This window comes from Marinifilum flexuosum (genome assembly GCF_003610555.1).
Taxonomy (GTDB): domain Bacteria; phylum Bacteroidota; class Bacteroidia; order Bacteroidales; family Marinifilaceae; genus Marinifilum; species Marinifilum flexuosum.
Window position 1 is genome coordinate 1868277 of sequence record NZ_RAPQ01000008.1, and the last position, 461373, is coordinate 2329649.

Sequence of the window (461373 nt, forward strand, 5' to 3'; positions counted from 1 at the left end):
TCAAGGTTCGAAACAGTTGAAGATAATATAATTGTAGGAATATTTAATAATGTAATTCATAATCAACTACAATACACTGATAAAGAAGCTTTCTGTGATTCTCTGTATACACATTTCGTATCTCAATTGGATGACAAAAAATTAATAAAGGAACTTAGTTTTTCCTACAACATGCAAATGAGCTATTTGTATCAGAATACTGATAAACTTGAAAAATACATTTTAAAGGCCATTAGTATTAAGGGAAATCATCGTGATGCTAAAATAATAATGAAGAATCATGTGGAACGTAAGTTATTTAATTTGCGCGATCCTAAAGTATTGCTTGATTCAATTAATAAATTAGAAGAGAGGATAACGCATAGAGAAACCAATGCGATAATTCAAGATCATAAATTAAGAGCTCTATTAGAATTGGCTTATCATTGTGCAGAGAAAAAAAAGATAACAGAATGCAATAAATATCTTCTGGAATTTGAAAAATCATGTCAGGGACCAGTTGAAAAGCAGATGTTGTATTTATCTGTCGAAAATGCTTATCGTAAAATGGCGGCTTATTATTATTACAAGGGATATAGAACCAAGGCAAGAACATACGTGAATCGTGGTTTAAAATATATTCCTGATAGTAGAATACTAAAGGCGTTTTTAAATTAGTTGTAGATATAGAATTAAACTTCCCAATACACCACACCACTAAATCGAACCTTAAACTAAATTGTCATGTTTAAAACAAAACTATTCAGCAGTTTGCTGTTATTTGTATTTTGCCTTAGCGGTAGCTTTGCCAATGCCCAGAGATTAAGCTCAGCTCAGATTGATTCACTTGCCAACAAAACATTAGAATCCTTTCCATTGGCTGGATTTGCCGTATCGGTAGTGCACAATGGAGAAGTAGTACACGCCAAAGGATATGGAGTAAGATCCATTGAAAGCAAAAAAGCTGTGGATGAAAACACCTTGTTTGCCATAGCTTCCAACAGCAAATCCTTTACAGCTGCGGCTTTGGCCATATTGGTGGATGAGGGAAAATTAAACTGGAAAGATAAGGTGGTAAAGCACATTCCTGAGTTTACCATGTACAATTCTTATGTGCGCGATAATTTTACTGTGGAAGATTTGCTATGTCATCGCAGTGGACTGGGATTGGGTGCAGGTGACCTAATGATCTTCCCTGATGGCAGCAATTTTAATATTGATGATATCCTGAATAGTTTTCAGCACCAAACACCAGTTTCAGACTTTCGTACCAAGTACGATTACGACAATTTGTTGTACATCGTAGCGGGAGAAATCATACATAGATTGAGTGGCATGAGCTGGGCAGAATTTGTGGAGGAGAAAATTATGAAACCACTGCAAATGAATGCTTCTGCAGGATCGTTCAAAAGAATTAGAAACAAGGATAATGTAGCATTGCCACATTCATCTGAGTATGGCGAGCTGGAAATTGTAGAGGCATACACCAATCCATTAATGGATGCTGCAGGTGGCATATACGCCAGCGTAAATGATTTGAACCAATGGTTGTTGATGCATTTGAATGCTGGAAAGTATGGGGAAGAGAAGCAGTTGTTTTCGAAGCAGAATCAAAACAACATGTGGAGAGCCCATACCATGCTAAATTTCTCGGCCAAAGGAAGTGGCAAATACCAGAACCATTACAAAGCCTACGGTTTGGGTTGGGTGATTGAAGATTATAAAGGATATACCATCATCAGTCATACAGGGGGATTGCCAGGAATGCTTTCTAAAACCGTATTGATTCCTGAGCTGAATTTAGGGATTGCAGTTTTAACCAACACCCTGCCTGGTGGATATGCCTACTACATGATGCCGCAAGCCATTATCGATTCCTATATAGAAGCCAAACCAACCGACTGGAATGCCTTTGCAGCGGAACGTCTTAAGGGAACACAAAACAAGGTTGATTCGGTTGTGAATGCCGTTTGGAATACGGTTGATCTTGCCAAGAATGTAACGATTAACAAGGAAGACTATATTGGTTTTTATTGCGACAAGTGGTTTGGGAAAATGGAAGTGTACGAGAAGGATGGCGAATTGTGGATGCGCTCCCTGCGATCGCCTAAACTTACGGGTAAAATGCATTATTACAAGGCCAATAGTTTTGCTGTGAAATGGGCTTACCGCGATATGAATTGCGATGCTTTTGCCATGTTTGCATTGGATGAGGAAGGAAAAGCACAGAGTCTGAAGATGAAAGGAATCTCTCCAAATATCGATTTCAGCTTCGACTTTCAGGATCTGGATTTGAAACGGGTAGAGGAGTAAGGAAAGGAGAAAGGAGAAAGGAGAAAGGAGAAAGGAGAAAGGAGAAAGGAGAAAGGAGAAAGGAGAAAGGAGAAAGGAGAAAGTTGTAGTCATCCCGAGCTTGTCGAGGGATCTCTTTAGAATATTCAAAGGCCAAGGGCCAAGGAACAAGGTGCAAGTTACAAGAAAGAGCTTACTGCTTTCAGCATTTATTTGCAGCGGCCAAAGTCCCCCTTTCAGGGGGGATTGAGGGGGGTGTTAAGCCAAGCATCAACAAACGTGTAAATCATAAACTGCATTCACATGCCGGGCATTTTCAAGATGCTTGGCATGTTATACTATTTAAATATTATAAACGGACAGGTATAATGCCGATACATATTCAAAGTGCCTATAGAAGTGAAACGCCCTAAAGGCATATTTTGAATAGTAATCGGTATTAAAAGTAAAGAGCTGCATTATTGTGTGGCTCTTTATTTATTAAAGGGTTTAAGGGAGAGAATGTAACAATTGAGGGAATGTTGATAGTACTTGTTATCTGATTAGCTGTATGTAAATGATGATGAAGTGTATCTGTAGTTCAGTTAAGTGCATTTGGAGTAAAATTAACAGGACTAATTGATGCATTAATTGAACTTGTATGATAATTAAATGAATAGATTATCAGTTTAAAAGAATCTGGATATTGGTAAGGAATAGCTGTAATTAGATTAAATGAATTTGAATAATTGGTAAGGTAATTTAATGGTAGTTTAAATGGACTTGTTTACCAATTAAATGTATTTGTATGATGATGAAGTGTATCTGTAAAACAATTAAGTGTATCTGGAGTAAGATTAAGGGGACAGGTTGACAGATTAAAAGGATCTGGAGAATGATTAAACGGACTGATTGTCAGTTGAAGTGTATCTGTATAATGTTGAAGTGTATCTGTAAACTGATTAAGTGTACCTAAATCATAGTTAAGATCATGAAATGAATGGTGAAATAAATCTGTAGTATGTTTAAATGTATTTGTATGCTTATTAAGTAAGCTTGTGAATTGGTCATATGAAATAAAGTACAGATCTCTAGAATTGGTAATGAGACATGGAATTTGCATTAGGATGATTACTTGGTGAGTAGTAAGAATTAATGGAGGATATTGTCTTCTATTTCGTTAAGCTATAAAAGCCTATAAATTAATCATAGGAATGCTTTGATTGAACTTTATTGTTTTGTAGATTAGAAGTTCATTATCACATTGCAATAATATAATTCTACTATTTCTTATTTTCTAATCAACTTTTTGCATGTGATTTTTACTAATGTGTTACCTAAACATACCCAAATGAAACTTGTAAAAATATTAGATCTTGTTAATTCGTTAGAGAAAAACTCTTTCCTCAAGATTATTGATTGTATTAAGTCCTCAAACCCTAAGAACGCTAAAGAGATAGATGAAATTTTATCTGATAGCAGTAATGATCTAAAGAATGTTGATAGTTTAAATATTTCAAAAGTATTTGACCTGGTCAAGTCTGAGTTTGCTGAAACTGTAAAATCAGAATTCGTTAATACTACCTCACAGCTTGATATTTTAATTGATATTATCATTAAGGATGGTAACTGTATTTTAAAGCAAGATTGGCTAGCTCGGTTGTATGAAAAAGAACTAAAGAATATTAAAGAGAGAACAAAAAGTCTTAAAGTTCAACTAGAGGATGAAAAATCTGAAATTCCTGAACTGCTAAAGAGAGATTATGAGATATATAGAGCATGCGTTGAAACAGCATATATAAATGATGGAGATAATAATCGAGATGCAAAAATAACGGATGACGAACTATCAATACTTTTGACCTTAGCTAATGCATTAGAGCTATCACAAGAAGAAGTTAAGATGATAAATTACTTAACTATTCCACCTGAAAAATTAGATATCGATTCTATAATAACATTTCTTAAAAATATTGGAGTAATCTTTTATTCAAGGAAAAACAACTTGGTTTATGTTGCGGATGAGGTTGTTGCAGTACTAAGAGAAATGAGACAAAAAGAGATTGCGGATAAATACTATAGAAGAGTATTGAAAACCTTTAAAGAATCGCAACTAAATCTTGTGTGTAGAAAGCACAATATCAATATTAAAGATTTAGATTATGAAGAAAAAGTAAATCGTATTATCACCAGTGGAATTTCATTTACAAACTTATTAAAAACGGGAATTTATAAGGATGGAGTTAATCTAACTGAGAAGAAAAAATTCTTAAATGAATTATGGGAGAATGGATTGAAAGTTGAATCTTCATTGAGAGGAACAACACTTGAGGATAAAATTGAGAACTTGACTTTATTCTTTAAGGAGGAGGAAAAAGATGAAAAAGTTGGTATTTCTATAGAAGGTTATGAGAGGCTTTTAATTGATTTAATCGAAGAATTAAAAATATTTAGAAAAACATTTCTAAAGAAGTTTGAAATGCCTGAAGAGACTGTAATAAACAGTTCTACTCTTCTGGATTATAATATTAAACCAAGAGATATTTTAGATATACTGAATGCAGATGAACTCAAAGAGTTTGTTAATGTGAAAGGCTTAAAATCTAGAGGAGATCTAGTTTTAAATATTTTAGATGCATATAAAGATGCAGAAAACTTAATGATTGAAAATTACGAAGCTATTGGTTTCCGAAATTTGGAATTATTAAGAGAGAATGGAATAACAATTAAAGAGAGTGAATTAGGACTTAAGTTCGAAGATATCACTAAAAACATTTTTGAAAAGCTTGGTTTTAATGTTGATGAAACATTAAAGAAAAAGCTTAACAATGCAAAAAACAAAATGGATTTAGTTCTAAATCTGGGAAATGAAGATGTAATTATTGTTGAGTGTAAGACAGTAAAAGAGAGTGGATACAATAAGTTTAGCTCGGTTTCAAGACAAATGAAGTCCTATGTTGATGTCGCTAAAAATAGTGGTTACAATGTTGTTAAATCACTTCTGGTAGCACCAGAATTTAGTGATGATTTTATAAACGAATGTGATTTAGAGTTTGAAATAAACCTATCTCTTATTACAGCCAGTTCTATGGGAAATATTCTTGAAGGATTTAAGAATTCAAAGCACAAACAATTTCCTTATCAGCTATTAATGAAAGATGTGCTTATCAAAGAGGAGCGAATATTAAAGGCGATGGCTAAAAAGAATTAATAACAAAAGCGAAGCAAAATGCTTCGCTTAACTTTTTTTTGACCTTGAGAGCGCTTTATCCTTTGTTGATGATCAATTCAACTGCATTCCATTTCTAAAAACGAAATACACAATGGGATTCTTGTGGTATCGCTGAAAAATAAAATGTGAAACTGTATTGAAATACATTTTACACAAAACAGGTAATAAGCTTAAAAAATGAAACTACATAGACTAATTATTGTTATCTTATTTTTCTCTTGTGCTCACATTGCTGGGAAAAGGATAAAAAAGGCAACAGTCTATGATTATCAAATTTGGATTTCGAATCTGGACCAAATAGAATTGAGAGATTCTGCGGTACTGTATGTTGATTCTGTATCATTTAATAATGGTGTGAGTATTGTTTATCGTGATTCCTTAAAGAGTGATTCTTCATTTCGTTATGCATATTCAATTAAAGGCGATTCTTTGTTTTATTTTGGAGAATATTGCGAGTTAAAAGATACAGTTACTGTTGGCTTTAAAGATGGTTTTATTGAACTATACAAAAGTGAATATGATCGTAAAAATAGTGCTGATGAAGAAGCATATATTTATTGGAATTCGGAATATGGTATCATTTCGGTTTATAATTATTCATGGGGAGCATTAAGCCTATTTGATTATGAACAAATCCCGAATTTTGCGAAGGTTAATTTTTACAATTATATCATTGAGGAAGAAAAGAAAGGATTTAGTCCTGATAGCGCGAGTTTGTAAATCGTGCTTTGCGAATGTAAAACAGATTAAATGAATACGTTTGAAGATAACCGATAGGTGTTATTATTTTTAAAGCAAAGAGTTTAAACTTTGGGCGATAAAGTTAGTAAGATTATTGATCAAGACTTACAAAAGATACCTACTCTGCGAGTAGAACACGAGCTATCAGGGTGCATTTAATCTTAGCAACAATTTTAAGAAATGAATATAAAAGTAACAGACGAAGTTGATCACAAGTCTTACGATAGAGTTGTCGAATTTTTAGTTGAATTCAATAATAGTCAGACTGAAAAAAATGCTGATGAAATTAATAAGCCGATTGAAATTATCGTACGAGATGATAAGGGTGAAATTATTGGTGGACTTTATGGTCGTTCAATTTGGGGAACATTAGAGATTAAAACATTTGTTGTAAAAGCCCAAAATAGAAACAAAGGAATTGGGAAAAAGATAATTCTTGAAGCAGAAAAAGAAGCGAAGAAACGGAATTGTAGGTTTATAAGTTTAGATACGTTTTCATTTCAAGCACCTAAATTCTATGAGAAACTAGGGTTTGAAAAAGTTGGTACTGAAACTGATTTCCCAAAAGGCTTTGATAAATATTATTACCGAAAAAATATATAAAACTGATGTCAACTTCCGTCAGGGTGAGCTTATAGTTTGTGATTTGCAAAAGTACTGCTCTGCGCAGCAGAATGCTTTTCTGCCCAATGACAGAGATCCGAGCTACAAGCTCGAACCAGCAGGGGTAATGGACAATGCGAAAAATAGATGAGTTTAATGGAAATAGAGCAAATACTTGACAAGATATATCCGCTTCCCGAAGCTTCAAAAATGAAATTTAAAGAATGTGCTACGGAGGTCAAACTTTCAAAAGGACATATTTTATTGAAGGCAGACCGAATAGAAAGAAGCATATACTTTATTAAAAAAGGAATTGTTCGTGCGTTTGCTGATTTAGCAGATAACGAGCTTACTTTTTGGTTTGGTAAAGAAGGAGATCCTGTTATTTCGATGAAAAGTTATATTGAAAATCAAAAAGGATATGAACACATCGAGCTGTTGGAGGATTGTATATTATATGAACTAAAAACTGAAAAATTACAAGAGCTTTTTAGCAAAGATATAGACATTGCCAATTGGGGGAGAAAATTGGCAGAAAAAGAGCTGGTTAAAACAGAAGAAAGACTTATATCCAGACAATTTAGGACTGCTACGGAACGTTATAATGATCTTGTGAATGACCATCCTGATTTATTACAAAGAGTGCAATTGGGACATATTGCTTCTTATCTTGGTATTACACAAGTAAGTTTAAGCAGAATTAGGGCTAATATCAGGTAGCAATACTTTTTTATCATTTGTAAAATTTTATTTCGATTCCATTTTTGACCTTTGCGAAAAATTTGAACGAAATGAATTGGATTATTTTAATTATTGCAGGAGTATTTGAGGTAGCATTTGCCTCTTGTTTGGGAAAGGCGAAAGAAACTACAGGAAATGAAATGTACTTATGGTATATGGGATTTCTCATTGCGCTGGGTGTAAGTATGGGACTTTTAATGAAGGCAACACAAACTTTGCCAATTGGAACTGCTTATGCAGTATGGACAGGAGTAGGAGCAGTTGGAACAGTATTGGTTGGTATCTTTGTATTCAAAGATCCTACTAACTTTTGGAGACTATTTTTTATCACAACCCTTATTGGTTCCATAATTGGGATAAAAGTGGTTTCTCACTGAAATATAAAAATTGAGACAGCAGTATTGCAATTAAAGTTTATACCAACTGGGAGTAAAAGAAAATCAAGCGAAGCTAAATGCTTCGCTTTTTCTTTTTAAAGTGATCGCCCATAAGTAACTTGTATAACAAATTGTAGCAAGTACCATGGAAAATCTAAGTCATAGCAGTCTAATGTTTCTGGATTACTTCTTTTTGGTATTCCATTCCCTCTATTGCCTGTTTGCTGTGTTTGGGTGGATGTGGCGAAAAACAAGGTTTGTGCACCTAATCACCTCACTTCTTACCCTGTTTTCATGGTTAGTTATTGGCATATGGTATGGTTTGGGCTACTGCTTCCTAACCGATTTGCATTGGGATGTGCGCATGGCACTGGGTAATCCTCCTAAATCGAATTCTTACATTCATTTCTTAATTCGAGAAACCACTGGTTTCAATCTTCCTGCAGCATTGGTTGATCAGGCCGTTGTACTTGTATTTTCAGCTTGCTTTCTTCTTACAATATCCTTAAATTTAATAGAGTACAAGAAAAAGAGGCGAAATGCTCTAAAGAGGAAATAAGAAAGCCGGTGTATCTTTAATTAGTGAGCTATTAGTTTTCAGAATGAAGCCTTTCAACCCCTTGTTCTAAGCCTAAGTCAATTAATTTTTCGTGAGTGATATGATTCTTGAAAGCATGATTTTAAAAGTCATGTGAAGAAAGCATTTCGAGTTCTAATTTTTTGCGAGACACACTTAAAGTTACATATATGAATCTACTTGTCATTTTGCCTTTTTTTCAGGAGCTGTTAATTTTAATGGTGGTGATTTGGGCATTTTCTGTTTTGCTACGAAAAGTTGGAATCCCAACCATAATGGGAGAATTGGTAGCGGGTATTTTAATCGGACCCGCAGTATTGGGCTTAATTGAACCCAACGAAATTATTGAAGTGCTCTCGCAACTTGGCATCTTTTTTATTTTGCTGCATGCAGGTGTTGAAACCAACCCCCGCGAATTTGTAACGGCTCTTAAAAAATCCTTTGGCATTGCTTTTATTGGTGCACTCTTTCCTTTTCTAACCTCAATGAGCATTGCCTTACTTTTTGGATACTCGCTAAAAACTTCTCTTTTTGTGGGGATCAGCTTAACGGCAACCGCTGTAGTGGTAACCCTAAAAATTCTTCAGGATCTCAACCTTACCAACACACGCCTGGCCAGGGTGATTGTTGCCTCCTGTATTATCGATGATTTGTTGTCTTTGATATGTTTTAGCCTGATACTATCGGTTGCCAAAAGCGAAAGCATTAGTGCCTTTTCTTTGATGTTGATTGCAGTGAAATCGACTTTGTTTTTTGTGGTTACCATTGTAGCAGGGTACTATCTGTACCCCTTGTTTAAGAATACTTTTCAGCACAGCAGTGGAAAAGGATTTACTTTCTTGCTGATATTGGGTTTGGGCTTTGGTCTTCTTGCAGAATTGATTGGATTGCATATGATTTTGGGTGCCTATTTGGCAGGATTGTTTTTTCGCGAAGAGGTGGCAAATAAAGAATTGGTGAAGAAGGTTGATGATCGATTGTATGCCATAGCCTATTCGTTTTTGGGACCCATCTTTTTTATTTCATTGGGATTTCACATCACCTTCGAAGCTTTAACCGTTCAGGGGATCATCTTGATGATGTGCCTGGTGATTGGGGTGATCATCATACAGATAATTAGTGCTGGTTCTATGGCAAAATTGGCTCAGTTTTCAACCGTAGAGTCTATTACAATTGGTATTGGAATGACAGGTAGGGCTGAAATGGCTTTTATTCTTGCAGCCATTGGGCAAAAAATGCAGATCCTCGATAATAATCTGTTTTCGATTATTGTGTTCTCAACCTTCATCTTGAACTTCTTTGCAACATTTGGTTTGAAATATTGTGCCGGAGTGATTAAGCGAAATCAGGATAAACAATTTAAAATGCAGATGTAATGCCTTTGTTTTTATTCATATTACTGGCTTTGATTCTCCTGCTGCGAAGAAGGAAATGTTCTTCTTGTGGCCGCAAGTTTATGACTATCATTTTAACATACAATGGAAAAAGAGCTTACTGCAGGAGATGTAGTTCGTTGAGTTAAGAATTCTGGGAAACAAAAAATAAGAGGCTGTCTAAAAAGTAAATTATTTGCACCTTCAACGACTTTTATCCTTAAATTCCCTAAAGGAAAGTCGTTGAAATTCAGACTTCCTTTAGGGAAGGGAGAAAGCTGAATTTCATAAATAATGTAACAAACTTTACTTTTTAGACAGCCTCTGTTTTTTTAAAATCTTTTTAACAAATATTTGTATCGCAATTGGAACAGGGTGCAACTAATGGATAAGCCCACAGGAAATCCAAACCATATTCCTACTGCTCCAAAGCCCCAAACAAATGCCGATAGGTAGCTAAAGGGCAAGGAAATTAGAAAGTAAGATACAAAAGTGATGATTACCGGAATGCGGGCGTCGGCAAATCCTCGTAGTGTTCCTGCCAGTACAATCTGAATGCCATCAACCAACTGAAAAATACTGCAAACAACCAGCATTTGTGCTGCCAGGTTGATTACTGTATGGTTGTTGGTAAACATCAGCGGCAAAATGTTGCGAGCACCTATAAATACAAGCATTAATAGTGCACAATACAGAAACATGAGATTCATGGCAGTTTTGGTTGCTTTTTTAATTCCCTGGCTGTTGTTCTCGCCTTTGTAATGACTCACACGTATGGTGGTTCCTGCTCCCAATCCCTGGTAAATCATGAAACCAAGCGTTGAAAGGGTAATGGCAACCTGGTGGGCAGCCAAACCAATTTCACTTACCCATCCCATCATGATGGCGCATAATCCGAAAGCACTGGCTTCCATGACCATTTGACCTCCTAATGGAAGACCAAGTTTTATAATTTGTATGCATTTGTCCCTACAAAATATACTTTGTTGGTAAAGTTTCACAAAGAATTTAAACTTCTCATTTCTATGGAAGAGTATGATGAATGCAATGGCCATAAATGTTCTGGCTATTAAGGTTCCCACTCCTGCACCAATAAGACCTAACTCAGGTAAACCCATTTTGCCATACATGAACATGTAGTTTCCCACGATATTGATTAGGTTGGCCCAAAGCATAATCTTCATGGCAGTTTTGGTATCACCAACTCCTTCGGCAAATTGCTTGAACCCATAAAAGATCATCATGGGTACTACCGATATCATAAGAATAGCCAAATAATCTTGCGATGCTTGCAATATGGATTCTGGTTGTCCCATATGAGGGATCAAAAAATACAGAACCAGCAATACAACAGCCAAGACTATGCCCATTAATTTATTTGCCAATAAACCATTCTTAATCCATGATCCTATGGACTCATAGTCCTTCTCGCCATAGTTTTTTCCGATTAATGGGGTAAGTGCAAAAGAATATCCCATTCCAAATATCAAAACCAGGCTAAACAGAGTATTTGTAAAAGATGCAGCGGCAAAGGGAGTGGTTCCCAATTGCCCAATCATTACATTATCGATTAAACCAACCGTAATTTGTCCTGCCTGTGCAATAATAACCGGAATGCTTAGCGATAGTGTTTTTTTATATTCGGTGGAATGTTGTTCCCAAAATTTCATAGTAAGTGTTTAATTGATTTGTGTATTGGTAATGATTTCTCATTAAGGAAATTCAGCTTTCTGATTTTCCGGCTGCAAATATATTTCGGTCAAAAGGCAAATTGCTTTACATTTGTTAAGTCAGAATCAAAAAATGTTTTTATGAGAAATGCCATTTCCGCTATCGATAGGTATTATAAACTGTCGAAGCAAAGCAAAGATTTAATCATTCATGAATTCGAAGAAGTTCGAATGAAGAAAGGAGAGGTGTTAATTCATGAAAACATTCGTTCGCCTTATCTGTTCTTTATTGAAGAAGGAGCAGTCAAGAATCATTATATCGACGAGAAGGGAAACAAGAAGGTAGTTTGGTTTGGATTTGAAGGCAATATCTGTTTTTCGATGAATTCATACATTGATATGAATTACATTCACGAGACTACAGAATTATTGGAAGACAGCTTGTTTTACAGGGTGAAAATAAATCATGTAAAAGCATTGTTTAAAGATTATTGCGATTGGGCAAATTGGGGCCGATGCTTTATGGAAAGTGTTTTTATAAATACCATTCATGAATTGGATGAATTTAAATCCTTAACCACCAAAGAAAAATACATTAAATTGATTGAAGGCAATCAGAATGTAAAGAAAAGGGTTCCTTTAAAAGATATTGCTTCCTATTTGGGCGTGTCGCCGGTAACCATAAGCAGACTGAGAAAAGAATTGAATGAGCTTTAAAATTCGAAAAGTATGCATAAAACCTACCACATTGTAAACGGAGATTGCTTAAAGGAGATGTTTCCAAAAAACATCAAGGGAGAATTGATTGTGGCTCGCGAATGTTTGGTTGACGGAAATGTTACTGGAGAAAGCCTGGATGAGTTATTACAGGTTCGGGCAAAGTTTATTTGTAGCAAATACCCTGTATTTAGTGAAGAGGAATATCATCAGGGAACTTCAGTAGAATTGAAAAAGATACTGGAGATAAATGAGAAGGATGAGGTGAACCTGTGGTTTGAAGATGATCTGTTTTGCCAGGTGAATTTTTGGTTTTGTTTGAATCTTCTGTTCGAGAATGGTAAAAATCAGAACATTTTTTTGGTTCGTCCCAATAAAGGCAACGAATACAACTTTGGCAGAATGAATCAGGAGGAACTATTAATGGCTCATGAGCACAAAATGTCAATTGATAGTAAATCATTGATGCAGATGTCCAAATTGTGGAGAATGTATCAGCATAAAGATTGGACAGGTATGCTTGAGATTGCTGATCAATTAAAAGAACAATTCTCGTTTTTACTTCCTGCTGTAAATGCACAAATTGATCGTTTGTCAAAGGGAAAGTACGAGGGGCGACCAAAGGAAAGTTTACGAAATATTATAATCGAATTGGAAACTACAGAATTTGCTCCTCTATTTAAGGAGTTTTGCAAAAGAGAAGAAATCTACGGTTTTGGTGACTTTCAGGTGCGTGGCCTGCTCAAAGAAATACTAACAAGTAAATAGTTTATTTGTTTCGTATACTGATAAATCTTCAGAAACAGTAGAAAAATATCTTTATCCAAATAAAGTCTCAATTGGTCAAGAATGAATACTTAAAGTGAATCTAAGAAGTACTGTCTCCGTAACATATACCAAGAAACTAGTATTTAAATTACCTATGAAAAATTGTTGGGAATTAATGAAGTGTGGAAGGGAGTTGAACGGAGCTAAAGTGCATGAGTTGGGAGTGTGCCCAGCCGCACTTCCCAGCGAATTTGACGGGGTTAACAATGGAGCAACAGGAGGTCGGTTTTGTTGGGCCATATCTGGAACTCTTTGTGAAGATAAAGTAGATGGTAATTTTGCTCAAAAGTTTGAGAGTTGTTTTAAGTGTGCATTTTTTAAATATGTGCAAGACCAGGAAGAGCGAAGCTTTTGTGTAACCCCTGAACAAGCCCGAAAAAAATATTAGAAACTACTCACAATCAATAAAACCCAAGAGATAAAAAGAAGTAAGACCTTCCTTTTGTCTCTTTTTTTTTGAAAGTCTTGAATAGTGAAAAAGTAGAAAAGTTGTAAAATTCCAAAGCCAATTCAATTTACTCATTTAAAGAGATAAGTAATAGCGGATGAAAGACTAATGATTTTTTGTTCTTCTTGTAAAAACCCAGGAACCAATAATTGCAGTAAATGGCGCTACCAATACCAATCCGAAACTACCAACTAAGGTGTGCAGGATTTCTCCCGATACATAGTTCAGATTTAAAATGTTAATCATTGGAGTGCCCTGTGCAATAAATACCATTAATAGGGCAGAAAACCCACCTGAATAGGCAAGAAGAAGTGTGGTTGTCATGGTTCCTACAACTGCTTTTCCAACTTCGAAACCCGAACGGCGCAATTCCTTTCTGCTGATTCCTTTGTTTGCCTGGTATACTTCGGCCTGCGAAGCTGAAATATCCATGGCAATGTCCATTACGGCTCCCGAAGAAGAGATGAAAATCCCGGCAAGGAAAATTTCAGTAAGATTCAGGTAATTGTATCCAGAGTAAAGTAAGGTTTCGGAAAATGGTTTAATGGCACCATGAATGTTAAAAAGTGTACCAAATAGTATGGCCATGATACAGGTAACGGCAACTCCACTCATTGCCCCTAAAAATGCACTCAAACCTTTTTTGTTGGTTCCTGCTACCAAAAATATAATTACCGATGTTAGCAAGGCCACAATGGCCAAAGAAAGTGGGATAGGAGCGTAGCCTTTTAGCAATCCCGGCAGTAATAATTTCCATATGGCAATACCTGCAAACATAAAGGATAGCATGGCTTTAATCCCTGTCCATCCTGCAAAAGCCACCAAAATAATTACGAATAGAGCCAAAAGAAAAGCTTCCAATCGAATGCGATAATGATCCACCACTGTGGCATTAATAATTTTTGAGTTATCCTCGTTTAAATTAAGCACGGTAAGAGTTTTGTCTTTGGGCAGAAAGAATTTGTCGAATTCCATTCTTCCCACCAACTGATTAAAAGCGGTTAGCTCTGCTCCCTTAAACTTACCGTTTAGGATTCTGATTTTTAAGGCTTGTGTACCTGTCTTAATAATACCCGTTTCAATAATTAAACTGTTATCGGTTTCTAAAACCAATGCCCTAACACGCGTTGTGTTATTGTCTGCCTGCGTTTCAAAACCATTTGGAAGCAGTACTATGATCGTGCTTAGTACAATTAAAAGTACAATTAGAATTAAATCGGATTTTTGAGGTAGCTTAAATTTCAACATATGGCAAAGTTAGGAAATCGTCGAAAAGTCGAAAAGTCAAAAAGTGGAAAAGTAGAAAAGTAAAAGCCCCGCAATTGCGAGGCTTGTAAATTATTTGTGTTCTATTAATTTCATTAAGTTCTTTGGAACGTCGGTATTGTCGAAGAATCCGATAAACAAATCGGATCCAACCCCAATGGAACGAATTGGAATTGGTGCAGCTGTGTGAGAAAAAGATGTCCAACCAATACCTGCTTTTTGTGATAAAATATGACAAGCTGTTGTTGTGAGTGGATCGTAACTACCATACAACAAGTAAAACTGATCGTCTTTCTTCATTTTCTTGTTGTAGTTCATGCTTTTATCGAATGCAGTTTTTAGTTGCTGCATCTCGAATTCACTTAATTCAAGTCCTTTTTCAGCATCTCCTAAACCAAAGTGTTTCTTCACCAATGCCAAACCATCTTCTACTTTGTAGTTTCCTTCATTGTTCTTTTTGTAATCAGAAATCAAGTTTGAGAAACTTTCGTACGATAAGTTCTGGTGTTGAAGTATGGCAAAGTCTGAGTGGTAATGACTACCAGAAAATCCCAAAGCCATTCCACCAGTTTCGTGGTCACCAGCAACTATAATCAAGGTTTCTTTAGGGTGCTTTTTGTAAAAGTCTAAAGCAACGGAAACAGCATTATCGAACTGAATTACTTCTTGAATTACGGTTGCAGCATCGTTGGCATGACAAGCCCAGTCGATTTTACCTCCTTCAACCATCATGAAGAATCCTTTTTTGTTATTTAGTAGTTCGATTCCTTTTTCGGTAAATTCGGCAAGAGAGATATCTGATTTTCCATTTTGATCGATGAAATAAGGAAGAGATTTACCGCCAACCAATTTTGGTGCAATACAGATTACCTTATCATCGCCTTTTTTTAGTTTGTTGAACTCTTTAACCGAGTTAACAAATTCATATCCTCTCTCTTTGGCCAATTCGATTGAATTTGGCAGTTTGTTTTTTAGATCAACATCTTCTCCCATTCCAAAGTTGGCCATGATGTTTTTACTATCAACTTTGCCATCGCCTTCAGGATGCTTGATGCCTCCACCTGCAAAGTAGTTAAAACCACTTTTACTTAGATCTAAACTAATATTGTAATACATGCTTCTTGTAGGCTGGTGTGCATAGAAAGACGCCGGAGTTGCATGATCCAGTGAAACAGAAGTTACAATTCCAACCTTGTAGCCTTTATCTCTGGCCATTTCGGCAATGGTTTGCAAAGGTTTTTGTCTTTTTGCATCCATACCAATTGTACTAATCGATGTTTTTACTCCGGTTGAAAGAGCAGTTCCTGCCGCTGCAGATCCTGTAATAAATCTGTCGGTAGCATAAGTGGTATAAAAACCTTGCTTTGGTAAGGTGTTTAGTTTTAATTTTTGGATTCCATTGGTATTGTTAATGGCTCCTAAATAGGCTTCAGCCGTGTTGGCTTGCGATAAGCCCATACCATCTCCAATAAAATAGAAAATGTATTTTGGAGATTCCCCCTGATAATTATCTCTTTCGCTAGGTTGTGCAAAAACATTGCTAAAGCAGAATGTTAAAGCAATAATCAAGCTAATGGTGATTGGTTTTAATCGTGTCATGTTTTTGGTTTAAAATTTTTTTCAAAACTATAAAAAAACATTTATCTGTAATGGTTTTAAATAGTAAAAGAAAGTTAAATCTATATTAGATTTTATTTCATGCGTTCAATACTTTGTCTGTTTTTCTCGTTAAAGAAGTTTTTGCCTTCAGGAGAATACAAATGGTCTACATACTCTTTGAAATAGGCAATCACCTTATCGCGAACTACTTTCATTGTTGAGTTCAACAACTTATTCTCTTCGGTAAATGCTTCAGGCAATATTGCAACTGCAGTAGGCAACCAGCGATGCGGGAACATTTCCTCGTATTTTCCACCTGGACGATATTCGTTCATTTCTGCCTGTAATACATCCAAGGCAGCTTTCTGGCCTTCTTCCGTATCCGGGGTTAAGTTTTGCTCCTTTAGTTTGGCTACAATTGCTGCTTTGTTAGGAACAACAAGTGCAATGGTATAAGGATCCTGATTGTTATACAAGATACACTGATCCATTAATGGTGATTGATCAACAAAAGCTTCCTCGATTCCCTCAGGACTGAATTTTTCACCGTCATTTGCAATTAGCAAAGACTTGAATCGTCCTAGTACATGCAAGAAACCATCTTTGTCCATATAGCCCATATCACCGGTGTGCAACCATCCATCTTTTAGTGTTTCTGCCGATGCTTTTTCATTTTTCCAGTAACCTTTCATTACGTTACCGCCTTTTATTACAATCTCACCTTTCTGGCCAACAGGTAGCGCATTGCCATCATCATCGCAAATGTTCAGGTCCATATTGCTAACCAAAAATCCCGACGAACCCAATTTATGTTTGTGATGGGCATTTGATGAAATAATAGGAGAGGCTTCTGATAATCCGTAACCTTGGTACATTGGAATGCCGATAGCATAAAAGAATTTCTGTAATTCGATATCCAGCAGTGCACCACCTCCAACAAAGAATTTTAAGTTGCCACCAAAGTTCTCCCTGATTTTCGAGAACAATATCTTATCGTAGAACATGTACATTGGCTTCAGGAACATTCTGCTTCCCTTGCCTTTGTTCCAACCATGATCGTTGTATTTGTATGCCAGGTTCAAGGCTTTGTTGAATAATTTCTCAACTTTTGGACCTTTGGCTTTGATTCCTTTCTCGATGTTCTTTTTGAAGTTCTTTGCCAGTGCAGGAACACTCATTAGAATGTGAGGCTTAATTTCCTTGATGTTTTTAGGAATGTTTTTCAATGCCTCCATTGGCGATTTGCCTTGTTGCACGGCAGCAATGGATGCTCCCTTTAGCATGAAGCTATAGATTCCCGCAGTATGAGCAAAAGAATGATCCCATGGTAAAATCAATAAGGTTTTGTAATGCGCAGGAATGTGCATTAAGCTCGACGATTGAATTACATTGCTGGTGTAATTGTTATGCGTTAAAATAATTCCTTTAGGATCGGCAGTAGTACCCGAAGTGTAGGAGATATTAGCGTTGTCATCGGCTTGTATCTCTTGTTGCATTTTATCTACATCCTTTTTCTCATTTTCGACAAGCATTTCACCCAGGCTCATAATATCCGAAAGGTAAATTTCAATGCCATCCACCTCAACATCTTCATCAATTACAATGATTTGCTGAAGTGTCTTGATTTCATCCTTAATCAAACGAATTTTTTCGAGATGATTTTTTGATACAATAACATATTTTGCTTCGGAGTGAATTAGTCTGAATTTTAATTCATTTTGAGCGTCTAGTTTCACAGATAAAGGAACATTTACTGCACCAGCAAATAATATTCCCAGTTCTGAAAGAACCCAGGCATTTCTTCCTTCCGATAAAAGACCAATTCTATCTCCTTTATCAATGCCGGAAGCATACAAACCATAGGCTAAAAACTTAACTTGCTTGTGTAGTTCCTTGTAGCTTAGCGATTCGTATTTCTCACCTGTATGTTCCCACAAATATGGATTAGCCCCATATTTTTTTACGCTTTCCTCAAAAAGTTGAATTATTGTATTCATCGATATATTATGTCAGTCTGATGTATAATGAATTAAGAAAGCCAAAAGTAATCGATTCGGGAGGTCAAAACAAATTATCCCTTTTAAAATTAATCATGATTGAGGTGATTAAAGACTATTCTGAATCGATTTGGTTTCAAAAATGGATTGGCCAATACTTTTCAGAATTGATTGAAGCCTATTGAAGCTTGAAATTATGCCCTGCAACTTGTAGGGGAGTGATGGAAGCTTTAATTTCCATTTTTCCATTTTGTTTGACAGAATTTAAAGGTTTAAATACTTCCAATCAAATTGTTTGGGTCCAATTGAAGCTTGAATCTCCTTCAATCAAGTTGATGGAGTCTAATAGAAGTGTCAATTTGAGTGTTTCAAGTTAGAGTGGTAGTGATTGAAGATTAAAACATCAGTTTGCCATAGATTTGTGCGTGCTTTAAGCCCTTGGAATGGTCATTCTTCTTTGTTATTGTTCATTTTGATTGGTAATTAAGGATGATTCTAATCTTAAAAACCCTTAAAAAGCTGATATTTCTTCTTGTTTTTGCAGGTGCAAATATCTATTTTGAAGCCGATTATCAAAAATGCAATAAGATTAATATCTGATTTTCGTTTTCACCCAAAGTGAAATAAAGATTGTCTTAAAAGAAAGAAACCTAAAGTCAAAAAAACTAACCCTAACCCAATGAGTAGTTTAGAAAAATATTTTAAAAAGTTTCGAAAGAATACAGTTGGTTACGATGCTAGCTTTTATTCTCCTTTTGGAAAGCAAAAGATCGTATATGCAGATTGGATTGCCAGTGGACGTTTGTACGGTCCTTTGGAAAAGAAGATGTTAAAAGAGTTTGGCCCTTATGTTGCCAATACGCATACGGAAACCAACGAGACCGGAACTTTAATGACTCAATCTTACCATAGAGCTCAGGAATTAATCAAAAAACATGTGAACGCGGGTCCGGATGATGTAATCATTCATGCTGGATTTGGGATGACAGCGGTTGTAAATAAACTGCAACGCATTCTTGGACTGAAAGGCTGTGGGATGATTGGTAGATATCAATGCCAAAAAGAAAGAGAAAAGCCAGTGGTTTTTCTCACTCATATGGAGCATCATTCCAATCAAACTTCCTGGTACGAAACCAATGTTGATGTGGTAGTGGTTCCTCCAGGTGATGATTTAACCATTAGCTTGGATAACCTGAGAGCCGAGTTGGAAAAATATAAGGATAGAGAGATGAAAATTGGTTCATTTACTGCCTGTTCCAATGTAACTGGTATTGTTACGCCATATTACGAGATGTCTAAAATTATGCATGAATATGGTGGCATTTGCTTTATCGATTTTGCTGCATCGGCACCATATGTTGACATTGATATGCATCCTGCCGATCCGAAAGCAAAGCTGGATGGAGTTTTCTTTTCTCCTCATAAATTCCTAGGAGGTCCCGGATCTTCAGGAGTAATGATTTTCGATTCAAAATTGTACAATTGTGAGGTGCCCGACAATCCGGGCGGAGGAACGGTTGATTGGACAAATCCTTGGGGAAAATATAAGTTTGTTGATAATATTGAAGCTCGTGAGGATGGTGGAACACCAGGTTTTCTTCAAGCCATTCGTACCGCTTTGGCAATTGAGGTGAAGAACCAAATGGGCACCAAGAATATTGCAGATAGAGAAGTAGAGCTTTTAGATTTGGCTTTTGGTAAATTAAAGGCAGTTAAAGATGTTCATGTCCTTGCCGACAATGTTCAGAAAAGACTTGGGATTCTTTCATTTTACGTAGAGTACATTCATTACAATTTGTTGGTGAAGTTATTGAATGATCGATTTGGAATACAGGTAAGAGGAGGTTGTGCATGCGCCGGTACTTATGGGCACTATTTGCTGGAAGTAAGTCAGGAACAATCGGATGCCATTACCAATGAGATTACTTCTGGTGATTTATCGCATAAGCCTGGTTGGGTGCGTTGGTCTTTACATCCAACCACAACAAACAAAGAGGTACTTTATTTTATCGACTCTTTGGAAAAGGTAATCGAAAACTATGAGGAGTGGAAAAATGATTACACTTACAATCGTAAAGTGAATGAGTTTTACTACAGTGGAGATAAGAATATCAAGAAAAAAATAGAAGTGAATGGTTTGTTTAATCTATAAGCCAGAGTACAGTTAAAAATATTCAATGCTTATCTGATTTTCGGATAAGCATTTTTTATGTCCATTAAGTCAAAGATTTTAGTTCCAGATTCACTCACTTCCCCAAAGTCATCTCAAAACTTATAGATGTGCAAATACAAATAATTTTATATTTTTGGTAAAGATTAACCAATCAGATGAAAAAGTGTACGATATAATAGGAGACATTCACGGAGAGGCGGAAACACTAAAGAAGCTGTTAAAATTCTTGGGATATACCGAAGGAGAATTCGGATATTCACATCCTGAAAGAAAGGCTGTATTTGTTGGTGATTTTGTAGACAGAGGACCTGAGATTGTTAAGACTTTAAGCATTGTTATGAAGATGGTGACATCGGGAAATGCTTATGCGGTAGTAGGAAATCATGAATTGAATGTTCTTGCTTATTATACAAAAGACAATGATGGTGTATTTTTACGCGATCATAACCTAAAGAACAAGACGCAAATTAAAAAAACCTACGAAGAGTTTAAACTTGATAAGGCAAAGCGTAAGAAATACCTGAAATGGTTGCGTTCTCTTCCTATTTTCCTGGAGTTGGATGGTTTTAGAGTGGTTCATGCTTCATGGGAAGATGAGGCAGTTGAGATTATAAAGAAAGAAAATCCTGAAAACAGACTTAGTAAGAAGTTTTTAAGGAGAATTTATTTTGAACGCGGTAAAGTATTTAATGCTTTAATGTTATTACTAAAGGGCAGGGAGTTTAATTTGCCCGACGATATGGTTCTTAAAGATGGTTATGGCTTTAAGCGTACTGCCTATAGAATAAAATGGTGGGAACCAATGCAAGGGAAGGGCTTTGAGGATATTTCGTTCGGGAATAAATTTAAACTTCCCAATTACACCATTCCGCGCGAACTTTGTTATGACATTCCTCTTTATCCTAAAGATGAATTACCAGTGTTTTTTGGGCATTATTGCCTAAATGGAAAAGCAGGTGTAATTCGTGAGAATCTTTGCTGTGTTGATGGTTGCATTGCAAATGGTGGCATAATGGTAGCCTATCGATGGAATGGTGGATCATTGGATTCTGAGAACATCGTAAAAATTAAAAAGGTAAAGAAAGTAGAGACTATATAGGTCACTTACCCATTTTCTTTGAATAGATTAAAAATAAGATTCCTGAAAATGACAAAGGAATCAGAATTAGGAATACCGCCCAACTCATTGTATCAAAAAATCCATAAAGAGCAATTGCTACGCTGCTTACTATCATGATGTAGGCGCTGATTTTTATTTTCCAGAAGGAGAGAAGAAAGCCTGCACCATAAATCATTGCCAGCGCATAAAATACAAAAATCCAGAATTCAGTATAGTCAGATTTGTTGTCAAGGATTTCGATGAATTCAGGAACCATAAACAATAGAAAGACTCCGGTAATACAAAGCCCTATGATCCTGGCGATCAGTAGAAAAAATCGCGAGGGATGATCTTGGTAATTCATTCTTCTTTCCATAATTCTTTTTTGAAATGGTGAGAAAAATAGCAATGCATTGCAGATACAATTAAAAGTAATCAATTGTTAAGATAAAGTCAAGCCAAGTGATTGGTGTTGGATTTTATGGGATTGTTCGTAATTTCGCACGAGATTAAATACTTCTTTTATGGATAAGATTAAGGTGATTGGCTTTGATGCAGATGATACGTTATGGGTTAACGAACCATATTTTCGTGAAACAGAAATGAAATTCTGTGAGTTGTTAACCAATGGAATGAGTCTGGATGAGGTAACAAAAGAGCTTTTTAAGATTGAGATTGGGAACATTCCTTTGTACGGATATGGCACAAAAGCTTTTATTTTATCGATGATCGAAACGGGCTTGAAAATTACCAATGGCAACCTTTCGGCAGAAAAAGTGCAAGCAATTTTGGAATTGGGGAAGGAACAAATTAATAAGCCTGTTGAGCTAATAGATGGGATAGAGTCTGTTTTAAAATCCTTGTTTGGAAAATATCGTTTGATTGTAGCAACAAAGGGAGATTTGCTCGATCAGGAACGCAAGCTTAAAAAATCAGGATTGCTAAAATACTTTCATCACATCGAGGTGATGAGTGATAAACAGGAAAGTGATTACGAAAAACTAATCAAGCATCTAGATATTGAGCCAGAAGAGTTTTTAATGGTTGGGAATTCTTTAAAATCAGATATTCTGCCAGTATTACACTTGGGAGGAAAGGCTGTTCATGTGCCATTTCACACTACCTGGGTACACGAAATGGTTGAAGAGGAGGAAATTTCCAATTCAGACTTTCAAAAAATCGAGAAGATTGAAGAATTGATTAGTTGCGTTTTATAGATAGGATTTTAATGCGTTTACTCAGCATTTGTCCCTGGTCTTTTTGTGTTTGGATTTTTTTGACTACATCCATTCCTTTGGTGACTTTACCAAAAGCAGCAAAACCTTGTCCATCGGAGTTGCGCATTCCGCCAAAATCCAGCTCTGGTTGATTGTCAATACAAATAAAAAACTCGGTACTTGCAGAGCCGGGTTCTAATCTGGCCATGGAAATTACTCCATTGGTATGCAAAATACCAGTTTCTTTGGTAGTTTCATGTTTTATGGTAGGCAGCTTATCCACGATTGAATCATGGAATAAGCCTCCTTGTATTACCTGAATCTTTATATCATTGTTCGGCTGATTGTCCAGTCTGACAACACGGTAAAAACAAGCATCTTTAAAAACATTTCCATCAATATTTTGCATAAAATGTTTGGCTGTAATGGGCGCTTTGTCCTCAAATATTTCCAATTCAATTTCACCCAAATCGGTACCAATTGTAACGATTGGATTTTGCGAATTGCAAGCAAATACCGTTAGCACAAAGGCAATAATAATGATGCTATATTTTTTCATGGCTGTGAGAAATTAAATCAAACCTCTGGATTTCAATTCCAAATATTTATTTAAACTATTTACCGTTAGATCTTTTGGATCAGTCAATATCGTATGAATACCATACTTTTCCAACTCTTTTGCGATTAGTTTTTTATCGAATAAGAACTTTTCACCAATGGTTTTTACGTAAATATCTTCAATGCTATCAGCTTCTTTTCTTGTCATTTCTTCAATTTCCGAATTGTTAAAGAAAATCACAACCAAAAGATGATCTTTAGCCAAGCCCTGTAAATAGGGAAGTTGCCTTTTCATGGAATCCAAACTTTCGAAGTTCGTGTACAGCATAAGCAAACTTCGGCCTCTAACAAAGTGCTTCACCGATGAATAAAGCAGTTCGTAATTGGGTTCCGGATAATCGGTTTCCTGGTTGTACAAAACCTCCATGATTTTCTTTACCTGAGTTCTTCTTCCTCCTGCACGAATATTAGAATGAACATTTTTACCAAAGCAAAGCAAACCTGCCTTATCGTGTTTTAAAATTGCAGTGTTCGATATTACCAAGCTTGTATTTATGGCATAATCCAACAGGCTAAGTCCATAAAAAGGCATTTTCATGGATCTGCCACAATCAATAATCGAATAAACAGGCTGAGCCTTCTCATCCTGGTATTGATTCACCATGATCTGTGATTTTCTGGCCGTTGCCTTCCAGTTAATGGTTCTGTAATCATCTCCTTTTACGTATTCACGAATCTGATCGAACTCCATTTGATGCCCAATTCTGCGGATCTTCTTGATTCCAAAATCTGTTAATCGGTTCGAAATTGCCATCAGTTCGTATTGGCGCATTTGCATATATGAAGGATAACAAGGAATCATTTCCGAATTACCCAACTTAAACCTTCGCTTGATGATTTTTAAGAATGAATAGGCATAAACATTAATTACTCCAAAGTGATATTCTCCACGACTTAATGGTCTGAGCGAGTAATTAACCAATTTTTCTTCTCCTGCTTTTAGCGATAGCGAATAGTTAAAATCTCTCTTTTGAAATTGAATTGGAATTTCATCAATCAAATCAATGTTAACTGTAAAACTGTAGTTGTGCTGTAGCTTAATCTGAATCGGATTTTCATCTCCATTCGATAATTTTTCAGGACAAATTCGTTCTGCCTGAATAGCATCTTTAGTTCGATACAACAGAAGAATATCAAAGCCCAAAGCGATTACAAAAAACAGGCAGGCTAATTTTGCAATGGTATATAGTACTGGGATAAAAAAGCCCAATACGGATATCACGGCAATAGCGCTAATCAGCCAGTAGAAAAAAGGATGTAGGTATAAAGATTTAATAAACTTCATTATCGTGGGATTTCAATACCTTCCAAAATGTGATGAATGATTTCCTTTGGTTTAATTCCTTCCATTTCCTTCTCAGGAGTTAAAATTAGACGATGGTGTAAAACCGGAGCAACAATATTTTTGATATCGTCAGGAGTCACAAAATCGCGTCCATGAATGGCAGCGAAAGCCTTGGCTGCTGTCATTACCGAAACCGATGCACGAGGAGAGGCTCCCAAAATAATTCCAGGATGATTTCTGGTCTTTTGAACAATCTGTACAATGTATTTTCTCAGGTTTTCATCAATGTGAATGGACTGAACTCTATCTTGCATTTCTTTAATTTGATCAGCAGATATTACCTTGTTTATGATTTGAGTTTCTAAAGCTCCTCTTCGTTCGTGTTTGGTTTCAAGTATACTTAATTCTTCCTCTTCGCTTGGATATTCAAACTCAACTTTCATTAAGAATCGATCCAGTTGTGCTTCGGGCAATCTATAGGTTCCTTCCTGTTCAATTGGATTTTGTGTTGCCAATACCCAGAATGGTTCATCCATTTTATAGGTGTTGCCATCAATACTTACCTGGTATTCTTCCATTACTTCAAACAGGGCCGATTGAGTTTTGGCAGGAGCACGATTGATCTCATCAATCAACACAATGTTCGAGAAAATTGGACCTTGGTTGAATTCAAATTCCGATTTGCTCATGTTAAAGATGGTAGTCCCCAAAACATCCGAAGGCATTAAATCAGGGGTAAACTGAATTCTTGAAAAATCAGAACTGATTGCTTTTGCCAATAGCTTTGCCGATAAAGTTTTAGCAATTCCAGGAACACCTTCAATTAAAATGTGTCCTTTAGAGAATAGACCAACAAGTAGTAGGTCTATGTTTTTTTCTTGTCCAACAATTACTTTTTGGATCTCAAACTTAATTTGATTGATTAGCTGATTTAATTCACCTAAATCAATTCTATTTTCGAATTGTGTGTTTCTTTCCATATGATGTGATTGTCTTATTTGCAATTATTATAGATGTATTCAATTTTGGAGTGGAAATCTTCCAAACCCTCCTGAGTTAAATGTGTTAATGTTTCAATTGATTTGGATTGATCGAACAGCATTTGCAATGTTTTTTCCGGCAAGCCTGATCGACTGCTCAATTCTTTGATGTTTTCCTTCTTGAATTCGATGTGATATCGAGATCGAATGAATTCTTTAAAGTATTTGAGTTTCTTATCCGCAATATCTTTGTGGTTTTTCTTTGTGTAATACAAGGAACCTAATGTTTGAATAAATTCAAGAGAAGTGTTTCTCAACGGTTCAATTATGGGAACAATTCTCTGTTGTCTTTTCCCTTGGAACAGAAGCAAGAATATCAGACAGAAAAACAAAAGGTAAAAACCCAATTTTAATGGCGGATGGATTAATAGGTACCTTAGTGGCGAACTGTGTCTTAATGCTCTTGTTGGTTTGTAATACTCATCCCAAACAATTGATTGGTTAGGAAGGTAGCTAAAAGCCCCGGCAATGTAATCTGCATTATTAGCTTCAACCACGTTGTAATTGGTAAATGCCAATGGTTGGCAGCTATAAAAGATATTTCCTTTGCCAAATTGTTTTTTAATAAATTGGATGTTCTTATCTACATCTCTTCCCAGTACAATTAAACTGTCTCTGTTAAATTTTTCAATGCTTACAACATCAAAAGCCTTTTCGTATTTATATTTTTTATTTAAGGAGATGTTCTGGTTTTCCAATTTTTGAATACGCACCGTTTTTCCTAGATTGGAAAACATTACATTGGGCGTAAGGCTAAGGTCAAGTGTATCTGCTAAGGGATGACTAATTGATGATGCTGCAATAAAAATTTGATTTCCATTCTCGGCAAGTTTCACCAACTTATCGACGTCCCATTTTTGCATTTCCAGATTATTGCTAATGAAAATGTAGTTCTTAAGAGGATCTGATATCTTGCTTTCGGGATAATTAAAAACTGGAACTGTTTTGAATTCTACTTCTTTATTTGGAAACAAATCTGTTTTAATCAGGTTCATTAAAAGATATGAGCCAAAAGGCCTTTTGTCATCAGAATTGAAGCTTTGTGTCCAGTCAATTGGTGTTGGAGCAAATAGTTCAACAAGAAACAGCAATATCAAGATGACGATAAACGGATAAGTTGATTTGGGAATTATCAGTTTCATTTTATTAGTTTCTTGTATTAAACAATGAGTTAAATTTTTCGAAATCCTGCCCAATTAAGGCATATTCGTCTTGAATTATCGAAAAGTTTCCATACCAAACAGCTTCGTACAGATTGCTTAGCTTATTAAAGTCTGTTTTTACTTGCTGGTCTTTTATTTCGTTGATGTAATCGTAATTGGTTTTTTCGGCCTTCCAGTTGATGAAATTGTTTTTACTAAGTGATTTTAAAGAGGATAAAAACTGGTAACGAACGGCAAGTCGGTATTCCCCCATTTTTACAGCTTTTGCAATTTCCTCTTCCCAATTCACATTTTCAGGATTTACATCATCGGCAAATGGAATATTAATAATTTTTTGATGCGGACTGAACAGTCCACTTGAATTGCTTTTGATAATAATGTATATGAGAAGAATTAATAATCCGCCCAGAATTATATATCGTAAAAACCATACTACTCCAAGGCTTTTAACTAAAAATACATACCATCGGTTCAGCATCAAGCGAATTTTATCGAATAAGCTGATGTTTTCAACTTCAGAAAATTCGTAGTTAAATTCCTTTTGTTGGCGATAGTTCTCAATTCTACTTTTAGAAATGTCTTTTTTATAAATCTCTACTTGACCTTTATCAAGAATTAAAGTATCTGCCTCATTGGTATGGGCAGCAAAGAGTTTGGTTCCCGATAATATCAGGAACCAAGTTATTAAAACTAATATTCTAAACGGGTTATTCATCTGTTTATAATTAGATATTTTAGGCCAGATGGAACTTACCAATTCTAAATAATTATTTTCATGTGTGAGGTAATAATTATTTAGAAATGGACGTTTCATTATTGCCAACAGTTTCCAAATCCTTTAATAAAGCTGGGCTTTGTCTTCTTTCAATTAAATTAAAGTATTGCATTACAATGGCGGTTAAAGGCAATACTTGTATAAGAGCATAGCCAATTCCCTGTATAATCGAAAATAAGATCAGTAAGGATTTACTTGGTGTCATTGCATCACCATTTGCCATAAATATGGTGCTCATTAATTGATAAATGGTTGATGGAAGTTGGAACACAAAATTTAATGCAGAGCTAATTAATCCCATAACAAAAAGAACGGCGAATGTATTCCACCAATTGCTCTTAATTAGATTAAAGCAAGCACTAATGGCATTGCCTACACTTTCATCTTCGAAAACAATGATTGGAACTACCAAACTGATGCAAACACCAATGTATATTCCTGGAATGATAAGAAGAATACATCCCAATACAACAATTATACCTGATAAAATAATAGCGCCTAATATTTTAGGAATATTATTTAACATGGCTTTCCCAACTTCATTTACCTCAAAGTTATTAGCACCCTTGTCGCGATATAATTTAATGTATTGTGTAATAAAGGCAATTGCTACTGTGTATGAAATTAACATGAAAATATAGGATGCTAAAGTTGAATAGATCACGGTAGACGATGAATAGTTGGCATTTATTCCAGAACCATTTCCTAATGAAAGTAGTGTTTCATATTGAAACAAGCCCATCACAACTCCTTGAAGTAATCCAAATGGTACCACATAGTAAAGCATTCCTTTTAATAAGTTTTTGAAGTTGTACTTTATAAAAAGGAAAGTGTCGCTAAAAAGAAGCCCAAAATCTCTTACTTTTTCAAGTCTAAAATTCTCTGTAGTCATTTTTTAAAATTTATGTTGATTCTTATATACTCTAACGGGGTTTATTACAAAATACCAAATGATAAATGAAAAGGAGCTGATGATTATTGCCCAACTCAGGACCATTGGCATATTGGTATGTCTTGTTACGAAACCTTCCAAAAAGCCTGCAACTATGAATATTGGAAAGATTCCAGCAATAATTTTCACACCTTTTCTAACTCCAATTTGTATGGATGTTTTTCGAGGTAAAGTTCCTGTAAATATCAAGCTATTTCCCAAAACGATACCTGCAGCACCAGCAATTACAATTACTGATATTTCTAGGGCTCCATGTATCCAAATTACCCGGGTCGATTCCCAAAATAAATCGTGTCGCACAAAGAAGTAGGTAAAGCTGCCCAGCATAACTCCATTTGAAAATAACACATATCCAGTTCCGAAAGCAGTAAAAATTCCCAGTACAAATGCCATAATGGACACCTTTACATTGTTAATTGTGATACCCAGAAACATTAAGGTTTGTCCATGTTGTTTGTAAACTGCCATTGGATCATTCTTTTCAATGTTGTTCAAAGTCATGTTTACATAGTCATCTCCTAAAATGGTTCGAACAAATGCTTGATCTCCTCTTGAAGATAAAACACCAATTAGAACAGATACCGAGAAAATTAAAAAAGCATACAGCAATTGCTTTCTGATATCATATAATGTTAAAGGAAGCTCGGTAGTCCAAAAATTTCTGAATGCTCCTTTTTTTGCCTTTTTGTTCTTATAAATTTGTTGGTGAACACGCATACTTAACTGATTAAGGTATGCAGTAGTTGAAGACTTTGGGAAAAATGTTCTGGAGTAAGATAAATCATCAGTAATTTGGATGTATAAATTTGCCAAAGTATCTGGATTACTTTCTGATTGATCCTTAATTAATTGCTCAAATTTTTCCCATTTATTCTTATTTCGATTAAGAAATACAATTTCTTTCATAAATATTAGAGCCAATAATCTGTGTTAGATCGCTAAAGTTATTTTAAATAGTTTAATAAACAAAAGCTGTTTATTGATTATTTACATCTTATTTATTTAAGTTGTAGAAAAACAATGGTCTATAAATTCTGTTTAATAAATTATGCTTGTAAATTTTCATCTTTTGTTTGCGATAGGTATATTCGTTCTGTATTAAACAAAACTACCTATGTCTAAAATTGGAATTGAAACTACTCAGAATGTACAATTAAACTTTCCACTGGCGAGTGTGGGGGAGAGAATCGCAGCTTACCTGCTTGATGCTTTATTTGTTGGTGTTTGCGCTTTTTTTATAGCCATGGTAGTTGGACTTTTGGGAGAGGCATTTGCAATAGGCTTTGTTTTTTTGGTACCAGTTTTATTTTATAGTTTACTTTTTGAAACCTTTATGAATGGGCAAACTCCTGGTAAGCGTATCATGAAAATAAAGGTTTGTAAGATTAATGGAGATGCTCCTGGATTTATTCACTACCTAATTCGCTGGATGTTTCGTTTGGTAGATATTGGATTAACCAATGGTGTTGCAGCTATTCTTACCATTGTTATTGGTGAAAAAGGCCAAAGAATTGGAGATATTCTTGCTAAAACAACCGTGGTTAAAACAAATCATACCATGAAACTTAGCAATACCATATTATCAGAGGTACCAGATAATTACCAATTGATTTTTCCTGAATCAAGAAAAGTTGTGGATAAAGATTTGGAACTTTTCAAAAGAGTGATACAACAACTTAAAACCATGGACGACCCTGTAGAAAAGTTGACTTTTGGATTAAAAGCACGAGCAAAAGTGATGGAGCAATTGGGCATGAAAACAGAAATGCCACCGGAACAATTTTTCCAAACCTTAATCGATGATTATAACTTTATTCATAAGAACGTATAAATCAGAAGGAATCGACAAAAATTAATTTTTGTCGATTTTTTTTGCGTCCGTTTTTCATATTCTGCGTCTACCTGATTGAGATTAGAATTAAAATGTAGAAAGTAAAAAAGTAAAGAATATGAGTAACGAATGTTGTGGATCGCAATTGTATCATACCGGAATTTGTTGTAACGATGATAATGTGAATGCGGAATTGGTAGACCAAGTTTTAAATGCTCCGGAAGATAAACCTTTAAAAGATTGTGCTTGTAAGGGACTTGGACCATGTCAGTGTCCACCGGAAAGTAAGGGAAAAAATGATATTGCTGATCAATTTAAAGATATGAAATACATTATTGATGCGTGTGGTTGTGGTGAGGGTTGTGGCTGCTAAATCAACAGAAATATATTTGTATTTTAATAACCACTACTAATTAATTTTCACAAGACCATTTATTTATTATTTCGTGTAAGCGGAAAAATAGGTAAGTGGTTTTTTATTTAGAATTGTTATAGATAACTTCTCAAAATTTATATTTTTGTTTTCTATAGTTTAATTCGAGAATGTATGGTAGAGCATATATGGAGAACATATCACAAACAATTGCTTTCTTTTATTCGAAAAAGAGTATCTGATTCTGCTTTGGCAGATGATTTATTGCAGGAGGTTTTTATAAAAATTCACAATAATATTGATACTTTACATGAAGGGAAGAAGGTAAAGGCCTGGTTGTTTCAAATTACCAGGAATACCATAATTGATCACTATCGTCGCTGTGAACATCATGAAGAATCGGAAATTCAGCTTCTTGAGTTAGAAGATGAAAATGATGCTAATGCTATGACTGATATCCAGTCTTGTATTGTGCCAATGATCAAATCTTTGCCCGAGGATTATCGAGATGCGCTTTTGTTAAGTGAGTTGAATGGATTGAGCCAGAAAGAACTTTCAGAGAAACTTCAAATTTCATATTCTGCTGCGAAATCGAGAGTTCAGCGTGGAAGAAATCTTTTAAAAGAAGCATTAAGCAGGTGTTGTAGTTTTCAAAAAGATTCGAAAGGACGAATAATAGACTACGAAAAAAAGATTAGCAGTTGTGATAACTGTCGTGAAAATTAAAGCCATTAGCAAGGAACTAATGGCTTTTGATCATTAATATCTGTTATAAAACTTTCGTAATTCTTCGGTTAGGTCTTTGTAAATAGGTTTGGTAAATTCTACGAATAAATCCTGATGTGCTGGAGGAAGAATTGGTTCATGTTCACAAATTTCAAGCTCCTCCTTGCTTAATGCTCTCTCATCGCCATTAAAGTGTCCCCACTCATGAAACCAAATGAATTGGCCGCCAAACCTTTTGTCATTGATAATTTTTTGATTGCCAAATTCAATTACCTTAAGGAATAGTAAACCTTTAGAAATAACTTCTCTTTTGTGAATGTGAAGCTTTGCCTTTACTTTATTATAGACTTTTATTTTATCTCCGTTTTTAAGGGTTGTACTACCTACCTCAACACTATCTGCACTAATGGCTTCCTTCTCGTAATTTGTGTCATGTGTTTCTCCAACAATAAAATCTTCAAATCCCATTGAAATAATATGGTCCGGATATTCAAGCTTTTCAAGTTCAGCTTGTTTAGGAGTGTAAAAGCGTACAAATCTTCTTTTGATATTGTGGAAAAGATATTGTGTTACCTGGTCCTGGAAAAACTCAGAGCTTAACTTGTATTTTTGAGAATTCACAGGGATGTGTTCAATAATTACTTTTAGGGTTGCCATGTATTCAGCTTCCTCAAGTTTAATTTGAACATCCTTGTAATTGGGAACAAAGCCATTGGCTTTTTGGAAGTGGTTGTAGGCATTGATTCCATCTTGTCGGCCACCTTTTGCCAATGCATTTAAGCCAGCTTGGTAACATTCAGGTGCAGCATTTAACTTTGCCTGTTCCAATTCATACTGGTATGATTTAGGATTTGGAATCAAACGAATGGCTGCTGGGCATCTGTTGATATCGTTGTACATGCGATTTAGCAACTGGTATTTATCGACAGATTTGGTGTTTTTAAAAGGATCAGCAGAAGCCTGTAAATTGTTAATTTCTTTTTCGTACCATTGTACTGCCAGCGGGTAGCTTGAAAGTAAGGTTTCCTGGGCTTTTATTTTATCAGGATTTGACCTTAATCGATCAACCGATTTGCTTACGGCTGCAAAATAGTTTCCATGTTGCAATGCTTTTTCTCCGGAACTGCATGCCGTTAAAACAACAAGGCTTGATAATACAATGTAGTGTAATAGTTTTCTCATATGTGTGGGATTTTTAATGTCGCAAAAATATATTTAAAATGAATACTACGGTGATTTGAGTTTATGGTTTCTTAAATTTTTATGCATGAAGAAGCAAATATCTGGCCAAAACTTAATGCTGGTGACTCATAATGAAAATATGAGGTTTTCTGAGATGAAGATCCATAAATGTTAATTTTTGTGCCAATTATTAAGCTTATATCACACCTTTTCTTAACTCATAATACTTTATTCTTTACCATTTTGTAATGTTTTTCGTCAATTAACTTAACAATAGTGATTTACATTTGCCTATAATCAAGTAGTTGAATATATGGCGAAAAATAAGCGAAAGGTAGAAGTGGTAGTTTTATCTGATATACACTTGGGAACTATAGGGTGTAGAGCAGATGAGCTGCTAAAATATCTAAATTCCATCCAACCTAAAAAATTAATATTGAATGGTGATATTGTAGATATCTGGCAATTTAAAAAGAGATACTGGCCCAAGTCACATATGCGTATAATCAAACACATCACATCCCTATTGTCAAAGGGTGTACCAGTGTATTACGTAACTGGAAATCACGATGAGTTGTTGAGGAAATTTGAGGGATTTACACTGGGCAAGTTGCAAATTGTGAACAAGCTGATTTTAAATCTAAATGGCAAGAAAGCATGGGTGTTTCATGGCGATGTATTTGATGTTACCATGCAGTATGCAAAATGGCTTACAAAGCTTGGTTCAATTGGGTATGATCTGTTAATCATGATCAATTCCGTGGTGAATTATTTTGCTATGTTAATGGGACGAGAGAAAGTTTCTTTATCAAGAAAAATAAAAAACAGCGTGAAATCTGCGGTAAAATACATCAATAGTTTTGAACAAACAGCTGCTGAAATTGCTATTAACAAAGGCTACGATTACGTTGTTTGTGGTCACATTCACCATCCGGAATATAAAGAGATTACATCCAAAAATGGTTCTACCATATATTTAAATTCCGGAGATTGGATTGAAAGTTTAAGTGCATTGGAGTATCATAAAGGAGAATGGAGCATTTATGAATACAATAAAGATCAGAATGCAAAAGTTATGGAACTCGATCTGGAAAGTTATCAATTGGATGATAGCAATAAGATATTTAAAGAACTACTGGTAGAATTTACCTCTGGAGAAAAAAATGCTGCATCGTGATGGTTTTTATCATCATTTTTTCTGAACAAGATTTGCTTAAGAACAATTAATGAAAATATTATATGGAATTCAAGGAACAGGTAATGGCCATTTGAGTAGAGCCATTGAACTGATTCCTTATTTAAAAAAAGAAGCTGAGGTTGATATTTTAATTTCAGGTTTGCACCACGATTTAGAATTTAATCACTCAATTAAATTTAAGAAACAAGGTTTAGGCTTTTTCTTTGGTAAGAATGGTGGGATCGATATTTGGAAAACCATTCGAAAGTTTAATGTTTATCGATTTTTAAAAGACATAAAATCATTGCCTGTTGAAGAATACGATTTGGTAATAAGTGATTTTGAACCTGTAACTTCCTGGGCCTGTAAACTGAAAAAGGTTTTTTGTTTGGGTTTGAGTCATCAGAGTGCCATGTTGAACTCTCGTACTCCAATGCCTGAGAAAATTGAGTTTTTGGGTTACCAGGTTTTGAAAAATTATGCGCCATGCAATCACAATGTAAGTTTCCATTTTAAAGAATATGGGCATAACATGTTCACCCCGGTAATCAGAAGAGAGATCAGGTTATTGGAGCCTAAAAGTGATGACTACTATCTTGTTTATTTACCTGCATACTCTGATGAGAAACTGATTTCGGTTTTATCTCATTTTCCAAATGTTCAATGGGTGGTTTACTCAAAGCATAGCAAGTTAAAGTATCGTTCAGATAATGTAGACATCAACCCGGTGAATGGTGAAGCTTTTATTCGAAGTCTGAAAGATTGTGCCGGAGTATTATGTGGTGCAGGTTTTGAAACACCTGCCGAAAGTTTGTTCCTGGGAAAAAAACTTGCAGTAATTCCCATGAAAAATCAATTTGAACAAGTCTGTAATGCGCATGCATTAAAAGAGTTGGGAATTCCTGTTATTACAGATTTGGAAGATGACGGCCCTGCTAAAATAAGAGAGTGGATCAGGGAAGAAGGTTTAATTACAAAGCTAAACTATCCCGACAATGCCAAATCGGTAATTAAATACCTTATGAATCATTATGCACTACAGGATAATTTAATGTAGAATAGCTTTGGTTTGTAAGCGAATGGCATTTGTTGTATTTTAATCTGATAAACTGTAAAACATTACATATGTCAGAATTTATTAATAACAATGCTGCTCGCATTGATTCATTATTCCAGTTTTGTCTGGATCTGATTAAAGGGAAAAACGGCAAGGAATTAATTGAAGCTCATCAGGAGGCAATAGATCATTTGTGTCCTAACGATATCATTCAGGTGGTTCATAAGTTGGTTGAGGAAGATTTAGCCATGGACGATTTAAAAATTGGGATCAATAAATCATTGAATGTCTTTCACAATGCTATTATTTCTCATGAAAAACCTGAAGTGGATTCGAATCATTTCCTGGGAATCTTGATGCAGGAAAATAGAGAGTTGGAAAAACGATTGGGGGAAATAAAACCTTTGGTGAAATCGTTTAATAAAGCTGAAACTGAAGATGATTTAAAGAAAGATTTAAGAGAAATCCATTCAAGAATAGAAGGGTTTGCAGAATTTGAAAAGCATTATTCACGAAAAGAGAACATCTTCTTTCCTTATTTCGAGAACCAGTACCCGGAGTACAAATGTTTGGGGGTGATGTGGTCCATTCATGATGATATCAGACGCCTTAGGAAGGAATTATTGCAAGCCCTTGCCACCGAACAATCGGATCTGAAATTGATTAATAAACTGATTGGAGACCTGTTCTTTTTAAAGTATACCATCATTTTCAGGGAAGAGTATTTGCTATTCCCTGTTGCATTGAATGCCGTATCATCTGATTTATGGGATGAGATGAACCAACAGAGTTTGGAAGTAGGCTTTAGCTTTATCGATCCCCCGGTATTTACTTCTGATCGAAAAAGTAAAAAATCCAAGTCATTTTCATTCGAGGGAAAAGAGCTCGATGCAAAGCAATTGGGAAACACCATACTAAATTTCGATACTGGCTTAATGACTTTGGACCAGGCAATGATGCTTCTGAATCATCTACCTGTTGACATTACTATGATTGATGAAAATGATAGAGTAAGATTCTTTTCTAATCCTAAAGATCGGTTCTTTACCCGTTCCAAGGCCATTATTGGCAGAACAGTTCAGAACTGTCATCCACCTGAAAGTGTTCATATTGTAGATGAGCTGTTGAAAGCTTTTAAATCGGGAGCAAAGGATAGCGAACCCTTCTGGATTCAGATGCAAGGCAGGTTTATTTTAATTCAATATTTTGCTTTGCGCGATGATGAAGGTAACTACAAAGGTTGTATCGAAGTGAGTCAGGATTTAACAGACCTTAAGAATTTGGAAGGAGAGAAGAGGCTGATGGAGTAAATCGAAAACAGATATTTATTCAAACAATAAGCCCTGAAAGAATTTTCCTTTCAGGGCTTATTGGTATTTTGAATATCAAGTGATTTTACAATCTGCTCATGAATTTTACAGGATCGATAATATAGCGAACGTGGAAAGCAGAACCAATTTGTCCATCTTCGTCAGCTGCTTCAATTTCGAAACTTAATTTTTTACCATCCACTTTTACCAATTTTGCGGTGCAAGTAATTTTAGCACCAAGCTTGCTGGCTTTGATGTGTTTGGTGTCAATTTGAATTCCAACCGAATCCATTCCTTCTTCAAGATTAGCATCGATACAAGCTACTGCAGTTCCTTCCATAAAAGCAACCATTGCAGGAGTTGCATAAACATCCAATTTACCTGATCCGTGATATTTTGCTGTATTTTGTTCGCCAACAATCATTTCTTGTGTGGCAGTTAATCCTTCTTTTAAAGCCATATTCTGTCTGATTTAAAATTCTGATGTAAAATGGAATTCAAGATTCGGATAATTTGATTGTGCCATTTGAAGCATGTATCCTGAATCTGCAAGGAAAACATCTCTACCATGCTTGTCTTTAGCCATGTACTGATATTTTGCCTTCTTGAATTCTTTTAATTGTTCTTCATCCTCGGTCTTAATCCAACAAGCTTTGTGAAGCATGATTGGTTCCCAACGACAGGATGCACTGTATTCGTGTAGCAAACGGTACTCGATTACTTCGAACTGTAGCGCGCCAACGGTTCCAATTACTTTTCTTCCGTTGAACTGAGAAACAAACAACTGAGCAACCCCTTCATCCATTAACTGGTCAATCCCTTTTGCCAATTGTTTCGATTTCATCGGATCGGCATTTTCGATGTATTTAAACAACTCAGGAGAGAAACTTGGAATTCCTTTAAAGTTGATTTTTTCTCCTTCGGTAAGAGTATCTCCAATTTTAAAGTTTCCTGTATCGTGCAAACCGATAATATCGCCAGGGAAAGCTTCCTCGACAATTGATTTTTTCTCGGCCATAAATGCGGTTGGACTCGAGAACTTCAATTTTTTGCCATTTCTTACATGCAGATATGGTTTGTTTCTTTTAAAGGTTCCCGATACAATCTTTACAAAGGCAATTCTGTCTCGGTGGTTTGGATCCATATTCGCATGAATCTTAAACACAAATCCAGAGAACTTTTCTTCTTCAGGTTCAATAACTCTTTCAACCGTCTGACATGGCAGTGGAGAAGGAGCTACTTTAATGAATACATCCAATAATTCGCGCACACCGAAATTGTTCAAAGCTGATCCAAAGAACACCGGAGCAATCTTAGCATCCAAATACTCCTGAACATCAAATTCAGGATAAACTCCCGATACCAAATCCAATTCCTCGCGAAGCACTTCTGCATCTTCTCCAATGTATTCTTCCAATTTCGGGTTGGAGATATCATCAAATTCGATACTCTCTTCTACAGTTTGAGTAGCAGGAGTAAACAAACTTAAATTTTTGTGATAGATATTGTAAACACCTTTAAAGTCAGGGCCCATATTAATTGGCCAACTCAAAGGATTTACACTCAATTGCAATTCTTTTTCAATTTCATCAAGCAAATCAAAAGCATCCTTACCCAAGCGGTCCATTTTGTTAATGAATACGATTACAGGTGTTTTACGCATTCTACAAACCTTCATTAGCTTTCTGGTTTGTGCCTCAACCCCTTTGGCAACGTCAATTACAATAATTACACTATCGCAGGCAGTTAAGGTACGGTAGGTATCTTCTGCAAAATCCTGGTGACCTGGAGTATCAAGGATATTGATTTTATGTCCTTTGTACTCAAATCCCATTACCGATGTTGCAACCGAAATACCTCTCTGACGTTCAATTTCCATGAAGTCAGAAGTTGCAGTTTTCTTAATCTTGTTTGATTTTACAGCACCTGCAACGTGAATTGCACCACCAAAAAGAAGTAATTTTTCGGTTAGTGTAGTTTTACCGGCATCCGGGTGTGAAATAATTCCGAACGTACGGCGTCTTTTAATTTCTTCTTTGAAACCCATTTATAGAATTGTATTTACTTTCAAAATTTAGCATGCAAAAGTAGTAATTAATACCGACAACTTATGCGATATATTTGGTTTAAAACTTTAATTACTGGTTAAAAATTGAATCTTTTTCTTATCTTCACGCTTCCAAAATTCAAAACACACTAAAATGAAGCAAATTGGGTTACTTTCCGATACGCATGGGTATCTTGATTCTGTTGCATTAAAGCATTTGAGTGATTGTGATGAAATTTGGCATGCTGGAGATATTGGAAATATTGAAACGGCAGAAGCTCTTGATCAAATCGCACCTCTCGTTGCAGTTCATGGCAATATTGATGGTCAGGAAGTTCGTTCGCAATATTCAAAGCATAATCGATTTACATGCGAGAATGTGGATGTTTGGATGACTCATATTGGAGGATATCCAAAAAGGTATGATGTAAATGTGAAGCCGGAAATTTTTAACAATCCGCCACAACTTTTTATTTCAGGACATTCCCACATTTTAAAAGTGGTATTCGACAAGGAGTTGAACTTGTTACACATTAATCCTGGAGCTGCAGGATTACAGGGATTTCACAAGGTTCAAACTTTAGTGAAATTTATAATCGATGGTAAAGAGATTAAAGACCTTCAGGTGGTCGAATTCGGAACAAAGGGTAGATCTCTTTAAAGGAATTTAAATTCAAACCTGAAATCAAATTTATTAGGGGGAATTTTTTTTGGTATACTAAAATTATGCCAAAGGTGTAAATTTTGAGTTTTCTTAAACAAGAAATTCACCTTCATCTTTTTAAAATACCAAGTTTTTGTTATATTTAGATATCTAAATTTGATCTTACTTAACACTTGTTTATGAGTATTGAGTGAGGCTAAAATATTGAGATTTAGAAATATCAGCATTTGCAGATATGTGTTAAAAATACGCATAAAAAGATCGGGAAATCCGATAAGATTGATTTGCATTCTAAGATTTTCGATTGCTAAATGCTGAAAGACCAAAATTTGAATTAAAAATTAATCAAAAATTCACTAGACATGCTATTTGATTTTGAATTGATAAAATCTGTTTATGAGAAGATGCCCGAAAGGGTGAATAAAGCCAGAAATGTTCTTGGCAAACCACTAACCTTAAGTGAAAAAATATTGTATTCACATTTATCTGTTGAAGAAAAAGGTGAAAAATTTGAAAGAGGAGTAGATTACGTAAATTTTGCTCCGGATAGAGTTGCAATGCAGGATGCTACAGCTCAAATGGCTTTACTTCAGTTTATGAATGCAGGTAAGCCTAAAGTAGCGGTACCATCTACAGTACATTGTGATCATTTGATTCAGGCATCAATAGGAGCTGAAAAAGATTTGGCTGACGCTAAGGATCAAAACAATGAGGTATATAACTTTTTGGAATCTGTATCTAATAAATATGGTATTGGCTTTTGGAAACCGGGAGCTGGTATTATTCACCAGGTAGTTTTGGAAAACTATGCATTCCCCGGAGGTATGATGATTGGTACCGATTCTCACACTGTAAATGCAGGTGGTTTGGGTATGGTAGCCATTGGTGTTGGCGGAGCTGATGCTGTAGATGTAATGGCAGGAATGCCTTGGGAATTAAAAATGCCAAAATTAATTGGAGTAAAACTTACAGGTAAATTAAGCGGATGGGTTTCTCCTAAAGATGTAATATTAAAAGTAGCTGGTATTCTTACCGTAAAAGGTGGTACTGGTGCAATTGTAGAGTATTTTGGAGAGGGTGCCGATGCCATGTCATGTACAGGTAAAGGTACTATTTGTAACATGGGTGCTGAGATTGGTGCTACGACTTCCATTTTTGGTTACGATCAGAATATGAGCAACTATTTGCGTCACACAGGTCGTGAACAAGTTGCAGATTTGGCGGATGTAGTAATGGAGCACTTGCGTTCTGATGAAGAAGTGTACCAAAATCCTGAAAAATACTACGATCAACTAATCGAGATAAATCTTTCGGAGATAGAGCCATATATTAATGGTCCGTTTACTCCTGATTTGGCTCACGATTTGTCATCTTTTGCCAAAGCAGTTAAGGAGAATGATTATCCTCAAACTTTAGAGGTTGGTTTGATCGGATCTTGTACGAACTCATCATATGAAGATTTATCGAGAGCTGCATCACTTGCGAAGCAGGCTAAAGATAAGAATCTGAAAGTAAAGGCTGAATTTGTGGTAACTCCTGGTTCGGAACTGGTGCGATATACTACAGAGCGAGACGGAATCCTGAAAGAATTTGAAGATATTGGAGGTGTGATTATGGCCAATGCATGTGGACCTTGTATTGGGCAATGGAAACGCCATACCGATGATCCGACAAGAAAGAACTCAATCATTACTTCTTTCAATAGAAATTTTGCCAAGCGTAATGATGGGAATCCAAATACACATGGTTTTGTAGCTTCGCCAGAATTGGTTACGGCTATGGCTATTGCAGGAGATTTGTGTTTCAATCCAATGACTGATACTCTTGTTAATGAAGATGGAGTAGAGGTGAAGCTTGATGAACCAACAGGACTAGAATTTCCACCAAATGGATTTGACATGAAGGATTCAGGTTATCTGGCTCCTCAGGCAAATGGTTCGGAAGTGGTTGTGGATGTGAAAGAAGATTCGGAGCGTTTGCAATTGTTAGCTCCTTTTGGAGAATGGGATGGTTCAGATTACAAAGGATTAAGCCTGTTGATCAAGGCCAAAGGAAAATGTACAACAGACCACATTTCTATGGCAGGACCGTGGTTAAGATTCCGCGGGCATTTGGATAACATTTCGAACAATATGCTGATTGGAGCTGTTAATTACTTTAACGAAGAGACCAATTCCATTTTTAATCCGGTTAGTGGTTCTTATGATGAAGTTCCTGCTACAGCTCGAGCGTTAAAAGCACAAGGAGTAGGTTCAATCGTAGTTGGGGATGAAAACTATGGTGAAGGATCATCAAGAGAACATGCTGCAATGGAGCCGCGTCATTTGGGTGTTAAAGCCGTTATTGTGCGTTCGTTTGCTCGGATTCATGAAACCAATTTGAAAAAACAAGGAGTTCTGGCACTTACATTTGCTGATAAAGCGGATTACGATAAAATTCAGGAAAAAGATCAAATTGATATTATCGGTTTAACTGATTTTACTCCTGGAACACCATTAACACTTGTTGTAACACATGAAGATGGAACAAGTGACAGTATTGTAGCAAATCACTCATACAATAATGTGCAAATTGAGTGGTTTAAAGCAGGAAGTGCACTGAACTTAATCAGAAAACAGAACAAGTAAAACAAAAAACAATGAATAATCCTGGAATCAATTACCCCACTTGATTCCAACTCTAAAGTATAGACCATATGAAGAAAACATTAAAACAAACTTTGTCTGTGAAGATTGAAGAACACAGACCAAGAACAAAACGCCTGTTAAAGGAATATGGAGATGTGGTTGTAGATAATGTAACCGTATCTCAGGTGATTGGAGGAATGAGGGGATTGAAATCACTGGTTACTGATATTTCTTACCTGGATCCTGAGGAAGGTATCCGTTACAGAGGATATACACTGGGAGAAGTAATTGAAAACTTACCAAAACCTAAAGGTGGAACAATGCCTTATGTGGAAGGTTTGTTTTATCTGTTACTAACCGGCGATTTCCCAAATCAGGAAGAGGTAATGCAAGTAGTTGATGAATTTAGCAAGAGAAGAATTGTTCCTCGCTATGTTTATGAGGTAATTGATTCTTTCCCATGTTGCAGCCATCCAATGGCCATTTTCTCAACTGCAATTCTAACATTGAATCGTGAATCGGTGTTTAACAGACAGTATCATGCAGGTTTAAATAAGAAAGATTACTGGGAAGCAACATATGAAGATGCGCTTAACCTATTGGCTAAACTTCCTGAAATTGCTTCTTATATCTACAATAAATTATATCGACAAGGACCAAGAATCCAATCGAATCCTAACCTGGATATGGGTGGAAACTTCGCACATATGATGGGAATTGATAAACCTTACGATGATGTATCAAGATTACATTTTATTATTCATAGTGATCACGAAAGTGGTAATGTGAGTGCACATACAGGTCATCTTGTAGCAAGTTCTTTGTCTGATATTTACTTGTCGATATCAGCAATGATTAATGGCTTGGCAGGACCACTTCATGGCTTGGCTAATCAGGAAGTTTTAAGATGGCTACAGGATGTGATGGATAAGATGGGCAATAAAGTGCCTACCGAGGATGAGATGAAACAATTTGTTTGGGATACACTTAATTCGGGTCAGGTAATTCCAGGTTTCGGTCACGCTGTATTGCGTAAAACCGATCCTCGTTACATGTTGCAACGTGAATTTAGCTTAAAGAACTTGCCTGATGATCCAATTTTCAAATATGCTGACTTACTTTACAATGTGGTGCCTCCAATTTTGAAAGAACATGGTAAGGCGAAAAATCCATGGCCAAATGTGGATGCTCAGTCGGGTGTAATTCAGTGGCATTATGGTGTTACCGAATATGATTTCTACACAGTTTTATTTGGTATTGGTAGAGCTATTGGTATTTGTGCCAATATTATTTGGGACAGAGCTTTAGGTTATCCTTTGGAAAGACCAAAATCGATAACAACTGATATGTTGGAGAAAATAGCTGGTATTAAAAAGGAAGTGGCAGAAACACAGCAAAGTTAAATGATTATAAAACAAGATAGAAAGCTGATTTCAATTTATTGATTTCAGCTTTTTTTGTATAAAAAAACTGTAAAAAAGTCTGGTGATAACTTTTTTACAGTTTTGAAGCAAAAACTAACAATATGGAAAAGTTCCAATAAATACAATTTAATAAGTGGGAAATACTTCAAATCCTACTAAACTCTAACCCTTTACCTAAACAATGTAGGATTTGAAGTATATTCGCAGTTGAAAATTAAACTACCTCTACTCACTCACAATGCCTGTATGGTTAAACATTGTGATTTCCCTTTCACATTACAAATATGGTTTCTTTTGGGACAGGAAAATAGATTGAATTTACCCAAACTGCAGGGATTATATACTCAAAATACAATGGGTATTTTACGTCATCAGAGACATAAATAAAGATAATGTTTAATTAGGGTGTGTTGTAGGTAAGAAAAAAGCCAATCTTTTATAACTTGTAAAGATTGGCTTTTGTATGACTTATGATTCTGTTTTTATCAGAATACTCTTAATTTCTCCTTCGAGTTTTTCCAAATCTTTCGAAACTTGAATTTTCATGTCATTGTACTTCTCTGAAAATTTCTGAGAAAGACCTTTATAGTAATCTACACCACTTAAAAGGTTTTTCTTAAATCCTTCAAGAGATTTAACTTGTTTAGGAATTGGATTCTTGACTTCTGACACTTGTTCTTTTAAGTAGTCGTAATACAAATTCAATTCTTTGATAAACATGTGAGGTCTGTCTTTTCTTTCGATCAAATTTGTACGGTTGTAAATGTGATCGATCATCTCTTTTAGCTTCACCTTTTTCGTAAAATACGCAAGATTAGGTCCTGGACAAATTGAAACTCCATCACCGTCTTTCTTTGTATCAATTTCATTTACCAGATACGAAGCAGTGGATAACCCTTTACACAAACATGTCTTTTGAAGTAAAAGATTTATCTCTTTCTCAAGTTCTTCTTTTGGTAAGTTTTGCTCTCTTAAGTGAGCTAACTTTAATTTCTGATATTGACGAGAAGCGGTACAAATTGGTTCCTTGGTAAACTCTGTATTTGCGATCATGTATCGCTTGGTACAAGGACTTCCTGGTTTATTTTGTTTCAATCTGTCCCAAACATCGGCATCTCTGGTGTTGCTATTCAAATTATTAAATCTTACACCAAGAGGAGAAGCGTGACTTAAAGAAAGATCTTCTTCATCGGCTTTTTCAAGCAATGACAGTGTTTTTTCATCAACATCACAAGCTTCAGGAACCATTAGGAATGGTGATCCCCAACCAATAGAATCTAAATTATACTGTTGCATTAAGAATTCATGCTCTTCTGCAGTTCCAACACCTCCTTGAGCGGTAACTTTAATGCTTAGTGGTTTAGATGGAATAGTTTTTCCTTTTTCCTTCAAAGTGCCAAAAAGAACAGGATTAAGACTGTCTCTTAATTCATCTCTCTTTTCTTTGAACTCTTGAAGGATAGGGCCCATTAAAAAACCATCGGTGGCAAATGCGTGCCCACCACAGTTCAAGCCTGATTCAATTCGATATTCCGAGATCCAAATTCCCTTTTTGGCAAGAAAGCGTCCTTGAATTAGAGCCGATCGGTAATCGCTCACTTTCAGAACTATTTTTTTCTTGATATATCCATTTGTATCTGGATAGAAATCATCGAACTGCTCAAGGTAGCCATACAAACGTGGGTTCATTCCAGCAGAAAGGACCATGGAGCTCTCCAGGTTACTCATCGCAAATCCACGAAGAGCTGCATGGGCATCATTGAATTCTACAGGTAAATCTTCACCTTCATATTGGTTTCCCTTGTCTAATTTGGTCATGATATTTACATCAATCGACCCAAGAGGAAGGTTATTGCTTAACCATTCTTTTGCTTCTTTCACATAAGGATTATCAGCAAATTTTTCTTTGAACTCTTTCTTTACTTCTGAAAAATCAGGAAGTAAATCTAAGTATTCCTCAATCTCTTTTCCTTTATCCTGAATGGATTCTTTAAGATTTTCAAACTTCTCCTTCACCAAATTATCTAATAAATTTAGATAAGATGTAATTCTTTCTGCACGAAAATCTTTGGTCTTTTCTGTAATAGGCTTAAATGGAAGGCTTAACTTCTTGCAGTACATTTCTCGCATTTTCTCTACAAGAACATCATCTACGATTGATACTACCGAAGAAATTCCCAAATGAGCCACTTTTACAGGAGTATCCACAGTAAATCCTGTACCCATAACAGGAATGTGGAAACTATGTCCTAAAATTTTACTCATGAATTGTTTTTATTGATTTAATGATACTTTACCAATGTCATGCATCGACTTTTTTATCGTGTGGCAAGTTAGATGAAATAGCCATCAAATCAAAGATAATTCAATAGAAAGTGTTTTATATTAAAGTTTAGCTTGGTGAAAGTTGAATAAAGAGCATTGTAGTGTTTTTCAAAAAATAAATTAAGCCTTAAAATAATTCGAATTGTTGTGAATCATTGCCCAAATCGATACCTTCTATTTGTAATAGTTTGGCTTTAATATCAAGTCCTCCGGCATAGCCAGTCAGTTTTCCATTTTTACCAATTACTCGGTGGCATGGAATGATTATTGGAATCGGGTTTTTTGAGTTGGCCATTCCAATTGCTCTGCATGCATTAGGTTTTTCAATGGCATTGGCTATGTCCTGGTACGATCTTATTTCGCCAAAAGGAATTTCTTCCAATTGTTTCCAAATTTGTTTTTGAAAAACCGTTCCATCTGGATCCAATTGTAATTCAAATTGGACTAGATTACTATTGAAATAGGCAAGGAGTTGTTCTTTTGCCTGTGAAAGTTTCTCCGTACTTTGTTCCCAAGTGCTTGAAATTTCGAAAGCTTTGAATTGATCTTCAAAAAGAATCTTTTTCAAACCTTTATCGCTTGCCAAAAGTAACAGGTCTCCTATTGGAGTGTTGATGATATCGAAATAGAGCATATGCTTTAATCTATGAATTTAAGATTCAGCCAATAAACCTTTAATTACTACTGATGAAATAAAACAACCAAACAATGGAGGCATATAAGAGATAGTTCCTACATTTGATTTTTTGTTTCTACTTTCATCCAGAATTACTGCATCTTTGGAGACATCTTCAGGAGAGAACACTACTTGTACTCCTTTATATACGCCTAGTTTATGAAGGCGTTTTCTTAGCATGCGTGCCAATTTGCAATTGTAGGATTTGGAAATGTCGGCAATTTGAATCTTACTTGGATCTGTTTTACCGCCAGCACCCATTGCACTTACAATTTTTAAATTGTATTGCAGACTATGGTAGATCAAGAAAATTTTTGGAGCCAGTGTATCAATGGCATCAACTACATAATCGTATTCCTCTTCCTTTAATACTTCAATCATTCTTTCATCTTTAAGATATTCATTAAGAATCCTTAAGTCCAAATTAGGATTGATATCTAAAAGACGAGCTCCCATTACCTCTGCTTTGTCTTTGTTCACATTTGAGCTTGTTGCTGGTAATTGTCTGTTAATATTAGATGTGTCAATGGTATCTCCATCAACAATTGTCATTTTTCCTACTCCTGCACGACAAATCTGCTCTGCTGCATATGCTCCAACTCCGCCTAATCCAACTACAAGAACATGTGAATTCTTTAACTTTTCTAGTTTTTCACTTCCCAATAGCAGATTCGTTCTGCTCAACCACTCTTCACTCATATTTTTAAAAACACTTTAGGTAATTTAATAGAATTTGTTCTTTTAAAACGTCAATCTCAATTCCTTTAATTTCTGCTGCTTTTTGATAAATTTTTCTAATATCAATTTGTTTATCATCAGTTTCAAGAAATATTTTATCCAAAGGGATATCACGAAAAACGGTTTGAAGTTTTTCGTTTCTTAACAAGTTTTCTCCAAATGAAAGGAAAAATCCAAACTTTAATAAATCTTTTGCCAATTGTAAGCTTTTGTTATAGCCATGAAAAACCCATGCAGTGCCAGTGTCGTTTTCTTGTTTAATCCTAAGCAGTTCTTCCTGAGATTTAACGCAGTGAATGATTACAGGTTTTTGTGTTAATTTGGCCAGTTGAACTTGGGCAGTAAAAAACTTCTCTTGAATCGAGAAATTAGTACCAATCAATTTATCAAGGCCAATTTCACCAATGGCAATACTACTTTTATCAGCAGAAAAATCTTTTAAATGATTATCTATGGAATCGATCTCTAATTTCTCAATGTCCCAAGGATGAATTCCAATTGAATAGGCTTGATTCCTATCCAATTCATTTTTGTTTTCACTGATACTCCTATTCACAATAGAAAGTATTTCTGGATCAGAATCCGCTTGATGAGTATGAATATCTATGTAAGGAATTGATGTCATATTGATGATTTAATAAACGCAAAAATAAGAATATTGCATGGTAAGCCAAAGGGAAGAGAAAATGTGGTAAATAAAAATTTTAAATAAGCATTTAATTATTTGAATGTTGCAATTACTTCTGCTTGCGATTCGTCAAAAATGTATGAAAAAATCACTGAAACCCTTGTTTAATGGTAGATTCTTGCTTACTTTGCAAGTAGAAACAGAACGTTCTTTACATACAAGATAAACGCATTCCGCATTAATTAGCGATTGTTAAACTCAACAGTTATCACATACCGAGAAAGCAACATGCTTGCAAAAGCAGGCCCCAACCTTCGGGTTGCTTCGGCACAGGGGAAACTTGACCAAGCAGGCACTCAAATCCTGTCGTACAGGAGTTTAAAATCCCATTAATTAATGCGGTTTTTTTATGCTTTTTTTCTAAAAGTTTTGAATAGTGGAAAGGTAGAAAAGTGGTGAAAATTAATGGACAATACAATGATTCACTGATGCATCGTTTTAATTCCACATTCACAAAATAACACTCCCTATAGCTATCGGGACACGAAAACTTTCATTTCTGTTGGTGATTCGTATTCCATCATGAAAGTTTTTATGGTTTTTCTATAAAGAACTGCTTTCCACCTGTTTTAATTTATAGCTGGTGCCTTTTTCTTCAAAATTGGGTTCCAATACTTCCCAACAGATTAATTTTACAAGAATTCGTTCTGCTTTATATCTGCTTATTTTTGCCAGTCTGCAGAATTTATTCAAACTAATGCTTTCATTAATTTTTAGGTGATCAAGCAGTAAACTTTCAGTTTCGGTATATTCCAGGTAAGTTCCGGTAGGTTTGGATTTTCGTTTCCAAACTTCCAGAAGTATTCTGTTTGCTAGCTTATTTTCATCATCTTTTCGTACGTATGCCAACCATTTTCCATTTTCATTTTGTGCAGAATGGGGCATATCATCTGATGGTTCTATTGTAATTTCAAGTACATTTTTACCATGTATGGTCCAAACCTTACTTTCGAATTCGATTTTAGGTTTGGAATACATTTCTGCTGCTGCTTGTATCATATGAAATTCTTCATCAACAATGGTTCCAGCAATTTTCCCATTGTCTTTAACACCAATAAGCAGTCTGCCACCATCGGTATTGGCAAAAGCCGATAATGATTTGGCAATTTTTCGTGAATCGGTTATGCAAAATTTGAAATCTTGCTGTTGGTGTTCACCTTCACGAATTAGTTTTTCTATATAGTGAACCATAATCAAAAAACTTTAACGGTTCGTAATATCAGTTATTTCAATTCGAAGATTATCCGAAAATAATCTTCATTTCGCAACGCTGACAGTTGAATTCCAACTTGTAGCGATTTTTATTATCTACCAAAAACAATGCCTGATTTTTCTTTTTTTCAGTCTTCGTTATCTTTTGGCACATTCCAAATTCATGACGCAAACAATGTTTTGTTGTCATGATGGTTTTACCTGCATGATTTTTTTGTAGCTCGAATCCCTTTTCGATTTTTTCTACACCGCATTTATGATAGAACTCCTCGGCCTTGCAATTCACCACATTTCCCATATAGCTCAATTCTTTTGCAGGATATTGTGGATGAGCAATCAATGGTCGGTTTTCTTCTTGTTTTGCAGCTTCTATTCTAATTTCTGTCAATTGCTCCAGGCACTGTCTTCGCAGATCATTTAATTTCTTGGCCTGGATAAAAGGAACCTTATCAAAGTTGATTTCGATATTGTTGATTTGAAAGATGGAATCACCACTTTTTTGAAGTTGCTTTTTGATGTTACTCAAAGCCAACTCCTCATTTTTCGCACTTTCAAACACTTCCTGAATTTGAATGTTGGCTGAGATTTCATCTTCATCTATGGCAGTAAGATTTACACAGTCATCGAAAATATCCAAGTAGAACTCAACTCCAATTTTTCTAATGGAATTGTCCTTTTTCAGAAGCTTCGCAAACTCATGATCGTTGTTACGAAACAAGCTAACTCCTCTTTGAAGCATGCTCATGTCATTGGGGAAAATCTTGTTGCCTTGAACGCCATTTACCTGAAATCCTTTTAGAAGCTTATTCTTGTTAAAGAAACAAAGTCCATCGCCATTGTGCAGTTTAAATTTACTATCAACAACAATGTGATCCTTTTTCACTTCCCGAATTTTCCCAATTTCTTTACCCATTGATTTTGGCGTATGGAAATTGGCAATTTCAGGAATTCTGCCTGTAAAAAAGTAAGATGTATACCCACGATTAAAGGTAACATCAGGATCTGGTTTAAAACCAGGCTTTATTGTTCCCGATGAAGCTTTCTCGTATTCTCTTTTCTTATTGAAAATTTTATCCAAAGATTGACGGTAGTAACTTGTTATATTTTTAAGATAGGAACTATCCTTTAACCTTCCTTCAATCTTCAAAGAACAAACTCCGGCATCTATAATTTCACGTAAATGATCGGACAAATTCAAATCCTTTAGAGATAGAAGGTGTTTATCTTTGGCGATTACCTTTCCTTCATCATCAACCAAATCGTACTTCATACGACAAGCCTGGCTGCATTCTCCACGATTTGCTGAACGTCCGCCAATGGCATGAGAGAAATAGCATTGTCCACTTAGTGAGACACATAAGGCGCCATGAACAAAATATTCCAGTTCTACTGTTGTATGCTTTCTGATATTTTTAATCTCTTCGAGGGACAATTCTCTTGCAAGAATAATTCTTTTGAATCCCACTTTCTCTAAAAATTGAATTCTTTCTAAATCGTAGTTATGCGTTTGGGTACTGGCATGCAATTCGATAGGAGGCAAATCCATTTCCAGTATTCCCATATCCTGAACAATTAAAGCATCAGCACCCATTTCATACAATTTATGAATTAGCTTTTCAGCTTCGTTTAATTCATGATCGTATAATATGGTATTCATGGTAATAAATACTTTAGCCCAGTATTTATGAGCATATTGTATTAGTTTACCAATATCTTCCAAAGTATTTCCTGCAGCAGAGCGTGCTCCAAACTTGGGTGCTCCAATATATACGGCGTCGGCTCCATAATTTATGGCTGCTATACCTGTTTCCAGATTTTTAGCAGGAGCCAATAGTTCAATTTTCTTCATGCTTATTGCTAATTTCAAACAAAGATACCAAGCAATGTTGAAAGCGCTTAGCAATCTTCAATCATATTTTAAATTGGTTAAAAAAAATCTTTATTATCAATTCATTTTAAGATTTTTTAATGAAGCTAATTTTTTGGTTCTTGTTCTTATTTATATCTTGTATAAATAAAAATAGTAAAAGAATATGACTAAAAATACATTGCTAAGCAATTTCTCTATAGGAGATTTACAGCTAAAAAATAGAATGGTTATGGCTCCAATGACCAGAAATAGGGCAGGAGAGGGTAATGTTCCAACAGAATTGATGGCTGAGTATTACCGCCAACGATCTGGGGCAGGCCTAATCATTACGGAAGCAAGCCAGATTTCGCCTCAAGGAATTGGATATCCAGCAACACCTGGAATACACTCCAAAGAACAAGTGGAAGGGTGGAAATTGGTTACTAATGCTATTCACGAAAAAGAAGGAAAAGTGTTTATTCAGTTGTGGCATGTGGGGCGGATTTCTCATTCGGATTTTCACATGGGACAATTGCCAGTAGCTCCATCGGCCATAAAAGCGGCAGGACAAGCTTTTACCTATGAAGGGTTAAAAGATTTTGAAACGCCAAGAGCTCTTGAACTGGAGGAAATCAAATCGATTGTTACAGATTATAAGCTTGCAGCAAAGAACGCTAAAGAGGCTGGTTTTGATGGAATTGAAATTCATGCCGCCAATGGCTATTTAATTGATCAGTTTCTGACTGATAAAACCAACCATAGAGATGATGAATATGGTGGAAGTGTAGAAAATCGCGCTCGTTTTTTATTTGAAGTAATGGATGCTGTTTGTGAGGTTTGGCCAGGTAATCGAGTAGGAGTTAGGCTATCGCCAAGTGGTTTATTTAATGATATGGGTGATTCTGATCCGATTGGCTTGTTTGCATACGTAATTGAGAAATTGAATGCTTACAAGCTGGCATATTTGCACCTGATTGAGCCATTGATGCCAATTGATGAACATCCAAATTTGGTTCAGGATGTAGCTTCTGAATTTGGCAAATTGTATCATGGCGTTAGAATGGTAAATGGTGGATTTACAAAAGACAGTGGCAATAAGGCTATCGAGAGGAATATTGCTGAATTGGTTTCTTTTGGAGTTCAATATTTGGCAAATCCAGATCTGGAAAAGAGATTTGAATTGGATGCAGAATTAAATTTTCCAAATCAGGATACTTTTTATGGCGGAAATGAAGTGGGGTATACTGATTATCCAGCTATGAAATAATTAAAAGTGGCAATTCCATTAGAATTGCCGCTTTATTTTATACCATTTATAAAAAATAGAGAGCTATTTTAAGCTCTCGAATATTTTAGGTATAATGCCGATATATAATTTGTTAGGCATTAGAAGTGAAGCGCACTAATGGCTTATACGAATTAATAATCGGTATTACTCATTTATCCCGATAGAATATTCTGCTGTGAACTTCTTTCCCGGTTCTAATTGCTGCAACAACTCTTTGCTTGAAAACTCTCGATTGGTATTAGCACCATCAGCAATTCCAATCCAAGGCTCTATACATACATATGGAGCATGTGGCTTTGCCCAAAGTCCCAAATATGGAAAATCATCAAAGCGCACTTTCAATTCAAAATTGGATTTTTTGCACTTTAAGCTTACTGCTGAAGATTTTAAGTTTTTCAGGATTAAGGCATCGTTGGCAAAAATCTCCGGATGAAGATTAATTGTGTTTGAATTGTTTAATACTTGTTTGCCTTCAGATCCAATTAAACCACCGTCGGCCAAATTCCAAGTGTTTAAAGTCTCGTTTTGCTCAAACTCCAAATAATAATCGTTGTACTCTTCACCATCTTTTAATTGACAATTAAAGGCTGGATGGCCACCCAGATTGAACAACATTTCATTATTTCCGGTATTGGTAATCTCATGAACGACATTCAATTTGTTTGATTCAAGAATGAAGTGAATCTTGAACTCAAATTCAAAAGGATAAACTTTTCGTGTATGCTCATTCGAAGATAGAATGAAAGTCAGGTGGTCTTGGCTTTGTTCAAATAATTTTACATCTGTATTGTTGCGAATAAAACCATGTTTGGGCATGGCATATTCTTTTCCTTCATGAATAAATGCATTTTCTTTTAGGCATCCGATAATAGGAAATAAGTTGGGAGCGTGGCTTCCCCAAATATCAGGATTGGCTTGCCAAATGTATTCAGTTCCATTTTCAATGGATTGTATGCTGCATAATTCAGCACCTTTTTCAAGAACGCTTACTTTTAGTTGATCATTTTGTATTGTATATCTCATTTTCTTCTTTTTGATACATAAAAAAAGCTGCTAGTAAAACTAGCAGCATATATTATAAATTGAAAGAAATTTTTAAATCATTTCAATGTTTTCTTTCTTCAGCCAACCTTCGTTTCCATCGCTCAACTGTATGTTTCTCCAATCTCCCAATTGATCGATTACTTTTACTTTGGTTCCTTCGTGTAAAAGAAACAGCTCGGTACCGCTTACATCTGGCGAACCTTTAATGGTAACACTTGGGCTAAAAATAATTGCTGATTCTCGCTTTGTAATTTCATCGGTTCTGGTTGATGCAAAAGAATAACTAACAATGCTTAGTACTAAACTGATTCCTGCGAAAAAGAAACCTAACTTTTTTAAACCAACCTTGTTGCTGTACAAGTAGAAACATGCAAACAGCAAACACAAAAAGAACAATCCGATGGAAAGGTAGGACCATAAATCTGCCGAGAAGGCATTTCTGATTCCTGAAAACCATCGTTTAATGAATAATTCTGGTAATACTTCCAGCTTGTCTAAAACATGAGCCTGAGCCATTTTTAAATTGTACTCCACATCTTTGTCTTGAGGAGCAAGAAGTTTGGCTCTTTCGTAGTTTAAGATTGCTGAAGCGATTTGTCCTGTCTTGTAATATGAATTGGCAAGATTAAAGTAAATCTCAGCAGCTTCTATATGGGTTTCCAATACAAACTCGTATGATTTAATTGCCTTTTCGTATTCTCCTTTTTGGTAAAAATCGTTTGCTTCACGAATAGGAGTATCTTGCGCCTGAGCAGCAGATACAAAAAGTAAAGCAATAAGGATATATAATAATTTCTTCATTTCTATTCGATTTTACTAGATGCTCTTTTCTAATTTGGTAATTGTCTCCATTGTTTTCTTGTACAATTCATCCATTTCAGATGATCCTGAAGAAGGAGCGTAGCGTGCAAACTCACAAGTATCCAAAATATTCAGGAAGTCTTGAACCAGTTCTTCTTCTACATTTTTTCCTTGTAGAATGTCTGTAATGTTTTCCTTGTTCAAATCAGCCAAGGGTAGGTTCAACTTATCGGAAGTATAACCCCAAAGAGCTTTTAATATTTCATCGTAGAATTCTTCTTTTTTCTGCGCTTTTAAACTTGCCGAAGCTGTTTTTAATCGCTTCATGGCAACGCGGTTGGCACGTTTGTTTTTAACACGAGCAAGGTCTGCATTCTCTTTAATTCGTTTTCTGTTGAAAACAAAAGCAAGGATAAATACCACAAATGGAATCAAGTAGGCAAGATAGAAATTGGTGGTACCAAAGAATACCTGACCTTTCAATCTTGGTGTAAAATCGTTGGTTTTGATAAAACGAATGTCTTTGCCAATAAACTTCACATCTTCTTTCGAGAACGAGCTGATGACCGCACTGCTTGCATCGCCACTACCTTTTCCAACTTTAATATTGAATTTTGGAGTTGATCGGGTACGGTAAATACCAGCTTTTGGATCAAAGAAACTAAAGTCAACCGGTGGAATTTCATAATCACCGGCATGACGAGGTATGATCAAATATTCAAAGGTAGTTGAACCTGTCATTCCTTTAGCAGTGCTCTTGATATCTTGTTTGGTAGTTGGATCGTAAACCTCAAAATCTGCAGGGAAGTCAAATTCCGGTGGATTAATCAGTTTTAAGTTTCCATTCCCCGAGATTTTAACTTTTAAAGAGATCGCCTCATTTGCTTTAAGAGAGTCTTTATCAACATTTGCTGACATTCTAAAGCTACCTACAGCTCCATTAAAGCTTGCTGGTTTGTTGGCAGGAAACTCTTTCACACGAATGGTAACAGGTTTACTTTTTCTTGGCACTCGAATGTCTTGATAGTTATCGAAGAAATCATCAAAGAATCCTCTGTTACCACTTGATCTGCGTTGACGAATGATACATTCCAATTCAAACGGATCAATGGTAATTTTCCCGGTATGCTGAGGGAATAGAATCAATTTACGGATTACACCGGTATTGTAAATGGTACCATTCACATTTTCTCTTTGCAGAGAAATTTGTCCTGGCGTTGGAATTTCCTGGCTCAAAAATCCGTTGAACGAAGGAAATTTTGAATCACCAAATCCTGCAATGTTTAAGCGAGTGTAAACTTTAATGGTAGCAACAATATGCTCGCCCATGTACACACTTTTTTGATCAACATCAACCTTTACAAACAAATTGGCTTGGGTAATTTTATTGGCCGATGCCTGTGCAGGCTGACTTCCTTGATTGTTTTGCGGTTTTTCATTGGCTTTAACAACTTCTATACTTACTGAATTGGAGCTGAACTCATAGCCTTTAACCTTTATTTTGGCTGGGTTTACTGTGTACTTACCTTCTTTTTCAGCCAGTAATACATATGTGTAGGTATAGGTAGTTGACGAACTCCATTTCCCATTGATGTACTGAGAGCTGGAATTGCGAGAGGTAGAAGGTCCCATCAAAACTCTAAAGCCTGATAAGGAAGGCAACTGAATATCTTTGGCTTTTTCGTTTACCGTATAAACCAATCGAAATTGTTCGCCCACTTCAACCACACGAGGTCCTGCTGCTGTAAATTTAACTTCTTCTGCAAACGAGGCAGAAGTAATGAATAATGTTGCTAATAGTAAGAAAAATATTTTCTTCATCCGTAATGTTCTGTTTTTCAGATGTGTTCTTTTTGTTTTTTCCTGATAAAAAATCTCGTACAAATGTACTTAATAATCATCAGTATTTTTAGTTTGATCAAGTTTAAATAAAGTAACAAGTATCAAGACGGGAGGTACAACTTTTAACTTTAAGTACTTAAGTCACTCATAAGTATTTAAGTACTGCAAACTACCAATCCTTTTTAATTTTGGTTTTTTTCGCTTTCATAGCTTTGGCTTTGGCCTTTTGAACTTTTTCCTGAACTTTCTTCTCGTCGTTCTCCAAAGCTTCTAGCAAGCGTTTAGCATCTTCTTTCGAGATTTTTGGTTGTTGCTGCTGTTGCTTATCCTTATCTCCTTTGTCTTGCTTGTCCTTATTTTGTTGATCTTTATTTTTTTCCTGATCTTTTTTGTCTTGATCTTTCTTATCCTGGTCCTTCTTATCTTGATCCTTCTTGTCCTGGTTTTTTTTATCCTGATCTTTCTGATCCTTATTTTGATCTTTGTTCTGATCTTGTTTTTTCTGCTCCTCTTCCTCTTCCTGTTTCTTTTTCATTTGGCGAGCATATTCCAGGTTGTATTTGGTTTCCTGGGAATTTGGATTGTAACGCAAGGACTGCTTGTAAGCTTCTATACTTTCATCAATCTTTTTACTTTCCAAAAGTGTGTTTCCCATATTGTGAAACAAGTGACCAAGCTTTTCAGGATTCTTTTCGTTAACAGCCAAAGTTTGGAACTGTTTTAAAGCTTCCTCGTACTTTTTTTGCTTGTACAATGCATCACCCAGGTTGAATCCTGCTTCGTAAGAATTGATTTTCTTATCCAAAGCTTTACGGTATTCCACTTCCGAATTCTCAAATTTTTCTCCCTCGAAAAGTTCATTCCCCGAGCGAATAAACTTTCTTTCCTTTTGGGCTACTGCCTCCATGCTTAGAAGACAAATCAAGCTAATGAATATCAATAATATTTTTTTCATAAGTGAGGATTTGTATCGTTCTACTTCGATGGATTAAATAAATTAATGTCTTTTAAATGACGGTTCTTACGTTCCAAAACAAGGAATTCAATGAATAAAAGCAACAAACCGATTGCCAGGAATATCTGAAACTTTTCATCGTAAGCAGTATATACTCTGGCTTCCAATTCTGTTTTATCCATTTTATTGATTTCTTTAAATAGAACGTTTAAACCCGTGGTTGTGTTGTTGGCAATTACTGCTTTTCCACCTCCGGCGGTTGCAATTTCCTCCACCATTTGCTGATCCAGTTTAGAAATCACAATGTTGCCTTCGTCATCTCGCCTGAAATCACTGGAACCAGCTCTTACAGGAATAGGTGCCCCTTCGGGCGATCCCATGGCAATGGTATGAACTGCAATTCCCATTTCCTTAGCCATATTAGCTGCCTGTACTGCATCATCTTCGTGGTTTTCACCATCGGTAATTACAATAATGGCTTTGCTGGCTTCGCTATCTGGTGTAAAACTTCTTGTTGCCAATTCGATGGCAGAACCAATGGCGGTTCCCTGTATAGGAACAATATCGGTACTAATGGAAGACAAGAACAGTTTTGCCGAAGCATAATCCGTTGTAATTGGCAATTGAGTATAGGCTTCGCCTGCAAAAACAATCAGTCCAACTTTATCGTTGTTTAGCTTGTCAACCATTTTCGAAATGGCACGTTTGGCACGTTCCAAACGGTTTGGCTGAATGTCTTGTGCCATCATCGAGTTGGAAACATCCAATGCAATGATTACCTCAACACCTTTTCTTTTTATCTTCTGAAGCTTTGATCCAAATTGTGGACCTGCTACACCAATAATGATAAAGCTTAAAGCCAAAATCAAAATTGAAAATTTATATACAGGTCTGGTGAATGAAGCATAAGGCATCAAATGAGAGATGATGTTCATCTCACCAAATTTTTGCAAAGCTTTTTTCTTAATTACATGGCTTACCCAGTACAACACTACTAATATTGGTATGAGTACGAATAAGTATAGAAATTCAGGATGATCGAAACGAAACTGATCCATTTATCAATGATTTTCGGTTTATCAAATAATTACAATTAAGGAATATTCCTTAAAATTGAATTGCGTAATGCAATCTCCAATAGCAAAAACAATGCGGCAAGCATCGCAAAGATTAAGAACTCTTCACTTTTGGTGCTGTATTGTTTTACTTCAATTTTACTTTTCTCAAGCTTGTCAATTTCAGCATAAATTGCCTTTAGCTTGTTGTTGTCTGTTGCACGGAAATATTGTCCGCCAGTCATTTCTGCAATCTCTTTCAGTACAGATTCATCAAACTTAACCGGCAAGTTTTTCATGCTGATACCAAAAGCCGTTTGTACAGGGTAGGGAGCCGTTCCTCTGGTTCCAATCCCAATGGTGTACACACGAATGCCAAATGATTTTGCCAGCTCTGCAGCGGTTAAAGGTGCAATTTCACCTCGGTTGTTATCACCATCGGTAAGTAGAATTACCACCCTCGATTTTGCTTCACTGTCTTTCAATCGGTTCACGGCATTTGCCAAACCCAAACCAATGGCGGTACCATCTTCAATCATACCACTGTGGATATCCTTGAACAGATTAATCAATACAGCATGGTCGGTAGTTAGCGGACATTGCGTAAAACTTTCCCCACTAAAGATTACCAAACCAATTTTGTCCTCAGGGCGACCTGTAATAAATTGTGTTGCTACATCTTTGGCAGCTTCCAAACGGTCTGGCTCAAAATCGCGAGCCAACATACTACTCGAGATATCCAAAGACATTACAATGTCGATCCCTTCGGTAATGGTATCCTGAAATTTGTTGCTTGACTGCGGACGAGCCAGTGCTATAACGATAAATGCTATTGCCAAAACACGAAACAGAATTAGCGCATGGCGCAAATAGTATTTGTAGGTTTTGGGAGCAGCATTAAAACTTTTTACAGTTGAAACCTGAATACTTGCATGTGCATTTTTGTCCTTCAGAATGTACCAAACGATAATTGGTGCCAGAAGCAACAAAAGGTAGAAATATTCCGGATTTGCAAATTCTATAGAACTCATAGTCTATTGTTTCAATGTTTACTTTTTATCCTCAGATTTTTCTTCTTGTTTCGATTCTTCCTCTTTTTTCTCTTCTTCCTTTTCTACCAAAATGGTTGATTCAATAATTTGGTAGGCATATTTCAAACTTTGTTCGTTTTCGTTAGGAAGAGGTTGAAATTTCGCGAATTTGGCCAAATCGGCACGTTCAAGAACCTCTCTAAGATTCACATGCCATTTGTTGTTCACTTCAACCGAGTTTACTGCCTCAAGAATTTCATCGGTAGTAGACTCTTGAGTAGACATGTTGTATCTTTCATCAAGGTAAGTTCTAATGGTATCCGTTAAATCTGAGTGGAACTGTTTTACTTTTCCTCCTTGCCATAATTTCTGCTGTTTGATCTCATCCAATTTCTTTAGCGCAATAACATGAGCTGGTTCAATTGGTTTCGATACAGCAAATAAAGGCTCATCTTTCTGACGGAATCTGAAATACCAGATTAGGAATACAATCAATGCAAGTACAAGTAATCCTCCCAATAGCCATGGAGCAACTTCTACAAATGATACTGGTGTTTGAATCGGCATTACGATGTCGAAATTTCCTTTTGTAGTATCAATTTGCATGGTTTTAACGCCCAATAGCAAAGTATCGGTACGTAAAATCTGATTCACGCTGCCATAAACCTGAAATTCGAAAGGTTTTAACTTGTATACACCACCATCGAATGAGGTAATGGTGTAATTCTTGTCCACCTTAATTACACCATTTTCAAGTGCAGTTGTATCCTGAGGAGTTTGCTCAATAATTTCAACTCCATTAACAATGCTATCGGAAAAAACAGGGAAGCCAATTTTAAGCTCCTTTGGTTGCTCCACCGATAATTGCAAATTAATCTGATCTCCAATTACAATTACATTGGTATCCAGTTTTACTCCGTAATTGATTCCTCCATCGTTTTGAGCAAACGAATTGTGTGAGAATAATACTGAAGCAAGTACCAACGTAAAAGCAAAAGCCTTTGTCAGGAAGTTAATATGTTTTTTTATTTGATTTGCCATAGTTCTCAGTTTCCTGATTAATGTCCTCTGCGTTGGAATAGGTTGATCAGTGATCTTACGTAATCCTGATCGGTTCTGATATTAGCCACATCAACTCCCGAACGCTTAAAAACTTCGGTGGTATTTTCTTCTTGCTTTCGCCACCACCCGGCATATTTTTCACGAACTTTCTTGTTCGATGTATCTACCCAGGAATATTCTCCTGTTTCGGCATCTTTAATTTTAACCAAGCCAATGGAAGGAAGTTCCGTTTCGCGTTGATCGTAAATTTTAAGTGCCACCACATCATGTTTTTTGTTCGCAATGGTCAAAGCATTTTCATAATCCTTATCATCGATAAAATCTGAAATCACGAAAGTGGTACAATGCTTTTTAATGGCATTGGTAAGGTATCGCAATGCATTGCTGATATCGGTACTTCGGTGTTCAGGTTTAAAATCGATTAACTCACGAATAATTCTCAGAATATGAGTTTTTCCCTTTTTAGGAGGGATAAATTTCTCGATGGTATCCGAAAAGAAAATTACACCAATTTTATCGTTGTTCTGTATTGCAGAGAATGCCAAAACAGCGGCAATTTCGGTAATCTGGTTCTTTTTCAGCTTCGACATGGTACCAAACTCACGGCTACCACTCACATCAATCATCAACATTACGGTAAGCTCACGTTCTTCTTCGAACAGCTTAACGTATGGATTGTTGTAGCGCGCAGTAACATTCCAGTCGATGTTTCGGATATCGTCACCATACTGATATTCGCGAACTTCGGCGAAAGTCATTCCTCGACCTTTAAACGCAGAGTGATACTCACCCGCAAAAATATTGCGGGAAAGACCTCTGGTTTTGATCTCGATTTGCCTTACGCGTTTTAATAATTCACTAGTCTCCATAGTTTAATTAAGAATGAATAATTATTAATTAACAATTACTAATTGATAATTGCTTGCTATGGTACTTCAACAGTATTTAGAATTTCGCTAATGATATTTTCGCTGGTAATATTGTTTGCTTCTGCTTCGTAAGTCAAGCCAATTCTGTGACGCAATACATCGTGAGCCACTGCACGAATATCTTCAGGAATTACATATCCTCTGCGCTTGATGAATGCATAAGCTTTTGCTGCAGATGCCAAAGAGATACTTGCACGAGGCGATCCACCAAATGCGATCATTTCTTTGTATTTTTCCAATCCGTAATCAGCAGGGAAACGGGTCGCGAAAATGATATCAACAATGTATTTTTCAATCTTTTCATCCATGTAAACATCCTTAACCACATCGCGTGCTTTAATGATATCTTCTGGTTTTAAGATTTGTGATGCTTTAGGAAATGCTTTCAAAAGATTCTGACGCATGATTAACTGCTCTTCCTCTTTTTTAGGATAGTTAATCACCACCTTAAGCATGAAACGGTCAACCTGTGCTTCAGGAAGCGGGTAGGTACCTTCTTGCTCAATCGGGTTCTGAGTTGCCATTACCAAGAATGGTTCTTCCAGTTTATAAGTAGTGTCGCCAATGGTAATCTGACGTTCCTGCATAGCCTCCAGTAAAGCAGCCTGTACTTTTGCAGGAGCACGGTTGATCTCATCGGCAAGTATGAAGTTGGCAAAGATAGGTCCTTTTTTCACCACGAACTCCTCTTTCTTCTGGCTGTAAATCATTGTACCCAATAAATCGGCAGGCAAAAGGTCTGGAGTAAACTGAATACGGCTAAAGTCCGCATCAATAGTAGTTGAAAGTGTATTAATGGCAAGTGTTTTTGCCAAACCTGGAACCCCTTCCAATAGGATATGACCATTGGAAAGCATACCAATTAAAAGGCTTTCAACAAGGTGTTTCTGTCCAACAATAACTTTGTTCATCTCCATAGAAATCATATCCACAAAAGAACTTTCTCTTTGGATACGCTCATTTAGCTCTTTGATATCAACTGTTTGGATCATAGAAATATTTATTTGTTTACTTAAATTTTGACATAAAATGTTCCGGATTCCCGAAAAACCTCTACAAAGATAAATTTTTGATGATTTTATAAAAGTTTAATGCAGTTAAAAAGTGTTAACGTTTTGAAAGCTTCAGGATACACGCGGAAAGTTTCATAAGTCAAATCCAAAAAATCAAATTCCAAAAAACAAACTTCAAAACTCATGGAAAAAAGGTGAATAGTGTTTTTGGGTAGAGACGGGATTAATCCCGTCTGTGCGGATCAAATAATAGAAGTAGAGCCAAGGCAATGCTTTGGCTTTAACAATTAATTCTATTTTTAGTTGTTGTAAAGACAGCATTAATATAGTTGAAAACCACCTCACCCCAACCCTCTCCTAGAGGAGAGAGATAGAGAGAGTTAAGAACAAGAGATTGTTCACTGCAAATTTTACTTTCCTCTAACTTTTCAACCATTCTACCTTTCTACTATTTCAGAATTCAACCGTTCGACATTTCGACTCTTTGACTTTTATTCTTTTTACTATTTTTGTCCCAGATTAAAGAAAAACTCTACGATTTGAACAAACGATATTTTATCAGATTAAGCTATAAAGGCACAAATTATCATGGATGGCAGATACAACCCAATGCAATTACAGTGCAGGAGGTTTTAAATAAGGCATTATCTACCATCTTAAATTGCGAAATCAATGTGGTGGGCTGCGGTAGAACCGATACAGGGGTTCATGCCAGCGATTTTTATGCACATTTCGATGTGGATGAGCAAGTGACTTTTGATTGCGACAAGCTGACTTTTCGTTTGAATCGTTTTTTACCTCATGATATTGCCATTAAGCAAACTTTTCAGGTGAGGGAAGAGGCACACACACGCTTTGATGCTACGGCAAGAACCTATCATTACTTTATCACCAAAGAGAAGAATCCTTTTCGATTGGAATCGCATTGGAAGGTAGCTTACGAATTGGATGTGCAAAAAATGAACGAGGCGGCTAAAATTCTGTTCGAATTCGAAGATTTTACCAGCTTTAGCAAGCTGCACACCGATGTGAAAACCAACAATTGCAAAATCTACCAGGCAGAGTGGAAGGATAATGGCGATGAGTTGGTGTTTACCGTTAAGGCCGATCGTTTCCTTCGCAATATGGTTCGTGCCATTGTGGGTACCTTGGTTGAGGTGGGCCGAGGCAAAATGAATCTGGACGATTTCCGCCAGGTAATCGAAAGCAAGAACCGATCAAATGCTGGTTCATCGGTTCCAGGTCATGGCTTGTTTTTGGCTACAATTGATTATCCTGATACCATTAGAGATTTGTAGTTGCAAAAGAAAACTTGCAGGTCATTCTTCTCAAATGAGAATAACTTAATGGTCAGGAACATTTTATTGAATGTGAAGTAATCCTGACTGATCGATCAAATAGGTGAAAAACAGAGATAGTAAGAATGCAATAATTGGAGCGATGATCCACATGATAAAAAAACGATCGACTTCAGTTTTTTTGAATATGTTACGAAAGCCTAGTTTGGCAACTCCAATGCCGATTATTGCTCCCACGTTAAGCTGAACCAACGAGGTGGGTATTCCTTTTATTAAGGATGCACCCAGAAGAAGGCTGGCCGAAATGAATGCAATAATTACAGCTTCTATTTTGCCAAAAAGAACAATTTGCTTTCCTGTGTTTTGAACAATTTTATCTCCAAATATGGAACTGCCAATACTAAAGCTTGGTGCTACAATTAGTGTAGCAAGTATTAACACCTGTAAATATTGATTTTTTGCAACATTAAGCTCGATACACGCCATGGATGAAAGGGGACCTGCTGCATTTGCCACATTATTTGTTCCTATGGAAAATGCAACATACATCGACATTGCAAGGATCAAACCTTTTAAAATATAGCTGTTATTTATTTTTTTGGAGATGGTATAACCCCGTTTTCGAATGGGCCTGTAGATGTATTTCCCGGCCATGTATGCAAGGATAAAAGAGAGCAGTGGCATAACAAACCATGTTGGAATAATTTCATACAATAGTTTGTCTGAATTTAAGGAATCGAAATACAAAGCAGGTGCGGTAACCGCCATAACGGTTGCCTGACTGGTAGATTGTGGGATTCCAAATAGATTTGCTATAAGCAATGAAAAAGCTACAGAGAGCAAAATAATGGATACAATTGAAAAGCTCATCAGTTCAGGACTAAGTAAGCCTTTTCCAATGGTTTTAGCCGTTTCTTTGCCTCCTGTAATTGCACCAAGAAATACCATTAAGCCAAATAAACCGGGAATTAAATTCTTTTTGATGACATTAGATCCGTAGGCAGCCGAAAATGCTGGAGCAGTACCACTTCCTCCCATGGTAATGGATAAAAAAATTGCAATGACAAATGGTATTAAAAATGGAATTAACATAGATTGAATATTTTGATTTTATAGAAAACAAAAATATCATCCGCTAATTCCGAAAGGAACAGTTCTAAAACGTAATGTTGTAGGTGTTTGTGCGTATTTTAACTTGGCTTATAAATTACACTTCGAAAATATGATGCTTGATGGCATAAACAACCAGAGAGGCTGTGTTTTTTGATTGAGTTTTTAAGAGTAAATTTTCGCGATGTTTGTCAACGGTGCGTTTGCTTATGCATAATTGGTTCGCAATTTCATGGTTTGATAGCCCTTTACAGATATTATAAAGAATCTCTGTTTCTCTTTGGGTAAGATCGGATTTGTTGTCGTGTTTATGACTCAGGTTTTTAAAGATGCTTTCAAGAATTTCAGTTGAGAAAAAGCTATTGTCGTTGATTACCGCTTCAATGGCTTGTTGAACTTCTTCGAATTTGGAATTTTTGAGCAGAAAAGCCTTTGCCCCCGCGTTAATCATTTCCGAATAATAGTTCTCATTGGCGTGCATGGAAAGGGCAATGATTTTTGTATTAGGGTATTTTTTGCATACCTCTTTGCTTGATTCAATTCCATTCATTACTGGCATTTCGATATCCATTAAAACAATATCAGCATACCAACCTGATAAAAGTGTCATTAAATCCTTTCCATTGCCAGCTTCTTTGATTTCACAATTTTCCATTTGCTGTTCAAGAAGAAACTTTAATCCTTCTCTGAATAGTTCATGATCGTCTACTACAGCAATCTTTAGTACTGATTTCATTTTTCAGGAATTTCAATTTTCACATAACAACCTCTGTGTTGTTTATTATTCATCTGAACAGTGCCATTTAAAGATCGTACCCTCGATTTGATATTAGAGATACCCATTCCTTCCGTGTTATCCTGTAAAGGAGAATAAGCTTTACCATTATCAGTATAAATTAACTGCAATTTTTGTTGGTATTGTAAAAGAGATATGTCAATTTTAGAGGCATTGGCATGTTTTATTGTATTGGTTATTAACTCTCCAATAACCCTGTAGATCACAAGTTCTATATTGTAATCACCCCTTGTATTGTTCAATTTTAGGTTCAGAGATATTTGAATTTGTTCGGGTAGATGTATGCCTTCAATGAATGTTTTAATGGCCTTTTCCAATCCGAATCGCTCAAGAATGTGGGGGCTTAATTTGTTCGATAGCTCTTTAATCGAAAGAATGGCTTCATCGGTAGCATGATCGACCTTTTGCATTAGTTCTGTGTTTTTGGGATGATCAATGCTATTGTTTATGGCAGAAACAGTCATCTTAATGCTCGATAAAATTGGACCTAAACCATCGTGCAGCTCTTTTGCAAAAATCTGACGTTCGTTCTCCTCTGTTTTAATCACAGCATTTAATATTTTGGCTTCACTATCTTTTCGAAGTTTATTAATTTGATCCTGAAGCTGAAAAATTCTTCGGATGTAGAAAGCTCCAATGAACATTAAAAGTGAAATAAAAACAGCAATCCAGTTAGCGAGCGTAAAAATATCGGTATTTGAAGGAGCTGTCCACAGGTGAACCAGTTCGATACATCGTCTGATCGCCATCAATAAAAAACCTGCAGATATGAGAATCCAGGAGCTGTTAAATTTTGTTTTTGGGATTAATTTTATTGTGATATAAAATGCCCCAAATTGTAATAGTACAGATATTATAAGTGCCACATGCAAAATCATGTTACAATATTAGGGATATTATTCATGAAAGACTTACGTGAATAAACGTATAATTTCAATTGGAATATAAAAACCTTCTTATACCAGTTCGCTTTCAATACTTGGATGGTAGACATGTGTAAAAGTTGTTTTTGCTAAGATTGATTATCCTGAATTGTTAGGGATTTGTAAGGCTCCTTTACATGACTTTGTTGTTCCGCAAAACCTTTTTGTTATTCCGTAACATTAGGTGATTAGTCCGTTCGTGAAAATAATCTTTCAGAACGGTATTTTATCCTTTCCGTTACAAAGGTGAGTATTTCCTTTATGCAAAGGAAGCAGTGATTTGGTGTGCGGAAGGGGTTCCCTCACGTGCGGAAGAACCAAATTTGTGTGCGGAAGAACCAAACTTGTGTGCTGAAGAACCAAACTTGTGTGCTGAAAAACCAAATTTGTGTGCGGAAGGCTCACCTTTGCGTGCTGAAGAAGAAAATCGGCGTGCTGAAGCGGTGCCTGGCTGTGCGGAAAGGGTACCTTGGCGTGCAGAAACAATTTCTTTCCGTGCGGAAGCTGATTTTTTGTCTGCGGAAAGGCTCCCGAATGAACGGAAGCTCAACCAATCTGAAATGATCAATTCTTCTCGCAAACCCAAATTCTTCTGGCGAAATTGGCCTTCTCTTTTTTGCGAACGCTACAATGATCGGTTATGCTCATGCCTGCATTGTTTACAATTTCAGAAATGTCTGTGGTAGAAACAATCACCAAACGATCAGTTACTTTGGCTGACGACTCGATGATGTGGGATATGGTATTCTCATCAGCATAGCTAAACAAATTGTATGGCAAGTCGATAATGGCAGCATCGTACCTGTTCTCGATATCTTTAATATCGGAGCGATATACCGTACTTTCATAATTGAAATGAGCAAGATTTTGGCGCGCTTGTCGGCACACTTTCCAATTGATATCGTTACCTTCAATATTGTATCCGGCAAAACAAGCTTCGAGCATAATTGTACCAACTCCGCAACAAGCATCCAAGAGTTTTGTTTCCTTGTTGGTTTTGGCAGCCAGGATTACCAATGCTTTGGCAATGTTAATATTGATTGAATTGCTGTAGGAAAAAGGTTTTTTGTTGTGTTTCTCCCAAGCAAAATCATTTTTAAGCAAGGTTCCAAAATACCAGGTTCCCTGGTGACAGCAAATGGCATAGGTGATTTTTGGCTTGTAATATTCGGGCATGCCATTAATATTGTAGCCAACATCTCTTAGTTTGTCCAAACGATCCTTGTACTTGGTTTTGTCGCCATTTAAAACCACATATTCCACCTTAAAATCATCAACAGAAATCTTTTCATTTTTGATTTTCTCGATCAGTTCCAAATAGTCCTCAGATTGAAGCTGAACATCAATTCTTTTTCGGATGAAAGCGCTGCACGTAGGTTCGATCTTGATATCAGAAATCAATAGCTTGTTCTTTTCTTCCTGGTTGAAAAGATATTTTGATTCGAGCTTACAAAGATCACTTTCGTGATTGTCGTAGATGTAGGTGTATATGTATTTGCTTGCTTGCATTTGTTTTTGGTAGGTTTAAATTCCTAAGAATGCCCGAAATTATTAAAACCACCTTAACTAACAAAAATCTAGTCAAGTAAAGTTTAATACTAATTACACTATTAAACGAGCCATATAAATTTAATTCCTTCTATTAAATTGGTCATGCTCAAGCCGCAAGGCTCATCCTTTTTATTCATTAAATAATTTCTTTATTAAGGAATTCATGAGCTCCCTTCGGTCGGTTCCATCGATGGAAAAGGATGCAAAATCCCGAATGCTCTGGATAATCCAAAAAATGCAATTTACACAAATGAAAAAGCAGCTTAAGGACTAGCTTAAACTGCTTTTACAATAATTGTGGGAATAAAGAGGTCTTACAAACTTACTGTTTTGTCGGTGAATTGTAATTTTTCGATATTTGTTAGCTTATTGGTTCCGTCTCTATTTTCATTGTTATCTGTAACAATAGTAGATTCTTTGTCGGTGCTTATGGTATATTCTGAGCTTTTTCCAGAGAAAATAACTGTATTGGAACCAGTATTTCCAGTGATATTATTATCCAATTGGTTCACCGTAACCGTATTGTTGTTGCTTCCTAATAAAGTAACATCTTTTAAGTATTGAGAGCAGTGGGTGTATGGTTTCGATTTATCAAATTTTAAAGAAAAATTACCATTTAAACTGGCATTAATACGAGCGTTATAAGTTAAGTATGGATGGAAGAACTTGTTGTTCATTAACTCATAACCCATTGGGTCGTCGGTTTTCATATCTGTGCGGTTGTTTGCCACATACAAGCCCCACATTCCGTGGGTTGTATTTCGTGTATATGCTCCCCAAAGGCCATAATAGCTATCGATAACAGCAGCTAGATATTCCTGGCTTAAACTATTTTCTTGAGTTAGCTCGTTAATCCAATCGGTTTGACCAATTCCCCATAAATTATTAGATAATCCATTTTTTTGAGCAGCTCTAATTTCTTTTTGAAATTCTGGTGCTGCACCTCGTTTTGATGGTGTGCCATTTTCATCAATACCAATACCATAGTCATGAACAAAATGCAAAATTTCTTCGAATGCTGCATCTCTGTGCTCATAGTTTTGATTCATATACCAAGAGCCACCTTCAACTTGAATTTCATTTTGATACAATGGCTGCCCAGTTACTTGCTCTCCTACTGGATTGTTTCCATCGTCTTGACCATTTAACAGGCATAAAATAGCATTGTTATCGGCCATTTTATCGGCTATGGCTGATTTATCGCTGCCATATTTTGAATCAGGGTAATCGGTTAAATAATGATTTAGTATGTTTTTGCATCGAATGATTTGTTCGTCGCTTAGTTTATTTTGGGCTACAATATGGATGCTTCCACCATTTGGTGTTGTAACTTTTACGTATCGGTCAAACTGATTGGCAGTACTGTAAGCACTACCCAAATTGGATGGAATCGTATTACTTATTTCGTTATCGGATATAACAACTGGAGTTTCAGTTACAATGTCATCATCATTACTACAAGCTGTCAATGCGAAAGAGCTTAATACGAAAAAGCTGAAAGTTATAAGTTTCTTTGTCATGCTATAAAAATTTTATTTCAACAATCTGGAAGCAAAAGTAGAGATAGAACTTCTGGCTTTCCTAATCGAATAAGTCCTACTGGTGGTTATTGGGACTTTTTTAATTGCTTTTCCCATAGCTCTAGAATGGTTTTTTAAAAATGGGACAAAATAATTTGTTGGATAGTTCGAGTAGTAATGTATGCTTGAATTTGTTGGTTGTGTGTATTGTGTTAAGTGTAGCTTACTTTATTTATCCTTATCGAATTTAATGATGTTACAGGTGTTTATATACGAATTGTTTAAAATTAAAGGGAAGGAATAAAAACAAAGGTTTTAAATGCAAAGATTAAACCATTGGCTCATTATCTAGTCTTAGAATCAGTAATTATTAAAAAGAAAAAGATGAATAAGATTATACCATGTGTTTTTGCGGTCCTTGTTGTTTTTGGAAACAGCTTATTTGCTCAAGACTTTCAGGGCAAAGCATACTATGAAAGTAAAACCACCATTAATATGGATTTTGGGGGAAGACAAATTCCGGAGGATCGTAAAAAGATGATTCTGGAACGCATGAAACAGATGAGCGAAAGAACCTACATCTTAAGTTTTAACAGAACCGAATCGGTATACAAACAAGAAGAAAAGTTGGAACAACCAGGAATGGGACAGGGCCGAGGTGGTATGCGTATGGGCATGATGATGGGTGCAGGCGGTGAAGATTACTACAAGAATGTGAAGTCGGGAAAATATGCAGTATCGAAAGATTTATTTGGAAAGATTTTTTTAGTGAACGATAGTTTGCCAAAATTACAATGGCAGATGCAAGCAGAAACCAAAAAGATTGGCAATTATACAGCTTACAAGGCTACCGCAGTGAAACATGTGAGTGAGCCAAATATGAGGGCGGTTTTTCAGCGAAGAGGTAGAGATCAGCAAGCAGATAACAAAGAGCCTGAGGTGATTGAAAAGAAGATTGAAATTGTAGCTTGGTATTGTCCTGAGATTCCTGTGAATCAAGGTCCGGGCGAATATTGGGGATTGCCAGGTTTAATCATGGAATTGAATGATGGCAGAACCAGTATTCTATGTTCAAAAATCGTAATCAATCCAAAAGAGAAGATCGATATCAAAGAGCCTAAAAAAGGCAAAGAGGTGAATCAGGCTGAATATGATGAGATATCGCGTAAGAAAATGAAAGAGATGCGTGAGAATTTTAGAAGTATGAGACCTGGAGGTGGAAGAGGAAGACATTAGCAGTGATCAGTGATCAGTAAACAATGATCAGTAAATAGTGATCAGATAGAATAAACCCACTACTTCATTTAAATTGAAAGGAAAATCATGAAAAAGAATTTTTTCATATTGGTATTGTTGTGTGCAAGTTTTATGACTTTTGCACAGGAGAATGTCAATCTTAAAGGAATCGTTACGGATGATTCTGGTAAGGCCATTGAAATGGCTAATGTAATTGCAATAAATGCGGAGACGAACTTGTTGGAATCGTATTGTGTTACCAATCATAGTGGTTTGTATAAGGTGAAGTTGAAGTCGGGTTCGGTGTACAATATTAAGGTGAGTTTTATTGGCTATGAAGCTAAAGAATTCCGATACGAAGCTACTACAGAAGATGGAAGTCATGATTTGAGCATGTCGGAAGAGAACAGCATGTTGAACGAGGTTGATGTGACTTACACCATGCCTGTAATGGTGAAAGGTGATACCATTGTATACGATACTGATTCGTTTACTGTGGGAACCGAGCGTAAACTGAAAGATGTTCTGGTTACTCTGCCAGGGGTGGAGATGAATGAGGATGGACAGATTGAGGTAGAGGGGAAGCAGGTGCAAAAAGTGATGGTGGAAGGAAAGGATTTCTTCGATGGCGATTCTAAAATTGCTGCCGATAACATTCCTGCCGATGCAGTAAGCAAGGTTGAAGTACTAAGAAACTACAATGAAATTGGCCAAATGAGAGGCCTTACCAACGACGAGGATAATATTGCTTTGAATATTAGACTGAAGAAAGGGAAGGATAAATTTTGGTTTGGTGAGTTCACTCTTGGTGCAGGTCCTGATGAGAAGTATTTGGCGCATCCAAAATTGTTTTATTACAGCCCCAAATTCAGTTTAAACCTGATTACCGATGCCAATAATATTGGTGAGGTTCCTTTTACCCGGAGAGATTTCATGAATTTTACGGGTGGTTTTAGAGGTTTTAATCCAGGAGGAGGAAGTTCCATTAGCGTGGGAGGGAATTCTTTGGGAATTTCTACAGCTCAAAATAACCGTGCCAAGGATATCGAAACCAGGTTTGCAGCTTTGAACTTTAGTTATGAGTTGAAAGATAACTGGGATATTGGAGGGTTTGGAATCTATTCTTACACCGGGACCTTAATGGAAACACAAAAAATAACTACCTACGAGTTAGAGGATAAACAATCGCAGGTGGAGAAAAGCATTAGCAGGAACGATCAGGATGTAGAGTTGGGTTTGTTCAAGTTCAATTCGGTGTATAAGCCAAATGCAAACTTCCAGTTTGATTACGACATTTTTGTGAAGCAATCGGACGATGATGAGGAAGAAGAAGTGGAGTCGACGGTTAATGATGAATTGGATAGAATTTACCAGTTGAAACAACAGGAGCCGATTACTTTGCAACAATCCGCTAAAATCTATTACACGGCAAATGATAAGAACATATTTGCTTTCGAAGGTCAGCATTTGTATCAAAACGAGGATCCGTTTTACAATTCAGTTCGTGATGAGTTTGCATTTACTGACTTATTTCCGATAGATAATTCGGTGAGTTTCTACAATATGAATCAGGAGAAGAGAATTGTTACCAATAAAGTAGATGCAAAACTAGATTACTATTTGGTAACCGGAGACAAGAGCAACTTGCAGTTTACCTTGGGAACTACTCAGAATCATCAGAATTACGATACGGAGATATTCCAAAAGTTGGATGATGAATCTGATTTGGAAATGGCAGGCGATGAATTCAAGAACGATGTGAAATTTAATGTTTCTGATCTGTTTTTCGGATTTCACTACAAATTGAAGGCGGGGATGTTCACTTTTAATCCTGGGTTTACAGTTCACCAATACGAAACCAAGAGCACACAGCATGACAATAAAGTTAAGGACGATTTGACTTCTGTTTTGCCAGATGTTTATATCAATATGCAGTTAAAGAAATCGGAAAATTTGCGATTCAACTACAGAATTACCAGAACCTTTACCGATGTGTCGAAATATGCAGAGGCTTTTGTGTTGAACAATTACAATTCGGTATACAGTGGAAATCCTGAATTGGAAAGCGCTTTAAAACACAATGTATCTCTGAACTTCTTTAGTTTTAACATGTTCAATTTTACCCACATGTTTGCGAATATCAGCTATACTAAAAGTATTGAAGGGTTCAAGAACAATGTGATTCCTATGGGTATTAACCAGATCAATTCAACCATTAATTCTGATTTGTCGGATGAGTCATTAAGCGCCAATGCGAGATACCAACGAACATACAAGAATATAAAAATATCGGCTAAAGCTAATGTTTCCTGGAGCGAGAACAACAATTTGGTGAATTCTCAGCCAACAAAATCGGAGTCATTTAATCAGAACTATACAGGATCTATTGGTACGAACTTTAAGAATGCTCCAAATATTGAATTTGGATACAAGTATAGCATCAATAAATACGATAGAGGAGCCACTACAAGTACTTATTATACCAAGCGTCCATTTGCAAGATTAGATATGGCTTTCCTGAAAAACTTTATTCTTACGGCAGACTACGATTTTTATTCTTATACCGATAAGGACAAGACCATAGAGAATGAGTATAGTTTTTTAGAAGCTGATTTAACCTACAGAAAAAAGGATAGTAAATGGGAGTTTGGTATCAAAGGAAAGAATCTGCTGGATACGGATTCTTTGGATAGAAATAGTGAGAACGATTTTTCCTTTACTTCGTCAACCTACTTTGTGCAGCCAAGGTATTTCTTGTTTACGGTGAAGTATGACATTTAAATCAATTACGAACTTTTAATTACGAATTACGATAGAAATTAGCCCTTCTCGTAATTCGTAATTATAATTCGTTCCAGATTTCCCAATTCTTCTCAGCTTGCAGATGAAGCATTTTTAAACCATTGTGCATTTTGGCTCCTTGTTCTGCACCTTTTTTCATGAATAGTGTTTCGGCCGGGTTGTACACCAAATCGTAAAGAAAGTGTTCCTTACTTAAATGTTGGTATGGAATGTTCGGGCAAGTATCATCTTTTGGAAATGTACCCAAGGGAGAGCAGTTAACGATTAACTTGTAATCCTCCATGGTTTCCTGTGTCAATTCCTCGTAGGTGAATTGGTTTTCTTTGGCTGATCGACTCACAAAGCGATATTCGATACCCAAATCTTCCAAACCTCCAGCTACTGCTTTCGATGCTCCACCTGTTCCAAGAATCAAGGCTTTTGGTCGTTTTTCTCCAATAAATTCCTTTAGTGATTCCTGAAAACCGTAAATATCAGTATTGAATCCTTTCAGTTTTATTTCATTACCATTTTTAATAATCTGAACAGAGTTTACAGCACCCAGCTTTTCTGCTAAAGGATCGATTTCATCCAAAAATGGAATTACTTCTTCTTTGTATGGAATGGTTACACAAAAGCCTTTGAGGCGATTGTTTTCGTCCAAAATTTTAGGCAACTCCTGAATGGAAGGAAGCTCAAAGTTCAAAAATTCAGCTTCGATATTTAAGTCAGTAAATTTCTCTTCGAAGTATTTTTTCGAGAAGGAATGTCCCAAAGGATATCCAAGAATGCCGTAGGTGTTCATTGTGGTTAATTCAAATTAATAGTTGATGTTTATTTTGATTCTTCCGGAGAATATTTTTCCATAATCCAAATTAGCAAGAATCCAGCCAGAGCCAAAATTAAAGCAAAGTACAGTTGGGAATCTTGCGCTTGAATCGACTCAAAGGTTCCAGGTAGAATGTTCTTTTGAAGTACAGGAATAACCTCTCCATGCCTATCAATTCTTGTGGTAATGGTTTCTTTCCAAGGCCATACCTTGTTTAATGATCCAATCATGAATCCTGAAAGCAAACCAATGGTCATGTTGTGATATTTTTTAAGCAACCAGCTTAATAGGTGAGAGAAGCTTAGGATACCCACTCCTGCACCTGCGGCCACGGTTGCAATCACATCAACTTTAAAATTGCTCAAAGCGCTTAGGATATGATTGTATGATCCTAATAAGACCAGGATGAATGCTCCTGAGATTCCTGGAAGAATCATGGCACAAATTGCCAAAGCGCCGGATAGAAATAAAAACCAGTAACTGGTTGGAGCCTCGGCCGGTGTTAATTCGACAACCATATAGGCTATAACAGTACCAATAATCATGGCAATGATGGTTCTGGCTTTCCATTCTGTAATTTTTCGGGCAACCACAATTGCCGAAGCTACGATTAGACCAAAAAAGAACGACCAAATTAAAATGGGTTGAGTTTCTAGCAAGTTTTTCACGATCTTAGCCAATGTATAGAAACTAAATCCAATACCAGATAATAAGGCCAAAAGAAAATTACCATTAATAGCTTTCCAGAAATCTTTCAGCTTAAACTGCAAAAGAAGTTTGATAGAACTTAGGTTTACTGATTTAATGGTATTGATTAATTCTTCGTAGATTCCAGTAATAAAAGCAATGGTTCCACCCGAAACTCCAGGTACCACGTCAGCAGCTCCCATACCCATACCTTTTAGGGCAATAAGAACATAATCTTTAATTTTTCTAGGCATAATTGTTTTGTGCGTGAAATTAAGTAGCAATATATTTTCTATGCGGAATAAGCCGCTATAATCTTCTTGAATTGTGAGTTTTCTTCCAGTTCAGGAAACTGAAGGAAGATTTCATTCAGGTTTTCGGCATCAATATCCGTTGATTTCTTGATGTAATGCTCTGTTGCATTTAAATCGCCCGAAAGCATGTAATAAGCAGCCAAATTGTTTAAAAGTTCCGGCGAATCAGGATTGTATCCACAACTCTCTAAAAGAACATCAATGGCAGTTTCAACCTTTTCATTTCTATGGTAGAATTCTGCAAGAGTGATCGAGAAAGTTGGATCGTAAGGATCTAAATCAATGGCTTCGCGAAAGGCGCGAACTGCTTTTTGTGGAGTTTCTGATCTCGAATAAGCGGATGCCAAAGCAAACCAATAATCAGGATTGTCGCTATCTAGTTTATTAGCCTTTTCAAGATAAACCAAGCTCTCATCAATTTTATCCTGGTACATTAAAATCAATCCCATTCCAAACCATGGATCAGGAAGTTCTTCGTTTGTTTTTATGGCAGTTTCGTAATAGTTTAACGCTTGATCGTACTCGTTCAATTTTTCGAAACATTCGCCAATATAAGAATAGGTTGAAGCATGATCATCTTCAAATTCTAAATATTCAATGTAGAGCTTTATTGCCTCCTCAAATTTGCCAGAATTCGCAAGTGCATTTGCCAGATTAAAGTATGCCTTACTGTGCTGTGGATTTACTGCCAAAGCAAACTCGTAAGCTTCTATTGCTTTAGGAAACGTCGCCATGCGATTGTAAACAATTCCGATATTGTACCAGGCATTATCTGAGAAAGGGTTAATGTCGAGAAATTTACTGTAGGTTTTAATACTTTTCTCATCCAAACCAAGCTTCTCGTAGCAATATCCCAGCTCAAAAAGTACTTCGGAATCTTCCTCGTTCAGTCTTAATGCTTCTTCTAAATATCCAATTGCCAAATCGAATTGGTTTAGTTGTTCGAAAGCCATTGCAATTCTGAAAAGAAGATCTTCTCTGTTTTCGTGATCTTTCTTTAAAGCTTCGTCGAATTGTTTTTTAGCACTTTTGTGTTTTCCCATCAGGTTATAGATGTTGCCTTTTAAAAGCCAAATCTCCTTGTTGGATGATTCTATTCCCTGAACTTTATTTAGGATTGCCAGTGCTTCGAGATGTTGCCCACGATTGATTAATACCTGGGCTTTTTTAATTTGAATTGAAATGGCAGTAGGATGCTGCTTACTAGCAATGGTGGTAACTTTCACCGCATCGCTATATTTATTTTTTTCGATATAATGATCTATGATGTTTTCAAATTCATGAACATCAAAGTAGTAAAGCTCATTCGCTTTAATCATTTCCTCATATCTACTTACAATCGTAAGCACATCACCATCAAGATAGTTTTCTGTATTATCTATCATTTATCAAATTAAAATGATTACTGCATTGCAAAAGTAGGATTAATTTTAAAAATACCAAGTTGTAAGATATTAACAAAGTAGGTGTTTTTATCACTGAAATATTGGCATTAGCCTAAAAATAAAAGGTCTTGCATGGCAAGACCTTTGTTGATTATAAGTTTCTGTGTTCTATTCGTAATAAGTCGAAAACTGTTTTTACCGGGTTAAAGGTGATGATAGGAACCTCAGCAAATATGGTGTTCCAGTCAGACATTGCACCATTCCACAAACCTGGCAACTCCATGGCTTTTAAATCTCTTCCATTGTTTGATTTTTCCGAAATAAAACCAGTTTGAGGATCGATAAATTTGCTTAAATCAAACTTGTTTCCCTGGTAATCCTTGGTTCCACAAATCAAATCAACTGGGTTGAAGTGAGTGGCTCTTTCAAAAATGTTTTTCTGTCTAACATCCGATTTGTCAATTTGAGAACCTTCAACAATTTGTAATGAAACAGAACCATCGGTATTTCTAGCCCAGAAAGGTCCTCCACCTGGTTCGCCCTCGTTTTTCACCATTCCGCATACACGAATTGGTCTGTTGAATTTATCGAATAAGTACTTTTTAACCTTATCAGGATTATCCCTTTTTAAGCTGGCTGGATGTGTAGTACAAAGTTTCTCTTCAAGGAAAGTCAACATTTCGGTAAGAATATCTTCAGAGATATCCTTGTCCTCTTCCAATAATTTTAAATAATCGAAAAGGATTGATTGATTTTCCAATAATAGACCTGCTAAAACTTTCTTAAACTTGTAAGTAGTTTCTTTTAATCTGTCTGGAACTACATTGTCTATATTTTTAACGAAAATTATATCAGCTTTAAGCTCGTTCAGATTTTCAATTAATGCGCCATGCCCTCCTGGACGAAACAGAATTGATCCATCTTCGTTACGGAAAGGTTCGTTGTTAATATCAACTGCGATTGTATCTGTAGAAGATTTTTGAACAGAATACGATACACTTAAGTTGCCTTGATATTTTTCTTCGAAGGTATCTTTGGTTTTGTTGTAGCGATCCTGAAACAATTTTTTGTGATCTTCAGAGACAGTTAAATGAATATTGGCATTCCCAGCTTCATCTTTTGCATAATTCAGTGCTTCAACCAAATGTTCTTCGAAAGCTGTTCTTGAATAATGCTTGTATCTATGGAATTTCAACAATCCTTTCGGCAAGTTACCGTAATTTAGACCCTTGCTATTAAGAAACATCGATAAAATTTCCTTGAATTTATTTTTGTCGGCCATTTTATCCAAGTCCAATCCTTCTTCAGTCATTGCGTTTTTAAGGTCACCGTAAAAGGCAAAATCTTCCAAGCGATCAAAGAAATTGAACATGGTTTCGGGCCCCTTATTGCATAAGAATTTCAGGTATTCATCTTCAGTGTCCTGATATGTGTTTAGAAAATCGTAAAGGATTTTAAACATTCTTGATGCTGCACCAGAGGCAGGAACAAACTTTAAAAGTTCTAGATTTTTAGAATGTGTGTTATACACTTCTTCATAAATCTCAAGTTCGTCATCTTGAATTTTGGTAATACCGTCTTCAATAGTAGCCGGTTTTTTCAGTTTCATCTTCGGAAAGCCATTTTTAAAATTGCCAATCTGTTCTTCGATTTTTTCAACAGAAATTCCTTTAGATTGAAATTGAGATAAATCTTGTTCTGAAAACATGGTTAAAGTTTTATTAAAGTGTCCGAGGCAAGATAAAGAATACTTTCATAAAAAGAAAAGGCCTATAGCTTTAATTATGAAAAAAATATTCAATGTAGTGGATTTGTTTTAATCGTAAAAGAATAGGATTAGTAATCAGTCTGTATTCTATATACATTACCTGTAGATTAGGAATTAAAGTAGAATTGTTAAGGTTTGATTTAAAATTCTATTTGTACTTTTGTCGCAAAATAAATAACAAATGACTGACATTACTTACCCGTGGGGACATGAGGGACGTTACAACGATTTTCCTTCTTATTTTAAAACCAGATTTGCTGAAAGAATTCAAAAGGTATCAATCGATGCTGGCTTTACCTGTCCTAATCGAGATGGGAGTAAGGGTGTTGGTGGTTGTACATATTGTAACAACAATAGTTTTAATCCAGCCTATTGCAGTCCACGCAAATCAATTACAACCCAAATTGAGGAAGGTATTGATTTTTTTAAGGCCAAATACAAAACACAGAAATATCTGGCCTATTTTCAGGCGTACTCAAATACATATGGTCATATCGATAAGATAAAAGAACTGTATGAAGAAGCTTTGGCTCACGAGAAGGTAGTAGGCTTGGTTATTGGAACAAGACCTGATTGTGTAAGTGATGAGGTGTTGGATTATTTGGAAGAGCTTGCTAAGAGCAATTATATTGCGATTGAGTATGGTGTTGAATCAGCGAATGATGAAGCTTTGCTGGCTATTAATCGTGGGCATACTTACATTGAGGCAGAAAGGACCATTCAAAGAACAGCCAATCGCGGTATTCATATAGGTGTTCACTTGGTAAATGGCTTGCCTCATGATAGCAAGGAAGATATGCTGAATCACGCAGTTGAAATATCGAAACTGCCTATTGAAACATTAAAATTGCATCAGCTTCAAATTCTTAGAAACACTCAAATGGCTAAGGAATATGAGCAAACCCCTGAGCGATTTTACATGTTCGAACTCGATGAGTATTTGGATTTTATTGTGAATGTAATCGAGAGAATAAATCCTGATGTGATGTTGGAACGCTTTACCAACCAGGCTCCTCCTGGATGGTTGATAGCTCCAAAGTGGGGCATTAAAAATTATCAGTTCGTAAACAAACTGAATAATCTTTTAAAAGCGAGAAATACTTGGCAGGGCAAGTTGTTCGAGAAATAAAGTTTAGAGAGCTAACAGTGTTTCAATCCTGTCAGGATCTTGTTTTGAATCAATTAAATTACGGAACAGCGAACGTATTTACTGAATTTGCTTCAGAACATCGGCACCTTTTTTATATCCCATTTTAACCGATGTTTGAATGTCTTTTACGGCGCCATTTTTGTCACCATTCTTTAGTTTGGCAATTCCACGTGCATAATATGCTCTGTCGAGTTTTTGATCTATTTTAATGGCTTTGTTGTAATACTTAATGGCATCATTAAAATCGCCTGTGCAATCAAGCGAAACGGCTTTGTTATAATACACGCCAGAGGAATTTAAGCCAATCTTCATGGAATGGTTATAATCAGCAATGGCTCCTTTGTAATCTTCGATGTAATATTTGCATATGCCACGATAGTGATATGCTTTAATATTTCGAGGATTAATATTTAAGACATGTGAATAATCTTTTATAGCTTGCTTGTAATTTTTTTGATTCTCATAAAGAATGGCACGGTTTAAATAGGCTTCTTCCTCAAATTTCTGTTTGCCAATTACAACATTTAAATCTTTTATGGCAACCCGGTTGTTGTTAAGGTATGAATATGCAATGGCACGATTAAAGTATGCAGGCAAGTAGTTTTTATCCTCTTTTATAATTGAAGTAAAATGCTTGACAGCTTCTTTGAATTTCTTGTCTGCCAGCAATTCAATCCCTTTCTCGTTTTGTCTGTCTTGCTTTGATTTTTCGCAATTTGTAAACAAAAAGATGAATCCGAATAACAACAAATATTTAAAAGTCGTTTGGTAAAATGGTTTCATAAATTAAGCTTAGAGTTTGAACACCTAATGTACAACTATATAGAAGAATAATAAAATATTACCTATTTAATGTCATTAAAAATATTATTAACAGTGTTTATTGTTTGTTAAACTATCTAAATAACTTGGTGAGTAAATCTTTTTTGCCCATTTTAATTAACTCTTGTTTAATAGCATCGCGATATTCTTTTTTATACCAGAATAAGAATTTTCTTTGTGACAATTTCTCTTTTTTGGTCTTGGCAGTGAAAACCTTTTTCAAAGTATAAGGGTGATAACCGGAATAATATATTACGGTCGCAACAGTCATGGGTGTAGGTGTGAAATCTTGAACCTGTTCCAGTTTAAAATCCAATTCTTTGGTTTTTATTGCCAAGTCAGCCATATCAGCCCCATGGCTTCCAGGGTGACTTGATATAAAGTATGGGATAAGCTGTTGGTTCATGCCTTCTTTCTCGTTGATTTCATCAAACAAGGCTTTTAGCTTGTAAAACAATTTGAATGAAGGTTTTCTCATGACTTCCAGAACTTCATCAGAAGTATGTTCTGGAGCTACCTTAAGTCGACCTGATACATGATTTTTAATTAATTCAATCGCATATTCCTTATTAGATTTGTTGGTGCTTTCATCTTTTGATTTGTGCATCATTAAATCGTAACGAACACCACTGCCAATGAATGATTTCTTAACTCCTGGAATTTGATCCACCTTTTTGTAGATATCCAGCATTGGTTGATGATTGGTGTTTAAGTTAGGACAAACATCAGGGTGAATGCAAGAAGGGCGACGGCAAGTTTTACAAATCGATTCAAAAATCCCTTTCATCTGGTACATATTTGCAGATGGACCGCCTAAATCAGATAAGTAGCCTTTAAAGTCTGGCATTTTTGTGATGTGCTCAACTTCTTTTAAGATTGATTTTTCCGATCGGTTGGCAATAAATTTCCCTTGATGAGCAGAAATGGTACAGAAGGAGCAACCACCAAAACATCCCCTGTGCATATTTACCGAAAACTTGATCATTTCAAAGGAAGGAATGTGTTTGCCTTTGTAACGCGGATGTGGGAGCCTTGTGTATGGCAAATCGTAAATCTCATCCATCTCTTTTTCATTCATTACCGGATAGGGCGGATTTACAACAATTTGCTGATCACCGTAGTTTTGAGTTAGTTTCTTGGCCATCATGGCATTCGATTCCATCTCGATGTATCTAAAATTGCTTGCAAATTTCTTTTTGTCAGCCAAACAGTCCTCATGCGAAAAAAGCTCCTGGCTTTGCCATTGCTTTTTTGTGGCATATTTTTCATCCTGATTTACGATGAATGAGGTTTGAGGAATGTTGGTAAGCGAATAAAAAGGTACACCTCTTTTCATCAAGCGGATAATTTCCTTTAATGGTTTTTCTCCCATTCCATATACTAGCAAATCAGCACCACTATCCATTAGAATGCTAGGTTTTAGCTGATCTTCCCAATAATCGTAATGAGTTAACCTTCTTAAAGAAGCCTCTATTCCACCTACCAATATTGGTATTTCAGGATATAGCTTTTTTAAGATTTGTGTATAAACAACTGTAGGTTTGTCTGGGCGGAACCCATGCTTCCCTCCTGGAGTATAGGCATCATCATGACGCAGTCTTCGGTTCGCTGTGTAATGATTCACCATTGAATCCATATTGCCAGCAGTTACTCCAAAAAACAACCTTGGCTGTCCAAGTTTTTTAAAATCTCTTAAATCATCACGCCAGTTTGGTTGCGGAACTATTGCAACTTTTAAACCTTCGTGTTCAATAATTCGTCCAATTACCGAAGCACCAAATGATGGATGGTCCACATATGCGTCTCCGCTAAAAAGAATTACATCCAATTCATCCCATCCTCTTTCTTTAACCTCCTTGGCCGATGTAGGTAGCCATTGATTATATCTAGTTGTTTCTTTATTCGCCATAAGTCTTGAAATTACTGCAAAGATAGGATTATTTAAAAACATTTTAAAGAAGCATGCTCTTATTCCTAAACTCATCTTGAAAGTTCTTGATATTGCTTTATATTTGCACAACATAAAATGAGCTAATGAAATATTTTTCATATCATACACACTCCTCCTACTGCGATGGTAAGGGAGATCCGGAAGAGTACATAAAAGAAGGAATCAGTTTAGGAATGAAAGCAATTGGTTTCTCATCCCATGCGCCTTTATGTGAAAGTGTTTCCTGGGCAATGAAATCTTCGAATATTCAATCTTATCTGGATGAGATCAGTCGATTAAAGGAGGAATATAAGAATGACATTGAAGTGTACTTGTCGCTGGAGTTAGATTATATTCCTGGAACAACAAAACCCTTTAAAATTTGGAAGAATATTGCCGATTTGGATTATACCATTGGGTCGGTACATTTGGTGAAAGGGGATTCAAATGATGAGTTTTGGTTTTTAGACGGTCCTGATACCAATTATTCGGAAGGAATTCAGAAGCTGTTTCATGGTGATGTTGAGAAAGCAGTATCTGCTTATTTCCATCAGGTGATAGAAATGATCGAAACCCAGAAGCCTGATGTGCTTGGTCATATAGACAAGGTGAAGATGAATAATAAGGGACGATTTTTTGAGGAAACGGAGGGTTGGTATCTCAACTTGCTAAATAAAACCTTGGATACACTTGAAAAATCAAACTGTATTGTGGAAGTGAACACTCGAGGCATTTACAAAAAGAAATCTGACAAGCTGTTTCCTGATGATTATTTTTTAATAGAATGCTGTAAGAGAAATATTCCTGTTACAATTGGTACCGACGCACATCAACCTTCTGAATTATTAAGCCATTTTGATGAAACTGGAAAAAAGCTAAAACAGATAGGTTTTAAGCAAGTTAGTGTTTTTCATAAGGGAATTTGGATTAAAGAAAGTATTTAAATAAAAGAATTGAATAGTGATTTAACCAAATATTCAAGCTCTGATATAAGAAATAATACTATTTTTGCCTAATTAAGACGAAGTGTTCGGTTGAAACGAGTGCTATCGTTAGACAATCTAAACAGAAACTAAGAAAGAAAGTTAATCTTAATTATTAGACTAAGATTTTGCCTTTTTAAAGGACTTTCAGGAAAATATTTATATATGAAATTAGTCGATCCGAAAGATTTGCTAAAAGCCAGCGAAAGTTTAAATTGGTTTGGCGGTGAAAGCTTTGCCAAATTTCTAATGTACATTTTAAAATTAGACAAGCTGAACAAGCTATACTCTGATAATTGTTGTAAAGACGGGATCGAGTTTATAGACGCTTTGATTGAAGAACTAGGTATCAAATTTGAATTTGATGAAGAAGAATTAAAGCGAATTCCTACTGAAGGTGCATTTATTACCATTTCGAACCATCCATTTGGAGGAATAGATGGGATTATTTTGATAAAACTATTAAGTCTTGTTCGACCGGACTTTAAGGCGATGGCGAACTTTCTATTAAAAAAAGTTGAGCCAATTCAGGAATATTTCTTGGGAGTGAATCCTTTTGAAGATAGAAAAGGAGCTGCATCAAGTGCAGGAGGCTTAAAAGAAGCATTGAGACATTTAAGTGATGGAAAACCATTGGGGATTTTTCCGGCAGGAGAGGTTTCAACCTATCAATCGGCAACGCATAATATTTCCGATAAGCAATGGATGCCTTCCATTCTTAAATTTATTAAGAAAGCAGATGTGCCGGTAGTTCCAATATATTTTCAGGGAAACAACAGTTTAATTTTTCATTTGTTGGGTATGATTCACCCAAGTTTGAGAACTGTGAAACTTCCTTCAGAATTATTGAATAAAAAGAACAAGGTTGTACGCATTAGAATTGGTAATCCGATTTCTCAAAAAGATCAGAAAGGCTTTACGGATATCAATCAATATGGAAGATTTTTGCGTGCAAAAACCTACATGTTGGGAACTCCAATCGAGGTAAAGAAATTTTATCGCTTTAAGCGCAAAGCCAAGGTGATTAAGGTGGAAGATGTAATCCCTCCGATTGACGAGAATGTGATTCGAAATGAGGTAGACAGCTTGAAAGATGATTATTTGCTATTTAAAAGCAGATCGTATTGCGTGTATTGTGCACCTTCATCAAAACTGCCTAACATACTAAATGAAATTGGTCGCTTGCGCGAAATCACTTTCCGTGAGGTGGGAGAAGGGACAAATCAAAGTATAGATATCGATGAGTTTGATTTGTATTATCACCAACTTTTCATTTGGGATGAAGAAAATCATAAGATTGTAGGGGCTTACCGTGTTGGGAAAGGACATGAAATCTTATCTGGCTATGGATTAAAAGGCTTTTATTTGCAAAGTTTGTTCCGCATGGGTAAGAAATTTCAGCCTATTCTTAGTCAATCATTAGAGCTTGGTCGTTCTTTTATTGTGAAGGAATACCAAAGAAAACCAATGCCTCTTTTCTTGCTTTGGAAAGGGATATTGTACTTCTTACTTAAAAATCCGGAATCTCGTTACTTGATTGGTCCTGTTAGTATTAGTAATAAATACTCGAATTTGTCGAAGGATTTGATCATTAAATTTATAATGGCCAACTATTTCAATTACGAAATGGGGCAGCATATCAAATCGAGAAAGCAATTCAAGGTTAAGATTAAAGATTTAGATGTTGATATTTTGCTGGAAACAGCTAAGAATGATATCAATAAATTGGATAAAATAATTGGTGATTTTGAAATTACCAATGACAAGTTACCAGTCTTGTTGAAGAAGTATATTTCTTTGAATGCAAAAATTGTAGGGTTTAATATTGATCCGAATTTTAATGATTGTTTGGATGGATTGCTTGTATTGGATTTGTTTGATGTTCCAATGAAAGTGATTGAATCCTTATCGAAGGAAATAAATGATGATACGATTCTTCAAAGATTTTCTTCGGATGATGTGGAATTTTAAGAGATTTATTCCGAACTTTGGGACTCAATTTTGTTAACTGAAAAAGACGATTAGTTGGAATTTCAATATATATTTAAAGGGATTGTTGTGGGCTTAATGGCTTCAATACCGTTAGGACCCATTGGTGTTCTAATCATTCAAAAAACATTACAGAAAGGAAGGCTGGCTGGTTTTATTTCAGGATCGGGAGCAGCTGTCGCTGATACTTTATTCGCTTCCATTGCTGTTTTGGGTTTAGGTTTTGTAATTAATTTTATTCAAGCCCAGGAATTTTACTTCAGACTTATTGGGTCTATTTTTTTGATTTTGGTTGGGTTAAGGATTTTTCTTGCCAATACAGTGAAGCAATTTAAAAAGTCGCAGTCGCCAGGTAAAAGAGGAATGTTTGGTGATTTTTTGGCCATCTTTTTTTTAACGCTTTCTAATCCTATTGCGGTCCTGTTTTTTGGAGCTATGTTTGCCGGAGCTTCAGTGTTTGGAGATGCTCATTCCGCAATGACAGGTCTTTATTTATTGCTTGGTGTATTATTGGGTGGAGCATTGTGGTGGTATGCCTTATCAACCATAGTCGATCTGTTTAGAAAAAAGTTTCGACTAAAACAGATGTTTTGGATCAACAAAATATCCGGATTAATCATTGCCATTTTGGGATTCTTGGTTTTTCTTTCCTGCTTTGAGCCGATCAAATCATTCTTGAATTCTTAATTTTCAAAACAGATCTTGAGTAAATCTGACTTTCTGGGGCATCTGTTTTTCAGCGAACTCAGCTTAATAGCTGAAAAATATCATTTGCTGAAGTATGACGCTTCATTGCATCGTGAGTTGAGCTAATTAAAACTATTCCACGTTTCGACCTTCCGACTCTCGAACATTTGACTCTTTGACTTTCCGACTGTTTGACTGTTGTACTGTTCAAAAAAAAGGAGCACAATTCTTTGCACTCCTTCACTCATTCTTTATAATTCGGAATTATCGTATCGTTACCATAGTAGCACCCCAGCCATATTCTTTAAACGAAGCATCTTGCTGGTAGTGCTTTTTGTATTTGCGTCGCAATTCGTCGTGTACTTTCTTTTTCAAAGTTCCATTTCCTATTCCATGGATGAACACAATTCTTTTTCCTTTCGAATTTTGGTATTGACGCATGATTTCATGAAACTTGTTCAATTGAAATTCTAGAATGTCTGCATTTGAAAGACCAGTTACCGAATCAATCAAAGAGTTGATGTGAAGATCTACTTCAATAATCTCCTCTTTGCCTTTCACATTGATTTGTGGTTTTGATGATTTATTGGCAGACTCTTTTTCTCGAATTACTTTTTTAAATTCTTTTTGGCTCAGTTCCTCCAATTTGTGCTCTAAATCTTCACCAGTTAGTTTGTGAAGAATTACATTTTGCTGAAAATAGGGAGTGTCTTTGTAGCTTGTAGACTTGTAGAACTTTACCGGTTGAATCTTGATGTTTCGTTCAAGGGGCTTCTTGATGTCAGACTCACCTGGTTTGTAGAATAAAATCTGAAAGAAGCAGCTCGATAATTCATTTAACTCCTTAAGGTCATATTCGTTCAGCAGGATTTTTGATTTTGGATCAAGGTTACCCGCTGTTTGTCCTTCCATCTTGTTGCCTTTTTTATCATAGAATCCATACAGAAGAATATGATTGGTATCATTAATCAGGTATAGTTCCTGAGGACTCTCCGTTGGATTATAGCCTTCACGCGGAGCAAATGCTACATATACTTCTTCTTTCTCTACAAATAAGTTTTGTGCACTTGCTTTAACGGTCGAACTTTCTGATGTAATATGTGTGGTTTGCTGCTGATTTGCTTGTTCGCCACCTGCTGCTTCAACTACTACAAGATTTTTTTTTATGCTTGGAATCTCAAATTCATCTTCATCGTTCAACACCATAACGGTATTTGCATCGATAATTTTGGTTACGGTTCCTCCGCCTATATCATTTAAAAAACGGACTTTATCGCCTATATTGATTTGCATTTGATCTGATTTTTTTAATTCCCAACAAAGTTAGCTATTTTTGCCGATCAAAATGAATTGCCGCATGATAATGTGTGGCGCACAGATGAAGGAAGATGGAGATTAATACAGAAAACAAAACATTAGAGACACAACAGATTGAAATTGCAAATTTTACTTACGATTTGCCCGATCATAGAATTGCAAAACACCCTTTGCAAAATAGAGATTTATCTAAATTGTTAATTTATCGCAATGGTGAGATCAATGAATCTGTATTCAATCAACTTCCGGAAGAAATAGAGTCGGGAACGAAGATGGTGTACAACAACACCAAGGTAATCCAGGCAAGACTAATTTTCCATAAAGAAACAGGTGCACGTGTTGAGATTTTCTGTTTGGAACCCTTGAATCCTGCTGATTACAACCTGGCTTTTCAGGCAACTCAAAAGTCTACATGGAAGTGTATTGTGGGGAATTCAAAAAAATGGAAATCCGGAGTGTTAAGCATGTCTTTCTTTGTAGATGAGAAGGAGTATCAATTGCAGGCAGAGAGAATTCAATTGTTGGAAGGAGCCCAGGAAATTCAGTTTAGCTGGAATCATGAGGAGCTCAGTTTTAGCGAAGTTTTGGAGCAAACAGGTAAAATTCCAATTCCACCTTACTTGAATCGAGATACTGAAGAAGGTGATTTGGTTCGATACCAAACGGTTTACTCCAAATTTGAAGGTTCTGTGGCAGCACCTACTGCAGGTTTACACTTTACCGATAAGGTTTTTGCAGAAATGGATGCCAAAGGAATTGAACGTGAAGAATTGACTTTGCATGTAGGTGCAGGTACGTTCAAGCCTGTGAAATCTGATCAGATTGGGGATCATGAAATGCATACCGAACATATCCAGGTAACTGCAGAAAGCTTAAGAAGTATTGCGGCTACAAAAAATGGAGTCATTGCAGTAGGAACAACATCGGTTCGTACATTGGAAAGTTTGTATTGGATGGGTGTTAAAATCCTGACAAAGGCAGAAGATCCTAAGTTGTTGAGGCAATGGGAAGCCTATCAATTGCCTAAGAATTATACGGTAGAAGAATCATTTCAGGCCATTTGTGCTTATATGGAAGAGAATGAAATCAGCCTGTTTAATGCAGCTACGCAAATTATTATTGCTCCAGGTTACGATTTTAAGGTGATCAAAGGATTGGTTACCAATTTTCATCAACCACAGAGTACTTTGTTGTTGCTAATATCGGCATTGGTGGGTGAAGATTGGAGAAAAATCTACCAGCATGCCTTGGATAACGAATTTCGTTTCCTGAGCTATGGTGACAGTTCACTCTTAATGAAAAGAGAGATAGTTGGGTAGTCCAAAGGTCTGGAAAGTAGAAAAGTGAAATAGTAGAATGGTGAAAAAGGAGAAAGTGTCCCATTCTACTATTTGTATTTTCTTCCGTCGCATATAAACGATCTTCATCAATTAAGCGCATGTAGTTGCGACGATATTTGTATGAACCATATACCTTGGGCTACATTCGCTTTGCTCATTTGCCCAAGGCTATAAAGATTACGTCCCTCTGGGGCTATCCTTTAAGTCTTATGGACTCGCTTGTTTAAGACTTTTCCAGATTCTTCCAGGCCATTCGACTTTTTGACTGTATAAATAGAACCTTACTCTATCTTCTAAAGAAGAAAAGAAGGCAGTTCCAAACTCCCTCTCTTTGAGGAGAGCGTTGGGGTGAGGTAATTGCAAGAAAAGAGGCACAAACCAATGCATTACTTGTAATTGTTCATTACTCAATGTTAAAATGACCAATTGCAGGCTAGAAATCACTTCCATCCGGGATTGGAATGACAACTGGTTCGATTTGCCTGCTGAATGCTGTCATTTGTGTTTATCTGTGGACAAAACTTATCTGCGAAAATCATATCCATCATCAACATCTGCGTCTAATTCTTCGAGATCTTCGTAAATCTCCTTCTTTTCACTTTTCACCTTTCTCCTTTCTCCTTGTTGCATGGTATTTGTGATTTGGTCCCGAAAGCTTTAGGGATTGAATTTTGGGATTTATTCCAAAAATCCCTATTTTTATTTATGTTCATCCCAAACATTGTAAAAGTATGGCTACCAAATTTCAACTGACTTTATTGTTTGTTTGCTTTGCTTTTCTGCTGTCTGCTCAAAGCCGATTTTTGAGAAGAGGAGAGAAGGCCTTTGTAAAGACTCATTATGCAGAGGCAATTGCAAATTTTAAAAATGTAAAAAACAAGAACCCTGAAATCAACCGCAAGATCGCAGAGTCCTATTACTTCTTGGGCGATTACCAGGAGGCTGAAAACTATTATCAAAAAATATATGATAGTGAAAAATCTGCAGACGATTTGTTGGCCTTGTCTCATATCCATTTAAATGCGGAAAAGTATGAAGAGGCAATATTGTGTTGTGAAAGAGCTGCAGAAAAAGGTGCGAATCAGATCCGTGTATGCAAGAGAATCAAAGCTATACAAGAATTAGAGAAAGCTACTGACGCTTCAGGAATGATTTTACGCGCCATTCATCAGCAGCCCAAATCGAAAAGTTTGGGTGTAAGTGTAGTGGGGAATAAAATCATGTATTCTAATCTGGGCAAAAAGAATGCTCGTGGAGTTAAGAACTATCAATTGTTTTACAGTGAGTTTACCGATCAGGAATATTCAGAATTGAAACCTTGGGCCAATCAATTGGATAATGCTGTTGATCTTGGTGCGGTTGCTGTTCTTGGAGATGAGAAAACAATGTATTACACGCGTTGGTATACCAGGAAAGGCAGACAGTATATGGAGATTGTTGAGGCTGAGCTCAAAAAAAATAAATGGAAGGCAAGTTTTGTTCTGCCATTTAATGGTCGAAAATATTCGTGTGCTTATCCCTATATTACCAAAGATGGCAAGAGTTTGTATTTTTCTTCGGATATGCCAGGCGGATACGGAGGAATGGACATCTATGTATGTCATAAGAGAGGAAAGTTCTGGGGAGCGCCAATTAATTTAGGAGAAGAAATCAATACCAAACATCATGAAATTTACCCTTCCATTTTAAAGGATGGAAAGTTGTGGTTTGCTTCCGACGGGCAGGTTGGTTATGGTCATTTGGATCTGTTTTATGCATCGAAAACAAAAGAAGGCGAGTGGGGAGAGGTGAAGAATGCAGGTCCTGCTTTAAATTCATCGCAGAATGATTTTAGCATTCAGAATAGTCCTGAAGAAGGACAGCTTTTAATGGTTTCGGACAGAAACAATAAGGGAATTCGAGATCGAATTTATTCATTTGGTGCAGATCGAAAAATGCAGGTTGAGCTTTTTGTGAAAGATGAGATCAGCAAGGAGTCAATTGCGAATGCGAAGATTGAAGTGGAAAAGGTGCTGAGTAATCAAATGATTGTGCCACAACAAATCGCTGCAGGCAAGTTTCAGTTTGAGGTTTCGTGTTATGAACTGGGCGAGGGCATTCTTTATGAGATAAATGCAGAGAAACAAGGCTATGAGAAGACTCGTGTAAAGTACTATCCGGTGAAATCTAATTTGAGCATTGATATACTGCTTAGGAAATTAGAGGAAAACATGGAGGGAGGTTTTGCCAAAGAGTTGACCCCAATTCATTATCCAGATAAAAGAATGATGTTTCGTAAACTTCATTTTGATGCGGGGCAAGAGAGTTTAAATTCTCAGGCAAAATTAACTTTATCGAAAATGGCGGGTTTCTGGAAGATGTATCCCGAATTGGATATTGTTATTAATTCGCATACCGATTCGAAAGGAGTTGCTGAGTCCAATAAGACTTTGTCCATGAAGAGAGCAAAAATGGCCAGGGAATTCTTGATTGCCAAAGGTGTTGATTCCAATAGAATCATCTGTAATGCCTATGGAGAACGTTTTGTTGTAAATGGATGTGTCGATGATATGGATTGTTCGGAAGAGCTGCATCGACAGAACCGAAGATTGGAATTGTTATTTGTAATCAAATAGCTATATCAGTTAGCAGTTATAAAAGTAGAAAAGTAAAATAGTAGAAATGTAGAATGGCAGGAGGCGCTTTTTCTTTCTCGTTTTTTCCTTTCTCCTTTCTCCTTTCTCCTTTCTCCTTTCTCCTTTCTCCTTTACCCTTGACTTTTATCAGTATTAATATAAAATCTTAATTGGTAATCATCCGAAAATTATTATATTTACTACGAATATTGCGTTCAATTTATCTCTGTACTCTATTCTATCTTGCACTATGAGAAATATCTATTTTATCATCTGTTTTGTTTTATCGGTTGGGACAATCGGCTACTTTTCCCCTGTTTTAGATTTGAATTTTAATGTAGCATCATCTGGTAGTACTTCTTATGCAGTTGAGATTGCAAAATACAAATACCCTGTTTACACTGATTACTTTGAGAATTTAGAAGGGGTGATTGAATTGAGTAGCAAAGAAGGTGATTTTCATTACATTTCAGGGATTACAAAGTCTTTGAACGAAGCAAAAGACTTGAGAGAGAGGTTAAAAGAAACTGGATATGCAGAGGCCAGAGTTGTTGATTTGTTAGAGGAGTTTTCGGAAGAAGAGTTAGAGGGAGTAATCAAATCGGAACCACAAGATAAGAATGTTCAGAAAAAGAAATCTGCAGAACTGGCAATATCAAAATTGACGAATGTAGAAAATGCATATTTCTATACCATTAAATTAAAAGAATCAAAAGAGATTTTAACGGCAAATCAATTTGAAGCTTTGAAGCCTAAGGTACACAAGCAGGAAGGGCTGTATTACTATTTGTTAGGAAAATTTGAGGATGTGGGTAATGCAGAAAAATATCTGAATGATAAAGTGAAGAGCAAGTATGCAAATGCAGAATTACTTGTAATGAATAAGGGACAATTGGTGAATGTTTCGAAAGCCAAAAATACCAAAAAGACGAGTGAGGGATCTTATAATATGGGACGCAAAATGCGTGGTAAGGAATATGTTGATTACTACTATGAGTCGTCAAGTCTGAAGATTTCCAAATCCCCAATTTATTATATCGAAATTGGACCGTATGCCGACAAAGAGGAAGCAGATGATGCAGTTCAAAAACTTCATGATCTGGGCTTTACCAAAGCAGGAGTCAAGGATCCAAGTAAAGACAGGAGAGTCGTAAATCAGCCTGATGCTGCAGCTGATGCTCATTATACCATTCAAATTTTTGCTGGAAAGAACAAAGTGAAAAACTCTCGCTTTAAGCTACAAGATGTGAGTCAGTCCTATGATCAGCACGATAAATTGTATCGCTATTTTGTGGGTAACTACGACAACTACTGGGTTTGCCGTCGCGAGTTACGCGAAGTGCGCAAGAATGGCTTTAGGGATGCGTTCATTGTAAAACTTTAATCAAGCAAGTATAAAGTATAAAGTATAAAGTATAAAGTATAAAGTATAAAGTATAAAGTATAAAGTGGGACAAAACCAATTACAAGAAAGGTTGTTTAAATTTTCTGTGGATGTAATTATGGGTGTAAGAAATTTACCTAAGGGAAGGGAATTTCAAGTTGTCTCTCATCAGATATTAAAATCAGCAACTTCGGTCGGAGCCAATTATGAGGAAGCTCAAGCGGCAGTCTCAAATGCCGATTTCTCAAATAAAATAGCAATTTCATTAAAAGAAATAAGGGAAACAAACTATTGGATCAGATTAATATTGGCTATTTCAAGTAAAAATGATGTTTGGAATAGCCTTGAAAAGGAATCAATGGAATTGATGAAAATACTGGGTACGATACATTCTAAAACCAGAAAAAGATTTAATAAATAATTCCTTTCTCCTTTCTCCCTTCCACTTTCTCCTTTCTCCTTTCTCCTTTCCTCCTTTCTCCTTTCTCCTTTCTCCTTTTTTCCTTTCTCCTTTTTTCCTTTCTCCTTTTTTCCTTTCTCCTTTTTTCCTTTTTTCCTTTCTCCTTTTTTCCTTTTTTCCTTTCTCCTTTCCTCCTTTCTCCTTATCTTTGCTGCTGGCAAACCGTTCTATCGCTGTTTCGCAAGAAGGAGAGGAAAGTCCGGGCAACGCAGAGTAACATACTTCTTAACTGGAAGAAGGCCGAAAGGCTTTAGTAGTAGAGCAGAAAATAACCGCTCCAATTTATTGGTGTAAGGGTGAAAAGGTGAGGTAAGAGCTCACCGGTACCTGTGGTGACATGGGTAGCCGTGTACCTTATGTGTTGCAAGATCAAGTATACCGTCAGTTGTAGGCTTACTCGGCCGATGTCGGGGGGTAGATTGCTAGAGACATTTGGTAACAAATGTTCAAGATAAATGATAGAAACTCTTTTTTTAAGAGGACAGGACCCGGCTTATAGGTTTGCCAATTTTAATTAGTAATGAACAATTGTTAATTAATAATGCCATCTCAATGTTTTGAGGTGGTTTTTTTTGTATCTGCTAATCTCGAATTCCAAAAACCAAGCCAGCTTGCTGGTCCCGACTCTTCGAGATATAAAGTATAAAGTATAAAGTATAAAGTATAAAGTATAAAGTATAAAGTATAAAGTTGCGAAAGTAGTATTGTGTTCCGAACTTTGCATACTCATTGTTCATTCTACCATTTCACTTCTCTCCTAAGAACTTCAAAGATAGCTTGTTAAAATAATTATTTAAAGTTGTGTAGGGTGGTGGTTAAATAAAACGGTATAATAATTGAAAAAAAAGTAAAACGAACACGCAACCGTTTGTGTAATTTGTAATCTTAAGAGTAATGGATTAGACTATGATGAATGGATGCTAAATTAATGTAAAGGGAATTTGAGTTTTGATTAAAAAAAAATAATGACAGGTTTGACACTTGCTTTTGATAAATTAAGGCTGTACTTTTGTCAAGTTGACTATACGAGTTAATAATACCACTTATACTACTATAAATTGTTTATTATGACTTTACCTAAAATTAACATTTTTGATAAGACAACTCCACGTTGGATTGTTTTTGTGATCGATTTAGCGATTAGTTTGGTTTCGATTACAGCTGCTTATCTTCTGCGTTTTAATTTTAATTTGGAAGAGATTCATTTGAATGCCGCAAAGGTAATTATTCCCTTGTTTGTATTGTTAAGGGCTTTGACTTTTCTATATGGAGGCACTTATGCAGGAATTGTTAGGTATACAAGTTCTAAAGATGCGGAAAGAATATTTGTTGTGGTTTCGATAGGGTCTGCGGTCTTTACTTTGTTTAATTTATTGAGTTATGTTGCAAGGGATGGTGTCTTTATTGTGCCCTTTTCAATTTTGATTATCGAATACATTGCAGTTGTCTTTTTAATGACAAGTAGTCGCATCATATTCAAGGCCATTTACTATAGGTACTTGACTCGATCTAAGATTCGTGAGAATATTTTGATTTACGGAAGTGATGAGTTTGGTATCATGGCAAAGCATGCTTTGGATAGTGGTAGTGAAGTAAATAGTTCTATCGTTGCATTTATCGACCACAATAACAAAAAGGTGGGAAGTAAACTAGAGGATGTGAAGATATACAGTACTTCCGATTTGCAGGATTTGATTGAACGCAAAGAGGTTGATAAGGTTATTATTGCCAAGAAAGATTTATCTCATACTCAAAAGAGTGAGGTGGTTGAAAAATGTCTTGAATTCAATGTGAAAGTTTGGGAGGTGCCTAAGTTTGAAAGTTGGGTGAATGGAGAATTGAGCGTTAAACAAATTAGGGCCATTAAAATTGAGGACTTGTTGGAGAGGGATCCAATTCATTTGGATTGGGATCAGATCAACGAGCAGGTGAATGGAAAAACTGTTTTGGTTACAGGAGCTGCTGGATCTATCGGTTCCGAGATGGTTCGTCAGGTTGCGCGTTTCTCTCCAAAATGTATTGTCTTGTTCGACCAGGCGGAATCTCCATTGTACGATATTGAATTGTCCTTAAAAGAAGAGTTGAGCTTTTTTAATGCTGAAATTGTTATTGGAGATGTTCGCGATAAGGAGAGAACTCAAAGAATGTTTGATGTTTATAAGCCTAATTTGGTATATCATGCCGCGGCATACAAGCATGTTCCCATGATGGAAAACAACCCTTCTGAAGCGATTAAAACAAATGTATTGGGAACAAAAAATATTGCCGATCTATCACTTGAATATGGAGTGGAGAGATTTGTGATGGTTTCCACGGATAAAGCGGTGAATCCAACCAATGTGATGGGGGCGTCAAAAAGAATAGCAGAGATTTATACACAATCATTAAATTATCCAGGATGTCCTACGCATTTTATTACTACGCGTTTTGGTAATGTTTTGGGATCGAATGGATCGGTGATTCCAAGATTTAAAGCTCAAATCGATAAAGGAGGGCCAATTACGGTAACCCACCCTGAAATTACCAGGTACTTCATGACCATTCCAGAGGCGTGTCAATTGGTGATGCAGGCTGGAGCAATTGGTTCTGGAGGGAAGATTTTTATTTTTGATATGGGGAGATCTGTTAAGATTGCAGATTTGGCCTATAAGATGATCAAATTGAGTGGTTTAAAATTGGGTGAGGATATTCAGGTTCAATTTACAGGTTTAAGACCTGGTGAGAAATTGTATGAGGAGTTGCTGAATGTAAAAGAGAATACCATTCCAACCAAGCATCCTCGTATTATGGTCGCTAAGGTGAGAGAGTATGAATTGGCAGAGGTGCAGTTGCTGATTGAGCAGTTTTATGAATTGCTGGAAACCAATGATAATTTTAAGATTGTGGCCCACATGAAAGCAATAGTTCCGGAGTTTAAATCGATGAACTCAATTTATGAACAATTGGATAAGCGTTTCGTGTCAAAATCCAAACTGGTTGGAGAACAAAGTGTGTCTGAAGAAATTAAAGAGATGTTGAGCTAGACATCTAAAAAAAAGATAGGTTAAAAGCTGTTTTGCATCATGTGTAAAACAGCTTTTGTTTTATTCAGATGTTAATGGACTGGGAAGCAATCGAACTTGACACTTTTGGCAGCTTTTTTATTGAGAATTTTTAACTACCATTGCACGAGAGTAACAAAAAAGCAAAAGTAGAAAAGTGAAAAGGTAGAATGATGGAAAAGTTCAGGAAGTAAACAATTAGCATTCCAATTTTGTAGTCATCTCTCTACCATTCAGGATAGGGAGAAGGATTTCTCTCAATTATGAATGGTTAATGATTCACAGAGGAATGGTCATTGTAAATAAAGCCCCAGGGGGGCGTAATCTTTATAGCCTTGGGCAAATGAGCAAAGCGAATGTAGCCCAAGGCATATGGTTCAGGCATATGTCGTCGCAAATGCATGCCTTTGATTAATGAAGATCGTTCATATGCGACGGAAGAAACCTAAAGTCGTAATGTCTGGAAGAGTCAAAGAGTCTAGAAAAGTGGAATGGTAAAATAGTAGAAAAGAGGAATGAGTATGCAAAGTTTGGAAGCTGTGTTCTTCTCTCCTAAAGGAGAGAGATAGAGTGAGGTTGATTTGATTTTGATCATCCCGAAAGCTTTCTGGATTGGATTTCTTCCTGTGTTTACCCTTTAATTATTCCTTTTAGTCATGAGACGCTTCGTTTTGTAATCTAAAGGGGCTTGTTTGATGCAGAAAAAAGTCCCCTTTAGGGGATTTAGGGGTAGAAAGAGGAATAGAAAAAAGAAACAGGTCTTGTGCTCCCACGAATTATCAGGAACCGAGAGATCTAAACTTTAAAAGTCATAAGTGGAGTGGGAATGTGGGGAGTGGGAAGGTATCGCTCTCAACTTACTGATTACTGATTACTGATCATTGTTCACTGTTTTGATCACTATTAACTGATCATTGATCACTAAACACAGCGTTTAGATCATTGAGGTGTAAATTTTGGTCTTTGGAGCTAGAGATTTGTTTTTTGGAATTTTACTATTGCCTTAAAAATATGTTAGAAAAATATAAGATAAAATAGCCCAAAAATTAGGGAATTGGACGACAGTTTTTTATTTTTGCGCAACTGTGAAAATCTTTGATCAGACATAAGTGGGGTTTGATCAAAGCAAAACGGTCTAGATTGAATAATAGGTGTAAACCATAAGCTTTTTAATAGAATACAATTATGATTCGATTATTTCGAAAAACTCTTTTTCTGGGATTGATCTTCGCTTTTGCTGCTCTGGGAGCAGAGGCGCAAAATACAAATATCAACCCGGCCACGGTAAATGTAAATGCATTAAGCGACAAGCAAATTGAACGAATCATCTCCGAAATGGAGAAGAATGGTATGAGTCTGGAAGAAGCTATGGCTTTGGCTCGTGCACGGGGAGCTTCTCAAATGCAAATCGATCAAATGACTCAGCGCATCAAGGATTACAAATTGAAAAATCAATTTGCTGGATCAAATACAAATGTGCAAACTTCTGAATTGCCTGCTGAATCGCCTGCAGATTTATCTGCAGGATCAGAGAAGAAGGAGTTCAAAGCAACAGAAAAAAACAAAGAGATTTTTGGTTTTCATTTTTTCAACTCAGAGAATTTGAGCTTTGCGCCAAATGTGGATGTTCCGGTTTCAGATTCTTATGCTTTGGGCATAGGAGATGAAGTAAATATTGCAGTTTATGGTGCATCTCAACAGTCTTATATGTTGGTGGTTCAAAAAAATGGAGCCATTATCATTCCTGATTTGGGTCCAGTCAATGTATATGGAATGTCTTTCGCAAAGGCCAGTGAAAAAATCAAATCCAGATTAATTTCCATTTACAATGGCATGCAAGGAAATCAGCCCAATACATTTGCAGATGTAAGTTTGGGAGCCTTAAAGGGAGTGAAGGTTAATGTAATAGGGGAGGTGAACTTACCAGGAACCTACGATTTGCCGGCAACCGCTTCTGTTTTCAATGCACTGTATTTGGCAGGAGGGCCAAATGAAAATGGATCTTTTCGTGTAATCGATTTGATTCGTGACGGGAAAGTGATCAATTCGGTAGATGTATATGAATATTTAATTGATGGAAAAACTCAAAACAATGTGCAATTGCGCGATCAGGATGTAATCATGGTGCGCCCATATGTTAATCGCATTAAGGTAGCGGGTGAATTCAAACGTACGGGTTTGTTTGAGGCCAAGGATGGCGAGTTTGTAGCCGATATTTTGCGTTTCGCAGGTGGTTTTACCGATAAAGCCTATACGCACCGTTTGGATCTGTACAGAAATAATTCTCGTACACTAAGTGTGGTAGATGTGCCAGCTGACAAATACAATCAAATTACATTAATGAATGGTGATGAGATTAAATCAGGTGCCATTACAGAGCGTTTCGAAAATAGAATCAGCATTGAAGGGGCAGTCTATCGTCCTGGTGATTATCAGTTGTTAGATGGGATGAAGCTTTCTGAATTAATTGCAAAAGCAGAAGGCCTGAAAGAGGAAGCCTTTATGGAACGTGGTGTCATTACCCGCAAGCAGAAGGATTTAAGTCTGGAGGCCATCTCGTTCTCGCCACGTGAAGTCTTGAATGGTAAAGCGGATGTATTATTGCAGCGTGAAGATCGAATTCAGATCTCTTCCATTTTCGATCTGCGCGAAGCGCGCACGGTTGAAATTGTAGGAGAAGTGCAATTCCCGGGAAGCTATGCCTGGGCAGAGAACATGAAAATTGCCGACCTGATTTTCCAGGCAGGTGGATTCCTGGAAAATGCAGAGGTGAGCTCTGTGGAGGTAAGCCGTGTATTGGATTACAACGAAACCAAAGAATTGACCAAATCATTATTGCATACCTATCAATATGGATTGGATCGTAACCTGAAGCTGGATGCAGAAGGTGAAGCATTTATTTTGAATGCCTTCGATAAGGTATACATTCGCCGAGCACCAGGATATCGCCCACAAGGAACCGCAAGTGTGCAGGGAGAAGTAAAGTATGCGGGAGAGTATGGGATCACCCGCAAGGATGAAAAGATATCAGATGTCATTCGCAGGGCTGGAGGTTTGACCCCTGAAGCCTATGTGAAAGGAGCCTCTTTGCGCAGAAGAATAGAATTGAGCGAAGCAGAATACCAGGCAAAACTAGCCATTGCCATGCAGGATACCACCATGAATGCCGAAGAGGTAGAAAAGGTACAGTATCAGATAGTAGGAATTGATCTGCCAAAAATCATGAAAGAACCGGGTTGTGTGGAAGATTTGCAAATGCTGGATGGGGATCAGTTGATGGTGCCTTCCAAATTGCAAACCGTTATGGTATCAGGTTCGGTATTGAACCCGGTGGCACATACTTTTACAGACAAGAAAAAAGCAAAAGATTACATCATGAGCTCAGGTGGTTTTGCCCAAAGAGCCAAGAAAGGAAAAGTTTATGTGCTCTATGCCAACGGAACAACAGCAGCCACAAAAGGTGGATTATTCGGAAGACGATTCCCAAGAATCGAACCAGGCTGTGAAATCATCGTTCCGGAAAAACCAGAAGTAGACAAAGCTGCAAACGCAAGCAAGTGGCTGGCCTTCACATCAACATTGGCGAGTTTGATTACGGCAATAGCAGTTGCTACCCGTTAGGGTAAAGTCCCTCTTTTAAGGGGGATGCAGGGGGAGGTTTTTGATTTGGATTGAACAGATTTACAGTCATCCTGATCTTTGCAGTCATTCCGTCATCCAGAACTGACGAGGTCATCCAGAACTGACGAGGTCATCCTGAACTTGTTTCAGGATCTTAGGATCTCAGGATCTAAGAAATAAGAAGAAAGAGATGCTGAAATGAGTCCAGCATTATATATATAAGTGCTGAAAAATCAGCAGGACGAAAAATGAAGAGAGCATACATATATATCATGTCAAATAAAAATAGAACGACATTGTATATTGGAGTAAGCTCTGATTTGAATAGAAGAATGGCTGAACATTCGGAAGGGATAGGAGCAAAGTTTACAAAAAGATACAATTTGACTGACTTGCTTTATTATGAGGAGTTTGATGATATAAGTGAAGCTATAGCCAGAGAAAAACAATTGAAAAATTGGAAGAGAGAATGGAAGTTAAATTTAATTAAGAGTTTGAATCCAGGATTAAAAGATTTAAAAATGGATTTTAGATAAATGAAATTATTCTGTGGAGTTATCCTGAATTGACGCAGTCATCCTGAGTTTATCTCAGGATCTCAAGAATACAGAAACAGGTGCTGAGCTGACGCCGTCATCCTGAACTGACACAGTCATCCTGAACTTGTTTCAGGATCTCATAATCTCAGCATGACAAAAAAAACATAAGATTGAAAAGGTGCTGATCCAGACAGTTGTTGGGACAGCATAATATTAGAAATAGAATAGTACGAAAGATAGATAAACACAATAAAAAAATAAACGCTGATTAAAAGTAGAAACGCTTATTAGTGAAATCCGTCCTAATCCGCGTAATCAATATAAAAATCGGCGAAATCAACATACACAGTATGCAAGAACAAAAAAATATAACCCAAGCCGACGACGAAATCGACCTAATTGCACTCGCCAAAACCCTCTGGGAAGGCCGCCGAACAGTAATAAAGACGACCATCATTTTCATGCTCATAGGTATCTTCGTAGCCATATTCTCAGAAAAAGAATACACTGCTTCATGTACTATCGTGCCACAAATGACTGATGGCGGTAGTAAGCTGGGAGGAAGCCTTGGAGGATTAGCAGCTATGGCTGGAATTAATCTAGGTTCAGTGGGCGTAGGATCAGACATCCCACCAACTTTGTACCCTAAAATTGTGAACAGCATTGCCTTTCAAAAAGATTTAATGAAAACACCTTTGACCATTGAAGGAGAGGATAAGCAAGTAACATTTGCCAACTATTATTTAGAAATCAAAAAAACAGGTCTACTTACATATTTTAAAAAATATACAATTGGCTTACCGGGCTTAATCCTAAAAAAAATTCGTGGCACATCCTCAGTCACTAATGCGCAGTCAACAAAGGATGGTTTATTGTCAATTACCCAAGATGAAAAAGATCTTATTGATCTTCTACAAGGTAAGTTATCTGTTGAGTTTAACAAAAAGAATGGGTATTTATATATTTCGGTAAAAATGCCAGAAGCGAAAGCTGCTGCTCAGATGGTACAAAGTGCGCAAATAATCTTACAAGATGCAATCACTAAGTTTAAAATACAAAAAGCAAAGGATCAGTTGGTATTTGTAGAAGAGCGTTATCTTGAAAAGGAGAAAGAGACACAAGAAGCTCAACAAAAGTTAGCACGATTTAGAGATAGTAATAGAAATATAAGTTCGGCATTAGCGCAAACAGAATTAGAACGATTAACTGCAGAGTATAACTTGGTTTATGGTGTTTTTTCCGAATTAGCTAAAAAATTGGAGCTCCAGAAAATTCAAGTTAAGGAAGATACTCCCGTTTTTACGGTAATTGAGCCTGTATATATACCCTTTGAACGTTCAAAACCTAAAAGATCAATTATTTTAATAGTTACTACATTACTTGGAGGAGTAATAGGTGTTGGTGTAATTTTTTTGAGAAAGTTTTGGAGAGGTATACAACTTGAATGGAATGAAGGATGAGTTTTAAAATTAATTTGTAAGAAGATAGAATATGGAAATTAAGGAGTTTATTGAAAAATTTGCGGAGGCAATTGAAGTTGAAGAAGTAGAAATTTTGAATGCGGAAACGGAATTTAGAGAATTAGATGAATGGAGTTCATTGTCTATTATGATGTTAATTGCTATGATGGATGAAGAATATGAGAAGCAAGTAGGAGATAAGGAAATTAAAGCTTGTCAAACGATTCAGGATTTATATGGCATAACTTTATCATAGTTTTATATGGCGGTCTTAGAGTTTGAAAATATTGGAATCTCAGCTATGTCTGGTGCCGTTCCTAAAACTGTTATTAATAACTACGAGTATACAAAGCATTTTCCAGTTGAACAAGTAAAAGAAGTAGTGGATAAAATTGGAATTTATGAGCGTAGATTTGTTGATTCTAGTACATGTGCTTCGGATTTGTGCTTTGCTGCTGCGGAAAAGTTAATAGAGGATAATCAGATTGATAAAAATGAAATTGACTTGATTGTTTTCATTTCACAGACACCTGATTATCGAATGCCTGCTACCTCATTGTTGTTGCAAGATCGTTTGGGTTTATCAAATAAAACTATTGCTTTTGATATTAATCTTGGTTGTTCTGCATTTATTTATGGACTATCTGTGGTTTATGGGTTCATGCAAAATAAAAATATTCGTAAAGCATTAATATTAGATGGGGAAACTAGATCTAAAGTTTATTCTCCTAAGGATCGACAAAGTGCCTTTATTTTTGGAGATGCTGGAGTGGTTGCGTTGATAGAGAGAAACGAAAAATTTGGAAAATCATACTTTTCGTTAAACTCTGACGGATCAAGATCTGACCTAATAATGATAAAAGGAGGTGGATATCGTTGTCCCAGTTCATTAGAAACTTTGGAAGAAAAGGTTGTGGATGAATATGGTAATATTCGTAGTGATGAACATGGATATATGAAAGGTGGAGATGTTTTTAACTTTGTAATAAGAGAAGTGCCGAAGGATTTAAAATTCTTGATGAAATATGCAGAAATGGATAAAGATGAGTTTGATTATTATGTTTTTCATCAGGCAAATAATTTTATCAATTCATATATTGCAAAGAAATTAAAACTGGATTCTACTAAAATACCAGCGACTATTCATAAATATGGTAATACTTCTTCTGTATCTGTACCATTAACTATTATAAGCGAGTTGAAAGAACAATTTACCACCCCTAAAAAAGTTCTTTTGAGTGCTTTCGGTGTTGGCATGACTTGGGCTACAGGTGTTATAAATTTGGATAATTGTGCAATTAGTGAAATAGTAGAAATTTAATTTATGAATTTTAATCCCTTTAGTCTTAAGGATAAAGTTATTGTTATAACAGGTGCTTCATCAGGAATAGGGCAACAATGTGCTATTGATTGTAGTAAGATGGGGGCAAAAGTTGCATTACTTGGAAGAGATTGTGATAGGTTAAAAATGACGATTTCTCAAATGAAGAATCGAGAGAAACATTTGATGTTCTCAGTTGATTTGGCGGATGTAAAGTGCCTTAAAGATGTTATATCAACTGTAGTGTCCTCTCTTGGTAAGGTTAATGGTTTTATTCATGCTGCAGGAATAGAAAAAACATTGCCATTAAAGCTTACTAAACAACAAGATATGAAGGAAGTTTTCGATGTTAATGTTATCAGTGCAGTAGAATTGCTGAAAATATTGACTAGTAGGAAATTTAAAGGTGATGGACAAAAACATGTCCTAATTGCATCTATAACAGGAGTAATTGGTAGAGCTGGATTGACGGCTTATTCTGCATCAAAAGGAGCATTGATTTCATTAACAAGAAGTCTTGCTTTAGAATTAGCTCCTAGGAGTATAAATGTAAACTGTGTATCTCCTGGAACTATTCTAACTCCTATGATGGAAAGTTTTCTTTCAAAGCTGTCAGATGATGAAAGGATTAAAAGAAGTCAAGGCTTTCATCTAGGACTAGGTAAAACAACAGATGTTTCTAATGCATGTATTTTTTTATTAAGTGATGCTGCTAATTGGATGACTGGTCAAAATATTATTATTGATGGTGGATATACTTCAGGGTGATAATTATAAAATTAAAAGGATTATTAATAAACCAGTATCATCTAATTGTTATATAGTATGTAGCAAAAGTGGAGGAGTTATAATTGATCCAGGATCTCCAGATATTACGGATATTGAATTGTTTCTTAGTAAAAATTGCATGGTGCCTAGATTTATAATTCTTACGCATGAACATTGTGATCATTCATCGGGAGTTAATCAGCTAAGAGAAATATATCCTGAAATAAAGTTGATTTGTTCTAGTGGTTGTAATAAAGCAATGGCAGATAGTGCCTATAATCTTTCGGAATATTTTGAAGGGTATGAGACATATGCTGTGCAGTGTGCTGAATATGAAATAAGATCTAATAAATCAATGAGCTTGATAGATTTGGATTTTAAGTTTATAATTTCCCTGGGGCATAGTGTTGGTGGGATGACTGTGTTTTTTGATAATAATGTATTTACAGGTGATTTAATTATTCCTGAAACAAAGGTAATTACAACATTAAAAGGAGGTGATAAATCATTAGCTGAAGAAAGTAGGAAAAAGGTTTTAAAAGAATGTAGTGATAATTATATTATCCTTCCTGGGCATGGAGGTATTATTAAGAAGATTGAACTTTAAGAAATAAACTCAATTACTATCATGATAGATGTTTTAGAAAAGAAGGATTGTACTGGATGTAGTGTTTGTGTTGATGTTTGCCCTACGAAAGCAATATCACTAATTAGCGATATAGAAGGTTTTTGGTATCCTGAGATAGATTCAAATAAATGTACTAAATGTAATTTATGCGAAAAAAAATGTCCTGTAATTAATCTTCATAAATCCAAAATAACTACACTAGAGGAGCCTAAATGTTTTGTTGCTATACACAAAAGTATAGAAACACGTTTTAATAGTACTTCAGGGGGGGTGTTTAGCGCCTTAGCAGAGAATACTTACAAGGAAAATGGCTATGTTGGAGGAGCTATTTATGGAGAGAATTTTGAAGTTAAGCATTACATTTCTGATAATGTTGATGATTTAGTAAAATTAAGACAAAGCAAATATTCTCAGAGTAAAATAGATGGATTCTACAAAAATGTTAAGCTGCTATTGAATGAAGATAGGAAAGTGTTGGTTTGTGGAACCCCATGTCAAATGGCTGGATTAAGGGGGTTTTTAGGTAAGGATTATGAAAATCTATTAATTGTTGATTTTATCTGCAAAAGTATAACATCTCCTAAATTCTATAGTAAATATCTTGAGCACTGGGAGGAAAAAGTTGGAAGTAAGCTGATTTCATTTAAGTTCAAAGATAAAGAGTTGGGATGGAGGGAGTTAGTGAAGCGCTTTGACTTTAAGAATGGAAAATCTTATTATAGCTCAATGGCAGATGGTGATTTATATAGTTTGGCATACCATGGAAATGTTGTAAGCCGTCCGTCTTGTTATAATTGCAAGTATAAAGGATATCCTAGAAATGCGGATATAACCATTGCGGACTTTTGGGGAGTTGAGAACTATTTCCCTGAATTGGATGATAATGCAGGTACTTCAGCTATTATTGTGAATACAGAAAAAGGACTCGGATATCTGAAAAAGCTTAATTCAAGATTAATTTTGAAAGATGCTTTTTTAAAGGATATTCAAAAATATAACCCGGCATTAATTGAGAGTCAAGCGTATCCCAAGGTGGATCGTAAATTCTTTTTTAATTTGATGGAGGAGGAAGGAATTGAGAAAGCTGTTAATATATGCACTCCTCAAGTTAGGAGAAAGTTAACATTTGTAGAGAAGTTGAAAAAAATCGCTCGAATTGTTTTATCAGTTAAAAACCACACTCAATGCAGAATTAGACCAATTTGGAAATTTATCTTCTATAATTTTTTAAAAAGAAATGTTAAAACAAACTGGATGAATAATGGTTTTATTTATCCGACTCCTTATGCCATAATTGAAATAAAAAAAGGTGCAAAAATTGAACTAAATGGTCCTTTAATAGTAGGAAGTAAAAAAATTAGAAAATCTCGTGCTGAGACTGTTTTATCTATTGCTAACAAGGGGAATTTATTTATTGATCAACGTTTTGAGTTAGGGTATGGAAGTATGGTTGAGGTGTTTGAAAATGCTACTTTAGAAATTGGTAACTCAGGAACTAATTATGGTTGTACAATTATATGTGGCAAAAAAATAGAACTGAGAGGTCGGGTATCTTTAGGACGCGAGGTTTCTATCAGAGATACTAATGCACATATAATTGCGATCGATGGCTATAAGGTTTTACGTCCTGTTATAATTGAGAATCATACTTGGTTATGCAGTGGCAGTATTATATGTCCAGGGGTAAAAGTTAAAGAGGGTGCTGTTGTTGGAGCTTCTTCTTATGTAGTTCAGAATGTTCCAGCGCATAGTTTAGTAAGTGGAAATCCAGCAAAAGTAGTGATGAGAGATATTCTTTGGAAGTTATGATGGAAAAAATTAAGCTAAATAATGGTTATGATATTCCACTTATAGGTATTGGACCAGGAAGTGTTATGAGAGGTTACTCAGTTCAAATATTTGGAAAGTCAAAAATTGGACAATTATGTAACAAGATATCAAATAGATTATTATACATCTATAAGGCAAAGAAGTATATAAAGTCGGTTGTTAGTGCCATTAATACAGGCTATAGATTAATAGATTATTCAGCTGCTTACGGAAGTGAAAAGTTAATTGCTAAGGCAATACAGAAAAGTGGTGTTGAAAGAGAAGATTTGTTTGTTACATCAAGGATTACTAATCACCAGCAATTGAACAAAGATGTTAGAACTTCTTTCTTTGAGTCATTAAAAAAACTAGAATTAGATTATATTGACTTTTATATGTTTCATTGGCCTGTAACAGGTTATTATGAGGATACTTGGCTTGAAATGGTCGAATTATATAAGGAAGGTTATATTAGAGCATTGGGTGTAGCAAATTGTCACCAACATCATATAGATAATTTGATTAAAAAGAGTGAAATTCTTCCTACAATTAATCAGGTAGAAGTACATCCTCTGTTTACTCAAAAACCATTGATAGAATATTGTTCGAAAAAGGGAATTATAGTTGAAGGATATACTGCAATAGCACGTTTTGATGATCGTCTAATAAGACTCCCTGCTTTAAAGCAAATAGCACAAAAGTATAATAAAAGTATTGTTCAGATTGTTATTAGGTGGCACCTACAAAACAAAGTAGTTCCAATAATACGTTCATCAAATAAAAGGCGTCAGTTAGAAAATATATCGGTATTCGATTTTCAATTAACCAAAGAGGAAATGCTTAAAATAGATAGCATTAATATTAATTCACGTTTACGTTATGATCCTGATAACTGCGATTTTTCTGTTCTTTAATGAGAGAAACTACTAATAATAAAACAATAGCAAAGAACACATTGTTCTTGTATATCCGTATGATGTTTACGTTGTTTGTGTCTTTGTATACATCTCGTGTCATATTAGATATTTTAGGAGTAAACGATTTTGGTATTTATCAATCTGTTGGAGGAATCGTTGGATTTTTATCTTTTGTTAGTAGTGCCTTAAGTACAGGGTCATCTAGATTTATAACCTTTGAACTAGGCACAGGTAATAAGGAAAAGCTTCGTCGTACATTCTCAACAATATTAACAGTTCATATTATTTTGGCATTATTAATTGCTATAATTGCTGAGATTTCAGGCCCGTGGTTTTTATATAATAAATTGATAATTAGCCCTGATAGAATGGATGCTGCAGTTTTTGTCTTTCATGTATCCATTTTTACGGCTGTGGTGTCTTTAACACAAGTGCCGTATAATGCTAGTATAATTGCTCACGAAAAAATGTCCATATATGCCTATGTTAGTATTTTTGAAGTATCTGCAAAATTGTTAATCGTATATCTATTACCACTTGGTGGAATAGATAAGTTAATATTTTATGCAGTTTTGCTATGCGCAGTTCAAATCGGAGTAATGTTGTTTTATCGAATATATTGTATTAGTAATTTTAATGAAACCAGGTACAAATTTATTTTCGATAAAACCATATTTAAAGAAATTGCAGGTTTTTCTGGGTGGAGTTTATTTGCTAATGCATCAATTGCTTTAAATAGTCAGGGAGTGCTATTACTTTTGAATATGTTTTTTTCACCTACTGTTGTTGCAGCGCGAGCTATTTCTATTCAAGTAAACATGGCTGCAACACAGTTTGTAAATAATTTTAGGACAGCTGTTAACCCTCAGATTGTAAAGCAATATGCCTCTGGGAATTATGAGGAGTCAAAAGAACTTTTATTATCGTCTACTAAATATTCTTATTATTTAATGTTGATATTGAGTTTTCCCATCTGCTTGTTAGCCAAACCCCTGTTGGAGTTGTGGTTAGTTGAGGTGCCAGATTATACTGTAATTTTTCTTCAAATTGTTATTGTTCAGAGTTTATTTCAAGTGTTCGACTATTCATTTTATATGGCACTATATGCTAAAGGAAGGTTAAGGGAAAATGCATTGATCTCACCCACTATTAGCTTTCTAATATTTCCTGTCACCTATTTCTTATTTCAGTCAGGATATTCTCCTGTTACATTATCTTGGGCAAGTCTTATTGCTTATGCAATAATAGGTGTTGTTGTTAAACCGATAATAATAATAAAAGTAGTGGACTATAAAAAGAAGGATATTTTAAAAGTTTTTACCTCTTGTTGGTGGGTAAGTCTTTGTGCACTCCCCATTCCTATCATTTGTAATTTTATTTTTGATAAAGGAACTATGATTGGTTTTATTTCACTGGGTATGATTACTATAATTTCAGTGGCTTTAAGTGTCTTTTTTATAGGTTTGGATCAAAAAATAAGAAAGAAAATTATTGATGTGATAAGTAATAAGATAAGTTTAAAATTTAATATTTGAAGCAGTTAAAATGAAAATTGGAATATTAACACATCCATTAGGACATAACTACGGTGGGATACTTCAAAACTACGCACTTCAAGTAGTGTTAAAAAAAATGGGACATGATCCTACAACCATAAGGATTGGTAAGTATACCATTCTGAATTGGTTAGTGTCTATGATTAAAATATTCATCCTGAAATTAATAGGTAGGGAATTACAATATCCATTGGCACCTTGGGTTAAATTAAAAAAAGAGAAGCCATTAACTGACTTTGTTGATAGGAATGTTAAATGTTCAACAAAGAAATTATGGTTTGAAGAAAAGGAAGTGTTAAAATATAATTTTGATGCACTGCTTGTAGGTAGCGATCAAGTATGGCGTCCATGCTATAATCTTCATATTGAAGATCTATTTCTTAATTTTGCGCGAAATATAGAGATAAGAAAAATTGCTTATGCTGCTTCGTTTGGTACTGATGAGTGGGAGTTCTCTGTGGACCAAACAAAACTTTGTAAGGATTTAATTAAACAATTTGATGCAGTTTCGGTTAGGGAGGATAGTGGCGTTAAATTATGCAATTCATTTCTTAATCAAAAGGCTGAAGTCGTGCTTGATCCAACTTTATTGTTGTCAAAAAGTGAATATGAGAAAATATGTAAAAATGTGGAGAAGTATAGTTCTCCTACTCTGGCAGTTTACATTCTTGATATGACTAATGAAAAAATGAACTTTGTTGAGAGTTTCGCAAAGAAAAAGAACCTTAGGGTAAAATTAATGAATGTAGTTGAAATAACACATAAGTATGATACTATTGAAACTTGGTTGAGTACTTTCCGTGATGCAGAATTTGTAATTACCGATTCATTTCATGGAACAATTTTTTCCATTATTTTCAATAAGGACTTTTATTCTATTTGCAATTTAGAACGAGGTGCATCAAGGTTTGAATCATTGTTATCATTATTTGGACTAAAAAGCAGATTGTTGTATGGCCTGGACTTAAATAATGATTGTAGCATTAATTGGATTGAAATAAATGAAAAATTAGAAGAATTGCGAGATCAAAGCAACTTATTTTTAAAAAACAGCCTTTCCTGATGACTAAAGTTTCTGTTATTATTCCTATATATAAGGTAGAAAAATATATAGAAAAATGTGTGCGTTCATTATTTGAACAAACATATAGTGAAATGGAATATATATTTGTAGATGACTGCTCTCCTGATAATAGTATTTCTATTCTTAAGAGGGTTCTTGAGGACTATCCTTTTAGGAAGAAGCAATTAAAAATTATTAGAAATAATAAGAATTTAGGTTCTGCTTGCGTCCGAAATATAGGACTAAAGGCTGCAAGTGGAGATTATATAGGTTGGGTTGATGCTGATGATTGGGCAGATCTGGATATGTTTCAATGTTTGGTTGAAAAAGCTATTGATTGTAAATCGGAGGTAGTTATTTGTGATTATTATGAAGAATGGACAGGTCAAAGTATTGAGATAAAGCAAAGTATAAATAATTCAAAGATATTGCCACAAATGTTTAATAGAAATAAAACTGTTTCTTGGGCTTTGTGGAATAAATTATTTGAGGCGAATCTTATTAAAAAATTTGATTTTGTTAATAATGCGGATATGGGCGAAGATATGATGATAGTTGTATCAACTCTTCTAGCCACAAATAAAGTATCCTATTTAAATAAATCATTATATCATTATAATAGATCAAATTTGAATTCATTAGTGAACAATTGGAGTAAGGATAAAATTTTGCAATTGATTACTAATACAAATAATTTAGAAATTAATGCGAAAAGAATTGGAGTATATTCCAGAAAGGAAATTTCGAAGATAAAATTGATTTCAAAATATCATTTGCTTGATTATCATATCGCAGATTATAAACTTTGGAGAGAACTTTATCCAGAAGCAAATTATTATATTTTGTGTAATAATTATTTCTCAGTAAAAGCTAAGATTATTCAAGCTATTGTTTGGTTTAGGTTAAACTTTTTATATAAAGCTATAATGTCAATAAAAAATTAAAACTTTAATGAAAAGATCCGTTACTTCTCTTAATACTATATTATTAGGGATTCTAGCAATTGTTTCACTTGTTATGTTTTTTATAGCTCCTGATGAATATTCTTATTCCTTTGGTATATCATGTGTCATAATTTATGTTCTTGAGAATGTAATTTTGCTTAGAAATAATTGTAAGCTATCTTTAATTAATTTTGAATTTTTCTTTTTTGTTGCTTATAGTTTTACATTTTACGTTTATCCGATATTTCATTATTCGGTAAACCCTTATTTTTTACTTTTTTCTTTACCATTTAATGAATCTTATATTTCTTCAGGAATCGCATTGGCTAATGTAGGTTATTCCTTTTATGCATTAGGTATTTATGATAGTAAGCGTAAGTTTTTACCAGATTTGGTATTAGATTATAAAACGCTTAAAGATTGTTCTCTTCTCCTTTGTGTTCTTTTAGGTATGTATATTCCAAGATTAATCCAATTAGTGATTATAGGAGTTCCTACAAAAGAGTTTGAAAGTAGTTTGATAAATGTATTAATTCAATATGTTCTATATTATGTAGTAATAGTAAAAGTAAATAACTTTGTTTTGAATTACTCTAGAAAAGGAATATTTCTTTTTATTCGAAAGAATTGGTTGGTTTTCACAATGATATTTGTTTATTTATTTTTGCTAATATTATTAGGTTCAAGAACCATACCTTTAAGAATTCTGCTCCTGCTTCTGTTGTTATATAATATATACTTATATAAATTATCCAAAAAGGTAGTGGTTTTATTAATTATTTTTGGAAGTGTAGCTCTTTTTGCAATAGGTGTTATTAGGAATCCTTCTGTTGCTCTAGAGACTTCTACTATGCAAGTAAACCCTATTTTGAAAGTTGGAAATGAATTAGTAATTAATAATCGTAGTCTTTATGTATTAATGGAACAGAAAGATTTGTATGGAATTAACTTTGGGCAAACTTTATTGATGTATATACTATCTGTAATTCCATTTATGCAGTCTATTTTTCTGTATATAACAGGTTGGAGTGTTTCAGATATTTCATCTGCAGCATTAGTTACTGAATTATACTTTGGAGATAAGCCGGACAAGGAAGTGGTAGGTTTAGGTACAAATATAATAGGAGACATATACCTTTCCTTTGGAATTATAGGGGTGATTTTACTTATGTTTTTTGGTGGAATTCTATTAAAGAAACTTTATCGAAGTGTTTTTCTAAAAAATAATATTATTCCAATAATCTTATATTCTGTTCTATTTATGGATGTTATTTATATTACCCGTTCTTCTTACCTGGTTTCTTTAAGAGGATTAGTCTGGATAGTTTTGTTGTATCTTATTTTAAATAAGGTAAAACAATTCAAAGTCAAGAGTGTAACATTCAAATGATATATTACTAATGAAAATTGAAAAACTTAAAAGAATGAAGGTTTTAATTATTTCCCCTAATCCTGTTTTTGGAGGTGCAGCTACAGCTAATATGGCCATAGCTGAAGTTTTAAGCAATAATCATGAAGTAATATACTGTGATGAATACCTTGATGGGAAAATGATAGAAAAAAAAACTGTGAATTATATAGTTGATGATTATAAAATTCATGGAAATAAATTTAATATTGGGTTTAAATTTTTTAGATATGTGAAGCAAATAAATCCTGATACTATTATTTGGGGTAATTACATGGTGTCTATATATTATATATTAGCCATTATGTATTTCGGCATATTTAAAAAGTACAAGCAGTGTTATATTTTTCATTCAACGGCTTTAGAGAAAAACTTTAAAGGAGAAGCAATAGATTGGATTGTTTCCTTTTTGACAATTTTTATGGATCGATTAATATTTGTTTCTAATTACACTAAAAATAGTTGGGGAACTAAATTTTTTGTTAAACTATTGAAAAAAGAGAAGCATATTGTTATTCATAATCCAATTATGCTGAATGTAAATATTGATAAGAATAGTAAATCTGATTTTTGTAAAATTTCTTACGTCGGTAGAGTTTCATCGGAAAAACAACCCGATTTATTCTGTGAAATAGCAGCTGGTGATTCTAAAATAGAGAGAAAGTATTATTTATGGGGGGATGGACCTCTTGAGAATAGTATTAAAGCAAAGTATCATGGGACGGTTGAATTTAAAGGCTTTGAATCTAATATGACTAATATTTATTTTAATACGGATATTTTGATATTAACGAGTAAGTTTGAAAATTGTCCGATGGTTATTTTAGAAGCAAAAAAAATGGGAATACCATGCATTGCTCCAAGGGTAGGAGGTATACCTGAAATAGTTTCAAATACAATTGACGGAGAATTATATGATACGTTTTCAATAGATTACATCCATAAAATGATAGATAAAATTATTAAAAATTATGATAGTTATTCGAAGAGCTGTTTGAAAAATTCTCAAGAATATGAATCGTTATCAACCTTAAAAAAATGGAATAAGACCCTAATGTTTAATTAGTATTATGAATAAAATATTGTTTGTAACTGCATATATGCCATCAGATATTGGTGCGGCGGTTAAGTATACTAAAAGTATTCTTGATAAATTATCAAAAAAATATTGTATTGATTTAATTTATTTCACTAACAAGGGTGATGAAAATGAATATAATAATTGCGAATTAAATAGTGTTAAGTCATTTGATGTATCTAATTGGTCAAGATTAGCAGCTATCCTTTCTAAACCTTTAGTTTATCCACTTTTTTCAGTAAGGTATAGTCTAAAAGTTAAAGAATATATTAAAAAAATGATTGATAGTAATAGTTATGACCTGGTATTTTTTGATCATAGTCAAACATTTATTTATGGTAAGGATATTGATAAAAAGAAAATATTAATGTCGCATGATGTGATATTACAAAGAACTCAGCGTAGTTCATTGAAAGTATTATCAAAATTATGCAGGAAAACAGAGAGTGAGTATCTTTCGGATTCTAATTCTACTGTTTTTACTTTTAGTGAAAAGGATGCGGATCTAATTCGAGACATTTATAATATAAAGGCTATTTGTACAAATGCTAATATAGACGAAAATGCTATCAAATCTAGGATTGATGAAGTTAAAAATTACTATGTCAGTTTTGGTTACTGGAAGAGGCCTGATAATTATGAAGGTTTATTATGGTTTGTTAAAAATATTTTTCCAAAAATTAATAATGGTAAAACTTTAAAGGTTATTGGAGGAGGAATGTCCGATAAGCATAAAAGAATATTAAGCGAATACAAAGGAGTTGAGTTACTTGGATTTGTTGACAATCCTTATAATATTATAGCTAATAGTGAAGCTATGATTTCTCCTATATTTTCTGGAGCTGGAGTAAAGTTTAAGAATTTAGAGGCCTTGGCATGTGGCACACCAATTATAGGTACGGAAATTGCATTTGAAGGAATTTCAAGAAGATATTCATCTTTTATGCTTGAAGCCAATTCTATAGATGAGTTTATACATCAAATTTCAAGTAAATTGCCCGATATTGATCAAAGGAGAAATATGAAAGATGATTTTACTAACAGTATTTCTCGTCATGAAATTATAGAGTATATAGATAATTATATGAATAAATTAAATAAATAGACTATGTCAATTTTTGCTGGTAAAGTTCTTTTAATTACTGGAGGTACTGGATCGTTTGGAAATGCTGTGTTAAATAGGTTTTTAAATACAGACATTAAGGAAATTAGAATATTTTCACGAGATGAAAAAAAACAACATGATATGCGTGTTGCACTAAATAATCCTAAAGTGAAATTTTACATTGGTAATGTCCGAGATTATAATAGCATAGAAATGGCCATGCGTGGTGTTGATTATGTATTTCAGGCAGCAGCTTTGAAACAAGTGCCGTCATGTGAATTTTTTCCGATTGAAGCTACACGAACCAATGTATTGGGAACTGAAAATGTTATTAAGGCTGCTATTGCAAATAAAGTGAAAAATGTGATTTGCCTAAGTACGGATAAGGCAGCTTACCCAATTAATGCGATGGGAATGAGTAAAGCCTTAATGGAAAAGGTTGCTGTTGCTGCATCAAGAAATATTCCTGAGGAAGAAACTACGGTTTGTTTAACTAGATACGGTAACGTTATGGCATCTCGAGGTTCTGTAATTCCTTTTTTTGTAGAACAAATAAAAAATGGTCAACCAATTACAGTAACGGATCCTAATATGACTAGATATTTGATGTCGTTGGAAGAGGCTGTTGATTTGGTTTTATTTGCTTTTAAGAATGGAAAGCAAGGAGATTTGTTTGTTCAAAAGGCCCCTGCTTCTACAATAGGTGATCTTGCACTAGCTATGAAGGAATTATTTGATGCTGATAATGAGATAAAAGTTATTGGAACGCGTCATGGTGAAAAATTGTATGAAACTCTTTGTACTCGTGAAGAAATGGCGAAAGCTATTGATTTGGAAGGTTTTTATCAGGTACCAGCAGATAATCGCGATTTAAACTATGGTAAATATTTCACCAATGGAGATGTGAAAACGTCCGAATTAGAGGATTATAACTCTCATAATACAGAGCGTTTGACAATTGAACAAGTAAAAGAGAAATTACTAAGTTTGGAATACATACAAAATGAATTAGCTGAATGGAAGCAAAATTAAAGGTAATGACCATTGTGGGTACACGCCCTGAGATTATCAAGTTGAGTCGTGTTATACCAGAATTAGATAAGCATACAAATCATGTATTGGTTCATACAGGTCAAAATTTTGACTATGAGTTGAATGAAATTTTCTTTGAGCAGTTAGGACTTCGAAAACCTGATATCTTTATGAACGCTGCAGGAAGTAATGCCGCTGAGACAATAGGAAATGTAATTACGAAATCAGATAATATTTTTGAAGAAGTAAAACCTGATGCTTTATTATTATATGGAGATACTAATAGCTGTCTTGCTGTTATTTCAGCTAAAAAAAGGAAAATTCCTATTTTTCACATGGAAGCTGGAAACAGGTGTTTTGACCAACGTGTGCCAGAGGAGATTAATCGTAAGATTGTAGATCATTTAAGTGACATTAATTTGCCTCTTTCAGAACATGCACGTCGTTATTTAATTGATGAAGGATTAGCACCCGAGACTGTTATTAAAACAGGCTCTCCAATGAGAGAAGTATTGGAGTATCATAGAGAAAATATTGAGAAGTCAGATGTCCTGGACAAAGAAGGATTAGCTAAGGGTGGATATTTTATTGTAAGCACGCATAGGGAAGAAAACGTTGATTCTGAGGTGAATTTTAATAATTTATTGAATTCACTAAATGCTATAACAGAAAAGTATGGTAAGAAGGTAATCGTTTCAACACATCCAAGAACTCGGAAGAAATTGGAAAGTATTGGTTTCACAAATCAAAATCCCTTGATTGAATTTATGAAACCTTTTGGTTTTCTGGACTATATTAAACTTCAAAAGAACGCGTATTGTGTAATTTCTGACAGTGGTACGATCACCGAAGAATCTTCAATTTTAAAATTTCCGGCTATCACAATTCGTCAGGCTCATGAAAGACCAGAAGGAATGGATGAAGGAACATTAATTATGACAGGTTTAGAAAAAGATAGAATACTACAATCTATTGAGGTAGTTGAAGCTCATTTTAATGAAAACATTGAATCAATAAAAACTGTATTCGATTATGAAACAAATAATGTGTCAAAGAAAATGTTGAGAATAATTCTTTCTTATACAGATTACATTAATAGGACTGTTTGGAAAAAATATTAGATAATGGCTAAGAAAAAAATGTTAATATTGGGTGCTACTGGAATGGCAGGTCATGTTGCTTTTCATTATTTAAAAGGTACCAATCAATATGAAATCTCGAATATAGTATTTCGAACACCCTTGAATAATGATAGTATTATTGTGGATGTTAAGGATAAGAACCTTCTTTTGGAGGCCATTAAAAATATCAATCCAGATGTTATCGTTAATTGTATAGGTGTTTTAATAAAAGGTTCAAAATCGGATCCTTCCAATGCGATATACATAAATTCATTGTTACCTCATTTATTATCATCTATAGCTAAGACAATTAATGCTAAACTGATTCACATTAGTACGGATTGTGTTTTTTCTGGGAAAAAAGGAATGTATTCAGAGGAAGATTTTAGAGATGCTGATGATGTGTATGGCAGAAGCAAAGCATTAGGTGAGATCGTAAATGACAGAGATTTAACGATAAGAACTTCAATTATTGGTCCTGAACTTAAAGAAAATGGAGAAGGATTATTCCATTGGTTTATGAATCAAACGGGAGAAATTAACGGATTTACGAAAGCTATCTGGGGAGGTATTACTACATTGGAATTAGCAAAAGTAATTCATGAATCAATAAAACAGAATATCACAGGATTGTTAAATGTGACGAATTGTGAAAAAATATCAAAATATGATTTATTGCATTTAATTAAAACTGTTTATAAACGTGAAAATGTTAATATTCTAAAAGTTGAAGGAAAGCATGTTGATAAAAGCCTTATTTCAGTAAGGAAGGATTTTTCTTATAATGTTTCATCATACTTGAAAATGATTGAGGAGCAGAGACAGTTTATGATTGAATATGGAAACGAAATTAATTATCCATACACTTATTAATGAAAGAGATTAAGCTCATTTCAGAATATTATTATCCGGAGGAACCATCAACTGGATACTATATAAAGGGAATTGCTGAAGGATTGGCAAAGGATACAAACCTGACTGTGATATATACATCTAGTAATGCTTCCTCAATAATTAGAGAGCAAGAAGCTGGATTGAAGAAAATCATTGTTCCTTCTATTAATATTGATAAGAACAAACTGTTACCTCGTTTATATAGATTGTTAGTACTTTCTATTAGATTGCTATCAAGGTATCTTAAAGAACACAGAAAAGGTGAAACGGTAATTTGCGTTACAAATCCAGCATTTATAGTACCATTAATTGCTCTCTATAAAAGGTGGAATAAAAAATTTAAGCTTGTTTTTTTAGTGCATGATGTTTTTCCAGAGAACCTTGTTGCTTCTGGAATAGTTAAGAGAACTAATATTCTATATAAGTTAATATTGAGAATTTATAATTCTTCATACTCAAAAGCTGATTCAATTGTTACCTGTGGCAGAGATATGCGAGAGTTATTTATCAAAAAGACAGGAGCAGGAGATAATTCACCAACAATAGAATATATTCCTAATTGGGGAGATATAAATTCAATTACACCAATTGAGAACTATAAAGATCTGATTCGGAAGGAATATAAATTGCAGAATAAACTTACTTTCCAATTTGCAGGAAATATTGGTAGGTTACAAGGAATTCCAAATATTTTAGAAAGTCTTAAAAGTATTGATTACAAAGACATCGCTTTTGTATTTTATGGTAAGGGGGCATGTCTAGATGATATTTTAGAAGCTAATGATTCACGTGTCATTTACGGTGGTTCTTTTGATAAGGAGGAATCTCAAAAATATTTGAATTTGTGTGATATATCTGTTGTTTGTTTACAAAAGGGGATGACAGGATTAGGTGTACCTAGTAAAACATATAGTAATTTAGCCGCAGGAAAACCTATTTTATATGTAGGTGAACCCGAAGATGAAATAGCACAAGTCATTGCAAAAGAAGAGATTGGCTATGTTTGTGATTTAAATGAACCTGGATCAATAAAAAGAGGGATAAATTGGTTTTATTCTTTAGATGACTATTCATATAACCTTCTTTCCAAAAATTCAAGAGAGGTTGCGGAAAAATTATTCTCTCAAGAGAAAGTTATCGATCAGTATTGTAGCTTTATAAAATCTAATTAGTATGAAATCTATATTGATTATTGGTGGAGATAGTTTTATTGCTGGAAAATTCATTAAGGAGTATTCGGGTAGATTTAATATTTCAGCAATTAGCAGGGTAAATACTGGTATTAAAAATGAAGTTGTTGTTGACAATTTATTTGAAATTGATCAAAACTATTTTAATAATATTGATGTTGTGATTAATTTCGCTGCTATCGTTCACAGACCTGAAATTAGTGATGAGGATTTTTATGATAGGGTAAATTATAAGTTACCTGTTCATATAGCTAGTATTGCAAAGAAGAAAAATGTACAACAGTTTATTCAAATGAGTACTGTGGCCGTATATGGAGAAACTTCCTTGATTAAACCAGATAGTAATCCTAGTCCTAAAACAGCATATGGTTGTTCCAAATTAAAAGCTGACATTACTCTGCGAGAATTGGAAAATGAGACATTTAGGGTAGTTAGTTTGAGACCTCCAATGGTATATGGAGGTGGGTTAGCTCCTGGTAATTTAATGAAGCTAATAAGCCTTGTTAATAAAGGAATACCATTACCATTTGGTGAAATTAAAAATGCTAGAAGCTTTGTACATGTTAACAATCTAGTTGGATTTATTTCTAAAGTTATAGCTAACGAATATTCTGGAATATATTTTCCAGTTGATGAGAAGAATTATTCGACTACCGAATTAATAGTGGAAATTTCAAAAAGATTAAACAAAAGAATTTGGAATTTTAAACTTCCTCTCTTAGGACAAAAATTATTAAGAGCTATAAAACCATCTTTGTATTCTAAGTTGTGGGGAAATCAGATTATTGATGTAGTATATGAGTTTGCAAGGCCGAAGTATGATATTGTACAAGGGATTGAAGAAATGGTTAATTCATATTTAAAAAAAAATAAATGATATTTTTAACAGTTACAGCTCATCCTGATGATGAAGTATTAGGATTTGGTGCTACAGCAGCAAAGTTGACTTCAGAAGGTCATACTGTAGTAAATTGTATATTATCAGGAAATGTAGATGCCAGACAGCATCGTCCTGAACTGGAAGAATTGTATAATGATACCTGTAAGGCTCAGGAAATTATTGGCGCGGAAAAACCTATCCTTGGAACATTTCCAAATATAAAGTTTAACACTGTTCCTCATTTGGATATGGTTCAGTTTATTGAAAGAGTTATTGAAGATGTTAAACCTGATTACATTTTCACTCACCATCCATCCGATATGAATGATGACCATGTTTGCACGTCAAGAGCATGTCAGGCCGCAGCAAGATTATTTCAACGTAAAGATGTGAAACCTATAAAAGGTTTATTTTATATGGAGATTCTATCTTCAACTGATTGGGCGATGCCCAATAATTTGCTACCCTTTCAACCTGATTCATTTATTGAAGTTGGAGAAGAGAATTTCAATAAAAAGATTAGTGCATTAGAGGCTTATAATGGAGTAATGAGACCCTTTCCTCATCCACGTTCAATTGAGGCATTAAAAGGGGTTGCTGCATACAGAGGTGGTCAATCAGGGAAGTATTACGCAGAAGCATTTCAAACCGCATTCCAATCATTAGAATTTTAGTCATGTATAGATTTTTATTCAAACGATTAATAGATATTCTTATCGCATTGCCATCTATTATTGTACTATCACCGATAATTCTTATAACGGCAATTGTTATAAAATTACAAGACGGAGGACCGGCAATTTTTAAACAAGCTAGAGTAGGTTTAAAAGGTGAGGATTTTACCTTATTGAAGTTTAGAAGTATGCCTGTTAATACTGCTAATGTTGCATCATCTGAGACTCACAAATTGACAATTACTCCATTTGGTAAGTTTATTCGTCGATCTAATATTGATGAACTACCACAATTGTTTAATATTTTAAGAGGAGACATGAGTATTGTTGGTCCACGACCAGCTTTGGCTAGTCAAGAACAATTAGTTAACCTACGTCTTGAAAATGGTGCTTATGATTGTAAACCGGGTTTAACTGGTCTTGCTCAAATTAATTCATACGACAATATGCCTGTAAATGTGAAAGCAGAATGGGATATTAAGTATGCGCAACGTATTACTTTTGGGGCAGATTTAAAGATTATATTTTCTACTTTTGGGTACCTGCTTAAACCACCACCAACCTATTAGAGATTTAATGATGAATTGGGATATCATTATTAATTATTACGGGTTAATATTGGTATATAATTATTAAGTTGCTTATGAAATAATTTTGAAAATAATAGTCTTATGAAATTTGGATTTGTTACTTGTGTTCAATTGGGATTGTCCTGTATTGAAAAAATATACGAAATTGGCGGACAATTGGATTTATTGATTACACTCAATGATAATAAAGCTGTTAAGAAGTCTGGTAGAATATATTTGGATGATTTCAGCTCAAAGAATCAAATTGATTTGGTGAAAATAAATCATATTAATGATGAAGATGCCATTCAGGCCATCGTTGATCATGATATTGATTGGCTGTTTATTATTGGTTGGTCTCAAATTGCAAATAAATCTGTTCTTGATGCTCCCAAGAAAGGAGCGATAGGTATTCATCCCACTTTATTACCACAAGGAAGAGGTCGTGCAGCAATTCCTTGGGCAATAATCAAAGGATTGGATCAGACTGGTGTTTCTATGTTTAAGTTGGATGAAGGAGTTGATACAGGAAAATTACTGGGGCAGAAAATACTTCCTTTAACTACAGAAGAAACAGCTTCTAGCCTTTACGAAAGAGTGAATAAAGCACATGAAGATTTAATTGAGGAAGTTTGGTCTGATTTGGTTAATGATTCAGTTGTATTAAAGTTACAGGATGAAAGTAAGGCGACGTATTGGCCTGGGAGGACTCCTGCTGATGGAGAAATTAATGAAGCCATGACCGTGGAAGAGGTTGATAGATTGGTGAGAGCAACTACAAAACCATATCCAGGAGCCTTTATAATGCAAGATGGTAAAAAGATAATTGTTTGGTCTGGAAGTTCTATACCTTCCAATGGAAATACAGAGTCAATAAGAGTAAATCTGAGTAATGGAACCTACTGGGCAATGGACTATGAAGAGGAAATAGGCTAAGTTGCTTAATTCTCACTTTAAACATTTACTTAATGGAATATATAAATGATCAACTACTCAATGTAGTTACGGAGAACGCAATTAAAAATCCTCGGAAGCGCATGAATCACAATTTTCATAAAAATGGTGAAGAATTGTTGCAAAGAATGCTTAATGCTTTGGAACCTGAAACTTATTTACCGCCGCATAGGCATGCAGAAAAAGTTGAGGTATTTCTTTTGCTAAGAGGTAAAGTACAGGTTTTATTTTTTGATGATTCAGGAGAAATTGTTGAAGTAAAACAATTGAATCCTATTTCGGGTGAATATGGTGTAGAAATTCCAGCAGGCATTTGGCATACCATTTTTGTGGAAGAATCAGGTTCTGTAATTTATGAGATAAAGGAAGGACCATATGTTCCAGGCGTAGGAGTAGATTTTGCTCCTTGGGCACCTAAGGCAGATAATGAGTCCGAAGCATTGAATTACATGAAAGAATTAAATTCAAAACTATTGAAGTGAAAGTTGACCTATATATGAATAACAACTACATCATTATCATGGCCGGGGGAGTAGGCTCCCGTTTCTGGCCTATGAGTACCGAAGAAAAACCAAAGCAATTTTTGGATGTTTTGGGAATAGGAAAGAGCTTATTGCAACAAACGGTGGCTCGTTTTCAAACCATAGCACCTGCTGAAAACATTTTAATTGTTACCTCTGCAAAATACAAGAAACTGGTAGCTGAGCAATGCCCTGAATTGTTAGAGAGCAATATTCTGTTGGAGCCTTGTATGCGTAATACGGCGCCATGTATTGCCTATGCAGCTTATAAGATTAAAGCTTTAAATGCTGATGCTAATATTGTAGTAGCTCCTTCGGATCATTTAATTACCAATGAAGCTGAATTCATTCGAATTATTGAAAATGGTTTGGACTTCACTGCAAATAATGATGCATTGTTGACATTGGGCATTCAGCCACATCGCCCGGAAACAGGTTATGGATACATACAAGCTAATTCAGTTAACAGTGATCAGTCATCAGTTATCAGTAAGAATCCAAATATTGGCTCGGAAGGTGAAGCATATGAAACCATGCCAAATGCAGAGGCCAGTTTCTCCCCTTCAGAGCCTGTCCCGACTATTCGGGAGGAGATTAAGAGGGGTGTTGTTGTAGAAAGCCCTCTTAAAGTAGCTGCCTTCAAAGAAAAACCAAACTTAGAAACCGCTAAAGAATATTTGACTGCAGGCAACTATTTCTGGAACTCAGGCATTTTCTTGTGGTCGTTCAAAAGCATTCTTTCTGCTTTTGAACGTTTCGTGCCAGAGGTGGCAGCTATTTTCCAAAAAGGAGAGGAGTTTTACAATACAGATAAAGAACAAGCCTTTATCGATGAGATGTTTCCTACCTGTACCAATATTTCTATTGACTATGCAGTGATGGAAAAGGCCAATAATATTTTTGTTCAACCAGCAGATTTTGGATGGTCTGATTTGGGTACTTGGGGATCACTTTGGGAAAAACGTGAGAGAAATGAAGCTGGAAATACAGTAGTGGGTGAGAAGGTTCATTTGTTTGATGCGGACAACTGTATAATTAACATGCCTAAAGACAAAAAAGTCGTGATTCAAGGTCTGCAGGATTACATTGTTGTAGAAGACAATGAGGTTTTATTGATTTGTAAAAAAGAAGAGGAGCAGCGCATAAAAGAGTTTCGTGCTTCAATCATAAATGAATAATTTTCGGCGTACCAACCCAACAGCAGTTAGCACTTGCGGGGCCGAATGTATAGCAAAAACCCGAAGAATTTTTTCTTCGGGTTTTGTATTTTATAGGCCTCTTAGGTAATGAATAATATGAAATTATAGTTTTGAAATCGTTTTTTTAATCATGCTGTTCTTTGTGAAACAGTTTCGTTTGTGTTCGTCTGTGGACAAATCTTATCTGCGAAAAACATAACCATTATCAAGATCTGCATCTAATCCTTTTAGACCTTTGTGGATCGCCTTTCTTTCTCCTTTCTCCTTTCTCCTTGGAATTTGTGCTTTGGAGTTTAAATTGAGAGATCCCTCGGCAGGCTCGGGATGACTGCAAGTTTCTCCTTTCGACTATTTGACTATTCGACTCTTCCAGACTCTTTGACTTTAGATTTCTTCCGTCGCATGTGAGCAATCGTCGTTAATAAAAGTTTGTAGTTGCGACGATATTTACATGAACCATATATGCCTTGGGCTACATTCGCTTTGCTCATTTACCCAAGGCTATAAAGATTAAGCCCCTCTGGGGCTTTATTTACAATGACCGTTCCTTTTTGAATAATGAACAATTGATAATGTGTAATGAATACTATAAAAGTACAGTTTTGAAATCATATGGTTCTTTATGAAACAGCTTCATTTTTCTTTGCGTTTTTAATTATTCATAGAATTAGGAGGCTTCGTTTGTGTTCGTCTGTGGACAAAGCTAATCTGCGAAAATCATATCCATCATCAACATCTGCGTCTAATCCTTTGAGATCTTTGTGGATCGTCTTTCTTTCTCCTTTCTCCTTGGAATTTGTGCTTTGGAGTTTAAATTGAGAGATCCCTTGACTAACTCGGGATGACCACTAGTTCGAACTGCCTGCTGAAAGCTGCCTGTTTTCATCTGTGTTTATTTGTGTTCATCTGTGGACAAAATTTATCCGCGAAAATCATATCTATCATCAACATCTGCGTCTAGTTCTTTGAGAACTTTATAAATTACCTTACTTTCTCCTTTCTCCTTTCTCCTTTCTCCTTTCTCCTTTCTCCTTTCTCCTTTCCACCATTCCACTTTTCCAGACTATTCGACTCTTCCAGACTCTTTGACTTTAGATTTCTTCCGTCGCATGTAAACGATCTTCATTTATCAAGGGCTTGTAGTTGCGACGATATTTACATGAACCATATATGCCTTGGGCTACATTCGCTTTGCTCATTTACCCAAGGCTATAAAGATTACGCCCCTCTGGGGCTTTATTTACCAATGATTAATTGCCAATCGCAGGTTAGAGCTGCCTGCTGTAAGCTGAGTACATTTCTTTTGATTCACATAGTCATACCAGTCAAGTTGTCCTACAAAGTCATGCATTCCTATTTTTGCTTCATCCTTTAAACTTTCTCCTTTCTCCTTTTGATTTTCTGACATTCTACTTTTCCAGACTCTTCAAGAATTTTCAACTTTTCACACATTTCGACTATTCAACTGTTTGACTGTTCGACTGTTTGACTGTTCAACTATTGGACTATTCGACTTTTCATTCGACTGTCTCAAGTTCAATCTCCAGCACATTGGTTTCTCCCAGTCGATGAATCAGATCCAAGCTGATGCTTTTGTAGGTAATGGCCTCAACCTTTACGGTATAAGTACCAGGCTCCAGTTTTTTGATTCGAAAACCTCCCTTTTTCCCTTTCACCTCATGATCCAAATCGATGGATTCGATAATCACATGAGCTTGTGGCACTGGTAATTTGGTGCTTTTGTCCAAGATAGAACCTTTTACAGCCAGTGTACTGGAGTTGGGCTTCTCAATTTCCGAGGCTTCCACATAGGTATGATAGAAATCGGGTTCCGCATCCTCAAACATCGATTCCATTACCTTGTCCAACCTTTGCTGAATAATGTGTAGACCATCTGCATGAGCCTCACTTAGGTCTTGTTGGGCAATTTTCTGTTTGCCAATCAAAACCTTTGGTCTTGGTGCCAAGGCTTCGTAGTTGGTAAACAGGGTTTTCAGATCTTCCAAATCCTGGGCTGCAAGGCCAGTTTCGCCAATCGTTTCACCTAATTTTTCCAGGTATTGAATGCTGTATTCAGTTCTACTAATCAAATTTTCATCCGAAAGTCGATTCAGACGGCCTTCACTGCCTTTAAAATTTGGCAATTCTGAGGTAATCTCATTTTTGATACAATAGTTGTACACCAACATATTGCATTTGGAGAGATGCTTGGCCAACTGGCTTTTTACATTTCGTTTGCTTAGGGTAGAGCCTGAGTAATCCTGAGTGAGGATTTCCCAAGACAGCTCAAACTTGTTGAAGCTGGCAAAGAGGGCATCAAAAATTTCCTTCAGTACAGGAATGGCATCAATTTTCGCCTGGTTTTCACTATAGAAGTCTTCCAACCTTCTTTTCATTTCGCGGTAAGTAAAAAATACTCTTTTCATGGTGTTAGTAGTTTTAATGACAAGCACTGCATGGGCAGAAACTTGACAGGTGAATGATAATGCTTATTTACAAGTAATATTTTAGACGATTATGAGTTCGTCAAGTAGGCTATCAATGGATAGTTAAGAGAGATTCAATAGATTAAAGCACCAGCATATAAACTTCTGTGTCATTTCTATTGATTTTCGTGTATTTATAGTGGAAGCTGTATCGTCAACAGATATTTTTGTATCATCCCCACACTTTTCTGTGTCATAAACCGAGGCTGCTGTCATCCCCAGAATTTTTTGTATCTCAAACGTCTTGCTTTGTATCGTCAACAAACATTTTTGTGTTGTCCCCACACTTTTCTGTGTCATAAACCGAGGTTGCTGTATCATCCCCAGAACTTTTTGTGTCATAAACGTCTTGTTCTGTATTGTCAACCAACACGCTTTGTATCATCCCCACACTTTTCTGTGTCATAAACCGAGGCTGCTGTATCATCCCCAGAACTTTTTATGTCATAAACGTCTTGTTCTGTATCGTCAACCAACACACTTTGTATCATCCCCAGAACTTTTTATGTCATAAACGTCTTGTTCTGTATCGTTAACCAACACACTTTGTATCATCCCCACACTTTTCTGTGTCATAAACCGAAGTTGCTGTATCATCCCCAGAACTTTTTGTGTCATAAACGTATTGCTCTCTATCGTCAACCAACACACTTTGTATCATTTCAAAATCTTTCTGTATCACAAACACAGACTTTCATCTCATTCCCGGGTACTTCTCTTGCATTAACAGCAGCATTTCAATCTTTTGCAGTAAATTTAAATATTGGATACATTAAAATTTATTTGTTCATTTAGGGAGACTTTGTTTTTATCCGGTGACTTATTGTTTGTCTACAAATTATTTCATTTATAGCGCTTGTATGAACGAAATAATTAATAAGCCACCGGATACTTTTAGTTTCTTTCAATGGGTGATCTTATGAATCTGCCTGTTTCAAGTAATAAGTTTACGCTATACATCATACTTATTTATAATTCACAAAAACTGTAAAGTACAATACAAGCGTAAATATATGTTTGTGGGATATATTTAGGTTCATTTAAAGAACCTTATAAATGAAATGTCGGTTTCCCGATTAATTTGTAGACAATATAAAGGTAAACAAAATAAATTGATAAAAACAAAAAAAAATATTGGATAATTGAAATAAATTTTAAAATAACTTAATCCGATGGAGAGAATTAAATAATACATAAGGCATTCAAGTGGGATGGCAAACAAAAGGCCTGAGAAATTTCAAGAGCTTTATAATTGTTGTAGGAATACACCTCATCAGCGCAAATCATATTCATCATCAACATCTGTGTTTACACCTTTGAGATCTTTATGAATCTACTTCCTTTCTCCTTTTTCCTTTCTCCTTTCTCCTTTGACCTTGTTTCTTGGGCTTTGGAATTTGTGTTTTGGAATTTACTGCTGATGCTCACTACTTCCTGAACTTTTTTACGATTCTACCTTTCGACTATTCGACTATTCGACTTTTCTACGATTCTACCATTCTACCTTTCTGCTTTTCCAGACTCTTTGACTCTTCCAGACATTACGACTTTAGGCTTCTTCCGTCGCATGTGAACGATCTTTATTAACCAAGGGCATGTAGTTGCGACGACATTTGCATGAATCATATACCTTGGGCTACATTCGCTTTGCTCATTTGCCCAAAGCTATAAAGATTACGCCCCTCTGGGGCTATACTTTGAGTCTTATGGACTCACTTCTTTCTGAACTTTTCTACGATTCTACCTTTCGACTATTCGACTATTCGACTATTCGACTTTTCTACTATTTTACTATTCGACTTTTCTACCTTTTTACTTTTCGTTTTCCTTTAAAAAGAATAAAGCCTCAAAGATGAATTCCTTGAGGCTTTTATTATTGAATATTTATTTCTTTAGAAACAAAAATCCAAAACTTTAGCGGCATTTTCCTGGTCACCATTCTCTAAAAGATCCTGGGCCATTTTAATCAATTGATTGTCTGCCGCTCCATTTTTAATAGCTTCCGCTATTTCCTTTGGCAAGTTTTCCATTGTAGTAAGTGTTTTAAAAAAGTAGTGTTATGCAAATGTATAAAAATAATTTATATTGTCAATCTGTCAAATGTGTCAACTTATATTTTTAATGGTAAAATAATGCCATTTCATTATCGAAAACGTTTGATTCGTCTATAGGTAGTCAAAATGTCTCACAGTCCAGTAGTCGAATTGTCCGACTGTTGAATGGCAGGAAACACTTTCTCCTTTTTCCTTGGGCTTTGGGTTTTGGAATTTACTGCTGATGTTCACTACTTCCTGAACTTTTCTACGATTCTACCTTTCGACTATTCGACTATTCGACTATTCGACTTTTCTACTATTTTACCATTCGACTTTTCCAGACTCTTTCACTCTTCCAGACATTACGACTTTAGGTTTCTTCCGTCGCATGTGAACGATCTTCATTAATCAAAGGAATGTAGTTGCGACGACATTTGCATGAACCATATACTTTCTCCTTTTTCCTTTCTCCTTTCTCCTTTCTCCTTGGGCTTTGGGTTTTGGAATTTACTGCTGATGTTCACTTCTTTCTGAACTTTTCTACGATTCTACCTTTCGACTATTCTACTTTTCCAGACTCTTTGACTCTTCCAGACATTACGACTTTAGGTTTCTTTCGTAGCATGTGAACGATCTTCATTAATCAAAGGAATGTAGTTGCGACGACATTTGCATGAACCATATACCTTGGGCTTCATTCGCTTTGCTCATTTGCCCAAGGCTATAAAGATTACGCCCCTCTGGGGCTATATTTACTAGTGATTAATAGCCAATTGCTGTTAAACCTGCCTGCTGTAAGCTGAATACTTTTCTGTAGAGTCACATGGTCACACAGTCAAATTGTCCTACAAAGTCAAGCATTCCTATTTTTACGTCATCCTTTCTCCTTTCTCCTTTCTCCTTTTGATTTTCTACCTTTCGACTATTCGACTATTCGACTATTCGACTATTCGACTTTTCTGCTATTCGACTTTTCTGCTATTCGACAGCAAGAACAAAAGAGGTACAGCCCTATGTACTTCTTGTAATTATTCATTGCTCATTATTAATTACCAATTGTCATTTCCACTTTTTGCCTTTTTATTATCAAAACTTAAAATTAATATGTTATATTTATGCTTTGATTAAGGTAGGCCCCCTTAAGTTCTTATTCTTAATCAACTCAATTATTACAACTTAAACCCCTTCAAATAAAATTTAACAATGAAGAAACATCGTATTCTTATCGTTGATGACATTCCTGAAAACATAAAAGTTTTACAAGCAATCCTTTCTGATTCTTCTTATGAAATTCAATATGCACTGAATGGTAAAGATGCTTTAATGTTTTGTGTAGCGGATAGTTTTGATTTGATATTGCTGGATATCATGATGCCTGAAATGGATGGATATGAAGTTTGCAAGTATCTTAAATCAAAAGATAAAACCAAGGATATTCCAATCATTTACCTTACTGCTAAGGTAGATAGCGAGGACATTGTAAAAGGATTTGAAACGGGTGCACAGGATTATGTCACAAAGCCATTTAATCCTCAAGAGTTGATTGCTCGTGTAAATACACATCTCGAACTGAAGCATAAGAATGAATCTTTAAAGTTCATGAATTTGCAATTGGAAGAGCGTGTAGCTGCTCGAACCATGGAGTTGCAAGAGACGAATGGTGAATTAAAAGAGGCAAACCTTCAGTTGGCAAAATTGGAAGATGCCAAGAACGATTTCCTTTCTTTAATGTCAACCGAATTGCGTGAACCATTAAATGGGATTGTTGGATTTGCGGATATGTTGGAGTTTTCCATCAAGAACAAAACCAACTTGAAATATGTTCGCTTTATCAAGCAAGCTGTTGAAAAGTTGATTGGCGTTTCGGATATTGCCTTACTACTTTCTGCCTTACGATTCGAACGTTATGAGATGAAAGTGCAAGGATTGCCGGTATATGAAATCGTAAAAAACAGTTCCGATAAACTGAGAGGCCTGATTACCGAACGCAAGGTCAAATTGAAGATTGATATACCTAAAAACTACATCATTCGCGGTGACGAGCGTTTGTTATTGGTTTGCATGGAGAAAATCATTGAGAATGCTATTACCAATGCACCATCGCGTTCCGAAGTATATGTAGGAGCCGAATTGATGGGCCAAAAAATTAAGGTGTTTGTAAAGGATGCGGGAACTCATTTTGCCGCGGGAGAGGTGAATTACACCTTCCGATTCTTCGATTTGGAGAAAAACGAACGTACCGAAGAATTTAAAAGATTTTCACCTGGTTTGGTAGCCGTTAAATTGGTAATGGATCTTCACAAAGCCAAAGTAGATGTTGAAAACCTAAAAGAGGGTGGGGTTTGTGTTTCATTTCTACTTCCTGAGTATTAAAAGTTCTCAATAGTCAAATAGTCACAAAAGTCAAGCAGTCACACAGTTGAATGGTTGACTTTTGACAAATAATATTGGAGAAAAGCACAAATAGGTTTATTTATTATCTAATTGTGCTTTTCTTATTATTTCAGGTATTTCATCATATTATATATGCTTCCTGATAAAAGGCGTGATTTAAATTCTAATTCTCGACTTTGATCTGAAGACATATAATGTAAATCAGATGCCAAATAGCTCATACTTCGTACTTCACCGCAGGAAGCTTTTGCAATGTCTAAGAATCTATAAAACTCTTTATCCGAACTTCTCTCAAATCCTTCTGCGATATTATTCATTATGGATATTGCTGCACGTTGCATTTGATTTGTAAAACTCTTATCATTGATATTATTACAATAGGCATAGACCAATTGAACTAAAGATCTGGCATCTTTCCAGATAAGTAAATCTTCAAACTGTTTAATTGTTGCCATTCTTTAATGATTTTAACTTATTCGACTATTCGACTATTCGACTATTCGACTATTCGACTATTCGACTGTGTGACTGTGTGACTGTGTGACTGTGTGACTGTTTAGACTGATCGACATTTAAATCTTCTTCAAAACCATCTTCGCCTTATCAGCTCTCACCACTGCTTTTTTGTAATTTCTTAAATCATCATATCGTTCCGCCGGTAAATCAAACTTTTTGTATTCTACCTTTCTGATATAAGTCACTTTGTTGCCATCTTGTTTGGCTTCGCTATAGTAGTTGCCAAAATCCGATTCAATTGCTTTCTTCTCTGGAATACTTTCCATTTCATAGCCATCTGGTAGCGTAAACTGTATGCTATCGGTATCGCAATATTCACGCTTATAGTAGATGCCTGTTTTGCGATTCCTAACTTTTTTAGGTGCTTTACTGGTTCTGTTGATCAAATTAAGAGGAATGAATAAGCGATCACCCGATTGGGAAGCATAGTTTCTGATGTCAAGCTCAAGCTTCAATACAGAACTTGGAATTCTAGTTAATTCCTTGGATACTTCATGCTTGTTGATTTTAAAATCAGGAAGCTCCAAGTCGTTATAGATCTTCTTTTTCTGATCTTCAGGGCTTAGGTGAGAAAGTCCAGCCAGATATGAATACTGCAAACCCCGGCACTCTTCTGTAATGTTTGCAGTAGCGGTACCATCTGCATTAATAATGATCTTCCCACTTTTATTTTGGGTATTATCTTCCATTTTATATACTGGTGTTCGAACCAAATGTCCACCGTTTTCATTAATGGCAAGTACTGTTCTGTCATCAGTACTCGAACTTAAAAATCCACACGGACTAAATTTATTGGTACATTCCAGCCAAACCGTATCCTTTTGTAGAGGAACCATTAGTATGATGTGGTTTCCAAAGTTTTTAACGAAAGTGGTATCAAGATCACGTCGTTTATTTGCTGATGTGATAATGGTATAGTAGGATGGGATATCAATTACTTTAAGAAGGGTCTTCATGTAATTCGATAAAGCTTTACAATCACCGTAAGATTTATCCTGAACATCTTGAGCAGGAAATGGCTGCTGGCTTCCAATACCAACCTGAATACTAACATAGCGGGTTTTATTTTGTAAGTATTCATAAAGGGTTTTCACCTTCTCAAATTCGGTCTTGCAATCTTTTACCATTTCTTTTACTTCAGTTATGGTATTTTCATCCAGAACATCTCTCCCTTGGTTTAGTTTAGAGAACCATTTTGCCAATTCGTTCCATGAGCTTGTATTCCCATCAATTTTATCGTACTGAAATTTTGTAGGAGCACAAATTAACAATGGCCCTCGCGTTGAGTAAGGCGAAGCATAGGGTTCATACTTGTATGCTTTTAGATTGCTTGCTTTCCAATAATGAATGGTTTTACCTTTGATATTTTTTACTTCAGGTTCAATTGTAGAACCGTAAAGTTTGTGTTTGAAACAAGATGGATCACTGGTTATAATTTTATAGGTACTTGCTTGTACCGAACATCTGTAACCATCGTAAGGATACCAACCAGCAATGCTTGTGTATTCGTTTAATGTTTGATTGTATGAATATACAATGGTGTAAGGATAATTCTTTTGAACGGTTTCATATTGTTTTACCCTGTTGTCAGAAAACATCGATTCACCAGAAGCACTATAGTCATTAATTTCGGAGGATTTTACCTTCTCGATTAGCATTCCTTCTGCATCATATATCACAATTTGTAAATTGCTTAAAGGCATCGATTTGTCGTAGGAGGCAAGCACCTCAGCATATTCATCGCCAGACTCATTCAGGATGGTTATGGCTCTGTTGTACGAGTATTTTAAATTATAGATCGAATTGATTTCAACAATAGTCTCATCAAGTCTGATTACGGCATCTGCATTTTCTTTTAGTTCTTCTGGTATCTCACTTACAGGAAAAATAGGCATTTTTTTTGCCGATAGTTGATGTGTACATAGAAATGTCAGGAGCAACAAATAAATGTATCGAACTTTCATAGTATTGATTAAGATTTTAAAAATATCATATATTAACAATGAACGGCAAGCAAAGATCAATGGACAGATTTTATAGAAGAGGTAAAACAACTGGTAACCTTCTCCTAAAAGCAGATCGTCGATAAACGATTAGCACTCCATAAATTCTTTGCTCTACTGTTCATCACTTCATTAATAATTCAGCAATTGTAATTATCTATGAGAATTCTACATTCGTTTAAGAACCAACATTTCTGCATGTTTGGCTACAATCAGATTGTAAAATTCTTTTAGGTTAGGATATTCATTAAACAAGAATGTTCGTTTGTTAATTTTAAATCTGCTAACCACCATGATTTTATTCCCATTCTGACTTGCCGAATACATAAATTGACCTGATTTTTCAGGAAGATTGATTCTTGCAGGAGCGGGCTTGCTCTCAAGAGTATATCCATCAGGAACGGTAAGTTCGAGCATGTAAGTTCTGTCGATAGGATATGTGAAATCAACAGGATATTTTCTTTCTTCCAGGGTAAAAGGATTCTCCTCAATTTTATTCACAATAAAAGGGTTGAAATAGATAAGATCATTTACGCTTTCCATTTCTTCCGTCATTTCAACTTCCATTTTTGAAATAACACTTTTTTCAACCTCTTTAAGATTTTTTACTTCAACACTTTCTACATCTATTAACTTGTACGCTTCATCCATGGTTTCACGCAGTTCTTCTTCACTTTTATCTTGAATGGCATCTCTAAATTGTAAAGCAGTAAAACCGTTTAGCGATAAATCCAGATTACCAGAAACTACGCCATCTTCATCAAGCTTTAGTTTTGCAATGGTTGCTGATTTTGAAATACTACTTGACTTAATATCTACAAAGAATGATCCCTGGCTACTAATCAATCTTCCTTTGTCATTGATACAGCGCTCAGGAAGGAGATTACATGGGCAGTTGGCATCGGTAGCATCCAGATAAATTCTGTTTTCACCAACTTTACAACTTGCGATTACATAGTTAAACTTGGATTGACTAGGAGAGAATAAACTCAATAAACCATTACCTCTTGTGCTAAGAATTACCGGGTCAGCCTTAATGCCTAATTTATTTAGCAGAACTACTAACATTAAATTGATATCAGCAACATTTCCTTTTTTTTCTTTAAATGCAGAGCGTAAAGAGGAAGTAGTATATTTACTATAATAATCGTCCCATTTCATATTGGATTTAATGTAATTGAAGGCAGTCAGAATCTTTTCTTCATCCGATTCTGTTTTGCTGGTAATTTCAGCAACCACATCTTTCAAAAATCCACCTGTTTTTAACTGGTGACCAAAACGTTCACTTTCCATTAGCGATTTATTAATCTTATCCCAGTTGCCAGTTAAATCCTTGTAAACACCGTAAAAGTTTTTAGTTCCGGCAATTTCAAATTCAATAGCCGACATGTAATTTTTTCTGGAAGTTGTATAAGGTTCTTTTTTGAAAGCAGGTACATCTTTAATGACGAATCGATATTGATCTATGGTAAAAGTTTTACCACTGTTAAAAGTTCCATTCCCATAATTGTGCTCGTTAATGTCAAAGCTTAAATATCCTTTTGCATTTTTTTTGTAGTCAAAGTATTCAGGTAGGTTAACTCTAAATTCACTCCAAATGGTTGGAATACTGCGTTGAAAATACCAGGGACCGATATTCCAGGGAATATCAGATGTCATTTGATACATGAATTCAACTACAGAACCTGGTTTAACATTCTCACATGCCAATTTATAGGTGTAAACATCGTCAGAAGATTTTTCAAGAATTCTATCTTTGGCGCTAACTTTGGTTTTTACAATTTTTCCATTTTCCAAATTGTAAGTACACGCCTTAACTGATCCTACATTAGATCGGGTTTTATCAAACGAAAATTCAAGATCAGCGTAATCCAGACCTTCATCTTTTAATATTTTTATTCTGATAATTCTTGTGTAATTGTATTGGAAGCCATCGGTGCTCGACATATATGGGATTTCACTTACTCCGTAATCACACAAGTAAACAGCTACGGCTGTGCTGTCTTTTTCATAGGTCTGCATTTTTAGTTCATCAATGCTTACCTTTCCGAATTTAATAGGAGCCTTAGCTGCAAAACTTAAATTATTAATAAAAAGAATTGTTAATCCCAGAACGATAGTTCTAAGAATCGTAAAGTTTTTCATAGATAAATTGGTTTAGTTTACAATCTGGATAATATAGTAAACTAAAACTTAAGAATGAATATATATTAATCTGATTTATTTCAGTTAATTAAAAGTATATTGGAATTGTATTGGTGTGAACTGTCTTTCTATTTGTAATTCAATAATAGCTAATTGTTTCGAACAGGACGGACTGAAGAGTTCAATAGTTGTGTAGATTGTACTGTTTAGTTTGCATACTTTATCTGTAATGATTAATAACTCGCAGTAAATGTCAATTAACCAATCATGATTTAATTCAGGTAATAGAATTATTGTTTACAATTGCAGTGAGACAAAAAGTATTTCTTAAGGTTCTTTTCTTTTAGGAATTGAAGTACCTTTTTGCCATAGGCAGTGAAGTAGCAATGATCTCTCAGGAACTCAAGATTCTTATCGCACCAATATTGTTTTGGTATTTCTGTTGATGTCACAGTTTCCAGTTCCTTTCTTAAAGAAAAACTTCTGGATTCATAATCATCTAAGCTGAGGTGATACATGTCAGCATCGCAAAGAATTTTTTCAAGATCATTTTTAGGTTGAGGAGGATAGTGCGTAGCTAATATGCAGTTGATAACCTTATTAACTTTGGAAGCAGGGTAATGTATTTTGCTTAAGAACTCTTTTGCAATTTTAGTTCCAGCCTTTTCGTGTCCAAAGTAAGTAACCGCATGACCTGCATCGTGAAACCATGCAGCAATAATTACAATTTCCGTATCACTTGCCGAAAGACCTGAATTTTTTGCGATCTCTCTACATGCCTCTACAACCTCTTTGGTATGTTTTAGGTTGTGGTAGCATAGGTTTTCGGGCAAGTCACAAAGTAAATCTGTAACAAACTCTTCAACTTTTAATATGTAGTTTTTACTATTGTACATTTATTGCTTAATTCCGCAGCGAAATAAGTTATGAATGAGCAAACAAAAAAATGTTTTCTATTAAAAGATGTTATTCTTTGTTAATCCGTAAAAAAAAAATGTCGTTTGATAAATAAATTGACATTTTATGAGCTTTGTTTTATAAATCCTGAACGATTTCGTTTAAGAATCTATTTAGTGGATACAATGCTTTAAAGGTATTGTCAATTTCATTTACAAATTGATCAGAATTTACGATTGGATCATCAATCATTTTGGCAACAGCGTAGTGTTTGTAATTAAGTAAGTCGATATGTGTAAATTCTTTTGGAAATCCTCTTGGAGCTGTTTTTAGTTTTTCTCCATACAATTCCGGAAAGTGCTTTTGAAACTCAGGATTCTCAATAATTCCCTTAAATTCTTCAGGGTGATGAAAGATTTCTGTTCGAATGGCTTTTAGAACATTTGAGGCCGGCATATAGCATCCTCCGCCCAGGAAACATTGTTCAGGCTCGATATGGATGTAATAGCCACCATAACGACTCTTTCTTCCATTTTTGGCTATAAAAGCCCCAAAGTTCGTTTTGTAAGGCCTTTTGTCTGTTGAAAAGCGAACGTCTCTGAATATTCTAAACAGGCAATCTTTTGCGCTTAAACCAGAAACACTTGGATCAAAGGTTTTGATTTGTTCGATGCTCAATTCAATGAAAAGTTGAAAATCCTTTTTTGCTAGCTCATACCTTTTTTTGTTGGCATGAAACCATTCTCTATTGTTATTCTCTCTGAGCTCTAAAAGAAAATCAAATACAGATTTTTTAAGCATTTTAATACGGTTTAGAATGTAATTACTTTATGGTCTTCTTGCAGGTATTGGGTTAATGGTTTTCCCATATACTTTACCTCAATACCAATTTCCGAAAGTTTATCCGAAACTTTATACATATCAGCACAAGCCTTACAAGCATATACATTTACTCCCACCTCTTTCATTTTCAGAATGTATTCTTGCAAGTCTTTGTCTTCGCTAAGAAGTTTAGACGATGGTCCCCAAATTATAAAATTTATTTCGTCCCACCATCCGAATTTTGCAGCATTATAGGCATACATGAAAACCATTTTTTCCGCTACTTCTTTATCAGCAGATGTCCAAACTACTGCTAGTTTATTGTCTTGATTCATTTTAATGTTTGAGGATTGGGAAAGACTATTCTTTGCACAACAATTTACAAATGAATTTGTATTGAAAAAAACTGTCAAAACGAAAACCAATAAAATCTTATTCATGGATGATTAAATTTATTTAATAAATCAAAAAAAACAGTTCAAATAAAAAAAAGAGTTATTTAAAAAATGCACTGATTAATTAAATAGGAAAATAGGCATTATATGGATTAAATAAAAATACTTATCAAAAAAGTATAACTTATTTATGGTACTTTCCGTTATAAGGGTGAATAATAAGTAATTTTAAAGTAAAAATCGAATGTGGAAGCTAGTTCGGGTATTAATTCTTCTCATTTTAATTATTCCAGTGATTTCGTGGATTGTATGGAAAAGTGAAAAAGAGATACCAATAAATTTACTTGTAATTGATAAAACAACTCCGGAAAAGAATTTCTCGGAGCACTTGTCTTTTTTCTGGGTAGCTAATCAAAGTAAATGGGTTAAGCCTACCGGAGATGAGTATGATTATGCGAAAGATTTTCTAGGTTTTCATCCTGATGAGAACGGGCAGTATGTAATAAAGGATTTAAAAGTATATGGTAGGGAAAGTAGTGTAAAACTTGCTGATTCATTAGATGTAGTATTTTTTGCGGATACATATGGTATTTACAATTCCAATTGGAAAGATCATCCAGATTATGGCAAAGATACCATCTCACTTTTTTATGGAGGACTGCAGGCCGAGGAATTTAATCTGCTTCGGGAATTAAAAAGAAAGGGAAAAACCATAATTGCCGAATTTAACCTGTTTGCTTCTCCTACATCTCCAGTAATTCGAAAACAAACCGAACAGCTTTTAGGTATAAAATGGAGTGGTTGGGTTGGTAAATATTATCAAACTTTGGATACATTAATGGATTCGGAAATTCCAAAGTGGGTGCCTGATTTATATCGTAAAAATTACAATTCAGAATATCAATTCCGAAAAGGAGGAATTGTTTTGGTTAATAACCAGGAGCAGATTATCATTCTGGAGCAGGACGAACATTTGAATGATAGATTTCCAATTCTAAAATCGTCCCTAAGTACACAATTGGAATACAATGTGCCAGAGAAAGTTTATTATCCGTTTTGGTTCGATATTAATGCAACAGATGAGCGAAACCATATACTGGCAAATTTTGAGATTGACGTGAATGAAAAAGGAAAGCATTTGTTAGATTCTTTAAAAGTGCCTAATAAGTTTCCCGCTATCATAGAGCACGATAAGGATTATCGATTTCTTTATTTTGCTTGTGATTTTTCAGATAATAAAATGGGGATTTACTCCTCCTATTTCCGTGGAATTGAAAATATCAGTGGTGCTTTTTACAGCCCGAATCAAATTAAAGATAGAAAAATGTTCTTTTGGAAATATTATCGACCATTTATGACGACGGTAATGGATAGTATTAGTGCCAGGCAGGAACGCAAAAAGAAATATTTGGATTAAAATTCTTATAGGATATAACTGAAAAAATTAAATATGACTAAACTTTTATCTCTCTTATTAGTGGTTTCTTATGTATTGGTGTGTTCAGTGAATTTGAACGCCCAGGAAATTGATACGCTTCAGTCAAAGAATTTTTCAGATGAATTTAAGGAAGCGCAAGTGCTTGCTTTTGATGGCAATAGGAAAGAGGCCCGAAAACGTTGTTATAAAATACTAAGAGAGCAGCCAAATTTTCATGATGCCAGAATTCTAATTGGAAGAACATTTGCATGGGATAAAAGATATAATGAAGCAAGAAAGGAATTGCAATTGGTCTTAGATAAAGATTACGATAATAAAGATGCAATATCTGCTTTTATTGATTTGGAAAAGTGGTCTGGAGATCTGTCAAAGGCATTGTTTTATTGTGAATACGGACAATCCTTTTATCCCAGAGAGGAAGATTTCTTAATCAAGAAAATTAAAATTCAGCAAGAAAAAGGATTGGATGCCAAATCTTTGCAAACCATAAATGAGCTGTTGGAAATTAATCCTGGAAATGAAGAGGGAATTAAACTTTTTAAGGCTTATAAATCAGCAACAAGAAAGTATGTCTTAACTGTTAAGCATGATTTTGAACATTTCGAGGAACCTTATGTGAGAAGATGGCATGTGAGTTCGTTTCAAGTTTCAAGAAGAAACGCGTGGGGAAGTCTTATAGGGAAGGTAAATATAGGCGATTTGGTAAAGGCAGGAGAAGGCTTGTGGTCAAATGAAATTTCTAAGCAGTTTGAAATTGATGCTTATCCACGTATTTCAGCAAGCAATTATATGTACTTGAATTATGGATACTCTCCAGATAATTTGTTTCCAGAGCATAGAGTAGGAGCTGAGTTTTATCAGAAACTACCTGCAAAATTTGAAGCATCAGCTGGTGTCCGTTTTTTGAGATTTGATGGGAGTGATGGCCACAAAAATGTACACATCTACACAGGTTCGGTTGGAAAGTACTACAGAAATTATTGGTTTTCATTGCGAGGATATTTTACTCCAAAGGATAGTGATGTTTCAAGATCAGTGTTTTTTATTACCAGGAGATATTTGCGAGATGCCAAGCAATATATTGGATTGGAGTTGGGAACGGGAACATCTCCGGATGAAGCAAGAGGAAATGTATCGAATTTTGATACTTATAAATATGATAGTTGGAAAGTTCGATTGGGATATCAAGATCAGTTAATTGATAAAAGGTTAACCTATTTGTTGCGTGTTGGTTATGAAAGAGAGGAGTATGAAGTGAGTGAAAAACGACGTATTCTTACTTTCTCAGTGAAATTGTCATATCAATTGTAAATGTAAATGATGAAGTCTTTACTCATATTGTTGTGTTGTGTTGTTGTAAGTTCTGGTTTATTTGGTTCAAATAATCAGGACAAGGATAAGAGTGTGGCTGGAGATGAAATATTTGGCAGTGAAAAAGTTCATGAGATAAGAATTAACTTTTTGCAATGTTCTGCATGGGATTCCTTGGTAAATCATAAAGATGCTCGCGACTCTTTAAACCTGAATAAGTATTTGCAGGGAAATGTAGAGGTAAATGGAAAGAAACTTTATGCTTGTGGAGCAAGAATAAAAGGAGAGTCGTCCTATGATTTCTATCCAGGAAGGAAGAAATCTTTGAAAATAAATTTTGGGAAGTACATTAAAAAGCAAAAGCTAGATGGTTTAAAAACCATTAATCTGAATAATGCTTTTAAGGATCCCACTTTTATGAGAGAAAAATTATACCTGGATTTTATGAGATCGGAGGGATTGCCTGTTCCAAGATCTACTTACGCAAATGTATATGTAAATGGCGAGTTGTTTGGTTTGTATGTGTTGGTTGAAGAAATCAATAAGGGTTTTGTAAAAAGAAATTTTGGTAACAAGTCTGGTGCATTTTTTAAAGGAGAGCCCAATGCAAGTTTGCTTTATATAGGCGATAATCAGTTGGACTACGAACGATCCTATAAGATAAAATCAGATGATAGAAAAGACTATCAGGTATTGATGGATTTTATTAAAACGCTTGATGACTGTGTTAAAATGGATCAGGATGCTTTAAAATATCTAGAAGAGGTTTTTGATGTTTATGAATGCTTAAAGGTATTTGCAATCACCAGCTTGTTTATGAATGTTGATGCCATGAATTTGTTGCATCGTCATAATTACTATTTGTATAAAAGTACTTTAGATTATCAGTTTAAGTGGATTCCTTATGATGGTAATTATGCATTTTGTGCATTTAGTTCAAAGTTTACGATGCATGAGGCAGAGAATTTAAGTGTTTATTTTAGGAATGATAGGTATGAAAATACCTTGATGAAAACTGTTTTTGGGATTAAAAAATACCGTGACTTTTATACAAACTACATAAAGGAGTTACTGAATGAAAAGTTTACAACGGATTATTTAGTGCATAAAATTGATAGGCTTGCCATTACGCTAAGAAAACATGTTTATCAGGATACAATGAAAATGTATAGCAATTCGGAATTTGAGAAGAATCTGATGACGCATTTGGGTGATGAGTTGGATCCGGGAGCATTTATTCCAGGATTAAAGATATTTGCTAAGAAGAGAATTCAAGCAGTAAGGAGAGAGTTAAATATTAAAGTAAAGGACAGAGATTAAATGTTATTATTGGATCAACATATTATTCTATTTAACTTTCAGGAATTGGTGAGTTCCACTCCAGATCTCTTGTTTATTGTCTTCGATTTTTTAGGTAATATAATAGATCGGATACAGGCTTTGATCAATTACGTTTTTGAAAGATTGCCTTATAATGCATTGAATCGGTTGATTGTATACATGATACTGGTTTTCTTTGTATCCTTGATTGTATTGCTGCCAACAATTATAATTTCAAAATTATACTTGGCTTATCAAAAGACAAGGTACAACCAAATTCATGTAAAATATTCTCAGGCCATTATTGCATACCTAATAGGAAGTAAAGAAATCAATGAAATTTGTGATAGAACTAAACTAAAATCAAGTCGTTTTCATCGAAACGTCATGATTGATGTTTTGATGGCAATAGATAAAGCTGAAAATAAGACTGTTAGTGATAAGATAAGAGCCTTGTATGTGAATTTAAAATTGAATCAGGAATCAATTCGAAAATTGGATAAGTTTTCCTGGAATAAAAAGATTTTCGGAATCCGTGAATTGAGTCACATGAGAATAAAGTCCGAGAATCAGAAAATTATATCTTTTCAGCAGAAAAACAATGATGTATTGAGGATAGAATCACAAATGGGATTAATAAAGCTCTTGCCTTTTGTTCCTTTTGCATTTTTGGATTCGCAAGAGAAACCTTTTACGGTTTGGGAGCAAATTAATGTGTTTGACTTGATACGAAAGAAAAGGATTGAAATTCCTGAGTTTCATTTGTGGCTGGATCATTGGAATGATTCGGTGGTAATGTTCTGTCTGGATATGATTAGGGTATTAAAGCAAAAGCAAGCAGCGCCAAAGGTTTTGGAATTGATAAATCATGACAATGACTTTGTAAAAGGAAAAGTGATTAAAACATTAATTGATCTGGAAAGTTATGAGGCAATTGCAAAGCTCAAGGAAATGTATCATTTGGAAGAGTTGCCAAATCAATTAAATATTCTTAGATCCATTGGACAGTTAAAAATGGATTCGGAAATAAATTTTTTGGAAGATAAACTGAAGAGCGATGAATTTAAGATTAGGATGGAGGCGTGTAAATCAATTGCAAAAATTGGAGAAACAGGTGTCGCCAGACTTAATGTTTTATCTGTAAATGCTGATGAAGAATTAAAAGGGATTATCAACCACGTATTAGATCCTAGAATATGAATTACGATGAGTTAATAAGGTTTATTAGTTATTTTTTGGATAAGGTATTCATATCTTATGCATTCTTATTGATATTTAGTTATACAGCACTAAGTATTGTTTCGGGTATTGCCTTAAATTACTATCTGAAGAAGAATAGTTTTGTGGATTATAGTGTAATTCTCGATTCACCTCTAGCTCCGTCGGTTTCAGTTTTGGTCCCAGCCTTTAATGAAGCAAAAACCATTGTTGATAACATTGAGTCAATATATACTATACACTACAATAATTTCGATGTAATTGTTGTAAATGACGGAAGTACGGATAGTACATTCGAAGAGCTACAAAAAGCTTTCAAGTTAGAGCGTGTTTATTTTGCAATAAACCATGAGATAGAAACGAAAGAGGTTCGAGGAGTTTACAAATCGAATCTTGAGACCTATTCAAACCTAATAGTTGTTGACAAAGAGAATGGAGGAAAGGCAGATGCTTTAAATGTAGCGATTAATGTTTCTGATAAGGATTTATTTATGGCTATTGATGCTGATTCGATTTTGGAACCTGATGCAGTATTGAAGCTGGTGAAACCATTTCTTGAAAGAACAGATAGAAGGGTGATTGCAGCAGGAGGTGTTGTTCGTATTGCAAATTCGTGCGTAATTGAAAATGGAAGAATTACAGAGGTTTCTGTGCCAAAGAATTTACTGGCCAGAATGCAGGTTTTGGAATATACCAGATCTTTTTTAATGGGGCGAATGGCTTGGGCCAAATTAGATGGTTTAATTATTATTTCAGGTGCCATGGGAATGTTCGAACGCGATGTGGTGGTACAAAGTGGCGGATATGCTCATACCATTGGTGAGGATATGGAGCTGGTGGTACGAATTCGTCGATACATGTCTGAGCAAAGAGAGAAGTACAAGATAGAATATGTGCCCGATCCTTTGTGTTGGACTGAGGCTCCTTCAGATGTTTCTACTTTTGGACGTCAGAGAAGTAGGTGGACCAGAGGTACCATAGAAACCTTAACCGATCATTCAAAAATTTTCTTTTCACCAAGATATGGAGCTATGGGAATGCTGGGATATCCGTTTTGGTTTTTGTTTGAATGGCTGGCTCCTTTGGTCGAAGTTCTAGGTATCCTCTATGCAATTATTCTATATTTTACTGGAAATCTAAGCTTGAATTTTATTCTGATTACCTTCCTGTTTGTATACACATTTGCCTTGTTTTTTACAACCTGGGCAATTCTCTACGAAGAATTGACTTTCCATAGGTACGAAAAGAAAGGAGATGTATTCCGATTGTGGATTGCAGCTCTTCTTGAACCATTTATATTACACCCGATATCTTTATTTTTCTCAATTAAGGGTAATATTCAATATGCCAGAGGGAACAGAAAGTGGGGTAAAATGGAACGTAAAGGTTTTAAGCACAAGCAAAGACCAAAATCAAAGGTTTAACTGCTAGCCAATAAGAATTGATCTATTCTATTTAATAGTTTTTCTGGATTTAAAGGCTTTGGAAAAAAGTCATTACAACCTGCTAATATGGCTAATTTCTTATCATTTTCCGTTGCATAAGCAGTTTGTGCAATAATAGGTGTGTTCTTGAGATACTTTCTGATTTCTTTAGTAGCATCCAGTCCGTTCATTTCAGGCATCTGAATATCCATTAATATCAAGTCTGGTTGATATCCCGATTTGCATAAATTTACAGCCTCTTTGCCATTTTTACTTATCGTGATATTAGCACCGGTATTATCTAGTAATTCCTCCAGAAAGCTAATGTTTATATCCACATCATCCACAATAAGAATTTCCTTTCCATTCCAAGAAAATCTAAGTTGTAGATTATTGTTTTCATTTGGTTCGATTTCTTTTTCTTGTATCGGAATATAAAATTGAAATTTAGAGCCTTTATTTTGATTAGATTCTAGTTCTAATTTTCCATCCATAAGTTCAACAATTCCTTTTGAAATTGGCAAACCTAGCCCAGCTCCTCCAAATTGTCTTGTGTAAACATTTTCTATTTGGGCAAAGCGTTCAAATATGATGTCATGCTTTTCTTCAGGTATTCCTATTCCGGTGTCTTCGACAATGAAATGCAATTTCGATTCGTTTAAGTTCGCACTAATTTTAATGTATCCTTCTTTTGTAAATTTCAGAGAATTATTGATTAGATTGATCAAAACTTGTTTGATCTTGCCAAGATCAGACTCGATTTTATCCAATTCTTTTGGAACGTTACAGAAAAATGAAATTTCCAGATTTTCTTTATGATATTTTGGTTTTTCAATTTTAAATAATGTATCAAGGTCGTTAAAGAGTTTTGAAATCGAAAAAGTACTTTTGATTGCTTTTAATTGATTGACTTCTAGATATGATATATCTATGATGTTATTGATGATTTCTAGTAATTGTCTGCCATTTTGATTCAAAATATCGATATACTGTTCTTTCTTGTTTTGTGATAGATTTTCTTTTAATAGTAATTGACTAAAACCTAATATTCCATTCATAGGAGTTCTGATTTCATGACTCATATTAGCAAGAAAGGCTGATTTTAATCGATCACTTTCCTCTGCTTTTTCCAGCGCAGCTTTTAGTTTATTTTCGGCCTGTTTCAGAGGAGAAGTATCCATTAGAAATGCCAGGAATTCGTCATTGTTAAGTTTAACCGCATTAATAAATGCTGGAAAATTCCTGTTCTTAACAGACTTAATCATTACTTCACCTTGAATTTTTCCTGTTTCCAAAAGTTGTTGCATCATCTCAACATTCTTTACAAGTTGTAATGTAGAGAAGAAATCTTTTATATGATAATTAATTTCTTTAGATTCAATAATGTCCAGAAGTTTTAGAAAAGCAGGGTTTGCAAATTTTACTTTGGTGTTTTTATCAAATATTACAAGGCCGTTTGGTGATTCGTTAATATAGGTTCTGAGTTTGTATTCGCTGGCAATTAAAGCTTGTTCGGTCTCTATTCTGTTACTAATATCATTCATCAGCCAAATTTCTTTACCATCGAAACAATAAGCATGAAATTCAACTTGTTTTATTTTTCCTGATTTTGTGGTAATGGAAGTGATTGTTGGATTTTTAAATTTTTCAGATTTATTATTCTTGTAAGTCTGATAAATTATATCTTTCTGATCTTTGTAAAGGGTAGTGAACCAGGAGTTAATGTCTGGAGTTTCTTTATTGGTATATTCGGTTATTTCATGAGCCTTTTTATTGGTAAACAATACATCTCCCTCTACAAGAATTGCTCCCGAAGGTAAGTTTTCTATCACCTCTCTAAAACGCTTTTCAGATTTTATCAACTCCTCATTTTTTAGGCTGATTTTCGCAGTTTGTCTGTCAACGGCCTTTTTTAATTCTTTGTTAAAAATATAAAGGTATAATGAAATGATAACAACAATTGATATGGTTATCATTGATATGATTAGTGCCCACTTTAACCATTTTGGCGTTTTAAATTGTTCTTGCTTGTAAATAAAACCACCTAAATCGTAATTGGTAGAAACCATGCCCATTTGTGCGCAAATTCTTGCTATGTTATCCAGTCTACCAGGATTAATATGACCAATTTCCACATAATCATTTAAAATTAACTTTTGAATTTGCTTTGCTTCAAATTGCAGGTGCTTTTTGCTTTTTTTTACCCCATAGTTATCAATGAGTATATCAATAATTTCATCTTGATTTTTTAATGCATATTCCCAACCTTTTTTTGTGGCTCTAATAAATGCATCAACACGCTTTGGATTATTTTGAATTTCTTTTTCAGTAGTAAATATTCCATCACCATAAAAGTCAATTCCATAACTTTTAGGATAAATAACTGTATAAGCGATTCCTTGCTCATGCAGGAAGTATGGTTCGTTTGTTGAATAGGCATTTAAAACATCGGTTTTACCGGTAATTAAATCATTAATATCATAAGTTGTTGTTAATCGCGATATATTGTCTAAAGGAATTCCCTCTGTGTAAAAAATGGCTAATAGTTCGGGGTCTCTATACTCATCAAGAAGCATGATTCGCTTGTTGATAAGATCATGAGCAGTGTTTATCTCGGATTGTTTTAAGCTGAGGAATATAGATGGCGAACTCTGAAAGATTGAGGCTAGTAACACAATGGGTTTTTTGTTTATGCGTTCGATCAAAATATCATTAGCACTTACGCCGTATTCGGCTTCTCCCTGTAATACAATTTCGACTGCATTAACTGTACCACCTTCTAAAAGTTCTACATCTAAACCTTCATTTTTGTAAAATCCTTTATGTAGAGCAGCGTAATATCCAGCAAATTGAAATTGGTGATAATATTTTAGCTGTAATCTGATTTTATCAAAGTGTGGAGCATTTTTCGGATCGCTGGCTTTAGCATTAACAGCAAGCAAAAAAATAGCAAAGGTTAAAATCAGCTTAAAAGGGAGGAATGGTATTGGCGATTTGTTCATGTTAACAGCATTTAACGTGCTGTCAATAAAGTTACATTTATAGTATGGAGCATCAAAATTTTGAGAAAGAAAAATCCCCGACTTTCAAGAGTCGGGGAGGATTGTTATTTCATTGCCCAATTGATGGACTTGGAATTAACCTGTTCTTTTATTAGTGCTAAATCGTAGCTATTTGGGTTAACCTGAATCTTCTCACCGTTTGGCTTATAGATTTCTATTAAGTTAGCTTCTTCGTTGAAACTTACTAGCTTTTGTAATTCCTTGTCACCATCCTTTAGGCTCCAGCTTGAACTTGTTGGATCATATACCAATTCTGCAAAGTTTCCTTTGTTTGGCCCTTTTATTTGTTCGATGTGAAATTTGTTTTTTGTAGCTGTAATTCGGTATTTTTTTCCATCTTTTTTAACGATCTGAACATCTTTTTCACCTTCTTTCATTGCTACAGGATTATCGCCAGACCAAAACTCAATGGTGTTTAAAACTAAACCATCAACCAAAACTGCAACTTCGTAAACCGGAATTACTACAAATGCAAAAAATACCAATGCATTTGTAAATTTATCGCCTACGGTACCATTCCATTCATGAAGGTTTTTAGTCAAACGAAAAGGACCGTAACATCCTGTTTGACCGATACTAAGAGTAAAAAATAGGCAGGCTAATAAGAAAATATTAATCTTTTTCATGTTCATCAATTTAATTTATTACTATATGTATTTACAATTTTATCTTTTGCAAAAGAACGCCAAATAAAGTCAATTATTGTCATTCATTTTGTTTTCTACACATGAAATTACAAAGTATTTTTTACAAAAAAAAGATGATGGAAGAATCTTACTTCACATCATCTTTATTGAGAAACGAGTATTTGTTTGGTAATTAATGGTATGCTTTTTCGCCGTGCTCGTATATGTCCAGACCTTCTTCTTCAACAATTGCCGGCACCCTTAAACCTATAGTCTTATCTAATAATTTGAATAAGATATAAGCAGTTCCTAAAGCCCAGGCTGCAATAGCTATGACACCTAAAGCTTGAATTCCAAGAAGTTTAAATCCACCTCCATATAAGAGACCACCATCAGTAGCAAAAATTCCTACTAAAAGAGTTCCTAGTGCTCCATTCACACCATGAACTGTAATTGCACCAACAGGATCATCAATTCTGAGTACTTTATCAATAAACTCAACTGAAAAGACAAGTGTTATACCTGCTAAAATACCAATTACGATTGCAGCTTGAGGTGTAACAATATCACATCCGGCGGTAATGGCAACAAGTCCAGCCAATGCACCATTTAAGGTTAAGGAAAGTGTTGGGCGTTTATATCTCATCCAGCTTACTGCAAGGGCTGCAAGAGTTCCGCCAGCTGCTGATAAGTTGGTTGTTAAAAAGATATGAGAAATGGCAAGGGTATTATCCGACCCAGAGGCAGCCAGCTGAGAGCCAGCATTAAATCCAAACCATCCGAACCATAGGATAAATACTCCGAGAGCTGCAAAAGTTAAGTTATGTCCTGGTATTGCATTTGCTTTCCCATTGTATTTACCTATACGTGGTCCGATAATGGCAGCGCCTACCAATCCCATCCATGCACCAACAGAATGAACAACACTTGAACCTGCGAAGTCGTGGAAGCCAAGATTGCTTAACCATCCGCCTCCCCATACCCAGTGCCCGGAAATAGGATAGATAATAGCTGTGGTGATTATACTAAAAAATAGATAGGTTTTAAATTCCGTTCTTTCTGCTACTGCACCTGATACAATTGTTGCTGCGGTGGCTGCAAATACAGTTTGAAACATTAGAAATGAATAGTCAATTTCAGGACTTGATTCTTCCAGAAAGGGAAGTTTTCCAATGAATCCTCCGATATCAGAACCAAACATTAAAGCGTAGCCAATTAAGAAAAATGAAATGGAGCCAACACCAAAATCCAACATGTTCTTCATTAGGATGTTTGCTGTGTTCTTTGCTCTGGTAAAGCCAGCTTCTGCCATTGCAAATCCAGGCTGCATAAACATTACTAAAGCAGCAGAAAGTAGTACCCAAACTACATCTAATGAATGACTCGTTGCTGTAACTGTTGACTGTATTGTGTTTAAACTTAGAGTTTCTTCCATGATAATAATTTAATTTCGTGAATAATTAATGCTAGCTCTATTCTTCATCATATAAGGAGCGATCGCCAGAATCTCCTGTTCTGATTCTGTAAGCATCAAGAACTTCATAAATGAAAACTCTTCCATCTCCTATTTCACCTGTAAATGCATTTTCACGAATGCTAACAATACAGCTATCTACAAATTTGTCTCTTACTATAAATGATATCATAGTTCTTTCGATACTACTGGTATCATATTTAACGCCTCGGTATACTCTTTTTTCCACCGATTTTCCTACACCTCTTACATCCCAAAATGTCAGGTAGTCGATGCCTATTTCGTGTAGTCCTTTCTTAACGTCTTCAAATTTAGTTTTGCGAATAATCGCTTCGATCTTTTTCATAAATTTTTCTATTATAAGATTTTAATTTCGTTGAGTCTTCTAGTTTGAAACACCGAGGTTCCCCGGATTAAGGAGCCTCGGGTTTCGTATTTAGACCAAGCGTAAATTCGACTGTTGTCGAAAAATTGAAGAAATTGACAGTTTTTGATGTCTTGAATAAAGCAGGTGTGCTTTATCTTCTGAATTCCGAAAATTGATTTTCATGTGGTTAATAATGGTTTTTAATAATAGTTAGCAATTTTAGTTTTTTTCTTAAGCAACCCTTGCTTAAAAAAGGGGGGTGTATTAAATATTTGTGGTTTTTTAATAAATACACCTGGTGTTTTTAGGGGTTGCTTTTGTAAAAGTATTAAAAATTTCACACCAACAAATAAAAATAAGGGGTTCTTTTTTCGAAAAGTGTATTTTTTTAAATTATATCGTTTCCGAAGAGGGGGTGTGTTGAATTATTTTGTTTTTTTAGAGAATAACCTTATAAAATAATAGGGGGTGAGCTTGAGAATAGAGATATTCATGTGATATCAATTTAGAATAGAATCTATGTGTCTAAATCGTTAACTTTTCAATATTCTTGAAAAAAAGATTTGTCTGAAAAAAAATAAATGCTAATCTTTGCTCCACACAAAAAGAACAAAAATGAAGTTTATTGCATTACATCATCGTCATCATCATTTTACTTACCCGCAGGTGAGCTGACGATGTTATGCACTATTCCGAAAAAGATATTTAACTAACATTAAAAATGCCCGCCTGATTCAGGTGGGCATTTTTTTTACCCATGATGGATCAGGTGGTCTCAAAATTTTAAATCATGGGTGAAAAATTAAAAATTGCAGTTCAAAAGTCAGGAAGACTTAAAGAAGATTCTCTTAAAATCCTTAAAGAATGTGGAATTTCTATCGATAATGGAAAAGATCAGTTAAAAGCCAGTGCCTTTAACTTTCCATTGGAAGTTTTGTATCTTAGGAATTCAGATATTCCTCAGTATGTGGAAGATGGAGTGGCTGATATTGCTATTGTAGGTGAAAATGTAGTAATAGAAAAACAAAAAGAACTTGAAATACTACAGAAGCTTGGTTTTTCGAAATGTAGGTTGGCAATGGCTTTGCCAAAGGATGTTGAATACAATGGTCTGGAGTATTTTAATGGTAAAAGGATAGCTACATCCTATCCAAACTCTCTACAGCTATTTCTTGATGAGAATAATTTGAATTGTGATATACACGTTATTTCTGGTTCGGTTGAAATTGCTCCAAATATTGGCTTGGCTGATGGTATTTGCGATCTTGTAAGTTCAGGAAGTACTTTATTTAAAAACGGATTACGAGAAGTAGAGCAAATTCTAAAATCAGAAGCTTGTTTGGTTGCCAATAAAAATATGTCTGGTATAAAACAGGCCATTCTAGATAGACTAATGTTCCGATTGAAATCTGTTTTGGCAGCAAAGAACAATAAATATATTCTTTTGAATGCTCCAAATGAGAAGGTCAATGATATCATCGAAGTATTACCTGGAATGAAAAGTCCTACGATTATGCCATTGGCCCAGGAAGGATGGAGTTCTTTACACTCTGTAATTAACGAAAATGACTTTTGGGGAGTGATTGATCAGTTAAAATTGAATGGTGCCGAAGGTATTTTAATCATCCCAATTGAAAAGATGGTACTATAATTTAAAAGGAATAGACTATTAATCACAGAATATTTAATCATGCAAGTAATAAAATACCCCGATAAAAAAGACTGGAAGGCGATTTTGTCACGTCCTTTGATTGATAATGATGATTTGGAGGATGTGGTAAACCAAATTTTTAATGAGATAAAAACTGGTGGAGATAAGGCTCTGAAAAAATATACCTGGCAGTTTGATAAAATTAAAATTGATAAGCTTGAGATTACTCAGAAGGAAATCGATAAAGCTGAGGAACTGCTAAGCTCTGAATTAAAAGATGCTTTATTGGTTGCTGCCAATAACATTAAAAAATTTCATGCTGCTCAATTTCAAAAAACTGAAGTTATAGAAACCACAAAAGGGGTTGAGTGCTGGAGAAAGGCTACACCAATAGAACGAGTGGGATTATATGTTCCGGGAGGAAGTGCTCCTTTGTTTTCTACTGTCTTGATGTTGGGGATTCCGGCAAAACTTGCAGCTTGTAAAGAGATTGTTTTGTGCACACCACCGGGTAAGGATGGCAAGATTGATCCGGCGATTCTATACGCCAGTAAATTGGTTGGGGTAGATAAAGTCTTTTGTGTAGGTGGAATTCAGGCTATCGGGGCTATGGCATTTGGAACAGAAAGTATTCCTAATGTGTATAAAATTTTTGGTCCGGGAAATCAATTTGTTACTGCGGCAAAGCAGAGGGTAAGCAAACTGGGTGTGGCAATTGACATGCCAGCAGGCCCTTCTGAAGTATTGGTTTTAGCAGATGAAAGTGCGAATCCGGAGTTTATAGCTTCCGACCTGTTATCACAAGCGGAACATGGGGCAGATAGTCAAGTGATTTTTGTGACCTGGGAAGAATTCTTGGTTAAGGAAGTTCAATTTGCAGTTGATAGGCAGTTAAACAAGCTTTCTCGCAAAGAGATTGCCGAGCAGGCCTTGCAGAATTCTAAAATTATTTTGGTTTCTTCATTGGATGAAGCATTGGACTTGAGTAATGAATATGGCCCTGAACACCTTATTATATCTGTTAAGGATGAAGGAAAATGTGTAGACAATATATTGAATGCAGGTTCAGTGTTTTTAGGAAATTATACTCCGGAGAGTGCGGGTGATTACGCTTCAGGAACAAATCACACATTACCAACCAATGGATTTGCTAAATCCTTTTCAGGCGTATGTCTTGAATCTTTTATGAAGAGTATTTCATTTCAAAAGATTAGTGAAAAAGGTTTACTTGAACTGGGACCGGTAATTGAGGTGATGGCAAAAGCTGAACAATTGGATGCTCACTGCAATGCAGTAAGTGTGCGTTTACAAAAACTGAGAGAGGAGGTCAAAGGATGAATACAAGATTTACACTTGATAATTTGATTCGACCGAATGTGAAACAATTGGTTCCATACTCTTCTGCTCGCGATGAATTTTCGGGCAATGGTTCTGTATTTCTCGATGCAAATGAAAATCCATACGAAAATGGAGTCAATCGTTATCCTGATCCTTTGCAAAATCAATTGAAAAAAAGATTAACTCAATTAAAGGGAGTTCCCCCAACAAGAATGATTCTTGGAAATGGAAGTGATGAGGTAATTGATCTATTGTTTAGAGCATTTTGTGAGCCTAATAAAGACAATGTTGTAATTTGTACACCTACTTACGGAATGTACGAGGTGGCAGCCAATGTTAATGCAATTGAAATTAAGGAAGCTCCTTTAGATAAGGATTTCCAGCCCAATATTGATTTGGTAATGGATCTCTCGGATGAGAACTCCAAGATGTTGTTTCTGTGCTCACCTAATAATCCTACCGCAAATTTGTATAATGAAGATAGGATTGTTCAACTCCTGAAAGCATTTCCGGGGATTGTAATTGTAGATGAGGCTTACGTAGATTTTGCTCCCGGGAAATCAGTCCTGGATAAGTTAGATGAATATCCAAACCTTGTAATTCTTCAAACTTTGTCGAAAGCCTGGGGCATGGCAGGAATTCGATTGGGAATCGGTTTTGCATCAGAAGAAATTGTAGGAGTGTTGAATCGCATTAAGCCGCCATATAATGTAAATAGCCTAACACAAACAAAAGCATTGGAATTGCTTGATGATGAGGCGAAGTATGCAAATCAGGTGAACGAAATTTTACAAGACAGGGAACTGTTAAGCAAGTTTCTTTCTGGCTTATCATGTGTAGAAAAGATTTATCCATCAGATGCTAATTTTATTTTGATTAAGGTGGATGATGCCAAAAAACTATACAATTACTTATTGGAAAAAGGAATAATTATTAGAGATCGTTCAAAGATTGTTGGCTTGGAAAATTGTGTAAGAATAAGCATTGGCACCCAAGAAGAGAATAAGCTATTGTGCGAATCATTAAGCGAATACAACTCTAAATTTTAAGCTATGAATACAAAAAAGAAAGTTCTTTTTATTGATAGAGATGGTACTTTAATACTTGAACCTCCTGTAGATTATCAAGTGGATAGTTTAGAGAAGCTGGAGTTTTATCCGGCTGTGTTTAAAGGCTTATCTAAAATTGTTGATCAATTGGAATATGAGTTGGTGATGGTGACCAATCAGGATGGTTTGGGAACCGATTCATATCCTGAAAAAACATTCTGGCCTGCACAAAACAAGATGTTGAAGACCTTTTCAAATGAAGGAATTGAATTTAGCGATATCTGCGTTGACAGAACTTTTCCTGAAGAAAATTCACCTACCCGTAAGCCGGGAACTGCTCTTCTGACCAAATACTTTTCGGAAGAATACGATTTGGCCAACTCTTATGTAATTGGTGATAGGTGGACGGATGTGGAATTGGCTAAAAATCTGGGATCGAAAGCCATTTTTATCACATCAAGTGGAAATATTGGAGATGATGAATTGACGGAATCTAAAAATGATCTTCAAGCATGTATCGCACTTGCAACGGATAGTTGGATAAAGATTTACGAATATCTAAGGTTAGAGGAGAGAACAGCAAGAATAGAACGTGATACCAAGGAAACTCAAATCGAAATCAAATTGGATTTGGATGGAGAAGGAAAGGGAGAATTTGATACAGGAATAGGCTTCTTCGATCACATGTTGGATCAAATTGCCAAGCACGCAGGTGTTGATTTATCGGTAAAGGTAAAAGGTGATTTGGATGTTGATGAGCACCATACCATTGAAGATACTGCCATTGCTTTGGGAGAAGCTTTTAATAAAGCACTGGGTTCAAAGTTAGGCCTTGATCGTTATGGCTTTTCTTTGCCTATGGATGATTGCTTAGCACAGGTATCTTTAGATTTTGGTGGAAGAAACTGGCTGGTTTGGGATGCTGAATTCAAGCGTGAAATGATTGGAGGTATGCCTACCGAGATGTTCTATCACTTTTTTAAATCATTTACCGATGGAGCTGCATGCAATTTAAATATTAAGGCAGAGGGACAAAATGAGCATCACAAAATAGAAGGCATTTTTAAAGCCTTGGCCCGAGCCATTCGTATGGCCATTAGAAGAGATGTAAACTGCTTGCAATTGCCATCAACAAAAGGAAAGTTATAAAGAATGAAGAAGCAAAATATTGTAATTATAGATTATGATGCGGGTAATATTCAGTCGGTAAAATATGCCTTTGAGCGATTGGGAATTACTCCAATAGTTTCTAAAGATAAAGAGGTGATTCGTAATGCGGATAAAGTGATATTTCCCGGAGTTGGAGAGGCCTCATGGGCAATGAATTCTCTAAAAGAAAATGATCTGATTGATTTGATTCCTGACTTAAAGCAGCCAGTATTGGGAATTTGCCTGGGAATGCAATTAATGTGTGAAAGTACTGAGGAAGGGAACACCAAGGCTCTAGGCATTTTTCCTGTATCCGTAAAGCGTTTTTCCAATGAGCAAAAAGTACCGCATATGGGCTGGAACCAGCTGGATGATTTAAAAGGAGGATTACTGAATGGTATTAAGCCAAGTGAATTTACCTACTTTGTGCACTCTTACTATGTGCCACTTATAGAGGAAACAATTGCCAGTTGTGATTACATTGTACCTTTTAGTGCGGCCTTGCAAAAAGATAATTTTTATGCATGTCAGTTTCATCCCGAAAAGTCGGGTGATGTTGGAGTAAAAATTTTGAAAAACTTTATCAATCTTTAAGAAAAAAGCAATGGCAAAAATTAAAATAATACCAGCAATAGATACCATAAAAGGAAAATGTGTTCGCTTAACCAAGGGGGACTATAATACCGAGAAAGTGTATAGCGAAGATCCTTTGGAAGTAGCAAGAAATTTTGAAGCATTAGGGATTACAAGATTGCACTTGGTGGATTTGGAAGGTGCAAAATCAGGACACATTTGTAATGCCGAAGTTTTAAGGAGGGTAGCGGAAGGTACCAATTTGAAAATAGATTTTGGTGGAGGAGTAAAATCCAATGAAGATATTGAACTGGCATTTAAATCAGGTGCAAACCAGGTTACAGGAGGAAGTATAGCTGTATCGAATCCGGAACTAATGGAGAGCTGGCTCGATAAATATGGTGCAGATAAAATAATTCTGGGTGCCGATGTTAGAAATGAAATGGTTTCCATTTCAGGATGGCAGAAAGATTCGGACTATCACCTGTACAAATTCCTTGAAAAATATCAGGCCAAGGGAGTAAAGAGTATTATATGTACCGATATTTCTAAAGATGGAATGCTACAAGGCCCGGCGGTGGATTTATACAAAGGTGTCATGAAAGAATTTCCGGAACTCAACTTGATAGCCAGTGGAGGTGTGAGTAATATTGAGGATGTTCGGGTGTTAAGTGAGATTGGATGCTGGGGAGTAATCATCGGTAAGGCGATTTACGAAGAGCGAATTGATGTGAATGAATTGGTTAACGAATTTATATTGTAAGTTATGCTATCGAAAAGAATAATACCATGTTTGGATGTGAAGGATGGCAGAACGGTAAAGGGAGTTAACTTCGTTGATCTTCGTGATGCCGGTGATGCGGTTGAGTTGGCTGCTTACTATGCAGAACAAGGAGCCGACGAATTGGTATTCCTTGACATTACAGCCACCCACGAAAAAAGAAAGACTTTGGTTGAATTGGTACAAAAAGTGGCCAGAGAATTGAATATTCCGTTTACCGTTGGAGGTGGAATATCAACACCTGAGGATGTAGGAGTTCTTTTAAATGCTGGCGCAGATAAAGTATCCATAAACTCAGCAGCTGTGCGAAATCCGCAATTGATATCCGATTTGGCAAAAAGATTTGGAAGTCAGTGTGTGGTTTTAGCTGTTGATGCCAAATGTGTTGATGGCAATTGGGAAGTGTTTCTGAATGGAGGTCGACTTTCAACGGGAATCGATCTGTTTGAATGGATTCTAAAGGCAGAGCAGCTTGGTGCTGGTGAAATTCTTTTTACATCCATGAATCACGATGGTACGAAAAATGGTTTTGCTAATGAAACATTAGCGAAGCTGTCTGAGATGGTAAATATTCCGGTAATTGCTTCGGGAGGCGCAGGTAATATGGAGCACTTTGCAGATACTTTTATCGAAGGAAAGGCTGATGCAGCCTTGGCGGCAAGTGTTTTCCATTTCAAAGAAATTGAAGTGCCAGAACTGAAGAAATATCTGAAAACTAAAAATATCCCAGTAAGAATTTAAATGTATTAAATAGGAGAGGATAGTCTGAAAAAGCCTTGATTCTCATATTGCAAAATGTAATAAAAAATGAATTTTAAAGATCTAACAAACCAAATTGATTTTAATAAAGGCGATGGCTTGGTTCCTGCCATTATACAAGATGTAAAAACCCAAAAAGTATTGATGTTGGGTTACATGAACAAAGAGTCGTATGAAAAGACTATCGAATTGGGAAAGGTGACATTCTACAGTAGAAGCAAACAAAGATTGTGGACCAAAGGAGAGGAGAGTGGGAATTTCCTAAATCTAAAAGACCTTAGTTTGGATTGCGATAAGGATACATTATTAATAAAGGTTGATCCTGTAGGACCTGTTTGTCACAAAGGAACAGATACTTGTTGGGAAGAAGCTAATGAGGCAAGTTCCATCGATTTTCTTTTGCAATTGCAGCAAGTGATTACAGAAAGAAAGAAGAATCTATCAGAGAAATCTTACACGGCAAGTTTGTTCCAAAAAGGGATTAACAAAATTGCTCAAAAGGTAGGTGAGGAAGCTGTTGAGTTGGTAATTGAAGCCAAAGACGATAATGAAGATTTATTCATGGGTGAAGCAGCCGATTTAATGTTTCACTATTTGGTATTGTTATCAGCAAAAGGATATAGTTTAGAGCAAGTTGTTGCTTTATTGGAAACAAGACATTCTAAATAACGCGAATTCGACGTAAAATAATTAAACTGGATGCTTTGAGAGTATCACTTCAAGTGATGCTCTCAATTGATCAAAATAGGTGCTGTGTTTGAGTCTTACCTCCTTGTTTTATTTAACGAATTGGAAGTGTGAAATAAAATGAAGAGCCTTCTCCATATGTTGACTTTACCCAAATTTGTCCATCCATAATTTGTAATAACTTTTTGCAGATATTTAGGCCTAATCCTGAGCCTCTATATAAAACAGTCGTGTCAATTTCAATTTTTCGGAACCTATCGAAAATATAGTTTAAGGACGACGGTTCGATTCCTATTCCTGTGTCTTCTACACAGAAAATTAATTCACTATCACTATTATAACTTGCATAAACGGAAATGGTTCCATTTTTGGTAAATTTTATTGCGTTTTCTATTAAGTTGTTAAAGATTTGCTTTACTCTTAATTGATCTGCTGTAATTTCAAACACATCTGTGTTTAGCTGATTAACAAAGCGGATTGTAAGATTCTTTTTGGAAATACTTCGGGTTTGTATGGCAACGATATCTTCAATAAGTTTGATAACATTAAATTCCTGATAGTTTAAATTAATTTGACCTGATTCTATAATGGATAAATCTAAAATCTCATCAATTAAGTGTGTTAAATCATTACAATTAGTTCTAATAATATTGGCAAATAAATCAGTTTTTTCCTGGTTTAAATCCTTTGATGTTAAAAGCTCTGAAAATCCTTGGATTGCATTTAATGGAGTTCTGATTTCATGAGACATATTGGCTAAGAATGAGCTTTTTAATGTGTTGCTTTCCTCTGCTTTTTCTTTTGCTTTTTTTAGTTCCTTTGTTTTTTTTGCAACATTTTTTCTTAAAGCTTTGTTCCATATCCACATGAATAGTAAGCCTAACGCAAATATCAGTAATGTTGCCAATAAACTTCCCCAAAAAATTTGTTTCTGCCAGAATGGTCTCGAATTAATTTGAATGTAATGGTTGTAAATTTGACTTTGCTCTTTGGGGCTTATTTCAGCTAATCCTTTTGAAATGATTCTGGCCAACATTGGTTGATCATTTCTTATGGCAAAGCCAAGTTTGTTGTCGTAGTTAGCATTGCCAACAATTTTAACATTTGGTATTAATTGATTGTGTATAGTTTGAATACCATAACCCTGCTGAGTAATTACAACATCAATCTTTTTAGCCGATAATTTAAGAAGACATTCCAAATCGCTTTTATAAGGGACCAAATTGATTTCAGGGTACATTACTTCAAGATGTTCTTGTATCGCATAATTATCAACTACACCAACATTAATGTTTTCCAATTCTTCAATTTTGATATTTTCCGGAGCATCATTTCTCATGAAAATTACATGAGGGATAGAAATGAAGGGTTCGGTAAAGAAGAAGTGCTTCCGTCTATCAGGAGTTTCCTGAATCTCTAAAATGATATCAACATCCTTGTTTATTCCTGCCTGGAGTATGTCTTTCCATGTGGAATGTATTACTTTTTTAAATTTATAATCAAGTTTTGTTTCCAGTAATGAAAGAATATCAATGGAAATTCCAATTGATTTACCTTCTTCATCGGTGTATTGAAAGGGAGGAAAAACTGCAGATACTGCAATGGAAACATTAGGATGTTCTTCTAGCCATTGTCTCTCTTTAAAAGTAAGGATATCATATTCTTTTCTTGAGCAAGAAAGAATTATAAGAAATGAGAGAAGAAGAAAAATGAAATGTTTTTTGCGTCCCATGCAATAAGAGAATTTTAAGGACTTAAAATAATTAATTTAAATGAATATTCATACAATTTCCTCTGTGATTTCTATTTATGAAAGGAAGTAAATAAAAAAGCTTGTGAAAGCTATAGCCCTCACAAACTTTATTTTCATTTCTCAAATCTTAAAAACGATTTCTATGTATTTTTTCTCTTTTTAGAAAAGATTTATCTCTACCTTCCTTAACTCCATCTTTATGCCCAATGCCAATAATGGCAAGAACTTTTTGATTTTTAGGAATGCCTAATAGTTCTTGAATGTATTTTTCGGCTGAAGAATTCTCGTTGTGCTCGCGACCTCTTATTTGTACCCAGGTAGCTCCTAAGTCTTCTTTTTCGACTTGTAGCAACATGTAGGCTGCTGCAATTGAAGTATCCTCAATCCAAACATCGCTTTTTTCTTCGTCTCCAGTTATTACTATTGATACGGGAGCGTATTTCAGAAAACTTGCCCCGCCAGGTTTGCTTTCAGAAAGTTTTAGGTTAAGCTCTGGCTGATCACACACAATAAATTCGCATGGGTATTTGCTTTTTGATGATGGAGCCAATAAGCCTGCTTCCAGAATTCTGTCAATCTTTTCCTCTTTTACTTTTTCGGCAGTAAACCTTCTTACACTTCTTCGTTTGTAAAGTATATCTAGCATGATAATTTTTTTAATACAATTTCAAAAATAGGAAATTATAACTAAACCAGTTTAGTCCTGATGGTATGTCGCTAATATGTTGTTCATACACTTTTTGTTTTGATACAAGGATTCCTCTTTGCTTAATTTATTCATTACTTTTATGGGTAAAATCCACCAAAAAGTATTGTTATGAAGAGTATACTTACGTTTTTTTTGGTCTTGTTGGCATTTTGTTTAAGTGCTCAAGATTATCCTGAATCTTATATGTGCTATAAGGCTGGATCCGATATTGCTATAGATGGTTTATTGTCGGATGAGGAGTGGGGTAAGGCCAATTGGACCAGTAAATTTGTAGATATTGAGGGAGATAAAAAGCCAAAACCAAAATACAAAACGCGAGTTAAAATGCTGTGGGATGAAAACTACTTTTATATAGCGGCAGAATTGCAAGAACTGCATATTTGGGCTAAACTAAAACAACGTGACACAGTTATTTTTTACGATAATGATTTTGAGGTTTTTATCGATCCGCAAGGAGATAATCATAGGTATTATGAATTTGAGATAAATGCCTTAAATACCATTTGGGATTTAATGCTTGCCAAACCATATCGCGATGGTGCACCTGCTATTAATGCATGGGATATAAAAGGATTAAAATCTGCAGTTAAAGTATATGGAACATTAAATAATCCTAAGGATAAAGATAAAAAGTGGACTGTGGAAATCGCTTTTCCTTGGGAGGTTCTGAAAGAGTGCGCTTATCAAGGAAGAAAGCCAAAGTCGGGCGAGCAGTGGAGAGTAAATTTCTCAAGAGTAAATTGGGAGGTTGAGCATAAAGATGGAAAGTATCACAAGAAAATAAATCCCAAAACAGGAAAAACTTACCCGGAGTACAACTGGGTTTGGTCTCCACAAGGAGTAATTGCAATGCATCAGCCAGAAACATGGGGGTATGTTGAGTTTACCGATGAAATTGTGGGTGGAAAGGAACTCACACCAAGAATAGATCAAGATTATCCAGCCAAAATAGAATTAATCAGGCTTTATACTTTAGAGAAGAAAATGTATGAAAAGTATGGTAAATATTTCAACAAGATAACTTCGAACTATCCTGTTTTAATTGAAACAACGCGCAAGCAGTTTTTAATTTCAATTCAATCTGCTTCTGGTAAAACATGGTATATAAATCAGGAAAGTAAATTATGGACTGAATAAATTTTAAAGAGCTTGTATTTGCAAGCTCTTTTTTATATACATAAATTTATCCTTTCGTTTTTTCAAATAACCCAATACGAATCAAATGAATCTAAAGAAAACTCTCTCTGTAGCCTTGGCTGCACTATTTTTAATGGCTTGTAATGGTAAGCAGGCTGTTCAAATCAATAATGTTCATAAAAATGGTGTTGTTGTAACAGCGCATTTTTTATCCTCCGAAGTTGGATCAGATATCCTAAAACAAGGAGGTAATGCTTTCGATGCCGCAGTAGCGGTACAATTCGCATTGGCCGTTGTTTACCCAAGAGCAGGTAATATTGCGGGCGGAGGTTTTGCAGTGATTCGAACAGCTAAGGGTGAATCGGAAAGTTTAGATTTTAGAGAAAAAGCTCCTAAAGCTGCTTCTGAGAGAATGTATCTCGATGCAAATGGGAATGTTATAGAAGGATTAAGCCAGACAGGACATTTGGCTGTAGGAGTTCCAGGTAGTGTTGATGGAATGGTTAAACTACACCAAAAATATGGAAGTTTGGGCTGGGAAAAATTGGTGCAGCCGGCAATCAATTTGGCAAAAAATGGAGTAACACTAACTAAGTTGGAAGCGGAGAAGCTAAATGCTTATCGTGAGAGAATTAATCAGGCAAATGCTGGTAAAACTAACTGTTGTTATATAAAAGATGCAGATTTCATAACTGGTGAACTGATTAAAAATCCAGAATTGGAAAATGTATTAATACGTATCAAGAATCAGGGAAGAAATGGATTTTATGAAGGAGAAACAGCTGAACTTATCATTTCCGAAATGCAAAGGGGAAAAGGCTTAATCTCGAAAGAAGATTTGAAAGAATACCAGGCTGTTTGGCGTCCTGCTCTGATTGGAAAATATCGCAATTGTAAAATTATTTCCATGCCACCACCATCAAGTGGAGGAATTGCCTTAATGCAACTTTTAAACGGAGCCGAAAAGTTTAATATGGGACAATATCAGTTCGGATCATTGGAACATATCCATTTAATGGTTGAATTGGAAAGAAGAGTGTATGCCGATAGAGCAACTTGGCTGGGAGATCCAGATTATTGTTCTGTGCCTAAAGATAAACTGTTAAGCGATGAATATTTAACGAATCGATACTCCAATATTGCCATGAATAGCAAGTCGAATTCGCAAGACATAAAAGCAGGCAATGTAGAAGTAATTGAAAGCTTTGAAACAACACATTTTTCTATTGTAGACAAGTGGGGAAATGCAGTTTCTGTAACCACTACATTAAATGGGAACTATGGAAGTAAAGTGATTGTTGAAGGAGGTGGCTTCTTTTTAAATAATGAAATGGACGATTTTAGCATTAAATCAGGCATCCCAAATCAGTTTGGTTTGGTAGGCGGAAAAGCAAATGCTATTGAACCGGAAAAGAGAATGCTAAGCAGTATGACTCCAACGATTATTGAGAAAAATGGGAAGCTGTTTATGGTTACAGGTTCACCCGGCGGCTCAACCATTATTACATCGGTTTTTCAAAATATCATTAATGCAGTTGAATTTAAAATGAATGCTCAAGAATGTGTAAATGCTCCAAGAATCCATTCGCAATGGTTGCCCGATAAAGTATATGCCGAAACAGGGGCCATCTCCCCTGTAGTAAAAAAAGAATTGCAAAATTTAGGACATATTATTCAAGAACAATCCAGAATAGGAATGATGGCTAATATAAGCGTTAACCCAAAAGGACAATACATCGGAGCCGCAGATACATTACGTCATGCCGATAGTAAAGCCATAGGATACTAGAAAGATTTAATAAAGTGTTATTATACCATTATTCATGCATAAAAATCCAATATACATATGTAGAATTCTAAAAGAAACTAAAATAAATACAAAAAAGTTAATGAAATTTCCAATAGGAACCCAAAGGTATCCAATATTAACCTAAAGGAATTCAATATTATTAAGAAGGAGTTTAATATACGCAACAAAAAAATCAATATGCAGTAAAAAAGAGATATGTTTTATATCTTTAATAAGAAACGAATAACTCTTTAAATTAATATCATGAACAAGCATCAGAAAAACAATACTCCAGTTAAGATCAATGAATTGATTCGAGAGGAAATGGAAAGACAAATGATTGGGCCACTTGCTCTTTCTGAGAAATTGAATATTGGTACATCATCAGTTTACAATTTTTTGGAGAAATCTAGTCTGCAAGTATCGCGTTTATGGACAATTTCAGAAGCGCTTCAATACAATTTCTTTAAAAGATTAGCCGATCAAATCGATATTAAAAATCCAATTGATTCGCGAATTGCTGAACTTGAAAATGAGATTAATGATTTAAAAAAAGAGCGAGATACCCTTAAAGAAGTAATTGCATTATTGGGAGGTAATCGATAAATAAAAAAGCATTTCGTAATTGAAATGCTTTTTTTTGATATATGGTATTTGGGTTAGAATCAAAATGAATGGGGAGGCCTCAATACCTTGTTCAAGTAAAATTAGCGACCATTTGATTTGAATGAGATACAAGCTCATTTTTTAGTCAGGATAAAAAATATCAAGCTTGGCCATACCCATCGTATTTGTTTCGGCACTAAAAGTAATAAGTTTTTGAAATAATCAAAGCACTGCAATCGTTTTAAAAGTTAATTTGGGATGAATCCAAATAAAAAAATAAAATAATATGTCAATGGATTTACCGTTTTCAAAAGGAAATATTCTAAAATTAAACAGTTAGTTATTGGCATTCAGATAACATTAAGTTAGTTTTGTCGTTTTATGATATTTTTATTCAATTCAGCTTTGTTTGTTACTGGCATTGTTTTTGAGTTGAAAGTTTGATTTATAGTAATTCGTTTAAGGTATGGCACCTACATTTCCAGAAAAAGTAATTCGATATTGTCCAAAATGTGGTAGTAGAGATTTTGTCTACCATAGGGACAATTCCTTTTTGTGCGGTTCATGTTCATTTCATCTCTATATTAACTCGGCTGCTGCAGTTGCAGCTTTAATTGTAAATGAGAAAGGTGAGCTGTTGTTAACTCGTCGTGCAATTGAACCACAATTAGGCATGTTGGATTTGCCAGGAGGTTTTGTTGATGTTATGGAAACTGTTGAAAATGCTGTTCAAAGAGAAATTAGTGAGGAGTTGAATTTGAACATTAAAGAGATGAAGTACTTTATGTCATATCCCAATGAATATGTTTTTGGCGGATTATCGGTCTTCACAACAGATTTGGCTTTTATTTGTCGAATTGAATCCTTTAAAAATATTAAGGCTGAAGATGATATTTCCTCTTTTGAATTTTATAAACCAGGAGATATTCCATTGGATGAGATTGGATCGGTATCAATAAAAGAAATTGTAAAGTCATTTGTAAAAAACAATAATAATTAAAATGAAGTATAGGGGATTAGTATTTATTTTAATGCTTACATGTCAAACACTTGTAGCTCAAAATAAAAAGGTAAATTATGAGGCAGAACTATCTACTCAATTTTCTTCAGAAAGTAACTTGCCATTTTGGTTGGTAACAAATAAATATGGGATTTATCCGGATGAGAATAATGGAACATTAAATTTTAGAATTCACAGTACTCCTTCGAATAATTCAAAGAAAATCGATTTTAATTATGGAACCTCCTTAGTTGGCAGTCAAGGAAAATCAAGTGATGTTTTCATAGATGAATTGTATGTGTCAGCGGATTGGAGAAAAATTGGGATTAATGTTGGAATGCAACACAGAGCAGTTAAATTTGATGGATTGTCTCTTACCAATGGGGATATGCTATACGCTGGTAATGCACGTATGTATCCGGAAGTAAAAATCCAGCTTAATGATTTTATTGCTGTTCCTTACTCAAACAATTGGTTGTGGATTAAAGGTAGTTTTTCCAATGGAATCATGTTGGATGATAGATATGTTGATAATGCCAATGTTCATCACAAGAGAGCTTTCCTAAGAATCGGTAAAAAACAAGGCTTGTCATTTACAGTTGGATTAGATCACTATGTGCAGTGGGGAGGAGATTCTCCTAGATGGGGTAATTTAGGTGGATTCGATGCTTTTATGGATGCTGTTTTGGTTAGAGCAGGAAAAGTGTTGGTGGATGAAGATGGCAATGAGTCAATAAATGAGAGCTACAACAAATCAGGAAATCACATAGGCCAAAATACTTTTGAGTTGGCATATTCTTCACAAAAAATAGAAAGTGTATTGAGCTTGAAGAATATATATGAAGATAAATCGGGTGATTTTAGACATTTAAAAGAGGTAAAGGATTGGAATCTATCTTTTTATTTGAAATTGAAAAACTCTAAGCTGATATCTTCTTTCATTTATGAATATTATTATACCAAGGACCAGGGAGGTTATATGATTCGTCCGGATCATCCCATTGAACCTGTTATTGGCTTTGATAATTATTTCTCAAATGTGGGAGTGTTTAGTTCAGGGTGGACTAGTCACCAGAGAATAATAGGTATGCCTTTGTTTACGCCATCTTACAAAGATGGAATTGCAAATGGAATAAGTAATAATGCCGTTGCCGCACACCATTTTGGAATTACAGGTACCATAGGTAAGGTAAGGTATAAAACCTTACTAACATTTTCTGATAATTATGGTAAAGCATTACTTGTGAATGATGGACAAGGCAAGTTAGAAGAAAACTATTCTAAAAGTTATAGCTACCCAGATGGTCTTTCTCAGCAATCTTACATGCTGGAGCTAATATTCCCAAAATGGAAAAAATTTCCATTCGAACTTTCAACAAGCGTAGCCATTGATAATGGAAAATATTTACATGATAATGTTGGTTTTCAAATCAAATTGCTGAAAAAAGGATTGCTATCGAAACAAGGAAATTAAATACTAAATAACTTACAGAATGGTTTTATCTTATTATGTGATTAAGTTTCCTTATAGATTGGTTTGGAACATTCTAAATTTATTTAAAAAAAGAAAAGAGCTTGTATTTTTTTGTGCGAATGAGCTCGATTTGGAAATATTTAAAAATGTGCAAAGGCATTTGAAACCGATACCAATTGTAGCAAAGAATAGAAGCATACAAAAGAAGTTATTGGAAAAAGGAATAAAAGCCAGAATTATGCCTGTATTTCCAAAGGGAGTGATTATGTGCAGGCAAGCTTGTTATTTGTTCCCGGAACCTAAAATTGTAAAGATCGGAATAAACCATGGAGCATACCATTTTAAGCCTTTTGCAAATGTAAAAGGACATAACATGTTCGATCAATTTCATTTTACAAGCTCTAAAGAAGTGGAGGAGGCAAAGGCGATCGGAATTGTTTCAGGTGTTGGCTTGGGTTATCCAAAAATGGATGATGCTTATAATGGAACTTATTCGGAAGAAGTTTTAAATCGTTTAAAAAAGAAATTAAAACTCGATGAAAATAAGAAGACAATTCTGTTTTCGTCTACATGGGATGGGTCTCAAATGTCTGCTGTACACAAGTGGTATGATCAGTTAAAAGATTATACGGAGAAATACAATGTACTTGTAACTCTTCATGTTTGGACTTCAGATAAGTATAGGGATATTATTAGAGAAACACTAGGAGTAAAGTATATAGATACTCAGAATGTAACACCATATATTATGATTGCAGATATTTGTGTTGGTGATACCAGTTCAATATTGTCTGAAATGTGTGCTTTGTATAAACCAATTGTTACTTTTAAGGTACCTGTTGTTAGAAGAACTGTTCCTGAGGTACGCGAAATAATTAGTTCCATTAGTTTTCAAATTGACTCGCAAGAAGAACTGGGAAAGATGTTGGATTATGCATACGAGAATGCAAATGAAAAAAGAGATGCTCAGCAAATCGCAAACCAAAGAATGTTTGAATCTCTTGATGGTAAAGCAGGAGAACGTATCGCAAATAAGATTATGGAGGTGTTGCCCGAACTTGATAAGGAGAAGTAAAAATGGTATTCGAGAAAAAAAAGCGTTACACAGTTGATCCTGGATATGAGTTCGTTGAGGATTTCGTTAAAGATTTACCTCATATTTTTGAAAGTGAAGGCACTTCAATTTATAAAGGGCGAAATGAAATTAAGGTTTTTGACTATGAAGGAGTAAAACTAAATGTTAAATCTTTTAAAATTCCGAACTTCATAAATAAATTGGCTTATGCATGGCTAAGAGGTTCAAAGGCCAAGCACTCATACGAATATGGAATTGAAATTTTAAGAAGAGGAGCCAATACGCCAGAACCGATCGCTTTTGTTGAAACATTAAAAAAAGCTCTCTTTAATAGAAGTTATTATGTGTCGGTCCATCATCAATATGATTTTACAGTTAGAGATTTAATAGGTTTTGAATTTCCAGATAAAGAGAATATTCTGAAGCAGTTTGCTATTTATACTTATAGCAAGTTGCATAAAATGGGTATTCATCATTTAGATTATTCAAGAGGCAATGTATTAGTTACAAGATTAGAAAATGGCAAATATGATTTTTCTATAGTAGATATTAATAGATTAAGATTTGAAAAAATTGATTATCTAAAAGGATTAAAAAATTTTGCACAGTTATGGGCATCCAAATATGAACTTGAAATTATTGCAAAACAATATGCTCAATTGAATAACCAGGATGAAAATGTAGCTGTTAAGCTTTTGCTTCAATTTGATAAAAAACACAAAGATAAGATCTATAGAAAGCATAAATTTAAAGCGCTAATAAAGGGTAAAAAATAGTTTGTCTATCTGAAACTATAAAATAAAAATATTACTAAAAAATGCTTGATTGTATTTTACAGTCAAGCATTTTTTGTAAGTTTCGATTGATATTTTTTCAATGCTTACTTTTTATCCGCAATTTGTGCCCCTTGCAATAAATCTTGCTCAAAAGTGATTTTGATATTGGATTCTTCACCATCAACAATGTGAATGGCTTCATTTGGAAGATATTTTAAAACAACACCACAATCATCAGTTGCCACAAAATTGGAATCGCTCATTGCAATATCATAGGCTTTTTTAATGGTTTTGTATGAAAATGCCTGAGGAGTTTGGGCTCTTCGCAATAAGTTGCGATTGGGCACAGATTCAATGGTTTCATCTTGATTCAGGCAGAAAATGGTATCGGTGGTTGGAATGGCAACAGCTACTGATTTTCCAGCTTCCAAAGCATTAATTACATCACTAATAATACGCTTAGAAACGAAAGGACGTACAGCATCATGAAAAATCAGGTATACATTTTGTTCTCGTTCATAAGCTTTAATTGCAGCAAGGCTGGAATCACTCCTTTCTTTACCACCGCTTAATACGTATTTTACCTTCCTGTATTTGTTGTCAGCTACCAAAACATTAATTTCCTTGTGGTAGTCAGCATTGATAACAATACAGATTTCATCGATATTGGGATGAAACTCAAAAGCCTCAATTGAGTGTTGGATGATTGGTTTATCTGCAATTTTTAAAAATTGTTTAGGGAGTGAGGTTCCCATTCTTTTACCGCTTCCACCAGCCAATAGAACTGCAACGTTCTTCATAGTTTAAAGTTTAGTGATGAGCTAAATTAATACAAATTCTTTCATTGCGAAAGTGAAAAAAAAGAACCGTCCCAAATTTTATTTAAGACGGCTTATGTTCTATTAGTCAGGAAATTTCTTTATCTGAAGATTTCGTAATCACCAACATCAGTTAAAATTTCGTACCCATCTTTTGTAACCAAAATGGTGTGTTCGAATTGAGCAGATAATTTTTTGTCTACTGTTCTGGCAGTCCAGCCATCATTCTCATCAACAACAGCTCTTGCTTTACCCAAATTGATCATTGGCTCGATTGTGAAAACCATTCCTTCTTTCATTTTTGGGCCTGAGTTTCTTGGAGCGATGTGTTCTACTTGAGGATCCTCATGGAACTCTAATCCAATACCGTGTCCACAGAATTCATATACTACACTGTATTTTTTTGCTTGAGCATAACGTCCAATCATAAAACCAATATTACCAAAATAGTTGCCAGGTCTTACTTGTTCAATTCCTAGGTATAGAGCATGTTCCGTATCTTCTACTAATCTTGCAGCTTGGTCGGTAATATCACCAATGGTAAACATGGTGCTAGTATCGCCATAATAGCCATCAAGAATTGTTGTAACATCAATGTTAAGAATATCTCCTGGTTTTAAAATGGTTTTTTCATCAGGAATACCGTGACAGATTACATCATTAAGTGAGATGCAACATGATTTTGGAAAACCATGATAGTTTAAAGGAGCTGGAATTGCTCCATTATCACGGATGTATTCTTCAATTAATTTATCAAGATAGTGAGTGGATACACCTTCCTCAACGTAATTGCTAATATATTTTAATGTGTTGCCGGCTAATTGTGAACTTTTTCTAATTCCTTCGATTTGTTCCGGTGTTTTAATTACAATTTTACCCATAATTTCGATCTATTCAGATACCGTTTTTCAATCTATAATTAAGGAGGCAAAGGTCTGCATTGAAATCGACTTTTGCAAATGGAAAACGAGATATCATTTAATGTTAATTAAAACATCTGTAAATTAATTTTGTTTACAGTGTATTAGTTTGGTATTTTAAGGCATTCAAAATAAAAAAGCTATTTATGATTAGAAGGTTGGCATTTCTAGTGTATTTTGTTCTGGTATTTGCATCAGGATATTCACAATATTTTATTACAGGGCAAGATCCTGCTTCTATCAAATGGAAACAGATTAATACCAAGGAATTTCAAATTATTTTCCCTCAAGAATCAGAAAATAAGGCGCGATATGTGGCTGCTTTGTTTGAGGATTTGTTGCACAAAGGAGGGAAGAGTTTAAATCGGGTGCCAAAGAAATTTTCGGTGGTATTGCATACACATTCAGCCAACTCTAATGGATTAGTGGCCTGGGCTCCTAAACGAATGGAGCTTTATACCACTTCGGCTCAGAATAATGATGCGCAAATTTGGTTGGACCATTTGGCAACTCATGAGTTTCGCCATGTGGTTCAAATGGATAAAATAGAACAAGGATTTACAAGAGTATTGAATTATGTATTCGGGCAACAAGCTACTGCCGTAGTAGTAGGATTATATTTGCCACCATGGTTTATGGAAGGAGATGCTGTTTGTTTGGAGACCAGTATGAGTGAGTCGGGAAGAGGAAGGTTACCAGAATTTGAACAGGAATTAAGAGCTCAATTGCTTGAAAAAGGTGAGTTTTCATACGATAAAGCAGTTAATGGTTCGTATAATGATTATGTGACCGACAGGTACAAATTGGGTTACCATTTGGTAGGTAAAGCAAGATCCAACTATGGTGATAAAATTTGGGATAATACTTTAACAAATGTGGCCCGACACCCATTGGGAATTGTGAGTTTTTCAAATGGAATAAAGAAAAGCTTATCTGAAAGTAGAAAACAGATTAAAATTGAACTTCAAAAGAAATATGGAAAAGCAGAAGATGTAGATTGGGAGAAAGTTCAAGGAGCAAAAAAGTATTCAGATGGGAAGCTATTGCTGTATTTCGATACCATGCAAGAGTTGCTTTGGGAGTGGAAGAAACAAGATGCAGAAACGGATAAATCAGCTTATCAGTTAGTGAGCGATAGAGAAAAATACTTTACCAGTAAAAGAATTCCACATGTAACAGAGCAAGGAGATTTAATCTATTTAAAGCACGGTTTATCGGATGCTTTGTGTTTTGAAAAGTTGGATGTCAAGGAAAAAACCACTAAGGTTTTGGTGCCGGGCTATTTGTCAAATATCGACTATGATTATCGCAATGGATTCCTGGTGTGGGCAGAATCAAAACAGAACATTCGTTGGGAACATGCAGACAGGAGCATTTTGGTGACTTACGATATCAAATCAAATGAGAGGAAGACGCACAACTACAAGAAGTCATTGTTTGCGCCATCATTTAAATTAGATGCAAGTGAGATCGTTGCTGTTGCGTCAGATCAGAAGGGAGATAATAGTCTTGTGATAATTGATCATAAAACAGGATTAATCAAACAAAGAATTGCTGCGGGTAAGAATGAGTATTTTCAAACACCTCAATTTATGGATGATGAGAATATTGTTCTGATTGTTTTGAATGATAAAGGGAAGCAGATTGTAAAATTGAACCTGAAATCTGAAGAAAGAGAAGAACTTTTGAGTTCTGGATATGCCAACATGTCGCGTCCGGTTCCTTACGGAGATTACTTGTATTTCAATGCTTCATTTACTGGCATCGATAATATTTTTGCTCTTGATTTAAATACAAAAAAAGTATACCAGGTAACGTCTTCAAGGTTTGGAGCCAGAGATGCACATGTTAATGCTGATAAGAATATGTATTATTCAGATTACACCTCAGATGGCTACCTTTTGGCAAAGGCAGTTATTGATACAGAAGAATGGAAGGAGTGGAAGGGCGATTATAATCAATACCCTTTGGCAGAACAACTATCCAATCAATTGGGAGAAAAGCTAAATGCTGATACTACCAATCTCGATCGATTCGAAGTAAGGAACTATTCGAAACTGGCCAATTTGTTCAGCTTTCATTCCTGGGCTCCAATGTTTGTTGATGGCATTGATGGTAAGGCAGATGTAGGGGTTTCCGTTGCCAGCCAGAACAAGTTGAGTACTTTACTAACTACAGTAGGTTACAAAAAGGAGGAAGGATTTGATAATGGTCAGTTTTATGCCAATTTCTCTTACAGGGGATGGTTTCCTGTTATTGATTCTAAAATAACTGTTGGAGAGCAAAGGTATCAGTTCTGGACTCGGCAAGACAGAATTGAACCTGAACAAAAGGATACAATTTTATTGAAACGTAGCCTAACATTATGGAATTGGGAGAATAGTATTAGTTTTCCATTTAATTTGTCATCTGGCCAATACAATAGAAAGCTTATTCCAAAGGTAACCTACTTAATGACTCGCTTTGATAATATAAAATCTACAGCATTGGCAACTACGAATCCATTAGGATTGGGAGAGTATAATCTGTTACAAGGAGATATTACACGACAAGTTATGGAATACCAATTGTTTGGATATAATATTGCCAAAACTGCACCAAGAGATGTACAATACCAATGGGCTCAAATATTCGAGTTGAACTACCGAGATACTCCCTGGGGCGATAGAGATCTTGGCAATACCTGGTCGGCTGAGGGGCATTTGTATTTCCCGGGATTGAGAAGACATCATGGAATTAAATTCTATGGTGGGTATCAATACCGTTCGTTAAATGATATTCTCTATTCGAATATGATTAAAAGTCCTAGAGGGATGAGTGATTTATACGGAAAACAAATTGCAACTATAGGAGCAGATTATGCAATGCCTCTTTTTTATCCGGATTGGAATCTAGGTCCTTTGGCCTATTTTAAGCGCATTAAAATGAATGCCTTTGTGGATTATGGATACGAGAAAAGATACCTGGAAAATGAAGAAGGAGATATTTTCCCATTTAAAAGTGATTATTTCTCAGGAGGTATTGAGCTAAGATCCGACCTACATGTATTAAGGTTTTCAGCTCCGCTTGATTTAGGGGTTCGATTGGGTTACGAAAACCAAACCAATAGCTTATTTGCCAATTTTTTGATTTCTTTTAATTTGGCCGCATATTAAACTTGCATCACATTATTAAAAAGCCACAAATTCGATAAGAGTTTGTGGTTTTTTGATGCGATATGATCTTGTAGGACGAACTTACAGAAAAGAGCGAATGAATTAATAGGCTCTATTTGTAAAATGCTTGCTGATCAAAAATTAAGGATGAGGTTTGACATTCAGCTACAGGAAAATAAAACTTTACCCTTTTTGCTTTTAATATCAGTGTGAAACGCAATTTGCCTTTTACCATATCGTTTGGTGCCAGGTTTGTATTTAAAATGGCTTCGTTTTGAAGGTAATCAATGGTTTCGTCGCAGTGTTTTAGTGCTTGGATACGATCTTTTTCCCAATTGGCTTCCTTTTCTTCTCTATATTCGTAATCATCTTCATCATCCTTTACTCCTAAAAGGGCATGAATAGTACCTGTAACCAAAGCTTCGGTTATAATAGTTTTAGTCTTATAATTTTCTAGAGAGTATGGATTTTTTGCATGGCTTAACTCTTGTTTTACTATCAATGCTCTTTGTAATAAACTATCAGAATTGATACAAGAATAGGTTTGAATATTGTTGTATAAGCTAATTTCAGTTTTTCGGTAACCCTTGTAGTAAAACAAACTGGGATCAATAAAAATGGTGTCCTTAGAGGTGTTGGTGATTATTGCCTCAAAGTCAATTTTATCTTCGTTTCTATTAATATACTTCAACTGAATTTTGTATTTGTCAGCTGTGTATTCTGAGTATCCCGAATGATATTCTGACTGTAACGGATTTACATGAAATTCTTTTAGAGTATAGATATTCTTATAAGAACAGGAGCAAAGTAATGTTCCCAAAATAATACCAATGATAATTTTATTCATCTGTTTATAATTTTCTTGTTAAGCTTAGATAGTCCCGATAATTTATTTGGATTACCATTGCTAAATAATCATGCTGATTATTCTACAAATTCAACAAGTTCCCAAATATTTCATAAAAAGGATCACTGTCTAATACCGTGTAATAGAACAAAGTCCCTAACCAACCATGAAAGATTCCCAGTACATACAAGTTTTTTTCCTTCAAATAAACGTATCCATAGAATATTGCCAGAATAAAAGTACCACCAATCAACCAGTAATCGGGATAGTGAACCAAGGCGAATAGGGTGGCTGCTAATAGTACAATAATGTGCTTGTTGAGCTTGCGATTGGGATTGTCGTACAGATTTCCTGCCACCAAACCAATTAATAGAAATTGTTGAATACTGCCCCATAGTGGATAAAACAACAAAACCGGGATGATGTGCCATGTTGCATTAATAGTTCCTTGAATGCCACCAATTGTAAAAAATGCGATTACTGCAGTAAGACCGAAGGGGAGAACTACCTTTAAAACACTTTTAAAATTATCGGTTCTAAATCCCCAGTATTTTAGTATTTCCTTGTTGTTTTTCTTCCTGTACCAAATGTATGCACACCACAAAATGGTGGCACTTAAAACGAAAGGAAATCGCCAGTTTAAATAATCCATAAACAGGAATTTACCCAATACGGTAAGAACAATGGCCAGAATTTCCAGGGAATTGTTGGATAGTATTGCTTTACTCACTTTGAAAAAATAAGATTAAGAGAATAGGGTTTAAAGCTTTTACTGTTCTATTTTTATCAACTTGCTAGTATCGTAACCTCTTGCTTGTAATTTATTTACTAGTTCGAGGTACAGTTGATCATCCATTTGTGGCTTTCGTGATAGTATCCACAAATATTTATCGGTATTGCTGCCAACAATGGCCCATTGGTAATCTTCATCCAATTCCAGAACAAAATAATCGCCATAAAAAATCCAGAAGAAGGAAACTTTCAATTTGGAAGGAATGTTTGGATTGGGAATTTTCGCTTTGCCAATGGCTTCCGATTTCTCTCCATCCAGGCTCCCTTTGTATCCCGAGTTCACGACCTTTATTTTTCCATCCTCACGCATGGAATATTCGGCAGTTACCCCCACCAAACCTCTTTCAAAACTGTGATCGAAGCGTGCAATTTCGTACCACTTTCCCAGGTAACGATCAATATTCAAATCCTTAACCACGCTATTGTCAATTACTGATTCCTGTCCTTTGCACGAACATAAAAGCACAAGAGAGGCAAGTAGTATGTTGAGTTGTTTCTTCATTTATAATCTTATTAATTTCTTGTGTTTCTTTAATTTTTTTATGGCCCAATCGTAATGACTCGATGTTGAAGAAACACAGTAACTGCCTAAACTGGTTGAACCTGTCCACTGAAAATATTTCTTGGTAAACAGTTCTTCTTCGGTAAATGAGTCAATCAAATCCATACATTTTTTATGAGTTTGATTCAAGAGGGTAGTGGCTTTTTCATAATCAGTTTCCTGATGCTTTTCCCATATTTTTACATTCATGTCAGGATAGGTTTTCCAATTGTAATTATCGGGTAAAAACTTTGCTGTTGCTCCCGATTGATTGGATTGAACCCAGTTTAGCAACAAAATTTGCCATTCATACAGGTGCACCAATACATCCCTAACATTACGGTCTCTATCCTCGAATACAAACTCTTTCTGTTGTTCTTCATGGGTTAATGAATCTATTAAAGAAAACAATTTTGAATAGTTTTCGCAACTGGTATTTAGCAGTTCTTCTTTTGTTTTTGGTCTGGGCATGAAATAATATTTTAGTTGATTTTACCAATATGTATGTTCGTAGTCGATACCTACAAAATACAAATCAAATCCTCCTTTTCCACCAGTTCTGTTCGATGAAAATACCATCATAGTTTGCGTGTAGCTTACCCCTTCATCTATCAATATTGGGCGGTATTCGTCGAATTCAGAATTAATGCCTTCTCCAAAGTTGATCGGCTGACTCCATTTCCCGTTTTCATAATTACAGTAGTACAAATCGTATCCGCCAAAGCCACCTTCTCGGTTCGAGGCAAAAACCATTTTGTTACCAAAAATAAATGGACACTTGTCATCTGCTGTACTCGAGAGTGCCTCTTCTTTATTGACTTCGTGTAATGTATCATCAGATAAAAGAGTTTCCAAATCCATATCAGAATCTACATTAACGGAATAGAAATCGAAATTGTCCTCCTCGCGGTTCGAGCAGAAAAATATCTTGGTATTGTCGGAATTGAAACAAGGATACAGATCGTCAAATTCAGAGTTCAGAAATGATACTTCCTTGGGGGCGGTAAAGTTCGCTTCGTTGAGGTTAGAGATAAAATTGATCTGAAAATCGCCCGAAACATCGCTTGCATACAAAAGTGAGAAATAAGTATCATTAAAATCGCGTGTAATAATTAGGTTAGGCCCAAACTCATTGCCAACGCTTTTAATTTTATCAACTCCCATTTCTATAATATTATACTCTTCCTTGTAAATGCCCCAATTGGAATATTCATTGCTCACGATCAATTCACCTGTGGTTTTGTCGAAATTCACATTCATTGGTTGATAGATCACGTCAAAATCATTTCCCTGGCTATTCCGGTTTGTTGAAAAGCAGAATGGGATTAGATAGCCCAATGTAGGAGCAGTTGAGTTATAATCATCGTACTCGGTATTAAAATCTTCCAAATTAACGGGAGTTTCAGGAAGACTACCAGTATTGTACTTGTATCCGCCTCCTCCGTAGCGAGTTTCATCGCAGGCTACGGATAGAATCAATAAGATAAGTAGGAACGATAGGTTTAGTGTTTTCATTTTTGTGTGATTATTGTTAGGATTTATTGGTAAGATGAAATCATTTTCAGATGGTTGCGTGGTTTTGTTAATTGGATGATAGTGTTTTGAACGCAGTTTAATTTTGTGGGATAATATAATCCCATGCTATCCCATATTCTTGTACAATGAAAGTATGTCTTGAAAAAACGGTGTCTATAGCATTAATGTTCGAATCTGCTTCTAAATCAATAATTCTATATCCACATGAGTAAGCAGTCCTCTGTTTTTCTTTAATATCAGAGATCAAACCATCAAGCTCAATTTTTATTTGTTCACTGTCAGCTTCAGCCAGATCATAATTGTTTAGTAGTTGTAGAATTTTGGCATTGTCGTTAATGATTTCTATTAATTCAGATTTCTCCTTTTTGATTAAGTCAATTTCTGAATTGAGTTGATTCACTCCCCAAAAATGTTTTGTAATGGTAATACCGATTACAATGCCTATTAGAAGAATGGCTATGTTGATTAAGTATTTTTGCATAGTTTATAATTAGTGAAACGTATGTGTAAAGTGCAATACCCACGTTATCGGGACCTTAACCTAATGACATTGAGCTTGCGCCAGCGATAGGGTTGCGCTAAGTAATTTATTCTGCATTTATTATCTCATCATATAACTTCTGAATATCTTCATTTTCGTTATTAATATTCCTTGCTTTGGTAATTTCACTTTTCGCAGCATTTATCTGCTTACTTTCTTTGTATGCACGCGCCAGATTATAAAAAGCTTCCCAGGAAGCAGGATGAATTTCTGTATTAGCGGTGAAAATTTTTATTGCAATATCATTTTGATTGCCTAAATACATTTTACCTACTACATTAATCATATTGGCTTTGCCTTTAAACAATACCTTGTTTGATTTCAACCAGCTCATTGAATTATCAACCCCGTCTTGTATTATCCGATTAAGTAATTGTGCAGCAATGTTATAATCAGTGCCGTTCTTTTGAATTAATTTATTGTTCTGTATTTCAAATTCTTTTGAATCTTTATTTCCCGATTTTAACTTGTCATTAAAAAAACTAGTAAGGCTCTTACATAGCACAGTATAACTTTCGGTTGTGTTATTTGCCTTACTATTCTTACCGCACATGGCAAATTGTTGCCAATAGGATATGAATCCGTTATGGCCTATTGCAGTCATTTGATACAGATGTTTATCCTCTGTAGAAATTGAACTGTAATAAGGGAAAATTGAAAAGTCTTTGTACTTATTGGCAATCATTAGATAAGGAGTATCTGCTTTATCAATAGTGAACTTCTCAATTTTATTTAATACAGAATATAATCCGTATTCATGGCTTCCATCTAAACTAGCTACAGCCTTTACCTCAGGGTTTTGCATCTGGTAAATTATTGTCGCCATACCTCCAGTACTAAACCCGAATAATCCAATATTAGAAAAATCTAATTTCAATGAATCACTAATGTATTTTACACTAAATTCCATATCACGAACTTGTGCTACAGTAGCTTTTCTTTGGTCATATCGTTTTAAGGATTCATGTCCTGCAGAGCCAACTGAAACAACACAATATCCATTGCTGGCCAAATACTCACACATAATATGATTTTGTACTGCTGACTTACTATTGGATGGAGCATATATGATGAGAGAAAATTTATTATCAATTGGTTTTGCATTGAGTATTGCTTTAACCGGGCTATTTAGCACCTCTTCTGTTGTTATTGATGTGTCAATTCCAAATTGCTGTTTTGAAAATCCCAAGTAAGCATTAACAAAGTTGTTAGAGATCTTATCAATGTCCTGCTGTTCTCTCTCAAAATCTTCTCTAATTGCTATCAAATCAATATAATCTTTGAATGACATACATTTCAATTCAGGATTATTTTGACTGGGATACCAAAAATGAATCAACATGGGGCGATTTACTGTATCATGCCCAATAATATAATTTCTCGAATTGTCTGTCGCCTTAAAATACTTAAAACCCACATTGTATCTATCTTTTCTATCAACCTGACAGTAACTAGATTTAAATACGAGAAGGAGTAAACAAATTAATATTATATTCTTTTGCATAATGTTTTTCTCAGGATTTGTTTAAATGTGTTTGGTTTTACGGTATTTAAACAACGTAAGAATAACATCATATTGATGTTATATCACTTATCTGTTGTGTAAGAGGTTAAAAATCAATTTCTGTTAGTACACTAAATTTAATCATAAATCACATACAGTATTGTTCTGTACACTAATTCATTATCAATAAAAATAAGAAAGTTAGTTTTTGTATAAGTTAACTACCTCTCTTTGTACTGTTAGGATTACTTCTCAAATTACAAATGGTACACAGCAACTATTAATACATCCACACTTCAATCTTTAATATTTTTTCAATTCAAGAGGAAAAATATCAATGCTATGGTGTTATTTCCTTCCTCCCCACAGGAGCAAGTTTATAAGGTAGCATTATTTTGTTCCTCCCCTGGGGAGCATGAAAATAACGACCATTATTTTGCTCCTCCCGTGGGGAGGAAGAAAATAACATACCATTATTTTGCTCCCGCCCGTGGGAGGAGATAAATAACGGTCCTTTATCCACTAATGTTTATCTGCTTTTAAGGAGTATTTAATTATGAAATACATGGCGCCAATAGAATGACGGCTTTATAGAAGAGTTTTTTGTATCTTATTTTACGATTCATAAAAATTATGAAATTAATTGTTTGTTATCTATAAATTAAATAACTTCATGGGTGAAAATAACAAAACTAACACATTATGAATTTTAAATCCATACAATTAAGACAACTAAGACACAATGAATTTATCCAGTATAATAAGAATTTTCTTGAAATACTTACTGGTTATGATTTGGAAACTTTGAAGGTGAAAGTGCAATCAGATTCTTTTGCATCCTTATTATCAGCTATGACGGCATTGTATATGCCTGATAGGGGAAGTGAGATCACCAAATTGTTAGAAGAGGACGATGCACGTCGTGATAAAGCCATAAATGGTATTCAAGCAGTAGTTGAAGGTTTTTGTAATCACTTCGATGCTGAATATGTAATGGCAGCTGCTGTATTACTTAATTCTTTAGGTAAGTATGGTTCGCGTATTGCAAAGCAAAATTACCAGGGCGAAACAGCAATAATTGATTCTATTTTACAAGAATGGAAAAATGAAAGTGTTTTGATAAATGCTTTGAGTAAATTATCTCTTACAGATTGGGCCAACGAGTTAGAAACAGCTAACGCTAAATTTAATACGGATTATCTAGATCGTGTTAAGGAGGATGCTGAGCAATCGGATATAAAAATTATTGATATTCGTAATCAAATGATTGAATCGTACAGAGTGTTAACAGCGAGAATTGAAGCTTTTGCCACAATTAGTGATGATCAGACATATTCTACCATTATTAATCAGGTAAATAGTGTGATTCCAAAGTACAATGCGGTTGTAGATGCTCGTAAACCCAAAAAAGAAGAGAAAGAAACTACCGAAGAAGAGGCTGTTAGCGAAGCTTCAAGCCACGAGTCGTAATTTATTACTTACAAACTAATATATTTTAACCCCATGCATGCTTGTTTTGTATGGGGTGTTTTTTGTGTAGTGGCAGGTATAAAAAAAGGATACGTCATGACGTATCCCTAAAATATCTAATGAAATTATTTTCTATGCCAATTCCACCACTGTAATTTCGGGTGGCATACCAATTCTTCCCGGGAAACCAATGTATCCAAATCCGCGATTTACATATAGGTACTGATCGCCTTCGCGGTATAATCCGCCCCAGCGTGGGTATTTGTATTGAACCGGACTCCACTTGATTCCTGCACGTTCAATTCCAAACTGCATGCCGTGGGTGTGTCCTGCAAAAGTAAGATCGATATTTGAGTTTTTAATCACCTCCTCGTCCCAGTGCGAAGGATCGTGACTCAATAATATTTTAAACGGAAGATGTTCTGTGCCTTGGGTAGCTTTGTTTAAATCGCCATGCTGAGGGAATGGAGGTTTACCCCAATTTTCAACACCTACCAAAGCAATTTCTTCTCCTTTCACATTAATGGTTTCGGTTTCGTTCAATAACAATCGAAATCCCATTTGCTTGTGAAAATGTTTGATTGCCGCAAGGTTTTTAGCTTTATCTTCTTCCGATCGCCAATAAGAGTAATCGCCATAATCGTGATTGCCCAGTATGGAGTATTTGCCAATTTTAGCTTTCATTTTAGCGAGTACGGGAGCCCAACCATCGGTCTCTTCGGCAAAGTTGTTTACCAAATCCCCAGTAAAAACAATCAAATCTGGTTCTTGCTCATTAATCAGTTCAACGGCTTTTTCCACCTTCTCGAAGTTCTTGTTGAAACTTCCCAGGTGCATATCCGATATCTGAACAATTTTTAAACCCTTAAATGCTTTCGGAAGATTGTTGAAACGAATACTTTCGCGCATTACTCGGTAGTTGAATTTTCCTTTGGTTACTCCGTAAAGGATAGATGCAAACGGAATGGCAGCCAATACCAATCCCATTTGGTACAAAAACTCGGATCTCTCCATCTTTCTCTTCGAATTAAATTGTGGTACACTTTTATTCCTTCTCTCTCTGAACCATGCTATGGTTCTCCTAATCGCCCCTTGTATGTCCTTTATTAAGACGAAAAATATGAATACAAACTTTGGAAAATAAAATAACGCAAATCCGGCCACCAAATAGCCAGAATAGATGTAGGCATCGGCTTTTTGCACGTGCTTAATACCAAACATGAATGTGGTAAAGGCAGCAAAAATAAAAACTGAAATGCTCCAGAATAAATACGTTAATGTGTGTCGTGCAATTGAATTGTTAATTCTTGCAATCAGAGGTTTTATGCCACGGTAAGTGTAAATGTCTACCAAAAGCATAAATAGTAACAGAGGTATCAATAAAAAAACGCTCGCTCTCATTCTTATTTCAAAGATTCTTAAATCGGTTTTTACCGATTTGTATTTATACTATCCCAAAAGAATTTTGTTTCCATCAGGATGTAAATATCAGTTGATTCAATACCATTTGGATATGTAATAATTGTAGTATCGAATTAGGCATCAAATATATAGAATAAACTACTACCTAGTCCTTAATAATTGTTAAAAAAGAGTTATATTCAGATTCAAGCTTCAAAATACAAGCACCAAATCCCAATCTTTGGTCTTTGGAGCTTGGGATTTGATATTTGGGGCTTGTGAAAAAACTTTAAACCAATACATATGGCACAGATACACGAATTAATTGATAAAAGATGGAGTCCGAGAGCTTTCGCCGATCAGGAAATAGAGGAGGACAAGATTGAAAAATTGTTTGAGGCGGCCTCTTTTGCTGCGTCATGTTATAACGAACAACCTTGGCGATTTGTATATGCTACCAAGGACTATCCGGAACGATACGAGCAGTTGTTTTCTTGTTTGGGCGAGTTTAATCAGATGTGGGTAAAGACGGCTCCGATGATCATTTTAACCGTAGTATCCAAAAAATTTGCACGCAATCAAAATCCCAATGCACATGCTCGTCATGATTTGGGTTTGGCCATTGGCAATATGTCCATGCAAGCCATGAGTATGGATTTGTACATGCATCAAATGGCTGGTTTCTCGGCTGAAAAGGCTCGTGAAGTTTTTGATATCCCGGCAGATTTTGAACCGGTTACCATGATTGCTCTTGGTTACCTGGGAGATGCTAAACAGTTACCCGAAAGTATGCGAGAAATGGAATCGCCTAAGCGAGATAGAAAAAACTTGGCCCAATTATTGTTTGATGGCGATTGGGATAAAATGAGATAAAATCAAGAATGCTAAAAAAGGCTCCCGTTAAGAGAGCCTTTTTTGCTGATAATTTACATTGATAACTTATTGCAAGTAATCGTTCCTAAATCAAACGTGTTTTGAATTTAAGAGGACGCAAGATAGTTAAAAAAGACTAAATAGTCTTTTTATTGGATGTGAATTTTTTCTCTTTATTCTTTAGATGATATAAGAAACAATAAATCAATAAATTTTAAATTATGAAGAAGTTAATTCTATTAGTGGCGATCCTTATAACAGGTATATGTGTAAATGCCCAAAGCACTTATCCTACTTTAGATGTAAAAGGGGAGAGCAAGATATTTCAAGAACCGGATATCGTTGAGATATCGGTAAATGTAAGCACCAAGGCAAACGAATACGAAGCTTGTTTAGACAAAAATTTTTCTGCTATAGATCGTTTAAAGAAATCATTGAAGTTGGCAAAGATTGAGAGTTTGAAAATATTTGATGTTGGTCAGCGAATTAATGAAGAGAAAACCTATTCATCGGGTAAACAGATTCCTGATGGTTACCGTGCCAATTATAGTATCAAGCTAAAGTTGGAAGCCAAACCAAAAACCATTCACTCTTGTCTAGAGGTATTAAAATCGTCGGATGTGGAGTTGAATTTCAATGCCAACTATGGTTTAAGTCCTGAATTAATTAAAGCTACCGAGGCCAAATTAATTGCAATGGCTGTGAGTGATGCCAAAACCAAAGCGAAGATATTGTCAGAATCTGCAGAAGTTCAGCTTAAAAGCATTCAGAATATCAATTACGGAACAGTTAAAACCATATACGGACCAAAGCAGCACATGGCCGAAATGAGAGTAAGCAAGGCTGGATATTCGGGTTCACAATCATTCACCAATCCAGATCCAATTGTACTGACTGACCATGTTGAAATTACCTATATGTTGTCGGAGTAAAGATTTTAATTAAGCAAACAGGATTTTCTATAGCTGCATTCATACACAATTATGAAACGGTAAGCGCAGTGTTTTGTGCAATTTAACCATAGAGTACACCGAGTAAAATAATGACAAATTAGACCTCTGTGTTACTCCGTGTACTCTGTGGTTATAAGATAGATCTACGGTGCTTTCTAATATCTTGAAATTGAGCCAAACTTGTCGTAACTTGATTAGTGAGTTTTGTACTCAGGACAAATTGAACCTAAGCGAAAAGAAAACGACGATGAAAGCTATAGTAATGAGAAAATACGGTTCTCCTGATGTATTGGAGATTACCAATCTGGATCGACCGAAAATAAAAGAAAATCAAGTATTGGTGGAGGTGTATGCCTCCTCAGTTAATCCAGTTGACTGGAAGATAAGAAAAGGTCTGCTAAAGCTATTTATGAGGAAGAAATTACCTTGTATTTTAGGAGGAGATATTGCAGGTCGTATATTAGAAGTGGGCAATAAGGTGCAGTTTTACCGAGTAGGCGATGAGGTGTACGGGAAAGTAGACATTATCAAAAATGGAGCATATGCCGAATATGTGGCTACAACTCCTGATCATTTGGCTTTAAAGCCTCAGAATATGAATTTTGAAGAGGCTGCTACAATTCCTTTGGCTGGATTAACTGCTTTGCAGGCTCTGCGAAATATGGGTGGTATAAAGGCAGGAATGAGTGTGTTGATTAATGGATGCTCGGGTGGTGTTGGTTCATTTGCCCTGCAATTGGCAAAAGCATTTAAATGTAAGGCCACAGGTATTTGTAGTACACGAAATATAGAATTTGCCAAAGAGCTGGGTGCTGATCGAGTGATCAATTACGAAAATGAGAATCTATTGGAACTTCAGGAGGAGTACGATATTTTCTTCGATGTGGTTGGTAACCTGGAATACTCAAAAGTGAAACATTTGTTGCAGCGAGGTGGAGTATACGTAACTACCTTACCTTCTTTTAATATTCTTCTGTTGGGTTCAATTCACAATTTAGTAAGCTCTAAGAAAATGAAAAAGATCTTTGTACAGGAAAGTAAAAAGGATCTTGAGTTGTTGGCCGATTTTATTGATGCCGGATTACTTAAAACCTACATCGATAAATCTTACGAATTGGATGATATTGCAGAAGCACATCAATACAGCGAATCGGGAAGAGTTGTTGGAAAGTTGTCTTTGAAAATTACAGAATAATTTTTCAATTAAGAATTAATAGAAACACAGCTAATTAACTCTGCTAATTAGCTGTATTTATAATTAATCACTTATAATTCATAATTAAAATCTATCCTTTTGTTTTAATTGAGCAACCAATGGCTTTTGTGTAAGTTACTGCTGGCTTTTTATTCATTAAAAGAGAATTAATGGCATCTTCAACATATTTGATGCTCACTTTCGAATGATCTTTATAATTGTTATCGATGGTACCAATGTATTCTACCTTTAGATCTTTACCATTTTTGCTTAAAATGTAAACATGTGGAGTTTTTGTAGCTCCAAAATTCTTGTACACTTCTTGTTTTGCATCAAAAAGATAAGGGAATGTAAAACCTTTTTCTTTGGCTCTTTTTTGCATTTCTTCAAAAGAATCTCCTGGAACAATTGCTGGATCGTTCGGATTAATAGCAATTACAGGAAAACCTTTCTTCTTGTATTTTTTATCGAGATCAATAATTCTGTCTTCATAAGCCACGGCATATGGACAATGGTTACAGGTAAAAATCACCACAAATCCTTTTGCATCTTTGTAATCAGCAAGTGAGATGTGTTTGCCATCGATATTTTTCAGCTTAAAGTCTGTAGCTGAATCGCCTACCTTATATTCTTGAGCATGAATTGCTACTGCTGATATTAGCAGGAAACTTAGGAATAATATTTTTTTCATCATCTAAATAAATTGGTTGTTATCTATTCAAATTATCAATTGTCTCTGCTAGTTCAGAATAAGTTACTTTCCTTGCAAAGAATTTTCGTTTGTCCTTTTTATATATCACTGTTGCTGGTAATGCACCATCCCATTTGTTATCCACTTTACCAATCCATGAGTTTGCATCCGGATCATCTAGAATTACCACCTCAGCATTTATATTTTTCTTCGTAAGAAATCTGCTCAGTCGTTCTTCTACTTTTGCTCCAAAGTCCAGACTTATTAATATGACCTTTACTTGTTTATTTTCGTATGATTTTCGGATGTGTTCAAATTCCGGAAGCTCCTCAACGCAAGGTTTGCACCACATGGCCCAAAAATTGATAACATATGTGGTATCATTCTGTAGGTGGAATGTAGGTTCTAGTTCCTTAAAGTTTAAGGTTTCAAAGTCCTGAGATTTAACTGTCATACAGATTGCAATCAGTAAGGAGATCGAGAATAGCATCTTCATTTTTATGATATTGTATAAATAAGACTTGTAAGTATTAAATATACCATTAATCATTGAATTAGAATAATCTGGCTTGTTATTGATTTGTTAATGTGCATAATAAAGCCTGTCAATTTTTATTGACAGGCTTTATTGAATTTTATTTGTTTTAGTCTTGTAGGAGTGTCTCGTTAAATTGATAATCTTTATAATTTACTTTATAGAATACACTATAGAGAGCAGGTATAAAAATCAGCGTAATTACTGTACCAAAAAGTAATCCTATCATAATTGAGGCTGCCATTGGTTCCCACATTAAGCCTCCACCCAGGTACAATGGAATTAATCCTAAGGAAGTTGTAAATGTGGTCAACAGAATTGGTCTGAACCTTTGCAGGCAAGCTGCAATTACTGCATCTTGTGGTGTTCGTTTCAATTCGGAGAGTTCAATTTCAATCCGGTCAATCAATACAATGGCATTATTAATTACAATTCCGGCAAGTGATATTACACCCAGGAAAGCCATAAAACCAAAATAGGAGCGAAGTGCAATTAATCCAATTACTACACCAATAACTCCCAATGGAATTGTACTTACCACCATTGCAGTTTTTCTAAACGAATTGAATTGAATGACCAGCAATAACAGAATTAGAAATGCAGATAATGGCAGATATGCAATTACCGCACCCATGTTTTCAGCAGTATTTTTACTGTCACCGCCTAGTTCGTAATCGTATCCAGTAGGCCAACTTTTCACATCTTCATCCAACCAGGGTAGCACCTCATCCATTATTTCAGAAGCATTGCCATCTTCTGTGATTTCGCTCGAAACATTAATGCTTCGAATCAAATCAAGGCGTTTAATTTTTGCGTATTGCCATTGAGGGATAATGCTGGCCACTTGAGAAAGAGGAACGCTTCTTCCTGAGCTTTGAGAGAAGACATTCATGGTCTCGATCTTTTCATAGCTTTGATTTTGGCTTGCGAAACCTCTTAATAGTATCGGAATATTTTTATCATTCTCGCGATATTCGCCAGTTTGAAATCCATCCAGTACTGTTTTTAATGATGTAGCGATATCCTGATTGGTAATGCCTGCAATTTGTGCATTGTTCTGATTGATATTAATCACAAATTTTTTGGTTTTTGGCCCCCAGTCATCTTTAACGTTTTTGGTTCCTTGTACTTGCGATAATTTTGATTTTATCTTCTCCGATAGGTCAGCTAAAATATCTGGATTATCTCCTTTTACCTTAATCTCAATTGGGGTTCCGCTACCTCCCGAACCTAATGCTGAAACCTTAATATCTGCATTAGGGAAATGTTTAAAGCTGAATTCATCCAATCGACGAATCATTTCTGCATTTTCTTCGAAGGAGCTTGTATTTACGAGAATGTGAGCATAGCTCGAGTTTGCTTCATCCTGCGAATATCCCAAGTCATAAGATTCCGGTCCTTGTCCAATAAAGGAAGACCAGTCAATGATTCCCTTTTCTCTCTCAGTATTTACCTGTAATTCTTCAGCAATGTGTTTTTCAATCTCTTTTACCACCTTTTCAGTTTGTTCTATTTTTGTTCCCAAAGGCAGATTAATGTCAACGGTAATCATGTTTCTATCACTATCCGGGAAGAAAATGAATGGCACCAAACTAAATCCTTTTAAGGATAAAAAGAATAGTAGAACTATTCCTCCAATAACAATGCCTTTGCGATTTAAAGCGGATAAGATGATGGATTTGTAATATACTTTTAATGCATCAAAAATACGATCCATGAAGTTCGGTTTAGCTTCTTCTTTTGGTTTCACTTTTAGGAAGTAAAAACACAACATGGTGATGATGGTAAGAGAAATGATCCATGAAGATACCAAGGCCAATGTGATAACCACGAAAATTGGTCCAACAATATCACCCATGGTTGATTCTGCCAAATAGAACGATAGGAATGCAACCGAAGTGGTTAAGGTTGAGATTAATAAAGGGACTATTAGCTCGGAACAAGATGAAACAGCAGCATTTTTTACGGTCATTCCTTTCTCCATTTTAACCATTATCGATTCGGAAACTACAATGGCATTGTCAACCATCATTCCCAGCGCCATGATTAATGCAGCTAATGTAACTTGATTTAGTCCCATGTTTATAAGTCCCATCAACATTAGGGTCATGATGGTTACAATAGGAATCAAACTGGAAATAATCAAACCCGTTCTCAATCCCAGGAAGATCAGCATTACCACCAATACAATCACGATAGATTGAACCAAATTGCCAATAAAATTATCTATACTTTTATCAACATAGTGATCTAAAGAAGTTAAACGTTGAACATTTAAACCAATTGGTAATTGTTCATTCCATTCAGCCAAAACTTTATCTACATCTTCACCCAGCTTAATAATATTAGCGCCATCCATTAAGGAGATAGAAAGTGAAATTGCTGGTTTGCCATTTACATGAACAATGGTGCTGGCAGGTTCAACATATGCTTTGCGAATGCTGGTAATATCTCTTAATTGTACCACTTGACTTCCATCACCTATTGGAATTAATGTATTCTCAATACTTTCCAATGATTCATAGTTGCCCGTTGGTTCAAGAACTATTCTTTCCGATTCAAGATTAACTTCTCCACCTGAATCTAAAATATTGGTAGATGCAATTATACTTTGAAGCTTAGATGAGCTTAATCCATATTCTTTCAATTGTGATTCGTCAAACTCAATAAAAACTCTTTCATCTTGCACACCTCCAAGTTCAACTTTAGCTGCGTCGTCGAGCTTAATTAGAGCATCTTTTAGTTTATCGGCTGCTTCTTTCATTTCTACATAAGAGTAGCCATCACTTATTAATCCAACCATAATTCCATACACCACACCAACGTCATCATCATTAAGGTTTGGTTTTACATTTTGAGGCAGATCTCTAAGACTATTTATTTTTCTTCTGAGCTTATCCCAAATTGCCTGAAGTTCTTCAGGAGCAACTTCGTCTTTAAGCTTTACTGTTACTACCGATAAACCAGTTCTGGATGTACTATTAATTTCTTTTACTTCAGGAATTTCTTGCGCTTTCTTTTCTATCTTGTCGGTAACCAAAAGTTCAACTCTTTCTGGTCCGGCTCCAGGGAATGAGGAAACAACGGTAGCTACTCTAACTGTGTATGGTGGCATACTATCTCTGGGTAGTGTTTCGTATAATGCCAAGCCTAAAATCACCACCACGGCAAGCAGAGTAAAGGTTATTCGGCTTTTTTCAATAGCAAATTTTGTAAGGTTCATAATTGCTTTGTTTGGAGGTGAATACTATTTTAAACTAACTTTCTGTCCGTCAAGTAGTGTTTGTAAGCCAGCAGTAGCCACAATCTGACCTGCCTTTAATCCACTCTTCACTTCAAATCCAATAGGAGAAAGTACGCCTACTTTAAAGTGTTGTTTTTTAATTACACCAATATTTTCGTTTTCTTTTTCTATAATGAAAACAAAGTTGCCTTTGCTGTCTTCACCCACTGCTGAAATCGGAACAATTAAGCTTTCACTATTATTAGCTTCGGCAAATTTAAATTTGATATGTGCTGCCATTCCTGACTTCACTTCAGAAGTTTCACCTAATAATTTTATTCTTACCGGATAGGTAGCGGAGCCTTCACTTATTGAAGGAGATACTTCGTTTACTACTCCTTGAAATTCTTTGCCCTGAAGAGCAGGAAATGTTGCTGTTACTTCCATCCCTTGTAGTACTCTGTTGATTACGTTTTCAGGCAAACCAAGACTTACCTCCATAAAACTACCAGCGTTTAGAATTGCAATAATTTGTCCTGCACTTACATTCTCATTGTTCTCTACATTTTTAGCCGCAATAACTCCATTGGACGGAGAGTAGATAATTCCATAGCCAACTTGTTTTTGTTGTATTTCAACACTTCGTTTCGAGGATTCATAGTTTGCTTTAGCCGAAGCGTAAGAGGATTTTGCATTTTCATAATCGCTTAATGAGGCACTTCCTTTCTCAAACAGGGTTCTGGTTCTATCCAGTGTTGAAGTTGCTGTGTTTAAGTTTGCTTTCGCACTGCTAAGCGCTGATATTGATTGTTCCAAGGACAATTGAGCTTCAGAATTATCGATCCTTGCCAATAAATCACCTTTTTTTACCGATTGACCATTGGCAATATTTAAAACAGTTAAAATACCAGAAGTTCTAAAACTTAAGTTGATTTCTTTATCAGATCTGGCAGTTCCATTAAATGATCGAACTTGTCCTATTCCTGAGTAACTTACCTCTTGAAATTTTACTGGTCGGTATCGTTTTTGTTTTTGCTTTTCGTTGCCATTGCCACAAGATCCAAATGCAAACAAGAATAAGCTTAATGCTAAAATGTATAATGGTTTCATATTGTACTGGTTTAATTATTGGTTAAAAGATAGGTTTGAAGATTTTGAATGAAAGTTTGATTTTCTTCATCCGGATTTAGGAAAAAATAATAGGATAGTATTCTTTCCATTTGTAACAGACTTAGATAAAAGTTATAGCCAGCACTTGCTTGTTGTTGCTGTGCTTGAAAGTATGCTTGTTGTGCATCAATTAAACTTGTAATTCCTATCGCTCCATTCGAGTAAGAAATTTGCATAAGCTCCAAACTTTCTTTTGCTGTTTTGGTGGTAAGTTTTGATAATTCAATATTGGTGTAAAGATTCAATATGGTAAATACAATATCATTTACATTTTTCTTTATAAGTGTTTCAGTATTTTCTTTTTGAATATTTAGTTGCTGTTGTTGAATTAATGACTTTTGCCTGTTTAAACTTCTCTGATTTTGATTAAATATAGGCAGACTTAATTGTACACCAACATTGTAATATCCATCTGGAGCACCTACAATTCCTGTAGGATATGTACTTCCTTTTCCATCTCTTGAAAAAGTATAATTGTATCCTCCTTGCAAGGCAATGCTTGGAATGAATTTACTTCTTTGATATAGTTTTGCACTTCTCTCTGATGCTTCAATATTAAACTGTAAAGATTTCAGTTCGTGAGCATTTTCAATAGCAACTGTCTCCAAATATTTTAACAGTTTACTTCTTAAAATTGGATCATCAATCAGTGCGATTAGGCCCTTGTAATTAAATTGATCTTCTGTATTCTCATCTACCAAAGAGTGTTTGATGTCAATTTTGTAGTTGATGGGATTATTTAGAAGTTGATTGATGGCATGCATTGCTTGAATAAAGTTGGTGTAAGCATTAACGATATTTTGAGTTGCGAGTGCCAATTCACTTTTCCAACGCAGAACATCTCCTTTCCCAGTTTGTCCAGCCGAGTAATTTTGCTTTGCGATTTCAAAATTCTTTCTGGTAACCCTTAGATTTTCATCATTAATTAGGTAATTGGCTTTTGCAATTAATGCATTGTAAAAAGTAACACCCGCATCTAATATTGCATCTTTTTCAACGGCATTGTAATTCTCTTGGCTTGCAGCTGCCAGTGTTTTCTGAATTTTGATATTTCCACTGGCTTGTTCCGAAAATAGAAGTTGTTCAATATTAACATTACCACTTGTGGTAAACTCGGGATTCGATCCGTTTGAAACCTTGGCTAAATCAGGATCAATATGAGAACCGGTTACCGAACTTGTAAGATTTGGTAGGTATTGACTGTTTGCCAACTTTACCTCTTGTTGGGCCAAATTAATATCAAACTTACTTGCTTTTAAGCTTAAATTCTTTTCCAGAAGTTGATAAACAAAATCATCTAGGTAATACTTCTTTTTATAAGAGAGCTTATTGGCATTTCCAATAATATTTGTTTTAATTAAAAAGCTGTATTTCAGTGGGAAATTAATTTTAAAAGAGGTTTCGATATTTAGAAGAAGTTTGGTTTCAACGTCTAAATAAATTGGCAAATCCGATAAATCATTTCCCAATACTGCAGCTTCAATGTTTAGAGCAATTCTCCTGAAAAACTGATCTAACTCATTTATAGGTTGTTTATTAAGGAGTACTCCTAGTGAAGAAAATTCTTCATCTAATGAAGTGAAGGATGGCAAGTTTCGATTGTTAATCATATCAATCATTCTTTGTCTTTCCTCCTTAGAGAAATATAGGCCTCCGGAAATATATACAGCATCAATATCTTCAAGCTGGCTGTCTAACTCATCAGCAGATGATATTGAGATAAGTTTGTACTCCGATTTGATCTCGCTTAGAATTTTGTCTAATGTTTCTTTAACAGGGTAGATTTCGCTTAAATACTCATCTAAAATTATTCCAACTTTTTTGTAAGGGTACATTTCCTTAAAATCAGATAAGTCTTCTTTATATGATTTAGGAGTTAATATATAGGTCAGATTTTTAACCTGCGAAGAGTTTTGACCTTCGGGGAACTCTATAAAATCATCATTAATAACACCAAATAAAATAACTGGTTTCGGAAATGTTTTGTTTTGAGCAATCACAAAATTGTTAAGGGAACCAAAGGATAATATCAAATCAACATCATCAGTGTTTACAACAGTTTGATAGTTTTCTTTTGCCTTTTCCTGGCTTAGTTGGTTCATTAAAAAATATTTCTCCTTAAATACAATTGTAGCTTCCTGAGATACAACAGATTTAATTTCAGCTTTCAACCGATTTAAGATCGAGTCTGTTTCGTGAATATAATCATCGCCCAAAATGGCAACCGAGTATTCCTTGGTATTTTGAGCATTTATCCACGTTGCATTCAATAAAATAAATGATAGCAGGATGAGTTGTTTCATGTGGTTTTCTCTTAAAAAATAAAAATCAGTTTAAAAGATATTAAAAAACATCGAGAAAACTTAGTTGTACCCTTTATTATTGCATTAAATTATGTTGTTGAAATTGAATTGATTTAATATCAAACCATTATTTTTAAATTATTTTTTTAACTTTGAGCTGTACAAATGATTTACAAACAATGAATAGAGTTCACACAAATCGATTTTTTTTCTTTTTTAGCATGTAGTGCTGAAGAGGTTTTGTGTGATATAAAATATTAACTGAGCCTTTTTCGAAAGGCTCTTTTTTTTACGATACGATGAGAACCATATTTTCCTTTAGCTTCTTTTTTAGCTTTTTCTTTTTTGGAGACGAGAAGGACAGGATTCTAATGGTTTAAATTACAAATGCATTAAAAGAGAGTCCTGATTATTCAGGACTTTTTTTTTGAAAAAAATCTAATAAAACCAAAACAAAATGGACAAGAGAAGAATTGTTATTCAAGGAGTGGAAGGTTGTTTCCATCACATTGCGGCAAATGCATATTATGGTGAGGATGTAGAAATTATTCCAGCTGAAAATTTTGCCAAGCTTGTTGACCTTGTTAATGATGAAAGTGTTTGCGATGCAGGAATAATGGCCATTGAGAATTCAATTGCTGGAAGTATTTTACAAAATTATGGCTTGTTACAAGATTCAGGTCTTGTTGTGGAAGGAGAGATCTTTTTACGAGTTAAGCAAAACTTGATGGCATTGCCGGGACAGAAAATTGAAGATTTAAAAGAGGTTCATTCTCATCCAATGGCTATCAATCAGTGTAGGGCATTTTTTCGTCAATATCCACATATCAGATTGGTAGAGATGGAAGATACAGCATTAAGTGCTAAAAATATTCGTGATAATGAACTACATGGTGTAGGTGCAATTGCTGGTGATTTACCTGCTAAGCTCTACGATTTAGAGATTTTGGAGGAGGCAATTGAAAGTATCAAGAATAATCAAACTCGATTTTTCTTGCTGAAAAGACAAAAAGATGTTGGTGTTAATGGTGGATTTACAAAGGCTTCGCTATACTTTAGTACAAATCATGAACCTGGTAGTTTATCGTATATTTTAGATTGTTTTGCTCAAGAGGGTATAAACCTTTCTAAAATCCAATCTCATCCAATTCCTGGTGAGAATTGGCAATATTTCTTTCATGTCGATTTGGAATTTAAAGCTCCAATGCAATTTAAAAATGCAATGAATATGATTTCTCAAAAGGTTAGAGGAATGCAAATTTTAGGGACATACAATAAGGGCATTGAAATTCGATAAAGTTAATTAATTGAATCAAATATCTTATCAATCTGCTTGGCTAACGAAATGTCTTTCTCGGTGATTCTTCGTTTGGAGTGAGTTGTTAAAGTTACTCTGACATTTTTGTATTTATACAGTTTAATGTCAGGATGATGATCAACTTTTTCGGCATCTTCGGCAATAAGATTGATAAATTTAATGGCATGGGTAAAATCAGATAATACGTAATTTTTAATCAGCTTACTATCTATTTCACTCCAGCCTTGTTCCAATAAAATATTCATGATTTTCTGCTTTTTGATATATAAAGTTAAGGAAAGAAAATTGTAATGTAAACAAAAAGGATTGCCACAGGCAATCCTTTGATTAACTAATTAATTTCAGACAAGCAAAAGGCTTATAATGAAATTTCTCTATCCAGTTCTTCTCCCATAATTTTTGCTCCACTATACAAAACAGATCTTTCTTCGGCCTCCATGTAAACATCAAAAGGTAACGAAATGTTATAAGCTGTTTGTACCAATATGGCAATATCGTCTTTGGATCCTAATTGGTTTCTCCAGTTAATTTCGGTTTCATCCAATAAATAGGCATAAACAGGCCCGGTGAAATAAGCAAAACAATCAGCGTACGATTTGTTTTCCCACAAACATTCAAGCTTTGATTGCAAAAATGATTTAAGTTCTGGTTTCGATCTACATATTTTTTGAGCAGTATATTCGGCCATACCTTCATGAATTTCAAAGCGATTTTCACATCCATCGCAATCAGAATATAAGGCCCTACGATACTTTCTAAAGCAAATTGCATCAATGATTGCTTGTTTTCGGTCTTCTCCTTCACTATGCAATGCAAAATCCAGGGCTTTCCACTCAAGTTTTAACCATACTCTTGCTTCCATCTCTTCCATATGACTGTTGTTATATGGCAAAGGTTTTAGGTCTATTTGTGGTTGTAAACAATGGAATGCCTCATGCAAAATAACACACTGTTGTTCAATTTTGTTTTCAGGCAAAGGTAGAGGTATAACAGCCCAATTGCGTTTGTCAATTTTTTGTGGTCCTTTTTTCACTCTTATAAAATCAGGAAGTTTCCCTATGTAAATGTTATTTTTTTCTTCCAGGTTTAGTTTAGAGCTATTCTTATTTGAGTACACGATTTCATTTTCTTCATCAACAAAGAGAATTGGAACATCCAAACTATGTCCCCATAGCAATCCATTATCTTGTGAGCAAAGCTCTTGAGTTTCATCAAGAACAGCTTTGATAATTTCAGGAGAATAATTTTGATTATTTGCCTTTGTATTCACAATGCAAATCATCAAAAAAATGACTCCAACGGTTAAAATTCGTTTGATCTTCATTTTAAGTTTGGTTAATAGGTTCAGTTAAATTGTAACAGTATTTGTGCCGTTCTTTGTAAGTGGCAGTATATCAATGGTTGGTGATTGGTTTTGGTGTGGGTGGAAAAGGAAATGTTGTTACATTTCGTACAGTAAGTGTTCGTATCTGTGCAGACTTTACAATCATTTAACAATGTTTGTTGGTATTGGAACTAATAAGAGAATTCTGTATCTTAATTACTAATACCTAAACAAATTGCTATGATATGTTTTATATCAATTGTTTTGGGCAAACATTAAAATTGAACCGAATGAATGAATATCTTGAAATATTAATGGTCTTAATGAGTTTTCTGATTATTGCAGTTGGAGCAAATAGAATATCGTTGTATTTCCCAAAAATCAAGTTACCTATAATTACTGGCCTTTTATTTATAGGGATGTTATCTGGTCCTTATGTATTGAATCTTTTGCCTAAAACTTCAATCGAAAAGCTAGGGTTTATAAATGAAATATCATTGGCATTCATTGCATTTGCAGCTGGAGCTGAATTGTTTCTGAAAGAGTTAAAAGGAAGAATGAGAAGCATTAAATGGATGACGTTTGGACAACTTGTATTTACATTTGGGATTAGTGTTTCTTTTGTTTTGTTGATTTCGGAAAGAATTCAGTTTTTATCAGAAATGTCATTCGAATACAAGTTGGCTATTGCCTTATTGATTGGGACCGTGTTTGTTACCAGATCACCGGTTTCAGCAATTGCTGTTATTAATGAAATGCGCGCAAAAGGTCCCTTTACACAAATGGCAATTGGTGTTACAGTAATAAAAGATGTATTGGTAATTGTTCTTTTTACCATTTGTTTTGCTGTTGCAGATGCATTGATATCAAAAATTCCATTCGATTTTTGGTTGGTCATCATTTTGTTTGGCGAGTTGTGCTTATCCGTATTTTTAGGTTTTGTATTAGGAAATTTGTTAAATCTAATCTTATCCATTCGCATATATACGCAACTTAAGGCTTTTATAATTGTACTTACCGGATACAGCGTGTATTTGTTAGCAAGTTTGGTTCATAATCAAAGTTTAGAATGGTTTGGATTCGATTTGTACATTGAACCATTGCTGATTTGTATTCTTGGAAGTTTTGTAGTCGTTAATTTTGGTAAAAATCGAAGAGAGTTTAATCGTATTATCGAATTGGTTGTTCCATCTATTTATGTATTATTCTATACATTAACCGGGGCATCGGTAAAAATTGATATTTTACAAGATGTATGGTCTATTGCCTTGATATTTTTTGTTGTACGATTAACCAGCATGGCAATTGGAGCATTTATTGGTGGAACTTTGGGTGGCGATCCAATGCGTTACAATCGAATTTCCTGGATGCCATTTGTTACTCAGGCTGGTGTTGCCATTGGATTGGTATCAGTTGTGTCGGCAAAATATCCAACTTGGGGTTCCGAGTTTGCTACTATACTTTTAGCTGTAATTGTATTAAACGAGATATTTGGACCACCATTATTCAAATGGTCTATTCTTTTGGTTGGCGAAAGTCATAAACAAAGAGAGTTACAGCACGAAAATAAAGTACAAAAAGCACTTATTTTTGGATTGGAAGGTCAATCGCTGGCATTGGCAAGACAATTAGCAGATAATGATTGGAAAGTACAATTGGTAACTCGAAATGAAGCGAAGGCAAAATTAGAATATCAAGGAGTAAATGTTGTACATGTTCCCGATTACAATTTAGAGGAATTGAGGAAGATTAAAGCTCATAAGGCAGATGCTTTGGTTCTTTTAAATAAAGATGATGACAATTTAACGGTTTGTGAATTGGCTTATGAGCACTTTGGTACCAGAGATATTGTGGTTAGAGTTCATGAAAGAAGTTTTATTCAGAAATTTCATGAATTGGGAGCATTAATTGTGGAACCTTCTACTGTGATGGTGAGCCTTATGGACCATTTGGTTCGTTCACCAATTGCAACCTCATTATTGCTTGGAATGGAAGAAAATCAGGATACTGTTGACATAGAAATGCAAAATCCGGAATTACATGGAGTTGCAATTCGAGATCTGCAAATACCTACTGATTTGATTATATTGGCTACCAAACGAAATCAGAATACTCTAATTTCTACTGGATTTACCAGATTGAGATTAGGTGATGTATTGACTGTAGTTGGTTCAATTGATAGCATTGATAAATTGAGACTTAAATTAGAGAATACGGAAACTCCTGACTATAAGAAAATAAGATTTGCAGGAAAAACGATTTCTTTTAAGCGAAGACCAATACAGCCCGATACAGATTTACCAGGTTAAAAATACCGTTGTCCAGAAGGCCAGAGGAACTACGGTATTCCAGATTACTTCCTCTCGATGTCGTGCTCTTTGAAGTCTTTCATTTTCGACTTGTAATCGCAAGTAATTTAATTGCTGTTGGTTTTGAATATAAGCCAACTCTTTTTCCTTTTGGATGTTTTCAAGATAAATAATTGCTTCTCTGCTTTTGGAAGGATTGGAGTTAACTACAGCTACCAAATCTTGTTCTGATTCATATAATCGGTTCAGATGGTAGTAAGCCATACCTCTCTGTAATTTTACTTCGCTCATATATGGTTTTTTAGCCAGTACATGGTTAAAATCCAATATTGCTTTTTTGTAGTTTTTTAGTTGCATGTATGCATATCCTCGATCTTGAAAAATAGTCGGATAATAGGGCATAATGTTAATGGCAGTGTCTAGGTAGGGGATTGCTTTATCATACTTGCCTTCCAGAATGAGCATTCTACCTTTGTCATGATATTGCATATAGCGTTCCACATTTTGTGATTGAGCAAAAAATGAGAATAATATACCTACAATTAAAGCTATTGATGTTTTCATGAGTATTTTAATATTTATTGATTTAAAATTTTAACGCTAAACATGCAACATAAATTGTACCAAAAAACATAAAAAAACCCTTCGGTTTTTCGAAGGGTTTATCTGTTGTTTAATAATATATTATGACTTTTTACAGCACTCTTTTTTACAATTAGCATCGCATTTTTTATTTGCATTGGCTTCTTTTGTACATGATTTTTTACATTTTGAATCACATTTTTTTGCACTAGCTTCTTTTTTAGAACACTCCTTTTTGTCTTTGCAACATGTTTTTTTCTTAGAGCATTCTTTTTTAGAACAGTCTTTTTTCTTTGAACAACAAGCTTTTTTATCAGCTTTAGCTTCTTTTTTTACTTTCTTTTTATCTTGTTTCTGATCCTGATCTACATCCTGAGTAAGTACAACATCGTTATCAGTAGAAATGTTAACCGGTTGAACTGCGAAACTTACCGCGCTAATTGCGAAAACAAATAATAGGCTCAATAATAACTTTTTCATTGTTTTAAATTTAAAATGTTAATTAATCCGTTTTGATTTTATTGAATTGTATCATAAAGAACGTAAAAGATCTTTTTGTCTGCTGTTAATGAATTGTTAAAGAAATTTAAATTTTTAAAAATTAAACTACCTTTGGATTGATTAATATACCCATTATTAAAGGAGTACAGAAGATATTAGATGATAAAAAATGCTCAAAAATTAATTAACAGACTAAGTAATTATAGAATTCAGATATTCCTTGGCGTATCAGTAGTAGTTCTAATTACTCTTCTATTAATACAAATAAGGTGGATAGGTAGAGCGCGCGATTTGAACGAAGAACAATTTAACCACAGGGTAGGTATGGCTTTACATGAATCGGTTGACGAGTTTATGAAGGACCGAGAGAGATGTGAAGCTATGAGTGCTTGTATGAATAAATCGAGATTTGATGCCAATGATAGTGCAAAATTAGAAAGTGAAGTGGAACGTTTGGATTCTATCATTAAGCAACAATTTCAAAATTACCAAATTCAATCAGCATACACCATTGAGGTATTATCTTCTGCTGATGAGCAGCCAAGAAGTAAATGTTTCTACTATAGTTTGCGTAAGGCATTAAGTCACGATAAAGCTGTACTGAATGTCTATTTTAATAAAAGAGAACAAAGTTTAATGGATAGTATGGGCAGTATGTTTATATTATCAGTAATGCTGATATTAATACTCTTTGTATTTTTTGGATTGACTGTTTTCTCATTTCTTAAGGACAAGAAAATTTTAGGAAGAACAACTGACCTTATCAATAATATTGCTCACGAATTCAAAACCCCAATGGCAACCATTGCTTTGGCTGGAAAGATGCTGGGGCGTGAGAAGGTTCATTCTCAATCTAATCAGGTAATTCATTATGCCAATATGATTACTTCTGAAAATGATAGACTAAAAAAACAAGTTGATCAGCTTTTAAAATTGTCATGTATTGATAGAGGAGAGTTGCAATTAAATTCAAATCAATTTAATGTGCATGAACTACTAAAAGAATGTATCGATTCTTTATCAGTTAGATTATCGGAACGAAAGGGGGAATTGATTATGAATAAAACAGCTGTAAATGATTTAATTACAGGCGATAGGGAGTTGATTCAAAATGTTTTTGTAAACCTTTTGGATAATGCCATAAAGTATTCTTCAGGAAAACCTGAATTGAAATTGGAAACCAAAAACAATAACGGAAGTTTACTTATTTTGGTTTCTGATAAAGGAATTGGAATGAGTAAAGAGGAGCAAAAACATGTTTTCGATAGATATTATCGAGCACCAACAGGTGACCGTCATGATGTTAAAGGGTTTGGAATTGGTTTGTCATATTCTCGAATGATAATTGATGCTCATAAAGGTTCGATAAATGTTTGGAGTAAGAAAAATTATGGTAGTACCTTTACTGTTACAATACCACAATCTTAAAATTTATGTCTACACTTGCAACAAAAAATATATTACTGGTTGAAGATGATCCTAATCTTGGGGAGGTTTTAAATGCTTTTCTTGAAATGGAAGGCTTTACGGTTAGCTTGGCTCGAGATGGGGAAGAGGGCTATGAAAAATTTTCCAAATCAAAATATAATATTTGCCTTTTGGATGTGATGTTACCAAAATTAGATGGGTTTTCTTTAGGTAAAATGATTAGAAAAATAGATAAGGACATTCCTATTATTTTTCTCACTGCAAAATCATTAAAAGAAGATAAATTAAAAGGTTTTGATTTGGGAGGTGACGATTACATTACCAAACCATTTGATGAAGATGAGTTGGTTAGAAGAATAAATGCAATATTAAAAAGAACAATTTCTGTTCAGAATACTTCGGAATTATCTTTCAAACTTGGTAATTTTGAATACAATCATGTAAATCTAACCCTAAGAATCGACGGGAATGAGTCTCGAATAACGCAAAAAGAAGGAGAGGTTCTTTACATGCTGCTTCAATCGAAAAATAATGTTGTCCGACGTGAGGATATCCTTGTAAAGGTTTGGGGCGAAAATGATTACTTCATGGGAAGAAGTTTGGATGTGTTTATTACAAAATTAAGAAAGCATCTTAAACCAGATCCACAGGTGAAAATCGAAAATGTTCATGGAGTGGGATTTATCCTGTCTGATGATAATTAATTTAACTTCCAGGTGAGACTTAAAACCGAAAAGTTGTAATTTTGAGTTTTAAAATTCAAAACTAGTATTGGTATGAGCATACCTCAAAAAATAGAAGAAATTAAAAAATCAATTCCAGAGAGTGTAAGCTTGGTGGCAGTTTCTAAAACAAAACCCAACGAAGCAATAATGGAAGCTTATGATGGTGGTTATAGAATTTTCGGAGAAAATAAACCTCAAGAGTTAACAAGAAAATTTAACGAATTGCCAAAAGATATAATTTGGCACATGATTGGTCATTTGCAGACCAATAAGGTTAAGTATATTGCTCCATTTGTTAGCTTAATTCATGCAGTAGACAGTTTAAAGCTATTAAAAGAGATTAACAAGCAAGCCTTAAAAAATGATCGTGTAATTGATTGTTTATTTCAGTTTCATATTGCTGATGAGCAGACGAAGTTTGGCTTAGATTTAAACGATGCAGAGCTTATTATAAATTCTGAGGAATATCAGAATATGCAAAATATTCGCATTGTAGGTGTTATGGGAATGGCTACCTACACTGATGATGAAAATCAGGTTCGTTCAGAATTTAGCAACTTGAAATCTATTTACAGCAAACTTAAATCAAAGTTCTTTTCAGAAGAGGAGAGTTTTAAAGAAATTTCGATGGGAATGTCCGGAGATTATAAACTGGCTATTGAAGAGGGTAGCACAATGATTCGTGTTGGAAGTACCATTTTTGGAACTAGAGATTATTCAAATAAATAACATTTGCCACAAAGTCCTTCGTTGATGAATCGTAATTATTTATTTAAATGATTATATTTGTTCGTTAACGATTGAAATTCAATAAAATTAAAATACTATGATAAATCTTGAAACCACTTATATGGGGTTGCCTTTAAAGAATCCTGTAATTGTTAGTAGTTCTGGTTTAACCAATTCGGTAAGAAAGATTAAGATTATCGAAGAAAAGGGAGCTGGTGCTGTTGTATTAAAATCTTTATTTGAAGAGCAAATCACAAACGAAGCCCGTCACCTTATTAGCAAAGATCCTACAAACGTTGGATATCCTGAAGCTGAGGACTATATCCAAAATTACATCAAGGGTAACTCGGTTTCAAATTATTTGACATTAATTAAGGAGGCAAAAGAAGCTGTTTCGATTCCTATTATTGCTAGTATTAACTGTGTGTCATCATCGGATTGGACTCATTTTGCAAAAGAAATCGAAAAAGCTGGTGCTGATGCCATTGAATTAAATGCATTTATCGTTCCAAACGATAGAAATATGAGTTCTACTGAGTATGAAGAGCTTTATTACGATATTTTCAATGCTGTTAAGAAAGAAGTAAATATTCCTATTTCGATGAAATTGGGTATGTACTTTACAAACCTGTTTTCTGTAGCAAATCGATTAAATGCTGATGGAGCTGATTCTGTTGTTTTGTTTAATAGATTCTACGAGCCAGACATTGATATTGAAGATTTGAAAATTACTAGTGCAGAGGTATTAAGTAATGCGAGTGATATTCGTAGATCTTTACGTTGGGTAGGAATGTTATCCGATAAAATTAAAGGTCTTGATATTTCTGCATCAACAGGAATTCACAGTGGGGAAGCTGCAATCAAGCAGTTGTTGGCTGGAGCAAAAACCGTTCAAATTTGTTCTACAGTTTACGAACATGGATTTGATCAGGTAACCAAAATTTTGGAAGAAATTTCGGCATGGATGACTAGAAAAGAATTCAAATCAATTGAGGAGTTCAGAGGGAAGTTGAGTTATGGAAACATTCCTGATTCTGCACTTTACGAAAGAGCTCAGTTCATGAAATACTTTTCGAATAATGAAAAAGATGTAATGATCTAAAATAAAAAGGCTGAATCATTTGATTCAGCCTTTCTTTTTAAAATTGATCAAGAATGTGAATACATTCATGAATCATTCCTTTAATTTCTTCAGGAGCATTTGGAATTGCATCCTTTAATTTATCTTGTTCTTCAATTTTTATATCCGATTCAATTTTTCCAGTAAAGTTTTCAATTACTGTAAAAGCTTCAAAAGCAGTTTCAAAATCAGATTTGATTAATAAATCGGTAAACACACTTACATGTTTGGTAAAATCGATACTAGATTGCCAACAAATACCAGCTAATTCTTTCTGAATTGATTTGTACTCTTCATTAAGGATTGCTTCAATAAAAATCAGATCAGCATTTTTATCCTTAATGTCAGCCAAAAACTTTAAGATGGTATTTTTAACTTCTTCATCCGTGCTTTTTACCAATAAATCAAACAGAATTACAATATCTTCCAATTGTCCTTCTTCTCTTAGTTGATTGATCGATTTAGTAACAATTTTAGAATCTGAAGATTGTAGTTCCGATACTAACTTATCGTGTAATGCTTTTTTTGCTTTATCCGTCATTTTGTTTCCATTTGTATTTTGCAAAATTAATAAAATAAGCGATGATTAGTAGTGTTTGATAAAAATTGCTTTTTTAATAATAATTAAACTTATTTCTTGTGTCAGTATGTTTTTTTGCGGTTTTAAATGTCTTAGATATCCAGTTTTAGTAGATAAAAAATCGTATTTTAATTGGGCCTATAAATATTAACTCGTTATTGTATTTTATGAGAAAGATCTCTGTAGTTGGATTGTTGTTATTTTTATTTGCCTCTTGTAGTTGGAATTCTGCAGGGAAAAAGGAAAAAGAAATTCAATCTGAAAATTTAGAATATCAGCTAATGGCTGAAAATACAAGTAAAATGAAGAAGATATTCTTTGTTTTGCCAAGTCCTATAGAAACTTCATTGCTAATTAACAAATCAGGTATAGTTTTTCAGAAGGATTTACTCAACTCTACTGAGAAATTGGCAGGTTATTCCACTAGTACTTCCAGAGCCATTGCATTGGGTGTTTATTGTGCAGATTTAAGTTATTCAGGTATAAATGAGCAATTTCAAACATCTATAGAATATTTAAATGTTACCAGGAATTTGGCCGAATCTTTAGGGATTTTAAGAGCGGTAGATCCAAAGAAAATTAAATTGTTAGAAGATAATCTGACGAACAAGGAATTGGTGATTGATGTGATCTCTGAGGTGTATATGGAATCGCATGAACAATTAAGAGAACAGGATCGATATCTACTTGCATCTTTAATGTTAATAGGAGGTTGGGTAGAGAGTTTGTATTTGGCTACCCAAAGTGTGAAACCAAACGAGGTGAGTCATCAAATTTTAATTGAGCGAATTTTAGATCAACAGCTGTCCTTGGAAAGTGTTAAATCTGTTTTAAGTGAAAACCAATCGAACCCGGTAATACAGCCAATTTATAAAGATTTATTAGATTTGGAGAGATTATTCAAAAAGTCGATTATATCAAAAAATAATGAGATGGATTTCTACGGTAGGGTTAATTTAGAAGCTTTTGAGCAACTTATTTTAAAAGTTAACGCTATAAGAGATTATATAGTCGATTAATAACTGATTAAATTTCATGAGGATTTTATTTACTATTTTTGTTTTATTTTTTCTTGCCAATACCAATTTGGTTTATTCGCAGTGCAAAGAATTTGCCAAAAAGGATTGTAAACCTTTATTGGAGAATTATATACATGATGGAAACTATAATGGAATTGTTTTAAATGTAGATGAAGATGTTGAACTTCATAAAGCATTTTTTAAAGGGCAAAAATATAGAGTGGTTGTTTGCAGAGAGGATTTTCTACCACCAATTCATTTTAAGATTCTAAATTCTGATTATGAGGTTCTTTTTGATAACAAGGATGATGGATACAGTAACAAATACGATTTTGAATTGAAAGATTCCCAAACTTTAATTATTTCGATGAAGTTTGTGACTGAAAATAAAGAATACGACAAAAGCATGAATGGTTGTGTAGTCGTGCTATTTGGATTAGAAATGTATTAGCAAAGATCATAAAGAAAGGCTCCTTAATTAGAAGCCTTTCTTCTATAACTTTTCTTTCAAATATTTTCCTGTATAAGATTGTTTGCATTTCGTTGCTTCTTCAGGAGTTCCCTCAAAAACAACCTTTCCTCCATTGTTTCCTCCTTCAGGGCCAAGGTCAATTAACCAATCAGCACTCTTGATAATTTCCATATTGTGCTCAATAATAATCAAAGTATGTCCTCTTGCAATTAGAGCATTAAATGCATCCATCAATTTATGGATATCGTGAAAATGTAGTCCTGTTGTTGGTTCATCGAAAATGAAAAGGCAAGGTTCTGCTTTTTCTTTGGCAAGAAAAGAAGCCAATTTTACCCTTTGACTTTCTCCACCACTTAATGTGCTCGACGATTGACCTAATTTAACGTATCCTAAGCCAACATCAACCAATGGTTTTAAACGTTGTGCAATTTTCTTCTCGATATTTCCTTTTGACGCACTAAAAAATTCAGTAGCTTCATTTACGGTCATTTCCAAAACATCGTGGATGTTCTTACCATTGTATCTAATGTCTAAAATGTCATCTTTAAACCTTTTGCCTTTGCAGCTTTCACATTGAAGGTAAATGTCAGCCATAAACTGCATTTCAACCTTTATAATTCCTTCTCCCTGGCACTCATCGCATCTTCCTCCATCAATATTAAAAGAGAAATGAGAAGCTTTAAAACCGGCATATTGCGAAGCTTTTTGATCGGCGAATAGTTTTCGGATTTCATCATATGCCTTTAAATATGTAACAGGATTCGATCGTGAAGACTTACCAATTGGATTTTGATCAACAAACTCTATGTTTTTCACCAACTGTAGATCACCTTGAAGTAAATCAAAATGACCGCTCTTATCGGAGTAACCTCCGTAGTGTTTTTTTAGAGCTGGATACAAAATTGTTTTCACCAAAGATGATTTACCAGAACCACTTACCCCTGTAATCACAGACATTACATTAAGTGGAAATTTGATATTAAGTCCTTTTAAGTTATTTTCTCTCGCGCCAATAATTTCAATGTAATTGTTCCATTTTTTTCTGTTCGAAGGAACCGGAATATTTCTTTCTTGCGAGATGTATTGAGATGTTAAACTTTCGTTTGATTTTTTTAAGGCATTCAGGTCACCTTGAAAAACAACTTCACCGCCAAGTCTACCAGCATGTGGGCCAATATCAATTACATGATCTGCAGCCAGAATAATGTCTTCATCGTGTTCAACCACAATAACCGTATTTCCTAAATCTCGGAGTTGTTTTAGAACTTTAATCAATAAATCGGTATCTCGCGAGTGAAGACCAATACTTGGTTCGTCGAGAATGTAGAGCGATCCTACCAGACTACTTCCCAATGATGTTGCCAGATTGATTCTCTGTGACTCTCCACCTGACAAACTACTTGATAGACGATTTAGGGTAAGATATCCCAAGCCTACATCAGAAAGAAACTGTAGACGGTTTCTAATGTCTACCAAAAGCCTTTTGGCAATTTGCTCTTCGGTTTTGCTTAATTCTAAATTCTGAAAGAAACTATTTAGTTCGATGATTGGCATCAACACCAAATCCTGAATGTTTTTTCCATCAATTTTAATATAGCCAGCTTCTTTCTTTAATCGAGTGCCTCTACAATCGGGACAAGTGGTTTTACCTCTATATCTCGATAGCATTACACGATATTGAATTTTATATTGCTTAGATTCCAGGTATTTGAAAAAAGCATTCAATCCTTTAAAATGCTTGTTACCGGTCCACAATAATAATTTCTGTTCTTCACTCAATTCAAAATATGGTCGGTGGATAGGAAAATCAAACTTATCGGCAGCATAAATCAATTGATTTTTCCACTCTTGCATTTTTTCTCCTTTCCAACAAACTACTGCATCATCATAAATACTGATCGTTTTGTTTGGAATTACCAAGTCTTCATCAATTCCAATAACCTTCCCAAATCCTTCACATTTCGGACAAGCACCAACTGGATTGTTAAAACTAAAAGTATGTACATTAGGATCTTCAAACTCAATTCCATCCGCTTCAAATCGATTCGAAAAAGAATGAGTTTCTCCTTCAAACATTACCAAACATTCACCTTTTCCTTCGTAAAACGCAGTTTGCAAGGAATCCGCTATTCTGTTCTTCGTATCTTCGTCGGAAGAGACTCTTATTCTATCAATAACGATATGAATTGGCTTATCTGCAGGAATGATTTCTGGTGCCTCTAGAGCATCGAAAATTTTGTGAATTTTGCCATCAATTTCAATACGCGAAAATCCTTGCTTCGAAAGTACTTCAAGTTGTTCTTTTTTGCTTCTGTCGCCATTTAGCATTTCTGCCAATATCATCACTGGCAAATCTTCTTTCTGCTTCAAAATAAAATTAACAACATCACTGATGCTATGTCGTTTTACCAAGGTATTTGAAATCGGCGAATAGGTTTTACCAATTCTTGCAAAAAGTAATTTTAGATAGTCGTATATTTCAGTAGATGTTCCAACTGTAGATCTTGGATTTCTAGTGTTTACTTTTTGCTCGATTGCAATAGCAGGCGGAATCCCTTTAATAAAATCTACCTCAGGTTTGTCTATCCTACCAAGAAACTGACGAGCGTAAGCTGATAAACTTTCCACATATCTTCTTTGGCCTTCGGCGTACAAAGTATCAAATGCAAGTGATGATTTACCTGATCCGGAAAGTCCCGTAATTACAATGAATTGATTACGAGGAATCTTTAAGTCAATGTTCTTTAGGTTGTGTACCCTTGCACCTTTTATATGAATAAAATCCTCTGAAAATTTCTCTGCCATCTGTCTTATATCTGCTCCAAATAGGAGTTGAATTTATATCTTGAAAACGAATTTCCAAAGTTATTTAACTTCTAAAGATTTTCAAATCTCAGGAAAAATTAGTTTATTGCATACTGTTACCAATTTATAAACCCCAAAAAAAGGAGATACTGCTTATAGAAAAACTTTTACGCTGTTTAAAAACTAAATAGTTGTGAATTTGAGACAAAATAATCCTACCGATTATGATCTCGTGAAGCAGTATATTGATGGTAACCATGAATGCATTGATACATTAATCAATCGTCATAAGGATAGAATTTATACCTATATCTATCTTATCGTAAAAAATCATCAGCTTACCGAGGACATTTTTCAAGACACTTTTATAAAAGTGATCCGATCGTTGCGTTTGGGCAAATATCAAGACAATGGTAAATTTCTAGCTTGGGTTTTACGCATTGCACACAATTTAATCATTGATCATTTTCGAAGAGAGAAACAAAGTAACACTTTTTCGAAAGATGATTATGAATTGGATATATTTAATTCTAATAAGTATTGTGAAGGCAATTGCGAGGATGAATTGATTCGTGATCAAATACATGATGACATAAGAGAGTTGGTTCAGGAACTACCAGATGATCAGAGAGAAGTTGTAATTCTAAGACATTATAAAGGTTTAAGTTTTAAGGATATTGCCGAACACACCGATGTAAGTATTAATACTGCATTGGGTAGAATGCGATATGCATTAATTAATATGAGAAAGATTATCGAAGAGAGAAATATGACTTTAACTTTTCATTAGTTTTTTATTTGATTTTAGTAGGCCGGAAATATTTTCCGGCTTTTTTTGTTTTTGGAATACTAAATGAAAATCATAGACGTTTTAGAATAAAACAAATTAGCCAATTATGCCTATGAATGAAATTTACGCTTTGTTACAACATGATGTTTTATTTTCACCTGAAGAAATGCTTACTCTACTTGAAAGAATTTCGGATTTAAGCCTGTTTGATTCATCAGATTTATACAATTTGCTCGATGAATTTAAAGTGAAAGCATCAGGTGAAATAGTAGAACGCATAAAAACATTTAATCGATCAACGGTTAATGTTGATTTAAAAATTCCCGATATAAGGGAGATGATGTTGAATTAAAAAAATCGGAACAATCACTGTTCCGATTTTTTTATGCCTTGTTTTTGTTAATTCTAAAAATAATCGTAAATTGATATCAAAATAATATCAAAAAGATTCAAATATGAAACAAGAACAAACTTTTACGGCCATTTCGGGTTTTGCAATGTTATTTGTATGTCTTCTTCTTCTTGCGGGAGGGATATTGGGCACTATATTTCTGCGAAACCCCTTTTTTATGTTACTCATCTTCGTATTGATGATCTGTCTGCCGGGATTTACTGTGGTTAATCCAAATCAATCTGCAGTGTTGGTTCTTTTTGGAGCTTACAAGGGTACGATTTTAAAAAATGGATTTTTCTGGGTAAACCCTCTATTTGTAAAAAAGAAGATATCTTTGCGTGCAAGAAATCTGGATAGTGATCCTCTTAAGGTGAACGATAAAATAGGTAATCCGATTATGATCGGAGTTGTATTGGTCTGGAGAGTTAAGGATACTTATAAGGCAGCTTTTGATGTGAATAATTACGAAAATTTTGTTTCCATTCAATCAGAAGCGGCAATTCGACATATGGCAGGTGTATATCCTTACGATAATTTTGAAGATGAGAAGGCTGAAATTACTTTAAGATCTGGAGGAAATGAAGTAAGTGAATTGCTGGAACAAGAGTTAACGGAACGATTGGCCATTGCAGGAATTGAGGTTATGGAAGCGCGCATTAATTATTTAGCTTATGCTTCCGAAATTGCAGGAGCCATGTTACGAAGACAGCAGGCCACTGCAGTGGTAGCGGCACGCTTTAAAATTGTTGAAGGTGCTGTAAGTATGGTAGAAATGGCATTGGAAGAACTTGCCGATAAAGATATTGTTGATTTGGATGAAGATAAAAAAGCGACCATGGTCAGTAATTTAATGGTTGTGCTTTGTTCAGATAAAGATGCTACGCCAGTATTGAACACTGGTAGTTTGTATCAATAATTAATAGAATATGACTAAAAAGAAATCATTTGTTCTGCGTTTGAGTCCAGAGATGTATAAGAAGTTGGAGAAATGGGCTGTTGATGAATTTCGCAGTACTAACGGTCAAATAGAATGGATTTTAAACAAAGCTCTTAAAGAAGCAGGCCGGTTGAAAGATGAAAAAAAGAGTGATGATCACTCTGAATAAATAGTTAAATTCAGTTATGCAAAGACCATCTAATATTAGGTGGTCTTTTTTATTTATATGCATTTAAGAATATTATTTTAAATTAAACAAAAAAAGCTTGCTCAAATTTCATTTTACTAATTTTTTGATTTTGTGTATCTTGTATGTAAATGATAGGGGACTTATATTATAGATATGAATAAATTAAGCACGTTTTACAAGAAAAGATTTGATGCATTTTTATTGCATCTTACAGAGGCTAAAAGTCTGAATGAGGATAATGTACACAAATTACGTGTTGACATTAAATATATAAGAAGCTTGCTTTTGCTAGTGGAAGCTCTGCACTTGGATACAGTTATTGTCGGCAAGCTATTAAAACAGTTAAGACCTGTTTTTAAGTATTCTGGTCGTTTAAGGACCATTCAGGTTTGTAAAAGTTTAGTCTTGCAACACAATGTGAAGAATCAGGAGAAAGTAATTCAGATTTTAGAAGAGAATCAGTCGAAGATATCAAATGATTTTGTTGTAGCATTAGAAAAATTTAAGCTTGATAAATTTAAAAAACGGATGGAAAAACTTTATCAGGTTTTGGAAAGAACAACTAGTACAGAATTAAGAGAGAAGGCTGATAAAATCATTCTTGATGAGTTAGATTTAATATACAAACTGTGGGCTTCTTCCAGAGGTGAGGAGAATTACCATGATATTCGTAAGTTTTTCAAAATTATTAAATCCTTACTTCAATTGTTAATTGACATAGAAAGTTCTGACGATCTGGAAAGAGAATATAAAGTTGTGAATGAAACAGAATCTACTCTTGGTAACTGGCACGATCGAGATGTTCTGGACAGGAAGTTAGCTAAAATTCAAAGCTTGGCTCCAAATCCAGAATTTAAATCATTGGTTCGTGAAATAAAGAATAAAAACAGAAGTGAAAAGAATACTCACATTAAAGAATTCAAACAACAAATGCTCATTAATTTTTTAAAGCGCTAGTCTTTGTTTTTCTTCTTAAAAATATTCTTAATTCTTTGGTAAATTGATTTTTTCTCTGCTTTTCTCTTTGCTCTTCTGGCTTTGCGCTCCATTAGTTTATCGCGATCCTTCGCTTTAACGCCAAAAATATTCTTAAGAAATCCTGAATCTTTAGGCATATAGTGAGGGATACTTAATTGTGCAAGAATATCACTATCTGGTTTGCGGATTGAGGCATAGCTGTAGTTAGAGAATTTGCGATTACGACTTAGTTTATGCATAAATTTACCATATATGGGCAAAGCCATACTTGCACCTTGTCCTAAAGTTAAGGAGCGGAAATATACACGCATATCATCGGCTCCAACCCAGGCACCAGCTACCAAATTGGAATTGTAACCAATGTACCATCCATCTGCATGTGAATTTGTAGTTCCTGTTTTTCCAGCCAAATCGCCTTCGAGTTTATAAACATTTCGCAGTGATTTACCAGTTCCGCTATTTACAACGGCCTGCAGCATGTGATTAATGATATCTGCATTCTGAGGAGATAATACAAATCTATTTTCATCTCGTTGTTTAGATAAATCAGCAATTAAATTTCCATTCTTGTCCTCAATTTTTACAAGGTAATAAGGATCAACATGTACACCTCTGTTGGCTAAAGTTGCATAAACTTGAATCATTTCGAACAGGGAAATGTTGGCGGTTCCCAATGCAAGCGAAGGAACTTTAGGTAGGTTGCTATCTACTCCCATTTCTTCGGCAAGAACAATTGCATCTCTAATACCGGTTTGCAAAAGTACATCTACAGCAATGGTATTTACCGATTCAGCCAAAGCACCTTCCATACTATAGCTTCCTTCGTATTTGTTATCTGCATTTCTTGGAGACCAATTATCGTACTCTTCGTAAATCTTTCTTTCGTTAGGTAAATATTCAAATGGAGATACTCCTTCTTCTAGAGCAGCTGAAAAAACGACAGGTTTAAATACAGATCCAACTTGTCTTTTTGCAGTAACATGATCGTATTTGAAATGATTAAAATCGATTCCTCCAACCCAGGCTTTTATTTTTCCTGAGTGTGGCTCCATAGCCAAAAATCCTGTGTTTAAAAGTTGAACGTAGTGTTTAATTGAATCGTTAGGCGACATGTTTACATTCTTTTCACCAGACCAGGTGAAAATTTTCATGTCTACTTTTTTATTGAAAATCTTGTTGATTTCTTGTTCCGATTTTCCAGATTTTTTCAACTTCTTGTATCGATCTGATCGACGTTTGGCATCAGTAAGAATGTTTTTTTTATTATCCCAAGGTTTAGAGCTTCCCCAATGCTTGTAAAATAAATTTTGAAGTCGCTTTAAATGCTCATTTACCGATTGTTCAGCATATGCCTGAAGCTTGGAATCCAAAGTCGTGGTAATCTTTAAACCATCTCTGTAAATGTCATAATAGTCTCCATCATCTTTAGGGAAATCAGCTAATATTTTATTCGCTTCAATTCTAATTTTTTCTCTTAAGTATGGAGCTAAACCATTTTTCGAAGCCTGATTATTGTATCTTAATCCCAATGGCAAAGCTTTCAGTTGCTTTACTTTTGCTTCTGAAATGTATTCATATTTTGCCATTTGATTCAAAACAACATTTCGTCTATGTTTTGATCTTTCGGGATGTAATCGTGGATTGTAGTAAGTTGGAGCTTTAAGCATTCCGATTAATACAGCACATTCATGAGTTTTTAAAGTGGAAGCTGGTTTGCTGAAAAATTGTCTGGATGCACTCTCAATTCCAAATACATTTTCGCCAAAGGAAACTGTATTCAAGTATAATTGTAAGATTTCTTTTTTTGAGTATATTTTTTCCAATCGCGATGCAGTTATGGCTTCCCTGATTTTATTGATAGGCATGGTTAAGGCACCATAGCGCTTTCTAGGATATAGGTTTTTGGCAAGTTGTTGACTAAGTGTACTTCCTCCTCCTGAACTTCGATCTCTCATGATCAAAGATTTTACCAAAACACGAAGCATACTTCTTTGATCAACACCTTGATGTTCGTAAAAGCGAGCATCTTCGGTAGCAATTAATGAGTTAATCACATTGGGAGAAATATCCTTAAAATTGACATTAGTCCTGTTTTCAGCATAAACTCTACCTAAAATAGCACCATCTTCAGAGTAGATTTCAGAGGCATCTGCATTTTTAATGTTTCGCAAAGTATAGTAATCTGGCAGTTTTCCCCAGAAACCAAGGTATACCGTTGAAAATAGCAAGCCAATCCCAACAAGAGCACATGCTATTGCCAGTAATCCCAATCGAATGATGTACGACTTAAAACTTCTTTTCTTTGTCTTTTTCTTGGTAGAAGTCTTTCTCTTGGAATGTGTCTTTTTGTTTGTCGGTTTTTTTGCTTTTGCCATATTTAAAATTCTTGATGCTACTATTACTCAACGAATTTTCACAATAAAGATTATATCTCATTGCAAAACTATTACTCCCTGAAAGTTCAAAAATAGTGATAAAAACTAATTTTTTGATTAACTTATGTAACAGACTTCGTTGTGAATCGTATTAAAATGTTGACGAATAATTTAAAATTCACCATTAAGTGGAGTTCTACTACCTATTTACACCTATAATATGAAAATTGATAAGCTGAGAATTAATTCAATCGATGAATTGTCGAATATTAAAAATCTAAGTGTTAAAGCAGATCTGATATTTGTTTTTGGATATCGAAAGCTAATGTTGAATGAACCATTTACATTAGCGTTGAAGAAACATTATCCCGAGGCAGTTTTATTTGGTTGTTCTTCCGCTGGTGAAATCTCAGGAATTGAAGTGGGAGATGATTCAGTGGTAATTACTGCAATTGAATTTGAAAATTCGACGGTGAAGTTAGAATCCATTCAAATAGAAGAGGGTGCTGATAATAAACTTCTCGGTGCTAAATTATTGGATAAATTGGATAAGAACGGTTTAAAGCATGTCATGATTCTCTCTGATGGATTGAATATTAATGGTGCTGAGCTGGTTAATGGCATAGAAAAGACATTACCTGGAAATGTTACAGTTACCGGAGGTTTAGCAGGTGATGGTAGTGATTTCAACGAAACGGTTGTATATGATAAATCTGGTAAGCCAGTGTCAAATTGTATAGCTGCTTTAGGTTTTTATGGCGAAAGGATTTCTGTAGGTTATGGTTCAAATGGAGGATGGGATAGTTTTGGTCTTGAAAGGCTGGTAACCAAGTCGAAAGGTAATGTATTGTATGAATTGGATGGTAAACCTGCCTTACAGCTTTACAAGCAATTTTTGGGTGATAAAGCAGAAGGATTACCAGCATCGGGTTTACTATTCCCATTAAGTTTACGAGAGGATGGAATTCAGGAACCCGTGGTTCGTACCATTCTTGGGGTAAACGAGGAGGATCAATCGATGACTTTTGCAGGATGCATTCCCGAGGGCGCCTATGTAAGGTTGATGAAAGCTAATGTAGACAGATTAATTAATGGAGCCGAAAATTCTGCCATAACCACTACTGAAATATTACCAAAGGATAGAGCTGAAATTGCCATTTTGATTAGTTGTGTAGGCCGTAAATTGGTTTTAAAACAGTTAATTGAAGAAGAGGTGGAAGCGGTGTCGGATGTAATTGGTAAAGATGTGTGTATTACAGGATTTTACTCTTACGGAGAGATCTCTCCATTTCGCAAGAACACGCCGTGTAAGTTGCATAATCAAACTATGACAATTACTACAATTTCTGAAAAATAAAGCAATGCATCGACTACTTAAAAGACAAATCAGGAAATATTTATCAGAAGATGAGCAAGAAAAATTTAGAGACTTTCTTGATGTGATCAATGATGCATATGTTGACTTTGATTCTGATATCAAGCAAATTGAAAATATTCTTGAAGAAAGTTCACAAGAATTGTTTAATGTAAATCGTGAGCTTAAAAAAAATCTGGAAAGCAAATCAGCTGAGGCTAAAACAACAAGCTCAAGACTAGAGGCCATTGTTGACAATATTAATGAGGTGATTTTTCAGGCCAATATCGAAGGAGAATGGATGTATTTGAATCCGGCATGGACGAAAATGACTGGCTTTGATTTGCTGTCGAGTATTGGTACAAATGTATATGAATTTGTTCACCCTGATGATATTGAGTTGTGCAGGTTGAAACTGAAGTATTTGCTCGAGCATAAAGAGAAAACCAATCATTTTGAGGTGCGTTTTGTAACCAAGTCGGGCAGTTACAAATGGTGCGAAATCGAAGAGCGATTAATCATAGGAGAAGATGGTAAAGCAACGGGATTATCAGGATTTATAAAAGACATTTCGCAACGAAAAAGTTTAGAAGAAGAAAAGAATGAAACTGATGAAAAATTCAGGATGATATTTGAAAAATCATCGGTAGCATACCTGATTATTAAAGAATCGAGATTTTTAGATTGTAACCAGGCTTGTCTAGATCTTTTTGGAGTGAAATATCGAAGCAATTTCATTGGTAAATTTGTAAAAGATTTCTCTCCGGAATTCCAAGCTGATGGCTCTAGGTCATCCGATAAGGCAATGGATTTTATTTACCAAGCCAGAGAAAAGGGCTTCAATAAATTTGATTGGATTCACATGAAGGAAGATGGAATGGAATTTCCTGTTGAAGTAATTTTGAATCCAGTACAGTTAGCCGAGGGCAATATTCATTTTGTTGCACTTAATGATCTGTCGGAGCGAAAAAGAGTAGAATCGGAATTGATTGCTGCCAAAGAAAAAGCCGAAGGAGCTACAAAAGCCAAAGCGCAGTTTCTGTCTACCATGTCGCACGAAATACGTACGCCAATGAATGCTGTAATTGGTGTTACACATTTGTTGTCGGAAAATGACCCGAGAGAAGATCAGTTAAGTAACCTGAATATCTTAAAACTGTCGGCCGATAACTTAATGACATTAATCAATGACATTCTGGATTTTAGTAAAATTGAAGCAGGGAAGATTGAATTGGAGAAAATCGACTTTAATTTTAGAAATTTCATCAGTAATGTGACTGCTGGATTTTTTATGAAGGCAAAAGAAAAAGACCTGGAATTTATTGTTGAAATTGATCCAAAGATTCCTGCACATCTTACTGGAGATCCTACTAGATTATCTCAAATTATTACCAATTTGTGTTGTAATGCCATTAAATTTACCGACGAAGGTAGAGTTCTTTTAAAGGCTGATTTTAAAGGAGGATCAGACGATAAAGTGAATATTCAATTTGAAATTAACGATACGGGAATTGGTATTCCGGCAGACAAAAAAGATCAAATTTTCGAATCATTCTCGCAGGCAGATTCCAATACCACAAGATTGTATGGAGGAACCGGATTAGGATTAGCCATTACCGGTAAGTTGATAGAACTGATGCAGGGTAGCATTGATGTAGAAAGTGAAGCAGGAAAAGGAACCTCTTTCTTTGTGAATGTTAGTTTAAAAATCAGCTTGAAATCCCAACCTAAGCTTAGTTTTTCTGATAGACACTTTACCGGTTGTGAAAAACTGAAAGGAATGCATGTATTGGTGGCGGAAGATAATCCTATGAATGTATTAATTATAAAACAATTCCTTAAGAAATGGGATGTTACCTATGATATTGCCAAAAATGGGAAAATTGCTTTTGAAAAAGTTCAGGAAGCCGACTATGATATGGTACTTATGGACTTGCAAATGCCAGAAATGGATGGTTATGATGCTTCTGAAAACATTCGAAAACTGGAGGGTGAGAAGTATCAGGAATTGCCGATTATTGCTGTAACAGCATCTGCTTTTAACGAAATACGAGCCAAAGTAATGAGTGCAGGCATGACCGATTTTGTAACCAAGCCAATAAATCCTGAAGAATTGTATGTGAAGTTGGAGAAGTATGCTAATTGAAGTTCCAAGTTTCAAGTCTCAAGCCTATTAAGAGTTTCATCGCTTTGTGAAGTGTAGATGTATATTTGTTTGGTTCGGACTGAGGTAGGGGCATGGGAAGGACAAATCGCTTAACCGTAGAATAAATTTTTAGTAAGACGGAGAAGCTGAGAACTTGTTCGAAGATCACTCCGCCGCACTTAAATTTTTCAAGTAGAAGAGGTTTGGGCTTACTCCCCCTAGATTCTTTGCTTACTTTCTGATCAATGCAGAAAGTAAGAGCCATGCGGCTTAAGCAAATTAAAGTTAAACTATAGAATTATTGTTTTCAAATAGTAATCGATTTAGTTACATACTATATTCCATATAGAACCAAAAATATAATCAAAAACACACCTTTCTGGCTGTAGCCATCTTCCCTAAGAGGGAAGAATTTCTAAATTAAGCTAATTATACATCCAAAAGCTAAATCCAATTTGTCGAAACCTTATTCTTTTGGGAATTTACTCTAAAAATTTGTAGCTAAATTAGAACCCAATCCTTCAAATCCATCATGATACACTGATTGGATAAATTTTTCTGTTCTAAAAAGGGATATTTAATTTCTGATAGGTACAAACCCTGTGGATATGCCAAATTCAATGGGGAAGGCGTAATTTGTTGGCTCAATTGCTGTTCAAATTCCTCTACGCTCATTTTACCTTGTCCAAGCTCAAGCAGTTGATGAACAATGATTCGAATCATTCCTTTTAAAAAGCGATTGGCGGTAATCTCGAATCGCAATGAGCCCCCATCAGCACTCTTGTAAATTTGCGCCTTGCTTACCTTGCAAATGGTATGATTGTGTCGATCGGGCGTTTTACAGAAGGCACGAAAATCTTTTTCGCCAATCAAATGTTGGGCAGCCAATTGCATTTTTTCACTGTTCAAATCAAGAGAATAAAGTGAACTGATATCGCTCAAATACGGATTCTTACTGGTGTGAATAAAATAATTGTAAGTACGCTCACTGGCGCTGTGCTGTGCATGATTTTGTGGCTCAACCAACTGAAAATCGAAAACAGAAATATCGGGCGGAAGCATTCGGTTAATGGCAAACAATAGATTCTCATCAATCTGGTGACTCACATCGATATGGAAATAATATTGCGATGCATGAACCCCCGCATCGGTTCTGCCACAACCCATGCAGTGTATTTTTTCCTTCAGAAACTTGCTCAAAACATCCTCAATGCTTTCCTGCACACTTGTGGCGTTAATCTGCTTTTGCCAACCTCTGTAATTGCTGCCTTTGTAGGCGATATGAAAAAAATACCTGTATTTCGACATGAACTTTAGTTTGGGAGCAAAGGTAGAAATTATTTGATGGAAAGGTGGGAGTCTATTTTAATGCATGGCTAAAAAAAATATGAGACAGAGTGACAGGTTTGTTTTTGATTTGGAAAGAGAAACCCTTGGCTGTTTTGTAATGCTTAAGGGAGATATTTATCTATCATAGATTTTAATAGTTGTGGATTTGGATTTATTATTAAGTTAGTAATATGTGGTGATTGCAATGATTGAGAGGTGAATTTAAATGAGATAAATCTCTAAATGAATTTTGGTATAATTCATAAAATAAGGATGATAGGGTGTTTATGCTTGTGTTTTTGTTGATTTTACTAATTGTTTAAGGATGTGAATCAATAAAAACAATTATTTCTTTGTTAAGTAAAAATATTAATATAAATTTGATAGAGTGTGATGGGAAAATGGGGAAGTTGGTATTGGAACAATTATCATTTAATGAAAGCAAAATATTTTTTTGAAGCGTTATCATTTAATGAAAGTATGAAAGATGGAACTTTTGCTCTTTCATTGTTTAATGAAAGCATGAAAGGTGGAACTTTTACTCTTTCATCGTTTAATGAAAGCATGAAAGGTTGAACTTTTGCTCTTTCATCATTTAATGAAAGCATGAAAGGTTGAACTTTTGCTCTTTCATCGTTTAATGAAAGCTTACAAGTTGTTTTCGGAAATAATGGGAGTTGGAAATTCAGAGACTTAAATTTTAATAATCAATATAACTAACACTTAAAACAAAGACTATGAAATTGATTAAAAAAATTAAAACCAACATTCGTAATAACGATGCTAGTGCATTGGTAAGAGTAATTATAGATGCATTTGCACAGAACGACTGGACTACCGATACTTACTTAATAGCTCTGATCGCAAAAATTAGTGAGTATAGTACCTCATTAACAGAGGCTCTAAAACGTTTAATTGCTTACTCGCAACTGGCCGAAAAAGATCGTGTTCGCGATTTGAAAATTCGATCCTTATTTAAATTGGTTGAAGGGTATACTCATATTCCGGTAGCCGAGGTAAAGGAAGCTGCTTTGGTGGTTTATAGAATTTTAGAAAATTACGGTATGGGTATTCAGGATGAGAACAACGATGCAGAAACAGCTGAGGTAAGATCGATGCTTAAAGATTTAGGTAAAGAGGATGTTGTAGCCGCAATTGCCAAACTGCAAGGTGTGGGTGAAATTATTACTGCCTTAACTGCGGCTGAAGATGATTTTGAATCCATTAAACTACAGCAAGCCGAAGGCGAAGGAGCCAAGCAAGATTTGGCAACAGCCAGTAAGCTAAAGAAATTAGCTGTAAAAGAAATAAACGACAATTTGGTAGGCTATATGAATACCATGGCAAAGGCAAAACCAGATACTTACAAGGCAACAGCTCAAACTATTGCTCATTTAATAGATGAAAGCAATGAATTGATAAAACGCCGCCGTACAGAAAGTGAGGCCGAGGCGGATGCCGAAGTGATTTAGATTTAGAATAGCGATGCAAAAGCTTCTACTTGGTGGGGGCTTTTGTTTTGAGAAAGATACAACTGAAATAAGAACAATTTGTACAAAACATTATGACAGGTTTAAAAAGAGAAGATAGAATTAATACTGTTTATGGAGGTGGAGGTCATGTTGTGATACTAGGTGCAGGAGCAAGTATTGCCTCGACTTTAAGAAACCCTGAATTAAGTGGAAAGAAATTACCTTCAATGGATAATTTCATTGAATTAGTTGGGTTGGAGGATATTTTAGAGTCCATTGATGATCGTTTCAAAGCAAAGAATTTTGAAACTCTCTATAGTAACCTTCATAGAGATGATCCTAATTCAACCGCAATTAAGGAGATTGAGAGAAGAGTAATTAGTTACTTTAAAGATATGAGGTTGCCTGAAGAACCGACTATTTATGATCTTCTTGTGTTGTCTTTAAGACCCAGAGATCTAATTGCAACTTTTAATTGGGATCCATTTCTTTATCAGGCTTTTTGCAGAAATAGTAAGTTTACAAAAGACTTACCTCTTATGTCTTTTTTACATGGGAATGTATCAATTGGATATAGTTATGAAGATAAGCGTTGTGGACTCGCAGGAATGTATATGAGAAGAGATGGAGGTTTCTTTGAACCAACAAAACTCTTGTACCCAGTTCATGAAAAGAATTATAATCAAGATGAATTTATTTCTACTGAGTGGGATCGTTTGAAATTTTGGTTAGGTGAAAAATCTACGAAATTGGTAACAGTGTTCGGTTATGGTGCTCCAGAGTCGGATGTTGAAGCAGTAAGATTACTAGATGAAGCTTATGGTGGTAAAGATGCAAGAAATATGGAACAATTTGAAGTAATTGATGTGCAAGATGAAGATGTTGTTGTTAATAGGTGGGATAAATTTATTCATTCTCACCATTATGATTATGCGACTAGTTATTTTGAATCATCTTTAGCCCGTAACCCTCGAAGAACAAGTGAAAACTATTTTCAACATGTGTTACCTACAACAATTGCTGAAGCATTTAGTGAATCTAATCCTATTCCATCAGATTTCTCAACTATGAAAGAACTTTGGGAATGGCATAGGCCATTAATTGAAGCTGAAGAAAAGTGGAAGGAAAAACAACTTATGAATAAATAGTAATAACTTTTACCAAAGAAAAATCCCGAACCTACCAAAGTTCGGGATTTTCTCTAACCACTATTTACTAACCTAAAATCTAATCTATGAAAAAACTTCTCTGTTTTTGTACATTACAAATGTAGGTTAGAAGAGTGCTAAATGGATTGAATAAAAGTTAATGAAACTTAAAAGTGGGGGTGAGAGTTTGTGCTGCACCCTTTTTTCTGTCGGCACTTCCTCTAAGCGTGGAAGAACTTAAAATCAAAGGACAGTACTAGTGTTGCGGTGCGCTGCACCTTATTTAAAATTCTAATGTGTGGTTCTATAAATATTTCGCAGCTCTGCTGCTTTATCCTTAAATAAATTCAGGTGCGTAGTACCGGAATATTTATAGAAAAATTAGAATGAGATGAAAAAAAGGTGTAGTGTACCGATATATTTGTTTTTTATAAATGCTTTGCTTGAGTTGTATTGTAGTCAAGGGGTGACTGATTTGCAAGATGTAAATAGTCACCCTTTGACTTTTCTTGGAATACCGCCAAAGAAAAATCCCGAACCTGTTCAAAGTTCGGGATTTTCTCTAACCACTATTTACTAACCTAAATCTAACCTATGAAAAAACTTCTCTGTTTTGTATGTTACAAATGTAGGGTAGAAGAATGCTAAATGCATTGAATAAAAGTTAATGAAACTTAAAAGTGGGAGTGAGAGTTTGTTTTGCACCCCTTCGCCTGTCGGCACTTCCCCTATAAGGGGAAGATCTTATAAATTAAAGGACAGTACTAGTGTTGCGGTGGGCTGTACCTTGTTTAAAATTCTAATGTGTGGTTCTATAAATATTTCGCCGCTCTGCAGCTTTATTCTTAAAGAAATTCAGGTACGGAGTACCGTAATATTTATAGAAAAATTAGAATGAAGTGAAAAAAGGTACGGCGTACCGATATATTAGTTTTTTATAAATGCTTTGCTTGAGTTGTATTGTAGTCAAGGGGTGACTGATTTGCAAGATGTAAATAGTCACCCTTTGACTTTTCTTGGAATACCGCCAAAGAAAAATCCCGAACCTTATAAAAGTTCGGGATTTTCTCTAACCACTATTTACTAACCTAAATCTAACCTATGAAAAAACATCTCTGTTTTGTACATTACAAATGTAGGGTAGAAGAGTGCTAAATGCATTGAATAAAAGTTAATGAAACTTAAAAGTGATTAGAATATTGTGATTCATATCACGGTGCGCTGCACCTTGTTTAAAATTCTAATGTGTGGTTCTATAAATATTTCGCCGCTCTGCAGCTTTATTCTTAAATAAATTTAGGTGCGGAGTACCTGAATATTTATAGAAAAATTGGAATGAAATGAAAAGGGTACAGCGTACCGTAATATTTGGTTTGTATGAACGCTGCAACAACTATTTCTATTTCTCCCAGCTTTAGCTGAGGACAGAATATTATCAAAGAAAAATCCCGAACCTATTAAAAGTTCGGGATTTTCTCTAACCACTATTTACTAACCTAAATCTAATCTATGAAAAAACTTCTCTGTTTTGTATGCTACAAATGTAGGGTAGAAGAGTGCTAAATGGATTGAATAAAAGTTAATGAAACTTAAAAGTGATTAGAATATTGTGATTCATATCACGGTGCGCTGCACCTTGTTTAAAATTCTAATGCGTGGCTCTATAAATATTTCGCAGCTCTGCTGCTTTATTCATAAAGCAATTTAGGTACGGAGTGCCGGAATGTTTATAGAAAAATTGCATCAAGAAATTCAATAAAAAATAATCAACAGTCTAATTTTCAAGTTAAGTTTTCCCCTGCTAGGGGAAGTGCCGACAGGCAAAAGGGTGGAGGAAACCCATATCAAATTCAATAAAATTAGAATCTAATTGTTACCAAAGAAAAATCCCGAACTTTTTAAGATTCGGGATTTTCTCTAACCACTATTTACTAACCTAAATCTAATTCTATGAAAAAACTTCTCTGTTTTTGTACATTACAAATGTAGGGTAGAATTGTGCTAAATGCTTTAAACAAAAGTTAATGAAGCTTAAAAGTGGGGTTTTTGAGTTTGTTTTGCACCCCTTCGCCTATCGGCACTTCCCCTAGCAGGGGAAGGCTTAAAGTTTATAGGACAGTGCTTGATTTTAAAATGCCATTAATCTTAGGGGTTTGCCTTCTAGGGAACCGGAACGAAGAGGAGCTCGTGAAAACATTAATGCGAAAATTGTATGTGAACAAACTGCTGACAGACTAAAGGGTGGAGGAAATATATAATCGGTATTTATTCAAATGGTAAATTTCTAACAACAAGTAGGGTGATAAACCCATAAATGCATACTTGTTTAAAAGCATTATCAATCATTTTGTTGTACAATTGGAAGAATAATGAGAATAAATTACTTTTAGAGCTCAATTTTAAAGCTGAGGCATACATTTAAACAACAAACACATGAAAAAGTTACTATTAGCAGCATTTGCCATGCTTTGCATATTGCCGGCAAGTGTTGTTGCACAAGGAGTTTTAGATCAGGTAAACGATCCGTTTTTTGGAGAGAGTTGTACCAGTATCATGGTGGGTAAAAAGGCATCGACTGATGGATCTGTAATTACAAGTCATACTTGCGATGGACGATACAGAACCTGGTTAGAGGTTGAGAAAGGACAGAAGTTCGAGAAGGATACTACCATGGAAGTTTACAAGGGTAGCCTGAAAACTGAAACTGCTTGGGATCGAAGAAAAATGAATGTTGTAGGTACCATTCCACAAGCGAAAGAAACTTACGCATATTTAAATACCGCTTATCCATGTTTGAACGAAAAGCAATTGGCAATTGGTGAAACTACCATTGTTGGTCCTAAAGAATTGGTGAACGAAAAAGGAATGTTCCTGATTGAAGAGTTGGAGCGAATTGCACTACAGCGCTGTACTACAGCTCGCGATGCTATCAAATTAATCGGCAAATTAATCAAAGAATATGGTTACGGCGATTGGGGTGAGTGTATCACCATTGCAGACAAGCATGAAGTATGGCAAATGGAAATTTTCGGAGAAGGTCCTGATAATGTCGGAGGGGTTTGGGCTGCTCAGCGTATTCCTGATGATCATGTTGGTGTATCGGCAAATATTTCAAGAATTGGTAAAATCGAGAAAAAGAACAAGGATTACTTCATGTATTCGGATAATGTATTCTCTGTAGCAAAGAATCTTAAAAGATGGGATGGAAAAGAAGAATTCAAGTTCTGGAAAGCTTATGGTAAGGTTGATAAACCATTCAAAATTCGTGAGTTTTTCATTCTAAATGCTTTGGCTCCATCATTAAAATTGGATTTTGAAGCAGATGAATTGCCATTCTCGGTAAAACCAGATCAGAAAGTTTCTGTACGCGACGTAATTGCATTGTATCGCGAAACCTATGAAGGTACTGAGTATGATATGACTCAAAACCTAAAAGTGGTGAAGAAAAAATACAACGATAAGAAAGAGGAGATTGGTGCTGATACCATTATCGCTCCAAATGCTCACCCATGGCCAACAAGAGATCACAGAAACTTGCGTAATTACCTTAAAGAGGGAACCATCGAGTATCAGAGAACGGTTGCTGTTGCATGGTGTTCTTATTCTCATATCATTCAGTTGAGAGATTGGTTGCCTGATGAAATTGGTGGTAGAGCTTGGTTCTCTTTCGATAATCCAGCACAAAGCCCTCGTGTTCCAATTTATTCAGGAACAACGAAACTTCCTGAGAGCTTTAATTTCTGTGGTCAAAAACGATACAGAGAAGATGCTGCAATCTGGCAATACAGAAAGGCCAACAAATTGGCTACTTTGCAATGGCAAAAAACCAGAAAAGGCATGATGGAAGAAGTGGCTTATTTTGAAGACAAAGGTTTTAGCGATGCGGAGTATTTTGAGGCTAAAATCAAGAAGCTTTTAGAAGAAGGCAAGAAAGAAGAAGCGACCACACTTCTAAATAAATTCACCAAAGATTTTACAGGAGCTACAATGCTACGTTGGAAAGAATTGGAGAATGAATATTGGGGAAGATTTGGTTTGGGATTCTAAAGAAAAAGTATAAGGCTGCTGACATTTCACGCAAAGGTCGCAAAAAATAATAACGGAAAGAACGCAAAGTGTTGAGGTATAATAATCTCATCTTTGCGTTCTTTCTTTTATAACTTAGCGTTTCTTTGCGTGAACCGTTATTTCAAAATATTTTATTGTTCTTCGGCAAACTCCTTAAACATTTGCAGGTATTTTTCGGTTTGCTTTTTAAACGCTCCAGGCATAAGCCATCCAAATATTTTTATCAACCCTTTCAGTTGAAATTCCTGTTCGGTTAAGTACTTTGTTTTGTGATCGCCTAAAGGTAGAAAAGTGGTTTTAGCCAAATTGTAAACCCCTCTTGCTTCATAGCTTGCAATAAACTCTTCAGGAAGATTTAAAGAGATTACTGTTTCAAGCATTTCCATTTCTTTTTTCCCTTGTTTGAAAATCATTTTTGAAGTAGAACCTTTTGTTCCAGGTTCTCCCGTTAGGTGTTCTATACTCTGCAGACCTTCCATCCATTTAAAAAGGTTATCTTCACTATTAAATAATTTTACGACTTCATCAATAGGCTTGTTAATTTCTATTTCAATGGTATACTTCATTTCAAATCTGGTTTAAAGTTTATGGAATATAGAATATACGAAAAATCATTGAAATGATTTGTATAGAGCATTGTCAGAAATATTTGCTTTGGCCTTGTCAACTTCGCAAAGAAGCAATTCCAATAGTGGCAACATTCGTTTCAAACCTCCTGTATTGATGATGAAATTCCATAGTGGTTCAAATTTTTTCCATCCGCCAGTATAGAATAAATGTTTTAGTTGATGGGTAAGATGATCATGAGCGAAAGAGGATTTGAAAATGTTCTGCCAGGAATAAAATTCCTTATAGGCCCATTCATATCCATCCTCCAATTCTTTTGCGCTTAAATTTTTGCTTTCATATACCGTGTGTCTTGTGTCATATAAATCCCAATCTCTGGTAAGAATACGATTCTGCTTCTCTAAATCCTGATAGAGCTTTGTGCCTGGATAGGGTGTTAAAATGTGATAGGTTGCTGTAGTAATTGAATGGTTTACTCCCCAGTCAACCGTTCGTTTGAATACATCTTGATTATCGTGGTCCAGCCCAAAAACAAAACTACCGTTGATCATGATTCCTAAATCGTGCAGCCTTTTAACAGCCAACTCATAGCTTTGTTTTAGGTTCTGATTTTTATTGCTTTGGCGCAAATTCTCTTCCGAGAAGGTTTCGAATCCTACAAATACGCTTCTTAAGCCTGCTTCGGCGGCTAATTCTAATAAATTGCCTTTAAGAATGGATTCAACAGTAGCAGCTCCTTGAAAGACTCTGTTCATTCCCTTCATTTCACGAAATAAGGTAGTAGCTAATTTTGGATCGCCCAGAAGATGATCATCCAAAAAGTAGAGATGCTTTCCTGGAAGTCGATCAATTTCAGCAAGAATTTCATCTACTCGTTGTGTGTAAAATGATTTTCCACCTTTAAAAAAGGCATCCTTATAGCAGAAACTACAGTGATGAGGACAGCCTCTTGATATGGATAGAGAGTTGGGGACTAAGTATTTTTCTCGTTTGATCAAATCTCTCCTGATTACTGGTTGGTTTTCAATGGTTCTTCCTGTTTTTGCATGATAGAATTTTTTAGCCTTTTTCATCTTAAAATCTTGCAGAAATTCAGGAAAGGATTGCTCTGCAGGTCCTAGAATCACAGTGTCTGCATGTTGGATTGCTTCATTTGGCAGTGAAGTAACATGTAGACCTCCCAAAACTACAAAAGCCCCACGTTTTCTGTAATGATCGGCAATTCTATAAGCTCGCTTTGCATTGGTAATATATACTTGAATTAGGACCAAATCGGTATTGTCATCGATATGTAATTTTTCTACATGTTGATCTACGAGTTCAATTTCATCCTCTGCAGAAAGGTAAGATGCTAAGCTTGCTAAACCAAGAGGAGGGAACAAGGAGTATTTAATTGGACGCCAAAAAGGGCTCTTCGCCTCGGTGAGTGAAGGCAATACGAGTTTAACTTTCATTTCTGTAGGATATGAAGGATTTAAAAAATAACGATATGTAAAAGCAGATACTTAGGGTATTAACTTGCCTCAACAATTAAAGGCATGCTGTTTTCCGTGAGATCTTCACGTTTAAAGTTTCCGAAAAATGAAATGTTTGTAAATCCTGCTTTTTGCAAGAGTTCTTCCACTTTTGATTTCCTGAGTGCTAATAAAGCAATGCAGTTTTGAATGCTATTGTCATTTTCTTTAATGCTTAGTATGGTTTCAAAATCAACTTTCCCCAATGAAGAATGATACTCATAGTTGCGTTCAAACTTTATGACCTCATTTTCAATGGTAGGCAAGTGATCAATCTTCTGATCGATGATGCGGTCGTAATTGATAATTTGAAAAAGAAGTTTTCCATCTTTCTTTAAAACCGCTTTTGCATTCCGAAAGAATTGTAATACTTCTTCATCTGAGTTTAAGTGTACCAATGTGTTTCCAAAGCAGGCAATAATATCGAACGAATTTGGTCCAAAGGCCGTATCGAGTTCCAGCATATTCTGCAAATGAAATTCAAGGTTTTTGTAGTTCTTTCCTTTGGTGATTGACTTGTCAATCATCCCTTTATCCAGGTCTATACCAATTACCTTCTGGTAGGTTTCAGCTAGTTCCAATGATAAATCACCAATGGCACAACCAATATCTAAAATGGAAAGTTCATCTTTTGCTTGATGATGGCTTTTGCCAATAAAATCAAGCTGCATTTTATTCAAAGGAAAAATATAATGGTAGTATTTTGAGATGCTTTCGTAAAAGTCCATATTATTCAGTTTTTTATATTGATGGATCAATTTAGGCAAATTATGCCATTTATACTATGAGAATATCTTTGGGTATAATGCCGATATATTAATAAATAGCCTTAAGGAGTTAAGAACCTTGATGCTATATTCATTAAATAATCGGTATAAATCAATACTCCGATAATGAAAGCAGTAATTGCACTAATTAATACTGCAGCTGCCGAAATGTCTTTTATTTTCTTGATTTGTTTGTGATGATTTGGCTGAACAAAATCACATAGATTTTCGATCGCTGAATTAAATAGTTCTGCTACTACAACAAATCCGATTGAGAAAAGCACCGCAACAATTTCCATTTTTTTCAGCTTCAAAACAGCAGACAGCACGTACATGATAATACCAATGCCCAAATGAATTTTGGCATTATCTTCTTCTTTAACTGCAATTTTTACACCTCGCAAAGCATGTTTGAAACTGTTTAATAGAGTTTTTATGGAGAATTTGCTTTTTTTATTCATTTCTCAATCGGATTTTAAATTGAATTATTCAGCACTTACATGCAGTTTGTACCAATTGATATTTCTGGTAAAGAACATGGTGATGGCAAGAATAACTGTTAAGCCTATACTACCCATTAGCAATGCATAATCAGCAAGTTGAAGTGTTACAAAAAGGAATGTGTAAATTCCAAGAATTGTTGACGACAGTATAGCTGTAAATTTTAATGAGTTAAAAACACTTGTTGAGTAAAGAGAGATGAGTAAGGAACTAACTCCGGCAGAAATTAGGTATGCGATATTAAAATTGGTATGTTCCGAAATGGATATCAACAGAACATAGAAAAGGCAAAGTGCTAAACCCACCAAAGTATATTGAAATGGATGAATTTTTTTTCCGTTGAGAATCTCTACCAGGAAGAATACCAGGAAGATTAAAGAGATGGTCATTGCAGCATACTTAGCCGATCGAGTGGCTTTTTGGTAATCATCCAAGGGCATAATAAGGTCTACACCAAAACTGGAATCTTGCATTCTGTCTGCCATATTTCTATCTACCCACGATTGAGGATAGTTGCGGTTAAGTAATAAGGCTTTCCATTTGGCTGTAAAACCCTTATCGCTAACTTCACGAGTTTTAGGAATGAAGTTGCCATTAAAACTAGGAGAGGGCCATGGAGACTGCAGCTCAACTTGTGTGCTTCCACCAACTGGTATAAAGGAAAGATTTTGACTTCCCTGTAGATTTAAATCAAAGGAAAAGTTAACCATTTTGGTAAAATCTTCTGCCAAATTCGGTACATCCAGACTTACTCCAGATGGCATCATAATGGGTAAACGGGACCCCGGTTGAACCGATATTTTTTCTTTTCCCCATTGAAGTTGAATTTGATCCTCTATACCTCTTAAGTCAGAAATTCCGATGCTCATGAAAGCTTTGTCAAATTGAATCTCTTTCAATCCACTTTGATCAATTTTAGCATTTAAATCAAACAGTCCGGAAACCTTCAGCTTACTGCTGTAAACAACTACCTCGTAAATACCACGTTTTAAAGTCTTGGGTTCAATATCTCCATTAACATTTAATTGGTCTGGTAAGATGTGTAAGTGTTTCGTTTGCTTAATAGTCTCATTTTCATTGTTGAGATATTCATATACCAGAGGAATGGTTAATATAGGACCATTAATTTGCTGTTCATTGGCCCATTTAGAGCTTACTTCATGAAGTACCGATTTATTTTGACTTTCTCTTTCATGAATGATGGATTTGATCATACTTGCAGGAATAAGAAGCAGAAGCATAAGAATGGTAATAGTGGAAAGTTTTAATCCAACGGATTGTTTTAGCCAGCGGCCAAATTTTTCGAATGGTGATTGTTCTGTGTTCATATATTGTGTTTTTTAAAGTACTTTGAAATACAAAGTGGAATAGTAAAAAAAAATTATTTCAATAGTTGCTCAATGGCTTTTATGTGTTTTAGGAATGCTGCTTTCCCTTCATTTGTTGCACTGTACTTGGTATTTGGTTTGCGATCCAGGAATTCTTTTTGAACGCGAATGTACTCGGTCTTTTCCAAAGACTTTAGGTGACTGGCCAAATTACCATCAGTTACGCCTAAAAGGTTTTTTAAGGCATTAAAATCCAGGTAATCGTTTACCACCAAGGCCGACATGATTCCAAGTCGAATTCGGTTCTCAAAAGCTTTATTTAAATCTTTTAAAATATCTTTCACGACTTGTATTTTACCTCCATAATAATACCATACACAATGTGTAGGATTCCAAATCCAATGCACCAAAATATCAGGCCATACCCTATAAAATAAGTAGCAATTAATCCTAAAATGATTTCTAGAATTCCCAGGCTTCGAACTTCGGTTAGGGTGTATTTACTTGCATTTACCAAGGCCAAACCATAAAAAATCAAGGTTAAAGGAGCTATTAAACCTATGTAACCTTTAAGTAATATCAACAGGCAAAATACTCCGCCGCTCAAAAGAGGGATAAGCAAATTGATTAGCAGTCTTTTGGTTTGAGAATCCCATATGTTTTGCTTGGTCTTTTTGGTTTTTAGGCGAGTAAAGAAAATTCCAAAGCCAACTGCAAGTAACAATGTGATTATACCGATGCTTAATAATTGAATAAGTTGTTCCCAACTTAAGAGAGCGCGATCAAAATTTTGGTAACCAGTTTCAGAATAGATGCTGATCCATGCAAAATAGGCACCTACCAGTGCGATAATTCCTGCCGAAATTCCCGATAATCCACTCAATGAAATAAATTTAGATGATTTGTTCATCATCTCTTTAATTTCATTTAAATCATCAATGTATTTTTGTTGGTTCATAAAAAGTACTTTGAAATTCAAAGTAAAAATATGTAATTTTTTTTATTCTCCAAAAATAAATTCAGATATGCACTAAATTTTGTAATTAGATGGATTCAAAAGAGCTTGTTAAAGTCTTTGTAATGAAATATTTCGCTTGCTTTTGGAGAATTCCCAATTGAGTGTTTTCCTCTCAAAGGACGAACAGTATGAGCAACTGAATTTATTTTCGAAGGCTTTATTAAGGATTTAATTCTATCCATATCATTTGATTTGGATAAAGCACTAATCCAATTATCCGCATTCTTATCGCAGAGTATTAAAGGCATTCTTGGTTCGTTAAGCTTAGGGTTGTTATGAATTTCTGCCATGAAGGAGTTGGCTTTCACCGTTACAATGGAAAAAGTTTTCAGAATTTCACCAGTTTGCTTGTTTGTCCAATTGTTCCAAAGTCCGGCAAGATTCATAGCTTCTCTATTTTCAATCTGGATGAAAAAGGGAAATTTTTTTCCATTCTTATGATGATGTTCATAGAAGCCATTAACGCAAATCAAACAACGATGATATTGAGCCGATTTTCGAAATGAAGGTTTCTCAAATATGCTTTCGCCCCTGGCATTAATGGTTTTTCTTCTTAAATCATTGGCTTGATTTTCATTCTTAACCCAATCTGGTATTAACCCCCAAGATGCTATCTTTGGTAAATCAGGAGTTTCGTTTGTATAAATGATCAAATTGGGGTGAGCAAATCCTGATACATGATGCCAGTTGGTAATATATGGTTCCAGTTCGGTCACCAATTCGCGAATGACTTCAGCTTGGTTTAGCCTGCGGGCTCTTTTTAATTGAGCCTCCAATTTTGCTTGTATATCATAACACATGCTTTGCTCATTTGATTCATTACAATTTAATGAATTTAAATAAGATTGGTCTGGTATTGGAAATAAATGGTGTTTGATATGTTTAATAATCGGATCTTAAAAAGCTTTTGGATGAAATTCCATAAGTTATTTTCATTCCACTACTTTATTATTTCTTACATTTGGAATTCTGATTACAGATACCAGATAATAACAAGACTATGAGAACGATTTATTCCATTTTATTTGCAGCACTGCTCATGATGAGTGCCTGTAACAATAAAAAATCAGCCAATAAAGAAATTGCTTTGGGCGATACCATTCAAACAAGCAGTGGTTTAAAGTATTTCTATCTTAAAAAAGGAGAGGGGCGAAAGGTTGAAACCGGATGTAAGGTAGGCGCTTATTTAAGCCTTCAGGTTGATGGCAAGGTGGTTTGGAATACCAATGAGTTGCCTGATTCATTATTTACCTATACAGCTGATTATTCTCGTTTGATTAAAGGTTTTACAGAAATTAGCATGCTGCTTCGCGAAGGTGATGAGGTGGTTGCGATTCTTCCAGATTCATTGGCATATGGATCCAAGGGAGCAGGAGATGTGATTCCTCCCAATGCCACTTTGGTTTATGATCAGTTTAAAGTGATAAAAGTAGACGCTCCTAAAAAGTTTCTGTCGGATTTATTGTATGCCGATATGAAAGAGAAATCGATTGAAGATGCCATTGCAACTTATCAAAGAGTAGTTGAAGGTGAGGAGGCAAAGCAATATCATACCGATAGCGAGCAGGTAAACAGAGTTTGGGAAATGCTTACCAAAGAGAATATGCACGAGAAGGCAGCCAATTATGCAGCAAAAATTGGTGAATTGGCCAAGGATGATCGATTAAAGTACAGGAATGTATTGTCTTTGGAGAGTATGGAAGAATACCTTACTGCCAAAGAGCAATTGGAAATTCTTTTGAAAAGTGATCCTGAAAATAAAATGATGCAGGAAAAAATGATTGAACTGTGTAAGAAACATAGCGATCAATAAGCAGAAAAAAGACATTTGTAGCGAGCTCAACCTTTTGGTTGGGCTTTTTTTTTGTTGTCTGGATTGCACAAGTTGTTTGTTTTGTTGCAATATATATTAGAGGCACTAAGCATGTCTTTCCAATTCCATATCACCAAACACTTTAGAGGAGACAAACAAATGGCTGTCTTCCGATTCTAAACTGAATTCACTGGTGAACAAGTTGCTTTGGAATTGTAAGGCGTGACAGTCTTCTTGCTGTTCTTTGCTCAGGTACAATTTTACGAATTTATGAGAGTCGGTTTTGCCGGCTTTTTTGCCTGATATGAATTTAATGTTTATGGATTGATCGGGTTCCGTCCAAAAGAACGAACACACCTCTTGCGATTCCACATTGCGCCATTCCCCATTGGTAATTAGTTTTATAAGTTCCACGTAGTTCATCTGATTGTTTTATTGATTATTGACCAATTATAAGTTACAAAAATCAGAGCATAAGGTCAATTCTCTATTTTGGAATCTATCATTTTTCCATAATGGTGCATTTTGTTCAAACAAATGTTTATTACTTACGTAAGTATGATTTTACGGATTAAAATTGACTATAAAATAATTGCTATGAAGAAATTTACTTGGAGCATTTTATTGTTCGTAATGTTTTTAGGATTGTTTTCCTGCACACCTTCACAGGAACCAGATAAGCCCCCGGTAGATCCTGTATCAGATAATACCTTATTAGGGCAATTGAATATTCCCGATCAATTTGATTTTAAAACTACAGGAGAGCTAAAGCTGGAGATAAACGATTCAGATGATGGAGCCTACTATTACATCTACTCATATGAGGATGTAATTGGTTGGCAAGAGATTGAATATACCGATGATGAGGGGAATACGGTTATCGATGAAGTGCCTGTAGCCGATCATTATAATACCATTGAATTAGGAGTAGTTCGTATTGTGGGTGGTAACGCAAATGTCTCATTATCCGTTCCAACCAATGTGAAGAAATTACTGCTAAAAAAGTATTACAAAGGTGCATTTGCCAGTGCCTATACAAGTGATATTACCGAAGAACGTCCTTTAAGTTTGGCCTTTAATGGAAGTAATTTGAAAACCAAGTCCAGACCAAAAATCACAACAAAAAATGCTGGATTGGCAAGTGATATTCTTTGGTGTGTAAATGGTAGTGGACAGCTTTTTACGGTGAATCCGGAAGACATGACGACAGTTCGTAAGCGTGATTTGGCTGAAGGTACGTGGACTGTAGCTATGGATTTTCACAATCATCAGTTTTATACCATCGGACGTGGTAAACCTTACAAGTTGTATCGTTACGATGTAGATGTTGAGAATGATTATGCAGTGTCGGAACCAACCATTATCAATAGCAATTTGGGTTTTGGTGGTCCTCGTTTGGAATATGCCAATGACGAAGGCTTTTTGTATTTTTCTAATAAAGACTACATTTATAAATTAAATCCTACTGATGGAAGTGTATTGGAAACATTTAATATTGATGATGGATTGAACAATACAGGAGGAGGAGATATTGCAAAAGGAAAAGATGGAAACTGGTACATGTCGACCTTTGGTGGTTTATATGCTTTAACTTTTAACGAGGGCTCGAACGAAGTGAATGCAGTTCGAAAAAGTGCGGATAACTTGCCTTTTACACCAACTTCTTTATGTATCGATACGAAACAAACTCCGGATATTTGGGTTGCTGATAATTTTACACCTTCAAGTTTGTATGTAATGGATACGCAAACAGGAGGGTATGATACCCGTGATCCGGATAATGAATTGGCAATTAATGACCTTACAAAAACACCTTTGGAATACGAGAATGTTGGAGATTCTGACAATGATGGTTGTCCTGATGACATCGATGAGTTTCCCAATGACCCTGAGGTGTGTCTAAAAACGGTTACGCCAACAAAATATGGATGGGGAAGTCTTGCTTTTGAAGATTTGTGGCCATATAAAGGAGATTATGATTTTAATGATTTGGTGGTAAATTACAGGTATACCATGATGATTAATCTGGATAACAAAGCAGTTCGAATGGAGGCTAAATTATGGGTGAAGCATGTTAAGGGAGCTTCGTTTAATAATGGCTTTGGTATTCAGTTCGATAATTTGTTGCCAGGTCAGATTGAAAGTGTTACCGGTACAGATATCAGATCAGATTACATAGACATACAAGCCAATGGTTTGGAGGCAAATCAGGAAAAAGCTGTTGTTATTGCATTTGATCAGTCGCAGAACTATAGAAATGAAACCAGTGAACCTGATCCAGATTATAATGAGCTAACGATTAATATACGATTCACAGAACCTTTGGATTTGGATGAAATTGGAACAAGTCCTTTTAACCCTTTCCTGATTGTGAATGGAAATAGAACAAAAGAAATTCATTTGTCAAATCATAGTAGAACTTCATTGGGAGAGCCCTATTCCAGTCAAAGTGTAACCAACCTGGATTCAGATGGAGATTATAGATCACCCAAAGGATTGCCTTGGGCCATTGCAATTGCTCACGAATTTAAATACACAAAAGAGAAGGTAGAGATTATCGAAGGCTATAATCATTTTGCCAAATGGGCCGAGAGTGGTGGAGAATTATACCCTGATTGGTATAAGGATAATGCAGGATACAGAAATACGGATAAAATTGAATAATGATTATTAGATTATAAATGCAAACACCCCAAATACAATCAGCTATTTGGGGTGTTGTTTTTATGCTTCTTTTACCTTCTCGGGTTTCCAACTGTTCAATTTAATTAAATCCGGAAATGCTTTGGGTTTGTATATCGATTTTTCTTCGAAAACCCTTAAACATTCTTGTACTCCTTCACTAATACTTGGGTGAGGATGAACATTTTGTCGGATGTCTTTTAAGGTTCCTTTTTGAGTGATTTGGTAGGCTATGGAAGTAATTAATGTAGAGGCTTGCGGACCAGCTGCTCTCATTCCTAAAATTCGATCATTGCCATCGTCGCTAACAATAATTTTAATAAAACCATCAATCGCACGCATTGCAACTGCACGGTTTACCAAGGAATTCGAGTAAGTAGCCACCTTATATGGGATTCCTCTTTTCTGACAAGCTTTCTCGTTTAATCCAACTGCAGCAACCTCTGGCTTAAAGAACATTAGCGTAGACATGTTCGAATAGTCTAGAGGATACTCCAGATTTCCATACAAAGCTTCTACAATATATCTTCCTTGTAGCTCTCCAACTGAATAAAGCTGTGCGTGACCTGAAACATCACCGGCAGCAAAAACATTACATGCCTTAAAGTCGTCGGTTGCACAAACCTCGTTGATATTCAAATAACCACGCTCGGTTCTTTCAATACCAACATTTTCAAGACCGATATTATCCAGGTTTGGAATTCTACCAATGGCTACCAGCGCAACGTCCACTTCAATTACTTTTGAATGTCCATCCTGGTAATCAAGCACGACTTCCAGAAAATCTGGTCGTTTTCTAATGCATCTTAAATTGGCTGTATGGTGTATAATTACACCATTATTTTCAAGATTTTTCGACACAAAGCTACTTAAATCATCATCTTCGTATGGAATTACCTTGTGCTGTCTATCCAATAAGTGTACTTCGGTTTGATTGTAGTTGGAGAATATGGTAGCAAATTCACAACCAATAATCCCCGAACCTAAAATGATCATTCGTTCAGGAAACTCTTTCAGATTCATAATGCCTTCCGAATCGATAATTCTTTCCTGATCAATATCTACGTCAGGCATTGGGCGAGGTCTCGATCCGGTTGCAATAATAAAGTTATCGCCATGAACAAGCTCTGTATTCTTTTCAGATTTAACTTCTATGGTATGCGAGTCAATAAATTTTCCCCAACCATGTTTTAAAGTGATGTTTCCAAACTTTTCAGTTGGGTCTGCATAGGTTTCAATCTGCGAAAGCATTTGCAATTGCTTTTGTTTTGCAGCTTGCATAATGGTTTTTTGTACCTGCTTGTAATCAACATTCAATCCCGATGCCCGGTACCCCCTCATTACTGATGAGGCAATGGAATAGTCTCTGGAAAGTTCCCACATTGCTTTTGAGGTAAGAGCTCCGTTCATAATTCCAGCTCCACCAAGATGTTGTGCCTCGATAAGACAAACCGATTTGCCAAAATCAATTGCACGCATTGCTGCCGAGAAGCCTGCAGGACCACTTCCCAATACAACAAGGTCGTATTTTTCTATACTCATAAAATGCTGTTGTTTATTGTTTTTGCTGATAATATTTTGTTTGAAATCAAACCATACATAGGAAAAACTCAGCGATTTTGTATGCACCTATGCATTTAAAGCATTAAGATAGAAAGAAAAATTCAACTTCAGTAACTAATGATATGTTTTGCAGATAAAAAAGTCTTTTTTTATGAAATGAACTTGCTGTATACAAAAAGAGACGTATGAATTTACGTCTCTGTATTCTAGTACATCAGCTTTATTAATAAACCAATTCTCCTTTTTTCAATTCCTCATAGGTGAATTTATACAGTATTTTATGAAGTAGAAAGGCTTCGTTTAAGTTTTCATTGGTAAATTCCTGATCGTGTTCAATCATATTTGCCAACTCCAAAAGAAACTCATCATCACGTAGGTTTGGATAATCCTGTTCAATAAGGTAAATGTCTGAAAATTGCATAAATGGTAATCTACTCAGAACGGCTTTTCTTTGCTCGTTGTAGGTATCTAAATCAGTCGCTTTATTGTCTGAGAAATAGAAATTTTGTAAACTCTCTACGAAGAAATCATCGAAGCTTTTCATGATGATGATTCGATCCTTTCTTAAGCGAAAAAGTTCACATTTATCACTTTCTGGCTGTAAGCTTTCTTCTTTTTCAATTGCTTTGCTGATATACAGATATGCAAGATGAGCCAATCCAATATTTTCGTCTTCATCATCAATCATATCCCAATGAATCATCATAATAATTGCTTTACCCAATTGGGATACATAAGAGTCTTCCCATAGTAGAAAAGGATTATTTTTAATGGTGGAATAAATATCGCGCAAAGCTGATTTAGAAGCTTTAATTTTTCCATTTTGTCCATTCTCTATTGCAGCAGAAACCAACTCTTTTAACTCTTCTGTATTTTGTGTCATGATCAATTTATAATTTGCAGCAAAGGTAGAAAAATAAAAAAAGCCCACTAGGGGCTTTTTTAACTAACAAGAAAATCACAATGCAATTAAATGATTTCAATATGTTTGTGATCAGTAATTTTTTCGCAATAGTGGCACTTTAAAGTAATAGGAGTTTTTTCAATTACCTTAAATCTGGTTGTTACAGCCTCTACATTTGTAATACACTTTGGATTCATACATTTTGCAATGCCAATCACTTTGTCAGGCGACTCAACAATTTTCTTTTCAACTACCTGGTAGTTCTTGATGATGTTTAGTTTTGCATGAGGAGCAATCAATGAGATTTTATTGATTTCGTCATCTTCGAAGAATTTTTCAGCAATTTTGATGATGGCTTTTTTACCCAATATTTTACTTTCAAGATTGTTCCCGAAGGTTACAGAATTATCACAATTGTCTAGTCCAAGTATATTAATTACCTGAAAAAGATATTCTGCTGGAATGTGGTCAATTACAGTTCCATTTTCGATCGCGCTTACTTGTAATTCTTTTTTTGCGTTCATATTTTGATGTTCTTTTTAGCGTGAAAAATGTGATTATAAATCAAGAGCTTTTGCAATAATTGCCTGGCGTGCATAAACACCATTAAGAGCTTGTTGGAAATAGTATGCTTTAGGATTTTCATCTACATCAACAGCAATTTCGTTTACTCTTGGAAGTGGATGAAGAATTCTCAGGTTATCTCTGGTATTCTCAAGCATATCATTCTTTAGAATGTACACATTCTTCACTTTCTCATACTCCAACGGATCGGCAAAGCGCTCACGCTGAACACGAGTCATGTACAAGATATCAGCATCATTAATGATGTCGTTGAACTCGGTGTGTTCATGATATTTAATGTTGTTCTTGTTCATGAAAATCTTGTACGCCAAAGGAATTTCCAATTCTTTTGGAGCAATAAAGTGGAAGGTTGGGTTAAAATGCGACATCGCCATTAGCAAGGAGTGAACGGTACGTCCGTATTTTAAATCTCCTACCATAAAGATGTTAAGGTTTTCCAGAGTTCCTTGTGTTTTGTAAATTGAGTAAAGGTCAAGCATGGTTTGGGTAGGATGCTGATTGGCTCCATCACCTGCATTGATTACCGGAACATCGGATACTTCGGAAGCGTAGCGAGCTGACCCTTCAATTGGATGGCGCATAACCACCAAGTCGCAATAATTACTTACCATTTTGGTGGTATCTTTCAAAGTTTCACCCTTGGTAACACTTGACGAAGAGGAATCGGTAAATCCTACAATTTTACCACCCATTCTGCTAATAGCAGTTTCAAAACTTAGTCGAGTACGAGTAGATGGCTCGAAAAAAAGCGAAGCAACAACTTTACCTTCCAATAGGTTGCAGTTTGGATTTTTTTCGAATTCGGCTGCTCTGGCCAATACTTCCAGGATTTCTTCTTTTGTGTAGTCGTCGATCGATACTAAACTTTTGTTATCCATTGATTAAAAATTAAAAGTGTATATAAAATGCTTGTTTATTATTCTGCACAAAAAAAAACCAACAATTACCGAAATTAATGGTAATGTTGGTTTTTTTGAAAAATATTTTTGAAGGGGATTACCCAAATAACAATCAAGAAAAAACGCCTTGTTATTGCGTTTACATCGAAATAAATAATGGAAAATGTGAGCGAAGAAGTAATGAAACTTACTTCTTTCTGATATAAATGCGGCTCTAGATTGAATAATTATGTACTCCATTCTAGATTACAAATATAGGTATAATTTATTCGAGAAATCAAATGAAAACTTGATTAATTATTAACAAATTTTTAATCTTGGCATTATATTGATTATTAAAAATAGTCTATTGGATTGAGAGATAACAAGCTAGGCAGTACGAATATATTCTACTTTTACGCTGGTAATTTTTTCAAATTTTTGAATTAATCTTTCCACTTCACTTTGGCGAATGCTTAGTGTAATTTTGCAAGTTAAGTTAAAATCCTGCCCAAGTTGTTCTGGTTGCTCATCCTTTATGATTTTCATGATATCATTCATTACCAGGTAATCGAAATGTATGTCATAAATATCATTTACTGTTTTGTCTAAAATTTCAGCATTTGAAATGGCATCGGCTGCTGCAGTTTTGTAGGCATGAATTAGTCCACTGGCTCCAAGTTTCGTTCCACCAAAATAACGTACCACCACAATAAGAATGTTGGTAAGATCATTGGATAGAATTTGCCCTAAAATGGGTTTTCCTGCGGTTGAAGAAGGCTCTCCATCGTCGTTGGCACGGAAGTTTTTCTTATCTGCGCCAAGCATGTATGCATAGCAGTGATGACGAGCATCGTAATACTCTTTTTTTAGTTTGGCAATGTGTTCTTTGATTTCTTCTTCGGTGCTAACCGGATAAGCATAGGTTATAAATTTACTGCCTTTTTCTTTGTATAAGCCTTCGCATTGTTGGCTAATGGTTTTATAAGTATCGTTACTCATCAATTCAATAAAACTTGTTTTTTAATTTGTAAGGATAAAAATAGCAATAATTGCGAGTACTATTCCCAAAAGGTTTATTTTGTTTAGTTTTTCTCTGAAAATACCTATTCCTATTAAAACGGAAACTGCAACAATTCCAATATTGATGATGCTAAAGACAACGGAACTATCGAAGCCTGATTTGTTCAATGAGGCGATTAAAAAGTGCAGAGAACCAAAGTTAACCAATCCCAGGAGAAGACCTCCAATTAATACTTTTGCTCGAAATAGTTCTTTGAAATTTTGCTTTTTAATGATCAAAACAACAAAACCTGAAATGGCCGCAATAGCGAAGAGTAGGGTAGAGAATATTTCCTGTCCACCAGATGTAAGGTATTCTTCCTGTGCATATTTTACAAGAGAGTCAACAGTTCCTGCAACAAAGAACAGTAGTATTGGCAGCCACAAATATTTGCGCTGGGTGGCATCAGTTTGATCTTTATAAATACTTAAAAGTACAGCACTTATGGCCAAAACAAATCCGATAATTTTTTGTGTAGAAATTGCTTCCTGATAAAATACAATGGAAAAAATCATTGGCAATACAAAAGACATTTTACTAGCTAGTGTTGTAATGGAAATTCCTGCTTTTTGAGTTGATCTCCCAATTATAAAAAAGGCAGCAATAAAAGCAGTTCCAATTATAAACGAAATGTTAAACCATGGCTGGTGAACAATTTGTGTGAAAGTAATATTTGAATCACTTAAAAGAAATCCACAAACAGATGCTGTGATGTAGTTAATTATAATGGCAAGCAGAATATCTACTTTATATTTTTCCAGATATTTAAAGCAAACAAAAATTCCGGCAGAGGATAGTATGGCAAAAAGTAAGTATAGCATTGGTTAGAATTTTGGCGAAAAATAAGGAATGAAACCCAAAAAGAAAAGCAGATCCAAAATGAATCTGCTTCTCAGGGTAGCAATATAGTATAGTTAGTAATTGAACTACATTTTTAATTTTTTGTCAATTTCATCAATTTGAGTTTTGAATCCTCTATCGGTATCCATTAAGTTGTTAACTGTTTTACAAGCATGTAATACTGTTGCGTGATCTTTGTTACCAATTTGCGATCCAATTGACGCCAAAGATGCTTTTGTTAAAGTTTTGGAAAAATACATGGCAATTTGTCTGGCCTGTACAATTTCTCTTTTTCTTGTTTTTGCCTGAAGAACATCAATAGGCAATGAAAAATGGTCACAAACAACTTTTTGAATGTAATCAATAGAAAGCTCACGTTTTGTATTTTTAACCAATTTGTCAATAATACTTGTTGCCAGCTCAAGATTCAATTCTTTTTTATTCAATGTAGATTGAGCCAATAAGGAAATTAATGCTCCTTCCAACTCTCTTACATTATTGGTAACATTACTTGCAATGTATTCAATAACATCCATGTCAAGAACAATACCATCTTTGTATGCTTTTTGCTGAAGAATTCTAACCCTTGTATCATAGTCAGGATTTTGAAGATCAGCTGATAAACCCCATTTAAATCGCGATAATAAACGGTTCTCCATACCTTTCAGTTCTATCGGAGCCTTATCAGAGGTAAGAATTAACTGCTTACCTGATTGGTGCAAGTGATTGAAGATATGGAAGAATGTATTCTGTGTTTTTTCTTTACCTGCCAATTCTTGAATGTCATCAATAATTAGGACATCAATCATTTGATAGAAGTGAAGAAAATCATTCTTGTTGTTATTGCGAATAGCCTCAGTAAACTGCGTTTGGAATTTATTGGCACTTACATAAAGTACGGTCTTATCCTGATACAATTCTTTGGTTTTAAGACCAATTGCCTGAGCCAAGTGAGTTTTTCCTAAACCAGAATCTCCATATAAAACCAATGGGTTAAAAGCAGTTCCCCCAGGGTTTTCAGCAACAGCCACACCTGCTGATCTAGCCAATCTGTTACAATCACCTTCAATAAAGTTGGTGAATGAATAATCAGGATTTAACTGAGAATCGATATGTAATTTTTTGATTCCAGGAATTACAAACGGATTTCGAATGGTTTGTTCTTCCTTATCTGTTGGCATATTAACCGGGCGATTTTTTGTATTCGCAGGATTATTGCCAGGAACAACAACTGAAATAGGCTTAGCATTAGCAATGTGATTATTCTCCATTACTACATTGTATTCCAATTTTGCACCATTACCAATTTCTTTTCGTAATGTTTTTCTAAGAATATCAATGTATTGCTCTTCCAAATACTCATAAAAGAAATGACTTGGCACTTGTAAAGTCAAGACTTGATTCTCCAAGTTCAAAGGTACGATTGGTTCGAACCATGTTTTGAAGCTAATTGGAGGAACATTGTCTTTTATTACAGCCAAACAATTATTCCAGACCTGGAAGTGATTATTATTCATTTCTATTTCAGTGTTTTAAAAAATTAGGGTGTGTCAATTTTTGCATATGCAAGATTGTGAAAAAAAAAAAGAAAAAAAAATTATTTTTCTATTGATTTTTTAAAAAGAATGTCTAACCTACTATAAATCGACGATACAGAAATGAAAAAAAATCCAAATTTATTAAGTGTCAGAAAAACAGCGAGTTGTGAAAAATAATTTTTTAAAAGCCTGACTTTTAGCAGGTTTCTATATCATACTTTTAAGTCTTAAAAGCTTGTTTAGAATTAAACAATAATAAAACATAAGACGATGGCTGTTAAAAAGAATTTAACAGATCCTTATTACACCAACAAAATCAATGGGTTAATAGCTTCTAGCTTAACCATAATGGGAATGGTTAAGTGAATAGCTAATCCTCGGGTGTTATTTTAATAATAAAGGCATCCGGGAAATCTGCTTTAATTCTTTTAAGTTTTCTAATAATTTCTTTATAGTTCTGAGTGTCTTCTAATGTGTATTTATACAGTCCATTATAATATACTTCTTCAATTTTTTTGTGGCCCTTAAAAATTGGGTCATTAAGATCAACTTGGGATTTGGATGAAAGAATTTGAACTCTATAATGGGTTTGTTTCTCCTTGTCTAACTTCTTTTTGGTTTTATTAGAATTCATATATACTGTTTTCCCTGTATCGAATAAGGAGAAGTGCATGTACTTTTTAGGGTTGTTTTTTAAGTCGATTAACAAATTGGTCAAGCTATTCGAAGCAGCCTCCAAATTCATGTATAAGGTGTCATTGTTAATCAACATTCCCATCGATCCTTGACCAGAATTGATTTTCTCTAATATTTCGTTGGATTGTTTTAGAGTTAGCTTCGCGTTGTTAATGGTTTCTGCAATTTCTACTGCTTTTAACGAATCACTAATTGATGAGAAGTTGGTTAGGATATTTGAGATGTTCTTATTGTTCTCTTTTAAATTTGTTGTTATGGAATCAACATTTGATATGATATTTTCCATATGAGTTTTCTGTCCTGTAACTATAGTATCTAAAGTTCCAGATGTGTTTTCAAGTTTCTGAAAAGTTTGCTCTATACTACTAAAGCTTCGTGTAAGGTTCTCACGAGTATCTTTATTAAATATGTATTGTATAACTGAGAGAACAGAGTCTACACTAGACATTAGGTTTTCTGCTTTTCTTTTTAAAGGAAGCATTTGCATACTTACTTGTTCTTTTAAGTCACCTTCCATACTTCCCAATAGAGTATCACCAGTGCTTAAAGTTAATTTTGAATTGCCAGGGTGTAATTGTATCTCTTTTGTTCCCATGATGTCCGAGCTTACAATTCGTGCTTCGGTATCTTTAGGCAATTGAAATTCGTCTGAAATAGAAAATTCAACAATTAGGTTATCTGCCTTCGAACTAAATTGAATAGATTTAATCTGTCCGATTTTATATCCTCTTAAAGTAACAGGGCTTGATTTTTTTAGTCCATCAACTCTTTCGTATTTGGCACAAAAACTTTGTTCAGATGATAGCATGTTAAATCCTTTTAAGAAATTGATGCCCCAAATTAAAATTGCAATGGCACCTATAACAACTAAGCCAATTATTGAATCTTTTGAAATTTTCATACAAGCTGTATTATATAATAGATATTGTACGTAGGAAAAAACGGTTTGTTTAATGTAAAACTAATCATGTTTTTTGAAGTTCCTTCGCTTTTGAAAGAGAAATTCGTTTACCCTTGAAGAAAGCTACTACAAAACAGTCTTTTATTTTTTTGCGTACAGTCTTTTGTAAGTTTACTATTTCTGAATAATTCGATGTTGAACCTATGGTGTATTTATAAGTTCCATTTATTTTTCGTTCTCTTATGTTTTTTAAATTTTTAAAAGCTCTAGAGTTTAAAGGAATTTGTTTAATGGATGATTTTAATTGAATACAATACTCAACTTGTTCCGCAGCGATTACCAATTGATTAATTTCATTTTCAATTTTTTTCTCATTTTCCTTTTGCTTATGTAGAACTACGCTGGTTTGTTCTACTTTATCTTTGTAAGCTCTAAACGCTCTGAAAATAGCACTGGCTAAATAATCTTGTCCTTTTTTAGTTTTTAGGAACTTTTCTTCTGTTGGATTTGATATGAAGCCTACTTCAACCAAAATAGAAGGCATGCTTACTTGCTTTAGTACCCAAAAACCAGCTTCTCTAACACCTCTGGAGTGACGACCCACTCTGTTTTTAAATTGATGTTCGGTTAGTTCGGCCATGCTAATACTTTTATCACGATTTACACCTTGCATCAAATTAAAAATAATGTATGATGCCGGATTGTTTGGATCGAAACCTTCATATTTGGTAGACCAATCGTCTTCGTATTGCATAACAGCGTTCTCTTTCATCGCTACTTCAAGGTTCTCTTTTGTTTTGTGCAATCCTAGCGTGTAGGTTTCTGTTCCCCTAATCCTGGAATTGTTATTTGCATTGGCATGAATGGAAATAAACAGATCTGCTTTGTGCTTGTTTGCAATCTCCGATCTTTTATTTAAAGGAATAAATACATCCGTCTTTCTGGTATATACTACATTCACATTCGGAAAATATTTCTTTATATATCCACCAAGTTTTAACGAGATATTTAAAACAATATCTTTTTCACGAGATGTTTTTCCCAGTGCTCCAGGGTCTTTTCCACCATGTCCTGCATCAATCACTACTGTTTTAATATGGTAAGATTGGTCTTGGGCATACAATCTATTACCAAAACTAAATGATGTTAGCAATAGAATTAATGCAAGGGATGTTCTTGTAAATAATCGCTTTATAATTTTACGAGAGTTAATGTTCATTAGACAAATTTCATAAAAGAACTTAAAAAATGTTTTCAAGTTCGTTTCGATTAGGGATTATAGTACTTTTATTTGTATTTTTGGCGACTTAAGCACGAACTGTAGTTTAACTAGCAGTACGAAACTAAATCAGAACTTTTCACAAAAATAACAGATATAAATTGCAATTGAAATTACTACAAAAGGTTTTTATTCTTTTCATTGGAACGATAATACCACTGAACATATTCGCTGTTGAGAATTTTAATTACAAAAATTCTAACGACAAGTTACATGCCAACTTTAGTTCTTATGCGCTTGAAAAGATTTTAAAAGAGGATGTTAGGTTACGAAGGGATACCATAGAACTTGTTCAGGATAGTTTGGCGGTTGATTCAACTCAAGAGAAAAAGCCAATTTTCGAAACAGTTGTTCAGTATAATTGCGATGATACTATTATTTTTTCGCTAACAGGACAGCAAGTTTTTCTTACTAAAAATGCTTTTGTAAAATATGGACAAACGGAGTTAAAGGCCTATTATATTGAGCTTGATCTTGAAAAGAAACAGGCTTACGCTTATGGTATTCAGGATTCGACAGGCAATTATGTTTTTACACCTGAATTTAAAGACGGATCAGAAGAGTTTACCTGTAAAGAGTTAAAATATAATTTTGATACAGGTAAGGGCCTGGTTAATGAAGTAATTACAGAACAAGAAGGTGGATTTGTGCATAGTCAAATCACAAAGAAGATTGATGATAAGGTGTTTTATTTGAGAAATGGTAAATATACCACTTGTGATCATGAACATCCTCATTTTTATGTGAAGATGACAAAGGCAAAAATGATTAAGGATGATAAGATTGTTTCAGGGCCTTTGCATTTGGTTTTAGAGGATGTACCTCTTCCTATTGGATTACCTTTTGCTCTGTTTCCTTTCAGTTCTACTTATACTTCTGGTATTATTATACCTAGCTATGGTGAGGAACAACGAAGAGGGTTTAATCTTCGTGGAGGAGGATACTATTGGGCAATAAATGATTATCTGGATTTATCGGTGACAGGTGATATTTTTTCTAACGGTTCTTGGGGAACCTATGTACAGTCGAAATATAAAAACAGATATCGATATAGCGGAACTTTGCAAACAGAGTATCACTTTAATAAGTATGGAGATAAAGGTCTTCCTGATTATTATGAGACCACTGATTTTGCAATTCGTTGGAATCACTCGCAAGATGCGAAAGCAAATCCATACAGAACATTTTCTGCTTCGGTTAATGTTTCCACAAGCAATAATGATAGAAATAACTCAACTTCGATTAGAGAGATTACCAATAACCAAAAACAATCAAGTATAACATATAGTAAAAAGTGGGCTGATAGTCCGTTTAGTTTGAACGCCAGTTTGCGTCATTCGCAAAATAGCCGTGATACAACCATTGCGCTTACCTTGCCAAGTATGTCTTTGAATATGACTCAGGTTTACCCATTTAGAAAGAAGGGTAAGAGTTCAAATTTACGTTGGTACGATAAGGTAGGGATTAGTTATTCATCCAAACTGGAGAATAGAACTAAAAGTGGAATGAAAGAAAGTGACTTGATGAGTTCTTCATTGCAAAAAGATTGGGTTAATGGTTATGAACATAGCATTCCAATTACCACCAATTTTAAATTGGCGAAAGATTTAACACTATCTCCTACCTTAAATTATAGAGGTGTATTATATACCAGATCTATTAGAAAATCATGGGATCCGGATGCTGATGGAGGAGATGGTGATGTGCGTATTGATACCATACAGGGATTCAGGTATGCTCATAACTATTCTACAGGAGCTTCTCTTTCCTTAAGTCCTAAGATTTATGGTATGTATACTTTTAAGGAAACATCAAAAGTGGCAGCCATTCGTCACGTAATGACACCTTCTGTTAGTGTAAGTTATACGCCGGAAATTGGAGTTCCAAGAAGTAAATATTATAGGACTTATTACGATCCAAATAAAGAAAAAGATGTTGAGTATTCTATTTTTGAAGGAGGAATATATAGTACTCCAACAGGTGCCCAGGAATCAGGATCAATTAATTTGAGTTTGGATAATAATATTGAGGCGAAAATTAGAACGGCCAATGATACCACAGGTCTTGAGGATATGAAGAAGGTGAAAATTCTGGAGAGTTTGAAATTTTCGACTTCATATAATATGTTTGCCGACTCCTTAAATTGGTCAAATATTAGAATGTCAGGTAGAACCAAGATTTTTAATAAAAAATTAGACTTAAAATTTAATGGTACAGTAGATCCTTATAAGCTGAATGTCAACGGAACAAGTAGAATTGACGAATTTGGCCCGCGTTTAACGCAAGCTTCTATTGATGTTGGTTTTAGTCTTTCGTCGAAGGATTTGAATCCAAATACGAATGGAGATAGTGGAGATTCTGATGATGATCAACCTGAGAAATGGCGTGATCCTCGTTATGTAGACTTTGATATACCATGGTCGTTTTCGATTGATTATGGATGGACTTACTCTAAACCAACCAACAGGAAAAACATTTCTCAGAATTTGGGTATAAATGGGCAGTTTAGCTTAACTCCAAAGTGGAAGGTTAGCTTTTCTTCGGGATATGATTTTGATGAGAATGAGGTTACTGCAACTCAATTTACGATTACAAGAGATTTGCACTGCTGGAAAATGTCCTTCAATGCCATTCCTTTTGGTACATATCAATCCTACAATTTCATAATCAATGTGGATTCATCGATCTTACAAGATTTGAAATACGAGAAGAAACAAGCTTGGCAGGATGTTCAGTTTTAGAAAGTATAAAGTATAAAGTATAAAGTATAAAGTAGGAGTCGCAATAGTGCGGCTCTTTTTTTTATGCAAGAATCCAGTTTTTCAGTATCAAATTTCCTCTTTCTGTCATTATAGATTCCGGGTGAAACTGCACGCCACATAAATCTAATTCTTTGTGTCGTATCGACATGATGACTTCATTTTCATCGGTAGAGGTAATGCTAAGGCAATTTGGAAATTGTTCTCGCGAAACAGCCCAGGAGTGATACCTGCCTGAGTTAAATGTGTCTGGAAGGTTTTTAAAAAGAATTTCAGAAGGTTTTGTAACGAGAGTTACTTTAGGTATGCCATGAATAATTTCAGGTAAATTGTAAATGCGGGCACCGTAGTATTCGGCAATGTATTGCATTCCCAAACAAACTCCCAGAATAGCTTTTTGCCCGGCATATTTATTCAGAATTTCTCCCATTACTTTCACTTCCGATGGTAATCCGGGGCCAGGAGAAAAGATAATACGATCGCATGTGTCTAGTTCATCCCAATCAACATGATTGTTTCTCATGACAATGCAGTTGTCGCAGTATTGCTCAACAATGTGAAATAAATTATAAGTGAATGAATCGTAATTATCTATAATAGCTATTCTCATTAATGCTTTTTTCTTTTAACTTAGCGACCGCAAAATAAATGAATTTTTAACAAATACTAATTATTAACTGAAATGAAAAAGTGTATTAATTCAGAAAAAGCGCCTAAAGCAATCGGACCATACAGCCAGGCAGTAGAAGCAAACGGAACTTTGTACATATCAGGTCAGCTTCCTGTTGATGTTGCTACCGGTAAATTTGTTGAAGGTGGTGTTAAAGAACAAACTGAGCAAGTAATGAAAAACATTGGTTACATTTTGGAAGAAGCAGGTTATAGCTTTAAGGATGTAGTTAAATCAACTTGTTTGTTGAGCGATATTTCAAACTTTGCTGTAATGAACGAAGTTTATGGCGAATATTACAAAGAAGATTGTCCTGCACGTGCAGCATTCGCGGTTAAGGATCTTCCTCTAGGTGCTTTGGTTGAGATTGAAACCATTGCTGTGAAGTAATTCAATTTACCAAGATATAATAAAGGGCTGCCAATTGTCGATTGGCAGCCTTTTTTAGTTTTTATCCAGCGCTACATATACAGGCAAATGATCGGATGTGCCACCATGATAGGTGTGATACGAATAGGTTCTGTTAGGTTTGTAAATTCCTGCTTGATGGTCGAAATACAGCAAGTTTTTATCGCCATGAATGGTAAGGCGAGGGCTGGTTATTTTAATTCCTTCTCCGTTTAGCATTCCTTTACTGATAATGATTTGATCGAACATCAGCCAATGTTTTTTGGCAAACAAACTGCCCAGCTTCTTATTGTAGGGGATAGTTGCCAGATTATAAAACTCGTATGTGCCAATGTTCTTATGTGATTTAGCATGTAGGTGTTTGCTGATGGATTTGCTTATTGGCAAATCGTTAAAATCACCCATAATAACTATTTTAGCATCCACATCCTCGCTAAGAATGGCTTTTGCCTTTTGGTGCAAGCAATTGGCAGCTGCAATGCGTTTTGGGTTCGATGCCAGGATGCCTTCACCTCTTGACGGCCAATGATTCACAAAAAAATGAATGATATCATTTTCTATTTTCGTTTTTACATACAAAATATCTCTTGTGGCAAAATGAGAATTGCCATTCAATCTTACTGGTATTTTTTCAGAAGCTAAAATTTCTACTACTTTTTGGTGGTAGAGTAGGGCAACATCAATCCCTCTTCTGTCGGGACTGTCGAAATGTACATAGCCATATTCACCTTTGAATACTGGTTGATAAATCAGATCTTTTAAAACTGTAGCATTCTCAATTTCGGCAACACCAATGGCAATTGGCAATTTGTTGTCTTGAATAGATGCAATGGCTGCTGTAATGTGTTCCAGCTTGCTTACATAGCGATTCTCTGTCCAATGATTGCTGCCATTAGGCAAATAGTCATTGTCGTTCTTTTTCGGATCATCTTGGGTATCGAAAAAGTTCTCGAGATTATAGAATGCAATGGTATGTTCTTCTTTCATCGTTTGGTAAATGCTATTAGGAATATCTTCTTTTGCCTTTCATGAATTCTCTTTTGCTCTTCTTTTTGGTCAGATAATAAATGATTGGACCCAAAAGAGGCGGAAAGAAGGCCAATAATAACCTGAAGGCTCCATTTCTCTCACTTGCATTTTTAATGGCATCTATCAAGGCGAAAATATGAAGTATGCCAATTAGTATGATGTAGATAATGTTCATGATTTTAGTGTTTATGAAGTATGTTTGGTTTTCAATATAAAATGTGCTTATTCATATCTTAACGATTTTACAGGATCTAGTTTTGATGCTCGGTACGAATGTGTTAGCACTGTTACAATTACGACAATACTTGCAATAAGAAATGTAAAGGTGTAAAAGCTCCATTCGATATCTGTTTTTAGGGCATAATCTTTTAACCAGATGTTCATTGCATAATTCGTAATTGGGATAGAGAGGATGCAGGCAATTGCCACGTAAATGATATTGGTCTTAACAAAAGAATAGATGATATCCATTTCTGAACAACCTAAAACCTTTCTTATGCCAATCTCTTTGGTTCTGCTTCGGGCAATAAATAGTGTAAGCCCAAATAAACCAAATGAAGCAATTATCATGGTAAAAAATGCGAAAATACTTACGATGGTAAATTTATTTTTCTCACCTGCATACATCTGTTTAATCAAATCTTCCACTGAACTTACTTCCAGTTTGGTGTCAGGAGACAGTTTGTTCCAAGAAGTGTGTAGATGGGAGAGAAGATCTTCTTTTGATTCTTCATGATACTGTATTGCAATTTGAGAAAGATAGTTTTCTGTTATTACAATCATTAATGGAGGGACTTCGCTATGGAAAGAGTGTAAGTAAAAATCTTTTACTACACCAATGATGTTATATGATTCCAGTTTGTTGCCTACTGCATTTTCTATTCCAAATGCCTTAACTGCCGTTTCGTTTAAAATACAAGCTGTTTTAGAATCGTTGGCACTGTTGTTAGTAAAGTAACGCCCCTCTACCAATTCCACTCCCATGGTTTCCAGAAATCCATAGTCTACAAAAAAGCCCTCTACTTTTACTTTTTCTTCCTTGTTTTGCTGGTGTGGAAACATCATTGTGGCACTGCTGTAGGTAGGTAAGCCTCGAGCAGCTCCACCAGCTTTTATTACGCTGGAATGTTGTCGAACTTCATTTAAGAAAGGCTTAAGTAGTTTTCCACTCCGAACATTTGCCAATAAAATATTCTTGTTGTGAAAGCCAGGATGCTTACTTATGGCAAGCTGATATTGAGCATTAATTACAAAAGCACAAGCAACAAAAAAACAAAAGATTATTAACTGCATGATAATTAATGATGAGCGTACGAAATTTTTCTTTTTGCCTTGTACGATTTTTACTTTCAGTATGTCTACAACCTTTAATCTTGATAATCCCAATGATGTATATAATCCGGCAAGGAAACCAATAAAAATGCTTAAGAAAAGGTAGGCCAATAGGTAATAAATAACATTGCCTGATATTATTGGAAGGCTGGTTTCGAATAAACTTTCGGCATATGGTCTGGCAAGAATCATTAAAAGTATGGATATGGGTAATACCATTACCGATAAAATAAGCGATTCGGTTAAAAACTGCAGGCTTACTTGTTTGTTAGCTGCGCCAAATGTTTTTCTAATCCCGATTTCTGTCGATCGGTTCGAGGATACAGCGGTTGAAAGAATTACGTAATTAATAAGAGCCACAAGGATAATTGCAATAGCTATGGCAATAAATATTTTAATTGAGTTCCAGTTGCCTTTTAAATCATTGGATTGAATGTGTTGTGAATTGAGGTATACATCCGAAAGGTTTTGAAGTGAATACGAAAATTCCTTGTTGTTGTTAAGATACTTGCTTTCAAAACTCTTTAGTTGTTTTTCAACCTCTGCCACTTGTCTGCTGTCTGTTAGTTTAACCCATGTGTTGCATAGGTTGTATTCCCAATTTGTTTCAATGCTTTTAGTGTTGAAGTGTTTGTTAAAACGAGGAATGTTGTGTAAGCCGTTAATTAAACAATTGGGACGAAAAGTGGAGTTTTTAGGTAGATCTTTAAAAACAGCTTTTACTGTAAAGGTATGTTCTACTTTGTCAACAGAAGCAAGTATTTCTTTTCCCATTACATTATTGGTGCCGAAAATTTTCTTAGCCGTCGATTCCGAAATGCAAATAGATTGTTTGTCTTTAAGTAATTCACCATCATTATGACCATGTATGAGGGGAATAGTAAAAATGTCAAAAATATCAGACTGACAACCAACAACCCTTTTCATGTTTATGTTTTCATCCTGTATTTGAATTTGAAATGATCTTACCTGTCGAATGTTACTGGTTTTCGAAACTTGGGGAATCACTTCTTTAATTGTTTCGGCTAGGATATATGGGGTTTGATCGCTATTGATATTAAAGTTAATGTAATGATTGATCACCCTATAAACTGAGCTTTTGTTTTTGTGTGTTTGATTAAAACTTAGCTGGTTAATCACAAAGAGAACGATAATAAAAGAGGCTGCTAAAGCTATTGAAAGACCAACAGTATTGATTAATGTAAATGTAAGGTTATTGCGCAGGTTTTTAATGGCGGTTTTAAGGTAGTTTCTAAACATTTGGGTTGGGTTTTTGATTAATGCTAAAGCTATATAATAAATTTTAATCTATTATGATATTCAACGTAAAATTTAGTTGTCAAATATTGTTTGCTTATGTAAGTGTCAGATATGGAATTTATTAAATCGGTTTGAAATTTTATAGTAATGGCCTGATAGTTTGTTGTAAGATTCACTTTAGTTGATTATAAATGATATCTATTAGAGAATCGGAAGGACTAAAAAGTACTTTAGTGTGCTATGTTTATTTGTATTCTTGGATAATAATATTCTTGTTGATGGTAAGTTGAAGATTTGACTAGACTGGTTATAGATAGTTGTTGCTTATTGATGAATTATAATGTCAGAATTATAATTGTTATCAAAATAAAAACTAAGTAGCCCCAACGGAAAATCTCAACCGAGCGGCGGAATATTTCAACCGACCGACGGAAAATCTCAACCGAGCATCGGAAGATTGCAACCGACCGACGGAAAACCTCAACCGAGCAGCGGAAGATCGCAACCAAGTGGCGGAAAACTTCAACCGAGTAGCGGAAGGTCGTAATCATGCACCATAGAATTATAACACTCTGTTGGAATAAGGTAATACGTTATCAAGCAATCGCAACACATAGGCGGAAGGTAATAATATGTGGAGGCTGAAGAACAACCGAGCAACGGAAGATAATAATACGACAATCCAAAATATTAACTCAAAGGCGGAAAAGGGTAATAATTTAAAATACGAGCTAATTAATTGTAGAATTGATTCTTGTATTGTAGTGGTAATTGGTATTGAGGAGAAAATTAGTTGTTAATATCATGAGGCAAAAAGTTAGTAAATCGATAAAAGTATTGTATTTGCTAGATAAATCATGAAATATATAATGTAAATCATTTTGAATTTTTAGTAAAATTTAACTTGTTGATTAAAATATATGTTGCTTCAAGTTTTGATTTATAATTATAATAATGGGGGTTTAATTTTATTTAACCGCATTTGAAATGCTTGTGTTTACAGGGTGAATTCCACAATGTATAAGAAAATCAGAAAGAAAGAGTGTTGAAAAGATGATAGAAAAATGGTAGGTGTTAAAAAATAATTAAAGAATTATTTGCACATAATAATAGGAGTGATTAATTTCATATGGAAATTCAAACTTACTTAAATATAATTATAACATGGCTAGTGCTACAAGGCTTTACAACTGCTTCGATGCGGTTTTTATCAGTTTTTCAAGTCAAACTATAAGTATACTTGAACCAGAACATTCAAAATTCGAATCCTTCTCGACTTACTTTAAGCCGGAAATTTTACAGCAAGTAAAAGATCAGTATAATGCTGCAAGTAGTATTCCTTCCGATAAGGTTCATATTGATATTCAGGCAAAATCTACTGATAACATTAATAAGGAGGTAGATGAGTGTGCTAAGCTTTATCAGCGTTGCAAGTTTGATATTGAATTGGTATTTCCGAATGATAAGAACCTTTGGAATCAGTTTGGCTTTAATGATTACGAGGATGCGCGTAAATCTGCCAAAAACATGTATATGTTCTATTCTGATTTTCAATTCATGGTAAATTTGCATAAAGAGGACCTGATGAAAACGGCCTGGACAGAAGATATGTTTACCAAAATTGATGAAAGAAAGAATAATTTAAAGGCCTTGATGGATGCTCAGACCAAATGTATGGTTGAGCGTGGCAGAGCAACAGAACAGCGTATAGAAACTTTAAATGTTTTGTACGAAAGCTTGGCGAAATATGTAAAAGCTGCAAAATATATTTACGAAGGTAACGATGAGATGTTGAAGTGGTTTAAATTCCCGGTTACGGCTAATGGTAAAAAGGAAGATGCTGCTGAAGAAGTGGTTACTGACGAACAAAAAAATGAATAGTTTATAGGATAAAGCTCGATTCAACACTTTTTTCATGGTTGATTGGGTGTTGAATTTTAACCCCGACTTGGTAACTCGGGGTTTTTCTTTTGTGAAAAAATCCTCAAACTCCGAAGAGAATGAGGATTTCACAAAGGTTCATCCGTAGTTATTTCTTGCTTAAAGTATCTTCAACTTTTCTTGTATAGGTTAACCTGGCCTGTGGTTTCCAGGTTTTTCCTTCGTCGGTTGATACTTTGTTTTCTACTGTAAATTGGTTACTGTCAATTTTTATATAGGTAAATTGGCGACACATTCTTGTCGCATTTGGTTTATCGGAGTAGCTTACCTGTGTATCTTCCATTACCAATACATTGTCTTTTAATTCACCCTGAAACATGTCGAATGTTGATGTGAAATCGTTGAATGCAGCAATTCTGTATTTCTTGGTTCCAGCATCGTAAGTAAAGTTAATGCTTAGGTTGTTTGGGAAGCCATTTTCGTAGCTAATCTTCTCTTGTAGCAAGTTGGTAGAAGCAAATTTGATGCAAGATTCAGTGGTTCCTCTTTCTCGATAGGTACCACGACGTCCCATAAACTCAAGTTTTACATCCCAGTCACCTTCCATGAAAGCCAATTTCGAGATCTCCTTACGTTTAGGCATTGTAAATAATGATTTATCGATCTTAGGATTAATCTCTACACTTTCGATTTGAGTAATTCTGTCGCGTTGCCAAAAAGTGCGTTCAATAAAGAAAGGGATAGTGATGCCATCCACTTCTCTAAAATCATCGAAATACATTTCGGCTGGCACAGGCTGTGCAAAATCAACCCAAGGTGCTTCACACTTGTACTCCAAGTAAGTTTTGGTGTTTAGGTACCATTTTTCCGATTTGCCATCCTCACGTGTAAGTTTTAGCACAAACATTTCCTCTCCATCAACATTTTCTTTTCCTATGTATTCAACCTTATGATCTTTCTTTTTGTAGTTTAAAAAAGGAGTAAAGAATTCAGCCTTTTGTTTGAAAACATTGGTTTCGCTTGAATTGATATTTCTGGCATATTCAATCTCTTGCCAAGGATCAATGGTCCAACCGCAATTCCCATTAAATCCTTCGAAAACATGTTGCTCGCCTAAATACAAATCAGAATAATAGGCTCCGCATTTTGTTTTGTAGCTTGTAAAGTCTTTTTCAAGACTAAAAGCGGTAAAACGACCTTTTATTTTTAGGGCTTCTACCTTTTCCCATTTTTCTGCTCCTCCGTGAGCTTCAATGTGCTTGGCTATGATTTCTTCAGCAGTTTGAGCTACAAGAATGCCTGGCGTTAAAAACAAAGCAAAGAGGAAGAATGCTTGTAGTTTTTTCAGTTTCATGTGGGTATGTTTTTATTGATTGTTTTTTTTTATTTGATAGACTCAACTTCCGAATTATTTCAATTCGTAACAAGCCATTTCAGTTAGATTTCTTAAATAGATTTTTCCATTAGTAAAAGAAGGTGCTGTCCACGATTTTCCATCAATAGCTTGTATGTTACCCAACTCGATGTATGCCTCAGGAGTAGCTTTTACCTGTATTAGTTTTCCTTTATCGGAAAGTACCAAAAGCTGATCGCCAATACGTATTAAACTGCCTTTGCCATAACCTCTCTTGGTCCATTTTTTTTCACCAGTTTTAACCGAGATGCATTGAAGGGCTGCTACATGGAAACCATATACATAGCCATCGTGATAAATGGATGAGCTGTAGTCGTTTTTCATACTGGTACCGCGTGATATTTCCTTTGCTTTATTGTTGTTTACTTCAAGAACGATAAAACCAGGATTTCTAACAGCAGAAATAAATATCTTATTGCCATCAAAAACAATTGGCATTCCTGTAGGATTGCTAATAGGAGAGTTGTATGTCCAAAGTGTATCGCCTGCAGTAGTAAGAGAGTACACTTTTCGGCCGTTGGCAAAAATAATGCATTCCTTATCGTTAATTTTACCATGTACAGGTGAGTTGTAAGTTGCTATGCCTTCTCCTTTTTTCCATACTTCTTTACCTGTTTTTTTGTCGAATGCCATAAATGCTCTTGAATCGGTACCACCTACTTCAACAATAACATTATTTCCTACAAGTACTGGTGATGAGCTAAATCCCCAACGTGGAATTTTACTTCCATATTCTTTCATGAAATCTACTTGCCAAAGAGTTTTGCCATCTTTCTTTGAATTGGCACTTAATTTCCCGTAACTGCTTAAACTGTAAACATTCTTTTCTCCAATTGCAGGAGTAGATCTAGGTCCATCGCCAAAAGTATCGAAGAACATGTTGTCTACTTTAGTTCTCCATACTTCATCGCCAGTTTTTTCATCGAATGCCGCAATAAACTCATCTCCAGTAATGCTATCCTTTCTTTCGCTAATCATGGTGTAGATATTGCCTCCTGAAATGGTTAGTTCGGAGAAACCATCACCTAGTTTTTTCTTCCAAACCAGTTTTGGCTCCTTGTCTGTAAAACTTGTAAGTTCAACATTGTCGGTAGAGCCACTTCTTTGTGCACCTCTAAATTGATTCCATTCCTGATTTGGAGCTTCTTGAGAGTGTGCAGGATTTAGTAGCGCAGAAAACAGTAGTGCGCAAATGGTAAATAATAGATTCGTCTTTTTCATTTGATTATTCTTATTTGATATTAGTCTTTAGGTTTGTCTTAAAGTACGATAAGGGATTGAAAATCACATTCATCAATAAACTGATGTATCAAATACCAAGCCGAAGGCTAGAAGTGACAAGTTATAAGCCAATTAATAAAAATATAGCTCTTCAGGTGCAGTATAAAGTTGTTCGGTAATGAACAATTTCTGTCCGTAAATGAATCAATTTTAAGCTAAATTTTACTTGCTATTTAGAATGATATTTTGATGTCAATTGTATAAAGCAAAAAGTCTGTGAGTTCCCTTATTTAAAATAGGTATGAATTGTTTAGATGTGTTCCCAAACAGATAGTATTTAGACTTATCGGTAACATAAATATTGAACTTTGTAGAAGCTAAATGAGATACGTGATTACAATTAGATCTTATGGATGTATTAAAGCCAGTTTATACAGAACAGAACGATTGTCAGGATTGCTACAAGTGCATACGAGAATGTACTTTAAAGGCAATTAAAGTAGTGAATAATTCAGCCCAGATCCTTCATAACGATTGTATTTATTGTGGTACTTGTACACAAATATGCCCTGTAAATGCAAAAAAAGTACGCGACGATGTGAAGCGAGTGAAGGCAATGATTAATCGAGGAGATCATATTATTGTTTCCATAGCTCCCTCTTTTGTAACCGAATTTCCGAATCTAAAAGATGATCAGTTTATTTCAGCACTTAAGGAATTAGGTTTTGCTGAAGTTTCGGAAACGGCACTTGGAGCACAGGAGGTTTCAAAACATGTAGCTAGTTATGTAGATGGTGGTGAGAATGGAGTTTATATTTCATCTGCTTGTCCTTCGGTAGTGGAAATGATTTGTAAGCATTATCCTATATTTAAGCAGAATATTACACCATTTTTATCTCCCTTGTTAACTCATGCCAAGTACTTAAAGGAAAAATTTCCTGATTCAAAAGTTGTTTTTATAGGGCCATGTATTGCCAAGAAAGCAGAAAGTGATGAGTTTCCTGAATTATTGGATGCATCCTTAACTTTTACTGATTTGAAGAATTGGTTGGAAGAGGAAAATCTGGATCCATATTTGTTTCCTGAAGATAAGGTGAATAATAGTTTTATTCCTGGCAAAGCGGGACGTGGCATCTTGTATCCAATTGATGGTGGAATGATCATGGGAATAAAGCAAAATGTTAGTGCTACTGATGCGGTTTACATGACTTTCTCGGGCATTGGAAACATTAAAAATGTTTTAAGCGATTTAAACAAATATGGTAAAACCAACAAACTATTTTTGGAGTTATTGGCTTGCGAGGGAGGATGTGTAAATGGTCCAGGTGCTGAGAAAGAGTATTCTACGGCGATTAAACGCCTGGAGGTAATTAATAAATTGGACTCGGATGAAGCAGCTGTTTTGAATACCGATTTTTCCATTCAGCGTAATTTCGATTCCATTTCGCCAATTCCAAAATATGAGCATTCCGAAAATAGTATAAAAGAGGCTTTAACCATGATTGGTAAGTATTCTGATAAAGATGAAATCAATTGTGGGGGATGTGGATACAATTCATGTAGAGAATTTGCAGAGGCATATTTGGAGGATCGTTCAGAACCAAATATGTGCGTATCGTATATGAGGAAAATTGCACAGGATAAATCTTCAGCATTACTGCGTAAAATTCCATCGGGTGTTGTAATTGTAAATGATGAGTTAAAAATTATAGAGGCCAATCAAAGTTTTGCTGGAATACTAGGCGAAGAAATTGAAGAAGTTTATGAAACCATACCTGGTTTGGTTGATGCTGATTTGAAAAAGATAATTCCATTTCATAAGCTGTTTGCATCTGCCTTAGCAACAGGGGTAGATAATTTGGAACGAGACATAAAACATGACAATAAAATGCTGCATGTAAGTATTTTTAGTATCCATAAGCATAAAATTGTTGGGGCAATTGTTAGAGATATGTCTCAACCATACATCCAAAGGGAAGAGGTTGTGAATCGAGCAAAAACTGTAAACCGAAAAAATCTGGAAACGGTGCAGAAGATTGCATACTTACTTGGAGAAAATGCATCGGAAACCGAGGAAATGCTGAATTCGATTGTGGAATTTTATAAGCCAGCAGAATAAAAAAACAAAGCTAAAGCTGAACGGATATGCAAGATAATTTTTACATAGAGGTTGAATGTCAGCAGAGAAATCAGGTGGGCCAATCGATTTGTGGTGATGTTTTTATGTCGCGAAAGCTGAAAGATGAAGGCCGAACCATACTTGTTCTTTCAGATGGATTGGGGAGTGGTGTAAAAGCCAATGTATTGGCTACACTTACATCATCAATGATTTTGAATTACATGAAGGTGAACAAGGATATCCGAAAGGCAGCAGAAGTAATCATGAAAACTTTGCCTGTTTGTAGCAAGCGAAAAGCTGGATATTCGACCTTTACCATTGTAGAGATTGAGTGTGATGGTGACACCAGGATTATTAGCTATGATAATCCCGATTGTTTGATATTAAGGGGCCTGGAGTCTTATAAGCCTGAATGTGAAGAATTGCATCCTGAAGGAGAGGCTAATAAAGGGAAAATACTTTATTCATATCGATTTAAAGCGCAAAAGGAAGACCGAATTATATTCTGTTCCGATGGAGTTACGAATTCGGGGATGGGAACCAAACGTTTGCCATTTGGTTGGGGAATGGAGAATGTGGATCAGTTTGCAAAAGCTTTGATTAGAAAGCAGCCATACATTTCGGCTCGCCGCTTGGGAAATGATATTGTAGAAAGAGCATGTGCAAACAATAGTAATCAGCCTAAGGATGATACATCCTGTGCAGTGTTATATTACCGCGAACCTCGTAATTTGATGATTTGTACAGGACCTCCTTACGAAAAATCGAAAGATGTGCAGCTGGTAAAGCAAATGAGTGAGTTTGAGGGAACAAAAATTGTATGCGGAGGAACAACTGCCGGTATTGTATCAAGAGAGTTGCAAAAGCCAATAGAGGTTGATTTAAATATTTGCGATAGTGAATTGCCTCCGGTTTCCTTTATCGAAGGAGTAGATTTGGTAACCGAAGGGATATTGACCTTGGGAAAGGTGCATAGAATCTTGAGCAATTACAACCAAAATACGGTTCTAAGAAATGGTCCTGCCGATAGAATTGTTAAACTCCTACTCGAGAGTGACAAGATATTTATCATTAATGGAACCAAGATCAATGTAGCACATCAGGATCCTAAACTTCCTGTTGAATTGGAAATTAGAAGAACCGTTGTTAAGAATATCGTTGCCTTGCTTGAGGAAAAGTTTTTAAAAGAAGTAGATCTTAGCTATATTTAAACTGTACTAGATAACAAAACAACAAACTAGATGGCTGAGAAAATTGAAATCACCATTTGCTTGGGAAGCTCATGCTTTTCAAGAGGGAATGGTAAAGCACTTAAAGCAATTAATACATACTTAGAAGAGAATAAATTAAAAGATAAGGTTTTCTTTCATGGAGAACTTTGTACGGGCAATTGTGCTAAAGGACCAATTCTTAAAATTGATGATGAATTATACGAAGAGATTGATCCGGAAGGCGTAATTGAAATATTAAATGGGGTTTTTGGCCTTGTTTAATTTATGCTTTAGTTTCCAACCCTAAAACTCCCGTATTATGCCTTTAATCCTAACCAATAAGGACAAGTGTAATCTTAGTTATACTTGCATTCGTGTTTGTCCTGCCAAAGCGATAAAAATTGAGAATGATTATGCCCATATCATTGAAAACAGATGTATTGGGTGCGGAAATTGTGTGACTGTTTGTGCTCAAGATGCGATCGAATATCGTAATTCCGAAGATCAGGTTAAAATATTACTGAGTGGTAACGATCCAGTTGTTGCGATTTGTGATCCAAGTATTTCTGGTGAATTCGATGATATTCTGGATTATAGAAACTTTGTAGGAATGATTCGAGCTTTGGGTTTCGATTACGTGGTTGAAGCTGCGTTTGGAGCAGATTTGGTTGCATATAAATACAAGAAGCTTTTCGATAATTTCCATGGGAAATACTACATATCAACCAAGTGTCCTGCACTAGTAAATCAAGTGGAGAATTTCCATCCCGATTTGGTTGAAAATCTTGCTCCTATTGTACCTCCAAATGTGGCAATGGCAAAGGTTGTACATAAGAAATATGGAAAGAATACAAAGGTTGTTTCTTTATCGCCATGCGTTGCAAGTAAAAATGATGTGAAGTTTTTTAATGGTTCGGATGGAGATATTCATGCAGTACTCAGTTTTGTTGAACTCCGAAAATTATTTAAAGAATATGATATTACGGAAAATTCAGTAGAGTTTTCTGAATTTGATCCTCCATTTGCTCGTTTGGGAGGACTGTTTCCAATTAGTCATGGTTTGTTTCAAGCTGCTGATATTGATGTTAGCATGTTAAATGGAGGAATTATTAGTACTGAAGGAAGAAATAACTTCTTGCGTTCTATCAATGAATTTAAAACTCAGCATAATTTAAATCAGCATTTGGATTTATTTTATTGTGAAGGTTGTATTATGGGACCGGGAGCTTCTGCTGGGGGGCGTAAGTTTTCAAGAAGATCTCAAGTTATTAGATATGTGCGAAAGAGATTAAAGACTTTTGACGAGGAACAATGGCAGAAGGAGATTGATGAATATAAGAATTTAGATCTTAATCGAGGTTTTAAATCAAGAGGACAAAATCTTCCAACTCCATCGGAAGATGAGGTGCATGAGGTTCTTGTTGAAATGGGAAAAGAGAAGGTTGAAGACCAATTGGGTTGTGGTTCATGTGGTTATGAGTCGTGCCGTGAATTTGCCATTGCAAAATGTCAAGGTTTGGCAAATTATGAAATGTGTTCTTCCTATACCATTAAGAATATGAATTCTGTGATCAAAGAACTCAATATTACAAACTCTAAACTTTCACATACCAAAACTGCGCTAAAAGAATCGGAGAGGATAGCCAATGAAGAAAGAGTTATTGCTCAGGAAGCTTCAGAAACAGTATCTGCCATGCTGCAAAAATTACCTTCGGGAGTTGTAATAGTGGATGAAAATCTGAAGGTTATTGAATCCAACACCAGTTTTGTGAATTTATTGGGTGATGAAGCAAGAATGCTAAGTGAAATTATTCCTGGTTTGGTTGATGCCGACTTAACGAAATTGATTCCGTTTCATAAGCTATTTTCAACAGTTATTCTTAATGGTGAAGATATTTTGAATAAAGATGTACATTATGGCAATGCGCTTTTTAATGTATCGGTGTTTACGATTAAGAAAAACAAAATTGTAGGTGGAATTATCCGTGATTTATATGCTCCTGAAGTGAGAAAAGAAGAGGTGATCGGTAGGGCAAGAGCTGTAATTAAAGAAAACCTTCAAACGGTTCAGCAAATCGCATTTTTACTAGGGGAAAGTGCCTCTAAGACTGAGAAATTAATGAATTCGATTATCAAATCTCACACTCCAGGTGATAAAGAAAGTTTAGAATAATGGAAGATAAATTTCACATCGACATAGATTGTCAACAATTATTCCATCATGGAGATATGATTTGTGGTGATGTTTTTCTTTCTAGAAGAATAAAGGAAGAAAACAGAACAATTGCAGTGTTAAGTGATGGAATGGGGAGTGGTGTAAAAGCTAATGTATTGGCAACACTTACGGCTTCCATGGCAATGAATTTTACTGCGGAGCATAAGGATGTAATATCTATTGCCGAGATTATAATGAATACCCTTCCTGTTTGCAGTGTTCGTAAGGTCAGTTATTCTACTTTTACCGTAATTGATATCGAATATGATGGAACAACTAAGATTATAGAGTTTGATAATCCTTGTTGTGTTGTTATGCGGGGAGCAGAGGTTTATGATCCAGGTTGGAGAACCATAACTCTTGATAGTGAAGAAAATCAAGGAAAACAGTTAAGAACTTGTTCGTTTACCGCACGAAAAGAAGATAGGGTCTTGTTTTGGTCTGATGGTATCATGCAATCGGGGATGGGAAGTAGAGAGTTGCCATTTGGTTGGGGACATGAGAATGCTTTGAATTACGTGAAGAATATTGTAAGAACAACTCCATTTATATCTGCTAGAAATTTAGGATTGCAATTGGTGAAGAAAGCTTCCCGAAATGATAATGATGAACCCAAAGATGATACCAGTGCAGGTGTAATTTATTACAGAGAGCCAAGAAAGCTATTAATATGCACTGGACCACCATTTGAAGAGGATAAAGATTCTGAATATGCAATGCGTGTTTATCACTTCAAAGGGAAGAAAATTATATGTGGAGGTACTACTGCTGAAATACTTGCTCGAGAATTGAGTTTGAAATTTGCAGCAGGTATGAAAATTACAGATCCTGAATTACCGCCAGCTTCATATATGGAAGGAATCAACTTGGTTACCGAAGGAATTCTTACCATCGGAAAAGTTGCACGTATTTTGGAAGAATATACCATCGATTATGATCTGGGAGATGGACCGGCAGATCAAATTGTGCATTATTTGTTGCAGAGCGATAAAATTTCAATTATATCGGGTACTCGTATTAATTTTGCTCATCAAGATCCTAGTTTGCCTGTAGAACTTGAAATTAGAAGAACCGTAGTAAAAAAGATTGTAAGTCTACTCGAAGAAAAGTTTTTAAAAGATGTAAGCTTAACTTTTATTTAAAGGTACTTATTTATAAGACTTAATAACTTTTGACCTGAAATTGGCTTTGAAATGTAATCGTCGCAACCTGCGGCGATGCTTTTTCCCCTGTCTTCAGCCATTGCATATGCCGTTTGTGAAATAACCGGAACTTTAGGATCTATTTTCTTTATTGCTCTAGTGGCATCAAATCCATTTAGTAATGGCATTTGTATGTCCATAAGAATTAGATCAATATCGTTTTGTGTGAACATTTCAATGGCATTTTGGCCATTCGTAGCCCAGAGAATATTAGCCCCTGTTCTTCCAATTACCTCTTCCAAAAACAGATAATTTGATTCAACATCTTCAGCTATTAGAATGGTTTTTTTAGACCAGTTAAAAGTGTCTGTGCTCATAGAGTGTAATTAGGTTTTCAATATTTGTTAATCAAATTTAATTAATTTTTTGGAATAAAGTGTGACCTCTTTTATCCTGATAATATTCTTTTAAGATAATTATCGAATATGGGTATTAATTAGGGTGACTATATGCTTTTGCGGATTGACTTTATCAGCATAATTGTTATTTTTGAGAATCTCTATAATAAATCTCATGATATTTAAACTAATCAGATCAGGACTTGGATTAAGTCTATTATTTCTCTCAATTGCTGTAAAAGCACAAATTTCTCATGGTGGAGAGCCATTATTTAAAAACGCGAAGTCTAAAATTGAGCCAAAGTTGGTTAAGCTTCCAAAATTTAATACAATATCGAAATCAGCCATAGAAAGTGATGGTAAGTATGGAGTAAGGTTAAAGCATGATCAGTATGCCTATTCATTCGATGTTGATTATAGTATTGAAAAAGATGGAGTATGGGAAGAGTTAAACGATGGTAGAAAAGTTTGGCGATTTTCAGTAAAATCGGAAGGAGCTTATTCTTTGGGACTGGAGTTTTCGGAATTTAGAATACCATTTGGAGCTCAATTATTTGTTTACAATGATCATTCCACTAAGGTATTAGGTTCTTATACTTATGAAAATAATAAGAAATCAGGTAAATTTTCTATTGAACCTTTAAAGGGTGATGAGCTTACGATTGAATATATAGAACCTTCAGAAGTTGAATTTTCTGCTGAATTGTCTATAGAAACAATTCTACATGATTATAAAAATATTTTCAACTTGCTAAAAGGGAGTAATGTAAAGGCATCCGGCGGATGTAATGTGGATATAAGTTGCCCTGAGGGAAATGGTTGGCAAACTGAAAAAAGATCGGTTTGTCATATTTTATACAATGGGTGGATTGCATCTGGAGCTTTAATTAATAATACCAGACAGGATGGAACGCCTTATTTGTTAACTGCTTATCATGTAATGCACGAACAGGAAGTTGCTGATGCAGCAATTTTCTATTTTAATTACGAAAACTCTGGGTGTGGAACAAATGATGGAGAGAGATCTCAATCAATTTCTGGATCAACTTTAAGAGCTACAACATCAAATTTAGACTTTACTTTGCTAGAGCTATCTGTACAACCACCTTTATCTTATTCTCCTTATTATGCAGGATGGGATAGGTCAGGAACAATTCCAGTGAATACAACATGCATTCATCATCCAAGTGGAGATGTTAAAAAGATTTCGATTGATATTAATCCTCCTGTAAGCGCTACATATTCGGATGCTCGATACACTTTTGATGAGAATACAAGCTGGCAAATTTTAGATTGGGAAGTAGGAACTACTGAAGGAGGTTCATCTGGTTCACCTCTTTTTGATCAAAACCATAGAATTATTGGTGATTTAACAGGTGGTGATGCAAATTGCAGCAATTCTGTTAATGATTACTTTGCAAAATTTTCATCGAGTTGGGCAAATTACTCTAATATCAACCAACAGTTAAAACATTGGTTGGATCCATTGAATTTGGGAGTGGAAACTTTAAACGGATATGATCCATCTTTTAAAATTAATGCCAGTAGTAAATGTGTTGGTAATGATTTTATCGTTGAAGCAATCGTTAATGAAGGAGTAGAAAATATGTTGTGGGACTTTGGTGAAGGTGCTACACCAAGTCAAGCTGCTGGAGCTGGGCCTCATGATGTATCCTACAATACAGTGGGAAATAAGACAATACAGCTTATCTATAGGTCAAATGGTGTGGATATTGAAATTAGTAGAGATGTAAAAGTTATTGATTTAACAAAGCTTAGTTTTGATTACTCAATACAAAATAAAAAATTAACATTGATTAATCAATCAGTTGACTTTGATTCTTTTACCTGGAATTTAGGAGATGCCAATACCTCAGATGAAGTTAGTCCAAGCCATGAATATCTTAACTATGGAGAATATACTGTGAGTTTGACAGGTACAAATGATTGTGGAAGTACCAGTGTTTCAAAACAAATTGAAATGAATTATGACAAGCTTTTGTCGGTTTATCCAAACCCATCTGTAGATAAATTTACGGTTGACCTTAGCAAAATTATATATACTAAAATAAGTTGGGGCGTATATTCAAATACAGGTATGGAAGTTAAGACTGGAATTGTATCAAGTTTTAGTAATACTTTGGAGTTTAACCTAAAGGGACTTTCAGCCGGAATATACATTCTTAGGATGAATGTGGATGGTGAGATATTAAAACGAAAATTACTCCTTGTAAAATAACTGAAAAGCCATTCTCGTACAGAATGGCTTTATTTTTTACTACAAGAATACTTTTTGTGTTACTTTTCTATTTTCTCGAATGAAGTAACAATTCCTCTAATTAGTGAAGAGGAGAATCCTTGATGTTCCATTTCATTTAATCCAACAATTGTACAACCTTTTGGTGTTGTAACCTTGTCAATTTCCGATTCAGGATGATTGCTGTTTTCCTGTAACATTTTGGCTGCACCTTTTACGGTTTGAGAAACAATTTGATTGGCTGTGTTTGCATCAAATCCAATTTGAATACCTCCCTGAATCATAGCACGAATAAAACGAAAAACAAATGCAATACCACAGGCTCCCAGTATTGTAGCAGCCTCCATTAATTCTTCATTAATGATTAAACTTTCACCTATTGCATCGAAAATAGATTTTACCTTTTGGGTATGTTCGGACGAAGAATTTTTTCCACAAACACAGGTGACAGATTCTCCAATATCTGCAGCAATATTTGGCATAGCTCTAAATACAGGAATTTTATAATCCAACATCTCAGATATTTCATTGGTGCCTAAGCCAGTAGCCAATGAAACCAAAATGTGCTTGCCTTCTTTTATTTCAGGTTTAATCTCGTTAATGATCTTATCAACATTATAGGGTTTAACGGCCACTAAAATGATGTTGGAGTTCCTAACTGCATAAAGATTATCTGAGGTAATTTCTGCACCATATGGTTTTAAATCTTCTATTAGTTTGAGCTTTCTTCTGGTTGCAATAACATTTTCAGAATTAAAATCTTCATGTTCTAATAATCCTTTGGCGATTGATTTACCAAGGTTACCACATCCAATAACACAAATCTTTTCGTTTTTCATCTGTCTATTTTTATTTGATTTAATCAGGCAGAAGGTGTGAAAATACGCATGACAATAGGTAAAAATACAATTTATTTAAACAAGCTTATCTTATATTCGAGGGATTTCTATTTTAATTGACCTGAGATTTGGATAAAAATTTTCATTCTTTCAAAAAATGTCATACTTTTGATAAATCGATTTAGTAAAACGGTTTAGTAAAAAGCAAAAAACTTGAAAAAGAAATCTATAAAGGATATAGCCCAGGAGCTAGGTTATTCAAAAACAACAGTTTCCTTTGTTTTGAATAATAAAGGGGATGAAAAAAATATCAGTAAAAAAACGCAAGAAAAAATACTGGCATACGTTCGTGAGGTAAATTATCAGCCCAATCAGATTGCTAAAAGTTTGAAAAAAGGGAAAACCAATACCATAGGCTATTTAATTCCCGATATATCTAACCCGTTTTATGCTAAAATTGGACGCCTGATAGAAGATTTGTTAGCAGATAAAGGATATCATTTAATCATTGGAAGTACCGATGAAACACAGGAAAAAGAAGATTTACTACTGAATATGTTTGTGAACCGACAGGTTGATGGACTTATTCTGGCTTCCTCCTTCGAAAATTTGGGGATGTTAAATACATTGGCAGCTCAACGTTTTCCAATGGTGTTTTTCGATAGGGAACATCCTGATTTTTTTGGAAACTATATTCTTGTTGAGAATAAAAATGCAATGAAGGGTGCAGTCCAAAATGCAATCAAGCATGGATCTAAAAAAATAGGATTACTTTCTATTACGCCAAATGTTTATTCTCTGGAACTTCGAATCGATGGTTATCGCGAAGCTTTAAGCGAAAATGAGATTGATATCGATGATCATTTGATTCGAATCGTGGATAACAATAATCTAAAAGAGAGTACCAAAGCCCAATTGCAGTATTTGATTGATGAACAAGTAGACGCTGTTGTATTCACCAATAACCAGATTACTGCTCATGCGATTTGGGCAATGAATATTTTTCACAAGGAAAAAATTGAGGATGTAAGGTTTGTGAGCTTTGATAATCTGGATTTGTTCGATTATTCCCAACCAAAGGTTACTTCGGTTGCTCAACCTATTGAAAAGATAGCCAATTATACCGTGGATATTCTTGGGGAAGTGATGAATGAAAAAGAACACATAAGCAAAAGAATTGTATTAGAACCAAAATTAATAGAACGTTTATAATTAACTATTTATGAAAAACAATTATTTAAAATCAGGACCGATTTTCCTAGCCTTTCTTTGTATGGGCTTTGGTGATGTTGTTGGACCTCTAACCAGTCAGTTACAAGCTGATTATGAGCTGACAAATTTTATGGCTGGATTGGTTACATTCATGGGATTCATCATGTTTGGATTACTATCTGTACCAATGGCATTATTTCAAGATAGAAAAAGTAGAAAGTTTGTATTGTTGCTGGGAATGGTAATTGCATTAATTGGTTTGATTTTACCAATTTTGGGAGATTTTTCCTCGTTTGGATTATTATTAGGAGCATTATTACTGCTAGGAACAGGTGCTACTTTACTGCAAGTCGCTGGAAACCCTATAATGCGTGATGTGTCACCAGAAGGAAAATACTCCAGAAATTTATCTTTTGGACAATTTTTTAAGGCAATAGGATCCTTGTCTGGAGCATTAATCCCTCTTATGGCAGCTAAATATTGGAATTTAGATTGGAAAATTTTATTCCCAATTTACTCTGTGGTTCTATTAATTGCAGTAATCTATTTGTATGTTGTTAAGATTGATGAACAAAAGGATGATGCAGCAACTCCTGCTTCATTTGGTTCTGTATTAGCTTTGCTTAAAAATCCATATGTGTTTTTTATGGTATTGGCTATTTTTCTTTATGTAGGAGCTGAAGTTAGTATGAGTGCAAAATTGCCAAATTATTTAGCGCATCAGTTCAATTATGACATTAAGGAATTAGGGCTATGGGGAACTTTGTTTTTCTTTCTGGCTTTAATGACAGGTAGATTTTTAGGAGGAGTTATTCTAAACTGGATGTCTCCTACAAGATTTTTGAAGGTGACAACTGTAATAGCCATGCTTGGTATTTTAGGATTATATATCGCTCCAACTGCAGTTATTGGATTTGTTTCTATTTTCCTTATCGGATTAGGGTTTGCAAATATTTTTCCTTTGGTATTTTCTATCACAATCGATGCAATGCCTGAGCGTAGCAATGAAATTTCGGGTTTAATGGTAACAGCAATTATTGGAGGTGCATTTGTACCATTGATTTTTGGTGCTGTAGCAGATATCTTTTCATTAATGGCTGGTTTTGTGGTAACATTGGTTTGTATCGGATATATTTTCGGTTTATCATTTTATAAAAGAAAGTAATAATAAGAATGAATATTTGGAGAGATGAAAGAGTTGTAATGACTCTTGATGCAGGAGGAACAAATTTTGTTTTCTCGGCTATGAAAAGTGGGGAAGAAGTAGTTGAACCTATTAGAAAACCATCAAATGCTGACAATTTAGATTTGTGTTTGCAGACCATTGTAGATGGATTTCAAGAAGTGTCCAATAAATTGAGTGAAAAACCGGTTGCCATTAGTTTTGCTTTTCCTGGTCCGGCTGATTATAGAAATGGTATTATTGGTGATTTACCTAATTTGCCTGCATTTAGGGGAGGTGTAGCATTGGGACCAATGTTACGGGAGAAGTTCAATATTCCCGTATTTATTAACAACGATGGTGATTTATTTGTATATGGAGAAGCTCTAGGTGGTGTTTTGCCAGAGGTTAATAACAAATTGGTACAGGCTGGAAGTCCTAAACGATATAAGAATCTTATTGGAGTTACTTTAGGAACTGGCTTTGGTGGTGGTTTGGTGCACAACGGTGAATTGCTAATTGGTGATAACTCAATAGCCACTGAGGTTTGGCTAACAAGTAGTCGTATTTATCCAGAACGATTTGCTGAAGAGGGAATTAGTACAAGAGCCATACAAAGAGAATTTCTTTCTCGTGCAAAAAGTGAATATCCTAAAGATTTAATGCCAAAAGATGTATACGATGTTGCTATGGATCAAACTAATCCGGATAATGCAGCAGCATTGGAATCATTTAAAACTTTTGGAAAATGTTTGGGCGATAGTTTAGCCAATTTATTGACAATTACAGATGGAATAGCTGTTATTGGTGGAGGTCTTACAGGTGCTCATGATTTGTATATGCCAGCAGCATTGGAAGAAATGAACGGCAAATGTTATACTTCAAATGGAGATTCTTTGCCAAGATTAGTTCAGAAAGTATACAATATCGATAATGAAGATGAATTTGCAGAGTTTGCGGCAAATCATTCAACAGATATTAAAATTCCAGGAACAGATAAGACAATAAAATATGATCCAAACCCTCGTTTGGCTGTGTGCTCTAGTGAACTTGGAGCAAGCAAAGCCATAGGTATTGGAGCTTATGCATTTGCATTGAAAAATTTGTAGTAGTAGTGTGATATCCGGATTGAGAATTTAATAGTGCTCTTTCCGGATTTTTCATTGTTAAAGATTAGATTAGAAAAGCCTGACGCTTTATGTGTCAGGCTTTTTGTTTGATTAGTTCTCCTTTGATACAATATCTTTGAATGTATATTGATATTCTTCGTTGTAGAATTTTAGATATAGTTTCCTGTAGTGCTCAAATGTTTCTATTGCCAAGCTATGCTTTCCTTGCGATGCCAACAAATGACACTTTGTTTTTAGAGCAGTTTCATTCATCTGATCAAATTGGAATATTACATTAGATATGGCAAGACTAATTACTTTGTCAAGATTTTCATCTTTAAGGATCTCTTCCAAAGTGCTTACAATCAATCCTGTATTTGAATCTTTGAATGAATCTAACCATTCCGGGAAGATGTCTTGAAGCATTGAACCTCTTTGAAGAATAATGATGATTTCAGCTATATTTTCAATATTGCCTTGTTCTCGTATCAGTTTTATTTCATTTCGAACATGCTCTAAATCGCAAAAAATATTTTCAGGAAGAACGATTTTCCAATAATTGTTATCAAAAACAACTTCAGTCCCTGGTAAATCCTCAAGAATACCTCTCAGTTTTTTGATGTTAACACCTCTGTTGTTTTTTGCGTTGCTTTCCGATTTATCAGGCCATAAATATTCTTGTATTCTTTTGGATGATATTCCTTTTCCTTCATTAATAGTATTTAAAAGGATTAAGAGAAATAGTTCTTTTAGGGTAGGACTAAATCTATAGGTAATATCTTTTCCTTTGTTATCAAAAACCTGAAAACCTCCAAATAAGATAATGGCATTTTGCTTTGGAGCTTCATAATCAGATATTGGAGCTTCAAATATTTCTGTTGAAGTGTAAGTTGTTTGTATTTCAGTTGTTCTACGATCCTTTTTAACTTTCCTGACTATAAATAATCCTAGAAGAATGATACAAATAACAAGTAAAGAGTAAAATATTTTAACCGAGAGAGGTAATCCTACTCCGTTAATATCAAAATTGTCTTTGTTTCCTGGTTCGTAACTGATTGTATAAATATTAACCTCATGGCTCAAATCTTCTTTTTTATGAGAGGTAATTGCGATGAGTTTATTTTCACTATTCCAGTAGTAAAGGTCAGCAAAAGAATCAATATCGAGGAAATTATACGGGATACTATCACCTATAAATGCAATTCCTGCCTCGTTTATAAACCCTTTAATGGCTCTTAAATAAGTGTTTTGTTTTGTTGATGAAAACATTAAAGTATAGAAACTACTATCATTGGCAGTAACTTTCATACTATTGACCGGTAAATACTGAAATTGGTCGTCACATTTGTAGTCCCATAAGTGGGTTATTTCTTGATTTTTGAAATCAATTTTATGCAAATCGTAATAGAACTCTTTTCCTAAAATTTGCTTGCCCATAGAATTTCCCAGGCCACCAAAAATGTAGTAACAGTTTGAGTTTTTTCCAGACTGTCCTAAAGAAGCAAGATACCTTGGCCTTATTGTATCTCCTGAAAAGTTTAATTTATCCCAATTATTGGTTTCTGTATTAAATGATAAGATATCATTGAAATAAGAATAATAGCCATATCCACATACAGTGGTGATGTTTTTAGTTTCAGGATGAAGTAATTTGTTGTGATGCCACAGTTTAGGAGTGTCATCCTCAGTAGACTCTTTTTTGTTGTTCCATGAATTATTAATCGAATCATAGGAGGAAATCAAGTTCTGGTTATAACTGTAAGTAGTTATATTTCCATTCTTGTTATAAATAATTTGCTGTGCTTTTTCAAAACAAGGAAAACCATCAACTTTTTTATTTATAACCGATAGAGTTTTTGTTAACGGATCAAAACTTTGTATTGTACCATCCATGAATATGAACTTGATTTGCTCACTTTTCTTGTCGTACAATAAGGAAGGCAATGAAGAGAAATTTAAGCTTTCTATTTTTTCCCACTTATTGTGATAATCAATTACCCAATCAGGATTGTAAACTTTAGCCGTTTTACTGGAAAGAATATCTTTTACCAGGAAATTATCTGTTTTTTTGAATGGCCATAAATGTCTGGGAGCTCCATCAATTCTAATACTTAAATCTTTTATCGAAATAGAAGGCACTTCATCAATAAAGAATCCGTATTTATTGATTACACCCAATGATAATGCAAAATCAGAATTCTGAGGAAAATCAATATCTGACTGCAGTTTTTTGTCTGCAAATTGCAGATTAATTTTATTATTAATCGCATCTATATGTAGTTCAAAATCAATCCATCGGTTATTTTGAATTTCTTCTTTATTTAGATCTAAATGGAATTTTGTTTCACGCTTATTGTGTATCACAAATAAGTCTGGCATTCGGTAGGTAACCTGAATTAGATTTTTATTATTGGCTTCTTTAAGTGAAAGGATTTCGCCATAGTGTGTTTCAGATTCTCGAAAAGATAAATTAAAATGAATTGTAAAGTTATTGGTATAGGAAATATTGCCATTGTGTGTAATATCAATGCCAGTTCGATTTTCTTTATTTACTTCATTAGATTTAAAATATACTCCATGATCTGCAAACAAATCAGGAATAAAAACTAACAGAAGAATTAAGCAATTGATTAATCGCATTATTTTATATGAGAGAGTTGGTTAATAATTAAAATCTTTTGTGAAAATCAAAGATATTCAAATCTTATTATAGAATGAAGAAAGATGTTATAAAAAACTTGTAGAAGGGCCAATTTATAAGGTAATTTACGGTACTCTTACAAGCTTAAATTCACTTTAAATTTCATCTGCTGAATAATGTTGAGAATGGAGTAATTCAATTTTTCATCTCAAAAAAAAGTGAATTAGAATTAATAGATATAACATCCAGATAATCAATATCAAACAGACTGGTTAATGTATTTGATTTGGTGATTAATTCAATATTAATCGTGAATTAATACGTTTGCGCTAATATTGGCCTCAGAAAATTTCACATGATTTTGTGTTCATTGTATAATTAATATTTACTAACTATGAAGAAATGCTATTTAAGTAATCTTCATTCCATCTTAACTAACCCATTAAGTTTTGGAAGGAAGATTAGCAGTTTAGCCTTGCTTGTTGCAGTATTAAGCTCTCCATTTGCTGCAAATGCAAACGTTAACAGTCTATCTGAAGACAATTCAGCGGTAGCTGTGCAAAAAATTGTTACAGGTACGGTAACTGAAGAGTCAGGAGTGTCATTACCTGGAGTGTCTGTTGTTGTAAAGGGTACAACAGTTGGTACGGTAACTGATATTGATGGTAAATTTCAAATTGCTGTCGACGAATCAAGTGTATTGGTTTTTAGTTTTGTTGGGATGACAACTCAGGAAATTACAGTAGGTTCTCAATCTGTAATTGATGTTGTTATGGCGGCAGATGCTTTACAAGTTGATGAAGTTGTAGTAACTGCTTTAGGTATTAAAAGAGAAAAGAAAGCTCTTGGTTATGCGGTTCAGGATGTAAAAGCTGAAGATTTGACCAAAGCGGGTGACGGTGATCTTGTAAGCTCTTTACAAGGAAAAGTAGCCGGTGTACAAATCAATCAAACCGGAGGTGGTGTTGGTGGTTCTTCCAGAATTGATATTCGTGGGGTAAGCTCACTTGTAGGAAATAATGAGCCATTGTGGATTGTTGACGGTGTACCATTTGATAATGGAAATTCAAATGATGGTTCTGTTTGGGGAGGTACTTCAAGAGCCGGTGGTGCTTTTGATTTAAATCCTGATGACATTGAATCTGTTTCTGTACTAAAAGGTGCCAATGCTGCTGCTCTTTATGGAGAGCGTGGTGGTAATGGTGTAATTTTGGTAACTACCAAGAAAGGAAAACGCAATAAAGGTTTAGGTATTAGTTATTCAGGTAGTATGACGCTTTCCGAAGCAGCATACATGTTGGATCTTCAGGATAAATTTGGACAAGGTATCAATGGAGAATACTATACTACTGAAACTGCATCTTGGGGACCTGAGATGAAAGGTCAGCAAGTTGAATCATGGACCGGTGAAATGATTCCTTTTGAAGACCAGGGGAACTTGTTAAAAGATTTTACCAGAACTGGTATAGCTCACAAACACAACGTATCTTTTTCTGGCGGTAATGATGATGGATCTTTCAGAATGTCTTTGGGAAAAGATATCATTAATGGAATCTACGACAACCACAAGGTTGAGAAAACAACATTCGATTTGCGTGCTGATTATGACATTAACTCATGGTTGAATGTTGAAAGTAAGTTGTCTTTCTTCCTAACAGAAGGAGAGCAGAGGCCAGAGGTAGGAAACTACAGCTATGTAAGCTATTTCAATACAATGCCTCGAAATATTAGACCTAGTGATTTGAAACCAGGTTACGATATTATTGCAGGAAAGCATGTAGAGAAGATCTATTCGGATGCCAGCCCTGGTAATCGAAACCCATACTTTTTGCAGGAGCAATATGTGAACAATGATAAGAAGAACAGAACCTTTGGTTTTATTGCTGCCAATGTAAAACTTACATCAGACTTAAAAGCTAAGTTTAAGTATGGTATGGATTTTTTCCAGTTCTCATCATTAGATGGTTACCAGTATGCTGATAACATCAATCCAAATCGTCCTGATTATAATCCAACACAGTCAAACTTTAAGGAAGAAAACTACGAGTTCCTGTTGTCTTATAATAAGGATTTGAACGAAGATTTTACCATTAGCTTAAATGTGGGTGCAAATACCATGAAGCGTCATTTCAAACAGTTAAGATCTTTCTCAGGTAAATTGTCTTCTGAAGATGATTTCTATTTGGGTGCAGGGTCAAACATTAAGGCTGTTGAAAGTATTACAGAGTCTGAAGTAAGATCGATGTACGGATTTGGTCAGGTAGCTTATAAAAACATGATCTTCCTTGATTTTACTGCTCGTAATGATTGGTCTTCAACATTAACATCTGCTGATACAGAATTTGACAATTCTTATTTCTATCCATCTGTAAGTTTAAGTGCTCTGTTATCAGAGATGTTTGAATTGCCGAAATTTGTTTCTTACGCAAAGGTAAGAGGATCTTTGGCACAGGTGGGTAAAGCTGCTGATCCATATCAAACCAGTCAGACCTATAAAATTGAAAGTGGAGACTTTGATCTTTCGAAAGGAAAAGTGCCGGATGTATTGGTAAACAAAGATTTAAAACCTGAGATTTCTACTTCATGGGAAATTGGTACAGATATCCGTTTGTTCAGTAACAGAATTGGTTTAGATTTCACTTACTACCAAGAAGATACTAAGAACCAGATTTTGAAGCTGTCTACTGACCAAACAACTGGATACCCATACCGATTAATCAATGCAGGTTTGATTCGTAACAAAGGGGTTGAGGTAATGTTGACAACTGTTCCTGTTAAAACAGAAGACTTTAAGTTGACTGTAGGTTTCAATTTTGCGAAAAACAAAGGAACATTAGAGGAGCTTTACGAAGATATGCCTGTTTACAAGTTTGATGACAACGAAGGCTTTGTTGGATTGCCAGGTAAGAGATTGGGTATCATCAGAGGATCAAAATATGACAGAAACGAAAATGGCGATATCATTGTTGATAACAATGGTTTGATGAAATTATCGAATGAAGAGCATAACATTCTTGGAAATGTTCAGGCAGATTGGACCGGAGCAATCAACTTGAATGCTGAGTATAAAGGGTTCTACTTGTCAGCATTGGTATCGATTCAGCAAGGTGGAGACATTCTATCTACCTCTGAACAAGCTGCTGTTTCTGCTGGTACTGCAAAGCGTACTCTTGAGAATAACAGAATGGCATTATTTGTTGATGGTGTAACTGTAGATGGTGGTGCCAACAATGTAATGATTTCTGCCCAGGATTATTGGAGAAAAGTAGCACAGGCTGATGAGGAGTTCATTTACGATGCTTCACATATCAAGCTAAAAGAACTTGCTATTGGATACAACTTACCAAAGACTATTTTGAATAAAATTCCAAATAATCCAATTCAATCGGCCAAGGTTTCTTTGATCGGACGTAACCTATTTTACTTCCACAAGAATACACCAGGAACAGTACCTGATGCCAGTGCTTACAGCTCTAGTTTCGTAGCACAAGCTTATGATTTTGCTCCGGTACCATCTGTTCGTACTTATGGATTTTCACTTAATCTTGGTTTTTAATTGCAAAAGAAGAACAACATGAAATTTAATAATTATATATACGCATTGCTTGGAATACTGCTGTTTAGCCAAGCTTGTTCCGATGATTTTGGAGATATGAATGTTCCTTCGGATTCAGCAACTCAAGTTGAACCAAGATTCTTTCTTCATGATATGCAAATGGAGGTATTTGCTAACTATCAGCGAAATGTAAATTTATATCCTGATTTATACTCTCAATACTGGGCCAATACGGTTTCAGGATTTGGATCAGCTCGTTACGAATATGTTGATGGATGGATTGGAAACCAGTGGAAAGAATTCTATACCCGTCAATTGCCTAAATCAATAGCAATTAGCGATACATATGGTGAAGATCCATATTATGTTGATGCCATTGCCATCAAAGAGATTTGGATATGTTACTACTGGTCAAGAATGACTGATTCATATGGTGATATTCCTTATTTTGGTGTTGGAAAAGGGGAATCTGTAGCCTATAATCCACAAAGTGAAGTGTACGCTGATTTGTTCAAGCGATTGGATAATGCCGTTAATAGCATTACTGGAGATGCTGCTCAATATAGGTATTCAGATGGATATGATTTGATCTATGATGGAGATGCCTTGCAATGGAGAAAGTTTGGTAACTCACTTCGTTTGAGATTGGCGATGCGAATTTCCAATGTCGATCCTGAAAAAGCGAAAACAGAAGCGTTGGCAGCAATCAACGGACCTGGTGGAGTTTTTGAATCAAATGCAGATGTTGTGAAAGTTCCAATGTGGAGCAAAGGATGGAACGATTATTTGCACCAAATGGGATGGAGTTGGAACAACATTCGCATGTCGAAAACTATGTCTGATTATCTGTACAATACATCATCCGTTGGTGAAGATCCAAGAACACCAAAATGGTTTACTTACCAAAGAACGGTAGATGATAAGAAAGTTGGCCAGACAAAAGAGCAGGTTGGCAAAGAAAAATACTTTGGACTGGAGAATGGATTTAATACGGTTCCAGCAAAAGTGAAAGAGGATTTTGCAGCCATTAATTTAACTGGTGGTTATATCGATTTTGTTGGTGATGGTGGAGAACACAAGATGTATTGTCCTGTAATGTTCTTTTCTGAAGTACAATTCTTAAAGGCAGAAGCAGCATTGAGAGGCTGGATTAGCGAAGATGCAAATGCTTTGTATTTAAGTGGTGTTCAGGCTTCAATGGACTATGTTGGTGTTGCTTCTTCAGATGCAACTGATTACATCAATGGTTTGTCAAATTTGGGTGGTTCAAATGAAGAACAGTTAAAGCAAATCATTACTCAAAAATGGATTGCCAACTTCCCTAACGGAGTTGAAGGATGGGCTGATTTTAGAAGAACTGATTATCCGGACATTACTTTACCAAAAGATGGTGTTAGTGGAAGTTCAACTGTGGACGCTGGCAGTTGGGTAAAACGTATTCGTTACCCAAACAATCAGCACGAGCAAAATAGTGCCAATATTCCATCTTCAATGAATACCAAAGATACGGATAAAATGGGCATTCGTGTTTGGTGGGATACTGCTAACACTAAGGATAAAGTTGGTGGTTTAATGAGTAGCAATTTCTAATAACTCAAAATCTTTAAGAAATGAAAGCAATTAAATTAAATATAAAAATGTTGTCGTACCTGGCTGCTTTCCTTATGGTGTTTGCCTTTGCAGCTTGTGATGATGACGATAATGGAGGTGGAAATTACGAAACCGCTTCATTAGATGCTTTAATTACTGAGGCAGAAAGCTTAATCGCAAATAGCGAGGAAGGAATTAGCCCGGGAGACTACAAGCCTGGCTCTAAGGTAGAACTTCAGGAGGTTATCAATTGGGTGAACTGGGCCGTTGAGCGCGCAGATTCTCAGGATGACATCGTTGATGCAGCGAATAAACTTCAAATTTATATCAATAAATTCAAAGGTAATATTGTACAACTAGCAGTACCGATTATCGATCAGACCAATGATACTTATATCAAGATCTCCGATAATATCTTACCGGTATTTGCTAAGAGTTTTACCATCGAAACTAAGATCTATGTAGTTGATTTAGCTCAAAAGGGATATTCAAACAACATTTTCGCAACTGAGCAATCAGGTCCTGATAGTGGTTTTGTGATCCGTTACTTCAGCGATGGTAACATCCACTTGAATGTAGGTAACGGTAGCGGATGGGATCAGGTTGAGACCGGAGCAGGAACCATGAAAGCAGGAGAATGGATGCATGTTGCATTTGTAAATGAAATTTCTAGCCAGAAGCTTTACATTAATGGTGTTGAAGTGGCTGCTCAAACTAAAACATACTCACCAGCTCCAGTAGCATCTTTCGTACTTGGAAATGGTCCAACCTGGACTGATCGTGTTATCAATGGTATGCTAAAGGATGTGAGAGTTTGGTCTACAGCAAGAACTGCTGATCAGATTGCAAGCAACCAGGATGCTACATTCGAAGGAACTGAGGAAGGTTTGGCAATGTATTTCCCATTCGATGCTGATTTAGGAACTAACTTCAAGGATGTTACCGGAAATTATACTGCAACTTTTAAAGGTAGTGTATCATGGGCAGCAGATGGAATTCCACCAGTAATCGAGCTTAACTACGATGGATTGAATGCAGTAATTGCCGATGCTTCAGATCTTAAGAACAGCGTTGTTGAAGGTGAAAATGATGGTGACTATCCTGTTGGAACAATTGAATATTTACAATCATTGATAGACGAAGGTACAGCATTGTTGACAGCGGCTAAAAAGCAGGCTGAGTTAGATGAGAAAGCTGAATTCATTACAAGCAAACTTACTTTGGTTCAGGAAAATTTGGTAGCTGATGCAACTGGTGTTTATGTTGATCGTGATAATCCAAAAGCAATTGGTTTCAGAATTACACCTAACTACACTCCTCAAGGTGATTACACTGTAGAGTTTGATGTACGTGTGAAGTCATTGGGAATGTACGGAACAGGAGAATTCTTTAACAATGGTAACTACGGTATTTGGGTGTATGGTTACAAAGAGTTAACTGAAGAAGCATTATTGTCATCAGGTGGACTTTGGAACTTTACCAATGCAGGTAGTGGTTGGCAAGGACCAAAAGCTGAAGCTCTTTCAATCAAGTCTGGAGAGTGGCAGCATGTTGCTATCGTTCACGATAACACAGCAAGAACAACAACTTTATATGTTGATGGCGTAGAAAAAGGTGTTCAAACCGACATAGGAGCTCCTGAAGTTTCAGGTTGGGGAGAAATGTGGCTTGGAAACGGCTGGGGTAAAATGCATGGTTCTATCAAAGATTTCCGTCTTTGGGATGTTGCACGTGATGCTGTTGATTTAGATGCAGATATCGATGGTACTGAAGCTGGACTAAATGCTTACTTCCCACTAAATAAAGTTGGTGGTGTTAAGTTTAAAGATGTTACCGGTAACTATCATGGAGAGATGAGAGGAATCTCATGGAATGTTATTAAGTAATAATTACTTACAATTTATTTGGGAGCTGCTTTCCGGCAGCTCCCATTATCAATATAACCTACGGGTAAAAAAAATCAGAATAATAGGTTTGCTTCTACCTAATATAAAAAGAAGGATTGTTTTGTAGCCTTTTCGCAAAAGGTATATTAAATTAGAGAAATATTAGAGCGATAAGCTTATTATATATCAACCTTATTACTAAACCATATAGTAAAACCAAATGCAAAAATTAAAATCAATCAAAACACTAGGATTGTCATTTTTGTTGGGTGCACTTGCATCCTGTCAGCTAACAAGTGGTAACACAAATGATGATAGTTTAACTCAATATGTTGACCCATATATTGGATCAGGGGGACATGGTCATGTGTTTGTTGGAGCCAGTGTGCCTTTTGGAGCAATTCAGGCTGGACCTAGCAATTTTCATAAAGGATGGGATTGGTGTTCATCATATCACTATTCAGATAGTATTGTTAAAGGATTTTCCCACTTGCATTTGAGTGGAACAGGTTGTACTGATTTGGGCGAGTTTTTAATTATGCCAGCTGTAGGAGAGTTAAAAATTAACCCAGGTTCCCAAGAAAATCCAGAAGAAGGTTATGCTTCTTATTACAGTCATGATACAGAAAAAGCCGAAGCTGGTTATTATAAAGTGTTTTTGGATACTTATAATGTAGGTGTTGAAATGACAACCACCGAAAGAGTTGCCATGCATCAAATTACCTATCCAAAATCAGAACAATCCAGATTAATTATTGATTTAAAAGAAGGTAATGGAGATCAGGCAACAGAAACTTTCTTTCATAAGGTAAATGATACCATTGTGGCAGGTTATCGCTTTTCAAAAGGATGGGCTGCAGATCAACGTGAGTATTTTGCAATGGTTTTGTCAAAGCCAGTTCAAAATATCATGGTTTATAATGGCGATAAAAAATTAGATGGAGATGCTGGAAAAGGGAAAGCTATCAAAGCATTTCTTAATTTTTCCACAGAATCTTTTGAGAAGGTTCAGGTGAAGTTTGGTATGTCGCCTGTAAGTATGGAAAATGCATTGCTAAATATCAAAACCGAAATGCCAAATTGGAGTTTCGATGAGATTCTTGCTGCAAACAAAGCCAAATGGAACAAGGAACTTGAAAAAATTCATATTGAAACTCAAAATAAGAAAGACAAAATAGTTTTCTATACTGCCATGTATCATACCCTAATTGCACCTAATATTTTCGATGATGTAAATGGTGATTATAGAGGTACCGACAAAGAGGTTTACAACAATACCAACAGTACAAATTACACCCTGTTCTCGTTATGGGATACCTACAGAACAGCTCATCCATTGTATACAATTACACAACAGGAAAGAGTACCTGATATGATCAACTCAATGCTTGAAATTTATAAGCACCAAGCTAAGCTTCCTGTATGGCATTTAAGAGGAAACGAAACCAATACAATGGTTGGGTATAGTGCGGTACCAGTGGTTGTAGACGCTTGTCTTAAAGGATTTTCAGGTTTCGATATTAATTTGGCATATGAAGCTGTTAAAACTACTGCAATGGGTGATTTCGAACCAGGAGTAAAAGAATTGCAGAAGTATGGATACATTCCTTGTGATATGATGCACGAATCGGTTGCAAGTGCAATGGAATATGCGATTAGCGATTGGGGAATTGCACAGTTGGCAAGAAAACTTGGTAAACACGATGATGCTAAGTATTTCACGGAACGAGCTAAGGCTTACCAAAAATATTTCGATCCCAATGACAAGTTCATGAAAGGTAAAATGAAAGATGGTAGCTGGAGAACTCCATTTGATCCTTTATCAGCACAGCATAGGGTAAATGATTATTGTGAAGGAAATGCATGGCAATATCTTTGGTTGGTTCCACAAGATCCTGAAGGCTTAATTCAATTATTGGGAGGTGATGAACCATTTCTTACAAAATTGGACAGTTTATTCTCTATTTCTTCAGAATTGGAAGAAGGAGCTTCTGCTGATATTACCGGATTAATTGGACAATATGCTCATGGAAACGAACCAAGTCATCACATAACTTATTTGTATGCATATGCAGGAGAACAATTCAAAACTGCCGATAAAGTAGATTATATCCTTAATGAATTATATACTGATAAGCCTGATGGATTATGTGGTAATGAAGATTGTGGTCAAATGTCAGCTTGGTATGTAATGTCATCTATGGGATTTTATCCTGTAAATCCTTCCAATGGTGCTTATGTATTTGGTAGACCTTTATTTGATAAGGTGAGCATTAATTTAAGTGCAGACAAATCATTTACGATCATTGCCAATAACAATAGTAAAGAGAATATTTATATCCAGTCGGTGAAGTTAAATGGACAGAACTATACCAAGTCATTCATAACTCATAAAGATATCATGAATGGAGGAGAGTTGATATTTGAAATGGACTCAAAACCGAATAAAGAATTTGGTTTTAAAATAAAAGATAGACCAAAATCAATTGTGTACTAGAAGTAAGTGAAGAATGAAGAAGATTAGTTTTATAATACTATTATTTCTTGCGATAAGTGCGTCGGCAAGCAAGAATAACGATAAAGAGAAGAATAATACGGTTGATTTAGTGAATACTTTGATGGGGACCGATTCGGAGCATGCACTTTCGAACGGGAATACCTATCCGGCAATTGCTTTACCCTGGGGAATGAATTTTTGGACTCCCCAGACCGGAAAAATGGGTGATGGATGGGGATACACCTATGATGCAAAGAAAATCAGAGGGATTAAGCAGACACATCAACCAAGTCCTTGGATCAACGACTATGCAGCCTTTTCATTAATGGCCGTAACCGGAGAACTGAAATATAACGAAGAGGAGAGAGCATCTTGGTTTTCGCATAAAGCAGAAGAGGCAAGACCTTATTTTTATAGTGTTTATTTAGCAGATTACGATGTGGTTGCTGAAGTAACGCCTACAGAGCGTGCTGCTATGTTTCGATTCACTTTTCCCGAGAATGAGAACTCATACATCTTACTGGATGGTTTTTTCAAAGGATCACAAGTGAAAATCATCCCTGAGGAGAGAAAGATTATTGGTTATTGTAGAAATAATTCGGGAGGTGTTCCTGATAATTTCCACAACTATTTTGTGGCTGAATTCGATAAGGATTTTGAGGTGACTCATACCTGGGATGCGAACAAAATTCAGAAGGGTTCAAAAGAAGCCGAGGGAGAACATGTTGGTGCCGTGATTGGTTTTAAAACAAAGAAAGGTGAAACGGTTCATGTGAAAGTAGCCTCTTCTTTTGTGAGTCCTGAACAAGCACAATTAAATCTTTCAAGAGAAATTAGTGATAAGTCTTTCAATCAACTAAAAGAAGAAGCAAAACAAGCCTGGGAAAAGGAGTTTAATAGAATTCAAATTGAAGGTGGAACAGAGGAGCAAGTAAGAACTTTTTACTCTTGTTTATACCGAGTTCTTCTATACCCAAGGAAATTTTACGAGATAAATGATAATGATGAAGTAATTCATTACAGTCCTTACAATGGAGAGATACTGCCTGGTTACATGTTTACAGATAATGGCTTTTGGGATACATTCCGGGCAGTATTTCCATTTTTTACTTTGATGTATCCTGATTTGAATGCTCAAATTATGGAAGGTTTAGCAAATACCTACAAAGAAAGTGGTTGGTTGCCTGAATGGGCGAGTCCTGGTCACAGGGGATGTATGATTGGTTCGAATTCAGCATCCTTGATTGCCGATTCTTATTTAAAAGGAATTCGTGGTTATGATATTGAAACCTTGTATGAGGCCATCATTAAAAACACCAAAGGTTACAATAAGGATGTTACTTCTGTAGGACGTTATGGTGCGGAATATTACAACGAGTTAGGATATGTGCCATACAATGTGGGAATAAATGAAAACACGGCCAGAACATTGGAATATGCTTATGCAGATTTCTGTATTTGGAAGCTGGCTCAGGAATTGAATCGTCCACAAGAAGAAATTGATTTATTTGCCAAGAGAGCGCAAAACTTTAATAATGTATTCGATAAAGAGTCAGGCTTGATGCGTGGGAAGAATAAGGATGGTCAGTTCCAGACTCCTTTTAACCCTTTAAAATGGGGTGATGCCTTTACTGAAGGAAATAGCTTGCACTATACCTGGTCCGTTTTTCAAGATGTGAATGGGTTGATTAATCTTATGGGAGGTAAAGAGAAATTCATTTCTACTTTAGATGGAGTATTTGAAATGCCACCAAAGTTTGATGATTCATATTATGGATTTACAATCCATGAAATTCGTGAGATGCAGATTGTGAATATGGGGAACTATGCTCACGGTAATCAGCCAATTCAGCACATGATTTACCTGTATAATTATGCCGGTGAGCCATGGAAAACTCAATCTCGTGTACGTGAAGTAATGGATAACTTGTACACATCGCAGCCTGATGGTTATTGTGGTGATGAAGATAATGGACAAACATCGGCTTGGTATGTGTTTAGTTCCATGGGATTCTATCCTGTTTGTCCGGGTACCGATGAGTATGTTTTTGGTTCTCCTCTGTTTGACAAGGTAAAACTGACTCTTGAAAATGGAAAAACCTTTACCATAAGCAGTACAAATAATTCCAAAGAGAATGTTTTTGTAAAGGATATTAAATTGAATGGGAAATCTTTTAAGAAGAACTTCATTAAGCATGGAGATATCTTAAAAGGCGGAAAAATAGATTTTAATATGTCGAAGAAAGCGAATAGGAAGCGTGGAACATCAGAAGACAGCTATCCTTATTCGATGAGCAATCAGAAATAATCCACTAATTTATTAAGCCAAAGGAATAATATGCATTAAACCAGTTAGAGATTCGATTACCTACTTAGGTATTTACTCAGGTTTACTGTTATTCCTTTGGCTTAATTTTGTAATACAAGCCTATGAAAACAAGAATACTATTCCTGGTAAGCATTTTATCTTTTTCTCTTTTGGTATCAGGAGCAGAGAAAAAAGAGAAGGGGTTTAAGATTAGCTATGAGCAATACAGCCATGGTAAACTGGTTCCCAATAGAGGTGTTTCAGCTACTGTGATCAATGGGATCGCGCAATTATCAAACTCTTCAAAAGTTGAAAGCTTCTTTATTAATTACAAGTCAAAGAATGTGGTGAAGGTGCTGAAACTTAAGGATGGACAATTTCAGCAGATCACACCATTTTCAGAATTACCTACAGCAAAAGAAACCGACGAGAAGGAGACCATTTTAGGCTATGAATGTAAAAAAGCCAGTTTCCTTATTTTTTCAAATAGAGTAGATGTTTGGTACACCACTGAAGCAAAAGTAAGTGCATCGCCATCCTTATCTGTAATTATCGACAATGGATTGGTATTAAAATACGTGGTTAATGGGAATCGTACCATTCTGGCAAAATCCATTGAGAAGGAAAAGGGATTTATGGAATATCCTGCAGAAAATACTCCTAAAATTGACCAGGCACGTTATCGAGAGTTAATTATCAAATCAAGGTACAGGACCATTCCTGTATTCGATAAGGAGCAAATCAATTTCCAGGGAGGTATAACGAATCCTAAGGAAAAAATCCTGAATCATACCTATCGTTTTTCAAAGGGTACGGTGATCATGAAAAAGATTAAAATGCCTGATTTGAATCCGGAAGGTAGTGTTTTTGTGAAGCTTACAAACTGGTCGAATGGTGATGCCTACGACAGAACAGGCTGTGTTTTTACCATTGCGAACAATGATAAAAATTCGATGCTGACAGCCCTGAAAAATGGAAAAGAGGAACTCCCTATCTATATTGACAAAAAAGGAGTGGAATACCAGGGAGTAGTGAGTGATGATAATTATACCGTACCTGTGGAGCTGATGAGATTCTTTACTTCATTTGGAGTGGGACATTTTAATGAGAAGAGACCGATCAATAATTACAACTGGCAGGATTCTGTTGTCTACAAACAAGAAGTGACAGAATTAATTCCTTTACAAGAAGATGAAGTTTGGATTGGTGTATTCATTGGGAATTATGACAAAGGTGGTCATAAGGTGAGCTTGGAGTTGAATTATTATCCTCCGTTTGAAGAGACTGCTGCGACAGAGAAATATATTCAACCACTATTTTATACTTTGAATGTGATGGAGGCAAGTGGTCAAAATTACGGTCGTATGTTTAAAAATGATACCCTGGCTGTGGAATTTACTTTAGATGAAAATGTGGAGGATTTACAGTTGTTATATACCTCAACCGGTCACGGTGGATGGGGCAATGGTGATGAGTTTGTTCCTAAGGTAAACCAGTTGTTGATAGATGACGAGTTGATTTTTAAGCATGTTCCATGGAGAAGTGATTGTGCTACCTATAGAATGTCCAACCCAGCCTCTGGAAATTTTGGAAACGGATTGTCAAGTAGTGATCTTAGTCGTTCCAATTGGTGTCCTGCAACCTTAACATCGCCTTATTATATTCCTCTTAGTAATTTAAAAGCAGGGAAGCATGTTATTAAGGTAGTGATTGATCAAGGAGACGATGAAGGATCCAGTTTTAACCATTGGAGTGTATCTGGTATTCTTGTTGGAAATAAAGAAATCTCTAAATAGTACATGTAAACGGGTATCTGTTCAGATACCCATTTTCAAATCCCCTAACTTCATGAAAAACTATTATCTACTCAGCCTTGTTATTCTAACCGTTTTTTTCAGTGTGTCCTGCACATCGAATGTGAGAAAAAATAAGGGTATAAACCTGATCCCTTATCCTAACTCGCTAGCAAAACAGAAGGGGAATTTTAAGGTAAATCGGAAGACATTTATTACGATGAATTCTGAGAAGTCGCTTGAAATAGCAAAACTGCTGGTTCATAGATTTGAACCGCATTTAAACATACCTGTTCAATCTGAACTAACAGGAGAAAGCTCCCCAAATGCAATTCATCTTTCTGTAGATTCAAATTACAATATCCCTTTCGAAGGGTATAAGCTGAAGGTGAATGAGAAGTCGGTGACTTTGTTGGCATCATCTGAAAATGGCTTGTTCTATGGGATGCAAACCCTTTTGCAACTGATCTATATTGAGGATAAGGGAAGAGGTGAGATTCCTTGTGTGCAGATAGCTGATAGTCCCCGATTTGCATGGAGAGGAATGCATCTGGATGTATCAAGACATTTTATGCCGACCTCATTTATTAAGAAGTACATTGATTATTTGGCTGCCAATAAATTGAATGTTTTTCATTGGCATTTGGTTGATGGAACTGGTTGGCGCATTGAAATAAAATCTCACCCGGAGCTGACTGATATAGGTGCTTGGAGAGTGGTGAAGGATGCTGATAAGCCATGGAAAGATATCGAAGCATGGAAGGAAGGCGATGACAGACCAAAATATGGAGGATACTATTCTCAAGAGGAGATCAAAGAAATTGTAAAATATGCACAAGGTCGTTTTATTACAGTTTTACCTGAAATAGAACTGCCTGGCCATTCGGAAATTGTCTTCGATTGTTATCCTCATTTGGTTTGTAAAGACAGCAGAGGAAAAAGCTTAAAAAATATCGGAGTATACTGTGCCGCCAATAAGGAGTCTTACCAACTGTTGGAAGATGTTTTGGATGAAGTAATAGAGCTTTTTCCATCAGAATATATACATATTGGTGGTGATGAAGTAAACAAAAGCAATTGGAAGAAATGTGCGGCCTGTAAGAATTTGATGCGGAAACACAAGTACGATGAGAAAAGCCTGCAAAGCCATTTTGTGAATCATTTCGATAAATACCTGTTATCTAAAGGACGCAAGTTAATTGGTTGGCATGAGATTTTGGAAGGAGATTTATCTTCATCGGCAAGTATCATGTATTGGGGTGGAATGAAGGGGCTCGAAAAAGCATTAAAGGAAGGCCATCCAACAGTTAATTCAACAGGTACATCTTATTATTTTGACCATTATCAAAGTTCAAGTAAGAATGAACTACCCGCTTGGGGTGGATTTTCTCCACTTCATCAGGTTTATGAATTGAATCCACTTTCTCATATTTCAGATACTTCTTTGTATCAGAATGTGTTGGGTGTTCAGGCAAATGTATGGACGGAACATATGAAGACACCTGAAAAGGTGGAGTATATGATTTTCCCAAGAATATTCGCATTGGCTGAGAATGCCTGGACCAAAGAAGAGAATAAGTCATGGGAGAGATTTAGAACTACTGTTGATGAATTTATAGCGGACTATCAAAAGGCAGGTGCTAATTGCTCTATGAGTGCGTATCGTCCAATCATAAGTACGAAATTAGATACTCTCACCAAAATGCTTGAAGTGAGAATTGAACCTGAATTGGAAGCAGAGGTCTATTATACCTTAGATGGAAGTGAGCCTACGATAGAAAAAGAACACTTGTATACAGAACCATTCTTGTTGGATTCGACAAAAGTGTTAAAAGCGATTTCTGTAAAAAACGCTAAGGTGTTAACTGAAATGGAAACAGAACGGCTTATTGTGCATAAAGCGCGAGCCTGTGAAATAGATCTTAAAAATCAACCTTATTCAAAGTATGCAGGAAAAGGAGGTATGACCTTGCTTGACCTTGAAAGAGGTGGCAAAATATGGGGAAATGGTAAGTGGCTCGGCTTCTTAAATAAGGATTTAGATGCATCGATAAAGCTAAATACTGCCACTAATATAAAAAGCGTTTCTCTTAGTTGTATAACTGATAAGGGAGCAAGCATCCTGTTTCCAGAATCTATTCAAGTTTTTGTATCGAAGGATGGGAAAAACTATCAGCTAGCAGGAGAATGGTCAAAAACGGATTCCATTAGAAGTGTGGAGGAGCAAGGCGTGGAAAATAAGCTGTTAACTGTTGATTTGGAGGTTTTAAATTTTGAGTTTGTTAAAGTGATAGCCATTTGCCCTAAGCAAGAGAGAAGAGGGACTTTTATTTTTATCGATGAGTTGATTGTTGAGTAGAATATATGATCTCTTGATCTTATCAAATATGTGCCTACAATAAATTAAAACACAAACTAATCCTGGATATTCATTGGAGTGTAACCTACTGCAATTACTCTGGGATGAGAATAACCCTATAGATATGCATAGAAGAAATTTTCTAAAAAACTCAATCCTATTTACCGGAGGACTAAGTCTTATTGGTACAAAAGGATTTAGTTTAACAAATGAAGTAAAATACATCTCAAATAGACCACCAGCAGCCGAAAGGAAATTTGTAAGTCCAGCTGTTGATGCGATCATTGCTAAGGTTAAAAAGTCAATTGCGAACAAAGAGTTGGCATGGATGTTTGAAAATTGCTTTCCAAATACATTAGACACAACGGTGACTTATTCTGAAAAAGATGGAAGACCCGATTCTTTTGTGATCACCGGAGATATTCATGCCATGTGGTTAAGGGACTCAACAGCCCAGGTTTGGCCATATCTGCCACTTGTAAATGATGATCGGAAATTGAAAGATCTTTTTCAAGGGCTCATCAACCGACAGAGCAAATGTATCAACATCGATCCTTACGCTAACGCGTTTAACAAAGGTGCCGATGGATCACATTGGGAAAGTGATCAAACAGAGATGAAGCCTGAATTACATGAGAGAAAATGGGAAATAGATTCGTTGTGTTATGCAATTAGGCTGGCTTATCATTATTGGAAGAAAACCAATGATACGACATGTTTTGATCGTGCCTGGGTTGAGGCTATGAAATCTGTTGTGAGAACATTCAAAGAGCAACAGCGAAAGGAAGGTAAGGGGACATACTCTTTTTTAAGAACTACCAGCAAACCTACCGACTCACAACCGGGAAATGGTTATGGAAATCCAATTAATCCTGTTGGTCTTATTGTTTCTTCATTTCGTCCTTCTGATGATGCTACCATTTTCCCATTCTTGATACCATCAAATTATTTTGCCGTAGTTTCACTTAAGCAGTTGACAGAGATCTTAAATTCTTTGGGTATTGAAAAAGAACTGTCTGCATCTGCTTTACTATTGGCAGAAGAGGTGGAGGAAGCTTTACAGAAATATGCTTCCACTGATCACCTTACTTATGGCAAAACACTGGCCTTTGAGGCAGATGGCTTCGGCAACCAACTATTTATGGATGATGCGAACATTCCAAGCTTACTTTCTTTGCCTTATTTGGGAGCAGTAGATCAGGATTCTAAGCTGTATCAGAATACAAGAAAATTCATTCTGAGTAAGAATAATCCTTGGTTCTTTGAGGGAAAGGCTGCTGAAGGTATTGGAGGTCCGCATGTGGGAGTAGACATGATTTGGCCAATGAGTATCATTATGAGGGCAATGACCTCTGACAATGATGAGGAGATTCTGAAATGTCTTAAAATGTTAATGAATACACATGCTGGAACGGGTTTTATGCATGAGACCTTCCATAAGAATAAGCCTGAACATTTTACTCGTTCATGGTTTGCCTGGGCAAATACCTTGTTTGGAGAATTGATTTTGAAGATTTACAATGAAAAGCCAGAATTACTAAAACTTATATAATATGACTGTTTACTATAGATACTTATACCTTTTTATTTTTTGTTTATTGATTCACATAGGTGTGAATGCCCAAACAAGGCAAGGATCTGGTTGGGTAATTGAAACAAGTGATTATTCCGACTATACTGGAGTTTCAATAGCCAATGGACGCATAGGACTGCTACCATCCAAAGAACCGGGCAAAACGAAAGCTATTATTTTGAATCATGTTTTCGATAAGGAGTCAAAATATGGTGTTAGCAAGGTTTTGTTGGGTATTAATTTTGCAAACCTTGAAATAGTAATTAAGGGAGATACTCTAAAAACTGAGAATTGTACAGCATGGACCCAAAAGCTGGATATGAAGAAAGCTGCTTTTACTACAACTTGTAGGTTTAAGAACTATGCTGATTTTTCTTTTACATCTTATGCATTGCGAGGCATGCCTTATACTGGTATGATCGATGTTGAAATTACTCCATTGTTGAGAAATTTGAAAGTACAGGTAGGGGGTCAAATCGTTTGTCCTAACGAATATAAAAATGTTGAATCTGGTTTTCGTGTGATGCAAGATTTGGATGCCAGAATGCCAGTTTTACAAACGGTAGCTGATAGTCCCTTTGGAAAGCACCACATGGCAACCTCTGCTACTTTCATATTTGAAGAGGAGACTCCGGAATTAAAACGTAATGTTAAAGGCCCATTTCATCATGAGTTGGTTTTTACAAAGGATTTGAAAAAGGGGGAGAAGTATAGCTTTGCCTGGGCAGGGGCCGTATGTACTTCTCAAAACTTCGATGATCCTAAGAGTGAGTCTGAAAGAATGGTTGTCTTTCAGCTGTTGGGAAATAAAGAATCAGTAATCGAAAGACACCAAAAGCTGTGGGAAGAATTATGGCAAGGTGATATTGTAATTGAGGGAGATATTGAATCTCAGCAGGATGTTCGCTTAGCTTTATATCATTTGTATTCTTTCTCGAGAGATGATTCGAATTTAAGTATTGCTCCAATGGGCTTGTCGGCTCAAGGTTATAACGGACATGTCTTCTGGGATACTGAATTGTGGATGTATCCGCCATTGTTAGTGTTTAATCAGGATATTGCCCATTCACTTTTAAACTACAGGTTTCACAGGCTTGAAAAGGCTAAAAAGAAAGCTGCCAATTTTGGATATGAGGGAGCCATGTTTCCCTGGGAATCTGACGATACAGGTGAGGAGGCTACTCCAACCTGGGCATTGACGGGAACTTTCGAACATCATATTACTGCTGATATTGGAATCGCTTTTTGGAACTACTACCGGGTGAGCAAAGATAAACAATGGCTAAAGGAAGTTGGATTTCCTGTATTGAAAGAGGTAGCTGATTTCTGGGTGAGTAGGTCTGTTAAAAATGAAGATGGTTCTTATTCCATTAACAATGTAGTAGGAGCCAATGAATTTTACCATCATGCTGATGACAATGCTTTTACAAATGGTGCCGCCAAAACAGCATTGGAATTTGCAGTGAAGGCTGCGAAAGAACTTGACCTGTCTCCCAATAGTCAATGGAGTAAAATTTCCAAAGCTCTGTGCTTTCACTATTTCCCAAGCGGAGCAATGAAAGAAAACAGAACCTACAATGGGGAGGTGATCAAACAGGCCGACGTGAATTTATTGGCTTACCCACTGAATATTGTGAATAAGCCTGAAGATATTCGCAGAGACTTGGCTTATTATGAGCCGAAAATGGCTCCTGAAGGACCAGCTATGTCTCACTCTGTACTTGCTGTTCTTTATGCTCGTTTGGGAGAAGCGGATAAGGCATTCGAGTTATTTAAGAGAGCTTACGAACCAAATAAAAGACCTCCTTTTGGAGCTTTGGCTGAATCTGCATTTAGCCACAATCCATACTTTGCAACGGGTGCTGGGGGGATGCTACAATCTGTAATTTTTGGTTTTGCAGGCCTAAAAATAAACGATGAGGGGATTATTCAAGGTAGTACATGTCTTCCAAAGCAGTGGAGAAGCTTGACCATTAAGGGGATTGGTTGTGATAAGAAAACATATGTGATTGAAAATTAATTTATGAGAGTAAGAGTAGTGTTCCTCGCTTTGTGCGCTGGATTGATGAGTTTATCCTGTTCTTTGGATAATAGAGTGGAGGTGGAATCACCCAATGGAGAATTGAAGTATGAATTGCATGTTAACGATCAAGGTCAACTGTCCTATGAATTATCAGTGGGGCAGCGTAAGTTGATTAATGAATCTAAACTGGGGCTGGAAGCTACAGAGAGCAGACTTTCTATCGAAAAAGTAAAGATCGTTGATAAGAAAATTGTAGAAGTTGATGAGACCTGGAATGCTGTGTGGGGCCAAAACAAAAGGATTAAAAACAACTATAATCAGTTGCTTTTAGATTTGATTACCTCAAAAGGACTTAAGCTTCAATTACAAGTTAAAGCATATGATGATGGTCTTGGTTTCAGGTATAAAATTCCTGAGCAAACAGGTGTTGATAGCATTTTGATTACCGATGAAAATACAGAGTTTAACCTGGCTGAAAATGGTACTGCCTGGTCTATTCCTGCTAATTTCGATAGCTACGAGATGCTATACAGAACAACTAAAATTGATGAGGTAAAAGGTGCCAATACTCCTGTAACCTTTAAAACCAATGATGGAGTTTATTTAAGTATTCATGAAGCAAACCTGACAGACTATGCTGGCATGACTTTGCAAAATACAGGAGGAACAAATTTTGAAGCCAATTTGGTACCTTGGCCTGATGGAGTGAAAGTTAAAGCCAAAGGTTCTCTTTTGACTCCCTGGCGAACCATTACAATTAGTAAGAATGCAGCAGGATTAGTTGAATCAAATCTGATTCAAAATTTAAATGAGCCATGTGCATTGAAGGATACCGATTGGATTGAACCTATGAAATACATTGGTATTTGGTGGGGCATGCACCTGGGAGTGGAAACCTGGACTATGGGCCCAAAACATGGAGCCACAACTGAAAATATGAAGGCGTATATTGATTTTGCTGCCGATCACAATGTTCAGGCAGTGCTTGCCGAAGGCTGGAATACAGGTTGGGAAAACTGGGGGAAAGCACGTGCTTTTGACCAGCAAACTCCTTATGCTGACTTTGACTTTGATGAGGTGGTTCGATATACAAAAGCAAAAGGTGTGGAACTGATTGGCCATCATGAAACCGGTGGCGACTATATTTACTATGAGGAGTGCATGGACAAGGCTTTTTCCATGCTTAGAGATAATGGTATTCGAGTTCTAAAAACTGGATATGCCGGTCCAATACCAAATGGTCATTACCATCATGGACAGAAGATGGTACAACACTACAGAAAGGTTGTGGAAAAGGCTGCAAAGTACAATTTAATGATCGACGCTCACGAACCAATTAAAGCAACAGGAATCAGGCGTACATATCCCAACATGATGACTCGAGAAGGTGCACGAGGCATGGAGTGGAATGGCTGGAGCGAAGGAAATCCTCCCGAGCATTACGTGATTCTTCCTTTTACCAGATGTTTGGGTGGACCTATTGACTATACACCAGGTACATTTGATATTCTTTACAAAAACAGGAAGGAGTATACCAAATGGAACAGCAACGATAAAGGAAATAGCCGAGTGAATACAACGCTTGCCAAACAATTGGCTCTTTGGGTCTGCCTGTATAGTCCATTGCAAATGGCATCGGATATGGTAAGAAATTACGAAGATCAGCCAGCATTTGAATTCTTTGAATTACTTCCTGCCGATTTTGATGAATCAAAAGTTCTATTGGCGGAGATTGGTGATGTGTATTCGGTTGCTCGTCGAAAAGCCAAGAACTGGTATATTGGAACAATTACTGATGAGAACAGAAGAAATCTAGAGCTTGACTTATCCTTTTTAGAGGATGGTAAAAAATATATGGCAAGTATTTTTGAGGATGGAGATAATGCAAATCTCGAAAATAACCCTACAGATATTAATATTCGAAAAGTAGAAGTTGATTCGAAGACTGTATTGTCTGTAAAAATGATTGAAAGTGGAGGTCAGGCAGTTGCAATTGTTCCTATTGTGAATTAATTTGTCATTACAATTGATTAATGATTCAATTGGTAGATTAACCTCAATATTAATCACCATTTAATCTTGAATACTTTAATTTGAATTAGAAACAGTCTATAAGTTATTTATTAGAGTAATTATGATGATTTTTTTATTTAGGCAATGCAAAATGGACACGAATAGCATTAGCTATTTAAGGAGATTTTGCAGCAGTATAAATGAAAAAGTCGCATCATTAAATGATATAATAATTTTTAGACAGTTTCTGTAGATTAGAAATTAGTAAACCGATCGGGAAAAAGCTTGGCTGGCGATAGTCCCGTTCGGTATTATTTTTAAATCCACGATTACAATAAAACCTAACTAATGAAGCGCTTTATAGGAATTTCAATTCTACTGTTTTTTTGTTTTAATGGCTTTGGTCAGTATTCCCAATATGTAAATCCTTTTATTGGAACTACGAATTTTGGAACCACAAATCCAGGGGCCATTGTGCCACGAGGAATGGTTTCGGTAACTCCATTTAATGTTTCCGGATCTGATATCAATAAATACGATAAGGATGCACGCTGGTGGTCTACACCATACTCATGGGATAACTCTTACCTTACCGGATTTTCTCATGTAAATTTGAGTGGAGTGGGCTGTCCGGAACTTGGTGTTATTTTATTGATGCCAACCACAGGAAAAGTCAATGCTGACCACAAGCAATATGGTTCTGTTATGAAGAACCAAAAGGCAACACCAGGCTATTATGCCACTAATTTGGAAAAGTACAGCATCAAGGCAGAACTGAGTTCTACAAAACGCACTGGCATAAGTCGATATACCTTTCCAAAAGGAGAATCAAATATTCTATTAAATCTTGGATTAGGATTAACCAACGAAGTAGGAGCTAAGGTGAGAATCGTTAATAACAAGGAAATTGAAGGTTCTCGAATGACAGGTACTTTCTGTTACAATGATGGTTCGGAGCGTCCTGTCTATTTTGTGGCCCGATTCAGTAAACCAGCAAAGAATTTTGGAGTATGGAAAAACATGCCAAAACTACAAGCAGAAGCAGCTTGGAGCAAAACTTCGGGTGAATACAAATACTACGATGGATTTACCCGGGAAATGTTTGGTAACGAAATTGGAGCTTATTTCACATTTGATACAGAAGAAAACGAACAAATTATTGTAGAAGTTGGGGTTTCCTATGTTAGCATCGAGAATGCTCGATTAAACCTTAAAGCAGAGTCGAATGATTTTGATTTTGAGAAGACTAGAGCAGAAGCAGAAAAAGAGTGGAACGATATTTTAGGTAGAGTTAAGGTTGCAGGTGGAACAAAAGATCAGAAAACCATTTTCTACACGGCTTTGTATCATACTCAAATTCATCCGAATATCATTAATGATGTAAATGGGCAATATCCAGCAATGGAATCTTTCGAAATTAAGGAAACCAATGATTGCAATCGCTACACAGTGTTTTCTCTTTGGGATACCTACCGAAACTTTCACCCATTAATGGCTCTGCTTTATCCACAGGAACAATTGGATATGGTTCGTTCCATGGTGGATATGTATAAGGAAAGTGGATGGTTGCCTAAATGGGAGCTAAACAGCAAGGAAACACATGTGATGGAAGGTGATCCTTCTATTCCTGTGATTGTTGATTCTTACTTGCGAGGATTGACCGACTTTGATGTGGAAGCGGCTTATGCTGCCATGTACAAATCGGCAACAATGGAAGGGAAAAACAACAAATTGCGTCCTGATATCGATCATTACCTGGCAGAAGGATATGTGCCAATTGAAGAGGAATTCGATAATTCGGTATCGCATGCATTGGAATATTATATTGCCGATTGGAACCTGGCTCAGTTTGCAAAAGCTCTTGGGAAGAAAGCGGATTATCAGAAATTTCTGAATCAATCCTTAGGCTATAAAAATTACTATTCGAAAGAATTTGGCGTATTGAGACCTAAACTTGCCGATGGTACTTTCCTAAAGAATTTCGATCCAAAGCAAGGTGAAAACTTTGAACCATGTCCTGGATTCCACGAGGGAACATCATGGCAATATACTTTTTGCGTACCTCATGACATTAAAGGACTGACCAAAATAATGGATGGCAAAAAGAATTTCGTAAGCAAGCTACAGAAAGTATTCGATGAGGATCTTTACGATATGGCCAACGAGCCGGATATCCATTACCCATTCCTGTTCAACTATTTTAAAGGGGAAGAGTGGAGAACTCAGAAAGAAGTTCGTCGTTTGGTGGATGAATACTATAAAAATGCACCTGATGGAATTCCGGGGAACGACGATTGTGGAACACTTTCAGCCTGGATTGTTTACAGCATGATGGGCATGTATCCTGTTTGCCCTGGAGATACAGATTACGCACTAACATCGCCGGTCTTCGATAAAATTACCATAGAGCTTAACCAGGAATTTTATCCTGGAAAGAAATTGGAAATTGTTACGAAAAAGAAGAATGCAAATGATATTTACATCAAAAGCATTAAACGAAATGGTTCAAATCATTCCAGCTACTTTATCAATCATGACGATTTGGTAAAAGGAGGAACAATTGAATTTGAATTAAAATCAAGCAAGTAAAAAACTAAATAGAATATAATGAATCTATCAGTACTCGACATATCCATCATTATCGGATACATTGTTCTAACCATTGTAATTGGTTACTTGTTGTCCGCAAAGGCATCAAAAAACTTATCGAACTACTTTCTAGGAGGAAATAAAATTCCCTGGTACATGCTTGGTGTTTCCAACGCATCGGGAATGTTCGATATTACCGGAACCATGTGGACGGTTACCATACTGTTTGTATATGGTTTAAAATCGGTTTGGATTCCTTGGTTGTGGCCCGTTTGGAACCAGATTTTTCTGATGATGTTTTTGGCAATTTGGTTGCGCCGATCGAATGTAATGACGGGTGCCGAGTGGTTAAAAACAAGATTTGGAGATGACAAAGGTTCGCAATTGTCTCACCTGATTGTGGTACTATTTGCCATTGTGAGTGTAATTGGTTTTATCACATATGGATTTGTTGGAGTAGGGAAGTTTGCCCAAACATTTTTTCCTTGGAATCTGCAAACCTATGTAATGGGAATTACCATTAGTTCTGAGAACATGTACGCCATTATCATTATGGGTGTAACCACACTTTACGTGATAAAAGGGGGGATGTACTCGGTGGTATTTACCGAAGTTTTACAGTTTGTAATTATGACCATCGCCTGTATCATGGTTGGTGTGATTGCCATATCCTTGGTGACTCCTGAACAAATATCTGCAGCAATTCCTGAAGGGTGGAAAGATGTATTCTTTGGTTGGAATCTGGATTTGAATTGGGATCATTTGATACCAGCAGTAAACAACAAAATTGCAACCGATGGTTATTCATTGTTCTCGGTGTTGATGATGATGATGATATTCAAAGGAATGTTGGTAAGTATTGCAGGTCCTGTACCTAGTTACGATATGCAGAGAATTCTATCAACAGAAACACCTAAAGATGCGGCCAAAATGAGTGGGATTGTTTCTTTGGTACTTTTTGTTCCAAGATATTTGATGATTACAGGATTAGCTGTACTTGCACTGGTTTATCTCGCACCTGAATTTAATAAAATGGGCGACAATATCGATTTTGAAATGGTATTGCCTTATGCACTGAATAATTTTATTCCAATGGGAGCGAAAGGCTTGTTGTTGGCAGGTTTAGTTGCAGCCTTCATGTCTACCTTTGCTGCAAACGTAAATGCCGGGCCAGCATACATTGTAAACGATATCTATAAGAAATTTATCAATCCGAATGCATCGCAAAAGAAGTACATTCGAATGTCATATTTGGCATCATTCGCCGTGGTGGCAGTTGGTATTTTCTTCGGATTCTTTGCTGAAAGTATCGATACTGTAATGAAATGGTTGGTGGGTGCATTGTTCGGAGGTTATACCGCATCAAACCTGTTAAAATGGATATGGTGGCGATTTAACGGATATGGATATTTTACAGGAATGTTAGCCGGTTTGCTGGCATCATTAATTGCACCATTGGCTTTTCCTGAAGTTTCTCCTATTTATGCATTTCCATTTATTTTCTTGTTTGCATTTGCAGCATCTATCATTGGTAGTTTAGTAACCAAGCCAGAACCTGATGAGGTACTGATTAAATTTTATGACAGTGTTCGCCCTTGGGGATTTTGGAAGCCTGTTTATTTAAAATTGAAAGAACAAAAGCCAGAGGCGAAACCAAATAAGGATTTCTGGAGAGATATGATGAACTGTACAATAGGTACAGGATGGCAAATGATGTTGGTGTTGATACCAATTTACCTGGTAATTGGTGAGTTTATGTCATTAACCTGGGTAATTCTATTATTTGTTGCATCGAGTGTTGTGCTTTATTTTACCTGGTACAAGAAACTGAGAGATTATCCTGAGGATTACAAATGCGAAGTGAAAAAAGAGGAAGAAATTAATGAAACTGAATTAGTATAAAATCAAAATGACAAATAAAGCTAATATGCCGTGGGAGGAACGTCATGAAGGATGTTCGGATGTGATGTGGAGATATTCTCAAAACCCTGTTATTGGAAGGTACGATATACCTAGTTCTAACAGTATTTTTAATAGTGCTGTTGTACCTTTTGAGGATGGTTTTGCAGGTGTATTCCGTTGCGATAACAAGGCGGTGCAAATGAATATTTTTGCTGGTTTCAGTAAAGATGGAATCAATTGGGAAATCAATCACGAGCCTATCGAAATGGTAGCGGGAAATACCGAAATGATTGAATCGGATTACAAATACGATCCGCGTGTTTGTTGGATTGAAGACCGATACTGGATTACCTGGTGCAACGGATATCACGGACCAACAATTGGTATTGCATATACCTTCGATTTTAAGACTTTCCACCAGTGCGAGAATGCATTTCTTCCATTCAACAGAAATGGAGTGTTGTTTCCCGAAAAAATTGATGGCAAATATGCCATGTTGAGTCGTCCGAGTGACAATGGGCATACACCTTTCGGAGATATTTACATTTCGTATAGCCCTGATATGAAATATTGGGGAGAGCACCGTTGTGTAATGAAAGTGGCTGATTTTACTGATAGTGCATGGCAGTGTACCAAAATTGGCGCTGGTTCGGTACCCATCCGCACCGAAGAAGGTTGGTTAATGTTCTATCACGGAGTAATCAATACCTGTAATGGTTTCCGTTACTCAATGGGAGCAGCTTTGTTGGATTTGGAAAATCCTGACAAGGTATTGTACCGTTCAAAGCCATATTTGTTGGCGCCAGCAGCGCCTTACGAATTGGCTGGCGATGTGCCAAATGTGGTGTTCCCATGTGCTGCTTTAACAGAAGATAATAAAGTTGCAGTTTATTATGGAGCTGCCGATACGGTTGTTGGAATGGCCTTTGGATATGTTGATGAGATTATCGATTTCTTGAAGAAGAATTCGTTGTAGATAGGTTAGGATTAATTACAAAAAAGGATGAGACCCCATTGGTTTCATCCTTTTTTAGTATCAGGCTAATACTTTTAGCTAAAAATAAAGAAATAAAATGCAGTTAATGTAATAGGCATGCTAAGCAGCATCAGTATCATGAAATTTTTCACTGCTGAAGGTTGGTCTTCCTCGTTGTATTGAGGATTCTTTTCTTTCATTCTTGCTTTAATAAAAGTAGTGATGGCATCGTCAGCCATTGTTCTTTTTTGAGATTGTGAAGGCATAAAGCAAATCTTCTTTGTATCTCCCGACTTTTGGTCAAAATACTTAATGGTCATGAACCAGGGACCAGCCAAATCGAACTTGGCAACACTTTCCACATCAGAATAGGGAATTAGCTTTCGTTCTCTGCCTTTAACCAATATTCCTTTTTCTAAGGTGGTAATTTTCTTTAATCTGAATGGCACTTGTATAAAGAAAATAGAGAGCCAAACCGACATAATTGCAAAGGCAATTTTTACACCATCTGGTGCTGTATCAACAAATCCGGAAGCCAGGAAGGATGTCCCAAAGCCTAAAATGAATAGAAAGGGAAAATAGTATTTAAAGAATACGGTTTGTTTTGAGCTTGCGTACATAGGCTTAGGCTTTTAATGAACTTGAATTAATATTAGTAATTCATTTAATTTTAATAAACTAATATTTTAGTTAGCTTAAGAATTATAGTTATTGTATAGTAGTTTGTTTATTGGCTTTAATGTTTAATTCTTTTAAATTAAATAAAAAAGAATCAATTTCTTTAATAATAACGTCAATATTTGGTATAAAACTACGGTTTCTAAATTCAATGCGTGAGATTCTACTTCTCCATGTAATAAAAGGTTTATTAGACCATGAATTTTGTGATTTTTCAGATAATTTCAAAACTCTTTCCCAAGGTATTTCTTCGTGATGTACGGCAACTTCGACAGAATTTAGATAAGTGTTATAGTAAATTTCAACTTTATAACCATTTCTTACACCCTTACACCTACTGCCAACTTTTTTAAAATTGATTTTGTGTAAAGCAGTAAGGTTATTTCTAGTAAATAGTCTATTGGTTTTTGATTTATCAGTAAAACTTTCAATAAAGTTTGAAAATTTGATAATAAAAAAGACGAATAGAGAAGCACAGGCTAATAACTCAATATTACTTAAGCTAATGTTACTTTCATTGTACCTAAAAATAATAGTAATAATTAGTCCAATAATAATACTAATCAGGATATCATATTTAAATAAAATTTTAAAGTTAAATGATCTTGTTCTTGTTTGGTTGCGACATTCCCATACGGTAGGCATTGGAATCATATCTTTTAATAATCCCATGCCTGAACTAATAGAGAATCGCCATTGTCTGGTATGAGGAACCTGAAATATGGTATTAAATATATACACTATATCGTCTTCAATTTTTTTTAATTCAATCTTATCATTATAGTTTATAAATTTGGAATAGTTGATTTTTGGAAATTTCTCTTTAAAACCGAGATTAATAATTTGCTGGGACTTATTAACCGATAAAGGTTTACTGGGAATTAATAGTAAATAAAAAGACCCTTCTCCTTTAAGTATATTGATAAAGTTTCCTTTACTATTTATTTCAAGGTTATTACTAATCGGTTTATTCTTAAGTTCTAATATTTTAGTTTTTAATTGGGTTCTATTTCTGTTCATATAATAATCTTAATGGACGACAGGTTTATTGCAAACTAAGATATAAAGTTATAATTGGATTATGAATCGGATGTATTAGTGAATAAATTAAACTTGTAAGTAATATTAAAAAAAGTACTAGGTACCACTTTCAAAAGTGGTACCTAGTATATTTAAAAGTTCTACCTACTACTTTGCCAAGTTGTAGTAACAACTTTAGAAAGTTCTAGTAAGAACTTTGCAAAGTAGTAGTAAGCATATTTAAAAGTGGAAGTAAGAACTTTATTCACCTGTCGTTTCAACAGGTTGCTCTATATGTATTTTTTCGAAATCAGCATTTTTTAATACATTCTTGAACAACTTACCAGGACGGAAGTTCACCTTAGTACTTTCAATCAATGTGGCATTGAATTCTTCTTCCTTCTCGGCTCCTTTACTCTTGGCAGTAACCCCGAAAGTTCCAAATTCACCCAAGTCCACCTTGTAGCCATCGGCTAAAGTTTCTGGTACAATTTGAAGAAAACCTTCAATTACCGATAACACATCCATTTGGTTTAAACTAGAGCGTTCGGCAATTTGCTTTGCAATAAAACGGTTGTTACGCTTGCCTACATTATTTACCGAGGCATAATACTTAGGTGCTGCAGCACGATTAGAAGGATTTAATTTAGCAATAACTTTATAAAAGATAGTCGTGTCTTTAAAAATTTAAGTTAGTAATAAAAAATATATTAACAATCAGGAAGTTATCAAATATATTTTACTTATCCAACAAAAACAATGAAACATATAAAAATAAAGGGTGTTAATCTTATTGAAAGAATCCCAAAAACCTTGTAGATAAAGGAGAATAGGAGGGTAATATTTTTATGAATTAATTGTATTTAAATTAAAAAATTGAATTCTAGACTTGTATTGTGTATGTGCTATAATATATTAAATACAGTTATGTATTGTGTATGATCATTGAAACATGTCGGAATTGAAATGAGTTTCAATCCTTATTTAGAATGTAATTTAGGGGTGGTGTGTGGCTTAGCTTATTAGACTTTTTGGTATTGTATGAATTTGGAATGCTAACTTCTCAATACTTTCAGAAAAAAAGCTCCCCAAAATGGAGAGCCCTGCTGAATGTATAAACGAAAATTAATTCCTTTATATTCTATTTCTTTTCCTCGTATCCATCATTGTGAACCGAATTTACTGCACGTCCCGATGGGTCTGCATTGTTCTGGAAAGCTTCGTCCCATGCTAATGCTTCGGCTGTACTACATGCAATAGACGGAATGGATGGAACACATGCCGCTGCAGTATCAGAAGCAAAATGCTCAGCAAAAATTGCCCTGTAGTAATATTCTTCCTTCGACATAGGTGGATTAACAGGGAATCGATAAGCCGCATTTTTCAATTGCTCATCGCTAATTTCATTCTCTGCAATGTCACGCAAGGTGTCAATCCAGTTGTATCCAACACCATCAGAGAATTGTTCTTTTTGTCTCCAGGCCACTTCTTCCGGCAAATAATCTTCAAAAGCTTTACGGATTACCCATTTCTCCATCTTACCATCCTTTGCCATTTTATCCTCAGGATTAATTCTCATGGCAATGTCAAGGAACTCTTTATCAAGAAAAGGCACACGACTTTCTACTCCCCACGAAGCCATCGACTTGTTGGAACGCAAGCAATCGAACAAGTGTAGCTTGCTTAGTTTACGAAGTGTTTCGCTATGAAATTCTTTTGCATTAGGCGCTTTGTGAAAGTACAAGTATCCACCAAACATCTCATCGGCACCTTCGCCGGAAAGTACCATCTTAATGCCCATCGATTTGATAACACGAGCCATCATATACATAGGAGTAGAAGCACGTACGGTGGTTACATCGTAGGTCTCCAAATGATAGATTACATCGCGAACTGCATCCAATCCTTCCTGAACGGTAAATGTGATTTCGTGGTGAACCGTTCCAATATGATCAGCTACCTTACGTGAGGCAGCCAAATCTGGCGATCCTTCCAATCCAATGGCAAAAGAGTGCAATTGTGGATACCATGCATCTTGCTCATCGCCAGACTCTACACGCTTGGAAGCATATTTCTTGGCAATGGCAGAAATAACAGATGAATCCAATCCACCGGATAGAAGCACACCATACGGTACATCAGACATCAACTGACGATGAACTGCATCTTCCAATCCCTTGCGAAGTGCTGCCATATCAGTTTCATTGTCTTTCACGTTCTCATAGTCCATCCAGTCGCGCTGGTACCACTCTTTAACTTCACCATCCTTGCTGTACAAGAACTTCCCTGGCAGGAATTCTTCAATCTTGTTACAATATCCTTCTAAAGCTTTCAATTCTGAAGCCACATAGTAGTTACCATGCTGATCCCAACCCTGATACAATGGAATAATTCCCATATGATCGCGACCAACCAGGTAAATATCTTTCTCTTTATCGTACAAGGCAAATGCGAAGATTCCATTCAAATCATCGATAAAATCAATTCCTTTTTGCTTGTACAACGCCAAAATTACTTCGCAATCAGATTTGGTCAAGAACTCATAGGATCCGTTCATCTGATTTCGAATGTCCATATGATTATAGATTTCTCCATTAACAGCCAAGACCAAATTGCCATCTTTGCTGTAAAGGGGTTGTCCTCCTGATTGAGGATCTACAATCGATAGTCTCTCGTGCGATAAAATCGCTTTTTCATCACAAAATATACCTGACCAATCGGGACCTCTGTGACGAATTTTTTTGGACATTTCCAGTACCTGAGGGCGTAATTCCTGTGAATCTACCTTCAAGTCGAATACTGCTACGAATCCACACATAAAAATTTAGTTTAATAGTTACTTAAATGTCGCCAAACGGTTATTTGGCGAATGGTTAATTTTGATATACAGTTTGAAAATACAACTTTATAATCAGATTACCTTGTAAAAATTATGCGTTATCGTTTGCGATTGCATGAAAAATACAAATGTACCCTTTGTGAGAGGGTGTTTGTGTGTAGAAAAGTAAGTTTTGGAAAATGGTGTTGGGAGTAAAAATATTCATGATTAAATGGAAAACACCAACAAAAATGAAAGTTACGGTACTCTGTACCTAAGTAGACTCTTAGATGACCAAACTATAAATTTTACACAGCTCTGCTGCTTTTCTGATGAATTTGAATTGAGTATTACCTAGGTGCTGAGCACCTTGACATTTATAGATAACTTGATAATTTTACGAATATTAAGGTACAGAGTACCCTTATCTATTTCATTAAGATTTTGAAGACTTTCAGAAAACAAAGGACACTTTATACAGTGTCCTTTGTTCTTATCTCTTTTAATAAGCGGTATTAATTATTTTTCAATTCGTTATCCAAAAATAATTTCAGATTATCGATATCGAGTCGCTTTGCGATAATTTTTTTGTCTTTATCGAGTAGGTATATAATGGGTGTACTATATACATCGTAAAATATTCTAAAATTGGTTTGAAATTCAGGATCATAACAATTGATAAAATCATATATGTCGTAATCATGAATGGCATTTTCCCACATTTCCTTTTGATCTTGAGTACAAACTGCAAATACTTTTAGGCCTTTGTCTTGGTATTTGTCTAAGATTTCTGTTTTTAATTTAGGAGTAACCTTCTTACAGTGTCCACAATCAGGTTCCCAAAAATAAAGTACGGTTAGTGGAGCTTCAATCTCGTGTAGTCGTATAAATTCACCTTCAGGTGTTTGCATGAGTAAATCCTGTGATTTCATTCCAATCAGATTGAATTGAGTTTTGATAACCCGTTCTCTGATATTGGCCATTAGAGTAGAATCGGCCCAAGTGGCTTGTCCACTTAAATAATATCTTTTTGCCAGGTTTACAAAGGCAGCATCCATACCCATTACCTTACTCTTTACCGCAAAGTTTAAGGCATATTGAGTTAAATACTGGAAAAATGTTGTATCCGGACGAGCATTTTCAATCAGTTTTACCGACTCTTTTACAATGGAATCAGGGCTTTGAACGAGTATTTTTTCGTAAAAGAAATCCAGCTTCTTCTTCAATATAGGAGTTCTTAGGTACCTGTTATCAGTAAAGTTTACATGATCGAAATAATGATCTTTATTATACAAATAAGATTTGCGTTGAATTACCTTGTCGCGATCAGGAGTGCTTTCCGGAACTTCATTTTTAAAATCAGGAATTTTAGGAGACAAAGTAAACTGGGCAAATTTCTGAACAAATGAATTTTCAGGGAATTCAGATTTTAACTTTTCGATGTAAGCTCTTACTTCGATATCAGTATTTTTAAATTGTTTTCTGAATTTTTCCTTTTCAGAATCGTCAGTTGCTTTTTTATATGCTTCTTGTATTGCTTTTGATTTTTCATTCTGAGATTTCATAAACTTCTGAAAGTTATGAAATCCATCAGTTTCTTTGGATCCATCTACCGATATACTACCAATAAAATCTTTTGGATCGGCTGAAATTGAGAACTCCTGATCTTCTCCAATTAATAAATCAAAATATTTCTGACTTGGCAAATAAATTACATAAATCCCTTGATCCAGAACTTTATCTTTTGAAAACTTTCCTTTGCCATTAATCAATTGTGTTGTGTCATCGGCAAAAATTCTTCCATCGAAATAATGGGCAAGATAAGCCGTGGAATCATTACAATTTATAAGTTGTACTGAAATATCATATTTCTGGGCATTTAAATTTGTAGTTGTAAATGTGCAGAAAATCAGCGCACAAAGAGAATAAAAAATGTTTTTCATTTGTAAATATCTATTGATAAGTATAAAGTCAGCGAAAATTACAAAACTTTTTCAAGTGAGTAGATATTTTTATTGACTTAAATGTTTAACGAAATCTTAAAAGAAATGTTAGGTGATGGAGTTCATAAGTTTAATTTACTTGTGTTTTAGGTTTTACGACTGGTTCGGACCATAAAAATAGAAAGCCTGCCAGAGTTTTCTGGCAGGCTTAAGTTTGTTAAACTAGCGTTAAAGCTAGTGAGCAATCGGTTCCTTTCTTAGGATGGTATTCCAAATTTCTTCTTCTTTCAGTTTTTTGGTACAGAAAAACCAATCGTAGCATTTTAAATCTTCTTCGGTATTTTCCATTCTGTCCTTAGCCACACCACATGATCCGGCAGGAGGGACTATAACTTCATCTCCTGGTTTCCAATCAGCTGGAGTGGCAACAGAAAATTTGTCGGCAGTTTGCAATGCCACAAGCACTCTGTAAATTTCATCGAAATTACGTCCAAGGCTTAGTGGATAATATATAATGGTTCGAATAATGCCATGAGGATCAATGAAAAATACAGCTCTTACAGCTTTGGTGCTGTCTTCGCCAGGCTGAATCATACCATACTTGTTGGCTACCTCCATTTTTATGTCCTCAATAAGGGGGAATTGTACCTCAATATCTTTCATGCCTTTGTATTCAATTTTTTCTTTAATGGTTCTAAGCCATGCAATGTGGCTATACAATCCATCTACCGATAGTCCAACCAAATCACAATTGGCTTGATTGAATTGGTTTTCCATTTTTGCAAAGGTCATAAATTCAGAAGTACAAACAGGAGTAAAATCTGCAGGATGACTAAATAGAATTACCCACCTACCTCTGTAATCGTTAGGAAAGTGTATGTCGCCTTGAGTTGTAATAGCCCTAAATTCAGGAGCTTTATCCCCAATTCTTGGCATGTTAACAGTTTTAAGTTCTGAGTGTTCGTTCATATCGTAAGGTTTTGATGTTTATTGGTTTGAGTTGATTTTGAACTTTTTTAAACTCTATAGAGTAAGAATGCTGAGAGTGATGAAGCATTAGGGAATACAGATTAAGCTAATAATCTGCCGAAGTATATTAAAGTTACTTCATTGACATGCAGATGTCAATAGTTAGGTAGGTGTAATTACTTAATTTTAAATAAGTTTTAATTAAAGGGAAGTGTTCGAAATATTATTTTTTCACATGAACGGGGTCTATTTCAAGCCAGTTTAAAGCTTCTTCTTCTGTATAAAATACTTTGGCATTCTGAATTCGCACCTGAATTTCGAATAGCATAGCCATAGGAGTGTCGTAACTGTGGCTAACAAGTATTGCACATTTATTTAGGATGGGACTGTACTTCTCATACTCATCAATATAATCATCTAAATCTTTAATATTTAAAAGAACTTTGGCTCGGGTAAAATCAGAAATTACATTGTAGGATTCATTAAATAACTCATCAGTGCGAGTGCTTAAGGTATGCTGAATTAGGTCATTCCATTTGAAATAACCATAGTAATATTCTTTAATGAGTTTTAAGTCAGGAAGTATTTCGTATTTGAACTTCATACCTTTTGCTTTTAATTAAAGATAAAAAGATCAATCAATTCAAACAAAAAAGTTTTACTGATGATTGGTTTCCAAACTTAGATTCTTCTGTTTTTTAGAATCAGTAGGAGAATAATGTCTGGTTAGCCATTTGCTTAATCCATCCATTCCAGGAAAAAGAACTCGTTCGTTAATGTTTACCTGATCCAGTTTGTCACGAATTTCCCATTTCATAGCTGCTGGAATTCGTATCCTAAAATACAAATCAGGTTTATCCATTAACCAAGAATTTAGAATAGAACTGGAATGCGACATGAAGGTAAATATCCCATATTGATTTACAATTCGATCATCCAATGATGGAGGTTCAAATGCCACCACGAAATCGCTCTTTTCTTTCGATAATTCTCTTAAATCCTGATAAAGTTCATGCAGCATTTCAATGGTAAAGCTATTGGAACCAATTTGATGCAGTTTGTATTGCAAATTTTCAGGTAGGTAGTTTTTTAAACTTTCGTAATTCAATGCCCAAATCACACCATCGTGATGATACTTTTCAATCTCGGCAGTTGCAAAATGCAATGCCACGTAAGGAGAGTAGGTCCAATCTAAAAGTCTAGTTGGAAGGCCATGATGTTGTGCTAAAGCTAGCCATTCCCAATCTGATTTGTTATTAATATCTGGTCGGAAGGAATACTTTTTAAAATTTCGTAACAAGTGAAATTCTAATTCATCATAGGGTCCTTTTAATCGAATCAACGAAGTTTTCAATTGATAATCAAACTTTGATAGTCCTCTATAAATATAAGGGGACCTTATTCTGTTTATCTTGTCATTATATGAATCGGTAAAGAGTACTTCTTGCAGTTCGGACCAAGATGTAGGAATAATTTCTTTCTTCAATTCCATGGAATAGATTGTTAGTGGTTTTACTACTTAAATTTGGGAATAATGATTAACATTTAAGTAATGAAAACCTTAATTTTTTGCATAAAAAAAAGTTACCTCGATTTGAAGTAACTTTTTATTAATCTTTAGATAGTAGTCTATTGCTAATTGTTTTGTACTACAGCATCAATCTCAATGTTTCCAGCATCCGTAATGTTACCTATAGTTACTGCAATATTTTCCACTTCTATTTCATTGTAGCCTTCAATAGGTTCAATTGCTAATTTGTATATTCCGGCTTCTAAGCCTTTGATTAGGAATTCCCCATTTTCCTCAGCTATTGTTGATATAGTATCCAAACCGATTACGGCATGAATTGTTGGAAGTGCTTCAGTAGGAGATACGGTTCCACTAATAGCTCCTGTAGTGGCTTCATTAAAAGTTCTGATTACAGGCTTTAATTTATAAGAACCATTACCAGTTTTAACAACTGAACGAGCGGCATCAAAATCTATCCAAAGCTTATATTCAATTCCAGCCAAAAAGTCATCATGAATTTGAAATTTCAATCCAGATGTTTGAGCAGAAGGAGTATCCAAATCATACTCAACACCATCAATCACAACAGAATTGTTGTCACCTAGAATTAATCTCATTTGTGAAACTGTTCCGCTCGGCATATCCTGATCAACTAAAAGTGTATCTACACCATTGTTGAATTCAAGTAAATCGTATACGCCAGAATTTATCATATTCATTACCTGCCATCCATTTTCTTCGCTTTTATTTTCAGAGGAATGAATCTGAATTCCTTGGATATCAATATTTACTTTATCGTACTGACCCGGAGCATCGGTTAATCTAATTTTTACAGGAGTTGTTGATTTTGAGTCGTCATCAGAACACTGTACAAATAGGAATGTTACCAATAGAAGTGATAGTACACTTAGAGCTTTTGCAATTTTCATAGCAGTATAGTTTTATTAATAATTAATTGTATAACGAAGGATGTATTATTTGATTCGTTACTCAAAAGCCAATAAAACCAATAAACATGCCAGAAGAATGACCTTATAATGTAATTCACAGGTTATCATTGGAAAAACAAATATGAATGTAGAATAGTTTAAAATAAAAAATGGGGAAATTATCCCCATTTGTTCTAAATATCTACAATGTTGGTGGGGTATTCCTGTACTTATGATTTAGTTGTAAGTAATGTATGTAGTAATAAAATCATAAGTACAGGAATACCCCATTACATTATTTTCTTTCGTATTTGCAGCAAGAATGAAGTTTGTTGTACACTTCATCATTTGCTTTTATTTTCTCTGTATCATATCCAACCTTGGCGATTGCTTTGTGAATTGCATCCAAGCTAGTTTTTTCAGTATCAAAACTTACTTTTATAACCTTTGTTTTCTTGTCCCAATCAGCCATGGTAACTCCATCAACCGATTTTGCAGCAGTTTCAATTGTCTTTTCACACATGCCACAGTTTCCTGAAACTTTGAAGCTTGCCTTTTTGTTTTCTGCTTGCACAGAGTATGAGAGGGTAATCATGGCTACGATTCCCAATAGTGATAACAATTTCTTTTTCATTTTGTTCTAATTTAAATTTGACTTGTTTATTTGTGTTTAATGCTGATGCCCCTGTTGCATTGATTTTGGTTCTTCTTTGATTAATGAATCGGTTACTTCACCACAATGAAGCATCATGTCTCCGAAATAAGGATTCATAATTTTCTCCTCTAAACTTAACCAGTAAGCTCCTGTGTCATTGTCAGCCATAGGACAATATTGTATGTATATATTCTTTTCACCTGTGCCCAATGATTTTAAGCTGGCAATCAGGGCTTCATTAAATGGTTTGAATGCTTTTCGTTGCAATTCCATGTCTTCGTTGCTGGTAATCTCCGAAAGGTGATCATGAAGTAATTCATACTTTTCTTTCCAAAATTTCATTGCTTTTCCTTTCAAATCGAGATTGGAAGGCTTCATTTGCATTAAAGCTTTCATAACAGCTTTGGCTGCCTGCTTACTTTCTTTGGCTTTTGTTTCCACCATGATGTCTTTCATTGCCAGGTATGATTTTAGCAAATCTTTCATTTTGGAATTAAATGCCTTTGTGGCATAGTGCTGAAGCATTGGAGCGCCAGGTTTACTTGCAGGACGATTCATCATGCTGTATTTGTTGTTCAGCTGTGCAGCAGCATCAATGGTAAATGTACCTTTACTCACAACTTCTTCGCCTTCATTAATGCCTTCCTTAACGATATAGGAGTCTCCCAAAGACTCACCTAATTCCACTTCGCGCATTTCGAAACCACTATCAACTTTTACATAGACAATGGAACGTTTCCCAGTCCACATTACTGCTGATTTAGGAACTATCAGGTCATTACCAGTTTGTTTTAAATCGGCATAAATAGTCCCTGATACAAACATCTCCGGTTTTAGCAAATTGTTGTGGTTGTTTGCTTCAGTTCTTATTTTCAGGATTCTCTTGTTTGTATCGATTACAGGATCGATATAAGTAACTTTAGAATTGAAAACTTTTGAAGGAAATGCCGAAACTGTGAATTCAATATCCGCTCCTTTATGAATGAATGGTAAGTCCTTTTCATAGGCATCAAACACAATCCACACTTTGCTAAGATCCGCTATTTCAAATAGAATGCTTCCTGCTTTTGCATAGGCACCTACAGCTATATTTCTTTTAACTACATATCCTGACGCATCGGCTTTTATTTCAAAGTATTCCTGAATTTTTCCGCTATTTTTGATTTGTTCAATTTCATTAGCAGTAAGCTTCCAGAATTTTAGTTTTTGCTCTGCTGCTTTTGTTAATTCAGGGTAACTATCATTGGTTTTTAATGCTTGAAGTAATTCTTCCTGTGCACTAATCAATTTAGGAGCATACACTGTTGCGAGAGTTTGACCTTTACTAACTTTTTCTCCTTCAAAATTCACAAATAGCTTTTCAATTCTCCCATCGAAATGAATGGCCTGAGAGCTAATTCTTCTCTCATCAATACTAACTTTACCATTTAATAAAATCTCTTTATTGCTTTGACCAGATTTTACCCTTGTAGTCTGCACATTGGCCAGCTTTATGGCATCTGCATTCATATCAATAAGAGCGGGAGATGAACTTCCTCCCGATTTATCCATAGGAATCAAATCCATTCCACAAATTGGACAATCACCTTCATTGGGTTGTTGAATTTGAGGATGCATGGAGCAGGTCCATGTTGTAGATTCCGCAGCTCTAGCTTCATGCTCATGTTGATGTCCTTCGTGTGAATGATTACTTTCAGTTTTTCCACCAAAAATCAACCATCCCAATAATAAACCGATCAACAAAATGATTAGCTTTTGCTGCCAGTTGGTTGTTATGTTTTCTAATATCTTATTCATTGTATTTTATTTATTATCAAGGTTTTTAGTTGTTGCGCCATAAGAGTCTGCTTCTAAGTATTTAAAATGTGCAAGACTTTTTTGTACCTGAATTTGTGCTTCGATTTGTTTTTGTTCGTAAATCCAAATTTTCTGTTGCATATTCAGAACTTCCTCATAACGTTTGGTAGAACTTTCGTAACTACTCGACAGAATCTCATAAGATTGCTTTGCTTTTGCAATAAGGTTTTGATATAAATCAGTATTTCTGATTCCGATTTTATACAATTCCAAGGCTTGTTGCAATTCCAATTCTAATTGATTCATCTCTGCTGTTTTTAGTTCTTCATATTCTTGTTGTTTGAATTCATTGACTTTTATTGCTGCTTTATATTTTTTTCTGAAGATTGGAATACTTACCGATAGCATAGGCATAATGGCATCCTGTCCATTATCTGCAACATTCATATCAGTTCGTTTTGAAAGAATTGCATAATCCAGTCCTACACCAAATTTTGGCAAAGCATTCAATTTTGAGGCTTTTTCTCCATATTGAGCAGATTCAACCATTTGATCCCAGCTGGCAACCCTGTAATGCTTAGTAAACTCAATATCCTTATTGGCTATTGATGATATTAGTAAAAAAGAGTTATCCTCGGGCGTATTCACATCGGTGCTAAGGTCTCTGTTCAGCAGCTTGTTGAATCCTGTTTTTTGTGTATTTCTCTTATCTTTAAAAAGTTCCAATTTTGAAATCAACTCTTCCTTTAGCATTTGGATGTAAAGTACATTTACCATGTCGGTTTGATCACTTTCGTAACGTTTTAAACTTTGTTTTTCCAATAAGTCCAAAACTTCAATCCTTTTTTGTGTAAAGAATATTTTTTGATCGGTTAGAACAATGTCCAACCACGAAGTGGTAACATTCATTTGTAGTTTCGAACGTGCATCCAGATATCTAAGATAAATGGCATGTGCCTGCAAACTGGCTTGTTGTTCTTTAGCACCTAATGTTCCAAACCAGGGGAACATTTGTGATACAGATAGTTTAGCTTTTTGAGCACCTACACGTGTTTCTATTGGTTGAATAAATACTCCTGCAGAGAAAGTTGGATCAGGCAATGACTTTACCTGAGGAACTTTTTCCAGAGCCTGTTGGTATTTTAGATCCATCGCTTTTAGCTCCGGATTATTATTCTCTGCAATATTGATGTATACCTTTAATTCAGGATTATTAACCTGAGCAAAGGTGTTCGCACCTATCCATATGATTAGAAAAATAGTTATTGCATATCTCATAGCAAACCTCCTTTTTTCAGTTTGAATTCTTTATACATGGCATATAAAACTGGTACTACAAATAGAGTAATTAATTCAATCGCCATACCTCCAAAAGCAGGAATAGCCATTGGTATCATTACATCAGAACCTCTACCGGTGGAGGTTAATATTGGTAATAGAGCCAAAAGGGTAGTGGCGGTTGTCATTAAACAAGGACGAATTCTTTTCGATCCTGCTTCGATAACAGATTGTCTGATTTCGGCTTTTGTTTTTGGATTATTCTTCTCGAAAATCTGCTCCAGATAAGAAGCCATTATCACACCATCATCGGTAGCTATGCCAAATAGGGCAATAAATCCTACCCAAACGGCAACACTCAAGTAGATTGGATGAACCTGAAATAATTCCTGAAGATTAATTCCAAAGATGGAAAAGTTCAGAAACCAGTCTTGTCCATAGAACCAAATCATTATAAATCCACCAGCAAATGCTACCGCAATACCACTAAATACCATTAATGTTGGGGGAATGCCACGGAACTGGAAATACAATATCAGGAAGATGATTACCAAAACCACAGGAATGACAATACCCAATCGTTTTTCAGCGCGAATCTGGTTTTCGTAGTTTCCTGTAAACTTATAGCTCACGCCTGCAGGGACTTTCAATTCACCACTTTCGATTTTATCTGCCAAATACGATTGTGCAGCTTCTACAATGTTCACTTCAGAATATTCCTCCTCCTTATCGAAGATTACATATCCTACCTGGAAAGTATTTTCACTTTTTATGACCTGTGGACCTTGTACATATTCTATTGTAGTTAACTCCTCTAACGGAATGGATTTACCCATACTCGTTGGAATCAAAATTTTCTTCAGTAAATCCGGATCATTCCTCAATTCACGAGGATATCTTACCCGAATTGGGTATCGTTCTCTACCTTCAACTGAATTGGTTAATGTCATTCCGCCAACTGCAACCGATAAATGCTTCTGTACATCTTCTACCTGCAATCCAAAGCGGGCAATGGCTTTTCTGTTGATTTTGATTTCCAGGTAGGGTTTTCCGACCATTCTTTCTGCAAAGACAGATGCATCATTCACGCCAGGAACATCTTTTACCAGCTTCTCAAGTTGCAGACCAAAACCTTCAATCTGTTTTAGGTTATTACCCGACACCTTAATTCCGATAGGTGCACGCATACCGGTTTGCAACATTACCAAACGAGTTTCTATGGGCTGTAATTTTGGAGCAGATGTCACACCTGGTATTTTAGTGGCATTTACGATTTCCTGCCAGATATCATCAGGAGATTTGATGTGCTCTCGCCACTGTCGGTAAAATTCTCCGAACTCATCAGGAATCAATTCACCTCTCTCATCTTTTAGGAAATTGCCATCATCATCCACGGCAAAACGAATCTTTTTACCATATTCATCGGTCATGTATTCGCTTTTGTAGTTGATCACATTCTCATACATGGAAATAGGAGCAGGGTCCAGGGCAGATTCTACACGGCCCAATTTTCCAACCACCATATCTATTTCAGGAATGTTGGTAACTGCCATATCCAGAAGTTTTAAAACACGCTTGTTCTCCTCAATTCCTGCATGCGGCATTGATGTTGGCATCAGTAGGAATGAACCTTCATCAAGGGCTGGCATGAATTCTTTTCCTATGCCCGGATATTTATGGTACATGGTTTTCCAAGCGGAGCTGGAGGTAATATTGAGTCCTATTTTATCCAATCCTCTGGCTACAAATCCAAAAGTATTTCCAAAGCCCAACCAGATGATTATTCCCCATAGCACAATGAAAGAAGGAATAGATAGAAACAGCAATTTGTGACGTAATGCCCAGCCCAGAATTCGTTGATAGAATCTAATGAATGCCAGAAATACTGCCAGCAGAAATGAGATGCTTAAAATTACAAACAAGAAGTTCGCAAATATGGAGTTGGATGCACCCAATGGCAACCATTCGCGGGCAAGCAGGAATGAAACTGCCAAAGCAATCACAAACAGATTTGCTTTGAATAAATATTTTTGATACTCCTGGTAAAATTGACTTGCAAGATTTATTCCGCCTAAAATGATTAGGGTGACTCCCATCCATGCAGAAGATGCAAAAAGAATATAAATACCAATAATTATTAGTAATGTATTAAGGGCAATTTTAATTTTTCTTTTTTCCGTTTTAATGGCAAATAACCAATGTGCCATTGCTGGCAGAATGATTACCGCAACCAAAAGGGCTGCAAACAGTACGAATGTTTTTGTGAATGCCAATGGTCTGAATAGTTTACCTTCGGCAGCTTCCATGGTAAATACTGGAATAAAACTAATAATGGTAGTCAGTACTGCAGTAATCACTGCTGGAGCAACCTCAGTAGTTGCTTCGTATATTACTTGTCGGAGGTTCTTATCAGGATTTTTCATTTCCAAATGTCGAATCATGTTTTCCGAAAGCACAATTCCAACATCAACTATGGTTCCAATAGCAATGGCTATACCCGAAAGGGCAACAATGTTGGCATCAACATGAAAATAACGCATGGCAATGAAGGTCATCAGCACCGCTATGGGTATTAAAGCCGATATTAAGATGCTGGCTCTTAAATTCAGAACCATGATGATGATGACTATAATGGTAATAATGATCTCAAGAGTTAGGGCGTCCTCTAATGTGCCCAGTGTTTCGTGAATCAATTGCGTTCTGTCGTAGAAAGGTACAACTGTAAGTTTGGAAATGGTGCCATCAGCCAGTTCCTTTTCAGGTAAACCAACCGAAAGTTCCTCTATTTTGACTTTCACATTGTTGATTACCTCCAATGGATTGGCACCATAGCGAGCTACTACAACTCCACCTACCACTTCAGCTCCCATTTTATCCAATATGCCTCTGCGATCGGATGGACCATAGTTTACTTTGGCTACATCTTTAATTCTAACAGGTGTATTGTTGGTCATTTTTACAACAGCCTCTTCCAAATCGGCCAATTGTTTCACATAGCCGATGCCACGCACGAAGTATTCTGCCTGGTTGATTTCGATGGTTCGTGCCCCAATATCAAGATTGGATTTCTTTACAGCATTCATCACCTGCATAAGGTTGACTCCATGTGCTTGCATGGCTGCAGGATCAACATCCACCTGGTATTCCTTTACAAAACCACCTATTGATGCAACTTCCGATACTCCATCGGCGGAAGCCAAGGCATACTTCACCTGAAAATCCTGAATGCTTCTTAGTTCCTGAAGATCCCAACCGCCGGTTACTTCCCCTTCAGCTGTACGTCCTTCAAGCGTATACCAAAAAATCTGACCCAAGGCAGTAGCATCTGGCCCTAAAGTGGGTTGGACACCATTGGGCAAAAGATTTTGTGGCAAGGAGTTCAATTTTTCAAGAATTCTTGATCTACTCCAATAAAATTCAATCCCTTCATCGAAAATGATGTAGATACTTGAAAATCCAAACATGGAGGAAGAGCGTATGGTTTTTACACCCGGAATTCCTAGTAAGGATGTGGTTAAAGGATAGGTGATTTGATCCTCAATGTCTTGTGGTGAACGCCCCATCCATTTGGTAAATACAATTTGTTGATTTTCTCCAATATCAGGTATGGCATCAACTGCTACCGGATCTTTGGGCAAAAAATCAACCTTCCAGGGAAATGGTGATGTAATTATTCCCCAGGCTATGAATACAACCAAAAGTATGGTTGTAATTAGTTTGTTCTCTAAAAAGAACTTTATGATCTTATTAAGCATATCTTCTTGTAGTTTAACCACAAAGGAGACTCAAAGGATGTCACAAATACACACAAAGGAAAATACAGAGTAATGAATACTTTGTGATACATAGTGCCGTATTTTGGAGTCCTTCGTGGTAAATAATAATTTATTTATCACAAAGAGTACACTTGCTAAATCATAAACGGAACACCTGATTCAATATGCATAAATCAGGCAAGGGTGGAGGGGAAAAATCTCCAATTGGGAATGAATTTGTTGAATCCTCTGTTCTTACAAATTGTAGCAATACAGGAATATTTGCATATAGCATATTCAGCTGTACTACATCATCGAATTCGAAAGAGGAAGCCAAATAATCAGCCTCAATCTTTATGGTTTCAGTTGATTCATCGCAACATCCACAAGGGGTTTCGCAACAAGAATCCGCTTCAATAAATATGGCAGTAGAGAAGAGTTCTCCGCCAGAATAATGCTTATTAATGCTCACCCCAGCTGTTGAGATCAGCAGGAGAAAAATCAAAATGATATGTCCGATTTTTTTAGATAGCATACAGTTAATTGCATTAATCAATACAAAATTACTTTAATATACAAAAAACGAAAGGAATGTTTGTACTCTTAACAAAGCATTAACTTTTAATAGGATCTATTCTCCTGTTGAATGTCTTTTAGTTCGAAAACGTTTGAGTGTTAAATAAGCTTAAACAGTCCCTTTTTTTTGGGTTGAACTTGATGAATAGTAAAGGATAATAATTAAAATTGTTGACCATCCCACTCAAAACATTTTAAAGTACACACAAATTATAAAGTATGGAAAAATTAAAAGCACTTGTCAGATGGACAAGAATAGGCTTGTTGGCTCTATTTGTAATTGCAGTAGCAATGGAGTTAAGTTTTGGTATTTTGCTTAGTTACTACGATTTTGAACCGCCATTTCTGATTCAGGAAAGTGATAGGCTTTGGTTTACTATAGCAGGAGGAATAATAATATTGCTTGAATTGGTAGCAGGCTGGGTTTTGTATCGAAGTAAGATTAAGTACATTCAAATTTTAGATCAATTAGAAGAGAAGCTGAAAAAATTTGGTAGAATTTATTCGTTGCAGTTGCTTTTGATTAGTGCAGGAGGTGTTACGGCTTTATTAATATTTGGGATAACTCACGATATCCTTTGGTATTTGCCTTGGTTGATTTGTATGTATATTATTGGTAAGAACTTTCCGTTTAAGCTAAACCTTTTTCATGCTATGGGAATTGAGGAAGAGGAGGAACGAAAACTATTTTATAAGGAATAGATAATTATCTATTTCCATTATTTCATCACTTATATTTCATCATTCTAAATTGTTTATACTATTTTTGCAGCCAATTTAATACGAAAAGCTGTGGAAACTTTTAAGGAACTAGGTGTAAATAAGAATATTGTTAAGGGATTAAACGAATTAGGAATTGTTAATCCTACTCAAATACAATCGGAGGTAATTCAGGTTTTGTTGAATACTGATACCGATTTAATTGGTCAGGCCCAAACTGGTACGGGTAAAACTGCTGCCTATGGTGTGCCATTGTTGCACCGTGTTAATCCTAAGGTAGAAAAAGTACAGGGATTAATTCTTTGTCCTACACGTGAGTTGGGATTACAGATTGCCAAACAGTTGTTCAAGTTTACGAAACATTCCGAGAAGACTTTTACAGAATGTGTATATGGTGGGGCACCAATCGAAAAACAGATTGCCAATTTGCGTCGTCCTACACAGATTATTGTAGCTACACCTGGTCGTTTAATCGAGCTGGTAAAGAAGAAAGCTGTTGATTTGACTCATGTAAAAACGGTAATTTTAGATGAGGCGGATGAAATGCTAAGCATGGGTTTCAAAGATCAATTGAATGAAATTCTTACTTATCTTTCACGTGTTGAGAACAAATGGTTGTTTTCGGCTACCATGCCTGAAGGAATTAAACAGATCATCAAACGCCACATTTCTAAATCGGCTCATCGCATTCAGATCAGTGGGAAGAATGTAGTGAATAAAAATATCAAGCATCAATTCGTATTGTGTGATGATCAAGAGAAGTTATCTGTATTGATGCAATTCCTAAAATCGGATACAAAAGCCAGAGGTGTGGTATTTTGTAAAACCAAAGAAGCTGCTCAGAAATTAAATCAACAATTGCAATCGCAGAAAGTAAAGGTTGATGCCATTCATGGAGATTTGAAACAGATTGAGCGTAATAAGGTAATGCGTGCATTCAAAAATGAGAAGCTAAGAGTTTTGGTTGCAACCGATTTGGCTGCTCGTGGTATTGATATTGAAGGATTGGCATTTGTTGTGCATTATCAGTTACCAGATAAAGAGGAATACTATACACACCGTAGTGGAAGAACAGCTCGCGCAGGAAAAGAGGGGATTTCTTTATCCTTGGTAAACCACAAGGAGATGAAGAGTCTTCGTTATTTCCAAAAAACATTGAATATCGGTTTTAGCCAGATTCGTGCAAAAAGACAGTAATACAATGAACAATTAGCAATAATCAGTTAACAATTGATATTGCTCTTTCTTAAAATATACAACCCATCGGAATTGATTTCTGATGGGTTTCTTTTTTGTAAGAAAATAAAAGTTATAAACCGATAAACTTCAAAGAAAATCAGTGTTTTGTAAATTATTGTTAATAACTGAGATTGCTCAAAATCATTTTAATTCTTAACATTGTTTTGATTTATAGGTTCCGCAAGGAATAATAGGGAATCACGTGTAATTCGTGAGCTGTCCCCGCAGCTGTAAGTCCATATGGTTTTGATTGACTATGCCACTGTTTTTTCTCAAAAAAGAATGGGAAGGCCAATCAAAATGAAGGATGAGCCAGAAGACCTGCCTGTAATGAAATTCGTAGCTTTCGGGAGAAAAAGCAAAGAGTAGGTGCATGATTATACATTGTGTACTATCATTCTATACTTTCCTCAGAAGCTATCATTTTTTCAAAATCATTAAAATATTAAGTAAGAATGAAAAACAATGGTAGTGCATCCGATTATCAAATTCGGAAAAGAAGTGGACAGATCGCAGGATTCGATTTGTCTAAAATTCATGAAGCAATCAGTAAAGCATTTCAGGCAGTAGGAGAAGAGCGCATTGAATTGATTGATTTTTGTGTAAACCAGATTGAAAAAGAACTTGACTTTTCCGGTATTCCAAGTGTTGAAGAAATACAGGATTTGGTAGAAAGAACATTGTTTCGATACGATTTGTTCGATGTTGCCAAAGCATTTATTCTATATAGAAAACAACACGAAACAGTACGAGATACCAAGGAACTTTTCTCAAACTTAAATTTGGTTGATGATTATCTGAATTTACAAGATTGGCGTGTTAAGGAAAGTGCCAATTCATCCTATTCACTCCAGGGCTTGAATCAACACATCTCAACCATTGTAAGTTCACAATACTGGTTGAATAAAATTTATCCGGAGGAAATAGGTGATGCCCATAAAAAGGGAGCTTTGCACATTCATGATCTTGGTTTTTTAAGTGTATACTGTGTAGGTTGGGATTTACAGGATTTAATCATGACAGGATTTAAAGGAGCATCGGGCAAATTGGTTAGTAAGCCGGCAAGACATTTTAGAACCATTTTGGGACAGGTGGTAAACTTTTTTTACACCATGCAGGGTGAAGCTGCAGGAGCACAGGCATTTTCGAACTTCGACACCTTACTGGCTCCGTTCATTAGATTTGATCAATTGGAAAGAAAGCATGTGAAGCAAGCCCTACAGGAGTTCATGTTTAATGTAAATGTGCCTACACGTGTGGGCTTTCAAACACCTTTTACCAATGTTACAATGGATTTAAATGTTCCTTCTTTCATGAAAGATGAGCCTGTTGTAATTGGTGGGAAAGCACAAGATTTTACTTATGGGGAATGCCAGGCAGAAATGGATCTCTTTAACGAGGTTTTTGCAGAGGTAGTTGAAGAAGGAGATGCCAATGGTAGTGTATTCTCATTCCCAATTCCAACTTATAATATTACTCCTGATTTTGATTGGGACAATCCACGATATGAAAACATTTGGAAAATCACAGCCAAGTATGGTATCCCGTATTTTTCAAACTTTGTGAATTCAGATATGTCGCCTGATGATGTGAGAAGCATGTGTTGCCGATTGCGTTTAGACAAAAGAGAGCTGGCTCGTAAAGGAGGAGGCTTGTTTGGAGCAAACCCATTAACAGGTTCGGTTGGCGTAGTCACCGTTAATCTTCCTCGTTTGGGATACGAAGCTGGTAATGAGCAAGAATTCTTTAAGCGATTAGGTCAGCTTATGGAAATGGGCAAAAATAGTTTGGAAATCAAACGAAAGGTAATCGAAAATCTTACAGAAAAAGGTTTGTTCCCATATTCTAAATTTTATTTGCGTCATCTTAAAAACAAGAATGGAAAGTTTTGGCAGAATCATTTCTCAACCATTGGTATTGTTGGTATGAACGAATGTTGCCTGAACTTTATTGGAGGTGATATTGTATCAGAAGAAGGAAATGCTTTTGCTCATCGAATTTTTGATTTCATGAAGCAGAAATTGGAAGAATTTCAGGAGGAAACAGGAAATATTTACAATTTAGAAGCTACGCCTGCAGAGGGAACCACATATCGTTTGGCAAGATTGGATACGAAAGTTTACGATGATATTATTGTTGCCAACCAGGAGGCTTATAAAACAGGAGCAGCACCTTATTACACAAACTCTTCACAGTTGCCGGTTACCTACACCGATGATTTGTTCGAGGCTCTGAATCTTCAGGATGATTTGCAAACTCAGTATACAGGCGGTACCGTATTTCATACATTTATTGGTGAAAAACAATTGTCAATAGAATCGGTAAAAATGCTGATTAAAAAGATTACCGATAACTATCGATTGCCATACATTACACTATCGCCAAGTTTTAGCATTTGCCAGGAGCACGGATATATTTATGGTGAGCATCATAAATGTCCGAAATGTGCCGATATGGGTAAAGAAACAGATTGTGAAGTGTTCTCTCGTATTGTAGGTTATCTGCGTCCGGTTCATCAATGGAATGATGGAAAGCGTCAGGAATGGGAGGATCGCAAGTTATTTGATAAAAAAGCTCATATGAAAAAAGACTTGCAGGAAGAATGTGCTCTTGCCTAATATTAAGCAATTATATATGCTAAGCATCTCTTTGCGTGGCATGTTTACTTTGTATTAAAACTTTCCATGTCATGCTAATATCTGGTTTTATAAAAAATAGTTTGATCGATTACCCTGGCAAGATTGCTTCTGTAATTTTTACCCAGGGATGTAACATGCGTTGTAAATTTTGCCATAATCATGAACTAATTCCAATAAATGGAAGTTACTCCAATTATTCCGAGGATGAAATTCTTTACTATCTGAAAAAGGCCAGCGGGTTTTTAGATGCGCTTGTAATAACAGGGGGAGAACCTACGCTACAATTCGATTTGGAAGATTTCATTCGAAGCGCAAAACAATTGGGAGTGTTGGTAAAATTAGATACCAATGGAACTCATCCTAAATTGTTGAAGAAATTGATTGATGAGAAACTAATTGATTATGTGGCCATGGACATAAAGCACATACTTGATTTATCACCCTATCGGGAATTGGTAGGCAATCAGTTCAGTGAGCATCAGTTAGAGAGTGTAAAAGAGAGTATTGCATTGCTTAAAGAAGCTGATATTGAGGTTGAATTTCGAACAACACTAATTCAAGGAAGTCAATCGGCTGATGATGTTCGAAAGATTTGTGAACATCTGCATTGCTCTAACTTGTATAGTTTGCAAAAGTTTAATCCTTTACAAGTTCTTGATCCATCTTTTGCAAAACGATCGGCCTTTAGCGATGAGGAAATGTTTTCTCTGATGGAAAGCAACAAAGATATCATGCCCAATATTAGGATAGTGAATGCTGATTAAATGAATGAATTCAAAAAAAATCCCATTGCAGAGCCAAAACTCTTTAATGGGATTTTTCAACTAATATATAGACGTGTAAACCTAACTAAAAAGCAAAACCAATACTTGTGCCAAGAGCACTCTTAAGAACATTACCAAAGGATAAACCGTTGCATATGCTGTTGATTGAGCCTGAACGGGTGCAATGGAGTTCGCGAATTCTAATGCTGGAGGATCAGTCATTGAGCCAGATAGCAAGCCACAAATTGATAGGTAATTTAGTTTCATGATTCGGGCAATGATGGCAAAAATAATTAGTGGCACAAAGGTGATGGCCATACCATAAAGCATCCATATGTAACCTTCGTTTAAAAGTGTTTCAACGAAATATTTACCCGATGAAAGTCCTACGCAGGCAAGAAAAAGAACAATGCCCAATTCGCGAATAAATAAGTTTGCACTGGGTGTAATGTAAAAGTCCATCTTGCCAATTCTTCCTTTATGTCCAAGAATTAAAGCAATTAAAAGTGGCCCACCAGCCAATCCTAATTTTGCTGGGGCTGGCAAGCCAGGAATCTGTATTGGAACCAAACCAATCAATACTCCAAACAAAATTCCCATAAAAATAGGAAGGATGTTAGGGTGCGAAAGGTCTTTAATCGAATTACCCAGTAAGTTGGCAACCTCTGGCAAAGCGGTTTTCTCACCTACAATACGCACAGTATCTCCAAACTCAACGCTATCCTCTTCGGTAGGCATTAATTCCAAACCATTACGATAAATTCTTGTGATATTTACAGGGAATCGGCGTGAAATACCAATTTGCTTGATACTTTGTCCAGCCAGTTTTTTGTTGGTAATTCTAAGCTGTTGCATGCCCAATCGACCTGAGATTTCCTGTTCCTTGGTTTCATTAATTTTTCCAAGGTTCAGCTCGATGTTTTTGAAATTCATTGGAGTAGAAACACCATACAACTTGTCGCCTTGTTCGATGATGAAATCTGAATCGGCAGCTAAGAACTCTCCATTTCTTTCAATTCGTGAAGGAACAAAAGCTTTGTTGCAATTGCCAATAATAAATTCAATGCTTTTACCAATCAGGTTTTGGTTGGTAATTTCAATATTGATGGCAATTAGTTTTCCATCTAAACCGGTTATTTCTTTGCGATATTGATCTTCTTCTTTTTTCACATTGATTTTATAGATGACACGCAGAAGAATCATGGAAATGATGATCCCAAAAATCCCGAAAGGGTAGGCTACTGCATAGGCCATACCAACGGTTTGAGAGTTGGCAGCAGCTAAATCGGCATTGCTAACAATATCACCAATGGTTTGCTGAGCCGCACCAAGAGCAGGGGTGTTGGTTACCGCACCACACATAACACCAGTGATTACTGATATGGGAACATTAAAAATAAATTTTATAGCTACGGCAGTTAAAAATCCTGTAAACACAATTCCAGATGCCAGGAGGTTAATGCGCAATCCGTTCTTCTTCAAAGAAGGAAGGAATCGTGGTCCAACTTCGAGCCCAATGGAGTAAACAAACAAAATTAAGCCAAATTCCTTGATAAAGTGTAGAACATGTGGATCGGTTACTGCACCAAAGTGTCCTACCAGTAAGCCTGAAAAAAGAATTCCGGCTATGCCAAGCTTGATTCTCAGTAGTTTTATTTTTCCAAACAGAATGCCCAGTACTGCTACAAGGCAGATAATAATAATGGTAGAAGCAGTACCGGGCTTTGTTAATAGTTCAATCAAATTCATGATAAGTGTTTATAGTATTAAAGTGTTTTACCATTTAAGAGTGCGGCTTCCCTAGATTAGAAACATGTCTGAATTATTTGGGATTGCTCATGTGAACAATGAAACTGATATGGTAGTTGCAATGAATACATCCATCTGTTCACAAACATGAATTGCAAAGCCAAACTGAGAAGTCGCACTCACTGATATTGATTTCGAGGGCTAGTCAGTAATCAATATCTAATATTTTAATATGATATTTTAAGCAATGAGGAGTTAAGGAGAAGTATCGAAAACTTCAACTCTTAGGTGGTAACCAAGCTTCGTTACGCGAGAAGCAGATGTAATTTTAAGCATTGCAATAATAGTTTAAGTATTTACAATCATAAATACTTTGCGAATAGACAAATCAAGTGATACTAAATTGCAACATAACAATTCAAAAGTAAGGACCTGATTTTTTGCTTTATTTCGCGAAAGCATTCATCTGATTTCGAACAAGACAGGTTTCCTGGCTTTCCAGTTTGTAAGGCCTTCCCATTCCTCATTTTGGATCAGTGGCTTCTTTCTTACAAACTTTTAGTTTGGAATCACAGTTGCGCGTCAGCTCATGATTTTCACACGATTCCCTATTAAATCCCCTTACGGGATATCTTATTCGTTTACGGTCGCAAAGGTTTGCATTTTTTTTTGAACTATCCAAGTAATTATTTAAAAAAAATTATGAAACATTAATGCCAGACTATTATTCACCTCATATTGGTATGATTGTATAGGAATAATAATCCTGACAATCAATATTCATTAATTTAACATTGTTTAAGCGGATAAATGCTAATGTGAGGATGATTTAAATTGCGAATAATAAAAAAATCACAATAAAATGAGAATCATAACAGAAATGAAAGCTTTTCGTTATTGTGTGATTTTGTTGTTGTGTGAATGTGGGATGAGAACTACTGAGTAGTGCTTGAATTGCATTGAATTTTCACAGCTTTTCTACTTTTTCACTATTCAAACTTTTCAAGACTTTCAGAAAAAAAAGCTGCCTCAAAATGATATTGAGACAGCTTTAGGAGAATCTACTTAATTATTAACGTTTGATCAGCTTCTTGGTTTCACTGTTTCTTTCATCCTCAAGAATGATGATGTAGGTACCCGAAACAAGATTTGATACATTAACTTCAGTAATGTTAGACATGACTGGGATAAGTTTAACCAGATTACCATTCATACTAACAATTTTAATTTGACCACTTGCGCTTATGGTTTCGATCTTTACGTAATCACGTGCTGGATTAGGACTAAGTTTTAGCAAATCAGTTGGTGCTTCATTGCCCAAAGGATCAGAAATTGTAATGTCGTTATACTTCACCGATGCAGAAGCATTGGTAATGTTCACAGTATAATCTTCCACTTCGCCATAGTTAAAGGTTTCGCAAGGAGTGGCAGCAGCATTGTATTTCATGCTAACACGCATTCGCGTTGTTCCCGGTTTTGCATCGCTCGGAACAGTAAAGTTGCCCGACAAAGTACCACTACTACTTGATGATCCACTTACCATTTCTTCGTTGGAATCGAATGTACCATTTTGATTAAAATCAATCCAAACATGCCAGAACTCGGTATAACTTGTGCTTCGGAAACCAGCACTAATGTAAATGGTTTGCGAACTTCCCGGGTTCAAATCAGTACTCATGCTTGTATAATCGGCGTATCCACCGTCGTCACCTGTACTGTTATCAATATTGCCTAATCGAACCAAATCGATCCATTCGTAGCTCGAATTGCTTCCTTTAGAAGAGCAGTAATTCAGGCTGGCAGCATTAGTTGTTAAATTGTATGTGCTTGAATAGTTGCTCGATCCAAAACTATTGTTAGATCTCAACCTGTATTCGTAGGTAGTTGATGCATTGGCACCTGTATAATCGTAACTGCTTGCTGTGGTATTAAACGTACTCCAGTTGCCACCTTGTTCTCTGATATCGATATCGTAAGAGCTGGCAGTAGAAATTGCATTCCAATTGATTGTAAAAGAATTGGTCGTAATGTTGCTCGCAGTAATTCCATCAGGAGTTGGTGGAGGCGTTTGAGAAGCCGCTTGAATGTTTACGGTATAATCTTCTACTTCGCCATAAGAGAAGGTTTCACATGCTGTTTGAGCTCCGTTGTATTTCATACTCACACGCATTCTGGTTGTACCCGAAGCGGTAGATGGAATGGTAATAGAACCGGTAACAGTAGTTTTACTCATCGAACCAGCATCAAAAGCCAATTCATCAGAATCGTTAAAAGTACCATCCTGATCATAGTCAATCCAGATTTTCCAGTATTCATTATAGCTTGTTCCTGAGAAGGACGGGCTTAATGAGATGTTGTACTGATTTCCTGCGTCCAAATCGATAGTAGTAGATGTGAAATCGGAATAACCTGCAGCTGCTGAAGTTTTGGTAAAACTTCCAATTGTTACTTCAGAAATCCACTCGTAACTTGAGTTGTTTCCTTTCGAAGTACAATATTCTATCGGCGCATCAGAGGTTGTAGTGCTAGCAATTGCTGAGTAATCACTGCTTCCTGCATCGTTATTGGAACGAAGCTGATATTCGTATACAGTAGAAGCTTGCAGACCTGTTACATTCTGATTGGTATTAGAGGTATTGTAATTGGTCCAGCTTCCCCCTTGAGGACGCACTTGTACATCGTAATCAACTGCATTGTTGGCAGTATCCCAAGTCAGACTAAAAGAATTGGAAGTAATGTTGCTAACTGTAATGTTTGCTGGAATGTCAGGAATAGGAGGTAAGGCAAGGGTGGTAACATTTCCTGTTGTGGTATAGTTACTGCTTCCGGCACTGTTGGTAGCTCTAACTTGGAAATCGTAAGTGGTTTCGGCACTTGCTCCCGTGTAGGAGTACGAGTTGCTTGATGCAGTATAGGTGTTCCAGCTTCCTCCGCTTTCTCTGATTTGAATGTCATAGGAACTTGCTCCCGAACTAGCATTCCAGTTAAGATCAAAAGAAGTAGCCTTTACATTACTTGCTGCAAGACCTGTAGGAGTTTCAGGAGGATTTCCATCAGAAAGAGCAGCAAAGGCATTCATTCGCCCGCTTCCCAATTTGCCTAAGAAAGTAGGAATGGTAGCATCAATATTGTCTGTTGTATTTACCAATTTATCCCAAACTTGCTGAGGAGTAATATTGCCATAGTATTTAGATACGATTAATGCTGCAACCCCTGAAACATGAGGACATGCCATTGAAGTACCCTGCATTACACCATATTGATTGTTGGGAAGGGTTGAATGAACAGCTGTTGGATCGGTATTCGAAGAAATTAATTCTCCTCCCGGTGCAGAAATATCTACCCAGGTATCATAGTTTGAATACCAAGCCTTTTCATCCTTACAATTCACAGATCCTACGGCCAATGCACTCTCGTAACATCCCGGATACCATAATCCCGAGTCATCATCATTACCTGCTGCGATAACCACCAAGCCACCATTCATTGCCTCACCAGGACCACCTGCATTGGCAATAAAATAATCGATCGCATCCAGTACAGCCTGATCGTAAACGCCTTTGTTGCTATATCCCCAACTATTTTGAGAGATTACAGCACCATTGTCAGCCGCATAGGTAAAAGCTTCGGCAAAACCACCATTTGTTGCATCCGTAAAAACAGTACATGACATCAGGCGAACACCATTGTTGTTTCCATTACCACCAGCAACACCAGCAACACCAATACCATTATTGGTTTCGGCAGCTACGGTTCCAGCAACATGTGTTCCGTGATCTCCAACGGTTATACTTCCCTTATTTTCTGCAAAATTGTATCCGTAAACATCATCGATATAACCATTGTTGTCATCATCGATACCGTTTCCTGCAATTTCTCCAGGGTTCACCCACATGTTTCCTGCTAAATCTTCGTGATCCCAATCAACTCCACCATCCTCGATGGCAACAATTACATTGGGATTACCAGTTTCAATTTCCCATGCTTCCAATAAGCTGATGTCAGATCCTGGTGTACCACCATTTTGACCTGTATTTTCGTAATGCCACTGATCTGAAAAACGTGGATCGTTAGGGGCTGTACTTAAGCTTGGAGGACTAGCCTTTGGCAATTCGGGTAGAGGAGTAATGCTGTGCGAAACCAGCTTTGCTTCGGGAATTGCTTGTGCCATAGAAATTTCAGTAATGTTACTATACTGAGAAATCAATTGCTTTACAGGAGTGGAGGAATTGAACTCAATATCGTACCATAGGTGCAAACCAAACTTACGGTGCTTGGCTTCATGTTTACCTGCATCGCGAAAAACACGTTTCATTTTGTAAGCCGTGAACTTTTCATTCAGCTTATCAACGGCCTTCATGTTGGTTACAACATAGCCATCCTGAGGTCGAGCTTTTAGCTTGTGACCTTTTTCAAGATCCTCAGAAAGTACATCTACTTTTGCCTGAATGGTTTCCGAGAATTTTACCCGGATAACACCTTTGTAAAGGCCTTCGGAATTAACAGCACGCTTTTGTGCAAAACCTACCTGAAAGATTAGTAGTAGGACAATAAAAAATGTAAAATTTTTCATAGAATTAAATTTAATTGTGATTGGTTTTCGTTGGGCAATTGTGAATTTATGACATTTTTTTAATATGACGAAAAATATTTATTGTCTAATTGTCTGTTTGAGAGTGAAAATCTTCTAAGGAAAATTCTGTAAGCCTGATAAAATAAGCGATTGATGGATTTGAAAAATTATTAGGTTAATGTTAAAATTTTTACAAATTGAATTTGATATTCAAAAAAAGTCATTTGGTAATCAGAAAGTGTTTGTTAGTGTCTGTTGTTGTGTTTTTTCAACTAGCGACAAAAAGAGAATTTAAAATCAATATGAGGAAGTGTGATTTCTCAACGAATACTGTACTTTTATTGATTTTGTACGCTAAGTAGATATGTTTTTTGTATGGAGTAATGTGAGAATATGTTTATAAGGCCAATGGTATTAACCTGATTTAACTGTAAACACAAGTAAACGATATGTTGTAGCGGTTTTTCGAGATTGTTGAGAGTCTTGCTTCAATTTTAAATGACAAGTCAGACTGGCAAAATGTATTTCGAAAGGTGCTTTATACCCTTCCTTTTGTAAGGAATATTGAAGGTAATTGGAATGAATTATTTATGCTCCCTTCTATTTGGGTGCATTGAAAGAGGAAAATATTCGTTTTTGATACACAATTACATACTAAATTATTCATGATGAGCGTTTCCTTGTTATCTTGGTTGTAATCATAAACCTGATAATGTGAATTATATTGAGTAATTCTAGGTCAACAAACTCAACTAACAATAGATTTTTATGGAGAAAAAGACTAAAAAATCGGTAAACATTGAATTACATGATTGGGCATTGGGAGATAAGAAGGGAGAAAGAATAGCTCGTGTAGTTAAGACCAAATCAATTAATACAGATGATTTGGTAAAATTGGTAATTGATCGCAGAACAGAATTTAGTGCAAGTACCTTAAAGGCTTCTTTTGAATTGATGAAGAACATGGCGATAGAACAAATAATGAATGGTGCTTCAGTTCATTTTGGTTTGGGACATTTTCAATTAAATGTCAATGGAATTTTTAATAGTGATAATGCAGGTTGGGATAAAGACAAACACAATTTGTCTGTAAAGTTTTCACCTGCCAAAGAAATGAAAAGTGCTTTGAACAATTGTGAGGTGAATGTACTTGGCAAAGCAAATTCTTCGATTACTATTAATACAGTAACCGATTTGGTGACAAAACAAATTAATAAGTGCTTAACTCCCGGAGGTGGAGTAGATGTTTCAGGAAAACGTATAAAGATTGCAGGCGATAAGAAGGAGGTTGGAATGAAATTGCTGAATTGTGATACATATGAAGAGATTCTCATCCCCAGAACTGCAATCATGCAGAACACATTGAGCTGCATTAAGTTTGTAGTTCCTCATGATCTTCAAACAGGATTCTACCAATTGGTTATCGTTTCGCAATATACCAGCAATGGCTCATATTTAAAGAAACCAAAAACCTACACTTTCCCTATGGTATTTGAGGTAGCATAGGAATGCATTGTGCATCCTTAAGGGAAGGCTGCTAGCTGTCCGAAGCTAATGCGCTTTGCGTTCGCCTAAGTGTGCATTGTTTCTACCGCCGGTATAAGGTGTTTCTACCGTGCGGTATAAGGTGCATCTACCGTCGGTATAAGATGTATCTACCGTCGGTAGAAAGTATCCATCCTTAAGCGTATGGATTGTCCAATCCTCTTTGTGATGGATTTGTCCTTCGTTAAGGAGCTAAAGTAAGCATTGAGTTATTTAAATGAACACGCCCCACCAATTGTTTTGGTGGGGCGTGTTTTTCTATGATTTCATTCTTTGTTATTTCTGTGCAATAGTTTTTCCTAATGAGTTTCTAATTGTTTCAATAGCCTTTTCCAATACTTCATCTTTTTGGGCTTTTAAACCTTCAGCTGTTGGTTTTACCTCAATATCGGGAACAATACCAATGCGTTGTGTTTCTCTACCATCAGGATAAAATACGCCGATGCCTGTCATGTAGCTCTTAAAATCACCAGGAATATTTAATTGGGAAACATTACCATCGGCACCGGATGTCTGGCTTCCTATTACAATTGCATTGGGAGCAGTTTGCAGGCACATGGTGGTAAATTCGGCATGGCTTTGTGTTTCTTCATTTACCAGAATCACAACTTGTCCTTTATATTTAGGACCTTCCTTGCCACCACATTTTATGCTTTGAGTCCATGTGAATTTACCTGGATAATTCAGGTTGGGTACAGTAAACTTCACAAACTCCTTAGGTTTTTCATTCAAATAGTTGGAAATATCGTACATGCTTCCTCTAGGGTAGTTTCTAACATCAAATACAATGGCTTTGGTATTCATCAGGCTGTCCATCATAGCAGAAACATCCATGCGTTCCAATATCCCCATATTCACATATCCTATATTGTTTTCCAGTATTTTCCATTTGGGATCCTTGTTCTTTTCAAGTTTGAATTTACTAAAAGGATACCTTCTGATGGTTTTGTGTAGGCTCTTTCCGTCGCGAATGTATTCGATATGAAGAGAATCGGAGGATCCGTTGAAAATACACTTGTATGCATTTCGTAATTTCACCGAAGCATTAGATGCATGAATGTATTTGTCCTTCTCTTTAAGAATTTTTGATATGGATTTGCCATTAACACTTGTAAGGATATCACCTATTTGTAAATCATCTTCCTTGGCAAGCTTTTGGTCATAAAAACCGGTAATTATTGCCTGATCATCAATGATTTTAAATTTTGCGGGTATCCATCGTGAACCAAAATATTGCTTGGTGAGGGATGTTCTTAATCCTGCATGACTGTCGTTGATTTTTACAACCAATTCCAGCATTGCCAAATGAAATTCCTTTTCCGATTGGCAGTTCGTAAACTTTGGAATCATTTCTATTAATGCTTCATCCCAATTCTGATCCATTTGGTATTTGTATGGGAAAAAGTATTCTATAATGTTCCAGTATTTGAACAAGCTTAATAATCGGTATTCTTTCTTGGTCCAGTCGAAGCTGTTGTGTAAAGGCTCGTTCTTCAGTTGAATGTTGCCAACATATGGTACAGAGGAAACGTAGTAATGATCTCCCTGTGCGCGATTTTCTTCTATGAATTTTAATTTGGTACACAGCTCTTTGCTAAATACTTCTTCATTACTAATCCAATCGAGATTGAAGTTTTTATTAAAATATCGATCCGCAGGAATTGTATCTGCTATGCTAATGTTTGGTACTTCCCCTAAAGAGTCAAGTAGTTGCAAGTAAACTTTCGATAATTCTTCTCGGTTGCCTGCTTCTTTTACTTGAGATAGGACTGTGAACAATTGTTTGTCCCAATAAAAAGGATCTTTTCCAATGTTTGGGTGATAATATTTCAAAAAGCCCCAAACCTTTGCTGTAGTTGCTAATTTTTTGGTTTCCCAAAGTCTGTTTTGCGTTTGAAAATAGGAAACAGTAAGATAGGATAACAGACCAATAATTATAATGGTCATCAGTAATCTTGATCTCTTCATGCTGTGTGTAGAATTTTGTGTGTGTTTTAATGATTACCTAAAAATAAGAATTATTATTAGTAAATATCCTTATGATTAAATTAAAAGAAGTTAAAAAACGTATGTATATGTACATTGGAATTGATGTCGGAATTGAATGGTGATGGTGAGTTTACCAACATGCTTATGCTGATTAACGAGAGCATTCGCAAAATAGAGCATTCGATTAGCTTGAGAAGCAAACAGGCCAAAGAGGAGGAGGTAGTAGAAGAATAGTTAGATCGTAATGGATATAAAATTGCCCCACTGATGTTTTGGTGGGGCGATTGTTTATATATACGTTTTGTTTTTAAGCGTTTATTTTAAAATTAATTGGATGTCCTGTGTTGTATTGTTTCCTGTAGTTATTGTAAATTCTTTGTTAATCTTACTTTCCGGATGGCTAACAACAAATTTGTATTTGGTTTCCTTTTTTAGTTTGAATTGAAGGAATTGGTTCATGTCATCGGTTTTGCGAGGTGAATATCCGAAGTTTATATTTTTTTCAGATAATTGAACATCTACACGACAGCTGGTGCGCGAGTCACTTTTTGAAGTATTGTCGTTATCGAAAACCACCACGTTAGCCATTAATTCATCATCTTGTAAAGGGCTGTTTTTAATCGATTCATGGTACAAATCAATGTAACGTTGTGTTACATTAACTCCCCAGGCTAGGGTTTCCTTTTTGTCTGAATTCGCCATTGAGGCTTTCATTTCTTCAAATTGAGGACGAACTTTGTTCGGTAATTTATTTAAATCAACCACTTCTATAATTCGACCATCAGGTGCTGCATAGTAAGGCATATCAGTTGGTTTGTACGAAGCTGCATAAATCCAATGAAGCATATTGTTTGGGTCAGATTTTCCGGCATCGGCTAAAAACCATGATTTATTTAATGCTTCAGGATAGTATTCTATAAATTTCCACTCATCCTCAATCAATACTTCACACCAGGTGTGATTGCCCTTGTAATTTGTCCACATGGCTGTTCCTGCCAAGCGAGATGGAATTCCAACAGATCGCAAAGCATCGGTCAGTAAAATTGATAAGCCAGTACAGGTTGCCATATTCTCCTTCATGGCTTGAAATGGGCTAATGTCAACTCGTGAACGTTTGGTATTGTATTTAACATTAACTTCATCTTTTATGTTTTTGGCTATGGACATTACAGCAGCAACCAAATCATCTTTCCCTTCTACATATTTAGCGAAGCGTGAATAAAATTCTTTACGCCACGGATCGCGTTCTTCCGAAATATTCGCATATGGCAGTACTTCATTAAAGAAAACCGAATCGGGCAGAGTAGCACACCATGTATACTTTTTTCGCGCTTTGTAAGCGTATTCAGCATTTTCAAGAAGGAAATCAGCTTTTATAGTACTTAAATCTCGTTGTGGCATATGGCTAATAATAAATGCCATACCTTCCCTTTGTTCTTTAGGAGATTCGCTAAGTGCCTTTTGTAGCTCAGTAGCATTTTTACCAGCATTGGTAAATGCAGTTTCCAATAAAGAGTTATAAGTTGCTGGAACTCCTGGATACTTTGATTGACATCCCCATGTGGATAGGATAATGACAATTAATATTGCTAGTTTATTCATGATTGAGTTGTATATAAAAATCTGCTTCATATCATCTAGTTTAAGGAAATCTTATTGATTGTAGTGATGTAATTTTTTAAGGTCTTCATGGCCTCTTTCTTGTTAAAATACCAATCGGAGAAGGGTAGAGGGAATATGCTAACATTAGCTCGGTTTAAAATTCTGTAGCGCTCAATGCCAAAAACATCAGAATATTCTCCAGGGTAACCCACCAAATCAATTCCAATATATTGGTTGTTGTATTTTATGAGTAGATCGATCTTAAGACCTGCGATAGAATAACCTTCCCAAATTGAATTTATCTGCCAGGATTTAAGAGCTTCTTTAACTTCGTTAAGGAATTGATCACGTGATTGATTCTCTATATCAGATGGTACAATTGTATTCGATTTGGTTTTCGATAAATAAGCCCGAAGGAGGGTATCTGCTTTCAGCTCGTTTTTTGATATTGAATGATGTACATATTGCCTGTTTCGTGCACGAGTAATGGCTACGTTAAAAACGTCCTCTTTGTTAATATGATTGATTGCCGAATGATGACTGTGAGCATCTATGGTCAAGGATAAATGCATAATGTCCCGTTCTTCACCTTGAAAGCTATAAGCAGTTCCTACTCTTATTTTATGCTTTTCGATTTCTTCGATTTCAAACTGATTTAAAAGCTGTTTGCCCAACCAATCTACCTGTGCTCTAAATGGGGATAGTACTCCTATACTTGAGCTAAATTCGGGAGATAAATCTTTTTCTTTGTCAACCAACTCACGAACGGCATTCAATATTGTACTTGCCTCTTTTTCGTTTAAACCATTTTTATCACGCTTGCCTTCAATATTGATAAAATATAAAGCTTGTTCTGTCTCATCAGGTCGAGAAGTCATTATTCTTAGTTGTTTATCGTAAAAATGTTCATTACTGAAATGAATAATGGGCGATAAACTTCTAAAATGTTCATCAAGCATACTCACTTGGTTTCCTGATTGCAGACTACTCATAACCAAATCTAAAATACTCTTATCTCTGTAGTTTAGTATATTGTTATCGATATGTTGAAGGTTGTACTTGTTTCGATAAATGTTTTGAATTTCTTTGGACAGAAAAGAAACATGCCTCAATTGACAAGGATCTCCTGCAAAAACAAGTCTTTTTGCTCGCTGAATTAGAGGGAGACAACTGGCGATGTCGCATTGTGTAGCTTCATCTATAATCACGACATCGAACATTTCTTTTTTGAAAGGCAATGCGTCTTTTACTTCCGATAAATTACATAACCAGATTGGGAATGCTTTTAAAACTGCATCGAATTTTATTTCATCGAATTTTGCAAGCTTTTCTGTGTCGTTTGACATTTTTAAAGCCTCATGAAAGCGTTGTATGTTTTTCCAGTCGCTTTTCATTACACTTAAAACCTGTTTGATATATTTCAAACGAATAAAAAGCTGAATGTCTTCTATTTGTTGCTGATCGTTTTGCTTTAATTGCTGATTGTATTCCCATATTGGCACCTGAATTCTGTTTCTGATGTCAATGTAGCTTGTCTTAATTTTATTCCAAACCCCATTCTGATGATTGCTGAGGTGTTCACCCCATTTAAGTTCATTTTCTACCTCATTGGAAAAGGATTGCTCCAATTTGTTAATAAGCTTGGCTCTCGATTCAATCTCATTAGATAGGTTCACTAATTTCAGGTCTAACTCATCGCCTTTTATTTTAGGTAGATCAAATTCTTTTAGGAGGTAATTTAGTTTTCGTACACGAGTAAGAAGAGATTTTAGAAATCGGTTTAGTGGAGTGGAGTAGGATCGTTTTTTGCCGGTTCTCACAACAGCCTTATCTACACCCAATTGAAGTTTAATCTTTTCAGCGATTACATCAACGGCTTCATCGGTGCGAGATGCAATTAAGACCGATTCTCCTCTATTCATATGTTCCAAGGCAACTGCTCCTATTGTATATGTTTTACCAGTTCCAGGAGGGCCAACTATTAAAGTTAAAGGATTCTCCGAACTAGACTTTAGTATGACTTCCTGGGCTTCACTTAATATCATAGGTAGCTTGCCCTTGGTGTATTTTTTTGGTTTATTCTTTAGTTCTTCATCTGAAAATAAAGATTGCAAAGGCAATGAATAATCGGAATGTGAACCCAGTTCATCCAGCTCATTTAATACCCCCCTTGTATTTGTAGATTTTGTTACCAATCCCAAAATACTGGATGGTAGCAATACATATTTACTTTCCTGATCCTTGGATAAGCTTGAAATGTTTTTTTTGATCGTTTTTACATTTGTGTTTTCCGGGTAGGCATAAATGTTTTCGATATCAACCTTGGTAAAGTATTTTTTGAAAAGGCGAACGATATATTCAATATGCTCGAAACGAATGTACTTATTTGGTAGATCTTCGAATAAACTGTCTTGAAGAAATTCAGAACTGGAATCACTTAAGAGCATTTGTATGATTGGATAGTTTACTCTTCTCTCGTTGGTGTTGATTGATAAATAATAGAATTCACCCTTTTGTTGTATTTCAGCAGGATAATAAAACAGAGGCGCACATAGTGTTTTAGAATCTCCTTTTGGATCTATGTAATTTCCACAAATGAAAAACGTACCATATAGCAATTCCTTTTCTTTCTCGTATAGCTTAACCTTTTTGCTGATTGTGGATGCTTTCGCAGAATCTATGGGTACAATTGGATGATTGCCAGTTAGCAATTCTTCTTCTCCTTCGAAGTAAATTTTATTTTCTACTTTTTGATCTAAAAAATTGTAAATGCTTAATTCCCTGTTGTCTGATCTGTAACAATCATTAAAGTACTGTATAATATTCGAAAAGGAACTGTTGATGTTCATAAGAGGTATAAGTATTTTATAATCTATGTAAGGCATAAACTTACATAAGAATTCGTAATATTTCTGAAGATTTTAATTTTATTGAAGAGTCATTGGAGAAGCTTTTCAATTGCATCAATATATTTTTGGAATTCTATTTCCTGGTCTTTTTTCTGTAAAGGAAATCCTCCATCCATATAACGAACAATTCCTTCTTTATCAATTATGAATGTGTATGGATTACCCCAAATATAGAAGTTATCTATAATTTGTTGACTCTTAAATGATAATACAGTGTAGTTGAAAGCAGGAAGATTTGGGTATAAATCTCTTGGTGCATCAGGACTTAGTTTTTTACTGGCATTATGGTTTTTAATTTTTTCTGGCAACAAGTCTGTAATTCCTAATATTTGAACTTTGTTTTCTGGGAAGACCTTTTTTAGTTTTACCATATAAGGAATCTCCAACAGGCAACCTTTACAGGGTATTGTGAAAAAATTCAACACGCTTACTTTTCCTTTAAATAGATCAGGACTTAAAGAACTTCCATTCATACTGATTATTTCGTCCTTAAGAATCTCTTTGCCTAGTAAAGAGTCGTATTTATTATGAAGATCCTTTGTACTGATTTTACCTCCCAAATGTATTTTGTTAATATCAATTGGGTTTTCTCTTTCCTGTGCTTCAAGGTAGCATGTCATCATTAAGAAAGCAAGCAGTAAGAAGTTGAGTTTCATAAGTGTCTTATTGAGTATATTTTCAGTTTAACAACTAAGTTATTAACAAAATAAAGATTCACAATTAATGCGAGAAGCTAATTGCTTGTATTAACTAATTTAGTCTCTCTCTAAATTCTATCGATTGCAATGTGTGGCAGATATTTCTTTCAATTCCGTTTGAAATAAAGGTCAGTAAACAAAATAAGTGTTCAAAGCTTGTTTTAGGAATACTAGGGTGAAATGTTTTCGAATTTGGTGGGAGAGGTAAAATATCATTTTCTATAGAAAAATTAAAGTTTATCGTGAAATCAAGATATCTGGATACAATTGATGTATTTCTATTGATCTTAAAAGTAGAATTGGTTTTGCAAATTGAGAATATTCCCAATATTGGGCTTAAGACTTGTTGCAGTGTGTTTTAAGTGTTATTGCCTAGCATGGCTTTTTTCTTAGTTTTACGGTGATTTTTCACCCCTGAAAACGCGTAGGTAGCTGAATAGGGGTATGTAAAACTCATAAATCTATAAACATGAAAAAAGAGAATCAAAACTCTTACAAAGAAAAGCGCAAAAAGGCGCATGAGTTCGAGAGCAGAGAAGCGTATCTGAATCACGAGCTTGAGATTATGAAATTTCGCAGATGGCGTATCCACTTGCCATTTAGAGATTTCAATATTGAATTGGAAGACTGGGTGCCTGCTTTGGCTGCCACCATTGGTAAGGTGGTAATGGTAACCGCCATGGTTGCCGTATTTGCAACCCAGTTTGGCTTATCGCCAGAATTCGTGGCAGAAAACGTTCGTTACGAGTTGTTAATTGCCGGAGGTATATTTGTACTTCTTTTTTCAGCAATTCTTAATCCTAATGCCAATCTTGCAGGAACTCACGGTCCTATGATTCCGCTGATTCCGATCATTGCCGCCGCTGGTGGTCACCCGCTTGCATTGGGTATTTTAATTGGAGTGTTTGGACTTGCTTTGAGTATCACCAAAGGAGGTTCAAAATTGATGAAACTTACCGGAGTTGGTGTACGTGGTGGATTGTTGATTTATTTGGGAGCTGTAGGATTGATTAGTCAGATTTCTAAATTGGGAGCTTGGGCTACTGCCGGAGATGTTGGTTACATTTCTTTTGCGGTAATCGGAATCACCATTTTAATTTATGCGTACCTGGCAAAAATCAACAAGCGTTGGTTGGCAATTCCTTTGTGTTCGGCAATTGCTGGTATTGTTGCCTTTGCTTTGGGTGCTGATTTTGCCTTTACAACCAAACCTGGTTTACCACATATGAACCCAATGTGGTGGTGGGGCGAAGATACAGGCTGGAAACTTGGTTTACCAAACTTGGGACACTTTATTGCTGTGATTCCTTTCGCAATTCTTGCTGTTGCCATGTGGTCGCCTGATTATTTGGGACATCGTGTATTTCAGGAATTGAATTATCCTAAGAAAGCCAAGAATGTATTAATGGATGTGGATGATACCATGACTGTTGCTTCAGTTCGTCAGATGATTGGAACAGCTTTAGGAGGTGGTAATATTGCTTCATCGTGGGGAACTTACATGATTCCTGCAGCAATTGCCAAGCGTCCTATTCCTGGTGGAGCTGTATTAACGGCACTGCTTTGCGTGTTGGCATCGGTTTTTGGATATCCTATGGATTTGGCCATGTGGGAGCCGGTATTGCGTGTAGCACTAATTGTTGGTGTATTCTTGCCATTGCTTGAGGCAGGTATGCAAATGGTTCGCAAGCACAAAGATTCACTGAGTGCAGGTACTTGTATTTTTGCATGTGCTTTTGTAAATCCTGTATTCGGATGGGCATTTACCATGTTGCTTGATAACCTTGGTTTGATAGGCGATAGCGAGCGAGCTGCTGAATTGAGCTGGAAAGAAAAGCTAATTATTCCCGGAGCAATGTTTATTGTTTGTGTTGTTTCCCTTGCATTGGTGGGACAGCTTCCTGGAATCCCCGGAATTTTCTAATCGATAGTAATTAGATCAATATATGATGCCGTTCCGTTTGGGACGGCATTTTTATTTGATAGTCTTGAATAGTCCAAAAGTCGAATGGTCCAAAAGTCAAAAGTAGGATGGGCAAACAGTCATTGCTTATTACAATATCTTTCGTATGTATAAAGCAGCAGAGCTGCGTAATATTTGTAGCATGAGATTTATTCTTGTTTTTAAGGTGCAGCGCACCGCGGTACAATCAAAGTCTAAAGCTTAATTTTGTTCATGTAATTGGGCATCCTTTCCGCTAAAATCCTTAAGTTTGATTTCGAATTCATTTAATAAACAAAATACACAAATGGAAATCAGAAAAAACGAAACGCAGTTGGTGTGTATCGCCAAATTTATAGCCAAAGAAGGTGAAGTTGATCAGTTGATTAAAAATCTTCATTCTTTAATTCCAATGACAATGCAAGAAGGTGCATGCATTCGTTATGAATTGAATCAATGTATCGATGAACCTAATAGAATCACTTTCATCGAAAAATGGTATGATCAGGTAACTTTTGATGCGCATTGCAACAAGCCATACATTGTAGAATTTTTTAATGATGGCAAACCACATCATGTTAAAGAGTTTGAAGTAACAATGCACAAGGAGTTGTTGCCATAGGAAAGCTTCAGGAATCAAGCTATAAGGTGAAATGTAAGGAGGTACTTTATTTGATGATCTTCCTCTCGTTGGCGAAGGGGTGCAATGCCTAGAAAAGTACGATTTTATAGTTTGAGGTTCCGACAAAAGTTCGGACTCTCAATTGTTGATATTTTTAAAGATGACCAGATAAAACAAAAGGGAAATTGGATACCATCCAATTTCCCTTTTTTTATCTTAAAAGAATAAATTTTGCTTATTTTGTTGCAGGAATTACTTCTTTTTCTCCAGCTTTAAGCCACGCTTCGCCAACTCCTAAAATGGTTCTGCCAGCTACACCGTTAATAATAATTGCTGCCATCATGTACCAAGCGGCAAGTGCGCATGCAATTAGTACGTAAGCCGCAACTGTATTCATTGCCGGGAATCCAAAGTGTCCTAAATCCAATAGAATGAATCCTAGCATTAGAATACTGAAAGTAGTTGCCATAGCTCCATGAATGAATAATGAAGCAAACCAAAGAATTAAAGTAAAGAATGTATAGGCAAGTAAGAAATAACCTACATCAGTACCGGTAGATTTGTAAATACCGAAGTGGTTTAGCATCCACACAATTCCTATGGCAATCCAAAATGATCCATAAGCTGAAAATGCTGCAAATCCAAAGTTGTTTGCATTTTTGTGTTCTAATAGACCTGCGCACAATTGAGCAATTCCACCGAATGCAAAACCTACAGCCAATACCGGACCTAATCCACATAGTCCAAGGTTATGCAATTGTAATAAAATGGTACTTAAACCAAATCCTCCAAGTCCGACAACAGCCGGATTTCCTAATTTTACGTTGTTCATCACTAAAGTTAATTTTATCCTAGATTGAGCGGCAAAACTAACAAAATGCCTAGCAGGTAATTAAAGCCGATTGTAGTTTAAAAACATACCTACTGTATAACATTTTGCTTTGAAAAGTGTAAGCTTGTGATAAACAGTGCTGTTTTAGTGATATCTGCCTTTTCAGGACTTGGCCTTGTGTTGTGCAATAGTGTTTGTAACGAATAGATTGATAGATTTTTATGCGAAAAGAAGAGGCTGTGCAAAAAGTAAGGACTTTTGCAATCCAATTAAAATTCAGTTTTATTTAATCGGTAAAATGCCAACTGAACTAAAAAAATGCATGAAATTCTTACTTTTTGCACAGTTTTACAGGTTTATCTTCCGACCAATTCAAGTTCACGACTTGATATCTCTCGCATTTCTATTTTTCGAATTTTACCAGTAACTGTTGTCGGAAATTCTTTTGTGAATTTAAAGTACTTCGGAATTTTATAGGTTGCAATTTGTCCTTTGCAATACTCGCGAAGTTCATCTTCGCTAACCGATTTATCTTCCTTGAACTTAATCCAGGCCATTACCACTTCGCCATATTTGTAATCAGGAACACCAATAACGTATACCTCGCTAATAGCTTCGTGTGTATGCAAATACTCTTCAATTTCAAAAGGGGAGATGTTCTCACCACCTCTAATGATCATATCCTTGATTCTACCAGTTATGGTAACATAGCCATCATCATCCATACTTGCAACATCGCCAGTGTGCATCCATCCTGCATCATCAATTACTGCATTGGTAGCTTCTTCGTTGTTCCAGTATTTTAACATTACCGAATAACCTCTGGTACAAAATTCGCCACTTTCTCCTCTTGGCACGATTTTTCCGCTTGTAGGATCAATGATTTTGATTTCCTGATGAGGATGAACACGACCAACGGTACTTACTCTTTTATCCAATTGATCATCCACGAAAGTTTGAGTAGAAACAGGAGAGGTTTCTGTCATTCCGTAGCAAATGGCAACATCTGTCATGTTCATTTTTTCTTGCACTTCCCGCATCGCTTTTTCAGGACAAGAAGCTCCTGCCATAATACCGGTTCTCAAACTACTCATGTCGTATTTTTCGAAGTTGGGATGTTCCAATTCGGCAATAAACATTAGCGGAACGCCATACAAAGAGGTGCATTTTTCATCCTGAACTGTTTTTAGAACCGTTTCTGCCTCAAAAGCTTCACCCGGAATAATCATTGCCGAACCATGCGTAATGCAGGCAAGATTTCCCAATACCATTCCAAAACAGTGATAAAAAGGAACAGGAATACAAACTCTGTCCTTTTCAGTATAGTGTAATCTTTCACCAATAAAGTAACCATTATTCAGAATGTTGTGATGAGTTAATGTAGCTCCTTTGGGAAATCCTGTGGTTCCAGAGGTGTATTGAATGTTAATCGGATCATCGAATTGTAAGGTGGCTTCAATGTCTTCAACTTCCTGCGTAGAAATTCTTTTTCCAGCTTCAATTAAAGCTTGCCAGTCTCTATCAAGAATCACAATTTGCTTCAGGTGAATACAGGATTTTCGAACTTCCTGAATGATTTCAAAGTAATTCGTTTTTCTAAAGTTTTTGGACATGATTAGCAGACTAATCTCCGACTGACGCAAGGCAAATTTCAGTTCAGATGCTTTGTAAGCCGGATTTACATTCACCAATATGGCGCCAATTCTGGTCGTTGCAAATTGTACGATCACCCATTCGTGTCGGTTTGGAGACCAAATTCCTACACGATCACCTCTTTTTACACCAAAAGCCAATAAGCCTTTTGCAATTTCTTCTATTTGGTTCCAGAATTCCTGATATGTGGCACGATAGTTTTGGTAAGGAACAACTAAAGCTTCTCTGTCGGGGAAAAGCTCTACAGTTCTTCTTAATCTTTCGGTAATGGTTTCGCCTAAAAGTGGCATTTCTGAGCTACCATGCTCATACGATAGTTTATTCATGTCTATGGTTTTGCGCAGGAGAATTATTTCAATTCACCTGTTTTAAGATTAATAACAAAACCATCTTTTGCTCAAAAGAAAATTTGAGCACTTTGATTAGGAAGTAAATTTAGTTGTGTGATTTGTCTGAAATCGGCTGCAAGTTATAAAAAAAATGAGGCTAGAAAGAACTTCTTTACAGAATAAATTGTTTGAACATTTACTAATCTTCCCAAACAATGGTCTTCATATCTTCCCAAAAAGGTCCAAATTGAATTTCCGAAATTTTCCCATCATCTAACCAAAGGTGTAGATTTTCATTTGGGAAATAAATTAATTCATGTGTAGGAAATTCTTCTGAATCAGCCTTTTCGAATTCTGGTTTGCCAAGCTGAAAAAGTTCTAGTTCATCCAAAAGGTTACGTTTTGATAAGCCTATTTTTATAAAGTTAAAAATGTGGTATTGTGAGTGATAGATTGAAATGTAGCTTAATCTGAATTGATCAACAGATTCGAAAGTGAAACTTAATCCTTTATTGTTATAGAACAGGGTTATACTATTTTCGCTTGGAGAAAGTGAATATTCTCCCACTTCATCAGCTTTACCCAATATTTTTTCAACTTCGGCTTGTATCATTCCAAAGTTGACACCAGAGATGCCTTTGCCTAATAAGATTTCATTTTGGTCCATATTCAATTTTCAAAAGGATATTTTAATTTGATCTGATCTCTAACTTCATCAAGTATTGATAATATTTTTTTACTCTTCCAAATGGGAACAATTGAGCTTTCCAACCTGCCTTTTTTAATTAATTCTCCAACAGCATAGGATTCGTAGTTGTAGCCCATTTCTTTGCTCTCATCTTCAAACTCCAATACTTCATCATTAGTAATTAGCTTGGATTTTTTTGCCATCCAAAACTTAGGAATCTCAATTCTACCTTTGGTGCCGTAAACAACAGCTTCATTCTTCATATTTGAACGAAAGGAGCTTGAAATTTGTGCCATTCCACCATTTACATACTTCAACTGAATGCTATTGTATTCATCAACACCAGTATTGCCTATATGTGCTAAACTTTGAATTGTCTCTACTTTGTCGTTAAAAACCAGTTCAGAAATTGCAATGCCATAAATTCCAATATCAAGTAATGCACCACCAGCTAAATCAGGATTTGCCAATCTTCCTTCTTTGCTCATATTACCGATGAAGCCAAAACTTACCTGCAATTGCGTGATATCACCTATTTTACCTGAATGTATCCATTCCATGCTTTTTAATATGGCAGGCAAATAATAAGTCCACATGCCTTCCATAAAGAATAAGTTCTTTTCTTTTGCCAATCGACTTAAGGCTTCGAACTCTTTGGCGTTGACACAAACAGGCTTTTCGCACAATACAGCCTTACCATTGTTAAGACACAAGCTGGCATGTTCGAAATGAAAGCTGTGAGGAGTGGCAACGTAAACAATTTGAATATCCGGGTTTCTCAACATACTTTCGTAAGACGAGTAGGAGTGTTCGATATCATGTTGACTTGCAAAATGTTTTGCTTTCAATTCTGAACGTGAAGCTACAGCAATGATTTTACCGTTTGGTACAACTTTAAAGTCATTTGCAAATTTGCCAGCTATCTTTCCAGCACCTAATATTCCCCAGTTTACTGTCATTGTTTTTTATTTTGATTATTAAAGATATGATTTTGCCAAAAAACTAAGAATGAAATCGGGAAAAATATTTTCAATAATTTCTCCATTTCAATATCAAAAGTTTTGGAAAAAATAAGATGAAGAAAGAAAAAAGGGAATGAATTAAATGTAATATTGAAGAAACTGTTCACCAATTGATTTTCCTGTCTAATCCCAATTTAAGAACAGTAAAAAGAGCTTAAAAACTTTATCAATACAGTAAAATCACTATTTTTACATCTTCAAAATCAATACAAGTAAAAATGGCAAAAGATTTTCGACCAACCGACTATATTTTGGAGTCGCAAGAAACGGGTAAGAGATTTGAGGACGAAGGATGGACTCTTGATGCTCCCGGTGAAGATAAACCTTGTTTAATTAGAGCAATTTACGATAAAAAACAGATTGAAGTAAAGGACAATTCTTTAGGGATTTATAAATTCTCCGATTGGTTGCCAGTTCACAAAACATTGGAAGGATCTTCTGCGCCTGCAACCTACAAAAGTGAAGGTTTGGCAAAATATCTTGGTTTGAATAATCTTTACATCACTTTTAGTGGATATTGGCCTGAAAAAGGGGCTAATTTCAGAACTTGCTCTTTTAAGGAAACTGAAGCTTATTCGGTTGGTGGTCGTTTAGATGATGATAATAATATTTTGGTAGTTGCATCGGCAGGTAATACTGCAAGAGCATTTGCCAGAGTATGTTCAGATAATAATATTCCATTGTTATTGTGCGTGCCGGAAGATAACATTAATGCACTTTGGTTTGATGAACCAATTAAGGACAATGTAAGACTTGTGGTTACCAAATCGGGAAGTGATTATTTCGATGCAATTCACCTTTCGAATATCGCATGTCAGCTAGATGGGTTTATTGCCGAGGGAGGTGCAAAAAACGTTGCTCGTCGCGATGGTATGGCTTGCACAGTTAATTCAGCAGTAACCGAAATAGGTAAGATTCCTGATTACTATTTCCAGGCAGTAGGATCGGGAACAGGTGCCATTGCCGCCTGGGAGGCAAACCTTCGTTTTATCGAAGACGGAAGATTTGGTTCTAATAAAATGAAATTAATGGTTTCTCAGAATACACCTTTCTTGCCAATGCATGATGCATGGAAAGAAGATTCAAGGGAAATGTTGCCATTGGATGATAATTTGGCAAGAAAACAAGTTGAGGAAATTGTAGCCAAAGTACTGTCGAATCGTAAGCCTCCATATTCAATTGTTGGTGGATTGTACGATGCGATGAAAGATGCAGGTGGAGATGTTCTAAAAGCTACAAATGAAGAAGCTGCTGAAGCTGGTAGAATTTTTGAAGAAACCGAAGGGAATGATATTCACCCTGCTGCTGCTGTTGCAACAGCAACTCTTATTAATTATGCCAAAGAGGGCAAACTGGATAAGGATGATTGTGTAATGCTTAACATTACAGGAGGAGGAGAAGAACGCTTCAAAAGAGAAAAAGAGGTAGTGTATTTAAAACCTTCCCATGTTTTCGATATCAATCCGGATTTGAGTGAAGTGAAGGATGTGATGGAAAAGCTTTTTAAAATAGAAATTGACACTACAGTATAAATATAGAGAAAGCAGGCTTTAAGCCTGCTTTTTTTATATGGATTATCATTGTTTAGTTGATAAGTGAATGTACAATATCAATTGAATCGGTAATGCATTTTGCACAAATACTTTCTTTTGTATTGTTATCCTTACAATATTGCTGGCCTTCCGGGGTATTTAAATCACATTTGATAATGTCTTTGCAATCCAATGATTCATGCAGTTGTGTAAATCTGCGATTAAACTCCTGTATCATTGACCTATTGTTATCGGTTTGTAAGCTGTGATTGGAATACTTCTCGCAATTATGAATACCGATAAGCATAAAAGCACCGGTTACAGCACCGCATGTTTTTTGCAGTCGTCCCATTCCTCCTCCAAAACCGCTTGAGATTTGAAATGCCAGGTTTTCATCAAATTTGAATTGATCTGAGAATGCAAGTAGAACCGATTGGGCACAGTTCATTCCGGATTTAAAGCTTTCAATTGCTTTTTCCTTTTTTGTAATCATAGTGGGGTATTTAATTAATCTTTGGGTTAATTAATTGCTTGTTTAAAGATAGCTTAATTGATTGGATTTAAAGTTCCTGCAGAGGAGGAATTTCCATGTTTTTCGTGTATTCGTATCCCAATTCAAAAATTTCCTGTGCTTTGTTTCCATTCAATATTTCGTAATCGCGCAAGCCAGTTGGTTCAATAAGCAGCGAACATTTATCCTTATGCCTGATTACATTGGAGTGAACTCCAAGTTGAAAAGTGCGTGAAGCCACCTGTACCAGATTATCAAATTTTTCTATCTTTTGAATGGGACTTACATTTACTGCAATAATAATATCACACTTATTAATGAGCGGAGAAATAGGCAAGTTATCGAACAGGCCACCATCAACATACATGGTGTTATTCATTTCAACAGGAGAAAACAAAACGGGAATACTCACTGAGGCCAATAAATATTTTAGCAAATCCCCTTCTTTAATGTATTCAACTCGTCCATCATTTAAATTAGATACTGCAATGAACAAAGGAATTTTAAGGTTTTCTATTTTCTTGGTTTTAATGTGTTTTTTTATCTCTTTTTCAAGCCCAACCAAACTAAATAGTCCATGTCGAGGGTATTGCCATTTCGAATAGGCCATTACACCCTTGTTTTTTAATGCTTTTAATATTTTGGAATAAGAAAAGCCCGAAGCAATAAAGGCTCCAATAAGTGCACCAGCACTAACACCTGAAATAATATCAGGTTTAATTCCTTTTTCTTCCAAAGCTTTTAAAACACCCAGATGAGCAAACCCTCTTGCTCCACCACCTCCAAGAGCAATTCCAATTTTCATGTGCGTACAAATTGAATTATAAACTTAAAATAACAAATTGCGATTAGATTATCCAGTCTTTATGAAAGATTTGCAAAAAAAAGATCATTCAAATTGAATGATCTTTTTTCTCTTTTAATCTTTAACACCTTCCAATGCTCCTTTTATGATTTCTTCCACAACCGAGGTGTCGAGAAGAGTAGATATATCTCCAAAATTGCTGTAGTCTCCTTGCGCTATTTTTCTTAAAATTCTTCTCATGATTTTCCCGGATCGCGTTTTAGGTAAAGCTCTAACCAATTGTATTTTATCTGGTTTGGCAATTGGTCCAATGATTTTGGTAACCCCTTTGCGAATACTGGTTTTAATACCTTCTTCACCTCCTGTTGAAAGATCACCGCAAACCACAAAAGCATAAATGCCTTGTCCTTTGATATCGTGAGGGAATCCAACAACGGCAGATTCATTTACCAGAGGATGCTCATTAATGGCATTTTCTACTTCGGCAGTTCCCATTCTGTGTCCCGATACGTTGATCACATCGTCCACTCTTCCAAGTATTCGGTAGTAACCATCTTCATCTCTTTTAACACCATCGCCCGAGAAGTAGAGGTTTTCAAAAGTACTAAAGTAGGTTTTCTTGAACCTTTCATGATCTCCCCAGATTGTTCTTAACATTCCCGGCCAAGGATATTTGATACATAGATTACCTTCTACACTCTTTCCAGATAATTCATTTCCGTCTCCATCAACAATGATTGGCTGAATTCCTGGTTGTGGGAGAGTGGCAAAACCAGGTTTGGTAGGAATGATTCCTGCGATAGGACTAATGGAAATACCTCCTGTCTCGGTTTGCCACCATGTATCAACAATCGGACAGCGATTTTTACCAACATGGTCATGGTACCAGTGCCAGGCTTCTTCGTTAATTGGCTCTCCAACTGTACCCAAAACTTTCAGGCTTGACAAATCTTTATTTTCTACATACTTTTGTCCCATCGAAATTAAAGAACGAATGGCAGTAGGTGCAGTATAAAATTGTGCAATACCATATTTGTTTACGATATCCCAATATCTTCCAGCGTCAGGATAGGTAGGAATACCTTCGAACATTACCGTTGTAGCTCCATTTAATAATGGGCCATATACAATGTAGGAGTGACCGGTAATCCAGCCAATATCAGCAGAGCAGAAATAAACGTCGCCATCGCTGTATTGAAATACATTTTTAAATGTGTAGGCAGAATATACCATATAGCCACCACAGGTATGCACGATGCCTTTGGGTTTATCCGTAGATCCTGAGGTATATAGAATAAAGAGAGTGTCTTCCGCATCCATTAGTTCAGCCTTATTGTCTTCATCAGCATTGACCATGGCTTCGTGCCACCACATGTCTCTTGAATCATGAAAAGCAACCTCAGTATTGGTTCTTTGGACCATTACTACTTTTTCAACTGATGAGCAGTTTTCCAGAGCTTCATCAACAATATCTTTTATTGGAATAATTTTACTGCCACGATAAGCTCCATCCGAGGTAATTACCAATTTGGCTTCCGCATCATTAATTCTATCGGCGAGTGAGTTTGCCGAGAAGCCTGCAAAAACAATGGAATGTATTGCACCGATTCTCGCACAAGCCAGCATGGCAATTGCCAATTCAGGAACCATTGGCATATAAATGGCAACTCTGTCGCCCTTACCAACGCCAAGCTTTAGCATTACATTGGCAAACTTCTTTACTTCTAAAAAAAGTTCATTGTATGATAGTACTCTGTTCTCATCATTTGGTTCATTAGGTTCCCATATAATTGCAGGTTGATCACCACGAGTAAACAAATGACGTTCGAATATATTTTCAGTAATGTTCAGCTTCCCATCCAAAAACCAATTGATTTTGGGTTCAGTAAAATTCCAATCCAGAATTTTATCCCATTTTTTACGCCAAAAGAAACTTTCCGCAATTCTACTCCAAAATGCCTGTGGGTTTTCTACACTTTTTTGATATTCGTGGATGTAGCCACCCAGAGTACTAATCTTATCAATCATGATCTTTTAATTTGGTTATCAGTTTAAATCTAAATAACTAAATATATGAAATTCTAGATTGATTGTCCAGATGTAATTTCTATTCAAAAAGGTGATGCTATATTTCTTTGGAAAGATAGTATCTTCACACTATAAAAATTAAAAACGGATGAAAAATAAAAAAACGTTACTAATTATTCTTCTAGTTGTCTTGTTAATCTCAGTAGGTTCAATTGTACTGATTAACAATACTGAATTACTTGTCAATCTTGAGGCCAATGCAGTATCCTTAATAAAGCAATATCTTAAAGTGATTGGATTCTTAAGTATTATGGGCTTGGTGTATTTGCGCATGAAAAAAGGAAATGAAACCACAAGTGAGGAGGTAGAATAATGAACCGGCAGAATTTTTCTGATAAAGGGACTACGGAAAAATTCTGCCGCTTCGGCTAACCACTAACCACTACCAATGTAGTATTTTTGTTCCTGTTCGGAATTTTATGCTGATTAAATATCAAGAAACGAGATACAGGAGAATTTCGTTACTTGTGAAATCCAGATACAATTGCATGGTTGAGTTTACAGATTGATGTAATTAACCCAGATTTTCAAATTTATATCCACTTTTTAGGAATATCTAATTTACGAAATTGACAGACGAATGTCCACTTTTTATATAGCTTTTCTCGCTTTTAAAAGTGACTAATTAACATACGTTTAAGATAATCTAACAGTGTGATAATAATTGTACTCCCATAGGTTAATATTTTCTAACCCTGAAACATTCAAAGAGTTAATTTTCTAAGTTAAATTATTGTGTTTACAATGAATTAAATATGGGAAGAATTATAATTATTGAGTCGTTAAAACTATACTAAAAGAAATAAAAATTTGTCAAAAAGTAAAGAAAACTTTACATTTGTTTTGTGCACAAAATAAATGTTTAAGTAGAACCTATAATTTCGAAGAATGAAAACTTATTTTCCGTATTATTTTAAAAGAATTGGGATACTATTTGTATTTGTTGCTTTTATTTTATCCTTTATTGGCAATATAGATGATTGCAGACGTGGATTTTATGAAGGATGGAATGATGCAAGAAAAGGAATAGAATATGAGGAAGTGCAAGAGACACAAGGAGATTTTCTTAAGCCATATTTTACAAAAGAAGAGGCTAAGCCATGGATTACAGGGAGTTTAGTCTTGTCTATATTAGGGTTTACCTTGTATTTGTTTTCAAAAGAGAAGATTGAAGATGAATTTTATCAACAAATAAGATCAAAATCATTAATCCAAGCATTGTTTGTTACATGGATTTTTACAGGATTGGTTTACTGGCTAGGACCAGAATATGATTTGGATGGTTTTTATATTTTACAATTACACCTTCTGTTTTTCACTTTGGTTTATGCGTATAATAGAAAGTGGAAGTTTGGAACTGAATAGCCTCTAAAATAAAGAAACGTGAAGAATACAATTAAAGTAGAAAGAGCAAAAAAAGATATTACTCAAGCAGGATTGGCTGAACAATTAGGAGTTTCCAGGCAAACCATTAATGCTATTGAGAAAGGAAAGTTTGTGCCTTCAACAGCTTTAGCACTTAAAATGGCTCGTTTTTTTGAATGTAAGGTTGAGGATATTTTTCTTTTGGAAGAAGAGGATTAAGTAAATGATTCATTTATCAATAATTATGTCTTAATTGCTCCTAGGGTAGCCCCGCTATGCCTATACTATGCCTGTACTGTGTCCGTACTAGTGGAAAAATGAGAAATTATGCACATAAGTTGAGAATAAAATGGACTAAAATATGCTAATAAAAAACCAGACAGAATATTGAAAACTGTCTGGTCTGAATCATATCATTGTTCGTTTAAATAAACAAGTTCAAGTTCGATTGCTCCGCTTCCGAAAGGTAAGTTGCAACACCACCAATCTGAACACCATCAAGCAATTCTTCTTTGTCTACGCCCATAACGTCCATTGACATTTGGCAGGCAATCATTTCCACACCATTCTCCATGGCACTCTGAAGCATATCTTCTAACGAATCTACTTTTTTGGCAAGCATTCTCTTCTTCATCATTTTGGAACCAAGTCCCATCATGTTCATTTTTGAAAGCTTCAAGTCATCAGCTCCACTAGCCATCATTTTGCCAAACATTTTGCCCATCATATCTTTTTCTACCTTTGGTTTTTGAGCTTTCTTAATGATATTCAATCCCCAGAAAGTAAAGAAGAGAGTTACTTTATTTCCGGTAGCAGCCGCTCCATTGGCAATAACCAGCGAAGCCAGAGCACGATCCATATCATCCGAGAAAACTACCATAGTTTTGTTTTTAGGAAGATTGACAGCAGTAACAGGGCAAGCTTCTTTACTGGCTTGTTTCTCAATTAAAGCGGTATAAATTCCTTTTTCTGAATCCACAGAAATTAATTGGTTACCAGTCATTTTACACCATGCTTCTACATCTTTGGCAAATCCAGGATCGGTAACTTTTTGCTGTAAGCGTTGTCCGTTTTCCAATTGATCCATCTCTTTCTTTAATTTGATAATTGGACCGGGACATTGCAAGCCACAGGCATCAACTTCGATTACTTTTGTATCTGTTACGGATTCGTTGGTTTCTAATTTAGGCTTTCCCCTGTAGATGTGACCATCACGAGCAATATAACTTGATTCGAAGATATCCTCATTACTCTGCTTGCAGGTAGCATGCTCGTAGGTTTTGTAACCACCACTTAGGTTGTAAACTTCTGAATACCCTTTCTGCATTAAAATACGTGCGGCAAAGTATCCTCTTAGTCCAACGCCACAGTAAATGATGATCTTTTTATCTTTAGGAATTTCATCCAGTCGGTTTCTGATTTGGTCCACTTCAATATTTACCGATCCCTCAATCTTGCCTAACTCATATTCATCTGGAGTTCTAACATCCAAAATAAAGTTATTTGGCGCATGAAGCTGGTAAAGCTCATCCCAGTGCATAATTTTTACCAATCCTTCTATAATATTTCCTGCAGTAAAGCCTGCTTGATTTACCGGATCTTTGGCAGATGAGTAGGGTGGAGCATAAGCATGTTCAATTTCCTGAAGATCGTAAATGGTTCCATTATTTTGAAGCACTGTAGCAATCAGATCTGTGCGTTTATCAACTCCTTCGTAGCCCAATACTTGTGCTCCATAAAGTTTTCCAGTTTCGGGATGGAACATTAGTTTAATACTGGTAGGAGTTGCCCCCGGATAATATCCGGCATGCGATCCACCATGAGTAATATTTGAGATGTATTTGATTCCTTTCTTTTTCAATACTTTTTCAGCCAATCCGGTAGAACCAACAGTCAAATCGAATACTTTAGCGATTGCTGTAGCAATTGCACCTTTGTATTCATATTTGTGACCCAATACCAGATTGTTGGCAAGTAAACGTCCTTGTTTATTTGCTGGGCCTGCCAAATAAGCATTGGTATAATTACCAGTAATAGGATGAGGGAATGCAATGGCATCACCCAAAGCATAAATATGCTCATCGCTGGTTTGTAGGTATTTGTTAACCTGAATGCCACCATTAGGCGCAAGATCAATTCCAGCTTCTTTAATCAACTTCGTCTCAGGACGAACACCGATTGATAGAATAACCATGTCGGCTTCAATTTTCCTGCCTGATTGCAAACGAATCTCAAGGTAATCTCCTTTGCGTTCAAATTCACTAACTCCATCTTTCAAGAAAAATTCAACATTTTTGGTTTTCAAATGCTGATGAACCACTGCTGCCATTTCATAATCCAATGGAGTCATTACCTGTTCTGCCATTTCAACAATGGTAACCATCATTCCCAGGTGGTGAAGGTTCTCAGCCATTTCCAAGCCAATAAAACCAGCACCTACTACAACGGCTTTTTGTGGTTTGTGTTCATTGTAGTAAGATTTTATTTTATCTGTATCCTTCACATTTCTTACAGTGAAAATCGCAGAATCGTTGATGCTTGGAATAGGAGGTTTAATTGGTTCAGCTCCTGGCGAAACAATTAGCTTATCGTATGTTTCAGTATAAACCGTATTGTTTTTTAAGTCCTTTACTTCAACCTCTTTTTGTTCTCTGTTGATTTTTGTTACTTCATTAAGTATTCTAACATCAACATTTAGTCTTTTGTTGAAACTTTCTGGAGTTTGTAATAGAAGATTTTCTCTTTCGGTGATTACATCTCCTACATAATATGGCAAACCACAATTTGCATACGAAATGTGTTCACCTCTTTCAAACATGATTATTTCTGCTGATTCATCCATTCTTCGAAGACGAGCAGCTGTTGTTGCACCTCCCGCAACTCCACCAACAATTAAATATTTCGCCATTGTATATCTTATAATAATTATATCTGTACAAAAATAAACATCCAGATATCTAGATGTAACAAGTGCAAAAGTAAGATTTGATTTTATTGATACAAGATATATGTGTGGTTTAGTCATGTGTTTTGTAGCATGTTTTTGGTTTGTGCGGTTGTTGGTTATTGAATATCAGTAGTATGTGAGTGGTGTGATATATTTCACATCAAATTAAATTGAGAAATATCTCGATATTATTAAAGGGTAGTTTAACTAACACTTCAAATAATAAGTATCTGGAACCATATTATAAGATCTGCTATGAGGAAATCTATCAGCAAAATAAATGTGATAAATACTCGGGTTAAAAGGCAAATTAGGCTTATTTTCGTTTCAAGGATAATACCGATTATTAATTAGTAAGCGCTATGTTGTTCGAATCATCCCAAATGTCGAACTAGTTATATGTCGGCATTTTATTTTAATATTTCATAGTTTCGCTTAAAGCTTACTCTGAAATTTAAATGGTGTAAATTTTGACATGATAAAATTTAATAATGTAAGCTTAAAGTTCTCCGATCAAATCATTTGTGAGAAACTTAATTTCGATGTAAAATGTGGTGAATCATTTTGTTTGAGTGGACCTTCTGGTAAAGGTAAATCCAGTCTGCTGAAATTGATGCTTGGAATTATATTACCAGATTCAGGAGATATTTATATCGAGAATCGTAAACTTAGTCCTGATAATGTTGAGGAGCTAAGAAAACAAATGAGCTGGCTTCCACAAAATGTTCATTTACCAGTTGATTCTGGGCAAGAATTGATAGAGTTACTGCAGTTGAATGAAAAACAAGTAGAAATGTTTAAACATTATTTGCAGCAACTTGAAATATATAATGGAGAGCAGGAGAGAGCCTTTACTGAAATTAGTGGTGGCCAAAAGCAGAGAATTGTATTGGCTGCAAGTCTGAGCCTGCAAAAGCCAATTATCTTATTAGATGAACCAACTTCTGCTCTTGATGAAGAATCGATTGATCTTTTGATAAAGTTGATTAAAAGCCTAAAGGATAGGACTATCGTGTCTACATCTCATAATGGCAAGTGGATAGAGAGTTGTACAAATGTATTTGAATTGTAATGATTTGATAAAATCAATCTGGTATGCAAGAAATAGCTGATATTGGAATAATACACCTAATTGTTGGAGGTTTTTTGATGGTAATCCCTATTGTGGGATTTTTGTATTTTAAGCTTAAAATTATCAAAGAAACTTTGATTGCGATTATAAGAATGATTGTTCAGCTTTCATTGGTTGCACTTTATCTTGAATATATTTTTGAATGGAACAATGCGATCATTAATTCTGCCTGGGTAATTGCCATGGTGTTGGTTGGCACTTTCACTACAATTAAACGAACTGGATTATCGTATAAGCATTTTGTACTTCCGTTTTTTTTATCAGGCTTGACCAGTATATTTATAGTAGATACCTTTTTTCTGGGGTTCATCATTCAATTGGATTACGTATTTGATGCTCGATATTTTATCCCCATTTCAGGTATGATTTTAGGGAATGCTTTAAATCACAATATTGTTGGAATTAGCAATTACTTTACACGATTAAGAAAAGAACAAGAACTGTATTTTTTCTTATTGGTGAATACCAATAGTAAAAAACATTCTTTATTGCCATACATTCAATCGGCCATTAAAAGTGGTCTGAATCCTTTAATTGCGACCATGTCGGTATTGGGTTTGATTTCCCTGCCAGGAATGATGACAGGACAAATTTTGGGAGGTAGCTCACCTGTTGTTGCCATAAAATATCAGATCCTAATCATGATTGCCATATTTGTTGGATCTTCTTTTAATTTGATGGTAAGTATCGTCATGTCCAATCGTTTTGTATTTGATTCTTACGGTAGGTTTAAGCCTGGGATTTTTGCGGCTAAAAAATAGCTTATTACCTTATGGTATGGTAGATACAGGAAGTTAGGGGGTGTTTACGCAACCGTTTTCGTTATTTGAAATGAATCTAAAAAATCTGCCTGTATTATTTTTTTATTGGCTTTAATCCAAATAATGGTATTTTAGCAGCAAATAAAAGTAGAAAAGCTTATTTGGTTACAATTTATAAGTAGAAATGAAAGATTATTTTGAATTTTACTTTTACGTTCTAGCATATTTAGTATGCTTCCTTGAAATCTTCGGTGGATTATAAAATCCATCCCTTACCGCGATCCTTATATTTTTTGGGTCCGTTTTTCCTATACACAATATTTTGTAACTGAGTTTTTGAATTTGAAGTGTTTTTTCTTCAAATCGTAATATCACATCTCTCACATACCTGCAATTTTATATTGCAAGTTGTCTGAACACATAGAGAACTAAATAGTTAAACAAATATAACATGCAAAAGTCTTTACTATTAGGTGTAGAAGCCATTGCACAAGGTGCAATCGATGGCGGAATGTCTGGAGTTTATGCTTATCCGGGAACACCTTCAACCGAAATTACAGAGTACATTCAGCACTCTAAGCAAGCACAACAATTAAATATTCACAGAGACTGGGCAGCAAATGAAAAGACTGCTATGGAATCTGCTTTAGGAATGTCATATGCCGGAAAGCGTTCTATGGTGTGTATGAAGCACGTAGGTTTGAACGTTGCAGCTGACTGTTTCATGAATGCAGCTATTACTGGTGCTAATGGTGGTATGTTGATCGTTGTTGCTGATGATCCATCAATGCACTCTTCTCAGAACGAGCAGGATTCACGTGTCTACGGTAAGTTCGCCATGATGCCAATCCTGGAACCATCGAACCAACAAGAAGCATACGATATGGCTCGTTTCGGATTCGAATTGTCTGAAGCTTGTGAGATTCCAGTGTTAATGAGAATCACAACCCGTTTGGCTCACTCTCGTGCAGGTGTTACACGTGCTGCTGAAGTTGTTGCTCAAAACGACATGAAATTACCAGAAGACAAAGTACAGTTCGTATTGTTGCCAGGTATCGCTCGTAAGCGTTACAAGTTGTTGTTGAACAACCAGGCAAAATTCGAAACTGCTTCTGAAGAATCACCATATAACACCTATACGGATGCTGCTGATAAGTCAATGGGTATCATCGCTTGCGGTTTAGGATACAACTATTTAATGGAAAACTATCCTAACGGAGATTGCCCATACCCAGTTGTTAAAATTAGCCAGTACCCAATTCCTCGCACAATGATTCAGAAAATTACCAGCGAGTGTGATAAGGTAATGGTATTGGAAGAAGGATATCCTGTAGTTGAAGAAATGTTGAAGGGATATTTGGAAAAAGAAGCTGTAATCGGTCGTTTAGATGGTACTCTTTCTCGCGATGGTGAGTTGAAGCCTGAAATGGTTGGTAGAGCTTTAGGTTTTGATGTTGAAGAAGGTGCTGAAGTTCCTAACTTGGTATCTGCTCGTCCACCAGCATTGTGTGTTGGTTGTTCTCACATCGATGTTTATACTGCATTGAATGAAGTTGTTGCTGAATATGGCGAAGGACGTGTATTTGCAGACATAGGTTGTTATACTTTAGGTGCATTGCCTCCATTCAACGCGATCAACTCTTGTGTTGACATGGGTGCTTCTGTAACCATGGCTAAAGGTGCTGCTGATGCAGGATTGATTCCATCTGTTGCAGTAATTGGTGACTCTACATTTACTCACTCAGGTATGACTGGTTTATTGGATGCTGTTAACGAAAAGACTCCAATTACAGTAATTATTTCTGACAACGAGTCTATTTCGATGACTGGTGGTCAGCATTCATCTGCTAAAGGTAAATTGGAAGCTATTTGTGAAGGTTTAGGTGTTGAGCCGGAACATTTACATGTATTAACTGCTGTACCTAAGAAGCGTGATGATTTAAAAGATCTTCTTCGCAAAGAATTCGAATACCAGGGAGTATCAGTAATTATTCCTCGTCGTGTTTGTGTTCAGAAGAACGTTCGCGATCAGAAAATCAAGAAAGCCGCTAAAGCAAAAGCAGCTGCTAAAGCATAATTCAATTAATAACCTGAAAAACTAAAAAGACGATGAAAACAGATATGGTCATAGCAGGTGTTGGTGGTCAAGGGATTTTATCCATTGCTGCTGCTTTAGGATCTGCTGCTCTAGATAATGATTTATATATGAAGCAAGCTGAAACTCATGGTATGAGTCAGCGTGGTGGTGATGTTCAGTCATTCATGAGAATTTCTGACAAGCCTATTTATTCAGATTTGATTCCTCGTGGTGGTGCTGATATCATTTTATCAGTTGAGCCAATGGAAGCACTTCGTTACCTTCCTTATTTAAAGCAAGGTGGATACGTAGTAACCAACTCAACTCCATTCGTAAACATTCCTGATTACCCAGAAATGGAAGAGTTAGAGAAGACAATTAAAGATCTTCCAAACTATGTATTGATTGATGCTGATCAAATTGCTGAGGAAACAACTGGTTCTAAGCGTGCTTTCAACTTCGTAATGTTGGGTGCAGCTTCACCATTTATCGATGTTCCTTTCGAGTACCTAGAAGAAGGTATCCGTAAGATTTTCGAAAGAAAAGGAGAGGAAGTAATCGAGATGAATATTAAAGCACTTCACGCAGGACGTAAGTTCGCTGAAGAAAATAAGTAATCTTTGTATCTAACCTAGACTATTTATAACTCAGAATCCCCGTCAGGAATTTTCCTTTCGGGGATTTTTTTATTGCAATTGCACTAATTGTATGTTTTTTAGGCCTTACTCCCAAACATTTTTCACGTACTAGTCCGAGTCTTTCCCTGCCTAGAGGGAAAAGTTCTGCCTGTATGCAGGGAAATGCTCTGTCTGTATGCAGGGAAAATTTCTGCCCTTATAGGGGAAATGGTTTATTGGATAGAATTTTCGTTCAAAAAGAAGTAAGGAAGGCGAAACTTGCATTGAATTGTATATAATAATGTTTTACTTTGCGCAAAAATTAAAACTTTGGCAAGAAAGAAGAAAAATAAACTGTTAAGTTGGATATGGTACTTTGTTGTGGTGCTAATTGTTTTGGGCATTGGCTTCAACCTTCCATCCTTAAATTGGTTAGAATTCAATTTAAAATTAGCCTTACAAATAATCATTACCACAAGTATTGCCAGCTTTATCGGTAATCTTATCGAGGAGAGAAACTGGTCACAATTGATCAAGCGATTTACCAGTCCAATTACCCGATGGGCCAAACTTCCAAATGTTTCTGCTACTGCCATATTTAGTTCATTTTTCTCTTTGGTTACTGCAAATAGTATGCTCACATCTGCTTACGAAAACAATCTGATGAGTCGCAAACAACTTCGAGTAAGTGCCATGTGTACTTCCTTTATGAGTTATTTGTATCATAGTCTTCGAATCATGTATCCTACAATTGCAGCCGTGGGAGTGGTGGGAGCCACTTATTTTGGATTACTTTTCGGATTAGGCTTTCTCGTAGTTTTTATAGCTCTGTTGGCATCGAGATATAGCAAACCGATTCATGATATTCAGAATGATATTCTAGCTGATAAAGAGGAGAGAAGTGCTGATACCTGGAGGGTGAGCATAGAAAAAGCTCGCAAAAAAACTTACTTAGTTGTAAAAAGAATGTTCCTGATTGCGATTCCGATGTTTTTATTCTTCTCTTTTTTAAATGAAATTGGTTTTTTCGATTTATCAGATAGTTTGTTTAAATCTTCAAGTTTAAGAGAGTACTTTCCGCCGGAATCTCTTGCAGTGGCAAGTTCTATGTTGGGTGGTATTTTAAGTGCAGCTACAGTTGCAGCAGGCTTTTTAAAAACAGGAAGCTTACAGGCTTCGCATGTGTTGATAGCTTTGTTAATGGGCAATATTATTTCACTTCCCATAAGAAGTTTAAGAAGAAGTTTGCCTTCAGCAATGAGTGTTTTTCCTGCTAAAGAAGCACTTGTAATTGTATTGCTAAATCAGGGAAGTAGATTGTTGAGCAATATATTATTATTAGGTACGATATTACTACTGATGTATTATCATATCATTTAATAAGCAGATTGCCTGTATTTATTTTGGGAAGTTTAAATGTTTTTTGACTCAGGCCATTCACCTGAGTCGTTTGATTGAATCACTAATTAGAATCAGAACATTGATTTAGCAATTCATCAGCCTCTTCGAGCATAGGCATTATATTTTCGCCAATAAGCATAATGGTTGGCATTTCAAGAGGATATTGCTCAAGTTTGCTCATGAAATTACTTAAGTTTCCAAATAGCATTTTTTCATCTGGATAAGATACTTTCGAGATGGCACAAATGGAAGTGTCTGCTTTCACACCATTGCCAATTAGTTTGTCGATGATACTGCCAAGGTTGTTCAATCCCATGTATATCATTACAGGAGTTCCCAATTGAATCATGCTTGAAACTGCATCGAACTGTTTCATGTCACCATCAAGAGTAGTACCTGTGCAAAATAATAAGGTGCGGTTTATCGAACGCTCGGTAATTGGAATTTGACAATGGTTGGCAGCTGCAATTCCAGCAGTAATGCCAGGAACGAGTTCATAGTCAATCTTCTCATTTCTCAGAAAGCGTACTTCCTCAATTCCTCGACCAAATATTAGTGGATCACCAGTTTTTAAACGAACAACACGTTTGCCTTCTTCAACACCCTCTTTCATTAAAGCATTGATTCTGCACATTCGTTGTATCTGATCCTGCTTATCCTTATAAGTTTTTCCAACATAGACCTTTTCACAGCTTTCAGGAAGCATTTCAAGAATCTGTTTTCCAAGTAATGCATCGTATAACACCACGTCTGCTTGCATTAAAACTCTATGTGCTTTTACTGTTAACAAATCCGGATCACCAGGCCCAGCTCCCACAATGTACAATCTATGTTGCATTTCAGTTCTCTTATATGATCAATTCTATTTCTGTAATTTATAGGATCACAAAAGTAGAATATTCTTAAAGAACCTCAAGTAAATTCAGTTTAAATTGTGTCAAGAGGACTTGTGTAAATAAATTTATAATTCAATCTTTTGATTAATTTGGATGAATCAACCCATTTGTAAGCCATTTGTTCTTCTTCTAAAAATTCAGGTTCGGGAAGGTTGGCTGCACGAGCTGCTTTTTGGTAAAAGTCTTTCCGAGTTGGGTGCTCAGGACAACAAGCATTAAACACTTCACCCCAAACATTTTGTTTGATAATTTCAGATATAATCTTCACACAATCATCCTGGTGGATTAGATTTACAGGTACCGAACCATTTCTTAATTCCTTTCTGTGGGATAAGAACCTTCCTGGGTGGCGGTCATAACCGATTAATCCACCAAAACGGAGTATGGTAGTTTCAAAATCATCTGATTGAGTGAGTAATTTTTCCGCCTTCACTAATGCTTTGCCACTGGCTTTTTCCGGACTTAATTGAAGCTCTTCGCTAACCTTGCCAAGCGTGTTCGGATAAACAGAAGTACTACTAATGAATAGTACTTTTTTCACACCATGTTTTTGCGCTTCCTGTTTTAGTGAGTCAATTTGTTTGGGATAGTAGCTTTCAATATCATCTCGTCTTTTAGGAGGAATACATGATACAATAATATCAGTTTCAAAAAAATGATCATCGCTGCAAACTTGTAGATCTGGATTGAATGCAATTTGATATCCTTTTATTCCAAATTGATGCAGCTCTTCCAGGTTTTCTTCTTGCATTACTGATCCTTTCACATCATATCCCTTTGATGAAAGATGTTTGGCTAATGCCAGACCAAGCCAGCCGCAGCCTAATACCGAAATTCGAGGTAAGTTTAATTTATCTGTCATGTTCTTAAAAGAGATTAGTTTTGAGTTTTATTTTCATCCAGAATTTCAGTAATGCTAACCAAACAGTTTGCAATTTCACGTTTAAAAGGATGATTTGGCATAATACCGCTTTCAGCATCCAGGCCATTTAATATTCCCATCCAAATTGCACTAATCCCAAAACCAACCAAAATATCTTTCTGATAATTTGTTACAAAGATTCTTCGAAACTCTTCAGTAAAATTGTTGAATTTAACCGCGATTTGAAATGCATAACTTGAATCGTTGCTTTTTCCATTTTTGGTATGATAATTAATTGCTTCAACAAAAGCTGTTGCAAGTTGACTCGATTCAATTTCAATCTCGTTTCTTTTATCTTGATTGATATCCATGTCAATAACTCCTTTCAGAATTAAATCTTTAATATCATTTGTAGTAAGTGAATCCTTTAATAATATAGCGTCCATATTGTATTTGTTTTTTAATACCGATAGTTAATTTGTAAGCTTATCTGCAAAAATGCATTTCAAAATAATTTAATCTATTTAACTTGTTTGATGTTTTTACCATGGCTAACAAATTATATATCGGCATTATATCTAAATTGTATGAGAGTTTTAAGCAAACTCCCGATCTTTAATAAGTGATATAAGAGGATCTAAAATAGTAGAAAAAACTGTGACTCGGATATTATTTATATTTCAAATGCTTTATTAATTTTGGTTCATACTTAAAATAAACACTATCATAACCTTTAAAATTCACAGATGAAGAAACTATTATCACTTGTTATATTAGGCGGAATCATTGCTGCTTGTGCACAAAAACCAGATGAAAATTTGGTCATGAACCAAGTTGCGGAAAGTTACGCTAAAACCGTTTTGGAAATTGGTCTTTACGATCCATTGTATGTTGATGCTTATTATGGGCCAAAAGAATGGAAGACAGAAGTGGAGCAACGAAAATTGGATGAAATTCCTTCTGCTGAACTCTTGAAACGCATGGATGAATTAAATGAAAAAGTGAAGGCAATAGATGTTTCTGAAAAAGAGGAAATGTTGAAATTGCGTAAGCTATATCTCTTAAAACAATTTGTTGCGGTAAAAGCCAGAATAGAGATGTTATCCGGAAAGAAATTTACATTTAATGAAGAATCGGATGCATTATATGATGCTGTAGTTCCTGATTTTGAAGATGAGCATTTTGCAGAAATTATTAATGAGCTGGAAAAACTTGTGCCTGGAAAAGGAAGTTTAATTGATCGTTTGTCCAAATTTCAAAAAGATTTTGTAATTCCCAAAGACAAAGTTGATGCTGTCTTTAGAGCTGCAATTGAAGAATCGCGCAAGAGAACAAAACAGCATATTACTTTACCTGAAAATGAAAATTTTGAATTGGAATATGTTACCGATAAAGCCTGGGCTGGTTACAATTGGTATAAAGGGAACAACTTTAGCTTGATCCAGGTTAATATCGATTTTCCGATTCTTATCGATAGAGCCATTGACTTGGCAAGTCATGAAGGATATCCGGGACATCATGTATACAATTCGCTGTTAGAAAGTAATTTGGTGAAGAAAAGAGGATGGGTTGAGTTTTCGGTGTATCCTTTGTTTAGCCCTCAATCATTAATTGCCGAAGGAACTGCTAATTATGGTATTAATGTTGTTTTTCCTCGCGAGGAGAGAATGAAATTCGAGAAAGAAGTTCTGTTTCCTTTGGCAGGATTGGATACTGAGAAAGTTGATTTGTACTATCAAATTCAGGAATTAACTCATGAGTTGACTTATGCCAGAACTTCTGCCATGAGAAACTATCTGGATGGCAAATGGTCGAAAGAAGAAACAGGCAAATGGATGGAAAAATATGCTTTAAGAAGAGCGCATGAGTCTACTTTCAGGTTTCCTGAAACCTATCGTAGCTATATCATCAACTACAATTGGGGACAAGATTTGGTGAAAGAATACGTAGAGAAAAGAGGAGATGTTGAAACCAATCCTGACAAACGTTGGGAGATTTTTACACATCTGATTTCTACGCCTCAGGTTCCAACAAACTTGAAATAGATGTAAAAGAATATTTAAAAGACGTCATTGAAAGAAGTTCAATGGCGTTTTTTTTGATACTCCCTATAAGTAGGTATTTGAACGTTTGGTTTTTAGTATTAGTTTTGATGTTATTAAGAATTAATTTAGATAAGACTTATGAATTACCAGAATGAAGAATTACCAAAAGGTGCAATCAAAGTAGGCAGTACGCCTAGCATGACAGAGGAAACTGTAAAGCCAGCTATTTTAAAATCTCATTTGGCTCCCAAAGGAAAAATCGGTTTATTGGTTGTAGAAGAAGGGCATTGTCAGTATGTGTGGGAAGATGAGGAAGGACCTGCATTGGATGCCGATCCGGAACATCCGATTGTGATTTTTCCAGAGCGATATCATCATGTTGTGCTAACCGGACCCGTTAAGTTTAGAGTAGAATTTTACACCATACTTGATAAGGTGATTGAGGTAAAGCACCCGGAAGAAAAGAAACGACCTGGACAAGATTTTCTATAATCAAAAGGCAAAAGGAAAGCCATTAAATCTCGTTTAGTGGCTTTTTATTTATCTATTTTTGATGTAATGGGAGAGAAAATGCAAAGCAGGCACCCTTCTGAGATTTATTACAAAACCATATTTCTCCTCCGTTCATTTCTATAAATTCTTTACAGAGAACAAGACCTAGTCCTGATCCTTTTTCCTGATTGGTTCCTGTTGACGTATAAGTTTCACCGCTTTTAAAGATTTTTTCGGCAGCTTTATCCGAAAGACCAATACCTGTATCTTTTACTTTTACAACTGCATTATCATTTTGTGTTTCGCTTGAAATGCTTATGGAACCTCCCAAAGGAGTAAATTTTATGGCATTGCTAATAAGATTCCCTAGTATCAATTCTATAGAATATTGATCTGTATGAACATTTATCAAATCATTGTATTCATAAGTCAATTCAATATCTTTCAATTTTGCCGAGCTTATGTAATTGTTAACAGATGCTTCGATTAGCTTGTTTAATGGTAAAGTTTCAGGTTCTACCTTTATGCTTCCTTGTTGTATTCTGGCCCAGGTTAAAAGATTTTCCAGTAGATTATATGCGCTATGAGAAGAATTTTTAATATCTGATATCTGTAATTTTCTTTCCTGATCATTTAAGCTATTGTATTCACTATGGAGAAAATCACTAAACCCAATAATCGTATTAAATGGGGATCTTAAATCGTGTGCAATAATTGAAAATAGCTTGTCCTTTGTTTTATTGGCGATCTCAAGCTCATTTTTTTGTTGTTCAATGATTTGATGTGATCTTTTCTTAATTCTTGCTCTATTAAGAAGGATGCCTATTAAAACCATTACAAGTAAGGCAAACGCAATTAGAAAGTTTCTAATTTGTGTTTGTTTGGCAGTGTTTAATTGCTGTAATGATAGATCTTTTTTTAGGTTATCATTCTCTTTTTCTTTCAGCTGAGTTTTAAATTTGGTTTCCAGTTCAGTTATTTGCTTTTGTTTACTTTCATTGAAAACGCTGTCTCTGTGAATCAATTCAAGCTCTTTATACTCTAAGGCTTTTTCAAATTTATTTATGCTGGAATAATAATAACTGTAAGCTTTTAATAAATCACTTTTATTGTAATTGATATTATATGTTTTGCTTAGTTCGTTGGCTTCTTGCAATGATTCTTTTGCCTTGGCAAACTCCTTTTTATTAATTTGTAAGCGGGCCAGAATAATTAAATTGACAATAAGCTGGTTGGATAAATTGTTTTCCCGGTTAATCTTAACAGCTTCATTTAGGTAATAATTTGCATCCTCTACATTATTTAAAAGGTAGTTAGATTGACCCAGGTTTGCATATGTTTGAGCAATTTGAAAACGATTATTAATTTTTATGAATGCAGGCAATGCTTTTTCGAAGTAACTTATGGCTTTTTCATGATCTGCCATTCGACTATAGCATGCTCCAAGATTATTGTAGGCAGTAGCATAGGCAATTGAAATGTCAGTTGAATCTGATAAGGAGATCACCTTCTTGAAATAGTCTATTGCACGATTCAGATCTTCATTGTAAAGTAGAGTTGTTCCAATATTTAGAGATAGATTGGTAAGTTGCTTTTTATTATTAGTACTATCCGCAATGTTGTAGGCTTTTGTGAAATTGGCCAATGCTTCGTTATAATTCCCTTGATTTAAGTAGTTGGCCGCTATGGAGTTTAAACATTTAAGTTGTAAAGCTGCATTCTTAATATTCAGTGCTCCCTTATATGCTTTGTTTAGATAGAAAAGGGAACTATCACTTACACCTCCCGAGTAATAATAATATCCTTTAAAGAAGGTTGTATATAACATTTCTTTTTTCAAACCAGTCTTCTCTGATAGGATGAGTGCCTTATTATTACATTCTATTGCCTTTTTCCTGTTTCCTGAATTAATATAGGCGTAACACAAGTCATTAAGTGCTTTTATTCTTGTGGAATCTATTTCATATATTGCAGCCAAAGAATCAGCTTTTTTAGCATAGAATATTAGCTTGTTCAAATCTTTGTAATAATATTCTTTAGCTAACTGGCTGTAGATGTGAGCTTTTTCTTCGTCATCCTTTGTAAAGGAGAGAAGCTTACTCAGGCTATCAACTTTATTTTGAGCTTCGCTAAAATTTGAAAAGCTTAATCCTATAAAAAGAAACAGTAGTAATAATTTATTCATAGAAACCAGCATTTGATATTAATATAGCTATACGCAAATATCGACAACTGGTTTAAGTATTTTTAAAGAAAATCTAACATGCAATCTTCAATGACAGGATTATTGTTTCCCAGAAGATTGCATGTATCAGGCATTAATTTGAAAACTGTATGATGTTAGTATCGTGTGTTAGTGCATCGTAAACCAATAATTTTCCAGAAAGAACTTCTCCAATTTCCAGGATGATTTTAATTACCTCGCAGGCTTGCATACTCCCGATTATTCCTGGTAAAACTCCAATAACACCCAATGGTAAATTGGATTCATTGGGAGTGTCAGGGAACAAATCGAAATAGGAAGGACCATTTTTGTAATTAAAGACAGCAATCTGTCCTTCGAATTCTCCAATTGATCCATGAACGAAAGCTTTGTTTTGAGCTTTTGTGATTTTATCGATGCATTTTCTGGATTTGAAGTTGTCTGTAGCACCAACTACAATATCATATTTAGAGATGATTTCATCTGCATTATCATCATCCAGCATGAATGGATAGTATGATATTTTCACATCGGAATTCAATTGATTTAATGTTGCTTTGGCTTGCTTAGCTTTTGATTTACCAACTTCATTTTCACGGTAAAGGATTTGTCTTTGCAGATTGGATAAACTAACCGTATCGGCATCAACAATGCCAATGTTTCCAATGCCTGCAGCAACAAGGTACTGGAGAATGGGAGCACCCAATCCACCTGCTCCAACCACCAATACTTTTGCATCCAGCAATTTCTTTTGACCTTCTTCGCCAATTTCTGACAAAATGATGTGCCTGTTGTATCGTTCTCTTTGAATTTCGTTCATATGGTTACAGTTGCATAAAATTATCCCAGTCCTTCCAAACTACTTCATATCCTTTGGATTGAATCATTTCTGCAATTTCAGAAGGGCTACGATCATCATTGATTGAGAATTGCTCTAATGATTCTTCCTTGTTCGAATATCCACCCGGATTGGTTTTAGAGCCGGCACTAAATGATGTAGCACCCAGTTGTAGCATATTGTCCCTGAACTCTTCGCTTTCACGTGTCGATAATGAGATCTCCACTTGATGGTTAAAGAGGCGATAGGCGGTTATCAGTTGTACCAAATCTTTTTGCCTTGTTTCGTAATTGGGCTGAAATCCACCTGCATGAGGACGAAGTCTTGGAAAAGAAATAGAATACTTACTTTTCCAATAGCTTCTCTCCAAATATTGAAGGTGAAGGGCTGTGAAGAAAGTATCAACACGCCAATCTTCCAATCCCAAGAGGCAACCCAATCCCACTTTGTGAACTCCGGCCTGACCTAATCTGTCTGGCGTCTCCAATCGATATTGATAGTTCGATTTTTTACCAGCAGGGTGGTATTTTTTGTAATTCAATTCGTTATAGGTTTCCTGGTAGATGTATACCGTATTCAATCCTTTATGAGTTAATTTCTTGTACTCATCAGTTGACAGCGGTTGTGCTTCAAGCGAAATCAACGAGAATTGATCCTTAATGTTATCCATCATTTCCCCTATGTAATCGCACCCGCAGTTTTTCTGATCTTCGCCACTCACAAGCAAGATATGTTCGAAACCCAGCTTCTTGATTTCCTTGACTTCCTGCTTTATTTCTTTCGAGTTAAGTATTTTGCGATCAAATTTGTTCTTGTGATTGAATCCACAGTAAACACATGTGTTGGTGCAGGAATTCGAGATATACAATGGAATGTACATCTGAATACATTTGCCAAATCGCTTTTGTGTAAGCTGCATGCTTTTTTGTGCCATTGTCTCCAAATAAGCAGATGCAGCAGGGGAGATGAGTGCCTGAAAATCATTTAAATCTATTTTTTCCTTTTCCAAAGCTTGTTTTACATCTGCTTCGGTTTTGGAATAGATTTGATTTTTTACTTCATCCCAATTGTATTTTTGTATTTCGTTGTAGAAACTCATTTTAAGCACTTAATAGGTTAATCCAAATTTTCAAGGAAAGCAGTTAAAGGGCTGCTGGCATTGGCACCAACTGATTGTTCCGCTAATTTTGCTTCATAAGCCATTCTACCAGCTTCAACTGCCATTTTAAAAGCTTTAGCCATTTCAACTGGATTTGGAGAAACAGCAATTGCGGTATTTACCAGTACTGCATCGGCACCAATTTCCATAGCTGCAGCAGCATGCGATGGAGCCCCAATTCCCGCATCAACCACCACGGGAACATTGCTTTGTTTAATGATGATTTTTAGGAAATCGATGGTTTGCAGACCATTGTTTGACCCAATTGGAGACCCTAAAGGCATTACAGCTGCAGTTCCAACCTCTTCCAGTTTTTTACAAAGAACAGGATCAGCTTGTACATAGGGTAAAACATGAAATCCTAGTTTTACCAATTCTTCGGCTGCTTTTAAAGTTTCTTCTCCATCGGGAAGTAAGTATTTGGGATCGGGATGAATTTCCAATTTAAGCCAGTTGGTTTCCAGCGCTTCTCGTGCCAATTGAGCTGCAAATATGGCTTCCTTTGCATTTCGCACTCCAGAGGTGTTTGGCAGTAAATTAACTCCAGGAATATTTAAATGCTGTAACATGTTGTCATTAGCATCTTCAATATCTATTCTTTTTAGTGCCATGGTTACCAGTTCCGATCCGGAAGCTGTAATGGCTTGTTTCATGATTTCGTTTGAGCTGAACTTTCCGGTTCCTGTGAACAAACGAGATTTGAATATTTTATCTCCTAATTTTAAATTATTCATGAGTTTGGTTGTTTAGTATTTTTAATAAAGCTCCAGAAATGGCAACTCCATATAGTCCTTCCTTGCTTAGCATTTCAATTTCATCCAATAGGATTCCACCAACGGCAATTATTGGAATATGGATCTTCTTTTCATTCATCTGTTTGATGATTTCTTTGTATCCATCAACTCCCACTATAGGACTTAAATTCTTTTTGGTAGTGGTGTGTCTGTATGGGCCTAGTCCAACATAGTCTGCACCACGAGATTTTTGCAAAAGGATATCCTCGAATGTATTGGCAGTTCCTCCAATGATGATATCATCACCTAAAATTTGTCTAGCTTCATCAATAGACGTATCATTCAGGCCAAGATGAACAGCATGAGCACCAATTTCCTTTGCGATTTCTATGGAATCGTTAATGATTAAAGTGCGATCGAACTGCCCGGCATATTGTAGAGCCAATGTAGCTTCCTTTAATATGTCATTCGAACAACTATCTTTCATTCTGATTTGAACAGCTTCCATGCCTTGCTCAAAAGCCAGGCGCGCTTGATCAGAATGAGATAATTTTGAATGATCTTGTGTTATGTATTGAATTTTAGGAATTGCTCTTTTCATATAAATTATGGATTGTTGAATGTATTTCTCTGAAATTTGATGATATCAAATCTTGATTTTTAAATGGATCTCTCGTCCAAACTGCTCCCAATACAACAAGCCCATCGAATTGTAATTCTTTTATTGTTGATACATTGCTTGTTTCTATACCTCCAAGTGCATAGATTTGGATTGGTCTGGATTCTTTCAGAAACATTTTAATTTCTTCCATATTCAGATTTCCCTGGTATCCTGGTTTTGAAATGCTTTCAAAAATCGGACTCAAATAAACATAGTCGAATACCTTGCCTAAGGATTTGATTTCCCGAATGGAATGACATGAGGTTCCTTTTCGGATACCTGTTGCCAATTGTTTTGCATGCTCTCTTTTTGCTCCCGAGAAATGTATTCCCTTCAGCTTGAAGTTTGAAAAGACTTCTATTTCGTTGTGCAATACAATTTTTGCATGCAACGCTTCCGGGATTTCATCCAGGTAATCAATCAATTCCTGTTCCGAAGCTTTAGGTTTACGAAGATGAAAGGTGAAGTTATAACGATCCAGTAAAGAGGAAACAATTACGGTTTCCCCTTTAAAAAAATCAGGATGTGAAATCAAAATTAGCTCCATTGTATTAGCTGTACAGTTCATTACCAGATTGCTCAAACTCCTTGGCTTTTTCTTGAGCCTTTTCTGCCAATTCACGAACTTCCATGGTAGCACGCATCGAACAGAAATTCTCTCCACACATGGAGCAGAAGTGAGTGGATTTGTATCCTTCATCCGGAAGGGTTTCATCATGGAATTTCATGGCTTTTTCGCTATCCAGGGCCAATGAGAATTGATCTCTCCAACGGAATTCAAAACGCGCCTTACTCATTGCATTGTCTCGATACTGAGCTCCGGGGAATCCTTTGGCCAGATCGGCTGCATGGGCAGCTAGTTTAAAAGTGATAACCCCTTCTTTTACATCATCGCGATTCGGAAGTCCTAAATGCTCTTTCTGAGTTACGTAGCATAGCATGGCGGTACCGTGCCAGGCAATCATTGCACCTCCAATTGCTGATGTAATATGATCGTAACCAGGGGCAATATCAGTAACCAAAGGACCTAAGGTGTAGAATGGAGCTTCGTCGCAATGTGCCAACTGTTCATCCATATTTTCCTTGATCATGTGCATTGGTACGTGCCCCGGACCTTCAATAATAACCTGTACAAAGTTTTCACGAGCAATTTTGGTAAGATGTCCCAAGGCTTCCAATTCTCCAAATTGTGCTTTGTCGTTGGCATCGGCCAAACAACCTGGTCGCAATCCATCCCCTAAAGAAACTGCCACATCATATTTCGCTAAAATCTTACAGATGTCCTCAAAATGAGTATAAAGGAAATTTTCTTTGTGATGATGTAGAATCCATTTCGCAAGAATCGATCCGCCACGAGAAACAATACCTGTTGTTCTGTGAATGGTCATTGGAATGTGTTTCCAAAGCAAACCTGCGTGAATGGTAAAGTAATCTACACCTTGCTCGCACTGCTCAATCAAAGTGTCTTTGTAAATTTCCCAACTTAGATCTTCAACCTTTCCATTCACTTTTTCAAGTGCCTGGTACAATGGAACGGTTCCTACTGGCACCGGACTGTTTCTTACAATCCATTCCCTGGTTTCGTGAATGTTCTCACCAGTAGATAGATCCATAATGGTATCTGCGCCCCAGCGGAATGCCCAAACTGCTTTTTCAACCTCTTCTTCAATGCTTGAGGTAGTAGGAGAGTTTCCAATGTTTCCATTGATTTTTACCAAAAAGTTTCTGCCAATAATCATTGGTTCTGCCTCGGGGTGATTGATGTTTGCAGGTAGAATGGCACGTCCCTTCGCAATTTCATCGCGAACAAATTCCGGACTGATGTGGGTTTCAGGAATCTGAGCACCCATGGGACAACCTTTGTGCTGAGCGTATTTTTCCTTGATCTCATCGATTCGTTGGTTTTCACGAATGGCAACATACTCCATTTCAGGCGTGATGATTCCCTTCTTGGCGTAGTAGTATTGCGATACATACTTTCCTTCCTTTGCCTTTAATGGTTGGGTGCTTACATGATCGAAGCGCAAATGATCCAGATTCTCATCCGTCAAACGCATGCGTCCATAATCCGACGACAGTCCATCAAGTTCTTCTACATCTTCACGATCAAGAATCCACTGTTTACGAAGTTTTGGTAATCCTTTTTCAAGATTTACCTCAATATTTTCATCCGTATAAGGACCTGAGGTATCATATACCGTAACCGGATGGTTCTTGATTACATTTCCATTTTTATCCGTGGTATCTGCCAATTCTATTTCGCGCATTGCCACTTCTATGTTATGGATTTTACCTTTTACATAGATTTTTTGGGAGTTTGGAAAACTACCCTGAGTAATGTTTTTTGTTTTCAATCTTCTATGAATTTAATTGTTCTTCTTGCATTAGAAGAGGCAATTAAGCGACAGAAGAATATTGAAAGTTTAAGCAGTGAAACCTGGAATCATCCACCTTTTGTAGCCGAAACAATCAAAACTTTGTCGTTTTCCTGAAGTTGGTGAGATTCCCAATCCTGTTTTTTCACTACACAATTGTTTACTGCTACTGCAATACCTTTTTGATCCACGTATTCAGTCACCGATAAAAGTGTAAACAACGAAGCACAATCATCCAAAGCAATTGGATTACCATTACAAAAAATGTTCATTTCAAAAAAGATTACAGGAGTAGAAACAGGAGATACATACATCCCTTGGCAGCATTACTTGCCCAGGTTCATAGGGTATAATCTCAGCCGTTACAGGCACCCCTTGTTAATAATGTTGACAAACTTAAATGAAATATTTTGAATTTCTACTGTAAACGATTGAAAAAATTATTGAAGTGATTTTATTATGGTGATATTCAGAAGAATAAAATGTTATTTATTTTATTCTTTCCTCTTCTTCAATTTCTCTTGCTTTGGATAAGGATGTAGCTACCAAACCAGCCGGAACCGTAACAACACCTACACCAATTAGTAATACAAAAAATGTAAAAATCTTACCTCCTGCAGTAATCGGGTAAACATCTCCATAGCCAACTGTGGTAAGAGTAACAATGGCCCACCACAAGCTATGAAATACCGAAGCGAATACTTTGGGTTGGGCCTCGTTTTCGAAAAAGTATATGCCTGCTGCAGATAAAAATATTAAGATACCTGTTACGATAAAGAACAGAATGATTTCTTCTTTTACAATTTTAGCTGCAATATGAAATCGGTGTAAAGCTCTATTGTATCGTATCAACTTTAATGTTCGGAACACTCTAAAGATTCTGAATGCACGAATTGCTCTAAAATCCAAAGTTCCTCTAAGGTAAAAAGGTAGTATGGCTAATAGATCAATAATTCCATAGAAACTGAAGATGTAAGAAAGTGGTCGTTTCGAAACCAAAATTCTAAGGATGTATTCAGCCGAAAATATAATGATACAGAAGATCTCAAAATATTCCAGAAACTTTACTACATGAGGAGAATTGTTAGGCAATGTTTCCACTGAAAATGAAATCAGCGAAAGCATAATTAGAGTTTGAATAAAATAGTCGAATATTTTTCCCCGTTTGCTTGTGTTATCTTCTACAATATTTCTAATTGTTTCCTTCATTATGAAATAGAATTTTTTACCAGATGATGATTTAATTTTGAGAAGAGGAAGATATGCAAAATAATAAAAGAAACAGTTCAATTCCAGGAAATCATACTGCGCAAATCATGTTACAATTGCTTAACTTAGGTATTTTTCGTTATGCTATGAACAAACAGCAAAGAAAAACTGTTTTATCAGATAGTACAATCGGTTAATATGTCCAAATGAAATAAGCATGATTATTTTGATATTGCGGCTTTTATTTGACAACTAAAAGAAAATTATAAACAGATGAAACGGATCCTAAGTTTACTCTTTTTTCTAATCTCTTTCGACTTGTCTGCTCAACTTTTTGTGGAACTTACAGGATATGTTACAGATGAAACAGGAATGGTACTAATTGGTGCATCAGTTTATCTTGAAAATACAACGCAAGGTGCTATTACCAATGAGAATGGATATTACCAGATTACCAAAGTAAAGCCTGGATCCTATAACTTGGTGGCAAGTTATTTGGGATACAAAGGGCAAACGCGTTACAATATTGATATCAAATCAGTAGGAAACCAGGAGTATAATTTTATTCTGGAAGAGGCCTTAACCAATCTTTCGGAAGTAACGGTTTCCAATCAGAATAAGATTACACGCCCCAGGGAAACCCCACTTTCCACACAAACTTTATCAGCGGTTGAAATTGCCACCTATCCAGGAGGAAACAATGATGTGGTGCGTGTTGCACAAACATTTCCCGGCATATCTCCATCGCCGGGAGGTTTTCGAAATGATCTGATCATTCGCGGAGGAGCACCCAACGAATCGGTTTATTATTTGGATGGAATAGAGATTCCCAATATCAATCACTTTAGCACACAGGGAAGCTCGGGCGGTCCGGTTGGCATGTTGAATGTATCCTTTATTGATGATGTAATGCTTTCGACCTCGGCATTTGGCAGTCAGTACGACAATGCACTATCCGGAGTACTGCAATTCAGTCAGCGGGAAGGAAGCCGATCTTCCTATCACACCAACTTTCGCTTGAGTGCCAGCGAGGCTGCCTTAACTCATGAAGGTCCATTGTTTAAAAAGGAAAAAGATCAGAGTAAAACCAGTTACATGATCTCAGTACGAAGGTCTTACCTTCAGTTTTTATTCGAATTGATAGGATTGCCAATACGTCCCGACTATTGGGATTACCAATACAAAGTCACACACAGAATTGACAAATACAATACCATAAATTTGATTGGATTGGGATCGATTGACGATTTTGCTGTAGATGACAGTGGAGACATTGAAGGAGATGAATTATCGATACTGGAGCAAGCTCCTTTTATCGAGCAGCAAAGCAACACCATTGGATTAAGTTGGAGACAGCGATTTAAGACAGGCAAAGGCTTTATGCAGACCAGTATCAGCAATAATGTCTTAAAGAACGATTTCTCGCGTTATGAAGACAATCGAAATCAAAGCGGTCTGTACTTTAGAAATGATTCGCGCGAGCAGGAAACCAAACTTCGTTGGGCGGTAACAAGCTTTAAAAAGGATTGGAAGTTTCAAACTGGTTTGAATCTGCAGTACAGCGATTACGAAAACAAAACCTTTGATTTGAACGACAATTATGCCTACGAAACCGAAATTGATTTCATGAAGTATGGTGGATTTGTCAACATTACGCGAAGCTTTCTTGATGAACGAATGGATCTTTCTTTCGGCTTGCGCATGGATGGAGACAGTTTTACCAAAGGAAACGCTTTGCTTTCGACCTTATCGCCTCGAATGGCTTTATCTTACGAGTTTGTGGATGATTGGAAATTGAAAGCTTCGGTGGGAAGGTATTACAAAATTGCACCTTATACCATACTGGGATACCAGGAAAATGGAAACTTTGTGAACAAAGATGCAGACTACACCAGAAGCGATCACTTTGTGCTTGGACTGGAAAGAATACTAGGACCAGCAGCCAGTATTAGTTTAGAGGCATTTTACAAGAAGTATGAGGATTATCCGGTATCCATAGCAGATCAGGTATCCTTGGCCAACAAAGGTGCCGATTTTGAGGTATTGGGTAACGAAGCGGTTGAAACAGTAGGAAAGGGCAGAAGTTATGGACTGGAATTGCAGTTTCAGCAAAAGCTGAGCAAGCGCTTCTATGGATTGTTTGCCTATACCTTTTTCTATAGTGAGTTTACAGGATTCGATCGCAGTAAATATTTGCCATCAGTTTGGGACAGCCGTCACTTGTTGTCATTTACAGGAGGATACAAACTCAAGAAAAACTGGGAAATTAGTGCGCGTTACCGTTTTGCAGGCGAAACACCAATTGTGCCAACCAATTTGGATGAAACATTGAATCGCTATCCCGAAATAGTTTTGGATTACAGTCGAATGGGAGAGGACAAATTGGGTGTTTTCAGCGAGTTGGATGTACGAATCGATAAAAAGTACAACTTCAAGAAGCTATCCCTTGAATTTTTCCTGGAGATACAAAACCTTCTAAAGCATAAAACACCCGAAGCACCTGAGTACATTCTGGCAAGAGATGAGAATGGAGAGATCGCAGATCCAAGAAGTTTGGAGCAGGTGGTAGAAGAGGAAGGATCACCAATTCCTACCATTGGTATTGTGATTGATTTTTAATGCTATCATCCTGTATCTACATTTATGCTCCTTTCAGACATAGCCATTCCTCTCTTGTAATCTCGTAAACATACACCTCCAAGCCATGGTAAGAAACTTGAGAACCTCTTTTCATGCCATTTTTCTCAGCCACTTTTTGCGAAGCAGTATTCCTGATATCAATAATGGAAACCAAGCCTTCGCACAAATTGGATTCAAATGCATAATCCCTAAATTTTATGGCTGCTTCGGTAGCAAATCCATTCCCCCAGTACTTGGGTAGAATGTGATAACCAATTTCGAGAACCTCTTCGCCATTTATTTCTTGAGTGAGCAATCCACATTGGCCAATAAACTCACCAGATTCCTTCTTTAGCAAGACATGATGACCATATCGTCCCGATTCATACCTGTCCAGCTGATATTGTATCCAGCTTTTGGCTTGCTCTTCGGGTGTTAGACTTAGGTCGATACCCAGAAAAGGAAGAGATGGGTTGTTGATAAAAAATGCTTCCCATTTTCTGTCATCTTCATGACTAAGAGCTTTTATTTGCAGGCGTTTTGTTAGTGAGTTGTTTAAGTACATAAGAGCTTTAGGTTCTATATTGAATACTATGGGTAATCAAATCAATCGCAAAATAAAATGATAATATTATTCATTATCTAAACTTTATATTTGCTCAAGCCGCATGGCTCATCCTTTTTCCATTGATGAAAAAGGATGCAAAAAATCTAGGGCGTGTAAGCTCAAACTATTTATACTTGAAAACTTTAAGTGCGTCGGGGTGATCTTCTCCCGATTATGATTTTTGTTGCATTTGCTTCTCAAATGCTTACAAAATCGATTTCGGGATCAGCTACCCCGTCTTACTAAAAATTTTTCCGCGTCTAACCAGCTTGACCTTCCAATGCCCACTTTGGTCAGTAGAATAAGCTAAAGGTAGATAATAATTAATTACCCACAATAAATCGTACAGAGCCGAGCTTTAGAATTTTATCCTTTGTTAGAATCAATACTATTTCTTCTCTTCTCGCAGAATTTTCTCCATTTTACGACCTTTGGCCAATTCATCAATCAGCTTTTCCATACGTCTGCATTGTCTATACACTTCAAATTCATCCTCTATTTCTTCAATTCGATAGCCACAAACAACTCCTTTAATCATGTGTGCATTGGGATGTATTTTAGCTCTTTGAAAAAAGGTTTCAAATGTTACCTTCTCATCAATAAGTTCTTGCAGTTTCTGTTCATCAAAACCAGTAAACCATTCTATTACCTGGTTGAGTTCTTCTTTGGTTCGGCCATTCTTCTCCAACCTGTTCAGGTAAAGTGGATAAATGGATGCAAAAATCATTTTGGCAACTTGTTCATTCTTTTTGGCGGTGACTTTCATGTGTTTCAATTTTCTTTTAGTTGTCACATGGAACTCTCAAGAAATTTTAATCATTAGCCTATGTGTAATTTTTAAGATTAAAATTTACATGTTCGTTTCATATTAAGGGATTTGTATTTAAATCAATAACTATTTGTGCGAATATTGCCTGTTAATTTACAAAACAATAGGATCACTGCAAAGGCATCATATCCTGTGGTAAAATTTTATAGGTGGAGTGCGAAAGAATCTTGCATTAGCAGGGACAATATGGAGGTGCGAAAGTGAGAATCTCAAAAATACATTTTCGTATTAGTCGATTCTAATAATTTGATAGATGGCTTGATTTTCTTTTTCGAGTATTCTTACTACTTCTGGAATTTGTTGATTGCATATAAAAAGATTGAATCCATACTTTACCTTAGTGATTTGTTCTTGGCTTATAAAATCTAATTGGCTAAGAATGTAATTTGATGCAATGTCTTTACTTCCTCCTAATTCGAAGTATACCCAAATCCGATTATCTGAATAATCCAGTGGTGTATTTTGTATGTTTGTCATATTGTTTGTAGTGTGTTGGCGCTTGTTGTTATCTCATTTTTAGCTCTTCAATTACTTTTACGGAACCCAAGAGTAGAGATACAATTCAAAATCATCCATTGGGAGTTTTACTGTTTTGTAGAGCTTAAATCCATTTTTTTCGTAAAACTTTAAGTTATCCGGATTTGATGTTTCCAAATAAATCGGTAGTCCTTTTTCCTGACATGTTTGTTTTAAAAACTTTATCATTTTTGTTCCGATACCACTTCCTTGAGAAGAATTTTCAACACCAATAAACCACAAATGACAATAATCTGATTTTGGATGTAATTGCTTCAACATTTTCTCACGTTTTAAAAGTTGCAGACCTAACTTTAATCCAGAAACTTTAAATATAAAATATAGATCATCCAAAATATTAGCCTTCTTGCCATTTGATAAATTACATAACACTACACCTGTCTTTGTAGTGTTCACAAAAGCAAAATTATTTCTGATACTAATTTTACTGATATATCTTATTTGATTCTCAATCCGCTGCAATCTTTTGTCATCTTGCTTTACGCAACGATTTACACTTAGGTTAGCAGAAAAAGGAGGAGTTAAAATTTTTATTAACAGGGGAATATCATTTCTTCGAGCATTTATCATTGAAATGGTAGTTTAGTATTGTTTTTATTCTTGCTCATTTATAATAACCACTAATGTATAAATAGATGCAATTGTACTTATTACGATTATATCTTTGAAATAAAATGTATTGATCTACCCAAATTGAAAAGTATTTTACACTTATTATGTTTCTGCATGTGAATGTACAAAACAATAAAGCCATTCCAAAGGCATCCTATTTATTTAAGCTGGGTGAGGGGAGAGAGGCGCTACTGCAAGAGTCTCCTCATGTGGTTAAAATTTACCAATGGAATCTCAAATCAGCTAAGGGATTATCCATTCCAACCGTACCAATAATATCTACCAATACCCAATTCCCCAAACAATTCTAAATGTAAGTAGATAATTAATGGAAACAGTAAAATAGCTATTATCTTATTTAATATTGAGGATTCTTTATCTTTTACAATACTCGTTATAAGTATTATAAATGTAGGAATCAATCCAATAAAAAGTATCCCATGAATAAATCCTAATCCTTCATAATCGTGCTGACCTCCTGCAAACAATTTTATACCAATGTCATGTATAGCAATTAATGAGGTTAGAATTAGACTCTTTAAAATTGGATTTAATCCCTTATTCTTGAGGCAAATTAGAATAGCAAGTATGCTAACTACAATAGGTGTTAAAATTATTCCATAAGGAGCAAAAAAATGTCCTATCAAGTTGTTCAGGATGACAATACCCAATGAAACTAATATTGTTTGCTTACTATTCATCTTATTAATTGCTCTTTTTTTAATACTTACACATTGGTTCTATTATAGATTTGCATAAAACTGCTAACGCAAGATTATCCTTTTGTGGTTCAATTTTACAATGGAATGCGATAGGATCACTCCATCAGGGAAGCTTAGCTCTCACTAACCACTATGGTCTCAATTATTTTCCATTTTTGCTTTATCCTTCTCATTAAAACCAATTCACCCCAACCACACAAAAAACCGCAATGAGTCCAATATTCAACAATTGCATACGATCCATTTTGTGAGAATACTGGCTTGTAAAAATAACAGATACCACCTTTGTTGTAATATCTTTCAACGTAATACAATATTGGAGATTGGAATGGATCAATTCCCTTTTTAAGGCAGGTATCGACTTCAAACTCTAGGTTGTTGTATTTAAGCAATGAATCCTGTTCAATAAGCTTGAAGTATTTATTGCTATTTATCAGTAGCGTGTCAATCGGCTTTTTTATGAATTGTTCTTCACAAAAATCATATTTCTCGACAAGATACGGAATGTCCAGGTCCGAAAAACTGATTGGTTGTGTGACCAAAGGGGAGATAACGAATGAAATGCTTGTATCTCGAAATGTAGAGCTTAAATCATTAATCAAGCTTTGTTGCATTGCGTTGACCGATTCAAACTTCGCATTCTGTCCAAAAGAATTAATGCTAAACAGAAGACTCAAGAACAAGAGTGTAAGTATGCTTTGCTTCATGGTTTTTTTAATAAATTTCGAATTGGGGGAGTGGTTTTTTCGCTATGATATGACTGTCCTCGTATGCTTAAATCTTACCAATGGATTGCTATAGAATCGAGCCAGTTGCAGTCGGAATATTATTCTATTACTATATGTATTGGAATTGTAAAGTGTTGTCTAATTCTCTTTCCATATAAATAAGCTGGCTGCCAATTGGGCATTTTTTTAGCAACTTCAATAACTCTACTATCGATCTGTTTATTAATTCCTCTCATTATTTTTGGCTTTATAACTTTTCCTGTTGAATCGATCTCAATTTGAAGAATTATCCTAGTTTTTATTGTTTCAAGATTGATTGAATCTATGCTTAGGTTTGAATAAATAAACTTGAAAAGTTCTTTTTGACCACCAGGGTAGCTAGCATCTCTTTTCCAGTTTTCGGTCTGATCTAAACTATCTGCAATTGCTTTTGCTTTATCAAGGAAATCTAATCCATATTTATCCTTTAGTAGTTTTATCATTACAGAATCATAGCAATTGTAGTAATCCAAAGAATCTGTGAAATACCATTCTATATTATAATATTTACCAAGAACATAGGTGTAAGTATTTTCTACGGGTAAGAATTCTAAAGAATGAAAAGAATATTCAGATTTGGCAAAATCATTTTTCGCATTCCTAATTGCTTTTTCTCTTAATGTTTGTGAAAAAGAAGAGGAAAGGTTTATAAGCAAAGCCAATATTATTAGTATTACTGTTTTCATTGATTTGGTGTTGTTTGAGGCTAAGGTGTTGCTTCTTTGTTGTTAATAGTTCTTTCGTTCTGTTTTTCTCCACTACCGCCCCTACGCTGCCGCACGAATCCTTTCGTGTGGCTTTACATCACAACAATTACATTTTCCAATATTCCTTTTTCGCCTCTATAATCTTTAGCACTGCTATAGATGTATTCTTCCGGATAGCTCACCAGTGCTTCGTCAACAGGATTGTTATGGATGTAATTTATTTTTTCATCAATCACTTTGTTGCTCCACAATTCAATAGGTTTGTTATCATGCCTCCAGAATTGATAATGCTTAACATTGCAGGACTGTGATGCTGCTAATTTAAATCTCTCAAGCAGCCACTCTTTTCTACTTTCTTTAGGGTTTTCCTTTATTGTTTTAACCAGAGCATTACTGGTAAATCGCTTAAAATCTCCTAGTAAAAGTTCTGGTTTTTGTTCATTGACACTTCTGAATATTAAATGAACATGGTTTGTCATTATACACCATGCAAAAATTTCCATTCCTTTATTTTGCTGACAATAACGCAGACTATCTAGTAAAATTTCTTTGTACTCTAGCCTGGTAAACACCTCAATCCATTCAACTACTGCAAAGCTAACAAAATAAAGTCCTTCGGGATTTTTGAACTTATAATTTCTACTCATGACATGAATTGGTTTGGTAACAATTTAGAGTATTAATGTAAGATAAAATCATGAATACAAAAAAGCCTGACATTTCTTTCAAGCTGTATTTTCTGTTTTACTTTTGTTATTACCACACGAAAGGATTCGTGCGGCAGCGGGGTTGTTTGAGGCTAAGGTTCCGCTGGTATGGCGTCGTGCCACCTATACCACAGGTCAGTAGATTATGGTGTTGATATTCCCCTTGCTACCGCACGAGTCCTCTCGTGTGGTTTTGTTTTAGAAATGGAGCCACACGAAGGGATTGATTTCATCGAACTTCGTTTCGTGCGGCAGTGGGGGCTGTTAGGGCAAGTAATTTATTCATTCTTAATTATTCCTTTCAAGTCAACACTTATAAAGCTTTTATCTCGCTTATCATACAATGTTTCTCCAATCAAAAAGGCATTGGTAGTTGCTTCAATCTCAGCAACTCTTTTTCCTTTAGCATTGATAATTAAGCTTTGTTTATCGTTTGCTATAAATTTATAATCTGCTGTTTGTAAATAAGAAATACTTAAATTTTCATATTCTATGGTGTCTGTAACATTCAACTGCGTATCAACTGATAATGTTTTCCCTTTATTTGTAAAAACGAACAGCTTAGAAGTATCGGATTGAGGGAGACTTACCAAATCATCATTTTCATTGGCTACAAAAACCTGGTCCCCAACAAAATACTTTAAGTCTCCATAATTCTCGTCGAGAAATTCTTTTTCAAGAATCTGGTTTCCAGTTTCAGTCGAATATTTTTCAATCCGGTTTTTAAACACTAAGTACATTTCATCATTCAGTAATTTAAATCCAAGAATTGGGTCTTTTTTTACATTTATTATTGCCAAATATTTCTGTTTACCCGTTTCTCTATCAAATGCAGCGATAAAAGGTTTACCAAAGTTCAATTGTCTTTGCCCCATAAAAGCATAACCTTTATTAACCATAAACACAAGGCTGTCATTCATAAAAATCGAGGATTTGCTTGATAAACCATTCGGCAATGGATACTTCCATGCAATATTTCCTGTTTCCTTATCAATTTTTGATAATTGTTCTTTGGATGCTAAATAAATGAATGAACTGTCAACAAGGCTATTTGAAACAACATCTCTTACTAAATTATGTCCTGTTGATGTAACAAAAGTTCCTGTTAACAATCCAGCAGCTATACCAACAGCATTCTTTGCAACTGTTCCAGTGTAATCCTTTTTACCAGTAACCGTATTGTAATCCCATCCTTTCCCATTATTTATATTAATTGAATGTAGTCCTGCAGCAACTACAATCATTGTTGAATCGTTGGTGTAAAATATGTCATTCCAACCGAATTCTCGGTTTAAATCTCTTTTCCATATTACTTTTCCATTTTTCAAGTTGATTCCTTCAAGTTCATTAGTGTAACCAGTCGAACTTTTAAATTTATACCCAATTCCAATATTATCTATTGGATCAACATAGTAGATATGGTTTTTTACCTGCCAGGTCTCATTGCCAGTACTAATGTCTAAACAGGAGCTTTTATTTGCAACAGTAAAAATCATCGTATTACTAAACTGCTGTAGGCTGCTTACTTGATAAGCAATCTTTTTATTCCATAATAAACTTTTCTTGTTTAAGTCATATTGTATGATGTTTCCGTTGTTTTTGAGCCATTTGCCATTCTTGCTTAATCTGCGAGTCTGCACTGTTAAGTATCCTGATGTTGTGTCAAGAAAAGTTCTATGAATTCTCTCAGGAAAAATGTATTCAACACCAATAATTTCTGTGCTATCAATTAAACTTTTTCCTACAACTTTCTTATTGTGCAATACCTGTAAATTTTTTTGTCCAAAAGCCAGGCTTGAAATTAAAAGCAAGAATCCTATAATTATCTTTTTCATTATCTGTGATTGGTTTATTCTAATAGTGTTGGTTTTATGGGCCCTTGCTACCGCACGAGTCCTCTCGTGTGGTTTTGTTTTAGAAATGGAGCCACACGATGGGATTCGTGCGGCAACGGGGGGTATCTGATACCTCTTTGGTAAACTCCACAAATGGAAGCCATTTCCCTAAGTATTCCCTTTGGCTGTCAATCGTTTCAAAAATAGCTTTCGAATCAGATAACTCAATTTGTTTTAGTTCAATTTCTGTATCAATTTTTATTATTATCATGATGTGTTTTTTTTTACGCGACGGTCTTTGTTGTAAGTGGTTGCAGAGTAATTGCTTATAGCTATTGTTGTTCTTTCGTTATTTATTTATCAATTTTTGATTTAATTCTTTTCTAATTCGTCCCATATCAATTTGAAAGCTCTTTAAAACATTCAAATAATCAACATATACATCCACAAAATGGTAAGCGATTTTATTTCTATAATCCTGGCTATTTAAAAAATAATCAATCGCTTCTTTATTTAAATCACCACTGACAAATTCTGGAAACCAGGCATAATTATCACGCCAATCTTTTAAAGTATTATACATATTAGAAGTAATGGCGAGTTCTAATCGCTCGATATATTTTGAGTAATAGTTGTGTTTTTTTAAAACAATTATTGAAAGACTATCATTTGCGTTCATTTGTGCTAATTCTTGAAATCCTGACTTTTCAATACTTAATTCTTGATAACCAGTTAATAAGTATGCCGCTCTACCATTAATCACATCATCTTCAACTAGTGAATCCTGCATAACTTTATCAAACATTTCTGAATTTGACTCTATAAAATCTATAACCTTTTGAACTCCATCGATATTAGTTGTTATATCGTTTATTACATTCAAATAAATCTCATTCAATTTATTTTTCTGTTTTTGTTTTTCATTCCAGTTATTAATTGATAAAGCAATCAATATCCCAATGACGACAAGAATAATTTCTCCGATCGCGTAAATTAAATATTTGCTGAATTTATTTTCAGAAAGTAGTTTTATCCTAATTTTTTTAAAGAATTTTATCATTGATTAGTGGTTGATTATGATGAATATCAAAGTAAAAATAAACACAATTGTACTTATTACGATTATATCTTTAAAATATAGTGTATTTATCTACCCCAATTGGGAAGTATTGTACACTTATTATGTTTCTGCTTGTGAATGTACAAAACAATAAAGCCATTACAAAGGCATCCTATTTATATAAGCTGGGTGAGGGGAGAGATTCGCTTCCGCACTAGAATTCTCATGTGATTAAATTTTCCCAATGGATTGCAATAGGATCACGTGCTGCTGAGTGAGTAAAAGCACTCAAGCTTTTAATCGATTTCAATTATTTTTTCATTTTCATAAATAACGGAAAGCCCCTCAGTGTCATCTGACATGAATTCGTAAGACAATTCAAAATTATTTCTGGTTTCATCCCAAGGATTTATACAAGCTAAGCGTAGCTCTTTTAAATCGAATTTTTTGAACTTTTCATTTAAACCAGAATTATCTTGGATTTTAGTTCTTAGTTTGTTGTCAAATTGTTCAATGTTCTCAACAATTGGAGTGACATGTTCTATTTGTTTGGTAAATGGCCCACTTGAATTGCCATCAAGAATTATCACAATTTCATCAGAATATCCTTCTATTCGAATCGTACTTAACCAAGTTTTTACTTTTTGACTGTTGGCTTTAAACCTAGCTTCGAATGTTCCCAGTTTTTCTGTTGGTATGTATTTCTTTTTCCCAAATAGTAAGTCTTTTATCATCTTTATTGTCTATTGTTCAAACTAAGCTGGTATATAACGGATGGGGCTATGTAACGCAGGTGCCTTAGTTGATTTATGTTTTAAATTTTATAAAAAGGCAAGGTAGCTATTTTAGGATTGCATTTAACTATAACTATTCTAAGGTGGCTACCTTGCCGTTGCTCATTAAAAGCACTAAACCTACGAAAACCTGCTACCCGCCTATGGTATATAGCGTGTGTTGTAAACAGTGTTTTTTGTATTCAGTTCATTCTTAATTTATTCAAATTATTCGGTAAAAATTTACCCCAACATGTACACTAAAAAAAACAATGTTCCATAAAGCATTAATAGATTTATCGTAACAAAAAGAAAACGTTTGAGTTTAGTCAATTCGAAAGCTTTCGAGTTCCAAATAATAATCAATATATGAAATGGGGTGCTAAAGCATCCTTCAATGGAATTATTATTTACTGTTAAGCTCAAAATTACTGATATTGGAAAGAAAACAATTATCCATAAGCTTACATTATAAATATTTAAAATTAGATGCTCAAAAAAATTTTTCTTGAATTGTATATATAGTAAAAAACTTGAAAAAGTTAACAAGAGAATATTCGATAATAAAATTATAAATTGTGAAGAAATATCACCCGTTACTACAGTACCCAGAAAATCATTCGCAATTGAATAGTGTAATACAAGAAATAAGGATGCTATTGTGAAGAATTTTCCAGGACTGTAATAAAATTTTCGAAATCCATTCCAATAGTTCAAAACTAATGCTTTGGGTTGGCTTAATCCTATTCGAATATTTCGGAGAAAAGATTTTTCCAATGAAAAAATACTCTCAAATAAATCTCCTAAAAATGTTGTCAAATTAATTCTTTCACCTTTATAATATTGTCCACACTTTGAGCAATATTTTCCATTTATTTCACTTAAACATACAGAACATTTCATATTCTCTGTGGTTTCATTTGTGGTGTGTTAACATTGTTTACAACAATTGCTAAGTACAATTGTATTTGTTTCCATTATATCTTTAAAATAAAGTGTATTTATCTACCCCAATTGGGAAGTATTGTACACTTATTATGTTTCTGCATGTGAATGTACAAAACAATAAAGCCATTACAAAGAGATTATGAAATTCATACCAGTTGGCTTACTTTTTAATTTAACATCGGATTTATTTCTTTATTGATTTGTTTTTCATAAATTCGAACTTTACTTACTAAAATCCAATATTCTATAAAGTTTGTTTCAATGAAGCCTATAAAAAAGTTAATTCTACCATTACTTTTATTATTCCTGTTGTTTGGAGCTACTCCTCTAATTTTTGATCTTATCTACGAATATCCAGTTAAGTATATTTTTGATAAAATAGTTTGGAATAATCCTGTGAAAGCATTATTTGTGATAATCGCATTCCTATTATTATGGGTACAAATCAGATGGATTAAGATTGGATATAAGGCTTCGTATAATCAATGGTTTGCTTTTGGTTTTGTAATGGGGCTATTGTTTTTTGCAAGATTTGGAGATGATTGGTCGTTTTTGAAGATAGAAGCTGGTAATGGAATAGTAAAATGGTATTGGCAACCTTTAATTTATAATATCAAGCTGATTGATATTTTATGGCTTAGTTTGCTCTATCCTTTGCTTTTAATAGTCAAACGTGTTTTTCCTAAGTTATATGGCAGACTATACTCAAGGTATGTTAAAATTTATGACTCCATTTCAGAAAAATACCCAGATTTTAGTAAGAAAGAAACACCACAAAATGAGAATGCCTTTTTCGAAGAAGATATTGCTCTAAAGGATTCTGATGAACAGAAATTCTCTACTGACTATGAAAGCCCGCAATATAAAAAACTTACTGATGTTTTAGTGCCAAAACTAGAAAATCAAAAATTTAAAAAGGCTTTTAGTATTGGCATAATAGGTCCTTATGGTAATGGAAAATCGAGCTTGGTAAATTATTTGAAAGATGAATTTTTAGATAAATTGAAATATCAAAGGGTCGAGATCATAGAGTTCTTACCTGCTTATAGTCATAATCCGGAACAGATTACTACAGATTTTTTTACTTTATTGGCTTCCAAATTAAAGAAATATCATGGTAGGTTAAACCAAAGTATGCTTACATATGCTGCAAAATTACTTGAAGTACGATTTAACGGGACAAAGGATATTCAAGGGTTATTAAAACCCGGTAATTGGTTTTCTGAGAATAAATCAGCAATTCAAGCTTACCAAGAATTGGAAAAGATATTTACTCAAATAGATATTAAAACCATTGTTATTATCGATGATGTAGATCGATTGGGTAAAGAAGAAATATTACAAGTACTCAAGATTATTCGAAATACAGCCAATTTTCCCAATACCATTTTTATTGTTGCTTACGATAAGGATTACGTTATAAAAACCATTGAACAAGATTTGCTGTATTTGGATAAATATTTTCAATACGAACTATTTGTGCCTCCACACAGGAGGGAAGAGTTAATTCAAGTTTTTTCAGAACTAGTTTTGAATAAGGAAACAGGTATTGAATCTAGCAGATTAGAAAAGGTTATCAATCTTGAGATATTGAATAAGACGCTACTGGATAAATTCGTGTTCAATTATAGGGATGTTAAAGTTTTAACCAACATATATTGTACTAACCTTAACCTTTTGACTGAAGAAGTAGATTATATCGACTTGTTACATTTTACTCTTTTGAATAGGAACTTCCCAAAACAAGTTAGATACATTTATAATAACCTTGATGAAATATTTAAACTTGATACTCGTGATAAAGAGCTTACCAGATTTATTGAAATTAAAATAGAAAAAGCTTTTGATGAAGAAAATAAGGACAACTTATTTAAAAAGCTCGAAATAGAGAGTGATTTAAGTAAAAAGCAGTTTGAGACCTTGTTTAGATTTTTGTTTGAAGATAAAGGTGATACTCATAAATCGCCTAGGATAGAAGGTGATTATGAATCTGGATACGCAACAGATTTTGAAAACGCCAAGAACAAAGCAACTTATTCTCCTAATAAAGAATTTACAATTCGAAACTATGAAAGGTTTTTTCTCTATTTTGAATTATTACTTAGAGGTGATAACATATCGAATAAAGATTTTTTGGATAAGATAGAAACCGATGACTTTGAGAAATATATTTCAGATATTTTAAGTCCTCTACCAGACTTAAAGAATAAAATTCTACAAAAGAAAATAGAACAGAAACTAAAGAATTATAAAAAAATAGACAACAAAACTAAAATCAAAAACGCAATTTGGGCTTGCCACAAAGTTCGAGGTGCGTATTTAGAAAGCAACCTTATTGATGTATTAGCTACTAAGTTGATAGTAAACTATCCGAATGCCCTTGCGGATATATTTGGTGGAGATAATGATGCTTTTGCCGCTTTCTTTAAAAAGAACTTATGGGATAATCCTGAAATCGATTTGCCGTATAAAATTGTTGAAATTATTAAACTATCGGATATCAGTAGTAATGATGAAGGGAAGCCACTATATTTTGGTAGCAGCAAAGAGCAGATAAAAGAAATTCTAATCTCAAAAACAAAGGAATTTATAAAAGAATTTGGAATAAATATACAAGTGCTTCGAATTTTAGCTGCTGTATTAGATAGTTCATTAAATGTAACGGATGGTGATATCGAGTTTAGTGATTATTTGTATACTAACCAAGATCAACTATTTGAGTATTTAAAAATAGTTGAAAAGTTTTACCATGAAGGATTTGAATTTAGTTCAGCAATCTTTAAAGTTTTTACCCCTAAAGACTTTAAGGATAAATGTTTTGGAACAGAAGGATCAAGTGAGCTTAAAATATTGATCAGAGAGTTTCATCATTTATTGGAATTGCACGATTTAAGGAAAGATAATAAAAGGATTAATAGTTTTACACCATTTTATTTCTCTAAATACAAAAACGCTGATAGTTCTAATTCTGAGAATCAATCGGTATATGTTGATTGTAAAAAGGGCGGTCTGATTGGCATAGTGTCTACGGAAATAGGCTCGGTTGATATTGCCCCTAAAAAAATTACTGATACTATTTATCTTTTAGAAGGAAAGCTATCATATCTTGACTTAATTGAGAAGCTAATGCCAAACTTCAATCATTCTAACATTGTCAATTATCTCGAAGCAAATAAAGATAATTTTGAAATTTTATCAATTCAAACCAATAAAAAACTAGATCAGTCAATTATATCCTGCAGCAAGTATAATAAAATGATAGCAGATCTTAAAGAAAAAACAATGAGTGTAGAGCCTGTAAGCTTAAAACAAGTTTGACTTTCTGTGGCTTATATTTTTTGTCGAACTCGGGTTATTAATACATCAGGTTGAGCCACCTGCTCAGCCTTTTTCTTGCCCAAAAACCCGTATTTTCCACCCATTTCAATCAATTTTCTGCCATTTTCACCCAAATTTCTGTCTCCTGCAAAACATATCGGGTCTCCTGCAAAACATATTGGGTCTTTTACAAATGTTATTGGGTCTCCTGCAAAACTTATCGGGCGTTTTACAAAGCATATTGGGTCTCCTACAAAACTTATCGGGTCTTTTACAATTTGTAAAAAACTCCTGCAAAACTTAAAATGAGCCAATTAGTGCCAAAAATAATTAACAGGCTATTTTCTGTGTTTGGGATGTAATGTTTTGGTATTTAGCGTAAAATATGGGGTTGGTGAATATTCTTGACTTATTTGTGACTTAACAAAAAAGATGAATTCTTGAAAAACGTCATTTTTTAGGTGTAAACCCCAAAAAATGATGTATCCTAATAAATATAGGATGTTGGGCTACTTCGCTTGATGTGTAAAAGCTGGCCAATCTCCCAAAATACGTTTTTGTTCAAATCAACATAATGATCTCCTGAAAAAGAATATGATAAAATCGACATAAAAACAGAGGTAAGTGCATGGTCTGTAAAGCCTTAAAACACTGGCTCAGGAGAAAATATTAAAAAAAATTAAACAAAAGTTTGAAAATTATAAATAAGTCGCCATAACTTTAATATACAATCAACAATCAAATTTTATAAATCAAAAAAACTTTTAGATATGGCTACAATAACAGATACCATTGATTTTATTGATCCTAAAGAAGAAGGATTTGCAGGAAGAGGTGATAATTACATTGAAAAATCTCCTAAATATGTTGATGCTGGCATTTTGAACAAAGAGGAAAATGATGAGATCATACTGGAGTTACAAGAGCTTGAGGCCTTGCGGAAGGCCAAAAATGAGGCTCGGAAAGTGGCTGCCGATATGCGCAAGGCTTATGCGGAGAAAAGGAAGTCACTAGAAAAGAAATTGCGTTTGCAAAAAAAGAAGGTAGATGCAAATCCTTTGGCTACTCCTGAAATGAAACGTGAATTGTATTTGGTGAACGAAAAGAAAACGGATACCACCAATAACAAATCTCCAAACTTGCATGGTCGTGTTGTAGGTGGGGTACCAAAAATTTCTTACGTGAAAAAACCAATGCAGGGGATCAAACTCTATGGGAAAATTAACGGTGGAGAGTATGATTTTGAGACCACGGTAAATGGATCCTTCTTTGAGGATACCAGGCCGCGAATCAATCCAAAAGCGGTTGAGGTAAGAGAGTACTATGCCTACTATATGTATGAAAACAAAAGAGTGGGCCGAAAATCGGAACCTCTTCGAATTGTATTGCCGCCGATAGAGTAGGTGTATACATTTAAATGATACGGCTGTCGTAATTCAATATATAGCGAATCGCCACCAATAAAAGGATGACGATTCCTCAATGCCACTCGAATTTCGAGTGGCATTTTTAGGCTCTGTATCATTTATAGTGGGTTATTCTTTAGAAGTATCACTTGTGACCTTTATTTTGTTCCAGTGACCAAGGTGGGCATTGGAAGGTCTAGCTAATTAGACGCAGAAAAATTTTTAGCAAGACGGGGAAGCTGATCCCGAAATAGATTTTGTAAGCATTTGAGAAGCAAATGCAACAAAAATCATAATCGGGAGAAGATCACTCCGCCGCATTTAAAGTTTTCAAGTATAAATAGTTTGAGCTTACACGCCCTAGATTTTTTGCATCCTTTTTTATCAATGAAAAAAGGATGAGCCATGCGGCTTGAGCAAAGTAAAGTTAAAATAAAGGATGATAGGATAATTTTTTCATCAAATATTGATTGTTTTAGTTACCCACTAAATTTCATATAGAACCTATTTTTAATTCTCTTTCACTTTTAATTCATAGAAAGTGGTTTCCGGATCTTTTTCGCGGGTAAACTCGATGTTGCTGTTGTTTAAAAGTACAATCTCGGCAGTGGTGTAAATCAGGTTTCCATCCACCAAATGTCCGCCAATGGTGTAACCGGTGCTATCGGATACCGAAATGTGAATGTGATTGTGTTCGCCTTTGTCGGCAAAAGTTCCGGTAAGTGAAACAATTTCGAAATGTCCTTTCAAATGCAACAATTCTTTTTGATTGGCAGGACGAATGTTCAACTCTCTTAAGCTTCCCACACAAGTAGAGATGGATGCCGATTGCAATTGCTTGTTCTTTACAAATTGTGCCATTTCCTGCTTTAAATCCATTCCTGGCTTTAATCGCAGTGCGTAGCTTTCTACATGATTTTGCTGACAGGAAAACAAAGCAATAAAAGCTACAAGAACAAGGGTGCTGTATAATTTCAACATGCTTGATTATTTTTTGAAAGTTTAGGATGCAGTGGGAATTCCAAATTCCATAGCTATGTGCGATGATGATATCGGTAAATAGCAAAAAAAAATCGCCACCGGATGAAGGGTGACGATTTCTTAACCTGGAAGGGTGGAAGCCCCTTTGCTCCAAGAAAGATTTTTAGAGTGAACACGGAGGGAGTCGAACCCCCAACCTCCACAGCCGTAATGTGGTGCACTATCCAGTTATGCTACGCGTCCGTTGGTCTCTTAAAAAAGAGGCTGCAAATATAGCAGTTTAAAATTTAGTTATGCAAATGAATTTGCATTTTTTTGTCGTCAACATTTCTGCGATGACTTCTTTCAAAAAAAAATTAAAAATCGTTACCGGATGAAGGGTAACGATTTCTTAACCTGGAAGGGTGGAAGCCCCTTTGCTCCAGGAAAGACTTTTAAAGTGAACACGGAGGGAGTCGAACCCCCAACCTCCACAGCCGTAATGTGGTGCACTATCCAGTTATGCTACGCGTCCGTTTTCCTTAAAGGCGCTGCAAATATAGGGGTTTTAGCTTGGTTTATGCAAGCCTTTTTTCTCTTTTTTTTGAAAGTTTTGGTCGGAATTATTCTAAGCGGTTTGTAAGTAGAAACTTACAAAATAATTTTTTTTTGAGTTTCACAGGATATTCTTTGTCCAGCTTCATTTTTAACATGGCTTTAACAAGAATTCATAACAATTGCTAAAGAATATTTCCTTAAATTTATTTGGAATAAAAACAAATAGCGTATCGAGATTGTATTCCATACTGTGAATCTCTCATTCAAATCGATTCAAAAATCTTAAATTATTAAATAAAAAACGGAATTATGAAACGAACCATTTTAAGAAAAACAGCATTCCTTGTGGTATTGGCCTTTGTTTTTACACTTAGCGCTAGTGCAGATGGTGGAAACAAGAAATTAAATAGCGAAAAGAGCAAAGTAGAGTGGTTGGGTAAGAAAGTAACTGGTGAGCACTCTGGAACCATAAAGGTATCGGAAGGAAGTTTGATGCTAAATGGAGACAAGCTTGAAAAAGGAAGTTTTGTGGTAGATATGGGTACAATTGTTTGTACGGATATCAAAGACGACGGGTACAGAGCGAAATTGGAAGGACATCTAAAATCGGATGATTTCTTTGGAGTAGAGAAATATCCAGAAGCAAAATTTGAAATGCTTAAGGCTAAGAATTTAGGTGAAGGAAACTATGAAATACATGGCAATATTACCATTAAAGACATTACCAAGCCAATTAGCTTTAAGGTAAATATGCATCAGCATGGCAACGATTTGCATGTAAGTGGTAAAATTGTGATTGACCGAAGCCAATTTAATGTGAGATATGGATCGGGTAGTTTTTTCGATAATTTGGGAGACAAAACCATATATGATGATTTTGAGTTGACCTTAGACTTGTATCTGCAGTAGGTAGGTTGATAAGGAATTGAAACCGGATTCGAACAGAATTCGGTTTTTTCTTGATAATAAGTCTGTGTTGGTCATATTAAAATGCGTGTTAATAAAGGATTGTTTTTTTTATATTGTAAATAATTGTATTTTAATAAGGTTAAATCCACTTAAACCCTACTTGTATGAAGCGAAGTATTTTTGCTACATTATTATTGATTTTTTGTGTGAGTAGTTTATTTGCAAAGGTTAATCCCAAAAACCTTATTAATGCCAATGTTTATTCTACAATTTTAAAGGAAAAAAGAGATTTGAGAATTCTATTGCCCAATGAATTCAAAGATACTTATTTCAGTTACCCGGTTATTTATTTGCTGGATGCAGAGTCTAACTTTGCCACAGGAGTTGAGGTGTTGAGTTTTCTGATGGACAATCATTTTATTCCTCCTCATGTGGTTGTTGGCATTCCCAATACCGATCGATTTAGAGATATGACACCAGTTGATTCGGTTTTGAATAAAACCATATTTCCAACAAGAGGTGGGGCCGATACTTTTTTACAAGTTCTGGAAACGGATATCTTTCCATTTGTAGCGAAACAGTATCGAGGCAGCTCTCGTCGTTTGGTAATGGGACATAACTATAGTGGATTGTTTGTAATGCACGCATTCCTTTCACGTCCCGAATTGTTTGACCGTTACATGGCTTTTAGTCCCATTTTATGGTGGAACGATACGGCCATGCTTCATGATATGGACCTGTTCCTGACAAAAAACTCAAGCGTACGCAAGCATTTGTTTATGAGTTTTGCCAAAGAAGCTAAAAACATGCTGGAGGCTTGTAAAGAGCTTGCCAAATTATTGGAAGAGAAAGCTCCTATGGATTTAAAGTGGAAATATGAATGGATGCCCGATGAAGATCATTACAGTTTGTATAGAAAAAGTTTAATGAGTGGAATGGAAGTGATCTTTAGGGATTACAAATATCCGAGCGTTGAGGATTTGGCAAAAGGTGGAGTAGGAAGTGCAAATGGCTTTTTACGAGATATCATGCTGAATTATGGTAGAAATGAAAAATTGCCATACTCATTGTTGGAAAGTGTTTGTTTGCAATTAAAGCAAGAAGCAAGATATGATGAAGCCATAAAGTTTTTGACTTACACATCGGTTAATTATCCTGAAAGGGCAGAGCCATACTTTTATGCAGGTGAAATTTATGAATCCACCGATAAACCGAAACAGGCATTCAAGTTTTATGAGGCAGCGCATCAAAAGGATAAGGGAAGATGGGATTATGAGCAGAAGTACCTGGCTATGCAGAAGTTATTGGAAGAAATGCGCAATAAAGAACAAAATAAAACCCCACTTTAATACTTTGGATCATAAAAAATAGGATTGAATGAAAGGGATATTTTTTACTGAATTGCTGGAAATGGCAGAAAGAGAGTATGGCTCTCAGGTGGTAGACAAAATCATTCCATTTTTGGAAGTTGGAGATCATGGTGTGTTTAATGCCAATATGGATTATCCTTATACACAATTTCACGAGTTAATTAATCGTCTGGCAGATGAAGTTCGAATTGCACCATCAGATTTGACCAAGCTTTATGGAGAGTATCTTTTTAGTCGTTTGATTATAATCTATCGTCCACATTTTGCAGGAAATTCGGATATTTTCGCATTCCTGGAGCAAATCGACTATTTTATTCATGTAAAACTTCAAGCCGATTTTCCTCACAAAGGCATTCCGGGTTTTAAGGCTGAAAGAATCAATCAAAACACATTTGCCCTAAGTTACCAGTCGAAATATGATCTTATCGATTTGGCTATCGGTTTGTTTATGGGGTGTCAAAAATTCTTTAATGAAGATTTAACGGTCAATGCCGAAATCAAAACAGAATTCGATAAGGAATGGGTCTGTATCACCTTGAATAAGTCAAGAGTATTAGTTTGATTCCATATTGTGGAAAGTATAGAAGCTGGTTTTTCCCGCTTTTATAATTACCTGAACGTTCTGATTGCTCATAGAACCATTGGGAGAGCTAACTTGTAGGTTTAAGTTGTTCTCACCTTCTTTCAATTTTATCCTTTTGTAATGTATGCTGTGAGGCAAAGTTTGCCAGTTTCTGGTATCGGCTTTTTCGGTTACGGCATTTAAAAGACCAACAAACATTCCTAATGTGTCATCTTTGCTGCGGGCATAATTTTCCAAAGCCTTTTTAGTTGCCAGGCGCAATAAGGAGTTTGCCATTTCTCTCAGCATTCTGTCGCGAAGAGACTTAAAGGCAATGGCATTAATATCCTCTGCTTTTTCCAATTGATAATGGATGGTATCATTCACCAGGATAGAAGCATTGGTAAATATTGGCATTCTTTCACGGTATTTTGGGAAAGCGACTCTAACAAATTCCAAATCGTTTAATGAACTTCTCTTGTCACTGTCCATATCGCCAACGTAGAAAGGAAAACTAACATCTTCACCTTCGTTTACCATGGTAAGGTATCCATCTCTGCTATTTAACGCGCTAAAATTAATGCTCCATTCATCTTTTACCGGACCTAAACCTGTAAGCCAAATAAAAATTAAATCTCCTTCATCTTTACTGCTCTTCATATAGTCGAAGCCAAATTTGTCTTTGTAAAATTCGTATTCCTGATTTAATCCGGTTAGGGACGCAGTTCTTAGCATGTCCTCTTTAAGTTGCTGAGGAGCGGGAGTTCCAAAGTTTTTGGTGTAATTCTCTTCGTAAATCTTAAAAGCATTTCGATATGCGATAAAGGCGTTGTTATAATCTTTGGAAGAATCATAAATTAAGCCCATCAAAATGTGAGCAAAAGCATCATCGCTATAGCGATTTTTATAGTTCCTCGGGTACTTGTCATTTAAAGCATAAAGCTTTTCGTTTACCCTTCGGCATTCAATTAATGCAGATTCTGTATTGCCCAATTCCAAATAGCTTAAAGCTTTGTAGAAATTCAGCATTACATTTTCAAAATCTTCGGGAACATATGGTTTTGTTGCCGGATTCGTAAGAAGTGCCAAGGCTTCGTTGGCAATGTTTTTTCTCTGGTCTTCAATAAACAAGTCGGCTTCGTTGAAATAATTTGTAGCCTTTTGGTAATCTTGTTGCATCCAGGCAAGGGTACCCTTATTTAAAAGATATAAAGAACGGTTTTTATTTCTTTTGTTTTTTGGATCCTGATCAAGCATTTTTTCAGCATTGACAATATCTCCGTTAAGGAAATACTGATTGAATGCCTCATTTTGTGCATAGTAAGTTGCACATCCTGATAAGAATAAACTGCTAACAAATAGAATTAAAATAAAGGCCTTGTTTTTAGGAAGCATATAGTTCATTGCCGAAGTAGAGAAGAGAAGGGAAGACGAATCTTCCCTTATTAAACTTTATCGATTAACGTATTTCTTGATTTTCTTATCACCAATCCAAACCAATTCGTTGGTTTCAAGATTGGTTAATTCAAGATTTAGTTGGTAATATCTTACCTTTTCTTTCTTGTAACTATCAATAATTGAGGTGATGTCTCCTTGAAGGATAAAGTCAGCTCCCAATTCACGTCCCCATTTTTTAATGGTTTCCTTAGAAGCGAAATCTTGTTGATCTGCTCTTTCTTGTCTCAATTCTTCTCTTTTGGCACCAGCCTGAACCAAGCGCACACGGCCGTCGTTCAAAATTGCTTTTTCAATGTCTTTGATATAAGTATCAGCATCGATATGCTCAGAGCTTTTGTTCATGATTAAACCAACGGTTACCACTGGTTTTTTATTGAACTCTTTTTGATAATCAGAAATCCAACCTTGATTAAGAACCTGATCAATTAAAGCTTCGGCAGCCAGTTTGGAATCGGTATCGTTCCAACGACCACTTAAATCAATTTGTTGATCTGGAGAAACTCTTGTTACTTGTCTTGAACATGAAGCAAAACTTACTACTGCAAGAGCGAAAACAAATAGGCGAAATGAGTGTTTCATATAACTAATCATTTTTGTTTGTAAATTCAATTTAAGTGTAACTATTAAACTTTTTAGAGTAAGCAATATTTATGCCATACTATTAATCTCTTCCTTTAAATTATGTAATTTTTTGTAAAGTGATTCACTTACGGGAACTAGAGGAAGTCTTAAGTTGTTCAGTATAATTTCTTTTTGATGAAGGATGGCTTTTACACCTGCAGGATTGCCTTCTTCAAAAATAGCTTTAATGATATCGAAAAAGTGATAATGGATTTGTAAAGCTTCGCTTTTTCGTTCTAATGCTTGTGTTACCATGCTGCTAAATTCATTCGGAAAAGCATTGCCAATAACCGAAATCACTCCTGAAGCACCCAATTGAATCATTGGATAAGTAAGCGCATCATCGCCTGAGATTAGCATGAAATGATCAGGTTTGTCTTTGATGATTTGCATGATCTGTTCCATATTACCAGAAGCCTCTTTTACGGCAATAACATTATTCAATTCATTGGCAATACGAATGGTCGTATCGGCATTGATGTTAACACCAGTTCTGCCAGGAACATTGTAAATGATTACAGGTACCGGGCTTGCTGAAGCGATTTCTTTGTAATGCTGGAAAATTCCTTCCTGGCTTGGTTTGTTATAGTAAGGCGCAACCGATAAAATTGCATCGATCTTATCAAAGGAATTGAATTGATTGATTTGTTCAACAACTTCTCTGGTATTGTTGCCTCCAAATCCTACCACCAATGGTACTCTATTGTTATTGGTTTCAATTATAGCATTGATAACAGCTGCTTTTTCATCTTTGGATAAGGTAGCTGCTTCTCCTGTAGTTCCCAAAACTACCAAATAGTTTACGCCATTGGTAATCTGAAAATCTACAAGCTTGTGTAAAGAATCGAAATCAACATCACCATTGTCGAGAAATGGGGTAATAATGGCAATTCCTGTTCCTTCAAATTTATTAAGTGTCATTTTAGTCTTTTTTTATTAGTGATAGGTAGTTAAGGCTTTCTGTTATTAAATTATCAATGGATTTATTATTTCCCTGATTAATCATTAAATCCAAACGACCACTTTGGTCCGATGCAGCACCCACTTTACAAGCTGCTGCTGACAATTCTGCCAGGTATCTAAATGAAATGTGATCCGAATCTGATAAGATAAATAGCAGATCGAATCTTTGCTTCATAAAGTTGATTATCTCTTCAGAAATGGGTTGCCCCGACCATTTTACATCCTTATTGGTATAGAAAATGATTTTTTGAGCTACACCAAAATCAGGTAATTCATTTGCATTTATCCAACCAACAGCTTTAACATTATATCCTTTTTTGCTTAAGTCATCCGAAAACTTTTTCACCCTTGGGTAATTCTTATCATCGAGAGTATCGAATAGAATTCCAATGTTTTTTGCACTTTGCAAGTTGTGAAACTCCTTTTTTCTGGGATTTTTGCTTAGTTTATTATTAATAATGCGATCAGCAAGCTTTTGTTTGATGTTTTGGATAAAACTCATTTTCAGAATAATAGTTTAAATTCAGACTTGTCGTCAAGAGGCTTTTTATTGCAAACTCATTTGAATTGACAAGTTATGAAAAATTTTTAAGCCTAATTTATGTAATCTATTTATATTTTTTAGGAGATTGATAACCTCCGTTAAAAACTTTGCCAGGCTTTATCTTTATCTCATTTGCAAGATCATTCATGTTTTTTGCACTAATGCTTTCGCAAGCTTTAATTGCAATTTTCGCACAAGCTAAAGTATCCTCAAGTGCATCGTGATGCTTCAAGGGAATATCAAAAAGATGTGCCAATGTGTTGAGCTTATGATTGGGCATGCTTGGCCACAAATTCTTGCTAATTTGAACGGTACACATGTAATCAAAATCTGGATTAGGAATTCCATAAGTTTCCAAACAGGCACGCAGCACAGAAACGTCGAAACTTGCATTGTGAGCAATTACCATACTGTCTTGTAAATAATCCTCCACTTCATCCCAAATGTAATTGAAACTTGGCTGGTTGGCTACATCATCTTCAGTAATGCCATGTATGCTCACATTAATTGGGTGAAAATACATTTCAGGAGGTGAGATCAACCATTCGCGACTGTCAACAATTACTCCATTTTCAACTTTAACCAAACCAAGCGAACAGGCTGAATTTCTTTTGCCATTTGCGGTTTCAAAATCAATTGCGGTAAAATTCATATGTAATTTTTTACTTAGGAATTGATCTTTTCTAAAAATTCATCTTCCGAAATCATTTGAATCCCTAGCTTTTCAACCTTAGCCAATTTACTAGGTCCTATTTTTTCGCCAGCCAGTAAAAAGCTTGTTTTTTTAGAAATCGAACCAACATTTTTACCACCGTGCAATTCAATTAATTCTTTCAACTCATCACGAGAGTGCTTTTCAAAACTGCCGGAAATAACAATGGATAGGCCTTCTAATTTATTGCTTCCTTCGCCAGAATCAGAAACTTCTTTTTCCAACTGAAGTCCATAAGTTTTCAATTTACTGATTAATTCCTGATGGTATTCATCCGAAAAATATTCAACAATGCTTTCGGCAATTTTATTTCCGATTTCGTCAACTTCTATCAACTCTTCTACAGTTGATGATGCCAATTGGTCGATGGAAGGAATGGCTTTGGCCAGTTTTTTTGCAACAGTTGCACCAACATATCTTATTCCCAATGCATACAATACTCTTTCGTAAGGAACTTGTAGTGAATCTTGAACACTGTTTAAAATTCTATCGGCTGACTTATCGCCCATACGTTCCAAAGGAACAATATCTTGTTTCTTTAAGATGTATAGACCAGAAATGTCCTGAATCAAGTTTTCTTTAAATAGCAGATCAATGGTTTCTTCTCCAAGACCATCGATATTCATAGCTCGTCGGCTAATAAAGTGTTCGATTCTACCTTTAATTTGAGGCGGACAACTTCTGTCATTCGGACAGTAGTGATTTGCTTCTCCTTCTTTACGAACTAGTTTGCTATCGCATTCAGGGCAATTTTCGATGAATTCTATTTTGTCAGCTCCATTAATCCTGTTGGCTTCATCTACACCCACAATTTTTGGAATAATTTCCCCACCTTTTTCAACATAAACGGTATCACCTTCATGCAAATCCAAATTGTTAATGATATCGGCATTATGCAGTGATGCACGTTTTACTGTAGTTCCCGCTAAAAGTACAGGTTCTAAATTGGCAACGGGTGTAATTGAGCCTGTTCTTCCCACCTGGTAAGTAACTTGATTCAGTTGAGTAGATACTCTTTCAGCTTTGTACTTGTATGATATTGCCCAACGGGGTGATTTTGCGGTAAAACCTAATTCTTCCTGTTGGTCAATCGAGTTAACTTTGATAACAATTCCATCGATAGGAACTGGCAAGCTATCACGTTTCTCATCCCATGACTTAATAAAATCGATTACTTCATCGATATTGTTACAAAGAGCTGTATGAGACGGTACTTTAAAACCCCAGTTTTTAGCAATCTGCAGATTGTTAAAGTGTTCTCTTTTAGGATTGTTTACGCCCAATAAATAGTACAGGTAACAATCTAATTTTCTTTTGGCAACAACGGCAGAATTCTGCATTTTAAGTGTTCCCGAAGCTGCATTTCTTGGATTGGCAAATGGTGTTTCTCCAATCTCTTCGCGCTCCTTGTTTAGTTCTTCAAATACTGAAAAAGGCATTAAAATTTCGCCTCTAATCTCAAATTCTTCAGGATAATCACTTCCACTTAATTGCAATGGTACCGATCGAATGGTTTTCACATTTGCAGTTACATCATCACCTCTTACTCCATCGCCTCGGGTAACCGCTTGAACCAATTTCCCATTCTTGTAGGTTAAGGAAATGGATGTGCCATCGTATTTTAATTCGCACACATACTTAATATCACCATCAATCAATTTCTGAATTCTGGTTTCAAAATCGCGAATTTCATCTTCGGAATAGGTATTCCCTAATGATAACATCGGGTGTTTGTGTTCTACCTGGTTGAATTCAAGGTTGATATCGCTACCAACACGCTGAGTGGGTGAATTTGGATCATTAAATTCAGGATATTTTACTTCCAGTTCAATCAACTCTTTCAATAGCATATCGAAATCGAAATCTGAAATGCTTGGTTGAGATAAAACGTAATAATTGTGATTGTGTGTATGTAATTGATTGCGAAGTTCGTCAATACGAAGTTTTGCTTCTTGTTGGTTCATAATCTAATTGTGATCAATTCGTGAATAGACTTGAAGAATAAATCATCTTCAGGAATTGTAAAAATAGTAAACCTTAAGCTTAATTTTACATGCTTTTGGTGGAATCTTTTATTGGTTTAATTAATGAATTGATGCACAGTTGGGAATAATGCCAAATTTATAGACTCAATTAAATTATCTGAAATGTCATTTACCGATTCACGTGTTCCGTTAACCGATTTGCCATGTAATTAAAAAGACATTTGTAATAATTTAGTGATACAATAAAATTATTGATGTGAAACCTTAATCAAACAATATGGATGAACATAGAAGAAATAAAAGCCTTTTTGTTGGCATTGGATTAATAATAGTTGGAGTAGTTGTTATGCTTGAGCGACTAAATTTTCATTCTGATTTTATTTGGACCTGGCTGTATCGTTGGGAGTCTATACTGATTTTAGTAGGCTTGCTATCAATTGTTATTAAAAGGAAAATTTTAGGTGGTTTTGTAGCTATTTCAGTTGGGGCTTATTTTCTGTTGGATGAAATGATTTTTATGCCAGTTAATTGGGAAATTTGGTTTTTGCCGATAGCTTTAATTGTAGCAGGAGTGGCGTATATATTCCAACCTGTCTCAAAAGAATGTAAGAAATAAAGTATAAATTAACAGTTTAAAATATAAAGTCATGAAACATCATTATAAAGATCAAGAATCAAGACAAAATAACAGAATAATTTTTGGTATTTTTTTAATCCTGTTTGGCTGTCTTTTGGTATTGAAAAATCTGGATATCTTTCCTTATTACATGAAGGATATTATTTTTTCATGGCCAGCATTGTTATTTGGACTAGGAGCACTCTTTTATGCTGGGAAAAAGGATAAGACGACTGGATTAATTTTAATGGGTGTAGGAGGAGTTTTTCTATTGCCAATTATCTTCGATTGGGGATTCCACTGGAAGGGATTATTCTGGCCGGTAATTCTGATTGTTGTAGGAATTTTTATCATCAGAAAGAGAAACGATTGTTTGCCTGAAGGTAGAAAAATTGATAGTAACGATTCTGGATATATTGATGAATTGAATGTGTTTGGAGGAGGCGAGAAGATGATTAATACCAAAAACTTTAAGGGTGGAAAGATTACTTGTTTGTTCGGTGGATCGGAAATAAACCTTACGAATGCAGATTTAGCAGAAGGAACAAATGTGATAGATGTTTTTGCCATGTTTGGAGGCTGTGTTTTAATTGTGCCTTCCGATTGGGATGTTAAAGTGGAAGTTTCGGCAGTTTTAGGAGGAGTTGCAGATAAAAGAATGCCAACTGCAAATTATGTGGTAGAACCTAAAAAGGAATTGGTTATTAAAGGCTTGGTTGCTTTGGGAGGTTGCGAAATTAAATCGTATAAATAGTAAAGATGAGGCATCCTTTATTACGTAATTTTTATGGAATACCAATCTATATTGGTGCGTGGATTTTATTCGTGTTGCTTCTCTTTATAATTGGGTGGTATTTTGATGGTAATGATCTATATTCCTCCTTTGTAAACTCATTTAGCTTCTCGTTGCCTCTATTTATTTTAGGAGCATGTGTTTGGTATGTAGTTCGTTACATCAGTATGGATGAATCCGGAATTTTGGGTTTTATACTTCATCATTTAACTGCAGGTGCGATTGTAGTTGGAATTTGGGTTTCTGCGGCATATCAAATTCGAATTGGCTTTTTTGGTGAAGATCCAGATGGAATTAACTATTTTATACCATTACATTGGCAGGTGTTTTTTGCATTCTGTGTTTACGATTATCTAATATTGGTTTATTATCTGATAATTTATTACCGAAACTTTCAGGATAAAACCATTCAGGAATCGGAACTAAAAAACTTGGTGAAGGAAGCTGAATTAAATGCTCTAAAATCTCAAATTAATCCTCATTTTCTGTTTAATAGCTTAAATTCGGTTAGTTCACTTACATTATCAAGTCCGGAACAATCGCGGGAAATGGTTGTTAAATTGTCTACTTTCTTAAGGTATTCTTTGGGGCAAGATTTAAAGGAGTTAAATAGTTTATCAAACGAATTGAATAACATTCGCTTGTATCTTGATATTGAAAAGGTGAGGTTTGGTGAAAGATTAGTATTAAAATTCAATTCTACTTCAGATTGTGATAATTTGAAGATCCCAAATTTAATCTTACAGCCAATTTATGAAAATGCAATTAAGTATGGGGTTCATGAAAGTCTGGAACCAGTAACGATTAATACCAATTGCGAATTGGTAAACCATGTACTAAAAATTACAATTAGCAATAATTTTGATCCGGAATCCATTCCGCCAAGAGGCAATGGTATTGGATTAAGAAACATACAGGAACGATTAAGTTTAATTTATGGAAGAAGCGATTTGATGAAGATTGTTAAAACCGAAAATCAGTTTACCGTACATTTAGAATTCCCACAAAATATATAATCATGATAAAAGCAATTATTATAGATGATGAATCCTTGGCTAGAGATTTGGTGTCTAACTATTTGGATTCTGAAAACGATATTGAAGTTATAGGAGAGTATTCGAATGGTTTTGAGGGATTAAAGGCGATTAATGATTTACATCCAGACTTGGTGTTTTTAGATGTACAAATGCCTAAACTAACTGGATTTGAATTGCTAGAATTACTTGATAAACCTTGTAATATCGTATTTACTACAGCTTACAACGAATATGCAATAAAAGCATTTGAGCACAATGCCATTGATTACTTATTGAAACCATTTTCAAAAGATAGATTTCTTACAGCTTTGGACAAAGCAAAAGAGAGAATTTCGAATTCTACTGACAATCAGGATCAAATTGATAAAATTAAATCACACAATGATGAATCGGAAGAATTAATCAATAGAGTTGTAATCAAATCCAGAAACAAGATTGATGTAATTGCAGTTGATAAAATCAAATATTTCGAAGCACAAGATGATTATGTAATGATATATACTGCTGATGGGCGATACCTGAAGCAAAAGACCATGAAGTATTTTGAGTCGCACTTAAATCCCAATGAGTTTTGCAGAATACACCGATCCTATTTGGTTAAAATAGATCAAATTTCACAATTGCAACCATATGAGAAAGACAATTGGGTGGTTGTCTTAAAATCAGGAGAAAGTTTAAAGGTTAGCCGTAATGGATTCAAACTTCTTAAGAAACAATTGGAAATTTAATCGGAACTGGCATTGAGAAATTCGTTATTACATAATTGTAGTAACGATTTTTTTTTGCTCAAAGATGACAAAAAAACAGTAAGAATAGGCATTGGTTGTAGAAATTGGGATTTTATAAATTTTAAGTGAAATGATTTAAATGATGGATCAGTGGATTTATTTTTATTATAAATATTCGAAATATTTTTGAAATAGTATTCCTATTCTCAACATAATCATATATATTTGTGTTGCCCAACTAGAGTTAACTAATCTAATTACTACAATGAACCTAAAATTAACTTACGCCAAGAGTGCGTTCATTATTATTTTGACATGCATTTTCTCTTCTCATGTGGCTTTTTCAAATAACCATTTAAATGAAAAAGGGAGTTCTTCACTAAAGGGGAAAATCGTTGAAAAACAATCAAACAAACCACTTGAATTTGCCACGATTTCAATTTATTCTTCTAATAATTCAAAGCTTGTAAAGGGAACAATTACAAATAAGAGAGGGGATTTTGCACTAGAAAAATTATGTTCTGGATCTTATTATTTTAAGGTTGAGTATATGGGATATACCACTTACAATAGTAATCAGTTCGAGATAAAGAATGGAGAGAGTAAAGTACTTACCAATCCTGTGAAGCTTGAGGTTGACACTAAAACCATTTCCGAAGTAAAGGTTGAAGGAAATAGAGAATTTTCTAAGGTGGAACTTGGTAAAACGGTTTACAATGTTTCCAAATCTCCAGTTGCCGATGGAGGAACCATAAATGAAGTTTTAAATACCCTTCCTAGATTAAGTGTAGATGCTGAAGGAGCAATTCAATTTAGAGGGAGTTCTGATGTTAAGATTTTGATTGATGGTAAAATCAGTGGTCTTTTGGGGATGAATCCAGCTGAAGTTTTAAATAGCATGTCTGCCCATGATGTTGATCGTGTTGAAGTGATTAGTACATCTTCTGCTAGATATGATGCTACAGGAGCAGGAGGAATCATTAACATTATCTTGAAAAAAGACCGAGTAAAAGGGTTTAATGGTAGTGTTGCAGCAACTGTTGGTACCAAGGATAAAAAGTCAGGTGGTTTTAGTGGTAATTATCGTACCGGAAAAGTGAACTTCTTTGGTTCTTACAATTATAAAGATGACTGGGCAGGGCGTGATTACAATGTTCAGAGAGAAATCAAGAAAGAAGATGTTCATACTCTTTTATCAGAAAATGCGGATGTTGATTTTGGAAATCGATACCATATTGGAAAATTGGGTTTGGATTATCTGATTAATGATAATAACACTTTTACTTTTTCAGCCAAGTATCGTGATATACTTCAAAATTGGAACGGAAGCTACGATTATACTCGTACAAATGTTGTAAGTAGTGCGATGCCAACCATTGATTATAGATTCAGTGAAGTTGATTTAGATCTGGAATCATGGATCTACAATGCATCTTACATCCATAAATTCGCTAAGAAAGGAGAAACTCTTTCGATAGATTTGGCTTATACTGATAATGCAGCAAATAATTCTGGTAATTATGCAGAGTATCTTAATATCCAATCTTTTGGACAGGATGTATTATTTGGATCAGATGTAAACGCGACTAACTTGTATTCAGATTATTACAAAACCGCAAGAAAAGAAGCTGTAGCGCAAGTAGATTATGTGCTGCCTGTTGGGGATAAAGGCAAGTTTGAAACTGGTTATCTATATCGAAATAATGAAATTGATTATAAGGTTGGTTCACTTGCTGATGATTTTAATTACGAAGAAAATATCCATGGTTTGTATGCTATGTATTCTGGCTCAAAAGGAAAGTTTGCATACGAATTAGGTCTTCGTGCTGAATATTCTGACATTAATACCAACAAAGAATTTAAGGATGATTATTTAGATCTTTTTCCAAGTGTTCACTTGTCTTATCAGTTTTCGGATAAGAAGCAATGGCAATTGGCTTATAGCAGGATGATTTATCGACCAAATTCAGGAATGTTAAATCCTTTCCAAAATCTTCGTGATCCGGAAAATCAAAGATTGGGTGCGCAGGATATTGAAGCTTATTACAATCACAATATAGAAATGTCGATGGCTTTCGATAGAGAAAAGGCTAGTTACAAGACAACTTTATATGTGAATTATCAAAAGAATTTGATCAATCAATACCGATTTATTGAAGATGAAACCAATAGATCCATAGTTCAATATGGTAATTTTGATTCGAAATTTTTCTCAGTATTAGAGTTTGAAGGATCAACCAAACTAAATAAATGGTGGAGTTTGAGTGGATATATAGCAGGTATTTATGAGGAAACAAAACCTGGAGAAGGATATAAGTTTGGGACACGAGATATGTGGGAAGTTACTGGAAAAGTCACTTCAGTTATGAACTTCAAAAAGTGGTTTAAACTTCAGGCAAGCTTCCGTTATCAATCGGAAATATTGGTTGCACAAGGAAAGTATCAGAACTTGTACTATGTAGATTTAGGATTAAGTAGAAAAGTATTAAAAGGAAGAGGTAGTTTGTCTTTTACTGCTAATGACATATTCAATACTTTCAGATTTAAGATTCATACTTCAGATCCTGAGTTCTATAATAAGGAAATTAAATACAGAGAAACTCAAATTGCCAAATTAAGTTTTCGATACTTTTTTGGTAAGCGATATAGAATCATGAGAGCTAAACCTAAAAAATCAGGAATCCGACATTCCGAAAATGATATTTAATACGATTAAAATTCAATTAAAAAAGCTTCATCATAAGGTGAAGCTTTTTTTATAAATACCTTTAATCAAAATTTATTTATACTCAATAAAAATAAACTTACTTTCTACTTGACATTCAGCTCTGTCTTTCTTAATTTCTATTCTATTGGATAAATCGGAGGGATATGAGCTTGAAAATATTGGATATTAAGAAGCTGAAAAAAGCTAGAAGTATTGGCAGTAACAATAAACCCAGGTCAGGAAGTAGAAGAAATTTTCTAAAAGGATTGGGGTTTGGATTTCTTGCTTTTCAGCCTTCTTTAAAGGCTTTGGGAAAAGCTTTTGGAAATGATATTCAATATAGAAAGAGGGGAAAAAACATTACGTTTTACTCTCAGGAAGGAAATTCATGGAATATCAATTTGAATTCCTTTGATGGTAGTCCAAAATTAATTTTTCGTAAAAAACAGGAAGATTATCATCTAATTCTGCGAAATGCTTTTTATCCTGGAACTACTTTGCCAATGGATTTTAAAGCCATTCTCTACAATGATTTATCCTGGAGAATAAAAATCACTTTTACCAAGCTGGATATATCGAAAGATCTTAATCTGGCAGATTGGATTAATGGTAATGCTCAGCTGAACTCATTTGTTTATTTGCAGGAGGGAATAGAATTGAATAATCGGTATTCATTGGATATTGAAGATCATTATCATTTTATCATTGATAAATTTTGGAAAATAACTTTACAAGGAAAAGATCTTGCTAATTACAAATTGAATAATATTTCTGGGCTTGCTGAACAAATTTGTTTCAGCTTTCCTGTTGAGAAAGATCTTACATTTTGTAACTCCAATTTTGAACCAAAACTAAAATTGAGTATCACAACTCAAAATGTAGAACCATTCCTTTCAAATTGGAAAATTATGAACGGTTCAGAATTGAATAGTTGTAGTGAGGTACAGCATCAGGTTCAAATATTAAAATCTGAGAGACTCTCAGGGATGTGTTCATCGGTAGTATTGGTTGATGAAAAGGATGTTAAGGATAGAAAAGGCTTTTTATTTCATAAGAAAATTAATGAAGATCTGGAAGAAACACTTAAGCTTTATCGTTCACAACTTGCAATTGAGCTAAATCAGCAATCAGAAAAGTTTATTTTTATTGCCAGTATTGCAAGTAATGGTATTTGGACAAATTCTTCCGAAGTTTCATACCAGTTAATCAATTCAAAGAAAAATGCCGCTTTTGAAATGCATGGTACAAATGGTAGAATAAATTCTGTAAACGGATTGGCACAGGTTGCTGCTACCAAATACCTGTTACCCGATGCCATTAGTTTGGCAGTTGAGTATCCTGAGAAACCTGCCATTGAAATTGAATATCAGGATCAGAAATTGCAATCTAAGAAGAAGCTTGTAATTGATTCCCGATTGGGAAAGATTAAAATTAAGGAGAAGGAAATTATAAGATTGAGTGTGCTTAGACCTGAGGACATGTTATTTCTTCAGTTTGAGTTCTACAATTTCAAATACATAAAAAAAGATCAACTAAGCTATTTAGAAATTAACAATACCAAGAAGCCGGCAACTATGGTGGTTGTGTTTCCACCTCAACATACATTGGAGCAAGCCTTTTGGGAAAACAATTCATTGCCAGGAGGTGAGGGGAATGAAAATGTAATTCTACCTGCAAAATACATTCGTAGTGGAAAAAGCAGATTGGTGTATTCGGTTCCTTCCAGTTTTAAGGGAATGCCAATTATTATGGAGGAATTGTTAAACTGGTCACGTTTTAAGTTGAGGGTAAATTATCGTGCCAGGGTTTTGGAGCCAGTTAAAGTAGTAGTTAATAAATTTCAGAATCTGGGTTCTTTTATCAATAAGAAAAGTACCAGTCAACCCAAAACCATTAGTAGACAAAGTTTAAGTATTGCGAAATATTCAAAGAATCGTTTAAGTAGCAGATCCCTTTACAATAAAGATCAGTTATCGAAGAATTTACCTGCTGAAGTAAGCGGACAGCTGTATGTAAAGATCAACTATGCAGCTTTGAAAGCCAATTTGTTGGAGATGAGAAAACCGAATCTATTGGAAACCTCTATTGAGGCACCGACTAGGCTATTCATTTCACCGAATCAATTGGCAGGTTTTGCTCATCAACAGAAGATTCACTTAAAGGATCATAAGGAAACGCCAAAGGGAAATATTCAGAACCTGCAATATAATAATCCATTAATTACCAATAAAGGGAAGTTATCGGAATTGTGGCATTCACGTATGGGAGTTCGTTTAAAAAATGGAGAAATTGATGAAGAGGGGATGGAAGGATTTAGAAGCATTCGTGCACTTTGGGCTAGGGATGCATTCAAAAAATTAACTCCTAAGCCACCAAGAAATAAGCCGTTTCGAACCGCCTTAGATGGAAGAGATCGACACAATATCGTTCATCAAACTTCGAATTTTACAATTAAGTCCTACACACCAAGAGCTGTGCAGGCCAAACGATTCATGATGTCTTCCTTAGGAGCATGGATTGATTTTAATGCAAACTTTAATTATCCGGATTTTCATGCACAACCTGATTTGGAACTTTTGGAATGGGAACACCTATCAACTTTAGGTAGAGATCACTATGTAAAAGTAGTTGAAGCAGGATTTCTGTTTCCCTTCGGACATACGGCGGCATTGGTGAAGATTACAGAACGAAAACCTGATAAGACAACAAGAGCTGCCGTGAATCGCCAAAGAATCTACATTGTGATTCTTGAGCCTGTTGTATATTATGAGATGAGGGATCAACAAAATGGGTATATTCCGTTTCCTTTCCAAACCGTTGAAATGCCAGCTACACGAACGCCAGATTTGGATGCCCCCGTTGATCTGGTGAATATGGGTGGAGATTACAACTTCTTGATTCGAAGTGGTGGCACGGATTTGATCTTTGATTTACTATTGGTGGATCAGGAAGGGCGTGAGCAAAAGATAAAACTGCCTTTGATATTTATAGGAAAATCGGCTGCCTATGATGAAGCCAAATCAGAGCAATTGGTGAATGTTTACAATGCTGAGATGAATCGATTCAAGGCTGATTTTAATTTGCAAATGGTGGCCTATTCTCCATCATTGATTGAAGATGATACAACTTTCGAGACCTCTTTGATTGATTTCGGAGCATTGTCTCTTGAAAATAAAGCTGCTACAGTACTGAAGTTTCATCCCAAGGTGAAGACTGCTTCGGTTAAAGTGAAGGCAATAGAGGAATTAACAGGAAATCCTGATCCTGTGAATATTGAATTACAGGATGATGAAAATGCGGCCAAGGTATTTGCCAAGGTGTTGGACAATCTGAAAGCCGATTTTTCAAGTGAATCAGATAAGTCAGGAGGTTTCATGAGCCCCAATACCCAGGTTACTTCACTTTCGAAGTTGAAAGGACCATTGGGTGGAGCAGTGGATAAATTGCAAAATCTGGAATTCGATCCATCAGAGTTCTTTGCCTCTTCGGGCGATATGCCGGTAGCCAAGTTGTTTGGTGTGGTGTCCATTTTCGATTTACTATTGGGCAATTTGAACTTTGGGGATCAAGGAAATCAGCAGTCTGAAGCCTTAAGTGGAATCAGTCAGCAAATGGAATCCCTAAAGGAAGATATTCTGGAACAACAAGCCATTTTGGAAACCGCGGCTGAGGATGCCCAGACAGCGATTGAACAGGAGATTCAGAATTTGAGAAATCAATTGGAGTCGAAAGTCAATGAATTGGAACAGCAATTGACCAGTCAGATTCCTCGAATCCCAAACTTTAATGCATACAAAACCGATAAGGCATTTGTGGTAGAATATCGTTGGATACCGGAAATGGAAGCCAGTAAGTCTTTATTTGGAGGATTTCTAACGGTGAATGTTCAAAAACCAAATGAAGCATTACAGGTTCTAAGTAAATTGAGTAGGCCTTTCGACACTTCGCAAAAAACACAGTTTGGTGTAAATGCATCTTTCACTGATTTTTCGGTTGAGATCAAAGAATTGATTCGGGTAAGTTTTAAATCTCTGAAGTTTGGAGGAGGATCGGGTAAGAAAGCCGATGTGAAAGTGGAAATGGCGGAAGACGATTCAATTCTCTTTCTGGGTCCATTGAGTTTTGTAAATCAATTGCAGAATTTGATTCCTTCCAATGGATTTGCTGATGGACCATATATGAAATTATCACCTGCAGGAGTTAAAGCTGGCTTCGATTTGGCTATACCGAGTGTAGAGGTCGGTGTTTGTACCATTGCAAATATGACACTGGGAGCTGGAGTTCATCTGCCATTTACAGGAGCTCCACTTACCCTTTCCTTTAATTTCTGTAAGCGTGAATCACCATTCCTATTAACGGTTTCTGCATTTGGTGGTGGAGGTTATTTCTTGATGAAAACCAGCGTAAAAGGATTTGTTGGAATGGAGGCGGCTTTCGAGTTTGGTGCAGCCTTATCCATGAATTTTGGAGTAGCAAGTGGAGGTGTATCTGTAATGGGAGGTTTCTATTTCAGTATGGAAATCGTGGATGATCATACCGAAACCATACTAACAGGTTACATCCGTTTTAACGGATATTTATCGATACTTGGAATCATAAGTCTTTCCTTGGAAATTTATTTGGCTTTTGTCGCCATGTTCCAGAATGGAAAGGTTGAAAAATTATATGGTGAAGCCATTGTAAAAGTGAAGATTGAAGTGTTATTCTTCAGCAAAACTGTGACTTTAACAGCTCGAAGAGAATTAAAGGGAGCCGATGCGGATCCAACCTTCCAAATGATTATGGAAGAAAACGATTGGTTGGAATACTGTCAAGCATACGCATGATAACAGTTATCAATTAACAGTTATCAATTAATAATGAGTAATTAATAATAAATAATGCGAATTAAGAGAGGCTAAGGATGAAAGTAAGTTGGGTATATCTAGGGGCGTTAGCCCCGTTATCTTCGTAGCGAAATGTTTAATGGGAAAAAATAGGGGCTTTAGCCCTGATATCTGAAAAGGGATAATTAACAGTTAACAATTAATAATGAGTAATTAAAAATATTGGCTTAGAAGAACTAGAGCTAATTAATATCATAACTACTTAAACAATGAAACAAAAAATCATATTCACCTGTTTGCCACATCGAATTGAGGAAGAAAAACTTCGATTTTCGGTGCAGGTAAGTTTGCGTCTCGAAAATGCGAGTTCAACTACTTTAGTGAGTTTTCCGGACATGGAGAATTGGCCTGAAAAGTTAAAAAACTCTAGTTTTCAACTAAGGCTAAAGAATGGAAAAGAATATGATATTGATCTGAATTCAAGTGTGATGGATGAGGATTTGTGGGGGAAGTTAATGCATAATGATATACGGGTGGATGGATTTCAGCAGGAAGATTTAACGCATAGCAGAATTCATTCCTATCCAATCAAACATGTACAGACTTTTGTGTTAGATACCTATAAAAGGCTTGGTGTGCAGAATCCTGATCGTTTAATAGATCCAAAGGATTTGAGTGATCCGAAAAGTTTGGGACAGATTTCAAAATTTAAGAAACGAGATACCCCAAAGTCCCCAGAAAGTAACACAACAGCTGCAGGAAGAAGGGTGGTTAAGGAATCTGATTTTTTAGATGTGGATGAATCGACTTCCAAACGATTGGAAGAGCTAAGAAGAAAGAATGGATTTGTTCCTTTCCAGCAACAGGCCAATCCTAAAATGGATTTCGCACAGTTTAGGGATTTTCACAAGACTGATCGTCCAACGCGTTACGAACCTTTGGCTAAAATCAAGAAGCCTGAATTCGAGTTTCATGATATTCTGGCGGTGGTCAGCACTTATCCGCAAATACAGAGAAAACTGGGTGTGGTATTGGATTTTTCTATGGATATCCCCAATGGATTTCCTGCTGATCATTCTATGCGATTGATTATTCAGAACATTGATTTTACAACAGATACGGAAGTCTTGGTTCCTTTGACGGCTTACCGCTACACCGAAAAAGGATTCTATGCAAAATCAAAGGAAGGGTCTGATGTCAATTTGGGATTTGTGAAAATCAATACCGATAAGTTTACTGCTTTTCAGATAGATGCCGATGGGGTGGCCATGAAGGTAAACCAGATGGTGGATAATAAGATACAGGAAGAGGTAAAGCTAAAAATTGTGGAACTGGATCTGGGTAAAAGTAAACGATTTAAGAATGGAGTCATCCCGGCTGATGAACCTGAAAAGGAAGGACTGCCAAGTTTGCGATCGGCAGGTATTGGAATTGCCCGTAATGGAATGGGGCAGCATTTAAATGCCAGGTTTGTTAAAGCAAAACAATTGCAAGCCAAGATCATCGATTCATCGAAAATGGATGACAGTTTACAGCTCATTCTTTCCGATGAAAAACTATATGCCGAGGATTTGGTGCAAGGCTACAGAATGGATGTGGCTTATTCAACAGAACCTGAGAAGTGGCTTTCTTTGCACATGAGAAAGGAATCCTATTCCTACTTCGATTCTGGTAATGTAGAAGAATTCATAGATGATATTAAGACTGATGAGGGATTCATACAAACCGCAGCTGCCGAGGATACAGAGAATGCCAATGAGCTATTCGTTGGAGAAAATATGATTCGTTGGGAAGGATGGAGTTTATCGGTTCCTAAGCCTGGATTCGCCATTAATGAAGCCGAAGATGATAATGTTGATCCATCAAAACAAGTGGACTATGTGAACAAATCAAAGAATGTTGAGGTGAAGAAGTACCAGTTTGATACCACCAGGGAGTTCAGGTTGCATACCAAAACAAAAACGGTGAAGGGAACATTGCCACGATTACGTTTTGGAAAGGATTATATGCTTCGTGTGAGAACGGTGGATTTGGCAGGCAATAGTGTGCCTCTTGACTCTCAACCAGAGAAAGTTTCTGAAGCAGTTATTCGTGGATTTAGATATTACAGGTATGATGCTTTAATGAATCCGGTATTGCTATTGGGATCGGAATTGAAAGATGGAGAGGCCTTGGAAGAATTGGTAGTTCGCAGCAATTACAATATGAGCACCGAGGAGTTTCAGAAAAGATATGGGAATGTAGATTCAAGTGAGAATACAGAAGCAACAAGACATTTTCTACCACCAAGAAATTCCCAATTGATTGCTGAGCAACATGCCAAGTTTGATAAGGCTTTTGGGAACAATCCTGAAGTGGCCAAGGCGTTGTATGAACTGATTAGCTCGAAGGAAGTACAACTGGAAAAGGGTAAGAATGGAAAGGAAAAAGTGTACAAGGGAGATCAGGTGGATTTGATTTACTTGCCTGATCCAGCAGCAGCAGGTTTGGCTCTCTTCTTAGCTGATGGATATGATGATACGCATTCACAAACTTTTGAACCTAGATTGTTTAGTTTCTTTGGCAATGATGAATTAAGTCCGAATAATACTCATATCAATCTCTCTGATGATGAATGGTTCAAAGCAAAATCTTTGCGTGTTCAGTTGGTAGAAGGAAATACAGCCTTTAATTGGAATGCTTCTGCCCGAGTTTTAATTGTATCGCTGCCAAAGGGAGAAAGAATTAAGCTGAGGTTTTCTACTTTTTGGAAAGAGAAGGATATGGAGGAACTTTCTGGCATGTGGCAACTGCTTCAGGAGGACAATCCAGGGAATATTACAAAGCTTAAAGAGCTGGCAAAAACCGGAAGACATTGGATGATTAGTCCGGCACGAGAAATAGAATTGACTCATGCAGTTCAACAACCTGTGGATGCTCCTCAAATCGAAATCATTAATCCTGATAAGAATTACGGCAATACGCATGCATGGCTACACACCAGGTTTTCGGTACACGGATTCTCTACCCACAAAGTTGAGTATAAAGCGCGATGGAAGGACAGAAGAGATGATCCAAGAGCGGTTGAGCCGGATTGGGTTGATCATTCGGATAGTGTAGAAGAAATTGACATACAATATCACGATAAAACTGTAGACAAAGGAAGTCTTCCTGAGAAGAAAGATCCTTCCAAACAAATTGCCATTCAGGGACAGGCCAATCAGGTAAAGCCACAATTAAAGGTGAGTTTGGCAAGTGAGTTCAGTGGAGCACTAAAGCACAAGTTTGGAGATACCAAGCATCGATATGTGGATTATCATCCTGAAGCTACAACAAGATATGCTGAGCATTTCGACAAGCTAATCAAATCGGAAGGATTGGAAATTACCAGGGATGGAGAAAGGTTCGAAAAGGTGAATATCTTAAGTTCCGATCGTCCGAAATTACCATTTGTTGATTATGTGATTCCAACATTTGAGTGGAGAAAGACAAAAACAGCTATGGTCATGCGTCAGCATCGTTTGGGTGGCGGATTGCGTGTATACTTGAAACGTCCTTGGTTTTCAACGGGTGAAGATGAGATGTTGGCGGTAGTATTGCCGGGATCAGATCCATCGAAGATATCGCAGACCATTGCAGCATTGGGAACGCCGGGGTTCAATACCATGTTTACCCATTGGGCACAAGATCCTATACGTCCATCGAAACCTGGAAGTATGAATTATCCGGGCATCAATGATTTTAGGCACAATCCAAGTATTGACAAGGGATTGGTATATCCCGGCAAGGAGAATGTAAAAGTAAATGCAATTTGTTATCCTGTAGCGTTTGACAAGGAAAGAAAGTTATGGTATGCCGATTTTGCCCTTAATCATGGCAAGATGTATTTTCCATTCGTAAAATTGGCTTTGGCCAGATATCAAGAACACTCGGTTCGTAAGGCGGGGCGTGATGTGTGCTTGTCGTCCATTGTGATGGCCGATTACATTCAATTGGTACCAGAGCGAATTGCAACGCTTACCTTTAAAAAGGACAATATGAATTCCCGATTTACCCTTCAGGTTGAAGGAGTAATATCCAATGCATTGGATCGAAATGGGAGTACGGGAAACTATTTAGACATTAGCTTCCTAGATCCGGAATTGGTTCAGCCTGTTTACGGAAGTGTGAGTGATGGTAGAAATGAGGAGAGTTTGGAGGATGAGGGAGTGAGAATTGCAATATCAGGCAGTGTGGTGAAAAACAACTATTTCACCATTGTTCGTGAATTTAAGTTGAGCAGAAAGTATAAAGACCAGCCTTTGCAGGTAATTGTACAAGAATTTGAAGGAGCACCTCCAGTCAGTAGAAATATAAGAAGTATTGCAAGTGGAGTAAATGAAGAAAATCAAGCACGATTGGTTTATGCGGATGTGTTTAAAATAAACGCACCGAATAAATCAATCGACAATTAACAGTTATCAATTGGGAGGAATAAGCTTGCGGCTTGAAGCTGATTGCTGGAGGCTTGATAAATTGGTAATTGCCATCAATAAACCTCGATCAAACGTATACCTCAAGAAATAAAATTAACAATACAATGACCAAAGAAGAAGTTTTCAAAGAGTTGGAATCTTTCGGAAACGAAGGAACCAAAAATGTTCTCATAAAACATGGAGCTCGTGAGCCATTTTATGGTGTAAAAGTTCAGGATTTGAAGAAAATTGTAAAGAAGATTAAAAAAGATTATCAGCTCTCATTGGAATTGTATGATTCAGGAAATTCTGATGCCATGTATTTGGCAGGATTAATTGCGGATGAGAAAATGATGAGCAAAGAGGATCTTCAAAAGTGGGTAAAAGGAGCATATTGGTACATGATTAGTGAATACACTGTGCCTTGGATTGCGGCAGAGTCTGAATTTGGTTTTGAGTTGGCTTTGGATTGGATTGAATCCAAGGAAGAAAATACTGCAGCTGCAGGTTGGGCTACATTATCGAGTTTAGTGGCTATAAAAAACGATGAAGAATTAGATGTAATTTTGCTTAAAAATTTGATTGGGAGAGTTGAAAGGGAGATTCATACTTCATCGAATCGGGTAAAATATACCATGAATGGTTTTGTAATCTCAGTAGGTGCTTATGTTTCTGCATTAACGAATTTGGCGATGAAGCATGCCGAGAAGATTGGCAAAGTAGATGTATACATGGGAAAAACATCATGCAAAGTACCTTTTGCTCCGGAATACCTGCAGAAAATAATTGATAAAGGAAGGGTAGGAAAGAAGAAAAAAACAGCTAGATGCTAGTAGAATAATTAAGCTTTTGCGAAAATAAGTTTATCATGCAAACAAAAACCATCCTAATAGTAGAACAGTTTAGAAAGAATTCTAACGAGGTCAATGCCAGAAAAATGTCGGCATATATGAAAAATCATTTCCCTTTTCTGGGTTTGCCAAAACCACAAAGAGTTGAATTGAGTAAAGATTTTTTGAGAGAAATTACCAAAGAGAAAATGATTGATTGGAATTTGGTCAACTACTTGTGGGAACTTTCTGAACGAGAATTTCAATACCTGGCTTTGGAATATCTTGCGAAATTAAAGAAGCAGCTTGAAAAATCAGATATTTCGAACTTGGAGCAATTGATTGTTACAAAATCGTGGTGGGACTCGGTTGATGTCTTGGCTCCGCTGGTAGGTGTATTGTGTAAAAAATATCCTGAATTAAAGACTGAGGTTCTGGATGATTGGATCATTAGTTCGAATATTTGGTTGAAACGTGTATCCATTCTATTTCAATTAAAATACAAGAATGATGTAGATACAGAATTTCTTTCAAAGACAATTATAGCAAATAACCTGAGTAATGAGTTCTTTGTGAACAAAGCCATAGGTTGGGCATTGCGACAGTATTCAAAATTTAATCCCGATTGGGTCAAAGAATTTATCTCCAGGTATCCTTTGTCGCCGTTAAGTATTCGCGAAGGCAGTAAATATTTGTAAATTTCCGGCAAATTTAAAACTTATTTCAAATGCAAGACATCTATCCGGAAATGATTAAAAATTTGCCTGAAGCTGATATTCCTTTTAATGGAGTTCGCGGTTGGGTAGCGCAAGGAGAAAACCATCAGATTGTATTTTTTGATATTGAACCAATTGGAGAAGTGCCTCGCCATTCGCATGGAGCACAGTGGGGAATGATGATTGATGGAGATATGGATCTAACGATTGATGGTGAAACCAAAAAATATAGAAAAGGCGATCATTATTTTATACCAGATGGGGTTTTACATTCAGCTAAATTTAATCGAAGAACCATTGTAATGGACTATTTCGCGGAAAGCGATCGATATAAGCTGAAATAATTCTTTAAAGCTTGATATTTTTTTTGATTTAACTTTTCTCGCATAAGTTTACAGGCAATCAGGGGCTTTTTGCCTGTAAACAAATACCACTTATCGACTTTTGATAAATTTTACTTGGAATTAGTCTTTGTTGCCAGGCATTCTTGGTACATTTGTCCCACTTTCTATGGATAAAAACAGCCAAAACGTATACGAATTAGAGAATGCCAAAGTAAGCAGCTTGCTGTGGAAATATTTTTGGCCTGCATTTACAGGAGTTGTAATTAACTCACTGTATAATGTGGTTGATCGTATATTTATAGGCCAAGGTGTTGGATCAATTGCACTTTCGGGATTAAGTGCGGTATATCCTATCATGCTTATTCTTATGGCATTTGGCATGCTAATAGGGTTGGGAGCAGGTGTTCGAATCTCAATAAACCTTGGTAAGAAAGACTTTAAAAGAGCAGAATGGGTTTTGGGTAACTCTTTTATCCTAATGCTTATTGTGTCAGCCATAATTACCATTTTGGGTTTTGCCATTAAAGATCCACTTTTGCAATTGTTTGGAGTTTCTGTAGACACCAAGGATATAGCAAATGAATACTTGAATATCATTTTATATGGTGCTGTTTTTAACGTGGTTGGTTTTTCTTTGAACAATTTGATTCGTTCTGAAGGGAATGCAAAAATTGCCATGTACTCCATGTTAATTAGTGCAGGAACCAATATAGTTCTCGATCCAATATTCATCTTTCTTTTGGATATGGGAGTTGCTGGAGCAGCTTATGCGACCATTATATCTCAACTAATCTTGTGTATTTGGGTGATCAAACACTTTAGAAGTAATCGATCTGTAATTAGATTGAGTGCCACTAATTTTAAGTTGAATCCTCAAATTATTTGGTATATCATTTCCATTGGATTTGCACCGTTCTCTATGCAAATTGCAGGTAGTTTTGTGCAAGGATTGTATAATGTACAGTTGATTAAATTTAGCAATGATGTTGCCATAGCAGCCATGGGAGTAATCAATTCGGTTGCCATGCTAATTGTGATGACTATTGTTGCCATTAATATGGCGGCACAACCAATTTTCGGATTTAGTCATGGAGCCAAACATTTCGATAGAGTTAAAGAGACTTTAAAAATTTGTATGATTGCTGCAACAGGTATTGCTGTATTTGGGTGGATAATGGTTCAAATATTTCCTGAAACCATGGTACTAGCTTTTAATAGCACCGACAAGGAATTATTGGAGGTGGGTGCCAAAGGACTTCAAACCTTTCTAATCGCTCTTCCGGTGGTTGGATTTCAAATTATTGTAGGAAATTACTTTCAATCCATAGGAAAAGCAGGAGTTTCAGCATTGCTTACCTTAATGCGACAAGTAATTCTGTTGATTCCTATTCTTTTTATACTACCCAATTATTTAGGACTTGATGGAGTTTGGTTTGCAGGACCAATTTCAGATGTTGGTTCAGCTATGGTGGCAGGAATCTTTATCATCAGAGAGTTCAGAAAGCTGAATAATCAAATTGCTTAGTCCCCATATTTTCAGATAGAACAGATTCATCATTCTAAATAAGCAGACTTATGAAATATTAATCTGCTCAATCCCTTGAATTTTTGTATTTTATACTTCGATATGTCAAATGAAGGGACAAGATGAGAAGTGTATTGGTATTTCTGTTTTTCTTTTTACTGTTTGGTTGTTATTCCCAGGATGTTCCACTTGTTAATGAACAACATCCAAGGATAGAGTTGAGCCAGGAGCGCTTTGACTGGTTAAAAGCGAATATATCCAGTGGAGAGTGTCAGGAAACTTACCAGCGATTTAAAAGTGCTTACGATAGAAATTGGGTTACCAGTTCAAAAACCTATATGGTTGGATCGGATTCTACACAATGGAATTATGAGTTTGGCTCGAGCGATGCATTCCAAATGTCGCGTATGACTGCTTTTTTGTTGAAAATGGGAACAGATGGATTGGCTTTGAAGCGTTGTGAATTCATCATTTCGAGATATGTAGAATACCTGAACTCTTTAAACTTCGACAATTACTCAGGAGATACCAAAGAGAACCTTCTTAGGAACAATTGTAATTATGGAGGAATTCTTCTCGATTGGACTTACAATGATGTTCCTCAGCGGAAGAGACAACAACTTTCAAGAGCTTTGTTCCGGGTGTTGGAATACTTTATGGACAATTATGTCCTGACTCCTTCAGGCAATAGCTACGTAACCAGTCACAACATATACAATTGTGGAATTACCATGCATGCAGCCTTGGCTTTGCACGGAGCTGATGGTTTATCGTCAGGCCAGATGTCGGATGTAAATTCCTGGTACAAAACCTTGGTTGGCAAATGGGAAAATGGCATTCTACCAGCCTTTGCTCACTTTCGTGATGATGATGGAGGTTGGAATTGGGGCGCTGCTTATTCCATGTTTGGATTACCTCGTCAGTACCAGTTTTTTGATGACATGAAAATCGCTACCGGAACTGATTACTACCAGGAACAAGCCTGGATAAGAGAATCCATCAATCAATACTGGTATTTCTATCGTCCGGATAACTATACCATTCATTTGGGTGATGCTGTAATTGATTTAGATCAGGCCAACAGGGTAATGTATCGTCATGCAGCTGAGTTTGGCGACGAAAGAAGTCAGTATTTGGTTCAAAAATATGGAGCCACTCAATACCTGAACAATTCGAACCTGGTATTCCAGAAACTTCTGTTTAAGGATTTTGAAGCTGCAACGATTTCGCATCCCGAACCTCCTTTAGATTGGTGGGCCGACAAAACCGGATTGGCCGTTAGCCGAACTTCGTGGGATGAGGATGCCACCATGCTTTGGTATTACTGTGCTCCAGCCAAACGAGCCGATCATGAGCACAGAGATAACAACCATTTTGTAATTATAAGAGACAAACCCCAAATATTGGATGCTGGTCATTACGACTCTTATGCCACAAATCATTATAACAATTACTATTCGCGCACCATTGCACACAATTCCATTTGTGTATTCGATGGATCAGAGTCTTACCGTGCCTTTGGACGATCTGTTTCGAATGATGGCGGACAGATATGGACCGATCGATTGGAGAATGTAGGTGAGGTTACAAATAGTAATCACAGAAGAGGAGAATGGCTCAAGTTTGCAGCTGGCGATGAGTATGCCTATTATATCAGCGATGCGGCAGATTCTTATGCATCCGATAAATTGGATCGGTTTGAACGTAGGTTGTTGTATCATAAGCCTGATAGGGTAATTGTGTTGGATCATTTGCATTTGCGAAATGTGTCGTCGAAAGAGCGAAAGGCTAAGTACATCAATCACTTTGCCAATCGTCCTGATATAAATGGTCAGGTGGTGAATACTGCGGTTGCCAATAAAATTATCACCTACAATGGCAAGGATTATAAGGCATCACATGGAAATGGAAATGTAGCCATTCGCACTTTGCTGCCGGAATCTACCACCACAACCTTAATTGGAGGAAGTGCTTATGAATATTGGGTAAATGGAACCAACTATCCGCCAAATAACAGTCCTGATTTTGAATTGGCACATCCCGGAACGTGGAGAATAGAGGTTGAGCCAACGCAAGTAAGCGAGGATTTGGTTTATCTGCATACCATTAAAATTGGAGACAATCAAAATCCGTCGAATGCAGGTGGTGAACTGTTTGAAAACGGTAGTACCATTGGTGTTGATTGGGAGAACCACCTGTACTTGTTCCATTCTAAAGGAGATACATTAAATTCTACCTACTCGGTAAATCCGCTTGACGGAAACCGAACCATAAAGATTTTTGCTTTGGATATGCAGGCCAATACCTCTTATGGTGTGTTTATAAATGATGATTTGGCCAGAACAGGAGATTCCAACGAGGATGGTATTTTTGAGATTACGGTTGATCTGGCTGAAGGAGTGTACAATTTGGTGGTTCGTGATACCATTGCTGGAGATCCCAATCCTGGTACCGATCCTGAGCCAGATCCTACACCCGAACCAGGCGATGAGGCAGAAGGAGAGGTGAAGGTATATCCAAATCCAAGTGATGGTATTTTTACCGTATTGATTGAACACGATGAGGTGAATGAATTTCACTTGAGTGCATTCGATTCTGCAGGGAGGAAGATCATGGAATATTTAAATTCGGGAAATCGTGCTGATTTGAACCTGAATGGACTTTCTTCTGGTGTCTACTATATACTCATACGATATCTCGATAAGCAGGTGAAGCGAAAGATTGTGCTTGTTGATTAAATAAAAAACGATTATAAATTGTCTGATATTGATGACATCGAGCTTATGATAGCCTCAACACGATTGAAATGAAGTTTTGATCGATTAAAATTCGCCAAACAGGCTTTATATCATTCACAAAAGAATAAAAAGTAGTTTAACAGGTTTGCTAAGTTTTGAATAAATGTTCCCAATGTATTCAACACGATTTAAACTGTTGGAAAAGATATGATAATGCTCTCGCAGAAATGTAAAGGCAAATTTGCTGCAAAAAAGATCTCTCGATGATTTGTAATCAACCAAAATCAGTTGTATGAGTAGGAAGTTCGTCAATGCCCATAATTTTCTCTTATCTTTGAGTGAATAAATTCAAATCTCATGAATAAATCTACAATCCTATTGGCGCTGATATCAATTTTTGCACTATCATGCAATCAATCAAAAGAGAAGAAAATGACTCAGGCAGCCTATTCTATTTATGTAGGTACCTACACCTACACCGATACCGACTCTAAGGGAATCTATAAAATCACGATGAACAAATCGGGAAAGTTTGGCGAACTGAGTTTACAAGCTGAAACAAAGAATCCATCTTTCTTGTGTTTTGCCAATAAGGGTGAAAATTTACTTGCCATTAATGAGATCAATTCATTGGATGGAGTAGGGAGTGTTGAAAGCTATAAGATAGGTGATCAGCTTGAGTTAATCAGCAGAAAATCGAGTGGAGGAGCACATCCTTGTTTTGTTACAGAAAAGGATGGAATTGTTCTAACAGCAAACTATACAGGTGGAAATACGGGTTTACTGCGAGTTGATGAAAAAGGAAATCTTTCTGAATTATTGGATGTAAATCAGCACGAAGGATCAGGAAGCGTTGAGGGCAGACAAGATGCACCGCATGCTCATAGCATCTGGTTTCAACCCAATAAAAATAGAGCGATTGCTGTGGATTTGGGCAGCAACGAATTGTGGATTTCTACCATTTCGGATGATAAATTTAACAATGCAGAGCGCATTGCAATGCCTGAAGGGGCAGGGCCACGACATTTGACCTTCCATCCCAGTGGCAAGTTTATTTATGTGATTAATGAACTAAGCAATACAATCACCATTCTAAAGGGAGAAAGCCTACAAATTATTGACAATGTGAATACCTTGTCAAAAGCTTTTGAAGGAAGTAGTTTTACTGCAGATATTCACATTTCATCCGATGGAAAGTTTCTGTACGGTTCTAATCGCGGGCACAACAGCATTGTGATATATGCAGTATTGGAAGATGGAGGATTGGAATTGATAGGACATGAATCAACGCGTGGTGATCATCCTCGTAATTTTAGCCTGAGTCCTGATGGGAAGTTTTTGATTGTGGCCAATCAGAATACCAATAATTTGGTTTGCTTTAAGCGCAATAAAAAAACAGGTTTACTCACTTTCGTTGATGAGACAAAAGCAGCTAAACCTGTTTGTGTATTATTCCAAAAGTAAACCTGCTCCTGTAAATTTGGAATTTACAGCTTGTGAGAAAAGGATTTTTAATCCGTTTCAATTGCAGAGAATTCAATCAACATTAAATGGTCTGTTTGTTTTAGGTCAGGATAAAAGCCAAGCAAAACAGACCATAATTCTTCTTTAGAATCAAAACCATCCTTCTTGATTTCTTCTATTGTGAGTTCATCAAAGCTCTTGTGTATCACTTTCGTGATTTGTATTTCAATTGAAGGCTTGTCATCAAATATGGCTTCGCCTTTTCCCAATTCAGGAACAGGTTCATCAACTCTTGCAGTTTGTATTTTGTTTCCGTTTTTAATGGCCTCATAAAAATCGGAATGGAAATGGATTTGGGACATGTATTAAATTGTTGGTTTCACGCAAAGATTGCAAAGGTAAAAAAAGAAAGCGCAAAGAATCATTTGAAATCTTTGCGCTGTAGTATTTCTTTAGTACTTTCGGAATGGAGCTATATGGTATTCACTTCTATATTTTTGTTTAAACGATTGTTTACTTCTGCAAAAACCAGGTTTTGTATATCAGGATAGGTTAAATCCTCAGGCAAGTCCTTAAAGAAACGAATTTCGGCAATCTCAGATTTCGGTAATTCTCCCAAATAAGTAATATTGGCAAAGAAGATTCTTCCATAATTGATTTCACCTTTCCAATCACATGAATAGTCTGCAATCAGTTTTAGGCTAAATTCTTTGGCTCCGGTTTCTTCGTACAGCTCTCTTCTGGCTGCCTGTAGTGCGGTTTCATTCGCTTCAATGTGACCTGCAGGCATTTCCCAGCTCTCACGCATTCTATGACGCACAAACACCCATGTGTTTTGGTATTTCGAACAAACGATAGAATACTTTAAATTTTCTTCCGGTATGCTTAAGGGATCTAAAAAATTAACGATTGGTTTTGTCATGTATGTATATTATTCAGAGGTTGATTTTCCTTTGTACATCTCACTAAATGGACCTTCAATGGGTTCCCAAAGTTCTACTTTATTTCCTTCCGGATCAAGAATCCAGCCAAATTTTCCATATTCGAATACTTGCATCTCACCAACAATCTCAACACCTTCTTCTTTCAACACTTTGAGCAATTCCTCAAGGTTCTCAACACGATAATTGAACATGAAATCTTTCTTCGAAGGCTGAAAATATTCAGTGTTCTCATCAAACGGTCCCCAAATGGTAAATCCACTCTCTTCAGGCTTACTGGTTTTCTGCCATTCAAATACGCCACCATATTCATCAGGGCATTGAATGCCCAAATGTTTGTTATACCATTCTCTTGTGCTTTTGGGATCTTTGGTTTTGAAAAAGATACCGCCTATTCCTGTTACGCGTTTTTGCATAGAGTAAAGATTTTCTAAGATTTCTGATTCTTTTAAAGATAAATAAAAAAGTCCTTTGAGTTTAAACCCAAAGGACTTTATCTTTTTGAAAGCTACAATTTTAATTGTCATTGTCATCTTGATCCATAACGGGATTGAATTCCCAAGTATCGTCAAAGTAATAACCAGAACCGGGAAGAGTACCTGTAGTGATAAAACCTCTATTATCCAGGCTAAACGCAACTGCATCTGTTCTTGAATTAATTTCCAATTCTAAAGGTGTTTTCTCTTCCCAATGATCCAGTATTGGATCGTATTCCCATACATCTCTTAATAATTTTCCGATGTGTCCGGTTGTAATGTAGCCTTTGTCATTGATTACAAATGAAACGGCTTGTGTACGCATAACATTTTCCCATCGATTATCTTTATGTAAATTTTTTTTTCTAGACCATCCGTTAAATGTATTTGTTATAGATGCAGGATCATACTCCCATACCTGACGCATATTATTTTCACCAGAAACAATGTATGCTTTGTTGTTAATTACAAAGGCAGTCGAATTTCTTGTCCTTTCTCCATCTTCATTATCAAAATTGACTTTGCTCCAAATTCCATTTTCGAATTTGTAGAAATCTTTAAGGTTGCATCTGTCATCATCTTCTATGAATCCATAGCCAGTTCCAACATAGCCAATGTCATTTATTGAAAAAGCAACAGCACCTTGTCTTGCTGAAGGGCCATTGGTCATGTCAATTGGATTTGGATTCCAGATTCCAGTTGTTGGATCAAATTCATAAAAATCGGCTAGTCGTTCATCATTGATATTTACACCTGATCCAACATAAGCTTTCCCATTGGCAATAAATGCAACAGCTTCTGTTCTGGCTTCTCCTGGGAATTCACTCATTATCTTTGTCCATCCGTCCTCTAAACTGTATTTGTAAAAAGATTTTAAGCACTTGTACTCAACAAACCAAGGAGAATCATTGGAATCACCTTCTTTGGTTCCAGTACAACCTGTTCCCACATAAGCGTAATCGCCAATAACAAAGCTCACGGCTCCACTACGTCTTTCTCCTTCAAAACTAGATGATTTGATCCAGTTGCCTTTAAGGCTTTCACTATCAGAACATGAAAATAAAGAAAAAGCTAAAATTAAAATTAGTAATATTCTTTCCGTCATAAACATTATTTAGTTAAGATTTGTTCGGTAAAGATAATTATTACTATGGAACAATTTACCTGTCAAGTGTGTCAAGTTTAGTATAACGAAATTGTAAAGTTAAGCTTGGATATTTTTAAGATTAAAGCTAGAATGTAAAGTTTGAAATCATTTATTGTAATTTATAATGCCATTAATCATTCCTTTAAATATAAAAACATGGAAAGGATAACTCAAATACCAATACAGTCTTCCAGCCAGGCCTTTGGGTCTAAAAATGGCTTTTTGCTGCAGGAGGTTTTGATTCATTGAGAACTCGAGCCATGCTTCTCCCGGTAATTTCATTTCAGCATAGAGCAGTAACCTTTTATTTTCCTTATCGGCCAATAATACTCTCCAAAAATCCAGCGAATCACCAATCTCTATCTCCGAAGGATGTCTTCGTCCACGGTTTAGGCCAACACCCCCAAATAGTTTATCCAAAAAGCCACGAAATTGCCATAGCCAATTTGCATAATACCAGCCACGATCTCCACCTAAAGCCCAAACATTTTCCAAAACCAATGGCTTGTTGTCCACAGGAAGAATTTTAGTATCGAAATAACAGCCAAAACTAGGAGGTTCTACATACTTAAAATTCTTGTTGGATAACCTTCCGCTACTTAAGGCATCTTTCCAGGATGAGATTACCATTTGCTGTTTTATTTTACCCATGGCTTTTTCAATCGCTTCTTTGTATGAGAGTGGATTGATGTCAAGCTTTTGGGCAAAATCATTAGGTCGGCAAACGACTTCAACTTTCATACTATTAACCAGGTTTACCGCTAGGTTATAGGATGTTGAAGTAATGAAAAATAGCCAGTAGGAAGAAAGGCGAGGTGTCATTATGGGTAAAGTGATTAGCTTCCTGTTGAGTTTACGAACCTGAGCATATTGCAGCAGCATTTCTTTATAACTTAGCACCTCGGTTCCGCCAATATCAAAGGTCTGGTTCAGGCAGTGTTTATTGTATATTACCTTGTGCAAATACTCAATTACATTACGAATGGCTATGGGTTGACATTTCGTTAATAGCCACTGCGGAGTTATCATGATGGGAAGTTTTTCTACCAGGTCGCGAATAATTTCAAATGATGCACTGCCAGATCCAACAATTATTCCGGCTCTTAAAATGGTCACATAACTGCGACTCTCTTTTAGGATTTCTTCAACTTCTTTTCTCGATTGTAAATGTTTGGATAGTTTCTCTTCATTGGCAATACCACTTAGGTAAATAATCTGTCGATTTTCCGTTTTCTTAAGGTAGTTTACAAAGTTTTGTGCACATTTTTTTTCGAGAACATCAAATCCTTCAGTACCATGAAGCATTGAATGAATCAGGTAGTAGCTTACTTGAATATCTTTTGGGATTTTCTCTAATGATTTTGGATGTAGAAGATCTACTTCCAAAATTCTAATGTTTGGGTGTAAGTATTCTTTATGCGTAAAACGTTGCTTGTTTCGAACACAGCAATATACAATATGACCTTGTTCCAAAAGAACAGGAAGTAATCGTTTACCTATATAACCATTGGCGCCGGTCAATAAAATCTTCATATGCCTACTGTTAGTTCTGTTTTGCTAATGCTTCTTTCTTAAGATCCTCTATAAAATCGGTTTTTATCCAATACAAATCAAGATTACCATTTTGAGGAGAAATAGCATTTTGCTTCATCACCTTAAGATTTGGTTTTTCCTGACGTATTTGCTTGTTATTAGAAAAGATAAAATATTTTCCATCAGGAGACAAGGAAGGTGACAATGCAAATGTGTTTTGGAAATTTACTTTATTCCCCATATTCATTAGTGAAGTCCAATTGTCATTTCCTAAATTAAAGCTGATATAGTAATCTGCTCGACCAATGCTATTCCCTTCAATCAAAGTACAAACAATAAGATAACTTTCATCAGGAGCAATCATCGAATTGTATTGCATATTGGTAGGATTTACTTCTTTGGGCAATCGCTCTGGTTTTTGGTATTTCCCATCAATTAATTTCGATCGATATATGACTTGTACATTTTTACTTTCTTCGTGAGTATAGTAAATGGTACCATCATTGGTTAATGTAGGGTAATATTGCCCTGAGTCAGTATTTATTGGTCCTTCTAATTCATATGGTTCCGACCACCCCTCAACTGTTTGATCCATTACCCAAATGTTTTGATAGAACCATCCATCTTTTGCTTCCTTTCCTTTGGGTGGTCTTGTTGACATGAAGAACAATTTCTTTCCATCACGAGTAATAAATGGTTCAAGATCTTTGTAATCCGGATTCCCCGAAAAGGAAGCAAATTCAGGCTCGGTCCAAACATCATTTACCATTTTTGAAGTGGCAATATAATAGTCGGCGCCGTTTCTGATGGTATAATATATTTCTTTTCCGTCGGGACTCATGGTAAAATCTCTCTCATGCAGATGGCTGGATACAAAGTTGGGTGCAAATAACCTGGCGGTGCTGTCAGGTTTTATTTCTCCCAAATATTTTCCTTTACGGATATTTTTAAGATCTGATTGTTTTTGTTGAGTGCATGAGCAAACAATTACAAGAAGTACTACTGTGTAAATTAATTTTTTCATTGAGTTTTAGGTTAAAGTTGGTAGATATCTAAAATACTAAAATATTATTCATTTGTATCTTAAAAAAGATGCTCTGATAATGTTGAAGTCATTAATTGGTTTTAGAGATCCATTATTTTAGATTAAATCTGAAAAAAATGATACAGCTTTTGTGTGAATTGTAGGATATGAATGCTCGTTTTGTTTATATTTGGAGCATATTTCCAAAAGCCAATTTACTATTTACATCTTCTGATTAATCTTGGAAGATAAACTTTACTTATTATGAGATTATTAGCCTTCTGTTTGGCAATGATTGGTCTTTTTGCGTGCAGTAATGAGCAGGCAGAGCCTCGGAAATTAACTAGCTATGTAAATACTTTCGTTGGTACCGATGGACCTGGTAATACTTACCCTGGAGCAGTAATGCCTTTTGGTATGGTACAGCTGAGTCCCGATAACGGTTTGCCGGGTTGGGACAGAATTGCAGGGTATTTTTGGCCTGATTCAACCATTGCAGGATTTAGTCATACACATTTATCGGGAACTGGAGCTGGGGATATGTATGATATTCTTTTGATGCCTTTAAATAGTCGTTTTACTGATAATTTAACACCAGAAGGAGATTACCGTCCATACTCTAAATTTTCTCATGAAAAGGAGGAAGCTTCACCGGGCTATTATAAAGTGGAATTATTGAGTTCTGGAATTACTGCTGAGCTTACCGCTACAAAACGTGTAGGTTTCCATAGATACAGTTTTCCTGAAGATTCGGATTCTAAAATCATACTAGATTTGGGATACAAATTGAATTGGGATAATCCGTACGATACTAAAATAATTATTGAAAATGATTCGACCATATCGGGGTACAGAAAATCAAATGGTTGGGCAAGAGATCAACATCTGTATTTTACGGCACAATTTTCAAAATCTTTTAAATCTGTAGAATTGTTCGAAGGAGATAATAAGTCAGCAAATATGATGGTTAACTCTCCTAAAACCAAATTGATTGCAAATTTTGAAACAGAAAAACCAGAAGAAATTTTGGTGAAAGTTGCCTTATCTTCTGCTTCAATTGAAGGAGCAAAAAAGAATATGGAGGCAGAGCTAACTCATTGGGATTTTGATGGTGTAGTAAAGCAAGCCGATCGGGATTGGGAGAACTTATTATCTCAAATTGAGATTGAAGCCAGCGAAGAGCAAAAGGAATTGTTTTATACCAATTTGTATCATTTATATCTTACTCCTAGTTTGCACTCAGATATTGATGGAATGCACAAAGGTGCAGATGGAAAATATCACAAAGCAGAGGGTTTTGATCGCTATGATACCTTTTCATTGTGGGATACATACAGAGCAGCACATCCATTATACACCATTCTATGTCCTGATAAAGTGGAAGATTTTATCAAATCTTTTCTAATTCATTACGATGAAACAGGTTTGTTGCCAGTGTGGTCAATGGCAGGAAACGAAACCAATATGATGATTGGATATCATGCGGTTCCGGTAATTGTTGATGCCTATTTTAAAGGCATTGAAATGGATGTTGAAAAAGCTTACAAAGCTTGTAAAGAGTCAGCAATGGAGAAAGGCCGACAGATTGATGAGTATATGCATTTGGGCTATGTTCCTACTGATGAGGAAGGAGAAAATTGGTCTGTTTCAAAGACATTGGAGTATGCTTATGATGATTGGTGTATTGCACAGTTTGCAAAAGCTTTAAACAAAGAAGCAGACTACAAATATTTCTTAAAACGAGGAGAAAATTGGAAAAACCTGTATGATCCAAAATCAACTTTTTTCCGACCTAAAGATCCTAAAGGGAACTTTGTTTCTCCATTCGTACCTAAGGAGTATACCAATTACTTTTGTGAGAGTAATGCCTGGCAGTATTTCTGGTATGTACCACAAGATGTGCCAGAGTTTATAAAAACAGTAGGCGAGGAAAAGTTTTCAGCCAAGCTTGATTCCATGTTTAGCTATTATCCTACAGCAGATGATAAACTGCCTATTTTCAGCACGGGAATGATTGGTCAATATGCCCATGGAAACGAACCTAGTCATCATGTTGCCTATTTGTACAATTATATCAATCAGGCAGAGAAAACACAGGAAATGGTTCGTAGAATTATCAATACCCAATACACTACTCAACCCGATGGATACTGTGGGAATGAGGATTGCGGACAGATGTCTGCATGGATGGTATTTTCATCTTTAGGAATATATCCGGTAAATCCGGCAAATGGAGTTTATGATATTACTTCACCTTGGGTTGACAAGGCTGTACTTCATTTGCCAAATGGAAAAAGTTTTGCCATTTCTACCGAAAATCAAGGAAAAGAAAACCACTACATCGAAAAGGTATTGCTAAATGGTGAAGAGTACAAGGAATTAACCATTACTCATCAGCAGATCATGCAAGGAGGAGAATTGCATTTTGTACTTAGCTCATCTAAATAAAATTATATAAGGCCGTGCAATTGTACAGCCTTTCTTTTAATGTATATCATGAAAAAAATAATCATAAGCACCATACTTTTTGCATTCTGCTATAGTTTGCATGCTCAAAAATTAATGACTTATAACCTCCGATACGATAATCCAAATGATGGGATTAACAAATGGGAACTTCGAAAAGAAAATATCATTAATCTAATTAATGGATATTCTCCTGATGTGTTTGGCACACAGGAAGGCCTGTGTCACCAGCTGGAGTTTTTAGATGAAAATTTACCAGACTATTCTTACCTTGGTATTGGAAGAGACGATGGGAAAAAGAAAGGTGAATATTGCGCTATTTTTTATAAACATTCGACTTATAAAATTATAAAAGAATCAACATTTTGGTTGTCAACAAGTCCGAAAAAAATATCGGTTGGCTGGGATGCTGTACTTGAAAGAATATGCACATATGTTTTATTTGAGGATAAAAAATCAGGAAAGCAATTTTGGGTGTTTAATGCTCACTTCGATCATATTGGAAAAAAAGCTCAATATAAAAGTGCTAAGTTAATTTTGAAGCAAATTCAAAAATTGAATCAAAATAATTTACCGGTTGTATTAATGGGTGATTTAAACCTAAAACCAGAGAGTGAAGCCATAAAGTATTTGGCAGAAAATATGATTGATTCTCACCTTACGGCAGAAAAAAAATCAAACCTTGGAACCTTTAACGCCTTCAAGCACAACGAAGCTGTGACAGATAGAATCGATTATATCTTTGTGGATAAATCAACCAAGATCCTCAATTACAAAATTATTGATCTTAAAGTAGAGGGTAGGTATCCTTCGGATCATTTGCCAGTAATGATTGAAATACAAAAATAAATTTGAAAGTTTCTGATTGTATCCTTTAGTCCAATTCACTCTTTTTCTTATCTTGAATCAATAATTAAGAGGGGGAGGATAATAATAAAAAGCCTATGCAATCAGAAACATTTCAAAACGAAGTTGAACTTCGGTACAAATTGTACAATAGTATCTTTCTAACGCTTCCGTTAGATGGAATTCATGGAACAGGTATTCTTATTCCCCTTATGAAGGATGAGTGTCGTAAGGGATTAGAAGAAGGAAAATCTCCTGTTGAGATTTTAGATCATTTTTTCGAAAAGCAAACCAACTTTAAGAGCGAAACGGAACAACTGGACTTCATGTTTCGGGTGATTAGCTACATTGAGCGCCAGGTAGTATTACTGGATGCATTGGAAGATGCAGCTTTCCTGGATTTACATGATGCTCGACGAGTTGGCAAAATAGAGTCTATTAAGAGTCGATTATCAAGTGATGAAAGAAAAGAGAAGATTGGAGAAGCGCTAAAAGATTTGGCAGTTCGTATTGTTTTAACAGCACATCCAACTCAGTTTTATCCAAGTACAGTATTGGCAATTATTAATGATTTAATTGATGCCATTCAGAAAAATGATCTATTACAGATTAAAATGTTGCTCACCCAATTGGGTAAAACACCTTTCTTTAAAAAGGAACGACCAACTCCTTATGATGAGGCAAAAAGTTTAAGTTGGTATCTCGAAAATATATTCTATCAATCAGCTTCGGAACTGTATGGCGATCTTATGAAAGAAGTGAGTAATCCGGAAGAGCAGGATGGGAATATACTTGCTTTTGGATTTTGGCCTGGGGGTGATCGTGATGGGAACCCATTTGTGAAGGTGGATACAACCATTGCTGTTGCTGACAGATTGAGAAGCATTCTGCTTGCAAATTATTACAAGGATATTAGAAAACTACGAAGAAGATTAAGTTTTAAAGGAGTTTATGAGAAAGTAGTAGCCTTGGAAGAGAGAATACTTCAGGCGGTTAATGGAGAAGATACTTCTTCCAGGATTCAGCAGGCAGAGATTCTACAATCTTTAGCAGTGATCGAAAAACAATTGATAGAGGAGCACGATGGTTTCTTCGTGGAACTATTGCATGAATTTAGGAATAAGGTTTTGTTATTTGGGACTCATTTTGCAGGAATAGATATCAGGCAGGATAGTAGAATTATAAAACAAGCATTTGATGTACTTTGCTCCACAGCTCCGGAATTGAAGGATCAAAATTATAGCTTGACATTTGAAGATCTAACAAAACTAAATACTCCGGTTTCTTTATTTCAGTCTGATGATGAAGTTGTAAAAGATACTTTAAGCCTTTTTGGAACGATTAAGGAAATTCAGAATAGAAATGGAGAGAAAGCTTGTAATCGAATAATTATCAGCAATTGTAGAGGGGAGGATGATGTAGCAAGAGTTTTTGCTATGGCTAGAATGTGTGCTTGGCAGAATGAAATTCCTTTGGATATTATTCCACTTTTTGAAACCATTGATGATTTAGAGAAAGCTGCACTTACCATGCGAAAGCTGTATGAGAATGAAGAGTATGCAGAGCATCTTGAATTCAGAGGCAAGAAGCAGACCATTATGTTGGGATTCTCTGATGGAACAAAAGATGGAGGATATTTTTCGGCCAACTGGAACATTTACAAGGCCAAGGAGAATATTACCAAACTGTCGCGCGAGATGGGAATTACAGTTGCATTTTTCGATGGTCGTGGAGGACCTCCTGCTCGTGGAGGTGGAAATACCCATAAGTTTTATTCATCATTAGGAAATACGATAGAGAATCGAGAGATCCAAGTGACCATACAGGGACAAACCATTAGTTCAAAATTTGGTACGCATGACTCTGCAAGATTTTACCAGGAAAGATTACTATCGGCTGCACTTGAAAACAGCTTGTTCGATGATCCTGAGAAATTACTTTCTGATACGGATCGTGTGATAATGGAAAAGCTTTCGGAGTATAGTTTGGCAGAATACCAGAGGTTCAAGTCTTCGGATAAATTTGTGCCGTACCTGGAAAAAATGAGTGCGCTTAATTATTACGGAAAGGCAAATATTGGAAGTCGACCTGGCAAAAGAAAGCAATCGGAGAAGTTGAATTTCGAAGACCTGAGAGCGATTCCATTTGTTGGAGCCTGGAGCCAGATGAAGCAAAATGTACCAGGATTTTTTGGTGTAGGTTCATCTTTAAAGAAACTTGAAGAAGAAGGCTTGTTTGAAGATGCCAGGAAGTTGTACCAATCATCGCTATTTTTTAAAACTTTGGTGGCAAATAGTATGCAATCCATATGTAAGTCGTACTTTAATTTAACCGAGTACATGAAGAATGACGAAGAGTTCGGCGAATTTTGGTGTTGGATTCATGATGAATATCAATTAAGCATAGAAATGTTACTGAAGGTATCTGATCAGGATGAGTTGATGCAAACCGCTTTATTCTTAAAAGATTCGATTAATCTTAGAGAAGAAATGGTATTGCCATTGATTACAATTCAACAGTATGCTCTTATAAAAATTCGAGAATTAGAGAAAAAAAATGTAACAAACGCTACAAAATACAGTATATTGCAAAAGTTGGTCATCAGATCTCTTTATGGTAACATAAATGCAAGTCGAAATTCTGCTTAAAAAATTGTTTAAGAAAAAATGAACAGTTGGCAATTTTAAGACATGTTGATCGTTTAATTGTAATCAGAGCTTAAATTAATAATAGAAACCCAATTAAAATGCACAAATCAATTCTTACGTACTGTTTACTGTTTTTATTTTCGTTAACATTATCGGCACAGGAAACTGAACCGACTAAAGCGGAAGCGAAGCCATCATTGGATCATGGTACCATAAGTAGCCAATTCCAATATTTGACAAAAAAATCGAGTAATTGGCAAGGTCATGAAGTGATTAAGGTTGAGATGTTGAATAAATATCAGTCAAATGTTCAAGATTCTTTAAACCAGTTAAAATCAATTCTTAAAAAATCTGAAGCGAAAGTCGGTAATCAAGGAGGTGAAATCGATAATCTTAATACAGAAATTCAGAATTTAAAAAAGCAGTTGGATGAAACCATACGTATGAAGGATAGTATGAAGTTTTTGGGCATGGAGTTGCCTAAATCTACTTACAATACTTTAATGTGGGTACTTATTTTAGGTTCTCTGGTAGTTGCTGGTGTTTGCTTTATGATGTTTAAACGTAGCAATGTTGTGACTGTTGAAACCAAGCAAACTTTGGAAGAGGTTAGAGAAGAATTTGATACTCACAGAAAAAACGCCTTGGTAAGAGAGCAAAAGTTAGCTCGTCGTCTTCAGGATGAGGTAATAAAAAATAAAAATTTAGGATTGTAAATACACTCCTTAAAAAATAGAAAAAACGAGGCTGTACACCATTTGGTGCAGCCTCGTTTTTTTTAAAGTGTTTTGTGATATGCCTGACTTTATAAAGCGTTATTCACAAGTTTCTTGGCGCAATAAAAACCTCCAATTACAGATAAAGTAATTAGACTTAATGCAAACTTGCAGTAAAAACCGCAGTAAAAGCCTTCTTGAGCTCCACATTTAAATGCAGAACATCCTACAGCTATTAAAATCAGGTAATCTATAAAAAGAATACAAGCTAACAGAGATGTTGTAAATAACAATTTTTTCATTTTTCTAATTATTAGATTTCTGAATCAAAATGAATAGTTCCCAATACAAAGTTACGATAGGCTGTTATGCATATATTCAATAAGGAATGTGATTGTTTTATCTTATCTTTGTGATATATATCACATTACCATTTAGCATGTTTTATCAGCCAGATTATAAGATCTTTTCTAATTGTCAAACCTGTGACGATCGCTCGTGTGCTTCACAAACTTTATCAGTATCTGAGTTGGAATTGCTAAGCAAAAATTGTAACGAAGCTAAGTTTGAACAAGGAGAAACTATTCTGGCTGAAGGTTCAAGAACTTCTCATATTATTTATTTAAGAGAAGGTTTGGTAAAAGAATATGGAAAGAGCGGATTGCAGGAAGAGTATATTTTACAGGTTGTTAAGCCACATTCTTATTTGGGGTTACATTCTATTTATAGCGACACCAACAATCATTATTCTTATGCAGCATTAACTCCAGTGCGTGTTTGTTATATTGATTTGAATGTATTTTCTCAATTTATAAAAGAGAATGGGCGTTTTGGATATGAAATACTTTCTTCGGTATGTAATGATAGTTTGAACAATTACCATCGATTTATAGATCAGCACCAGAAGAAAATTAACGGAAAACTAGCAGATGCAATACTCTATTTTGCGATCGTTATTTTTGGAAAAAATAAATTCGATTTGCCATTAAGCCGTAAAGAACTTGCATACTTAATTGGCACAAGTAGAGAAAGTGTTTCCAAGCAAATAAGTGTGTTTGTAAAAGATAAAATCATATCAGTTGATGATAGAAATATAAAAATTCTTGATATGAACCGTTTGCAGAATATTAGTAAGGTGGGATAGAATACTACATTTTTTAAGGCAATAAATACCAACATCTAGGTATTTACATCCTCAATAATAAATCCCAATTTTGAACTATTCTAAATAAATCAGAAAGATTTTACAAGTATAGTTCGTATTATGAGTTTATTGCAGAAGAATTGGTCGTGGTTGATTGTGTGTGTGTTAGCATTATTTCCTTTAATTGAGATTTTTTCATTGGTTAGTTTTAACTTAGAATACCCTGAATTTGACTTTATTCTTTTTGATGATATTGAATTATCGGAACAAGTTGCCCTAAAAACAGGAAGAGACATTATTCCTGGAATTGAGATAGCAATTGAACAAACTGGTCAATGGGCTATACGATGGCTAATAGCTGTTTTAATGATTACACCATTTAAGATTGTATTTGGCACAAAAAGTAATCTATTTGTACGACAAGCAATGGGAATATCATGTGGTGTTTATGTATTTTTGCATGCTTTCTTCTTTATGTATCACGAAGGGTTCTTTTCGATTTTTTCGGATTTACCTTTAATCTTTTCTGGAATTTCTGCGATAATAATATTGGCACTAACAATTACTTCAAATCGTCGATCAATGAAGTTTTTGAAGAGACATTGGAAAACATTACACCGATTGGTTTATTTTGCTGCTATTTTGACTATAGCCCATGTTGTTCTTCTAAATAAAGATTGGGAATTGTATTCAAGCTTGTTCTGTATAGGCTTAATTGTTAGATTTGGTCCAGTGCGTCAATTTTTTCAAACACAAAACCTAAAAGTTGTATTGTTGAATCAATTTAAGGCAGCTGGTTTTCTTACCAAGATTCGTCGCCTGTCATAGGTAATCACGCCATCTCGTTCTAATTCATTTAGCGTTGTTGTTACTGTTTGACGAGTTGTGGCAGCCAAGTTAGCTATGTCTTGATGAGTTAGGTTTAAGCGAATTTCTCTTTCATCACCAATTTTAATTCCATGCTCTTCAATCAAATCGAGTAATAAGCATTTTACTCTTTCGGGAGCCGATTTAAACCACATTCGCTCCAATCTGCTTCGAACTTTCTTTAGCCTGAAACCAATTAGCTTGGTAACCTTTAAACTAAGGCGAGGATGCGTTGCCAGGAAATGCTCAAAATCTTGAATATTCACATAGCAAATTTCAGCATATTCTGTTGTTGCTGCAATTTGTTCTCGTTTGCTCTGCCCTGTAATTGCCAATTCTCCAAATATTTCACCAGGACCAAGAATGGCATAAATTAACTCTTTTCCATCATCCGAAAAAGACGAAATTTTAACCTTCCCTTTTTTAAGAAAGTATACTGAGTTTGCTTCATCATTTGGTAGATAAATGGTTTGGTTTTTTGTAGCCTCTAGCATTTTCACTTTTTTTCTTAAATCCATTTTTTCAAGAATAGATAATGATCCTAAAAAATTGAAGTTTTCGAAATACCATAGGATTCTGTCCTGCATAACTGGTTGATTTGTTGGATTAATAGGTGTAATCAAGATACGAAATTTATCTAAAATGAATTAAAATAAGGCTTGCTAATTATTTGTTAATTATAAGTTAGTGAAGATGAATTAGGAATCATATTGTTTTGAGTGGTTCATATTCTTCAAAAATTACTATTTTCAAGTTTTGCTAAGTATTTCTGCATGAATAAAACCGTAATTGTAATCATACTATCGATGTTTGTTCTTTCTTGCTCGAGTAGAAAGAATAAAAATAGTGTAGTCACCTTATTTGCAGCTTCCAGTGTGACAAATGTTGCTCAAGAAATTGCTGAAAGCTTTGAAAGGGAAACAGGTATTAAGGTCAAACTCAATATTGCATCGTCAGGAATACTGGCCAGACAGATTGAAAGTGGAGCTGATTTTGATTACTACATCTCTGCCAATAAGAAATGGATGGATTACATAGACAGTTTAAACATGGTTGAAGAGAGCACAATAAAGAATTTGGCCACGAACCGATTGGTTGCTATTGTTCCTTTAGGAAAGGATAAAAAGCCAAATACAGATGAGATTGAAAACAATTTTTCGAATTTATTTACTGGTCGTTTATCTATTGGTGATCCGAAGCATGTTCCAGCAGGTAAATATGCTATGCAGGCCATTAAGTTTTATGGATGGAAAGAAGATCTTGTTGATAGATATTTGCCAGCAAAGAATGTTAGAGATGCATTGTTGATGGTTGAAATGGGTGAAGCCGAAATGGGTATCGTTTATGAAACAGATGCAATGAAATCTGAAAAGGTCAATATTGTTTATCGATTCCCTCTTATTGTATGTGAATCCATTGCATATGTGGGAGCAGCAAAAAAGGAAAGGTCTGAAAGTTTAAATTCATTTTTGTTGTACCTTCAATCGGAAGAGGTGAAAAGTATATGGAGAACAAACGGTTTCAATCTGGAAGAGTATGAATGAATTGCTAAACTTTAGTGAAGATGAATTGCTGGCAATCGGACTTTCGTTTCGTGTTGCCTTTTGGTGTGCTATTTTCATTCTTCCTCCATCGGTTTTCTTGGCTTGGTGGTTGGCTCGCAAACAATTCAGAGGAAAATCAATTGTAGAAGGTTTTTTGAATTTGCCTTTGGTTCTGCCGCCTGTTGCTACCGGATTTATCCTTTTGCTGTTGCTGGGAACAAACGGATTAATTGGCAAGTATTTGGATGAATGGTTTGGAATAAAGTTGGCATTTAGTTTTTATGCAGCTGTAATTGCTTCAATGGTAGTTTCGTTTCCTTTGGCAATTCGAGCCATTCGCCTGTCAATCGAAATGGTGGATCCAGGTTACGAGGAAGCAGCAAAAACCCTTGGAGCAAATTCATTACAGACTTTTATTCGTGTTACTTTACCATTGGCCCTTCCTGGAATTATAAGTGGTTTTGTATTGGCTTTTGCCAGATCATTAGGAGAGTTTGGTGCCACCATAATTTTTGCTGGAAATATATCTGGTGAAACCCAAACCATACCCTTGGCACTTTTTAATGAAATTCAGGTTCCTGGACATGAAACAGCAGCTTTTCGATTACTTTTGGTAGCTGTGGTATTTTCATTTGCAGCCATGTCTTTTTCCGAGATTTTGGTAAAAAAACTTCATCATCGTAAATAATTAATCAAGATATATCACTTAATATGCATGCATTATCGGCCAGATTAAAAGTTCAAAAAGGAAATTTTTCTCTTGATGTAGAGGTTAATTTTTTGAAGGAAATTACTGGGATTTTTGGTCCTTCAGGATCGGGAAAAACAACTTTAATGCATTTGATTTCAGGCCTGGAAAAACCAGATGAAGGGCATATCGAGATTGATGATAGCTTGATATTGGATACCTCTAAAAATTGGAATTTAAAATCCCGTAAAAGAAAGATTGGATACGTATTTCAGGAAGGAAGATTGTTTCCTCACATGACAGTGCAAAAGAATCTCTTGTTTGGAAGTATTTATGCCGATAAAGATCAACAAAACATTCATTTTGATGAGGTAGTGGATCTATTGGAAATACGTGGATTATTGGAGAAAAGACCAAAGAGTTTATCGGGAGGTGAAAAGCAACGCGTAGCCATTGGAAGAGCTTTGTTAAGCGCTCCCAAATTACTCCTTATGGATGAGCCATTCTCTTCTTTGGATGTTGCCTTAAGAAGACAAATTATTCCCTACCTGATCCGTATCAATAAAAAACTTGGTATTCCAATGCTGGTAGTGAGTCATGATTTGCCTGATTTGCTTAGTTTGACACAGGAGTTGTTTTTACTACGAAATGGCAGGGTAGAAGGGCATGGCAATTATTTTGATTTGATACAGTCTGAAAAATCGCTGGAAATCATGCGCGGTGCTGGTTTAATGAATGTAATTCCTTTTAAAGTGGAATTGCATGATGTGGAGAATGGATTAACGCATTTAATTAATCGTGATGCCAGTCATGAAATTCATGTAGAACGCGAATTAATTAACGATTGCTGCAAAGTGGGAGATGAGTTGAATGTCTCTTTACGTCCAGAAGATATAGCGATTACTTTGAATGAAATAAGCGATATTTCTATTCGCAACCAATTGAAAGGAAATATTACTAAAATCATCAAAAAGGAAAACAGAACCTATTGTCTTGTAGATGTTGGATTTCTTTTAATTGTGTCCATTACACAGGCTTCTCAACAAAAAATGAATCTGGCTGTCGGAACCGAGGTGTATTGTTTGTTTAAATCTATGGCCTTACAAATTAACATTTAAATGTATAATTGTAGAGACGCAAGGTCTTGCGTCTCTAACGGTATAATTCTATTGGTGTTTTTTGCACAACGGACGCAACATTCCCTCCAGTCCATTCAATTTAATTTCGTACATAGATGCTAGCATTTCGCCTAATTTTCCAGGAGGAAATCCTTTCTCACGAAACCAAACCAAATAAGGCTCTGGTAAGTCAATAAGGTATCGACCTTTGTATTTGCCAAAAGGCATTCGCATTTGAATCAATTTGATCAATTCTTCGTTTAGTTCTGTTTTATTGATTTCGTCAGTCATTTATACTATCGTTAGTACTGTAGAGACGCATGGCCATATGTCTTTACAAAGTGTGATTAATCGTTATATTCGGCAAAGCCACCGCCAATAAGTTTGTTGCCAATGTAAAAAGCTACTGGTTGACCAGGCGCCATTGCCCAAGCTGGGTTTTCCAAATCCACCAATAGTTCATTATCGTCCAAAATTGTAATCTTTGAATAGCCATCAGGATTTAAACCAAGACCTCTTACCACTGTTGTAATATTGTTTTGCTTGATATCCTCAATGTTATGGAAATAGTAGCCAGAGATTCTAAGCTGTAGCTTATTTAAATCGGCTTTTTTCTCCAGAATTAGGGTGTTGTTCTTGGCATCAATTCGACTGACCATTAAACCCGTTTTTTCTTCTAGCTCAATACCACGCTTTTGGCCTACGGTGTAGTAAGGATAACCATCGTGTGTTCCCAACACTTCACCATTTACATTCACAGCCTTACCTTGTCCAATTTTTTCATTCAAATCCGGGATCATTTCCTGAAGAAAATCACGGTAATCTTTTCGATCCATAAAGCAAACACCCATGCTTTCCTTTTTCTTGGCAACTTCTTCGAATCCGTAAGATTTTGCAATTTCCCGAACTTCAGGTTTTGTGTATTTTCCAAGAGGAGTTAGTGTTCTGGAAAGAATGTTTTGTTGAAGATTCCAAAGAAAGTAGGATTGATCTTTGGCAGGATCTTTCCCTTTATTGATGTAGAACAATCCGTTCTCATCCTCAATGGTAATGTAATGACCTGTTGCAATGTGATCACAATTCAGTTCATCGGCTTTTTCGAGCAATAATTTCCATTTCAAATTAGGATTGCATTGGATACACGGACTAGGTGTACGACCAGCCAAGTATTCATCTAAAAAGAATTGGATGATTATATCCCTAAACTCTTTTCGCGCATCGATAACATGATGTTCTAAGCCAAGTTTATTTGCAAGTTTTTGAGCATCCAAAATAAAATCAGGATAATTATCATTTTCATCATAAGAATGATTGTTGGTATAAAACCAAAGCGATACACCAATTACTTCATATCCCTGATCTTGTAACATCATTGCAGTAACCGAAGAGTCGGTTCCACCACTCATTCCCAAAATCACTCTTCCTCTTGCCTTATCTGCATCACTCATATCGTGAATGTAATTATGTTTTTAAAATTTGGCCTGTAACTTTTTAAAATACTTGTTCGTCTTGTCTTTAATATTACATAAAATATTCGGCCTAAGTTTTGCCAAATATGAGAAAAAGATAAGAAATAGACAATGTGTAAGGGTTACAATCCTTAAAATTCATTAACTCAATAGAATTGAAATGAAAAACAAGATTTTACCAATAGTTTTCCTCCTGTTATTACAAAATGTCTACGCCCAAAACTGTAAAATCACAGGAAAAATAATTGATGAACAGAATTCAACTCCACTTCCATATGCCAATGCCATTTTAACTTCTTTAAGTGATTCTACCATTTTATTGGGAGCAATTTCGAATGATGATGGAGTTTTTGAGATTGAAAAAATAAAGAAGGGTAAATATAACTTGATGTTAAGTTTTATTGGCTATCAATCAGTGGAATTTAAGGATGTTAATGTATTTAAGGGAACACGAAACTTTGGAGATGTGAAACTAAAGGTATTAAGTGAAAATTTAAATGAGATAAGCGTAAAAGCAGTTAGGTCTCCCGTGAGTTATAAGGTTGATCGTAAAGTGATTAATGCTTCCAGTTTTCCTGAAGCAAGTATGGCTTTAGATCTTTTGGAGAATGTTCCATCATTGGAAGTTAGCTTTGGAGGAGAGTTGACCTATAGAGGAGATGGAACCTTTAAAGTGTTTATTAACGGACATCCTGTGAGAAATGGGGTAGAGAAAATGCAACAACTGGATGCATCGAAAATTGATAAAATTGAGGTAATTACAAATCCATCTGCAAAGTATGATGCTGAAGGAACTGCTGGTATTATTCAAATTATCTTGAAAAAGAACCGCTTGGAGGGATATGCAATTACTTCAAGTGCTCAGTTTTCTACCAATGGAACCAGACGTTTTTCTTTATCAATCGATAAGCAATCGGAAAAAGGGGGATGGTATATTAATGGTAATGACAGTAAAAATTATTGGAGTGATGTTGAGATTAATGGCAGTAAGATCAATAATTATGCGAACCAACAATTCCTTGTAGATTACCAATTGGATCGAAAACAATCAGGAACCAATGGATATGTAGAGTTTGGTTTCAATTATGATCTTACGGATAAAGACTGTATCGATTTTAATATCAATGTAAACCCAATACTATTGGGTAATGATCATGAAGCAAGCGGACATTTTGAGGAGCGAACCATACAGGATGGAAATGTATTAAAATATGAAGGTTACGATTTGAAGAACAGAAACAAAAGTGAATATCAATACCTTGGAGCAACATTTGAATATGAACACAGTTTCACAAAAGATAAAGATCATTTGTTATCTTTTTATGCCGATTATTCTACCTACTTACATCAATACATTGGGGAAGCGATTGATACAAAAACATACGCCGATAGAGTTGAAAGAATAGGCTCAAGAGATACGGAAAGCAACGAAACTTTTGTAAGCCTGAAACTGACTTACGCCAATAAACTAAGTGAAAACTCTTCCTTTGAAATAGGCGGACAGGTAGATACCGACCACATTCCTAAAATGACGGTTATAAATGGTACATACGATTCCAATGATGTGTTTACTCCTATCCCAAATGATCCGATAGATCAGGAGGTGGTGTATAAGAGAGATATTTATGCTGGATTCGTAACACTTAAGAGTAAAATTGGCAAGTTTGAATATAAATTGGGAGCTCGAGTGGAATGGACCGACCGACAATCGGATTATGAATATACCAATCAACAAGGGGAAAGAATCAAACAACCATCTAGCAAAGATTTTTGGGATTTTTTTCCAAGTGCTCATTTCTTATATAATTTTACCGACAAGCATCAAATTGGAGCCAGTTATTCGCGTCGAATCAGGAGACCTAACTACTGGCCTTTATCTCCTTTTAGGACTTACGAAGATAGTTACTCCTATGTGGAAGGAAATGCAAATTTAAAGCCTTCTTATTCCAATTCGTATGAAGTGAATTATAAAAAATCTTGGAACAAAGATTTTATTGGACTAGAACTATTTGTGCATGAATCCTCTGATGTGATACAGGATTATTATCGATTAGAATCAGAAACTGTGAGTGTTTCTTCACAAGATAATATTGGTAGTTCCTTGAGTGTAGGTTGTGAATTTATGGGAGGTATAGATCTGTTTTCCTGGTGGAATATAAACCTATCCACAAATATGTATCATTACCGATTGAATGTTGACTATGAAAATCAAGATTCAAGTGAGGAGCAATTCAAAGTTGATTCGAGGTTGAATAATATTATTAGCCTACCGAAGAATTTTACCTTTAAGTGGGATGTGAAATACAAGAGTCCTCACATTTCAGCACAATCGAAACGTGAAGCTTATATTTTTTCAAACATGGCCTTAAAGAAATCCATTAAGGATGATCAGTGGCAGATTTTGCTATCAGTAAACAATGTATTTAATAGTATTAAATACAAGAGCACCACCAAGGGCGATAATTTTATTTTCGAGAATCATTATCGAAATAAACCATCGGTAATGTTAAAGTTGACTTATAATTTTGACAACCAAAAATAGCGATCTGTTTTTTTATTCGCTGTATTTGAACAATTACAGGATACTTAATGCAGACAGTATGAGATTTGCGACTTGAGTTGGTAAAAATCAAATGAACAATTTTAGGTAATTCATGTTTTTATCTTTTTACTTAAAATTCGCAATGAGTCTTATCCCGAGATTTGTCCTGCTTGTCGAAAAAATAGGCGTTTTGTTCGGAATTTTTATAAATTCGACAGCTTTAAGAAAACCAAGAATCAAAACTAAACTATAAAAACAGTAAACATGAAAAAACTAGCATGGGGAGCATTAGGCCTTGGAGCCGCTCTTGCTATTACAGTTGCATGTTCACAGCAAGCACAAAAAGGCATTGGTGTGATCAAAAAAGAGGACATGAACTTATCTGTTAAACCAGGTGAGGATTTCTTTGAATACGCTAACGGAACCTGGATGAAAAATACTCCAATTCCTGCAGATAGAAGTCGTTACGGCGCTTTTGATATCCTTGGTGAAAAAGCCAACGAAGCAGTTCACACTTTGTTGGAAGATGCAGCGAAAGCTGAAAATGCAGAAGAAGGAAGTAATCTGAAAAAGATTAAAGATTTCTATGCAACTGCAATGGATGTAAAGAAAATTGACGAAGTTGGTATCAAACCATTGTTGCCAGAGTTTGAAAGAATTGCAAACCTAAAGAATGCAACAGATCTTCGTAAGGAATTAGTTCACATACACCAATTGGGAATTAGTGCTTTATTTGGTGCTGGTGTTGAGCAGGATATGAAAAATACTGAGGTAAACCGCATGTATTTGTCAGAAGATGGTCTTTCATTATCCGATCGTGATTACTACGTGGTTGATAACGAAACCAACCTGAACATCCGTAAAGAGTTTGTGAAGCACGTTGCCAAAATGTTTGAATTGATTGGCGAAAATGCTGATGTTGCTGCAAAAAATGCAGAGAGAATCATGAAGTTTGAAACTCGCATGGCAGCTAAATTCAACACTCGTTTAGAGAATAGAAATTATCCAGCAATGTACAACCCTAAGCCGGTTGAAACATTGATGAAAGAATATCCAAACTTCGATTGGGCAACATATTTCAAGGAAAGAGGCGCTGATATCAAAGAGTATGTTATTACAACTCATCCAAGATATATGGCTGAATTGAACCAGATGTTGGTTGATGAGAAAATGGATGATATCAAATTGTACCTAAAATGGAAAGTTTTAGATGATGCAGCAGGTTCTGTTGGAACTGAATTGGAGAAGCAAAACTTTGCTTTTTACGGAACAACCTTAACTGGAGCTACAGAACAAAAGCCACGTTGGAGACGCATGTCTAGTGCTACAGGTAGCGTATTGGGCGAAGCAGTTGGTCAATTGTACGTTGCAAAATATTTCCCACCTGAAGCGAAAGAAAGAATGGACAAGTTGGTAAGCAACTTGAAAATTGCTTTGCGCGGAAGAATTGAGAAATTGGATTGGATGAGCGATTCAACAAGAACACAAGCATTGGCTAAGTTAGATGCTTTTGGTGTGAAGATTGGTTACCCAAGCAAATGGGAAGATTACTCAAAATTAGAAGTAGGTACTGATTCTTACATCCAAAACTTGTGGAGATCAGCTAAATTCTATGATGCTAAAAACATTGCAAAATTAGGACAGCCAGTTGATACAGAGAAATGGGGTATGACTCCACAAACTGTTAATGCATACTACCACCCATTGTTGAACGAAGTGGTATTCCCAGCTGCAATTCTGCAGCCTCCATTCTTCTATTTAGATGGTGATGATGCTGTAAACTACGGTGCAATTGGTGTAGTAATTGGTCACGAAATGACTCACGGTTTCGATGATTCTGGTCGTAGATTCGACAAAGATGGTAACATGAGAGACTGGTGGACAGCTGAAGATACAGAGAAGTTTAATGCAAGATCAGAGAAGTTGGTTGAGCAATTCAACGGATTCTACGCATTCGAAGACCTTCATGTTGATGGTAAACTAACGCTTGGTGAAAATATTGCTGATTACGGTGGATTAACTGTTGCTTTGGAAGCTTACAAAATGGCTTTAAACGGTGATCAGCCAGCAGATATCGAAGGTTTCACCAACATGCAGCGTTTCTTCCTGGCTTACTCGAAAGTTTGGAGAGGAAACACTCGCGACAAGTACCTAAGAAAATTGATCAAGGAAGATGTTCACTCACCAGGTAAATACCGTGTAAATGGTGGATTGTTCAACATTCCTGAATTCTACGAAGCATTCGAAATTGCTGAAACAGATCCATTGTACCGTACCGAAGAACAACGTGCAGTAATCTGGTAAAATACACCTGCCAGCGTCTATAGACCTGCCAGCGTTTTAAAATATAGCCATCTCCATTGTGGAGATGGCTTTTTTTTGTGATTCATAAATTAGGTAAGGGGCTTTAGCCCTAAAATCTTCGTAGAAAAATAAACATTGGAATTGCCAGAGGGGGCATAGCCCTGGCATATAAAATCAATAATATATTTAAGAATCAGGTAATGATATTTTGATATCAGCACTACGTCCCTAATATGTATATGAAACATTATATTCCTACGAAGAAAACAGGACTACGTCCCTTTATTCTCTGCTTTAGCTGGAAATCACCTCATCCCTCGGTCCCTTCTCCTTAAGGAGAAGGGAAGTTCTCCAGATCATCGCCGCGAGTGTATTTGTTATAATTCTCTACTAATTTAATTCGTAGATATTCCCTCTCCTTCAGGAGAGGGCAAGGGTGAGGTGTTTTCATGGTTGAGGTAATTTTGCCAACCAAAACACAAGCTATATCAATCCTAAAGCTTAAATTGCAGAATGGATGTAATCAAAGTCATGCTACAAATAAAATCCATAAATGGAGATCAGGTAGAATGTTTCCTCTCAGATGAGGATGAAAAAATTCACCTGATATATAATTCTACAAATGGGAAAATAGAAATTGATGAAGAATCAAATTTAGCTGCAACGATTTGTAAGCTGAAGTTTCAGTTTGAAAAGGTGATGCGCTCTGCCATTAAAGGAAACTTAGAACCCAACCAAACCATCAACTGTGTGTTTATAGAAGATTTTCGATTTTTAGAGGAGGCCGATTTTAATACCTACATCAGGGTTGACAGGCGAACGGATGAGCTACAAATTACTACCTGCAAGACCGAAACCAAAGACATTCATAAAATTTATGCCGATGGATCGCACTCCACGGAATTTAATCAATCAGCCTATGGCGGATTTACCGAAGATCCGGATGGTACACAGCAGATCTACTCCCGGATGATTGAAGGAGGAAGCAGCAATATGATGGAGCTACTTGCCGTATTAGATGGGTTACAGCGCTTACAATCGGTCGAGAAAATACAGATTAATACCGATAGCCGTTTTGTAATTCGAGGCTTGGTACAATGGGTGCATTTTTGGCAACACAATAACTGGCAAACCGCCTTTGGTCGCGATGTTCAATTTTCTGAATACTGGCAAGAGGTGAACGAGCTATGCAAGGGAAAATTCATGGAGTTCAACTGGATAAAAGGACACTCAGGAAATGAGAAGCAAGATTTCTGTCATCGTTTGGCACATGAATTGGTGAATGTGAATAAAAAAGCCTGACTCAATTGCCAAGAAAACTCATGAAAGACTCAAATGAATTGCAATAGCAGAGAAAATACTCATGAAATGATCGTTTTTGTGCAAATATGAATGTTTCAAGAGAGGAAATCTGCATATTTGTGCAAATACCTGCATTGAAATAAAATAAATTGATGTTTTTGTGCAAAAACATGAATTGAAAGACAAGAAATGAGTGATTTTCCAACAAAAACGAGTATTTCAAATGAGTAAATCATCATATTTGCACAAATACGGCCTTTTCCAGAGGTGAAACGCTCATATTTGTACAAATATGGCTTTTGAAAGAGGTGAAAAGCTTGTATTTGTGCGAATACAAGGACTTAAAATAATTCAACGCCTCTTTTAGCGCTGCTTTTGATATTTAAAATAAAATTAATAGCGTATTTGTCTTAAATATACTCATCTAAAGAGTTGATACAGTCAATTAACACACAAGAATCTCGCTAGTCCTGATTTGTAATCAGGACTCATGGTGTAAAGAATTTACAATTCGATTTTTGAGGATTAAAAATCCCAAACCCGAAACCTGTAAATTGAAAATTCACAGGAGCAGAACAGCTCAGTTGGTAAGCATTTTGTTCGTGTTTTGCTGTTAGCAACAGAATTGTTGGTTTAACTCCTACGGAGTATTGATGCTAATAAGAACATATTGCTACAATCATTTATGTCCTACGGACTATATTTGCAGAGAGAATACCGCGTAGCGGTTATATGATTGTAGCCTGATATGTATGATAAAAAATGATTCCTCGTAGAGGATAAACTTTTCAAATCCTTGGGTTAAAACCCAAGGCAAGAGGATTCATTTTACACAAGCCTTTTCCATATGTCCACTGCTTTAGCTGATGGCTTTTTATTTATACCCAAAAAAAGCTGTAATTTTGAGGCTCTCATTTTAGTTGAGGGTATCAATTGAAAAGGAGAAATAGCCTTCGCAGCTTCATGAATTCTTGCGTGTAGCTTGTTGAAATTTTTTATTAGTGAAATAAAGCAAGTGTAGGGTATCCTAAACTTGCAACAAATTAGAACAAAATGAAACCATTCAAATTATTACTTGTCTTTCTTATTTCGATAAGCAGTATAATATGTATATCACAAACATCAAAATCTCGAATTGAAATTACACAAGCCAGCGTAGGACAAGAAGCAACTTCAATTTGGAGAACAATAAACGATATTGCCTTTTTTGAGAAGCAAGGGTATGCCATTCATCTTCCAAAAGATTCATTAATCGACTCGTTAATCGTGAAATCTAAAAAGGGAGTTTTTGGAAATGAAGATTTTCCTGGCATTTATACGTTTGTAGAGAGCAAAGTCTTCAACCAGAACAATTATAAGCAAGCGATAGAAAAAGTTGAAAGTCAGATTGACCTTATGAACAATCTGATTAATGAGATAGATTCTAAGAAAGATCAATGGGATTGGAAATTCAAAATGTTTGATAAATACAAACTTATATTCACACTATATGGAACGGGAGGTAGTTATTCTCCTGATGAAGGGACAATAACTTTGCTGACTAATGAAGAGGGGGGATTTATGAATTATGAAGAACCTGCGAATACAATAATTCACGAAATCACCCACATTGGAATGGAATATTCTATTGTACAAAAGCACAAGCTTTCGCATGCTTTAAAAGAAAGGTTGGTAGATACATTTGTTTATCTGATGTTTAAAGAGGAGCTGCCTGAATATACAATTCAAAATATGGGAAACACTAAAATTGATAAATACATTAAAAAAGAGAAGGACATAGGTTCTTTAAACGGCATCATGTTAGAATTTTTGAATGAATAAACTTACAACTATAATGGATATGAAACCATAGTATCTTTTGACAATGAGAGAATTCTGTTAGTGTTCTGTGTGTTTTGATTCGTCTACGAAGTGTGAGTGTCTTCTCCATATCTAAAATATCTTACATAAATGGCAATAAAGAAGCGTTAAAATGAGTTAGTATTCTAAAATTAAGGAGTTATGAATAATAGAACAGAGTTGAAAGAGTGTGAATTTGAATCCTTATCCTATAAAATACTTCCTGGAGTTATCGACTACCATTGTGTATCTCATCATATGGATTTAAAACATGAATCGCCTTTTTATACAGAGGTAGGAACCATTAACCACAATGTTCATGTTAAGGATATTTCTATTGAAGAAAATCGATTTTTCAAGTATCATATTATAAAGCCTGCAGGAGTAGAATCTACCAAAAAAGTAGTGTTTCTTTTTCATGGTTTTAACGAGAAAGACTGGGATAAATATCTGCCTTGGGCCGAATCGATTTGTGAAGGTACAGGAAGCAGCGTAATATTATTTCCAATTGCTTTTCACATGCAGCGAGCACCAAAACATTGGAGTAACAAAAGAGGCATGTACAAGTTAAGCGAGGAGCGAAAAAAGAGATATCCTAATGTTGTGAATTCTACGCTGTCGAATGTTGCCATAAGTATGCGATTGCACTCAATGCCACAACGTTTTATTTGGTCAGGCTTGCAGACTTATTATGATATCATCCAGTTTGTTGAAGAGTGCAAAGAAGGCAAGCATGATTTTATCAGCAAGGATTTTGAGTTTGATATTTTTGCCTATTCAATAGGAGGCTTTCTGGCTCAAATCTTAAAATTTAGCAATTACAAGAATTATTTCTCCAATACAAAGGTATGTCTGTTTTGCAGTGGTGCTACCTTTAATCGTTTATCCCCGGTTTCTAAATTTATTCTTGATAGTGAAGCTAATGTTGCCCTGTATTCATTTTTGGTTGAGCATTTTGAGAAAATGTTACAAAAAGACAACTTGCTACATCATTATATAGAGGAAGATCATTTGGAAGGAAAAATATTTTATGCGATGTTGGATTACCAGAAAATGAGATGCTTTAGAGAGGAGTTGTTTAAAAAATATGAAGATCAAATTTATGCAATCACACTAAAAAAAGATGTTGTAATTCCTTCCTACGAAGTAATGAATACTTTGAAAGGAGCCTACCATGATATTGATATAAAAGTTGATGAGTTGGATTTTGACAGAGAATATACCCATGAAAATCCATTTCCTTCAAATGGCAAGCCATCACAGGAACTCACCAACGATTTTGATACTGTATTTAATAAGGTTTGTTATTTTTTCAACCACTAAAAAGCTGTAATTTTGACGCTCTCATTTCAATTGAGGGTATCAATAAAGACATTAAGCATGAAAATAAAAATAGTTGATTACGGAATTTGTAAAGCCATAGGGAAAACGAAGAAGGAATATGTACCTGGCAGTTCAACAGGCTACTTTTTGCATTCCGACGATATGGAATTTCAGGAAAGAACCCATATCATTAATCCTGAGAAAGGTTTGAGCTTCGGAATCAGCTATCGTTTTGAAACAGGTTCAGAAATTGCAGAGCGTGTTGATTTTGTGTGTAGAATCAAGCATCCTAAATTGGTTAATCCTGAAAGCAATGAAGCATTTATAGAAACCATCGAGGAAAAAGACGAATACAGCGACGAGCTAGGCTTCGACTTCTACACCTTCGAATTCGACTGGGAAATGCAACTGGGCGAATGGATTTTTGAGATCATCCATGAAGGTGAGGTGATGTGTAGTAAGACTTTTGTGCTGGAAGAATAGACCTGTAAAAAATTAATTTAATGAGTTTATGGAAATTACTTTCTCTTTTCTTTGATCGAAAATACTTCTTAGTCACTACAATATTTTGTATGGGTTCCATTTTATTCATTCATACACATTTTACTACACAAAGAATTGAGTCGATAAAGGAATTGGAAACGATAGAAGGTAGCTATAGCTCGCATTCCTTTATTCATGGTGCAAAAAGTACAAGAATGTACTATTTCAAGTTACAGGAATACGCATGCACTTTTCAAGTTGCAGCAAATCATCTGGATTATTTTGGAATTGGTGAGTTCGTAGGTATGGTTTATCCGGGCTGTAATGTAAGAGTACTTGTTCCTAAATCGGAATTGAACGAACTTCAAGCAGATGAAAAGATATGCGTCTACCATGTAAGTGTGGAGGAATTTAATGTTCTAAGCACCCGAAACACCATTCAAAAAGAAAAAGACAGGTCTTCTCTATATATTGCTCTTGGCTTTTTTCTTGCTGGGATTTTATTCTTTGTTATTAGATGGAATATTTGGATTCGGTATAATCTTTAAAAATCTCCTAGCCCTGAATTGTAATCAGGGCTCATGGTGTTAAGAATTTACAATTCTATATTCGAGGATTGGAAATCCAAAACTCGAAACCTGTGAATTTCAAATTCACAGGAGCAGAAATTTGCATAAGGTCCGAGTTGCAAATTCGAACCAGCAAGTGTAACCACAAGTAATTTACCATCCAAAAAACTTGGTAGTTCAAATTCCCTCTCCTTGAGGAGAGGGGTGGGGTGAGGTAATATTAATCAAAAACAATCGTCCTCGTACCATCCACAATAATACGATGCTCTGCCTTGTAGCTAAGTGCACGAGCCAGAACAATACGTTCTAAATCACGACCTTTACGGATTAAATCGGGAATGGTATCCTTGTGGGTAATGCGCATGATATCCTGCTCGATAATAGGTCCCTCGTCTAGATCTTCGGTAACAAAATGGCTGGTTGCGCCAATCATTTTTACACCGCGTTCGTAGGCCTGCTTGTATGGGTTTCCGCCCACAAATCCCGGAAGGAAAGAGTGGTGAATGTTGATGATTTTATTGCGATAGGCTTCGATGAAACTCGGTGATAATACCTGCATATAGCGAGCCAACACCACCAAATCGATATCATGTTCCTTCAAAAGAGCAATTTCTTTAGCTTCCTGTTCCTGTTTGTTTTCCTTGGTAATTGGGAAAACATGATAAGGAATGTTATGAGCATCGGCAATGTGTTTCAAATCGGGATGATTGGAGATGATCAGAGGAATTTCAATCTCGTACTCGTTCATGTTGTAGCGCCATAAAATCTCTTGCAAGCAATGATCGTATTTGGATACAAAAATGGCCACACGTTGTTTCTGTCCCGAAAACTCGATTCTCCAATGTGCCATAAACTCTTTGGCAAGCGGCTCGAAGGCAGCATGCAATTCTGAGGCCGGAATATTAGAGTTTTTCATGTTCCAAACCACACGAAATGAAAAGAATTCCTGGTTTTGATTTACATGCTCATCTAGTGCAATAATATTGCCACCACTTTGGTAGATAAACTGTGTGATTTTAGCTACAATCCCGTTCTGATCGGGACAAGTAAGAAGCAAATAAGCATTTACATTATTTTCAGACATATTCGTGCGTTTAATCGGATATTCCCGATGGTTAATTACTTAAAATTTACGAATTGTCCGTTAGAATTTGATAGGTGTGTCATGCAAAAATAGAAATTTTGTTGAAAGAGAGAAAATCCTAAGACACTGTTTAAATTCTGAAGGATAATTTTAATCAGTTTCTAATATATTTCATTAGGTTTGCTATGTAAAATCACGGTTTGAAAGAGAACTGTAAGTTTAGTAAAAGATGACAAAGGAAAGAATGTATAAATATTTGTTTGGGCCAATCCCATCGAGACGTTTAGGCATGTCGTTGGGGGTAGATTTGGTGCCCAAAAAAGTGTGCTCCATTGATTGTGTGTATTGCGAAGTTGGAAGAACAACGCAATTGTCGGTACAACCAGAAGATTATATTGCTGCAGATATGATTAAGGAAGAGTTGAACCACTATTTGCAGCACAATCAGGCTCCCGATTATGTGACCATAACGGCATCGGGTGAGCCAACCTTAAATGCCAATTTGGAAGAGATCATTGCTTTTGTAAAGCAGAATGAGGCAAATATTCCAGTCTGTGTTATCACCAACGGAACCCTTTTACATGATAAGAAGGTAAGAGAAGCGCTAAATAAAGCAGATTTGATTCTGCCATCATTAGATGCGGCAACAGAGCCTGTATTCCGAAAGATAAACCGTCCGCACAAGGAGATCAATTTTGAAGCTTACATTCAGGGAATGATCGATTTTAGTGCCGAGTTTAAGGGTGAAATTTGGCTGGAAGTATTCATCTTGCCAAATTATAACGACAGCAAGGAAGAGTTATTAGCCCTAAAGGAAATCATCTTAAAAATTAATCCTGATATCGTTCAGTTGAATACCCTGGATCGTCCGGGAACTGTTGCCAATCTTTGTGGTGCAACACAAGAAGAGTTGCAAGCGGTAATGGATTTATGGCAATTGGATAATGTGAGAATCATTGCCAAAGCCAAGCAGTCGACACAAACGCAATTTCGTTCGGATACCGAAACGGCAATCAAAGAAACCATATCGCGCAGACCTTGTACGGTTGAAGATCTAATTACAATGCTGGGACTGTGTGAAGAAGAAATTGATAGATGCCTGGGAAATCTGGCCAGCCTGAAAGGATTCGAAAAAGTGGAACAGGAGAGAGGTGTGTTCTATCAGATTCGTGAGCAGTAAAATATTTCACGCAGAGTCCGCAAAGAATTTATACGGAAAGAACGCAAAGAATCTCTGAGGCCAGAACAAATCATTTAATACTTGAAATTGTATTAATACATTTAATTATACGATAAAAATAAAGGCAGTTGAATCATTTCAATTGCCTTTACTTTATTTAGTAAATAGTACTAAAAACATTAGCAAAAGAACGCAAAGATTAAATATACAATGATATCCTCTTTGCGTTCTTCCCATATAAATTTTTTGCGCACTTGGCGTGGAACAACTTTCAATTATTAATTACTCATTACTAATCGTACATTAATTTTAATTCCAATTCAAAATATTTTTGAAGATATAATTTTCTGGATCCGGAAGGTACTCCTTAGCTGCTTCCATATCTTCCTCAGTTAGATAATGTAAGTTGTAATTCACTACATTTTGAACTTTATCGCTGTTTACATCTACCAAACGAGGTTTTACTTTTCCATTTTCATCTTCAACATCTTTTAAGAAAAGTGGAGCTACATCACCTTTAGGATCAACAGTCACCATACATTTCGAATGGCCTTGCTTGAATAAAGTGTAAACACCATCGCCAAGAAGAGTACAAAGGCTCAAGTCGAATCCGATAGGACGACAACAACGCAAACCGAAACCTAATTCTACCGGACGAGTTCCAATGTTTAGTCCGTAAGATTTGATTTTGCGCTGAATCAGCATGTTAAATACGTGAGATTTACTAACGTTGAACAACTCAGGATGACCGTGAGCATCGTAGGTAAAGTTCACACCGGTACTTTCAATTTCTTCGTCGCTCATAAAGTGGAAAACACCTTCACTAATTACAGCAGCACCATAGTTCAATCCTAAAATTCTACGTTTGATGATAGATGAGATCACCAATTGTGCAATCTTCTCTGCCGAGATATCAGTTTTGTTGAACATCTCAGGGATGATAATCATTGGGAAATGACATGCAGCACCAATTCCGAATGCCAGGTGACCCGCTTCACGACCCATGGCAGCCAATACGAACCAGTTCTGAGAAGTTCTAGCATCTTCGTAAACCGTTGTTGCAATCTTAACCCCTTCGTCTTTTGCCGAGTGGAATCCGAATGTTGGGGTTCCTTCTGGCAATGGAAGATCGTTATCGATGGTTTTTGGTACGTGAATGTTTGAAATGTTCACATTGTTATCAGCCAAATATTTGCTGATTCTGTTTGCAGTAGATGCAGTATCGTCGCCACCAACGGTAACCAATAGTTTTACGTTGTTATCAATAAAGAATTTGGTTGTAAAATCGCTGTCTTTTGGCTTAAAACGACTCATCTTTAGGTGTGAACCACCTTTGGTGAAAATTGCATCAAGAGTTACAAAGTCTAATTCCTCCATTTTACGATCTTCAGAGAAAAGACCTTTATAACCTTCGTGTAAACCAATAACTCGGTAACCATTTCTTAAAAATACTTTACCAACGCTACTAATTACAGTATTAATTCCTGGTGCTGGACCTCCACCACACAAAATAACAACAGATTCTTTCATACTATTTAGTCTCAAATATCATTTTTAAAAAGATTGGGCAAATATAGAGCTTTTGAATTGAATTGATTGATTGCAAAAGCTAATTCTTGTGCAGAATTAAATGATTTGAACCACATATAAATATTTTGTAAAGCCGAAACAATGTTATAAATTTATATCCGACACCACTCTCAATACTTAATTCAAAAAGTATTTCTAACCTTCATTTTAAAAATATGAAACGTAATTATCTGATTTTATTGATTTTTGTTGTTGCTCTTGTGTCTTGTGAGCCAGCAAAAGAAAAGATTACGGTACCATCGTACAGTATCGAGCAATTCTACAAGAACATTAGTGTAAGCGGAGGATCATTTTCTTCTGATAAATCGAAGTTATTGGTAAGCAGTAACGAAACAGGTATCTATAACCTGTTCGAGATTCCTGTTGATGGCTCAGGTCAGAAACAATTAACTTCCTCCGAAAAAGAGTCCTATTTTGCCATTTCCTATTTTCCAAATAGCGATAAGGTCTTGTTCTCGGCTGATCAGGGTGGAAATGAAAACAATCACATCTACATGAGAGACGAAGAAGGGAATATTACTGATTTAACTCCATTCGAAAATGCAAAAGCAAGTTTCTGGGGATGGGATCGTGATGAAAAATCTTTCTTTTATCAATCGAACAAGCGCAATCCTAAGTTTATGGATTTGTACCAGGTAAGTGTTGAGTCGGTTCTTAATGGCAAGCCAAATCCTAAGTTAATTTACACCAACAATGATGGTTTTGATGTTGAAGCTAAAAGTAAGAATAACAGATATCTGGCGTTAACACAAAGTCTGACTACTACTAATAATGAGATGTATTTGTACGATAGAAGAACAGGCAAACGTACACACATCTCGGAGCATTTTGGTGATGCAAGCTATAATCCACAATTCTTCAGTTTAGATAACAAATACTTGTATTATTTGTGTAATGAAGATTCTGATTTTGTTTATCTAAACAAGTATGATATTGAAACAGGAGAGAAAAGTTTGGTTTATAAAACCAATTGGGATGTTTGGTATGCATATCACAGCTACAATGAAACCTATAGGATTATTGGTATCAATGAAGATGGAAAAACCAATATTAAAGTAGTTGAGATTGCAAGTGGAAAAGAGGTTCAATTGCCTAAGATTCCTAGTGCTGATATCAAATCGATTCGCATAACGAAAGATGAGCAAAGAGGAAGATTGGTTGTTGGAACATCTGTATCGCCAAATAATATTTATGTGTTTGATATGGGAGATACAGAAGCCAGAAAGCTTACCAATACGTTAAATCCTAAAATTGATCCTGCAAACCTTGTTGAAGCTGAAGTGGTTCGTTATGAATCGTTTGATGGTCTTCCAATTCCTGCCATTTATTATCAACCAAAAGTGGCAAGCACCGATAACAAAGTACCTGCTTTGGTTTGGGTACATGGTGGTCCGGGTGGGCAATCGCGTGTTGGTTACTTCTCACTAATTCAATATATGGTGAACCAAGGCTATGCAGTTTTGGCTGTAAACAACCGAGGAAGTAGCGGTTATGGTAAGAAATTCTTTGCTATGGACGATAAAAAGCATGGCGATGTAGATTTGAAAGATTGTATCTGGGGAAAGAAATTCCTGATTAATACAGGTGTTGTTGATCCTGATAAGATTGGTATTATTGGTGGATCGTATGGTGGATATATGACCATGGCTGCACTTACCTATACACCAGATGAGTTTAAAGTGGGTGTAAATATTTTTGGAGTAACCAATTGGTTGAGAACTCTAAAATCAATTCCTCCGTATTGGGAGTCGTTTAGAAAAGCTTTATATGCTGAAATGGGTGATCCTACAACTCAGGATTCTGTAGCATTATATAATAAATCTCCATTGTTTTTCGCTGATAAGGTAACTAAACCCTTAATGGTACTTCAGGGAGCAAATGATGTTCGTGTTCTTCAGGTTGAATCGGACGAAATTGTTGAAGCTGTTAAGAAAAATAATGTTCCTGTAGAATATATCGTTTTCCCGGATGAAGGTCATGGTTTCCGTAAGAAGGAAAATGAAATCAAGGGATATGGACAAATTGTAAATTTCTTGGATAAATATTTAAAAGAGAAGAAAGATCAAAAAGAATAAAAAAGAAAAGGGAAACCATTTGGTTTCCCTTTTTTTACAAATCTATGAAATTGTTATTCTGAAACTTCAACTAGTTTCTCATCTGAGTGCCACAATCCGTGCTTAGTACAGAATGCTGTAGCAGTTAATTTCATTTTACGAGAAGGAACCACGTAAAAATCAACTTCGGTTTGGTTTGCTACTCCACCAAGAACTCCTGTTGAGAAGTTAGCCTGGGTTAACATTTTTTCACCGTCCCAAAGTTGTACCCATGCTACATAGTGATCGAAATCATCTGGATGTGCATAAGCATCACCTATTTTCACTTTAACCTTGAATTTTTCACCTTTCTTTGCTGATTCATCACAGTGAATAAAAGCTGAATGTCTATCGATATAATCTTTTTTTGCTTCGCCTTCGATAGTAGTGATATCTTGATATGTATTAATTTTCATGATATTGTATTTTTTTGATTTTAACCACCTAAGTGGTATAGAGATTAATTTGTTTCTTATTCTTAGTTCTTGCTTAAGTATTCTGCAACACCTTCAGCAGTAGCTTGCATAGCTTCTTCACCTTTGCTCCAGTTAGCTGGACATACTTCACCATTTTCTTCGAAGTGGTGTAGTGCATCAACCATACGGATTGCTTCATCAACGTTACGTCCCAATGGAAGGTCGTTAATTACAGAGTGACGAACAACACCTTGCTTGTCGATAAGGAATAATCCACGGTAAGCAACAGGAGCACCAGTCGAAACTGCATTTCCTTCAGCATCATAATCATACTCAGAAGCCAATACACCAAAGTTTTCTGAAATTGTTTTAGACAAGTCAGCAACAAGTGGGTAAGTAACACCTTCGATACCACCTTTGTTTCTTGGAGTATTTAACCAAGCAAAGTGAGAGAATTCTGAATCAACAGAACAACCTACTACTGCTACATTTCTTTTTTCAAATTCTGCTAATTTGTCCTGGAAAGCGATTAACTCAGTTGGACAAACAAAAGTAAAATCAAGAGGGTAGAAGAAGAATACTACTTCTTGTTTTCCCACGAATTGATCTAAAGAAAATCCTTCAACAATTTGATTTCCGTTTACTACAGCGCTAGCCTGAAATGATGGAGCTTTTTTTCCGATTAAAGTTTGCATCTTAGATTTATTTTAAAGTTTATTTTTCTTTGTTTTTGTAACTGACACAAATGTAGAATTGATTTGAATAACGCACAAATTATATTAATCAGTAATTTTTATACCTATATAGAGAGAATTAATAATGGGGAACTGAAAGCATTTAAATATGCAGTGTTTCAGGCAAAACCAAAATTTGGAGAGTTCATGTGCTTCGAATAATTTTTTATTGAGTGATAATTTTTAGTTTTGTAGAAGTTACAACATTATTCTGATAATTACTTGCACTTAAAGTACATTTTAAAAGAAAGATAATATATTGAATATGAATGCCTCTAAATACTGTTTCGAAAGCTATAATGAAATAAAAGATACATTAACTAAGGATGGAAAAATTAGTTTTTTTGTTTTTAATAGTAGTTCACGTTGCTGGGTACCATACTTTGTTTATTTGCCACCCAATTTTTCTAAAGCTAAGAACTATCCATTGGTACTTTTTATGCATGGACAAGGAGGTGATGAAACAACTTTTAATAAATACGTAAAAGAAGAGCAGCTTAACAAATGGATACTGGGTGGTGAAATTGAACCAGTTGTAATTGCTGGAATTCGGGGTGATAATGATAGAGAGAATGTGCAATGGTTTACCCCAGAGAATGAAAGTCTAATTGCAGGATATAGTCTGGGAGAGTTTATCCAATATTGTCAGGACAACTTTAATGCCGGTGTTGAAAGGAATGATATTTCAATAGAAGGGCATTCGCGTGGAGCAGCAGGAGCCATTCATTATTACCTGAAGTATCCAGGAAAGTTTGCTTCCATTGTAGGTATGGGATATGTAAGTGATTATACATTACCATCAAATAAAAAGTTAGCAGCACAAAATCTGGAATCATTAAAAGAGTTACAAATTCCTTTGCGATTGGAGATTG

At 35.6% G+C, this 461373-nt stretch carries 377 protein-coding genes, 2 tRNA genes, 1 other RNA gene, 2 pseudogenes and 2 riboswitches (2 of these 384 running past the window's edge); of the genes and pseudogenes, 194 read left to right on the forward strand and 188 right to left on the reverse strand.

The window, feature by feature from the left end:
* The 9 genes from BXY64_RS07540 to BXY64_RS07585 all read left to right on the forward strand — a co-directional run.
* Nucleotides 1-657: the end of a hypothetical protein gene (locus BXY64_RS07540; RefSeq protein WP_120239278.1), read on the forward strand. The gene continues 888 nt to the left of window position 1, outside the view; only the last 657 of its 1545 coding nucleotides appear in the window; its start codon lies beyond the left edge, outside the window; the stop codon is at nt 655-657.
* 66 nt (nt 658-723) lie between these two features.
* Nucleotides 724-2292: a serine hydrolase gene (locus tag BXY64_RS07545; protein ID WP_120239279.1), complete on the forward strand. Its 1569-nt coding sequence runs from the start codon at nt 724-726 to the stop codon at nt 2290-2292.
* A gap of 1309 nt (nt 2293-3601) precedes the next feature.
* Nucleotides 3602-5461 (forward strand): hypothetical protein, encoded by a 1860-nt coding sequence (locus BXY64_RS07550; protein WP_120239280.1) that lies wholly within the window; start codon nt 3602-3604, stop codon nt 5459-5461.
* A 198-nt stretch (nt 5462-5659) separates the two neighbouring features.
* The gene (locus tag BXY64_RS07555) at nt 5660-6202 is read left to right on the forward strand and encodes a hypothetical protein (RefSeq protein WP_120239281.1); all 543 of its coding nucleotides are present in this window, start codon (nt 5660-5662) and stop codon (nt 6200-6202) included.
* Nucleotides 6203-6403: 201 nt separating this feature from the next.
* Nucleotides 6404-6826: a GNAT family N-acetyltransferase gene (locus tag BXY64_RS07560; RefSeq protein ID WP_120239282.1), complete on the forward strand. Its 423-nt coding sequence runs from the start codon at nt 6404-6406 to the stop codon at nt 6824-6826.
* A 147-nt stretch (nt 6827-6973) separates the two neighbouring features.
* Complete coding sequence (locus BXY64_RS07570) at nt 6974-7546, forward strand: Crp/Fnr family transcriptional regulator (RefSeq protein ID WP_211334428.1); 573 nt, start codon at nt 6974-6976, stop codon at nt 7544-7546.
* A gap of 71 nt (nt 7547-7617) precedes the next feature.
* A complete protein-coding gene (locus BXY64_RS07575) occupies nt 7618-7944 on the forward strand; it encodes a DMT family transporter (RefSeq protein WP_120239790.1) in 327 nt (108 codons plus the stop codon).
* A 145-nt stretch (nt 7945-8089) separates the two neighbouring features.
* Complete coding sequence (locus BXY64_RS07580; RefSeq protein WP_211334429.1) at nt 8090-8503, forward strand: DUF2784 domain-containing protein; 414 nt, start codon at nt 8090-8092, stop codon at nt 8501-8503.
* A gap of 188 nt (nt 8504-8691) precedes the next feature.
* Entirely contained in the window at nt 8692-9897 is a 1206-nt protein-coding gene (locus BXY64_RS07585; RefSeq protein ID WP_120239284.1) for a cation:proton antiporter, read from the forward strand.
* Between the two features lie 329 nt (nt 9898-10226).
* On the opposite strand, the gene BXY64_RS07590 is transcribed toward BXY64_RS07585, so the two are convergent.
* Nucleotides 10227-11564 (reverse strand): MATE family efflux transporter, encoded by a 1338-nt coding sequence (locus tag BXY64_RS07590; RefSeq protein WP_120239285.1) that lies wholly within the window; start codon nt 11562-11564, stop codon nt 10227-10229.
* Between the two features lie 141 nt (nt 11565-11705).
* On the opposite strand from BXY64_RS07590, the gene BXY64_RS07595 reads away from it, so the two are divergent.
* From BXY64_RS07595 to BXY64_RS07605, 3 genes are all read left to right on the forward strand, one after another.
* Nucleotides 11706-12281 carry a Crp/Fnr family transcriptional regulator gene (locus BXY64_RS07595; protein WP_170150607.1) on the forward strand — a complete coding sequence of 192 codons (576 nt, stop codon included), beginning with the start codon at nt 11706-11708 and terminating at the stop codon, nt 12279-12281.
* A gap of 12 nt (nt 12282-12293) precedes the next feature.
* Complete coding sequence (locus BXY64_RS07600) at nt 12294-13049, forward strand: DUF1835 domain-containing protein (RefSeq protein WP_120239287.1); 756 nt, start codon at nt 12294-12296, stop codon at nt 13047-13049.
* A gap of 154 nt (nt 13050-13203) precedes the next feature.
* On the forward strand, nt 13204-13497 hold the full coding sequence (locus BXY64_RS07605; RefSeq protein WP_120239288.1) for a two-CW domain-containing protein: 294 nt from the start codon (nt 13204-13206) through the stop codon (nt 13495-13497).
* A 165-nt stretch (nt 13498-13662) separates the two neighbouring features.
* Here the strand turns inward: BXY64_RS07605 and BXY64_RS07610 are convergent, their stop codons facing one another.
* The 3 genes from BXY64_RS07610 to BXY64_RS07620 all read right to left on the reverse strand — a co-directional run bounded on the left by BXY64_RS07610 (nt 13663) and on the right by BXY64_RS07620 (nt 18419).
* A complete protein-coding gene (locus BXY64_RS07610; RefSeq protein WP_120239289.1) occupies nt 13663-14805 on the reverse strand; it encodes a YibE/F family protein in 1143 nt (380 codons plus the stop codon).
* A 90-nt stretch (nt 14806-14895) separates the two neighbouring features.
* Nucleotides 14896-16422, reverse strand: coding sequence for an alkaline phosphatase (locus BXY64_RS07615; protein WP_120239290.1), 1527 nt, complete (start codon nt 16420-16422; stop codon nt 14896-14898).
* Between the two features lie 92 nt (nt 16423-16514).
* Nucleotides 16515-18419, reverse strand: coding sequence for an AMP-dependent synthetase/ligase (locus BXY64_RS07620; protein WP_120239291.1), 1905 nt, complete (start codon nt 18417-18419; stop codon nt 16515-16517).
* Between the two features lie 20 nt (nt 18420-18439).
* Between BXY64_RS07620 and BXY64_RS21330 the strand changes: the two genes are divergently transcribed.
* The 3 genes from BXY64_RS21330 (at nt 18440) to BXY64_RS07630 (ending at nt 21691) form a co-directional block, all read left to right on the forward strand.
* Nucleotides 18440-18604 carry a hypothetical protein gene (locus BXY64_RS21330; protein ID WP_170150608.1) on the forward strand — a complete coding sequence of 55 codons (165 nt, stop codon included), beginning with the start codon at nt 18440-18442 and terminating at the stop codon, nt 18602-18604.
* A gap of 494 nt (nt 18605-19098) precedes the next feature.
* Complete coding sequence (locus tag BXY64_RS07625; protein ID WP_120239292.1) at nt 19099-20571, forward strand: aminotransferase class V-fold PLP-dependent enzyme; 1473 nt, start codon at nt 19099-19101, stop codon at nt 20569-20571.
* 154 nt (nt 20572-20725) lie between these two features.
* Nucleotides 20726-21691 (forward strand): metallophosphoesterase, encoded by a 966-nt coding sequence (locus BXY64_RS07630; RefSeq protein WP_170150609.1) that lies wholly within the window; start codon nt 20726-20728, stop codon nt 21689-21691.
* 1 nt (nt 21692) lies between these two features.
* Here the strand turns inward: BXY64_RS07630 and BXY64_RS07635 are convergent, their stop codons facing one another.
* Nucleotides 21693-22067: a hypothetical protein gene (locus BXY64_RS07635; protein WP_147375942.1), complete on the reverse strand. Its 375-nt coding sequence runs from the start codon at nt 22065-22067 to the stop codon at nt 21693-21695.
* Between the two features lie 148 nt (nt 22068-22215).
* Here BXY64_RS07635 and BXY64_RS07640 point away from each other — a divergent pair, with 148 nt between their 5' ends.
* Nucleotides 22216-22908, forward strand: coding sequence for an HAD family hydrolase (locus BXY64_RS07640; RefSeq protein WP_120239295.1), 693 nt, complete (start codon nt 22216-22218; stop codon nt 22906-22908).
* Here the strand turns inward: BXY64_RS07640 and BXY64_RS07645 are convergent.
* The 7 genes from BXY64_RS07645 to BXY64_RS07675 form a co-directional block, all read right to left on the reverse strand.
* On the reverse strand, nt 22892-23467 hold the full coding sequence (locus BXY64_RS07645) for a peptidylprolyl isomerase (RefSeq protein ID WP_120239296.1): 576 nt from the start codon (nt 23465-23467) through the stop codon (nt 22892-22894). The genes BXY64_RS07640 and BXY64_RS07645 overlap by 17 nt on opposite strands.
* Nucleotides 23468-23479: 12 nt before the next feature.
* Nucleotides 23480-24811, reverse strand: coding sequence for a DUF58 domain-containing protein (locus tag BXY64_RS07650; protein WP_120239297.1), 1332 nt, complete (start codon nt 24809-24811; stop codon nt 23480-23482).
* Nucleotides 24811-25791, reverse strand: coding sequence for an AAA family ATPase (locus tag BXY64_RS07655; RefSeq protein ID WP_120239298.1), 981 nt, complete (start codon nt 25789-25791; stop codon nt 24811-24813). Before BXY64_RS07655 ends, BXY64_RS07650 begins: the two co-directional genes overlap by 1 nt.
* A 14-nt stretch (nt 25792-25805) precedes the next feature.
* On the reverse strand, nt 25806-26993 hold the full coding sequence (locus tag BXY64_RS07660) for a DUF4350 domain-containing protein (RefSeq protein ID WP_120239299.1): 1188 nt from the start codon (nt 26991-26993) through the stop codon (nt 25806-25808).
* Nucleotides 26994-26997: 4 nt separating this feature from the next.
* Nucleotides 26998-27729: a hypothetical protein gene (locus tag BXY64_RS07665; RefSeq protein WP_147375944.1), complete on the reverse strand. Its 732-nt coding sequence runs from the start codon at nt 27727-27729 to the stop codon at nt 26998-27000.
* Between the two features lie 76 nt (nt 27730-27805).
* Nucleotides 27806-28681, reverse strand: coding sequence for a hypothetical protein (locus BXY64_RS07670; RefSeq protein ID WP_120239301.1), 876 nt, complete (start codon nt 28679-28681; stop codon nt 27806-27808).
* A 3-nt stretch (nt 28682-28684) separates the two neighbouring features.
* The gene (locus BXY64_RS07675) at nt 28685-29647 is read right to left on the reverse strand and encodes a stage II sporulation protein M (protein ID WP_120239302.1); all 963 of its coding nucleotides are present in this window, start codon (nt 29645-29647) and stop codon (nt 28685-28687) included.
* Between the two features lie 208 nt (nt 29648-29855).
* Between BXY64_RS07675 and BXY64_RS07680 the strand changes: the two genes are divergently transcribed.
* The 3 genes from BXY64_RS07680 (at nt 29856) to sigZ (ending at nt 31671) form a co-directional block, all read left to right on the forward strand.
* Nucleotides 29856-30572, forward strand: a complete 717-nt coding sequence (locus tag BXY64_RS07680; protein ID WP_120239303.1) for an RDD family protein — start codon at nt 29856-29858, stop codon at nt 30570-30572.
* 118 nt (nt 30573-30690) lie between these two features.
* Nucleotides 30691-30945 carry a hypothetical protein gene (locus BXY64_RS07685; protein WP_120239304.1) on the forward strand — a complete coding sequence of 85 codons (255 nt, stop codon included), beginning with the start codon at nt 30691-30693 and terminating at the stop codon, nt 30943-30945.
* Between the two features lie 174 nt (nt 30946-31119).
* Entirely contained in the window at nt 31120-31671 is a 552-nt protein-coding gene (gene sigZ / locus BXY64_RS07690) for an RNA polymerase sigma factor SigZ (RefSeq protein WP_120239305.1), read from the forward strand.
* Nucleotides 31672-31704: 33 nt separating this feature from the next.
* Here the strand turns inward: sigZ and BXY64_RS07695 are convergent, their stop codons facing one another.
* A complete protein-coding gene (locus BXY64_RS07695; RefSeq protein ID WP_120239306.1) occupies nt 31705-32853 on the reverse strand; it encodes a hypothetical protein in 1149 nt (382 codons plus the stop codon).
* 313 nt (nt 32854-33166) lie between these two features.
* On the opposite strand from BXY64_RS07695, the gene BXY64_RS07700 reads away from it, so the two are divergent.
* The 3 genes from BXY64_RS07700 to BXY64_RS07710 all read left to right on the forward strand — a co-directional run bounded on the left by BXY64_RS07700 (nt 33167) and on the right by BXY64_RS07710 (nt 36397).
* Nucleotides 33167-34030 (forward strand): UDP-2,3-diacylglucosamine diphosphatase, encoded by an 864-nt coding sequence (locus tag BXY64_RS07700; RefSeq protein ID WP_120239307.1) that lies wholly within the window; start codon nt 33167-33169, stop codon nt 34028-34030.
* Nucleotides 34031-34079: 49 nt separating this feature from the next.
* On the forward strand, nt 34080-35087 hold the full coding sequence (locus BXY64_RS07705; protein WP_120239308.1) for a glycosyltransferase family protein: 1008 nt from the start codon (nt 34080-34082) through the stop codon (nt 35085-35087).
* A 68-nt stretch (nt 35088-35155) separates the two neighbouring features.
* A complete protein-coding gene (locus BXY64_RS07710; RefSeq protein WP_120239309.1) occupies nt 35156-36397 on the forward strand; it encodes a DUF438 domain-containing protein in 1242 nt (413 codons plus the stop codon).
* A gap of 85 nt (nt 36398-36482) precedes the next feature.
* Here the strand turns inward: BXY64_RS07710 and BXY64_RS07715 are convergent, their stop codons facing one another.
* Nucleotides 36483-36857, reverse strand: a complete 375-nt coding sequence (locus BXY64_RS07715; RefSeq protein ID WP_120239310.1) for a thioesterase family protein — start codon at nt 36855-36857, stop codon at nt 36483-36485.
* 12 nt (nt 36858-36869) lie between these two features.
* A complete protein-coding gene (locus BXY64_RS07720; protein ID WP_110359196.1) occupies nt 36870-38444 on the reverse strand; it encodes a peptide chain release factor 3 in 1575 nt (524 codons plus the stop codon).
* 154 nt (nt 38445-38598) lie between these two features.
* Between BXY64_RS07720 and BXY64_RS07725 the strand changes: the two genes are divergently transcribed.
* The 3 genes from BXY64_RS07725 to BXY64_RS07740 all read left to right on the forward strand — a co-directional run bounded on the left by BXY64_RS07725 (nt 38599) and on the right by BXY64_RS07740 (nt 43138).
* Nucleotides 38599-39105 carry a metallophosphoesterase family protein gene (locus BXY64_RS07725; protein WP_120239311.1) on the forward strand — a complete coding sequence of 169 codons (507 nt, stop codon included), beginning with the start codon at nt 38599-38601 and terminating at the stop codon, nt 39103-39105.
* A 365-nt stretch (nt 39106-39470) separates the two neighbouring features.
* Complete coding sequence (locus tag BXY64_RS07735) at nt 39471-41735, forward strand: aconitate hydratase (RefSeq protein WP_120239313.1); 2265 nt, start codon at nt 39471-39473, stop codon at nt 41733-41735.
* A gap of 68 nt (nt 41736-41803) precedes the next feature.
* The gene (locus BXY64_RS07740; protein ID WP_120239314.1) at nt 41804-43138 is read left to right on the forward strand and encodes a citrate (Si)-synthase; all 1335 of its coding nucleotides are present in this window, start codon (nt 41804-41806) and stop codon (nt 43136-43138) included.
* 489 nt (nt 43139-43627) lie between these two features.
* Here the strand turns inward: BXY64_RS07740 and BXY64_RS07745 are convergent, their stop codons facing one another.
* The 6 genes from BXY64_RS07745 to BXY64_RS07770 all read right to left on the reverse strand — a co-directional run bounded on the left by BXY64_RS07745 (nt 43628) and on the right by BXY64_RS07770 (nt 50647).
* Nucleotides 43628-45424, reverse strand: a complete 1797-nt coding sequence (locus BXY64_RS07745) for a hypothetical protein (RefSeq protein WP_120239315.1) — start codon at nt 45422-45424, stop codon at nt 43628-43630.
* A 187-nt stretch (nt 45425-45611) separates the two neighbouring features.
* The gene (locus BXY64_RS07750) at nt 45612-46118 is read right to left on the reverse strand and encodes a methylated-DNA--[protein]-cysteine S-methyltransferase (RefSeq protein WP_120239316.1); all 507 of its coding nucleotides are present in this window, start codon (nt 46116-46118) and stop codon (nt 45612-45614) included.
* 18 nt (nt 46119-46136) lie between these two features.
* Complete coding sequence (locus BXY64_RS07755) at nt 46137-46859, reverse strand: tRNA threonylcarbamoyladenosine dehydratase (RefSeq protein ID WP_120239317.1); 723 nt, start codon at nt 46857-46859, stop codon at nt 46137-46139.
* Between the two features lie 4 nt (nt 46860-46863).
* On the reverse strand, nt 46864-47523 hold the full coding sequence (locus BXY64_RS07760; protein ID WP_120239318.1) for a TatD family hydrolase: 660 nt from the start codon (nt 47521-47523) through the stop codon (nt 46864-46866).
* Between the two features lie 606 nt (nt 47524-48129).
* Nucleotides 48130-48777: an AlbA family DNA-binding domain-containing protein gene (locus BXY64_RS07765; protein WP_120239319.1), complete on the reverse strand. Its 648-nt coding sequence runs from the start codon at nt 48775-48777 to the stop codon at nt 48130-48132.
* A gap of 49 nt (nt 48778-48826) precedes the next feature.
* Entirely contained in the window at nt 48827-50647 is a 1821-nt protein-coding gene (locus BXY64_RS07770) for a peptidase U32 family protein (protein ID WP_120239320.1), read from the reverse strand.
* 184 nt (nt 50648-50831) lie between these two features.
* Here BXY64_RS07770 and BXY64_RS07775 point away from each other — a divergent pair, with 184 nt between their 5' ends.
* Nucleotides 50832-51914, forward strand: coding sequence for an alkene reductase (locus BXY64_RS07775; protein WP_120239321.1), 1083 nt, complete (start codon nt 50832-50834; stop codon nt 51912-51914).
* Between the two features lie 165 nt (nt 51915-52079).
* Here BXY64_RS07775 and BXY64_RS07780 read toward each other — a convergent pair whose 3' ends face one another.
* The 9 genes from BXY64_RS07780 to BXY64_RS07820 form a co-directional block, all read right to left on the reverse strand.
* Complete coding sequence (locus BXY64_RS07780) at nt 52080-52958, reverse strand: aldose 1-epimerase family protein (protein ID WP_120239322.1); 879 nt, start codon at nt 52956-52958, stop codon at nt 52080-52082.
* 72 nt (nt 52959-53030) lie between these two features.
* Nucleotides 53031-53780 carry a tetratricopeptide repeat protein gene (locus BXY64_RS07785; RefSeq protein ID WP_120239323.1) on the reverse strand — a complete coding sequence of 250 codons (750 nt, stop codon included), beginning with the start codon at nt 53778-53780 and terminating at the stop codon, nt 53031-53033.
* A gap of 15 nt (nt 53781-53795) precedes the next feature.
* A complete protein-coding gene (locus BXY64_RS07790; protein ID WP_120239324.1) occupies nt 53796-55601 on the reverse strand; it encodes a BatD family protein in 1806 nt (601 codons plus the stop codon).
* A 190-nt stretch (nt 55602-55791) separates the two neighbouring features.
* Complete coding sequence (locus BXY64_RS07795) at nt 55792-56577, reverse strand: tetratricopeptide repeat protein (RefSeq protein WP_120239325.1); 786 nt, start codon at nt 56575-56577, stop codon at nt 55792-55794.
* A gap of 20 nt (nt 56578-56597) precedes the next feature.
* Nucleotides 56598-57635, reverse strand: a complete 1038-nt coding sequence (locus BXY64_RS07800) for a VWA domain-containing protein (protein ID WP_120239326.1) — start codon at nt 57633-57635, stop codon at nt 56598-56600.
* 35 nt (nt 57636-57670) lie between these two features.
* Nucleotides 57671-58663 (reverse strand): vWA domain-containing protein, encoded by a 993-nt coding sequence (locus BXY64_RS07805; protein WP_211334430.1) that lies wholly within the window; start codon nt 58661-58663, stop codon nt 57671-57673.
* 18 nt (nt 58664-58681) lie between these two features.
* Nucleotides 58682-59704 (reverse strand): hypothetical protein, encoded by a 1023-nt coding sequence (locus BXY64_RS07810; protein ID WP_120239327.1) that lies wholly within the window; start codon nt 59702-59704, stop codon nt 58682-58684.
* Nucleotides 59705-59721: 17 nt separating this feature from the next.
* The gene (locus BXY64_RS07815) at nt 59722-60594 is read right to left on the reverse strand and encodes a DUF58 domain-containing protein (protein WP_120239328.1); all 873 of its coding nucleotides are present in this window, start codon (nt 60592-60594) and stop codon (nt 59722-59724) included.
* 56 nt (nt 60595-60650) lie between these two features.
* Nucleotides 60651-61646 (reverse strand): AAA family ATPase, encoded by a 996-nt coding sequence (locus tag BXY64_RS07820; protein ID WP_120239329.1) that lies wholly within the window; start codon nt 61644-61646, stop codon nt 60651-60653.
* Nucleotides 61647-62206: 560 nt separating this feature from the next.
* Between BXY64_RS07820 and truA (BXY64_RS07825) the strand changes: the two genes are divergently transcribed.
* The gene (gene truA / locus BXY64_RS07825) at nt 62207-62965 is read left to right on the forward strand and encodes a tRNA pseudouridine(38-40) synthase TruA (RefSeq protein ID WP_211334431.1); all 759 of its coding nucleotides are present in this window, start codon (nt 62207-62209) and stop codon (nt 62963-62965) included.
* Nucleotides 62966-63028: 63 nt separating this feature from the next.
* Here the strand turns inward: truA (BXY64_RS07825) and BXY64_RS07830 are convergent, their stop codons facing one another.
* From BXY64_RS07830 to BXY64_RS07855, 5 genes are all read right to left on the reverse strand, one after another.
* Nucleotides 63029-64057, reverse strand: a complete 1029-nt coding sequence (locus BXY64_RS07830) for an inorganic phosphate transporter (RefSeq protein ID WP_120239330.1) — start codon at nt 64055-64057, stop codon at nt 63029-63031.
* A gap of 115 nt (nt 64058-64172) precedes the next feature.
* Complete coding sequence (locus BXY64_RS07835; protein ID WP_120239331.1) at nt 64173-64811, reverse strand: response regulator transcription factor; 639 nt, start codon at nt 64809-64811, stop codon at nt 64173-64175.
* Nucleotides 64808-65620, reverse strand: a complete 813-nt coding sequence (locus BXY64_RS07840; protein ID WP_245996618.1) for a sensor histidine kinase — start codon at nt 65618-65620, stop codon at nt 64808-64810. Before BXY64_RS07840 ends, BXY64_RS07835 begins: the two co-directional genes overlap by 4 nt.
* Before the next feature lie 738 nt (nt 65621-66358).
* Nucleotides 66359-67303, reverse strand: coding sequence for a TRM11 family SAM-dependent methyltransferase (locus tag BXY64_RS07850; protein ID WP_120239334.1), 945 nt, complete (start codon nt 67301-67303; stop codon nt 66359-66361).
* A 356-nt stretch (nt 67304-67659) separates the two neighbouring features.
* Complete coding sequence (locus BXY64_RS07855) at nt 67660-68865, reverse strand: hypothetical protein (RefSeq protein ID WP_211334432.1); 1206 nt, start codon at nt 68863-68865, stop codon at nt 67660-67662.
* Nucleotides 68866-69249: 384 nt separating this feature from the next.
* On the opposite strand from BXY64_RS07855, the gene BXY64_RS07860 reads away from it, so the two are divergent.
* Together BXY64_RS07860 and BXY64_RS07865 are read left to right on the forward strand one after the other, a co-directional pair.
* Nucleotides 69250-70101: a GLPGLI family protein gene (locus BXY64_RS07860; protein ID WP_120239335.1), complete on the forward strand. Its 852-nt coding sequence runs from the start codon at nt 69250-69252 to the stop codon at nt 70099-70101.
* A gap of 87 nt (nt 70102-70188) precedes the next feature.
* Nucleotides 70189-72882: a TonB-dependent receptor gene (locus BXY64_RS07865; protein ID WP_120239336.1), complete on the forward strand. Its 2694-nt coding sequence runs from the start codon at nt 70189-70191 to the stop codon at nt 72880-72882.
* A 61-nt stretch (nt 72883-72943) separates the two neighbouring features.
* Here BXY64_RS07865 and BXY64_RS07870 read toward each other — a convergent pair whose 3' ends face one another.
* The 4 genes from BXY64_RS07870 to BXY64_RS07885 all read right to left on the reverse strand — a co-directional run bounded on the left by BXY64_RS07870 (nt 72944) and on the right by BXY64_RS07885 (nt 77805).
* The gene (locus tag BXY64_RS07870) at nt 72944-73687 is read right to left on the reverse strand and encodes a shikimate dehydrogenase family protein (protein ID WP_120239337.1); all 744 of its coding nucleotides are present in this window, start codon (nt 73685-73687) and stop codon (nt 72944-72946) included.
* 29 nt (nt 73688-73716) lie between these two features.
* Nucleotides 73717-74652 carry a DUF368 domain-containing protein gene (locus BXY64_RS07875; protein WP_120239338.1) on the reverse strand — a complete coding sequence of 312 codons (936 nt, stop codon included), beginning with the start codon at nt 74650-74652 and terminating at the stop codon, nt 73717-73719.
* Between the two features lie 38 nt (nt 74653-74690).
* On the reverse strand, nt 74691-76097 hold the full coding sequence (locus BXY64_RS07880) for a tetratricopeptide repeat protein (protein ID WP_120239339.1): 1407 nt from the start codon (nt 76095-76097) through the stop codon (nt 74691-74693).
* 151 nt (nt 76098-76248) lie between these two features.
* The gene (locus BXY64_RS07885) at nt 76249-77805 is read right to left on the reverse strand and encodes a DUF4301 family protein (protein WP_120239340.1); all 1557 of its coding nucleotides are present in this window, start codon (nt 77803-77805) and stop codon (nt 76249-76251) included.
* A 241-nt stretch (nt 77806-78046) separates the two neighbouring features.
* Here BXY64_RS07885 and BXY64_RS07890 point away from each other — a divergent pair, with 241 nt between their 5' ends.
* Nucleotides 78047-78994 (forward strand): TIGR01212 family radical SAM protein, encoded by a 948-nt coding sequence (locus BXY64_RS07890; protein WP_120239341.1) that lies wholly within the window; start codon nt 78047-78049, stop codon nt 78992-78994.
* A gap of 78 nt (nt 78995-79072) precedes the next feature.
* On the opposite strand, the gene BXY64_RS07895 is transcribed toward BXY64_RS07890, so the two are convergent.
* Both BXY64_RS07895 and BXY64_RS07900 read right to left on the reverse strand, forming a co-directional pair.
* Nucleotides 79073-79798, reverse strand: coding sequence for a tetratricopeptide repeat protein (locus BXY64_RS07895; protein WP_120239342.1), 726 nt, complete (start codon nt 79796-79798; stop codon nt 79073-79075).
* A gap of 112 nt (nt 79799-79910) precedes the next feature.
* Complete coding sequence (locus tag BXY64_RS07900; protein ID WP_245996619.1) at nt 79911-81821, reverse strand: YgiQ family radical SAM protein; 1911 nt, start codon at nt 81819-81821, stop codon at nt 79911-79913.
* A 50-nt stretch (nt 81822-81871) separates the two neighbouring features.
* Between BXY64_RS07900 and BXY64_RS07905 the strand changes: the two genes are divergently transcribed.
* From BXY64_RS07905 to BXY64_RS07915, 3 genes are all read left to right on the forward strand, one after another.
* Nucleotides 81872-82711: a histidinol-phosphatase gene (locus BXY64_RS07905; RefSeq protein WP_120239343.1), complete on the forward strand. Its 840-nt coding sequence runs from the start codon at nt 81872-81874 to the stop codon at nt 82709-82711.
* Between the two features lie 204 nt (nt 82712-82915).
* A complete protein-coding gene (locus tag BXY64_RS07910) occupies nt 82916-84721 on the forward strand; it encodes a lysophospholipid acyltransferase family protein (RefSeq protein WP_120239344.1) in 1806 nt (601 codons plus the stop codon).
* A gap of 54 nt (nt 84722-84775) precedes the next feature.
* Nucleotides 84776-85426, forward strand: coding sequence for a LysE family translocator (locus tag BXY64_RS07915; RefSeq protein WP_211334433.1), 651 nt, complete (start codon nt 84776-84778; stop codon nt 85424-85426).
* Nucleotides 85427-85690: 264 nt separating this feature from the next.
* Here BXY64_RS07915 and BXY64_RS07920 read toward each other — a convergent pair whose 3' ends face one another.
* Complete coding sequence (locus BXY64_RS07920; RefSeq protein WP_120239346.1) at nt 85691-86719, reverse strand: Smr/MutS family protein; 1029 nt, start codon at nt 86717-86719, stop codon at nt 85691-85693.
* A gap of 95 nt (nt 86720-86814) precedes the next feature.
* Here BXY64_RS07920 and BXY64_RS07925 point away from each other — a divergent pair, with 95 nt between their 5' ends.
* The 31 genes from BXY64_RS07925 to BXY64_RS08080 all read left to right on the forward strand — a co-directional run bounded on the left by BXY64_RS07925 (nt 86815) and on the right by BXY64_RS08080 (nt 122813).
* Complete coding sequence (locus tag BXY64_RS07925) at nt 86815-88062, forward strand: S-adenosylmethionine:tRNA ribosyltransferase-isomerase (RefSeq protein ID WP_120239347.1); 1248 nt, start codon at nt 86815-86817, stop codon at nt 88060-88062.
* A gap of 752 nt (nt 88063-88814) precedes the next feature.
* A complete protein-coding gene (locus BXY64_RS07935; protein WP_120239349.1) occupies nt 88815-90698 on the forward strand; it encodes an OmpA family protein in 1884 nt (627 codons plus the stop codon).
* Nucleotides 90699-90948: 250 nt separating this feature from the next.
* Nucleotides 90949-92082 carry an SPOR domain-containing protein gene (locus tag BXY64_RS07940; RefSeq protein ID WP_120239350.1) on the forward strand — a complete coding sequence of 378 codons (1134 nt, stop codon included), beginning with the start codon at nt 90949-90951 and terminating at the stop codon, nt 92080-92082.
* 118 nt (nt 92083-92200) lie between these two features.
* Nucleotides 92201-92503 (forward strand): four helix bundle protein, encoded by a 303-nt coding sequence (locus BXY64_RS21680; RefSeq protein WP_394340477.1) that lies wholly within the window; start codon nt 92201-92203, stop codon nt 92501-92503.
* Nucleotides 92504-92696: 193 nt separating this feature from the next.
* Nucleotides 92697-93054, forward strand: an RNA gene (gene rnpB, locus BXY64_RS07950) — RNase P RNA component class A.
* Between the two features lie 555 nt (nt 93055-93609).
* Entirely contained in the window at nt 93610-95565 is a 1956-nt protein-coding gene (locus BXY64_RS07955) for a polysaccharide biosynthesis protein (protein WP_120239352.1), read from the forward strand.
* Between the two features lie 1203 nt (nt 95566-96768).
* Nucleotides 96769-99204, forward strand: coding sequence for an SLBB domain-containing protein (locus BXY64_RS07960; protein WP_120239353.1), 2436 nt, complete (start codon nt 96769-96771; stop codon nt 99202-99204).
* A 248-nt stretch (nt 99205-99452) separates the two neighbouring features.
* Nucleotides 99453-99740, forward strand: coding sequence for a GIY-YIG nuclease family protein (locus BXY64_RS07965; protein WP_120239354.1), 288 nt, complete (start codon nt 99453-99455; stop codon nt 99738-99740).
* Between the two features lie 353 nt (nt 99741-100093).
* Entirely contained in the window at nt 100094-101203 is a 1110-nt protein-coding gene (locus tag BXY64_RS07970; protein ID WP_120239796.1) for a Wzz/FepE/Etk N-terminal domain-containing protein, read from the forward strand.
* Between the two features lie 31 nt (nt 101204-101234).
* Nucleotides 101235-101459, forward strand: coding sequence for a phosphopantetheine-binding protein (locus tag BXY64_RS07975; RefSeq protein WP_120239355.1), 225 nt, complete (start codon nt 101235-101237; stop codon nt 101457-101459).
* Nucleotides 101460-101465: 6 nt separating this feature from the next.
* Nucleotides 101466-102524, forward strand: a complete 1059-nt coding sequence (locus BXY64_RS07980; RefSeq protein ID WP_120239356.1) for a 3-oxoacyl-ACP synthase III family protein — start codon at nt 101466-101468, stop codon at nt 102522-102524.
* Between the two features lie 3 nt (nt 102525-102527).
* On the forward strand, nt 102528-103292 hold the full coding sequence (locus BXY64_RS07985; protein WP_120239357.1) for an SDR family NAD(P)-dependent oxidoreductase: 765 nt from the start codon (nt 102528-102530) through the stop codon (nt 103290-103292).
* Entirely contained in the window at nt 103270-103899 is a 630-nt protein-coding gene (locus BXY64_RS07990; protein ID WP_120239358.1) for an MBL fold metallo-hydrolase, read from the forward strand. The genes BXY64_RS07985 and BXY64_RS07990 overlap by 23 nt, the downstream gene beginning before the upstream one ends.
* Before the next feature lie 21 nt (nt 103900-103920).
* Entirely contained in the window at nt 103921-105729 is a 1809-nt protein-coding gene (locus tag BXY64_RS07995; protein ID WP_120239359.1) for a Coenzyme F420 hydrogenase/dehydrogenase, beta subunit C-terminal domain, read from the forward strand.
* A complete protein-coding gene (locus tag BXY64_RS08000; protein ID WP_120239360.1) occupies nt 105726-106643 on the forward strand; it encodes an aldo/keto reductase in 918 nt (305 codons plus the stop codon). Before BXY64_RS07995 ends, BXY64_RS08000 begins: the two co-directional genes overlap by 4 nt.
* Nucleotides 106643-108181, forward strand: coding sequence for a lipopolysaccharide biosynthesis protein (locus BXY64_RS08005; RefSeq protein ID WP_120239361.1), 1539 nt, complete (start codon nt 106643-106645; stop codon nt 108179-108181). Before BXY64_RS08000 ends, BXY64_RS08005 begins: the two co-directional genes overlap by 1 nt.
* Nucleotides 108182-108191: 10 nt before the next feature.
* Nucleotides 108192-109265: a polysaccharide pyruvyl transferase family protein gene (locus BXY64_RS08010; RefSeq protein WP_120239362.1), complete on the forward strand. Its 1074-nt coding sequence runs from the start codon at nt 108192-108194 to the stop codon at nt 109263-109265.
* Nucleotides 109265-110209 (forward strand): glycosyltransferase family 2 protein, encoded by a 945-nt coding sequence (locus tag BXY64_RS08015; RefSeq protein WP_120239363.1) that lies wholly within the window; start codon nt 109265-109267, stop codon nt 110207-110209. The genes BXY64_RS08010 and BXY64_RS08015 overlap by 1 nt, the downstream gene beginning before the upstream one ends.
* 7 nt (nt 110210-110216) lie before the next feature.
* Nucleotides 110217-111599, forward strand: a complete 1383-nt coding sequence (locus tag BXY64_RS08020) for an O-antigen polymerase (RefSeq protein WP_120239364.1) — start codon at nt 110217-110219, stop codon at nt 111597-111599.
* Nucleotides 111600-111609: 10 nt separating this feature from the next.
* Entirely contained in the window at nt 111610-112683 is a 1074-nt protein-coding gene (locus BXY64_RS08025; protein WP_120239365.1) for a glycosyltransferase family 4 protein, read from the forward strand.
* 4 nt (nt 112684-112687) lie between these two features.
* Nucleotides 112688-113800, forward strand: coding sequence for a glycosyltransferase (locus BXY64_RS08030; protein ID WP_120239366.1), 1113 nt, complete (start codon nt 112688-112690; stop codon nt 113798-113800).
* Nucleotides 113801-113803: 3 nt separating this feature from the next.
* On the forward strand, nt 113804-114832 hold the full coding sequence (locus tag BXY64_RS08035) for a polysaccharide biosynthesis protein (protein ID WP_317124609.1): 1029 nt from the start codon (nt 113804-113806) through the stop codon (nt 114830-114832).
* Entirely contained in the window at nt 114817-115953 is a 1137-nt protein-coding gene (gene wecB, locus BXY64_RS08040; RefSeq protein ID WP_211334435.1) for a non-hydrolyzing UDP-N-acetylglucosamine 2-epimerase, read from the forward strand. The genes BXY64_RS08035 and wecB overlap by 16 nt, the downstream gene beginning before the upstream one ends.
* A 3-nt stretch (nt 115954-115956) precedes the next feature.
* On the forward strand, nt 115957-116826 hold the full coding sequence (locus tag BXY64_RS08045) for a dTDP-4-dehydrorhamnose reductase family protein (protein ID WP_120239367.1): 870 nt from the start codon (nt 115957-115959) through the stop codon (nt 116824-116826).
* Nucleotides 116826-118019 (forward strand): glycosyltransferase family 4 protein, encoded by a 1194-nt coding sequence (locus BXY64_RS08050; RefSeq protein ID WP_120239368.1) that lies wholly within the window; start codon nt 116826-116828, stop codon nt 118017-118019. The genes BXY64_RS08045 and BXY64_RS08050 overlap by 1 nt, the downstream gene beginning before the upstream one ends.
* A 1-nt stretch (nt 118020) precedes the next feature.
* Nucleotides 118021-118914, forward strand: a complete 894-nt coding sequence (locus BXY64_RS08055) for an NAD-dependent epimerase/dehydratase family protein (RefSeq protein WP_120239369.1) — start codon at nt 118021-118023, stop codon at nt 118912-118914.
* Nucleotides 118911-119591 (forward strand): PIG-L deacetylase family protein, encoded by a 681-nt coding sequence (locus BXY64_RS08060; protein ID WP_120239370.1) that lies wholly within the window; start codon nt 118911-118913, stop codon nt 119589-119591. The genes BXY64_RS08055 and BXY64_RS08060 overlap by 4 nt, the downstream gene beginning before the upstream one ends.
* 2 nt (nt 119592-119593) lie before the next feature.
* The gene (locus BXY64_RS08065) at nt 119594-120160 is read left to right on the forward strand and encodes a sugar transferase (RefSeq protein ID WP_120239371.1); all 567 of its coding nucleotides are present in this window, start codon (nt 119594-119596) and stop codon (nt 120158-120160) included.
* A gap of 102 nt (nt 120161-120262) precedes the next feature.
* Complete coding sequence (locus BXY64_RS08070; RefSeq protein WP_120239372.1) at nt 120263-121096, forward strand: formyltransferase family protein; 834 nt, start codon at nt 120263-120265, stop codon at nt 121094-121096.
* Nucleotides 121097-121128: 32 nt separating this feature from the next.
* On the forward strand, nt 121129-121596 hold the full coding sequence (locus BXY64_RS08075) for a WbuC family cupin fold metalloprotein (protein ID WP_120239373.1): 468 nt from the start codon (nt 121129-121131) through the stop codon (nt 121594-121596).
* Nucleotides 121597-121610: 14 nt separating this feature from the next.
* Nucleotides 121611-122813 carry a mannose-1-phosphate guanylyltransferase gene (locus BXY64_RS08080; protein ID WP_120239374.1) on the forward strand — a complete coding sequence of 401 codons (1203 nt, stop codon included), beginning with the start codon at nt 121611-121613 and terminating at the stop codon, nt 122811-122813.
* Nucleotides 122814-123753: 940 nt separating this feature from the next.
* Here BXY64_RS08080 and BXY64_RS21595 read toward each other — a convergent pair.
* The 6 genes from BXY64_RS21595 to BXY64_RS21340 all read right to left on the reverse strand — a co-directional run bounded on the left by BXY64_RS21595 (nt 123754) and on the right by BXY64_RS21340 (nt 127350).
* Nucleotides 123754-123888: a hypothetical protein gene (locus BXY64_RS21595; RefSeq protein WP_262706501.1), complete on the reverse strand. Its 135-nt coding sequence runs from the start codon at nt 123886-123888 to the stop codon at nt 123754-123756.
* Nucleotides 123889-124074: 186 nt separating this feature from the next.
* Nucleotides 124075-124242: a hypothetical protein gene (locus BXY64_RS21335; RefSeq protein ID WP_170150610.1), complete on the reverse strand. Its 168-nt coding sequence runs from the start codon at nt 124240-124242 to the stop codon at nt 124075-124077.
* A gap of 109 nt (nt 124243-124351) precedes the next feature.
* Nucleotides 124352-125260 (reverse strand): carboxypeptidase-like regulatory domain-containing protein, encoded by a 909-nt coding sequence (locus BXY64_RS08085; RefSeq protein ID WP_120239375.1) that lies wholly within the window; start codon nt 125258-125260, stop codon nt 124352-124354.
* Between the two features lie 422 nt (nt 125261-125682).
* Nucleotides 125683-125811 carry a hypothetical protein gene (locus BXY64_RS21600; RefSeq protein WP_262706502.1) on the reverse strand — a complete coding sequence of 43 codons (129 nt, stop codon included), beginning with the start codon at nt 125809-125811 and terminating at the stop codon, nt 125683-125685.
* A gap of 41 nt (nt 125812-125852) precedes the next feature.
* Nucleotides 125853-126002: a hypothetical protein gene (locus BXY64_RS21410; RefSeq protein ID WP_211334436.1), complete on the reverse strand. Its 150-nt coding sequence runs from the start codon at nt 126000-126002 to the stop codon at nt 125853-125855.
* Nucleotides 126003-127212: 1210 nt separating this feature from the next.
* The gene (locus tag BXY64_RS21340; protein ID WP_157471414.1) at nt 127213-127350 is read right to left on the reverse strand and encodes a hypothetical protein; all 138 of its coding nucleotides are present in this window, start codon (nt 127348-127350) and stop codon (nt 127213-127215) included.
* Nucleotides 127351-127539: 189 nt separating this feature from the next.
* Between BXY64_RS21340 and BXY64_RS21205 the strand changes: the two genes are divergently transcribed.
* Together BXY64_RS21205 and BXY64_RS21630 are read left to right on the forward strand one after the other, a co-directional pair.
* A complete protein-coding gene (locus BXY64_RS21205; protein WP_147375946.1) occupies nt 127540-127764 on the forward strand; it encodes a hypothetical protein in 225 nt (74 codons plus the stop codon).
* A 795-nt stretch (nt 127765-128559) separates the two neighbouring features.
* Nucleotides 128560-129729 carry a hybrid sensor histidine kinase/response regulator gene (locus tag BXY64_RS21630; protein WP_120239377.1) on the forward strand — a complete coding sequence of 390 codons (1170 nt, stop codon included), beginning with the start codon at nt 128560-128562 and terminating at the stop codon, nt 129727-129729.
* Between the two features lie 125 nt (nt 129730-129854).
* On the opposite strand, the gene BXY64_RS08100 is transcribed toward BXY64_RS21630, so the two are convergent.
* The 6 genes from BXY64_RS08100 to BXY64_RS08125 form a co-directional block, all read right to left on the reverse strand.
* On the reverse strand, nt 129855-130205 hold the full coding sequence (locus BXY64_RS08100) for a four helix bundle protein (RefSeq protein WP_211334437.1): 351 nt from the start codon (nt 130203-130205) through the stop codon (nt 129855-129857).
* Nucleotides 130206-130322: 117 nt separating this feature from the next.
* On the reverse strand, nt 130323-132161 hold the full coding sequence (locus BXY64_RS08105) for a DUF3857 domain-containing protein (RefSeq protein ID WP_170150611.1): 1839 nt from the start codon (nt 132159-132161) through the stop codon (nt 130323-130325).
* Nucleotides 132162-132437: 276 nt separating this feature from the next.
* The gene (locus tag BXY64_RS08110; RefSeq protein WP_120239379.1) at nt 132438-134414 is read right to left on the reverse strand and encodes a DUF3857 domain-containing protein; all 1977 of its coding nucleotides are present in this window, start codon (nt 134412-134414) and stop codon (nt 132438-132440) included.
* Nucleotides 134415-134704: 290 nt separating this feature from the next.
* A complete protein-coding gene (locus tag BXY64_RS08115) occupies nt 134705-135310 on the reverse strand; it encodes an HD domain-containing protein (protein ID WP_120239380.1) in 606 nt (201 codons plus the stop codon).
* 139 nt (nt 135311-135449) lie between these two features.
* Nucleotides 135450-136112 (reverse strand): DUF2461 domain-containing protein, encoded by a 663-nt coding sequence (locus BXY64_RS08120; protein ID WP_120239381.1) that lies wholly within the window; start codon nt 136110-136112, stop codon nt 135450-135452.
* A gap of 11 nt (nt 136113-136123) precedes the next feature.
* Entirely contained in the window at nt 136124-136468 is a 345-nt protein-coding gene (locus BXY64_RS08125) for a DsrE family protein (protein ID WP_120239800.1), read from the reverse strand.
* A 304-nt stretch (nt 136469-136772) separates the two neighbouring features.
* Between BXY64_RS08125 and BXY64_RS08130 the strand changes: the two genes are divergently transcribed.
* Genes BXY64_RS08130 through BXY64_RS08150 form a run of 5 tightly spaced genes read left to right on the forward strand, consistent with a single transcriptional unit; the run spans nt 136773 to nt 143239 of the window.
* A complete protein-coding gene (locus BXY64_RS08130; protein WP_120239382.1) occupies nt 136773-137945 on the forward strand; it encodes a hypothetical protein in 1173 nt (390 codons plus the stop codon).
* A 33-nt stretch (nt 137946-137978) separates the two neighbouring features.
* Nucleotides 137979-139277: a YaiO family outer membrane beta-barrel protein gene (locus BXY64_RS08135; RefSeq protein ID WP_120239383.1), complete on the forward strand. Its 1299-nt coding sequence runs from the start codon at nt 137979-137981 to the stop codon at nt 139275-139277.
* Nucleotides 139278-139286: 9 nt separating this feature from the next.
* A complete protein-coding gene (locus BXY64_RS08140; protein ID WP_170150612.1) occupies nt 139287-140597 on the forward strand; it encodes a CotH kinase family protein in 1311 nt (436 codons plus the stop codon).
* Nucleotides 140598-141797, forward strand: coding sequence for a HEAT repeat domain-containing protein (locus tag BXY64_RS08145; protein WP_120239385.1), 1200 nt, complete (start codon nt 140598-140600; stop codon nt 141795-141797).
* A complete protein-coding gene (locus tag BXY64_RS08150; protein WP_120239386.1) occupies nt 141794-143239 on the forward strand; it encodes a glycosyltransferase family 2 protein in 1446 nt (481 codons plus the stop codon). The genes BXY64_RS08145 and BXY64_RS08150 overlap by 4 nt, the downstream gene beginning before the upstream one ends.
* Here the strand turns inward: BXY64_RS08150 and BXY64_RS21685 are convergent.
* The 6 genes and pseudogenes from BXY64_RS21685 to BXY64_RS08170 all read right to left on the reverse strand — a co-directional run bounded on the left by BXY64_RS21685 (nt 143236) and on the right by BXY64_RS08170 (nt 148747).
* Nucleotides 143236-144420 (reverse strand): ATP-binding protein, encoded by a 1185-nt coding sequence (locus BXY64_RS21685; RefSeq protein WP_394340478.1) that lies wholly within the window; start codon nt 144418-144420, stop codon nt 143236-143238. The genes BXY64_RS08150 and BXY64_RS21685 overlap by 4 nt on opposite strands.
* A pseudogene (locus tag BXY64_RS21690) lies at nt 144394-145314 on the reverse strand (PAS domain-containing protein); the annotation flags it as partial. The pseudogene BXY64_RS21690 and the gene BXY64_RS21685, both read right to left, overlap by 27 nt.
* A 171-nt stretch (nt 145315-145485) precedes the next feature.
* A pseudogene (locus BXY64_RS21695) lies at nt 145486-146241 on the reverse strand (ABC transporter substrate-binding protein); the annotation flags it as partial.
* A gap of 104 nt (nt 146242-146345) precedes the next feature.
* Entirely contained in the window at nt 146346-146927 is a 582-nt protein-coding gene (locus tag BXY64_RS08160; RefSeq protein WP_170150614.1) for a DUF3332 domain-containing protein, read from the reverse strand.
* Nucleotides 146928-147120: 193 nt separating this feature from the next.
* Entirely contained in the window at nt 147121-148362 is a 1242-nt protein-coding gene (locus tag BXY64_RS08165) for an ammonium transporter (protein ID WP_120239389.1), read from the reverse strand.
* A gap of 37 nt (nt 148363-148399) precedes the next feature.
* Nucleotides 148400-148747, reverse strand: coding sequence for a P-II family nitrogen regulator (locus BXY64_RS08170; RefSeq protein ID WP_120239390.1), 348 nt, complete (start codon nt 148745-148747; stop codon nt 148400-148402).
* Nucleotides 148748-149558: 811 nt separating this feature from the next.
* On the opposite strand from BXY64_RS08170, the gene hisG reads away from it, so the two are divergent.
* The 8 genes from hisG to hisIE all read left to right on the forward strand — a co-directional run bounded on the left by hisG (nt 149559) and on the right by hisIE (nt 156737).
* On the forward strand, nt 149559-150419 hold the full coding sequence (gene hisG / locus BXY64_RS08175; RefSeq protein ID WP_120239391.1) for an ATP phosphoribosyltransferase: 861 nt from the start codon (nt 149559-149561) through the stop codon (nt 150417-150419).
* Between the two features lie 39 nt (nt 150420-150458).
* Nucleotides 150459-151757 (forward strand): histidinol dehydrogenase, encoded by a 1299-nt coding sequence (hisD, locus tag BXY64_RS08180; RefSeq protein WP_120239392.1) that lies wholly within the window; start codon nt 150459-150461, stop codon nt 151755-151757.
* Nucleotides 151754-152806: a histidinol-phosphate transaminase gene (gene hisC, locus BXY64_RS08185; RefSeq protein ID WP_120239393.1), complete on the forward strand. Its 1053-nt coding sequence runs from the start codon at nt 151754-151756 to the stop codon at nt 152804-152806. Before hisD ends, hisC begins: the two co-directional genes overlap by 4 nt.
* 3 nt (nt 152807-152809) lie before the next feature.
* Nucleotides 152810-153955: a bifunctional histidinol-phosphatase/imidazoleglycerol-phosphate dehydratase HisB gene (gene hisB, locus BXY64_RS08190; protein WP_120239394.1), complete on the forward strand. Its 1146-nt coding sequence runs from the start codon at nt 152810-152812 to the stop codon at nt 153953-153955.
* Between the two features lie 3 nt (nt 153956-153958).
* On the forward strand, nt 153959-154549 hold the full coding sequence (hisH, locus tag BXY64_RS08195; protein WP_120239395.1) for an imidazole glycerol phosphate synthase subunit HisH: 591 nt from the start codon (nt 153959-153961) through the stop codon (nt 154547-154549).
* 10 nt (nt 154550-154559) lie between these two features.
* On the forward strand, nt 154560-155291 hold the full coding sequence (hisA, locus tag BXY64_RS08200) for a 1-(5-phosphoribosyl)-5-[(5-phosphoribosylamino)methylideneamino]imidazole-4-carboxamide isomerase (RefSeq protein WP_211334438.1): 732 nt from the start codon (nt 154560-154562) through the stop codon (nt 155289-155291).
* Nucleotides 155292-155294: 3 nt separating this feature from the next.
* Nucleotides 155295-156050: an imidazole glycerol phosphate synthase subunit HisF gene (hisF, locus tag BXY64_RS08205; RefSeq protein WP_120239396.1), complete on the forward strand. Its 756-nt coding sequence runs from the start codon at nt 155295-155297 to the stop codon at nt 156048-156050.
* Between the two features lie 66 nt (nt 156051-156116).
* Complete coding sequence (hisIE, locus tag BXY64_RS08210) at nt 156117-156737, forward strand: bifunctional phosphoribosyl-AMP cyclohydrolase/phosphoribosyl-ATP diphosphatase HisIE (RefSeq protein ID WP_120239397.1); 621 nt, start codon at nt 156117-156119, stop codon at nt 156735-156737.
* A gap of 112 nt (nt 156738-156849) precedes the next feature.
* On the opposite strand, the gene BXY64_RS08215 is transcribed toward hisIE, so the two are convergent.
* Together BXY64_RS08215 and BXY64_RS08220 are read right to left on the reverse strand one after the other, a co-directional pair.
* Nucleotides 156850-158487 (reverse strand): ATP-binding protein, encoded by a 1638-nt coding sequence (locus tag BXY64_RS08215; RefSeq protein ID WP_120239398.1) that lies wholly within the window; start codon nt 158485-158487, stop codon nt 156850-156852.
* 148 nt (nt 158488-158635) lie between these two features.
* A complete protein-coding gene (locus BXY64_RS08220; RefSeq protein WP_120239399.1) occupies nt 158636-159154 on the reverse strand; it encodes a nitroreductase family protein in 519 nt (172 codons plus the stop codon).
* A 171-nt stretch (nt 159155-159325) separates the two neighbouring features.
* Between BXY64_RS08220 and BXY64_RS08225 the strand changes: the two genes are divergently transcribed.
* The 7 genes from BXY64_RS08225 to BXY64_RS08255 all read left to right on the forward strand — a co-directional run bounded on the left by BXY64_RS08225 (nt 159326) and on the right by BXY64_RS08255 (nt 167074).
* On the forward strand, nt 159326-160354 hold the full coding sequence (locus BXY64_RS08225; RefSeq protein WP_120239400.1) for a carbohydrate-binding family 9-like protein: 1029 nt from the start codon (nt 159326-159328) through the stop codon (nt 160352-160354).
* 85 nt (nt 160355-160439) lie between these two features.
* Complete coding sequence (ggt, locus tag BXY64_RS08230) at nt 160440-162143, forward strand: gamma-glutamyltransferase (protein WP_120239401.1); 1704 nt, start codon at nt 160440-160442, stop codon at nt 162141-162143.
* A gap of 264 nt (nt 162144-162407) precedes the next feature.
* A complete protein-coding gene (locus BXY64_RS08235; protein WP_120239402.1) occupies nt 162408-162749 on the forward strand; it encodes a hypothetical protein in 342 nt (113 codons plus the stop codon).
* Between the two features lie 466 nt (nt 162750-163215).
* The gene (locus BXY64_RS08240) at nt 163216-163749 is read left to right on the forward strand and encodes an NUDIX hydrolase (RefSeq protein ID WP_120239403.1); all 534 of its coding nucleotides are present in this window, start codon (nt 163216-163218) and stop codon (nt 163747-163749) included.
* Nucleotide 163750: 1 nt separating this feature from the next.
* Nucleotides 163751-165223 carry a hypothetical protein gene (locus BXY64_RS08245; protein ID WP_120239404.1) on the forward strand — a complete coding sequence of 491 codons (1473 nt, stop codon included), beginning with the start codon at nt 163751-163753 and terminating at the stop codon, nt 165221-165223.
* A 160-nt stretch (nt 165224-165383) separates the two neighbouring features.
* On the forward strand, nt 165384-166298 hold the full coding sequence (locus BXY64_RS08250; protein WP_170150615.1) for a CDP-glycerol glycerophosphotransferase family protein: 915 nt from the start codon (nt 165384-165386) through the stop codon (nt 166296-166298).
* Between the two features lie 2 nt (nt 166299-166300).
* Entirely contained in the window at nt 166301-167074 is a 774-nt protein-coding gene (locus BXY64_RS08255; protein ID WP_120239406.1) for a hypothetical protein, read from the forward strand.
* A 104-nt stretch (nt 167075-167178) separates the two neighbouring features.
* Here BXY64_RS08255 and ispD read toward each other — a convergent pair whose 3' ends face one another.
* Both ispD and map read right to left on the reverse strand, forming a co-directional pair.
* Complete coding sequence (gene ispD / locus BXY64_RS08260) at nt 167179-167874, reverse strand: 2-C-methyl-D-erythritol 4-phosphate cytidylyltransferase (RefSeq protein WP_120239407.1); 696 nt, start codon at nt 167872-167874, stop codon at nt 167179-167181.
* Nucleotides 167875-167993: 119 nt separating this feature from the next.
* The gene (gene map / locus BXY64_RS08265) at nt 167994-168773 is read right to left on the reverse strand and encodes a type I methionyl aminopeptidase (RefSeq protein ID WP_110359103.1); all 780 of its coding nucleotides are present in this window, start codon (nt 168771-168773) and stop codon (nt 167994-167996) included.
* Nucleotides 168774-168958: 185 nt separating this feature from the next.
* Here map and BXY64_RS08270 point away from each other — a divergent pair, with 185 nt between their 5' ends.
* A complete protein-coding gene (locus BXY64_RS08270; RefSeq protein WP_120239408.1) occupies nt 168959-171967 on the forward strand; it encodes a TolB family protein in 3009 nt (1002 codons plus the stop codon).
* Nucleotides 171968-172079: 112 nt separating this feature from the next.
* On the opposite strand, the gene BXY64_RS08275 is transcribed toward BXY64_RS08270, so the two are convergent.
* The 7 genes from BXY64_RS08275 to BXY64_RS08305 form a co-directional block, all read right to left on the reverse strand.
* On the reverse strand, nt 172080-172814 hold the full coding sequence (locus BXY64_RS08275; RefSeq protein WP_120239409.1) for a hypothetical protein: 735 nt from the start codon (nt 172812-172814) through the stop codon (nt 172080-172082).
* An 82-nt stretch (nt 172815-172896) separates the two neighbouring features.
* The gene (locus tag BXY64_RS08280; RefSeq protein WP_120239410.1) at nt 172897-173544 is read right to left on the reverse strand and encodes a CPBP family intramembrane glutamic endopeptidase; all 648 of its coding nucleotides are present in this window, start codon (nt 173542-173544) and stop codon (nt 172897-172899) included.
* Between the two features lie 39 nt (nt 173545-173583).
* On the reverse strand, nt 173584-174108 hold the full coding sequence (locus BXY64_RS08285) for a lipocalin family protein (protein ID WP_120239411.1): 525 nt from the start codon (nt 174106-174108) through the stop codon (nt 173584-173586).
* Nucleotides 174109-174618, reverse strand: a complete 510-nt coding sequence (locus tag BXY64_RS08290) for a ClbS/DfsB family four-helix bundle protein (RefSeq protein ID WP_120239412.1) — start codon at nt 174616-174618, stop codon at nt 174109-174111. It lies immediately after the preceding gene.
* Nucleotides 174619-174639: 21 nt separating this feature from the next.
* Nucleotides 174640-175662 (reverse strand): TolB family protein, encoded by a 1023-nt coding sequence (locus BXY64_RS08295; protein WP_120239413.1) that lies wholly within the window; start codon nt 175660-175662, stop codon nt 174640-174642.
* Nucleotides 175663-175759: 97 nt separating this feature from the next.
* Nucleotides 175760-176164 carry a hypothetical protein gene (locus tag BXY64_RS08300; protein ID WP_120239414.1) on the reverse strand — a complete coding sequence of 135 codons (405 nt, stop codon included), beginning with the start codon at nt 176162-176164 and terminating at the stop codon, nt 175760-175762.
* A gap of 106 nt (nt 176165-176270) precedes the next feature.
* Nucleotides 176271-177728, reverse strand: a complete 1458-nt coding sequence (locus tag BXY64_RS08305; protein WP_147375948.1) for a tetratricopeptide repeat protein — start codon at nt 177726-177728, stop codon at nt 176271-176273.
* A gap of 702 nt (nt 177729-178430) precedes the next feature.
* Between BXY64_RS08305 and BXY64_RS08310 the strand changes: the two genes are divergently transcribed.
* A complete protein-coding gene (locus BXY64_RS08310) occupies nt 178431-179198 on the forward strand; it encodes a DUF6261 family protein (protein ID WP_120239416.1) in 768 nt (255 codons plus the stop codon).
* A gap of 132 nt (nt 179199-179330) precedes the next feature.
* On the opposite strand, the gene BXY64_RS08315 is transcribed toward BXY64_RS08310, so the two are convergent.
* Nucleotides 179331-180599 carry a metallophosphoesterase gene (locus tag BXY64_RS08315; protein WP_120239417.1) on the reverse strand — a complete coding sequence of 423 codons (1269 nt, stop codon included), beginning with the start codon at nt 180597-180599 and terminating at the stop codon, nt 179331-179333.
* A 303-nt stretch (nt 180600-180902) separates the two neighbouring features.
* On the opposite strand from BXY64_RS08315, the gene BXY64_RS08320 reads away from it, so the two are divergent.
* The 3 genes from BXY64_RS08320 to BXY64_RS08330 all read left to right on the forward strand — a co-directional run bounded on the left by BXY64_RS08320 (nt 180903) and on the right by BXY64_RS08330 (nt 183620).
* On the forward strand, nt 180903-181472 hold the full coding sequence (locus tag BXY64_RS08320; protein ID WP_120239418.1) for a nitroreductase family protein: 570 nt from the start codon (nt 180903-180905) through the stop codon (nt 181470-181472).
* Nucleotides 181473-181693: 221 nt separating this feature from the next.
* Entirely contained in the window at nt 181694-182404 is a 711-nt protein-coding gene (locus BXY64_RS08325) for an SIMPL domain-containing protein (RefSeq protein WP_120239419.1), read from the forward strand.
* Nucleotides 182405-182672: 268 nt separating this feature from the next.
* Nucleotides 182673-183620, forward strand: coding sequence for an NAD(P)-dependent alcohol dehydrogenase (locus tag BXY64_RS08330; protein WP_120239420.1), 948 nt, complete (start codon nt 182673-182675; stop codon nt 183618-183620).
* Between the two features lie 91 nt (nt 183621-183711).
* Here the strand turns inward: BXY64_RS08330 and BXY64_RS08335 are convergent, their stop codons facing one another.
* The 5 genes from BXY64_RS08335 to BXY64_RS08355 all read right to left on the reverse strand — a co-directional run bounded on the left by BXY64_RS08335 (nt 183712) and on the right by BXY64_RS08355 (nt 191542).
* The gene (locus tag BXY64_RS08335; RefSeq protein ID WP_120239421.1) at nt 183712-184311 is read right to left on the reverse strand and encodes a thioredoxin family protein; all 600 of its coding nucleotides are present in this window, start codon (nt 184309-184311) and stop codon (nt 183712-183714) included.
* Between the two features lie 19 nt (nt 184312-184330).
* Nucleotides 184331-184807 (reverse strand): TlpA disulfide reductase family protein, encoded by a 477-nt coding sequence (locus tag BXY64_RS08340; RefSeq protein ID WP_170150616.1) that lies wholly within the window; start codon nt 184805-184807, stop codon nt 184331-184333.
* Between the two features lie 148 nt (nt 184808-184955).
* Nucleotides 184956-188069, reverse strand: coding sequence for an efflux RND transporter permease subunit (locus BXY64_RS08345; RefSeq protein WP_120239423.1), 3114 nt, complete (start codon nt 188067-188069; stop codon nt 184956-184958).
* A 24-nt stretch (nt 188070-188093) separates the two neighbouring features.
* Nucleotides 188094-189179 carry an efflux RND transporter periplasmic adaptor subunit gene (locus BXY64_RS08350; protein ID WP_211334439.1) on the reverse strand — a complete coding sequence of 362 codons (1086 nt, stop codon included), beginning with the start codon at nt 189177-189179 and terminating at the stop codon, nt 188094-188096.
* 11 nt (nt 189180-189190) lie between these two features.
* Entirely contained in the window at nt 189191-191542 is a 2352-nt protein-coding gene (locus tag BXY64_RS08355; RefSeq protein ID WP_120239424.1) for a TolC family protein, read from the reverse strand.
* Between the two features lie 457 nt (nt 191543-191999).
* Between BXY64_RS08355 and BXY64_RS08360 the strand changes: the two genes are divergently transcribed.
* Nucleotides 192000-192839 carry a prephenate dehydratase gene (locus BXY64_RS08360; protein WP_120239425.1) on the forward strand — a complete coding sequence of 280 codons (840 nt, stop codon included), beginning with the start codon at nt 192000-192002 and terminating at the stop codon, nt 192837-192839.
* Between the two features lie 2 nt (nt 192840-192841).
* On the opposite strand, the gene BXY64_RS08365 is transcribed toward BXY64_RS08360, so the two are convergent.
* Together BXY64_RS08365 and BXY64_RS08370 are read right to left on the reverse strand one after the other, a co-directional pair.
* The gene (locus BXY64_RS08365; protein WP_317124610.1) at nt 192842-193180 is read right to left on the reverse strand and encodes a 4a-hydroxytetrahydrobiopterin dehydratase; all 339 of its coding nucleotides are present in this window, start codon (nt 193178-193180) and stop codon (nt 192842-192844) included.
* Nucleotides 193181-193218: 38 nt separating this feature from the next.
* A complete protein-coding gene (locus tag BXY64_RS08370) occupies nt 193219-194184 on the reverse strand; it encodes a hypothetical protein (protein WP_120239426.1) in 966 nt (321 codons plus the stop codon).
* A 290-nt stretch (nt 194185-194474) separates the two neighbouring features.
* Here BXY64_RS08370 and BXY64_RS08375 point away from each other — a divergent pair, with 290 nt between their 5' ends.
* Nucleotides 194475-196493 carry a monovalent cation:proton antiporter family protein gene (locus tag BXY64_RS08375; protein ID WP_170150617.1) on the forward strand — a complete coding sequence of 673 codons (2019 nt, stop codon included), beginning with the start codon at nt 194475-194477 and terminating at the stop codon, nt 196491-196493.
* Here the strand turns inward: BXY64_RS08375 and BXY64_RS08380 are convergent.
* Both BXY64_RS08380 and BXY64_RS08385 read right to left on the reverse strand, forming a co-directional pair.
* Nucleotides 196482-197057: a tetratricopeptide repeat protein gene (locus tag BXY64_RS08380; protein ID WP_120239428.1), complete on the reverse strand. Its 576-nt coding sequence runs from the start codon at nt 197055-197057 to the stop codon at nt 196482-196484. The two genes, BXY64_RS08375 and BXY64_RS08380, sit on opposite strands and share 12 nt — an antisense overlap.
* Before the next feature lie 120 nt (nt 197058-197177).
* Nucleotides 197178-197555: a hypothetical protein gene (locus BXY64_RS08385; RefSeq protein WP_120239429.1), complete on the reverse strand. Its 378-nt coding sequence runs from the start codon at nt 197553-197555 to the stop codon at nt 197178-197180.
* A gap of 180 nt (nt 197556-197735) precedes the next feature.
* On the opposite strand from BXY64_RS08385, the gene BXY64_RS08390 reads away from it, so the two are divergent.
* The 4 genes from BXY64_RS08390 to BXY64_RS08405 all read left to right on the forward strand — a co-directional run bounded on the left by BXY64_RS08390 (nt 197736) and on the right by BXY64_RS08405 (nt 201560).
* On the forward strand, nt 197736-199004 hold the full coding sequence (locus BXY64_RS08390; protein WP_120239430.1) for a sensor histidine kinase: 1269 nt from the start codon (nt 197736-197738) through the stop codon (nt 199002-199004).
* A 5-nt stretch (nt 199005-199009) separates the two neighbouring features.
* Entirely contained in the window at nt 199010-199708 is a 699-nt protein-coding gene (locus BXY64_RS08395) for a response regulator transcription factor (RefSeq protein WP_120239431.1), read from the forward strand.
* Nucleotides 199709-199780: 72 nt separating this feature from the next.
* A complete protein-coding gene (locus BXY64_RS08400; RefSeq protein ID WP_120239432.1) occupies nt 199781-200458 on the forward strand; it encodes a YggS family pyridoxal phosphate-dependent enzyme in 678 nt (225 codons plus the stop codon).
* A gap of 97 nt (nt 200459-200555) precedes the next feature.
* Nucleotides 200556-201560, forward strand: coding sequence for a dihydroorotate dehydrogenase-like protein (locus BXY64_RS08405; RefSeq protein WP_120239433.1), 1005 nt, complete (start codon nt 200556-200558; stop codon nt 201558-201560).
* A gap of 37 nt (nt 201561-201597) precedes the next feature.
* On the opposite strand, the gene BXY64_RS08410 is transcribed toward BXY64_RS08405, so the two are convergent.
* Nucleotides 201598-202119 (reverse strand): hypothetical protein, encoded by a 522-nt coding sequence (locus BXY64_RS08410; RefSeq protein ID WP_120239434.1) that lies wholly within the window; start codon nt 202117-202119, stop codon nt 201598-201600.
* A gap of 206 nt (nt 202120-202325) precedes the next feature.
* Here BXY64_RS08410 and BXY64_RS08415 point away from each other — a divergent pair, with 206 nt between their 5' ends.
* Both BXY64_RS08415 and BXY64_RS08420 read left to right on the forward strand, forming a co-directional pair.
* Complete coding sequence (locus tag BXY64_RS08415; RefSeq protein ID WP_120239435.1) at nt 202326-203177, forward strand: hypothetical protein; 852 nt, start codon at nt 202326-202328, stop codon at nt 203175-203177.
* Between the two features lie 16 nt (nt 203178-203193).
* Nucleotides 203194-203628 carry a hypothetical protein gene (locus BXY64_RS08420; RefSeq protein ID WP_120239436.1) on the forward strand — a complete coding sequence of 145 codons (435 nt, stop codon included), beginning with the start codon at nt 203194-203196 and terminating at the stop codon, nt 203626-203628.
* Nucleotides 203629-203670: 42 nt separating this feature from the next.
* On the opposite strand, the gene uvrA is transcribed toward BXY64_RS08420, so the two are convergent.
* Complete coding sequence (uvrA, locus tag BXY64_RS08425) at nt 203671-206454, reverse strand: excinuclease ABC subunit UvrA (protein ID WP_120239437.1); 2784 nt, start codon at nt 206452-206454, stop codon at nt 203671-203673.
* Between the two features lie 193 nt (nt 206455-206647).
* Here uvrA and BXY64_RS08430 point away from each other — a divergent pair, with 193 nt between their 5' ends.
* The 5 genes from BXY64_RS08430 (at nt 206648) to BXY64_RS08450 (ending at nt 209722) form a co-directional block, all read left to right on the forward strand.
* Nucleotides 206648-207244 carry an RNA polymerase sigma factor gene (locus BXY64_RS08430; RefSeq protein WP_120239438.1) on the forward strand — a complete coding sequence of 199 codons (597 nt, stop codon included), beginning with the start codon at nt 206648-206650 and terminating at the stop codon, nt 207242-207244.
* Between the two features lie 106 nt (nt 207245-207350).
* A complete protein-coding gene (locus BXY64_RS08435) occupies nt 207351-207596 on the forward strand; it encodes a hypothetical protein (protein WP_120239439.1) in 246 nt (81 codons plus the stop codon).
* Between the two features lie 103 nt (nt 207597-207699).
* On the forward strand, nt 207700-208554 hold the full coding sequence (locus tag BXY64_RS08440) for an SPFH domain-containing protein (protein ID WP_120239440.1): 855 nt from the start codon (nt 207700-207702) through the stop codon (nt 208552-208554).
* A gap of 10 nt (nt 208555-208564) precedes the next feature.
* The gene (locus BXY64_RS08445) at nt 208565-208744 is read left to right on the forward strand and encodes an Arc family DNA-binding protein (RefSeq protein WP_120239441.1); all 180 of its coding nucleotides are present in this window, start codon (nt 208565-208567) and stop codon (nt 208742-208744) included.
* 174 nt (nt 208745-208918) lie between these two features.
* A complete protein-coding gene (locus tag BXY64_RS08450) occupies nt 208919-209722 on the forward strand; it encodes a CHAD domain-containing protein (protein ID WP_120239442.1) in 804 nt (267 codons plus the stop codon).
* On the opposite strand, the gene BXY64_RS08455 is transcribed toward BXY64_RS08450, so the two are convergent.
* On the reverse strand, nt 209719-212118 hold the full coding sequence (locus BXY64_RS08455) for a penicillin-binding protein 1A (protein ID WP_120239443.1): 2400 nt from the start codon (nt 212116-212118) through the stop codon (nt 209719-209721). The genes BXY64_RS08450 and BXY64_RS08455 overlap by 4 nt on opposite strands.
* Before the next feature lie 220 nt (nt 212119-212338).
* Here BXY64_RS08455 and BXY64_RS08460 point away from each other — a divergent pair, with 220 nt between their 5' ends.
* Entirely contained in the window at nt 212339-213475 is a 1137-nt protein-coding gene (locus tag BXY64_RS08460) for an FIST signal transduction protein (protein WP_120239444.1), read from the forward strand.
* A gap of 4 nt (nt 213476-213479) precedes the next feature.
* Nucleotides 213480-215618 carry a PAS domain S-box protein gene (locus tag BXY64_RS08465; protein WP_120239445.1) on the forward strand — a complete coding sequence of 713 codons (2139 nt, stop codon included), beginning with the start codon at nt 213480-213482 and terminating at the stop codon, nt 215616-215618.
* A gap of 501 nt (nt 215619-216119) precedes the next feature.
* On the opposite strand, the gene truA (BXY64_RS08475) is transcribed toward BXY64_RS08465, so the two are convergent.
* Complete coding sequence (truA, locus tag BXY64_RS08475) at nt 216120-216926, reverse strand: tRNA pseudouridine(38-40) synthase TruA (protein ID WP_120239447.1); 807 nt, start codon at nt 216924-216926, stop codon at nt 216120-216122.
* A 411-nt stretch (nt 216927-217337) separates the two neighbouring features.
* Here truA (BXY64_RS08475) and BXY64_RS21415 point away from each other — a divergent pair, with 411 nt between their 5' ends.
* From BXY64_RS21415 to BXY64_RS08495, 4 genes are all read left to right on the forward strand, one after another.
* Nucleotides 217338-217523, forward strand: a complete 186-nt coding sequence (locus BXY64_RS21415) for a hypothetical protein (RefSeq protein ID WP_211334440.1) — start codon at nt 217338-217340, stop codon at nt 217521-217523.
* A 161-nt stretch (nt 217524-217684) separates the two neighbouring features.
* Nucleotides 217685-218419 (forward strand): DUF6261 family protein, encoded by a 735-nt coding sequence (locus BXY64_RS08485; protein ID WP_120239449.1) that lies wholly within the window; start codon nt 217685-217687, stop codon nt 218417-218419.
* Between the two features lie 92 nt (nt 218420-218511).
* Entirely contained in the window at nt 218512-219567 is a 1056-nt protein-coding gene (locus BXY64_RS08490; protein WP_120239450.1) for a hypothetical protein, read from the forward strand.
* Nucleotides 219568-222000: 2433 nt separating this feature from the next.
* The gene (locus BXY64_RS08495) at nt 222001-223614 is read left to right on the forward strand and encodes a dipeptidase (protein WP_120239451.1); all 1614 of its coding nucleotides are present in this window, start codon (nt 222001-222003) and stop codon (nt 223612-223614) included.
* Between the two features lie 152 nt (nt 223615-223766).
* Here BXY64_RS08495 and BXY64_RS08500 read toward each other — a convergent pair whose 3' ends face one another.
* The 8 genes from BXY64_RS08500 to BXY64_RS08535 all read right to left on the reverse strand — a co-directional run bounded on the left by BXY64_RS08500 (nt 223767) and on the right by BXY64_RS08535 (nt 230130).
* Nucleotides 223767-224201 (reverse strand): SRPBCC family protein, encoded by a 435-nt coding sequence (locus BXY64_RS08500; protein ID WP_120239452.1) that lies wholly within the window; start codon nt 224199-224201, stop codon nt 223767-223769.
* Between the two features lie 45 nt (nt 224202-224246).
* A complete protein-coding gene (locus BXY64_RS08505; RefSeq protein WP_120239453.1) occupies nt 224247-225656 on the reverse strand; it encodes a B12-binding domain-containing radical SAM protein in 1410 nt (469 codons plus the stop codon).
* A gap of 59 nt (nt 225657-225715) precedes the next feature.
* The gene (locus BXY64_RS08510) at nt 225716-226444 is read right to left on the reverse strand and encodes a class I SAM-dependent methyltransferase (protein WP_120239454.1); all 729 of its coding nucleotides are present in this window, start codon (nt 226442-226444) and stop codon (nt 225716-225718) included.
* A gap of 101 nt (nt 226445-226545) precedes the next feature.
* On the reverse strand, nt 226546-226944 hold the full coding sequence (locus BXY64_RS08515; protein WP_120239455.1) for a diacylglycerol kinase family protein: 399 nt from the start codon (nt 226942-226944) through the stop codon (nt 226546-226548).
* Between the two features lie 24 nt (nt 226945-226968).
* The gene (creD, locus tag BXY64_RS08520) at nt 226969-228312 is read right to left on the reverse strand and encodes a cell envelope integrity protein CreD (protein ID WP_120239456.1); all 1344 of its coding nucleotides are present in this window, start codon (nt 228310-228312) and stop codon (nt 226969-226971) included.
* Nucleotides 228313-228365: 53 nt separating this feature from the next.
* The gene (locus tag BXY64_RS08525; protein WP_054719939.1) at nt 228366-228656 is read right to left on the reverse strand and encodes a winged helix-turn-helix domain-containing protein; all 291 of its coding nucleotides are present in this window, start codon (nt 228654-228656) and stop codon (nt 228366-228368) included.
* On the reverse strand, nt 228653-229270 hold the full coding sequence (locus tag BXY64_RS08530) for a hypothetical protein (RefSeq protein WP_120239457.1): 618 nt from the start codon (nt 229268-229270) through the stop codon (nt 228653-228655). Before BXY64_RS08530 ends, BXY64_RS08525 begins: the two co-directional genes overlap by 4 nt.
* A gap of 95 nt (nt 229271-229365) precedes the next feature.
* On the reverse strand, nt 229366-230130 hold the full coding sequence (locus tag BXY64_RS08535) for an SOS response-associated peptidase (protein WP_120239458.1): 765 nt from the start codon (nt 230128-230130) through the stop codon (nt 229366-229368).
* A 200-nt stretch (nt 230131-230330) separates the two neighbouring features.
* On the opposite strand from BXY64_RS08535, the gene BXY64_RS08540 reads away from it, so the two are divergent.
* On the forward strand, nt 230331-231143 hold the full coding sequence (locus BXY64_RS08540; RefSeq protein WP_120239459.1) for an FKBP-type peptidyl-prolyl cis-trans isomerase: 813 nt from the start codon (nt 230331-230333) through the stop codon (nt 231141-231143).
* A gap of 105 nt (nt 231144-231248) precedes the next feature.
* Here the strand turns inward: BXY64_RS08540 and BXY64_RS08545 are convergent, their stop codons facing one another.
* Entirely contained in the window at nt 231249-231566 is a 318-nt protein-coding gene (locus tag BXY64_RS08545) for a hypothetical protein (protein WP_120239460.1), read from the reverse strand.
* A gap of 174 nt (nt 231567-231740) precedes the next feature.
* Here BXY64_RS08545 and BXY64_RS08550 point away from each other — a divergent pair, with 174 nt between their 5' ends.
* Nucleotides 231741-233807: an LruC domain-containing protein gene (locus BXY64_RS08550; protein WP_170150618.1), complete on the forward strand. Its 2067-nt coding sequence runs from the start codon at nt 231741-231743 to the stop codon at nt 233805-233807.
* 60 nt (nt 233808-233867) lie between these two features.
* Here the strand turns inward: BXY64_RS08550 and BXY64_RS08555 are convergent, their stop codons facing one another.
* The 9 genes from BXY64_RS08555 to BXY64_RS08595 form a co-directional block, all read right to left on the reverse strand.
* Nucleotides 233868-235367 (reverse strand): dihydrolipoyl dehydrogenase family protein, encoded by a 1500-nt coding sequence (locus tag BXY64_RS08555; protein WP_120239803.1) that lies wholly within the window; start codon nt 235365-235367, stop codon nt 233868-233870.
* Nucleotides 235368-235611: 244 nt separating this feature from the next.
* Nucleotides 235612-236271, reverse strand: a complete 660-nt coding sequence (locus BXY64_RS08560) for a hypothetical protein (protein ID WP_147375951.1) — start codon at nt 236269-236271, stop codon at nt 235612-235614.
* A gap of 86 nt (nt 236272-236357) precedes the next feature.
* Nucleotides 236358-236816, reverse strand: a complete 459-nt coding sequence (gene pyrI, locus BXY64_RS08565) for an aspartate carbamoyltransferase regulatory subunit (RefSeq protein WP_120239463.1) — start codon at nt 236814-236816, stop codon at nt 236358-236360.
* A gap of 33 nt (nt 236817-236849) precedes the next feature.
* Nucleotides 236850-237755, reverse strand: a complete 906-nt coding sequence (gene pyrB, locus BXY64_RS08570; RefSeq protein ID WP_120239464.1) for an aspartate carbamoyltransferase — start codon at nt 237753-237755, stop codon at nt 236850-236852.
* Nucleotides 237756-238145: 390 nt separating this feature from the next.
* A complete protein-coding gene (locus BXY64_RS08575; RefSeq protein ID WP_120239465.1) occupies nt 238146-238757 on the reverse strand; it encodes an IMPACT family protein in 612 nt (203 codons plus the stop codon).
* A gap of 21 nt (nt 238758-238778) precedes the next feature.
* The gene (locus BXY64_RS08580) at nt 238779-239639 is read right to left on the reverse strand and encodes an EamA/RhaT family transporter (RefSeq protein ID WP_120239466.1); all 861 of its coding nucleotides are present in this window, start codon (nt 239637-239639) and stop codon (nt 238779-238781) included.
* Nucleotides 239640-239744: 105 nt separating this feature from the next.
* The gene (gene dnaA / locus BXY64_RS08585) at nt 239745-241175 is read right to left on the reverse strand and encodes a chromosomal replication initiator protein DnaA (RefSeq protein ID WP_120239467.1); all 1431 of its coding nucleotides are present in this window, start codon (nt 241173-241175) and stop codon (nt 239745-239747) included.
* 391 nt (nt 241176-241566) lie between these two features.
* Nucleotides 241567-242793, reverse strand: a complete 1227-nt coding sequence (locus BXY64_RS08590; protein ID WP_120239468.1) for an MlaD family protein — start codon at nt 242791-242793, stop codon at nt 241567-241569.
* 64 nt (nt 242794-242857) lie between these two features.
* On the reverse strand, nt 242858-244012 hold the full coding sequence (locus BXY64_RS08595) for an N-acetylmuramoyl-L-alanine amidase family protein (protein WP_120239469.1): 1155 nt from the start codon (nt 244010-244012) through the stop codon (nt 242858-242860).
* 167 nt (nt 244013-244179) lie between these two features.
* Here BXY64_RS08595 and BXY64_RS08600 point away from each other — a divergent pair, with 167 nt between their 5' ends.
* Nucleotides 244180-246813 (forward strand): putative LPS assembly protein LptD, encoded by a 2634-nt coding sequence (locus tag BXY64_RS08600; RefSeq protein WP_147375953.1) that lies wholly within the window; start codon nt 244180-244182, stop codon nt 246811-246813.
* Between the two features lie 61 nt (nt 246814-246874).
* Here the strand turns inward: BXY64_RS08600 and BXY64_RS08605 are convergent, their stop codons facing one another.
* On the reverse strand, nt 246875-247441 hold the full coding sequence (locus BXY64_RS08605; RefSeq protein WP_120239471.1) for an anthranilate synthase component II: 567 nt from the start codon (nt 247439-247441) through the stop codon (nt 246875-246877).
* A gap of 72 nt (nt 247442-247513) precedes the next feature.
* Between BXY64_RS08605 and BXY64_RS08610 the strand changes: the two genes are divergently transcribed.
* Nucleotides 247514-247891, forward strand: coding sequence for a RidA family protein (locus tag BXY64_RS08610; protein WP_054719985.1), 378 nt, complete (start codon nt 247514-247516; stop codon nt 247889-247891).
* A gap of 54 nt (nt 247892-247945) precedes the next feature.
* On the opposite strand, the gene BXY64_RS08615 is transcribed toward BXY64_RS08610, so the two are convergent.
* The 3 genes from BXY64_RS08615 to BXY64_RS08625 are packed head-to-tail and all read right to left on the reverse strand — an operon-like array spanning nt 247946 to nt 251530.
* A complete protein-coding gene (locus tag BXY64_RS08615; RefSeq protein WP_120239472.1) occupies nt 247946-248896 on the reverse strand; it encodes an endonuclease/exonuclease/phosphatase family protein in 951 nt (316 codons plus the stop codon).
* Nucleotides 248897-248912: 16 nt separating this feature from the next.
* Nucleotides 248913-249113, reverse strand: a complete 201-nt coding sequence (locus tag BXY64_RS08620) for a hypothetical protein (RefSeq protein WP_120239473.1) — start codon at nt 249111-249113, stop codon at nt 248913-248915.
* A 47-nt stretch (nt 249114-249160) separates the two neighbouring features.
* Nucleotides 249161-251530: an ABC transporter permease gene (locus BXY64_RS08625; RefSeq protein WP_120239474.1), complete on the reverse strand. Its 2370-nt coding sequence runs from the start codon at nt 251528-251530 to the stop codon at nt 249161-249163.
* A gap of 1164 nt (nt 251531-252694) precedes the next feature.
* Here BXY64_RS08625 and BXY64_RS08630 point away from each other — a divergent pair.
* Nucleotides 252695-253411 (forward strand): hypothetical protein, encoded by a 717-nt coding sequence (locus BXY64_RS08630; protein WP_120239475.1) that lies wholly within the window; start codon nt 252695-252697, stop codon nt 253409-253411.
* 148 nt (nt 253412-253559) lie between these two features.
* Here BXY64_RS08630 and BXY64_RS08635 read toward each other — a convergent pair whose 3' ends face one another.
* Entirely contained in the window at nt 253560-254765 is a 1206-nt protein-coding gene (locus tag BXY64_RS08635; protein ID WP_120239476.1) for a LolA-like protein, read from the reverse strand.
* A 54-nt stretch (nt 254766-254819) separates the two neighbouring features.
* Entirely contained in the window at nt 254820-256046 is a 1227-nt protein-coding gene (locus BXY64_RS08640; protein WP_120239477.1) for an outer membrane protein assembly factor BamB family protein, read from the reverse strand.
* 409 nt (nt 256047-256455) lie between these two features.
* Here BXY64_RS08640 and BXY64_RS08645 point away from each other — a divergent pair, with 409 nt between their 5' ends.
* From BXY64_RS08645 to BXY64_RS08665, 5 genes are read left to right on the forward strand one after another with little or no spacing between them, the layout of a single operon-like run.
* The gene (locus BXY64_RS08645) at nt 256456-258165 is read left to right on the forward strand and encodes a [Fe-Fe] hydrogenase large subunit C-terminal domain-containing protein (RefSeq protein WP_120239478.1); all 1710 of its coding nucleotides are present in this window, start codon (nt 256456-256458) and stop codon (nt 258163-258165) included.
* 26 nt (nt 258166-258191) lie between these two features.
* Nucleotides 258192-259376, forward strand: a complete 1185-nt coding sequence (locus BXY64_RS08650) for a SpoIIE family protein phosphatase (protein ID WP_120239479.1) — start codon at nt 258192-258194, stop codon at nt 259374-259376.
* 30 nt (nt 259377-259406) lie between these two features.
* Nucleotides 259407-259658: an NAD(P)H-dependent oxidoreductase subunit E gene (locus tag BXY64_RS08655; RefSeq protein ID WP_054720008.1), complete on the forward strand. Its 252-nt coding sequence runs from the start codon at nt 259407-259409 to the stop codon at nt 259656-259658.
* 37 nt (nt 259659-259695) lie between these two features.
* Nucleotides 259696-261549 carry a [Fe-Fe] hydrogenase large subunit C-terminal domain-containing protein gene (locus BXY64_RS08660; RefSeq protein WP_245996623.1) on the forward strand — a complete coding sequence of 618 codons (1854 nt, stop codon included), beginning with the start codon at nt 259696-259698 and terminating at the stop codon, nt 261547-261549.
* Nucleotides 261549-262733: a SpoIIE family protein phosphatase gene (locus BXY64_RS08665; RefSeq protein WP_120239481.1), complete on the forward strand. Its 1185-nt coding sequence runs from the start codon at nt 261549-261551 to the stop codon at nt 262731-262733. Before BXY64_RS08660 ends, BXY64_RS08665 begins: the two co-directional genes overlap by 1 nt.
* Here the strand turns inward: BXY64_RS08665 and BXY64_RS08670 are convergent.
* Nucleotides 262730-263110 (reverse strand): response regulator, encoded by a 381-nt coding sequence (locus BXY64_RS08670; protein WP_120239482.1) that lies wholly within the window; start codon nt 263108-263110, stop codon nt 262730-262732. The two genes, BXY64_RS08665 and BXY64_RS08670, sit on opposite strands and share 4 nt — an antisense overlap.
* Nucleotides 263111-263306: 196 nt before the next feature.
* Here BXY64_RS08670 and BXY64_RS08675 point away from each other — a divergent pair, with 196 nt between their 5' ends.
* A complete protein-coding gene (locus BXY64_RS08675; protein WP_120239483.1) occupies nt 263307-265370 on the forward strand; it encodes a T9SS type A sorting domain-containing protein in 2064 nt (687 codons plus the stop codon).
* A 59-nt stretch (nt 265371-265429) separates the two neighbouring features.
* Here BXY64_RS08675 and proC read toward each other — a convergent pair whose 3' ends face one another.
* Entirely contained in the window at nt 265430-266227 is a 798-nt protein-coding gene (proC, locus tag BXY64_RS08680; protein ID WP_120239484.1) for a pyrroline-5-carboxylate reductase, read from the reverse strand.
* A gap of 213 nt (nt 266228-266440) precedes the next feature.
* Here proC and BXY64_RS08685 point away from each other — a divergent pair, with 213 nt between their 5' ends.
* The 3 genes from BXY64_RS08685 to BXY64_RS08695 are packed head-to-tail and all read left to right on the forward strand — an operon-like array spanning nt 266441 to nt 269710.
* On the forward strand, nt 266441-267439 hold the full coding sequence (locus tag BXY64_RS08685) for a LacI family DNA-binding transcriptional regulator (RefSeq protein ID WP_120239485.1): 999 nt from the start codon (nt 266441-266443) through the stop codon (nt 267437-267439).
* A 10-nt stretch (nt 267440-267449) separates the two neighbouring features.
* On the forward strand, nt 267450-268604 hold the full coding sequence (locus tag BXY64_RS08690) for an MFS transporter (RefSeq protein WP_120239486.1): 1155 nt from the start codon (nt 267450-267452) through the stop codon (nt 268602-268604).
* 8 nt (nt 268605-268612) lie between these two features.
* Entirely contained in the window at nt 268613-269710 is a 1098-nt protein-coding gene (locus BXY64_RS08695; RefSeq protein WP_170150619.1) for an ROK family protein, read from the forward strand.
* A gap of 111 nt (nt 269711-269821) precedes the next feature.
* Here BXY64_RS08695 and BXY64_RS08700 read toward each other — a convergent pair whose 3' ends face one another.
* Nucleotides 269822-272350 (reverse strand): hypothetical protein, encoded by a 2529-nt coding sequence (locus tag BXY64_RS08700; protein ID WP_120239487.1) that lies wholly within the window; start codon nt 272348-272350, stop codon nt 269822-269824.
* Nucleotides 272351-272745: 395 nt separating this feature from the next.
* On the opposite strand from BXY64_RS08700, the gene BXY64_RS08705 reads away from it, so the two are divergent.
* From BXY64_RS08705 to BXY64_RS08765, 13 genes are all read left to right on the forward strand, one after another.
* Nucleotides 272746-275907, forward strand: a complete 3162-nt coding sequence (locus BXY64_RS08705) for a SusC/RagA family TonB-linked outer membrane protein (protein WP_120239488.1) — start codon at nt 272746-272748, stop codon at nt 275905-275907.
* Between the two features lie 18 nt (nt 275908-275925).
* Complete coding sequence (locus BXY64_RS08710; protein WP_120239489.1) at nt 275926-277497, forward strand: SusD/RagB family nutrient-binding outer membrane lipoprotein; 1572 nt, start codon at nt 275926-275928, stop codon at nt 277495-277497.
* Between the two features lie 20 nt (nt 277498-277517).
* On the forward strand, nt 277518-279383 hold the full coding sequence (locus BXY64_RS08715) for a LamG domain-containing protein (RefSeq protein ID WP_120239490.1): 1866 nt from the start codon (nt 277518-277520) through the stop codon (nt 279381-279383).
* Nucleotides 279384-279603: 220 nt separating this feature from the next.
* Nucleotides 279604-281880, forward strand: coding sequence for a GH92 family glycosyl hydrolase (locus tag BXY64_RS08720; RefSeq protein ID WP_120239491.1), 2277 nt, complete (start codon nt 279604-279606; stop codon nt 281878-281880).
* 13 nt (nt 281881-281893) lie between these two features.
* Nucleotides 281894-284188, forward strand: a complete 2295-nt coding sequence (locus BXY64_RS08725; protein WP_120239492.1) for a GH92 family glycosyl hydrolase — start codon at nt 281894-281896, stop codon at nt 284186-284188.
* Between the two features lie 122 nt (nt 284189-284310).
* A complete protein-coding gene (locus tag BXY64_RS08730; RefSeq protein ID WP_120239493.1) occupies nt 284311-285984 on the forward strand; it encodes a PNGase F N-terminal domain-containing protein in 1674 nt (557 codons plus the stop codon).
* Nucleotides 285985-286036: 52 nt separating this feature from the next.
* A complete protein-coding gene (locus BXY64_RS08735; protein ID WP_245996624.1) occupies nt 286037-288340 on the forward strand; it encodes a beta-N-acetylhexosaminidase in 2304 nt (767 codons plus the stop codon).
* A gap of 124 nt (nt 288341-288464) precedes the next feature.
* Nucleotides 288465-289892, forward strand: a complete 1428-nt coding sequence (locus BXY64_RS08740; RefSeq protein ID WP_120239495.1) for a glycoside hydrolase family 125 protein — start codon at nt 288465-288467, stop codon at nt 289890-289892.
* A 1-nt stretch (nt 289893) separates the two neighbouring features.
* Entirely contained in the window at nt 289894-291933 is a 2040-nt protein-coding gene (locus BXY64_RS08745) for a glycosyl hydrolase family 95 catalytic domain-containing protein (RefSeq protein WP_120239496.1), read from the forward strand.
* Between the two features lie 3 nt (nt 291934-291936).
* Complete coding sequence (locus BXY64_RS08750) at nt 291937-293949, forward strand: glycoside hydrolase family 97 protein (protein WP_120239497.1); 2013 nt, start codon at nt 291937-291939, stop codon at nt 293947-293949.
* A 348-nt stretch (nt 293950-294297) separates the two neighbouring features.
* The gene (locus BXY64_RS08755) at nt 294298-296538 is read left to right on the forward strand and encodes a GH92 family glycosyl hydrolase (RefSeq protein ID WP_120239498.1); all 2241 of its coding nucleotides are present in this window, start codon (nt 294298-294300) and stop codon (nt 296536-296538) included.
* 18 nt (nt 296539-296556) lie between these two features.
* Nucleotides 296557-298440, forward strand: coding sequence for a sodium:solute symporter family protein (locus BXY64_RS08760; protein WP_120239499.1), 1884 nt, complete (start codon nt 296557-296559; stop codon nt 298438-298440).
* Between the two features lie 7 nt (nt 298441-298447).
* A complete protein-coding gene (locus BXY64_RS08765) occupies nt 298448-299416 on the forward strand; it encodes a glycoside hydrolase family 130 protein (RefSeq protein ID WP_120239500.1) in 969 nt (322 codons plus the stop codon).
* Nucleotides 299417-299490: 74 nt separating this feature from the next.
* On the opposite strand, the gene BXY64_RS08770 is transcribed toward BXY64_RS08765, so the two are convergent.
* The 14 genes from BXY64_RS08770 to BXY64_RS08835 all read right to left on the reverse strand — a co-directional run bounded on the left by BXY64_RS08770 (nt 299491) and on the right by BXY64_RS08835 (nt 317303).
* On the reverse strand, nt 299491-300036 hold the full coding sequence (locus BXY64_RS08770; RefSeq protein ID WP_120239501.1) for a hypothetical protein: 546 nt from the start codon (nt 300034-300036) through the stop codon (nt 299491-299493).
* An 88-nt stretch (nt 300037-300124) separates the two neighbouring features.
* Nucleotides 300125-301114: a hypothetical protein gene (locus BXY64_RS08775; protein ID WP_120239502.1), complete on the reverse strand. Its 990-nt coding sequence runs from the start codon at nt 301112-301114 to the stop codon at nt 300125-300127.
* A gap of 261 nt (nt 301115-301375) precedes the next feature.
* A complete protein-coding gene (locus BXY64_RS08780) occupies nt 301376-301801 on the reverse strand; it encodes an HU family DNA-binding protein (protein WP_120239503.1) in 426 nt (141 codons plus the stop codon).
* A gap of 454 nt (nt 301802-302255) precedes the next feature.
* The gene (asnB, locus tag BXY64_RS08785) at nt 302256-303932 is read right to left on the reverse strand and encodes an asparagine synthase B (protein WP_120239504.1); all 1677 of its coding nucleotides are present in this window, start codon (nt 303930-303932) and stop codon (nt 302256-302258) included.
* Between the two features lie 515 nt (nt 303933-304447).
* Nucleotides 304448-305875 carry a TlpA family protein disulfide reductase gene (locus BXY64_RS08790; protein WP_120239505.1) on the reverse strand — a complete coding sequence of 476 codons (1428 nt, stop codon included), beginning with the start codon at nt 305873-305875 and terminating at the stop codon, nt 304448-304450.
* 234 nt (nt 305876-306109) lie between these two features.
* On the reverse strand, nt 306110-306844 hold the full coding sequence (locus BXY64_RS08795) for a peroxiredoxin (protein WP_120239506.1): 735 nt from the start codon (nt 306842-306844) through the stop codon (nt 306110-306112).
* Between the two features lie 223 nt (nt 306845-307067).
* Nucleotides 307068-307448 (reverse strand): hypothetical protein, encoded by a 381-nt coding sequence (locus BXY64_RS08800; RefSeq protein WP_120239507.1) that lies wholly within the window; start codon nt 307446-307448, stop codon nt 307068-307070.
* A gap of 54 nt (nt 307449-307502) precedes the next feature.
* Nucleotides 307503-308336 (reverse strand): FRG domain-containing protein, encoded by an 834-nt coding sequence (locus BXY64_RS08805; protein WP_120239508.1) that lies wholly within the window; start codon nt 308334-308336, stop codon nt 307503-307505.
* 143 nt (nt 308337-308479) lie between these two features.
* Complete coding sequence (locus tag BXY64_RS08810) at nt 308480-309283, reverse strand: DUF4382 domain-containing protein (protein WP_120239509.1); 804 nt, start codon at nt 309281-309283, stop codon at nt 308480-308482.
* 295 nt (nt 309284-309578) lie between these two features.
* Nucleotides 309579-309917, reverse strand: coding sequence for a heavy-metal-associated domain-containing protein (locus tag BXY64_RS08815; RefSeq protein WP_120239510.1), 339 nt, complete (start codon nt 309915-309917; stop codon nt 309579-309581).
* Between the two features lie 36 nt (nt 309918-309953).
* Nucleotides 309954-311735, reverse strand: a complete 1782-nt coding sequence (locus tag BXY64_RS08820; RefSeq protein ID WP_245996625.1) for an efflux RND transporter periplasmic adaptor subunit — start codon at nt 311733-311735, stop codon at nt 309954-309956.
* Between the two features lie 6 nt (nt 311736-311741).
* Nucleotides 311742-313013: a TolC family protein gene (locus tag BXY64_RS08825; RefSeq protein WP_120239511.1), complete on the reverse strand. Its 1272-nt coding sequence runs from the start codon at nt 313011-313013 to the stop codon at nt 311742-311744.
* Nucleotides 313010-316768 (reverse strand): efflux RND transporter permease subunit, encoded by a 3759-nt coding sequence (locus tag BXY64_RS08830; RefSeq protein WP_120239512.1) that lies wholly within the window; start codon nt 316766-316768, stop codon nt 313010-313012. Before BXY64_RS08830 ends, BXY64_RS08825 begins: the two co-directional genes overlap by 4 nt.
* Nucleotides 316769-316928: 160 nt before the next feature.
* Nucleotides 316929-317303 carry an HYC_CC_PP family protein gene (locus tag BXY64_RS08835; protein ID WP_120239513.1) on the reverse strand — a complete coding sequence of 125 codons (375 nt, stop codon included), beginning with the start codon at nt 317301-317303 and terminating at the stop codon, nt 316929-316931.
* A 260-nt stretch (nt 317304-317563) separates the two neighbouring features.
* On the opposite strand from BXY64_RS08835, the gene BXY64_RS08840 reads away from it, so the two are divergent.
* The 4 genes from BXY64_RS08840 to BXY64_RS08855 all read left to right on the forward strand — a co-directional run bounded on the left by BXY64_RS08840 (nt 317564) and on the right by BXY64_RS08855 (nt 322706).
* Nucleotides 317564-318046 (forward strand): hypothetical protein, encoded by a 483-nt coding sequence (locus tag BXY64_RS08840; RefSeq protein ID WP_120239514.1) that lies wholly within the window; start codon nt 317564-317566, stop codon nt 318044-318046.
* A gap of 90 nt (nt 318047-318136) precedes the next feature.
* Nucleotides 318137-319261, forward strand: coding sequence for a DEAD/DEAH box helicase (locus BXY64_RS08845; protein ID WP_120239515.1), 1125 nt, complete (start codon nt 318137-318139; stop codon nt 319259-319261).
* Nucleotides 319262-319459: 198 nt separating this feature from the next.
* Nucleotides 319460-319646, forward strand: a riboswitch (cobalamin riboswitch).
* A gap of 112 nt (nt 319647-319758) precedes the next feature.
* Nucleotides 319759-321921 carry a ribonucleoside triphosphate reductase gene (locus BXY64_RS08850; protein WP_120239516.1) on the forward strand — a complete coding sequence of 721 codons (2163 nt, stop codon included), beginning with the start codon at nt 319759-319761 and terminating at the stop codon, nt 321919-321921.
* A gap of 71 nt (nt 321922-321992) precedes the next feature.
* The gene (locus BXY64_RS08855) at nt 321993-322706 is read left to right on the forward strand and encodes an anaerobic ribonucleoside-triphosphate reductase activating protein (protein ID WP_120239517.1); all 714 of its coding nucleotides are present in this window, start codon (nt 321993-321995) and stop codon (nt 322704-322706) included.
* An 81-nt stretch (nt 322707-322787) separates the two neighbouring features.
* Here the strand turns inward: BXY64_RS08855 and BXY64_RS08860 are convergent, their stop codons facing one another.
* Entirely contained in the window at nt 322788-324455 is a 1668-nt protein-coding gene (locus BXY64_RS08860; RefSeq protein ID WP_120239518.1) for a putative transporter, read from the reverse strand.
* A 463-nt stretch (nt 324456-324918) separates the two neighbouring features.
* Nucleotides 324919-325106: riboswitch (cobalamin riboswitch) on the reverse strand.
* Nucleotides 325107-325527: 421 nt separating this feature from the next.
* Nucleotides 325528-329028, reverse strand: coding sequence for a S8 family serine peptidase (locus BXY64_RS08865; protein ID WP_120239519.1), 3501 nt, complete (start codon nt 329026-329028; stop codon nt 325528-325530).
* A gap of 768 nt (nt 329029-329796) precedes the next feature.
* Here BXY64_RS08865 and BXY64_RS08870 point away from each other — a divergent pair.
* Nucleotides 329797-330534 (forward strand): HU family DNA-binding protein, encoded by a 738-nt coding sequence (locus BXY64_RS08870; protein WP_120239520.1) that lies wholly within the window; start codon nt 329797-329799, stop codon nt 330532-330534.
* A 315-nt stretch (nt 330535-330849) separates the two neighbouring features.
* Here the strand turns inward: BXY64_RS08870 and BXY64_RS08875 are convergent, their stop codons facing one another.
* Nucleotides 330850-332541 carry a S41 family peptidase gene (locus BXY64_RS08875; protein ID WP_120239521.1) on the reverse strand — a complete coding sequence of 564 codons (1692 nt, stop codon included), beginning with the start codon at nt 332539-332541 and terminating at the stop codon, nt 330850-330852.
* Nucleotides 332542-332664: 123 nt separating this feature from the next.
* On the opposite strand from BXY64_RS08875, the gene BXY64_RS21605 reads away from it, so the two are divergent.
* Nucleotides 332665-332796 (forward strand): hypothetical protein, encoded by a 132-nt coding sequence (locus BXY64_RS21605; protein WP_262706504.1) that lies wholly within the window; start codon nt 332665-332667, stop codon nt 332794-332796.
* 81 nt (nt 332797-332877) lie between these two features.
* Here BXY64_RS21605 and BXY64_RS08880 read toward each other — a convergent pair whose 3' ends face one another.
* The 3 genes from BXY64_RS08880 to BXY64_RS08890 all read right to left on the reverse strand — a co-directional run bounded on the left by BXY64_RS08880 (nt 332878) and on the right by BXY64_RS08890 (nt 337729).
* The gene (locus BXY64_RS08880) at nt 332878-334194 is read right to left on the reverse strand and encodes a transglutaminase-like domain-containing protein (protein ID WP_120239522.1); all 1317 of its coding nucleotides are present in this window, start codon (nt 334192-334194) and stop codon (nt 332878-332880) included.
* 5 nt (nt 334195-334199) lie between these two features.
* On the reverse strand, nt 334200-337013 hold the full coding sequence (locus BXY64_RS08885; RefSeq protein WP_170150621.1) for a DEAD/DEAH box helicase: 2814 nt from the start codon (nt 337011-337013) through the stop codon (nt 334200-334202).
* Between the two features lie 89 nt (nt 337014-337102).
* Complete coding sequence (locus BXY64_RS08890) at nt 337103-337729, reverse strand: peroxiredoxin family protein (protein WP_120239524.1); 627 nt, start codon at nt 337727-337729, stop codon at nt 337103-337105.
* A 511-nt stretch (nt 337730-338240) separates the two neighbouring features.
* Here BXY64_RS08890 and BXY64_RS08895 point away from each other — a divergent pair.
* Both BXY64_RS08895 and BXY64_RS08900 read left to right on the forward strand, forming a co-directional pair.
* Nucleotides 338241-339695, forward strand: a complete 1455-nt coding sequence (locus BXY64_RS08895; RefSeq protein WP_120239525.1) for a DUF3360 family protein — start codon at nt 338241-338243, stop codon at nt 339693-339695.
* 325 nt (nt 339696-340020) lie between these two features.
* On the forward strand, nt 340021-340335 hold the full coding sequence (locus tag BXY64_RS08900; RefSeq protein ID WP_120239526.1) for a putative quinol monooxygenase: 315 nt from the start codon (nt 340021-340023) through the stop codon (nt 340333-340335).
* 235 nt (nt 340336-340570) lie between these two features.
* Here the strand turns inward: BXY64_RS08900 and BXY64_RS08905 are convergent, their stop codons facing one another.
* The 4 genes from BXY64_RS08905 to BXY64_RS08920 all read right to left on the reverse strand — a co-directional run bounded on the left by BXY64_RS08905 (nt 340571) and on the right by BXY64_RS08920 (nt 344796).
* Nucleotides 340571-341167 (reverse strand): acetate uptake transporter, encoded by a 597-nt coding sequence (locus BXY64_RS08905; protein ID WP_120239527.1) that lies wholly within the window; start codon nt 341165-341167, stop codon nt 340571-340573.
* A gap of 356 nt (nt 341168-341523) precedes the next feature.
* Nucleotides 341524-343146 carry an AMP-binding protein gene (locus BXY64_RS08910; protein ID WP_120239528.1) on the reverse strand — a complete coding sequence of 541 codons (1623 nt, stop codon included), beginning with the start codon at nt 343144-343146 and terminating at the stop codon, nt 341524-341526.
* 202 nt (nt 343147-343348) lie between these two features.
* Nucleotides 343349-343816, reverse strand: a complete 468-nt coding sequence (locus tag BXY64_RS08915; RefSeq protein WP_120239529.1) for a hypothetical protein — start codon at nt 343814-343816, stop codon at nt 343349-343351.
* Nucleotides 343817-343818: 2 nt separating this feature from the next.
* Nucleotides 343819-344796 carry a Gfo/Idh/MocA family protein gene (locus BXY64_RS08920; protein ID WP_120239530.1) on the reverse strand — a complete coding sequence of 326 codons (978 nt, stop codon included), beginning with the start codon at nt 344794-344796 and terminating at the stop codon, nt 343819-343821.
* A 281-nt stretch (nt 344797-345077) separates the two neighbouring features.
* Here BXY64_RS08920 and BXY64_RS08925 point away from each other — a divergent pair, with 281 nt between their 5' ends.
* Nucleotides 345078-346391, forward strand: coding sequence for a cysteate synthase (locus BXY64_RS08925; protein ID WP_211334441.1), 1314 nt, complete (start codon nt 345078-345080; stop codon nt 346389-346391).
* Between the two features lie 52 nt (nt 346392-346443).
* On the opposite strand, the gene BXY64_RS08930 is transcribed toward BXY64_RS08925, so the two are convergent.
* From BXY64_RS08930 to acs, 3 genes are all read right to left on the reverse strand, one after another.
* On the reverse strand, nt 346444-346884 hold the full coding sequence (locus BXY64_RS08930) for a C-GCAxxG-C-C family protein (RefSeq protein WP_120239531.1): 441 nt from the start codon (nt 346882-346884) through the stop codon (nt 346444-346446).
* A gap of 67 nt (nt 346885-346951) precedes the next feature.
* Nucleotides 346952-347707 carry a patatin-like phospholipase family protein gene (locus tag BXY64_RS08935; RefSeq protein WP_120239532.1) on the reverse strand — a complete coding sequence of 252 codons (756 nt, stop codon included), beginning with the start codon at nt 347705-347707 and terminating at the stop codon, nt 346952-346954.
* Between the two features lie 114 nt (nt 347708-347821).
* Nucleotides 347822-349735, reverse strand: a complete 1914-nt coding sequence (acs, locus tag BXY64_RS08940) for an acetate--CoA ligase (protein ID WP_120239533.1) — start codon at nt 349733-349735, stop codon at nt 347822-347824.
* Nucleotides 349736-349883: 148 nt separating this feature from the next.
* On the opposite strand from acs, the gene BXY64_RS08945 reads away from it, so the two are divergent.
* From BXY64_RS08945 to BXY64_RS08955, 3 genes are all read left to right on the forward strand, one after another.
* On the forward strand, nt 349884-350108 hold the full coding sequence (locus BXY64_RS08945; protein WP_120239534.1) for a hypothetical protein: 225 nt from the start codon (nt 349884-349886) through the stop codon (nt 350106-350108).
* A gap of 575 nt (nt 350109-350683) precedes the next feature.
* Nucleotides 350684-351160 (forward strand): hypothetical protein, encoded by a 477-nt coding sequence (locus BXY64_RS08950; protein ID WP_120239535.1) that lies wholly within the window; start codon nt 350684-350686, stop codon nt 351158-351160.
* A gap of 18 nt (nt 351161-351178) precedes the next feature.
* Nucleotides 351179-351379, forward strand: coding sequence for a helix-turn-helix transcriptional regulator (locus tag BXY64_RS08955; protein ID WP_120239536.1), 201 nt, complete (start codon nt 351179-351181; stop codon nt 351377-351379).
* Nucleotides 351380-351584: 205 nt separating this feature from the next.
* On the opposite strand, the gene BXY64_RS08960 is transcribed toward BXY64_RS08955, so the two are convergent.
* Nucleotides 351585-354068, reverse strand: a complete 2484-nt coding sequence (locus BXY64_RS08960) for an FAD-dependent oxidoreductase (protein ID WP_120239537.1) — start codon at nt 354066-354068, stop codon at nt 351585-351587.
* A gap of 514 nt (nt 354069-354582) precedes the next feature.
* Here BXY64_RS08960 and BXY64_RS08965 point away from each other — a divergent pair.
* From BXY64_RS08965 to BXY64_RS08985, 5 genes are all read left to right on the forward strand, one after another.
* Nucleotides 354583-355179: an ABC transporter ATP-binding protein gene (locus BXY64_RS08965; RefSeq protein WP_120239538.1), complete on the forward strand. Its 597-nt coding sequence runs from the start codon at nt 354583-354585 to the stop codon at nt 355177-355179.
* Between the two features lie 23 nt (nt 355180-355202).
* Nucleotides 355203-356000 carry an ABC transporter permease gene (locus BXY64_RS08970; RefSeq protein WP_120239539.1) on the forward strand — a complete coding sequence of 266 codons (798 nt, stop codon included), beginning with the start codon at nt 355203-355205 and terminating at the stop codon, nt 355998-356000.
* Nucleotides 356001-356451: 451 nt separating this feature from the next.
* Nucleotides 356452-358077 carry a thiamine pyrophosphate-dependent enzyme gene (locus tag BXY64_RS08975; protein WP_120239540.1) on the forward strand — a complete coding sequence of 542 codons (1626 nt, stop codon included), beginning with the start codon at nt 356452-356454 and terminating at the stop codon, nt 358075-358077.
* A 32-nt stretch (nt 358078-358109) separates the two neighbouring features.
* Nucleotides 358110-358694, forward strand: a complete 585-nt coding sequence (locus BXY64_RS08980; protein WP_110358955.1) for an indolepyruvate oxidoreductase subunit beta — start codon at nt 358110-358112, stop codon at nt 358692-358694.
* A gap of 330 nt (nt 358695-359024) precedes the next feature.
* On the forward strand, nt 359025-360074 hold the full coding sequence (locus BXY64_RS08985; protein ID WP_120239541.1) for a hypothetical protein: 1050 nt from the start codon (nt 359025-359027) through the stop codon (nt 360072-360074).
* A gap of 82 nt (nt 360075-360156) precedes the next feature.
* Here the strand turns inward: BXY64_RS08985 and cobA are convergent, their stop codons facing one another.
* The 3 genes from cobA to BXY64_RS09000 form a co-directional block, all read right to left on the reverse strand.
* Complete coding sequence (gene cobA / locus BXY64_RS08990) at nt 360157-360933, reverse strand: uroporphyrinogen-III C-methyltransferase (RefSeq protein WP_120239542.1); 777 nt, start codon at nt 360931-360933, stop codon at nt 360157-360159.
* 89 nt (nt 360934-361022) lie between these two features.
* Entirely contained in the window at nt 361023-361853 is an 831-nt protein-coding gene (locus tag BXY64_RS08995) for an NAD(P)H-binding protein (RefSeq protein ID WP_120239543.1), read from the reverse strand.
* 14 nt (nt 361854-361867) lie between these two features.
* On the reverse strand, nt 361868-362299 hold the full coding sequence (locus tag BXY64_RS09000) for a hypothetical protein (RefSeq protein WP_120239544.1): 432 nt from the start codon (nt 362297-362299) through the stop codon (nt 361868-361870).
* 300 nt (nt 362300-362599) lie between these two features.
* Here BXY64_RS09000 and BXY64_RS09005 point away from each other — a divergent pair, with 300 nt between their 5' ends.
* Nucleotides 362600-363898 carry a hypothetical protein gene (locus BXY64_RS09005; protein WP_211334442.1) on the forward strand — a complete coding sequence of 433 codons (1299 nt, stop codon included), beginning with the start codon at nt 362600-362602 and terminating at the stop codon, nt 363896-363898.
* Nucleotides 363899-364036: 138 nt separating this feature from the next.
* Nucleotides 364037-364390 (forward strand): DUF1971 domain-containing protein, encoded by a 354-nt coding sequence (locus tag BXY64_RS09010; RefSeq protein WP_120239545.1) that lies wholly within the window; start codon nt 364037-364039, stop codon nt 364388-364390.
* A 52-nt stretch (nt 364391-364442) separates the two neighbouring features.
* Here the strand turns inward: BXY64_RS09010 and BXY64_RS09015 are convergent, their stop codons facing one another.
* From BXY64_RS09015 to BXY64_RS09055, 9 genes are all read right to left on the reverse strand, one after another.
* A complete protein-coding gene (locus BXY64_RS09015) occupies nt 364443-366575 on the reverse strand; it encodes a tetratricopeptide repeat protein (protein ID WP_170150622.1) in 2133 nt (710 codons plus the stop codon).
* Between the two features lie 133 nt (nt 366576-366708).
* Nucleotides 366709-367413 (reverse strand): HesA/MoeB/ThiF family protein, encoded by a 705-nt coding sequence (locus BXY64_RS09020; RefSeq protein ID WP_120239547.1) that lies wholly within the window; start codon nt 367411-367413, stop codon nt 366709-366711.
* A 4-nt stretch (nt 367414-367417) separates the two neighbouring features.
* The gene (thiH, locus tag BXY64_RS09025; protein WP_120239548.1) at nt 367418-368530 is read right to left on the reverse strand and encodes a 2-iminoacetate synthase ThiH; all 1113 of its coding nucleotides are present in this window, start codon (nt 368528-368530) and stop codon (nt 367418-367420) included.
* Between the two features lie 17 nt (nt 368531-368547).
* The gene (locus BXY64_RS09030) at nt 368548-369324 is read right to left on the reverse strand and encodes a thiazole synthase (RefSeq protein WP_120239549.1); all 777 of its coding nucleotides are present in this window, start codon (nt 369322-369324) and stop codon (nt 368548-368550) included.
* Entirely contained in the window at nt 369317-369925 is a 609-nt protein-coding gene (locus tag BXY64_RS09035) for a thiamine phosphate synthase (protein WP_120239550.1), read from the reverse strand. Before BXY64_RS09035 ends, BXY64_RS09030 begins: the two co-directional genes overlap by 8 nt.
* The gene (locus BXY64_RS09040) at nt 369906-370553 is read right to left on the reverse strand and encodes a thiamine phosphate synthase (protein WP_120239551.1); all 648 of its coding nucleotides are present in this window, start codon (nt 370551-370553) and stop codon (nt 369906-369908) included. Before BXY64_RS09040 ends, BXY64_RS09035 begins: the two co-directional genes overlap by 20 nt.
* Nucleotides 370537-372339 carry a phosphomethylpyrimidine synthase ThiC gene (thiC, locus tag BXY64_RS09045; protein ID WP_120239552.1) on the reverse strand — a complete coding sequence of 601 codons (1803 nt, stop codon included), beginning with the start codon at nt 372337-372339 and terminating at the stop codon, nt 370537-370539. Before thiC ends, BXY64_RS09040 begins: the two co-directional genes overlap by 17 nt.
* A gap of 89 nt (nt 372340-372428) precedes the next feature.
* Nucleotides 372429-372632 (reverse strand): sulfur carrier protein ThiS, encoded by a 204-nt coding sequence (thiS, locus tag BXY64_RS09050; protein WP_054721763.1) that lies wholly within the window; start codon nt 372630-372632, stop codon nt 372429-372431.
* A 217-nt stretch (nt 372633-372849) separates the two neighbouring features.
* Complete coding sequence (locus tag BXY64_RS09055; protein ID WP_120239553.1) at nt 372850-373569, reverse strand: ion transporter; 720 nt, start codon at nt 373567-373569, stop codon at nt 372850-372852.
* Nucleotides 373570-373842: 273 nt separating this feature from the next.
* On the opposite strand from BXY64_RS09055, the gene BXY64_RS09060 reads away from it, so the two are divergent.
* Nucleotides 373843-376188, forward strand: coding sequence for a TonB-dependent receptor (locus BXY64_RS09060; protein ID WP_120239554.1), 2346 nt, complete (start codon nt 373843-373845; stop codon nt 376186-376188).
* 22 nt (nt 376189-376210) lie between these two features.
* On the opposite strand, the gene BXY64_RS09065 is transcribed toward BXY64_RS09060, so the two are convergent.
* The 12 genes from BXY64_RS09065 to BXY64_RS09120 all read right to left on the reverse strand — a co-directional run bounded on the left by BXY64_RS09065 (nt 376211) and on the right by BXY64_RS09120 (nt 385305).
* Complete coding sequence (locus BXY64_RS09065) at nt 376211-376753, reverse strand: GNAT family N-acetyltransferase (RefSeq protein ID WP_120239555.1); 543 nt, start codon at nt 376751-376753, stop codon at nt 376211-376213.
* A 430-nt stretch (nt 376754-377183) separates the two neighbouring features.
* Entirely contained in the window at nt 377184-377561 is a 378-nt protein-coding gene (locus BXY64_RS09070; RefSeq protein ID WP_120239556.1) for a DUF2200 domain-containing protein, read from the reverse strand.
* A gap of 291 nt (nt 377562-377852) precedes the next feature.
* Nucleotides 377853-378101: a hypothetical protein gene (locus tag BXY64_RS09075; protein WP_120239557.1), complete on the reverse strand. Its 249-nt coding sequence runs from the start codon at nt 378099-378101 to the stop codon at nt 377853-377855.
* A 57-nt stretch (nt 378102-378158) separates the two neighbouring features.
* Nucleotides 378159-378731, reverse strand: coding sequence for a GNAT family N-acetyltransferase (locus BXY64_RS09080; RefSeq protein ID WP_120239558.1), 573 nt, complete (start codon nt 378729-378731; stop codon nt 378159-378161).
* A 293-nt stretch (nt 378732-379024) separates the two neighbouring features.
* The gene (locus BXY64_RS09085) at nt 379025-379474 is read right to left on the reverse strand and encodes a hypothetical protein (RefSeq protein ID WP_120239559.1); all 450 of its coding nucleotides are present in this window, start codon (nt 379472-379474) and stop codon (nt 379025-379027) included.
* A gap of 134 nt (nt 379475-379608) precedes the next feature.
* The gene (locus BXY64_RS09090; protein ID WP_147375955.1) at nt 379609-380202 is read right to left on the reverse strand and encodes a hypothetical protein; all 594 of its coding nucleotides are present in this window, start codon (nt 380200-380202) and stop codon (nt 379609-379611) included.
* Between the two features lie 119 nt (nt 380203-380321).
* Entirely contained in the window at nt 380322-380948 is a 627-nt protein-coding gene (locus tag BXY64_RS09095) for an energy transducer TonB (protein WP_120239561.1), read from the reverse strand.
* Between the two features lie 113 nt (nt 380949-381061).
* A complete protein-coding gene (locus BXY64_RS09100; RefSeq protein WP_120239562.1) occupies nt 381062-381616 on the reverse strand; it encodes an REP-associated tyrosine transposase in 555 nt (184 codons plus the stop codon).
* A gap of 338 nt (nt 381617-381954) precedes the next feature.
* Complete coding sequence (locus BXY64_RS09105) at nt 381955-383511, reverse strand: outer membrane protein assembly factor BamB family protein (RefSeq protein ID WP_120239563.1); 1557 nt, start codon at nt 383509-383511, stop codon at nt 381955-381957.
* A 79-nt stretch (nt 383512-383590) separates the two neighbouring features.
* Entirely contained in the window at nt 383591-383782 is a 192-nt protein-coding gene (locus BXY64_RS21420; RefSeq protein ID WP_120239564.1) for a hypothetical protein, read from the reverse strand.
* A 78-nt stretch (nt 383783-383860) separates the two neighbouring features.
* The gene (locus tag BXY64_RS09115; RefSeq protein WP_120239565.1) at nt 383861-384571 is read right to left on the reverse strand and encodes a hypothetical protein; all 711 of its coding nucleotides are present in this window, start codon (nt 384569-384571) and stop codon (nt 383861-383863) included.
* Nucleotides 384572-384867: 296 nt separating this feature from the next.
* A complete protein-coding gene (locus BXY64_RS09120) occupies nt 384868-385305 on the reverse strand; it encodes a hypothetical protein (RefSeq protein ID WP_120239566.1) in 438 nt (145 codons plus the stop codon).
* A gap of 1248 nt (nt 385306-386553) precedes the next feature.
* Here BXY64_RS09120 and BXY64_RS09130 point away from each other — a divergent pair.
* Entirely contained in the window at nt 386554-389610 is a 3057-nt protein-coding gene (locus BXY64_RS09130) for a KAP family P-loop NTPase fold protein (protein ID WP_120239568.1), read from the forward strand.
* Nucleotides 389611-389621: 11 nt separating this feature from the next.
* Here BXY64_RS09130 and BXY64_RS09135 read toward each other — a convergent pair whose 3' ends face one another.
* Entirely contained in the window at nt 389622-389924 is a 303-nt protein-coding gene (locus tag BXY64_RS09135) for a hypothetical protein (protein WP_120239569.1), read from the reverse strand.
* A 456-nt stretch (nt 389925-390380) separates the two neighbouring features.
* On the opposite strand from BXY64_RS09135, the gene BXY64_RS09140 reads away from it, so the two are divergent.
* Complete coding sequence (locus tag BXY64_RS09140; RefSeq protein ID WP_120239570.1) at nt 390381-391013, forward strand: hypothetical protein; 633 nt, start codon at nt 390381-390383, stop codon at nt 391011-391013.
* Between the two features lie 513 nt (nt 391014-391526).
* Here the strand turns inward: BXY64_RS09140 and BXY64_RS09145 are convergent.
* The 3 genes from BXY64_RS09145 to BXY64_RS09155 form a co-directional block, all read right to left on the reverse strand.
* On the reverse strand, nt 391527-391997 hold the full coding sequence (locus tag BXY64_RS09145; protein WP_120239571.1) for a PPC domain-containing DNA-binding protein: 471 nt from the start codon (nt 391995-391997) through the stop codon (nt 391527-391529).
* 169 nt (nt 391998-392166) lie between these two features.
* Nucleotides 392167-392240: transfer RNA gene (locus BXY64_RS09150), tRNA-Arg, on the reverse strand.
* Between the two features lie 197 nt (nt 392241-392437).
* Nucleotides 392438-392511: transfer RNA gene (locus BXY64_RS09155), tRNA-Arg, on the reverse strand.
* A gap of 332 nt (nt 392512-392843) precedes the next feature.
* Here BXY64_RS09155 and BXY64_RS09160 point away from each other — a divergent pair.
* The 3 genes from BXY64_RS09160 to BXY64_RS09170 all read left to right on the forward strand — a co-directional run bounded on the left by BXY64_RS09160 (nt 392844) and on the right by BXY64_RS09170 (nt 395375).
* The gene (locus BXY64_RS09160; RefSeq protein WP_120239572.1) at nt 392844-393443 is read left to right on the forward strand and encodes a YceI family protein; all 600 of its coding nucleotides are present in this window, start codon (nt 392844-392846) and stop codon (nt 393441-393443) included.
* Between the two features lie 164 nt (nt 393444-393607).
* Nucleotides 393608-394792: an alpha/beta hydrolase-fold protein gene (locus BXY64_RS09165; protein WP_120239573.1), complete on the forward strand. Its 1185-nt coding sequence runs from the start codon at nt 393608-393610 to the stop codon at nt 394790-394792.
* A gap of 28 nt (nt 394793-394820) precedes the next feature.
* Nucleotides 394821-395375: a heme NO-binding domain-containing protein gene (locus BXY64_RS09170; RefSeq protein ID WP_120239574.1), complete on the forward strand. Its 555-nt coding sequence runs from the start codon at nt 394821-394823 to the stop codon at nt 395373-395375.
* Here the strand turns inward: BXY64_RS09170 and BXY64_RS09175 are convergent.
* The 6 genes from BXY64_RS09175 to ligA all read right to left on the reverse strand — a co-directional run bounded on the left by BXY64_RS09175 (nt 395367) and on the right by ligA (nt 401637).
* Complete coding sequence (locus tag BXY64_RS09175; RefSeq protein WP_147375957.1) at nt 395367-396779, reverse strand: COG3014 family protein; 1413 nt, start codon at nt 396777-396779, stop codon at nt 395367-395369. The genes BXY64_RS09170 and BXY64_RS09175 overlap by 9 nt on opposite strands.
* 48 nt (nt 396780-396827) lie before the next feature.
* Nucleotides 396828-397412: a penicillin-binding protein activator LpoB gene (gene lpoB / locus BXY64_RS09180; RefSeq protein ID WP_120239576.1), complete on the reverse strand. Its 585-nt coding sequence runs from the start codon at nt 397410-397412 to the stop codon at nt 396828-396830.
* Nucleotides 397413-397481: 69 nt separating this feature from the next.
* The gene (gene dapA, locus BXY64_RS09185; RefSeq protein WP_120239577.1) at nt 397482-398375 is read right to left on the reverse strand and encodes a 4-hydroxy-tetrahydrodipicolinate synthase; all 894 of its coding nucleotides are present in this window, start codon (nt 398373-398375) and stop codon (nt 397482-397484) included.
* A gap of 1 nt (nt 398376) precedes the next feature.
* Nucleotides 398377-398919 (reverse strand): DUF6913 domain-containing protein, encoded by a 543-nt coding sequence (locus tag BXY64_RS09190; protein ID WP_120239578.1) that lies wholly within the window; start codon nt 398917-398919, stop codon nt 398377-398379.
* Nucleotides 398920-399025: 106 nt separating this feature from the next.
* A complete protein-coding gene (locus tag BXY64_RS09195; RefSeq protein WP_120239579.1) occupies nt 399026-399613 on the reverse strand; it encodes a 3'-5' exonuclease in 588 nt (195 codons plus the stop codon).
* A 14-nt stretch (nt 399614-399627) separates the two neighbouring features.
* Nucleotides 399628-401637, reverse strand: coding sequence for an NAD-dependent DNA ligase LigA (ligA, locus tag BXY64_RS09200; protein ID WP_120239580.1), 2010 nt, complete (start codon nt 401635-401637; stop codon nt 399628-399630).
* A 298-nt stretch (nt 401638-401935) separates the two neighbouring features.
* Here ligA and BXY64_RS09205 point away from each other — a divergent pair, with 298 nt between their 5' ends.
* From BXY64_RS09205 to BXY64_RS09265, 13 genes are all read left to right on the forward strand, one after another.
* A complete protein-coding gene (locus tag BXY64_RS09205; RefSeq protein WP_120239581.1) occupies nt 401936-402274 on the forward strand; it encodes a LiaF transmembrane domain-containing protein in 339 nt (112 codons plus the stop codon).
* Between the two features lie 31 nt (nt 402275-402305).
* On the forward strand, nt 402306-403028 hold the full coding sequence (locus BXY64_RS09210) for a LiaF transmembrane domain-containing protein (protein WP_120239582.1): 723 nt from the start codon (nt 402306-402308) through the stop codon (nt 403026-403028).
* A gap of 5 nt (nt 403029-403033) precedes the next feature.
* Nucleotides 403034-404083 carry a sensor histidine kinase gene (locus BXY64_RS09215; RefSeq protein ID WP_120239583.1) on the forward strand — a complete coding sequence of 350 codons (1050 nt, stop codon included), beginning with the start codon at nt 403034-403036 and terminating at the stop codon, nt 404081-404083.
* A gap of 2 nt (nt 404084-404085) precedes the next feature.
* Complete coding sequence (locus BXY64_RS09220; RefSeq protein WP_120239584.1) at nt 404086-404832, forward strand: LytR/AlgR family response regulator transcription factor; 747 nt, start codon at nt 404086-404088, stop codon at nt 404830-404832.
* A gap of 265 nt (nt 404833-405097) precedes the next feature.
* Entirely contained in the window at nt 405098-407539 is a 2442-nt protein-coding gene (locus BXY64_RS09225; protein WP_120239585.1) for an outer membrane beta-barrel protein, read from the forward strand.
* A gap of 164 nt (nt 407540-407703) precedes the next feature.
* Nucleotides 407704-412365 (forward strand): coiled-coil domain-containing protein, encoded by a 4662-nt coding sequence (locus tag BXY64_RS09230; protein WP_120239586.1) that lies wholly within the window; start codon nt 407704-407706, stop codon nt 412363-412365.
* 269 nt (nt 412366-412634) lie between these two features.
* Nucleotides 412635-416798 (forward strand): hypothetical protein, encoded by a 4164-nt coding sequence (locus BXY64_RS09235; protein WP_120239587.1) that lies wholly within the window; start codon nt 412635-412637, stop codon nt 416796-416798.
* A gap of 125 nt (nt 416799-416923) precedes the next feature.
* Nucleotides 416924-417631, forward strand: coding sequence for a DNA alkylation repair protein (locus BXY64_RS09240; RefSeq protein WP_120239588.1), 708 nt, complete (start codon nt 416924-416926; stop codon nt 417629-417631).
* Nucleotides 417632-417666: 35 nt separating this feature from the next.
* The gene (locus tag BXY64_RS09245) at nt 417667-418326 is read left to right on the forward strand and encodes a DNA alkylation repair protein (RefSeq protein ID WP_211334443.1); all 660 of its coding nucleotides are present in this window, start codon (nt 417667-417669) and stop codon (nt 418324-418326) included.
* Between the two features lie 29 nt (nt 418327-418355).
* The gene (locus BXY64_RS09250) at nt 418356-418688 is read left to right on the forward strand and encodes a cupin domain-containing protein (protein ID WP_120239589.1); all 333 of its coding nucleotides are present in this window, start codon (nt 418356-418358) and stop codon (nt 418686-418688) included.
* 166 nt (nt 418689-418854) lie between these two features.
* Nucleotides 418855-420213, forward strand: a complete 1359-nt coding sequence (locus BXY64_RS09255) for an MATE family efflux transporter (RefSeq protein WP_120239590.1) — start codon at nt 418855-418857, stop codon at nt 420211-420213.
* A gap of 122 nt (nt 420214-420335) precedes the next feature.
* On the forward strand, nt 420336-422951 hold the full coding sequence (locus tag BXY64_RS09260) for a T9SS type A sorting domain-containing protein (protein WP_120239591.1): 2616 nt from the start codon (nt 420336-420338) through the stop codon (nt 422949-422951).
* A 357-nt stretch (nt 422952-423308) separates the two neighbouring features.
* Nucleotides 423309-424415, forward strand: a complete 1107-nt coding sequence (locus BXY64_RS09265) for a lactonase family protein (RefSeq protein WP_120239592.1) — start codon at nt 423309-423311, stop codon at nt 424413-424415.
* Nucleotides 424416-424462: 47 nt separating this feature from the next.
* Here BXY64_RS09265 and BXY64_RS09270 read toward each other — a convergent pair whose 3' ends face one another.
* The 6 genes from BXY64_RS09270 to BXY64_RS09295 form a co-directional block, all read right to left on the reverse strand.
* Nucleotides 424463-424777: an ASCH domain-containing protein gene (locus BXY64_RS09270; protein WP_120239593.1), complete on the reverse strand. Its 315-nt coding sequence runs from the start codon at nt 424775-424777 to the stop codon at nt 424463-424465.
* Between the two features lie 110 nt (nt 424778-424887).
* Entirely contained in the window at nt 424888-425337 is a 450-nt protein-coding gene (locus BXY64_RS09275) for an NUDIX hydrolase (RefSeq protein ID WP_120239594.1), read from the reverse strand.
* Between the two features lie 9 nt (nt 425338-425346).
* Nucleotides 425347-425772 carry a VOC family protein gene (locus tag BXY64_RS09280; RefSeq protein ID WP_120239809.1) on the reverse strand — a complete coding sequence of 142 codons (426 nt, stop codon included), beginning with the start codon at nt 425770-425772 and terminating at the stop codon, nt 425347-425349.
* A 100-nt stretch (nt 425773-425872) separates the two neighbouring features.
* Nucleotides 425873-426937, reverse strand: coding sequence for a Kelch repeat-containing protein (locus tag BXY64_RS09285; protein WP_120239595.1), 1065 nt, complete (start codon nt 426935-426937; stop codon nt 425873-425875).
* 147 nt (nt 426938-427084) lie between these two features.
* Nucleotides 427085-428512, reverse strand: coding sequence for an SDR family oxidoreductase (locus tag BXY64_RS09290; protein ID WP_120239596.1), 1428 nt, complete (start codon nt 428510-428512; stop codon nt 427085-427087).
* A 10-nt stretch (nt 428513-428522) separates the two neighbouring features.
* Nucleotides 428523-429536: a TolB-like translocation protein gene (locus BXY64_RS09295; RefSeq protein ID WP_120239597.1), complete on the reverse strand. Its 1014-nt coding sequence runs from the start codon at nt 429534-429536 to the stop codon at nt 428523-428525.
* Nucleotides 429537-429800: 264 nt separating this feature from the next.
* Here BXY64_RS09295 and BXY64_RS09300 point away from each other — a divergent pair, with 264 nt between their 5' ends.
* The 4 genes from BXY64_RS09300 (at nt 429801) to BXY64_RS09315 (ending at nt 436212) form a co-directional block, all read left to right on the forward strand.
* Nucleotides 429801-431984, forward strand: coding sequence for a GH92 family glycosyl hydrolase (locus BXY64_RS09300; RefSeq protein ID WP_120239598.1), 2184 nt, complete (start codon nt 429801-429803; stop codon nt 431982-431984).
* 48 nt (nt 431985-432032) lie between these two features.
* Entirely contained in the window at nt 432033-432851 is an 819-nt protein-coding gene (locus BXY64_RS09305) for an endonuclease/exonuclease/phosphatase family protein (protein WP_120239599.1), read from the forward strand.
* Between the two features lie 95 nt (nt 432852-432946).
* The gene (locus BXY64_RS09310; RefSeq protein ID WP_120239600.1) at nt 432947-435496 is read left to right on the forward strand and encodes a phosphoenolpyruvate carboxylase; all 2550 of its coding nucleotides are present in this window, start codon (nt 432947-432949) and stop codon (nt 435494-435496) included.
* Between the two features lie 98 nt (nt 435497-435594).
* Entirely contained in the window at nt 435595-436212 is a 618-nt protein-coding gene (locus BXY64_RS09315) for a hypothetical protein (protein WP_120239601.1), read from the forward strand.
* Between the two features lie 89 nt (nt 436213-436301).
* Here BXY64_RS09315 and BXY64_RS09320 read toward each other — a convergent pair whose 3' ends face one another.
* Nucleotides 436302-436514 carry a hypothetical protein gene (locus tag BXY64_RS09320; RefSeq protein ID WP_120239602.1) on the reverse strand — a complete coding sequence of 71 codons (213 nt, stop codon included), beginning with the start codon at nt 436512-436514 and terminating at the stop codon, nt 436302-436304.
* Nucleotides 436515-436624: 110 nt separating this feature from the next.
* Here BXY64_RS09320 and BXY64_RS09325 point away from each other — a divergent pair, with 110 nt between their 5' ends.
* Together BXY64_RS09325 and BXY64_RS09330 are read left to right on the forward strand one after the other, a co-directional pair.
* Nucleotides 436625-437356 (forward strand): Crp/Fnr family transcriptional regulator, encoded by a 732-nt coding sequence (locus BXY64_RS09325; RefSeq protein WP_147375959.1) that lies wholly within the window; start codon nt 436625-436627, stop codon nt 437354-437356.
* Nucleotides 437357-437476: 120 nt separating this feature from the next.
* Complete coding sequence (locus BXY64_RS09330; RefSeq protein WP_120239604.1) at nt 437477-438184, forward strand: ferric reductase-like transmembrane domain-containing protein; 708 nt, start codon at nt 437477-437479, stop codon at nt 438182-438184.
* On the opposite strand, the gene BXY64_RS09335 is transcribed toward BXY64_RS09330, so the two are convergent.
* On the reverse strand, nt 438136-438810 hold the full coding sequence (locus BXY64_RS09335; protein ID WP_120239605.1) for a Crp/Fnr family transcriptional regulator: 675 nt from the start codon (nt 438808-438810) through the stop codon (nt 438136-438138). The genes BXY64_RS09330 and BXY64_RS09335 overlap by 49 nt on opposite strands.
* A 186-nt stretch (nt 438811-438996) precedes the next feature.
* Here BXY64_RS09335 and modA point away from each other — a divergent pair, with 186 nt between their 5' ends.
* From modA to modC, 3 genes are read left to right on the forward strand one after another with little or no spacing between them, the layout of a single operon-like run.
* On the forward strand, nt 438997-439767 hold the full coding sequence (modA, locus tag BXY64_RS09340; protein WP_120239606.1) for a molybdate ABC transporter substrate-binding protein: 771 nt from the start codon (nt 438997-438999) through the stop codon (nt 439765-439767).
* On the forward strand, nt 439760-440455 hold the full coding sequence (gene modB / locus BXY64_RS09345) for a molybdate ABC transporter permease subunit (protein ID WP_120239607.1): 696 nt from the start codon (nt 439760-439762) through the stop codon (nt 440453-440455). The genes modA and modB overlap by 8 nt, the downstream gene beginning before the upstream one ends.
* A 23-nt stretch (nt 440456-440478) precedes the next feature.
* On the forward strand, nt 440479-441573 hold the full coding sequence (modC, locus tag BXY64_RS09350; RefSeq protein ID WP_120239608.1) for a molybdenum ABC transporter ATP-binding protein: 1095 nt from the start codon (nt 440479-440481) through the stop codon (nt 441571-441573).
* 48 nt (nt 441574-441621) lie between these two features.
* Here the strand turns inward: modC and BXY64_RS09355 are convergent, their stop codons facing one another.
* Complete coding sequence (locus BXY64_RS09355) at nt 441622-441864, reverse strand: DUF3820 family protein (protein WP_120239609.1); 243 nt, start codon at nt 441862-441864, stop codon at nt 441622-441624.
* Nucleotides 441865-441920: 56 nt separating this feature from the next.
* Nucleotides 441921-443021, reverse strand: a complete 1101-nt coding sequence (gene mnmA, locus BXY64_RS09360) for a tRNA 2-thiouridine(34) synthase MnmA (RefSeq protein ID WP_120239610.1) — start codon at nt 443019-443021, stop codon at nt 441921-441923.
* Between the two features lie 181 nt (nt 443022-443202).
* Between mnmA and BXY64_RS09365 the strand changes: the two genes are divergently transcribed.
* The 7 genes from BXY64_RS09365 (at nt 443203) to BXY64_RS09395 (ending at nt 453383) form a co-directional block, all read left to right on the forward strand.
* Nucleotides 443203-445584, forward strand: coding sequence for a TonB-dependent receptor domain-containing protein (locus tag BXY64_RS09365; protein ID WP_120239611.1), 2382 nt, complete (start codon nt 443203-443205; stop codon nt 445582-445584).
* Nucleotides 445585-445848: 264 nt separating this feature from the next.
* Nucleotides 445849-447888 carry a M13 family metallopeptidase gene (locus BXY64_RS09370; protein ID WP_120239612.1) on the forward strand — a complete coding sequence of 680 codons (2040 nt, stop codon included), beginning with the start codon at nt 445849-445851 and terminating at the stop codon, nt 447886-447888.
* A 531-nt stretch (nt 447889-448419) separates the two neighbouring features.
* On the forward strand, nt 448420-449190 hold the full coding sequence (locus BXY64_RS09375; RefSeq protein ID WP_211334444.1) for an RNase H family protein: 771 nt from the start codon (nt 448420-448422) through the stop codon (nt 449188-449190).
* 1053 nt (nt 449191-450243) lie between these two features.
* Nucleotides 450244-451011: a hypothetical protein gene (locus BXY64_RS09380; RefSeq protein WP_120239614.1), complete on the forward strand. Its 768-nt coding sequence runs from the start codon at nt 450244-450246 to the stop codon at nt 451009-451011.
* A gap of 180 nt (nt 451012-451191) precedes the next feature.
* Nucleotides 451192-452352, forward strand: a complete 1161-nt coding sequence (locus BXY64_RS09385; RefSeq protein WP_120239615.1) for a DUF6051 family protein — start codon at nt 451192-451194, stop codon at nt 452350-452352.
* Between the two features lie 57 nt (nt 452353-452409).
* Nucleotides 452410-452835: a DUF3859 domain-containing protein gene (locus BXY64_RS09390; protein WP_120239616.1), complete on the forward strand. Its 426-nt coding sequence runs from the start codon at nt 452410-452412 to the stop codon at nt 452833-452835.
* A gap of 20 nt (nt 452836-452855) precedes the next feature.
* Nucleotides 452856-453383: a hypothetical protein gene (locus BXY64_RS09395; protein ID WP_147375961.1), complete on the forward strand. Its 528-nt coding sequence runs from the start codon at nt 452856-452858 to the stop codon at nt 453381-453383.
* 241 nt (nt 453384-453624) lie between these two features.
* Here BXY64_RS09395 and purU read toward each other — a convergent pair whose 3' ends face one another.
* Nucleotides 453625-454488: a formyltetrahydrofolate deformylase gene (gene purU, locus BXY64_RS09400; RefSeq protein WP_120239618.1), complete on the reverse strand. Its 864-nt coding sequence runs from the start codon at nt 454486-454488 to the stop codon at nt 453625-453627.
* Nucleotides 454489-454717: 229 nt separating this feature from the next.
* Between purU and BXY64_RS09405 the strand changes: the two genes are divergently transcribed.
* Nucleotides 454718-455668 (forward strand): radical SAM protein, encoded by a 951-nt coding sequence (locus tag BXY64_RS09405; RefSeq protein ID WP_245996629.1) that lies wholly within the window; start codon nt 454718-454720, stop codon nt 455666-455668.
* A gap of 309 nt (nt 455669-455977) precedes the next feature.
* Here BXY64_RS09405 and BXY64_RS09410 read toward each other — a convergent pair whose 3' ends face one another.
* Complete coding sequence (locus BXY64_RS09410) at nt 455978-457198, reverse strand: 6-phosphofructokinase (protein WP_120239619.1); 1221 nt, start codon at nt 457196-457198, stop codon at nt 455978-455980.
* Between the two features lie 215 nt (nt 457199-457413).
* Here BXY64_RS09410 and BXY64_RS09415 point away from each other — a divergent pair, with 215 nt between their 5' ends.
* On the forward strand, nt 457414-459333 hold the full coding sequence (locus BXY64_RS09415; RefSeq protein ID WP_120239620.1) for a S9 family peptidase: 1920 nt from the start codon (nt 457414-457416) through the stop codon (nt 459331-459333).
* Nucleotides 459334-459386: 53 nt separating this feature from the next.
* Here the strand turns inward: BXY64_RS09415 and BXY64_RS09420 are convergent, their stop codons facing one another.
* Together BXY64_RS09420 and BXY64_RS09425 are read right to left on the reverse strand one after the other, a co-directional pair.
* Nucleotides 459387-459767 (reverse strand): desulfoferrodoxin family protein, encoded by a 381-nt coding sequence (locus BXY64_RS09420; protein ID WP_211334445.1) that lies wholly within the window; start codon nt 459765-459767, stop codon nt 459387-459389.
* Between the two features lie 62 nt (nt 459768-459829).
* Nucleotides 459830-460462: a peroxiredoxin gene (locus BXY64_RS09425; protein WP_120239622.1), complete on the reverse strand. Its 633-nt coding sequence runs from the start codon at nt 460460-460462 to the stop codon at nt 459830-459832.
* 304 nt (nt 460463-460766) lie between these two features.
* Here BXY64_RS09425 and BXY64_RS09430 point away from each other — a divergent pair, with 304 nt between their 5' ends.
* Nucleotides 460767-461373: the 5' portion of an alpha/beta hydrolase gene (locus BXY64_RS09430; protein ID WP_120239623.1), read on the forward strand. 218 nt of this gene lie beyond the right edge of the window; 607 of the gene's 825 nt are visible here — the first part of the coding sequence; the start codon lies at nt 460767-460769; its stop codon lies beyond the right edge, outside the window.

Excerpts from the sequence above, each read along its gene's own strand:
- BXY64_RS08840 (WP_120239514.1), top strand. The coding sequence starts at position 317,564 with ATGGAAAAATTAAAAGCACTTGTCAGATGGACAAGAATAGGCTTGTTG.
- BXY64_RS08295 (WP_120239413.1), bottom strand. The coding sequence starts at position 175,662 with ATGAAAACACTAAACCTATCGTTCCTACTTATCTTATTGATTCTATCC.
- BXY64_RS09220 (WP_120239584.1), top strand. The coding sequence starts at position 404,086 with ATGATAAAAGCAATTATTATAGATGATGAATCCTTGGCTAGAGATTTG.
- BXY64_RS07840 (WP_245996618.1), bottom strand. The coding sequence starts at position 65,620 with ATGGCGATCAGACGATGTATCGAACTGGTTCACCTGTGGACAGCTCCT.
- hisC (WP_120239393.1), top strand. The coding sequence starts at position 151,754 with ATGAATACAAGATTTACACTTGATAATTTGATTCGACCGAATGTGAAA.
- BXY64_RS07815 (WP_120239328.1), bottom strand. The coding sequence starts at position 60,594 with ATGGAGACTAGTGAATTATTAAAACGCGTAAGGCAAATCGAGATCAAA.
- BXY64_RS09145 (WP_120239571.1), bottom strand. The coding sequence starts at position 391,997 with ATGTTGAAATTATACAGCACCCTTGTTCTTGTAGCTTTTATTGCTTTG.
- BXY64_RS08065 (WP_120239371.1), top strand. The coding sequence starts at position 119,594 with ATGTATAGATTTTTATTCAAACGATTAATAGATATTCTTATCGCATTG.
- BXY64_RS08980 (WP_110358955.1), top strand. The coding sequence starts at position 358,110 with ATGAAAACAGATATGGTCATAGCAGGTGTTGGTGGTCAAGGGATTTTA.
- BXY64_RS09285 (WP_120239595.1), bottom strand. The coding sequence starts at position 426,937 with ATGACGGAAAGAATATTACTAATTTTAATTTTAGCTTTTTCTTTATTT.
- uvrA (WP_120239437.1), bottom strand. The coding sequence starts at position 206,454 with ATGGCAGAGAAATTTTCAGAGGATTTTATTCATATAAAAGGTGCAAGG.
- BXY64_RS07550 (WP_120239280.1), top strand. The coding sequence starts at position 3,602 with ATGAAACTTGTAAAAATATTAGATCTTGTTAATTCGTTAGAGAAAAAC.
- BXY64_RS09195 (WP_120239579.1), bottom strand. The coding sequence starts at position 399,613 with ATGAATTTTACCGCAATTGATTTTGAAACCGCAAATGGCAAAAGAAAT.
- BXY64_RS09070 (WP_120239556.1), bottom strand. The coding sequence starts at position 377,561 with ATGAAAGTCACCGCCAAAAAGAATGAACAAGTTGCCAAAATGATTTTT.
- BXY64_RS09330 (WP_120239604.1), top strand. The coding sequence starts at position 437,477 with ATGAGTTTATTGCAGAAGAATTGGTCGTGGTTGATTGTGTGTGTGTTA.
- BXY64_RS08145 (WP_120239385.1), top strand. The coding sequence starts at position 140,598 with ATGTTATTATTGGATCAACATATTATTCTATTTAACTTTCAGGAATTG.
- BXY64_RS07940 (WP_120239350.1), top strand. The coding sequence starts at position 90,949 with ATGAGAAATATCTATTTTATCATCTGTTTTGTTTTATCGGTTGGGACA.
- BXY64_RS07710 (WP_120239309.1), top strand. The coding sequence starts at position 35,156 with ATGTCAGAATTTATTAATAACAATGCTGCTCGCATTGATTCATTATTC.
- BXY64_RS08910 (WP_120239528.1), bottom strand. The coding sequence starts at position 343,146 with ATGAATAAACTATCGTATGAGCATGGTAGCTCAGAAATGCCACTTTTA.
- BXY64_RS09270 (WP_120239593.1), bottom strand. The coding sequence starts at position 424,777 with ATGTCCCAAATCCATTTCCATTCCGATTTTTATGAGGCCATTAAAAAC.
- BXY64_RS08345 (WP_120239423.1), bottom strand. The coding sequence starts at position 188,069 with ATGAACCTTACAAAATTTGCTATTGAAAAAAGCCGAATAACCTTTACT.
- BXY64_RS07920 (WP_120239346.1), bottom strand. The coding sequence starts at position 86,719 with ATGCAAATCAATATAGGCGATAAAGTCCGTTTTTTAAATGATATAGGC.
- BXY64_RS08100 (WP_211334437.1), bottom strand. The coding sequence starts at position 130,205 with ATGGCAACAATTAAACAGTTTGAAGATTTACTTATCTGGAAAGATGCC.
- BXY64_RS08860 (WP_120239518.1), bottom strand. The coding sequence starts at position 324,455 with ATGAATTTGATTGAACTATTAACAAAGCCCGGTACTGCTTCTACCATT.
- BXY64_RS08420 (WP_120239436.1), top strand. The coding sequence starts at position 203,194 with ATGAGGATTTTATTTACTATTTTTGTTTTATTTTTTCTTGCCAATACC.
- BXY64_RS09365 (WP_120239611.1), top strand. The coding sequence starts at position 443,203 with ATGAAAAACAAGATTTTACCAATAGTTTTCCTCCTGTTATTACAAAAT.
- BXY64_RS08835 (WP_120239513.1), bottom strand. The coding sequence starts at position 317,303 with ATGCTATCTAAAAAAATCGGACATATCATTTTGATTTTTCTCCTGCTG.
- BXY64_RS08870 (WP_120239520.1), top strand. The coding sequence starts at position 329,797 with ATGGAGAAAAAGACTAAAAAATCGGTAAACATTGAATTACATGATTGG.
- BXY64_RS07995 (WP_120239359.1), top strand. The coding sequence starts at position 103,921 with ATGATAGATGTTTTAGAAAAGAAGGATTGTACTGGATGTAGTGTTTGT.
- BXY64_RS08235 (WP_120239402.1), top strand. The coding sequence starts at position 162,408 with ATGAACAAGCATCAGAAAAACAATACTCCAGTTAAGATCAATGAATTG.
- BXY64_RS08080 (WP_120239374.1), top strand. The coding sequence starts at position 121,611 with ATGAATAACAACTACATCATTATCATGGCCGGGGGAGTAGGCTCCCGT.
- BXY64_RS09075 (WP_120239557.1), bottom strand. The coding sequence starts at position 378,101 with ATGACAAACATACAAAATACACCACTGGATTATTCAGATAATCGGATT.
- BXY64_RS09370 (WP_120239612.1), top strand. The coding sequence starts at position 445,849 with ATGAAAAAACTAGCATGGGGAGCATTAGGCCTTGGAGCCGCTCTTGCT.
- truA (WP_120239447.1), bottom strand. The coding sequence starts at position 216,926 with ATGTCGAAATACAGGTATTTTTTTCATATCGCCTACAAAGGCAGCAAT.
- BXY64_RS08635 (WP_120239476.1), bottom strand. The coding sequence starts at position 254,765 with ATGAAACTGAAAAAACTACAAGCATTCTTCCTCTTTGCTTTGTTTTTA.
- BXY64_RS08140 (WP_170150612.1), top strand. The coding sequence starts at position 139,287 with ATGAAGTCTTTACTCATATTGTTGTGTTGTGTTGTTGTAAGTTCTGGT.
- pyrB (WP_120239464.1), bottom strand. The coding sequence starts at position 237,755 with ATGGATAACAAAAGTTTAGTATCGATCGACGACTACACAAAAGAAGAA.
- BXY64_RS08315 (WP_120239417.1), bottom strand. The coding sequence starts at position 180,599 with ATGAGAGCGAGCGTTTTTTTATTGATACCTCTGTTACTATTTATGCTT.
- BXY64_RS08350 (WP_211334439.1), bottom strand. The coding sequence starts at position 189,179 with ATGAAACCATTATACATTTTAGCATTAAGCTTATTCTTGTTTGCATTT.
- BXY64_RS08880 (WP_120239522.1), bottom strand. The coding sequence starts at position 334,194 with ATGAAGCAGATTTTTATATACAACTCAATCATGAATAAACTAGCAATA.
- BXY64_RS07570 (WP_211334428.1), top strand. The coding sequence starts at position 6,974 with ATGAGTTTAATGGAAATAGAGCAAATACTTGACAAGATATATCCGCTT.
- BXY64_RS08660 (WP_245996623.1), top strand. The coding sequence starts at position 259,696 with ATGCCTTTAATCCTAACCAATAAGGACAAGTGTAATCTTAGTTATACT.
- BXY64_RS07885 (WP_120239340.1), bottom strand. The coding sequence starts at position 77,805 with ATGTTTTCAGAACAAGATTTATCTCAATTTCAATCTAAAGGAATTTCT.
- BXY64_RS08640 (WP_120239477.1), bottom strand. The coding sequence starts at position 256,046 with ATGAAAAAGACGAATCTATTATTTACCATTTGCGCACTACTGTTTTCT.
- BXY64_RS08450 (WP_120239442.1), top strand. The coding sequence starts at position 208,919 with ATGAATAAATTAAGCACGTTTTACAAGAAAAGATTTGATGCATTTTTA.
- BXY64_RS08120 (WP_120239381.1), bottom strand. The coding sequence starts at position 136,112 with ATGCTTAAAAAATCTGTATTTGATTTTCTTTTAGAGCTCAGAGAGAAT.
- BXY64_RS07590 (WP_120239285.1), bottom strand. The coding sequence starts at position 11,564 with ATGAAATTTTGGGAACAACATTCCACCGAATATAAAAAAACACTATCG.
- BXY64_RS07990 (WP_120239358.1), top strand. The coding sequence starts at position 103,270 with ATGGTGGATATACTTCAGGGTGATAATTATAAAATTAAAAGGATTATT.
- BXY64_RS07655 (WP_120239298.1), bottom strand. The coding sequence starts at position 25,791 with ATGGAAAGAAACACACAATTCGAAAATAGAATTGATTTAGGTGAATTA.
- BXY64_RS08995 (WP_120239543.1), bottom strand. The coding sequence starts at position 361,853 with ATGACAGATAAATTAAACTTACCTCGAATTTCGGTATTAGGCTGCGGC.
- BXY64_RS08165 (WP_120239389.1), bottom strand. The coding sequence starts at position 148,362 with ATGGAAGAAACTCTAAGTTTAAACACAATACAGTCAACAGTTACAGCA.
- BXY64_RS21330 (WP_170150608.1), top strand. The coding sequence starts at position 18,440 with ATGTATAATGAATTAAGAAAGCCAAAAGTAATCGATTCGGGAGGTCAA.
- ggt (WP_120239401.1), top strand. The coding sequence starts at position 160,440 with ATGAATCTAAAGAAAACTCTCTCTGTAGCCTTGGCTGCACTATTTTTA.
- BXY64_RS07555 (WP_120239281.1), top strand. The coding sequence starts at position 5,660 with ATGAAACTACATAGACTAATTATTGTTATCTTATTTTTCTCTTGTGCT.
- BXY64_RS08130 (WP_120239382.1), top strand. The coding sequence starts at position 136,773 with ATGTGGAAGCTAGTTCGGGTATTAATTCTTCTCATTTTAATTATTCCA.
- proC (WP_120239484.1), bottom strand. The coding sequence starts at position 266,227 with ATGAAAAACGAAAAGATTTGTGTTATTGGATGTGGTAACCTTGGTAAA.
- BXY64_RS08695 (WP_170150619.1), top strand. The coding sequence starts at position 268,613 with ATGAATATTTGGAGAGATGAAAGAGTTGTAATGACTCTTGATGCAGGA.
- BXY64_RS07890 (WP_120239341.1), top strand. The coding sequence starts at position 78,047 with ATGACTGACATTACTTACCCGTGGGGACATGAGGGACGTTACAACGAT.
- BXY64_RS08075 (WP_120239373.1), top strand. The coding sequence starts at position 121,129 with ATGGAATATATAAATGATCAACTACTCAATGTAGTTACGGAGAACGCA.
- BXY64_RS07695 (WP_120239306.1), bottom strand. The coding sequence starts at position 32,853 with ATGAGAAAACTATTACACTACATTGTATTATCAAGCCTTGTTGTTTTA.
- BXY64_RS08885 (WP_170150621.1), bottom strand. The coding sequence starts at position 337,013 with ATGAACATCAACAGTTCCTTTTCGAATATTATACAGTACTTTAATGAT.
- BXY64_RS09235 (WP_120239587.1), top strand. The coding sequence starts at position 412,635 with ATGAAACAAAAAATCATATTCACCTGTTTGCCACATCGAATTGAGGAA.
- BXY64_RS07790 (WP_120239324.1), bottom strand. The coding sequence starts at position 55,601 with ATGAAGAAAATATTTTTCTTACTATTAGCAACATTATTCATTACTTCT.
- BXY64_RS08850 (WP_120239516.1), top strand. The coding sequence starts at position 319,759 with ATGAAAAACAATGGTAGTGCATCCGATTATCAAATTCGGAAAAGAAGT.
- BXY64_RS08650 (WP_120239479.1), top strand. The coding sequence starts at position 258,192 with ATGCAAGATAATTTTTACATAGAGGTTGAATGTCAGCAGAGAAATCAG.
- BXY64_RS09015 (WP_170150622.1), bottom strand. The coding sequence starts at position 366,575 with ATGAATAAATTATTACTACTGTTTCTTTTTATAGGATTAAGCTTTTCA.
- ispD (WP_120239407.1), bottom strand. The coding sequence starts at position 167,874 with ATGAAGAACGTTGCAGTTCTATTGGCTGGTGGAAGCGGTAAAAGAATG.
- BXY64_RS09000 (WP_120239544.1), bottom strand. The coding sequence starts at position 362,299 with ATGGACGCTATATTATTAAAGGATTCACTTACTACAAATGATATTAAA.
- BXY64_RS08590 (WP_120239468.1), bottom strand. The coding sequence starts at position 242,793 with ATGAAAATTTCAAAAGATTCAATAATTGGCTTAGTTGTTATAGGTGCC.
- BXY64_RS08895 (WP_120239525.1), top strand. The coding sequence starts at position 338,241 with ATGAAAAAAGAGAATCAAAACTCTTACAAAGAAAAGCGCAAAAAGGCG.
- BXY64_RS08540 (WP_120239459.1), top strand. The coding sequence starts at position 230,331 with ATGAGAACGATTTATTCCATTTTATTTGCAGCACTGCTCATGATGAGT.
- BXY64_RS07545 (WP_120239279.1), top strand. The coding sequence starts at position 724 with ATGTTTAAAACAAAACTATTCAGCAGTTTGCTGTTATTTGTATTTTGC.
- BXY64_RS09290 (WP_120239596.1), bottom strand. The coding sequence starts at position 428,512 with ATGAAGATTTTATTGACCGGCGCCAATGGTTATATAGGTAAACGATTA.
- BXY64_RS08855 (WP_120239517.1), top strand. The coding sequence starts at position 321,993 with ATGCTAATATCTGGTTTTATAAAAAATAGTTTGATCGATTACCCTGGC.
- BXY64_RS08495 (WP_120239451.1), top strand. The coding sequence starts at position 222,001 with ATGAAAAAGTTACTATTAGCAGCATTTGCCATGCTTTGCATATTGCCG.
- BXY64_RS08770 (WP_120239501.1), bottom strand. The coding sequence starts at position 300,036 with ATGTACGCAAGCTCAAAACAAACCGTATTCTTTAAATACTATTTTCCC.
- BXY64_RS09020 (WP_120239547.1), bottom strand. The coding sequence starts at position 367,413 with ATGAACGAAATTCAAAGAGAACGATACAACAGGCACATCATTTTGTCA.
- BXY64_RS08950 (WP_120239535.1), top strand. The coding sequence starts at position 350,684 with ATGAAAACTTATTTTCCGTATTATTTTAAAAGAATTGGGATACTATTT.
- modA (WP_120239606.1), top strand. The coding sequence starts at position 438,997 with ATGAATAAAACCGTAATTGTAATCATACTATCGATGTTTGTTCTTTCT.
- BXY64_RS08150 (WP_120239386.1), top strand. The coding sequence starts at position 141,794 with ATGAATTACGATGAGTTAATAAGGTTTATTAGTTATTTTTTGGATAAG.
- BXY64_RS09355 (WP_120239609.1), bottom strand. The coding sequence starts at position 441,864 with ATGACTGACGAAATCAATAAAACAGAACTAAACGAAGAATTGATCAAA.
- BXY64_RS08920 (WP_120239530.1), bottom strand. The coding sequence starts at position 344,796 with ATGACAGTAAACTGGGGAATATTAGGTGCTGGAAAGATAGCTGGCAAA.
- BXY64_RS08370 (WP_120239426.1), bottom strand. The coding sequence starts at position 194,184 with ATGAAGATCAAACGAATTTTAACCGTTGGAGTCATTTTTTTGATGATT.
- BXY64_RS08405 (WP_120239433.1), top strand. The coding sequence starts at position 200,556 with ATGATAAATCTTGAAACCACTTATATGGGGTTGCCTTTAAAGAATCCT.
- BXY64_RS07850 (WP_120239334.1), bottom strand. The coding sequence starts at position 67,303 with ATGCAAGCAAGCAAATACATATACACCTACATCTACGACAATCACGAA.
- BXY64_RS08440 (WP_120239440.1), top strand. The coding sequence starts at position 207,700 with ATGAAACAAGAACAAACTTTTACGGCCATTTCGGGTTTTGCAATGTTA.
- BXY64_RS07610 (WP_120239289.1), bottom strand. The coding sequence starts at position 14,805 with ATGTTGAAATTTAAGCTACCTCAAAAATCCGATTTAATTCTAATTGTA.
- BXY64_RS08410 (WP_120239434.1), bottom strand. The coding sequence starts at position 202,119 with ATGACGGATAAAGCAAAAAAAGCATTACACGATAAGTTAGTATCGGAA.
- BXY64_RS07765 (WP_120239319.1), bottom strand. The coding sequence starts at position 48,777 with ATGGTTCACTATATAGAAAAACTAATTCGTGAAGGTGAACACCAACAG.
- BXY64_RS07715 (WP_120239310.1), bottom strand. The coding sequence starts at position 36,857 with ATGGCTTTAAAAGAAGGATTAACTGCCACACAAGAAATGATTGTTGGC.
- BXY64_RS07680 (WP_120239303.1), top strand. The coding sequence starts at position 29,856 with ATGTCTAAAATTGGAATTGAAACTACTCAGAATGTACAATTAAACTTT.
- BXY64_RS09385 (WP_120239615.1), top strand. The coding sequence starts at position 451,192 with ATGAATAATAGAACAGAGTTGAAAGAGTGTGAATTTGAATCCTTATCC.
- BXY64_RS08240 (WP_120239403.1), top strand. The coding sequence starts at position 163,216 with ATGGCACCTACATTTCCAGAAAAAGTAATTCGATATTGTCCAAAATGT.
- BXY64_RS08560 (WP_147375951.1), bottom strand. The coding sequence starts at position 236,271 with ATGACACAAAATACAGAAGAGTTAAAAGAGTTGGTTTCTGCTGCAATA.
- BXY64_RS09005 (WP_211334442.1), top strand. The coding sequence starts at position 362,600 with ATGAAGAAACTATTATCACTTGTTATATTAGGCGGAATCATTGCTGCT.
- BXY64_RS08820 (WP_245996625.1), bottom strand. The coding sequence starts at position 311,735 with ATGAATAAGATATTAGAAAACATAACAACCAACTGGCAGCAAAAGCTA.
- hisB (WP_120239394.1), top strand. The coding sequence starts at position 152,810 with ATGAATACAAAAAAGAAAGTTCTTTTTATTGATAGAGATGGTACTTTA.
- BXY64_RS08355 (WP_120239424.1), bottom strand. The coding sequence starts at position 191,542 with ATGAAACAACTCATCCTGCTATCATTTATTTTATTGAATGCAACGTGG.
- BXY64_RS08670 (WP_120239482.1), bottom strand. The coding sequence starts at position 263,110 with ATGAGCACAGACACTTTTAACTGGTCTAAAAAAACCATTCTAATAGCT.
- BXY64_RS08760 (WP_120239499.1), top strand. The coding sequence starts at position 296,557 with ATGAATCTATCAGTACTCGACATATCCATCATTATCGGATACATTGTT.
- BXY64_RS09250 (WP_120239589.1), top strand. The coding sequence starts at position 418,356 with ATGCAAGACATCTATCCGGAAATGATTAAAAATTTGCCTGAAGCTGAT.
- BXY64_RS08385 (WP_120239429.1), bottom strand. The coding sequence starts at position 197,555 with ATGAAAAAGTTATTATTGAGCCTATTATTTGTTTTCGCAATTAGCGCG.
- BXY64_RS08530 (WP_120239457.1), bottom strand. The coding sequence starts at position 229,270 with ATGAACCAACAAAAATACATTGATGATTTAAATGAAATTAAAGAGATG.
- BXY64_RS08715 (WP_120239490.1), top strand. The coding sequence starts at position 277,518 with ATGAAAGCAATTAAATTAAATATAAAAATGTTGTCGTACCTGGCTGCT.
- BXY64_RS07900 (WP_245996619.1), bottom strand. The coding sequence starts at position 81,821 with ATGAGTTTAGGAATAAGAGCATGCTTCTTTAAAATGTTTTTAAATAAT.
- BXY64_RS21600 (WP_262706502.1), bottom strand. The coding sequence starts at position 125,811 with ATGATACAAAGTGTGTTGGTTGACGATACAGAACAAGACGTTTATGAC.
- BXY64_RS09095 (WP_120239561.1), bottom strand. The coding sequence starts at position 380,948 with ATGAAAACAGTAATACTAATAATATTGGCTTTGCTTATAAACCTTTCC.
- lpoB (WP_120239576.1), bottom strand. The coding sequence starts at position 397,412 with ATGAAACACTCATTTCGCCTATTTGTTTTCGCTCTTGCAGTAGTAAGT.
- BXY64_RS08445 (WP_120239441.1), top strand. The coding sequence starts at position 208,565 with ATGACTAAAAAGAAATCATTTGTTCTGCGTTTGAGTCCAGAGATGTAT.
- BXY64_RS08875 (WP_120239521.1), bottom strand. The coding sequence starts at position 332,541 with ATGAAGAGATCAAGATTACTGATGACCATTATAATTATTGGTCTGTTA.
- BXY64_RS09165 (WP_120239573.1), top strand. The coding sequence starts at position 393,608 with ATGAAGCGAAGTATTTTTGCTACATTATTATTGATTTTTTGTGTGAGT.
- modC (WP_120239608.1), top strand. The coding sequence starts at position 440,479 with ATGCATGCATTATCGGCCAGATTAAAAGTTCAAAAAGGAAATTTTTCT.
- BXY64_RS08610 (WP_054719985.1), top strand. The coding sequence starts at position 247,514 with ATGAAAAAGTGTATTAATTCAGAAAAAGCGCCTAAAGCAATCGGACCA.
- BXY64_RS08825 (WP_120239511.1), bottom strand. The coding sequence starts at position 313,013 with ATGAGATATGCAATAACTATTTTTCTAATCATATGGATAGGTGCGAAC.
- BXY64_RS08975 (WP_120239540.1), top strand. The coding sequence starts at position 356,452 with ATGCAAAAGTCTTTACTATTAGGTGTAGAAGCCATTGCACAAGGTGCA.
- BXY64_RS08070 (WP_120239372.1), top strand. The coding sequence starts at position 120,263 with ATGAAATTTGGATTTGTTACTTGTGTTCAATTGGGATTGTCCTGTATT.
- BXY64_RS08035 (WP_317124609.1), top strand. The coding sequence starts at position 113,804 with ATGTCAATTTTTGCTGGTAAAGTTCTTTTAATTACTGGAGGTACTGGA.
- BXY64_RS09415 (WP_120239620.1), top strand. The coding sequence starts at position 457,414 with ATGAAACGTAATTATCTGATTTTATTGATTTTTGTTGTTGCTCTTGTG.
- BXY64_RS07580 (WP_211334429.1), top strand. The coding sequence starts at position 8,090 with ATGGAAAATCTAAGTCATAGCAGTCTAATGTTTCTGGATTACTTCTTT.
- BXY64_RS08555 (WP_120239803.1), bottom strand. The coding sequence starts at position 235,367 with ATGAGTATAGAAAAATACGACCTTGTTGTATTGGGAAGTGGTCCTGCA.
- BXY64_RS08625 (WP_120239474.1), bottom strand. The coding sequence starts at position 251,530 with ATGTTTAGAAACTACCTTAAAACCGCCATTAAAAACCTGCGCAATAAC.
- BXY64_RS09410 (WP_120239619.1), bottom strand. The coding sequence starts at position 457,198 with ATGAAAGAATCTGTTGTTATTTTGTGTGGTGGAGGTCCAGCACCAGGA.
- hisIE (WP_120239397.1), top strand. The coding sequence starts at position 156,117 with ATGAATTTTAAAGATCTAACAAACCAAATTGATTTTAATAAAGGCGAT.
- BXY64_RS07600 (WP_120239287.1), top strand. The coding sequence starts at position 12,294 with ATGCATAAAACCTACCACATTGTAAACGGAGATTGCTTAAAGGAGATG.
- BXY64_RS07685 (WP_120239304.1), top strand. The coding sequence starts at position 30,691 with ATGAGTAACGAATGTTGTGGATCGCAATTGTATCATACCGGAATTTGT.
- hisD (WP_120239392.1), top strand. The coding sequence starts at position 150,459 with ATGCAAGTAATAAAATACCCCGATAAAAAAGACTGGAAGGCGATTTTG.
- BXY64_RS07625 (WP_120239292.1), top strand. The coding sequence starts at position 19,099 with ATGAGTAGTTTAGAAAAATATTTTAAAAAGTTTCGAAAGAATACAGTT.
- BXY64_RS08015 (WP_120239363.1), top strand. The coding sequence starts at position 109,265 with ATGACTAAAGTTTCTGTTATTATTCCTATATATAAGGTAGAAAAATAT.
- BXY64_RS09120 (WP_120239566.1), bottom strand. The coding sequence starts at position 385,305 with ATGATAAAAGACTTACTATTTGGGAAAAAGAAATACATACCAACAGAA.
- BXY64_RS07865 (WP_120239336.1), top strand. The coding sequence starts at position 70,189 with ATGAAAAAGAATTTTTTCATATTGGTATTGTTGTGTGCAAGTTTTATG.
- BXY64_RS07670 (WP_120239301.1), bottom strand. The coding sequence starts at position 28,681 with ATGACTACAGAGAATTTTAGACTTGAAAAAGTAAGAGATTTTGGGCTT.
- purU (WP_120239618.1), bottom strand. The coding sequence starts at position 454,488 with ATGTCTGAAAATAATGTAAATGCTTATTTGCTTCTTACTTGTCCCGAT.
- BXY64_RS07925 (WP_120239347.1), top strand. The coding sequence starts at position 86,815 with ATGGAGATTAATACAGAAAACAAAACATTAGAGACACAACAGATTGAA.
- BXY64_RS07820 (WP_120239329.1), bottom strand. The coding sequence starts at position 61,646 with ATGATCCAAACAGTTGATATCAAAGAGCTAAATGAGCGTATCCAAAGA.
- BXY64_RS07860 (WP_120239335.1), top strand. The coding sequence starts at position 69,250 with ATGAATAAGATTATACCATGTGTTTTTGCGGTCCTTGTTGTTTTTGGA.
- BXY64_RS09310 (WP_120239600.1), top strand. The coding sequence starts at position 432,947 with ATGCAATCAGAAACATTTCAAAACGAAGTTGAACTTCGGTACAAATTG.
- BXY64_RS08170 (WP_120239390.1), bottom strand. The coding sequence starts at position 148,747 with ATGAAAAAGATCGAAGCGATTATTCGCAAAACTAAATTTGAAGACGTT.
- BXY64_RS08125 (WP_120239800.1), bottom strand. The coding sequence starts at position 136,468 with ATGAATCAAGACAATAAACTAGCAGTAGTTTGGACATCTGCTGATAAA.
- cobA (WP_120239542.1), bottom strand. The coding sequence starts at position 360,933 with ATGCAACATAGATTGTACATTGTGGGAGCTGGGCCTGGTGATCCGGAT.
- BXY64_RS08675 (WP_120239483.1), top strand. The coding sequence starts at position 263,307 with ATGATATTTAAACTAATCAGATCAGGACTTGGATTAAGTCTATTATTT.
- BXY64_RS07740 (WP_120239314.1), top strand. The coding sequence starts at position 41,804 with ATGAAGAAAACATTAAAACAAACTTTGTCTGTGAAGATTGAAGAACAC.
- BXY64_RS08330 (WP_120239420.1), top strand. The coding sequence starts at position 182,673 with ATGAAAGCTATAGTAATGAGAAAATACGGTTCTCCTGATGTATTGGAG.
- BXY64_RS09300 (WP_120239598.1), top strand. The coding sequence starts at position 429,801 with ATGAGATTATTAGCCTTCTGTTTGGCAATGATTGGTCTTTTTGCGTGC.
- BXY64_RS07660 (WP_120239299.1), bottom strand. The coding sequence starts at position 26,993 with ATGAAACTGATAATTCCCAAATCAACTTATCCGTTTATCGTCATCTTG.
- BXY64_RS09260 (WP_120239591.1), top strand. The coding sequence starts at position 420,336 with ATGAGAAGTGTATTGGTATTTCTGTTTTTCTTTTTACTGTTTGGTTGT.
- BXY64_RS08300 (WP_120239414.1), bottom strand. The coding sequence starts at position 176,164 with ATGCAAAAATACTTAATCAACATAGCCATTCTTCTAATAGGCATTGTA.
- BXY64_RS09060 (WP_120239554.1), top strand. The coding sequence starts at position 373,843 with ATGAAACGGATCCTAAGTTTACTCTTTTTTCTAATCTCTTTCGACTTG.
- BXY64_RS07935 (WP_120239349.1), top strand. The coding sequence starts at position 88,815 with ATGGCTACCAAATTTCAACTGACTTTATTGTTTGTTTGCTTTGCTTTT.
- BXY64_RS08620 (WP_120239473.1), bottom strand. The coding sequence starts at position 249,113 with ATGAACATTATCTACATCATACTAATTGGCATACTTCATATTTTCGCC.
- BXY64_RS07615 (WP_120239290.1), bottom strand. The coding sequence starts at position 16,422 with ATGACACGATTAAAACCAATCACCATTAGCTTGATTATTGCTTTAACA.
- pyrI (WP_120239463.1), bottom strand. The coding sequence starts at position 236,816 with ATGAACGCAAAAAAAGAATTACAAGTAAGCGCGATCGAAAATGGAACT.
- BXY64_RS07830 (WP_120239330.1), bottom strand. The coding sequence starts at position 64,057 with ATGTTAATTCCATTTTTAATACCATTTGTCATTGCAATTTTTTTATCC.
- BXY64_RS08515 (WP_120239455.1), bottom strand. The coding sequence starts at position 226,944 with ATGAATAAAAAAAGCAAATTCTCCATAAAAACTCTATTAAACAGTTTC.
- BXY64_RS08755 (WP_120239498.1), top strand. The coding sequence starts at position 294,298 with ATGAAGCGCTTTATAGGAATTTCAATTCTACTGTTTTTTTGTTTTAAT.
- BXY64_RS08380 (WP_120239428.1), bottom strand. The coding sequence starts at position 197,057 with ATGAAAACATCAATAGCTTTAATTGTAGGTATATTATTCTCATTTTTT.
- BXY64_RS08435 (WP_120239439.1), top strand. The coding sequence starts at position 207,351 with ATGCCTATGAATGAAATTTACGCTTTGTTACAACATGATGTTTTATTT.
- BXY64_RS07895 (WP_120239342.1), bottom strand. The coding sequence starts at position 79,798 with ATGAAACCATTTTACCAAACGACTTTTAAATATTTGTTGTTATTCGGA.
- BXY64_RS08925 (WP_211334441.1), top strand. The coding sequence starts at position 345,078 with ATGGCAAAAGATTTTCGACCAACCGACTATATTTTGGAGTCGCAAGAA.
- BXY64_RS08730 (WP_120239493.1), top strand. The coding sequence starts at position 284,311 with ATGAAAACAAGAATACTATTCCTGGTAAGCATTTTATCTTTTTCTCTT.
- BXY64_RS08110 (WP_120239379.1), bottom strand. The coding sequence starts at position 134,414 with ATGAAAAACTTTACGATTCTTAGAACTATCGTTCTGGGATTAACAATT.
- BXY64_RS08900 (WP_120239526.1), top strand. The coding sequence starts at position 340,021 with ATGGAAATCAGAAAAAACGAAACGCAGTTGGTGTGTATCGCCAAATTT.
- BXY64_RS08930 (WP_120239531.1), bottom strand. The coding sequence starts at position 346,884 with ATGATTACAAAAAAGGAAAAAGCAATTGAAAGCTTTAAATCCGGAATG.
- modB (WP_120239607.1), top strand. The coding sequence starts at position 439,760 with ATGAATGAATTGCTAAACTTTAGTGAAGATGAATTGCTGGCAATCGGA.
- BXY64_RS08595 (WP_120239469.1), bottom strand. The coding sequence starts at position 244,012 with ATGAACATTAACTCTCGTAAAATTATAAAGCGATTATTTACAAGAACA.
- BXY64_RS09375 (WP_211334444.1), top strand. The coding sequence starts at position 448,420 with ATGCTACAAATAAAATCCATAAATGGAGATCAGGTAGAATGTTTCCTC.
- BXY64_RS08000 (WP_120239360.1), top strand. The coding sequence starts at position 105,726 with ATGATGGAAAAAATTAAGCTAAATAATGGTTATGATATTCCACTTATA.
- BXY64_RS09225 (WP_120239585.1), top strand. The coding sequence starts at position 405,098 with ATGAACCTAAAATTAACTTACGCCAAGAGTGCGTTCATTATTATTTTG.
- BXY64_RS07970 (WP_120239796.1), top strand. The coding sequence starts at position 100,094 with ATGCAAGAACAAAAAAATATAACCCAAGCCGACGACGAAATCGACCTA.
- BXY64_RS07880 (WP_120239339.1), bottom strand. The coding sequence starts at position 76,097 with ATGATAGATAATACAGAAAACTATCTTGATGGTGATGTGCTTACGATT.
- BXY64_RS08415 (WP_120239435.1), top strand. The coding sequence starts at position 202,326 with ATGAGAAAGATCTCTGTAGTTGGATTGTTGTTATTTTTATTTGCCTCT.
- BXY64_RS08395 (WP_120239431.1), top strand. The coding sequence starts at position 199,010 with ATGTCTACACTTGCAACAAAAAATATATTACTGGTTGAAGATGATCCT.
- BXY64_RS07575 (WP_120239790.1), top strand. The coding sequence starts at position 7,618 with ATGAATTGGATTATTTTAATTATTGCAGGAGTATTTGAGGTAGCATTT.
- BXY64_RS09205 (WP_120239581.1), top strand. The coding sequence starts at position 401,936 with ATGGATGAACATAGAAGAAATAAAAGCCTTTTTGTTGGCATTGGATTA.
- BXY64_RS08805 (WP_120239508.1), bottom strand. The coding sequence starts at position 308,336 with ATGGAATTGAAGAAAGAAATTATTCCTACATCTTGGTCCGAACTGCAA.
- BXY64_RS08935 (WP_120239532.1), bottom strand. The coding sequence starts at position 347,707 with ATGAAAATTGGAATTGCTCTTGGAGGTGGTGGAGCAAGAGGGTTTGCT.
- BXY64_RS08465 (WP_120239445.1), top strand. The coding sequence starts at position 213,480 with ATGCATCGACTACTTAAAAGACAAATCAGGAAATATTTATCAGAAGAT.
- map (WP_110359103.1), bottom strand. The coding sequence starts at position 168,773 with ATGGGTAAAATTGTAATTAAAACACCGGAACAAATCGAAGGAATTAGA.
- BXY64_RS09420 (WP_211334445.1), bottom strand. The coding sequence starts at position 459,767 with ATGAAAATTAATACATATCAAGATATCACTACTATCGAAGGCGAAGCA.
- BXY64_RS09425 (WP_120239622.1), bottom strand. The coding sequence starts at position 460,462 with ATGCAAACTTTAATCGGAAAAAAAGCTCCATCATTTCAGGCTAGCGCT.
- BXY64_RS07745 (WP_120239315.1), bottom strand. The coding sequence starts at position 45,424 with ATGAGTAAAATTTTAGGACATAGTTTCCACATTCCTGTTATGGGTACA.
- BXY64_RS07955 (WP_120239352.1), top strand. The coding sequence starts at position 93,610 with ATGACTTTACCTAAAATTAACATTTTTGATAAGACAACTCCACGTTGG.
- BXY64_RS08795 (WP_120239506.1), bottom strand. The coding sequence starts at position 306,844 with ATGAACGAACACTCAGAACTTAAAACTGTTAACATGCCAAGAATTGGG.
- BXY64_RS07720 (WP_110359196.1), bottom strand. The coding sequence starts at position 38,444 with ATGGGTTTCAAAGAAGAAATTAAAAGACGCCGTACGTTCGGAATTATT.
- BXY64_RS07770 (WP_120239320.1), bottom strand. The coding sequence starts at position 50,647 with ATGAAGAAAATTGAACTATTGGCTCCTGCTAAAAATCTGGAAACAGGT.
- BXY64_RS08115 (WP_120239380.1), bottom strand. The coding sequence starts at position 135,310 with ATGTACAATAGTAAAAACTACATATTAAAAGTTGAAGAGTTTGTTACA.
- BXY64_RS09380 (WP_120239614.1), top strand. The coding sequence starts at position 450,244 with ATGAAACCATTCAAATTATTACTTGTCTTTCTTATTTCGATAAGCAGT.
- BXY64_RS09305 (WP_120239599.1), top strand. The coding sequence starts at position 432,033 with ATGAAAAAAATAATCATAAGCACCATACTTTTTGCATTCTGCTATAGT.
- BXY64_RS08655 (WP_054720008.1), top strand. The coding sequence starts at position 259,407 with ATGGCTGAGAAAATTGAAATCACCATTTGCTTGGGAAGCTCATGCTTT.
- creD (WP_120239456.1), bottom strand. The coding sequence starts at position 228,312 with ATGAACACAGAACAATCACCATTCGAAAAATTTGGCCGCTGGCTAAAA.
- BXY64_RS07585 (WP_120239284.1), top strand. The coding sequence starts at position 8,692 with ATGAATCTACTTGTCATTTTGCCTTTTTTTCAGGAGCTGTTAATTTTA.
- BXY64_RS08535 (WP_120239458.1), bottom strand. The coding sequence starts at position 230,130 with ATGTGTTATGATATACAAGCAAAATTGGAGGCTCAATTAAAAAGAGCC.
- BXY64_RS08310 (WP_120239416.1), top strand. The coding sequence starts at position 178,431 with ATGAATTTTAAATCCATACAATTAAGACAACTAAGACACAATGAATTT.
- BXY64_RS07635 (WP_147375942.1), bottom strand. The coding sequence starts at position 22,067 with ATGGAAAGAAGAATGAATTACCAAGATCATCCCTCGCGATTTTTTCTA.
- BXY64_RS09190 (WP_120239578.1), bottom strand. The coding sequence starts at position 398,919 with ATGAGTTTTATCCAAAACATCAAACAAAAGCTTGCTGATCGCATTATT.
- hisA (WP_211334438.1), top strand. The coding sequence starts at position 154,560 with ATGGCAAAAATTAAAATAATACCAGCAATAGATACCATAAAAGGAAAA.
- dnaA (WP_120239467.1), bottom strand. The coding sequence starts at position 241,175 with ATGAATAATAATCACTTCCAGGTCTGGAATAATTGTTTGGCTGTAATA.
- BXY64_RS07805 (WP_211334430.1), bottom strand. The coding sequence starts at position 58,663 with ATGAGTTCTATAGAATTTGCAAATCCGGAATATTTCTACCTTTTGTTG.
- BXY64_RS07605 (WP_120239288.1), top strand. The coding sequence starts at position 13,204 with ATGAAAAATTGTTGGGAATTAATGAAGTGTGGAAGGGAGTTGAACGGA.
- thiS (WP_054721763.1), bottom strand. The coding sequence starts at position 372,632 with ATGAACATTTTTTGTAATGGTAATCCAATTGCTTTGGATGATTGTGCT.
- BXY64_RS08580 (WP_120239466.1), bottom strand. The coding sequence starts at position 239,639 with ATGCTATACTTACTTTTTGCCATACTATCCTCTGCCGGAATTTTTGTT.
- BXY64_RS09215 (WP_120239583.1), top strand. The coding sequence starts at position 403,034 with ATGAGGCATCCTTTATTACGTAATTTTTATGGAATACCAATCTATATT.
- BXY64_RS08725 (WP_120239492.1), top strand. The coding sequence starts at position 281,894 with ATGAAGAAGATTAGTTTTATAATACTATTATTTCTTGCGATAAGTGCG.
- BXY64_RS21420 (WP_120239564.1), bottom strand. The coding sequence starts at position 383,782 with ATGATAATAATAAAAATTGATACAGAAATTGAACTAAAACAAATTGAG.
- BXY64_RS07795 (WP_120239325.1), bottom strand. The coding sequence starts at position 56,577 with ATGAAAAAAATATTATTGATATTCATTAGCTTGATTTGTCTTCTAAGC.
- BXY64_RS09265 (WP_120239592.1), top strand. The coding sequence starts at position 423,309 with ATGAATAAATCTACAATCCTATTGGCGCTGATATCAATTTTTGCACTA.
- BXY64_RS08225 (WP_120239400.1), top strand. The coding sequence starts at position 159,326 with ATGAAGAGTATACTTACGTTTTTTTTGGTCTTGTTGGCATTTTGTTTA.
- BXY64_RS08455 (WP_120239443.1), bottom strand. The coding sequence starts at position 212,118 with ATGGCAAAAGCAAAAAAACCGACAAACAAAAAGACACATTCCAAGAGA.
- BXY64_RS08630 (WP_120239475.1), top strand. The coding sequence starts at position 252,695 with ATGGCTAGTGCTACAAGGCTTTACAACTGCTTCGATGCGGTTTTTATC.
- BXY64_RS08505 (WP_120239453.1), bottom strand. The coding sequence starts at position 225,656 with ATGAAAGTTAAACTCGTATTGCCTTCACTCACCGAGGCGAAGAGCCCT.
- BXY64_RS07620 (WP_120239291.1), bottom strand. The coding sequence starts at position 18,419 with ATGAATACAATAATTCAACTTTTTGAGGAAAGCGTAAAAAAATATGGG.
- BXY64_RS09255 (WP_120239590.1), top strand. The coding sequence starts at position 418,855 with ATGGATAAAAACAGCCAAAACGTATACGAATTAGAGAATGCCAAAGTA.
- BXY64_RS08085 (WP_120239375.1), bottom strand. The coding sequence starts at position 125,260 with ATGAAAAGAGTATTTTTTACTTACCGCGAAATGAAAAGAAGGTTGGAA.
- BXY64_RS08050 (WP_120239368.1), top strand. The coding sequence starts at position 116,826 with ATGAAAGAGATTAAGCTCATTTCAGAATATTATTATCCGGAGGAACCA.
- BXY64_RS08135 (WP_120239383.1), top strand. The coding sequence starts at position 137,979 with ATGACTAAACTTTTATCTCTCTTATTAGTGGTTTCTTATGTATTGGTG.
- BXY64_RS08390 (WP_120239430.1), top strand. The coding sequence starts at position 197,736 with ATGATAAAAAATGCTCAAAAATTAATTAACAGACTAAGTAATTATAGA.
- BXY64_RS07780 (WP_120239322.1), bottom strand. The coding sequence starts at position 52,958 with ATGAGATATACAATACAAAATGATCAACTAAAAGTAAGCGTTCTTGAA.
- BXY64_RS09140 (WP_120239570.1), top strand. The coding sequence starts at position 390,381 with ATGGCTACAATAACAGATACCATTGATTTTATTGATCCTAAAGAAGAA.
- BXY64_RS07760 (WP_120239318.1), bottom strand. The coding sequence starts at position 47,523 with ATGACATCAATTCCTTACATAGATATTCATACTCATCAAGCGGATTCT.
- BXY64_RS07560 (WP_120239282.1), top strand. The coding sequence starts at position 6,404 with ATGAATATAAAAGTAACAGACGAAGTTGATCACAAGTCTTACGATAGA.
- BXY64_RS09230 (WP_120239586.1), top strand. The coding sequence starts at position 407,704 with ATGAGCTTGAAAATATTGGATATTAAGAAGCTGAAAAAAGCTAGAAGT.
- BXY64_RS08025 (WP_120239365.1), top strand. The coding sequence starts at position 111,610 with ATGAAAATTGAAAAACTTAAAAGAATGAAGGTTTTAATTATTTCCCCT.
- BXY64_RS08400 (WP_120239432.1), top strand. The coding sequence starts at position 199,781 with ATGAGCATACCTCAAAAAATAGAAGAAATTAAAAAATCAATTCCAGAG.
- BXY64_RS09210 (WP_120239582.1), top strand. The coding sequence starts at position 402,306 with ATGAAACATCATTATAAAGATCAAGAATCAAGACAAAATAACAGAATA.
- BXY64_RS07650 (WP_120239297.1), bottom strand. The coding sequence starts at position 24,811 with ATGAAGTTTATTAAATCTTTATACCTACATCCTTTTTTCTACTGGCTG.
- BXY64_RS08800 (WP_120239507.1), bottom strand. The coding sequence starts at position 307,448 with ATGAAGTTCAAATACGAAATACTTCCTGACTTAAAACTCATTAAAGAA.
- BXY64_RS07875 (WP_120239338.1), bottom strand. The coding sequence starts at position 74,652 with ATGCCTAGAAAAATTAAAGATTATGTTCTTATTGCCCTAAAAGGTATG.
- BXY64_RS08360 (WP_120239425.1), top strand. The coding sequence starts at position 192,000 with ATGGACAAGAGAAGAATTGTTATTCAAGGAGTGGAAGGTTGTTTCCAT.
- BXY64_RS08810 (WP_120239509.1), bottom strand. The coding sequence starts at position 309,283 with ATGAAAATTGCAAAAGCTCTAAGTGTACTATCACTTCTATTGGTAACA.
- BXY64_RS09130 (WP_120239568.1), top strand. The coding sequence starts at position 386,554 with ATGAAGCCTATAAAAAAGTTAATTCTACCATTACTTTTATTATTCCTG.
- BXY64_RS08320 (WP_120239418.1), top strand. The coding sequence starts at position 180,903 with ATGGCACAGATACACGAATTAATTGATAAAAGATGGAGTCCGAGAGCT.
- BXY64_RS09090 (WP_147375955.1), bottom strand. The coding sequence starts at position 380,202 with ATGAAGCAAAGCATACTTACACTCTTGTTCTTGAGTCTTCTGTTTAGC.
- BXY64_RS08030 (WP_120239366.1), top strand. The coding sequence starts at position 112,688 with ATGAATAAAATATTGTTTGTAACTGCATATATGCCATCAGATATTGGT.
- BXY64_RS09280 (WP_120239809.1), bottom strand. The coding sequence starts at position 425,772 with ATGCAAAAACGCGTAACAGGAATAGGCGGTATCTTTTTCAAAACCAAA.
- BXY64_RS09010 (WP_120239545.1), top strand. The coding sequence starts at position 364,037 with ATGAATTACCAGAATGAAGAATTACCAAAAGGTGCAATCAAAGTAGGC.
- BXY64_RS09390 (WP_120239616.1), top strand. The coding sequence starts at position 452,410 with ATGAAAATAAAAATAGTTGATTACGGAATTTGTAAAGCCATAGGGAAA.
- BXY64_RS08305 (WP_147375948.1), bottom strand. The coding sequence starts at position 177,728 with ATGCAAAAGAATATAATATTAATTTGTTTACTCCTTCTCGTATTTAAA.
- BXY64_RS09315 (WP_120239601.1), top strand. The coding sequence starts at position 435,595 with ATGCACAAATCAATTCTTACGTACTGTTTACTGTTTTTATTTTCGTTA.
- BXY64_RS08905 (WP_120239527.1), bottom strand. The coding sequence starts at position 341,167 with ATGAACAACGTAAAATTAGGAAATCCGGCTGTTGTCGGACTTGGAGGA.
- BXY64_RS07980 (WP_120239356.1), top strand. The coding sequence starts at position 101,466 with ATGGCGGTCTTAGAGTTTGAAAATATTGGAATCTCAGCTATGTCTGGT.
- BXY64_RS09405 (WP_245996629.1), top strand. The coding sequence starts at position 454,718 with ATGACAAAGGAAAGAATGTATAAATATTTGTTTGGGCCAATCCCATCG.
- BXY64_RS08460 (WP_120239444.1), top strand. The coding sequence starts at position 212,339 with ATGAAAATTGATAAGCTGAGAATTAATTCAATCGATGAATTGTCGAAT.
- BXY64_RS09085 (WP_120239559.1), bottom strand. The coding sequence starts at position 379,474 with ATGAATAGTAAGCAAACAATATTAGTTTCATTGGGTATTGTCATCCTG.
- BXY64_RS07785 (WP_120239323.1), bottom strand. The coding sequence starts at position 53,780 with ATGAAGAAATTATTATATATCCTTATTGCTTTACTTTTTGTATCTGCT.
- BXY64_RS09040 (WP_120239551.1), bottom strand. The coding sequence starts at position 370,553 with ATGAACTGTACAGCTAATACAATGGAGCTAATTTTGATTTCACATCCT.
- BXY64_RS08220 (WP_120239399.1), bottom strand. The coding sequence starts at position 159,154 with ATGCTAGATATACTTTACAAACGAAGAAGTGTAAGAAGGTTTACTGCC.
- BXY64_RS09275 (WP_120239594.1), bottom strand. The coding sequence starts at position 425,337 with ATGACAAAACCAATCGTTAATTTTTTAGATCCCTTAAGCATACCGGAA.
- BXY64_RS07975 (WP_120239355.1), top strand. The coding sequence starts at position 101,235 with ATGGAAATTAAGGAGTTTATTGAAAAATTTGCGGAGGCAATTGAAGTT.
- BXY64_RS07855 (WP_211334432.1), bottom strand. The coding sequence starts at position 68,865 with ATGACAAAGAAACTTATAACTTTCAGCTTTTTCGTATTAAGCTCTTTC.
- BXY64_RS07800 (WP_120239326.1), bottom strand. The coding sequence starts at position 57,635 with ATGGATCAGTTTCGTTTCGATCATCCTGAATTTCTATACTTATTCGTA.
- BXY64_RS08690 (WP_120239486.1), top strand. The coding sequence starts at position 267,450 with ATGAAAAACAATTATTTAAAATCAGGACCGATTTTCCTAGCCTTTCTT.
- BXY64_RS09395 (WP_147375961.1), top strand. The coding sequence starts at position 452,856 with ATGAGTTTATGGAAATTACTTTCTCTTTTCTTTGATCGAAAATACTTC.
- BXY64_RS09170 (WP_120239574.1), top strand. The coding sequence starts at position 394,821 with ATGAAAGGGATATTTTTTACTGAATTGCTGGAAATGGCAGAAAGAGAG.
- BXY64_RS08945 (WP_120239534.1), top strand. The coding sequence starts at position 349,884 with ATGAAAAATAAAAAAACGTTACTAATTATTCTTCTAGTTGTCTTGTTA.
- hisG (WP_120239391.1), top strand. The coding sequence starts at position 149,559 with ATGGGTGAAAAATTAAAAATTGCAGTTCAAAAGTCAGGAAGACTTAAA.
- BXY64_RS07965 (WP_120239354.1), top strand. The coding sequence starts at position 99,453 with ATGAAGAGAGCATACATATATATCATGTCAAATAAAAATAGAACGACA.
- BXY64_RS08740 (WP_120239495.1), top strand. The coding sequence starts at position 288,465 with ATGCATAGAAGAAATTTTCTAAAAAACTCAATCCTATTTACCGGAGGA.
- BXY64_RS08790 (WP_120239505.1), bottom strand. The coding sequence starts at position 305,875 with ATGAAAAACATTTTTTATTCTCTTTGTGCGCTGATTTTCTGCACATTT.
- BXY64_RS09065 (WP_120239555.1), bottom strand. The coding sequence starts at position 376,753 with ATGTACTTAAACAACTCACTAACAAAACGCCTGCAAATAAAAGCTCTT.
- BXY64_RS09335 (WP_120239605.1), bottom strand. The coding sequence starts at position 438,810 with ATGCAGGACAGAATCCTATGGTATTTCGAAAACTTCAATTTTTTAGGA.
- BXY64_RS09295 (WP_120239597.1), bottom strand. The coding sequence starts at position 429,536 with ATGAAAAAATTAATTTACACAGTAGTACTTCTTGTAATTGTTTGCTCA.
- BXY64_RS07665 (WP_147375944.1), bottom strand. The coding sequence starts at position 27,729 with ATGAATAACCCGTTTAGAATATTAGTTTTAATAACTTGGTTCCTGATA.
- BXY64_RS08255 (WP_120239406.1), top strand. The coding sequence starts at position 166,301 with ATGGTATTCGAGAAAAAAAAGCGTTACACAGTTGATCCTGGATATGAG.
- BXY64_RS08490 (WP_120239450.1), top strand. The coding sequence starts at position 218,512 with ATGACAGGTTTAAAAAGAGAAGATAGAATTAATACTGTTTATGGAGGT.
- BXY64_RS07810 (WP_120239327.1), bottom strand. The coding sequence starts at position 59,704 with ATGGCAAATCAAATAAAAAAACATATTAACTTCCTGACAAAGGCTTTT.
- BXY64_RS07870 (WP_120239337.1), bottom strand. The coding sequence starts at position 73,687 with ATGAACACCTACGGCATTCTTGGATATCCTTTGGGACATTCCTTCTCG.
- BXY64_RS08890 (WP_120239524.1), bottom strand. The coding sequence starts at position 337,729 with ATGAAACTCAACTTCTTACTGCTTGCTTTCTTAATGATGACATGCTAC.
- ligA (WP_120239580.1), bottom strand. The coding sequence starts at position 401,637 with ATGAACCAACAAGAAGCAAAACTTCGTATTGACGAACTTCGCAATCAA.
- BXY64_RS08665 (WP_120239481.1), top strand. The coding sequence starts at position 261,549 with ATGGAAGATAAATTTCACATCGACATAGATTGTCAACAATTATTCCAT.
- BXY64_RS21605 (WP_262706504.1), top strand. The coding sequence starts at position 332,665 with ATGTCGGAATTGAATGGTGATGGTGAGTTTACCAACATGCTTATGCTG.
- BXY64_RS08865 (WP_120239519.1), bottom strand. The coding sequence starts at position 329,028 with ATGAAAAATTTTACATTTTTTATTGTCCTACTACTAATCTTTCAGGTA.
- mnmA (WP_120239610.1), bottom strand. The coding sequence starts at position 443,021 with ATGAGTGATGCAGATAAGGCAAGAGGAAGAGTGATTTTGGGAATGAGT.
- BXY64_RS21630 (WP_120239377.1), top strand. The coding sequence starts at position 128,560 with ATGAAGAAACATCGTATTCTTATCGTTGATGACATTCCTGAAAACATA.
- BXY64_RS09320 (WP_120239602.1), bottom strand. The coding sequence starts at position 436,514 with ATGAAAAAATTGTTATTTACAACATCTCTGTTAGCTTGTATTCTTTTT.
- BXY64_RS07735 (WP_120239313.1), top strand. The coding sequence starts at position 39,471 with ATGCTATTTGATTTTGAATTGATAAAATCTGTTTATGAGAAGATGCCC.
- thiH (WP_120239548.1), bottom strand. The coding sequence starts at position 368,530 with ATGAGTTTCTACAACGAAATACAAAAATACAATTGGGATGAAGTAAAA.
- BXY64_RS07595 (WP_170150607.1), top strand. The coding sequence starts at position 11,706 with ATGAGAAATGCCATTTCCGCTATCGATAGGTATTATAAACTGTCGAAG.
- BXY64_RS08045 (WP_120239367.1), top strand. The coding sequence starts at position 115,957 with ATGGCTAAGAAAAAAATGTTAATATTGGGTGCTACTGGAATGGCAGGT.
- BXY64_RS08700 (WP_120239487.1), bottom strand. The coding sequence starts at position 272,350 with ATGCGATTAATCAATTGCTTAATTCTTCTGTTAGTTTTTATTCCTGAT.
- BXY64_RS07645 (WP_120239296.1), bottom strand. The coding sequence starts at position 23,467 with ATGAAAAAATATAGCATCATTATTATTGCCTTTGTGCTAACGGTATTT.
- BXY64_RS08745 (WP_120239496.1), top strand. The coding sequence starts at position 289,894 with ATGACTGTTTACTATAGATACTTATACCTTTTTATTTTTTGTTTATTG.
- BXY64_RS08270 (WP_120239408.1), top strand. The coding sequence starts at position 168,959 with ATGATTAGAAGGTTGGCATTTCTAGTGTATTTTGTTCTGGTATTTGCA.
- BXY64_RS09055 (WP_120239553.1), bottom strand. The coding sequence starts at position 373,569 with ATGAAGGAAACAATTAGAAATATTGTAGAAGATAACACAAGCAAACGG.
- BXY64_RS08290 (WP_120239412.1), bottom strand. The coding sequence starts at position 174,618 with ATGCCCAGACCAAAAACAAAAGAAGAACTGCTAAATACCAGTTGCGAA.
- BXY64_RS07985 (WP_120239357.1), top strand. The coding sequence starts at position 102,528 with ATGAATTTTAATCCCTTTAGTCTTAAGGATAAAGTTATTGTTATAACA.
- BXY64_RS07910 (WP_120239344.1), top strand. The coding sequence starts at position 82,916 with ATGAAATTAGTCGATCCGAAAGATTTGCTAAAAGCCAGCGAAAGTTTA.
- BXY64_RS07755 (WP_120239317.1), bottom strand. The coding sequence starts at position 46,859 with ATGAGTGAAGAGTGGTTGAGCAGAACGAATCTGCTATTGGGAAGTGAA.
- BXY64_RS09105 (WP_120239563.1), bottom strand. The coding sequence starts at position 383,511 with ATGAAAAAGATAATTATAGGATTCTTGCTTTTAATTTCAAGCCTGGCT.
- BXY64_RS08010 (WP_120239362.1), top strand. The coding sequence starts at position 108,192 with ATGAAAATTGGAATATTAACACATCCATTAGGACATAACTACGGTGGG.
- BXY64_RS07750 (WP_120239316.1), bottom strand. The coding sequence starts at position 46,118 with ATGCTCTATTTCGATATCATCAACACTCCAATAGGAGACCTGTTACTT.
- BXY64_RS08705 (WP_120239488.1), top strand. The coding sequence starts at position 272,746 with ATGAAGAAATGCTATTTAAGTAATCTTCATTCCATCTTAACTAACCCA.
- BXY64_RS08485 (WP_120239449.1), top strand. The coding sequence starts at position 217,685 with ATGAAATTGATTAAAAAAATTAAAACCAACATTCGTAATAACGATGCT.
- BXY64_RS08720 (WP_120239491.1), top strand. The coding sequence starts at position 279,604 with ATGCAAAAATTAAAATCAATCAAAACACTAGGATTGTCATTTTTGTTG.
- BXY64_RS08575 (WP_120239465.1), bottom strand. The coding sequence starts at position 238,757 with ATGAGTAACGATACTTATAAAACCATTAGCCAACAATGCGAAGGCTTA.
- BXY64_RS08285 (WP_120239411.1), bottom strand. The coding sequence starts at position 174,108 with ATGAAGAAACAACTCAACATACTACTTGCCTCTCTTGTGCTTTTATGT.
- BXY64_RS09160 (WP_120239572.1), top strand. The coding sequence starts at position 392,844 with ATGAAACGAACCATTTTAAGAAAAACAGCATTCCTTGTGGTATTGGCC.
- BXY64_RS09175 (WP_147375957.1), bottom strand. The coding sequence starts at position 396,779 with ATGAACTATATGCTTCCTAAAAACAAGGCCTTTATTTTAATTCTATTT.
- BXY64_RS08830 (WP_120239512.1), bottom strand. The coding sequence starts at position 316,768 with ATGCTTAATAAGATCATAAAGTTCTTTTTAGAGAACAAACTAATTACA.
- BXY64_RS08215 (WP_120239398.1), bottom strand. The coding sequence starts at position 158,487 with ATGGGACGCAAAAAACATTTCATTTTTCTTCTTCTCTCATTTCTTATA.
- BXY64_RS08005 (WP_120239361.1), top strand. The coding sequence starts at position 106,643 with ATGAGAGAAACTACTAATAATAAAACAATAGCAAAGAACACATTGTTC.
- BXY64_RS21205 (WP_147375946.1), top strand. The coding sequence starts at position 127,540 with ATGGCAGGAAACACTTTCTCCTTTTTCCTTGGGCTTTGGGTTTTGGAA.
- BXY64_RS08245 (WP_120239404.1), top strand. The coding sequence starts at position 163,751 with ATGAAGTATAGGGGATTAGTATTTATTTTAATGCTTACATGTCAAACA.
- BXY64_RS09035 (WP_120239550.1), bottom strand. The coding sequence starts at position 369,925 with ATGAAAAGAGCAATTCCTAAAATTCAATACATAACACAAGATCATTCA.
- BXY64_RS08060 (WP_120239370.1), top strand. The coding sequence starts at position 118,911 with ATGATATTTTTAACAGTTACAGCTCATCCTGATGATGAAGTATTAGGA.
- BXY64_RS08545 (WP_120239460.1), bottom strand. The coding sequence starts at position 231,566 with ATGAACTACGTGGAACTTATAAAACTAATTACCAATGGGGAATGGCGC.
- BXY64_RS08615 (WP_120239472.1), bottom strand. The coding sequence starts at position 248,896 with ATGAAAGAAGAACATACCATTGCATTCTATAATCTCGAGAACTTTTTC.
- BXY64_RS08970 (WP_120239539.1), top strand. The coding sequence starts at position 355,203 with ATGCAAGAAATAGCTGATATTGGAATAATACACCTAATTGTTGGAGGT.
- sigZ (WP_120239305.1), top strand. The coding sequence starts at position 31,120 with ATGGTAGAGCATATATGGAGAACATATCACAAACAATTGCTTTCTTTT.
- acs (WP_120239533.1), bottom strand. The coding sequence starts at position 349,735 with ATGATTGATAAGATTAGTACTCTGGGTGGCTACATCCACGAATATCAA.
- hisF (WP_120239396.1), top strand. The coding sequence starts at position 155,295 with ATGCTATCGAAAAGAATAATACCATGTTTGGATGTGAAGGATGGCAGA.
- BXY64_RS08335 (WP_120239421.1), bottom strand. The coding sequence starts at position 184,311 with ATGAAAAAAATATTATTCCTAAGTTTCCTGCTAATATCAGCAGTAGCA.
- dapA (WP_120239577.1), bottom strand. The coding sequence starts at position 398,375 with ATGACACTTAATAAATTTGAAGGAACAGGAATTGCCATTATTACCCCA.
- BXY64_RS07960 (WP_120239353.1), top strand. The coding sequence starts at position 96,769 with ATGATTCGATTATTTCGAAAAACTCTTTTTCTGGGATTGATCTTCGCT.
- BXY64_RS07700 (WP_120239307.1), top strand. The coding sequence starts at position 33,167 with ATGGCGAAAAATAAGCGAAAGGTAGAAGTGGTAGTTTTATCTGATATA.
- BXY64_RS08645 (WP_120239478.1), top strand. The coding sequence starts at position 256,456 with ATGGATGTATTAAAGCCAGTTTATACAGAACAGAACGATTGTCAGGAT.
- BXY64_RS08960 (WP_120239537.1), bottom strand. The coding sequence starts at position 354,068 with ATGGCGAAATATTTAATTGTTGGTGGAGTTGCGGGAGGTGCAACAACA.
- BXY64_RS08325 (WP_120239419.1), top strand. The coding sequence starts at position 181,694 with ATGAAGAAGTTAATTCTATTAGTGGCGATCCTTATAACAGGTATATGT.
- BXY64_RS08750 (WP_120239497.1), top strand. The coding sequence starts at position 291,937 with ATGAGAGTAAGAGTAGTGTTCCTCGCTTTGTGCGCTGGATTGATGAGT.
- BXY64_RS08605 (WP_120239471.1), bottom strand. The coding sequence starts at position 247,441 with ATGAGAATAGCTATTATAGATAATTACGATTCATTCACTTATAATTTA.
- BXY64_RS09240 (WP_120239588.1), top strand. The coding sequence starts at position 416,924 with ATGACCAAAGAAGAAGTTTTCAAAGAGTTGGAATCTTTCGGAAACGAA.
- BXY64_RS21680 (WP_394340477.1), top strand. The coding sequence starts at position 92,201 with ATGGGTGTAAGAAATTTACCTAAGGGAAGGGAATTTCAAGTTGTCTCT.
- BXY64_RS08500 (WP_120239452.1), bottom strand. The coding sequence starts at position 224,201 with ATGAAGTATACCATTGAAATAGAAATTAACAAGCCTATTGATGAAGTC.
- BXY64_RS09115 (WP_120239565.1), bottom strand. The coding sequence starts at position 384,571 with ATGATAAAATTCTTTAAAAAAATTAGGATAAAACTACTTTCTGAAAAT.
- BXY64_RS08710 (WP_120239489.1), top strand. The coding sequence starts at position 275,926 with ATGAAATTTAATAATTATATATACGCATTGCTTGGAATACTGCTGTTT.
- BXY64_RS08020 (WP_120239364.1), top strand. The coding sequence starts at position 110,217 with ATGAAAAGATCCGTTACTTCTCTTAATACTATATTATTAGGGATTCTA.
- BXY64_RS08550 (WP_170150618.1), top strand. The coding sequence starts at position 231,741 with ATGAAGAAATTTACTTGGAGCATTTTATTGTTCGTAATGTTTTTAGGA.
- BXY64_RS08915 (WP_120239529.1), bottom strand. The coding sequence starts at position 343,816 with ATGGACCAAAATGAAATCTTATTAGGCAAAGGCATCTCTGGTGTCAAC.
- BXY64_RS09245 (WP_211334443.1), top strand. The coding sequence starts at position 417,667 with ATGCAAACAAAAACCATCCTAATAGTAGAACAGTTTAGAAAGAATTCT.
- BXY64_RS08375 (WP_170150617.1), top strand. The coding sequence starts at position 194,475 with ATGAATGAATATCTTGAAATATTAATGGTCTTAATGAGTTTTCTGATT.
- BXY64_RS07675 (WP_120239302.1), bottom strand. The coding sequence starts at position 29,647 with ATGAAAGAAATTGTATTTCTTAATCGAAATAAGAATAAATGGGAAAAA.
- BXY64_RS08340 (WP_170150616.1), bottom strand. The coding sequence starts at position 184,807 with ATGAAGATGCTATTCTCGATCTCCTTACTGATTGCAATCTGTATGACA.
- BXY64_RS08160 (WP_170150614.1), bottom strand. The coding sequence starts at position 146,927 with ATGAAAAAGATTAATATTTTCTTATTAGCCTGCCTATTTTTTACTCTT.
- BXY64_RS21340 (WP_157471414.1), bottom strand. The coding sequence starts at position 127,350 with ATGGAAAACTTGCCAAAGGAAATAGCGGAAGCTATTAAAAATGGAGCG.
- BXY64_RS08775 (WP_120239502.1), bottom strand. The coding sequence starts at position 301,114 with ATGAACAGAAATAGAACCCAATTAAAAACTAAAATATTAGAACTTAAG.
- BXY64_RS21335 (WP_170150610.1), bottom strand. The coding sequence starts at position 124,242 with ATGTCAGAAAATCAAAAGGAGAAAGGAGAAAGTTTAAAGGATGAAGCA.
- BXY64_RS09030 (WP_120239549.1), bottom strand. The coding sequence starts at position 369,324 with ATGAATAATTTAAAATTAGGAGATAAAATATTCAAATCTCGTTTGTTC.
- BXY64_RS08510 (WP_120239454.1), bottom strand. The coding sequence starts at position 226,444 with ATGGACTTTTACGAAAGCATCTCAAAATACTACCATTATATTTTTCCT.
- BXY64_RS07905 (WP_120239343.1), top strand. The coding sequence starts at position 81,872 with ATGAAATATTTTTCATATCATACACACTCCTCCTACTGCGATGGTAAG.
- BXY64_RS08815 (WP_120239510.1), bottom strand. The coding sequence starts at position 309,917 with ATGAAAAAGAAATTGTTATCACTATTGGGAATCGTAGCCATGATTACC.
- BXY64_RS09100 (WP_120239562.1), bottom strand. The coding sequence starts at position 381,616 with ATGAGTAGAAATTATAAGTTCAAAAATCCCGAAGGACTTTATTTTGTT.
- BXY64_RS21685 (WP_394340478.1), bottom strand. The coding sequence starts at position 144,420 with ATGGATACTTCTCCTCTGAAACAGGCCGAAAATAAACTAAAAGCTGCG.
- BXY64_RS07775 (WP_120239321.1), top strand. The coding sequence starts at position 50,832 with ATGACTAAAAATACATTGCTAAGCAATTTCTCTATAGGAGATTTACAG.
- asnB (WP_120239504.1), bottom strand. The coding sequence starts at position 303,932 with ATGTGTGGATTCGTAGCAGTATTCGACTTGAAGGTAGATTCACAGGAA.
- BXY64_RS07705 (WP_120239308.1), top strand. The coding sequence starts at position 34,080 with ATGAAAATATTATATGGAATTCAAGGAACAGGTAATGGCCATTTGAGT.
- wecB (WP_211334435.1), top strand. The coding sequence starts at position 114,817 with ATGGAAGCAAAATTAAAGGTAATGACCATTGTGGGTACACGCCCTGAG.
- BXY64_RS08765 (WP_120239500.1), top strand. The coding sequence starts at position 298,448 with ATGACAAATAAAGCTAATATGCCGTGGGAGGAACGTCATGAAGGATGT.
- BXY64_RS07725 (WP_120239311.1), top strand. The coding sequence starts at position 38,599 with ATGAAGCAAATTGGGTTACTTTCCGATACGCATGGGTATCTTGATTCT.
- hisH (WP_120239395.1), top strand. The coding sequence starts at position 153,959 with ATGAAGAAGCAAAATATTGTAATTATAGATTATGATGCGGGTAATATT.
- BXY64_RS07640 (WP_120239295.1), top strand. The coding sequence starts at position 22,216 with ATGGATAAGATTAAGGTGATTGGCTTTGATGCAGATGATACGTTATGG.
- BXY64_RS08275 (WP_120239409.1), bottom strand. The coding sequence starts at position 172,814 with ATGAATAAAATTATCATTGGTATTATTTTGGGAACATTACTTTGCTCC.
- BXY64_RS08105 (WP_170150611.1), bottom strand. The coding sequence starts at position 132,161 with ATGCCTATTTTTCCTGTAAGTGAGATACCAGAAGAACTAAAAGAAAAT.
- BXY64_RS07835 (WP_120239331.1), bottom strand. The coding sequence starts at position 64,811 with ATGAAATCAGTACTAAAGATTGCTGTAGTAGACGATCATGAACTATTC.
- BXY64_RS08735 (WP_245996624.1), top strand. The coding sequence starts at position 286,037 with ATGAAAAACTATTATCTACTCAGCCTTGTTATTCTAACCGTTTTTTTC.
- BXY64_RS08055 (WP_120239369.1), top strand. The coding sequence starts at position 118,021 with ATGAAATCTATATTGATTATTGGTGGAGATAGTTTTATTGCTGGAAAA.
- BXY64_RS08965 (WP_120239538.1), top strand. The coding sequence starts at position 354,583 with ATGATAAAATTTAATAATGTAAGCTTAAAGTTCTCCGATCAAATCATT.
- BXY64_RS09080 (WP_120239558.1), bottom strand. The coding sequence starts at position 378,731 with ATGATAAATGCTCGAAGAAATGATATTCCCCTGTTAATAAAAATTTTA.